This window comes from Enterococcus sp. LJL51 (assembly GCF_049894025.1).
GTDB lineage: Bacteria > Bacillota > Bacilli > Lactobacillales > Enterococcaceae > Enterococcus_L.
Genome location: NZ_JBNEQE010000001.1, coordinates 1 through 461,373, shown reverse-complemented (window position 1 = coordinate 461,373; position 461,373 = coordinate 1). Strand labels below are relative to the sequence as shown.

Annotated in this window: 436 protein-coding genes, 2 tRNA genes, 1 pseudogene, 3 riboswitches and 6 other annotated features (1 of these 448 only partly in view); of the genes and pseudogenes, 340 read left to right on the top strand and 99 right to left on the bottom strand. The window is 39.0% G+C overall.

Translation table 11 applies throughout. From position 1 onward, the window contains the following. Window positions 1–867 carry the 3' portion of an amidohydrolase gene (locus tag ACPWSO_RS02195; protein ID WP_426081143.1) on the top strand. Its footprint begins 444 nt before the window's first position, so only the last 867 of its 1,311 coding nucleotides appear in the window; its start codon lies beyond the left edge, outside the window; the stop codon is at window positions 865–867. 322 nt (window positions 868–1,189) lie between these two features. Here ACPWSO_RS02195 and ACPWSO_RS02190 read toward each other — a convergent pair whose 3' ends face one another. From ACPWSO_RS02190 to sdaAB, 4 genes are all read right to left on the bottom strand, one after another. Next, window positions 1,190–1,975, bottom strand: coding sequence for a CPBP family glutamic-type intramembrane protease (locus ACPWSO_RS02190; protein ID WP_426081142.1), 786 nt, complete (start codon window positions 1,973–1,975; stop codon window positions 1,190–1,192). Continuing rightward, window positions 1,965–2,633, bottom strand: coding sequence for a TetR/AcrR family transcriptional regulator (locus ACPWSO_RS02185; protein ID WP_426081141.1), 669 nt, complete (start codon window positions 2,631–2,633; stop codon window positions 1,965–1,967). The genes ACPWSO_RS02190 and ACPWSO_RS02185 overlap by 11 nt, the downstream gene beginning before the upstream one ends. A 301-nt stretch (window positions 2,634–2,934) precedes the next feature. After that, on the bottom strand, window positions 2,935–3,795 hold the full coding sequence (gene sdaAA, locus ACPWSO_RS02180; RefSeq protein ID WP_426081140.1) for an L-serine ammonia-lyase, iron-sulfur-dependent, subunit alpha: 861 nt from the start codon (window positions 3,793–3,795) through the stop codon (window positions 2,935–2,937). An 88-nt stretch (window positions 3,796–3,883) separates the two neighbouring features. Then, a complete protein-coding gene (gene sdaAB / locus ACPWSO_RS02175; RefSeq protein ID WP_426081139.1) occupies window positions 3,884–4,552 on the bottom strand; it encodes an L-serine ammonia-lyase, iron-sulfur-dependent subunit beta in 669 nt (222 codons plus the stop codon). 150 nt (window positions 4,553–4,702) lie between these two features. Here sdaAB and ACPWSO_RS02170 point away from each other — a divergent pair, with 150 nt between their 5' ends. The 15 genes from ACPWSO_RS02170 (at window position 4,703) to ACPWSO_RS02100 (ending at window position 15,763) form a co-directional block, all read left to right on the top strand. Then, complete coding sequence (locus tag ACPWSO_RS02170) at window positions 4,703–4,900, top strand: hypothetical protein (protein ID WP_426081138.1); 198 nt, start codon at window positions 4,703–4,705, stop codon at window positions 4,898–4,900. Between the two features lie 169 nt (window positions 4,901–5,069). Continuing rightward, window positions 5,070–5,492 (top strand): 50S ribosomal protein L11, encoded by a 423-nt coding sequence (gene rplK / locus ACPWSO_RS02165; RefSeq protein ID WP_426081137.1) that lies wholly within the window; start codon window positions 5,070–5,072, stop codon window positions 5,490–5,492. A gap of 110 nt (window positions 5,493–5,602) precedes the next feature. Further along, window positions 5,603–6,292, top strand: a complete 690-nt coding sequence (gene rplA, locus ACPWSO_RS02160) for a 50S ribosomal protein L1 (protein ID WP_426081136.1) — start codon at window positions 5,603–5,605, stop codon at window positions 6,290–6,292. Window positions 6,293–6,437: 145 nt separating this feature from the next. Further along, window positions 6,438–6,573 (top strand) — a sequence feature (ribosomal protein L10 leader region). Between the two features lie 87 nt (window positions 6,574–6,660). Further along, complete coding sequence (gene rplJ, locus ACPWSO_RS02155) at window positions 6,661–7,158, top strand: 50S ribosomal protein L10 (RefSeq protein WP_426081135.1); 498 nt, start codon at window positions 6,661–6,663, stop codon at window positions 7,156–7,158. Between the two features lie 59 nt (window positions 7,159–7,217). Beyond that, window positions 7,218–7,586 (top strand): 50S ribosomal protein L7/L12, encoded by a 369-nt coding sequence (gene rplL, locus ACPWSO_RS02150; RefSeq protein WP_426081134.1) that lies wholly within the window; start codon window positions 7,218–7,220, stop codon window positions 7,584–7,586. Between the two features lie 356 nt (window positions 7,587–7,942). Next, on the top strand, window positions 7,943–8,638 hold the full coding sequence (locus ACPWSO_RS02145; protein WP_426081133.1) for a DUF1003 domain-containing protein: 696 nt from the start codon (window positions 7,943–7,945) through the stop codon (window positions 8,636–8,638). 171 nt (window positions 8,639–8,809) lie between these two features. Beyond that, window positions 8,810–9,241: a hypothetical protein gene (locus tag ACPWSO_RS02140; RefSeq protein WP_426081132.1), complete on the top strand. Its 432-nt coding sequence runs from the start codon at window positions 8,810–8,812 to the stop codon at window positions 9,239–9,241. A 434-nt stretch (window positions 9,242–9,675) separates the two neighbouring features. Next, window positions 9,676–9,791: riboswitch (SMK box riboswitch) on the top strand. Next, window positions 9,789–10,976 (top strand): methionine adenosyltransferase, encoded by a 1,188-nt coding sequence (gene metK / locus ACPWSO_RS02135; RefSeq protein ID WP_426081131.1) that lies wholly within the window; start codon window positions 9,789–9,791, stop codon window positions 10,974–10,976. Its footprint overlaps the riboswitch before it by 3 nt. Window positions 10,977–11,160: 184 nt before the next feature. After that, entirely contained in the window at window positions 11,161–12,636 is a 1,476-nt protein-coding gene (locus tag ACPWSO_RS02130; RefSeq protein WP_426081130.1) for an MDR family MFS transporter, read from the top strand. 28 nt (window positions 12,637–12,664) lie between these two features. Then, entirely contained in the window at window positions 12,665–13,450 is a 786-nt protein-coding gene (locus ACPWSO_RS02125; protein WP_426081129.1) for an alpha/beta hydrolase, read from the top strand. 214 nt (window positions 13,451–13,664) lie between these two features. Further along, entirely contained in the window at window positions 13,665–13,949 is a 285-nt protein-coding gene (locus ACPWSO_RS02120) for a hypothetical protein (RefSeq protein ID WP_426081128.1), read from the top strand. Between the two features lie 154 nt (window positions 13,950–14,103). Beyond that, window positions 14,104–14,664, top strand: coding sequence for an alkaline shock response membrane anchor protein AmaP (gene amaP / locus ACPWSO_RS02115; RefSeq protein ID WP_426081127.1), 561 nt, complete (start codon window positions 14,104–14,106; stop codon window positions 14,662–14,664). Window positions 14,665–14,677: 13 nt separating this feature from the next. After that, on the top strand, window positions 14,678–14,872 hold the full coding sequence (locus tag ACPWSO_RS02110; RefSeq protein ID WP_426081125.1) for a DUF2273 domain-containing protein: 195 nt from the start codon (window positions 14,678–14,680) through the stop codon (window positions 14,870–14,872). 71 nt (window positions 14,873–14,943) lie between these two features. Continuing rightward, complete coding sequence (locus ACPWSO_RS02105) at window positions 14,944–15,471, top strand: Asp23/Gls24 family envelope stress response protein (RefSeq protein ID WP_426081124.1); 528 nt, start codon at window positions 14,944–14,946, stop codon at window positions 15,469–15,471. 49 nt (window positions 15,472–15,520) lie between these two features. Beyond that, complete coding sequence (locus ACPWSO_RS02100) at window positions 15,521–15,763, top strand: GlsB/YeaQ/YmgE family stress response membrane protein (RefSeq protein ID WP_426081123.1); 243 nt, start codon at window positions 15,521–15,523, stop codon at window positions 15,761–15,763. A 67-nt stretch (window positions 15,764–15,830) separates the two neighbouring features. Here ACPWSO_RS02100 and ACPWSO_RS02095 read toward each other — a convergent pair whose 3' ends face one another. Beyond that, the gene (locus ACPWSO_RS02095; protein WP_426081122.1) at window positions 15,831–16,487 is read right to left on the bottom strand and encodes a TetR family transcriptional regulator; all 657 of its coding nucleotides are present in this window, start codon (window positions 16,485–16,487) and stop codon (window positions 15,831–15,833) included. A 229-nt stretch (window positions 16,488–16,716) separates the two neighbouring features. Here ACPWSO_RS02095 and ACPWSO_RS02090 point away from each other — a divergent pair, with 229 nt between their 5' ends. The 5 genes from ACPWSO_RS02090 to ACPWSO_RS02070 all read left to right on the top strand — a co-directional run bounded on the left by ACPWSO_RS02090 (window position 16,717) and on the right by ACPWSO_RS02070 (window position 23,248). Then, window positions 16,717–18,435, top strand: coding sequence for an ABC transporter ATP-binding protein (locus ACPWSO_RS02090; protein ID WP_426081121.1), 1,719 nt, complete (start codon window positions 16,717–16,719; stop codon window positions 18,433–18,435). Next, window positions 18,432–20,201 (top strand): ABC transporter ATP-binding protein, encoded by a 1,770-nt coding sequence (locus ACPWSO_RS02085; RefSeq protein WP_426081120.1) that lies wholly within the window; start codon window positions 18,432–18,434, stop codon window positions 20,199–20,201. The genes ACPWSO_RS02090 and ACPWSO_RS02085 overlap by 4 nt, the downstream gene beginning before the upstream one ends. A gap of 316 nt (window positions 20,202–20,517) precedes the next feature. Next, window positions 20,518–21,588 carry an acyltransferase family protein gene (locus ACPWSO_RS02080; RefSeq protein ID WP_426081118.1) on the top strand — a complete coding sequence of 357 codons (1,071 nt, stop codon included), beginning with the start codon at window positions 20,518–20,520 and terminating at the stop codon, window positions 21,586–21,588. A gap of 63 nt (window positions 21,589–21,651) precedes the next feature. Then, window positions 21,652–22,323, top strand: coding sequence for a response regulator transcription factor (locus tag ACPWSO_RS02075; RefSeq protein WP_426081117.1), 672 nt, complete (start codon window positions 21,652–21,654; stop codon window positions 22,321–22,323). Between the two features lies 1 nt (window position 22,324). After that, window positions 22,325–23,248, top strand: coding sequence for a sensor histidine kinase (locus ACPWSO_RS02070; RefSeq protein WP_426081116.1), 924 nt, complete (start codon window positions 22,325–22,327; stop codon window positions 23,246–23,248). Window positions 23,249–23,445: 197 nt separating this feature from the next. Here the strand turns inward: ACPWSO_RS02070 and ACPWSO_RS02065 are convergent, their stop codons facing one another. From ACPWSO_RS02065 to ACPWSO_RS02045, 5 genes are all read right to left on the bottom strand, one after another. Further along, on the bottom strand, window positions 23,446–24,009 hold the full coding sequence (locus ACPWSO_RS02065) for a class I SAM-dependent methyltransferase (RefSeq protein ID WP_426081115.1): 564 nt from the start codon (window positions 24,007–24,009) through the stop codon (window positions 23,446–23,448). Then, the gene (locus tag ACPWSO_RS02060) at window positions 24,009–24,977 is read right to left on the bottom strand and encodes a TIGR01212 family radical SAM protein (protein ID WP_426081114.1); all 969 of its coding nucleotides are present in this window, start codon (window positions 24,975–24,977) and stop codon (window positions 24,009–24,011) included. Before ACPWSO_RS02060 ends, ACPWSO_RS02065 begins: the two co-directional genes overlap by 1 nt. 16 nt (window positions 24,978–24,993) lie before the next feature. After that, window positions 24,994–25,644, bottom strand: a complete 651-nt coding sequence (locus ACPWSO_RS02055; protein ID WP_426081113.1) for a phosphatase PAP2 family protein — start codon at window positions 25,642–25,644, stop codon at window positions 24,994–24,996. Between the two features lie 381 nt (window positions 25,645–26,025). Next, window positions 26,026–27,075 carry a DUF4097 family beta strand repeat-containing protein gene (locus ACPWSO_RS02050; protein WP_426081112.1) on the bottom strand — a complete coding sequence of 350 codons (1,050 nt, stop codon included), beginning with the start codon at window positions 27,073–27,075 and terminating at the stop codon, window positions 26,026–26,028. Window position 27,076: 1 nt separating this feature from the next. Next, entirely contained in the window at window positions 27,077–27,727 is a 651-nt protein-coding gene (locus ACPWSO_RS02045) for a DUF1700 domain-containing protein (protein WP_426081111.1), read from the bottom strand. A 300-nt stretch (window positions 27,728–28,027) separates the two neighbouring features. On the opposite strand from ACPWSO_RS02045, the gene ACPWSO_RS02040 reads away from it, so the two are divergent. From ACPWSO_RS02040 to abc-f, 4 genes are all read left to right on the top strand, one after another. Continuing rightward, on the top strand, window positions 28,028–30,058 hold the full coding sequence (locus tag ACPWSO_RS02040) for a LysM peptidoglycan-binding domain-containing protein (protein WP_426081110.1): 2,031 nt from the start codon (window positions 28,028–28,030) through the stop codon (window positions 30,056–30,058). Between the two features lie 47 nt (window positions 30,059–30,105). Continuing rightward, window positions 30,106–30,331 (top strand) — a binding site (T-box leader). Window positions 30,332–30,452: 121 nt separating this feature from the next. Further along, on the top strand, window positions 30,453–32,966 hold the full coding sequence (gene leuS, locus ACPWSO_RS02035) for a leucine--tRNA ligase (protein WP_426081109.1): 2,514 nt from the start codon (window positions 30,453–30,455) through the stop codon (window positions 32,964–32,966). 271 nt (window positions 32,967–33,237) lie between these two features. Next, window positions 33,238–33,639, top strand: coding sequence for a FosX/FosE/FosI family fosfomycin resistance hydrolase (gene fosX / locus ACPWSO_RS02030; protein ID WP_426081108.1), 402 nt, complete (start codon window positions 33,238–33,240; stop codon window positions 33,637–33,639). Between the two features lie 347 nt (window positions 33,640–33,986). After that, complete coding sequence (gene abc-f, locus ACPWSO_RS02025) at window positions 33,987–35,594, top strand: ribosomal protection-like ABC-F family protein (RefSeq protein ID WP_426081107.1); 1,608 nt, start codon at window positions 33,987–33,989, stop codon at window positions 35,592–35,594. 157 nt (window positions 35,595–35,751) lie between these two features. Here abc-f and ACPWSO_RS02020 read toward each other — a convergent pair whose 3' ends face one another. From ACPWSO_RS02020 to ACPWSO_RS02010, 3 genes are read right to left on the bottom strand one after another with little or no spacing between them, the layout of a single operon-like run. Continuing rightward, on the bottom strand, window positions 35,752–36,570 hold the full coding sequence (locus ACPWSO_RS02020; protein WP_426081106.1) for an amino acid ABC transporter substrate-binding protein: 819 nt from the start codon (window positions 36,568–36,570) through the stop codon (window positions 35,752–35,754). 14 nt (window positions 36,571–36,584) lie between these two features. After that, window positions 36,585–37,220: an amino acid ABC transporter ATP-binding protein gene (locus tag ACPWSO_RS02015; protein ID WP_426081105.1), complete on the bottom strand. Its 636-nt coding sequence runs from the start codon at window positions 37,218–37,220 to the stop codon at window positions 36,585–36,587. A gap of 16 nt (window positions 37,221–37,236) precedes the next feature. After that, window positions 37,237–37,878 carry an amino acid ABC transporter permease gene (locus ACPWSO_RS02010; RefSeq protein WP_426081104.1) on the bottom strand — a complete coding sequence of 214 codons (642 nt, stop codon included), beginning with the start codon at window positions 37,876–37,878 and terminating at the stop codon, window positions 37,237–37,239. Window positions 37,879–37,997: 119 nt separating this feature from the next. Next, window positions 37,998–38,247: a binding site (T-box leader), on the bottom strand. Window positions 38,248–38,331: 84 nt separating this feature from the next. Beyond that, window positions 38,332–38,559: a binding site (T-box leader), on the bottom strand. Window positions 38,560–38,724: 165 nt separating this feature from the next. Here ACPWSO_RS02010 and ACPWSO_RS02005 point away from each other — a divergent pair. Further along, window positions 38,725–40,362, top strand: coding sequence for a peptide ABC transporter substrate-binding protein (locus ACPWSO_RS02005; protein WP_426081103.1), 1,638 nt, complete (start codon window positions 38,725–38,727; stop codon window positions 40,360–40,362). Between the two features lie 262 nt (window positions 40,363–40,624). On the opposite strand, the gene ACPWSO_RS02000 is transcribed toward ACPWSO_RS02005, so the two are convergent. From ACPWSO_RS02000 to ACPWSO_RS01990, 3 genes are all read right to left on the bottom strand, one after another. Continuing rightward, a complete protein-coding gene (locus ACPWSO_RS02000; RefSeq protein WP_426081102.1) occupies window positions 40,625–40,948 on the bottom strand; it encodes a DUF960 domain-containing protein in 324 nt (107 codons plus the stop codon). Window positions 40,949–41,263: 315 nt separating this feature from the next. Next, window positions 41,264–43,687, bottom strand: a complete 2,424-nt coding sequence (locus ACPWSO_RS01995) for a VaFE repeat-containing surface-anchored protein (protein ID WP_426081100.1) — start codon at window positions 43,685–43,687, stop codon at window positions 41,264–41,266. A gap of 253 nt (window positions 43,688–43,940) precedes the next feature. Then, window positions 43,941–44,555 carry a 50S ribosomal protein L25/general stress protein Ctc gene (locus ACPWSO_RS01990; protein WP_426081099.1) on the bottom strand — a complete coding sequence of 205 codons (615 nt, stop codon included), beginning with the start codon at window positions 44,553–44,555 and terminating at the stop codon, window positions 43,941–43,943. Window positions 44,556–44,854: 299 nt separating this feature from the next. Here ACPWSO_RS01990 and ACPWSO_RS01985 point away from each other — a divergent pair, with 299 nt between their 5' ends. Both ACPWSO_RS01985 and ACPWSO_RS01980 read left to right on the top strand, forming a co-directional pair. After that, the gene (locus ACPWSO_RS01985; protein WP_426081098.1) at window positions 44,855–45,577 is read left to right on the top strand and encodes a 16S rRNA pseudouridine(516) synthase; all 723 of its coding nucleotides are present in this window, start codon (window positions 44,855–44,857) and stop codon (window positions 45,575–45,577) included. Between the two features lie 20 nt (window positions 45,578–45,597). After that, window positions 45,598–46,287 (top strand): YjjG family noncanonical pyrimidine nucleotidase, encoded by a 690-nt coding sequence (locus ACPWSO_RS01980; protein ID WP_426081097.1) that lies wholly within the window; start codon window positions 45,598–45,600, stop codon window positions 46,285–46,287. Window positions 46,288–46,355: 68 nt separating this feature from the next. Here the strand turns inward: ACPWSO_RS01980 and ACPWSO_RS01975 are convergent, their stop codons facing one another. Continuing rightward, complete coding sequence (locus ACPWSO_RS01975) at window positions 46,356–46,808, bottom strand: GNAT family N-acetyltransferase (protein ID WP_426081096.1); 453 nt, start codon at window positions 46,806–46,808, stop codon at window positions 46,356–46,358. A 437-nt stretch (window positions 46,809–47,245) separates the two neighbouring features. Between ACPWSO_RS01975 and udk the strand changes: the two genes are divergently transcribed. Continuing rightward, window positions 47,246–47,869: a uridine kinase gene (udk, locus tag ACPWSO_RS01970; RefSeq protein ID WP_426081095.1), complete on the top strand. Its 624-nt coding sequence runs from the start codon at window positions 47,246–47,248 to the stop codon at window positions 47,867–47,869. An 82-nt stretch (window positions 47,870–47,951) separates the two neighbouring features. Here the strand turns inward: udk and ACPWSO_RS01965 are convergent, their stop codons facing one another. Further along, window positions 47,952–48,287, bottom strand: coding sequence for a hypothetical protein (locus ACPWSO_RS01965; protein ID WP_426081094.1), 336 nt, complete (start codon window positions 48,285–48,287; stop codon window positions 47,952–47,954). A gap of 612 nt (window positions 48,288–48,899) precedes the next feature. Here ACPWSO_RS01965 and ACPWSO_RS01960 point away from each other — a divergent pair. The 28 genes from ACPWSO_RS01960 to lepB all read left to right on the top strand — a co-directional run bounded on the left by ACPWSO_RS01960 (window position 48,900) and on the right by lepB (window position 75,525). After that, window positions 48,900–49,241, top strand: a complete 342-nt coding sequence (locus tag ACPWSO_RS01960) for a type II toxin-antitoxin system PemK/MazF family toxin (RefSeq protein ID WP_426081093.1) — start codon at window positions 48,900–48,902, stop codon at window positions 49,239–49,241. A gap of 238 nt (window positions 49,242–49,479) precedes the next feature. Next, complete coding sequence (locus ACPWSO_RS01955) at window positions 49,480–50,469, top strand: Gfo/Idh/MocA family protein (protein WP_426081091.1); 990 nt, start codon at window positions 49,480–49,482, stop codon at window positions 50,467–50,469. A gap of 316 nt (window positions 50,470–50,785) precedes the next feature. After that, window positions 50,786–50,983 carry a hypothetical protein gene (locus ACPWSO_RS01950; protein ID WP_426081090.1) on the top strand — a complete coding sequence of 66 codons (198 nt, stop codon included), beginning with the start codon at window positions 50,786–50,788 and terminating at the stop codon, window positions 50,981–50,983. A 3-nt stretch (window positions 50,984–50,986) separates the two neighbouring features. Then, complete coding sequence (locus ACPWSO_RS01945; RefSeq protein WP_426081089.1) at window positions 50,987–52,855, top strand: BglG family transcription antiterminator; 1,869 nt, start codon at window positions 50,987–50,989, stop codon at window positions 52,853–52,855. A 4-nt stretch (window positions 52,856–52,859) separates the two neighbouring features. Continuing rightward, window positions 52,860–53,201 carry a PRD domain-containing protein gene (locus ACPWSO_RS01940; RefSeq protein WP_426081088.1) on the top strand — a complete coding sequence of 114 codons (342 nt, stop codon included), beginning with the start codon at window positions 52,860–52,862 and terminating at the stop codon, window positions 53,199–53,201. Window positions 53,202–53,229: 28 nt separating this feature from the next. Next, on the top strand, window positions 53,230–53,586 hold the full coding sequence (locus ACPWSO_RS01935) for a glycine-rich SFCGS family protein (RefSeq protein ID WP_426081087.1): 357 nt from the start codon (window positions 53,230–53,232) through the stop codon (window positions 53,584–53,586). Between the two features lie 372 nt (window positions 53,587–53,958). After that, window positions 53,959–54,312, top strand: coding sequence for a DUF4312 family protein (locus ACPWSO_RS01930; RefSeq protein WP_426081086.1), 354 nt, complete (start codon window positions 53,959–53,961; stop codon window positions 54,310–54,312). A gap of 24 nt (window positions 54,313–54,336) precedes the next feature. Beyond that, window positions 54,337–55,116, top strand: coding sequence for a DUF4311 domain-containing protein (locus ACPWSO_RS01925; protein ID WP_426081085.1), 780 nt, complete (start codon window positions 54,337–54,339; stop codon window positions 55,114–55,116). A 165-nt stretch (window positions 55,117–55,281) separates the two neighbouring features. Further along, window positions 55,282–55,983: a DUF4310 family protein gene (locus ACPWSO_RS01920; RefSeq protein WP_426081084.1), complete on the top strand. Its 702-nt coding sequence runs from the start codon at window positions 55,282–55,284 to the stop codon at window positions 55,981–55,983. A 117-nt stretch (window positions 55,984–56,100) separates the two neighbouring features. Beyond that, window positions 56,101–57,396 (top strand): PTS sugar transporter subunit IIC, encoded by a 1,296-nt coding sequence (locus ACPWSO_RS01915; protein ID WP_426081082.1) that lies wholly within the window; start codon window positions 56,101–56,103, stop codon window positions 57,394–57,396. Window positions 57,397–57,708: 312 nt separating this feature from the next. Next, window positions 57,709–57,969 carry a hypothetical protein gene (locus tag ACPWSO_RS01910; protein WP_426081081.1) on the top strand — a complete coding sequence of 87 codons (261 nt, stop codon included), beginning with the start codon at window positions 57,709–57,711 and terminating at the stop codon, window positions 57,967–57,969. Next, window positions 57,966–59,054 carry a DUF871 domain-containing protein gene (locus tag ACPWSO_RS01905; protein ID WP_426081080.1) on the top strand — a complete coding sequence of 363 codons (1,089 nt, stop codon included), beginning with the start codon at window positions 57,966–57,968 and terminating at the stop codon, window positions 59,052–59,054. Before ACPWSO_RS01910 ends, ACPWSO_RS01905 begins: the two co-directional genes overlap by 4 nt. Before the next feature lie 9 nt (window positions 59,055–59,063). Beyond that, window positions 59,064–60,173, top strand: coding sequence for an amidohydrolase/deacetylase family metallohydrolase (locus ACPWSO_RS01900; protein ID WP_426081079.1), 1,110 nt, complete (start codon window positions 59,064–59,066; stop codon window positions 60,171–60,173). Beyond that, complete coding sequence (locus tag ACPWSO_RS01895; RefSeq protein ID WP_426081078.1) at window positions 60,163–61,257, top strand: DgaE family pyridoxal phosphate-dependent ammonia lyase; 1,095 nt, start codon at window positions 60,163–60,165, stop codon at window positions 61,255–61,257. Before ACPWSO_RS01900 ends, ACPWSO_RS01895 begins: the two co-directional genes overlap by 11 nt. 92 nt (window positions 61,258–61,349) lie before the next feature. Continuing rightward, window positions 61,350–62,090 (top strand): 2-dehydro-3-deoxy-phosphogluconate aldolase, encoded by a 741-nt coding sequence (dagF, locus tag ACPWSO_RS01890; protein ID WP_426081077.1) that lies wholly within the window; start codon window positions 61,350–61,352, stop codon window positions 62,088–62,090. Window positions 62,091–62,186: 96 nt separating this feature from the next. After that, window positions 62,187–63,197: a sugar kinase gene (locus tag ACPWSO_RS01885; RefSeq protein WP_426081076.1), complete on the top strand. Its 1,011-nt coding sequence runs from the start codon at window positions 62,187–62,189 to the stop codon at window positions 63,195–63,197. Between the two features lie 117 nt (window positions 63,198–63,314). After that, window positions 63,315–64,322 carry a hypothetical protein gene (locus ACPWSO_RS01880; protein ID WP_426081075.1) on the top strand — a complete coding sequence of 336 codons (1,008 nt, stop codon included), beginning with the start codon at window positions 63,315–63,317 and terminating at the stop codon, window positions 64,320–64,322. Between the two features lie 29 nt (window positions 64,323–64,351). After that, window positions 64,352–64,810 carry a YaiI/YqxD family protein gene (locus ACPWSO_RS01875; protein ID WP_426081074.1) on the top strand — a complete coding sequence of 153 codons (459 nt, stop codon included), beginning with the start codon at window positions 64,352–64,354 and terminating at the stop codon, window positions 64,808–64,810. A 135-nt stretch (window positions 64,811–64,945) separates the two neighbouring features. Continuing rightward, window positions 64,946–66,028 carry a D-alanine--D-alanine ligase gene (locus tag ACPWSO_RS01870; RefSeq protein WP_426081072.1) on the top strand — a complete coding sequence of 361 codons (1,083 nt, stop codon included), beginning with the start codon at window positions 64,946–64,948 and terminating at the stop codon, window positions 66,026–66,028. A gap of 210 nt (window positions 66,029–66,238) precedes the next feature. Continuing rightward, the gene (locus ACPWSO_RS01865) at window positions 66,239–67,609 is read left to right on the top strand and encodes a UDP-N-acetylmuramoyl-tripeptide--D-alanyl-D-alanine ligase (protein ID WP_426081071.1); all 1,371 of its coding nucleotides are present in this window, start codon (window positions 66,239–66,241) and stop codon (window positions 67,607–67,609) included. Window positions 67,610–67,980: 371 nt separating this feature from the next. Further along, window positions 67,981–69,516, top strand: a complete 1,536-nt coding sequence (cshA, locus tag ACPWSO_RS01860; protein WP_426081069.1) for a degradosome RNA helicase CshA — start codon at window positions 67,981–67,983, stop codon at window positions 69,514–69,516. A 166-nt stretch (window positions 69,517–69,682) separates the two neighbouring features. Further along, window positions 69,683–70,033 carry a holo-ACP synthase gene (acpS, locus tag ACPWSO_RS01855; protein ID WP_426081068.1) on the top strand — a complete coding sequence of 117 codons (351 nt, stop codon included), beginning with the start codon at window positions 69,683–69,685 and terminating at the stop codon, window positions 70,031–70,033. 30 nt (window positions 70,034–70,063) lie between these two features. Then, on the top strand, window positions 70,064–71,191 hold the full coding sequence (alr, locus tag ACPWSO_RS01850) for an alanine racemase (protein WP_426081067.1): 1,128 nt from the start codon (window positions 70,064–70,066) through the stop codon (window positions 71,189–71,191). Beyond that, window positions 71,191–71,565 (top strand): type II toxin-antitoxin system PemK/MazF family toxin, encoded by a 375-nt coding sequence (locus ACPWSO_RS01845; protein ID WP_426081066.1) that lies wholly within the window; start codon window positions 71,191–71,193, stop codon window positions 71,563–71,565. Before alr ends, ACPWSO_RS01845 begins: the two co-directional genes overlap by 1 nt. A 242-nt stretch (window positions 71,566–71,807) precedes the next feature. Beyond that, window positions 71,808–72,509, top strand: a complete 702-nt coding sequence (locus ACPWSO_RS01840) for a hypothetical protein (protein ID WP_426081065.1) — start codon at window positions 71,808–71,810, stop codon at window positions 72,507–72,509. Between the two features lie 39 nt (window positions 72,510–72,548). Continuing rightward, a complete protein-coding gene (locus tag ACPWSO_RS01835; protein ID WP_426081064.1) occupies window positions 72,549–73,895 on the top strand; it encodes a hypothetical protein in 1,347 nt (448 codons plus the stop codon). An 18-nt stretch (window positions 73,896–73,913) separates the two neighbouring features. Then, on the top strand, window positions 73,914–74,348 hold the full coding sequence (locus ACPWSO_RS01830) for a LysM peptidoglycan-binding domain-containing protein (protein WP_426081063.1): 435 nt from the start codon (window positions 73,914–73,916) through the stop codon (window positions 74,346–74,348). Window positions 74,349–74,478: 130 nt separating this feature from the next. Further along, entirely contained in the window at window positions 74,479–75,525 is a 1,047-nt protein-coding gene (gene lepB, locus ACPWSO_RS01825) for a signal peptidase I (RefSeq protein ID WP_426081062.1), read from the top strand. Window positions 75,526–75,720: 195 nt separating this feature from the next. Here lepB and ACPWSO_RS01820 read toward each other — a convergent pair whose 3' ends face one another. Continuing rightward, window positions 75,721–77,199, bottom strand: coding sequence for a helix-turn-helix domain-containing protein (locus ACPWSO_RS01820; protein ID WP_426081061.1), 1,479 nt, complete (start codon window positions 77,197–77,199; stop codon window positions 75,721–75,723). 196 nt (window positions 77,200–77,395) lie between these two features. Here ACPWSO_RS01820 and ACPWSO_RS01815 point away from each other — a divergent pair, with 196 nt between their 5' ends. The 5 genes from ACPWSO_RS01815 (at window position 77,396) to ACPWSO_RS01795 (ending at window position 84,728) form a co-directional block, all read left to right on the top strand. Next, window positions 77,396–78,739, top strand: a complete 1,344-nt coding sequence (locus tag ACPWSO_RS01815; RefSeq protein WP_426081060.1) for an FAD-dependent oxidoreductase — start codon at window positions 77,396–77,398, stop codon at window positions 78,737–78,739. Window positions 78,740–79,334: 595 nt separating this feature from the next. After that, window positions 79,335–79,556 (top strand): hypothetical protein, encoded by a 222-nt coding sequence (locus ACPWSO_RS01810; RefSeq protein ID WP_426081059.1) that lies wholly within the window; start codon window positions 79,335–79,337, stop codon window positions 79,554–79,556. Between the two features lie 472 nt (window positions 79,557–80,028). Then, on the top strand, window positions 80,029–82,734 hold the full coding sequence (locus tag ACPWSO_RS01805) for a YhgE/Pip family protein (protein WP_426081058.1): 2,706 nt from the start codon (window positions 80,029–80,031) through the stop codon (window positions 82,732–82,734). A 260-nt stretch (window positions 82,735–82,994) separates the two neighbouring features. Continuing rightward, window positions 82,995–84,158 carry a cation diffusion facilitator family transporter gene (locus ACPWSO_RS01800; protein ID WP_426081057.1) on the top strand — a complete coding sequence of 388 codons (1,164 nt, stop codon included), beginning with the start codon at window positions 82,995–82,997 and terminating at the stop codon, window positions 84,156–84,158. A gap of 105 nt (window positions 84,159–84,263) precedes the next feature. Then, complete coding sequence (locus tag ACPWSO_RS01795; RefSeq protein ID WP_426081056.1) at window positions 84,264–84,728, top strand: hypothetical protein; 465 nt, start codon at window positions 84,264–84,266, stop codon at window positions 84,726–84,728. A gap of 74 nt (window positions 84,729–84,802) precedes the next feature. Here the strand turns inward: ACPWSO_RS01795 and ACPWSO_RS01790 are convergent, their stop codons facing one another. The 3 genes from ACPWSO_RS01790 to ACPWSO_RS01780 are packed head-to-tail and all read right to left on the bottom strand — an operon-like array spanning window position 84,803 to window position 89,423. Then, window positions 84,803–85,573 carry a nucleotidyltransferase domain-containing protein gene (locus tag ACPWSO_RS01790; RefSeq protein ID WP_426081055.1) on the bottom strand — a complete coding sequence of 257 codons (771 nt, stop codon included), beginning with the start codon at window positions 85,571–85,573 and terminating at the stop codon, window positions 84,803–84,805. Window positions 85,574–85,586: 13 nt separating this feature from the next. After that, a complete protein-coding gene (locus ACPWSO_RS01785) occupies window positions 85,587–88,142 on the bottom strand; it encodes an AAA family ATPase (RefSeq protein WP_426081054.1) in 2,556 nt (851 codons plus the stop codon). A gap of 3 nt (window positions 88,143–88,145) precedes the next feature. Next, window positions 88,146–89,423 carry a class I SAM-dependent methyltransferase gene (locus tag ACPWSO_RS01780; protein ID WP_426081053.1) on the bottom strand — a complete coding sequence of 426 codons (1,278 nt, stop codon included), beginning with the start codon at window positions 89,421–89,423 and terminating at the stop codon, window positions 88,146–88,148. A gap of 131 nt (window positions 89,424–89,554) precedes the next feature. Here ACPWSO_RS01780 and ACPWSO_RS01775 point away from each other — a divergent pair, with 131 nt between their 5' ends. Next, window positions 89,555–90,796: a WYL domain-containing protein gene (locus tag ACPWSO_RS01775; RefSeq protein ID WP_426081052.1), complete on the top strand. Its 1,242-nt coding sequence runs from the start codon at window positions 89,555–89,557 to the stop codon at window positions 90,794–90,796. Next, window positions 90,777–91,766, top strand: a complete 990-nt coding sequence (locus ACPWSO_RS01770) for a WYL domain-containing protein (protein WP_426081051.1) — start codon at window positions 90,777–90,779, stop codon at window positions 91,764–91,766. The genes ACPWSO_RS01775 and ACPWSO_RS01770 overlap by 20 nt, the downstream gene beginning before the upstream one ends. 166 nt (window positions 91,767–91,932) lie before the next feature. Here the strand turns inward: ACPWSO_RS01770 and ACPWSO_RS01765 are convergent, their stop codons facing one another. The 7 genes from ACPWSO_RS01765 to ACPWSO_RS01735 all read right to left on the bottom strand — a co-directional run bounded on the left by ACPWSO_RS01765 (window position 91,933) and on the right by ACPWSO_RS01735 (window position 97,229). Next, on the bottom strand, window positions 91,933–92,604 hold the full coding sequence (locus ACPWSO_RS01765) for an ABC transporter permease (protein WP_426081050.1): 672 nt from the start codon (window positions 92,602–92,604) through the stop codon (window positions 91,933–91,935). Then, a complete protein-coding gene (locus tag ACPWSO_RS01760; protein ID WP_426081049.1) occupies window positions 92,601–93,542 on the bottom strand; it encodes an osmoprotectant ABC transporter substrate-binding protein in 942 nt (313 codons plus the stop codon). Before ACPWSO_RS01760 ends, ACPWSO_RS01765 begins: the two co-directional genes overlap by 4 nt. Beyond that, complete coding sequence (locus ACPWSO_RS01755; protein ID WP_426081048.1) at window positions 93,539–94,177, bottom strand: ABC transporter permease; 639 nt, start codon at window positions 94,175–94,177, stop codon at window positions 93,539–93,541. The genes ACPWSO_RS01760 and ACPWSO_RS01755 overlap by 4 nt, the downstream gene beginning before the upstream one ends. Next, window positions 94,170–95,369: a betaine/proline/choline family ABC transporter ATP-binding protein gene (locus ACPWSO_RS01750; RefSeq protein WP_426081047.1), complete on the bottom strand. Its 1,200-nt coding sequence runs from the start codon at window positions 95,367–95,369 to the stop codon at window positions 94,170–94,172. The genes ACPWSO_RS01755 and ACPWSO_RS01750 overlap by 8 nt, the downstream gene beginning before the upstream one ends. 296 nt (window positions 95,370–95,665) lie before the next feature. Next, on the bottom strand, window positions 95,666–96,556 hold the full coding sequence (locus ACPWSO_RS01745) for a VOC family protein (protein WP_426081046.1): 891 nt from the start codon (window positions 96,554–96,556) through the stop codon (window positions 95,666–95,668). 157 nt (window positions 96,557–96,713) lie between these two features. Continuing rightward, a complete protein-coding gene (locus ACPWSO_RS01740) occupies window positions 96,714–96,866 on the bottom strand; it encodes a YcxB family protein (protein WP_426081162.1) in 153 nt (50 codons plus the stop codon). A gap of 15 nt (window positions 96,867–96,881) precedes the next feature. Further along, a complete protein-coding gene (locus tag ACPWSO_RS01735; RefSeq protein WP_426081045.1) occupies window positions 96,882–97,229 on the bottom strand; it encodes a hypothetical protein in 348 nt (115 codons plus the stop codon). A 194-nt stretch (window positions 97,230–97,423) separates the two neighbouring features. Between ACPWSO_RS01735 and queA the strand changes: the two genes are divergently transcribed. After that, window positions 97,424–98,455, top strand: coding sequence for a tRNA preQ1(34) S-adenosylmethionine ribosyltransferase-isomerase QueA (gene queA, locus ACPWSO_RS01730; protein ID WP_426081161.1), 1,032 nt, complete (start codon window positions 97,424–97,426; stop codon window positions 98,453–98,455). Window positions 98,456–99,378: 923 nt separating this feature from the next. On the opposite strand, the gene ACPWSO_RS01725 is transcribed toward queA, so the two are convergent. Continuing rightward, window positions 99,379–99,627, bottom strand: a complete 249-nt coding sequence (locus tag ACPWSO_RS01725; protein ID WP_426081044.1) for a helix-turn-helix transcriptional regulator — start codon at window positions 99,625–99,627, stop codon at window positions 99,379–99,381. Between the two features lie 617 nt (window positions 99,628–100,244). On the opposite strand from ACPWSO_RS01725, the gene ACPWSO_RS01720 reads away from it, so the two are divergent. The 17 genes from ACPWSO_RS01720 (at window position 100,245) to ACPWSO_RS01640 (ending at window position 114,199) form a co-directional block, all read left to right on the top strand. Beyond that, a complete protein-coding gene (locus ACPWSO_RS01720) occupies window positions 100,245–102,881 on the top strand; it encodes a cation-translocating P-type ATPase (RefSeq protein ID WP_426081043.1) in 2,637 nt (878 codons plus the stop codon). Window positions 102,882–103,231: 350 nt separating this feature from the next. After that, a complete protein-coding gene (locus tag ACPWSO_RS01715) occupies window positions 103,232–105,199 on the top strand; it encodes a KUP/HAK/KT family potassium transporter (RefSeq protein WP_426081160.1) in 1,968 nt (655 codons plus the stop codon). 384 nt (window positions 105,200–105,583) lie between these two features. After that, the gene (locus ACPWSO_RS01710) at window positions 105,584–105,895 is read left to right on the top strand and encodes a TIGR04197 family type VII secretion effector (protein ID WP_426081041.1); all 312 of its coding nucleotides are present in this window, start codon (window positions 105,584–105,586) and stop codon (window positions 105,893–105,895) included. Then, window positions 105,896–106,258, top strand: coding sequence for a hypothetical protein (locus ACPWSO_RS01705; RefSeq protein WP_426081040.1), 363 nt, complete (start codon window positions 105,896–105,898; stop codon window positions 106,256–106,258). After that, complete coding sequence (locus tag ACPWSO_RS01700; protein WP_426081039.1) at window positions 106,248–107,642, top strand: hypothetical protein; 1,395 nt, start codon at window positions 106,248–106,250, stop codon at window positions 107,640–107,642. The genes ACPWSO_RS01705 and ACPWSO_RS01700 overlap by 11 nt, the downstream gene beginning before the upstream one ends. A gap of 16 nt (window positions 107,643–107,658) precedes the next feature. Beyond that, window positions 107,659–108,021 carry a hypothetical protein gene (locus ACPWSO_RS01695; RefSeq protein ID WP_426081038.1) on the top strand — a complete coding sequence of 121 codons (363 nt, stop codon included), beginning with the start codon at window positions 107,659–107,661 and terminating at the stop codon, window positions 108,019–108,021. Window positions 108,022–108,025: 4 nt separating this feature from the next. Next, entirely contained in the window at window positions 108,026–108,625 is a 600-nt protein-coding gene (locus tag ACPWSO_RS01690; RefSeq protein WP_426081037.1) for a hypothetical protein, read from the top strand. A 14-nt stretch (window positions 108,626–108,639) separates the two neighbouring features. Continuing rightward, window positions 108,640–109,005: a hypothetical protein gene (locus tag ACPWSO_RS01685; RefSeq protein WP_426081036.1), complete on the top strand. Its 366-nt coding sequence runs from the start codon at window positions 108,640–108,642 to the stop codon at window positions 109,003–109,005. Between the two features lie 96 nt (window positions 109,006–109,101). After that, a complete protein-coding gene (locus ACPWSO_RS01680; protein WP_426081035.1) occupies window positions 109,102–109,464 on the top strand; it encodes a hypothetical protein in 363 nt (120 codons plus the stop codon). Between the two features lie 4 nt (window positions 109,465–109,468). Further along, the gene (locus ACPWSO_RS01675; RefSeq protein ID WP_426081034.1) at window positions 109,469–109,813 is read left to right on the top strand and encodes a hypothetical protein; all 345 of its coding nucleotides are present in this window, start codon (window positions 109,469–109,471) and stop codon (window positions 109,811–109,813) included. A gap of 110 nt (window positions 109,814–109,923) precedes the next feature. Continuing rightward, on the top strand, window positions 109,924–110,304 hold the full coding sequence (locus ACPWSO_RS01670) for a hypothetical protein (protein WP_426081033.1): 381 nt from the start codon (window positions 109,924–109,926) through the stop codon (window positions 110,302–110,304). Further along, window positions 110,301–110,660, top strand: coding sequence for a hypothetical protein (locus ACPWSO_RS01665; RefSeq protein ID WP_426081032.1), 360 nt, complete (start codon window positions 110,301–110,303; stop codon window positions 110,658–110,660). The genes ACPWSO_RS01670 and ACPWSO_RS01665 overlap by 4 nt, the downstream gene beginning before the upstream one ends. 75 nt (window positions 110,661–110,735) lie before the next feature. Next, window positions 110,736–111,098, top strand: coding sequence for a hypothetical protein (locus tag ACPWSO_RS01660; RefSeq protein WP_426081031.1), 363 nt, complete (start codon window positions 110,736–110,738; stop codon window positions 111,096–111,098). 336 nt (window positions 111,099–111,434) lie between these two features. Continuing rightward, complete coding sequence (locus tag ACPWSO_RS01655) at window positions 111,435–112,211, top strand: D-alanyl-D-alanine carboxypeptidase family protein (RefSeq protein ID WP_426081030.1); 777 nt, start codon at window positions 111,435–111,437, stop codon at window positions 112,209–112,211. Window positions 112,212–112,213: 2 nt separating this feature from the next. Continuing rightward, the gene (locus tag ACPWSO_RS01650) at window positions 112,214–112,975 is read left to right on the top strand and encodes an epoxyqueuosine reductase QueH (protein ID WP_426081029.1); all 762 of its coding nucleotides are present in this window, start codon (window positions 112,214–112,216) and stop codon (window positions 112,973–112,975) included. A 51-nt stretch (window positions 112,976–113,026) separates the two neighbouring features. Then, complete coding sequence (gene mgsA, locus ACPWSO_RS01645; protein WP_426081028.1) at window positions 113,027–113,449, top strand: methylglyoxal synthase; 423 nt, start codon at window positions 113,027–113,029, stop codon at window positions 113,447–113,449. Window positions 113,450–113,523: 74 nt separating this feature from the next. Beyond that, a riboswitch (THF riboswitch) is annotated at window positions 113,524–113,621 on the top strand. 26 nt (window positions 113,622–113,647) lie between these two features. Then, a complete protein-coding gene (locus ACPWSO_RS01640) occupies window positions 113,648–114,199 on the top strand; it encodes a folate family ECF transporter S component (RefSeq protein ID WP_426081027.1) in 552 nt (183 codons plus the stop codon). A gap of 37 nt (window positions 114,200–114,236) precedes the next feature. Here ACPWSO_RS01640 and ACPWSO_RS01635 read toward each other — a convergent pair whose 3' ends face one another. Together ACPWSO_RS01635 and ACPWSO_RS01630 are read right to left on the bottom strand one after the other, a co-directional pair. Beyond that, window positions 114,237–116,000, bottom strand: a complete 1,764-nt coding sequence (locus tag ACPWSO_RS01635; protein ID WP_426081026.1) for an ABC transporter ATP-binding protein — start codon at window positions 115,998–116,000, stop codon at window positions 114,237–114,239. After that, window positions 115,990–117,720 carry an ABC transporter ATP-binding protein gene (locus tag ACPWSO_RS01630; protein ID WP_426081025.1) on the bottom strand — a complete coding sequence of 577 codons (1,731 nt, stop codon included), beginning with the start codon at window positions 117,718–117,720 and terminating at the stop codon, window positions 115,990–115,992. Before ACPWSO_RS01630 ends, ACPWSO_RS01635 begins: the two co-directional genes overlap by 11 nt. Before the next feature lie 111 nt (window positions 117,721–117,831). Here ACPWSO_RS01630 and ACPWSO_RS01625 point away from each other — a divergent pair, with 111 nt between their 5' ends. The 10 genes from ACPWSO_RS01625 to metG all read left to right on the top strand — a co-directional run bounded on the left by ACPWSO_RS01625 (window position 117,832) and on the right by metG (window position 128,148). After that, window positions 117,832–118,671 carry a putative ABC transporter permease gene (locus tag ACPWSO_RS01625; protein ID WP_426081024.1) on the top strand — a complete coding sequence of 280 codons (840 nt, stop codon included), beginning with the start codon at window positions 117,832–117,834 and terminating at the stop codon, window positions 118,669–118,671. A gap of 240 nt (window positions 118,672–118,911) precedes the next feature. Further along, a complete protein-coding gene (locus tag ACPWSO_RS01620; RefSeq protein ID WP_426081159.1) occupies window positions 118,912–120,003 on the top strand; it encodes a 3D domain-containing protein in 1,092 nt (363 codons plus the stop codon). Window positions 120,004–120,152: 149 nt separating this feature from the next. Further along, a complete protein-coding gene (locus ACPWSO_RS01615; RefSeq protein WP_426081023.1) occupies window positions 120,153–120,368 on the top strand; it encodes a hypothetical protein in 216 nt (71 codons plus the stop codon). A 24-nt stretch (window positions 120,369–120,392) separates the two neighbouring features. Continuing rightward, entirely contained in the window at window positions 120,393–121,244 is an 852-nt protein-coding gene (locus ACPWSO_RS01610; RefSeq protein ID WP_426081022.1) for a MerR family transcriptional regulator, read from the top strand. Between the two features lie 208 nt (window positions 121,245–121,452). After that, window positions 121,453–121,935: a tRNA (N6-threonylcarbamoyladenosine(37)-N6)-methyltransferase TrmO gene (tsaA, locus tag ACPWSO_RS01605; protein WP_426081021.1), complete on the top strand. Its 483-nt coding sequence runs from the start codon at window positions 121,453–121,455 to the stop codon at window positions 121,933–121,935. A gap of 366 nt (window positions 121,936–122,301) precedes the next feature. Further along, entirely contained in the window at window positions 122,302–122,976 is a 675-nt protein-coding gene (gene sapR / locus ACPWSO_RS01600; RefSeq protein ID WP_426081019.1) for a two-component system response regulator SapR, read from the top strand. A 17-nt stretch (window positions 122,977–122,993) separates the two neighbouring features. Beyond that, on the top strand, window positions 122,994–124,019 hold the full coding sequence (sapS, locus tag ACPWSO_RS01595; RefSeq protein ID WP_426081018.1) for a two-component system sensor histidine kinase SapS: 1,026 nt from the start codon (window positions 122,994–122,996) through the stop codon (window positions 124,017–124,019). A gap of 435 nt (window positions 124,020–124,454) precedes the next feature. Next, complete coding sequence (locus tag ACPWSO_RS01590) at window positions 124,455–125,843, top strand: amino acid permease (protein ID WP_426081017.1); 1,389 nt, start codon at window positions 124,455–124,457, stop codon at window positions 125,841–125,843. Continuing rightward, window positions 125,836–125,991, top strand: a complete 156-nt coding sequence (locus ACPWSO_RS01585) for a hypothetical protein (protein ID WP_426081016.1) — start codon at window positions 125,836–125,838, stop codon at window positions 125,989–125,991. Before ACPWSO_RS01590 ends, ACPWSO_RS01585 begins: the two co-directional genes overlap by 8 nt. Window positions 125,992–126,138: 147 nt before the next feature. Continuing rightward, a complete protein-coding gene (gene metG, locus ACPWSO_RS01580; RefSeq protein ID WP_426081015.1) occupies window positions 126,139–128,148 on the top strand; it encodes a methionine--tRNA ligase in 2,010 nt (669 codons plus the stop codon). Between the two features lie 107 nt (window positions 128,149–128,255). Here the strand turns inward: metG and ACPWSO_RS01575 are convergent, their stop codons facing one another. The 3 genes from ACPWSO_RS01575 to ACPWSO_RS01565 all read right to left on the bottom strand — a co-directional run bounded on the left by ACPWSO_RS01575 (window position 128,256) and on the right by ACPWSO_RS01565 (window position 130,482). Beyond that, window positions 128,256–128,516, bottom strand: coding sequence for a DUF2187 family protein (locus ACPWSO_RS01575; protein WP_426081014.1), 261 nt, complete (start codon window positions 128,514–128,516; stop codon window positions 128,256–128,258). Next, window positions 128,513–128,752: a hypothetical protein gene (locus ACPWSO_RS01570; protein WP_426081013.1), complete on the bottom strand. Its 240-nt coding sequence runs from the start codon at window positions 128,750–128,752 to the stop codon at window positions 128,513–128,515. Before ACPWSO_RS01570 ends, ACPWSO_RS01575 begins: the two co-directional genes overlap by 4 nt. Window positions 128,753–129,882: 1,130 nt before the next feature. Then, window positions 129,883–130,482: a hypothetical protein gene (locus ACPWSO_RS01565; protein ID WP_426081012.1), complete on the bottom strand. Its 600-nt coding sequence runs from the start codon at window positions 130,480–130,482 to the stop codon at window positions 129,883–129,885. 382 nt (window positions 130,483–130,864) lie between these two features. Here ACPWSO_RS01565 and ACPWSO_RS01560 point away from each other — a divergent pair, with 382 nt between their 5' ends. From ACPWSO_RS01560 to ACPWSO_RS01545, 4 genes are all read left to right on the top strand, one after another. Further along, entirely contained in the window at window positions 130,865–131,635 is a 771-nt protein-coding gene (locus ACPWSO_RS01560) for a TatD family hydrolase (RefSeq protein ID WP_426081011.1), read from the top strand. Next, entirely contained in the window at window positions 131,632–132,204 is a 573-nt protein-coding gene (gene rnmV / locus ACPWSO_RS01555; protein WP_426081010.1) for a ribonuclease M5, read from the top strand. Before ACPWSO_RS01560 ends, rnmV begins: the two co-directional genes overlap by 4 nt. Further along, the gene (gene rsmA, locus ACPWSO_RS01550) at window positions 132,201–133,082 is read left to right on the top strand and encodes a 16S rRNA (adenine(1518)-N(6)/adenine(1519)-N(6))-dimethyltransferase RsmA (protein ID WP_426081009.1); all 882 of its coding nucleotides are present in this window, start codon (window positions 132,201–132,203) and stop codon (window positions 133,080–133,082) included. Before rnmV ends, rsmA begins: the two co-directional genes overlap by 4 nt. Window positions 133,083–133,315: 233 nt before the next feature. Then, on the top strand, window positions 133,316–133,915 hold the full coding sequence (locus ACPWSO_RS01545) for a hypothetical protein (RefSeq protein ID WP_426081008.1): 600 nt from the start codon (window positions 133,316–133,318) through the stop codon (window positions 133,913–133,915). A 323-nt stretch (window positions 133,916–134,238) separates the two neighbouring features. Here the strand turns inward: ACPWSO_RS01545 and ACPWSO_RS01540 are convergent, their stop codons facing one another. From ACPWSO_RS01540 to ACPWSO_RS01530, 3 genes are all read right to left on the bottom strand, one after another. Beyond that, window positions 134,239–135,393, bottom strand: coding sequence for a pyridoxal phosphate-dependent aminotransferase (locus ACPWSO_RS01540; protein WP_426081007.1), 1,155 nt, complete (start codon window positions 135,391–135,393; stop codon window positions 134,239–134,241). A 188-nt stretch (window positions 135,394–135,581) separates the two neighbouring features. Then, window positions 135,582–136,304 (bottom strand): amino acid ABC transporter ATP-binding protein, encoded by a 723-nt coding sequence (locus tag ACPWSO_RS01535; protein WP_426081006.1) that lies wholly within the window; start codon window positions 136,302–136,304, stop codon window positions 135,582–135,584. Continuing rightward, the gene (locus ACPWSO_RS01530) at window positions 136,297–137,760 is read right to left on the bottom strand and encodes an ABC transporter permease subunit (RefSeq protein ID WP_426081005.1); all 1,464 of its coding nucleotides are present in this window, start codon (window positions 137,758–137,760) and stop codon (window positions 136,297–136,299) included. Before ACPWSO_RS01530 ends, ACPWSO_RS01535 begins: the two co-directional genes overlap by 8 nt. Before the next feature lie 225 nt (window positions 137,761–137,985). Here ACPWSO_RS01530 and ACPWSO_RS01525 point away from each other — a divergent pair, with 225 nt between their 5' ends. The 11 genes from ACPWSO_RS01525 (at window position 137,986) to ACPWSO_RS01475 (ending at window position 151,582) form a co-directional block, all read left to right on the top strand. Further along, window positions 137,986–139,083, top strand: a complete 1,098-nt coding sequence (locus ACPWSO_RS01525; protein ID WP_426081003.1) for an iron-containing alcohol dehydrogenase family protein — start codon at window positions 137,986–137,988, stop codon at window positions 139,081–139,083. 389 nt (window positions 139,084–139,472) lie between these two features. Then, entirely contained in the window at window positions 139,473–140,618 is a 1,146-nt protein-coding gene (gene tgt / locus ACPWSO_RS01520; protein ID WP_426081002.1) for a tRNA guanosine(34) transglycosylase Tgt, read from the top strand. An 81-nt stretch (window positions 140,619–140,699) separates the two neighbouring features. Then, the gene (gene yajC / locus ACPWSO_RS01515; RefSeq protein WP_426081001.1) at window positions 140,700–141,074 is read left to right on the top strand and encodes a preprotein translocase subunit YajC; all 375 of its coding nucleotides are present in this window, start codon (window positions 140,700–140,702) and stop codon (window positions 141,072–141,074) included. A 206-nt stretch (window positions 141,075–141,280) separates the two neighbouring features. Further along, window positions 141,281–141,565, top strand: a complete 285-nt coding sequence (locus ACPWSO_RS01510) for a post-transcriptional regulator (protein ID WP_426081000.1) — start codon at window positions 141,281–141,283, stop codon at window positions 141,563–141,565. A 122-nt stretch (window positions 141,566–141,687) separates the two neighbouring features. Then, on the top strand, window positions 141,688–142,107 hold the full coding sequence (locus tag ACPWSO_RS01505; RefSeq protein WP_426080999.1) for a GNAT family N-acetyltransferase: 420 nt from the start codon (window positions 141,688–141,690) through the stop codon (window positions 142,105–142,107). A 453-nt stretch (window positions 142,108–142,560) separates the two neighbouring features. Further along, window positions 142,561–145,158 carry a bifunctional acetaldehyde-CoA/alcohol dehydrogenase gene (adhE, locus tag ACPWSO_RS01500; RefSeq protein ID WP_426080998.1) on the top strand — a complete coding sequence of 866 codons (2,598 nt, stop codon included), beginning with the start codon at window positions 142,561–142,563 and terminating at the stop codon, window positions 145,156–145,158. Window positions 145,159–145,573: 415 nt separating this feature from the next. Further along, the gene (locus ACPWSO_RS01495) at window positions 145,574–147,604 is read left to right on the top strand and encodes an Ig-like domain-containing protein (protein WP_426080997.1); all 2,031 of its coding nucleotides are present in this window, start codon (window positions 145,574–145,576) and stop codon (window positions 147,602–147,604) included. A gap of 154 nt (window positions 147,605–147,758) precedes the next feature. Next, window positions 147,759–148,217 (top strand): MarR family winged helix-turn-helix transcriptional regulator, encoded by a 459-nt coding sequence (locus tag ACPWSO_RS01490; protein ID WP_426080996.1) that lies wholly within the window; start codon window positions 147,759–147,761, stop codon window positions 148,215–148,217. 11 nt (window positions 148,218–148,228) lie between these two features. After that, a complete protein-coding gene (locus ACPWSO_RS01485; RefSeq protein WP_426080995.1) occupies window positions 148,229–149,095 on the top strand; it encodes a DUF6544 family protein in 867 nt (288 codons plus the stop codon). Window positions 149,096–149,209: 114 nt separating this feature from the next. Then, window positions 149,210–149,893: an endonuclease V gene (locus ACPWSO_RS01480; protein WP_426080994.1), complete on the top strand. Its 684-nt coding sequence runs from the start codon at window positions 149,210–149,212 to the stop codon at window positions 149,891–149,893. A gap of 286 nt (window positions 149,894–150,179) precedes the next feature. Continuing rightward, a protein-coding gene (locus ACPWSO_RS01475; RefSeq protein WP_426080993.1) for an IS3 family transposase occupies window positions 150,180–151,582 on the top strand; the annotation gives its coding sequence in 2 pieces (ribosomal slippage) (window positions 150,180–150,681 and window positions 150,681–151,582; 1,404 coding nt in all). A gap of 112 nt (window positions 151,583–151,694) precedes the next feature. Here the strand turns inward: ACPWSO_RS01475 and ACPWSO_RS01470 are convergent. Next, window positions 151,695–152,366 carry a CPBP family intramembrane glutamic endopeptidase gene (locus ACPWSO_RS01470; RefSeq protein ID WP_426080992.1) on the bottom strand — a complete coding sequence of 224 codons (672 nt, stop codon included), beginning with the start codon at window positions 152,364–152,366 and terminating at the stop codon, window positions 151,695–151,697. Between the two features lie 594 nt (window positions 152,367–152,960). Between ACPWSO_RS01470 and ACPWSO_RS01465 the strand changes: the two genes are divergently transcribed. The 3 genes from ACPWSO_RS01465 to ACPWSO_RS01455 are packed head-to-tail and all read left to right on the top strand — an operon-like array spanning window position 152,961 to window position 155,157. Continuing rightward, window positions 152,961–154,136: an RtcB family protein gene (locus tag ACPWSO_RS01465; protein WP_426080991.1), complete on the top strand. Its 1,176-nt coding sequence runs from the start codon at window positions 152,961–152,963 to the stop codon at window positions 154,134–154,136. Between the two features lie 9 nt (window positions 154,137–154,145). Then, a complete protein-coding gene (locus ACPWSO_RS01460) occupies window positions 154,146–154,700 on the top strand; it encodes a GNAT family N-acetyltransferase (protein ID WP_426080990.1) in 555 nt (184 codons plus the stop codon). A 1-nt stretch (window position 154,701) separates the two neighbouring features. Then, on the top strand, window positions 154,702–155,157 hold the full coding sequence (locus ACPWSO_RS01455; protein WP_426080989.1) for a GNAT family N-acetyltransferase: 456 nt from the start codon (window positions 154,702–154,704) through the stop codon (window positions 155,155–155,157). 276 nt (window positions 155,158–155,433) lie between these two features. Here ACPWSO_RS01455 and ACPWSO_RS01450 read toward each other — a convergent pair whose 3' ends face one another. Continuing rightward, the gene (locus ACPWSO_RS01450; RefSeq protein ID WP_426080988.1) at window positions 155,434–156,228 is read right to left on the bottom strand and encodes a MurR/RpiR family transcriptional regulator; all 795 of its coding nucleotides are present in this window, start codon (window positions 156,226–156,228) and stop codon (window positions 155,434–155,436) included. Between the two features lie 162 nt (window positions 156,229–156,390). Here ACPWSO_RS01450 and ACPWSO_RS01445 point away from each other — a divergent pair, with 162 nt between their 5' ends. Then, window positions 156,391–157,839 carry a glycoside hydrolase family 1 protein gene (locus tag ACPWSO_RS01445; RefSeq protein WP_426081158.1) on the top strand — a complete coding sequence of 483 codons (1,449 nt, stop codon included), beginning with the start codon at window positions 156,391–156,393 and terminating at the stop codon, window positions 157,837–157,839. 175 nt (window positions 157,840–158,014) lie between these two features. Here the strand turns inward: ACPWSO_RS01445 and fni are convergent, their stop codons facing one another. From fni to ACPWSO_RS01410, 7 genes are all read right to left on the bottom strand, one after another. Next, window positions 158,015–159,070 carry a type 2 isopentenyl-diphosphate Delta-isomerase gene (fni, locus tag ACPWSO_RS01440; protein WP_426080987.1) on the bottom strand — a complete coding sequence of 352 codons (1,056 nt, stop codon included), beginning with the start codon at window positions 159,068–159,070 and terminating at the stop codon, window positions 158,015–158,017. Then, a complete protein-coding gene (locus ACPWSO_RS01435) occupies window positions 159,051–160,148 on the bottom strand; it encodes a phosphomevalonate kinase (RefSeq protein WP_426080986.1) in 1,098 nt (365 codons plus the stop codon). Before ACPWSO_RS01435 ends, fni begins: the two co-directional genes overlap by 20 nt. Continuing rightward, on the bottom strand, window positions 160,141–161,145 hold the full coding sequence (gene mvaD / locus ACPWSO_RS01430; protein WP_426080985.1) for a diphosphomevalonate decarboxylase: 1,005 nt from the start codon (window positions 161,143–161,145) through the stop codon (window positions 160,141–160,143). Before mvaD ends, ACPWSO_RS01435 begins: the two co-directional genes overlap by 8 nt. Next, on the bottom strand, window positions 161,142–162,083 hold the full coding sequence (mvk, locus tag ACPWSO_RS01425; RefSeq protein WP_426080984.1) for a mevalonate kinase: 942 nt from the start codon (window positions 162,081–162,083) through the stop codon (window positions 161,142–161,144). Before mvk ends, mvaD begins: the two co-directional genes overlap by 4 nt. Before the next feature lie 20 nt (window positions 162,084–162,103). Continuing rightward, on the bottom strand, window positions 162,104–163,459 hold the full coding sequence (locus ACPWSO_RS01420) for a tripartite tricarboxylate transporter permease (protein WP_426080983.1): 1,356 nt from the start codon (window positions 163,457–163,459) through the stop codon (window positions 162,104–162,106). 1 nt (window position 163,460) lies between these two features. Beyond that, the gene (locus tag ACPWSO_RS01415) at window positions 163,461–163,682 is read right to left on the bottom strand and encodes a hypothetical protein (RefSeq protein ID WP_426080982.1); all 222 of its coding nucleotides are present in this window, start codon (window positions 163,680–163,682) and stop codon (window positions 163,461–163,463) included. A 226-nt stretch (window positions 163,683–163,908) separates the two neighbouring features. After that, window positions 163,909–164,541: a pentapeptide repeat-containing protein gene (locus ACPWSO_RS01410; protein ID WP_426080981.1), complete on the bottom strand. Its 633-nt coding sequence runs from the start codon at window positions 164,539–164,541 to the stop codon at window positions 163,909–163,911. A 478-nt stretch (window positions 164,542–165,019) separates the two neighbouring features. On the opposite strand from ACPWSO_RS01410, the gene ACPWSO_RS01405 reads away from it, so the two are divergent. Then, the gene (locus ACPWSO_RS01405) at window positions 165,020–166,699 is read left to right on the top strand and encodes a peptide ABC transporter substrate-binding protein (RefSeq protein ID WP_426080980.1); all 1,680 of its coding nucleotides are present in this window, start codon (window positions 165,020–165,022) and stop codon (window positions 166,697–166,699) included. Window positions 166,700–166,775: 76 nt separating this feature from the next. Here ACPWSO_RS01405 and ACPWSO_RS01400 read toward each other — a convergent pair whose 3' ends face one another. Continuing rightward, the gene (locus ACPWSO_RS01400) at window positions 166,776–167,126 is read right to left on the bottom strand and encodes a DUF3899 domain-containing protein (RefSeq protein ID WP_426080979.1); all 351 of its coding nucleotides are present in this window, start codon (window positions 167,124–167,126) and stop codon (window positions 166,776–166,778) included. Window positions 167,127–167,213: 87 nt separating this feature from the next. Between ACPWSO_RS01400 and opp3b the strand changes: the two genes are divergently transcribed. From opp3b to rplT, 9 genes are all read left to right on the top strand, one after another. Continuing rightward, window positions 167,214–168,155, top strand: a complete 942-nt coding sequence (opp3b, locus tag ACPWSO_RS01395; protein ID WP_426080978.1) for an oligopeptide ABC transporter permease — start codon at window positions 167,214–167,216, stop codon at window positions 168,153–168,155. Continuing rightward, the gene (gene opp3C / locus ACPWSO_RS01390) at window positions 168,155–169,207 is read left to right on the top strand and encodes an oligopeptide ABC transporter permease (protein WP_426080977.1); all 1,053 of its coding nucleotides are present in this window, start codon (window positions 168,155–168,157) and stop codon (window positions 169,205–169,207) included. The genes opp3b and opp3C overlap by 1 nt, the downstream gene beginning before the upstream one ends. Before the next feature lie 5 nt (window positions 169,208–169,212). Then, window positions 169,213–170,286 carry an ABC transporter ATP-binding protein gene (locus ACPWSO_RS01385; RefSeq protein ID WP_426080976.1) on the top strand — a complete coding sequence of 358 codons (1,074 nt, stop codon included), beginning with the start codon at window positions 169,213–169,215 and terminating at the stop codon, window positions 170,284–170,286. After that, entirely contained in the window at window positions 170,276–171,235 is a 960-nt protein-coding gene (locus tag ACPWSO_RS01380) for an ABC transporter ATP-binding protein (RefSeq protein ID WP_426080975.1), read from the top strand. Before ACPWSO_RS01385 ends, ACPWSO_RS01380 begins: the two co-directional genes overlap by 11 nt. A gap of 343 nt (window positions 171,236–171,578) precedes the next feature. Next, window positions 171,579–172,688: an RNA-guided endonuclease TnpB family protein gene (locus ACPWSO_RS01375; protein ID WP_426080974.1), complete on the top strand. Its 1,110-nt coding sequence runs from the start codon at window positions 171,579–171,581 to the stop codon at window positions 172,686–172,688. 246 nt (window positions 172,689–172,934) lie between these two features. Beyond that, on the top strand, window positions 172,935–173,738 hold the full coding sequence (locus tag ACPWSO_RS01370) for a Cof-type HAD-IIB family hydrolase (RefSeq protein ID WP_426080973.1): 804 nt from the start codon (window positions 172,935–172,937) through the stop codon (window positions 173,736–173,738). A gap of 349 nt (window positions 173,739–174,087) precedes the next feature. Then, complete coding sequence (infC, locus tag ACPWSO_RS01365; RefSeq protein ID WP_426080972.1) at window positions 174,088–174,609, top strand: translation initiation factor IF-3; 522 nt, start codon at window positions 174,088–174,090, stop codon at window positions 174,607–174,609. A gap of 61 nt (window positions 174,610–174,670) precedes the next feature. After that, window positions 174,671–174,871 (top strand): 50S ribosomal protein L35, encoded by a 201-nt coding sequence (gene rpmI, locus ACPWSO_RS01360; RefSeq protein ID WP_426080971.1) that lies wholly within the window; start codon window positions 174,671–174,673, stop codon window positions 174,869–174,871. A 196-nt stretch (window positions 174,872–175,067) separates the two neighbouring features. Next, window positions 175,068–175,427, top strand: coding sequence for a 50S ribosomal protein L20 (gene rplT / locus ACPWSO_RS01355; RefSeq protein ID WP_426080970.1), 360 nt, complete (start codon window positions 175,068–175,070; stop codon window positions 175,425–175,427). A gap of 394 nt (window positions 175,428–175,821) precedes the next feature. Here the strand turns inward: rplT and ACPWSO_RS01350 are convergent, their stop codons facing one another. The 3 genes from ACPWSO_RS01350 to ACPWSO_RS01340 form a co-directional block, all read right to left on the bottom strand. Beyond that, window positions 175,822–176,142 carry a transposase gene (locus ACPWSO_RS01350; RefSeq protein ID WP_426081157.1) on the bottom strand — a complete coding sequence of 107 codons (321 nt, stop codon included), beginning with the start codon at window positions 176,140–176,142 and terminating at the stop codon, window positions 175,822–175,824. Between the two features lie 746 nt (window positions 176,143–176,888). Continuing rightward, window positions 176,889–178,028, bottom strand: a complete 1,140-nt coding sequence (locus ACPWSO_RS01345) for a M56 family metallopeptidase (protein WP_426080969.1) — start codon at window positions 178,026–178,028, stop codon at window positions 176,889–176,891. Beyond that, window positions 178,025–178,399 (bottom strand): BlaI/MecI/CopY family transcriptional regulator, encoded by a 375-nt coding sequence (locus ACPWSO_RS01340; RefSeq protein WP_426080968.1) that lies wholly within the window; start codon window positions 178,397–178,399, stop codon window positions 178,025–178,027. Before ACPWSO_RS01340 ends, ACPWSO_RS01345 begins: the two co-directional genes overlap by 4 nt. A gap of 209 nt (window positions 178,400–178,608) precedes the next feature. Here ACPWSO_RS01340 and ACPWSO_RS01335 point away from each other — a divergent pair, with 209 nt between their 5' ends. The 7 genes from ACPWSO_RS01335 (at window position 178,609) to ACPWSO_RS01305 (ending at window position 184,418) form a co-directional block, all read left to right on the top strand. Further along, a complete protein-coding gene (locus ACPWSO_RS01335) occupies window positions 178,609–179,541 on the top strand; it encodes a DUF5067 domain-containing protein (RefSeq protein ID WP_426080967.1) in 933 nt (310 codons plus the stop codon). 80 nt (window positions 179,542–179,621) lie between these two features. Beyond that, the gene (locus tag ACPWSO_RS01330; RefSeq protein ID WP_426080966.1) at window positions 179,622–180,077 is read left to right on the top strand and encodes a hypothetical protein; all 456 of its coding nucleotides are present in this window, start codon (window positions 179,622–179,624) and stop codon (window positions 180,075–180,077) included. 166 nt (window positions 180,078–180,243) lie between these two features. Further along, complete coding sequence (locus ACPWSO_RS01325; RefSeq protein ID WP_426080965.1) at window positions 180,244–180,747, top strand: hypothetical protein; 504 nt, start codon at window positions 180,244–180,246, stop codon at window positions 180,745–180,747. 186 nt (window positions 180,748–180,933) lie between these two features. After that, the gene (locus tag ACPWSO_RS01320; protein ID WP_426080964.1) at window positions 180,934–181,428 is read left to right on the top strand and encodes a GyrI-like domain-containing protein; all 495 of its coding nucleotides are present in this window, start codon (window positions 180,934–180,936) and stop codon (window positions 181,426–181,428) included. A 19-nt stretch (window positions 181,429–181,447) separates the two neighbouring features. Continuing rightward, window positions 181,448–182,296: an AraC family transcriptional regulator gene (locus ACPWSO_RS01315; RefSeq protein WP_426080963.1), complete on the top strand. Its 849-nt coding sequence runs from the start codon at window positions 181,448–181,450 to the stop codon at window positions 182,294–182,296. Window positions 182,297–182,905: 609 nt separating this feature from the next. Beyond that, window positions 182,906–184,144 carry a hemolysin family protein gene (locus tag ACPWSO_RS01310; RefSeq protein WP_426080962.1) on the top strand — a complete coding sequence of 413 codons (1,239 nt, stop codon included), beginning with the start codon at window positions 182,906–182,908 and terminating at the stop codon, window positions 184,142–184,144. A gap of 34 nt (window positions 184,145–184,178) precedes the next feature. Further along, on the top strand, window positions 184,179–184,418 hold the full coding sequence (locus tag ACPWSO_RS01305) for a hypothetical protein (RefSeq protein WP_426080961.1): 240 nt from the start codon (window positions 184,179–184,181) through the stop codon (window positions 184,416–184,418). Window positions 184,419–184,618: 200 nt separating this feature from the next. Here the strand turns inward: ACPWSO_RS01305 and ACPWSO_RS01300 are convergent, their stop codons facing one another. From ACPWSO_RS01300 to ACPWSO_RS01285, 4 genes are all read right to left on the bottom strand, one after another. After that, window positions 184,619–186,004, bottom strand: coding sequence for a glycoside hydrolase family 1 protein (locus ACPWSO_RS01300; protein WP_426080959.1), 1,386 nt, complete (start codon window positions 186,002–186,004; stop codon window positions 184,619–184,621). A gap of 81 nt (window positions 186,005–186,085) precedes the next feature. Further along, window positions 186,086–187,411: a PTS cellobiose transporter subunit IIC gene (celB, locus tag ACPWSO_RS01295; protein WP_426080958.1), complete on the bottom strand. Its 1,326-nt coding sequence runs from the start codon at window positions 187,409–187,411 to the stop codon at window positions 186,086–186,088. Next, the gene (locus tag ACPWSO_RS01290; RefSeq protein ID WP_426080957.1) at window positions 187,404–187,727 is read right to left on the bottom strand and encodes a PTS sugar transporter subunit IIB; all 324 of its coding nucleotides are present in this window, start codon (window positions 187,725–187,727) and stop codon (window positions 187,404–187,406) included. Before ACPWSO_RS01290 ends, celB begins: the two co-directional genes overlap by 8 nt. 3 nt (window positions 187,728–187,730) lie before the next feature. After that, window positions 187,731–188,060 (bottom strand): PTS lactose/cellobiose transporter subunit IIA, encoded by a 330-nt coding sequence (locus tag ACPWSO_RS01285; RefSeq protein WP_426080956.1) that lies wholly within the window; start codon window positions 188,058–188,060, stop codon window positions 187,731–187,733. A gap of 208 nt (window positions 188,061–188,268) precedes the next feature. Here ACPWSO_RS01285 and ACPWSO_RS01280 point away from each other — a divergent pair, with 208 nt between their 5' ends. Further along, a complete protein-coding gene (locus tag ACPWSO_RS01280) occupies window positions 188,269–190,935 on the top strand; it encodes a sigma 54-interacting transcriptional regulator (protein WP_426080955.1) in 2,667 nt (888 codons plus the stop codon). Between the two features lie 157 nt (window positions 190,936–191,092). Further along, entirely contained in the window at window positions 191,093–191,656 is a 564-nt protein-coding gene (locus ACPWSO_RS01275) for a GNAT family N-acetyltransferase (protein WP_426080954.1), read from the top strand. A 119-nt stretch (window positions 191,657–191,775) separates the two neighbouring features. On the opposite strand, the gene ACPWSO_RS01270 is transcribed toward ACPWSO_RS01275, so the two are convergent. Continuing rightward, complete coding sequence (locus ACPWSO_RS01270; RefSeq protein WP_426080953.1) at window positions 191,776–192,294, bottom strand: LURP-one-related/scramblase family protein; 519 nt, start codon at window positions 192,292–192,294, stop codon at window positions 191,776–191,778. 35 nt (window positions 192,295–192,329) lie between these two features. Then, a complete protein-coding gene (locus ACPWSO_RS01265) occupies window positions 192,330–193,199 on the bottom strand; it encodes a Cof-type HAD-IIB family hydrolase (RefSeq protein ID WP_426080952.1) in 870 nt (289 codons plus the stop codon). 282 nt (window positions 193,200–193,481) lie between these two features. On the opposite strand from ACPWSO_RS01265, the gene ACPWSO_RS01260 reads away from it, so the two are divergent. The 9 genes from ACPWSO_RS01260 (at window position 193,482) to ACPWSO_RS01220 (ending at window position 200,030) form a co-directional block, all read left to right on the top strand. Beyond that, entirely contained in the window at window positions 193,482–194,165 is a 684-nt protein-coding gene (locus tag ACPWSO_RS01260) for a uracil-DNA glycosylase (RefSeq protein ID WP_426080951.1), read from the top strand. Between the two features lie 151 nt (window positions 194,166–194,316). After that, window positions 194,317–195,300, top strand: coding sequence for a phosphate acetyltransferase (gene pta, locus ACPWSO_RS01255; protein WP_426080950.1), 984 nt, complete (start codon window positions 194,317–194,319; stop codon window positions 195,298–195,300). Window positions 195,301–195,653: 353 nt separating this feature from the next. Beyond that, a complete protein-coding gene (gene tsaE / locus ACPWSO_RS01250; RefSeq protein ID WP_426080949.1) occupies window positions 195,654–196,127 on the top strand; it encodes a tRNA (adenosine(37)-N6)-threonylcarbamoyltransferase complex ATPase subunit type 1 TsaE in 474 nt (157 codons plus the stop codon). Next, entirely contained in the window at window positions 196,120–196,647 is a 528-nt protein-coding gene (locus ACPWSO_RS01245; protein WP_426080948.1) for a GNAT family N-acetyltransferase, read from the top strand. Before tsaE ends, ACPWSO_RS01245 begins: the two co-directional genes overlap by 8 nt. 280 nt (window positions 196,648–196,927) lie before the next feature. Beyond that, entirely contained in the window at window positions 196,928–197,215 is a 288-nt protein-coding gene (locus ACPWSO_RS01240) for a TIGR04197 family type VII secretion effector (RefSeq protein WP_426080947.1), read from the top strand. Continuing rightward, window positions 197,212–197,571 (top strand): DUF3958 family protein, encoded by a 360-nt coding sequence (locus ACPWSO_RS01235; RefSeq protein WP_426080946.1) that lies wholly within the window; start codon window positions 197,212–197,214, stop codon window positions 197,569–197,571. The genes ACPWSO_RS01240 and ACPWSO_RS01235 overlap by 4 nt, the downstream gene beginning before the upstream one ends. Then, the gene (locus tag ACPWSO_RS01230; protein WP_426080945.1) at window positions 197,572–198,456 is read left to right on the top strand and encodes a hypothetical protein; all 885 of its coding nucleotides are present in this window, start codon (window positions 197,572–197,574) and stop codon (window positions 198,454–198,456) included. A 169-nt stretch (window positions 198,457–198,625) separates the two neighbouring features. Further along, complete coding sequence (locus ACPWSO_RS01225; protein WP_426080944.1) at window positions 198,626–199,339, top strand: metal-binding protein ZinT; 714 nt, start codon at window positions 198,626–198,628, stop codon at window positions 199,337–199,339. Window positions 199,340–199,442: 103 nt separating this feature from the next. Then, window positions 199,443–200,030 (top strand): nitroreductase family protein, encoded by a 588-nt coding sequence (locus tag ACPWSO_RS01220; RefSeq protein WP_426080943.1) that lies wholly within the window; start codon window positions 199,443–199,445, stop codon window positions 200,028–200,030. A 108-nt stretch (window positions 200,031–200,138) separates the two neighbouring features. Here ACPWSO_RS01220 and ACPWSO_RS01215 read toward each other — a convergent pair whose 3' ends face one another. Further along, on the bottom strand, window positions 200,139–200,393 hold the full coding sequence (locus ACPWSO_RS01215; RefSeq protein WP_426080942.1) for a hypothetical protein: 255 nt from the start codon (window positions 200,391–200,393) through the stop codon (window positions 200,139–200,141). 330 nt (window positions 200,394–200,723) lie between these two features. On the opposite strand from ACPWSO_RS01215, the gene ACPWSO_RS01210 reads away from it, so the two are divergent. The 9 genes from ACPWSO_RS01210 (at window position 200,724) to ACPWSO_RS01170 (ending at window position 212,571) form a co-directional block, all read left to right on the top strand. Beyond that, the gene (locus tag ACPWSO_RS01210; RefSeq protein ID WP_426080941.1) at window positions 200,724–201,710 is read left to right on the top strand and encodes an HD domain-containing protein; all 987 of its coding nucleotides are present in this window, start codon (window positions 200,724–200,726) and stop codon (window positions 201,708–201,710) included. A 585-nt stretch (window positions 201,711–202,295) separates the two neighbouring features. Continuing rightward, window positions 202,296–202,496 carry a hypothetical protein gene (locus ACPWSO_RS01205; RefSeq protein ID WP_426080940.1) on the top strand — a complete coding sequence of 67 codons (201 nt, stop codon included), beginning with the start codon at window positions 202,296–202,298 and terminating at the stop codon, window positions 202,494–202,496. A gap of 14 nt (window positions 202,497–202,510) precedes the next feature. Continuing rightward, on the top strand, window positions 202,511–203,020 hold the full coding sequence (locus ACPWSO_RS01200) for a phage major tail protein, TP901-1 family (protein ID WP_426080939.1): 510 nt from the start codon (window positions 202,511–202,513) through the stop codon (window positions 203,018–203,020). A gap of 78 nt (window positions 203,021–203,098) precedes the next feature. Beyond that, window positions 203,099–203,440 (top strand): tail assembly chaperone, encoded by a 342-nt coding sequence (locus ACPWSO_RS01195; protein WP_426080938.1) that lies wholly within the window; start codon window positions 203,099–203,101, stop codon window positions 203,438–203,440. Window positions 203,441–203,538: 98 nt separating this feature from the next. Then, window positions 203,539–203,790, top strand: a complete 252-nt coding sequence (locus tag ACPWSO_RS01190) for a hypothetical protein (protein WP_426081156.1) — start codon at window positions 203,539–203,541, stop codon at window positions 203,788–203,790. Window positions 203,791–203,805: 15 nt separating this feature from the next. After that, on the top strand, window positions 203,806–206,472 hold the full coding sequence (locus ACPWSO_RS01185) for a phage tail protein (RefSeq protein WP_426080937.1): 2,667 nt from the start codon (window positions 203,806–203,808) through the stop codon (window positions 206,470–206,472). A 14-nt stretch (window positions 206,473–206,486) separates the two neighbouring features. Then, window positions 206,487–207,254, top strand: a complete 768-nt coding sequence (locus ACPWSO_RS01180; RefSeq protein ID WP_426080936.1) for a distal tail protein Dit — start codon at window positions 206,487–206,489, stop codon at window positions 207,252–207,254. Beyond that, window positions 207,251–210,043, top strand: coding sequence for a phage tail spike protein (locus ACPWSO_RS01175; RefSeq protein ID WP_426080935.1), 2,793 nt, complete (start codon window positions 207,251–207,253; stop codon window positions 210,041–210,043). The genes ACPWSO_RS01180 and ACPWSO_RS01175 overlap by 4 nt, the downstream gene beginning before the upstream one ends. Window positions 210,044–210,066: 23 nt before the next feature. Then, complete coding sequence (locus ACPWSO_RS01170) at window positions 210,067–212,571, top strand: phage baseplate upper protein (RefSeq protein ID WP_426080934.1); 2,505 nt, start codon at window positions 210,067–210,069, stop codon at window positions 212,569–212,571. Window positions 212,572–212,782: 211 nt separating this feature from the next. Here the strand turns inward: ACPWSO_RS01170 and ACPWSO_RS01165 are convergent. Continuing rightward, a tRNA-Arg gene (locus tag ACPWSO_RS01165) sits at window positions 212,783–212,856 on the bottom strand. A 333-nt stretch (window positions 212,857–213,189) separates the two neighbouring features. Then, complete coding sequence (locus ACPWSO_RS01160) at window positions 213,190–213,405, bottom strand: DUF898 family protein (protein ID WP_426081155.1); 216 nt, start codon at window positions 213,403–213,405, stop codon at window positions 213,190–213,192. A gap of 281 nt (window positions 213,406–213,686) precedes the next feature. Continuing rightward, window positions 213,687–213,760: a sequence feature (ribosomal protein L21 leader region), on the top strand. Between the two features lie 19 nt (window positions 213,761–213,779). Here ACPWSO_RS01160 and rplU point away from each other — a divergent pair. The 4 genes from rplU (at window position 213,780) to ACPWSO_RS01140 (ending at window position 215,291) form a co-directional block, all read left to right on the top strand. After that, a complete protein-coding gene (gene rplU, locus ACPWSO_RS01155; RefSeq protein ID WP_426080933.1) occupies window positions 213,780–214,088 on the top strand; it encodes a 50S ribosomal protein L21 in 309 nt (102 codons plus the stop codon). A 29-nt stretch (window positions 214,089–214,117) separates the two neighbouring features. Beyond that, the gene (locus ACPWSO_RS01150; RefSeq protein WP_426080932.1) at window positions 214,118–214,456 is read left to right on the top strand and encodes a ribosomal-processing cysteine protease Prp; all 339 of its coding nucleotides are present in this window, start codon (window positions 214,118–214,120) and stop codon (window positions 214,454–214,456) included. 13 nt (window positions 214,457–214,469) lie between these two features. Beyond that, window positions 214,470–214,754, top strand: a complete 285-nt coding sequence (rpmA, locus tag ACPWSO_RS01145) for a 50S ribosomal protein L27 (RefSeq protein WP_202064294.1) — start codon at window positions 214,470–214,472, stop codon at window positions 214,752–214,754. Window positions 214,755–215,096: 342 nt separating this feature from the next. After that, window positions 215,097–215,291, top strand: coding sequence for a hypothetical protein (locus tag ACPWSO_RS01140; protein WP_426080931.1), 195 nt, complete (start codon window positions 215,097–215,099; stop codon window positions 215,289–215,291). Between the two features lie 513 nt (window positions 215,292–215,804). Here ACPWSO_RS01140 and ACPWSO_RS01135 read toward each other — a convergent pair. Continuing rightward, complete coding sequence (locus ACPWSO_RS01135; RefSeq protein ID WP_426080930.1) at window positions 215,805–216,185, bottom strand: VOC family protein; 381 nt, start codon at window positions 216,183–216,185, stop codon at window positions 215,805–215,807. A 148-nt stretch (window positions 216,186–216,333) separates the two neighbouring features. On the opposite strand from ACPWSO_RS01135, the gene ACPWSO_RS01130 reads away from it, so the two are divergent. Beyond that, window positions 216,334–216,738 carry a pyridoxamine 5'-phosphate oxidase family protein gene (locus tag ACPWSO_RS01130; protein ID WP_426080929.1) on the top strand — a complete coding sequence of 135 codons (405 nt, stop codon included), beginning with the start codon at window positions 216,334–216,336 and terminating at the stop codon, window positions 216,736–216,738. Window positions 216,739–217,138: 400 nt separating this feature from the next. Here ACPWSO_RS01130 and ACPWSO_RS01125 read toward each other — a convergent pair whose 3' ends face one another. After that, window positions 217,139–217,954, bottom strand: coding sequence for a metallophosphoesterase (locus ACPWSO_RS01125; RefSeq protein WP_426080928.1), 816 nt, complete (start codon window positions 217,952–217,954; stop codon window positions 217,139–217,141). 385 nt (window positions 217,955–218,339) lie between these two features. Between ACPWSO_RS01125 and ACPWSO_RS01120 the strand changes: the two genes are divergently transcribed. The 11 genes from ACPWSO_RS01120 to recN all read left to right on the top strand — a co-directional run bounded on the left by ACPWSO_RS01120 (window position 218,340) and on the right by recN (window position 228,132). Further along, window positions 218,340–219,404, top strand: coding sequence for a M24 family metallopeptidase (locus ACPWSO_RS01120; protein WP_426080927.1), 1,065 nt, complete (start codon window positions 218,340–218,342; stop codon window positions 219,402–219,404). A 335-nt stretch (window positions 219,405–219,739) separates the two neighbouring features. Continuing rightward, window positions 219,740–220,297: an elongation factor P gene (gene efp, locus ACPWSO_RS01115; protein WP_426080926.1), complete on the top strand. Its 558-nt coding sequence runs from the start codon at window positions 219,740–219,742 to the stop codon at window positions 220,295–220,297. Between the two features lie 18 nt (window positions 220,298–220,315). After that, entirely contained in the window at window positions 220,316–220,741 is a 426-nt protein-coding gene (locus tag ACPWSO_RS01110; RefSeq protein ID WP_426080925.1) for an Asp23/Gls24 family envelope stress response protein, read from the top strand. Further along, entirely contained in the window at window positions 220,738–221,184 is a 447-nt protein-coding gene (nusB, locus tag ACPWSO_RS01105; protein ID WP_426080924.1) for a transcription antitermination factor NusB, read from the top strand. Before ACPWSO_RS01110 ends, nusB begins: the two co-directional genes overlap by 4 nt. A gap of 218 nt (window positions 221,185–221,402) precedes the next feature. Next, on the top strand, window positions 221,403–222,248 hold the full coding sequence (locus ACPWSO_RS01100; RefSeq protein ID WP_426080923.1) for a bifunctional methylenetetrahydrofolate dehydrogenase/methenyltetrahydrofolate cyclohydrolase: 846 nt from the start codon (window positions 221,403–221,405) through the stop codon (window positions 222,246–222,248). 9 nt (window positions 222,249–222,257) lie between these two features. Next, a complete protein-coding gene (gene xseA, locus ACPWSO_RS01095) occupies window positions 222,258–223,604 on the top strand; it encodes an exodeoxyribonuclease VII large subunit (RefSeq protein WP_426080922.1) in 1,347 nt (448 codons plus the stop codon). 1 nt (window position 223,605) lies between these two features. Next, complete coding sequence (locus ACPWSO_RS01090; protein WP_426080921.1) at window positions 223,606–223,839, top strand: exodeoxyribonuclease VII small subunit; 234 nt, start codon at window positions 223,606–223,608, stop codon at window positions 223,837–223,839. Beyond that, the gene (locus ACPWSO_RS01085; RefSeq protein ID WP_426080920.1) at window positions 223,836–224,726 is read left to right on the top strand and encodes a polyprenyl synthetase family protein; all 891 of its coding nucleotides are present in this window, start codon (window positions 223,836–223,838) and stop codon (window positions 224,724–224,726) included. Before ACPWSO_RS01090 ends, ACPWSO_RS01085 begins: the two co-directional genes overlap by 4 nt. Before the next feature lie 13 nt (window positions 224,727–224,739). Next, window positions 224,740–225,561 carry a TlyA family RNA methyltransferase gene (locus ACPWSO_RS01080; RefSeq protein WP_426080919.1) on the top strand — a complete coding sequence of 274 codons (822 nt, stop codon included), beginning with the start codon at window positions 224,740–224,742 and terminating at the stop codon, window positions 225,559–225,561. Window positions 225,562–225,963: 402 nt separating this feature from the next. Then, the gene (gene argR / locus ACPWSO_RS01075) at window positions 225,964–226,413 is read left to right on the top strand and encodes an arginine repressor (protein ID WP_426080918.1); all 450 of its coding nucleotides are present in this window, start codon (window positions 225,964–225,966) and stop codon (window positions 226,411–226,413) included. A gap of 24 nt (window positions 226,414–226,437) precedes the next feature. Next, the gene (recN, locus tag ACPWSO_RS01070) at window positions 226,438–228,132 is read left to right on the top strand and encodes a DNA repair protein RecN (protein WP_426080917.1); all 1,695 of its coding nucleotides are present in this window, start codon (window positions 226,438–226,440) and stop codon (window positions 228,130–228,132) included. A gap of 141 nt (window positions 228,133–228,273) precedes the next feature. Here recN and ACPWSO_RS01065 read toward each other — a convergent pair whose 3' ends face one another. Then, window positions 228,274–228,387, bottom strand: a complete 114-nt coding sequence (locus ACPWSO_RS01065) for a DUF4044 domain-containing protein (RefSeq protein WP_426080916.1) — start codon at window positions 228,385–228,387, stop codon at window positions 228,274–228,276. Window positions 228,388–228,451: 64 nt separating this feature from the next. After that, window positions 228,452–229,408, bottom strand: coding sequence for a magnesium transporter CorA family protein (locus ACPWSO_RS01060; RefSeq protein WP_426080915.1), 957 nt, complete (start codon window positions 229,406–229,408; stop codon window positions 228,452–228,454). 424 nt (window positions 229,409–229,832) lie between these two features. Between ACPWSO_RS01060 and ACPWSO_RS01055 the strand changes: the two genes are divergently transcribed. From ACPWSO_RS01055 to ACPWSO_RS00965, 19 genes are all read left to right on the top strand, one after another. Further along, window positions 229,833–230,204 (top strand): DUF3397 domain-containing protein, encoded by a 372-nt coding sequence (locus tag ACPWSO_RS01055; protein WP_426080914.1) that lies wholly within the window; start codon window positions 229,833–229,835, stop codon window positions 230,202–230,204. A gap of 181 nt (window positions 230,205–230,385) precedes the next feature. Beyond that, a complete protein-coding gene (gene mraZ / locus ACPWSO_RS01050) occupies window positions 230,386–230,817 on the top strand; it encodes a division/cell wall cluster transcriptional repressor MraZ (protein ID WP_426080913.1) in 432 nt (143 codons plus the stop codon). Between the two features lie 16 nt (window positions 230,818–230,833). Continuing rightward, the gene (gene rsmH, locus ACPWSO_RS01045; RefSeq protein WP_426080912.1) at window positions 230,834–231,790 is read left to right on the top strand and encodes a 16S rRNA (cytosine(1402)-N(4))-methyltransferase RsmH; all 957 of its coding nucleotides are present in this window, start codon (window positions 230,834–230,836) and stop codon (window positions 231,788–231,790) included. Window positions 231,791–231,933: 143 nt separating this feature from the next. Then, window positions 231,934–232,338, top strand: a complete 405-nt coding sequence (ftsL, locus tag ACPWSO_RS01040; protein ID WP_426080911.1) for a cell division protein FtsL — start codon at window positions 231,934–231,936, stop codon at window positions 232,336–232,338. 2 nt (window positions 232,339–232,340) lie between these two features. After that, window positions 232,341–234,254 carry a peptidoglycan D,D-transpeptidase FtsI family protein gene (locus ACPWSO_RS01035; RefSeq protein WP_426080910.1) on the top strand — a complete coding sequence of 638 codons (1,914 nt, stop codon included), beginning with the start codon at window positions 232,341–232,343 and terminating at the stop codon, window positions 234,252–234,254. Window positions 234,255–234,286: 32 nt separating this feature from the next. After that, window positions 234,287–235,252 carry a phospho-N-acetylmuramoyl-pentapeptide-transferase gene (mraY, locus tag ACPWSO_RS01030; protein WP_426080909.1) on the top strand — a complete coding sequence of 322 codons (966 nt, stop codon included), beginning with the start codon at window positions 234,287–234,289 and terminating at the stop codon, window positions 235,250–235,252. Window positions 235,253–235,267: 15 nt separating this feature from the next. Continuing rightward, complete coding sequence (murD, locus tag ACPWSO_RS01025) at window positions 235,268–236,638, top strand: UDP-N-acetylmuramoyl-L-alanine--D-glutamate ligase (RefSeq protein WP_426081154.1); 1,371 nt, start codon at window positions 235,268–235,270, stop codon at window positions 236,636–236,638. An 8-nt stretch (window positions 236,639–236,646) separates the two neighbouring features. Next, entirely contained in the window at window positions 236,647–237,741 is a 1,095-nt protein-coding gene (gene murG, locus ACPWSO_RS01020; protein WP_426080908.1) for an undecaprenyldiphospho-muramoylpentapeptide beta-N-acetylglucosaminyltransferase, read from the top strand. Between the two features lie 105 nt (window positions 237,742–237,846). After that, entirely contained in the window at window positions 237,847–238,797 is a 951-nt protein-coding gene (locus ACPWSO_RS01015) for a cell division protein FtsQ/DivIB (RefSeq protein WP_426080907.1), read from the top strand. A gap of 151 nt (window positions 238,798–238,948) precedes the next feature. Further along, a complete protein-coding gene (gene ftsA / locus ACPWSO_RS01010; protein WP_426080906.1) occupies window positions 238,949–240,280 on the top strand; it encodes a cell division protein FtsA in 1,332 nt (443 codons plus the stop codon). Between the two features lie 26 nt (window positions 240,281–240,306). Next, window positions 240,307–241,569, top strand: coding sequence for a cell division protein FtsZ (ftsZ, locus tag ACPWSO_RS01005; protein WP_426080905.1), 1,263 nt, complete (start codon window positions 240,307–240,309; stop codon window positions 241,567–241,569). Window positions 241,570–241,584: 15 nt separating this feature from the next. Beyond that, window positions 241,585–242,262, top strand: a complete 678-nt coding sequence (locus ACPWSO_RS01000) for a YggS family pyridoxal phosphate-dependent enzyme (RefSeq protein WP_426080904.1) — start codon at window positions 241,585–241,587, stop codon at window positions 242,260–242,262. Window positions 242,263–242,275: 13 nt separating this feature from the next. After that, a complete protein-coding gene (locus ACPWSO_RS00995; RefSeq protein ID WP_426080902.1) occupies window positions 242,276–242,923 on the top strand; it encodes a cell division protein SepF in 648 nt (215 codons plus the stop codon). Between the two features lie 20 nt (window positions 242,924–242,943). Continuing rightward, entirely contained in the window at window positions 242,944–243,216 is a 273-nt protein-coding gene (locus ACPWSO_RS00990; RefSeq protein WP_426081152.1) for a YggT family protein, read from the top strand. A 21-nt stretch (window positions 243,217–243,237) separates the two neighbouring features. Then, window positions 243,238–244,020, top strand: a complete 783-nt coding sequence (locus tag ACPWSO_RS00985; RefSeq protein WP_426080901.1) for an RNA-binding protein — start codon at window positions 243,238–243,240, stop codon at window positions 244,018–244,020. A 19-nt stretch (window positions 244,021–244,039) separates the two neighbouring features. Further along, window positions 244,040–244,783 (top strand): DivIVA domain-containing protein, encoded by a 744-nt coding sequence (locus ACPWSO_RS00980; RefSeq protein WP_426080900.1) that lies wholly within the window; start codon window positions 244,040–244,042, stop codon window positions 244,781–244,783. A 671-nt stretch (window positions 244,784–245,454) separates the two neighbouring features. Further along, window positions 245,455–248,244 carry an isoleucine--tRNA ligase gene (ileS, locus tag ACPWSO_RS00975; protein WP_426080899.1) on the top strand — a complete coding sequence of 930 codons (2,790 nt, stop codon included), beginning with the start codon at window positions 245,455–245,457 and terminating at the stop codon, window positions 248,242–248,244. Window positions 248,245–248,398: 154 nt separating this feature from the next. Further along, the gene (locus ACPWSO_RS00970) at window positions 248,399–249,208 is read left to right on the top strand and encodes a MerR family transcriptional regulator (RefSeq protein WP_426080898.1); all 810 of its coding nucleotides are present in this window, start codon (window positions 248,399–248,401) and stop codon (window positions 249,206–249,208) included. Window positions 249,209–249,275: 67 nt separating this feature from the next. Beyond that, window positions 249,276–250,007 (top strand): CPBP family intramembrane glutamic endopeptidase, encoded by a 732-nt coding sequence (locus ACPWSO_RS00965; protein ID WP_426080897.1) that lies wholly within the window; start codon window positions 249,276–249,278, stop codon window positions 250,005–250,007. 174 nt (window positions 250,008–250,181) lie between these two features. Here ACPWSO_RS00965 and zwf read toward each other — a convergent pair whose 3' ends face one another. Next, complete coding sequence (zwf, locus tag ACPWSO_RS00960; RefSeq protein ID WP_426080896.1) at window positions 250,182–251,702, bottom strand: glucose-6-phosphate dehydrogenase; 1,521 nt, start codon at window positions 251,700–251,702, stop codon at window positions 250,182–250,184. A gap of 15 nt (window positions 251,703–251,717) precedes the next feature. Further along, window positions 251,718–252,365 (bottom strand): metal-dependent transcriptional regulator, encoded by a 648-nt coding sequence (locus ACPWSO_RS00955; protein ID WP_426080895.1) that lies wholly within the window; start codon window positions 252,363–252,365, stop codon window positions 251,718–251,720. 250 nt (window positions 252,366–252,615) lie between these two features. On the opposite strand from ACPWSO_RS00955, the gene gltB reads away from it, so the two are divergent. The 11 genes from gltB to hisE all read left to right on the top strand — a co-directional run bounded on the left by gltB (window position 252,616) and on the right by hisE (window position 265,551). Continuing rightward, on the top strand, window positions 252,616–257,121 hold the full coding sequence (gltB, locus tag ACPWSO_RS00950; RefSeq protein ID WP_426080894.1) for a glutamate synthase large subunit: 4,506 nt from the start codon (window positions 252,616–252,618) through the stop codon (window positions 257,119–257,121). Between the two features lies 1 nt (window position 257,122). After that, window positions 257,123–258,568: a glutamate synthase subunit beta gene (locus tag ACPWSO_RS00945; protein ID WP_426080893.1), complete on the top strand. Its 1,446-nt coding sequence runs from the start codon at window positions 257,123–257,125 to the stop codon at window positions 258,566–258,568. Window positions 258,569–258,858: 290 nt separating this feature from the next. Next, window positions 258,859–259,095: a binding site (T-box leader), on the top strand. A gap of 57 nt (window positions 259,096–259,152) precedes the next feature. Then, on the top strand, window positions 259,153–260,343 hold the full coding sequence (hisZ, locus tag ACPWSO_RS00940) for an ATP phosphoribosyltransferase regulatory subunit (protein ID WP_426080892.1): 1,191 nt from the start codon (window positions 259,153–259,155) through the stop codon (window positions 260,341–260,343). Beyond that, a complete protein-coding gene (hisG, locus tag ACPWSO_RS00935; protein WP_426081151.1) occupies window positions 260,336–260,971 on the top strand; it encodes an ATP phosphoribosyltransferase in 636 nt (211 codons plus the stop codon). The genes hisZ and hisG overlap by 8 nt, the downstream gene beginning before the upstream one ends. Before the next feature lie 2 nt (window positions 260,972–260,973). Next, window positions 260,974–262,266 carry a histidinol dehydrogenase gene (gene hisD, locus ACPWSO_RS00930; protein ID WP_426080891.1) on the top strand — a complete coding sequence of 431 codons (1,293 nt, stop codon included), beginning with the start codon at window positions 260,974–260,976 and terminating at the stop codon, window positions 262,264–262,266. Next, window positions 262,263–262,847, top strand: a complete 585-nt coding sequence (gene hisB, locus ACPWSO_RS00925; RefSeq protein WP_426080890.1) for an imidazoleglycerol-phosphate dehydratase HisB — start codon at window positions 262,263–262,265, stop codon at window positions 262,845–262,847. Before hisD ends, hisB begins: the two co-directional genes overlap by 4 nt. Then, entirely contained in the window at window positions 262,848–263,474 is a 627-nt protein-coding gene (gene hisH, locus ACPWSO_RS00920; protein WP_426080889.1) for an imidazole glycerol phosphate synthase subunit HisH, read from the top strand. Beyond that, on the top strand, window positions 263,452–264,174 hold the full coding sequence (gene hisA / locus ACPWSO_RS00915) for a 1-(5-phosphoribosyl)-5-[(5-phosphoribosylamino)methylideneamino]imidazole-4-carboxamide isomerase (protein WP_426080888.1): 723 nt from the start codon (window positions 263,452–263,454) through the stop codon (window positions 264,172–264,174). Before hisH ends, hisA begins: the two co-directional genes overlap by 23 nt. After that, entirely contained in the window at window positions 264,168–264,926 is a 759-nt protein-coding gene (hisF, locus tag ACPWSO_RS00910) for an imidazole glycerol phosphate synthase subunit HisF (RefSeq protein ID WP_426080887.1), read from the top strand. The genes hisA and hisF overlap by 7 nt, the downstream gene beginning before the upstream one ends. Further along, window positions 264,923–265,243: a phosphoribosyl-AMP cyclohydrolase gene (gene hisI, locus ACPWSO_RS00905; protein WP_426080886.1), complete on the top strand. Its 321-nt coding sequence runs from the start codon at window positions 264,923–264,925 to the stop codon at window positions 265,241–265,243. The genes hisF and hisI overlap by 4 nt, the downstream gene beginning before the upstream one ends. Continuing rightward, on the top strand, window positions 265,240–265,551 hold the full coding sequence (gene hisE, locus ACPWSO_RS00900; protein ID WP_426080885.1) for a phosphoribosyl-ATP diphosphatase: 312 nt from the start codon (window positions 265,240–265,242) through the stop codon (window positions 265,549–265,551). Before hisI ends, hisE begins: the two co-directional genes overlap by 4 nt. Window positions 265,552–265,782: 231 nt before the next feature. Here hisE and ACPWSO_RS00895 read toward each other — a convergent pair whose 3' ends face one another. Then, the gene (locus ACPWSO_RS00895; RefSeq protein ID WP_426080884.1) at window positions 265,783–266,190 is read right to left on the bottom strand and encodes a DUF4828 domain-containing protein; all 408 of its coding nucleotides are present in this window, start codon (window positions 266,188–266,190) and stop codon (window positions 265,783–265,785) included. A gap of 257 nt (window positions 266,191–266,447) precedes the next feature. Between ACPWSO_RS00895 and ACPWSO_RS00890 the strand changes: the two genes are divergently transcribed. The 19 genes from ACPWSO_RS00890 (at window position 266,448) to ACPWSO_RS00800 (ending at window position 282,405) form a co-directional block, all read left to right on the top strand. Further along, window positions 266,448–266,918, top strand: coding sequence for a helix-turn-helix domain-containing protein (locus tag ACPWSO_RS00890; RefSeq protein ID WP_426080883.1), 471 nt, complete (start codon window positions 266,448–266,450; stop codon window positions 266,916–266,918). Window positions 266,919–267,319: 401 nt separating this feature from the next. Continuing rightward, a complete protein-coding gene (locus ACPWSO_RS00885; RefSeq protein ID WP_426080882.1) occupies window positions 267,320–267,715 on the top strand; it encodes a VOC family protein in 396 nt (131 codons plus the stop codon). Window positions 267,716–267,845: 130 nt separating this feature from the next. Beyond that, a complete protein-coding gene (gene sfsA, locus ACPWSO_RS00880; protein ID WP_426081150.1) occupies window positions 267,846–268,562 on the top strand; it encodes a DNA/RNA nuclease SfsA in 717 nt (238 codons plus the stop codon). 120 nt (window positions 268,563–268,682) lie between these two features. Further along, window positions 268,683–269,684 carry a Gfo/Idh/MocA family protein gene (locus tag ACPWSO_RS00875; RefSeq protein WP_426080880.1) on the top strand — a complete coding sequence of 334 codons (1,002 nt, stop codon included), beginning with the start codon at window positions 268,683–268,685 and terminating at the stop codon, window positions 269,682–269,684. A gap of 279 nt (window positions 269,685–269,963) precedes the next feature. After that, the gene (locus ACPWSO_RS00870; RefSeq protein WP_426080879.1) at window positions 269,964–271,130 is read left to right on the top strand and encodes a DEAD/DEAH box helicase; all 1,167 of its coding nucleotides are present in this window, start codon (window positions 269,964–269,966) and stop codon (window positions 271,128–271,130) included. Between the two features lie 47 nt (window positions 271,131–271,177). Beyond that, on the top strand, window positions 271,178–273,871 hold the full coding sequence (locus ACPWSO_RS00865; protein ID WP_426080878.1) for a sigma 54-interacting transcriptional regulator: 2,694 nt from the start codon (window positions 271,178–271,180) through the stop codon (window positions 273,869–273,871). A gap of 162 nt (window positions 273,872–274,033) precedes the next feature. Then, complete coding sequence (locus tag ACPWSO_RS00860) at window positions 274,034–274,351, top strand: PTS sugar transporter subunit IIB (protein ID WP_426080876.1); 318 nt, start codon at window positions 274,034–274,036, stop codon at window positions 274,349–274,351. 37 nt (window positions 274,352–274,388) lie between these two features. Then, entirely contained in the window at window positions 274,389–274,709 is a 321-nt protein-coding gene (locus ACPWSO_RS00855) for a PTS lactose/cellobiose transporter subunit IIA (protein WP_426080875.1), read from the top strand. Between the two features lie 125 nt (window positions 274,710–274,834). Continuing rightward, window positions 274,835–276,274 carry a PTS sugar transporter subunit IIC gene (locus ACPWSO_RS00850; protein WP_426080874.1) on the top strand — a complete coding sequence of 480 codons (1,440 nt, stop codon included), beginning with the start codon at window positions 274,835–274,837 and terminating at the stop codon, window positions 276,272–276,274. Window positions 276,275–276,357: 83 nt separating this feature from the next. Continuing rightward, window positions 276,358–276,576 carry a hypothetical protein gene (locus ACPWSO_RS00845; RefSeq protein ID WP_426080873.1) on the top strand — a complete coding sequence of 73 codons (219 nt, stop codon included), beginning with the start codon at window positions 276,358–276,360 and terminating at the stop codon, window positions 276,574–276,576. Window positions 276,577–276,598: 22 nt separating this feature from the next. Next, window positions 276,599–276,808, top strand: coding sequence for a hypothetical protein (locus tag ACPWSO_RS00840; RefSeq protein WP_426080872.1), 210 nt, complete (start codon window positions 276,599–276,601; stop codon window positions 276,806–276,808). Continuing rightward, the gene (locus ACPWSO_RS00835; RefSeq protein WP_426080871.1) at window positions 276,795–277,208 is read left to right on the top strand and encodes a DUF3284 domain-containing protein; all 414 of its coding nucleotides are present in this window, start codon (window positions 276,795–276,797) and stop codon (window positions 277,206–277,208) included. Before ACPWSO_RS00840 ends, ACPWSO_RS00835 begins: the two co-directional genes overlap by 14 nt. Before the next feature lie 224 nt (window positions 277,209–277,432). Then, window positions 277,433–277,750 carry a PTS sugar transporter subunit IIB gene (locus ACPWSO_RS00830; RefSeq protein ID WP_426080870.1) on the top strand — a complete coding sequence of 106 codons (318 nt, stop codon included), beginning with the start codon at window positions 277,433–277,435 and terminating at the stop codon, window positions 277,748–277,750. A gap of 37 nt (window positions 277,751–277,787) precedes the next feature. Next, complete coding sequence (locus ACPWSO_RS00825) at window positions 277,788–278,105, top strand: PTS lactose/cellobiose transporter subunit IIA (RefSeq protein WP_426080869.1); 318 nt, start codon at window positions 277,788–277,790, stop codon at window positions 278,103–278,105. A gap of 123 nt (window positions 278,106–278,228) precedes the next feature. Then, window positions 278,229–279,653 carry a PTS sugar transporter subunit IIC gene (locus ACPWSO_RS00820; RefSeq protein WP_426080868.1) on the top strand — a complete coding sequence of 475 codons (1,425 nt, stop codon included), beginning with the start codon at window positions 278,229–278,231 and terminating at the stop codon, window positions 279,651–279,653. An 81-nt stretch (window positions 279,654–279,734) separates the two neighbouring features. Then, entirely contained in the window at window positions 279,735–279,953 is a 219-nt protein-coding gene (locus tag ACPWSO_RS00815) for a hypothetical protein (RefSeq protein WP_426080867.1), read from the top strand. Window positions 279,954–279,976: 23 nt separating this feature from the next. Continuing rightward, on the top strand, window positions 279,977–280,150 hold the full coding sequence (locus ACPWSO_RS00810) for a hypothetical protein (protein ID WP_426080866.1): 174 nt from the start codon (window positions 279,977–279,979) through the stop codon (window positions 280,148–280,150). A 24-nt stretch (window positions 280,151–280,174) separates the two neighbouring features. Beyond that, a complete protein-coding gene (locus ACPWSO_RS00805) occupies window positions 280,175–280,588 on the top strand; it encodes a DUF3284 domain-containing protein (RefSeq protein WP_426081149.1) in 414 nt (137 codons plus the stop codon). Between the two features lie 626 nt (window positions 280,589–281,214). Then, window positions 281,215–282,405 carry a GNAT family N-acetyltransferase gene (locus ACPWSO_RS00800; protein ID WP_426080865.1) on the top strand — a complete coding sequence of 397 codons (1,191 nt, stop codon included), beginning with the start codon at window positions 281,215–281,217 and terminating at the stop codon, window positions 282,403–282,405. Window positions 282,406–282,478: 73 nt separating this feature from the next. Here the strand turns inward: ACPWSO_RS00800 and ACPWSO_RS00795 are convergent, their stop codons facing one another. Beyond that, window positions 282,479–282,613, bottom strand: coding sequence for a hypothetical protein (locus ACPWSO_RS00795; RefSeq protein WP_426080864.1), 135 nt, complete (start codon window positions 282,611–282,613; stop codon window positions 282,479–282,481). Window positions 282,614–282,917: 304 nt separating this feature from the next. On the opposite strand from ACPWSO_RS00795, the gene ACPWSO_RS00790 reads away from it, so the two are divergent. Continuing rightward, window positions 282,918–282,991: transfer RNA gene (locus ACPWSO_RS00790), tRNA-Arg, on the top strand. Window positions 282,992–283,274: 283 nt separating this feature from the next. Here the strand turns inward: ACPWSO_RS00790 and ACPWSO_RS00785 are convergent. Continuing rightward, window positions 283,275–283,934 carry a hypothetical protein gene (locus ACPWSO_RS00785; protein WP_426080863.1) on the bottom strand — a complete coding sequence of 220 codons (660 nt, stop codon included), beginning with the start codon at window positions 283,932–283,934 and terminating at the stop codon, window positions 283,275–283,277. Between the two features lie 652 nt (window positions 283,935–284,586). Here ACPWSO_RS00785 and ACPWSO_RS00780 point away from each other — a divergent pair. Next, window positions 284,587–285,411 carry a hypothetical protein gene (locus ACPWSO_RS00780; RefSeq protein ID WP_426080862.1) on the top strand — a complete coding sequence of 275 codons (825 nt, stop codon included), beginning with the start codon at window positions 284,587–284,589 and terminating at the stop codon, window positions 285,409–285,411. A gap of 92 nt (window positions 285,412–285,503) precedes the next feature. Here the strand turns inward: ACPWSO_RS00780 and ACPWSO_RS00775 are convergent, their stop codons facing one another. Beyond that, entirely contained in the window at window positions 285,504–286,742 is a 1,239-nt protein-coding gene (locus ACPWSO_RS00775; RefSeq protein WP_426080861.1) for an aminopeptidase, read from the bottom strand. A 231-nt stretch (window positions 286,743–286,973) separates the two neighbouring features. On the opposite strand from ACPWSO_RS00775, the gene ACPWSO_RS00770 reads away from it, so the two are divergent. Then, complete coding sequence (locus tag ACPWSO_RS00770; protein ID WP_426080860.1) at window positions 286,974–287,543, top strand: TetR/AcrR family transcriptional regulator; 570 nt, start codon at window positions 286,974–286,976, stop codon at window positions 287,541–287,543. Between the two features lie 196 nt (window positions 287,544–287,739). On the opposite strand, the gene ACPWSO_RS00765 is transcribed toward ACPWSO_RS00770, so the two are convergent. Next, the gene (locus tag ACPWSO_RS00765; RefSeq protein WP_426080859.1) at window positions 287,740–288,438 is read right to left on the bottom strand and encodes a TIGR00266 family protein; all 699 of its coding nucleotides are present in this window, start codon (window positions 288,436–288,438) and stop codon (window positions 287,740–287,742) included. A 191-nt stretch (window positions 288,439–288,629) separates the two neighbouring features. On the opposite strand from ACPWSO_RS00765, the gene ACPWSO_RS00760 reads away from it, so the two are divergent. The 12 genes from ACPWSO_RS00760 to vanT all read left to right on the top strand — a co-directional run bounded on the left by ACPWSO_RS00760 (window position 288,630) and on the right by vanT (window position 305,183). After that, window positions 288,630–289,520 (top strand): ABC transporter ATP-binding protein, encoded by an 891-nt coding sequence (locus ACPWSO_RS00760; RefSeq protein ID WP_426080858.1) that lies wholly within the window; start codon window positions 288,630–288,632, stop codon window positions 289,518–289,520. Window positions 289,521–289,523: 3 nt separating this feature from the next. Continuing rightward, window positions 289,524–290,669, top strand: coding sequence for an ABC transporter permease subunit (locus tag ACPWSO_RS00755; RefSeq protein WP_426080857.1), 1,146 nt, complete (start codon window positions 289,524–289,526; stop codon window positions 290,667–290,669). Continuing rightward, complete coding sequence (locus ACPWSO_RS00750) at window positions 290,666–291,790, top strand: ABC transporter permease (protein ID WP_426080856.1); 1,125 nt, start codon at window positions 290,666–290,668, stop codon at window positions 291,788–291,790. Before ACPWSO_RS00755 ends, ACPWSO_RS00750 begins: the two co-directional genes overlap by 4 nt. Before the next feature lie 368 nt (window positions 291,791–292,158). After that, complete coding sequence (locus ACPWSO_RS00745) at window positions 292,159–294,024, top strand: LTA synthase family protein (protein ID WP_426080855.1); 1,866 nt, start codon at window positions 292,159–292,161, stop codon at window positions 294,022–294,024. A gap of 72 nt (window positions 294,025–294,096) precedes the next feature. Then, a complete protein-coding gene (locus tag ACPWSO_RS00740) occupies window positions 294,097–294,855 on the top strand; it encodes a tRNA 2-thiocytidine biosynthesis TtcA family protein (protein WP_426080854.1) in 759 nt (252 codons plus the stop codon). Window positions 294,856–295,448: 593 nt separating this feature from the next. Continuing rightward, window positions 295,449–298,166 (top strand): cation-translocating P-type ATPase, encoded by a 2,718-nt coding sequence (locus tag ACPWSO_RS00735; protein ID WP_426080853.1) that lies wholly within the window; start codon window positions 295,449–295,451, stop codon window positions 298,164–298,166. Window positions 298,167–298,474: 308 nt separating this feature from the next. After that, on the top strand, window positions 298,475–299,155 hold the full coding sequence (locus ACPWSO_RS00730) for a response regulator transcription factor (RefSeq protein WP_426080852.1): 681 nt from the start codon (window positions 298,475–298,477) through the stop codon (window positions 299,153–299,155). Continuing rightward, window positions 299,148–300,254: a sensor histidine kinase gene (locus ACPWSO_RS00725; RefSeq protein ID WP_426080851.1), complete on the top strand. Its 1,107-nt coding sequence runs from the start codon at window positions 299,148–299,150 to the stop codon at window positions 300,252–300,254. Before ACPWSO_RS00730 ends, ACPWSO_RS00725 begins: the two co-directional genes overlap by 8 nt. A gap of 86 nt (window positions 300,255–300,340) precedes the next feature. Further along, window positions 300,341–301,288, top strand: coding sequence for a D-alanyl-D-alanine carboxypeptidase family protein (locus tag ACPWSO_RS00720; RefSeq protein ID WP_426080850.1), 948 nt, complete (start codon window positions 300,341–300,343; stop codon window positions 301,286–301,288). Window positions 301,289–301,457: 169 nt separating this feature from the next. After that, complete coding sequence (locus ACPWSO_RS00715; RefSeq protein ID WP_426080849.1) at window positions 301,458–302,507, top strand: D-alanine--D-alanine ligase family protein; 1,050 nt, start codon at window positions 301,458–301,460, stop codon at window positions 302,505–302,507. Then, the gene (locus tag ACPWSO_RS00710; RefSeq protein ID WP_426080848.1) at window positions 302,501–303,088 is read left to right on the top strand and encodes a D-alanyl-D-alanine carboxypeptidase family protein; all 588 of its coding nucleotides are present in this window, start codon (window positions 302,501–302,503) and stop codon (window positions 303,086–303,088) included. Before ACPWSO_RS00715 ends, ACPWSO_RS00710 begins: the two co-directional genes overlap by 7 nt. Beyond that, entirely contained in the window at window positions 303,081–305,183 is a 2,103-nt protein-coding gene (gene vanT, locus ACPWSO_RS00705) for a membrane-bound serine racemase VanT (protein WP_426080847.1), read from the top strand. The genes ACPWSO_RS00710 and vanT overlap by 8 nt, the downstream gene beginning before the upstream one ends. Before the next feature lie 61 nt (window positions 305,184–305,244). Here vanT and ACPWSO_RS00700 read toward each other — a convergent pair whose 3' ends face one another. Continuing rightward, window positions 305,245–305,766 carry a type 1 glutamine amidotransferase domain-containing protein gene (locus tag ACPWSO_RS00700; RefSeq protein WP_426080846.1) on the bottom strand — a complete coding sequence of 174 codons (522 nt, stop codon included), beginning with the start codon at window positions 305,764–305,766 and terminating at the stop codon, window positions 305,245–305,247. 183 nt (window positions 305,767–305,949) lie between these two features. On the opposite strand from ACPWSO_RS00700, the gene ACPWSO_RS00695 reads away from it, so the two are divergent. Next, a complete protein-coding gene (locus ACPWSO_RS00695; RefSeq protein WP_426080845.1) occupies window positions 305,950–306,537 on the top strand; it encodes an ATP-dependent Clp protease proteolytic subunit in 588 nt (195 codons plus the stop codon). Window positions 306,538–306,935: 398 nt separating this feature from the next. Then, a complete protein-coding gene (locus ACPWSO_RS00690; protein ID WP_426080844.1) occupies window positions 306,936–307,370 on the top strand; it encodes a hypothetical protein in 435 nt (144 codons plus the stop codon). A 198-nt stretch (window positions 307,371–307,568) separates the two neighbouring features. On the opposite strand, the gene ACPWSO_RS00685 is transcribed toward ACPWSO_RS00690, so the two are convergent. From ACPWSO_RS00685 to ACPWSO_RS00660, 6 genes are all read right to left on the bottom strand, one after another. Further along, window positions 307,569–308,453 (bottom strand): ROK family protein, encoded by an 885-nt coding sequence (locus ACPWSO_RS00685; RefSeq protein WP_426080843.1) that lies wholly within the window; start codon window positions 308,451–308,453, stop codon window positions 307,569–307,571. Window positions 308,454–308,969: 516 nt separating this feature from the next. Continuing rightward, window positions 308,970–309,131 carry a hypothetical protein gene (locus ACPWSO_RS00680; RefSeq protein WP_426080842.1) on the bottom strand — a complete coding sequence of 54 codons (162 nt, stop codon included), beginning with the start codon at window positions 309,129–309,131 and terminating at the stop codon, window positions 308,970–308,972. 32 nt (window positions 309,132–309,163) lie between these two features. Then, window positions 309,164–309,526: a hypothetical protein gene (locus ACPWSO_RS00675; protein ID WP_426080841.1), complete on the bottom strand. Its 363-nt coding sequence runs from the start codon at window positions 309,524–309,526 to the stop codon at window positions 309,164–309,166. 100 nt (window positions 309,527–309,626) lie between these two features. Then, on the bottom strand, window positions 309,627–310,319 hold the full coding sequence (locus tag ACPWSO_RS00670; RefSeq protein ID WP_426080840.1) for a DUF2461 domain-containing protein: 693 nt from the start codon (window positions 310,317–310,319) through the stop codon (window positions 309,627–309,629). A 325-nt stretch (window positions 310,320–310,644) separates the two neighbouring features. Next, window positions 310,645–311,058 (bottom strand): DUF6019 family protein, encoded by a 414-nt coding sequence (locus ACPWSO_RS00665; protein WP_426080839.1) that lies wholly within the window; start codon window positions 311,056–311,058, stop codon window positions 310,645–310,647. 43 nt (window positions 311,059–311,101) lie between these two features. Further along, on the bottom strand, window positions 311,102–311,695 hold the full coding sequence (locus ACPWSO_RS00660; protein WP_426080838.1) for a DUF3267 domain-containing protein: 594 nt from the start codon (window positions 311,693–311,695) through the stop codon (window positions 311,102–311,104). A 252-nt stretch (window positions 311,696–311,947) separates the two neighbouring features. Here ACPWSO_RS00660 and ACPWSO_RS00655 point away from each other — a divergent pair, with 252 nt between their 5' ends. From ACPWSO_RS00655 to leuD, 5 genes are all read left to right on the top strand, one after another. Next, complete coding sequence (locus tag ACPWSO_RS00655) at window positions 311,948–312,817, top strand: hypothetical protein (RefSeq protein WP_426080837.1); 870 nt, start codon at window positions 311,948–311,950, stop codon at window positions 312,815–312,817. A 567-nt stretch (window positions 312,818–313,384) separates the two neighbouring features. Next, the gene (locus tag ACPWSO_RS00650) at window positions 313,385–314,911 is read left to right on the top strand and encodes a 2-isopropylmalate synthase (RefSeq protein ID WP_426080836.1); all 1,527 of its coding nucleotides are present in this window, start codon (window positions 313,385–313,387) and stop codon (window positions 314,909–314,911) included. Then, window positions 314,908–315,951, top strand: coding sequence for a 3-isopropylmalate dehydrogenase (leuB, locus tag ACPWSO_RS00645; protein WP_426080835.1), 1,044 nt, complete (start codon window positions 314,908–314,910; stop codon window positions 315,949–315,951). The genes ACPWSO_RS00650 and leuB overlap by 4 nt, the downstream gene beginning before the upstream one ends. A 161-nt stretch (window positions 315,952–316,112) precedes the next feature. Further along, window positions 316,113–317,489, top strand: a complete 1,377-nt coding sequence (leuC, locus tag ACPWSO_RS00640; protein WP_426080834.1) for a 3-isopropylmalate dehydratase large subunit — start codon at window positions 316,113–316,115, stop codon at window positions 317,487–317,489. Beyond that, window positions 317,489–318,073, top strand: a complete 585-nt coding sequence (leuD, locus tag ACPWSO_RS00635) for a 3-isopropylmalate dehydratase small subunit (protein WP_426080833.1) — start codon at window positions 317,489–317,491, stop codon at window positions 318,071–318,073. The genes leuC and leuD overlap by 1 nt, the downstream gene beginning before the upstream one ends. A gap of 86 nt (window positions 318,074–318,159) precedes the next feature. On the opposite strand, the gene ACPWSO_RS00630 is transcribed toward leuD, so the two are convergent. Then, window positions 318,160–319,227, bottom strand: a complete 1,068-nt coding sequence (locus ACPWSO_RS00630; RefSeq protein WP_426080832.1) for an HpaII family restriction endonuclease — start codon at window positions 319,225–319,227, stop codon at window positions 318,160–318,162. Window positions 319,228–319,435: 208 nt separating this feature from the next. Here ACPWSO_RS00630 and ACPWSO_RS00625 point away from each other — a divergent pair, with 208 nt between their 5' ends. Beyond that, window positions 319,436–320,575, top strand: coding sequence for a DNA cytosine methyltransferase (locus ACPWSO_RS00625; RefSeq protein ID WP_426080831.1), 1,140 nt, complete (start codon window positions 319,436–319,438; stop codon window positions 320,573–320,575). A gap of 376 nt (window positions 320,576–320,951) precedes the next feature. Beyond that, a pseudogene (locus ACPWSO_RS00620) lies at window positions 320,952–322,073 on the top strand (transposase). On the opposite strand, the gene ACPWSO_RS00615 reads toward ACPWSO_RS00620, so the two are convergent. Continuing rightward, window positions 322,028–322,786, bottom strand: coding sequence for a DUF3427 domain-containing protein (locus ACPWSO_RS00615; RefSeq protein WP_426080830.1), 759 nt, complete (start codon window positions 322,784–322,786; stop codon window positions 322,028–322,030). The pseudogene ACPWSO_RS00620 and the gene ACPWSO_RS00615 overlap by 46 nt on opposite strands. A 397-nt stretch (window positions 322,787–323,183) precedes the next feature. On the opposite strand from ACPWSO_RS00615, the gene ACPWSO_RS00610 reads away from it, so the two are divergent. The 10 genes from ACPWSO_RS00610 (at window position 323,184) to ACPWSO_RS00565 (ending at window position 328,679) form a co-directional block, all read left to right on the top strand. Next, a complete protein-coding gene (locus ACPWSO_RS00610; RefSeq protein ID WP_426080829.1) occupies window positions 323,184–324,497 on the top strand; it encodes a T7SS effector LXG polymorphic toxin in 1,314 nt (437 codons plus the stop codon). A gap of 10 nt (window positions 324,498–324,507) precedes the next feature. After that, a complete protein-coding gene (locus ACPWSO_RS00605) occupies window positions 324,508–325,011 on the top strand; it encodes a hypothetical protein (protein ID WP_426080828.1) in 504 nt (167 codons plus the stop codon). 100 nt (window positions 325,012–325,111) lie between these two features. Further along, a complete protein-coding gene (locus ACPWSO_RS00600) occupies window positions 325,112–325,624 on the top strand; it encodes a hypothetical protein (RefSeq protein WP_426080827.1) in 513 nt (170 codons plus the stop codon). 78 nt (window positions 325,625–325,702) lie between these two features. Next, a complete protein-coding gene (locus tag ACPWSO_RS00595) occupies window positions 325,703–326,101 on the top strand; it encodes a hypothetical protein (protein WP_426080826.1) in 399 nt (132 codons plus the stop codon). A gap of 11 nt (window positions 326,102–326,112) precedes the next feature. Next, window positions 326,113–326,439 carry a hypothetical protein gene (locus tag ACPWSO_RS00590; protein ID WP_426080825.1) on the top strand — a complete coding sequence of 109 codons (327 nt, stop codon included), beginning with the start codon at window positions 326,113–326,115 and terminating at the stop codon, window positions 326,437–326,439. A 106-nt stretch (window positions 326,440–326,545) separates the two neighbouring features. Beyond that, window positions 326,546–326,932 (top strand): hypothetical protein, encoded by a 387-nt coding sequence (locus tag ACPWSO_RS00585; RefSeq protein ID WP_426080824.1) that lies wholly within the window; start codon window positions 326,546–326,548, stop codon window positions 326,930–326,932. A gap of 112 nt (window positions 326,933–327,044) precedes the next feature. Continuing rightward, entirely contained in the window at window positions 327,045–327,431 is a 387-nt protein-coding gene (locus tag ACPWSO_RS00580; protein WP_426080823.1) for a hypothetical protein, read from the top strand. A gap of 25 nt (window positions 327,432–327,456) precedes the next feature. Continuing rightward, window positions 327,457–327,966: a hypothetical protein gene (locus ACPWSO_RS00575; RefSeq protein WP_426080822.1), complete on the top strand. Its 510-nt coding sequence runs from the start codon at window positions 327,457–327,459 to the stop codon at window positions 327,964–327,966. A gap of 74 nt (window positions 327,967–328,040) precedes the next feature. Next, window positions 328,041–328,391: a hypothetical protein gene (locus ACPWSO_RS00570; protein WP_426080821.1), complete on the top strand. Its 351-nt coding sequence runs from the start codon at window positions 328,041–328,043 to the stop codon at window positions 328,389–328,391. Window positions 328,392–328,403: 12 nt separating this feature from the next. Then, window positions 328,404–328,679, top strand: coding sequence for a hypothetical protein (locus ACPWSO_RS00565; RefSeq protein WP_426080820.1), 276 nt, complete (start codon window positions 328,404–328,406; stop codon window positions 328,677–328,679). A gap of 44 nt (window positions 328,680–328,723) precedes the next feature. Here the strand turns inward: ACPWSO_RS00565 and ACPWSO_RS00560 are convergent, their stop codons facing one another. Further along, a complete protein-coding gene (locus tag ACPWSO_RS00560; protein ID WP_426080819.1) occupies window positions 328,724–329,314 on the bottom strand; it encodes a hypothetical protein in 591 nt (196 codons plus the stop codon). A gap of 187 nt (window positions 329,315–329,501) precedes the next feature. Then, window positions 329,502–329,774, bottom strand: a complete 273-nt coding sequence (locus tag ACPWSO_RS00555; RefSeq protein WP_426080818.1) for a hypothetical protein — start codon at window positions 329,772–329,774, stop codon at window positions 329,502–329,504. Window positions 329,775–330,964: 1,190 nt separating this feature from the next. On the opposite strand from ACPWSO_RS00555, the gene ACPWSO_RS00550 reads away from it, so the two are divergent. The 8 genes from ACPWSO_RS00550 (at window position 330,965) to ACPWSO_RS00515 (ending at window position 338,047) form a co-directional block, all read left to right on the top strand. Continuing rightward, the gene (locus ACPWSO_RS00550) at window positions 330,965–331,372 is read left to right on the top strand and encodes a VOC family protein (RefSeq protein WP_426080817.1); all 408 of its coding nucleotides are present in this window, start codon (window positions 330,965–330,967) and stop codon (window positions 331,370–331,372) included. 213 nt (window positions 331,373–331,585) lie between these two features. Continuing rightward, a complete protein-coding gene (locus tag ACPWSO_RS00545) occupies window positions 331,586–331,999 on the top strand; it encodes a DUF2177 family protein (RefSeq protein ID WP_426080816.1) in 414 nt (137 codons plus the stop codon). After that, window positions 331,996–333,786, top strand: coding sequence for a DAK2 domain-containing protein (locus tag ACPWSO_RS00540; RefSeq protein WP_426080815.1), 1,791 nt, complete (start codon window positions 331,996–331,998; stop codon window positions 333,784–333,786). Before ACPWSO_RS00545 ends, ACPWSO_RS00540 begins: the two co-directional genes overlap by 4 nt. Beyond that, window positions 333,783–334,556, top strand: coding sequence for a DUF1295 domain-containing protein (locus ACPWSO_RS00535; RefSeq protein ID WP_426080814.1), 774 nt, complete (start codon window positions 333,783–333,785; stop codon window positions 334,554–334,556). Before ACPWSO_RS00540 ends, ACPWSO_RS00535 begins: the two co-directional genes overlap by 4 nt. 234 nt (window positions 334,557–334,790) lie before the next feature. After that, complete coding sequence (locus tag ACPWSO_RS00530) at window positions 334,791–335,591, top strand: hypothetical protein (protein ID WP_426080813.1); 801 nt, start codon at window positions 334,791–334,793, stop codon at window positions 335,589–335,591. Between the two features lie 154 nt (window positions 335,592–335,745). Further along, window positions 335,746–336,312 carry a hypothetical protein gene (locus tag ACPWSO_RS00525; protein WP_426080812.1) on the top strand — a complete coding sequence of 189 codons (567 nt, stop codon included), beginning with the start codon at window positions 335,746–335,748 and terminating at the stop codon, window positions 336,310–336,312. 159 nt (window positions 336,313–336,471) lie between these two features. After that, window positions 336,472–337,155, top strand: coding sequence for a response regulator transcription factor (locus ACPWSO_RS00520; RefSeq protein WP_426080811.1), 684 nt, complete (start codon window positions 336,472–336,474; stop codon window positions 337,153–337,155). 1 nt (window position 337,156) lies between these two features. Beyond that, the gene (locus ACPWSO_RS00515; RefSeq protein ID WP_426080810.1) at window positions 337,157–338,047 is read left to right on the top strand and encodes a sensor histidine kinase; all 891 of its coding nucleotides are present in this window, start codon (window positions 337,157–337,159) and stop codon (window positions 338,045–338,047) included. Window positions 338,048–338,128: 81 nt separating this feature from the next. Here the strand turns inward: ACPWSO_RS00515 and ACPWSO_RS00510 are convergent, their stop codons facing one another. After that, on the bottom strand, window positions 338,129–338,893 hold the full coding sequence (locus tag ACPWSO_RS00510) for an ABC transporter permease (protein WP_426080809.1): 765 nt from the start codon (window positions 338,891–338,893) through the stop codon (window positions 338,129–338,131). 1 nt (window position 338,894) lies between these two features. Continuing rightward, window positions 338,895–339,818, bottom strand: coding sequence for an ABC transporter ATP-binding protein (locus ACPWSO_RS00505; RefSeq protein ID WP_426080808.1), 924 nt, complete (start codon window positions 339,816–339,818; stop codon window positions 338,895–338,897). A gap of 604 nt (window positions 339,819–340,422) precedes the next feature. On the opposite strand from ACPWSO_RS00505, the gene ACPWSO_RS00500 reads away from it, so the two are divergent. From ACPWSO_RS00500 to ACPWSO_RS00455, 10 genes are all read left to right on the top strand, one after another. Beyond that, the gene (locus ACPWSO_RS00500; protein WP_426080807.1) at window positions 340,423–343,164 is read left to right on the top strand and encodes a GBS Bsp-like repeat-containing protein; all 2,742 of its coding nucleotides are present in this window, start codon (window positions 340,423–340,425) and stop codon (window positions 343,162–343,164) included. 14 nt (window positions 343,165–343,178) lie between these two features. Continuing rightward, complete coding sequence (locus ACPWSO_RS00495) at window positions 343,179–343,508, top strand: hypothetical protein (RefSeq protein ID WP_426080806.1); 330 nt, start codon at window positions 343,179–343,181, stop codon at window positions 343,506–343,508. Window positions 343,509–343,797: 289 nt separating this feature from the next. Next, window positions 343,798–344,856 (top strand): bifunctional transcriptional activator/DNA repair enzyme AdaA, encoded by a 1,059-nt coding sequence (locus ACPWSO_RS00490; RefSeq protein WP_426080805.1) that lies wholly within the window; start codon window positions 343,798–343,800, stop codon window positions 344,854–344,856. A 362-nt stretch (window positions 344,857–345,218) separates the two neighbouring features. After that, window positions 345,219–345,800 carry a polymer-forming cytoskeletal protein gene (locus tag ACPWSO_RS00485; protein WP_426080804.1) on the top strand — a complete coding sequence of 194 codons (582 nt, stop codon included), beginning with the start codon at window positions 345,219–345,221 and terminating at the stop codon, window positions 345,798–345,800. 194 nt (window positions 345,801–345,994) lie between these two features. Then, window positions 345,995–347,065, top strand: a complete 1,071-nt coding sequence (locus tag ACPWSO_RS00480; RefSeq protein WP_426080803.1) for an ABC transporter ATP-binding protein — start codon at window positions 345,995–345,997, stop codon at window positions 347,063–347,065. Between the two features lie 15 nt (window positions 347,066–347,080). Beyond that, entirely contained in the window at window positions 347,081–348,367 is a 1,287-nt protein-coding gene (locus ACPWSO_RS00475) for an ABC transporter substrate-binding protein (RefSeq protein ID WP_426080802.1), read from the top strand. Further along, window positions 348,360–349,232, top strand: a complete 873-nt coding sequence (locus tag ACPWSO_RS00470) for a carbohydrate ABC transporter permease (protein ID WP_426080801.1) — start codon at window positions 348,360–348,362, stop codon at window positions 349,230–349,232. The genes ACPWSO_RS00475 and ACPWSO_RS00470 overlap by 8 nt, the downstream gene beginning before the upstream one ends. Further along, window positions 349,229–350,050, top strand: a complete 822-nt coding sequence (locus ACPWSO_RS00465; RefSeq protein WP_426080800.1) for a carbohydrate ABC transporter permease — start codon at window positions 349,229–349,231, stop codon at window positions 350,048–350,050. Before ACPWSO_RS00470 ends, ACPWSO_RS00465 begins: the two co-directional genes overlap by 4 nt. Further along, window positions 350,047–351,003 carry a prenyltransferase gene (locus tag ACPWSO_RS00460; protein ID WP_426080799.1) on the top strand — a complete coding sequence of 319 codons (957 nt, stop codon included), beginning with the start codon at window positions 350,047–350,049 and terminating at the stop codon, window positions 351,001–351,003. Before ACPWSO_RS00465 ends, ACPWSO_RS00460 begins: the two co-directional genes overlap by 4 nt. Then, a complete protein-coding gene (locus ACPWSO_RS00455) occupies window positions 351,000–351,836 on the top strand; it encodes an ABC transporter substrate-binding protein (RefSeq protein WP_426080798.1) in 837 nt (278 codons plus the stop codon). The genes ACPWSO_RS00460 and ACPWSO_RS00455 overlap by 4 nt, the downstream gene beginning before the upstream one ends. Before the next feature lie 49 nt (window positions 351,837–351,885). On the opposite strand, the gene ACPWSO_RS00450 is transcribed toward ACPWSO_RS00455, so the two are convergent. The 5 genes from ACPWSO_RS00450 to ACPWSO_RS00430 all read right to left on the bottom strand — a co-directional run bounded on the left by ACPWSO_RS00450 (window position 351,886) and on the right by ACPWSO_RS00430 (window position 356,872). Next, window positions 351,886–352,071: a hypothetical protein gene (locus tag ACPWSO_RS00450; RefSeq protein ID WP_426080797.1), complete on the bottom strand. Its 186-nt coding sequence runs from the start codon at window positions 352,069–352,071 to the stop codon at window positions 351,886–351,888. Between the two features lie 164 nt (window positions 352,072–352,235). Beyond that, window positions 352,236–352,715, bottom strand: coding sequence for a TspO/MBR family protein (locus tag ACPWSO_RS00445; RefSeq protein WP_426080795.1), 480 nt, complete (start codon window positions 352,713–352,715; stop codon window positions 352,236–352,238). 183 nt (window positions 352,716–352,898) lie between these two features. Then, on the bottom strand, window positions 352,899–353,888 hold the full coding sequence (locus ACPWSO_RS00440) for an aldose epimerase family protein (protein ID WP_426080794.1): 990 nt from the start codon (window positions 353,886–353,888) through the stop codon (window positions 352,899–352,901). After that, window positions 353,869–354,549 carry a beta-phosphoglucomutase gene (gene pgmB / locus ACPWSO_RS00435; protein ID WP_426080793.1) on the bottom strand — a complete coding sequence of 227 codons (681 nt, stop codon included), beginning with the start codon at window positions 354,547–354,549 and terminating at the stop codon, window positions 353,869–353,871. The genes ACPWSO_RS00440 and pgmB overlap by 20 nt, the downstream gene beginning before the upstream one ends. 13 nt (window positions 354,550–354,562) lie before the next feature. After that, a complete protein-coding gene (locus tag ACPWSO_RS00430; protein ID WP_426080792.1) occupies window positions 354,563–356,872 on the bottom strand; it encodes a glycoside hydrolase family 65 protein in 2,310 nt (769 codons plus the stop codon). Between the two features lie 244 nt (window positions 356,873–357,116). On the opposite strand from ACPWSO_RS00430, the gene ACPWSO_RS00425 reads away from it, so the two are divergent. From ACPWSO_RS00425 to ACPWSO_RS00405, 5 genes are all read left to right on the top strand, one after another. Next, window positions 357,117–359,288, top strand: a complete 2,172-nt coding sequence (locus ACPWSO_RS00425; RefSeq protein WP_426080791.1) for a PTS transporter subunit IIBC — start codon at window positions 357,117–357,119, stop codon at window positions 359,286–359,288. A 168-nt stretch (window positions 359,289–359,456) separates the two neighbouring features. After that, window positions 359,457–360,281, top strand: a complete 825-nt coding sequence (locus tag ACPWSO_RS00420; protein WP_426080790.1) for an endonuclease/exonuclease/phosphatase family protein — start codon at window positions 359,457–359,459, stop codon at window positions 360,279–360,281. Between the two features lie 153 nt (window positions 360,282–360,434). Continuing rightward, entirely contained in the window at window positions 360,435–361,466 is a 1,032-nt protein-coding gene (locus tag ACPWSO_RS00415; protein WP_426080789.1) for a LacI family DNA-binding transcriptional regulator, read from the top strand. 362 nt (window positions 361,467–361,828) lie between these two features. Then, complete coding sequence (locus tag ACPWSO_RS00410; protein ID WP_426080788.1) at window positions 361,829–362,563, top strand: ATP-binding cassette domain-containing protein; 735 nt, start codon at window positions 361,829–361,831, stop codon at window positions 362,561–362,563. Window positions 362,564–362,565: 2 nt separating this feature from the next. Then, a complete protein-coding gene (locus ACPWSO_RS00405; protein ID WP_426080787.1) occupies window positions 362,566–364,218 on the top strand; it encodes a hypothetical protein in 1,653 nt (550 codons plus the stop codon). A gap of 108 nt (window positions 364,219–364,326) precedes the next feature. Here the strand turns inward: ACPWSO_RS00405 and ACPWSO_RS00400 are convergent, their stop codons facing one another. Next, on the bottom strand, window positions 364,327–364,650 hold the full coding sequence (locus ACPWSO_RS00400) for a hypothetical protein (RefSeq protein WP_426080786.1): 324 nt from the start codon (window positions 364,648–364,650) through the stop codon (window positions 364,327–364,329). A 336-nt stretch (window positions 364,651–364,986) separates the two neighbouring features. On the opposite strand from ACPWSO_RS00400, the gene ACPWSO_RS00395 reads away from it, so the two are divergent. The 3 genes from ACPWSO_RS00395 (at window position 364,987) to ACPWSO_RS00385 (ending at window position 367,877) form a co-directional block, all read left to right on the top strand. Further along, window positions 364,987–366,132 (top strand): AAA family ATPase, encoded by a 1,146-nt coding sequence (locus ACPWSO_RS00395; protein WP_426080785.1) that lies wholly within the window; start codon window positions 364,987–364,989, stop codon window positions 366,130–366,132. 16 nt (window positions 366,133–366,148) lie between these two features. Beyond that, window positions 366,149–366,982 carry a nicotinamide riboside transporter PnuC gene (gene pnuC, locus ACPWSO_RS00390; protein ID WP_426080784.1) on the top strand — a complete coding sequence of 278 codons (834 nt, stop codon included), beginning with the start codon at window positions 366,149–366,151 and terminating at the stop codon, window positions 366,980–366,982. A 106-nt stretch (window positions 366,983–367,088) separates the two neighbouring features. Further along, the gene (locus ACPWSO_RS00385; protein ID WP_426080783.1) at window positions 367,089–367,877 is read left to right on the top strand and encodes an NUDIX domain-containing protein; all 789 of its coding nucleotides are present in this window, start codon (window positions 367,089–367,091) and stop codon (window positions 367,875–367,877) included. Between the two features lie 370 nt (window positions 367,878–368,247). Here ACPWSO_RS00385 and ACPWSO_RS00380 read toward each other — a convergent pair whose 3' ends face one another. Together ACPWSO_RS00380 and rnhC are read right to left on the bottom strand one after the other, a co-directional pair. Beyond that, window positions 368,248–368,679 (bottom strand): GNAT family N-acetyltransferase, encoded by a 432-nt coding sequence (locus tag ACPWSO_RS00380; RefSeq protein ID WP_426080781.1) that lies wholly within the window; start codon window positions 368,677–368,679, stop codon window positions 368,248–368,250. 77 nt (window positions 368,680–368,756) lie between these two features. After that, a complete protein-coding gene (gene rnhC, locus ACPWSO_RS00375) occupies window positions 368,757–369,680 on the bottom strand; it encodes a ribonuclease HIII (RefSeq protein ID WP_426080780.1) in 924 nt (307 codons plus the stop codon). Between the two features lie 145 nt (window positions 369,681–369,825). Between rnhC and ACPWSO_RS00370 the strand changes: the two genes are divergently transcribed. The 7 genes from ACPWSO_RS00370 to rbfA all read left to right on the top strand — a co-directional run bounded on the left by ACPWSO_RS00370 (window position 369,826) and on the right by rbfA (window position 376,237). Continuing rightward, on the top strand, window positions 369,826–370,605 hold the full coding sequence (locus ACPWSO_RS00370; protein ID WP_426080778.1) for a GNAT family N-acetyltransferase: 780 nt from the start codon (window positions 369,826–369,828) through the stop codon (window positions 370,603–370,605). A gap of 164 nt (window positions 370,606–370,769) precedes the next feature. Beyond that, complete coding sequence (rimP, locus tag ACPWSO_RS00365; protein WP_426080776.1) at window positions 370,770–371,243, top strand: ribosome maturation factor RimP; 474 nt, start codon at window positions 370,770–370,772, stop codon at window positions 371,241–371,243. Between the two features lie 88 nt (window positions 371,244–371,331). Beyond that, window positions 371,332–372,516 carry a transcription termination factor NusA gene (gene nusA, locus ACPWSO_RS00360; RefSeq protein ID WP_426080775.1) on the top strand — a complete coding sequence of 395 codons (1,185 nt, stop codon included), beginning with the start codon at window positions 371,332–371,334 and terminating at the stop codon, window positions 372,514–372,516. 19 nt (window positions 372,517–372,535) lie between these two features. Further along, window positions 372,536–372,832, top strand: a complete 297-nt coding sequence (gene rnpM, locus ACPWSO_RS00355) for an RNase P modulator RnpM (protein WP_426080773.1) — start codon at window positions 372,536–372,538, stop codon at window positions 372,830–372,832. Next, window positions 372,825–373,127, top strand: a complete 303-nt coding sequence (locus ACPWSO_RS00350) for a YlxQ-related RNA-binding protein (protein ID WP_426080772.1) — start codon at window positions 372,825–372,827, stop codon at window positions 373,125–373,127. Before rnpM ends, ACPWSO_RS00350 begins: the two co-directional genes overlap by 8 nt. 12 nt (window positions 373,128–373,139) lie before the next feature. Beyond that, entirely contained in the window at window positions 373,140–375,788 is a 2,649-nt protein-coding gene (infB, locus tag ACPWSO_RS00345) for a translation initiation factor IF-2 (RefSeq protein WP_426080771.1), read from the top strand. A 98-nt stretch (window positions 375,789–375,886) separates the two neighbouring features. Then, on the top strand, window positions 375,887–376,237 hold the full coding sequence (gene rbfA / locus ACPWSO_RS00340) for a 30S ribosome-binding factor RbfA (protein WP_426080770.1): 351 nt from the start codon (window positions 375,887–375,889) through the stop codon (window positions 376,235–376,237). Window positions 376,238–376,453: 216 nt separating this feature from the next. Here rbfA and ACPWSO_RS00335 read toward each other — a convergent pair whose 3' ends face one another. Beyond that, window positions 376,454–376,894, bottom strand: coding sequence for a GNAT family N-acetyltransferase (locus tag ACPWSO_RS00335; RefSeq protein ID WP_426080769.1), 441 nt, complete (start codon window positions 376,892–376,894; stop codon window positions 376,454–376,456). Window positions 376,895–376,992: 98 nt separating this feature from the next. On the opposite strand from ACPWSO_RS00335, the gene ACPWSO_RS00330 reads away from it, so the two are divergent. The 24 genes from ACPWSO_RS00330 (at window position 376,993) to ACPWSO_RS00215 (ending at window position 413,908) form a co-directional block, all read left to right on the top strand. Next, complete coding sequence (locus ACPWSO_RS00330; RefSeq protein WP_426080768.1) at window positions 376,993–378,096, top strand: DUF7278 family profilin-like fold-containing protein; 1,104 nt, start codon at window positions 376,993–376,995, stop codon at window positions 378,094–378,096. Between the two features lie 454 nt (window positions 378,097–378,550). Continuing rightward, window positions 378,551–381,187: an alanine--tRNA ligase gene (alaS, locus tag ACPWSO_RS00325; protein WP_426080767.1), complete on the top strand. Its 2,637-nt coding sequence runs from the start codon at window positions 378,551–378,553 to the stop codon at window positions 381,185–381,187. 443 nt (window positions 381,188–381,630) lie between these two features. Further along, the gene (locus ACPWSO_RS00320) at window positions 381,631–387,768 is read left to right on the top strand and encodes a SpaA isopeptide-forming pilin-related protein (RefSeq protein WP_426080766.1); all 6,138 of its coding nucleotides are present in this window, start codon (window positions 381,631–381,633) and stop codon (window positions 387,766–387,768) included. A 321-nt stretch (window positions 387,769–388,089) separates the two neighbouring features. Continuing rightward, window positions 388,090–388,788, top strand: coding sequence for a tRNA (adenine(22)-N(1))-methyltransferase (locus ACPWSO_RS00315; RefSeq protein WP_426080765.1), 699 nt, complete (start codon window positions 388,090–388,092; stop codon window positions 388,786–388,788). 1 nt (window position 388,789) lies between these two features. Then, on the top strand, window positions 388,790–389,914 hold the full coding sequence (locus tag ACPWSO_RS00310; protein WP_426080763.1) for a Nif3-like dinuclear metal center hexameric protein: 1,125 nt from the start codon (window positions 388,790–388,792) through the stop codon (window positions 389,912–389,914). Window positions 389,915–389,926: 12 nt separating this feature from the next. Next, window positions 389,927–391,156: a peptidase T gene (gene pepT, locus ACPWSO_RS00305; protein ID WP_426080762.1), complete on the top strand. Its 1,230-nt coding sequence runs from the start codon at window positions 389,927–389,929 to the stop codon at window positions 391,154–391,156. Between the two features lie 84 nt (window positions 391,157–391,240). Then, window positions 391,241–392,146, top strand: a complete 906-nt coding sequence (locus tag ACPWSO_RS00300) for a diacylglycerol/lipid kinase family protein (RefSeq protein WP_426080761.1) — start codon at window positions 391,241–391,243, stop codon at window positions 392,144–392,146. A gap of 101 nt (window positions 392,147–392,247) precedes the next feature. Further along, the gene (locus ACPWSO_RS00295; protein ID WP_426080760.1) at window positions 392,248–392,526 is read left to right on the top strand and encodes a DUF1294 domain-containing protein; all 279 of its coding nucleotides are present in this window, start codon (window positions 392,248–392,250) and stop codon (window positions 392,524–392,526) included. An 11-nt stretch (window positions 392,527–392,537) separates the two neighbouring features. Further along, window positions 392,538–393,578, top strand: coding sequence for a lysylphosphatidylglycerol synthase transmembrane domain-containing protein (locus ACPWSO_RS00290; protein WP_426080759.1), 1,041 nt, complete (start codon window positions 392,538–392,540; stop codon window positions 393,576–393,578). Window positions 393,579–393,647: 69 nt separating this feature from the next. Next, window positions 393,648–393,747: riboswitch (TPP riboswitch) on the top strand. Between the two features lie 98 nt (window positions 393,748–393,845). Continuing rightward, window positions 393,846–394,529 (top strand): thiaminase II, encoded by a 684-nt coding sequence (gene tenA / locus ACPWSO_RS00285; protein ID WP_426080758.1) that lies wholly within the window; start codon window positions 393,846–393,848, stop codon window positions 394,527–394,529. Further along, window positions 394,511–395,314, top strand: a complete 804-nt coding sequence (gene thiM / locus ACPWSO_RS00280; RefSeq protein ID WP_426080757.1) for a hydroxyethylthiazole kinase — start codon at window positions 394,511–394,513, stop codon at window positions 395,312–395,314. The genes tenA and thiM overlap by 19 nt, the downstream gene beginning before the upstream one ends. Then, on the top strand, window positions 395,314–396,138 hold the full coding sequence (thiD, locus tag ACPWSO_RS00275; protein WP_426080756.1) for a bifunctional hydroxymethylpyrimidine kinase/phosphomethylpyrimidine kinase: 825 nt from the start codon (window positions 395,314–395,316) through the stop codon (window positions 396,136–396,138). Before thiM ends, thiD begins: the two co-directional genes overlap by 1 nt. Next, on the top strand, window positions 396,122–396,769 hold the full coding sequence (thiE, locus tag ACPWSO_RS00270) for a thiamine phosphate synthase (protein ID WP_426080755.1): 648 nt from the start codon (window positions 396,122–396,124) through the stop codon (window positions 396,767–396,769). Before thiD ends, thiE begins: the two co-directional genes overlap by 17 nt. Then, on the top strand, window positions 396,766–397,191 hold the full coding sequence (locus tag ACPWSO_RS00265; RefSeq protein ID WP_426080754.1) for a GFA family protein: 426 nt from the start codon (window positions 396,766–396,768) through the stop codon (window positions 397,189–397,191). Before thiE ends, ACPWSO_RS00265 begins: the two co-directional genes overlap by 4 nt. A 785-nt stretch (window positions 397,192–397,976) precedes the next feature. Continuing rightward, window positions 397,977–399,416 (top strand): APC family permease, encoded by a 1,440-nt coding sequence (locus ACPWSO_RS00260; protein WP_426080753.1) that lies wholly within the window; start codon window positions 397,977–397,979, stop codon window positions 399,414–399,416. A gap of 466 nt (window positions 399,417–399,882) precedes the next feature. Beyond that, the gene (locus ACPWSO_RS00255) at window positions 399,883–401,871 is read left to right on the top strand and encodes a hypothetical protein (protein ID WP_426080752.1); all 1,989 of its coding nucleotides are present in this window, start codon (window positions 399,883–399,885) and stop codon (window positions 401,869–401,871) included. Between the two features lie 165 nt (window positions 401,872–402,036). Next, window positions 402,037–403,665 carry a hypothetical protein gene (locus ACPWSO_RS00250; RefSeq protein WP_426080751.1) on the top strand — a complete coding sequence of 543 codons (1,629 nt, stop codon included), beginning with the start codon at window positions 402,037–402,039 and terminating at the stop codon, window positions 403,663–403,665. 536 nt (window positions 403,666–404,201) lie between these two features. Next, the gene (locus tag ACPWSO_RS00245) at window positions 404,202–406,976 is read left to right on the top strand and encodes a helicase C-terminal domain-containing protein (RefSeq protein WP_426080749.1); all 2,775 of its coding nucleotides are present in this window, start codon (window positions 404,202–404,204) and stop codon (window positions 406,974–406,976) included. A 78-nt stretch (window positions 406,977–407,054) separates the two neighbouring features. Further along, window positions 407,055–407,555, top strand: coding sequence for a DUF5590 domain-containing protein (locus ACPWSO_RS00240; protein ID WP_426080748.1), 501 nt, complete (start codon window positions 407,055–407,057; stop codon window positions 407,553–407,555). Window positions 407,556–407,618: 63 nt separating this feature from the next. Next, window positions 407,619–408,818, top strand: a complete 1,200-nt coding sequence (locus ACPWSO_RS00235; RefSeq protein WP_426080747.1) for a pyridoxal phosphate-dependent aminotransferase — start codon at window positions 407,619–407,621, stop codon at window positions 408,816–408,818. A 52-nt stretch (window positions 408,819–408,870) separates the two neighbouring features. Next, complete coding sequence (asnS, locus tag ACPWSO_RS00230) at window positions 408,871–410,169, top strand: asparagine--tRNA ligase (protein WP_426080746.1); 1,299 nt, start codon at window positions 408,871–408,873, stop codon at window positions 410,167–410,169. Window positions 410,170–410,863: 694 nt separating this feature from the next. Continuing rightward, window positions 410,864–411,796 carry a hypothetical protein gene (locus tag ACPWSO_RS00225; protein ID WP_426080745.1) on the top strand — a complete coding sequence of 311 codons (933 nt, stop codon included), beginning with the start codon at window positions 410,864–410,866 and terminating at the stop codon, window positions 411,794–411,796. Between the two features lie 207 nt (window positions 411,797–412,003). After that, window positions 412,004–413,341, top strand: a complete 1,338-nt coding sequence (gene murC, locus ACPWSO_RS00220; protein WP_426080744.1) for a UDP-N-acetylmuramate--L-alanine ligase — start codon at window positions 412,004–412,006, stop codon at window positions 413,339–413,341. Between the two features lie 105 nt (window positions 413,342–413,446). Beyond that, window positions 413,447–413,908, top strand: a complete 462-nt coding sequence (locus tag ACPWSO_RS00215; RefSeq protein WP_426080743.1) for a hypothetical protein — start codon at window positions 413,447–413,449, stop codon at window positions 413,906–413,908. Window positions 413,909–414,016: 108 nt separating this feature from the next. On the opposite strand, the gene ACPWSO_RS00210 is transcribed toward ACPWSO_RS00215, so the two are convergent. After that, complete coding sequence (locus ACPWSO_RS00210) at window positions 414,017–414,961, bottom strand: LPXTG cell wall anchor domain-containing protein (protein ID WP_426080742.1); 945 nt, start codon at window positions 414,959–414,961, stop codon at window positions 414,017–414,019. 380 nt (window positions 414,962–415,341) lie between these two features. Between ACPWSO_RS00210 and ACPWSO_RS00205 the strand changes: the two genes are divergently transcribed. The 6 genes from ACPWSO_RS00205 (at window position 415,342) to ACPWSO_RS00180 (ending at window position 421,044) form a co-directional block, all read left to right on the top strand. Continuing rightward, complete coding sequence (locus ACPWSO_RS00205; protein WP_426080741.1) at window positions 415,342–415,842, top strand: MaoC family dehydratase; 501 nt, start codon at window positions 415,342–415,344, stop codon at window positions 415,840–415,842. Beyond that, window positions 415,820–416,506 (top strand): Bax inhibitor-1/YccA family protein, encoded by a 687-nt coding sequence (locus ACPWSO_RS00200; protein ID WP_426080740.1) that lies wholly within the window; start codon window positions 415,820–415,822, stop codon window positions 416,504–416,506. Before ACPWSO_RS00205 ends, ACPWSO_RS00200 begins: the two co-directional genes overlap by 23 nt. Before the next feature lie 101 nt (window positions 416,507–416,607). After that, entirely contained in the window at window positions 416,608–416,970 is a 363-nt protein-coding gene (locus tag ACPWSO_RS00195; RefSeq protein ID WP_426080739.1) for an MmcQ/YjbR family DNA-binding protein, read from the top strand. 116 nt (window positions 416,971–417,086) lie between these two features. Next, window positions 417,087–419,465 carry an ATP-dependent DNA helicase gene (locus ACPWSO_RS00190; protein WP_426080738.1) on the top strand — a complete coding sequence of 793 codons (2,379 nt, stop codon included), beginning with the start codon at window positions 417,087–417,089 and terminating at the stop codon, window positions 419,463–419,465. A gap of 1 nt (window position 419,466) precedes the next feature. Beyond that, window positions 419,467–420,435, top strand: coding sequence for an asparaginase (locus ACPWSO_RS00185; protein ID WP_426080737.1), 969 nt, complete (start codon window positions 419,467–419,469; stop codon window positions 420,433–420,435). A 183-nt stretch (window positions 420,436–420,618) separates the two neighbouring features. Next, window positions 420,619–421,044 (top strand): glycosyltransferase, encoded by a 426-nt coding sequence (locus ACPWSO_RS00180; RefSeq protein WP_426080736.1) that lies wholly within the window; start codon window positions 420,619–420,621, stop codon window positions 421,042–421,044. Window positions 421,045–421,345: 301 nt separating this feature from the next. On the opposite strand, the gene ACPWSO_RS00175 is transcribed toward ACPWSO_RS00180, so the two are convergent. Next, on the bottom strand, window positions 421,346–421,840 hold the full coding sequence (locus ACPWSO_RS00175; RefSeq protein WP_426080735.1) for a YajQ family cyclic di-GMP-binding protein: 495 nt from the start codon (window positions 421,838–421,840) through the stop codon (window positions 421,346–421,348). Between the two features lie 265 nt (window positions 421,841–422,105). Between ACPWSO_RS00175 and ACPWSO_RS00170 the strand changes: the two genes are divergently transcribed. From ACPWSO_RS00170 to ACPWSO_RS00105, 14 genes are all read left to right on the top strand, one after another. Continuing rightward, complete coding sequence (locus ACPWSO_RS00170; RefSeq protein ID WP_426080733.1) at window positions 422,106–423,035, top strand: YitT family protein; 930 nt, start codon at window positions 422,106–422,108, stop codon at window positions 423,033–423,035. 43 nt (window positions 423,036–423,078) lie between these two features. Next, window positions 423,079–423,342, top strand: coding sequence for a DUF4303 domain-containing protein (locus ACPWSO_RS00165; RefSeq protein ID WP_426080732.1), 264 nt, complete (start codon window positions 423,079–423,081; stop codon window positions 423,340–423,342). A 4-nt stretch (window positions 423,343–423,346) separates the two neighbouring features. Continuing rightward, a complete protein-coding gene (locus ACPWSO_RS00160) occupies window positions 423,347–423,574 on the top strand; it encodes a hypothetical protein (RefSeq protein ID WP_426080731.1) in 228 nt (75 codons plus the stop codon). Between the two features lie 221 nt (window positions 423,575–423,795). Next, on the top strand, window positions 423,796–424,662 hold the full coding sequence (locus ACPWSO_RS00155; RefSeq protein WP_426080730.1) for a class II fructose-bisphosphate aldolase: 867 nt from the start codon (window positions 423,796–423,798) through the stop codon (window positions 424,660–424,662). A gap of 251 nt (window positions 424,663–424,913) precedes the next feature. After that, window positions 424,914–426,191: a UDP-N-acetylglucosamine 1-carboxyvinyltransferase gene (locus tag ACPWSO_RS00150; protein ID WP_426080729.1), complete on the top strand. Its 1,278-nt coding sequence runs from the start codon at window positions 424,914–424,916 to the stop codon at window positions 426,189–426,191. Continuing rightward, a complete protein-coding gene (gene rho / locus ACPWSO_RS00145; RefSeq protein ID WP_426080728.1) occupies window positions 426,188–427,483 on the top strand; it encodes a transcription termination factor Rho in 1,296 nt (431 codons plus the stop codon). Before ACPWSO_RS00150 ends, rho begins: the two co-directional genes overlap by 4 nt. A 98-nt stretch (window positions 427,484–427,581) precedes the next feature. Continuing rightward, window positions 427,582–427,845 (top strand): type B 50S ribosomal protein L31, encoded by a 264-nt coding sequence (locus ACPWSO_RS00140; RefSeq protein WP_426080727.1) that lies wholly within the window; start codon window positions 427,582–427,584, stop codon window positions 427,843–427,845. 290 nt (window positions 427,846–428,135) lie between these two features. Beyond that, window positions 428,136–428,399: a hypothetical protein gene (locus ACPWSO_RS00135; protein ID WP_426080726.1), complete on the top strand. Its 264-nt coding sequence runs from the start codon at window positions 428,136–428,138 to the stop codon at window positions 428,397–428,399. 12 nt (window positions 428,400–428,411) lie between these two features. Then, on the top strand, window positions 428,412–428,576 hold the full coding sequence (locus ACPWSO_RS00130) for a hypothetical protein (protein WP_426080725.1): 165 nt from the start codon (window positions 428,412–428,414) through the stop codon (window positions 428,574–428,576). Window positions 428,577–429,355: 779 nt separating this feature from the next. Next, window positions 429,356–430,906, top strand: a complete 1,551-nt coding sequence (speD, locus tag ACPWSO_RS00125) for an adenosylmethionine decarboxylase (protein WP_426080724.1) — start codon at window positions 429,356–429,358, stop codon at window positions 430,904–430,906. A gap of 168 nt (window positions 430,907–431,074) precedes the next feature. Then, window positions 431,075–431,728, top strand: coding sequence for a hypothetical protein (locus ACPWSO_RS00120; RefSeq protein WP_426080723.1), 654 nt, complete (start codon window positions 431,075–431,077; stop codon window positions 431,726–431,728). Window positions 431,729–431,828: 100 nt separating this feature from the next. Continuing rightward, entirely contained in the window at window positions 431,829–432,017 is a 189-nt protein-coding gene (locus tag ACPWSO_RS00115) for a hypothetical protein (RefSeq protein WP_426080722.1), read from the top strand. A gap of 11 nt (window positions 432,018–432,028) precedes the next feature. Continuing rightward, on the top strand, window positions 432,029–432,223 hold the full coding sequence (locus ACPWSO_RS00110; RefSeq protein ID WP_426080721.1) for a hypothetical protein: 195 nt from the start codon (window positions 432,029–432,031) through the stop codon (window positions 432,221–432,223). Window positions 432,224–432,348: 125 nt separating this feature from the next. Then, entirely contained in the window at window positions 432,349–433,317 is a 969-nt protein-coding gene (locus ACPWSO_RS00105) for an AraC family transcriptional regulator (protein WP_426080720.1), read from the top strand. Window positions 433,318–433,463: 146 nt separating this feature from the next. On the opposite strand, the gene ACPWSO_RS00100 is transcribed toward ACPWSO_RS00105, so the two are convergent. Next, window positions 433,464–434,270 (bottom strand): Cof-type HAD-IIB family hydrolase, encoded by an 807-nt coding sequence (locus ACPWSO_RS00100; protein WP_426080719.1) that lies wholly within the window; start codon window positions 434,268–434,270, stop codon window positions 433,464–433,466. Between the two features lie 183 nt (window positions 434,271–434,453). On the opposite strand from ACPWSO_RS00100, the gene ACPWSO_RS00095 reads away from it, so the two are divergent. The 3 genes from ACPWSO_RS00095 to ACPWSO_RS00085 all read left to right on the top strand — a co-directional run bounded on the left by ACPWSO_RS00095 (window position 434,454) and on the right by ACPWSO_RS00085 (window position 440,095). Next, the gene (locus ACPWSO_RS00095; protein ID WP_426080718.1) at window positions 434,454–436,721 is read left to right on the top strand and encodes a bifunctional metallophosphatase/5'-nucleotidase; all 2,268 of its coding nucleotides are present in this window, start codon (window positions 434,454–434,456) and stop codon (window positions 436,719–436,721) included. 273 nt (window positions 436,722–436,994) lie between these two features. After that, on the top strand, window positions 436,995–438,401 hold the full coding sequence (locus ACPWSO_RS00090) for an NCS2 family permease (RefSeq protein WP_426080717.1): 1,407 nt from the start codon (window positions 436,995–436,997) through the stop codon (window positions 438,399–438,401). A 497-nt stretch (window positions 438,402–438,898) separates the two neighbouring features. Further along, window positions 438,899–440,095 carry a multidrug efflux MFS transporter gene (locus ACPWSO_RS00085; protein ID WP_426080715.1) on the top strand — a complete coding sequence of 399 codons (1,197 nt, stop codon included), beginning with the start codon at window positions 438,899–438,901 and terminating at the stop codon, window positions 440,093–440,095. Between the two features lie 159 nt (window positions 440,096–440,254). On the opposite strand, the gene ACPWSO_RS00080 is transcribed toward ACPWSO_RS00085, so the two are convergent. Next, window positions 440,255–440,440 (bottom strand): YjzD family protein, encoded by a 186-nt coding sequence (locus ACPWSO_RS00080; protein WP_426080714.1) that lies wholly within the window; start codon window positions 440,438–440,440, stop codon window positions 440,255–440,257. A gap of 88 nt (window positions 440,441–440,528) precedes the next feature. Between ACPWSO_RS00080 and dnaE the strand changes: the two genes are divergently transcribed. The 3 genes from dnaE (at window position 440,529) to pyk (ending at window position 446,815) form a co-directional block, all read left to right on the top strand. Next, the gene (gene dnaE / locus ACPWSO_RS00075) at window positions 440,529–443,855 is read left to right on the top strand and encodes a DNA polymerase III subunit alpha (RefSeq protein ID WP_426080713.1); all 3,327 of its coding nucleotides are present in this window, start codon (window positions 440,529–440,531) and stop codon (window positions 443,853–443,855) included. Window positions 443,856–444,028: 173 nt separating this feature from the next. After that, window positions 444,029–444,991 (top strand): 6-phosphofructokinase, encoded by a 963-nt coding sequence (gene pfkA, locus ACPWSO_RS00070; protein ID WP_426080711.1) that lies wholly within the window; start codon window positions 444,029–444,031, stop codon window positions 444,989–444,991. Window positions 444,992–445,057: 66 nt separating this feature from the next. Then, a complete protein-coding gene (pyk, locus tag ACPWSO_RS00065) occupies window positions 445,058–446,815 on the top strand; it encodes a pyruvate kinase (protein ID WP_426080710.1) in 1,758 nt (585 codons plus the stop codon). Between the two features lie 167 nt (window positions 446,816–446,982). Here pyk and ACPWSO_RS00060 read toward each other — a convergent pair whose 3' ends face one another. Next, entirely contained in the window at window positions 446,983–447,786 is an 804-nt protein-coding gene (locus ACPWSO_RS00060) for a LytTR family transcriptional regulator DNA-binding domain-containing protein (protein ID WP_426080709.1), read from the bottom strand. A gap of 419 nt (window positions 447,787–448,205) precedes the next feature. On the opposite strand from ACPWSO_RS00060, the gene ACPWSO_RS00055 reads away from it, so the two are divergent. From ACPWSO_RS00055 to ACPWSO_RS00035, 5 genes are read left to right on the top strand one after another with little or no spacing between them, the layout of a single operon-like run. After that, entirely contained in the window at window positions 448,206–448,910 is a 705-nt protein-coding gene (locus tag ACPWSO_RS00055; protein ID WP_426080708.1) for a WxL domain-containing protein, read from the top strand. 23 nt (window positions 448,911–448,933) lie between these two features. Then, a complete protein-coding gene (locus ACPWSO_RS00050; protein WP_426080707.1) occupies window positions 448,934–449,608 on the top strand; it encodes a WxL domain-containing protein in 675 nt (224 codons plus the stop codon). Between the two features lie 24 nt (window positions 449,609–449,632). Further along, window positions 449,633–450,769 carry a DUF916 and DUF3324 domain-containing protein gene (locus tag ACPWSO_RS00045; protein ID WP_426080706.1) on the top strand — a complete coding sequence of 379 codons (1,137 nt, stop codon included), beginning with the start codon at window positions 449,633–449,635 and terminating at the stop codon, window positions 450,767–450,769. Between the two features lie 49 nt (window positions 450,770–450,818). Then, window positions 450,819–451,157 carry a hypothetical protein gene (locus ACPWSO_RS00040; protein WP_426080704.1) on the top strand — a complete coding sequence of 113 codons (339 nt, stop codon included), beginning with the start codon at window positions 450,819–450,821 and terminating at the stop codon, window positions 451,155–451,157. Beyond that, the gene (locus ACPWSO_RS00035) at window positions 451,158–454,658 is read left to right on the top strand and encodes a WxL domain-containing protein (protein WP_426080703.1); all 3,501 of its coding nucleotides are present in this window, start codon (window positions 451,158–451,160) and stop codon (window positions 454,656–454,658) included. Between the two features lie 94 nt (window positions 454,659–454,752). Here the strand turns inward: ACPWSO_RS00035 and ACPWSO_RS00030 are convergent, their stop codons facing one another. Next, window positions 454,753–455,541: an ABC transporter ATP-binding protein gene (locus ACPWSO_RS00030; RefSeq protein ID WP_426080702.1), complete on the bottom strand. Its 789-nt coding sequence runs from the start codon at window positions 455,539–455,541 to the stop codon at window positions 454,753–454,755. 158 nt (window positions 455,542–455,699) lie between these two features. On the opposite strand from ACPWSO_RS00030, the gene ACPWSO_RS00025 reads away from it, so the two are divergent. The 5 genes from ACPWSO_RS00025 (at window position 455,700) to ACPWSO_RS00005 (ending at window position 460,814) form a co-directional block, all read left to right on the top strand. Next, window positions 455,700–456,257, top strand: coding sequence for a YceD family protein (locus ACPWSO_RS00025; protein ID WP_426080701.1), 558 nt, complete (start codon window positions 455,700–455,702; stop codon window positions 456,255–456,257). A 67-nt stretch (window positions 456,258–456,324) separates the two neighbouring features. Beyond that, window positions 456,325–456,504, top strand: a complete 180-nt coding sequence (gene rpmF / locus ACPWSO_RS00020) for a 50S ribosomal protein L32 (protein WP_426080700.1) — start codon at window positions 456,325–456,327, stop codon at window positions 456,502–456,504. A 448-nt stretch (window positions 456,505–456,952) separates the two neighbouring features. Continuing rightward, window positions 456,953–458,374 (top strand): NADP-dependent phosphogluconate dehydrogenase, encoded by a 1,422-nt coding sequence (gndA, locus tag ACPWSO_RS00015; RefSeq protein WP_426080699.1) that lies wholly within the window; start codon window positions 456,953–456,955, stop codon window positions 458,372–458,374. Window positions 458,375–458,601: 227 nt separating this feature from the next. After that, window positions 458,602–459,288 carry a response regulator transcription factor gene (locus ACPWSO_RS00010; RefSeq protein ID WP_426080698.1) on the top strand — a complete coding sequence of 229 codons (687 nt, stop codon included), beginning with the start codon at window positions 458,602–458,604 and terminating at the stop codon, window positions 459,286–459,288. Next, the gene (locus ACPWSO_RS00005) at window positions 459,285–460,814 is read left to right on the top strand and encodes a HAMP domain-containing sensor histidine kinase (protein ID WP_426080696.1); all 1,530 of its coding nucleotides are present in this window, start codon (window positions 459,285–459,287) and stop codon (window positions 460,812–460,814) included. Before ACPWSO_RS00010 ends, ACPWSO_RS00005 begins: the two co-directional genes overlap by 4 nt. Window positions 460,815–461,373 lie beyond the last annotated feature (559 nt).

Sequence of the window (461,373 nt, the reverse complement as noted above, 5' to 3'; positions counted from 1 at the left end):
CCTACCTGCGATAGCGAACAGCCGTCTGGCGGTATAGAGTATTGCAGGGAATTTCTGCCAAGGTGGAAAAATCATCCGTTGGTTACGCCTGTAATTGCTCCCCATGCACCAAACACGAATACCTATAAAGGATTGGAAAAAATTGTCGCTATGAGCGAGCAGCATCAGGTTCCTATAACAATGCATGTGGCTGAAATGGATTATGAGCTAAAAGAACTAAGTGATCGTTATCAACAGACTCCATTTGAACTTTTAGAGCAAATTGGCTTTATGAACCGTCCTTTTATCATGGCGCATTGTATTCATGCAACGGATGAAGATATTCTGCTGACAGCAGGCTATAGGGAGAATGTGAAAGTCGCGCATTGTATTGGCGCAAATACGAAATCAGCAAAAGGTGTCGCTCCTGTTAAAAAGATGCTGGCAGCCGGTCTAAGCGTTGGATTAGGAACAGATGGACCCAGTAGTGGGAATACATTGGATTTATTTACTCAAATGAAGTTATTTGCCAATTTTCATAAAACCTGGGAGCTGGACCGGGCGCTATTTCCAGCGAAAGATATTGTTCGGCTGGCGACTAGAGGAGGTGCTGAGGTACTGAATCTCAAAGATACCGGTATAATTGCAGCTGGTAAGAAAGCGGATTTTATCATAGTTGAAACACAGTCAGTCAATATGTTCCCGTTGTTTGATCCATATTCTGTGCTGGTGTATTCGGCGAATGCCTCAAATGTTCAGCATGTCTGGGTAAATGGAAAGCAGCTGGTGAAGAATCATCAGCTTGTTAATCATGACTTGAGGGAGATTAAGGCAAAGCTATATGAGCAAATGAGTGATTTTGTAGTAGAAGCTAAAAAAAGAATGTAGGAAAGCGGATAGAAAGAATAAATAAGAATAAAGTGACTCTTGAAAAGGTTCATCCACAATCTGAGAATCTGTGGAAAGAAATAAACTTCTCCTCTGTTATGATCAGCTCCACGAGTTGGTAATTTTTGCCATTGAGGAGTATGAGCTCTTTCATTGTTTTTCATTCAAATTTCAGTGTACAGGTTTTTCTGTGACTTCGAAGGAAAAATATTTTTTCACTCACTAAAGGCACCTGCGCTGAACTCATCATATAGTGAATTCAGCATAGGTGCTTCTTGCTTGAATTTGAAAAAACTCTAAAAAGTTAGTTGAGAGAAGAAAACTATATGTCCGCTTTTTGCTCCTGTTTTTTTGAGTGAACTTGCTGTTCTCTGGTCTTTTTCAAAAATAAAGCAAACGGTATTGACACTATCAGCAGTACAAAAGCTGAGAACATCTGTCCATTTAACACGTACACATCCCAAAAGGCATTGATTAGAGCATGAAAGACAATGCATAGATAGATACTGTTGGTATAGTTATAAAGACCACCCAGTAAATAAGAAAGAGAAAGACAAGCGACAGAGAAATAAAGAAAATTCATTGTTGATTGATTGGAGCCAGCAATAAACCATAAGGGTACATGCCATAAGGTCCAGATAACAGCAACAATCGTATCGCTAGCAAAAACTGAATATTTTTTCTGGAGTGCAGGCTGCAGGAAACCCCGCCACCCTATTTCTTCGATTCCTCCCCCAATAATCATAATAGGAAACTCAAGAAACGCAAGATAAATCGGCAGCTTTTGGACAGCTCCGCCAAGTAAAACAGGTAAAAAGGCAAAGCTAAAAGCTAAAAGGATTATAACTAAATAAATAGATACTGAATGACGAAAATTGAGGATATTCCCTAAAAATTGCTGCCACTCATCTTTGCTGCTGCTTTTTTTATGCATGATTAATTCACTAATAGCTGGTGAAATCCCACCGAAAATGAATAAAATCATGACAATTGGATGTTGAAAGGGCATATGCAGACATTGGGTCAAGAAGATTGCCCCTCCCCATAGGCTCCATGATAAAGTGAATGTGAAAGCTAAAAAATGTGAAATACTTCGCTTATGATTCATTTGATTTTCCTCCCGTTAATAATGATAATACAGATATATTCAATGCTTCAAACAGCTTTGGAATATTGAGTGTTTCCTTCTTTATTTTTTGGTAATAGCATTGATTGATGATAGAACCGGTGATACCGTCAATTGCACCACTCATAAACGATAGGATTACTTCAATTGAAAATAGAGGGGTAAATTCTCCGGATTCTATTCCTTTAGAAATTTGGATCATGACTTGCTTCATCCAATATTGTCCTTGCGCCTGTTCATTTAATCGGCCTAAAATCTTTTTTTGCCGATCAGGCTGACTAGCAAGCATTGCTGTCAGTTCATATTGGATTTTTCCAATTACTGAAACGTTGCTTTCAACATATTCACCTAGAAATACAAATAGCTTTTGAAGATTGTCAGACGAAGAAGTTTCTGGTTTGATTATTTTATCTAAAATTGTATAAAAATTTTCGTTGCTGCTTTGCTGATTCAAGGAGCTTACTAAAAGATCGTCTAAATCTTCAAAATACCGGTAAATTCCTCCTTTACTGATGTTTATTTCCTTGATTACATCCGTCATGGTTATTTCATACAATACTTTTTTTTCACAAACGGCTAGAAAGGCATTAATGATAGCCTGTTTCTTTGTTTGAATATACTCTTCAGTTACTTTGGGCATAATAAATTCCTCCTGTTTTTAAAAATGAGACACATCTCATTTATTATAATAACAGACTGTTCCGGAGATGGCAATATAAAAATGAGAGTATGTTCATTTTTTTGGGAATAAAAAAAGTTTAGGATAAAATAAAATCCTAAACTTCTTGAATTATCTACATAAAATTAAAGCATGGAGAAGAAGCAGTTGCTTTAAGAATATACCGAAATTCATTCGAAATATTGTAATGCACTTTGTATGAATTTTAGTATACTCATTAAAGCTGAATCCCTTAATAGGATTTTGATGAAATACCTAACTGCTATTTTAAGTTGTCAGTTAATCGTTTTGCGGTTGGTGTCGCAGCTAGACCGCCTTCTGCGGTTTCTTTGAAAATACTTGGCATTTGACGGCCAACCTGATACATAGCCGCTATTACCTCATCAGGAGGAATCACACTGTTGATACCAGCTAAAGCCATATCAGCAGAGATGAATGCCTGAGAGGAGCCAAGTGCATTGCGTTTTACACAAGGAACCTCCACCAGTCCAGCTACCGGATCACAGATAAGCCCCATCATATTTTTAAGTGTAATGGCAACCGCTTGAGCAGCTTGTTCTGGGGAGCCGCCAGCCGCACAAACTAATGCTGCACTTGCCATAGCACTGGCAGAACCTACCTCCGCCTGACAGCCTCCCTCAGCACCGCTGATAGAAGCATTATTTGCGATGACCAGTCCGAACGCACCCGCAGTAAACAAAAAATCAAGCTGTTGTTCGTGAGTCAGCTGTAGACGGTGGATGGCAGCCATTAGAACACCCGGGACAACACCGGCACTACCGGCAGTAGGCGTTGCGCATATCAAGCCCATATTTGCATTAACCTCATTAACGGCGACTGCATTGCGGACGGCAGTAAGAATCGTCTCACCACTTAGAAACTTTCCTTCCGCTATGTAATTGTTTAGACGAGCAGCATCTCCGCCAGTGATACCGGTGACAGAGGTTACACCATTCACCCCTTCAACGATGGACTGCTTCATTACAGTTAGATTCTTATTCATTGTTTCGATAATCCGCTCACGAGGACATTCATGTGTTTCCATTTCAATTGTAATCATTAATTCAGCTACAGAGGAGAAGCTTTGCGCCTGCTCCACAAGCTCTTTTATAGAAAAAAACATCCTATCACCTTCCTCTATTTAAGTAGTCAAAATGACTGTTCTATATTTTTTTCCTGCAGCATTGCGCTGCTTTAACGTTTTAAAGACATTAGTCAAAATAGTTTACGTTGTGAATATCAGGAATCTCGGTTAGTTTTTCGACAACAATCCCGGCAGAACGCTGGTCAACCTCAATAATCATGATGGCTTTTTCACCTTTGGATTCTCTGGTCACAGTCATCGTACCGATGTTGATTCCCAGCTCGGAAAGCTGATTTGTCACTTTGGCAATCATCCCAGGAACATCCTGATGAACAATAATAAAAGTAGGGATTCCCATATTCAAAGAAATTTTAAAGCCATCCAGCTCAGAAATCTGAATATTACCGCCGCCTATGGAAATGCCTGTCACAGATAGCTTGCGTTTTCCCTTGGAAACTAACAGCTGAACAGAATTAGGATGATCTGCTTTCTCGTTTTTAGGAACGAATAACACTTCCAAGCCTTGCTCATGCGCGATTTTCAGCGAATCGGCCAGCCTGGGATCATCCGGTTCCATCCCAAGAAGTCCGCCAACCAAGGCAATATCCGTCCCGTGACCTCGGTAGGTTTTAGCAAATGATTCATATAAATAGATATCTACAGTGTCAGGCTGCTCTCCGAAAATGGTTCGTACGATTTTCCCAATTCGGGCTGCGCCGGCAGTATGTGAACTGCTGGGACCAATCATTACAGGTCCAATGATATCGAAAACACTTTTATAGCGTTGCTGTTCCATGGTTTTCTCTCCTTTATCCTTAACTTAGTCCGTACTTCTACTATTATTATATAGAATAGCACCGCATGTAGTTTATCACATGAGATAAAAAGAAAAAAGTGTTGAGAAAATACATAGAAAATATTTTTAAAGAGTTGACAAACTATATAAGTGAAGGAGAGTGTTCAACAAAATGGTCAAAAGGAAACAGCATCGAAAGAAGTAACCGCAGTCATCTATCAAGCGCCAATTGATCGAAGTTCTAAGTTTCGCTATAGTGTAGGGAAAAGCCGGCAGCTGATTCAGCTTAGAAAATTTTTACCGTTGCCGCTTTATCAGCTGCTGATAGGAAACGTAATGGCAGGCTGATTGAGAAAAAATACTTGGAAATAGCATTGAAAAAAAAAGGCAAACCGTGTATACTATCTAAGTGTGCATTTTTGTACACGTCTATTCCTGGTGTTTTCAGGAGAGACTAGTGGGAGGAGAAATCTTCATCTCCAATTAACCACATCACGGACTCAAGGAGGTATGTCTCGTGGCAAAAAAAGTAGAAAAATTAGTTAAATTGCAAATTCCTGCAGGTAAAGCAACACCAGCTCCGCCAGTAGGTCCAGCATTAGGTCAAGCGGGTATCAACATTATGGGATTCACTAAAGAATTCAATGCTCGTACAGCTGATCAAGCAGGTTTGATTATTCCAGTAGTAATCTCTGTATATGAAGACCGTTCATTCACTTTCATTACAAAGACACCACCGGCTGCAGTATTGTTGAAAAAAGCTGCAAAAATCGATAAAGGTTCAGGCGAACCAAACAAAAATAAAGTAGCTAAAGTAACTAGCGATCAAGTAAAAGAAATCGCTGAACTTAAAATGGCAGACCTAAACGCAGCTAACGTTGAGTCAGCAATGCGCATGGTTGAAGGAACTGCACGAAGCATGGGGATCACTGTAGAATAATTTTTACACAGGACATCCTAAAGAAGTAGCTTCTCAGTCGGTTTCATATTGAAAGATATGAATTACGTGGGAGGTTCTACCGTTATAACCACAATCTAGGAGGAAACAAAATGGCTAAAAAGAGCAAAAAATTGCAAGATGCATTGAAAAAAGTTGATAGTACTAAAGCTTACTCAGTAGCAGAAGCGGTAGCTTTGGCTAAAGATACAAGTATTGCTAAATTTGACGCAACTGTTGAAGTTGCTTACCGTCTAAATGTAGACCCTAAAAAAGCAGATCAACAAATCCGTGGAGCAGTTGTACTGCCAAACGGAACTGGTAAAACACAGACTGTTTTAGTATTTGCTAAAGGTGAAAAAGCGAAAGAAGCAGAAGCTGCTGGCGCTGACTATGTTGGCGATGCTGACATGGTTAACAAAATCCAACAAGGCTGGTTTGACTTCGACGTAGTTGTTGCAACTCCAGACATGATGGCTGAAGTTGGTAAACTAGGTCGCGTATTGGGTCCTAAAGGTCTGATGCCTAACCCTAAAACTGGGACTGTAACGATGGACGTAACAAAAGCAATCAATGAAGTAAAAGCTGGTAAAGTAACTTACCGTGTTGATAAAGCTGGTAACATTCATGTTCCAATCGGAAAAGTATCATTTGATACAGACAAACTGATTGAAAACTTCAATACAATTAACGATGTATTGTTGAAAGCTAAACCTTCAGCAGCAAAAGGTCAATATATCAAAAATATTTCAGTGACAACTACATTTGGACCTGGAATCCACGTTGACCAATTTTCTTTCTAATTAGAAAAGTGCAATAGCCCGTTTAGATTGTGAGGAAATTTGTCTATTTACCGAATAATCTGGACTATGAAGCTAGATTGATAGAAAAGCTGAATAATTAAAAAAATTATTGACTCAACTGCCTTATCTATGGTAAGGTAGTTGAGGTTAATGAATAACTGTACCGAAGACAGCAGGTGACATACGTCTTAATTTCCTGCCGAGGACGCTGGCATTGATAATTATCAATATCAAAAGGTCCCTCTATGTCTACGGTGGCATGGAGTTTTTTGTTGTTTATACAGCTTTTTGAAGAAAATGCTGTATAACAGTGCTTCCATATGTTTGAAGCCTCAAAACTTCACCATCAAAATCAGGAGGTGAAATAAATGAGTGAAGCAGCAATCGCTAAAAAAGCAGGTCTAGTTGATGACGTAACTGAAAAATTCAAAGCAGCAGCTTCTGTAGTCATCGTTGACTACCGTGGTTTAACTGTTGAAGAAGTAACGAACTTACGTAAACAACTGCGTGACGCTGACATTGAAATGAAAGTTATTAAAAATTCTATCCTTTCACGTGCAGCTAAAAAAGCTGGTTTAGAAGGTCTTGATGAAGTATTCACAGGTCCTACTGCTATCGCATTCAGTAACGAAGATGTAGTTGCTCCAGCTAAGATTATGGATGAATTTGCTAAAGACGCAAAAGCATTAGAAATCAAAGGGGGAGTTATCGAAGGCAAAGTTTCTTCTTTGGAAGAAATTACTGCTCTTGCGAAACTACCAAGCCGCGACGGTTTACTATCTATGTTGTTGTCTGTTCTACAAGCACCAGTCCGCAACGTTGCCTACGCTGTCAAAGCAGTGGCAGAAAAAGAAGAAGTTGCTTAATTGCAGCCTAGCATCATAAAAAAATTAATAAGTGAAAACTTAAATGGAGGAAATTAAAAATGGCATTGAACATTGAAAACATTATTGCTGAACTAGAAACAGCAACTATCTTAGAACTAAGTGAATTAGTTAAAGCTATTGAAGAAAAATTTGACGTATCTGCAGCAGCTCCTGTAGCAGCAGCAGGTCCAGCAGCAGGTGGAGCAGCTGAAGAACAAACAGAATTCACTGTAGAATTGACTGCAGCTGGCGACCAAAAAGTTAAAGTTATCAAAGCAGTTCGTGAAGCGACTGGTCTTGGCTTGAAAGAAGCTAAAGCTGTAGTTGACGGAGCTCCTGCACCAGTTAAAGAAGGCATTTCTAAAGACGATGCTGAAGCATTAAAAGCTGCTTTAGAAGAAGTTGGCGCTTCTGTAACATTAAAATAATTCTATTAGATAGAGTTGAAGACGGTATCTTTCCAAGAAAGATGCCGTCTTTTTTTGTTTTATGCAATTTGTGTCGTTAAGAAAAAATCAGAGACATTCTAGTTTTGTTCATTTGTTATTCCGTTGAAAAAAGAACAATGAACCCTCCTCGATACCCATCTTGTATCCCCTTCAAGAGGCCGATTTTCTTCGAATATGAATCTCCGTTATTTGCCTGTATGCGCCCCAGTCATCAATAAATGGCCTTTTACCTGTAATCTTCTTAAAACATTCCCAAACCCATGACTAAATCAAAATAGTATTGAAAAATAAAGAGAAAAGGTATTATGTGAGTAAAGATAAGGAGTTGAAATAGTATGAATAAAAAAGATAAAAATAAGCTGGAAACTATTCCAATGGCGGATGTAGAAGAAGAAATCAGCAGCTTTATCCTGAAGCACAACCCCAAACTGACGATGAAATCGGTTATTACTTATCCAGAGCTTTTAAATTACAGAATGAACTATATTCGGGAACTATTATCGGATGAATCATTGAAAAATGAACAGCTAAACCATTTGATTCATAAACATCTTCAAGAGAATGAAGTGATTGTAGAAAAACTAAATAAAAGAACAGGTGAAAAGCTTAGTCTAGGGCAGCGAACAGCTGATGCAATTGCTAAATTTGGAGGAAGCTGGCCATTTATTTTTATATTTCTTTTTGTTCTATTTGCTTGGATTGTACTAAATAGCACAGCTTTGATTTTTCAGCCATTTGATAAATACCCGTTTATCCTGTTAAATTTGATGCTATCTTGTTTGGCAGCTATTCAGGCACCGATTATTATGATGAGTCAAAACCGACAAGAAGACAGAGATCGAGAACAAGCAAAGAAAGACTATAAGGTTAATTTGAAAGCGGAAATAGAAGTCAACGTTTTGCACGAAAAAATGGATTATATGATTAATGATCAGTGGCAGCAGATGGTCAAAATTCAGAATATTCAACTGGCCCTTTTAGGAGAGCTGCAGGAACAGCTGGAAGAAATGAAAAAAACTGAGAAAGACTGATTTTATAGCTTTAAATAAAAATAACGGACGTTACCTAAAATAGAAGCTTTTAAGTATTTTATAAAGAACATTATGTTTCTGTCATACCATATTACTTGATAGAATGACCCCTTCGCTATTATAATGACAATATGAGCAGTTCGTTTGACTTGCTTGGAAGGGGAGAGTTTGATGTTTGATTATACAGATACAGTGCTATCAGTAATGCAGAGAGTTGAGGTATACAATGAAATTTTCACAACGATTTCCAAAGAGATTCAGCAAGAAGGCTATGAACAAACTGTAAATAGAAAGAAGAAGGATACTTACGTCTTTTGCAGGAATAACGTGAATCGTTTGTTTATCGAGGATGAGAATTTTAGAAAAGTACTTGTTCCTTATGGAGAAAAAGCTGCTACTCAGCTTTTATGTAAAGGGTTGGATGCCTATAAACGTGGTGTCTATTATTGGATTGATGCAATGGATGATAGTTGTATGATTGTGGATGATGACAAATTTGCTCATGGTTTAGATCGGATTAGAACGTCGTTTGAATTAATCAATCAGGCGTGTAAAGAAGCTTGTGGCGGAATAGAGAGCGCCCACAGTGTACACAAAATGTAGACCTTATTTTTTTGAAAAGTGTATCGTAATAACGATGATTGTAATTATTTTTTGTAGTCCTTAATTAAAGTAGATAAAAAGTGGTAAAATGAAGAAATTTATAGAGCTTGGAACAAAAAAACAGGAAGTTTCTGATTTTGTTTCAGGCTTTTTTATTTTGAAGAAATAAACTTTGCCAAGTCCTTTCGTGTCTGCTGAGCCATTTGGCGTCGCTTTTTTAGTCTGACAAGCCCTATAGTGAATCAAGTTGATGTAAGCGTCTTGAAAATAGCTGTTAATTTCTGATTTTCTGACAGATTTGGGAATAGATTAGTGATTAGGCATTTTGGGAACCGATGATCTAAAGGATTATCTGATTAATTATATAAGAAATAATAGAATCGAATTTATTTTCATTTAAAATGAGCTTTTTTCAGAATTATTTGCTATACTGGTATCGTTACAAGTTCCCGAAAGGATTTACAGTGTAAAGACAACCGAGAACACCGGTTGATTTTTTATGTAAAGATGCCTTGTAACCGAATATTAATTAGGGGGAATACTTATTATGGCAGAGAAACATTTATTTACATCGGAGTCCGTTTCAGAAGGACATCCGGACAAGGTAGCGGATCAGATTAGCGATGCAATTCTGGATGCCATCCTGACTCAGGATCCTATGGCAAGAGTTGCTTGTGAAACATCTGTTACAACAGGTTTAGTGTTGGTTTTCGGAGAGATATCAACGACAGCTTATGTGGATATCCAGAAAATTGTACGTCAAACAGTAAAGGATATTGGGTATACAAGAGCAAAATATGGCTTTGATGGTGAAACAGTTGCTGTTCTTGCAGCAATTGATGAGCAGTCTCCAGATATTGCTCAGGGAGTAGATGAAGCTTTGGAAGTTCGCGGTGATGCGGACGAAAAGGACGAGATTGGTGCTGGAGATCAAGGACTGATGTTTGGTTTTGCAGTGGATGAAACACCCGAATTAATGCCATTGCCTATCTCTTTAAGTCATCGTTTAGTACGTCGTTTGGCAGAGCTGAGAAGAGCGGATACCTTGCCTTATCTTCGGCCAGATGCAAAATCTCAAGTGACAGTGGAGTATGATGAAGCTGGACAGCCGAAACGGGTAGATACTGTTGTCATCAGCACACAGCATGATGAGAATGTTACACTGGAGCAGATTCAAAAAGATGTCAAAGAATTAGTTATAAAAGAAGTTATACCGGAAAAATGGTTAGACGAAGAAACGAAATATTTTATTAATCCGACTGGACGTTTTGTGATTGGTGGTCCTCAAGGAGACGCCGGGTTGACTGGCCGTAAAATTATCGTTGATACGTATGGCGGCTACGCTCGTCATGGCGGCGGTGCTTTCTCCGGGAAGGATGCAACAAAAGTTGATCGTTCAGCAAGCTATGCTGCACGTTATATTGCTAAGAATCTTGTTGCTGCTGGTTTAGCTAAAAAGGCTGAAGTACAGCTTGCTTATGCAATTGGTGTGGCTCAGCCAGTATCTATTTCGATTAATACCTTTGGTACAAGTGAAATTCCTGAAAGTAGATTGATTAAAGCTGTCCGTGAGAATTTTGATTTACGTCCGGCGGGCATCATTGAAATGCTGGATTTACGCCGTCCGATTTACAAACAAACAGCAGCATACGGACATTTTGGTCGTACAGATATCGAACTTCCTTGGGAGCAGACAGACAAAGTCGAGGCTTTAAAAGCTAGTTTGGGGGAATAAAGAGGCGGCTCTGTTAAGTGATTAACAGAGCGCTTCTTTTTCTTTGACTAAAAAAAATTGATAATTTCATTTTATTCGGAGTTTTTAGAAAAAAGTTTGGGTATTTAATTATGTCTCAAACTTCTTATTGGTATAGGCTGACTTGGACAGCAAGATGAAATTTAAAAAACGAGGAGAGCACAATATGGAAAGACAAACAAATATAAAACTAGTCACACTTGGTGTTTTTACAGCAACCTTCATGACCGCAATCGAAGGAACCATTGTTTCAACAGCGATGCCGACGATTGTCGGTTCTTTAGAGGGCATGGAAATTATGAACTGGGTATTTTCTATTTATTTATTAACGAATGCCATGCTGACGCCAATCTATGGAAAGCTGGCTGATAAAATCGGCCGCAAACCGGTATTTCTGATTGGGATTACTGTATTCATTATCGGATCTTCTTTTTGCGGTCTCGCCCCTAATATGCTGACGCTAATTATTGCCCGGGCGATTCAAGGGATCGGTGCGGGAGCTGTAATGCCGGTAGCCTTAACGATAATTGCAGATATTTATCCGATGGAACAGCGGGCGAAAATATTGGGCTTGAACAGTGCCGCCTGGGGAGTTGCGAGTGTCTTTGGACCATTAGCCGGTGGTTTTATTGTTGATACAATTGGCTGGCACTGGATATTTTTTATCAATGTTCCAATTGGTCTGGCTTTGTTGGCATTAATCAGTGTATATCTTGTTGAACCAAAAAGAAAGAGCTCCAATCAGCCAATGGATCTTCTCGGCAGTGGTCTGCTTATGTTGGTATTGTTGACGCTGCTGTTGTCTTTTCAGATGATTGGGGAAGGCGGCTTCTCACTCAATATTCTACTGTTTTTAGCATTGACTATAATTTTCTGCCTTCTATTTGTCAGAACTGAAAAACGTGCTGCAGATCCGGTTATTTCTCTTCATCTGTTTAAAAATAAAACCTTTATGCTGGTTAATCTCGTGGCAGCATTAATCAGCGGATTTCTAATGGGTATCGAAGTGTATATTCCGATGTGGCTTCAGGGAGTTTTAGGAACCAGCGCAGGTCTTGGGGGCTTGGCATTGGCGCCTATGTCTATCCTTTGGATGATCGGTTCATTCTATGCCAGCAGCTTAATGGGAAAAACAACGGTTAAAAATGTCTTAGTTCTAGGACTATCCATTATTTTGATTGGCGGACTGAGTTTGACAATTGTTCCTGTTCAGACACCTGTATTTTTATTCTTTGTTATTTCTTCAATTTTGGGAATAGGATTTGGGTTAACGATTACAACCACGACGGTTACTGCACAAAACAGTGTGTCGAGCGATGAAGTTGGTGTAGCAACCTCCTTCAACACATTATCACGGACTATTGGACAGACTGTAATGATTTCTATCTTTGGTGTCTTGCTTAATGCGGCAATGGCAGTTAATCTAAAAAACAGTAGTTTGGATGTTGATTCCAGTGTGATGAACCAGCTGGTAAATCCTCATACGGCGCATCAAATTCCTGCGAAACTGCTGCAGCCTTTGCGCACAATTTTGTATAGTGGTCTTCATTCGGTTTTTCTGACGGGGATTGTTTTAGTTGTTGCGGCCCTCTCAATGGTTTTATTTTTGCAGCGAAAAAAAGCGCAAACAGTGTTAAAATAAAGTAACATTGAAAAAGTGAGGGATTGTAATGGCATTTTTACAAGCAAATATTTATTCAAATGTATTAGGTATGGAAGTAATGATGAATGTAATTTTACCTCAGCAGACGAAGAAGATTTTCGGAACAGACAGTGTGGGAAACAGAAAAGATGTTCCTGTATTGTATCTGCTTCACGGGATGGGGGGCAACCATAGTGTTTGGGAAAGAAAGTCAAATATTGAACGCTATGTAGCTGATTATGGAATGGCTGTAGTGATGCCTTCCACTGATTTAGGCTGGTATGCAGACACAACCTATGACATGAATTATTGGACATTTCTTTCGGAAGAACTTCCGGAAATTTGTCGGGAGCTTTTCCCGCAGCTTAGCCGAAAAAGAGAAAAAACATTTGCTGCTGGATTGTCTATGGGTGGTTATGGGGCTATGAAGCTAGGGTTGATGCAGCCGGAAAAATTCGCCGCAGTTGCCTCTTTGTCGGGACCGCTTCATATTGCTGCTGGAGTAGACAGCCTTCTTTCGATACGAAGTAAAGCTTATTGGGAAGGTGTTTTTGGTCCATTGGAAAAACTGAAAGATTCTGAACATGATTTAGTTTATCTGCTGAATAAAAAAATTCAAAACAAAGAAGAGCTTCCCAAGTTTTTTATCACTTGCGGTGAAGAAGATCCGTTACTACCGGCTAGTCAGTACGTGGCAAATATGTTGAAATCAGATAATTATGACCATTTCTTTGAGACTTCCCCTGGAGGCCATGACTGGATTTTTTGGGATAAATGGCTGCAAACCGTTATCTCCTGGCTACCGTTAGCTTAACTTGTATTCATAGTTATTGAAATTTTTAATTCAGATTATTTGTTAATTAAAGTTGACATCCGTGGCATATCTTTTTATGATTGAAGTATAATTGTTATTTTTGTCATTAAGTGAAAATGTTTTTATATTCATTTTAAAATTAACTTATAGAATGAATGTATAGATAATCTAGAACTGAAAAATAATAATCGTATTTTAAGAAGGAGATTTTGAAATGGATGAAAAAAATTATCGAAAATGGCGAAGTGAGTTTGGACAACAGTTGATGAAAGAAAATCCAACAAAACCAAAAGAGGTTAGAAACGCACTGCTTCAGGTTGATGATATTCAAAAGCAGTTTGAAGGACTAAAAAGCTTTCTAGAGGAGGCTCGAGAGCTTAACGAGTCGATGCTGGCAAGCTATGAAAAGCAGTTTACGGCTGAGAGAAAGAAAAAAGTTGAAAAGACTAAACTAATTTCTTTTGAAGAAATTAGTTTGATAAACGAAGATAAACATTGATATAATGGCTATTTGAACAACAGCAGGCAGATATTTATATATTTGCTTGTTGTTTTTTTTTTGAAATGCAAGTCGTTATTTTTGAAAAAAGCAAAAAGTGACTCTACAATGAAAATGTAAAGTTTTTTAGAAAGTTGGAATGGAGGGAGAGAAATTGAATCGAAGCAAAAAGGTCATTTTAGGCTTGATCATCATTATTGGGCTATCACTTTTGATCCCCTTAATTATTTATAACGATCAGGTTGGTATCTTAGCATTTCCCGAACAGAAACTGACTTATTCATTGTTTATTGGACCAGTGCTGAATGGCTATCTGTTTTGGGCTAGTGTAGTTTTGTTTGTATTACTTGTAGCATCTTTCTTTGTTGTTCTGTTCTGGCCTAAAAAGGAAAAATCTGTGATAGTGAGGGACTTGAATGGGCAATTAAAAATTGAACAGAAAAGTATTGAAAGCTATGTCGCTGCAAATCTAGATCAAAGACAGTTCATTGAAAAGCCGAAGATAAAGGTTAATATGACAAAGAATAAAATAGCAGTTAAAGTTTTAGGCAGGTTCGGTGAATATCAGGGAATTGTTCCCAGCGCAGAACAGGCAATGGTTCAAATGAAAGAAGAGCTGCAGACTCTTCTGGGTGTAACTGACAGGTCGATTGATATAGTGATTGAATTTGTCGATTATGTCCCAGAAGAATCGAAGAAATCCAGAGTTGAGTAGAGAGGTGATCAAGATGAAGGAGATTTTTGACGAATACAAGTGGCCGATTATTGGCGGTATTGGTGGTTTGATTTTAGCAGTATTGCTGATGACTCTGGGCTTTTTTAAAACACTTTTAATCCTTATCCTGATGGTAGTTGGAGTCTATGCAGGATTTTACTTGAAAGCTACGGGTTTAGCGGACCGCTTGTTTAAACAAAAGCCGTAACAAGGCTAATTATCACTAGGTTATAATATTAAATTTATATATTAGAACAAAAAAATTGGGAGGTAAAAAGAATGGACACTCAAAAAACAGTAATGACAAATCAACAAACAATTAAAGGTGAATTGACGTATGATGATAAGGTTATTCAAAAAATCATCGGCATCGCTTTGGAAAATATTGATGGACTTCTAACAGTGAACGGCGGTTTCTTTTCAAATATTGCTGAGAAGCTTGTAAATACTGACAATGTTACCTCTGGTATCGATGTTGAAGTAGGGAAGAAACAAGTTGCCGTTGATTTAGACATTGTTGCAGAATATGGTAAGGATATCTCTAAACTATTCAAAGATATTCAAGCAACAATTGTTGAAGAAGTGAAAAAAATGACTAGTCTTGAAGTGATTGAAGTTAATGTGAATGTTGTTGATATTAAAACAGTAGAGCAATACAAAAAAGATTCAGTAACGGTTCAAGACAGAGTTGGCGATTTTGCTGAAAATACTGGTGAGTTTGCTTCAAACCAAACAGATAAAGCCAAAAAGGCAATTGGTAGAGGGGCAGATAAAGCCAAAGAACAAATGGAACCGCGTGTAGAGTAATCATTAAAAACTAGAGTCGATACTTACTTATAGAAAGAAGGAAATTAAGATGGGATTAATATGGTCACTTTTAGTAGGGGCGTTAATTGGTGTGATTGCAGGAGCGATTACGAATAAAGGAAAATCAATGGGCTGGATTGCGAATATTGCAGCTGGTTTAATTGGTTCAGCAATTGGACAAAGTATACTGGGACACTGGGGACCAAGCTTGGCAGGAATGGCATTAGTTCCGTCAATCGTTGGAGCTGTAATCTTAGTAGCTGTAGTCAGCTTTTTCTTAGGCAGAAACTAATTACCGACAGGCTTTTATTATCATATCAGAAAACGGGAAAGCAGCAATCTGCTGCATTCCCGTTTTTTTAATGTTCTCCTGACTCGACAGCCAAACCATTTAGAAATATTGTAATCATTTTTTTGAAGGTATCCTTTTGGCGTTGCTTTTGTCGAAATTGAAGGCTTTCTTCTATGTTTGTCAATTGATTTTCGTGAAGGTACTGTTTCATTAAAACAACCTGTTGATTTAAATAGTCATCACCATCAACCATCTTATGATAAAGCTGTTGTTCCTCCTGAACATCTACCAATAATCCCAGCAATAAATGCTGTAGTGAATTCACAGCTGTAAAGCTGTCTTCAATAGAGAAGCCTGCTTTTTTTAGGATTGCCAGCATTTTATCATAACGTATTAGACGTGAAGGGTAGGACGGTATGGTATGTAGTTCGATTTCAAGCGCACAAGGGTAATTCTGATACAGCTCATAATAATTTTCCATGTATAAAAATAGGGTGTGTCGCCAGTCTTCCTGCTCCTCAGGCTCCTGAAAGTGTCTGTCCACTTCTTCGGCCATGCTCTGAAGAAGGGCCTGCTTATTTTGAAAATACCAGTATAAAGCTGGAGCTTGAACACCCATTTTTTTCGCGATGTTGCGCATAGAAAGCTTTTCAATATTTGGTGTTTCATCTAATAATTGAAAAGCTGTTGCAATAATTTTTTCTTTGGAGAGCTTGTTTTCCATTTTTTTCATCCTTTAGCATGAATTTTGTGTAAACTGCTTGTATTTACTCCTTAAAATATGGTAAATTATTGTGCAGTCTATTTTACAGTGTTAAATTAAATGGTTTGGCAACAGCCCGTGTCTCGCTGCAGTCGATTCATATTTATAATAACACATTCCCTCTCTTATAAAAACGTTGCTGAAAATGAGGCGAAAATAGGCTGAGTTTAAAAAGAAAGTAGGGGAATTGATGAACATTGTTATGGACCACGTAAAAAAGTATAAGAAGGAAACAATTATTGCTTTATTTACAGTGATTATTATGGTCATGTCTGCTCTCTGGCAGCCTAAGCTGCTGCAGCAGGTGCTTGAAGCAATCATTAAAGAAGATAACAATAAGATGCAGTCATTAGGCGTGTATTTAATTGGAATCGCAGTGCTGGGACTTATTGCAGGTGTAATTAACACAATTTTTTCTGCGAAAGTAGCTCAGGGAGTAAGTGCGGATATTCGTGAAGCAGTCTTCCGAAAAATTCAAACCTTCTCATTTGCTAATATAGAAGAATTCTCATCAGGAAATCTGGTTGTTCGACTAACAAATGATATTACACAAATTCAAAATGTTATTATGATTGCTCTGCAGTCATTGTTTAGAATACCGATTCTTTTTATCGGCAGCTTTGCGCTGGCGATGACAACATTGCCCCAGCTATGGTGGATTATTGTTTTGCTGGTTGTTGCTGTCATTATTATCACTATGCTGTCGTTTTCTCAGATGGGCAAGCACTTTACCATTATTCAAAATCTGATTGATAAAGTGAATAGTATCGCAAAAGAGAATTTAATGGGGATTCGCGTAGTAAAATCCTTTGTGCAGGAGAAAAATGAGCTGGAACGGTTTGGTAAGGTAAGTAACGATTTAACCAAGCACAATGTCATCGTAGGAACTTTATTTTCGGTGATGATTCCATCGTTTATGCTGGTTGCTAATCTAGCGGTAGCAGGGGCAATTTTCTTTGTGGGTGATTTGGCGAAGAATGACCCTACATTGATTGGCGGCATTGCTTCATTTATGAACTACCTTATGCAGATTATGATGGCAATCATTATCGGCGGTATGATGATGATGATGACTTCTCGTGCAGCAGTATCTATCAAACGGATTAAGGAAGTTATGGACACCGTTCCAGCAATTACGTATCCTGAAGTACCTGAGCAGGAGCTTGACGGTAGTGTGGTTTTTGACCATGTCAGCTTCCATTATCCAGGTGATGATACCGATACACTGAAGGATGTATCCTTCACCATTAAGCCAGGAGAAATGATTGGCGTAGTTGGTGCTACAGGTGCCGGAAAGTCGACTTTGGCACAGCTGATTCCCCGTCTTTTTGATCCGACGGAAGGAACTGTGAAAGTTGGCGGAGTAGATTTGCACGAAATTAATGAGCATAGTCTGCGAAAGACCGTTTCATTCGTTCTGCAAAAAGCAATCCTATTTTCAGGAACAATTTCTCAAAACCTGCGGCACGGGAAACGTAATGCAGATGAAGGGGATATGACCAGAGCGACTCAAATCGCTCAAGCCCGTGAGTTTATTGAAAAGCTGTCTCTAGGCTATGAAGCTCCAGTAGAGGAACGGAGCAGTAATTTTTCGGGTGGACAAAAGCAGCGCCTGTCAATTTCCAGAGGGGTTATTGGCGATCCTAAAATACTGATTCTTGATGACAGTACGAGTGCTTTGGATGCTCGTTCGGAAAGTCTGGTCAAAGAAGCTCTGGAAAATGATTTGGAGAATACAACAACGATTATCATTGCGCAAAAGATTTCTTCCGTAGTAAATGCGGATCGCATTTTGGTGTTGGATAAAGGGAAGCTTGTGGGAGAAGGAACACACAAGCAGCTGGCAGCTGAAAATGAGGTATATCAAGAGATTTATGAAACGCAAAGAGGAAAGGATGAGGTAGAATGACGGACTTAGTTAAAGCAAGTAAATTCTTTTATCATTATTTGAAAAAGTATAAATTATCCTTTTTCATCATTGCTGTAACGATTGTCGCAGCTACCTATCTGCAAGTAAAAGCACCTCAATTTATTGGTGAAGCAATCGAGGAGCTGACAAATTATGTTTTAGGCTTTATGCAGGGAAAAGATGATAAAACAGCATTTATTGGAGTTATCCAAAAGCTGGTCATTTTTTATGTCTTAACCAGTGCGGCGAATTTTGTCTATAGTATTTTATTTACACAAGTTGTTGGGAAATCGACTAACAGAATGCGTTTAGGATTGTTTAATAAACTGGAAAAGCTAACAATCCGCTTTTTCGATTCTCATAAGGATGGAGAGATTTTAAGTCGATTCACCAGTGACTTAGATAATATTCAAAATAGTCTCAATCAGGCATTGCTGCAGGTTCTAACGAATGCTGCGTTGATTGTTGGTGTGCTGATTATGATGTTCCAGCAAAATGTTGAACTGGCGTGGGCAACGATTGCTTCAACACCGGTTGCGGTTTTTATTGCTGTGGTGATTATTCAAAAAGCCAAAAAATACGTAGATATTCAGCAAGATGAAGTTGGCAGACTGAATGGATATATGGACGAAAAAATCAGCGGTCAGCGGGTAATTATTACCTATGGACTTCAGGACGAGACCATTGACGGTTTCATGGAGCAGAATAAAAAAGTTCGGGAGGCAACCTTTAAAGGACAGGTCTATTCGGGCCTGCTGTTTCCAATGATGCAGGGAATGTCTCTGGTTAATACAGCGATTGTTATCTTCTTTGGCGGCTGGCTAGCACTCAACGGCCAGGTGGACCGGGCAGCAGGTCTCGGTCTGATTGTGACATTTGTTCAATACTCACAACAGTACTATCAGCCGTTAATGCAGATATCATCGGGCTACAGCATGATTCAGCTGGCTGTAACTGGTGCGAGAAGGTTGAATGAAATGTTTGATGAGCCAGATGAGGTTAATCCTGAAAACGGTAAAGAAATTACTGGTGTTCATGAGTCTGTCGCATTAAATAATGTAGATTTTGGCTACGATGAACAAGTTCCTATTTTGAAAGATGTTTCAATCAAAGTGAACAAAGGCGAGATGGTGGCGCTTGTAGGACCAACTGGTTCTGGTAAAACAACCATTATGAACTTGCTGAACCGCTTCTATGATGTTAATAGCGGCTCAGTCACCTTTGATGATACAGATGTTCGCGACATTGAGTTGAGCAGCCTGCGTGCCCATGTGGGAATTGTTTTACAGGATTCTGTGCTTTTCTCAGGAACGATTAGAGAAAATATTGCTTTTGGGAAACCGAATGCACAGGAAGAAGAAATCATTGCAGCTGCAAAGCAGGCAAATATTCATGAATTTATCCTGTCTCTTGAAAAGGGCTATGACACAGAGATTACAGAAGAAAATAATATTTTTAGTACAGGACAAAAGCAGTTGGTTAGTATTGCCCGTACGATTTTAACTAATCCTGCTCTGTTGATTTTGGATGAAGCGACTAGTAATGTTGATACTGTAACAGAAGCGAAAATTCAAAAAGCAATGGAAGAAGCAATTAAGGGGAGAACCAGTTTTGTGATTGCCCATCGTCTGAAAACTATTTTGAACGCAGACCGTATCGTTGTTTTGCGGGATGGTAAAGTAATTGAAGAAGGAAACCATAACGAGCTGTTGAAGCTGCATGGTTTTTATTCCGAACTATACCACAATCAATTTGTTTTAGAATAGACTTATGGGATTAAATACTAAGGAATGCTGTTTCAATTTCTAAGCATAGAAAACTTAGTTCTGTTAATTCTATTTTTAATCTTAAAAACTGAATAACAAGTGTAGCCAGAGAAGATTCTTTAGGAATAAGCCGAAATATACGAAAATAGCTTCTATTTTCAGTGTATTCCGGCTTATTTTTTGCTGGGCATTTTGATATGCCTTAAAGTTAGCGTGAGAAAAACAGCAGCAGGAATAATTAATGTTCAGTTAATGTTTGGCTGTTAGTAGGTTAATGGTCTAATCGTATTCTATACCTATCAAAGGAGGAGATAGGATGAATACTCAAAGACGTATCTTAACATTAAACTTTACTGGAATTGATTTAGTCAAATATGCAGCGGCAATTATGATCATTTGTATTCACTGTGACGCAGTTGTGGACAGCCCGCTCTATAATTTTATTATAAAAAATATTATCTGCCGTTTGGCAGTTCCTTACTTTTTTATTACGGCTGGTTTTTTTGTCAGAAAGGGTATGACGAAATCAGAAGGCTATCTTCAACGCTACCTTCTAACAATGGGAAAATCTTACCTGTTATGGAGTCTGTTGTTTTTACCACTGGGACTTCAATGGATTAGTCAGCAGTTTGACTTGCCAATCTTGCTTTACCCAGTGGCTTTACTTGTCGGACTGATTTATGTAGGAACCTATTATCATCTCTGGTATATTCCAGCAACGATGTTTGCTCTTGTTCTGACTCATTTCCTGCTGAAGCGTCTAGGCTATGTCAAGCTGTTAGGGTTCAGCATAGTGCTGTATAGTTTAGGGTGTCTGGAGTCATATAGTGGTTTGCTAAATGGAACAATGCTAGGGGATCTGTTTAAATTGTATCAGCAATTTTTTATTACAACACGAAACGGTCTGTTTTTTGGCTTTGTATTTATTGTTTTAGGCTTCTTATTACATGATTATGGCAATAAATTAGCGGTAATTCAATTATATTCCGGACGTCTTCTGATTTTACTAAGTATTATATCTCTTCTAGAAGGAATGCTGCTGTTTTTTAATCCAGGAACAGACGCAAATTTTCTTTTCAGCCAGCTATTATTTAGTCCAGTATTTTTTCTGTGGACGCTTTCTCTGCGGGTTCCGAAGAACTGGAATTATAGACAACTGCGGGAATTAAGCAAGTATTATTATTTTTTACATCCGCTTGTCTTATTTTTCAGTCAGCTGCTTTTGGCACAGCTTTCAGTTCAATGGCTGCTTCCCACAGGTTTACTTCAGTTTCTGCTGGTAGTGAGTGTTACTCATCTGCTAAGTACAGGAATAATCAGTATTACTGGGAAACTGCGGGCGCGTAAAAATGCACCGGCAATCAAGCCGCAGCATGTTCAAAACTGAAATTGTCAGCACGAGCTTCCTATGGTAACCTTGTGTTAATACCATATAAAGGAGACCGGCAGGATGGCAAATATACTAATTGCAGATGATGAAAAAGAAATTATTGATTTACTAAAGCTGTATTTGGAACGCGACGGAACTGTAATTTTTGAAGCTGCGAACGGTAAGCAATCTTTGGAAGTGCTGGAGAAAGAAGCTATTGATTTGATAATATTGGATATTATGATGCCTGAACTGAACGGTTTTGAAGTGACAAAAAAAATTCGTGAGCAAAGTAGTATCCCAATCATGATTATTTCTGCAAAAATAGATACAACCGATAAAATATTTGGATTAGAGCTGGGGGCGGATGACTATATTACAAAACCTTTCGATCCCCTAGAAGTAACAGCTAGAGTCCGCGCAGCTCTTCGAAGAAATTATGAACTGAATCAGCAGCAGCGTCAACCGGAACAAATCGTTGTCAGAGAGCTGACTCTTGACATGGGACAGTGTTTGCTGATTCGTCAGGGGGAAGAGATTCCCCTGACCTCAGTTGAATTCAAGGTATTGTTTTTATTGATGAATTCTCCGGGACAGGTTTTTACCAAAGAACAAATTTTTGAAGCCGGCTGGGAAGACAGCTATGTAGTGGATGATAATACAATTCGAGTATGTATCAGTAAGCTGAGAAATAAAGTTGGTGAGCATAATATCAAGACCATTCGTGGTCTGGGGTATAGATTGGAGAAGTAAGATGAAGGGTTTGCGACGCTTTCTTATATTTCTGTTTATTGGTTTGACGATACCAATGATTATTCTGTATACAATTGTTGATACTGTTTTTATCTATTATACCAATACGTATCACGAGAGACCTTCACTAATGCTGGCTGGCTATGGTGGTGTGATTGTGATTAAGGTTGTATTCTTCTTGCTATTTCTTTTTGTCTTTATCCGTTTGATTAGTAAAAAGATTCAAGAAGAAAATGTCCGTTATTCAAAAGAGAAAATGACGTTGTTTGCAAATATTGCTCACGATCTTAAAACACCTAGTACTTCTGTCATGGGCTTTGCACAGGCTTTGGCAGAAGGGGAAGTAGCAGAGCCGGAAAGACAAAAGGAGCTGCTTAAAACAATCTATGAAAAATCAAAGCAGTCAAATGAGCTGTTGGAATTGATGTTTCAATATACAAAGCTTGAAAGTACTGATTATCCTTTTATATTCGAAAAACTAGATTTGCAACGGCTGCTGAAAGAATCAGTCGCTTCTCTTTATAACCAGTTTGAAGAACGACAGATTGCTTTGGTGCTGGACTTTCCAGAAGAAGAGGTATGGCTGGAGGCTGACCGTACAGAACTGACAAGAGCACTTAATAATCTTTTAGTGAATGCATATACCCATAATCCTGTCGGCAGCAAGGTATTGGTTCAGCTAACTGTTAAAAATGATCTTGTTGAGGTCGTCATAGCCGATACAGGAGAGAGGCTAAGTAAGGAAACAGTTGAAGAAATTTTTCTACCGTTTATACAAAAGGATTCTGCCCGTCAAAAAGGCAGCGGCTTAGGACTAGCCATTACGAAAACGATTATTGAACGTCATGGGGGAACCATCTCTGTGGTCCATACAGTTCCTGAATATACAAAAGGATTTATGATTCAATTATCTAAAAGTAATTAAAAAGAGGGGGATGACACTAGTAAGAGTTTATCCCTTGAAATCGAATGGACAGTGTTCTGAAAGCTACCATATCTTCGGAAATAAGTCAGGCGATACAGAAAATAGGAGAAGCTATTTTTTGTATCGCCTGACTTATTTTTTTAGGTAAAGCACTTTTGTTCTATTGTCACTTTTAGCCGGAATCAGCAGCTGATTTTCTATTTCTTTTCTATACAATATAGAATAGGCGGCTGGTTCATTTGATTGATAAATTGATAAGTGAGCACATTGTAGAGCTTTTGTGGCAGGTTTTGACAAAGCTGTTGAACCATTTCCAATTCCCGTTCTCCACCTTCATGTCCATAATAAACGACGAGAATAATTCGCCCTTTGGCTGTTAGCCGCTCTAGAACAGCATTTACAGCTATTTCTGTAGTTGCTGGCTGAGTGATAATTTCTTTATCGCTTTTTGGCAAATACCCTAGATTAAATATAGCCGCCTTAACAGTAGTATTTGAAGGCAAAGCCTCACTGATTGTTTCATGTCCTTGATGAAGTAATTCTACTTGTTTGGAGAGCTGAGCAGCTTCAAGCCGTTTTGCCGTGTTGGCAATAGCAGTTTCCTGAACATCAAAAGCGTAAACTTTTCCAGAGCTGCCGACTAGAGAAGCTAATAGTTCTGTGTCATGTCCATTACCCATCGTTGCATCGATTACGTGATTACCCGGCTCAATAACCTCTTTCAGCAGCGTATGGCTGAAGTGTAAAGCAGTTTGCAGCATTAAATCATCACCTTTACTTCTTTTCGGGCATTGTATTTCCCTTGGTAGCTATCCCGTTTTTTCATTTCGTTGTCTATCGCGTTTAGCACTTCCCATTTTTTTAAGCTCCACATCGGACCAATGAGAGAATCGTAAGGAGCATCGCCAGTTAAACGGTGTATAATAATTTCCGGCGGAATCATTTCCAGCTGATCACAGATTACTTCAACATATTCTTCCCGGGTCATTAATTGTAGACGTCCTTCATTATAGTCCCGCATCATTTTTGTGTTTGTCATTAAGTGAAGCAGGTGAAGCTTAATTCCCTGAATATCTGAATCAAGAATTGTCCGCCGTACATTTTCCAGCATCATCTGCCTATCTTCACCTGGCAGACCGTTAATTAGATGAGTACATACACGAATGCCGTGTTTTCTAAGCTTTTCTACGCCATCTAAATAGGTTTGGTAATCATGGGCACGATTGATTGCTGCACTAGTGTCTTCAAAAGTTGTCTGTAGTCCTAACTCTACCCAAAGATAATAGCGTTGATTCAGTTCGGCTAGATAATCAACGACATCATCCGGCAGACAATCCGGGCGTGTACCGATTGCTAGACCTACAACACCAGGTTCGTTGACCACCTGCTCAAAGCGGTGACGAATGACCTCGACAGGCGCATGTGTGTTAGTAAAGTTTTGGAAGTAGACGATGTACTGATCAACATTCGGCCACTTGCCATGCATCATTTGTATTTCCTTTTGAAATTGGACTGGCAGAGGATCATGAGGGGCCACAATCATGTCGCCGGAACCTGATACACTGCAGAAGGTACAGCCGCCTTTGGCAACAGTCCCATCCCTGTTTGGACAGTCAAATCCGCCATCAACAGGTACTTTAAAAATCTTTCCGCCAAATTGCTTACGCAACGCATAATTCCATGTATGATAACGTTTATTGGCATCATCTGTATAAGGAAATAAAGTCATATTATCTTCTTCTTTCTCAAGGTTGTTTATTTTTGAAGCGTAAAGTAAAGCGTAATTTTTGATAGATAGGGTAGGTCATCAGCAGCCAGAAAAGTCCAAACGAAAATCCGCCAAGTATATCACTGGGGAAGTGAACACCCAGATAAACTCTGCTAATACCAATAAATAGAATAATGATACCCAATATTACCTGCAGGATGCGGCAAAGCATCTTTTTTTCTATAAATAAGGGCAGTAATAAAATGATTGTACCATAAAGAAGAACACTACCGGTGGAATGCCCGCTTGGAAAGCTGGAGCTGTGCTCGATGACCAGATGTTCAAGCGTAGGTCTTTCACGCATGAACAGCAGCTTAACCAGCGGATTGAGAACACCAGCAGCAAAGGCTGTATTGGCGAATAGCCAGATTGCTTCTGCGTAGTATTTCTTTAAGAACAGAACCCCGGAAGTCAAGACTGCCAAGACTGCAACGGTCAAAGGATTCGCTAGCTTTGTGTACCAAATGAAAAATTGATTTAGAGCTGGATAAGGACCTCGAATACTACCAGTAACTGCCTGGTCGAAGTTGTGCAGCGATTCAGGATAAAATTTTACCAAATAGCCTAGAAAAATGAAAATCAGCAGAAAGCAGCTCCCGGCAAATTGGTAATAGAGTTTGTTTTTCATAGCGTCGATTCCTTTATAAAAATTTTGATTAATTTAACCATACGAATAACAGTATAGCTTATTGTAGGAGATTTGAGAAACTGTCGATTTCTGTTTAATAAAATGTTAACGAAAAACTTTTGCTGAGACTGTCCTATAAGAAAAGAGAAAACGGGTTGGAACCTGGGAGACACAAACGATGTTTTCGGTTTTTAAAATCGAAAGAATGTAATCTAAACGCAAATTCCTCAAAAAAAGCCGAAATATACTGGAAAACAGGCTAGGCTATTTTCCAGTATATTTCGGCTTTTTCACAGAGCTGACCATTTTTGCCGCAGCTCTTTTTTGTGATTGGGTTAATTAATAGTTAGAAGCGATAAGAAATGGGTCGGATAATATAGATTATTCCCAGTCATCATCCATGTAATCTTCAGGATATGCCCCAACGCCCGTGACATAGATGTCTCCAGTTGCTGTCTTAAGTTCAAATTTTGAACCGTCTTTTCCTCGGGAATAAGTATTATTTTCTGTATCAAAGATGCTGACATCACCTAAATCGGACTGAGCTTTAATTGAAATGTTTTCTACCTCTTCGTAGAGTTCGATATCAATATCACCGTGCTCCATAATCGCTTTGAGCTCCTTAGGCCATTCTTCACCATACAAGTAAATTGAGCCGTTTTTCCCAGATAAATCAGCTTCGCCGCGAAGATTCTGAATATGAAACTCGCCACTTTTCGATTCAGCTTTAGTCGTTGTACTCTTAATGTTTGTCAGATAGATATCACCTGTTGAAGTTGTTAAATCAATCGTATTTCCTGAAAGTTCATAGGCATCGATTTTTCCATGATCATTTTTTATAGTAAGTTCATCAATTGTTGCTTCGCCAAAAATATCAATGTCGCCGCTTTTACTTGTCAGATTAACTTTCTCAGCAGTTGAGCCAGCAAGTGAAATTTCTGAGTGATCGAGGTCTACATCCAGCTCTTTTGCTGTAAAATTAGATAAGTATACACTGCCAGTCGCATCTCCATCAACAACGACACGATCAATATCTGAAGGTACAGTCAATGTTACATGGGAAGACTCTATATGAAACATACGGAATTGAAAATGATCTGTGCCTTTGTTTTTAGTACTACCGTTCACGGTGGCGGTCAGCTTATCTCCAGATTCATTGACATCTAAAGAACCTTTTAATGGTTCGGTAACGCTGCTTCGTGCTTCCATTTCAATTTTATTTGTTGCTGATGATTCAATGACATAATCAGTATCTCCTGATAGCTTCAGGTGGAGTTCCTTAATTTTATCCGTATTTTTAACAGTATACTCTTCGTTTTTTACTTCTACCATACTTGTTTTAGCGCGTTGGTAGAAAACAGCACTCCCAACAGCTCCTACACCCATCGCAAGGATCCCAATAGCTAAAAAGAAAATTGTCGTCTTTTTCATATTATCCTCTCCCTCCGAACACTTTTCCATGCCATTTGATGTAGCGCTTCAGTGATGCAAAGAACAATCTGGTCAATGGAGTTAAAATCATTATTCCGATTACTCCGGCTCCAGACAAGAAGACGCTAAAGAATAATTGAAACAGTCCGGCATCATTGAAGCCGACAATGACTGAATAGACACCAAGTATCGGTGATAGCAGGAAGAGCACTGCAGCCAGCCAGCAAGAGAAGACAACTGCTGCAAAAGCGAAAAACATCCAAAACATAAATAGGAAATCAAATGCCAGTAGTGCACAAATCTTCAGCACACGAACACCAGGTTTATCAGGTCTTTTGTAGTCATAGTGATCATCGTAAGGGTGATCATACATATCTTTTTCATAGGGGTCGTAATCCTGAACAGGCGAAAATTCCTGCCAGCCATCTCTTGTCAAACGTTTTTCAGGAACTTCAATATCGAATTCCTGTAAAATTTCTTCTGCAATAGAACGAGGTTTGCCTAAGCTTTTTGCAATTTGCTCTTCAGCTTCTCCAGAAGCAATTCGTTCGTCAAAAATCTCTTCGTATTTGTCTAAAACAGCTGCCTGCTGCTGATAGGATAATGGCTTTAAATATATTTTCAGTTCAATCAGAAAATGTTCTTTATTCATAAGTTCTCCCTCATTTCATTTTTATCTTTCTGTAGTAGTTCTCTCAAATACACTATAAATTCTAATTGGTGGAATAACAAGTGGTTTTGAGTAAAATCGGTCTAAGGTAAAGGTGGAAATAGGTCTTTAGTCGTAGTCGTTAAGTAAGTAAAAAATATAATTCTTATATAACATCAAATTCGATTTATATAATTTAAAGATAAATAGCTGATGAATGATTATATCTTTTAATTTTTTTTAAAAAAAGGTATACTGTTAGTTGAGTAATTTTCTTTTTTACTACTATCGGAGGACTTAATTATGGAAAAATTATCACGCAAAGAAAGAAGGAAAGCGGAACAAAATTATCGCACAGCGGAACAGCTGAAAAAAAGCACGACAATGCTTGGATCAGCACTAGCGCTATCATCAATTGCCGGCTCAACGATTATACTGCCAAAAGCGGTGGAGGCGACAGAGGGTGGAAGTAACAGTGCAGAAATTAGCCCGTTGCTTGATGGTTTAACGACTGAAACACAGCTTCAACAGGAAGAGACAGCAACAACTGAAGAAACTACAGAAGAGACCACACAAACAGAAGAAACGAATGAAACAGAAACAGGAGAATTACCGACAGAGACGACAGATAGTATAGAAAGCGAAGAGACACAGGCCCCTGTACTGCCGGAAGAAGAGAAACCTTCTTCAACGGATGAAATTATTGGAGCCAGCCCGTTTGCAGCTTCTGCTAGAAGTGCTGTAACAACATCTTCATTTGTTGCAAGTATTGCTGGTCATGCAAAATCTGTAGCCACCGCTAATGATTTATACGCTTCTGTGATGATTGCTCAGGCAATTCTGGAAAGCGGCTCTGGATCAAGCTCATTGTCACAAGCACCTTATTACAATTTATTTGGCATTAAGGGCAGTTATAATGGTCAATCTGTATATATGAATACTTGGGAGTATTTGAACGGGCAATGGGTCGTGAAAAATGAGGCTTTTAGAAGCTATCCATCTTTTACAGAATCATTTGCAGATAACGCCTACGTCTTGAGAAACACTTCTTTTCAGGCTGGTGTGTATTACTATTCAGGTGCATGGAAGAGCAATACCAACTCTTATACAGATGCAACAGCGTGGCTCACAGGTCGGTATGCAACAGACCCAAGCTACGGTACAAAACTGAATTCAATTATTTCGGCAAACAATCTTACACAGTACGATACTCCGTCCACTGGTGGAAATACAGGTGGAAACGGAAATGGGGGGAATACTGGCGGAGGCTCATCATCCGGCGGCAGCACAACACAAGATGTTATTCATACAGTTGTTTCAGGCGACAGTTTATGGGCTCTTGCGAGTAGATATGGAACATCAATTGCCAACATTAAAAGTTGGAACAATCTCTCCAGTGATGTGATATACATAGGACAGAAGCTGACTGTACAAAAAGGCAGCTCGTCCGGGGGTAGTACCGGCGGAGGTTCATCCTCTGGGGGCAACAATAACTCAGGTGGCTCAGGGACAACGACAGACACATACTATACAGTAAAATCAGGGGACAGCCTGTGGGCCATTGCGAACATAAACGGTGTAAGCATCGCTAATTTACGCAGCTGGAACAATATCAGCGGTGATATCATTCATCCTGGACAGCGGCTGATTGTCAAAAAAGGCAGCGGCGGCAGCTCTAGCGGAAATACTGGTGGGGGTTCATCCTCATCCGGCGGCAACAATAATTCCGGCGGCAGCACAGGTACAACGACAGACACATATTATACGGTAAAATCAGGGGATAGCCTGTGGGCCATCGCAAACATAAACGGTGTAAGCATTGCTAATCTACGCAGCTGGAACAATATCAGCGGAGATATTATTTATCCTGGACAGCGGCTGATTGTCAAAAAAGGCAACGGCGGCAGCTCTGGCGGAAATACTGGTGGGGGTTCATCCTCATCTGGCGGCAACAATAATTCCGGCGGCAGCACAGGTACAACGACAGACACATATTATACGGTAAAATCAGGGGATAGCCTGTGGGTCATCGCAAACATAAACGGTGTAAGCATTGCTAATCTACGCAGCTGGAACAATATCAGCGGAGATATTATTTATCCTGGGCAACGCCTTGTTGTTAAAAAAGGCAGCGGCGGCTCCAGCAGCTCTGGTTCTTCTTCGAATAACTCGGGAGGCTCCAGCAGTTCGAATAGTAAAACCCATGCAGTGAAGAGCGGAGATACATTATGGGGATTGGCGCAGCAGTATTCAACAACCGTTCAGAGAATCAAACAGTTGAATAATTTATCTGGAGATACCATTTATATCGGGCAACAGCTGAAAGTTGCGTAAAAGGATTGAATTCCTTCTGAAAATTTGTTAGTATAACGTCATATATCAATACAACGATGATAAGGAGTAGTAGAAAGAACTCTGTTTTAGAGAGCGCATGGCTGGTGAAAATGCGCACAGAAGCTTTTGAACTCGCCTTGAAGTTGATTTTTGCTGAAAATTAGAGTTGAAGTAGGCAGAAACGGCGGCGTCCGTTAACACGCTAAAGGTCTATTCAAACAAAGCGGATAGACAAATTTAGGTGGTACCACGTTGGCATTCAACGTCCTATGGGATTGTTTTCCATAGGACGTTTTTTATTTTTATCAGGTAAAAGACACGCCCTGTGCATAACAGCTGTAAGGGATACCAGTATTTATCAAATGTATTGAAAATGAATAATTGGAGGAGAAAAATGAATTACGATCACAAAAAGATTGAAAAAAAATGGCAAAAATATTGGGCGAAAAACAATACGTTTAATACCCATGATGATCCTGAAAAAGAAAAGTTTTATGCGTTGGATATGTTTCCCTATCCATCAGGACAAGGTCTTCATGTCGGCCATCCGGAAGGGTATACAGCTACAGATATTTTATCTCGGATGAAAAGAAGTCAGGGCTATAATGTTCTTCACCCAATGGGCTGGGATGCATTCGGACTACCTGCAGAGCAGTATGCACTGGACACAGGAAATGATCCGGCAGAATTTACAAAGAAAAATATCGAAACATTTAAACGACAAATCAATTCATTGGGCTTCAGCTATGACTGGAATCGTGAAATTAATACGACGGATCCTGAGTATTATAAATGGACACAGTGGATTTTCACTAAGCTATACGAAAAAGGGCTGGCCTATGAAGCAGAAGTAGCTGTAAACTGGGTACCGGAGCTGGGAACCGTTATTTCAAATGAAGAGGTTATCGATGGAAAAAGCGAGCGGGGCGGTTATGATGTTATCCGCAAGCCTATGCGTCAGTGGATGCTGAAAATCACGAAATATGCAGACCGTTTGCTGGACGATTTAGATCTTGTTGACTGGCCGGAAAATATTAAAGAAATGCAGCGAAATTGGATTGGCCGTTCTGAAGGTGCAAATGTAACCTTTAAAGTGGAAGGAACAGATAAGGAGTTTACTGTTTTTACAACGCGTCCTGATACATTATTCGGTGCCACTTATTCTGTATTAGCCCCTGAATTGGCGCTTGTACAGGAAATAGTAACTGACGAACAAAGAGAACAAGTGGAAGCTTATATTGAAGAGGCTGGGAAAAAATCAGATTTGAACCGAACAGATTTAGCGAAAGAAAAGACTGGAGTTTTTACTGGTGCTTATGCAGTAAATCCAGTCAATGGTGCGAAAATCCCAATCTGGATTGCTGATTATGTACTGGCTTCTTATGGTACAGGTGCAATCATGGCAGTTCCAGCACATGATGAACGTGACCATGAATTTGCTAAAACTTTTGGATTGGAAATTATTCCTGTCCTAGCCGGCGGAGATGTTGAACAAGAAGCTTTTACAGGCGATGGTCCTCATATCAACTCAGAGTTTCTTGATGGAATGGATAAAGAAGAAGCAATTACTGTAATGAATCAGTGGTTAGAGGAACACGGTGCTGGGAAAACAGAAACTAGCTATCGCCTGCGTGACTGGCTATTTTCCCGTCAGCGTTACTGGGGAGAGCCGATTCCGGTGATTCATTGGGAAGATGGAACGACAACAACTGTTCCAGAAGAAGAATTGCCGCTGGTACTGCCAAAAACTGATGATATTAAGCCAAGCGGAACTGGAGAATCACCGTTAGCAAATATCGAGGATTGGATTAATGTTGTTGATCCTGAGACTGGTAAAAAAGGCCGGCGTGAAACCAATACAATGCCGCAATGGGCTGGCAGCTCATGGTACCATTTGCGCTATATTGATCCACATAATAAACAGATGATTGCTGATCCTGAAAAGCTGAAGCGCTGGCTGCCTGTGGATATTTATATCGGCGGGGCAGAGCACGCGGTTCTACATTTGCTGTATGCTCGTTTCTGGCATAAATTCCTTTATGATATTGGTATTGTTCCCACGAAAGAACCTTATCAAAAATTATTTAATCAGGGAATGATTTTGGGTCAAAGCTTCCGTGATTCTCGCGGTGCTTTAGTGCCAACGGATATGGTGGAAAAACGTGACGGCATCTGGGTAAACAGTGAAAACGGAGAAGAGCTGGAAGAATCTCCAGCCAAAATGAGTAAATCACTAAAAAATGTCGTCAATCCTGACGATGTTATCGAGAAATATGGTGCAGATACACTGCGTATGTACGAAATGTTCATGGGACCTTTGGAGGCATCGATTGCCTGGAGTGAAAATGGCTTGGAAGGCAGCCGTAAATTCCTTGACCGGGTTTGGCGTCTAATTGTAGATGAACAAGGAAAAATGCGGGACCGCATTACCACAGTTAATGATGGAAAACTGACAAAAGTTTACCATCAAACGGTTAAGAAAGTAACCGAGGATTTAGAACAGCTTCATTTCAATACAGCAATTTCTCAGTTGATGGTCTTTGTTAATGAGGCAAATAAAGCAGAGGTTCTGCCTTATGAGTACGTGGAAGGCTTTGTTCAGCTATTGGCGCCAATTGTACCCCATTTGGGTGAAGAACTATGGGCAATCCTGGGGAATGAAGGCAGCGTTGCTTATGTTGCCTGGCCGGCATATGATGAAAGTCAGCTAGTCGAGGATGAAGTTGAAATTGTACTGCAGGTTAATGGAAAAGTCAGAGAAAAGCTGGCTATTGCTAGAGGACTAAGTAAAGAAGAAATGGAAGAGAAAGCCATGGCTTCAGAAGGCATTAAGTCCTTTCTTGAAGGGAAAACAGTTCGTAAAGTAATTGTTGTTCCGGATAAACTAGTAAATATTGTAGCGAACTAAAACGATAAAGAAAATAAAGCTGGACTAAAAGTGTTTTACTTCAAGAATCAGAGAGGTACTGTTCAACATCAACTACCTCACTGTGTTTCTTAGCAATAAGCCGTACTCTAGGAAAATGATTCCATACATTTTCAATAGAGTACGGCTTATTTTCGAAGAAGCGGTTTTGGGACCACCGTTTATTCTGAGTTAGGTATACTAAGAGGTTGGGGATTTATTATTGTTCCAAACCAATTTTACTCTAAAAGAAAAGGATATTTAAGGAGGGATAGTGATAGAAGGCTTGAGTCATCTGACATTCATTGTGAAGGATATAGAAAAAGCCGCTCGGTTTTTCCAAGAACTATTTGATGCAAAAGAGGTTTATTCAAGCGGCGAGCAGACTTTTTCAGTTTCCAAGGAAAAATTTTTTCTAATTGGTGAGCTATGGATAGCAGTTATGGAAGGTGAGAGCTTACCAACGAGGACGTACAATCATGTTGCTTTTAAAATTGAGCAGGATGATCTAGATGACTATATCCGAAAAATCGAGGCGTTAGGCTTAGATTTTAAAGATGGTCGGAGTAGAGTTGAAGGAGAAGGCAGTTCTATTTATTTTTACGATTATGATAACCACCTATTTGAGCTGCATACGGGAACACTTGAGGAGAGACTAGGACGTTATCAGCAATAGACAGATTGCATGGCTTCTCTCCTCATGTTACAATATGAAAATAAGAAAAAGATAAGGTGGTGAATAAGCGTGATGGTCGTTATGTCAAAAATAACATATAGAGTATTTGATTTTCTTGGATTTATTTATTTTTGCTATAACATTATTTCCAATTTTTTCTATCAAGGGACAAGTGTGTTCAAAAATAGAAAAATAATCAAATAAACAGACCATTCAGACTTATTCATGCGAATTCGATTAATGAATTAAATAACGTAGTAGGTCATGGGTATTTCTTTCCTGTGGCTTTTTTTATATCATTATAAGATACATTTCCAAGGTTCTGAATGGCAGAAAAGAGGAAAACAATGTTGATTCAATTACAGGGAGTAGAAAAAAATTACAGCACGTATCCATTATTTGAAAACTTAAATATAAAGATTGAAAAGGGGGAACGGATTGGAATTGTAGGAGCAAACGGCTCTGGAAAAACGACAATTCTGAAAATGATTGCGGGGATTGAAGGAATAGACAAAGGAACAATCAGTATTCAAAAGAATACAACAGTCGGGTATTTGGCTCAGGTCCCAGAAGCAATTGAGCAGACGGTTAGGGAATATCTGCTAGCTTCATTTGAAGAAGTCAATGGACTTCAGAAGCAGCTCAAGTATTTGGAAGAGCAGATGGCTAATCCTCAGGCAGATTTTGACCGGCTTTTGCTGCGCTATGGTCGTTATCAGGAAGAGTTTGAGGGAATTGGCGGGTATGATATTGAAAACCGGCTGGAAATGATTACAAATGGATTATCAGTTGCCCATTTATTGAATTCCCGCTTTAATGAGCTTAGCGGCGGCGAGCAGACTATTGTTAATCTAGCCAGAATTCTATTGCAGCAGCAGGAAGTCATGCTGTTGGATGAACCTACCAATCATCTGGATGTCCAGCGTATCAATTGGCTTGAAGGGTACCTTATTCATGAAAAAGCGACCTGCCTGATTGTTTCTCATGACCGGCAGTTTTTGAATACAGTTGTAGAAAAAATAGTTGAGATAGAAGATGGTGCTGGTTGGGAATATAAAGGAAATTATTCCGCATATAAGCAGCAGAAAGAAGAACGTCTGGAAAAACTGCGAAGAGATTTTGCAGAACAGCAGAAGGAAATTCAAAAAATGAAGCTGGCAATCAGAAGATTTAGACAATGGGGGCATGAGGGCGATAATGAAAAGTTCTTTAAAAAAGCAAAGCAGCTGGAACATCGTCTGGAAAAAATGCAAAAAGTACCAAAGCCTAAAGTAGATAGTCAAAATCTAGGAAGCGGTATTTTTCAAAAAGCAGATCGTTCTGGAAAGGAAGTTCTTATTGTTAAGGATATCGCCAAAAGCTATGATTCCCGTACTTTATTTGGTCACAGTAGTTTTACCTTGTTCTGGCAGGAGTGTACAGCCATCATCGGGGGAAATGGTGCCGGAAAGACAACTTTAATGAAGCTGATTCTGGGAGTGGAAGAACTAAGTGATGGAGAACTTCGTTTGGGAAGTAATGTGAAAATCGGCTACCTTCCTCAGGTGATTCAGTATGAACAGCCTCAGCGAACGATTTTACAGGAATTTATGTATGAATGCTCTTTAGGTGAACAGGAAAGCCGCAGAATTCTAGCTGGCTATTCCTTTTATAAAGAAGATGTGCTGACGCAGCTCAGGTTTCTCAGCGGCGGAGAAAAAATTCGGCTGGAGCTGGCAAAGCTGATGCAGCAGCAGATTAACTTTTTATTACTCGATGAGCCTACCAATCATTTGGATATAGAGACAAGGGAAGAAGTCGAGGAGATTCTAAGTGATTTTAAAGGTACTTTGCTGGCCGTTTCACACGACCGTTTCTTCCTGGAAAAAATGTTTCAGCATTTTCTAGTAATCGATCACCAGAACATTACTAAAGAGACTGGAAACTATGCAGAAATCATGAATCAAGAAAAGTAATGAGAAGTAATCGTAGAACTAAAACAGCAGAAGCAGACAAGCAGTTCATTGAGAACAGCTGTCTGGCTGCTGTTATTTTTATTGGAATCATAAATACGAAGTTTTTATAGATAATGACAGTATCATTCAGCATAGCTTTTAAATGTAGTCCGAAAAGCTAATGACTTGTTACATCTTCGCCAAACCATTTTTTTGAGATTTTTTCCAGCTGACCGTTTTTCTGTAGTGTTTCAAAAGCATCATTAATTTTATCTGCTAGTTCAGGGTCTGTTTTGCGGATACCCACGGCAAAGGTCTCTCCTTCAAATGCCCCAGTCACGATAGAGTAGTTAGAAAGATTATCCTCATGAGAGAGGTAGTAATTGGCATACACTCGATCAATCAGCAGCCCGTCAATTCTACCTGATTTTAAATCCATAAAGGCTTCATTAAAACCGTCATACAAAACAGGTGTCTGATCTTTAACAAAATTTTTCAGAATTTCCGGCTGTTCTTCAAAGCTGTGGTAGCCAGATGAACCGTTTTGAACACCAAGGATTTTCTCTTTCATATCGGAAAATTGATTAATCTTGTTCTTTTTTAATGAAACGACAACCTGTTCATTTTTCATATAATCGTTGCTAAAAAGGACTTTTTCTTCCCGTTCAGCTGTTTTGGAATAGCCGTTCCAGATAAGGTCGATAGTTTGATTTTGCAGTTCATTTTCTTTCATTGACCAGTCAATCGGCTGGAAGTCAATTTTTATGCCGTATAAATCAAAAACAGCTTTTGCTAAATCTACATCGAAGCCAATAATTTCACCTGATTTGTTTTGGAAACCCATTGGAACAAAAGAGTCATCCAGACCAATGATAATGCGTTTTTCTGTTTCAATTCGCTGCCACTGATCAGCGTTGCTTCTTTTTCTACTGCAGCCGGTAAAAAATAAAGTCAGGAGCAGAACGATTGGAATAAATAAGAAAAAAGTTTTTTTCATAAAAATGTTCCTTTCTATTGAACCGGAGCAACCGTTAATAATTGATCAGCGATATTCTCCGCAAAGTGCATGTCATGAGTAACAACAATCTGAGTGATTCCTTCTTCTTTTAAGCCTAAAATAACTGCTTCTACCTGCTGCCGTAATTCCGGGTCTAGTGCACTTGTTGGTTCATCATAGCCTAGAACCTTTGGCTTCATAGCTAATGCACGAGCTAAAGCTACCCGCTGCTTTTGCCCGCCGGAAAGTTGATAAGGATAGAGTGTTTCTTTTCCGGAAAGACCTAGCCGGTCAAGCAGTTCCAACGCTTCGTTAATGCTTTCCTGTTTGGATTGTTTTAGGGAGAGAACAGGCGCTAAGGTAACGTTGTCAAGAACAGAGAGATGAGGAAATAGTTGGAAATCCTGAAAAACAATTCCTACTACTTGGTCAGCATTATCCATCATAACAGGATCAAAAACTGCTCCATCTATTCTAAGCTCACCAGCGTCAATTGTTTCTAGCCCGGCAAGGCACCGTAGTAAAGTAGTTTTACCGCCGCCGGAAGGACCAACAATGGTTAATATTTCTCCGTCAGGGATATCCATAGATAGCTGGTCGATAATCGTTCGACCGTCGAATTGTTTGGTTAAATTTTTTATTGTCAACATGTCTGTACCTCCTCGATTATCTATAATACTGATAGTATTTTTCGATTTTTTTAGATGCAAGTGTTAGAAGTGCTGTAAATAGTAGATAGATAATTCCCACTAATGCCAGCGGTAAAATTGTCACGTCTCTGCTCATCGCAATTTTTCCGGCTCTTAGAAGATCCCCTAAACCCAAGACATAAATCAACGAAGTATCTTTAACAAGATTAATTACCTCGTTGCCAATTGAAGGCAGAACAATTTTTACTACCTGGGGCAAAATGATTTTCTGAATCGTCTGCAGTTTGGTTAACCGCAGTACCTTTGCGGCTTCGTATTGACCTTGGGGAATAGATTGAATGCCACCACGGAAAATCTCGGCAAAGTAGGCTGCATAGTTTAAAATGAAAGCAAAAAGAGCAGCATCATAACGTTCAAAAACGATGCCTACTAAAGGCAAGCCATAAAAAACAAAAATCAGCTGCAGCAGTAAAGGTGTTCCCCGCATTAACCAGACATACGTATTGATTAAATAGGTTAGCGGTTTGAAGCGTGTTTGTAATCCAAAAGCAACGACAATCCCTAAAGGAATTGATCCTAATAAAGTAAAGATAAAAACTTTCATCGTCATTGCTGCCCCGCTTAATAAAGCAGGTAAAATTTCCCATACATATTCCATCTTACTTCCTCCAATAGCTATCTATATAAATTTCCAATCTTTAGTGTCATCTATATAGATGTTCTGATTTTTTGCTGAGTGTTCAGCTGATTTATAAAAAAAGCCCTCTCGGCGTTAGCCAAGAGGGCGAAGATTCGCGGTTCCACCTCAATTCACTACTGACTTTCGAACAGTAATCTTGTGAACATTCAGATTTTTCTGAATGTTTCCTCAGTAACGGTGAGCGTTCCGCAGCTTCCTACTATATTTGTTCAGAAACTGACTTTTTCAGATGTGTTCATTACCGGACTTCAGCTGCCTCTTTCAGCAAATAAGGCATTCTCTGGACAGAAGTAATCGGGAACTACTTGTTCTGTGCATTAGTTTTTATTGTATTTTAATGACTTGGCAGCAATAGCATAACGTACTGCCTGCTGCAATATTGAAAATAAAAAAGTCCTTTGGCAATAAATGCCAAAGGACGAAATATCGTGGTTCCACCTTTGTTCACTGTACTCTCACAAGTAACAGTCTTAAAAAGTCAATGTATGACTTTATGCTGTAACGGGCTTACCCGAATCTGCCTACTTCCTTCAGCAAATCAACTCCCAGATGTGGTTCACTTTGTATTGTGTCTTTTTCCACCAGCCAAAGACTCTCTGTTTCAATCAGCAAAGCTACTCTTCTGTTCTCTGTTTTTTTATAACTTTATCACCCGTCTTCCTTTCTGTCAACTAAAAAAATAAATGTTTGTAAGCATATAAGTTAAGCAATCAATTTTTTTCAGGTAAAATAAAGAGAAGAAAACAAAATAACAGCTGGTATTTTGTGAGCTGTTGAACGAATGGTTTCAAAGGGGGAAAGAGGATGAAAAAATTTAGTTTACTGGCAGCAGCAGCGGTTCTGATTTTGAGTTCATGCAGTACGGGTCAGCAAAGCAGTAGTAATTCTACTGAAGAGAAAAATGAAGCAGAACAGGTAATCAATGTGGCTTCCGGAGGTGAGCTGTCAACATTGGACAGTGCGCAGTATACAGATGTTTATAGCTCAGATATGATTGGTCAGGTGTCTGAAGGGCTGTACCGATTGAATAAAAACCAAGATCCGGAATTGGCAATGGCAGCAGCAGAGCCCACAGTCAGTGAGGATGGTCAGGTTTACACTTTTAAATTAAGAGAAGCAAAATGGTCAAATGGGGATCCTGTTGTGGCAGGTGATTTTGTGTTTGCTTTCAAAAATGTTGTTGACCCCGCTTACGGATCAAGCAGCAGCAATCAGATGGATATATTTAAAAACGGCAGGAAAATTCGTGAAGGAAAGGCTTCCTTGGATGATTTTGGTGTGAAGGCTTTAGATGATCAAACCTTAGAGCTGACATTGGAGTATCCAGCACCTTATCTAGCTCAAGCTTTGGTGGGTACACCTTTTATGCCGAAAAATGAAAAATTTGCCAACGATAAGGGGACAGCTTACGGTACTTCTTCTGATGATTTTGTAGGGAATGGTCCTTTTCTGATTTCCGGTTGGGATGGAACGACTGAGAGCTGGACATTATCTAAAAATCCTGATTATTGGGATCAAAAAAATGTAAAGCTAGATACTATCAACGTGCAGGTTGTAAAAGAAATTTCTACTGGAGCAAATCTTTTTGATAATGGGGATTTAGATTATACCGGGCTGGCTGATACGTATGCACTTCAATACAAGGATTCGCCACAAGCCTATTTTGTTCCTAAGGCATTAGTGGGTTATTTAAGCCCTAATCATAAACGTGAAGTAACTGGAAATGTTCATGCTCGTAAGGCAATTTTGCAGGCGATTGACAAAGAAGCATTTACGACCGATATTTTAGGAGATGGCTCGACAGCGCTAAACGGATTTGTTCCTAAGGATTTTGCGAAAAATCCTGAAACTGGAGAAGACTTCCGCAAAGAAAATGGTGATTTTTTAGCCTATGATTTAGAAGCAGCTAAAAAAGAATGGGCGCTGGCAAAGCAGGAGCTTGGAAAAGAAGAAATCGAACTAGAATTGTTATCTGCTGATTCTGCTATTGCCAAAAAGACGATTGAGTTTGTTCAAGGACAGCTGCAGCAAAATCTTTCTGGACTGAAAATTGTTCTTAAATCAGTTCCCCTGCAGAACCGACTTGATTTGCAGACGGATAGTAATTTTGATTTGGTTTTTGGTACATGGACGCCAGATTATGCTGATCCAATTAACTTTTTGGAATTTTACGACTCTAAAAGCGGCTTAAATACAGCTGGATATGATAATCCAAAATATGATGCTGGGTTGAACGATGCTCGAATTACTTTAGCCAATGAGCCGGAGAAGCGTTGGAAAGAACTGCTGGATTTAGAGAAAATTCTTATAGAGCAAGATACCGCAGTTTTACCGTTGTATCAGGGAGCGATTGGTTATTTAAAATCTGATCGATTAAAAGAGCTTCAGGTATTTTCATTTGGACGGACGATTTCTTACCGGACTGCTTATGTAGAAGAATAAGAGCAACGGAACACCATAAATAATTAATACATTTAAATACGATAATCACTGGATTTTCTGATTTCCAAGAAAATCCAGTGATTATTTTACCTATTAACAAAATAGCATGTGCATATACCAGAATGGTATGGGGACGAAAATGAAGATGATTGTGGAGAGCAATCATCGCCAAATGTTGTCCCATCAATGCAGCTTGACATAGAAAAATAAGCTGTCTGAAAGCAATTTCGGTTTTCAGACAGCTTATTTATTGTTCTATTTCTTAATGTTCTGAAATTTCGGTTGGCAACAGGATGGTTTCTCTTTTTCCATCATCAAATGCAAACACTCGATCTGGATAATCAGGAGAGTAGTTGTAGGCTAAATCTACAGCCATTTCTACATCACTGAACTCCTGAGAGAAACGCAGAGTAATTTTTCCGTTGTTGTTGACTAAATCAAAGGTCAGCATATTTGTTAACGGAATAACTCCTTTTAAATTCAAGTCTATAATCAGCCAGATACTGTCAATCAATTCTCCTGGAAGACTGGAAACAACACCAAAGGAAGCATAGCGGCTGCGGCTTCTGTCAAATGATTCAAACATAAGAATCCCTCCTCGTTTCACTTACTCTATAAATCCTGCTAAAAATTTCCCATTATGAATGCTGGCGCTGCTATACAGAAACACATGATAGAAAAATAAGCCCATAAAGAAAAAGCTGGATAGTTTCTAAATATCTGTATGGTTGTTTGAGTTAAATGACAACTTTTCCAACAACGATGTTTGTGCTAGAGACTGGATAAATGGAAATAAAACTATCTTACATTTTTAATAGGATTTACATAGTAGTATACAGCAAACAATAATAACTTTCCTTTTTTCTGTCTTGAACCAGAGAATTTTCTCTAAGATAAGAGATTAAGATTTTTCTTTTCTTGATTTTTTATAGACAAATAAGCTGAGAATCAGAAGGAATACTAGACCGATAATCAAGGAAAACTGAGCGCTTATTTCTCCAGTAGTTGGAAGCAAGCCGCTAGAAGCTTGTTTTTTCTGTTCTGATTCAATTTCTTTAACAGCAAGTTTCTCTGTGTTAATCGTCTGTTTCTCGTCATTTGAGTCAGTGTGTTCTGCGAACAGCTGCTCTTTTTTTGTGCTTTCTCCTGTATAGTAATATTCGAAACAAACATACTTAGCTGCTGGATTAAGTGTATTTGCAGGAATGTTGAACACGGCTTTATCCGTTCCAGAAGAAGCTTCGATCGTGACCACGTCTTTATTTTCAATGACGATTTTTGGCTCTTTTCCACTGACAATTTCTAGAAGCTGAGTAACTCGAGTGTAAGTGCCGGGAAGAAAGTTTTCATAGGTAATCCAATCCTCCAAATGATTGTCGACGGTTGCATCAATGGTTTTGCCCCCTTCGCTGGTGAGCAGTTCAGTACCTACAAGAGGTAATTCATTTGCATAGACTGTCTGGCTGGTGCTTTTTGGGTCCGTATGACTAGCAAAAAGATATTCTGCATCAGTATTTTTTTCAGTATAGTAATACTCAAAGCAGACATAACTGTCTCCTGGTAAAAATGTATCAGCTGGAATGATTAGTTCTGCTGTATCTTGACCGTTTGCTTCATCTATCTGAACCTCACTTACCTGCTCGTAAATAATTTGACTGGCATTTTGTGTATCATCAAGCTTAATCAGTTGAGTAACTCGAGTATACTCACCAGGGATGAAGTACTGATAGTCGATAAAATCGATAAGTATATTTTCTTTGCGGCTATCAATAAGCTTTTCACCATCGATGCTAGCCATCACAGTCCCTACAATCGGCAAGCTATTTGTATAAACTGTCTGATCTGCGTCTGTAGCGTCTGTGTGTTGTGCAAATAGATTCTTCTCCTCCATCTCTGAGCCTGTATAGTAATATTCAAAACAGACATACTTACTATTGGCTTTAAACGTATCAGCTGGAATGATTAAACGAGCTGAATCTATCCCGTCCGACTGAGAAATAAGAATAGAATCTGCCTGTTGGAAGACGACTTCGCCGGCTTCATTTTGTTCGTTAAGCTTAAGAAGCTTTGTTAGCCGGGTGTAAGGACCGGGGGGGAAGTTCTTATACTGAATCTGGTCTTCAAGGATTTGTTCCTTACGGCTGTCGATTTCTTTACCACCATCAATTGTGGCTAAAATAGTTCCTACGGATGGATTAGCCAAGACATTGATTTTCAAAGAAACAGTTGTCGGTACAGCACTGCCGCCAGTGGTTACCGACTGGGCGTTGTTTTTTACGTAAAAGTACTGGCTGCCGGAATAATACCCTTCTTTTGAGAAATGAATGGTTTCACTTTTAGAGACAGCACTTGGGGTGACCGTGACAGAGTTTCCATCATGACTGATGCTGAAAGATGGTGTACTGCTAAGTGTAAATCCGGCTAACAGGTTCTCATCATCTGTGATTGTTAATGATTCACCAACCTTTACAGTGTATTCTTTTTGGTGGATAGCTGGCTTTTTTTGGTAATTTGCAATGTTTTGATAGATTGTTTTTTTATAGTCAGCGTAATTACTCAGATTAAGGTCCTGCAGCTGATAGCCCATTGCTTCCCAAATAGCAAAGTTAGTCGCAACTTTGAACTCCACAGAGTCTGTTTCTTTTGCACCGAAGTTCACAATTAGATTAACTTCTTCTTTTTGCTCGGGAGTCATTCCAGCGAATTCTGTCTGCTGAGTAAATCCTGCTCCGGGCTGAAAAACGACCCCTGGTTCTACACAATAAGCTAATTTTCCATCAATATGATAGATTTCAAGATAGGAACCCCAGCCGTACCAAGAGCTGCCTTGAGATTCATGTGTTACATGCCACGTATAAGGGTACATCTCACTGGCAGTTCCGGAGGCTTTTCCGCCTTTTCTGGAAAAAGGGATATCAATAGTCTCGCCGAATTCAGTCGTCACTTGTAGGCCGAAACCAGGATCGGCGGCTGCATAGTCGCCGTAGCGCTGTTCAGCCAGTTCAATGATTTCCTGACGCGTTAGACCTTGAAGGTTAAAACCGTTTATTTCTGCTCTATTCTTCTGGATAACTTGAAGATGAGGCACTAGAGAATCAAGTGCGGGGAGTGCTGTTGAGGAGGGGGGATTAGCTGTTAGAGGAGTATCAAGAGAGAAATTTTCTTTTTCAATATAGGTATTCTCTTCTGTTTGCTGGACTTCTGATGGAGTGAGTGCTTGAGCAAGCACAGGGCTTTGGAACAGTGAGAAAAGCAGCGTGGAACAGACGGCTGCCTTTTTCAGCTGTGCCAACCACCCCTTTCTAAGGCTTGGGAATTTTGTCATTTATTTTCTCCTTTCAAGTTATAAGGTAATCAGTGCTTTGAAAAGTTTTTTTAGCATTGATTCATTTTACGAAGCGTGAAGGCAAGTTAAGTATGGTGATTAATCAGGAAAATTTAAACTGTTGCTTTCCTCCTTTCTATGAACTCTTAATTTGCCTTTCAAGAATAAATTCGTAAAAAAAACTGAAATGAATTAACTTAAAAATAAAAAAATCTGCGAGCCGCATGGCTCACAGATTGCTTAGGAGACTATTCTATTCTTCTTCACCGATAACTTCGGGTTCAGCCGGTGCTGCCGGTACTTCATCTTCCGCTGTTTCAGATTGTGCTTCAGTGACGCTGACAACCTGTTCTTCACCATCTGTGACAATCGTAAAGGCATCATTTTTAGGAAGGTCAGCCACAGTTAAGGCATCTCCGATGGCTAGCTTGCTAATATCAACTTCAACTTTTTCAGGTAGATTTTCTGGTGTTGCTGATACTAGGACAGTGTATAAGTTTTGAGTAAGTACACCACCAATTTTAACACCTTCCGCTTCTCCGACTAAAGAGATTTCAGCTTCTACTTCAGTTTCTTCTTTCATATTTACAGCCAGAAACTCAATGTGTTTGATTTGACCAGTGAAAGTATCCAGTTGCGTTTTATATATTAACGTATTGATTTTTTTCCCTTCAAGGGATAGCGCAATTACTGTGTTCGCAGCAGTGTCGCGTAAAATTTTGGCTAATTCTTTTCCGTCGACTGTAATAGGCGTACTTTCGATTTCATAGCCGTAAACAACTGCTGGGATTTTACCTGAGTGACGTAGCTCATTTCTAAGTGAACGGGGACGGACGGCTCTTTCTGTAACTTCTAATGATACTGACATAACCTAAATTCCTCCTTCAATAGTGAGTGAATTTAATTGGTTAAACAAAAATACAACATAAAAATTTCAAGGAAAACAGAAAGAGGATAATTACAACAGAATTATCCCCTGAAATATGACTATAATACTTTTCTCTTCCAGGTCATTACGCTGTTTTTGAGAAACCGCTGATTCACTTTACTCTTTAACCTTAACGTGCTTTTGACTTTAAGTCAAGGAAAGCGATATTTTCTGTTTGTAACTTAACCAATTTTATGTATAATTAATGATTATTGAATGAGTAGATTGAGGAAAATACGATGCGTTTAGATAAGCTGTTGGAGAGAGAAAAGATAGGTTCGAAAAAGGCTGTTAAACGACTGCTTCTAAGGAAGGCAGTGACAGTAGATGGAAAGCCGGCAGAAAGTGAAGGGATGAATGTTGATCCGGTCATTCAGGAGATAAAAATTTTTGAGAAGACATTGAAAACAACTGGTCATTCTTACTTTATGATGAACAAGCCGAAGGGGGCTGTGACAGCGGTTAAGGACGCTAAGCATACTACCGTACTGGACCTTCTGGCAGATAGGGACAAAAATGAAAAACTCTATCCAGTGGGAAGACTGGATAGAGACACCGAAGGACTACTTTTGATTACGGATAATGGGCCACTAGGTTATCAGCTGATTCATCCCAGTAAAAAAGTTGTTAAACGTTACGAGGTAATAGTAAACGAACCTCTAAGCATAGAAGACTGCCGCCAATTTGCGGAAGGTATCACTTTTACTGGTGGACAACAATGTCAGCCTGCGGAACTGCATATTCTTTCCAGTTCCTCTAAGCAAAGCCTGGCATATCTTGATATTCAGGAGGGCAAGTTTCATCAAGTTAAAAAAATGTTTTTGTCTGTTGGCAAAAAGGTGATCTATCTGAAACGTCTAAGTATGGGGAGCTTATTTTTAGATTCGAAGCTGAAACCAGGTGAGTATCGGCGATTAGAGCCTGAAGAATTGAAGCTGCTAATGTTATACTTCAAGAAATAACTATAGAAATGAGTGGGGAAATGAATTATAAGACATTGCTTTTTGATGTAGATGATACTTTATTGGATTTTAAAGCTGCTGAAAAGAAGGCTTTATACACATTGTTTTCAGAGGAAAAACTAGTTTTGACTAACGAAATTCGACAGAAATATGATCGGATTAACCGTCAACTATGGGAGGATTTTGAACGGGGCAAAGTAAAAAAAGAAACGATTAGTGAAACCCGTTTTGGTTTACTATTTGAAGAGTTGGGAAGAAAAGCTGACGGGAAAGAACTAGGCGCCCGCTATATGAATCATTTAAGTAACGGTCATGATTTATTGGGAGACAGCAAGCAGATACTGGAACAGCTGCATGCAGATTATGACTTATATGTAGTAACAAACGGCATTGCTTCAACTCAGTATAAAAGGTTGACGGATTCAAAGCTGCTGCCTCTTTTTAAAGATATTTTTGTTTCGGAAGAGGTAGGCTATCAGAAACCAATGAAGGAATATTTTGATTATGTCTTTGAGCGTATCCCAAATTTTGAGCAGGAAAAGACCATGATTATCGGAGACTCTTTGAATTCAGATATCGCCGGGGGAAATCAGGCCAATATTGAAACAGTTTGGCTAAACCCTGCAAAAGTAACTAAACAAACTGAAACAAAAATTCAGCCGTCTTATGAAATCAGCCGGCTGGATGAGCTGTTCACCATATTAGGCTGAGAAATGAAGCAGTAAATAGCTCTTTTACCGTTATAAACATAACGGTAAAAGGGCTATTTACTTATTTCTTATAGGTCAAGACTTAAGCGCACCATATCTTTAAGCTGTAGGTTGTTTTCTATGATAGGTTTATCATAATGACGTATAAAGAAATCTTTATCAATTCCTGTCATACGGAATCCGCATTTTTGATATAAGTAGAGCTGATTCAAGCTAGTGCTTCCAGTTCCGATTTCTATTGTTTTATAGCCGTGCTTTTTAGCAGTTGTAAAAGCATGGGTAATCAACTGCTGTGCATAGCCCTGTTTTCGATATAGTTCATTAACTGCAAGATTGACAATTTCAAGTGTGTCTGGTCTTGTTGGCAGTAAAACGATGATGCCGATAAGACAATCCGCATCAGAAATAGTATAGACCTGCCCCCGCTTTGTATAATCATCAACTAGTTTTTTTGAAGGATCAGCTTCCAAAAGCAACTGGTAGTGCTGTTTAGTCAACTCTTTAGTTAAGTGGATAATCATAGTTTTTTCCTCCTGAAAATAATTAAATTCCTTAACAAGTATGAATTCTGATGATTGCACAGGATATTTGTGTGCCGATTTTTCCTCTAAAAGTTCTTGGGTAATAAGGAAATGCTTGCTTATCGCAATCATTCTTATTTTCGTACGCCTACCATTCTACTAGAGGTTCCTGCACAAGTAGAACTGGCAGCTAGCTCATAGTAAGGAAATGCTTGCTTATCGCAATCATTCTTATTTTCGTACGCCTACCATTCTACTAAAGGTTCCTGCACAAGTAGAACTGGCAGCTAAAAATTCTTCATGCATAGAGACTTTAACGTTATTTACGTAATTGATTCTAAAAAAAATGAATTTTCAGTAGCATTCTTCTGTCTTTTTATTATAATAGAAAGGAGTGATAATGGCTATTTGCTGAATAAAGAAAGAGGTTTAACTGCATGAAAAACAAGCAACCGATAATCATTGGGGTTACAGGTGGATCCGGCAGCGGAAAAACGAGTGTTAGCCGGGCGATTTTTAACCATTTTCCGAATCATTCAATTATGATGCTGGAACAAGATTCTTACTATAAAGACCAAAGTAATTTGAGTTTTGAGGAAAGATTAACTACAAACTATGACCATCCCTTTGCTTTTGACACAGATTTACTGATTGATCATTTAAAACAATTACTGAGCTATGAAAAAATTGAAAAACCAGTATACGATTATGTAGCGCATACCAGAAGTTCTGATATTATTATTCAGGAACCAAAGGAAGTAATTATTCTTGAAGGAATTTTGATTCTGGAAGATCCAAGACTTCGCGAGCTGATGGATATCAAACTGTATGTTGATACAGATGATGATATTCGAATTATTCGCCGTATCAAAAGAGATATGGAAGAGCGGGGACGGACACTGGATTCAGTGATCGAACAGTATTTGACAGTGGTTAAGCCTATGTACCATCAATTTATTGAACCAACAAAGCGTTACGCGGATGTTATTGTGCCCGAAGGCGGAGAAAATCATGTAGCGATAGATTTGATTACAACAAAAGTTAAAAGTATCCTCGGCTGATTTTAAGTTGAATTGCCAGGAAGAATATGAAAAACCGAAAGCTACTAGAAGGCTTTCGGTTTTTTACTGTATATATTTTTTTCTAACTATGCGCTTCTGTATGCAGCTGATGAATAACTGCTAGAGACTTAAGAAATTCTTTTTTTAAAACAGACCATTTCTCATATTTTTGCATGGAAAAAATATAATCATCTAATCGGTCATCTTTTACGATGCTAAAAGAAAAGTGTTTATCATGAATACAGACAAAATCGAATTTGAAAGTTTCGGTTTCACTGTCGTATCTATAATGACATTCCTTAATATAATCCAGTGCCTTGGCCTTTTTTGAAAGAATGGCACATCTTTCTAGTAAATAAGTGAGCTCAGAATTGTTAAATGGTCGATTAGGTGAAACTTTAACCGAATAAATATTCATCTAGTACTCCTTCTATTGAATTTGGTAATTCCAACATATTTCATCCCTTGAGTAAATTCAGATAGTTTCCATTAAATAAAATCAATCGATAACCTTGTTTGGGCTTCCACAAAACGGGCTTATTTACGTTAGCTAATTCAAAAAGCCAACTGTATTTCTGTACGTTGGCTAGCTCATTAATCTTCAGTGGAAATGAATGTGGATTTTTCTGCTGTTCAGCGTAAGAGCTTTGGTTGAGTTAAATGGACAAGCTAACCCAAGAAAAGAATTCTAAACGGTTGAAGCAGTGTCTGTTCTTAGTTTCGTATATAAAATCCTTAATGGGAATCACAAGAGAAAAAATAACTAGTACTACAAATATTATCTTATCATATGTAATAACAATATTCTAATAATCTGATGAATCATCTTGAAAAAACCAAAAATACGTTAAAATAATCAGAAAGATTTTTATTTTAAGAAATAAACAGGTTTTTTTGATAAATTGTCGTATATTCTGCTATCGATTATCAATTTTTTGCATTTTTTTGGAAATTCTTGAAAAACATTTCTGTACGAATCATGTTATAATTTGTAAAAAAGGTTTTTCTTGGAAAGAGGGAGATAAGAAAGATGATTCGAAGGGGAGAAATATTTTACGCAAATCTTTCACCAGTAGTGGGTTCTGAACAGGGAGGAATTCGCCCTGTTTTAATTATTCAAAATAATAAAGGAAATTTGTTCAGCCCAACACTGATTGTAGCACCCATTACTAGAAATATTAGAAAAAAGATGCAGCCAACCCAGGTCAAGGTTAACATTCCACACGAGGAAGAGATGACCCCTTCTCTGATTTTGCTGGAGCAGATTCGAACGCTGGATAAAGGGCGGATTCTGCAGAAAATTTGTAAACTTCATGAAGGTGATATGGAAAAAGTAAATCAGGCGCTGAAAGTAAGCATTGGCATCCGATAGACCATTTTGGTAGATACATAGAAAACGATTGAATGACTAAGGACATGTCTGAAAACTACGGTGAAACCCGAAAGTTTTAGATGTTTACCTTTTATTTGTAATCAAATTTGAAACAAGATTTATTCGATTTTAGGGCAGAAGGCATACTATTGTCTCAGCCCTTATTTTTATTTAGTCAAGATTTGAGTTTTCTTTATTTTCAGTGTAGTGTAAACATAATAATAAAGGAGGCGGCAGCATGAAACAGATTCGTTATGGTATTTTGAGTACAGCACAAATCGTACCAAGGTTTGTACAGGGAATTAGGGAAAGTGCAGCTGGAGAGGCTGTTGCGATTGCAGCAAGAGAGCTCAGCAGAGCTCAGCAACTGGCTGAGAAACTGCAGATACCGAAAGCTTACGGCAGCTATGAAGCGCTATGTCAGGATGAAGAAGTCGATATTGTTTATATTGCAACCTATAATAAAGGGCATTATGCTGCAGCTAAACTAGCGCTGGAAAATAAAAAAAATGTGCTATTGGAGAAACCTTTCACATTAACCTTAGCTGAGGCAGAGGAACTGTTCTTGCTGGCAAAGCAGCAGAACTGTTTTTTGATGGAGGCACAAAAAGCAGTATTTTTACCGGTGACAGCAATGGTAAGAGACATTATTCAGCAAGAAAAAATAGGCAAAATCAAGTATATACGTTCAGTCACTGCCTATCCTAATATCGACCATCTGCCTTGGTTCCATTCTCTGGAAGCGGGTGGAGGAGCCCTTCATGGTTCCGGCAGTTATCCGTTAGAATACATACAGTATGTACTAAATGCGACGCCTGAAAGCTATTCAGGACAAGCTTCTATAGTACCTGGGAAAACAGATGACCGTTTCGAGCTAGCCGTAACCTTTCCCAACCAGATACTAGCTAGTATTTTTATTACAGTGGAATTGGATTTACCTAATGAACTGGTCATCTATGGTGAAAAGGGACGTATTGAGATTCCGAATTTCTGGAAATCTGCCGAAGGAGTAGTTCGGTATGAGGATGGCTCAGAGGAATACTTAACAAGTGAATTTGACAGCGAGTTCTCCTTTGAAGTTGACCATGTGAATGAGTGTCTTGAAAAAGGGCTGAAAGAAAGCCCGATAATGACTGAAAAAATAACAAAAGAAACAGTTAGTCTTGTAGAAAGTATGTATAGACAATGGTTTAAAGACGGAGATTTAGACGAAGAAAAGTTGAAATAAAAAATAAATTATGTTAGACTTTAGGACATGCGACGAGTTGACTTAACCAGACAATCTTGATTGTTCCGATTTATCGGCTGGTGGTTAGTTGAAACAGAGGCACGGATGTTCACTCATCACTACCGGATTGTAGGTGTCGGATGGAATTTTTGTGGAGAAAATCCATCTATCTGTATGTTAATATGGGTACTGTAGAAAAAAAGAAGATATTTTATCTTCTTTTTTTTGTACTTAAAATAAGGGCACCTAACCAGAAATGGAGGTAAGTGCAACCTTTTACAATCCGATATTTTTTTAAGGGATTGCACTTAATTATATGAAAAAAGACTTGACTGTACAGCGTTTTCAAAATGAATACGAAGGATTTAAGTGGAAAGCAGGTCTGGTTTCTTTTGCCGTTACAAAAAACATTTGGATAAAGTTGCACTTACAAAAGTGCAACTTTTTTGTGTTGTTCCCTAAAGGAAATCAAGCTATAGTTGCAGATGTAAGGAGAAGGAATGAAGGTGAGTAAGGAATGTCACTGCACTTATCAAAACGAGAAATCAATATTTTACTAATGCTTTTGGACTTGGAAGACAGTATTACAACAAAGGAGCTAGCTGAAGCTTTCAATGTGAGTGTTCGCACAATCAAGTATGATTTAGACAATGTCCGTGAATGGTTTCAGGAAAGAAGCATTAGTCTTCAGTCACGAAGAAACAAAGGAATTTGGCTGGAGCTTCCTGATTCAGAACGACTGACATTAAAAAATGAGGTTTTAGAGGTTGATCGGTTTGAAACCTATCCGGATCAAGAGCTGCGAATGAATCACTTAATCTTTCGCATGGTTCTGACGAAAGATTATCTAACATCGCAAGAGCTGGCAGACGAACTTCAAGTTAGTCGAAATACAGTTCTAAAGGATTTAGATCGTTTGGAAGAATTCATTGAAGGTTATGACTTGGAGCTTGAGCGGCAGAGCCGTCTAGGTTTTTCTATTCAGGGAGAAGAGAATAAGGTTCGGCTGTTAATGGAATACATCAGTCAAAAAGAAATTACTGAATATGATATCTATCAAATTATGAGCCGCTTTGTTCAGTCAGGTAATCAAAAACGATTGATTGATGTCCGTATAGGAGCAAATACAATTTTCCAGGAAATCTATCAGGTGGCGCTGAATGAGATGACCAAACTGTTGGATCCATCTTTGTTCGATCAGTTCAACTATGCTGAGATCCTTTCAATTACCCTAAGAGTAGCAATTGCTGCATCAAGAATGCAGCTGAATCATACAATGAATGGGTACAAAATACTGGCGAATCAGGAAGAGCTGAAGGACAAGCAGGAACTGCCGTTTTTACTGATGAGTAATGTGTTCGAGCATTACGAGCTGCCTCTGCTGGCTGATGAATATCTCTATATCTATAGCGATGTATTTATAGCGGGAAATCATCAGGATGTAGCACAGCTGACTGAAAAGTTAATCAAGGATGTTTCTGAAGAAATTAATTTTCCGTTTTATAGGGATAGGCAGCTATTCACTAATTTATTTGCCCATCTATCCTTGCGTCTGACAAAAAAACATTTGTTCATCAATGAATACAATCCCTTTGTCGATGATATTAAGGCGAAGTATCCACAGTTGTTTACAGCAATAACACATGCCAGCAGCAGGGATATTAAAAATACGGCGCTTTTCATTAACGATTCATTTATTGCGTATATTGCGTTGCACTTTCTTGTAGCATATGAGAAAACTCAGCATGAGATTAATGTTGTAAGAATCGTTTATGTGTGTTCAACCGGCTTGGGAGTGACCAGTCTGATTGAGCAGAAAATATTGGAGGAGGTATCCAATGTTGAAATTGCTGGTTTTGCTTCTGTATTAAATGCAGCAGAAATCATCGAAGAAAAAAATCCTGATTTGGTTTTAAGTATTTTTCCCATTGAGGTTGCTAACCGGCCGTTTATCAAGGTCAATCCGTTGCCTTCAGAAGGTGATATACAGCAAATTCAGGAAGAGGTCAATAAGATTCTGACCAGTGTTCGAGAAGGGAGTATTCCTAGACTGATTCCAAGGCAGCCCTTAAAAGAAAATAGGGGGCTGGAAGCAGAAAGCCGGGATATTCTGATGCGGGCGTACATCATCTATGAAGAGTTGCTGAAAGCTTTTAACGAAAAGCTGAATGAAGAATATAAAGAAGCTTTTCTACTTCACGTGATGTTGATGGTCCATCGAATCATTTTTGATGGTCAATATGAAAATGAAGGGAACATCGTAAAAGAAACCCTGATGGCTCAACAGCAATTAGTCGAGCAAATTGAGCAGATATTCGCTAAAAGTAACCTAACAGTTAATCAGGCGGAAATCACAGCTTTATTGAATTACATCAGAGAGGAGTGAAGAGATGAAATTAACAGACGATGCAGAAAAAATTGTGAATGAATCTGAGTATAAACAGGAGCTGGAAGAGTCAATAAGAAAAACAGAAGAATTATTGGAAGCAGCTTCAGTTGTTCCAACTGAACTACAGTGGACGATTTTGATTAATCATGTAAATGAGATGATTAAACGTTCAAAAGCAAATGAAAAAATGACTGGTGTTGACCCGGCAATGTTTGAAGAGGTGTCGAAAGAAGCTCTGTCAATTGCCGGAGCACTTGTTGAACATATCGGTAATTTACCAGTGGATGAAATGTATGTTTTATCTATACACTTTGAAGCTGCTAAACAAAATATAGCTGAATAAAAATAATTTAAATTTGGGAGGAATAAACATGATAACAGTAGTAATCGCAGATCGCTTAGGTAAAGGTCAAAATGTCGCAAAGGGTGTTGAAGCAGCAGGCGGACGTGCAGTTGTTGTTCCAGGAATGGGCGCTGATATGCGTTTAGGCGATATTATGCAGCAGGAAAATGCCGACATGGGCATCTCATTTTGTGGAAGCGGTGGTGCAGGGGCCTTAACCGCTGCCAATAAATACGGCTACCCGGAACGTCACGGCATGCGCTCAATCGAAGAGGGGATCACCGCTATTAATGATGGTAAAACTGTACTGGGCTTTGGATTTATGGACCAGGAAGAGCTTGGGAAGCGTTTGACAGAAGCTTTTGTCAAAAAACATGGTGAATAATCATTGTTAAAAAAGCGATTCTGTTTTTTTGAAAATAGGTCAAGAGTTAGAAGTTATAAGCAAGATTAATCAGCAAACGATAAAAGAAGACAACAGCCATAAAGAGAAACAGGGCTGTTGTAGACAAAAATTAATAGGAGAACCATCATTCTAGCAGGATGTACCTGCGTAGAGATGCTGGCTAACGGACCACCAAAGAAGACAACAGCAGAAAAGAGAAACGGGGCTGTTGTAGACAAAAATTAATAGGAGGACCATCATTCTAGCAGGATGTACCTGCGTAGAGATGCTGGCTACCGGACCACCAAAGAAGACAACAGCCATAAAGAGAAGCAGGGCTGTTGTGGACAAAAATTAATAGGAGGAAGAACAGTGAGCGCAACGGAAAAAACTACTCAAATCGTGAAGGTCTCAGGTAAAGGGGAGAATAAAGCGGCAGCATTTGCCAGTGCTTTAAGTGATGTATCGAAAAAAATCTTAAAAGAGTCAACAGATGTCTTGGTACGAATTGAGCCCATTGATATTGATATCCTTTCTGCGGTAGAGAAGAATTATACAGAACGCTTTCTGTTCTTCTTCTTTCCAAGAAAACGAACAAGTTATGAAGTGGAGTTAAATGTGGAAGTGGAAATCAGCAAAATAGCTATGGCGGATGTTCCCTTCCAAATAGTTGATGGAACAGATCCTAATGGGGTGGCTGTACCGTTTACAACGAAGAAAATTTAAAAGAGGGTAAGGAGGAAAAAGCAAGTGGACTTAATAGTTATTCTATTTAAATCAGTTATTATTGGCGGACTACTTGGCTTTGCAGCAGGTGCTGGAGCAGCAAGAATGTTCCATGCGCCGCAAACACAGGGGTTAGGAGCGTTTAGAACATTAGGAGAGATGAATGCCGCAGAGGGAGACCCAGCTTCTCATTTTTCATTTGGTTTGGGATTTTTCTTCAATGCATGGGCTTCAGCAGTTGGCGCTGGAGCGTTCACACAGGATGTGACGCACCGAATCGTACCAAACTGGGCAGCAGCAGCATTGCTAATTAAAAATAAAGATGTGACACAAACTGTTCATGATCCCAAGAAAATGGGGATTGCTGGAGCTATTGCTGGAATCATCACCGTTGCTTTTCTGAACAGCACAGCAGCGGCAATTCCGGAATCACTGCAGGTTACAGCAGTAGCTGTACTTGTTCCGGCAGCAACTATTTTGATTAATACAGTTATGCCGGTGTTGTTCTGGCTGGCGGCTTTGGATGCTGGCAAGCGCACAGGCTTTTGGGGTACATTATTTGGCGGACTGTCTCAATTAGTAATGAGCAATGCAGTTCCAGGTGTTGTTTTGGGGATTCTAATCGGTAAAGGCGTTGATGAACTAGGTTGGACTCGTATGACTAAAGGAATGATGGCAGCGATTATTTTACTCTTTGTATTCAGTGGCTTCTTCCGTGGTTTTGACCTGCAGATGATTGAAAGCTTCAGACTGGACATTCCAAACTGGTTAAATGATCTGCATAATGTATTCACTGTGAAATAATTAGATATCCGTATAAATCATGTGAAAGTTTTTGTTATATGAGAAGTTGTCACTTCTGTGTATGATGGACGTTTAACAGTCAGTTTCACTAGCTTTAAAATGAAACGGTACGGCAGATGATATCTTTTCTTTGCATGATTTATATAAGTAAGGAGGAAGAAAAAAATGAATGAACAAGAAAAAGCAGAATGGTCACAAGATGAAATAGAAATTCAGGCAGCTTTAAAAGCAAAAAGCTTTTGGTATGCTGACTGGTCATTTCCAATATTAGTTGGATTAATGGCTGCCGCTGTTTTTGCTGGAACTCATATGTATGTAGTACATGGTGTGGGAGCTTTTAACGAAGTATCCATTGTTGCAATGCTGAAGGCAGGGCTTGATGGTGGTTCATATGGTGCAGCTGCAGCTTTTGGAGCCAGCTTCCTGTTTGCCAGAATATTAGAAGGCTCTTTAGTCGGAATTCTGGATTTAGGTGGATCAATTTTAACTGGATTAGGTATTGGTGTACCTGCAATTCTGTTAAGTATGAACATCAAAGCACCTATTGAAAACTTTGCATTAGCTTTAATTACAGGTGCAGTTTTGGGCTTACTTGTCGGCGGTATCATTATCTTGATTCGTAAGTTTACAATTAATCAAGGTGGATCAACATTTGGTGCAGACGTAATGATGGGCGCTGGAAATGCATCAGGACGTTTCTTAGGACCGTTGATTATCTTAAGTGCAGCAGGTGCATCTATTCCTATCGGAATTGGTTCAACAATTGGTGCAATGATTTTCTATGCATGGAAAAAACCTATTGCTGGAGGCGCAATCCTTGGAGCCATGATTTTCGGCGCATTTTTCCCAGTTGAGTTGACTCAATAATTAGTGCAGAATTCTTCATTGAAACAGTAAAAACCGTTTACATTAAAAGAGTATCGTGTTATTATGGAAACGAAATAATTTTATAACATTATAATCTTTAGTAGCGGGGGGAACAAAATGAACGGATTTGTATTATGGATGGAACAACATTTAATGCCTGTAGCAAACAAATTTGGCTCACAACGACATATGGTTGCCATTAGAAAAGGGTTAATTGCGACAATGCCATTGACCATTGTGGGTTCATTTTTTACACTTTTTCAAAATATCCCGATTGATTCCTATATGGAGTTCATTGCACCTTATCAAGCTGTAATGGATATTCCATCAAGATATACGATGGGAATCTTGGCGTTATATGCAACATTTGGGATCGCCTCTTCTTTAGCTCAAAGCTATAAACTAGATACGCTAATGTGTGGGATTTTAGCGCTGGTAGCCTTTTTAGTAACAGCGGCACCTCCTACAAGGGTTTTTGAAGATGTTCCAGAGGTGATTAATGCAGGGCGTTATATTAATTTGGCGAATTTAGGCGCAGCTTCATTATTTGGCGCTATCGTGGCAGCACTTCTGACTGTAGAAATTTACCGATTCTTTGTTTCAAGAAACATTACGATTAAGATGCCTGATGGCGTTCCGCCTGAAGTATCCAATTCCTTTGTAGCTTTGATTCCGGGAACCGTTATCCTGTTATTGTTTTGGGGGCTACGTCATATCGTTGGGTTTGATTTGAACGGCTTCTTAAGTAATCTACTAATGCCGTTGAAAGGCGTATTGGCTGGAAATAGTTTGTTTGGCGGATTGCTGACAGTGTTCTTAATCTGTTTCTTCTGGGTATTGGGAATTCATGGTCCTGCTATCATGGGGCCGGTTATTCGTCCGTTTTGGGACATGTCGATTGCTGAAAATAACGAAGCGTTTATCAGTGGAGTTAGTGCTGACGCTTTACCAAATATATTCACTGAGCAATTCTTACAGTGGTTCATTTGGATTGGTGGTGCGGGTACAACTCTGGCACTTGTTATACTAATGATGTTTTCAAAATCGAAATATCTAAAAAGCTTAGGAAGACTATCTTTCCTTCCCGGAATCTTTAACATTAATGAACCTGTAATTTTTGGTACGCCGATTGTTATGAACCCAATCATTGGGATTCCATTTATTGTTGCGCCGCTTGTGACAACAACCTTGTCTTATTTCCTGACAATATCAAATGTGGTTCCTATGATGGCTGTGCGTTTAGCCTTTACCCTGCCGGCACCAATTGCTGCATGGCTGAGTACGGATTATAGTGTAATGGCAGGCATACTAGTATGTATCAACTTTGTGATTACACTGGCAATTTACTATCCGTTTTTCAAAATTTATGAAAAACAACAGCTTGATAAAGAGCTGGAAGCAGAAAAAGCATAAGAGTATTGACAAATACATGGGGGAGGGTGGAATGACACAGTTGTGTCGTTCGACCCTTTTCAATCCAAATAGATAAATTTTGCTAGAGAAACAAGACATAATAGAAGTATCTTTGCCTAAACTTTTGGGAAACAGCCCTTTCAGTTGGCTGAATGAAGTTTAATAAGTTTATTGGATTTTTGCACAGGTGTTATTTCGTTAAAAGCTTCTATTTTATAGGTGAGATAAAACCTTACCAGCAGCTGGTCATGTAGACCATTTCTTGCAGAATTTATAATAGAAAGAATGAGATATGATTTGGAGGTATTCAACATGTGGTTATGGTTTATTCTGTTTTTCATTATTTCTCAGGTTATAATTGAAAGAGAGTACTTACCTGAACGGTTTACGGATTTAAGGTTACGATATCTTTGTTTATATTCAATAGGTGGTATTTCTGCAGCAATTGTTATTGGCGTATTGGTTGGTCAGCCGATTTTACTGATAGGAACGGTAACAATATTCTTTGGATCGCTGGTCTCATGGAAAAACCGGAAAAAATTCGACAAAATGGAGCGTGGCAAAAGTATATGAAACGAGCATTAGGTGTATCTGTCTACCCTGACCATAGTGATATGGATCAGGATAAAGCGTATTTGAAAAAGGCAGCTGAGTGCGGCTTTACAAGAATTTTTATGAGTATGCTGGAAGTGACTGAAGGAAAAGACGTAGTGACCAAAAAGTTTAAAGAGCTGATTCATTATGCCAAGGGGTTAGGTTTTGAAACGATTTTAGATGTAGTTCCAGCCTTGTTTGATCAGCTGGATATTTCGTATGATGATTTGTCCTATTTCCATGAGCTTGGAGCTGACGGTATTCGCCTAGATGCGGGTTTTGATGGGAATAAGGAAGCCAAGCTTACCTATAATCCTTATGATTTAGCTATTGAGCTGAATATGAGTAATGATGTTGCCTACCTGGATAATATTTTGACTTATGAAGCGAATAAGCCATTTTTATACGGCTGTCACAATTTTTATCCTCAGGAAGGGACTGGTCTTCCCTATGACTTTTTTGAAAAATGTAGTATTCGTTTCAAGAATAATGGTATCCGGACAGCGGCGTTTGTTGCTTCCAGTATTGGAGATATTGGTCCCTGCGACATTAATGACGGACTGCCGACGTTAGAAATCCATCGTCATCTTCCTATTGATATTCAGGCCAAGCATTTGTTCGCTACAGGACTGATTGATGATGTAGTAATCGGCAATGCATACGCATCAGATGAAGAGCTGGAGGCATTGGGTCAAGTGAATCGCTATCAGCTGGAACTAGCAGTCGATTTTGTTGCAGATGTAAATGAAGTAGAAAAAGAAATTACGCTGTCTGAACAGCATTTCCGCAGAGGAGATATTACAGAGCGGATGGCGCGTTCTACTGAAGTACGGAAAAAGTATATTGATGATGCTAATCCAGCACATGACAATGAAGGCGAATTTCAGATTGGTGATGTCGTTATTGGTAATGATGCCTTTGGCAAATATAAGAACGAGCTGCAGATTGTCTTACAGCCCCACAAAGACAGTAGAAAAAATAAAGTAGGAAGTATTACTCCAAGCGAATTGATGCTGTTGGAATTTATCAAGCCTTGGACAAAATTCAGATTGAAAGAAAAGTAGGGAAATAAAATGACATATGATCTGCTAATAAAAAACGGTAAAACAATAGATGGAGAAAAGCTGGAAATTGCAATATCTGAAGGCAAAATTGTCAAAACGGCCGTTTCAATTGCTGAAGATGCAAAGGAAATCATTGATTTGAATGGAGCTGCATTTATTTCAGCCGGTTGGATTGATGATCATGTACACTGCTTTGAAAAAATGACGCTGTATTATGACTTTCCAGATGAAATCGGTGTAAAAAAAGGTGTTACAACTGTTATTGACGCTGGAACAACAGGTGCGGAAAACATCCATGAATTTTATGATTTAGCTGTACAGGCAAGGACCAATGTCTATGCACTGGCAAATATTTCTAAATGGGGGATTGTTGAGCAGGATGAACTGGCAGATTTGAGTAAAATCAAAGAAGACCTTGTGAGAAAGGTGCTGCAGGAGCTGCCTGATTTTGTCATTGGAATTAAAGCTCGTATGAGCAAAACAGTAATTGGAGAAAATGGGATTACTCCTCTTGAAATGGCAAAGAAAATCCAAAAAGACAACAACAACTTGCCGTTAATGGTTCATATAGGTTCAGCTCCGCCGGAACTTGATGAAATTCTAGCTAATATGTCTGAGGGAGATATCCTGACACATTGCTTTAACGGGAAACCGAATGGTATCTTGGATAAGAATACAGGGAAAATTAAGGACTTTGCTTGGGCTGCTTTCAAAAAGGGCGTAGTATTTGATATCGGCCATGGGACAGACAGCTTCAATTTCGAGGTTGCTGAAACTGCATTTAAAGAAGGTATGCTGGCTGAAACCATTAGTACAGATATCTATATCCGAAACAGAGAAAACGGACCAGTTTATGATTTAGCAACGACAATGGAGAAGCTGCGGGTTGTTGGATATGAATGGGCAGATATTCTTAAGAAGGTGACTGCTGCTCCTGCTGAAAAATTCCATTTGAATAGTAAAGGACAGCTGAAAGAAGGCTTTGACGGAGATTTAACAATCTTTACAATTGAAGAAGGTCAGAAAACTTTGACCGATTCAAATGGCTTTACCAGAGAAGCCAAAGAGTTGATTACTCCTGTGAAAACCATCGTTGGAGGTGTTGTTTATGACAATTAGTTACGAGAAATTCAATTTAAAAGAGGTTATTAATGCTTCTGGACGAATGACAATTTTAGGTGTATCAAAAGTATCTGAGCGAGTCTTGGAAGCGCAGCGCTTCGGTGGGGAACATTTCTTTGAGATGGGCGATTTAAGCGTTCAGACAGGAAAATATTTGGCGAATCTGCTGAAGGTTGAGGATGCACAGATTGTGTCTTCTGCCTCTGCTGGTATTGCACAAAGCGTGGCTGCTCTAATTGGTCAGGGCTCAGCTTATCATGCCTATCATCCGTATACAGAAAAAATTGACCGGAGAGAAATTATTCTACCTAAGGGGCATAATGTAGATTATGGAACTCCGGTAGAAGTGATGGTAGCTCAAGGTGGAGGACAGGTGATTGAAGCCGGCTATGCCAATATGTGTACGCCAGAGCATATTGAAATGATGATTACAGACCGCACAGCAGCTGTTTTATATATAAAGAGCCATCATACCGTTCAAAAAAGCATGCTGGGTGTGGCGGAAGCAGCAGCGGTTGCCCACAAGTACAGTCTTCCGTTGATTGTAGATGCAGCAGCTGAGGAAGATCTTTTTAAATATGTTGAGGCTGGCGGAGACTTGGTAATTTACAGTGGTGCAAAAGCGATAGAAGGACCAAGTGCTGGACTAGTGATTGGAAAAAAAGAGTTTATTGAATGGGTTCGTTTACAGGGTAAAGGAATTGGCCGAGCGATGAAAATTGGCAAAGACAATATTCTCGGATTTACTCAGGCGGTAGAGGACTATCTGACAAACGGCAGTGAGGATGGCAAATCAATGCAGAAACGTATGGAGCCATTCATCGCCGACCTAAATCAATTACCGAACATAGAAGCTAAAATTGTTCAGGATGGTGCCGGTAGAGATATTTATCGTGCCAGCGTCAAAGTCAGCGGACCGAAATCAGCGAAGCAAGTCATCCAAGAGCTGAAAACGGAAAGTCCGGCAATTTATACAAGAGAATATCAGGCGAATAATGGAATTATCGAATTTGATATTCGTTCAGTTAACAAGGAAGAGATGGACAAGATTACTACCCGTTTAGCTGTAATTATGGCTTAAGCTAAGAATAATAGTAAGATTTAAGTTGAAAACAGATAGAAAATTATAGATGGAGCATGGCACTGTTCATGTGAGAAGAAGGAGATAATATTATGTCATTAACACCAAAATACTTAGAAGATCGTTTATGTTTAAATGTTTTAGCCAATTCTGTGGAAAATGCCAAAGCCTGCTATGAAGCGGCGGAAGGTCACGTTGTTTTAGGTGTACTTTCAAAAAATTACGATACCGATGAAGCGGCAATAGAGGATATGAAAAAATATGCTGCAGCTACAAATAACGCATTATCTGTAGGTCTAGGAGCTGGCGATCCAAATCAAAGTCAGATGGTTTCACGCATTTCAAAAGAACTGCAGCCTCAACATGTCAATCAAGTATTTACAGGTGTGGGAACTTCACGGGCCTTATTAGGACAAAGTGAAACAGTAATTAACGGGTTAGTTTCTCCGACTGGAAAAGTAGGCTATGTAAATGTTGCAACGGGCCCATTGAGCTCTCAAGCTTCGGCAGGGGAAGTGCCGATTGAGACAGCAATCAAGCTTTTACAGGATATGGGTGGAAGTTCCATCAAGTATTTCCCAATGAAAGGCTTAGCTCACAAAGAGGAATACAAAGCTGTTGCAGAAGCCTGTGCTAAATATGATTTCTACTTAGAACCGACTGGCGGGATTGACTTGGAAAACTTTGAAGAAATCGTTCAAATTGCAGTAGATGCTGGCGTGAAGAAGATTATTCCTCATGTGTACAGCTCAATTATTGATAAGGAAACTGGCGATACGAAGCCGGAAGATGTAAAAACATTAGTAGAAATGATGAAAAATACGTTAAAATAAAAGCCGGGCAAATCGAACAGCAAATGTGTTAAACCTTTGTGGTTGAGCCTTTGTTGAGGCTTTCGATTTTTACAGCTGGATAGGATGGAAACAAAGATGAGAATTTCAGCTTTTGGAGAAGTAATGATGCGGCTGACTCCGCCGGAATATCTGATGTTGGAGCAAACCAGGGAGCTGCGGATGGATTTTACCGGAACGGGCGTCAATATTCTAAGCAACCTTGCTCATTTCGGTTGTGAGACAAGCCTAATTACTAATCTTCCAGATAACCGCTTAGGAGAAGCGGCAAAAGCAAGCTTACGTCAGTTAGGCCTTGGTGATAGATGGATAGGTCAGCATGGGAATCACATTGGCTCTTATTTTGCTGAGATGGGGTATGGACCAAGACCCACTCAGGTCACTTATCAAAATCGTCACAGCAGCTCATTTGGCGTAAGCGGTGCAGCAGATTATGATTTTGACAGCTTCCTAGAAGCAACTGATTTGGTTCACATTTGCGGTATCTCTTTAAGCTTAACGGATCAGACAAGAGCAGCTGCATTTGCATTGGCAGAAAAAGCCCATAGTCAAGGGAAAAAAATATGCTTCGATTTCAATTTTCGTCCAAGTTTAAACGAGAACAATGAAGCGGTATTTATGCGTGAACAGTATGAACGGATGCTGCCGTATTGTGATATCGTTTTTGGAACTCAGCGGGATTTAACTGATTTATTAGGGATGAAAGCTGATGAGACCTTAGACAATGAAGAACAGTTTAAATCGCTGACTAAAACATTTATGGACAACTATGATATTGAATTATTTGCCGGCACTTTTAGAATTAGAGAGAATGGCAGTTACTATCTATCGGGCTTTTTATTTGATAAAAATCATTATGTACAGGCTGAACCAAGAGAAATTATCAATCTTGACCGGATTGGCGCCGGAGATGGCTATGCCGCTGGTGTACTTTTGGGATATGCTGAAAAATGGGCTCTTGAGAAAACTGTAGCTTTTGCAACGGCAAATGGCGTTTTAGCTCATACAATTCAAGGCGATGTTCCATTAACAACGAGGAAACAAGTGGAGCATATCATGCTGCACCCTACAGTTGATTTGATTCGCTAAGTAAGATAGACTGAAACGAAAGTTTGCCTAGTCAGCTACTTTCGTTTCAGTCTATTTTTCATTATAATAGAGAAGATGGAATTTATGAGTAGCGAATCAACTGCAGGAGGAAAGACGATGCCCAAGGATTTTTGGAATGCTTTGGAAAATGAGCAAATAATTGAAAGTATTCGCAAACGCCCGGGAATGTATATCGGTGCTTTGGGGCTTTCGGGTCTGGAGAGTATGATTATTCAGGTGCTTGATGAGCTGCTGAAGCTGACAGATCAGCCTGGAAATGCCCGAATCACTGCTGAGCTTTCTAAAAATCAGCTCATTTTTTCCTTTGCTGTAAAAAGAGAATGGCATTTAACGCAGGAAAGGGAACAGAATCAGCTGTCTTACTACTTTTTTCTTCAGTTATTGCTGGCTTTGTCCGAACAGTTGGGGATAAGCATTGAAACACCAGCCGGTCGGGAAATAAGGATTTATCAGCATGGAGAGCTTGTCAAGGAAGCCGCAGTGAAATCGAAAAGCGAGGAATATCGTCTAGAGCTGGCATTCACCCCTGATTCGGCTTATTTTGGAACCAAGCCTCTTTCCTATTTTGTTTTATTCAATCGTTGCCAACAGCTGGCGATGCTTAACAGCGGATTGACGATTACATTGAAAGAGGGCGAGACTCAAAAAAATCAATTAGTCTACGAAGAAGGATTAGTTGAATATATTTTTCAAAAGGACAATGCACTAACCAGAGGAAGCCGTCCGCTAACGATTCGGACTAGAAGAGAAGATGTGGTTATTCAGGCAGTGATTTCAAAGAACCCTTCCGCAAATATCAGAGACAGCTTTGTTAATGGCTATTTACCACCAGATGGCGGGACACATATGGAAGGTTTTGTTCAAGGAGCGGTAGACGGCATGAATCGTTTTTTAGAAGAAACGAGCCGAATGAAGATTATAACAGTTGAGAATTTTCAGGAACGTTTTGATTTTGTTCTTTCTATTCAAGTCAGCCGACCTCGTTATGCCGGAGCGGTTAAGCAAAAAATCCGTAATCCGGAGCTATATAAAATTTTGCGGGAAGTGGTGTCGGATGAGGTTTTCCGCTTTCTGACACGCCATCCCTCCTGGTATGTCACTTAATTCTGATGACGATGAGAGGGGGAAGAAAAATGAGAGTGTTAATTGACGGAGATGGTTCGCCAGTAAAGGATACAGCAATCGAGACCGCCCTTCAATATCAAATGAAGATAGTCGTTGTAACAAGTATTGATCATTATTCTCTCAAGGAATATCCTGAAGCGGTTTCCTTTGTTTATGTGGACAAAGGGAATGATGCAGCAGATTATAAAATCATTGCGCTGATTAAAGCAGGGGATATTCTGATTACTCAGGATTATGGCTTGGCTTCACTAGCTTTACCAAAGGACGTGACCGTACTTCATCAGCTGGGCAAAGAATACACTGCCGAGACGATTGGTCAGTTGCTTGAGCAGAGATATTTTAGTGCTAAAATTAGAAAAAGCGGAGGCCGAACTAAAGGGCCGAAACCTTTTACGAAAGAAGACCGGGAACAGTTTCGTTTAAAGCTGATTGAAGTCATCGAGAGGGAAGCACAAAAGGAAATGTGAGGATAAAAAGAAACAGCCGTTTCTTTTATATTTGTTTCTACTACATAAATCGTTTTTATGCTAAAATAATGAAAAAGAAAATTTTGGTTACGGCCGCACCAATCTATTTAGATGGAAATTTAGGAGGAAAAGCATTTGAAGATTGTATTACTCTATGGAGGGAAAAGTGAGGAGCATGAGGTATCTATCTTATCCGCTTTTTCTATTTTAAATGCAGTTTACTATAATTATTATCAGGTCCAGTTAGTATATATTAGTAAGGAAGGTCAGTGGGTTCAAGGACCGCTGCTGACAGAACCGCCACAGGATGAAACAGTTCTACATCTAACTTGGAATCCTCAAGGTGAACAGAAGTTTGGAGGGAACTTTACTGGTAAGGTAATTGCGCCTTGTGATATCAAGGAAGAGGATTCAATCGTTTTCCCTGTTCTTCACGGTCCAAATGGGGAAGATGGTACCATTCAAGGATTTCTTGAGACTATGAATATTCCTTATGTAGGTGCGGGAGTACTAGCTAGTGCGACGGGCATGGATAAAATTATGACTAAATACTTGCTTCAAACAGCAGGTATTCCTCAGGTTCCGTTTGTTCCTGTTTTGGAAAATCAATGGAAAGAAAATCCTAAGCATATTTTTGAACAGTGTGAAGGTTCGCTTATTTATCCAATGTTTATTAAGCCTGCGAATATGGGTTCAAGTGTGGGAATCTCAAAAGCAGAAAACCGCGAGGAACTGCAAAATGCGTTGATTGAAGCGTATAAATATGATTCCCGTGCGATTGTAGAGCAGGGAATTGAAGCGAGAGAAATTGAAGTAGCAGTATTAGGCAATGAAGACATTCGGACAACTCAAGCAGGTGAAATCATTAAAGATGTGGACTTTTATGATTATAATTCTAAGTACATCGATAATAAAATTACTATGCAGATTCCGGCAGAGGTACCAGAAGAAGTTCATCAAAAAGCACAAAAATATGCTAAAAAAGCGTATCGTATCTTAGATGGCAGTGGTTTGAGCCGCTGTGACTTTTTCTTGACAAATAAGAATGAGCTGTTTCTAAATGAATTAAATACAATGCCTGGCTTCACACAATTCAGTATGTATCCATTGTTATGGGAAAACATGGGTTTGAAGTACAGTGATTTGATTGAAGAACTAATTCAACTGGCTTTAAACCGCTATAAAAGAAGACAACAGCTGTTTGAAGAGCAGCAGTAATAAAGCTGCTTCAAAATAGCACAGAGAGAGCGGGACAAAACGAGCGATTCGTTTTGTTTCGCTCTTTAAATCCAAGCAAACAGTGGGCAGGAGCACCTAGCAGCATTTAACTGCGATGAGTGACTTTCTGTGGAAATAAAGATTTCTTGTCTCGGCCGCATTCATTTTATCGCTGTAGACAAAAAATGAACATATGAGGAGAGAAAGCGGATGAAGCTTAGCTTTTGGGAAGTTGCACAAATAGTAAATGCTGAAAATAATTGGAAACAGTGGGCAGATTTTTCAATCACAGGACTAGAGTTTGATAGTCGCCTAATAACAGAAGGCAGTCTTTTTGTCCCGCTGTCTGGTACAAATGACGGTCACCTTTTTGCAGGAAAGGCGGCGGAGCAGGGTGCATCTGCGGCATTTTGGAGCAGTTCGGAGGCTGCACCGGAGGGGTTGCCGATTCTTGAAGTGGCGGATACGTTGAAAGCGATGCAGCAGCTGGCTGTTTATTACCTGAAGCAGGTGGCTCCTTCCGTTATCGGCATCACTGGCAGCAATGGGAAAACAACCACAAAAGATATGGCTGAAGCAGTACTTGCACAATCATTCAAAACCTATAAAACTCAGGGAAACTATAATAATGATATTGGTCTTCCTTATACTATCCTTCATATGCCGGAGGACACGGAAAAGCTAATTCTTGAAATGGGGATGGACCACGCTGGCGAGATTGCCTTTCTGTCTACGTTAGCTCAGCCGGATGTAGCGGCAATTTCAATGATTGGCGAGGCGCACATTGAATATTTAGGCTCTCGTCAAGGGATTGCAGCGGCTAAAATGGAGATTGTTGATGGGCTGAAATCCGATGGGCTACTGTTGATTCCTAATGAAGAACCTTTATTGCAGCCTCTAGCTGAACCTTTACAGCAGAATGTGAAAACATTCGGCTGGGAAGCATCAGCTTCTTATCAGGGGAAGATTATTGATTCAGGAAAAGATTTTACCAGCTTTATGATTACGGGCTCCCCGCAGTTATTTACGATTCCCATGCCTGGAAGCTATAATGTGACGAATGCGTTAATTGCAGCGGCAGTCGGTCGCTGGTTTGGACTTTCTGATAAAGAAATTGCTGCCGGGTTAAATGCTTTAGTAATGACCAAAAACCGTACGGAGTGGTTGAAATCAAAAGCTGGTGTTGAAATTTTAAGTGATGTGTATAACGCCAATCCAACTGCAATGAAGCTGGTTCTGGATAATTTTCGGACGATGGAAGGCAAGGGCAAACGTGTCGCTGTTTTAGGTGCGATGCTGGAGCTGGGACCGGAATCCGAAGCAATGCATCAATCGGTTGAGGCCTATTTGAATCCAACGGAAATAATGGAAGTCTATCTCTATGGCGAGGAAATGCGCAGCTTATATGATACAATCGCAGAACGCTATCAGGGAAATGCTCATTACTATGATAAATCTCAGAAAGCAGAGCTGATTGAGGCAGTGAAAGGGACTCTTTCACCTGAGGACATGATTGTTTTGAAAGGCAGCAATGGAATGGGACTAGCTGAAGTTGTAGAAGTGCTGATAAATGAAAAGTAGTTTTCATAAAACTTGCTGAAAAGCACGATTCGTGTTAGAATGAACTATTGTCAGAGGATTTGAATAGAAACAGATGGCAGAAGGAACATTTTGCCAATCATATATTACTTGAACAGCTGAACGATTCCGTTTGGCTTTTCTGTTGTCGTAGTTCATATGATTGGATTTTCGATAGAGTTGATAAGAATAGATAGTTTGATAAAACATAAAGAATATATCTTTATTTCAATGATGAAGAGAGCAGGTCTGCTAAGCGAACTGATCCGGCTTTTTTCAACAGAGCAAACTGTATGGCTGGGTTTATTGACCCTATTGAAATGTTTAAAGCGTGGGACAATGGTCCCGAATAACAAGAAATTAGGAGGATCACATTGAAATTTAGAGAACTTGGTTTATCATCTAAATTATTATCAGCTATTGAACGCTCAGGATTTGAAGAAGCAACACCGATTCAGGCAGAAACTATTCCGTTGGCACTGGAAGGGAAAGATGTTATCGGACAGGCCCAAACAGGAACTGGTAAAACAGCTGCTTTTGGTTTGCCGATGCTTGAAAAAATTGATGCAGACAATCGTGTACTGCAGGGATTAGTTGTGGCGCCGACAAGAGAACTAGCGATTCAGACACAAGAAGAATTATACCGTTTAGGAAAAGATAAAAAGATTCGTGTACAAGCAGTATACGGAGGGGCCGATATTGGGCGCCAAATCAGAGGTCTGAAAGACCATCCGCATATTGTTGTTGGTACGCCAGGCAGACTGCTGGATCATATCAACCGCCGTACATTGAAGCTAGGAACAGTAGAAACCTTAGTATTGGATGAAGCAGATGAAATGCTGAATATGGGATTTTTAGAGGATATTGAGAAAATTATTTCTCAGGTTCCTTCTGAACGTCAGACATTGCTGTTTTCTGCGACAATGCCGCCGGCAATTAAAAATATTGGTGTGAAGTTCATGAATGACCCGCACCACGTAAAAATTAAAACAAAAGAAATGACTGCTGATTTGATTGATCAGTATTATGTTCGCTCAAAAGATTATGAGAAATTTGATATTATGACAAGACTTTTAGATGTTCAGACACCTGAATTGACAATTGTATTTGGTCGTACTAAGCGTAGAGTAGATGAGCTTGCCCGCGGACTTGAAGCTCGCGGCTACAAAGCTGAAGGGATTCATGGCGACTTATCACAGCAAAAGAGAATGAGTGTATTGCGGTCATTCAAGAATGGCAACCTTGATATTCTGGTAGCGACAGACGTTGCTGCCCGCGGATTAGATATTTCCGGTGTTACCCACGTATACAACTACGACATTCCACAAGATCCTGAAAGCTATGTTCACCGTATCGGAAGAACAGGTCGTGCAGGTAAGGGCGGAATTTCAGTAACCTTTGTAACACCAAGTGAAATGGGTTATCTTCATGTGATTGAGTCATTAACAAAGAAGAGAATGTCGCCCCTTCGTCCGCCAACTGAGAAGGAAGCTTTTCATGGCAAATTAGGCGCTGCAATGGAAGAAGTAGGTACGAAGCTTGAAGAAAACGGCTTGGATAAATACTTAGCTTCTGCAGAAGTTTTGTTAGAAAAATACTCTTCTCAAGACTTAGCTGCTTTGCTGCTTAAAACAATTTCTAAGGACCCGGCTGATGCAGCTCCAGTTAAAATCACTCCGGAACGTCCGTTGCCTTCACCAAAAAGTGGTGGATTTAATAAGAACAAACGTTATAGCGGCGGCGGGAATCGTCAGCGCAAAGACAACCGTTCTTCTCAAAGTAGAAATAAAAATAACAAAAACAACAGCAGTAGTGGTGGCGGCTACAATAAAGGCAAAAAAAATTATTCCTCTAAACGAAGCAATGACAAGGGCAGAGGCTTTGTCATCCGTGAAAAAGGAAACAGCTAAATAGAACAGCTGAATATCAGGCTGCAGATAGATATCTTTTGGGATTATAATCTGCAGTCTGTTTTGCTATAATAAAGTTTAGGGTTTTCTTAGGCTTCTTGTAGGAAAAAACCATTTATTTTGATAAAATAAAGATAATTTATTGATTTGGAGTGCGTGTCCGATTATGATAAGAGGAATAGGGATTGATATTGTTGAACTCTCTAGAATTGAAAAAATCGTTGAGAAGCAGTCGTCGTTTATTAAACGGGTTTTGACTGAAAAGGAGCTTGAGCTCTTCCAATCGCTCTCTTACCGGCGGCAGGTAGAATTTTTAGGCGGACGTTTTTGCTGTAAAGAAGCTTTTTCAAAGGCCTGGGGAACAGGAATTAGTGGTGTTGGATTTCAGGAAATAGAGATATTGAAAAATGCTGCGGGGGCTCCTGAAGTAACCAAATCACCTCATAAAGGCAATGTATTTGTCTCAATCTCTCATACAGAAACGATGGCTGTGGCACAGATTATTTTAGAAGATTAAATTTTGTATTCTGAAAAGGAGGGAGATAGAATGGTCACGGGATATCACCGACCAACAAAGCTTATTATTGATAGACAGGCAATTATTGATAACGTGGCAGGAGAAGTAGCCAAAATGCCGACTGACAAAGAGCTTTTTGCTGTGGTTAAAGCGAACGGCTATGGGCATGGAGCTGTTGAAACAGCTAAAAGTGCATTAAAGGGCGGCGCAGCTGGTTTTTGTGTTGCCTTATTAGATGAAGGGATTGAACTGCGGGAAGCAGGAATCACTGAACCTATTTTAATTTTAGGTGTTGTGGAACCAATATACATAGAGCTGCTGCTGAAGTACAATCTTTCTGTAACAGCTGCAACAACGGCGTGGCTGTTGGAAGCTTGTAAGTGCTTAAAAAGATTGACTGGAAGTCAAAAGCTAAAGATACATATAAAAATTGATACAGGAATGGGTCGTCTGGGATTTACTTCACTGAAAGAGGTACTTGATGCAGTTCAGCTCATAGAAAATAATGAGCAAATCGAGTGGGAAGGAATATTCACTCATTTTTCTACTGCGGATGAAATAGATACACTCTATTTTGAACAGCAGCTGAAGATGTTTCAGGATATTATTAGTGAACTGCCTCGACAGCCTCGTTATATTCATAGTGAGAATAGTGCTGCAGCCTTATGGCATCCGAAAAGTACGGGTAATATGATTCGGTTTGGCATTGCTATGTACGGATTGAATCCATCAGGGCGTTCTTTAATAGAAAGCTACCCGCTGAAGTCGGCACTAACCCTTGAAACAGTATTAATTCAAGTAAAGGAACTTCAGCCGGGAGCGGGAATAGGATACGGAAACACGTATACCGTTGCCGAAAAGGAATGGATTGGGACAATTCCTATAGGCTACGCGGATGGTTGGCTGAGGAAAATGCAGGGATTTCATGTTTTGGTGAATGGTAAAAAGTGTGAGATAGTTGGGAGAGTATGCATGGATCAGTGCATGATTCGGCTGCCTGAGGCTGTTCCGGAAGGGACAAAGGTTACTTTAGTTGGGGAAAATCAGGGAGCGGAGATAACACTGCAGATGGTTGCTGAGTATTTAGAAACCATCCATTATGAAGTTGCATGTACGTTTTCACAACGCATACCAAGAGAATATATAGGGGGATTATAATGGTTAAACGTGGAGATATCTTTTTTGCAGATCTCTCTCCTGTTGTTGGTTCTGAACAGGGCGGAATTCGTCCTGTCCTAGTCATACAGAATAATTTGGGGAATCATTTCAGCCCGACAATTATTGTCGCGGCAGTAACAGCCAAAATGGCTAAGCCAAAATTACCTACACATATAGGAATCAATTCAGAGGAGACGGGGATTGAAAGAGATTCAGTAATATTATTAGAGCAGATTCGAACGATTGATAAGGTTAGGCTGAAGGAGAAGGTTTGCCACTTAGGTGTTGATGTGATGCTTGAGGTCGATAGAGCTTTGGGCATCAGCGTAGGCATCGTTGAACCGGAAGAATCAGTAGGAACCTATCAAATATAGATTTTGTCCGATGCTGACTGACTGGAATACATAGTGAAAGAATACAATATTTAGTTTGAAATTAAAGAGTATGAACCGCAGAATTTGCATACAGGCAACGGTAATTCTGCGAATAGAAAAAAAAGTTGGCAAGAGCAAAGTGTAATGTTACAATGGATTATGTATAATTGGGTAGAAAATTGAGTTTTTAAAGAAAAATTCTTCTTGAATGTTTTTCATTAAGATATAAAGGGGTTTTTTATTTGGTCATAATCATTACAGGGATTGTCGTAATAGCGATGCTGGCACTTTTCAGCTATGAGCTGTATAAACGAGTGAATTTGAATCAGCTTAATTCGGAAAATCCCAAAATGCAGAAAAAAATCAATGTATACAGACAACAGGAAAACAGCCGTTTAGTCGTTTCGCTGGTTATTGCAGTCATTATTATTTCCTTTGTTTTATTAGGAATCCTGTATCAGCAGTATACATTGCATAAAGACAATGAATCTCTTAAAGCGGATGTAGAGACATTGGGAAAGGGGGCAGCCAGCGGTAAGGTAATAGTCGAAGAATACCAAGACAAAAATCTGAAGCTGGCCGAGTTTCCCTGGGCAAAGGCTGTAGAGAGTCAGGATGCCGCAGCTTTGACGAGCTATGAACTTCAGCTTTCAAGAGATTGGAAGCCGTTTTTTGGAGAAATCAGTGTGACAATCGTTCGCAGTCAAAATACACAGTCTCTGACTGTTTCAGTATTTTCGTCTTCACTGACGGATAAAGATTTTGAAGTAGCAGAAAAAAATGCAGAGAAATTTGCAGAAGCATTAAGTGGTATCAAGGAAGTAACGGTTATCGATTTTAATTTTACATATCGTGATAAGACAAACACGTTAACGAAGCAATCAATGGTATTTGATCGGGAGTCACAAGATCAGGGCCTTAAAAGGATAGAGCTAAATAAATAATAAGAAATTTATGGAAATTTAAAATGAGGTGTAGAATACATGGCAAAGAGACGGTTAATTAAAAAAATTAACGAAGTTTCAGATGAAGAGCTGGATCAGGACTTATTTGGAACGGAAAGCGATGGGACAGATACGGAATCATCCTATGCTTTAAACGATCAGCTGGAAAAACAGGAACAGGAAATTAAACATTTAAGAGAATTACTGGAGGAGTACCGCTTACAGGAAGCAGACTTCGAACAGGAGAAGGATGAAAACTTCAGATTATCCCAACAAAATAAGCAACTGGCGCTCAAAGTCGAAAATGATCAGAATGAACTGGAAGCGCTGGCTGACAAGAATGATGAGCTAGAAACGCTGTTGAATCAACGTGAAGCTGAAATTGACGATTTGAAAAATACACAAACAACAACGGATTCTGATGAAACAGCAGTATTGAAGCAGCAGATTAGTGAGCTTCAAAACGAGAACGCTGAAGCACAAAAGCAAATCAGTAATCTGGAAGCAGAACTGCTAGTGAAGAATAAAGAATTAGACAGTAAGATTTCTGAGAAAGAGCAGGAAATTAAACAACTGCAAGCGGATTTATCATCTCGTGGAACAATTACAGAAAAACAAGAAGTATTGGAGACGGTAAAAATGGAATTAGAAGAATTAAACAAAAAACTTCAAGCAAGTGAATCAGAAAATCAGGAACTGTCGCAAAAAATTGCCGATCTTCAGCAAACAGCTGCGAGGCTTCAGGAAGAAAACCAACGCTTAAATGATAAAGCTGTTTCTTTAGCTGCGGATAGCTCAAACCCAGAGGCTACTGGTCATGTAGAAGCACTGAAGCAAGAAATGGAATCAATTCTTAAAGAGAAAAGCGAATTAGAAGTTACGCTTGGCCGTATTCAGGCATTGAATGATAAGCACTCTGTACAGAAAAATGTATTTGAAGCTGAAGTAGCTACATTGAGAGAAAGCTATAAACAAAAAGAAACAGAGCTGGAAACAGTGAAATCTGAACTAAGTGCATTACAAAATGCATCTTCAGCGGGAGAAATGAAAGGTGAACAGTTGGCAGAACTATTGCAGGCTAAACAGCAAATCAATGATTTACTGCTGAAAAACCAGTCATTACAAGAAGAAGCGCTGAAATCTCAGCAGGAAATCGGGGAAGTAATGGTTTCTGCGAAGAAAGAAGCAAACCGCATCATCAGTGAAGCACAGGTTGAAGCAAAACATATGATTAATTCAGCTGAGCTGGAAATGTTGAATATCGGCAACCGTGCGAAAAACATTTCTAATGAAGTAGAAGAATCTAAAAATGAAATAATGGGCATTTACCGTGAGTTAGAAGAACGTTTAAGCAAGCTTTCACGTTTAGATAAGTCAGGAAATTAAGTTTAAGGAGCAGCTGTTATGAAACGAAAAAACAAAAAAATCGCGTTGTGGTCGCTTTTTTCAGTAGGAATCGTTTTGTTTTCTGGTTATTTGATGGAATCCACGCCAATCATGGGATCTACGCCGGAAGAGGGTGTAACAGCTTCAAATGAAAAAACAAATGCAACTGTGAGTACAAGCGAAGCAGACAAAGGGAACAGCTCAGAGTTAGCTGATACATCTGTCGCAGCGAGTGAAAGCCATGAAGCAACAGAAGCTATTGTTCCTGCTCCAGAAGAAACAATTCCTTCTACAGAAACGGCTGGTACCTCTGAACTTTATAAAGTAAAACAGGGAGAATCACTTTGGGAAATTGCTCAGAATGCCAATATATCCCTGCAGGATTTGATGAATATCAATCAGTTAAGCAACAGTGTTATTCTTGAAGGTCAAGAATTGCTTACTGAAAAATAATAAGATAAAGAAGCTTTCAGTTCATGTTTTTCAGAGCTGAAAGCTCTTTTTAGTATTTTTTATGGTAAAATTGCTTTTGGTTTGTTATTCTTAATAAGATATAGAACGTAAATTGAGGTGTAGCAGCAGTATGGATGAGTTTGTAGATAACCTGAAAAAAATGAAGCGTACGGGGAATTCTTCAAGCGGAAAGCGTCAGATGGCGAATAAGAGGATGATGAAGTCCGGTAAGCCTAGAAGACCTCTGATTAAACAGCAGCCCTTAGAGGGGGACCAGAGAGGCGCAGAAGCACCTGCGATTGAAGAACCTTCTGTTAGAAGAAAGAAACTAGTGCTAAACACTGGGGATAACGGCTTAGTTAATGAGACCGAGTTTAAACCTGAAGAAGAAGTTGCTGAAACAACAGATGAGATAAAGAAAGTAAGTAATCCAGAAAAAAAAGCGGAGGAAATATCCACAGCAAAAAAAAGCAGCCGGAAAGAGCGAGATGAAGAGCAGCTCTCGAAGAAAAAGGTTATGGGAGAAAAGAAAGAGCAGGGACAAAAATCGAAAAGCAAACCTGCAAAGAAAAAACGTAAAAAACTTTCTAAGGAAGAGCTTGCCCGCAAAAAGAAGCAGAGAAAAAAACAGCAAATTATAGAAGTAATCAAATTTCTTGGGCCTGTAACAGTGATGGCATTCATTGTATTTATGTTTATTTTTAAAACTTCTCCTCATGTAGTAGATGGAGACTCGATGAAGCCGACGCTTTTAAGCGGAGATAAGGTAATTGTCAAACGGACAAAGACACCTGACCGCTATGAAATCATTACATTTGATCCACCGGTTGACAGCGATTATCAATATGTTAAACGGGTCATTGGGATGCCGGGAGATTCTATTTGGATTGATGGCGCAGATTTGTTCATCAACCAGTCGGGCAACGTACCCGCTGAAGTCCCGTTAAATGCTGCAAATGAATTGCCGGATGGAACGATTAAAGTTGCATTATCTTCAAAAGCACTTGAACAGTTTGAAGGGCTGGAGAAAATTCCCGATGATTTCTATTTTGTTTTAGGAGATAATCGGAATAATTCCAGTGACAGTCGTGAATTTGGATTAGTAAGCGGGCGGGCAATTGAAGGAGTGGTTTCTTTTCGTTTTTCTCCATTTCAGTCAATGGGGTGGATTAAGTAAAGAAAAATAGTATAAAAGCTGTTGGAACAAGAAATGTTCCAACAGCTTTTTTTTAAAATAGTAAATCTGGCAATAAGTAAAAATAAAGTAATACCGCCGTTTTAAAGAGTTATTCTCACTAAATTCCGTTTTTCCCTAGAAAATAGAGAACTTTAAAGAAAATTCTTTGATATAATGAACTTAAAGTCATTTCAATTATTTGTTAAGTAATTGTAGAATTAACTTTTCTACTTCATCCATGTCATAATTGTTCCCAATATCAGAAAAGACATATGTTGTTTTCTGATTTTCCGATATGGTATCGTCATAAATATTCGATAGTAGTATGTCATAGAATGTATCTTCAAGATAAAGCTCTGCCTTAATAGGATACTTGTGCCCAAGGATATTTGACAGATGCTGAATAACCAGTTCCCCAATAAATGGATTTAGAGAATGGTAGACACCAATGACGATTTTTTCTTCATTTAGTTCAGCAATATGATTTAAAATGATTGTGTAGTTGATTTCTGTGAATCTATTTCTATACTGGTCTTTTTCACCGCTGGAGTTAAATTTTTCAGAAGCAATACCCATTATTTCAATAACTTCATTTCCTGTAAAAGGATGGCGATGAGCGTTGACAATAGATTCAATCGTCCAGTTATCAAAAGGAAGTATGAAGCCATCAAAATAATACAGTCTGGCATGCAGCTGAAACAGCAGATTTTCAATATAAGATAGACGTGAAGGAGAAGCATAGCTTGACAGATAACCTTGCTGCTTCAAGTACTTTAAAATCACTTTGTTCATATAATTAAGATAAGAACCTGATGTTCGCTGCTCCTCTGCAAGACGAAAAGCAAAGGATGAATTTGGCGAGAAATTATTCATGGAGCAGAAGAAATCATAAAACATGTAAGCTTCATAAATAGTATAAGGTCGATCAATTTTTTTCATATATGTATGGAATGCTAGATTGATTTCTTCAAATAAAGGGCGATCCGGGTAATCATAATTCGGACTAATGACCGGATTAAATTCTGTACTTATTCGCCTTAAAGAAATTTTCATCCATAGTTTAATCTGGAAAGCCTCTGTGGGATCAAATGGGATATTCAGGGATTCTTTCAAGGCTTCGACAAATCCAAGATATTGATTTGAGGTTTCTTGCTCTAAATCACTCTTATCTTCAAAAAGAAACCAAAAGAAATTAAAAAAGAAATACCGAATCTGTTTTTCTTCTCCAACTAGTTTACCTCGTTTTATCTGTAATCGAAATTCTTTCAGAAGCTCATTCAATTCAGTAACCTTTCGATAGTAGGTTGCAGAGCTGATGGCGTAGGTCAGTTGAAAATATTCACAGCTGACTTCATTTTTTTGAAACAGCTGATTGACCATTTGAAATTTTATCGATTTATCAAGAAAAAGCAGAACGACTTTCTTTAATGGAAATTCTGGTTCTTTGTGTAAGTAAAGCACATCTCCTTCAGAAGAGATTTCAACCTTACCATCTATTCCATTTTCCTCAAGAAAACTTCTTAAAAAAGACAGGTACTCATTTAGAGTAGGCAAGCTGATTTGGAATTCTTCAATGAGTTTGCTTTTTGTTGATTTTCCTTGATTATTATATAGAAATAATAGAATATCATTCATATAGTCATAGGGCTTTTCTAAAAAATCTCGTTTTAGCATAATAGACACCTCACTTTAAGGATACTTGATTCATGGTAAAATGGCAATATCAATCTGAGAAAAGGGTGTTATTCTCACCTGTTGGATTTCTTTTTTGCGAAAAGTTATATATAATGAAGTCACATGACTGTCTATGCTTTTGGCTAAATAAAATTTTTTACAGGCAGGAGCAGCTAGTTTGAAGGGAGAAGGTACAGTGAAAATAGTAATAATCGGCGCATCCCATGGCGGGATACAGGCAGCCTTAACTATAAAAAGATTAAATCCAAAAGCTGAAATCATACTGATTGAAAGAAGAAACGATGTTAGCTATGTGTCCAGCGGTATGATTATAAAGCTAAAAGAGATGGTAGATGATTTAAATGACGTGCGTTATATAACTCCTGAAGGTCTTCGCAAACTGGGAATTGATATTTATTTAGAATCTACGGTGGTTCAGATAGACCCTAAAAATAAAATAGTGAGCTACAAGTCTTCAAATGGAGAAGTCGCTGGAGAAAATTATGATAAGCTAATCCTTGCAACAGGCTCTAACCAATTTTCTTTAAATATGAGTTTGCCGGATAATGATCGAATTACGTATTTTAAGAGCTACAAAAGCTCATTAGAAGCCTTACATAAACTAGAAGAAGCAGCAAGCATATCGATCATTGGCGGCGGTTATATCGGAGTTGAGCTTTGTGATGCTCTAAGGGATAAGGGAAAAGAAATCCATCTTATTGAAAGTTCTGACTCGATTCTATTTCGCTATATTGATAAGGAATTGTCTGCTATTCTCGAAAAAAAGATGGCAGAATCTGGTATTCATCTGCATCTAAATGAGAATGTCATGACTTTTGGCAAGACAGATAGTGTTCCCTTTACAACTGTAACAACAACAAAAGAGATTGAAAACGAGTATGTTGTGATTGCTGTAAATGCTCGGCCTGACACATCATTGTTTCAGGAATTCCTTGATTTGAATCACAATGGAACAGTTCGTGTGAACAAGCGGATGCAGACGAGTGATCCGAGTATTTACGCACTGGGAGATATTGTTTCATACCCTGTTCATAACAGCTACCGTCAGTCATTTATTCCATTGGTGAATAATGTTGTCAGAAGTGCAACAGTTGCAGCCATGAATGTTACGGAAAATAAAATGGAGTATAAAACGACACAAAAAACGACGGCAACTAAAGTATTCGATTACTACATTGCCAGTACAGGTTTAACAGAAGCCGAAGCGAATTTTGAAGGGCTGGATATTGACAGCATCTTTTTAAAGCTTCCATATCAACTACCTTATTTGAAAGAGCAGGAAGATATTTATGTGAAGCTGGTCTTCTCTCAGCATAGAAATACGCTAATTGGTGGCCAAATGATGTCAACGAAAGACATTACCCAGATTATCAATACGCTTTCCCTGGCAATTGAAAAAGAAGTGACCATGGAAGAGCTAGTGACCATGGATTTCTATTTCAACCCTACGTTGAATCATCCAATGGGGATCCTTAGCCGGGCGGCGTATGAACATATGATTAAGCGATATAAAAAGTAAAAATTGTCCTGTTTGCAACAGTCTGGACTGCTGATTTTCTGTTTTTATATCAATATAAATCAGCGTGTCAGGCTTTTTTCTTCTGTTTGAAAACAAGTAGTTTTACATCAAAATGTGTTGGCAGGACAAAAACTAAATGAACTCTTAGAACTTGAAGCAAAAAGCAGGAAACCGCTGCCTTTGTTTCAAGTTTTTATTTTAGAGCTTCCTTGTACAAGCAGAACCGAAAACTAGCTCAGATGTGGGTACCAATCAACAAGATTTTGGTACGCCTGGGATTTCGCTAAAAGTTCCCTTTTTTAATCCTATAAAAAGACTTGAATCATAGAACTACCTGAACGAAAAGAATAGAAGTTATAGGAAATAGCTTTTCAGCTGATTTTTTTGATTGATTTCATTATGTTGGTTTGATTTTTTATGTTTAACCATCGAATAGCTACTGACCATCTTCGTTAATGATTTTTGCTAACATAAAATAGGTTAAAGCTGAATAAGCCAGCTTTTTCTATCGGATTTTCTAAAAGTAGCAATCAAATTATTATTACTTATAGACGTTTCATTTTATAATAGAGAAAAGCTGCAGGGAGGATTCACTATGAAAAAACAAGAACAAGCTTTTATCGATTTTGTTATGGAACGTACACTAGCCGATCATAAGGGGGATATGGATAAGCTTCTTGGTGAGCTGTTGGAGAAAAAGAACAGCGGTCAGCTGAATAAAATGTATTTAATGGGTGTTATGCCTCGAGCGCTTTCCTATCTTGAAGCAGATAAGGTGCCGGAAGTAAAAGATGCAGTCGAAAAATTGTTAGCATAAGAAATCAGCAGATAAAGTATCTGTTTGGATATGTATAGAGAACGAGATAAATTTAATGAATGAGAAGAGGCTGTGACAGAAGTTTTCTAGTTCGACTTATTTCTGAAGAGGCGGCTTCTGTCACGCTGTTTATTTGGTTTTAGAGGATGGAGGCATACAAGTGTCACATCCTCTTTCCTAGTTTTAAGAGTCAAATCAGCACCCTGTATTTATGCAAAAGTATTTATTCGGATACATGGCTCGTAGGTAATTGCCTTTATTTTTCTTAAGAATGCTGACTGATATTTCGAGAGCATACAGAGCTTATCTTTTGCAGATAGGGGATACTTTAAGATATTCTTTAAGAGATGACTTAAAAATTACGACAGATTAAATTAATTGTCCAACAATTAATCGTCTGCCGGTTTTTCAAACTGTTTTTATCAAAAAAGATGTGCTAAAGTAAGTCGTCGTAAGGAAGCAGGTGGGAATTATGAAGCATATAAAAAATACTTTGAACTTATTTATAGTAGATTGGAAAAGAATTTTTAAAAATCCGATTGCAGCGTTATTGATTATCGCTTTGATGATCATTCCTTCGCTCTATGCCTGGTTTAATATCAAGGCTTTATGGGATCCGTATGCGAATACGGGGGAGCTGCCGATTGCAGTATATAGTGATGATCAGCCAGCAGAGTTTCAAGGAAAACAAGTGAGTATAGGAGATGAGGTATTAGCCAATCTCCATAAAAATAAACAGCTGGGCTGGCGCTTTGTTGATTCAAAAAAGGATTTGGATGAAGGCGTGAAGTCTGGTAAATACTATGCGGGAATCTATTTGCCAAAGAGCTTTTCAAAAGATTTATTAAGCTTTACGACAGGAGAAATCAACAAGCCTGAAATCGTTTATTCTGTGAATGAAAAAATCAATGCAATTGCACCTAAAATTACAGATAAGGGAGCTACTTCCCTCCAGACAGAAATATCTTCTGAATTTATCAGTACGGCGAGCAGCACGTTAATTAAAGTTTTTAATGAGATCGGGTATGATATTGACGCAAACTTGGTTAGTATCAACAAAGTAAAGAGCCTGATTTTATCAACAGATGAAAACATCGATACGATTGACGGGTATGTGCAGCAGGTTGTTGATCTGCACAAGAAAATGCCTGAAATTAAAGAGAAGATTGCCAAAGCAGAAGAGTTTAAGGCGTATATTCCTCAAGTGGATGAGTTGACTGAAAAAATCACCGAGCTGAATAACAACATGCCTGCATTGAAAGAACAGGCCAAAGTGATCCTAACTCTTCAAGAGAAAATACCAGAGATACAAAATGCCGGTAATCAGCTGGCAATGATTGACAGTGATTTTGCCTCTGTTGAACAGGTGATGACGGAGGGAATTGCAGAAGCTAAACAAGGACTGCAGATTATTCAATCTGTTGAAAGTGCATTGCCTGATATTCAAAAGCTGGGAGAGCAGGCGGATCAGTTTGGAACAGTGACGATGGAAGGAGCTCAAAAACTTCAGGATGCTTTGCCAAGTATCACTAGTAGTGTGAAAATTACTTTGGAATCCATTCAGGGAATTGGCACGAATGTTGCGTCAATCACCAGTCAAATTCAACAGATGCTGGCAGATAATGAGCTGACACCTGATGAAAGAGCATCACTAAAGGTGCTGTTACAGAATTTTTCTGAAAGTTTGGGCGGCCAAGTAAATGCGGCACAACAGCTGTCTGCATTGCTGACAAACATTCAGGAGTCAGCCGGAAATCAAAACTTACAAGGGGTCATCGATCAGCTTAATGCTCTTCAAACCTTGATTCAAGGATTGAAAAGCCGGGTAGACAGTATTAACGTGGATGCAATTACAACAGCTGAACTGCAGGCAATTGCCGGAGAAATCACAGCTGGTGCAAATGAAATTGCCAGCACGGCTGGAGGAATTCTGGGGAATATGGATAGCATTAATGCAACCATCAGCAGCCTGTTAACCGATTTGATTAATACAATTACAACAGCTAAAGGCTTGCTTTCCCAAGCTCAGCAGACAGACTTTACAGCATTACTGAATGCCACAGAGGGAACTGTATCGAATGCTATTGGAATTCTTGAAAAATATCAGGCTCAAATGCCTGCCATTAAGCAGGAGGTTCATGATGCGAATGTGCTGTTGAATGGTCATATGGATACGATTGTAGGCGGTATTAATAAAGGAGCCGATTTATACAATAATGAACTGCCGGTTGTCGAGGAAAAGCTGGGACTGGCTGCAGATTTTATCAAAAATGATTATCCTGGTATAAAAGCGGATATTACGGATACCTTAACGATGGTTGATGAAAAACTGCCAGCAGTGGAATCTGCTTTGAATACGGCGAATGATTTGATTGAAAATGACTGGCCAAATATTAAAAGCGGACTTCATAAAGCGGCAGAAGCTATTCGCAAGGGGGAAAGTGAAGTCGATTTAGGTGAAGTTCTAAAATTATTGAAGCTGGATGCCACTTCAGAAAGCGACTTCTTTACTGAGCCAGTAGTGGTCAAAGAAAATCAGATTTATCCGATTGCCAATAACGGGTCTGCAAGCACACCGTTTTATACAGCACTTTGTCTATGGGTGGGCGCTGTTCTGTTTTCAAGTATTGCTACAACAGATTATTATTTGGATGAAAAAGACAAGAAACGCTATAGCAAAAGAGAACAGTTTTCAGCTAGAATGCTGACGTTTATCGTGATGGGGCTGGCACAAGCCCTAATCGTTACCCTAGGGAACTATTTCCTTTTAGGAGTAGATGTCAAGGCGCCGGTTTACAGTGTGTTGTTTGCATTGTTGATTGCCCTCGCCTTTATGACGCTAGTATACGTACTGGTAGCTCTGTTTGGGAATGTCGGGAAAGGTATTGCGATTATTATTCTGGTTCTATCTATTTCTGGTGGGGGAGGAAATTACCCAATTCAAGTTTCAGGTAAATTCTTCCAGATGATTAACCCGTTTTTACCATTTACCCATGCAGTAAATCTGCTGAGAGAATCCGCTGGAGGAATTTATTGGCCAAATGCGTGGAAAGCAATCATTATTTTAGTTAGTTTAATGATTGTTGTCGGAATTTTAGGGACAATTTTTTATCCTATTTTAGAACCGAAAATGAAGAAGCTTGCGGAAATTTCGCATAAAAGCCATATTTTCCATTAAAAAGAGTTTCTTTCACCTGAAAGAAAAATCAGACAGTTTCCCTATGCGGATAGTCTGATTTTTCTTTATTTTGTTCTGACTGTACAGCTTTCTAGAGATGGAAAAAACTAGGTAGTCCTAACAATTAAGAAATGGTCTGCTTTGTCTAGGAATAGGGGATTTCTAAATAGTAAGAATCAAGTAAAAAATTTAAAGCAGCTATATACAATTAAAGTAGAAATCGGTATATTTTTTTAATACTTAAAAAAGGTAGGGATTATATGATAACGGGAATAGTTAATTGGTTTGAAAAGAAGGCGGATAAAACAAAGGACCAGCGGACTGCTTTTGGTATATTTGCCGGGATTGTAGGATTGATTTCCAATCTGCTTCTGGTTATTGGGAAATTTTCCATCGGTTTTGTTTCCGGAAGTGTATCAATTATGGCAGATGCGGTTAATAACTTATCAGACATGATTTCTTCTCTGGTAACATTAATTGGTTTTTATATTGCGGGGAAGCCGGCTGACAGGGAGCATCCTTATGGTCATGAACGATTTGAGTATATCAGCGGTATGTTCGTTTCACTATTGATTACTTTTGTGGGCTTTCAGTTCTTCCTGACTTCGATTGATAGAATCAGAGAGCCTAAAAGTATCCAATTCAACTGGGTTTTATTAGTGGTTCTGCTGTTTTCGATTGGATTAAAAGTTTGGCAAGGGCTGTTTTACAAGCAGGTTGCTAAAAAGATTGATTCTAACACCCTAATTGCAGCTTCTAAGGATAGTCTTAATGATGTCTTCACAACGATTACCGTTTTAGCTTCCACTGCGGTAGAGGGGCTTACAGGGCTTAAGATTGATGGCTATATAGGCTTGCTGATTGCTGTGTATATTATTTATAGCGGGATTCAGTTGATTCGGGAATTTGTCAATGAACTAATGGGCTCCAGACCGGATCAAAAAGAGATTGATCAGATGAAGGCTTTTTTATCCGGCTATCAGGATATTGTCGGCTATCATGATTTGCTGATTCATCAGTACGGGCCTAATCAGATTTTTGCTTCGGTTCACATTGAAGTAGATGACCGCTGGGATTTGAATCATGCACACCAAATTATTGATCAAATTGAATACACATTTAAAAAGCAATTAGGTGTGGAACTGGTCTGCCATGTGGATCCGGTGAATTTATATGATGAAGAGCAGCAAATGATTCATAAGGGCATCAAGAAGATTATTAAAGAAATTGATCCAGATTTACGAGTGCATGATATTCGTTTAGTAACTCATAAGGATGTAGCAACGATTCATTTTGATTTAGTTGTTCCCAGCAAGTTTCGGCTAACGGATGAAGCACTTCAGAAAGAAATTCAAGAAAAAATTGTACTGACAATTGGCATATACCAGCTAACAATCACATTTGACCATAATTATTTACTTTAAAATAACAAAAATTATTTTTTTCTCATAAACTTCTCTCTTTTAAGAAAAAACTGATAAAAAAAGTACATACTCCCATGTTAACATATCCTTAAGGAGTTGAAGGACATGAACCTAGCATATTTAGCTATTATGTATTTTTTTGTAGTCGTTATTATTGTTCTATGTTTCTTGTTAATAAAAGAACGTCAGATGTTACAAAAAACCTTGTACGAAAAAGACGTTCTGCAAGAACACTTATCTGATTTGAAAGTCGAGAAGGTTCGAATGAACCATATGCTTAAAATGCAGGATGAAAGCATTGTTCATCTAATGGATGAGCCTGAGATACAAGAGAAAAAAGCACAACAGCCGGCGATACAGACGCTGCGAGAAGAAATACAGCGTGAACCGATAAAAAGAGAGTTTGAAAGAAGTGAACCGGAATCTAGCGAGTTTTCGAAGCGTTCACCGAAAAAACAGCAAGAAGCCGAGCCAGAGATAGAGGAACACAATGAAGAGCCCTTCATCATTCTAAATAGCCGCCGCTTCTCTGGATATGAAGATGAAGTCTATCGAAATATTGAAGAATAATAAGCAATAGTTTTAAATAAAAACCACGATAAAATCAGTCAAATTCTGATTTTATCGTGGTTTTTATGTTAGGGTCAGGAACTGTCGGTTCCATACCACTGTAGAAAGAATTGATTCATCTGAGTATTTGTCAAATAATTAGAGCCAGTCAGGAAGTTTACAGATTCGCTAAAATAGTTGAGCTGTTCAACGATAAACTGGTTAATTTCCTTAATCTGAGGCTCCAATCCTAATTCGTTGCCTGCTCTTTTTTTTATAAGTAACCGTTCAATCTGCTGTACAAGCTCAGCAGATAATCCTTCTTGCTGAAGCAGCTCCTGAAAAAGAACGGGCGGTGCTGTTTGATGGGCTTCAATCCACCGGCAGGCGAGCAGGGGACGAAGAACATAAAAATATTTTTTGATTTTAACCGTTTCGCCCTGCAAGTAATCCCGATAGTTTCCTTTAGCCATATGCAGATAATGATAAATCAGTCCTTTAGACTGAATAGAAGCTTTCATCAGCTCCAAAAGCTCTGTGTGGAATAGGGAATCCTTATAGTAAACAATGGGCGAAGCCAGCCACTCTATAAGTGATGGGTTGCTTTTTTGTAAAAGCAGCAGACTTTTATCTAAATCCCATCCGCTGATATCCAGCAGCTCTGAAATAGGATATTCAAGGGTGTCTCTAGTTTTTTGAAGCTGTAAGTACCAGCTTTTAGGACGAGTGTAGATAAAGCGAACATCATAGTCACTGTCTGTCGAGGGAAAGCCCCACGCTCTGCTTCCTGACTCTACAGCATATAAAATTCGGATATTTTCTTGTTTTTCGATTCTTTTTAATTCTTGAATAATTTTATTTTTCATGGAGATCCTCCTTTTAGAGACGCGGATCCAAATCCTTTTCTTTTTCAAATTCATAAATCAGTTCAGCCAATGTATTCATATAGACGTCATTTTCTTCAGTTAACTCATGGATTGGAATCTGCAGCAGTTCAGCAGCAAGAGCAGCTTCTCTTTTAGAAGCCTTCAACTTGCCATGAATTTTTTTGTCTTCAATAAGCTTCTGATAGCGTTTATCGGAGCGATAGTCATAGCCGTAGATAAGAGTTAAGTATTCTTTATTGCGAACCTTCATAAAGGGAACGGCCTTTGAATTCCCCAGATGTTCCGGTTTAATGACAATTCCTTCCATTTGATTTGTAATGGTGATTGTTTGAAAATAGTCTTCTGCCTGTGCTAAGGCGGACTCTTCTAAGAGATTAACAACTAAACAATTATCCTCCGATAAAAAGCGGTAGATTTCAGAAGCAGACTGCTCCGGCAGCATTTGACTACCGTCCTGATAAACCACTTTTAATAAATTAAATGGTTTGTACGACAACTCCCCTTCGCTGCCATAAAGCTCAATCTGTTTTCGATAAACAGCTAAAGCCTGTTCTTGTTCAGAGATACCTACCTGCCGGCTGCGGGTCTCGGTTAATAATGCAAATTGGCGTGCTGTATAATCGCCGTATAAGTCAGACAATGTCTTCTTATCTTTATGGTACTGATCGGTAAGATAGTCGGTAGCATCAAGCTTTTGAAGTGCTTTTGCATAGTTCTCTTCAAAACCAAAATCTTTTAGTACAGTAAGTTCTTTTTCTATACCGAAGGAAATCGGCTGATACTCTTTTTCAATCAGTCCTTTGCCGAGAACACTCCATGGCAGCAGCTCACCATCCAACAACAGCATCTCAATGTGATTCTCCTGCATATAAGGTAGAAATTTTATCAAGAGCTCCTGATAAATTGGCTGAAGCTCCAGCTGCCGAATAATATGTCCATTTCTGGATACTGCAAAACAGCGGTCGAGTTCAGTATAGAGATAGAGATTACAGCGAGACCCCATATATTTAGGCTGCAGTACTACATTTTCTATTCCCTGCTGCTTAAAGTAGTTGAGTCCAGCTTCCAAAGATTCTAAATCGTTTGTTTCAGGGTCAGCAGCTGAAGGCGACATGGTACCGGAAAGGTATTGAATGTTGTTGCGGGCCATATAGCGCAGCCGCCTCTGGCTTTCTCTAGGAAGTGTCTGCCATGAAGGCTTTTTAGGCTTAGTAAAAAGCAAAGGCAATGTTTCTGTCTGGCCCTCTTCAGATGGCACAGAATACAACATCGTTTTATAAGGTAAAATCTTAACTGCTGTCAGGCGGTTTTTAGCTACAGCACCAGTATCAATACTTCGCTTGTTCTTTAGTTTGAAAGGCTCCTGACAAGCAATGTGCCCGAAAAGATGCAGCGGCAGGTTGAAGTAGCTTTCTTCTTCCAGAAATTCCAACTGGGGCTGAAGCTCAGCCTCTCGATTCAAGCGGAAGTTACGCTGTTTTCTTTTTGACCCATTATCCAGCTTGCCAAGATACTTTTGGCGGCAAGGAGCATGTGTGACAATGAAGGATTGTTCGCCTCCACCAATTCTACGATAGAAAGGTTTAGCTTTTTCAACCAGCTGAAAGAATTTTTCCCGCAGCGCATCATCTTTTTCCAAGATGCCAACAGAATCAAAATAATGTGCCAGCACCTGAGGATCAGCACCTTTAATCGTCCCTTTCAAATAATGATAGACAAAATGCTCATGATTTCCAATCGTCAACAGCAGCAGCTCCTGATTGGCATAAAGAAACTCGATAATTTCTGCCGTTTGTTTTCCTTTATCAATCCAGTCACCGTTAAGAATTACTTTTCCTGAACGTTCATTCATGACTAGCTGATTCTCTACTACTGAATGACCAAGCCGAATCAGCAGCTGTTTTAAGGCGTGAACACATTCATGAACATCGCCAATAACAGAATAGTCATGAGCCGGAGGCAGGATACAGGCTAAATATTCTTCCTGATCCTCAACAGCTATCTGAATATCAGCAAAATCTTTTTTAGGAATACGATGAATTGCATGGTAGTTTTCTTTAGCCAGCTTTGGTAAAACCTCACGCTTCAGCCGTTGAATATGGTTGCTGATAAGACGGCGGGAACGTTCACTGGCATAATAGTCCTCCCGATTTTTGTAATCAAAGACAACTGCTTCAATACGATAGTTTTGTTCCTGGGCAATTGCTAAAATTTCCTGGCGAAATTCCTGTGCCAGTCCAGTTGTATCGACAATGACAAATTCTGCCGAAACAGGATAGGTTGTCACAAATTCTAGTCTTTTTCGCAGGTAGGGGAAAGCCACATTACTAGCCTCCAGCATTACCTGATCGTATTTATCATACGCATGTCCAAGAATTTCCTGACGTAAATCATCCGACGAAATATATTGGACATTGCTGTAAAAGTTTTTTTCACAATCTTCAAAGCCCAGCTGTTTCATTAGAACTTCTTTTGAAAAGGTTGTTTTTCCACATTCTGTCGGACCAATTAATAGGAAAATTGTATGAGTTTTTGTTTGAATGAGCATAAATTATGCCTCCTTATTTTTTCGTAGAATACGCACACCCTGAGTCGTAGAAATACCATTTACTTTATCGCCGATTGCGAGGTAATCGATAGTATAGTCTGTCTTAGCGACAAGCTTGTCAATCCACTGCTGAAACTCCAGACGAGTCATTTCCCAGCAATGGTCTGTGTGTCTCATCTGATCTTCTGCAAGACTGTAGTAATGATTGAATTCCTTATTTGGTGTGGAAAGTATCATTTGATGAATATTTTTACTTAAAACGGTTTGAATTAGCTCTTCTGCTTCTTCCAAAGGCATGTGTTCAGCAACCTCCATCATAATGATGTCAATCGGTTCTGTAATGTTTAACTGCTCCCAGCTAGCAACAGAAGAATAGAAGGAAACATTTTCCAGTTCTTTTTTTTCAGCTTTTTCCTTCGCTGCAGCAAGTACTTCAGGGTTAATATCTACAGCGTAATAAGGCTGACCATTCAAATGGTTTGTAAATGCGCCAATATAGTAGCCTTCTCCACAGCCCACATCCAATATAGGATGTTCAAAGTCAAGAAGCGACTCCGCAAAATTTCTTCTTTGGAGATTGGTACCACCAAAGCTAAAGTCAATTTCATAACGATTGGTTGTCTCTATTTGTTTTTTAAAGTGATTAAAAAGGTTCCTTCTGCTTAAAAAATGGTGGGCAAAAAGATTTCGGATATAGAATGGAGCATCCACTGCATTCAAGGAATGAACGTATTTTTGAATCAAGCCCTCTGTTTCATCCATAAATTCTCTTCCGAATAATCCTTGGAAAGCGAGAAAAAGCTGAGCAGTATGCAGTAAATCGTGAAGGGAACCTTCTGTTTGAATAATCAAGGTACCATATCCAACTGCTGTTTCTTCATAGTTGAACTGAATATCAGGAAACTGCTGTCTGAAAAAACGCAGGAAATAAGAGCGTCTAATTGCAATGAAGGGCAGTTCCAGCTGATGAAGAAATCCTTCCGTATCAGATTCCTGCTGCTTAAACGGATAGCTGAAAAATTCAGTCAACAGTGAAAGATACGCGAGCGGCGCTTGATATTGAGCGCTGTTTAGATAATGAAATTCCTCTTCCCGGTTTGGACGAAAGGATAACGAAGGGTTCCCTTGATCTGTAAAGTAAGCTAGATAGGTTTGAGCATCTGCATACCAGCCATAGCCCATGCCCTTTCGTATTTTTCTTAACTGCAGCCCGCTTTCCGGATTTTTATATAAGATATAAGATAATTTTGGATTGGTTGATGTCAGCTTGATAATTGCCATAATAGACCTCCTGTAAAAGTTTATACTTGTATCATAACGAAAACCTCCTGATCTATCTTTAAAAAAAAGTTGCGTACTGCGGAAGGTTGTGTTTACAATTAATGAAAAAGGTTGATTGAGGGTTATAGATTATGGCAAAAAAATTTCAGGAATTAGTCAAAAATTTTGATAAGATTCGAAAATATACTCGGGACTTTTATATTTACGGTTTTAAAGAGCGGGATGACTTTGTTTATGGAAGTCAAAGAGGGTACGATAATGAACGCAGAAGAATCGAAAGCTATTTATCTGAATGGATTGTAACGGAAACCGTTCATGGAAAGAAACGGGTACGCTTAGAATTAGACCCGAATAAAAGCACAGCGAATCCATTAAGCGCTGTTTGGGGGGCAAAATCCTTTACGAAGAATGACATTTTTCTGCATTTTACTTTGCTGGATATTCTGCAGGGGACTAAGGGCTGGACTGTACAAGAGATAGTTGATGAAATTGATGACAGCTACCTTTCTGGCTTTTCTGATGGCTATTTTTTAGACCCTCTGACGATTAGAAAAAAATTGAAGGAGTATACGGCTTTAGGCTTCTTCAAGGAAAAAAAGGCTGCAAGAGAATGTATTTATTTTCAGGTGCCCCCTTTAGTATTAAATGATGAGCTTCGTTTGGCTATTAGCTTCTATAAGGAAATCTTTCCTGTAGGCTTATTAGGAGATTATCTTTTGAAGGATGAACCACAGGCAACACCAATTCAGTTTAAGCACGCATTTCCAGTTCAGATTTTAGATAGTCAGGTTACGCTGCAGCTGTTAGAGGCAATTTATCAGCGGCGGGCTATTTCTTTTGAAACTGAAAAGCAGCATTTTGAAGATTTTATCCCGGTTAAATTCAGCTCAAGCTGTGAGTCAGGGCGGCAATATCTGATTGGTCGGGTCACAGGGAAAAGACATTTTTATTCAGTACGGGTCAACTTCATTTCTAATGTGAAGTTAGGCAGCGAGGCCGTCCAGTTTGAGCGTCTGCATACACAGTTTTTAGCGCAAAAGAAAATTAATTGGAATGCTGCGCTGAGCAGCAGAAGGACCCAACGGTTAAAAGTTTATCTAGCAATTGATGAAAAAAAAGAACAGTACCTAATTCGCAGGCTGGAAAAAGAAAAGCGTCAGGGAACAGTTACACACTTAGGTGAAAATGAATTTCTTTTTTCAATTGAGTTAACGGATATGGTTGCTTTAAATCCATTTTTACGAACTTTTTTTGGCCGTATTCAGCGAATTCAATGCAGCAACCGTACATGGGAACAGAAATTTTGGCAGGATTATCAGCAGATGCACGAGATGTATTTTGGAGGTGACCAAGATGAATCAATTATTTCATGAAGTCTATGGACGCTATTTTCAGATTGTCTCCAAGGTATTGGCAAAAAAAGAACGCAGTGAAGAGGAAATTCGACAGCTGGCTGAAGCTTATGGTTATGGAGAAACAGCTTTTAGTTTACTTCCCTACCTATTGTCGGAAGAAGACAATTGGCATCTGCTGAAAAAAAAGGAGAATAATTTCCAGCGGATAACGGCAAATGACAGCTTTCAGCCAACAACAAAACTAGAAAAACGCTGGCTAAAGACTATACTACAGGACCCGAAAATTCATCTCTTTTTAACAACAGAACAGTTGGCAGAGCTTAATCAGATACTTAAGGAAGAAGAGTGCTTATTTTCATTGACTGATATTGATTATTTTGATCAATTTCAGTCTGGAGACCCTTTTGAAAATGAAGACTATCAGCAGAATGCCCGGACTTTGTTAAAGGCAATTACTAGTGATGGGCTGACCACAGTAAAGTATCAGACCTTAGGTCGTGAAGAAAGCATTTGTCATACAATCAAGCCGGAAAAACTGGAATATTCACAAAAAAATGATAAGTTTCGATTAAAGGGTCAACGGTTGACAAAAAACGGCAGTTGGGAAGGAATAATCTTTAATCTTTCGGAAATCCGACAAGTAGAAATGCTGGAAAATCATGACCTGACTACTCCTCTATCAGAAAGCTTCTCTGCGAGGGAAGCAGAGAAGCAGATTGTTTGTTTGCTAAGAGATGATCGAGATACATTGGAGCGGGCAATGTTTCATTTTTCTAATTATCGTAAGGTAACGCAAAAGACAGAGAATGAAAAGGAGTATTCGCTCACTATTTATTACCCGGCACATTACGAAACAGAGCTAGTGATAAATATTCTTTCTTTTGGTCCTTTTCTAAAGGTTATTGAACCAGAGAGTTTTATCCATCAGATTCGTTACCGTTTAAAAAAGCAAAAGGAACTGCTTTTTCCAAATGGGATTATAGATTAAACAGAAAAAAGCGGCAATTGACTTCCTTAAGTCAAGTTGCCGCTTTTTTTGGTTTTATAGTTTAGCACCCATTGACTCAGGTGGCTATTGTCAATGACCTGCTTAGTTAGGACCTATTTATAACTCGTTTTTACTGCTTGAGAGCTGAATAAGTTCGTTCTGCTAATTAAGAAGAATGTTTACTTGCCGGGTCGAGACGATGCTCAATCATGCCGAGCACCCAATCAGTAATAATTGCCATTAAGGCAGTAGGAACTGCACCAACCAAGATAATGGAGGTACCGTCTGTCGCATTTGTACCGCGAATAATAATGTCCCCTAACCCTCCGGCACCAACAAAGGCACCGATAGCAGTAATTCCAATGGCTACGACTAAGGCATTGCGTATTCCTGCCATAATAACAGAAACAGAGAGAGGCAGTTCAACCATGAACAAGCGTTGAATTTTTGTCATGCCCATACCTTTTCCTACGTCGAGAATATTGTTATCCACTTGTCTCATCCCTGTATAGGTGTTCTTGATGATGGGCAGTAAAGAGTATAGGAAAACTGTAACAATAACAGTATTTACTCCAAGTCCTAAGCCCAGCATCAAAATAGAGAGCATTGCTAAAGAGGGGACAGTTTGAATTAGGTTGGCAATGCTGATTATCCAGCCTGCCAGCTTTACTCGGCGGGAAATAAAAATCCCGATGGGAATCCCAATCGCTGCGGCAAAGAGAACACCGTATACGGAAATCAGAAAATGTCGAACGACCTGACTGAATACATAGCTGCCGTTTTGGCTAAAGTAATAAAAGAACTGCTCGAAAAGATTCATATCTTGTAAATTCGTCATTTTTTCCCACCTCCGTCAGATTCAAAGTAATGGTTCTCACGTAAAAAATTCTCTGCCACAATTGCTGGTTCCATTAAGTCATTATCTGCCTGAAAGTTTAATTTCTGCATTTTTTCTGTAGAAATCTTACCTGAAAGCTTACCAAGAATTTCTTTTAATTCCGGGTTGTCTTTCAAAATGGCATCTGTGGCCACAATACTTGCATCATATGGTGGAAAGAATTTTAAATCATCTTCCAGCATAACAAGATCATAGCTGCCAATACGTCCGTCGGTAGAATAGCCTAGCACGACATCCATTTTTCCAGCAGCAACAGCATCGTAAACTAAACCAATCTGCATTGGAAAGACACGTTTGAAGTCAAAACCATATTCTTGAGTAAATCCTTCATACCCATCTCCTTTACGGTCAATCCAAGAAGTATCAGCACCGGCAGTCAGTTGATCTGCGACGTTCTTCAAATCGCTGATTTTTTTTAAATTATATTTTGCAGCTGTTTCCTTAGTTACCATAAATGCATAGGTATTGGCAAAGCCGTAAGAAGGAAACCAAGTTTGTTTGAACCGTTCCTGAAACTCTTTTTCAACGATATCAAAAGCTTTTTCCGGTTCTTTTTCCGGTGGCAGCTGCAGGGTACCTGTTAAGTCTGTACCTGTATAGCGTGCTGCAGAGATACTGGTATCACCATTAATCATTGATTGATGAATAACAGTCGTAGTGGCTAGATTATTGATAATTACTGCATCCTTGTCTGTATAATGCTCAATCATGCCTTTGACTACATTTGCCAGAATCTGGATTTCGGAGGTTGATCCGCCGGCGATACTGATTGTATTCGCATCATTTCCACTTGCCAGACCAGGCAGCGAACAGCTGGATAAAGCGCCTGTGCTGAACAAAAGCAGCAGGCCTAACATAAGTTTTTTTAATTTTTTCATTCTGATTCCTCCCGTAATGCCATAGGTGTTAATTTCTTTTCCAGCAAACCTAACAGGAAATCAGCAGCTAAAGCAATTAACGCAACTGGAATGGTACCGCCAAAAATCAAATCTGCCCGATACAGGTTCAGCCCGCTGAAGATAAAGTCGCCTAACCCGCCTGCTCCGATATAGGAAGCCAAGGTTGCCCAGGCAATAACATAAACCGCAGCAAGACGAATGCCGGCCATAATCGTTGGTGTAGCAATAGGCAGTTCAACCATGAAAATTGACTGAGTATTTGTCATTCCCATCCCTTTAGCAGCATCCTTGTAATCAGCACCGACATCTTTTATACCAATATAGGTATTTCTTAAAATCGGTAATAGGGAATAGATGAATAAGGCTACGATTGCCGGGAATCTCCCAACACCAAATATAGGAATCATTAATGCCAAAAGAGCCAGAGAAGGAACCGTCTGCAGTGCACTAGTCAACCCGATGACAATCGCAGCAGTCCGCTTAGTTCTGGTTAAGAGAATTCCCAATGGAACGGCAAAAAGAATCCCTAAGGCTAATGCAACAGCGGAAATGAAAATATGCTCACCAGTCCGTGTAATCAGTTCTCCGCCTTTTTCCATTAAAAACTCATTCATGCTGCTCCACCTCCGCCTGAGCGACAGCCGCAGCTTCATCTGGAGCATTTTCTGAAGCGATAGTTGCAAGCTCTTCTTCACCCCAGATAACATCGTAGACAATATCAACCAATGAGGCTCTGGTTAGAATACCGACGACTTTCTTCTTATCACTGACCACGGGAACATATTTAATTCCTCGTTTTAAAATTCTTTGAAGTGTATCTCGAAGTAGGGAATTTTCTTTTACAAAGAAAACATCCGGATTAATAATGTCACTGACGCTGGTTGCTTTGTTGCGGCTGCGGTCAAGTGTTTCAACATCGATGAATCCTTTTAAAATCCCTTGTCCGTCAACAACCAGTAAAGTATCCACACGCTTTTCACGCATGACCTTAATGGCTTCTGACAGTGATTTTTCAGGAGTAATTGTTACCGCGTTGTGAGACATAACTTCTCCCACCGTTGTTGTATTGGATTTTGCCTGAATGAGACGATCCTCTCCGATGAGTTCTTCTACAAATTCATTGGCTGGTGCGTTAAGAATATTATCCGGTGTATCAAACTGAATTACTTTTCCTTCGCTCATAATAACAATTCGGTTAGCCAGCTTTAAAGCTTCATCCATATCATGGGTTACAAAGATGATTGTTTTTCCTAAGCGTTCCTGCAAATCCTTTACAAGATCCTGTAAAGAATCTCTAGTGATAGGGTCTAACGCACCAAAGGGCTCATCCATCAGAATGATGTCTTGGTCAGCTGCCAACGCACGAACTACGCCAATCCGTTGTTGTTGTCCGCCGGAAAGCTCATGGGGATAACGGTCCAGCATTTCACGAGGCAACTCTACCAAATCAATCATTTTTTCTGCAGTTTTATCGCGGCTGGCCTGATCGACTTTTAATAAACGGGGAACCAACGTAATATTTTCACGAATTGTCATATGGGGCATCAAACCTATATTCTGAATCACATAACCGATTTTCCTGCGCAGTTCCACCGGGTTAACAGACTGAATGTCCTTGCCGTTAATCAAAATCTTGCCTTTTGTAGGATCAGTCATTCGATTAATCATTCGCATTGAAGTAGTTTTTCCACTTCCACTGGTACCGATAAAGCAAATAAATTCACCTTTTTCAAAAGAAAGATTGACATCTTCGACGGCCACCTTGCCGCCCTTATAAATTTTGTACACATGTTGAAACTCAATCAAAACGTTCACCTCTAACTTCTTAATAGTCTCTCACTACTAGTATGCTTGAAAAAGAAACTTAAAACAACTAAGACGTATTTTTGATTTCTTATGATAAATAAAAACAATTATTAAATATGTTATTTAAAACAAAATGTTTTCAAAGATAAAATTATTAGTGAATGAATTTGACTAGTTAATTGAATAAAAAAGTATAGAAAAGGTCAAAAAAAAGACCCTAATCAGACACTTCTCCGACTAGGGCAAACAACTAATTGAGAGTAAAAATTTTTTCAAAAAAAAAGGGGGGATTCCAGCTATTTTTCTTCATAAATATTTTTTTCTATTTCCGCTCGCTGGGATTCTAGAAATGGCGGGAGAGCAAAATGTTCACCTAGGCTTTCCAATGGCTCGTCAATGGTAAACCCAGGAGCGATAGTTGCAAACTCAACCCTGTTTCCTCCCGGCTCCCGAATGTACAAGCTTTTGAAATAACCGCGACTGATAATTTTTTCAATCAGCCAGCCTTGTTCCTTAGCTTTGTGATGTAAGACATCAAGAGCGGCATCGTCCTTCACTGCAAAGGCGACATGATCCATGCTGCCTCGTCCCATGCGCATTTTTTCCTGTCCTGAAGCTTGAAGAATATCGATGAAATCTGTCTCATTCAGCATAATCCGCTGATTCTCTGTGTGCCAGCCTAGTAGTTTTTCAAAGAAAGCAGTAGTTAGCTTCGGTTCCTGCACATGAAATTCAGTGGATAATAACCCTAAAATCTGATTTAAAGGGGGAATATCTCCAGCAGTTTGAAACTTTTCTGTTAGAGGCGGCTGATTGACCTCCACTAGACGGATAGCTACTTGGTCAGGATCGTTAAAATGAAGTTCTTGTCCGAAATCCTTATAATCTATATGATGCTCTGTCAATCTGTTTTTCCAAAATGATAGGCTGTCCTTAGGAACTTTAAGTCCAATAGTGCTTAAATAATGGTCGTTGTCATAGCGCTGTCCAAGCAGTGGTACAAGAAAAAAAGTGATAACTGAACCAGGAGCACCGTAGTAGTTCCCGTAATAATCATGAATCATTCGATGGTTATCCTGATTGACAGTGTGCTTCACAAAACGCAATCCCAGCAGTTTGATATAAAAGGCCTGATTTTCTTTACTGTGTCTAGTTAATAAAGAAACATGGTGGATGAAAGGTTTCATCATATTTTCCTCCTTTAATTACACTTACTAAAAATAAGTATATAGAAATTCCGACAAATAGCCAAGAGAATAGCCTTTTACTTTTGCAATGTTTAAATTAGTCTGTAATTTTGTTTTTTTTTTAGGAAAATGTCCATGCATTATTTTTACTAAACGATCATAGCTTTAGTTGAGTTAAGTCGGGGAGATAGTATGTTTGAACCATAGTCCTAAGTTTTTCAATTTCTGCCGCTGTCAGTTGATTTTTTGGAACAGCTGTAATTACTTTTTCAGAGCGGAAGAAAAGGAAATGGTTATTTGTTTCATTAATTTTTGGAAATAATGACTAGTCTGAAAAGGAATGCGCAGTTTCCGCTCCACAGGTTACACCTGTCTCGTCAATCGTCATTTCCAATGAATCGAAAATATGCCTGTTTTCAGGATTATTATAGTAGTTCACAGCTCTTTTCTTTGGTAAAAAAAAGGTCGCAAATAGCAGAAGGGATGCAAGAGCCAGATAGCTTAGTGCTAAAATATAGTCCCGGTTCATTACGAAAACAAACATCATACAAGTAATAATAATGATTAAAGCTAAACGAATCAGCATGGAGCGTTTATTTTTTGGAGAAATTTTTTGAAAGACTGCACTAATTTCCAGCCAATCCTGCAGCTGTAAGTGATAGTTTATTTTCATTCACTCACTCCTTTTATAATAAGTATAAGCTATCTCGGTAAGGAGATACAATAATGGTTTTGAGTTAGGAGTGAAAAGTAATAAAAGGTGATGTAAAAAGACTTGAAACGAGACTTCGTAGTTTTTGTACTTGGTGTGTTAGAGGAAAAATGATAGAATAGCGGAGGATATGTAAGAGAGTGAAGGTGAACATAATGCTTAGTACAGAAGATTTTGATTTTGAACTGCCGGAAGAGCTGATTGCTCAAACACCATTGGCAGATCGAACAAGCTCCCGGCTTTTAGTGTTGGATAAAGAAACGGGAGAAATTGAGGATAAACATTTTAATGAAATCATTGAAGAGCTGAATCCTGGCGATGCCTTAGTAATGAATGATACACGTGTGCTTCCAGCTCGTCTTTATGGCGAAAAGCCTGAAACTGGTGGACACTTAGAAGTGCTGCTGTTGACGAATAAAGAAGGGGATACTTGGGAAACGCTAATCAAACCAGCCCGTCGTGCTAAAAAAGGCACACAGATTAGTTTCGGCGATGGCCGGCTGAAGGCAACGGTTATTGAAGAGTTGGATCATGGCGGTCGGATTATCACCTTTGATTACGAAGGGATTTTTCTGGAAATTTTAGAGTCGCTGGGTGAGATGCCGCTGCCGCCGTATATCAAAGAACGGCTAGAGGATCCGGAACGCTATCAAACTGTTTATGCTAAAGAAAACGGTTCTGCTGCAGCACCAACGGCCGGTCTTCATTTCACGCAGGAACTGTTGGATAAGATTGAAAAAAAAGGAGTAGTGCTTGTCTATTTGACACTTCATGTCGGATTGGGAACATTCCGACCAGTTTCTGTAGAGAACGTGGAGGAGCATGAAATGCACAGCGAATTCTATCGCTTGACTGAAGAAGCAGCTGAAAAACTGAATGCTGTAAGAGCTGACGGCGGAAAAATTGTAGCTGTAGGAACAACGTCAATTCGTACACTGGAAACAATCGGCACAAAATTTGATGGAGCAATTAAAGCCGACAGCGGCTGGACAAGTATTTTTATTACACCAGGCTACGAGTTTAAAATTGTGCAGGCTTTTTCTACTAATTTTCATTTGCCAAAATCAACATTAGTTATGCTGGTCAGTGCATTTGCTGGGAGAGAACAGACCTTAGCGGCATATCAGCATGCGGTTAATGAACGATACCGCTTTTTCAGCTTTGGCGATGCTATGTTTGTAAAATAATGAATCAAAGCAGCCGTATAAAATTCTATCAAGCAATAAACCACAGACGCTGTTCCGAGGAATAGTTAGGAGTATTTGCCGGAATAGTCAGTTTAAATAAGGAAAGTTTATCTAAGAAAAGAGGTTGTGACAAAAGTGTTCAGCTCCGAGAAATAAGAAGAATAATACGAAAATAGCTTCTCATATTTTTGAGATTATTCGGCTTATTTCCGAGAAAGCTGCTTTTGGAATACCGTTTATTCGGTTTTAGGGATGTCAAAAGTCTGGGATTTTGTTTATGTCCCAGACTCTTTTCTTAGATTTTTGTATTCAGATAGGACTGAGCTGTATTGATATTAAATAGAATATAAAAAAATATATTGTATTTTTTAAAAAATAAACTTTACTATAAGACGAAGAACGTTTATACTTATTCTTATATGATTTTTGTTCTTTTATGAAAAATCTATAGTATGACTAGACACCTTATAAATGAATATAGATTTGATTGAGATAGCGCTGGGTAAAAGACCGAACAAAAAAGCGAAAAACCGGCTAAGGTTTTTCGCCTCTTTGTATCTCAGTTAGTTCAATTTCTTCAGTGTTACAATCATCAGTGCTTCTGTTGCAGAAACAAGAAGTATGATTGAATTGATTATCCAAAAGTAGGCCACCAAATTATGAGTAGCTATTTCATAAAAGACATTGCTAAGTGCGATTAGCAATATAATCGTTACAAAGAAATGAAACTAGCCGTTGAGATAATTTTCTTTCCCCGTTTATCTCGTCCTTCTTTACTGAAAAAGAAATAGATAGAGTAAACCAGAAAAGCGATTGATAATATTACCACTAATAAGCTAGACCAATGATTTACAGGTAAATTATCGAAAAAAGATTTTAAAGAATCGGTCATACCGTGCGAGTCCTTCCCGAAGGGAGGTGTTCTAGTTTGATTCTTCTTGTGACTGGTCTGTTAATCTTTTGAAAGTAAATATTTTTTCAATAGGAACTTCAAAGACTTCAGCAATGTCATGAGCTAATAGTAAAGAAGGGTTATATCTATTCCGCTCAAGTTGAATAATTGTTTGTCTTGATACGCCTACTTTATCAGCTAATTCCTGTTGGGTCATACGCTTCATAGCTCTGTAGACGTGGATGGAACTCTCAAATGATGAGTTCTTCTTTTTTGGCAATGCAAATCCCTCCAATATTTAGATTATGGTTAAATAATAGAAAGTGCATAGTCAATATACCATATCTTTGTTTTTGTTACAAATATAATATAGCAAAAAGCCAAGCTTCTCGAATAGCTTGGCTCATTTAACTGGAAGGATCCAACATATTGAATTGTTAAACTTCTGTTACACATGTAAAGCATTACTGAATTTCTTTTTGATTCAACAAAACTTAGCTTTTCGTTCAAGGTTTGAAACTTAAAACACTATCAAGTTTATCTTGATAAATAAACATACTTTCTAATAGTTTGCACTTTTGGTACTCTACACATATAAACTGATTAAAAGGTGAATATTTTACTTCCAACAAACTTTCTTAATTCTTTGATATGATCTATTGAAACTCGAGAAATTCTTCAATATGTTGTAGTTCCTCCTTCCCTCATCTATATAATACCATTAAAAGAAAGCGTTTTCAATAAATTTATACCCTTTTTTTGAAAAAAATAAATAAACATCTATTTTACGAATTGTCCGAAAGAAAAGCGTATTTATTGATGTCTAAAAAATTTTCATGTTATAGTTAATGTATAGTACTACTATTTAAATAGGAAGAAATTGAAGTGGGGGATAGGATGGATATTTATCAGAAATCAATCGAAGATGTTGTAAAAGACAGTAAAACAGACGTGGAAAACGGGCTAACACAGAAAGAAGCAGAGCGCCGGCTGCAGGAAAACGGCGGAAACAAATTTGAGGAAGAAAAGAAGACCTCTATCGCTAAAAAATTCTTGCTTAGCTTGAAGGATTTTACAACAATTATTTTATTAGCTGCTGCAGCAATTTCGTTTTATACAGCAATTGCGACAGAGCACGGCGATTACTTTGAAGGTATTCTAATTATTGCAATTGTCATTATTAATTCCGTTTTGGCTATTGTCCAAGAAGGAAATGCTGAAAAATCCTTGGATGCATTGAAGGATATGAATAAGCAGACTAGTACGGTATTAAGAGATGGCAAAGTTGAAAGTGTGGATGCAGAGGACTTGGTAGTTGGGGACATTCTAGTATTAGAATCAGGCTCAATGATTACTGCAGATGCCCGCTTGCTGGAAGCCTCTCAAATGAGGGTGGAGGAATCTGCTTTGACAGGAGAAAGTGAACCTGTTGAGAAGGACGCAGCGTACATAGCCTCAGAAGAGGAATCTCTGGGCGATCAAATTAACATGGTATTTAAAGGCTGTACGGTTTCTAACGGCCGCGGTCGGGCAGTCGTTACCTCTACTGGTATGGATACGGAAATGGGTAAAATCGCTGGGCTTCTAAGCGGGAATGAGCAGCAGAAAACACCGCTGCAAAAGAGACTGAATCAGCTGGGAAAACGAATCAGCATTTTAGCTTTAGGTGCGGCTGTTTTAGTTTTTATTATTGGTGAGCTTCAAGGGGAGCCGATGCTTGATATGTTTATGACTGCAGTTTCGCTAGCAGTTGCTGCAGTTCCGGAGACATTGACGGTCATTGTAACACTGACGCTTGCTTATGGTGTTCAGAAAATGGCGAAAAAGCATGCGATTATTCGGCAGCTGCCCGCAGTAGAAACTCTAGGTACAGCAAATGTTATTTGTTCAGACAAAACAGGAACCCTAACACAGAATAAAATGCGGGTCCGTCGTGTCTGGTCCCGTGGGGATGAAGTAACAGACACAGAAGATGCGATGACAAACGAGGCAATGGAAGTATTGAAAATGGCCGCCTTATGTACCGATGTTACTGTTGAGAGAGAAGACGATGATTTGACTATCAAAGGCAATCCAACAGAAGCTGCCATCGTTCGGGCAGTTGAAGAAAATTATCATACAAAGGATGAGCTGGAAGAAAAATATCCGAGAATTGCAGAGTTGCCTTTTGATTCCGAACGGAAAATGATGACGACTGTCCATAAAATGGGCAAGAAATACATTTCTATTACCAAAGGAGCCTTTGATGTCTTGCTGGCTCGTTTTCGCTATGGCGATGTAGATCAGGCAGCAATTGTTAATGACCGCTTTGGTAAACGAGCTTTACGGGTAATTGCAGTAGGTTATGCAATTTATGATGAAGAGCCTCAGGAAATCACTTCTGAAGCGTTGGAAAAGGGATTGCGTTTATCTGGTTTGATTGGGATGATTGATCCGCCGAGACCAGAGAGTAAAGGAGCTATTGAAAAAGCGAGAAAAGCGGGCATTAAAACAGTAATGATCACAGGAGATCATGTAGTAACCGCAGGAGCAATTGCAAAAGAATTAGGTATTCTAACAACTAAAAAGGAAGCAATGACAGGTGCAGAGCTTCGTAAGCTAAGCGATGATGAGCTGGATGAGCGAGTGAAGGATTTGTCTGTTTATGCTCGTGTGACTCCGGAAGATAAAATTCGAATCGTTAAATCCTGGCAGCGGACAGGCGCTGTAGTTGCGATGACTGGCGACGGGGTCAATGATGCTCCGGCACTTAAAGCTAGTGATGTCGGCTGTGCGATGGGAATTACCGGAACGGATGTGGCTCAGGGTGCTTCAGATATGATTCTTACTGATGACAACTTTGCAACCATTGTTGATGCAGTTGCTCAAGGACGTACAGTCTACCGGAACATTCGCAAGGCGATTAATTTTCTTTTGAGCTGTAATGTCTCAGAGATTTTCATTGTACTTATTGCGATGCTGTTAGGCTGGGGAGCGCCCTTTACAGCTGTTCAGCTGTTGTTTGTTAATGTGGTAGCGGATGGACTTCCTGGATTTGCGCTAGGAAGAGAGCCTGCTGAAAAAGATATTATGACAGAAGCGCCAATTCCTCGGCAAGAAGGGATTTTTGCCCGCGGCTTATGGAAGAAGATTGCGATTAATGCTGCGGCATTTACAGTAGTGACCCTGTTCGGTTTCTATCTAGGAGCATTTGTTGACGGTGTTTCTCATTGGGTGAGTGCCAGTCATGAAGTAGGCCAGACAGTCGCTTTTCTAGTCTTAGCTTACTCGTCTATCCTACATGTTTTCAATGTTAGAAGTACAAAATCAATCTTCCAAGTGAAGCTTTCTTCTAATAAATCATTGTTCGAAATGGCTGTTTTAGCAATTGTCATTACGACAGTTATCGCCTTACTGCCGATCACTCAGGAATTATTCTATTTAGTCCCAATCGGATTAACCCATTGGGTACTAGTTGCAGCACTATCTATTGTTCCAATTTTTGTGAATGAAATGATTAAGTTCCACTTCTCGACAGAGGAAGAAGAGGACTAAAAAATCATGAGAAATTACTGTTGAATAATTGAAAATCAGATTATTTTTTCTACTTTTGATAATATAAGTTGCTAAATGACCTTAAGAGTATTATAGTTTAGTTCAAATGAACGTGATTGGCTGTTCCGGCTGTTACAAACAACGGCTAAAAACAGATAGTTCACAAGGTCTCAGCTTGATATTCAGCATGTTAAAAAGACCTGAATGAACGATTCTTTAGCGCGTTCATTCAGGTCTTTTATTTTGTTAGTCATTTAGTGAAACTGTTGTAGGAGGAGAAGAGTGTGAGCAAGGAGTTTAAAGCTTCAAACAATCACCGCAAGTTGACAGCTGCGGGAGTGTTGGTGGCGATGGGTGTCGTCTATGGTGATATCGGGACGAGTCCTTTGTACGTAATGAAAGCAATTGTTGGAGATAACGGCGGGATTACTGAGGTATCAGAAAACTTTATTATTGGTGCCGTCTCGTTGATTTTTTGGACATTGACGATTCTAACCACTGTAAAATATGTCATGATTGCTTTGAACGCAGATAATCATGGCGAGGGAGGAATTTTTTCTCTTTATACATTAGTAAGGAAGAGTGGTAAATATTTAATTATACCCGCAATGATTGGCGGGGCAGCACTGCTGGCTGATGGAGTATTGACACCAGCGGTAACCGTGACGACAGCTATCGAAGGCTTGCGGGGGATACCCATGTTTTTTGACCGTTTCGGTATGGATCAGAACATTATAGTCATTATCACATTAGTTATTATTCTGGTATTATTTTCTGTTCAGCGGTTCGGTACAGATGCGGTAGGAAAGGCCTTTGGTCCAATCATGTTTCTCTGGTTCACATTTTTAGGCTTAATGGGCTTAGTGAATTTCAGTCAGGATTTGACAGTGATTCGTGCATTAAATCCTTATTATGCTGTAGAGCTGCTTTTTAGCTCCGAAAATCATTTGGGGATATTTATCTTAGGAAATGTTTTTCTGGCAACAACAGGGGCAGAAGCATTGTATTCTGATTTAGGACACGTAGGCAAGAAGAATATCCGCTTTAGCTGGCCATATATAAAAGTTTGTTTGCTGCTTAATTATTTAGGTCAGGCTGCTTGGATTCTAAGTGCAAAAGAAGATCCAGCAATTGCTGCTTTGGAAAACCTTAATCCATTTTTTGAAATGATGCCCAATTCCTTAACGCTAGTGGGGGTTGTCTTTGCGACCATTGCGGCGATTATTGCTTCACAGGCGTTAATTTCCGGGTCATTTACACTAGTTTCAGAAGCGATTAAGCTAAAGCTTTTGCCTAGAATGAAAATTATCTATCCAGGAGCCAATATTGGTCAAATGTATATTCCTGCGTTGAATATGCTGCTGTGGCTGGCTTGTTCAGCTGTTGTTATCGGTTTTCGAACATCCACTCATATGGAAGCAGCCTACGGTCTATCCATCACAGTAACCATGCTGATGACCACGATTCTGCTGATGTTCTTCTTAAAACAAAGAGGAGTTCCAAGACCCTTCGTTTATCTGATTACGTTGTTTTTTGCCAGCATTGAAACGGTCTTCTTTATTTCCAGTATTGTCAAATTCTTCCATGGCGGCTATGTAGCTGTAGTCATTGCTTTGCTGATTCTAGCGATTATGACAATTTGGGAATGGGGCAACATTATCAAAGAGAAGACGGCTGATACAGTGCCGATTAGTGATTATATTGATCAGCTGGAACGGATGCGGGGAGATACGCGGATTCCAATGTATCAAACAAATGTAGTGTTTATGACGCCGGATTTGATTAGCGATGAAATCGGCCGGGCAGTCATGTACTCTATTCTAGATAAACGTCCGAAGCGGGCTAAGGTCTATTGGTTTGTGAATGTAGAAGTAACGGATGAGCCCTTTACCAAAGAATATTCTGTAGACATGCTGGGTACGGATTTTATCGTTCAGGTTCAACTATATCTAGGCTTTAGAGTAGCACAGGAGGTCAATGTTTATCTTCGTCAAATTGTTCATGATTTGATGAAGGAAGGACGTTTACCAAAACAGCCTCAGGAATATACGATTACTCCTGGCCGTGAAGTCGGCGATTTCCAATTCATTTTGATTCGGGAAGAGCTCTCAAAAGTGACAGAGCTGAAAAAATGGGACCGCCAGATTATGCAGCTGAAGCTGGCAATAAAAAAATTGACTATTCTACCAGAGAACTGGTTTGGTTTAGAGTACAGCGATGTTCGCTATGAGTCGGTTCCATTAATTATCGGAAATACGAGAAAAACACATTTAATTGAACGGTCAAGAAAAATAGAAAATCGTGATAATCGCGATTAATAAAAAAACAACTAGTAAGCTAAAAAATTATTTTGGCTTGCTAGTTGTTTTTTTATTAGGGAAATTCGACTTTTCCCTGAGAAAGTCTGCTATCGATTAGCAGAGCATTATTGTATTTTTATCAAATGAGGCTGCTAGTTCGAATAGAATTTAACTGGAACAGAGCTAGCTGCTGTTTGCATTTTACACGCTATTATCCCAGGTTTATTGAAGGAGGAAATCCTAGGAAAAAAACAAATAGAGTAATATTTGGTCAAAATAAAAGCTTGCCGGCTGTTCAGTAAAGTTTGTTTTTTTATGAAGATAATAATTATTTCACTAATAAAAAACTTCTTGTTTCTAATGGTATCTTAATTTAGACTGTAATTTGAGAGGAGTAAACAAATGAATGGTCTAAATGTAAATTATACAGTTGCTGGCGTTGTTTCGCAGCGGTTAAGCCAAGCGGCCAGTGTGCTGGCAAATAGCTCGGCACCAACAGCTACTGCCAGTAAAACAAACGTATCTGGAAATAAGAATGCACAGCGATGCCTACAGCGAATGCCTGCATCAAGCCAGGCAGTTTCTAATGCACTGACGAGAGATGGGAACAATATCCATTCTGTTTCACAGGAATTCGCGGCAATCGATCAAAAGCTAAGTAAAGGCTTTGATGGTTTGAGTCAATTACCTAGACCAGGAAAGAGTGGTTTTTAGATGACAGATACTGAAGAAAAGATAGCACAGCAATTATCAGAGCTTGAACAACAACAGGATACACAAAGAAAAAAGCAAAGGCTGCTGGAGGAGCTAGAAGCAGACTATCAGAGACTTTCTACCGATCAGGAAGAATTTTTGCTAGATATTATTTATAGTAGTCACGGACGAACACAGCAGTTTGTACTAAATCTGGAAGACGAGTTTCTTCAGCTTCATCGAGCAAACCTGCTGACAATAGACACGAATAGAGAGGCGCTTCAACAAGAGCTTCAGCTGTTTGCGGCTAAAGAAGACGAATTAATTAATGCAAGGCGGCAACTGTATTCAGAAGAAAAAAAGGAGGGTGATGATGGGACTTAGTTTTTTTGTTGGAGAAGTAGAGGCGCAAACAAGTGCAGCAGTACAAATGGCACATGACTATTTACGAAATACAGGCACATTAAGGGATAGCATCAATGCCTATTTGAATGCACCGTTATCTGGGAAAACCTATAATTCCGCTCGGAACTATTTCAGAACTGTCTATCCGCCAATTGCTACAGCCATGGTTTTGGTAGTGGAGTCAATGATTGAGGCACAGACACAGTTTCCGGCAAAGTTTGAGGAAATTGTGGGCGGCGGCGATATTGAAGAGGATCGGATTAAACAGCAGATAGAAGCTGGTAGAGAGCTGCTGCGCTCCTATGCGGCAGCGATGAATAAAGAAGAAAAACCAAATTTCCGTATGGAAAAGGCATATATGATGAACCAAGACATAATAGGAAAGCTAGAGGAACGATTGGAGGATCTCTACTTGTTTAATAGTATTTCCCCTGCACTCTTTTCAGATGTAGAAACAAATATGGATAATCTGGACAGAGCCATTGCGGCCTTAAATAAAGGCGGTGCCTGGAATGCTGCTTCAGGAACCTTTGATATTACCAAACTGGATATGACTTGGGTCAGACCAATTAATGAAGCGTGGAAAAAACGTCAGGAAGAGCTGAGTAAGAGACCTGAGGTGCGTGAGGCGCTGGACAGTGTCAATTACGATGTAGAAATAACCGTAGACGAATTTGGTAATCCGAACTATTATGTTTATAAGAATGGTAAGCTGGATACAAAGCTGACTGCGGAATACGTCTATTTAATGGCAGAATTTCGCTTAGCAGAATATAAAAAGCTGATGGATAGTCCAGTTGGAAAAGTCTATACAACCATTACCAGTGTGTTGTTTATTGTAAATGGCACACAATACGTGATTAACGGCTTGAGAACTTTAGGGAACGGCTTATCTATTGGCTATGGAGTGAATGCTGTAACTGGCGAGCCAGCGACCTTGCTATTACGTGCAGATGGCAGTGTTGTCAGCGAAGCCTTAGCAACCGTATCAGTGGGAATTGTTGAATTACTTACTGGTGTGTCAATCAGTACAATAAATTGGGGCGAAAGCTCAGGCGGCGATAATCCTAAGGTTGTATCGAAGATTGATGAAGATTCTAGTTTAGTAAGAGAAGCGGAAAAAATGGGGAAAGATCAGGCTGCACAAAGAGAGGCAGATCATTTAATCGAAGAATTGGCAAAAGGAAATACAAACCCTGGTACAGGATATAAAAATCTATTTAAAGATGTTGTTTACATCAGGGGAAGGCATGGGGCAAGAGTTTTTTATCGGAAAATTAATGGTGTGATTGAAATTATTGGAAAAGCCTATAAGGATAATGAAGATAAGGTTATTAAAATATTGATAAATAAGTATAAGTAATCGGAGGAATGATTAAGTGAAAGTTCTTAATATTGAATACCCTACAACGCTAGACAAAATAAAAGACATAACAAATGATAATATTGACCTATTTGTTACGTTAGACGATGGTTATACCTATACACTAGTGGTTTCTACCCTTAAAAATATAGGAACATTGATGGGGGATAAGGGTTATTCAGAACCCGGGTGGCCGCAACAGTTAATTATTGTAGAAGAACTGACAGAAGAATTAGTAAAAAAAGCAATAGAGGCTTATGCGGAAGATGAAAACGGATTGTATTTAAAAGTATCAAACCTGGCAACAGGATTCAATGTAGACGAGTTAGATACTGTGCTAGAAAGAAGGCGCATAATGTATAGCGATGATGAGGATTAGTGGTATGAAAGTCTTGAATATTGAATACTCCATAGCTTTAGACAGAATAAATGATATAAGAAATGAGAGTATTGATGTTTTTGTAGAGCTAGGGGACGGTTTTACCTATGTTATTGAAGTTGCGACAATTAAAAACATTACAGAGATGATGGAAGATGGTTATTTGCAACCAATGTGTCCGCAAATTATCGTAGATGAGCTGCGAGAGGAGATTATCTGGCGAGCGATGAAATCTTATGCGCAAGAGGATGCATTTTGGTTGAAAATGAATGCGATGGCGCATACTTTCACAAATGAAGATTTACAAGTAAAAATTGATGAGACGAAAAATTTTCATATGGAGCTAGATGAAATAGAGAAAAAAAGGCTTGAGGAACAAACTAGTCTAATAGAAGAAGTATTGAAAAAAATTAGACTGCTTGAGTCTGGGGAACAATTTATATTAAATGATGTTATTACAAATTTAGATTGGCATCAGATTAATAAGAATCAGTGGACATTGATTAATAGAAAATTAGTTCAAGGTAGTAAAAATGGCTTATATAAAGACCTAGAGGTTGTAAAAACAAGTGATGATGGCACTGTTGTATTTAGGAAAAAATAAAGGAGCATACCTTTTTGAAAATAAAAGCTATAAGGTACCCTACAACCTTAGATAAGATTGAAGATATCACAAATGATAATATCGATGTGTTTGTGGAGCTAGAAGATGGTCATTCCTATACTGTAATTGTAGCGACATTGAAAAATATACAAACATTGATGGGGTCTTCAGGTTACTTAAGACCTGGTTTAGCACCCCAATTCGTTATTGTCAGAGAGTTAACAAAAGAACTAATCACAACGGCAATAGAAGCACACGCAGAAGAAGATAACGGACTTTGGATTAAACTTAGTCATTTAACTACGGAGTTTTATATTTCTGAACTAGATGAAATTCTTGAAAAACGTCGAAAGCTTTACGGAGATAATTTTCATGAGTAAATTAATGCTGTAACTATTTTCTAATGGCAAGATTTTTTTGAAAATTAGTTATGGGCTTCCATACAATCAATAAGAAGTGCAATAAGGAGATGTTTTGTGAAAGTTAAGAGAATTGTCTACCCAACAACCTTGGATAAAATAGAAGACATTACAAATGACAATATTGATGTGTTTGTCGAGTTAGAAGATGGCTTTTCCTATACTATTATTGTAGCGACTTTAAAGAATATAGAGACATTGATGAGAGGGAAAAAGTTTTTAGAACCAGGATTGGCACCACAATTTGTGATTGTGAAAGAATTAAATGAAGAAGTAATTGCAGAAGCTATCGAGGCACATGCAATCGAAGATGATGGGTATTGGATAAAATTGAGCCATGTATCAACAATGATAGATGCTGAACTTTTGGATAAGAGTCTTGAAGGTAAGCGTGAATTTTGTAGTGATGATGAAGAGTAACGTTATGAAAGTCTTAAATATTGAATACCCCACAACCTTAGATAAAATTAATGATCCAACGAATGATAACATTGATGTATTTGTAACATTAGAAGATGGTTTCTCTTATACAGTAGTTGTAGCAACAATTAAAAACATTGAACATATGATGGAGAACGGATATCTAGAGGAAGGACCACCTTTTATTATTGTAGATGAACTTCAAGAGGATACCATTCGAAGAGCAATCGAAGCTCATGCAAAAGGCAATGCTTACTGGCTAAAGCTCCATTACTTATCCAATTCAATTACTGACGATTTGTTTGTATCAATGCTTGAAGAAATTGAAAAGAGCAACAACAGTTATTGAAAAAAAGTTCTTTGGGTAGTAGAGATGCTGGTAAGACTACAGCAACTATAGAAAAATGAGAATATCGCTATTAATATTTAAGCAAGTATAGGTAAAGGGGGATGATTGTAATGAAGATAAAGGCTATACGCTACCCAACAACCTTGGACAAAATAAAAGACATCACAAATGACAACATTGATGTTTTTGTGGATTTAGAAGATGGTTTTACATACACTGTTATTGTTTCTACTGTAAAAAGTATTGAGAATTTATTGGGAAAAAAGGGTTTTTCAACTCCTGGCTGGCCCCAGCAGTTAATAATTGTTAAAGAATTAAAGGAAGAACTAATAAAAAAAGCGTTAGAAGCTTATGCTGAAGCGGATAGCTATTGGTTGAAAGTAGCTTTTTTAGCTACAGATTTTGATAATGCTTATATGATGGACAAGCTCAAAGAAATGAAAAAGGAAAATGAAGAAATAGAAAATATCAGTAACGAGTTTGCAAGATGAAAGTTCTTAATATTGAGTACCCAACAACACTAGATAAAATAGAAGACATCACAGATGATAATATTGATGTGTTTGTCGAGTTAGAAGATGGCTTTTCGTATACAGTGATTGTATCTACTGTCCAAAATATTGCAAAATTTATGGAGGAAAAAGGGTACTCTAGTCCGGGATGGGTTCAGCAGTTAATCGTGGTAACGGAGCTGAAAGAGGATCTTATTAAAAAAGCAATAGAGGCCTATGCAGAGGAGCATGCTTATTGGCTAAAATTTACACATCTATCCACTGGATACTATTTGGAAGATTTAGATAGAATGCTTGAAAAAGAGCGACGATTTTATAACGATGATGAAGCGTAAATAGATGTTCAAGAAATGAAAATAAGGTTATCAAAATATTGATAACTAAGCATCAGTAGTTGGAGGAATGATTAAGTGAAAGTTCTTAATATTGAATACCCAACAACACTAGACAAAATAGAAGACATAACAAATGATAATATTGACCTATTTGTTACATTAGACGATGGTTATACCTATACACTAGTAGTTTCTACCCTTAAAAATATAGGAACATTGATGGGGGATAGGGGTTATTCTGAACCCGGGTGGCCCCAACAGTTGATTATTGTAGAAAAATTGACAGAAGAGCTAATAAAAAAAGCTGTAGAAGCTTATGCAGAAGACAGCGAGGGTAGATACCTAAAGGTTTCATATTTAACGACTTCGATTGAAATAGAAGAGATGAATCAAGCACTTGAACGAATTCGTAAAATGTATAGCGATGATGAGGATTAGTGGTATGAAAGTCTCAAATATCGAAGCTTATGTTCTTTATCAACATATTAAGCAGTAGATCAAATAAACTTTGGTCTGCTGTTTTTAAAGTATTTTGTTGGATGTCATTGCTAACTACGTAGAAATCCTTTAATAGAGGATAAAAAGCTAAATGTAATAAATAACAGCGCAGAATAAAGAAGTAGAATTCGCGGTGCTTTCTTTTACAAAATTTATACATATGTTAATATTTTTTAAATTAAATTCGCCAGATGTCAGGTTTATAAGTATAATAGGAATATGTGAAAAAGGGCTGTCCTTGGTATGGGATTTTAATAGAGACAGGTGGACATATATATGAAGAATAGGAATCGACGTTATCTTCAGTTAAGTGTGCTGGCTATCGCCCTTTTGCTGGTTTCGTTTTTCTACTATGAAAATAACCGCAAAAAGGTGGAGCAGTCAGTAAATACAGCCTATTCCTTATCTGTGGATAGTGAAGAGCGTTCAAGTGAGACAAAGGCAAGCCAGACGAAAGACACAACTGCTTCGACTGAAGTAGCTGAAAGCTCTGAAGAAGTGCTTTCTCCTCAAACAATAAAAGAACCGAAAATAGTGAAGGGAATTGTGGTTGTCAATAAGCGCTATCCACTACCCGAAAGCTATGATCCCGGGGAAAATTCAGAAGCGTTAGCAGCCTTTAAAAAAATGAATGAAGAAATGCGTAATCTTGGGCTAAATATTTCAGAAGAATACAGCGGCTATCGAAGCTACAAAGAGCAGGAAGAGCTGTATAAAAATTATGTTGAAGGGGATGGTCAGGAAACGGCAGAACGTTATTCCTCACGTCCAGGCTATTCTGAACATCAAACAGGTCTTGCATTTGATTTTATTGATACTGCTGGTGAATTAGCAAACACGGAAACAGAAGCTGCTTGGATTCGTGATAATGCTCATCGGTATGGGTTTATTGTCCGGTATAAAGAGGGACAGGAGTCGATTACCGGCTATATGGCTGAAGCTTGGCATGTTCGGTATGTAGGGGAAGAAGCCGCAGAGGAAATCCATGAAAAAAATCTGACGCTGGAGGAATATCTGGATGTTCAGGGCGGAGACTATGAAGAGGAACAATAAAGATGCTTAATATACTTGAAATTACTGAGAAAATGGCACCAAATCAAAAAATTAATTATGACCGTATACTGAAAAAGATGATTGAGGAATGGGAAAACGCTGCTGTTAAACCGACGATTTTACTCCATAGCTGTTGTGCGCCATGCAGCACGTATACGCTGGAATACCTAACCAGCTATGCAGACGTCACAATTTATTTTGCAAACTCGAATATTCATCCGCGGTCAGAATACAAGCGCAGAGAAATCGTTCAGCAGGAGTTTGTAGCTGCGTTCAATCAGCAGACTGGTAATCAGGTCAAATTTTTGGCAGCACCGTATGAACCAAATCAATTTATTCAAATGGTTCAGGAAAAAGGGTTGACGGAATCTCCCGAGGGAGGTAAGCGATGTGCTTCATGTTTTCAGATGCGTTTGGATATTGTTGCAGAAAAGGCACAGGAATTAGGCTACGATTATTTTGGCAGTGCGTTGACGCTGTCGCCTAAAAAAGATAGCCAGCTGATTAATTCAATTGGCATTGATATTCAAAAATTCTATCAAACCAATTATCTGCCTAGTGATTTTAAAAAGAATAATGGTTATAAACGTTCGATTGAATTGTGTAAAGAGTATGATATTTATCGACAGTGTTACTGCGGCTGTCTGTTTGCTGCCAAGCAGCAGGGAGTGGATTTAAAAGAGATAAATCAGGCTGCTCAGGGATTTTTGAAAGAAAAAGGGAAAGCTGAACAACTGAAGAAATCTCAACTAGAAGTAGAATAGCCGCCGGCTGAAAAATAAATTCGCTTTCCATAAAAAGAAAGGATGACAAAGATGAAAATTGCAATGATTGCCCATGATCGAAAAAAAGACTTGATGGTAAAATTTTCTTTGGCATATAAGCATATTTTAGCGGAGCATGAACTTTTTGCTACGGGGACTACCGGCGGTCGAATTGCTGAGGCTACAAAGCTTTCGGTTCACCGCTTTAAATCCGGTCCCCTTGGAGGAGACCAGCAGATTGGAGCAATGATTTCTGAGGATAATCTGGATATGGTGATTTTCTTTAGAGACCCGTTGGCTTCCCAGCCCCATGAACCAGATGTAAATGCGTTGATTCGTTTAAGCGATGTCTATGAAATTCCTCTTGCCACAAATATCGGTACTGCAGAGATATTAATTCGTGGACTGGAAGCAGGCTTTGCTGATTTTCGGGAAGTCATTCATGAAGGAGACAACCGTCCAATTTCCTTATAGAGAAATCGGCGGTTGGATTGCCTTTAAGCGCAGTCTATGCTATAGTCCTTTTAGGCTTTATGCCTAAAAATAAATACAGAGTAGAAGATAAAGCGTTAAGTGCTGCGGGGATGGGATGTCGCCCTGTGGACGAAGGATGGAAATCCGCGGTTTTATTTTCGCATTCGCTGCATTGATTTGTAGCAGCTCTTAAAGGAGATGCTAAGGATGAAGAAACGAGTTTTAGAAACAAGAAAGTTAACGGTATTGGCATTATTGATTGCATTAGTAGTCGTATTTACCCGTTTTCTTTCATTTGAAAATCAGGATTTGAGGATTAGTGCGACCTTTATTCCGGAAACCTTGATGGGTATGCTTTTTGGCCCATTTTGGACGGGAATCGGCAGTGTAATTGCTGATACAGTAGGTATTCTGTTATTTCCAAAAACAGGAGCATATTTCCCGGGATTTACCTTGAATGCTTTTATTACTGGTGCGATTTATGGTTTCTTTTATTATAAAAAGGAAATAACCTGGCCCCGGGTTATTACAGCGACATTGCTGGTAACCGTGATTGTACATCTGATTTTAACGCCGTTGTGGCTAGGAATGCTTTACAATATTGATTTGAAAATTTTAGCCTGGTGGGTACCGAGAATCATTAAAAACCTTATATTTTTCCCAATACAGGTAGCAGCAACTTATTATATGGGAACCAGAATCTCATATAAGCAATTGATTGAACGAGTAACAGCTTCATATAATAAATAAAAAAACAGCTTTCCGCCATCCCCGGAAAGCTGTTTTTTTATGATTGTTTCGCGAATTGTGCATTATAAAGTGCTTGATAATGCCCATTTGGAATCGTCAGAAGTGTACGATGATCCCCAATTTCGACGATTTTTCCCTGCTCCATTACTAAAATCTTATCAGCATTTTTAATTGTAGATAATCGATGGGCAATCACGAAGCTAGTTCGCCCTTTCATGATTTCCAGAAAAGCGGACTGGATTTGCTTCTCGGTCAACGTGTCTACAGAGCTTGTTGCCTCGTCTAAAATAAGCATTGGCGGATTGCTGATCATTGTTCTTGCAATAGTTAAAAGCTGCCGCTGCCCTTCTGAGATTTTAATTCCCTGGCTGCCGATTTCCGTTTCAAGTCCTTTGGGCAGACGTTGAATAAATTCAGCAGTATGTGTCTTTTCAAGCGCAGTCTTGATTTCGCTAGCTGTCGCCTGAGGATTCCCGTAGGTCAGATTCTCCCTCAACGTACCGTCAAACAGCCAGGTATCTTGTAGAACCATGCCAAAGCTTTTTCTAAGACTGTCTCTGGTAATCTCAGCGATGCTGTGTTCATCAACTGTAATGCTCCCCTGATCAACATCATAAAAGCGCATCAGCAAATTGACCAAAGTTGATTTCCCTGCACCAGTTTTCCCGACGATTGCTACTGTTTCTCCTTCCTGAACAGTGAGAGAGAAATCTTCTATCAATGGCTTGTCCGGAATATAGGAAAAGTATACATGGTTGAAGGATACATCTCCCTTGGCTTTTGTCAGCACGAAAGCATTCTTTTCATCTGGTTTTTCCGGCTGCTCCTCTAATAAATCAAAGGATCTGTCGATTCCTGCTATAGCTGTCTGAATTTGGGTAATCATGCCGGACAATTCAATGAATGGTTTTGAAAATTGAGCACTATAGATAGTGAAACTGGAAATAACTCCGACAGAAACGGCTGTATTTCCGGAAAGAATCAGGAGTCCGCCTGTTAACCCAATTGCAATGTAGGATAAATGATCTACAAAGCGGGATAAAGGATTTGTTAAAGAAGAAGAGAACTGTGCTTTCTGTCCTTCAACATATAATTCTTGATTCAACTGCTCAAACTGTGTTTGTACGTGAGCTTCGCGGCGAAAGGCTTTAACAATTTTTTGATTCCCTACCATTTCGGAAACAAATCCGGAAATGGAGCCGACAATTTTCTGCTGTGCTGCAAAGTTTTTTTGAGACGCATTTGCAACCAGCCAGTTGACAATAAAAATAATTGGTGTGGTAACCAACACAACAATTGTGAGGGTAACACTAAGACGAACCATAAACACCAGGGCAATAAGCACAACCGCTACTCCAGAAAAGAGCTGATTAAACACAACTGAGCAGGCGATGGAAATATTATCCATATCATTTGTGAAACGGCTGACTATATCACCATGTGCTTGTTGATCGTAATAGTTTAACGGCAGCTCGTTAAGCTTAGAAAAAGTGTCTTTTCTTAATCTAGCTACAGATAAATAGGAAACACGATTTCCTAAAAGCTGAATTAGCCATTGGCTGATGACAGTAACGATTAAAATACCTAAAAGCAGTCCCAGAATTGCATATAATTTTGAAAAATCAACATTTTCTTCGCCAATCATGGTATCAACAGCCTTTCCAAAGGCATCTGTCATCCAGACTGTAGCAAAGCCGCTGACAGCCCCCAGTAGAATCGATAAAATTAGCTCGCAGCGGTAATAAAGCAGGTAAGGAAGAATTTTTTTTAATGATTGAGTAGGTGTTTTTTTAGTCATCATGGTCATTTTCCTCCTGCGAAGTTACAATTTCCTGATAGTGTGGAGAATTGGTCATCAGCTGTTCATGTGTTCCCAGTCCGACCATTTTTCCTTCATCCAATACAAGAATCTGCTGAAACTGCCGAATAGAGCTGATTCTTTGAGAAATAATAATAAGAGTAGTTGCACTCATTTCCTTTTTTAATGATATGCGCAGGTTTAAATCAGTCTGATAATCCAATGCACTTAAAGAGTCATCGAGGATTAAAATAGCTGGTTTGGCAATTAACGCGCGTGCAATTGTCAGCCGCTGCCGCTGCCCGCCGGAGAAGTTTTTCCCACTTTCATAAACAGGTGTATCCAGACCAGCTTCAAGCTGTTCAACAAATTCACTACATTGAGCAATAGCTAGAGCCTCCCAGCATTCTTGATCTGTAGCATCTTCTTTGCCCCACAGCAGATTTTCCCGGATTGTACCGCTGAATAAAACAGAGGTTTGAGGCACAACTGCAATGTTTCTGCGGAGCTCATCCAGCGACCAGTCACGAACATCTCGTCCTTGAACGACGACGCGTCCTTCGCTGACATCATAGAAGCGGGGGATAAGCTGAATCAAGGTACTTTTTCCACTGCCTGTGGCACCGATTATGCCAAGTGTACCTCCCTTTGGAATCACTAAGTCAATAGCTGTTAATGCTAACCCGGCAGACTCATGATAACGAAAAGAAACCTGCTCAAAGGCAATTTCGTCATTCGTTGGTTGAGGCGCTGAGCGGGCATCTGTTTTTTCCCTGATGCTGGGATCAACAGTAAGTACTTCGTTGACCCGTGCGGCAGAAGCAGAGGCACGAGTGAAAATCAGTACAAGATTTGAAACCACGATTAAGGCCAGCAGCATTTGATTCATATAGTTGATTAGCGCCAAGACTTCTCCTTGCTGGAGATTCCCCACTGAGACTTTAAAGCCGCTGATATAAAGCAGGAGAATGATTCCCAAGTTCATAATCAGAGTTGTCGCAGGTGTGAGGAAAGCAGAAATTCTTGATACTCTTACATAGAGGGCTGCTAAATCATCTGTTGTTTGATCTACATGTTCAATTTCAGTCTCTTTTTGTGCGAATGCCCGAATTACACGAACACCGGTCAAATTTTGACTGATTTTTTGATTTAGGCTATCCAGCATTTCCTGAACTTGTCTATATAAAGGAACAGTTAGTCTGATAATAATAAATAAAATAATACAGAAAACAGGAAGCAGAAGTAAAAAAATCAATCCGGCGCTAAAATCAATGTAAAAAGCCATGATGACTGAGCCAATGCTTAAAAACGGTGCCCGGATAACTAAGCGGATTAGCATAGCCAGAGCCAGCTGGAGCTGATTAATATCGTTGGTCATGCGGGTAATCAATGTATCTGTTCCAAATAAGTTCAGCTCATTATGAGATAAACGATTGATTTTCTTCATCAGCTGATTTCTAAGCTCAGTACCAAATCCTTGGGAAGCAATGGAAGAATAGTATTGACAGATAATCACACAGATTAATCCAATCACAGACATAAGGACCATCCATCCAGCCATCTTTATAACGTAGGCGGAATCATTATTCTGAATGCCGTTATCGACCAGCCGAGCCAGCATCAGCGGCAGAACCAATTCAAAACAGGCTTCTAAAAACTTAAAGAAAGGTCCTAAGATAATCTGTTTTTTATAGTTTTTTGCGTATCTTAATAATTGAATCATTTTCTTCCCCCTCTATCTGTTCTATTGTATCTCAACTTATCGGTCAAATAAAGTTGCTCGCTTTTAGCCCAGACAATTTGCTACAATGTTGAAGAGGAAGGTGGCAACGAAATGAATCAATGGATTGAATTAGTCTTGCTGTTTTTTATTTATTCATTTATCGGCTGGCTTTGGGAAACGGTGTACTGCTCGCTTCGGGCAGGGAAGTTTATGTATAGAGGATTTTTAACAGGGCCTTATTGTCCTATTTATGGATTTGGTATTTTAGGAGTACTTTATTTTTTAGAACCATTTAAAGGAAATTTGATTCTATTGTATTTTCTTTCAGCTCTACTAGTGACTGTTTTGGAGTATTTGACCAGCTTTGTTTTAGAAAAGCTCTTCCATGCTTCATGGTGGGATTACAAAGATGTGCCTTTAAACATCAACGGCAGGGTCGCACTGCCTGTTTCTGCATTCTGGGGATTGGCCTGTGTGCTGATTGTTAGAATTATTCATCCTAAAATTTTGCTGGCAACTGATTTTCTAACAGAAGCATTCGGCTGGATTTTACCAGCTGCTCTAATCGCAATGATCCTTATTGATCTTATCTACACAGTAACGAATATGCAGGCGTTCAAACATATTACAGATGAAATTAATACGGTATTAGAAACGAAAGCCAAGGAAATATCTGAAAGTATGAATGCTCGGGGAGAAGTCTTGTCAGAAGATGTGGCCGAACTGAAAAAATCTATTGAAAAAGGTTTTGCAGAAAGAACAGCGAAATCTCAAAGCTATTTTGAGGAGCTTAAAAAGAATAGTGAGATTACACAGCGGCTGCAGCGTTTAAACCTTAGCCAGCGCCGTTGGATTAAAAACTACCCTAATTTGAAACTGAAACGCATCGATAATTCCGAAACAGTAAAGCAGCTGATTACGTCTATTAAGAAGAGAACAAGAAAAATGTAACAGATAGCTTCAGGTGTACCAATGAAGTTAAGACTGGTGTGCAGGGATAGATTAAGCTCTTTTATGAGATTCACCAATTAAACTGGTAAAGCTCAATGTTACAGAGAATATTAAGTTTTCTTTAAAACGTAATAATTTGTAACACTGTTGAAACAATATCTACTTTCAAGATTAGTATAATGGATAGAGTTAGGATTTATTATAGGAAAGGTGTTGGATTCAGTGGGTATTAAAAAGCTGATGCCGTTTTTGTCGGCAATCATCTTATTAAATCTAGCCTTCCCTTCTGTTATGGTTACTGCGGAATCATTGGACTCTTTGCAACAGGAAGAAGAGCAAGCGACAGAAATGGGACAAATTCTTAATCAGGAAATAGATACAGCACTTACAGATGTAAACAAGAAATATGCTGAGATCGAAAATTTGAAGGCAGAAATCACCAATGCAGAAAAGACTCTCGAAGAATCTGAAGCAGAAATAGCGGCTACAGAATCAAGTATTGAGCGTCGCAAAGCTGCGGTCGGCGATCGTATGAAAACGATCCAGCTGAATGGTGAAACACGTACATGGCAAGTCTTGCTTGAATCTGAAAGTCTTTCGGATTTTTTCAATAGAGCATATGTGATGACAATTTTGCAAAATGCTGAAAATGAAAAAATTGAAAGTCTAGCAGAAGAAAAAGAGCGGCTGGCTGAACTTCAGGAAACTGTTAGAACGACTCAGGAACAGCTTCAGACAAACGAAGCAAAGCTTGAGGAAGAAGCGCAGGCAATGGACATTGAAGTCGTTGCACTGAAGCAGCAGTTATCTGAGAATGAAGGAACTATTCAACTGATTGCAAATAAGAAAATTACAGAACAAAATAGATTGGCAGAAGAAGCAAAAGCGGCTGAAGCGGCACAAGCTGCAGCAAAGGCAGCAGAAGAAGCACAAACTGCTGAAACTGCAAATTCTTCTACAGAATCGTCTGATCCATCAAGCGAAGCAAGTACAGAGCCTTCTACACCAGAAGTTCCTAATACTGGTGGAAATGAAACAGGTGGTACAGGTCGTGTCTTGTATGTGGAGTCTACTGCGTATTCGTATACGGAACCAGGTTCAGGCTTTATTACGGCTATCGGAATCGATTTACGCGTGCAAAGCAATGTGATTGCCGTTGATCCAAGTGTGATTCCTTTGGGATCATTAGTGGTGGTAGACGGTTACGGCTATGCAATCGCCGGAGATACCGGAGGCGCAATCAAAGGGAATATTATTGATGTGCATTTCAACTCAGTTGCCGAATGTGTGAACTGGGGACGCCGTCACAATATTCGTGTAGAAATTCAATAAAATTATCTGTTTGAATTAGACCATTTGAAAAGAGTTGGAACTTAAGTTGTTAAGTTTCAACTCTTTTTTCATTTTCAAAAATTTTATTTTAAGAATTACTGAAAGTAGATTACAATAGAAGCAAATGAAAAAACAGGGAGTGTTTTTGAATGATTGTTGGTGTGGAGTTGGTAATGGTATTGCTTATTGTTACTTATGGGGGTAACTTCTTTCTTTACAGATTGCTCAAAGCAAAGAAGCAGATACAAGGATTGGAAAAACTTGCCATTATTTGTGGCGTAAATATGCTGATTTTACTTTTTGATGGTGCTTTTATTGTTATTGCAGCACTGATTAGGCAAGGCTCTGCTCTTTCAAGCATTTAGACTAAGAAAACAGGTAGGAGAATAATGTTTAAAATTGGTGAATTTTCAAAATTAGCACAAGTATCGATTCGAATGCTGCGCTACTATGACGAACAGGGCTTGCTGCCGCCCGCAAAAATTGATCAGGAAAATGGCTATCGGCTGTATCACGTAAAGCAGCTGCCGCTACTCCAAAAAATCATCTTATTGAAAAATCTAAAATTTTCAACAGCTGAAATTAAATCACTGGTTGGAGAAGATTTAGGAGATAGCTATTTTCAAGAACAGTTAAAGAATAAATATGAACAAATTGAACAGGAAATCGCAGCAGAGCAGCGACGCTTACTAGAGCTTGCGAATACAATTGAACGAGTAAAGGAGCCTCAAAAAAGGGATCTCCATGTCATTTTCCGAACACTGCCGCAGGAAAAAATTGTTAGTTTACGCAAAGTGATTCCTAGCTATTATCATGAAGGAGCTTTATGGCAGGAGTTTTTAGGACTGTTGAAGAAGGAACAGGTTGACATTGTAAAGCAGTCTCCGGATAACTTTACTATTTTTCATGATGAGTGTTATAGAGAAGAAGGCGTCGAAATTGAAATTTGTCTAAAGATAAAGGGGCTAACTAAGGTAGAACCGCCCTTGAATTGTTATGAGACAAAAGAGATTCCGTTGGCTGCTTCAATCTTTGTCTTTGGTTCTTATGACAATATTAAGGAGGCATACCACCATTTTGCGCATTGGTTATCCGAGCATGAAGAGTATGAAATGCTGATTCCAACACGTCAGGTTTCCCATCGTGGACCGGATACCGAAGACAACCCGGATAATTATTTAACAGAAATTCAAATTCCAATTAGAAAAGCTGAACGAGCTCGTACAGCTATCGAGCAATAAGCGCGAGGCAGCCACATGATGCTCTTTATCATGAGGTGGCCTCGACTTATTGTTGAAGAAAGCTTGCTCGAACTTGCCCCAATGCTTCCTTCGCTATCACTTGATATTACAGAGGGCAACTGTAAAAATTTTATAATCTTTTTATCAAAAAAATCCTTGACCCTACCATTATGTGAGGGTCTATCCTGTAGGTACAGGAGGGATGATTATGGAACAGAAAACATTTACTGTACAGACAATCGGACACATCGAAAATGGTGAGCAGGGAGCGTTTATTCAGCTATTGCCTAAGTATGCCGAGGCATTAGAAGGGCTTGAAGGTTTTGGACATTTAAACATCATTTATTGGCTGGATAAGCTGGATCAGCCGGAAATGAGAGAAATTTTACAGGTTGCCAGTCCGTATAAGAAAGCACCGGATGTTCTGGGAATATTTGCAACGCGTTCTCCAGTAAGGCCTAATTTGTTGGCTCTTTCTACTGTAGGAGTTCTTGAATTGGATAAGGGAAACGGACGGATAAGAGTTGACTATGTTGATGCTGAGGATGGCAGTCCATTGCTAGACATCAAGCCGTATACGCCAAGCGAGGATCGTGTAGAAACGCCCAGCGTACCAGAATGGAGTGCGCACTGGCCAAAAAATATTGAAACATCTGGGGATTTCGACTGGGCCGATGAATTCAATTTTTGATTCAATGGAAAACATGGAGAAAATAGACTGGGTTATTTAACTTGAATACTCAGAGAGAGTCTGGAGCAAAAGTGTTTTGCTTCAAGAACTAGTGAGGTACTGTTCAACATCAGCTCATGCCTCACTGTGTTTCTCAGCAATAAGCCAAACTATACGAAAATAACTACATGAAGTGTGCCCCCTAAGTTAGACCAAAAAATCTAACCTAGGGGGTTTTTCAATGAAGACTAGGAGGATACATTTAGCTATATTCCAGTCTCTTTTTTTACTGATTTCTAAGAATCCTTTCAATAAAGCCCGCTATAAATGAAAAAATAAATTGGATAGGGTAAAATAAAAGGGAGAAGAATGATGGAGGGACAGGACATGGCTAAGATCATGATTGTTGAGGATGAAGCAACTATCCGCAGCTTAGTAATGAAAGAACTGGAAAAATGGCAGTTGGATGTCTTTGGTACAACTGATTTTCATCACGTACTTGAAGATTTTCAAAAAGAAGAGCCCCAACTGCTGCTGCTGGATATTAACTTGCCGGTTTATGACGGATATTACTGGTGTCAAAAGATTAGGGAAGTATCTAAAGTACCAATTATTTTTATTTCCAGCAGAAATACTAATATGGATATGATTATGGCGATGAATATGGGAGCAGATGATTTTGTAACAAAGCCTTTTCAGATTGATGTTTTGGTTGCTAAGATCAATGCGTTGCTGCGCCGTTCGTATAATTATTCTGAACCAGGAAGTGAAATTCTTGAACATAACGGAATTAAACTGAATCTAGATAATGGGAATATGGATATCAACGGTGAAATGATTGATTTGAGCAAGAATGAGTATCGGCTACTATATATACTAATGAAGAAACACGGCAAAATTTTAACTAGAGAAAAACTGCTGCGGGCCTTGTGGGAAGATGAACGTTTTGTGGATGATAATACTTTGACTGTAAACATCAACCGTTTAAGAAAGAAGATTGAACAAGCTGGAATCAAGGATTATATTGAAACCAAAATTGGTCAGGGCTATATCGTCCCATAGTATGAATGGAGAAGACAATGACAGCTAGAAAGTATTTAAAGGACCATTGGTTATTTTTAATTGGCTGGCTGCTTTTCATTGGGGTAACCTGCCTGATTTTATGGTTAACACCTAGTGTAAAGCTAAGTACCGCCTCTATCAGTTATCTGATTTTGTTGGAATTTCTGGTACTGGTAGTTGTGCTGGCGATTGATTATTTGGTAAGAAGACGCTGGTGGAAAAAATTAGACATTACAGATCCCTCGCAAAGGCTGGAGGAATATCTGAAGGATGCCTCAAGAGAAGATGAGCGGCTTCAGCAGGAATATATCAACAGTATACTTACTGAGCATCAGAAGGTGATGGAGCAGGTCATTGACAATCAGCAGGAGCATAAAGAGTATATTGATTCCTGGGTTCATGAAATCAAAGTTCCTTTAGCTGCTGTCAACTTGCTGCTGGATTCACTGGAAGATGATATTTCTGAGGAAACGTATTCTCTATTGGAAAACGAGTTTTTGAAGATTGATGAGTATGTTGAGCAAGTGCTCTATTATTCCCGTCTGGACAGTTTTTCAAAAGATTATCTGATTCGTGAATACTCTGCTAAAAAGATTGTTCAGTCTGTTATTCGCTCTCAAGCCTATTACTTTATCCAGAAAAATATTCGTTTTTCAATAGAAGGAGAAGATCAGACTGTTTTAACTGATGGCAAATGGGTAGAATTTATCTTTCGCCAGTTAATCAGTAACGCAGTTAAATATACCCCCCAAGGCGGAGAAATTAAGGTTAAGATTAGTAGAAGCCGAGAGGGCATCACATTATTGCTGGAGGATTCTGGAATCGGTATTCCCCAAAATGATTTACAACGAATTTTTGACAAAGGCTTTACAGGGACTAACGGGCGTATGCTGAATCAGCATTCCACTGGTTTGGGTCTGTATCTTGCCAAAAAACTGGCTGATAAGCTGGGACATCAGCTAAGTATAGCTTCTGTAGAAGGGGCTGGAACCACTGCAGAAATATTTTTTCCGTTTGTTACGTATTATCATGAGATTCGCTGATCAAAAAGAGATTGCTTTTTCTCATGTAAGGCTGATTAGTGACAGACAGGCATATGTTGATTTTAAATAAAAAGGCGGGAATAAATTTCCCGTTTTTTTATGTGTCAACCAGAAGTAGTTGCAAATCCCAAGCTTTATTCAAATACAGCAAATGATAAATACGTATTTTTATCTGTGGTACAACTAGGGAATTATGATAAATCCTATAGCTCAAGTATTTTCCTTTCATTTCTTAGCATATTTTTATTGTATATTCCTCCTTTTTCTTGTTAGACTGTTGAAGGAATGTTTTTCAGCAGGAGCTGTGCACTTTTCAAATGGTCTGTGAGGAACGAATGAACAGTCGATTTTCGTCACAACTGAGGCTGGAGGAAAGAATCAGCTGCTTTTGAACAGTATTAAGCTGTATAATTATGGAGTTTTTGGAGGATAGGTATGTCGATTTTTAGAAAGAAAACACTAACTGCTCAGCCGATACAGGAAACTGGCATGAAGCGGAATTTGAAAACAATGGATCTGATTATGCTGGGGATTGGAGCAATCGTAGGAACAGGGATTTTTGTTATCACCGGAGTCGCTGCTGAAGAAACAGCAGGACCGGCGCTGACGCTTTCTTTTCTAGTAGCAGCCGGAGCGATAGTTTTGTCTGGTTTATGCTATGCTGAGTTTGCTTCCAGGATACCAGTGCTGGGAGGACCATACGCATATATGTACGTAGTGTTTGGTGAATTTACTGCATGGATGACAGGCTGGCTTGTTATTTGTGAGTTTTTCTTAGCGGTTTCTTCGGTTGCCTCAGGCTGGTCTGGTTATGTTCAGGGATTTCTGAGTAGTTTGGGTATAGCATTACCTCAAGCCTTAAGCGGAGCTTATAATGCGGCAACAGGAAGCTACGTGGATTTGATTGCGGTACTAGTCCTTATTTTCGTCACTTTTTGGGTTTCATTGGAAGCGAAGACTGCTTTACGTTTAAATAATTTAATGGTTTTTGTAAAATTTGGTATTATTTTACTTTTCATTCTTGTGGGAATATTTTATGTAAAACCAGCAAACTGGCAGCCGTTTATGCCTTTTGGTTTTAATGGTGTGCTGGGAGGCGCAGCCATTGTATTCTTTGCTTTTCTAGGATTTGATGCAGTCAGTATGGCTGCAGAAGAAGTAGAAAATCCTCAAAGAGACATCCCAAGAGGGATTATTGGTTCGATTGTTATTGCTACAGTTCTTTATATCGTTGTAACATTGATCCTAACAGGAATCGTTCCTTATACTTCTTTAGGGGTGAAGGATCCGGTAGCTTTTGCAATGCGCTTTATTCAAAAGGATGCTGTAGCCGGGATTATTTCAGTCGGCGCGATTTTGACGCTGCTTACAGTAACCATTGCAATGATGTATAGTCTGGCTAGAATCGTTTATGCTATCAGTAAAGATGGACTATTGCCGAAGTTTATGGGAAAAATTGATAAGAAGCACCATACGCCTAAGAATGCGACCTATGTTTCCGGCGCAGCTGCGATGCTGTTTGCAGGTTTCTTTCCTTTGAGTCTGCTGGCTGAGCTGACCAACATTGTGACCTTAATGTACTTGATTTTTATGGGACTAGGTATTATTAAGCTGCGGCGTATGCTGGGGGAACCAAAAGAAGGGGAATTCCGCATACCTTTTGTTCCTGTGCTGCCGTTAATCTTGGTCGTAGTTAGTATTGGTTTAATGCTGAAGCTGCGGTATGCAACATGGCAGGTATTTGCCATTGCTTTGATAATCGGAGTGGCTATCTATTTCCTATATGGTTACAAGCATAGCAATATGAACAAGAACGTTGAATAGACAAGTGAAGCTGCATGTTTTAGCAACTGATTTTGACTGTTCTAAAGAACAGCTCATTGAAGAAAAGGGAGTTCCATTAACTTCTCATCAAGAACATTCGCCTGCTGTTCTGCTGGATGCCTCTTCATGTATCTGCGGGACAAACTGATGCATATCCGCTGAGGAAACTGATAAAACAGCGCTCAGGATAGAATCTTTTACAGGAATTATATAGTTCAGATATTGCTAAATATGTTATACTGTTTAGGAGCAAAAAGAGGGACTTTGGAAAAAAATAGAAGGAGGACGTTCCTAAATGACAAAAAAAGAAACATTTTATATTACAACACCTATATACTATCCGAGTGGACAGCTGCATATCGGAAATTCTTATACAACTATTGCCTGCGATGCGCTGGCACGCTACAAACGCTTGATGGGATTCGATGTTCTTTATCTAACAGGTTTGGATGAGCATGGACAAAAAATTGAACATAAAGCGAAGGAGTTAGATGTAACCCCTAAAGAATATGTTGATAAAATGGCAGCAGATGTTCAAAAGCTTTGGAAAACCTTGGATATTAGCTATGATAAGTTTATTCGTACAACGGATGAGTATCATGTGAAAACCGTTCAGCAGATTTTTAATCAGCTGCTGGATCAGGGAGACATCTATCTTGGCGAATATGAGGGCTGGTATTCTGTTTCAGATGAAGAATACTTTACTGAAACACAATTAGCTGAGGTATATCGCAACGAAGATGGAAAAGTAATTGGCGGAAAAGCGCCAAGCGGTCATGAAGTAGAGCTGGTTAAAGAAGAATCTTACTTCTTCCGTATGAGTAAATATGCTGAACGACTGGTTGACTACTATAATGAGCATCCGGAATTTATTCAGCCGGAATCCCGTAAAAATGAAATGATTAACAATTTTATTAAACCAGGTTTGGAAGACCTTGCTGTTTCCCGGACAACCTTCTCCTGGGGAATTCCTTTAACAAGAGATCCAAAACATGTTGTATATGTTTGGATTGATGCACTATCCAACTATATTACGGCGTTAGGCTATGGTTCAGAGGATGATAGCTTGTTCCAGAAATATTGGCCGGCAGATGTTCAAATGGTCGGAAAAGAGATTGTCCGTTTCCATACAATTTATTGGCCGATAATGCTGATGGCATTGGATCTGCCATTACCTAAGAAGATTTTTGGTCATGGCTGGCTAATGATGAAAGATGGAAAAATGTCTAAGTCTAAAGGGAATGTTGTTTATCCTGACATGCTTGTAGAGCGTTATGGACTGGATGCTTTGCGCTACTATCTACTGCGGGCAATACCTTTTGGAAGCGATGGTATCTTTACACCAGAGGATTTTGTTTCCCGTTTGAATTATGATTTAGCTAACGATTTAGGCAACTTGTTAAACCGGACAATTGCGATGGTTAATAAGTATTGTGACGGTCAAGTACCAGCGTATAAATCTAAAGTGACGCCATTTGACAGTGAACTTTCGACAACTGCGGCAAATGTTATTGGCCGGTATCATGAAGCCATGGAGAAAATGGAATTCAATACAGCAATTGCTGAAGTCTGGACGCTGATTTCTCGTGCAAATAAATACATTGATGAGACTCAGCCATGGATATTGGCGAAGGATGAAGAGAAGAAAACTGAACTAGATAGTGTTATGGTTCATTTAGCGGAAACGCTGCGGATTGTAGCGATTCTTCTGCAGCCTATGATGACGGAAACACCTAAGAAAATTTATGAGCAGCTGGGACTTGATCCTGAAACCATGAACATGGAATCTATTCATTTTGGTGAATTCCCTGCAGATGTAAGAGTAACTAGCCAAGGTACGCCAATTTTTCCTCGTTTGGATATCGAAACAGAGGTTGCTTATATCCAGAGAAAAATGTCTCAAGGCGCTAAGAAAGAAGCCGAAGAGATTAAATGGAACCCAGAGGAAACAACCTTAGAGTCTGTTAAAGAAAAGCAGATTAAATATGAGGATTTTGATAAAGTAGAAATTAAAGTAGCAGAGGTTATTGACTGTAAAAAAGTTAAAGGGGCTGATAAGCTGCTGCAGTTCCGCTTAGATGCTGGTGACAATCAGCACAGACAGATTCTCTCAGGGATTGCTGAGTTCTATCCAGATCCTGCTGCATTAATTGGTAAAAAGGTAACGATTGTTGCGAACTTGAAGCCTAGAAAGATGAGAGGCGAAATCAGCCAGGGAATGATTCTTTCAGCAGAGGACAAGGAAGGCAGACTTCAAATTGTTGAAGCACCAAAAGATATGCCGAACGGTTCAATCATCGCATAATAGAAACACGCGAAGAGCGGCATAGAAATTTGAGCCCGTAAACATGAAAAATCCCCTCAGTTTAGAAAATTTTTCAAACTGAGGGGATTTTTTATTGTAATCAGGGATTAGATATCTTCAAAAATTTTTTTATAGTTCACTACAATTTTGTAATTATACTTTTCTCTATTCTCTCTTGACAGCTCCTGACAGGCAGAGATATCCACTAGACAGCTATTTGTGTATTTTTTTGAAAGGATACCATGAATCGAAGAGTTGAATAGTTCAGAGTAAAAGGTTATCATTTGACCTTCCTTGTAATTCTGGTTTATGGAAGTTTCCTGATAAAGAGTAAATGGTGCATAACTTTTTTTAGAAAATGAACTCATTGCCGCTCTCCTTCTTTCTTTAATCGAATCAGCTGCTGCAGCTGTTCCGTATTATTAGAAAACTCTTTTTGCATTGCTGAAAATTTTTTACAATGGGTACAATCAGAAGCATCTCCAGCCTCATGGGCTAGGGTTTCTTTATGCAGCAAAATTAAATCTGAACAATGGCGAGCTAAAAGAATTTGTCGAGATCTAATCTTTTGCAGCATGGTTATTTGGGGCGCTGAAGGCATCATTTCAACATCTCCTTTTCTCTATTATACGACGAATATAAGAGTAGTGCTGATTAATCTTAATAAAAAATTAATATTTTCAGTGAGAACTCAATTTTTAATGGAAAATAGCTAGAAGGCTGATTATAAAAAAGTTTATGAATTTGTCAAAATTTACAATATTTAGCAAAAAAAAAGTAGTGGGAAATTCTCAATAACAGGAAGGAATTAGAGTATAAGTGAGGATTTTGCTCGAAAACCAGTTTTTATAACTAACTGTAGTCCAGTATGAAAAAATGTTGGAAACTAAATTTTTCCAGATTAGCACCAAGTTACATTGATTGGTTGATGTTAAAATCAGGAGGGGTTAAAATAAAAAATTAATCACTTTATTTGCTCGAAAGCTAGTCCTGATTGCTTCGAAAATTGGCTCTCAAAAGTATTTAGTAGCAGTTAGAGATGGATTTGTAGGCATCAGTCGTTGATGACTGTGGGGGCGCTGACAGTCTTAATTAATAATCTGGCAAGAGATTCCCTATCAACCTTTGATGAACAATCTATTTGGCGGAGACAGCCTGTACAATTGCCAGGAATAGAAAAAATACAAAAGAAGGAAGGAAACGCATTCGTCATTTAAAAATCAAGGATATAGTTGACAAGGCAGATGTTTTAAATAAAATTGTTTCCATTTATAAATGAAGACTTCAAGTTTATGCGCGAAGAGACAAAAAATAAAATAGCTTAAATCGTTAAAGAACCAATTATTTAGATTCGAACCAATCATTATTTCATAAAATGATGACTGCGTTGAAATTTTTTGTGTAACTATAGAATCTCCTATAAACTCCGTTCAAAAAGCAGCAAGATTAAAAGAGTTTTGCTTCAAGAGCCAGTGGGGTACTGTTCAACATCAGCTTATACTTCACTGTGTTTCTCAGCAATAAGCCGTACTATATTGAAAATATGTGATGAAATCCATTTTCGTATAGTACGGCTTATTGCTGAACTTTTTATTTGTTGGTAAAATTTTTATAGTAGTACTATCGAAGGAAAGCACGGGTAGCTAGCAGTTAAGACCTCGTTCATGAGTAGTATTCTTATACCTATTGCTCAAGAACTGAATATGTTCGTTCAGTCTTTCCAATTAAAACCTGTTAAGAATTGATTTTTTTAGATTTGCGTAGACCGCGAATTTTCTTTGGTAAGAATACTAGGAATAGGGAGTAAGGCATGCTGATGATAGCGCCGGCCAGACTTCTGCTGATAAAGCTATATTGATACAGCCATTTCAACATAAAATGAAAAGCCGTGATACCGATTAAAACTAATACAAGTGTTAGCCAGCGTGAATCAAGCGACAGCAGCGCTTGCCCCAGACGAGCCATGAGAGGATACAGGTAAAAAAAGACTCCCACTAGAGTAATTCGCCAGTTTTTAATAGCAGCGCCAATATTTAGTATGAAAAAGAGGACCGACAGCAGTAATGCGATAGGCGGAAAAAAGGCAATCAATGCGGAATAAAGACTTCCCCAAATAAGCATCAGCGGTCCCTTAATAAATGCTGTTAGAGCGATTAAGAATAGAATCAATAGTACCTGATGGGTGATGCTGGCGTAGACGAGTAGCGTAAATAGCGTCAACAGTCCCCAATGCCAGATTGTTTGAGTCTGATCCTTTCTGCGGCTGATTACTTTTTGTTCAATAGACGATTTTAATAAGTCAGAAGAGAAAATGGTTTGCTTTATATGTTTCATAAACATCAACTCCTAACAATAATAGATGATTTCTGATAAAGAAGCGTAGCTGGCTATGCATTTTTGTCTATACTTTCCAAAAAGCTTCTTTTGACTAGATAGTCTGAGAAAAAAACGATTGGGCTGCATTGGCGGGGGAGCAGCCTGTTTTTTTAAGGCAAGCTATCCTACTGGCTTGATACAGACAACCGTTTAAAAGATTTATCTAGTAGATGAAGTGTAACAGGAACTGAAGATATGTACATCAGACTAGGGACTGATAAGACAGCAGCTGTAAAATGGTTTGTTACTAATCTTGAATAGAACATTTTTTCTATTTCAAGTGTTTTATTCAGCTTTCTGGTAAAATATGATAGAGTAGAACAGGCAGGGAGGAAGAAAAATGATTTTTGATACACATACACATCTGAATGCAGAACAATTTGCAGAAGATATTCCGGAAACTGTTGCACGAGCAACAGAATTAGGTGTAACAGAAATGGCAGTTGTTGGTTTTGATACACCAACAATTACGAAATCGCTGGCTCTTAGTCAGGAATATCCAAATATACACAGTATCATTGGCTGGCACCCGACAGAAGCTGGGAGCTACACCAAAGAGATAGAAGCACAGCTTCAGCAGCAGCTGACTAATCCAAAAGTTGTGGCTCTTGGCGAAATTGGCTTAGATTATTACTGGATGGAGGATCCAAAGGAGCTTCAGGCTAAGGTGTTCCGCCGTCAAATCGCTATTGCCAAAGAAATGAATTTGCCAATCAGTATCCATATGCGGGATGCTATTGAAGATACTTATCAGATATTAAAAGAAGAAGATGTTCGGGATATTGGCGGTATCATGCACAGCTATAGTGGAGATGATGAGTGGATGAAACGCTTTTTAGATTTGGGCATGCATATTTCTTTTAGCGGTGTAGTATCCTTCAAAAAGGCAACTGATGTACAGGAAGCAGCTGCTAACGCGCCAATTGACCGCTTATTGGTTGAAACGGATGCACCCTATTTGGCACCAGTTCCTTACCGCGGTAAAAGAAATGAGCCCGGCTATACCAGATATGTAGTAGAAAAAATAGCGGAATTAAGAAATATGGAGTGGGAAGAGCTTGCAAAGCAAACAACAAAAAATGCACACAAGCTGTTCAGAATAGCAGAATGATAGATAAATTGAAAATTGAAGAAATTATTGTTGTTGAAGGTAAGGACGATACAAGACGGTTACAAGAAGTCGTTGAGGTAGATACAATCGAAACAATAGGTTCAGCAATTAATGAAGACATCCTGACTCAGATTGAACATGCCCAAGAAACAAGGGGCGTGATTATTTTTACTGATCCGGATTATTCAGGAGAAAAGATTCGGAAAACCATTATGGAAGTGGTGCCGGACGCCAAGCACGCTTTTTTATCTCGAAGATTGGCTGAACCTAAGCGCCGGGGAAGTAGTCTGGGAGTAGAGCACGCCAGTGATGAAGCAATCATTGAGGCTCTTAAGTTAGTAGTTACACCAATTAATGAAGAAGATGATTATGAAGACATACCTAGACAAGTATTGCTTGACTATGGTTTAATAGCAGGAGCCAATGCAAAAGAACGCAGAGAAAAGCTGGGTGACGAGCTGCGGATTGGGTATACCAACAGCAAGCAGCTGATAAAAAGGCTGCAGATGTTCCGTATAACAGAAGACGAGCTGAAAGCAGCGATGGCTAAAGTGGAGGAATCACTGTGACCGATTATAAAGATATTGCGACCCCTTCCCGTACGAAGGAGATATTAAAAAAGCACGGCTTTTCATTTAAGAAAAGCCTAGGACAAAATTTTCTGACCGAACCCAACATATTAAGAAAAATCGTTGAGACTGCGGAAATTGATCGACAGACAAATGTGATTGAGGTTGGTCCTGGTATTGGTGCTCTCACAGAGCATTTAGCTCGTCATGGAGCAGAGGTTCTAGCCTTTGAAATTGATGATCGATTGATTCCTGTACTTAAGGATACGTTAAGTCCTTATGATAATGTAACTGTTGTTCATCAGGATGTGTTGAAAGCGGACTTAAGTACAGAGATAAAACGGGTTTTTAAGCAGGAGCTGCCCATAAAAGTCGTGGCAAATCTGCCGTATTACATTACGACACCGATTATGATGCACTTTCTGGAATCGGATTTAGAAATAGCCGAAATGATTGTGATGATGCAAAAAGAAGTAGCAGATCGAATCTCTGCAAAACCGGGAACCAAAGCCTATGGTTCGTTGTCCATCGCCGTTCAGTACTACATGGAAGCGGCAGTCGCTTTTATCGTGCCGAAAACAGTCTTTGTACCGCAGCCGAATGTTGATTCTGCGATTATTACATTGAAAAGACGGGCTCAACCGGCAGTTCAAGTAACGAATGAAAAAGAGTTTTTCAAACTGACAAAGGCATCATTCCAGCTGCGAAGAAAAACGCTATGGAATAATCTGACTCATTTTTACGGGAAAGATGAAAAAACAGTGACTTGGTTAAAAATCAGCTTGAACGAAGCTGAAATTGAACCTTCCCGCAGAGGTGAAACACTAAGCTTAGAAGAATTTGCCCGTCTCAGCAATACACTTGAAAAAAATAAATAGAAACAGCTGTTTCTTATTAAAAAACACATGAATAGATGAAGGAACGTACCGATTCAAAAAAGTTAGACCAAAAATCTAGCTTTGGGGAGTCGATACATCTTCAGAATGATTCGTGTGTTTTTTTATATTTAAAATAAAAGGGTTTTCAAAGCAACGTGTGTCTTGACACCTCTATTTTTTTTGATTAGAATAGGATTCATGATATGTGTCAAGACACATTTAGGAGGAAGAAAATGAGAAAAAATTCTGTCAGACAACTGACAATTTCAGCGTTATTAATTGCGATGGGAATTATTATTCCAATGGTAATGCCCCGAATTACTATTGGCCCAGCATCATTTACACTAGCAAGTCACGTGCCATTATTTTTAGCTATGTTTATTTCACCTGAAGCAGCAGTAGCTGTGGCCTTGGGAACAGGTTTTGGTTTCTTTTTATCAGCCACACCAATCATTGCACTACGGGCATTGTCCCATATTGTTTTCGCAGTTATCGGCTCAGTTTACTTGAAAAAGCATCCGGAAGTAGCACTGCAATCTAAACAGTTTTCTTTATTAAACGGACGGTTTCAAGTGTTTAACCTAGTCATTGCCCTTATTCACTCTGCTGTTGAACTGGTAGTCATCACTGTTTTCTATACAATGGGGAATCTACCGGAAACCTATTACTCTGATGGATACATTTATTCTATTTTGCTGTTAATGGGAATCGGCGGAATCATTCACAGCCTTGTGGACTTCAATATCGCTTATTTTCTTGCGGGCAGTCTTAGTAAGGCTTTTGACATTCCAGTGTTTACGAATGCAAAAAAATATTTACAAAATAATTTATAACAAAAAAGACGAGACAACGTATTCAGCTTATTCCTGCCAGTATAATTTCTGTAGCAACTTACTGTAAGCAAGTGAGGATAAGTCATGAATTTTGCATTGTTGTTTATATGAACTTGAAAAGTATTTGGTGAGTCTGTCTAAACTGGAATAATCGGCGGTTCAAAAGCTGCTTCTTCAAAAATAAGCCGTACTATATTGAAAATGTGTGGTAAGACCCATTTTCGTATAGTACGGCTTATTTCTGAGAAACACAGTGAGGTATGAGCTGATGTTGAACAGTACCTCACTGGTTCTTGAAGCAAAAGACTATTAGCCCTGCCTGTTTAATTAAACGTCAACTTTTCAATCCGGTCAAAGGCTTCTTTTAAAACGTCTAGACTTTGTGTTGCCGCTAGACGCACATGATGATCTCCTGTTGTTTCACCAAAAGCTTTTCCGGGAATAACCAAAACATTTGTTTCTTTCAGCAGCTTTTCAGTAAAAGCGACTGAACCGAGCTGAGTCTGTTCAATATTAATAAAGGCGTACATAGTACCTTGGACTGGCAGCATCGATAAGAAAGGAATCTCCTGCACGCGTTTTTCTACATATTCCAAGCGCTCTTTAAAAACGGACACAACCTCTGGTATGAGAGTTTCTGCATGAGCTAGAGCATAAATGCCAGCTTGTTGGGAAGGTGAAGGTGCTGAATAAGTAACACTTTCATTAATTAGCTTAGCAGCTTGATTAATATAGGAAGGAGCAATCATATAGCCAATCCGCCAGCCAGTCATAGCAAAGGCTTTTGAAAAGCTGCTAAAGGTAATTGTATGCTCAGGGGCAAAGACTGCCATAGGAACAAAATCTTCATAGAAGGCAAAAGCTTCGTAGACTTCATCTGAAAGAATATAGAAATCATGAGCAATCGCCAGCTCAGCTATCTGTTTGAATGTTTCTGGAGCAAACACCGCACCTGTCGGATTGTTCGGCGAGTTAATAATAATAGCTTTCGTTTTATCCGTGATGGTCTGTTTTAAGCAATCAATATTGATTTGAAAACCATCTTCTTCAAAAGTAGGAAGAAAAACAGGTTTTCCTCCTGCAAACAGCACCTGATCCTTATAGGGAGAAAAATAAGGTTCATGGATAATCACCTCGTCGCCGGGATCAAGAATTACCTGTAAAGCGAGATACATGCCATGAAGAGCTCCAACTGTTGCTCGAACCTGATCAACCGAAAAATGGAGGTTGTACTGCTTTTGATAAAATTGGATAACAGCGTCTAAGAATTCGCTGCTGCCGCCGGAAGCAGTATATTTGGTGTGTCCTGCTTTGGCATCTGCAAATGCCGCATCAATAATCTTTTCAGAGGTGATTAAATCAGGATCTCCTATAGAAAGGTCAATCAAATTAGGTATTTGCTTTGCAAGTGTAGCAATATCCATTAAAATATTTTCAGCCGGCTGCTGATGCCGCTTTGCAATTTTGGAAGAATCCATCCAAACATCTCCTTACATATTCTTGAATTGAAATACAGTTTTTAGTTTAGCTGCTTATTGAAAAAGACGAAACAGAGATGCAGCAGACTAAAATGGTGCTAAGAAATAACAGAAGCATTTACTGCTGAAATCTGTCTTTTTCTATGTCTGACACTTCTGTTTCGACTTACTATCTGTTTTTGGTTGTTTTACAAAACTTTTCTCAAAAAGTCCTGTGTTCTAGGATTTTTTGGTTGACCAAAAATTTCTTCAGGCGTTCCTTCTTCTTGAATAACGCCTGCATCCATGAAGATGACGCGGTCTGCAACCTCACGAGCAAAGCCCATTTCATGAGTAACAACAACCATAGTCATTCCTTTTTCAGCCAGAGCTTTCATAACGGCTAGAACTTCTCCAACCATTTCCGGATCAAGAGCAGAGGTTGGTTCATCAAAAAGCATCACATCCGGATTCATGGCTAAGGCTCTAGCAATTGCTACACGCTGCTGCTGTCCGCCTGATAAGCTAGCTGGATAGCTGCTGCTTTTTTCTTCTAGACCAACTTGTTCTAAAAGACTGAGTGCTTTTTGTTTCGCCTGTTCAGGATCTTCTTTTTTTACCTTAATAGGGCTAATTGTCAGATTTTCAAGAACAGTCTTATGAGGAAATAGATTGAAGCTCTGAAAAACCATGCCCATTTTTTGCCGTAGTTCATCTATATTCGTATCTTTATCTAAAAGATTTTTACCTTCAAATTCAATTCGGCCTTTTGTCGGCTGTTCTAATAAGTTCAGACAGCGCAGAAAGGTACTTTTTCCGCTTCCGGAAGGGCCGATAATTACAACCACTTCGCCAGCATTTACAGTTAAGTCAATTCCTTTAAGGACTTCATTTTTATCGAAGGATTTATATAAGTTCTCAATATTAATCACTAGTGCTCATTCTCCTTTCGGCTACACCCAACAGACGGGAAATTGTAAAGGTTAGGACAAAGTAAATCAGTGAAACGACCAGATACGGCAGGAATGGCTTGAAGCTTGCACCCTGAACATTCCCAGCTTGGAAGATTAGTTCGGAAACACCGATAACAGATACAACAGAAGATTCTTTAATAACTGTAACGAATTCATTTCCTAAGGCTGGTAAAATGTTTTTAATTGCCTGAGGCAGAATAATAAAGCGCATGGCTTGAGATTGATTCATACCTAATGAACGGGCCGCTTCCAGCTGTCCTTTATTCACCGCGTTAATTCCAGCACGAACAATTTCAGCAACATAGGCGCCGCTATTCAAAGTTAAGGCAATACAGCCGGCTGCCAGTTTTGATAAGTCCAGACCTAATACACCTGTACCAAAGTAAACAATAAAAATCTGAACTAGCAAAGGTGTTCCTCTAACGTATTCAATATAGATAATCGCTAAAGCACGTAAAATTTTGGATTTTGACAGCTTCATAAGTGCTAGTAGACCACCAAACAACGCACCGAACAACACACCGATAAAGGCTAGAAAAATAGTATAACCGGCACCGTTCAAGTAGAATTTGCCATATTTTTGAAGGAAGCCTTCGTTGTCGTCAAACATTAATTCAGCAGCTTCTTTTTTATAGCCATCCAAAAGATTATTGTCATTAATCGTTTTAATGGAAGCATTCACTTTTTCATTTAAGATAGGTGTGTTTTTAGCCATCGCAATCGCTGTTTGCTTTTCACCTTCAGTGAAAGATACATCAGCAAAGACTAAATCATCATTTCGATCAACATAAGCTTCGGCGACAGGACCTTCAAGTATAATTGCATCAACCTTTTTATTCTTCAGGTTCATCACTACATCAGGTACTTTCTGTAGAGAGGTTGGTATTGAACCAAGCAATTCATTTTTTGCAAGATCTTCCTGTGTGGTCTGTTTTTGAACACCGACTTTTACATCTTTAAAGTCACTCGTTGAATGAAACTTATCCTGATCTGTTTTACGGACGATAACCCGTTGCTGGACAGTCATATAAGGATCTGAGAAGTCGACTTCTTTTAGCCGTTCAGGAGTGGGAGCCATTCCTGAAATAATCAGATCGATTTTGCCGGTTTTTAAAGCACCTAACAGGGCATCAAAGCCAAGCTCTTCTATTTTTAGCTTAACACCCATATCGTCTGCGATTTTTTGGGCAATCGAAACATCAAAACCGACGATAGTATCTTTTCCATCAACATCTGTGTGGAACTCATAAGGGGCATAGTCAGCGGACAAGCCGACGATTAGTTCACCGCGTTGAATAATCCCGTCATAGATAGAATCTGTTTCTTCTGCTGCTGCCGTCTGAACAGTCAGCAAAGGAATGAATGCCATTAAAAGCGGCAGAATAAAAGCAATTATTTTTTTCCATTTTTTCATGTGCCGAACTCCTTTAGTTATTTAATAAATAATTATGCTGAAAAACTGAATAAATGTATAAAAATTTATTGTTTTTCGATGTGATTTATCATATCATAGTTTGTAATAAACGAAAAGATATAATGTTTAACTAATCAAAAAAATGAATAAAAAATTAGGTCGTATCTAAAAATGTCGGCGGCATCCGGATTTTCAGATACGCCTCAGCTAAGGAGTAGAATGTGCATGGAGCAATCATTAATTGTTAGAGGAGCACCGCAGGAGTATGAATGTCGTTCCGGAGCCTGGAAAGGACTGGAAAATCATTTACAGAGAAGGGGCATCGAACGGGTGCTGGTGCTGCATGGAAAGTTTTCTTGGGAAGCTGCAAAGCCTTTTTTCCCTAAACTAGTGAACACGTATACCAGCTTTATGACATACCGGGGAGAGTGTACGGATGACGAAGTTGAAACTGTTTCAACTCTCATTGAGGCTGAGGCTTTGACTGGTATTGTTGCTGTAGGCGGCGGCAAAGTTGCTGATTTAGGCAAAGCAGTTGGAAATAAATGCAGGATACCAGTTTTGATTCTACCGACGCTGGCTGCTACCTGTGCAGCCTATACTCCTTTAAGTGTTATGTACAATGAGGATGGTTCGATGGACCGTTATGATATCTTTCCAGTCAGCAACGCACTGGTATTAATTGAACCGGAAGTATTGCTGCATTCGCCAGTAGATCTAATGATTGCTGGAATCGGTGATACATTAGCAAAATGGTATGAAGCAGATACTATGATTTCTCAGCTTGATATACAGCCGATTGAGATTGGCGTAGCGGCTTATGCAGCTCGTCAGTGCCGTGATGTTTTGCTGAGAGATAGCCAAAAAGCTATAGAAGCAATGACAGGCGGACGTATAAATCAGCCCTTTCTGAATGTTGTCGAGACTAATATTCTTCTTGGGGGTATGGTCGGTGGCTTCGGTGATGATTACGGCCGAACCGCAGGTGCTCATTCCATCCATGATGCATTGACGATTTTGGCAGACAGCCACCATCAGCTTCATGGTAATAAAGTAGCTTACGGCGTTTTCGTTCAGCTTGTAATTGAAGAAAAATGGGAAGAAATAGAACAGCTACTACCTTTTTACCGCTCATTAGGTTTACCTGCTTCTTTGAAGGATATGGACTTTTCTCTTTCTGAAGAAGAGTACGATTTGGTCTCTACTCGAGCAGCAGCTCCCGATGAGACGATTCATTATATGAAGGAAGTTATTACTCCAGAAGTTGTGAAACAGGCTATGCTTAAATTAGAAGAGTATATGGCAGCAAAAAAATTAAGATAATTTCATAAAATAATATAAAAAAGACGACTGGTGAATCTAGAAAACGCAAGTCGTCTTTTTTATAAACTATACCTTAAATAGTTAGATATATCTCAATTAACTAAAAGACAACTGCTGCTGTAGCCTTTGAGATAAAGAGGAACTATAGCCTCTCCTTCCACTCTGCTAGAGGTTCCTACACAAGAGGAACTGGCGCTAGCTCATAAAAGCGGGTGGAACTCATTGGAGTTCATAGGATTCACGTACGCCTACCATTCCACTAGAGGTTCCTACACCAGTGGAACTGGTAAAATGCTTCCTATTAAGTGGACAAAGAGAAATCTTGCAAAGCGACTGGAAAAACAGTATTATGGGAAAGGACTAATTTTGAATAGAAAGTAGGGAAATGAATGACGGAACCAGCCATTCGTTATCGTTTAATAAAGAAAGAAAAGCATACAGGAGCTAGACTAGGTGAAATAATCACGCCCCATGGCACATTCCCGACACCAATGTTCATGCCTGTAGGAACTTTAGCAACAGTAAAGACCATGGCTCCGGAAGAATTAAAAGAGATGGGTGCCGGTATTATCTTAAGCAATACCTATCATTTGTGGCTTCGCCCCGGAGAAGACTTGGTAGAAGAAGCAGGGGGACTGCATAAATTTATGAACTGGGATCAGCCTATTCTGACAGATTCCGGCGGCTTTCAGGTATTCTCACTTAGTGATATGCGAAACATTACTGAAGAAGGGGTACATTTTAAGAACCATTTGAATGGTTCACCAATGTTCCTTTCACCGGAAAAAGCTATTGACATTCAAAATAAGCTGGGCTCAGATATCATGATGAGCTTTGATGAGTGTCCGCCATTTGATGAAAGCTACAGCTATGTGAAGGATTCAATCGAAAGAACCAGCCGCTGGGCGGAACGGGGATTGAAAGCACATAAAAATCCTGACCGCCAAGGCCTATTTGGTATTATTCAGGGAGCTGGTTATGAAGATCTTAGAAGACAAAGTGCAAAAGATTTAATCAGTATGGATTTTCCCGGCTATTCAATAGGAGGACTATCAGTAGGGGAACCTAAGGAAGAAATGAATCGTGTGCTTGAATTTACAACACCATTGATACCTGAGAATAAACCACGTTACTTAATGGGTGTCGGTACCGCTGATTCGCTGATTGACGGCGTCATTCGCGGCGTGGATATGTTTGATTGTGTATTGCCGACACGGATTGCCCGCAACGGAACTTGTATGACTTCTCAAGGACGCCTAGTTGTTAAGAATGCTCAGTATGCCAGAGACTTTCGACCGTTAGATGAGAAGTGTGATTGCTATACATGTAAAAACTATACGAGAGCGTATATTCGCCACTTAATTAAATGTGATGAAACCTTTGGTATCCGCTTAACTTCTTATCATAATCTATACTTCTTGCTGAATTTGATGAAGCAGGTTCGTCAGGCAATTATGGATGATCAGCTGCTGGAATTTAGGCAGGCATTTTTTGAAGAGTACGGCTTTAATAAAGAAAATGCGAAAAGTTTCTAAAAATTATGGTAAATCACTAGTGTTATCAACGTTTTTTTGTTACAGTTAAATGTGATTATATTAATTAATGAGGTGAAATGAATGGGCGGCGGATTTTCAATGATTTTAATGCTGGTAGTTCTTGGAGGAATGATGTTCTTTATGACACGTTCTCAAAAGAAACAGCAGAAGGAACGTCAGGATTTATTAGGTAGTATGAAAATCGGAGACAGTATTGTAACGATTGGCGGACTACATGGCGTAGTTTCAGAATTTGACGATGTGAACAGAACGGTTTTTGTCGACTGTGAAGGGATTATTTTAGAGTTTGACCGTCAGGCAATTCGTACTGTAAAACCAAACATCACTGCGGACGCACCAATGGTAGATGTTGTAGAAGAAACAACAGAAATTGATTTAGATAAACACGAACCTTCTGTTGACGAAGCACCAAAAGAAACAGAAACAAAAGAATAATGCTTAGGTAGAAAAGCCTGTTCATTGCTTGATCAGCTTTGAGAAAGCAAAAAAACTTAGAATTGACAAGGCTGGAACTTAATAACTTCCAGCCTTATTGTTTGCGGCCTATGTAGTGCAAGATTTTAGTGTTAGGCTTTTTTAGAAAGCTAAGGATGCTAAATGATCAAACTACTTTTAGGTGTAAATGATACGGAGAGGGGAACATGATGAAAAAGCTGTCTTGGCATCAGAAGATGCTTTTATCAAAAGAAATAAAAACTAAATGCCGTTCCTTTCATGAAGATGGCTATACGTCTGTAAATGAGCAGGAGCTGTTGAATTATCTGCTTTCTTATCGATGGAAGAGTAAACCAAAACTATCAATTAAAGAATGCAAAAATGATATTTTACATATTCAGCCAAATGATTTTTTTGATTACCAGCAGCTGATTGCACAAACCAGTCCCTTTCGTTTTAACGACTGGCATGATATCGAAGATTTACTATAGTAGTTTTTTAGCAACGAGTCAAAGGCTGGAAGAGGCTGCTTGAAAACAAATAGTAGGAGTCAAAAGGAACTCACAGCAGTTCCTTTTTTTATTTAAATAATAGAAAGCAGGGGAGAACTTTGATGAATCAAAAGGTACAGCTAACGAATAAGAGACCCACACCCGAGCAATTTCAGCAATTACGAGTAAACGCCGGACTTTCACCGAGAAATATAGATTCTATTGCTAAAGGACTTGAAAACAGCTGGTGCTGCATAACACTTTGGAATCATCTGGATGAACTTGTTGGAATGGGACGATTGATTGGTGACGGGGGAACTGCCTTTCAAATTGTTGATATAGCGGTTAGACCTGATTATCAGGGACAGGGATTAGGAAAACAAATTATGAGTGCACTGAAAACCTACATAGATGAAAAAATCCCTTCAGCTGCCTATGTAAGCTTAATGGCTGATGGTCAGGCAAAAGAGTTATACCGACAATATGGCTTTAGTGAAACATTACCCGAATCAGAGGGGATGTATTATAAAAGAAGAAAATGAAGGTTGTGTTTAATTGGATTGTCCAAACTTTTTAAAGGTTGGTGTGTGAAAATATACAGCTAATTGTACACTAATGAGCAAATTGAAAAGTCTTGGATAACAATTGCTTGACTGAATACCTTGCAAAGCAAAGAGGTTGTGACAGAAGTGTTCAGCTTTAAGCAATAAGGCGGAAATTCCGAAAATTGTTCTACAAATTTTTGCGAATTTCCGCCTTATTGTCGGAGAAGTTACTTCTGAAACACCGTTTATCCGGGTTTAAGGGACTGAGGCATACTAATGTCACAGCCCCTTTGCTTTTATATTATTGCCTTTTCTAATGAAAACGATTTAAATAAAAAACTGTGAAAAAAATCACAAAAAACTATTTACAAGAAAAAAAGAATGGTGTATGATGTGTATGTGAAATAGTTAACAAGCAAACTTTTGATAAATTATTTTAGGAGGATTACAATGGCGAAAACAAAGAAAAAAGAGGAAGCTAAGACTCTTGACGTTCAAACAATGATCGACGAGCTGGCTGCCAAAGCAAATGTTGCATTAAAAGAAATGGAAAGCTTTGATCAAGAAAAGGTTGACCATATTGTTCACGAAATGGCAATGGCTGCGCTAGATCAGCATATGCCTCTAGCTAAAATGGCAGTTGAAGAAACTGGCCGTGGAATTGTGGAAGATAAGGCAATTAAGAACATGTATGCTTCTGAATATATTTGGAACAGCATTAAACATGATAAAACTGTTGGTGTAATCAATAAAGATGACCAAACAGGTATAATTGAAATTGCTGGACCAGTCGGCGTTGTTTGTGGAGTAACTCCTACAACAAACCCAACTTCAACAACAATCTTTAAAGCAATGATCGCCTTAAAAACTGCTAATCCAATCATTTTTGCCTTCCACCCAAGTGCACAAAAATGTTCTGCTGAAGCAGCTCGTATCGTTCGTGATGCAGCTATCGCAGCAGGAGCTCCTGAAAACTGTGTACAATGGATTGAACAGCCGTCAATCGATGCAACTTCTATGCTGATGAATCATCCTGGCGTTGCAATCGTATTAGCAACTGGCGGTCCTGGAATGGTTAAATCTGCGTATTCAACTGGTAAACCAGCTTTAGGAGTTGGTGCCGGTAACGTACCAGCATACATTGAAAAATCAGCAAAAATCAAACGTGCGGTGAACGACTTAATCGTTTCTAAATCTTTCGATAACGGAATGATTTGTGCATCTGAGCAAGCTGTAATTGTAGATAAAGAAGTTTATGCAGCTGTAAAAGCTGAATTTGAAGCGCATCAAGTATACTTTGTAAAACCTAACGAATTACAAAAACTTGAAGATGCAGTAATGAACGAAGGTAAATACGCAGTAAATCCTGCAATTGTAGGTTATTCTGCTGAACATATTGCAAGCTTAGCTGGAATCAAAGTACCTGCTGGAACGAAGATTCTGATTGCTGAACTTGAGGGTGCTGGACCTGAGTATCCGCTATCACGCGAAAAACTTTCTCCAGTTCTAGCGATGATGAAAGCAAAAGATACAGACCACGCTCTTGATTTATGTGAAGCAATGCTTGAATTGGGTGGATTAGGACATACTGCATGTATCCATACAGAAGATGAAGATTTACAGGTTAAATTTGGTATCCGCATGAAAGCTTGTCGTGTTTTGGTTAACACACCAACAGCTGAAGGTGGTATTGGTAATATCTACAACGAAATGATTCCATCATTGACATTAGGTTGTGGGTCTTACGGTAAAAACTCTGTCTCTAAAAACGTATCTGCAATCAATTTGATTAACATCAAAACTGTAGCGAAACGGAGAAATAATATGCAATGGTTTAAATTACCACCAAAGATTTTCTTTGAAAAGAACTCATTACAGTACCTGCAAAAAATGGAAAATGTTGAGCGCGTAATGCTGGTTTGTGACCCAGGCATGGTTCAATTCGGATATGCAGATACAGTTCGTAAAGAATTACTAAAACGTAAAAATGATGTAAAAATCGAAGTATTCTCTGACGTGGAACCTAACCCGTCAACAAATACAGTATACGCTGGAACAAAAGTAATGACAGACTTCCAACCAGATACAATCATCGCATTAGGCGGCGGTTCTGCAATGGATGCTGCGAAAGGTATGTGGATGTTCTATGAGCACCCAGATACATCATTCTTCGGCGCAAAACAAAAATTCCTGGATATCCGTAAACGTACGTATAAAATTGATAAAGCAGTTAAAACACAATTTGTATGTATTCCGACAACTTCAGGTACTGGTTCAGAAGTAACACCATTTGCGGTTATTACTGACAGCGACACACATGTGAAATATCCATTGGCTGATTACGCATTGACACCAGACGTTGCAATCGTTGACCCGCAATTCGTTATGTCAGTTCCTGCATCTGTAACAGCTGATACTGGTATGGACGTATTAACACATGCGATTGAGTCTTATGTATCCGTAATGGCATCTGACTACACACGTGGTTTGAGCTTACAAGCAATTAAATTAGTCTTTGACTATTTAGAAAAATCAGTGAAAACTCCTGATATGGAATCTCGTGAAAAAATGCATAACGCTTCTACAATGGCTGGTATGGCATTTGCGAATGCATTCTTGGGAATTTGTCACTCAGTAGCTCACAAAATTGGTGGAGAATATGGTATTCCTCACGGACGTACGAATGCAATTCTATTGCCTCATATTATCCGTTACAATGCCAAAGATCCTTCAAAACATGCAATGTTCCCTAAATATGACTACTTCCGTGCAGATACAGATTACGCGGATATTGCGAAATTCTTAGGTCTGAAAGGTAAAACGACTGCGGAATTAGTAGATGCTTTAGTTAAAGCAGTTGCTGATTTAGGTACTTCTGTAGGAATTGACATGAGCCTGAAAGCACAAGGTGTTACTCAGGAAACTCTTGATTCAACAGTTGACCGTATGGCTGAATTAGCTTATGAAGACCAATGTACAACTGCGAACCCTAAAGAGCCGTTGATTAGTGAACTGAAACAAATCATTATCGATGCTTACAACGGATAAGCTAAACTAATGAACAAGATGAACCGAAAGGATGAGAGATTCATTCTTTCGGTTTTTTTGTTATGCCAAAATTATGACTTCAAATTTTAATTTTTACACCAAATAATTTTGTCTAGGAAACAGTTGTTTCTATTTCTAGCTCTTTTAATTAAAGGAGAGAAACTTTGCCAATGTATTTGAATGACAAGGTGTCAATTTGACTCTAATAATCGCAGAGTCAGGATTAGTCTTATGATAATATCATAAGGATTTTTAAACAATATAAAATAGTCTAGAACGATTTAATTGAGAAATACATAATATGTTAGCGTTTTAAAACTTACTCTTATTAAAAAATTTTTACCATATTATTTGCTTTTAAAAAAGGTAACTGCTATTCTCTTTGAGAAATTATTATTAACAAGGAGGAAAAGAAGTGAAGAAGTATGTAATTTTTAAGGGAATGGCAGCACTGCTGCTGGCCGCAGGTATTTTTAGACCATTAATCGTTTATGGGGAGACAGCTACGTATAAAGAGATAAGTCCCAATGTTTTTTCAGTAGATAAAGAAGCGGCTCAGGTTAAAGCAAATGGGTCTGAAAATGGATTGATGTCCAGTTACTTTTTAGATGGGAAGCAAAGTCTTACGCCGCAAGAGCAAGCGGTTGTGACGTATATCGAACAATACTTAACAAGCTATCTGTCAAAGCAGCCGACAAATCGGGGTTTGATTGGAGATGTGATTGATGGAGCAATAGTTGAACTAGCTTTTGATACGGCTTTTAAAAGAGAGAGTGTTCTCTTCACGCTGATTCAAAATCTAACTGGTTCTAATAATGAAGAAAAGCCTTATACAGACTGGTATAAGGCACTGACGAATACCTCGGAACGATATCAAACTGTGTACGATGAGCCTACGGGTCAAAACATTCAGCTTTATGCCCGTTACATCGACAATCATTCCGAAAAAACAGTCGTTGTGCACAGCGGATACAGAGACGGACAAAACTCTAATTTAACCCATGTAAAGCTGTTCTCTGATATGGGCTACAATATACTAATTCCGGATACCCGCTCTCACGGAGATAGTGAGGGAGAATATATTACGTTTGGACACTATGAGAAAGAGGATTTGACTGGCTGGATTAATCAGGAGGTACAGAGCAGACTGGATCAGGAGATAATTCTTTTTGGAATATCTATGGGTGCAGCAACAACTATGCTCTCTCAAACTACCCCTCATCCCAATGTGACGGCTTATATTGAAGACTGCGGTTACTATTCAACTGAGCAGCAATTCCACGATATTCTAAACCTGTTTACCCAATTTTTTAAATATATTCCATTAGTTAAGGATTACGATTGGACTGGAAAGGAAGGTCAGCTGATTAATAAGCTGAATGAAGAGAAAACTAAACCAATCCTGAAAATGGATATCTATCAAGTTGCTCCGATTAATGCTGTAGACAAAACGGGTGTACCAAAGCTATTTATTCATGGAGATGCGGACTGGTTTATTCCACCAGTGGCTCAAGAGGTTCTGTATGATAAAGCAATCGGCTACAAAGAAAAGCTAACCGTCGCAGGGGCGGAGCATGGTCAGTCGATTTATATTGATGAGGCTTTATATACCGCAACGGTTCATTCGTTTTTAGAAACAGTTGACAATATGACTGTTAAAAATCCAGTAGTAGCTCCGGATGTGAACTTATTGAAAAATACTGATTTTGAAACGAATGAGACCCGCCTTATTGATTGGGAAACCAGTACTGATAATCAAGCGTTTAGTAATGCTCCGCTCAGCAAGAACGGGTTAAACGAATTCGTTTTGAAAAAGCTTTTACTTACGGATATGGTTACTGTTTTTCGTGAGGAGGAAGGTTTGCGCTTTTTTAATAGGCAGTATAATAATATAGGAGCTATTGGTCAGTTACTTGCAGTGAAAGCTGGTGAGACATATGAGCTCTCTTTTAATGTAAAAAATGATACAGAAGCCTTGGTGACCTACCCGAATGTTCTATATAGTTTGGGAAACCAGAGGATAGATGAAGGATTGAGTGCAACTCAGAAACAAAGTAAAAAACTGTTATACACAGCAGAAACAGATGGTGAGATTCGTGCCAGTATAGGAGCTAAACTAGGCTATAAAACACTCATTTCCAGAGATTATACCTTTACAACATTTTCCGGCATACAAGTTGTAAATGCAGATCGTACGCCACCAGAGGCACTAAGTATTACTTCAATCACCTTAGCTGGTGACAGCTATCAGATTGAAGGCACAGGTGAGGCCAACACAAAGCTTTTACTTGAAACTTCAGATGGAGTTGTCATAAGTACTTCTGTAGTAACTGAATCCGGCAGCTTCCAGCTCATGGTAGATAAGGAACAAAAGGAGCTGCTGCATTTAATCAGTCAGGACGATAAAGGCAATCAAAGTCAGTCGGTAGTGATTGTCTTCCAATAATTTAGAAGTGTTTAAAAGATGAACGTTCGTGCTGAGTAGGCATTGACGTTCATTTTTTGATAAAGAAATTACAAATTATTTTTGTTTGTTTGACAATAAAGGTAACTGGTTATATAATTATGTAACTAGTTATCTTTGTTGAAGGAGTGTTTTGATGGATTATACAGCGATGGGTGAACAGGAATATATTTTTGCAGGGATATTTACTTTAGCTAACCGACTTCAAAGGCTAGGCGACAAGCTGGATGACCATATGACGATAAAGCAATGGATGTTGATTGCTGTAGTTACAAAAGCGGAAAATCAAATGCTGACAATTAGTGAAGCTGCAGCTGTTATTGGCAGCTCACATCAGAATATCAAAAAAATGGCAGTTATTTTGGAAAAACAAGGATTTTTGACGCTTTCCAAAGCACCAGAAGATGGCAGAGTGGTCAGGCTTAGTCTAACAGATTACTGCAAAAACTATTTTTCTGAACGGGATGAGAGTGAACAGGCATTTTTAGCTGCTGTTTTTCAGGGGTTTGATGAAGAAGCGACAGCAGGTTTGTACAAGGGGCTTAGACTTCTCCAACAAAATATTGAAAAGCTTGAAAAGAAAGATGATTTATGAGGAGGGACATTATGATAAAGATTGTAGGAGGACTTGGACTAGTCATTGTGCTGCTCTATATTTACTTGCTAATACCGGGAGGAAAGCTGTGGCAGAAGTATCTTGCAGACACAGAGCAGTCTTTTGCAGAGATAAGCGGCAGCCGTGAGCCTTCCGGAAAGTTTTCAAAGGATACTGTTGCTCAGCTGCCGCCGCTGCTTCAAAGACATATTACCAATGGCGGATATTTAGAGAAACCGCTAATGAGCAACATGTTTATCCAATTTATCAATACAAAGTTTCGGTTATCACCAGATAAGAAAACAATGCCTATTCAATTTCAACAGCTGAACTTTGCCGGACGCCCTGATCGTCATGCTTTTCTAACAGCCAAAATGGCAGGTGTACTGCCGCTGCAGGCAAAAGACAGTGTGATTGCTGGCATTGGATCAATGACCGGAGTTTTGGCAAAGCATTTTCAGTTGTTTCGGTCTACTGGGGCAGAGATGGATCAGGGGCAGTTGATTACGGCCCTGGCAGATGCCGTTTATCTGCCGTCGTTGTTTGTACAGGATTTCGTTACTTGGAGAACCATTGATGAACAAACTGTAGAAGGCTGTATTACTTGGGAAAATATCTCAGCAGCCGGGCGTTTCAGCTTCGATGAGCAAGGGAATATCATACGATTTGATACCGACGACCGCTACATGGATGATAATGGAAAAGGTAGCAAGCTCGTGCCTTGGTATGTGCTTTATGCGAATTATCAAAATCAAAATGGATTCTGGCAGCCGGGGAAGGTTCAGGTTAACTGGCAGCTGCCAGAGGGAGCTTATACGTATTTTGAAAGTAATCAAATAAAAATTGAGTATTCTGTTGAGAAATTTCCTGAAAGCTGAGGGTTCTATGACTGTTGAGGGATTAAACAAAGCAATGGAGCCTGAAAATAATTAGCAGAGTCTCAGCTGATAAAGTATAATTTTTATCAAGAGTAATTATTTTAGGAGGAGTATATGTCTCAAGAAGAACAGTTTAAACAGGAACAGGAAAAGTGGCAGCCTGGTATTTCTTTGCAAAATACATTTCAGCTGGAAAATCTAAAGCTGGTTGCAGGGGTGGACCTTGCCTATTGGGAACATGAAGGCAAGGAATACGGGGTCTGCTGTATCGTATTGATTGACTATCATACAAAGGAAGTTGTAGAAACAGTGGATCATTTTTCGAGGATAGAGGTTCCATATATATCTGGTTATTTAGCCTTTAGAGAGCTGCCGCTTATTTTAGAAGCAGTAAAAAAGCTGACGAAAAAACCAGACCTTTATATGTTTGACGGAAACGGTTACCTTCATTATCGACATATGGGGATTGCCACTCATGCTTCTTTTTATTTGAATACACCATGTATTGGTGTAGCGAAAACCTATTTAAAAATTGCTGGTACAGACTTTACAATGCCTGCAAATGAAGTAGGCGCAAAAACAAAGATTCTTATAAATAGTGAAGAATACGGAGCAGCAGTTCGCTCTAGAAAAGATGTCAAACCTATTTTTGTTTCTTGTGGAAATTGGATTGATTTAACAACCGCCTGTAAGATTACCATGCACTTTATTGAAAAAAACAGCAGACTACCGCTGCCGACTAGATATGCAGATCTTGAAACACATATAAAAAGGAGAAAATACCAGCAGTCACTTTAGCAGGAAAATGCGGATTATTCGATAAATCATCAGGCATAGCTGAAGAATTATAGACGAAGAAAAAATGTCGGATGAAGTGGTTATCAATTGAGTAAGACTTTATTGAAAGCACAGTAAATGAAACTGCTAATCTTGCCTTGGAGATTTTTCGTTGACTATCTGTATTTAGTAAAGGAGAGCTCCCACGATTTATTCAGATAGCAACGAAAAAAAGAGTTCAAGGCTTTGAGTGAGCCGACCCCCAAAAGTTAGACCTAGAAATCTAACTTTTGGAGGTTTTTTTTGTATGGCAAAATACAGTTTTGAATTTAAACTTAAACTTGTTCATGACTACTTATCTGGTCAAGGAAGTCTACGGTTTCTCGCAAAGAAGTATGGGTTTAAAAATAGTTCTCAAATAAGCAAATGGATTAATGCCTATAAAGAACTTGGTGAAGAAGGACTACTTCGTAGTCGAAAAAGTAAGAATTACTCTGTTCAATTTAAGCTAGATGCGATAGAGTTGTATCTAACGACAGAGTTGTCCTATCAAGAAGTAGCCAATGTTCTAAAAATGAATAATCCACCATTGATTGCGAATTGGCTTAAAACGTATCGGAAGTTTGGTATAGATGGACTCTCTAAACAGAAAGGACGTCCACCTACAATGCCTAAGAAGAAACGAAATGAAACCCAGTCATTACTAAGTGAACAATCTCAAGTAGAGAAACTAGAAAAAGAAAATAGAATGTTAAAAATTGAGAATGCCTATTTAAAAGAATTGAGGAGACTGCGTTTAGAGGACAAACAAAAAATGAACGAATCGCGCGAATCATTCACAGTCTCCGAGGACACTTTCGATTAAAAGATATTCTGGAAACCCTAAGGTTTCCAAAAGCTACTTACATGTACTGGCAAAAACGCCTCGACAGAACAGTTTCAACACAAATAATCGAAGAAGAAATTCAAGCGATTCGTAAAAAACATCAACATTATGGTTATAGAAGGATGACTCAAGAATTGAAACGACGTGGATTTCAAGTAAATAAAAAGAAAGTGCAGCGATTAATTCAAAAGTTAAAGTTACAAGTCAAAGCTTTTACTAAGAAATCTAGGAAGTACAATTCATATAAAGGAACCGTTGGTAGAATCGCTAAAAATTTAATTCATCGCCGATTCAATACCTCTGTCCCACATCAAAAAATCACAACAGATACAACTGAATTTAAGTACTTTGAAGCAGATAAAGTAGGTATCCTTCGCCAGAAAAAACTATATTTAGATCCATTTATGGATATGTATAACAGTGAAATTCTAAGCTACAGCCTTTCTGCTCAACCAAATGGTAAAACGATTATGACTGGTCTAGAAGAAGCTATCTTTCAAACAGATGATTGTCCTTATCGTCGCACCTTCCACTCTGATCAAGGCTGGGCTTATCAAATGAAGGCCTATATACAAACATTAAAGGACAACAATATCTTTCAAAGTATGTCCCGAAAAGGAACCTGTTTAGATAATTCTCCTATGGAGAATTTCTTCAGCATCCTAAAACAAGAGGTGTACTATGGAAAAATCTATCAAAGTCAAAATGAACTAAGAGAAGCAATTGAGAACTACATTTATTATTATAATCATCACCGAATCAAAGAAAAACTTAACTGGAAAAGCCCAGTAGAATTTCGACAATTCAATCAAAAAACTGCATAAAAAATAGAGTGGAAAAATCCACTCTATAAAAAGTCTAACTTTTTGGGGTCACTACAGAGAAGGTCCTGAACTCTTTCATTTTGGATTTAAATAACTCCTATGTTCACACGATTTACTGCATCATCAGAATCATTGCAATTGCTGAAATGGCATTATTGACGAAGTGAACCGCGATGGAAACTTCCAGCCGTTTCGTTTTATAATATGGGTAAGCCATAATCAGACCAAGTAAGGCATAGAGCATGAAATCAATAAACGTAGTCGCGGTATGAATCAATCCGAAAACAATTGAGCTGACAGCCATTCCGATAAATGGCTGATTTTTAAACAGTAGACCCATAATGCCGCCGCGAAAAACGATTTCCTCCATAATTGGTGCTGAAACTGCAATCAACAAAAATAACAGAACAGAGCTTTCACCGGAAAAGATAGAATCAATAATCGCATCATTAGCAGTAGTTTCCTGCCCATTTACAAGTTGCCCCAAATAAGTACCGCCAATCGCTACAATTCTTCCTGCAAAATACAGAACAGCAATCATTAATACATTTTTTTTGTTTATCCAGTCAAATGTAAACTCACATAGACTCAGTTTTTTTGCCAGCCACATCAATAAAACAATATTGGCAACTGTAATAAGAATAAGAATTAGCGTATTAACGCTGGACATTGCTGCCTGCCCGCTGGCTAGAGACATCCCCTTGAGCACACCAAAAACAGTCATACTCACCTGACTCAAAATAAATAAACCGACAACAATAAAAAAATTCTTTACATAGTTCATTTCTTCACTCCTTTATATAGCTATGCTAACTATTAATTCTAACAAAGCAGGTGGTTGGTTTTCAAGCATTAGAATAAGAAACTTACTTTTGCGGGAAACTGTAAGTCAGCGATTTTTTTTAAAGTAGAAAATGAAATTAATGTTGACAGAGGTAAAACTGACATGATAGTATAAAATAAATAACATGCAGAGGAGGAGAGAGTATGATGACAACTACAGTAAGCAAAATGTGTCAAAAGACAAAAAATGATCGAGTATATGCTAGTGTTTTTGAGTTATCCGTATGTTGTTTTCATGCGCTCTCAAAAAACTAAAACAGGTATACAGCTGGTTTTTAGCTATCTATTGAGCTAGATAATTTATTTGTTCAATCGGTAAGTAGAGAAAACAAGACGAAGAATCGTCTCGTTATCAGTCTGTGTGTAGTTTTAGATTAGTAGACCTGACAATCATTTTTTGTGGTTGTCAGGTTTTTTGTATGCCCCAAAATTAGCGGAGGTGCTACCCATGAGTGGAAAAAAAGGAAAATTTAGAGAAAAATAACAGGAACGCAGGCATTCTGCGTTCTAATTTAAAAGAAAATGAGGAAACAGAATGTTAACAGTACAAGGAAAATACAACGAGGCAGTCATTTATACTGATCAGGTTAGTGATGGAACGATTGGTCAGATTATTGGCTTATGTAATCAAATAGCTGCTAAAGATAGTAAAATTAGAATTATGCCGGATACGCACAGTGGAACAGGCTGTGTAATCGGTACGACAATGCAGATTAGCGATAAGCTTATTCCTAATCTGGTTGGAGTGGATATTGGCTGCGGCTTGTATGCGGTAAAAATCAAAAAGAATATTAAACTGAATTTTGATAAGCTGGACCGAATCATTCGCTCTAGAATACCAAGTGGTAATCAGGCTCATAAACAACCAGTCAGTGATTTTGAATTAGGCGAGGTATTGGCGCCAATTCATAAAGGCTGGGTACTTAGAAGCTTAGGAACACTCGGCGGAGGTAATCATTTTATCGAAGTAAATGAAGGGCAAGACGGCTATTATCTCGTTATTCACAGCGGCAGCCGGATTTTAGGGAAAGAAATTGCCGAATATCACCAGGAAGCAGCATATCAGGAGCTGTCTACACTTAGAAAAGAGCTAAAGCTTCAAATGAAAACCGCAGAAAAAAATGGCGAAATTGAAGAAGTCCAAAAGCTGAAAGAAGAGCGGGAAAGAGCAAAAATACCTTACGAACTGTCCTACTTGTCTGGTCAAGGATTAACTGACTATTTGAACGATATGAAAATTGCCCAAGCCTACGCTGCTGAAAACCGCCGCTTAATGGCAGAAATCATCTTAAAAGGGATGAAGTGGAAAAAATCAGTAGTTGAACAATTTGATTGTCCACACAATTATATTGATTTGAAGCAGAGTATTTTGAGAAAGGGAGCAGTCTCTGCTCAAAAAGGAGAGCAGCTGATTATCCCTTTGAATATGAAGGACGGCAGTATCATCGGACGAGGTAAAGGAAATCCTGAGTGGAACTATTCAGGACCTCATGGAGCTGGCCGTCAGCTAAGCAGGTCGGAAGCGAAACGCCAGATTAGTCTGGAAAGCTATCAACATGTTATGAAAGGAATCTGGACAACCTCGGTTTCCAAAAAAACAATAGATGAAGCACCTAAAGCTTATAAGCCGGTGAAACAGTTATTGGCTGATATCGAACCGGCAGTGGAGGTACAGGAGATTATTCGCCCGCTATATAATTTTAAAGGATGAGGTAGAGAAATGACACAGACAAGAAACAGAAGCATCATGAAAAAGGATTTGTTGATGTTGGAAGCATCGGCTGAAAAAGCCGGGCTAAAATTGAATACAATGGTAAATCTGTCAAATGATAAAAAGCTGGAGTTAGGCAAGATGCTCTGGCAGGCATTTCAGGGAACAGAGGATGATCAGGGAGAAACGCTGGAAGAGATGAAGCAGGAAGTAGCAGAAACCTTTTCTGGAAAATACGGCGAGCTTCTCGAGGAGCATTCCTTTATAGTGATGGACGCTTCGGGGCATATTGAGGCAGCAGCAATGGTAACGGCTTTTCGTAAAAGACTGCCACTTCTGGTCTATCTGGCAACAGCTCCAGAGGCTCGGAAACAGGGATTAGCGGGCGTTTTACTAAAAACTGCAGCAGCATCTTTAGCTAGTATGAAATACGATGAACTCTATTTAGTGGTCAGCAACCAGAATTCCGCTGCTAGAAATATATATAAACATGCTGGTTTTGTAGATGTAGGTACAGATTGGGCAGAGGTACTGAAAAACAAAAAAATGGAAATGGGGAAATAGAATGAAAAATGTTCATTTAGAACCCATTAAACAGGAGAATATAGAAGCTGCGTTCCAATTAAACGTGGCAGAAGAGCAGCATAGATATGTTGCACCAATTGAAAGGAGTCTGGCGTATGCTTATGTAAACAGGGATCAAGTGCAGCCCTTTGGTATTTATGCAGAAGAGCAGATGGTCGGCTATGTATTAACAATTTATGATCCTTCCGACGGTATGTACTGTGTCTGGCATATGTTGATTGACTCAGCCCAACAGGGGCAAGGATATGGCTATGAAGGATTGAAGCTAGTGCTGGACTATTTCCGCTCGGAACCATTTGGCAAAGGAACAAGTATTGGACTTTCCTGTCATGAAGAAAATACACAGGCTTTGCAGTTGTATCGTAGATTGGGATTCAAAGAGACTGGTGAAAAGGATGATGAAAACGAGCTGACTATGCTCAGGGATTTTAGCTGACTAAATGAGATTCTCAGATAGTTGAACCGTCAATCATCTTGCTTTAGCAGACTATAAATCAAGCAGTTTAGAAAAAATGGAGCCACCCAAAAAGTTTTATACGTTAACTTGTTTTGATAGGCAAAAAATAATAGGTATCGTAGAGTCTGGGAGATAAATAAATTCCCAGACTTTTAGTATACCTAAAATCGAATCAGCGGTGAGGCATAAATAACTACTGTCAGGCTAAGCAAAATTGATGAGGTTATTTCAGTTATAAAAAGAACTTCTTTTTCCTTAGCTTCCGTATAATGCAGCATATCTTCGGGTAAAATAGTCAAAAAAGAATGTTAAAGGATATGTGCCAATCTGGACATAATTTTCTGTTGTGACATGAATTGTCTGACTAAACTGATTTGTCAGCATATTTTTGGTATTTTGAGTAATGAAAACCGATTTTGCAGGACTTTGACTGATCATTTGAACCAGTTCGGGGGATTTTGTCAGCAGCGTCCCGTATGAAGAAATGACAATAATAACCGATTGTTTATCAAGGGATGTAATCAGCTTCTGCTGCAAATCCTCTGTTTCACCTAAAAAAACAACTTTCTTACTAGATAAAAGTGAAGTTTGTATATCTTTGGCAAGCTCAAGTGTTGCACTATAGCCGATTAAAACAACGGTGGAGGCATTATGAATTTCCTGCAGCAGTTCATCAATGACACGAATATCTATCGTTTGCAAAACATCCTGCACAGCAGTGGTAATCTCTTCACTGTAATTTTTTAGATAGCTTTCGGGCTCTTCCTTCAACAGCTGAAATTGGACGGTATTCATCCGTAATGCGTTGTAGGGAGACAAAGAAATAAGGGCAGTGAGTGCTTTTCTCAATGAGGCAAAGGAATCAAACTGAAAATGGCGGCTAAAGCGAGTCAGCGTTGCCGGAGACACATAGCACTGTTGGGCAATTTCAGAAATTGTCAGTTTTGGTACTTCTTCTGTATGAGTCAATAGATAAAGAATGATTTTTGAATAGCTGGTTTCTCTTTCGTGGGTATTCAAGTAAGTCAGAAAATTATAGATATCAAACATCAGTGAAGCACTCCAATCACAAGTTCATTTTCATCATGGTGAAAATGACGGATAAATTTGAAAATAGAAAGACAAACAGGAAAATCCCGCGAGGTTTTCCTGTGCTATGATAACTAAGATGATTCAATTATACACTAGAACGGAAAAGAAAGGATGAAAACTATGAGTGGGTTTCCTCAAAACTTTTTATGGGGCGGTGCAACAGCTGCCAATCAATTTGAAGGTGCTTTTTTAGAAGATGGAAAAGGCTGGTCAACAGCTGACACAGCTCGCTATATCAAGGAGAATGGAACAGATATTCATGCTATTACTAAGCCAATGACAACAGCTGACGTTAAAGCAGCGATGGCTGATCAGGAAGGCGTGTACCCTAAACGCCATGGGATTGACTTTTATCATCGATACAAAGAAGATATCGCGTTATTTGCAGAAATGGGCTTCAAAACGTTTCGACTGTCTATTTCCTGGCCGCGGATTTTTCCAAATGGTGATGAAGCAGAACCGAACGAAGCCGGTTTGGCTTTTTATGATAGAGTCTTTGATGAACTGTTGAAATACGGAATCGAGCCTTTAGTAACAATCTCTCATTATGAATTTCCATTAGAATTAGCTTTCAAGCAAAATGGTTGGGAAAGTCGGAAAACAATAACTGCTTTTGAAAGATATACCCGTGTTCTTTTCAATCGTTATAAAGATAAAGTGAAATATTGGCTAACATTTAATGAAATCAATATTATCGGTATGACAGGGTACTTGAGCGGCGGTCTTTTAGCTGATCAGACAGATAATATGTTACAAGCACAGTATCAGGCAGCCCACCATCAGTTTGTGGCTAGTGCACTGGCAGTAAAGGCTTGTCATGAGATTATCCCGGATGCAAAAATCGGTTGTATGCTTGCTAGAATGGAAGCTTACCCTGATACGAGTAATCCGCTTGATGTAATGGAGAGTATCAATAGTGACCATACAAACTTGTTTTATTCAGATGTACAGATTCGCGGTTATTACCCAAGCTATATGAAGAAATTTTTCCGGGACAATCAAATTACTATTAAGAAAGAAGCAGGAGATGATGCTCTGCTTCGCGAAGGAACAGTAGATTATATGTCCTTTAGCTACTATATGAGCAGCATCGCCACTCATGAAAAATCAGCAGATACAGTAGGTGGTAATTTGCTGGGCTCTAAGAAAAATCCATACCTTAAAGCCAGTGACTGGGGTTGGCAGATTGATCCAGTAGGATTACGCATTACAATGCATAAACTATATGACCGCTATCAAATCCCGTTGTTTATCGTTGAAAATGGACTGGGAGCGAAGGATGTTGTTGAGGCAGACGGCAGCATTCATGATTCTTACAGGATTGATTATTTAAGAGATCATATTAAAGAAATGGAAGCAGCCATTGATGAAGGTGTAGAGTTGATGGGCTACACACCTTGGGGCTGTATAGACTTAGTTAGTGCAAGCACTAGTGAAATGTCTAAACGTTACGGTTTTATTTATGTAGATTTGGATGATGAAGGGAACGGCACACTGGCACGCTCGAAAAAAGATTCTTTTGATTGGTACAAGAAGGTTATTTCAAGTAATGGAGCTGATTTAGCATAAGAAAAAGGATTTCGGAATTTTTCCGAAATCCTTTTTTATTGGTAAAGGGAATTTAGACTAGTTGTATTTATAGACTCAGTAATATCAAGAAATAGTAAGGGGGATACTTAGAGAGTGCTTATTTTCGAAGAAGCAGCTTTTGCGTCTACAGTTTCCCTATTCTTGTTCACCAACCTTAAAAGGACGAGCTTCGTTGACTGTAGTATTGGTAAGGAATACCCCGGCTTTCACACCAGTCAATTAGTGAACGGTCAAAAACAAGGTCGGTGGTCGTCAGTTCCTCAGTCGTACGTTTTCCAAGCAAGGTGTAAAGCAGTGTTAATTCTTCCTGCCATTGCCGGACAAGAGCGATAGCAGCATCCAGACCATTACTCATAAGATAAGTAAGAATAGTCCCCGAAATGCCTACGCCTTTAGCACCTAGACTTAGAGCTTTTATGATATCAAGAGAATTTCGAATGCCGCCGGAAGCCAAAATTGTCATTTTATCACGATGAACAGAAGACTCCAATAGAGAAATAACTGTAGACTGTCCCCAGTCGTTTAAGAAACTAAGTTCTCTTTTTTTTCTACGGGCATTTTCAATTTGTGTAAAGCTGGTTCCACCACGGCCGCTGACATCAACAGTTTGAATACCAATCGAAAATAGCTGTGCAAGAGTTTGACTGCTCATACCAAAGCCGACTTCTTTAACCATTAAAGGACAATCAAGCTGCTGATTAATTTCTTCAATCTGCTCAAGCCAGCTGGTAAAATCGCGGTCCCCTTCAGGCATAACTAGTTCCTGGGGGGCATTCAAGTGAATTTGCAGACCATCCGCTTTGAAAAGCTCTACAGCTCTCTTTGCATCGTCTAACGAAGTACCGGCTCCAATATTTGCAAGGATTTTCCCGTTAGGGTTCTCTTTGCGGACAATACTGTAGGAGTCTGACAGAGTCGGATCTTTCAATGCAGCACTGACAGAGCCTGTAGCCACCAACACTCCTGTTTCTCTGGCAATGATTCCTAGCTGCTGATTGATTTTCTTGGTTTTTTCACTCCCGCCAGTCATGGCATTGATATAAAAAGGTAGTGGAAGAGAAAAGCCGAGAAAATGCGTGGTTAAATCTACAGTCTCTGTACTCGCTTCTGGGAGTGAATGATGGACAAATCGTAAACGGTCGAAATCATTCTCTTGTTCTTTATGAAAAGCTTTAGCTAAAGATAAATGTTCATCTTTGCGGTTGTTCATATTCATGACCTCCATAAAAGTAAACATGTAATGGCAGTAAAGTAATTTCCTCTTTCTCCCAAGCACTGACTAAAGGCAGAATACCATTTTTTTGCTTGAAAAGAACAATCCCGCAATCGCCGCCGCCAGCTCCAGAAGATTTCGCTGCTCCGCCGAATTCCTCGGCTAAATCACACAGTTTTCTGAGTGCGGGAGTCTCAATGACTACACCTGTCAGAGAAGTCAACTGTTGTAAGAGCAACCGGTTCTCTCTAAGAGCCGTCTGAATAGCAGTGAGATTATTTTCCTTGAAGCCTCGAATCATTTTTTCAACGCAGCATTTGCTGCTGGAGAGAAAGGACTGATAAGAAGCTTCGCGTTCTTTCTTCGAATGATGTACCTGATCGACTAAATCAGAAGTAGAAGCAGGACTGCCTGTCCAGCCAATGAGCAGCCGCAGCTGCTCGGGAACCGGAAGAGGCTCAATCATTAAATTAGGCCATTGCTGATTCAACAGTTTAGAAAGAGAGGCTTTATGGCTTTGTTCCCTTACCCATTGCTGATCGAATGTAGAAAAAGCAATCCAGCCGCCGTAACAGCTTGCGGCAATATCCCCACAGGAGCCGTTCCCCTGAACTTCCAGATGAGCTAATGCGGAAAGCTTGAATATTTCCTCATTAGCCAGCTTCAGCTGATAAAAATGGTTAAGAGCCTTCACTGTAGCTACAGTAACAGCACCGCTTGATCCCAGTCCATATTTTCTACCGCTGGCGCTGTCTAGCTCGCTGGTTACTTTTAGGTGGTAAAACGATAGTGAACGCTGTTGTTCCTGAGCATATTTTTCTGTTAAACGGATAGCTGCAAGAATATAGTGAAAGGGGTTCTCCCGAGTATCTAAAACCAGCTCGTTATTCTTTCTAGTCCAGCGCACAGGAATTGAACGATATTGTTCCGACTGAATGCTGCCATTCTCCGTTGACTCTTCCAGGCGAACGGTAACAAACTGATCAACCGCCACAATAACTGCTGGATGACCAGGTTCTACTACAGCATATTCTCCAGAAATAAATAACTTTCCGGGAGCAGATACTTCAATCATTGTCCATCAACCTTTCCGGTTTAAGTATTTCCAAACCTGGACCGGTATTGGCTAAAATCAACTGTTTTTCATTAAAATGCTCAGAAAAGAAATGATAAAGCTTTTCCTGATCCTTCTTCTGAACAAGTACTTTAACATTTGGTCCGGCATCCATTGTAAAGTAGCAAGGGATGCCCCGCATCCGGCAGCTTCTAACCAGATTCATCGCTTTGAGAGAATCTGGTGACCAGTAAGTAAAGGGAGGGACAGCACCTAGTGTTGTACCGTGCATCCTAAGCGCATTTGATTCAGCGACTTCACCTAGTGCGCTGAAATTATTTTCTGCAATCGCCTGTTTAGCCAGCTCCAAATCGTCAGCTGCCCCTGTTAGCCAGCCTTGATAAAAAATCGAGGTATCAACCGTTCGCTTCATTCCATCACGGCTGGAAACATCCTTTTGTGTGTCATTTACAAGAATAAACAGCATAGACAGTTCATTTTCCCACGAAGAAGCAGGAACTTGAACTGCGAAAGAGGTATCATCTGAATCACCTTTCCGCCATTCAGCAAATCCGCCGAAGATACTGCGGCAGGCGGAACCCGAACCTCTTCTTGCCAGCTTAGAAAGCTCTTGAGGAGATAGCTCCAAGGATAGAGCAGCGCTGCAGGCACCTGCTAAAGCTGCCAGACCACTTGCAGATGATGCTAAACCAGCCGCTGTAGGAACAAAATTGCGGCTGTCGACTGAAGCGTAGTGGCTGATAGAGTATTTATTTCTAAAAATTGTCAAAAATTTGCTGATTTTTTTTGTCTGCTCTTTATTTTGAAGACGATCATTTAAATAGAAGCAATCCTGTGAAAGAGCGGGGTCAAAGGTGACCTCTGTTTCTGTATAAAAAGCGTCCAATGTTAGGGATAGACTGCTGTTCATAGGTAGAATCAGCTGCTCATCTTTTTTCCCCCAGTACTTAATCAGGGCGATATTTGTATAGGCCCGTGCTTTTCCAATGTGTTTCATGCTAGATCCCCCAGTGTCTGTATCCAGGTATTTACAGCGCCATGCTGCTTCATTGCCGTAGCAATCTTTTCTGCAATAATTGGTGTCTCCGCTAGAGCGATAACACAGCCTCCGCGTCCGCCGCCAGTCAACTTGGCTCCAAGTGCCCCTTGTTTGTGGGCAGCTTCCAGCAGCCGGTCAATCATTGGATGACTGACAGTCAAATCAGCCAACAACATTTGAGCTTGGTTCATAATAGTGCCAAGCCTGCGAACGTCATTAGCTAAAATTGCTTCTTTCGCTTCAATTGTCAGCTCTCCCAGCTGCTGAATTTTTGGGCTGATTTTTGCTTTATTAGTATCAAAGAGATGAGCGACGTCTTTGACAGCTTCTCTTGTCTGCCCTTTGATGTCAGTGTCTGCGACAATCAGGTAGGCATTTTCCAGCTTCATAGGAAAGGTTTCAAGCTCGCTACCCTTGACAAAAAACAATGGCTGGGAGCCGCTGGTGGCGGCTCCGTCAATCCCACTGGGATTCCCATGAGCAATTTTTTCCGCCCGATTAACTAAAACAGTTAGTTCCGCTTTGGTATAGCTATAGCTGTAGTAGTCAAACAAGCTGCGAATCACAGAAACTGCAACTGCGGCACTTGAGCCCATACCTCTTTCTGGTGGAATTGTACTATCTATAGTAAAAGTAAAAGACTCAGCCTTTTTTAAGTAATTTAGTGTCTGATAAATGCTTTCTTTAATATTTTTCAGTTTTGCCGGTGCATCCGCCAGCAGTCCTTTATAATAAGTGCAGTCAATTGTCATTTCTTTTGCAGGAACTGCTGTAGTTGTTACCTGCGCCGCTTGGAAGGGAAATGCAACAGCTGGTTCGCCATAGACGACAGAATGCTCGCCAATCAAAATGATTTTTCCAGTTGCATGACCTGTTCCGCTCGTTAGCTTATTCATTTATAAAAAACTTCCTTTATCTAAAATATCAAATGTGAGGTAATCCATGGTGCCGCATAGAGAATCATGAACTGGACACCATAGTTGACGCCCATCTTGTTTAACGTCCCACAGACAATCCCAACTAAAAGAACACCGAATATATTAACAAGTCCTGCATCCATAAAAGCCAACAGCAGGATAAAGCCGATGAATAATCCTAAAATTGCTTCATGAGGGATTTTCTTTAAAACAAAAGCAGTCATCTGCTGGGCGTAGTTCATTGCGATGAAATAGGTAATAACAGAAGCAATTACGGCAGCAAAAAGAATCGCAAAAACAAACTCTCCCTTTGTAAGCAGATGATGAATGTTTCTATCCAAAGTAAAGACTGGCGGGGCATTAAATAATGCATTTGCTGGTCCTACTGCAACTGGCGACAAAGGAATACCCAAGGCAATTAAAGGAATGATTACACCTGAAAGATACGTTGCATGAGATAAAGCACTCATCGAAGTAATTGCCATACTGGCTTTTTTTACAGGATCTTTTTCCTTGTTAGCAGCGATTTCTCCAAATAGAATGGTCAGACCCACTGGGCTTAGAAAGAACAGGAAGTTAGACAATAGAGAAACAACAGCACTTGTACCAGCTTCTTTTTTTGTAATTGTCTTAAGAGGATGCTTCAATGCAGCTTCTTCATCCACATGCTTAATGGTTATCTTCTTTTTAGCGTATTTCGGTAAGGCTGCCCGTTTTTGCTCATTTAATAGACCAAGCAGGGAGACAATCAGCGGTCCGATAGTAATGCCTAAAAAGAAAGAAGTGGTAACGGTTTTTTCCTGTGGAACTGCACCAATTCCCCAATAAAGATAGCGCAAACCTTGAAATAGTAATGCCAGAGGAATAATGCTGATTAGAGCAAATAATTTATTTTTTCCGATAAGAGCTAAAAAAACAGCGCCAAAGACGAATAGAAGTGCGGCATAGGATTTTACAGATTCGGAAAAAGGCGCAAGAATATTTGCCAGCAGCAAACTGACTGGAATAGCAATTACTGTTCCAATAATAGAGCCGGTTGCCATTTTTTTAATACTGGTAGCAGCCATTCCCTGATCCTTTAGAAAAAGTGCATGCTCAATCATTGGAGTGGACATTACACCACCCGGCAGTCCAACTAAAGCAGTCGGAATTGCATTCATCAGGTTTAGAGTCACGATTGCAGCGATAAAAAAAGTTAAGACTACGATAGGTTGTAACCCTGAAAGAACAAGGGCTAAGGTCACCGGCATTAAGACAGAAGTTTCATCTGTACCAGGAACAAAACCTATAAATGTATAGAGAACGACTGCTCCAAGAACTGCCAGCAGCATTTGAAGTAAGAGAGAAGCATCCATACTAATTTTCCTCCTCCACTATGCGCTTTGGCTTAATTAAAAAAGTCGATAGGAGGAAGCCCAGTACCGCACCGCCAAGACCGAAAAATAGTTGTTTTGTCTGGTCAGCAGCAGGGGCCAGGAAATAGCCGCCCATAGTTAAGCCGCTGCAGATTAGAACGGAAAGAATCAAGTCGCTGATTTTTACCAGATCTCCCCAAATCTCAATAAATTCTTTTTTCACTTTTTTCTCCTTTCGATAACCATAACAAAGGAAGTGTCTAAAAAATACAGACTTCGTTAAGAACCACTATCCTAAATTATTTAATCAGGCTGCTTACAAACTTGTAAGGTCAACCTTCATTAGTTTATCGAAAAAGGAATAGCAAGTAAAATTCTTACGCTCATTTCTAAAGAAAACGTTAAGCTGTTTTCTTCCTATATAAATGCTGCGTTGGTTTTATGGCAAGCTATTTAATTTTTACACCTAATGTTCCGGCAATAACTAAAGCCTGTTCGGCATTAATTATCAGTCCATGAATCGATTCTGGTGAAAAAGCAATGGCATCGAAACGGTTTTCCGACAAATCAAGCTTATTCAGCTTAGTATGGAACCATTGGCTTTGTGTTAGTTCACAGTCTGTCAGCTTTAAATGCTGCCAGTCAACTTCAGTAAAGTCACTTTGATTCAGACGATTCTTTTCAAAATGGGTAACTTTTAAGGTTGAGGCAGCAAAAGAAGCATAATCCAGCATGCAGTCGTCAAACAGACAGTCTTTAAAATAGCCTTCAGCAAAATTAATACCAGTTAGTTTGCACCCTCTAAACTCTACCTGATGGAAGCTCGACCCTATCCAGTCGGCATTTGAAAAATCACAGTTTTCAAAGACAACATTTACACATTCAAAATGTCGAAGTCGGCTGCCGGGAAGCAGCAGCTTTTTAAAATGACATTCTTTGAAAAAAAGGTGATGAAAATCAATCTCTGTTAACAATTGATTCTCAATAAAAGACGCTTCAACAATGCCTTCATCTTCTAGCTCAAGGTCGTAGCGTGGCAGCTTTGCCGGCAAAACTGGCAAAATTCGTTTCTTTTCTTTCATATTTGAACCTTCTTTCGAAAATAATTGTCTTTCTATTATATACTAAAATTATTTTTCTCATGGAACAGGAAAAAAGCCGTTGAAAAGGTTTCTAAGAATAAGATGAGTGAATAATAAGAGGGAGGGAGTTTATTGTCGACAGCAAGAAAAAAGTATTAAAAGTCATTTTTTTAGGGAAATATGCTGAAATACGAAAAAAATTAAAGGAATAAACGATAATTTTCGATAGTTGCGATAAAAAAGACAATAATTTATACTATCATTCGGGTTATTGGAAATAAGAAGGCTGAATAATATACGATAAAAAGTAAGTAAATAATAGCTGGAAGTATCACGTTTTTATAATTATTAGGAGAGAATAAGATTTTTCTTGATTTTTTAATGTTATGCGGGTAAACTATACCTCATAGCAATAAATAATTATTAAATTCTGAGTTTTCAGAAAAATGAGAACAGAATTTTCTAGGAGGACATGGGAATGAAGTTTAAAAAGTCATTTGCTTTAGGGACAGTAACTTTACTTAGCGCAGCAGTACTTACTGCGTGTGGCGGCGGTGGAACAACAGACGACTCTAAGTCTGCAGATTCATCATCAAAGGGTACAGCAAGCGGAGAACAAATCTATCGTGTGATTGAGCAGCAAGAAATGCCAAGTGCCGATTTATCTATCGCAACAGACGTAATTAGTTTTACTGCATTGAATAATGTATATGAAGGTATTTACCGGTTAGATTTAGATAATAAAGTTATTACAGCAGGTGCAGCAGAAATGGCTGAAGTCAGCGAAGATGGAACAGTTTACAAAGTGAAGCTGAATGAAGACTCAAAATGGACTGATGGCGAACCTGTAAAAGCAGAAGACTATGTATATGGCTGGCAACGTACGGTTGATCCGGCAACAGCTTCAGAATACGGCTATATGTTTGGTGCTGTTAAAAACGGAACTAAAATTGCTGAAGGTGATGCAAAACCTGAAGAACTGGGTATCAAAGCAGTTGGTGATTACGAGCTTGAGATTACATTAGAGCAAGCAACACCTTACTTTGACTATCTGTTAGCATTCCCATCATTCTTCCCACAAAGAAAAGACATCGTGGAAGAGTATGGCAAAGAGTACGCAACAACTAGCGATAAAGCAGTTTATAACGGACCTTTCGTATTAGATGGATTTGATGGACCAGGTACTGATACAGAATGGTCTTACAAGAAAAATGCAGACTACTGGGATGCAGACACTGTTAAGCTGGACGAAGTAAAAGTAAGTGTTGTTAAAGAAGCACCTACTTCATTAAACTTATTCCAAGATGGACAAGCTGATGATGTTATCTTGACTGGTGAGCTTGCACAGCAAATGGCAAGTGATCCTGAATATGTTATCCAAAAAGAAGCAAGTACACAATACATGGAGTTCAACCAAAGAGATGCGGATTCTCCATTCAAAAATGAAAACCTGAGAAAAGCGATTTCTTACTCAATCGACCGTGATGCATTGGTTAACCAAATCCTAGGTGACGGATCAGTTGCTCCTCAAGGATTGGTTCCAGCAGACATGTCTCATAACCCTGATACTGATGCTGACTTCGTTAAGGATGCAGGCGTGGAAATTGAATTTGATCAAGATAAAGCAAAAGAATATTGGGAAAAAGCGAAGAAAGAATTAGGGATTACTTCATTCGAGTTTGACATCCTTTCTTCTGATACTGATTCTTCTAAGAAAGTAACTGAATACATTCAGGGTGCTGTTACAGAAGCCTTGGACGGCGTGAAAGTAACATTAAGTCCAGTACCATTCTCTGTACGTCTTGACCGTTCAAACAAAGGTGACTTTGATGTAGTATTAAGCGGATGGGGCGCTGACTATGTTGATCCAAGTAGTTTCCTTGATTTGTTTATCACAGACAACTCATATAACCGTGGACGCTATAGCAATACAGAGTATGACAAATATGTGAACTCTGCTGCAACAACAAATGCCAACAATCCTGAAAAACGTTGGGATGACATGGTGAATGCAGAGAAGATTATCACTGGCGAGCTAGGTGTTATGCCAATTTACCAAAAAGCAGAAGGACACATGAGAGCTGCGAAAGTGAAAGATGTTGGCTTCCACCCTGCTGGAGCGCAATATGATTACAAATGGACATACATTTCAGAATAATCTGAAATGACCCGTTCATAGCAAAAGGACCCTTGCCATTTTTAGGAAAAGGCAACGGTCCTCTTGCTATCTTTGCTTAGAAAAAGTAAAATAGTAAGGAAACAATAGCTGGAATCAGCAGAAATCCTCCGGTAACGAGCCAGAAATACCGATGGGCAATGCCGATTTCTGAAAACGGGATGAATTCTTTCGGCTCGTTTTTCTTTCTTAAATGAAACGCGTTTTTCATAAAACGCTGAAAGTTATCAAAAAAGCCAGAGGACATAGTCCAAAGTGCGATTCCGATAATGAGAAAGAAAAGAGAGACGATAAAGAAGGAGTCCGATATTGATTGGGCAGTAACTGATTTTTTAGTTAAAAATAAATAGATAAATATACCAAAACTGGAAATGAGGAAAGTGGCAAATGGCCATTTTAAATTTTTCATGGGTTCATCCTTGTCTATATTAGTTTTATTGTCTATACTTTATCGAAAACAGCTGTTGAAGTCAAAATAATTTCGGAGGTGTCATTCTTGAACAGTTTTGGGAAGTATTTTCTTAAACGTGTCTTTTTCATGATAATCACATTGTGGTTAATCGCAACGATTACGTTTTTCTTAATGCAATTATTACCAGGTACTCCATATACCAACCAAGAAAAACTTAGTCCAGAAACCATTGCCATGTTGAACAAACAATCAGGACTGGATAAGCCGGTTCTCGTTCAATACGGAATCTATTTGAAAAACCTTGTAGTCGGTGATTTTGGGATTTCATTCCAATTTAAAAATCAGCCGGTAGCTAAATTATTAGTAAACCGGATTGGACCTTCAGTACAACTGGGGGGACAAGCCATTCTATTCGGAACATTAGTCGGTATTTTACTCGGTGTTATTGCAGCAATGCGTCAAAATACTTGGGTAGATACATTAGCGACTTTAATGGCCATCTTAGGCCGTTCAATTCCGAACTTCGTCTTTGCCGTACTGCTTCAATATGTATTTGCAATGAAGCTGGGCTGGCTGCCAATCGCAAAATGGGAAACCTTTGCGTCTACGATTTTACCGACACTTGCCTTAGCAATGAGTCCATTGGCTGACTCGGCCAGGTTTATTCGAACCGAAATGGTAGAGGTTCTTCATAGTGACTATGTAGAACTGGCGAGAGCAAAAGGGTTGAGCCGCTGGCAAGTAGCATTTAGACATGGATTAAGAAATAGTTTAATCCCATTGATTACATTATTAGGACCTTTAGCTGTCGGTTTGATGACAGGGTCGCTGGTTGTAGAGAACATTTTTGCAATACCGGGTATCGGTGAGCAGTTTGTTAAATCGATTATGACCAATGACTATCCAACAATTATGGCCGTAACAATTCTTTATTCTACAATGCTGGTTATTGTTATTCTTGTTGTTGACTTGCTTTATGGATTAATCGATCCAAGAATCCGTGTTTCAGGAGGTGACCGTAGCTAATGGAAACAATCAAAAGAAATGCAGTACCGGAATCAGTAAGTGGGATTCCTTCTGGAGAGTTTGAGCTTTTAGATGCGTCGACTTCCAAAGAAAGAGAACGAATTGCTGCGCCGTCGCTAAACTTTATTCAAGATTCATGGCGTCGTCTAAAGAAAAATAAAGCCGCTGTTATCTCAATGGTTATCTTGATTATAATCATCTTAATTTCAATCGGTTCTATCTGGATTTCACCACAGGATCCGACAAAACAGAATGTGGCTTATATTAACCTGCCGCCGAAAATTCCAGGTTTGGAAAGTGTTGACGGTCTGAATGGTAAAGCCGTTGTAGCAGGTAAAATTGTTGATAAATATGAACAAGCGAAAGTTCCCGAAAACTTGAATTTCTATCTTGGAACTGATGGCTTGGGACGGGATGTTTTAAGCCGTCTGCTGATGGGAACACGAGTATCATTGCTGATTGCTTTCATCGCGGCTATTCTCGATATTACTATCGGGGTAACATATGGTCTGATATCGGGACTGTTTGGCGGCCGAGTAGATACTGTAATGCAGCGGATATTAGAAATTCTATCTGGTATCCCAAATCTGGTTGTAATGATTCTGATGCTGACAGTTTTTGATCCGGGAATTCTTTCCATTGTATTAGCGATGGTTGTAACGAACTGGATATCCATGGCCAGGATTGTCCGAGCCCAGACCTTGAAATTGAAGGATCAGGAATTTGTATTGGCTGCACAGACTTTAGGGGAATCCCGTCTGAAAATTGCAGTTAAACACATCCTGCCTAATATTTCAAGTATCATCATTGTGCAAATGATGTTTAGTATTCCGTCTGCTATTTTCTTCGAAGCCTTTCTGAGTTTCATTGGATTGGGCTTGAGACCACCAACCGCTTCACTAGGTACACTGTTGAATGAAGGGTACAAAACGTTCCGCTTCCTGCCGTACCTGATGTGGATTCCGGCAGCAACATTATCTGTGATTATGATTTGTTTCAATTTACTGGCTGACGGTTTGCGTGACGCCTTAGATCCTAAGATGAAAGAGTAGAGTGAATGACTATGGAAAAAGTATTAGAAGTAAAAGATTTACACATCTCTTTTGATACATTCGCAGGAAAAGTTAAAGCTATTCGTGGCGTGAACTTTGACCTCCATAAAGGTGAGACACTAGCAATTGTTGGTGAATCAGGAAGTGGTAAGTCAGTAACGACAAGAACAATCATGCGCCTGCTGAGCAGTAATGCGAATATCGACAGTGGTGAAATCCTGTTCAAAGGATCAGATATTGTCCATAAAACAGAAAAAGAGATGCAGAAAATTAGAGGAAAAGAAATTGCAATGATCTTTCAGGATCCAATGACTTCTTTAGATCCGACAATGCCTATCGGCAGACAAGTTGCAGAGTCTTTGATTAAACATAATAAAGTATCAAAAGCTGAGGGCTTAGCTCAGGCATTGGAACTGCTTAAATTAGTAGGGATTCCTAATGCTGAAAAACGACTGAAAAACTACCCTCACCAGTTTTCAGGCGGGCAGCGCCAGCGGATTGTTATTGCAATTGCGTTGATTTGTTACCCGGAAGTCTTGATTGCAGATGAACCGACAACAGCTCTTGATGTAACTATTCAAGCGCAAATTCTTGAATTATTAAAAGATTTGCAGCAAAAAATCAGCACCTCAATCATTTTTATTACCCATGACTTAGGGGTGGTAGCAAATGTAGCTGACCGTGTAGCTGTTATGTACGGCGGTCGAATTATTGAAGTAGGTACCTCTGAAGAAATTTTCTACAATCCGCAGCACCCATATACCTGGGGATTGCTAGGCTCTATGCCGACTCTTGAAGGAACAGAGGATAAGCTGTATGCAATTCCAGGTTCACCTCCGGATTTACTGGACCCTCCAAAAGGAGATGCCTTCTATCCGCGGAATGAATTTGCGTTGAAAATTGATGCTGAGCAGGAGCCGCCATATTTTGAGGTTTCTCCAACGCATAAAGCAGCAACATGGCTGTTGGCACCGCAAGCGCCGAAAGTAACACCTCCGGCAGAAATTGAAAGACGCTGGGCTATCTATAAAGAGCGTCATAAAGAATCTGAAACAGGAGGGCTGAACAGTGAATCTTGAGAAACGTAAAAAACTGTTAGACGTTAAAGGATTAAAGCAGTATTTTAATATTGGACGTCCTGATGAAGTAAAAGCGGTTGACGATGTCAGCTTTCATATTTATGAAGGAGAAACGTTTGGACTGGTAGGAGAATCAGGAAGTGGTAAATCAACTACTGGACGAAGCGTAATTCGTTTATACAACCCAACCGGCGGAGAAATTATCTTCGATGGGGAAAATATTGCAGACATTCGTTCAAAAGAGAAGATGCAGTCCTTCCGCAGAGAAGTTCAAATGATTTTCCAGGATCCATATGCATCTCTTAATCCTAGAATGAAGGTTAATGATATTATTGCTGAAGGTATTGATATCAATAATTTGGCTAAAAATGATAAAGAACGCACAGAAAAAGTTGAAGAGCTGTTAAAAGTTGTAGGACTTGATCCAAGTCATGCTTCTCGTTATCCTCATGAGTTTTCAGGTGGACAGCGTCAGCGGATTGGTATCGCTCGTGCTTTAGCAGTAGATCCAAAATTCATTATCTGTGACGAACCAATTTCTGCCTTGGATGTATCGATTCAGGCACAGGTTGTAAACTTGCTGCAGGATTTACAAAAAGAAGCGGGATTAACTTATCTGTTTATTGCTCATGACCTTTCTATGGTAAAACACATCAGTGACCGTATTGGGGTTATGCATAGCGGTAAACTGCTGGAAATGGGTTCAAGTGATGACATTTATAATTTTGGTGTTCATCCATATACAGAAAGTCTGCTTTCTGCAATTCCGCTTCCGGATCCAGATTATGAGCGGTCACGTAAACGGATTGTTTACACACCGCAGAAAGAAGATGGAAAAGATCGTCAGCTGCGTGAAGTGGCTCCGGAGCACTACGTATATTGTTCAGAAGATGAAGTGGAACAATTCCGTGAAAAAATTGCAACCAAAAAAGCTCAGGCACGCCGTTAATCGGTAAAGTTAGTGAGTCAATAATCTGGAGAAACGGATGGATGAGGGTCTGTTTCTTCAGATTTACTAATAGATAATTGCTGAAAACGGACAATACTAATTTTAGAAATAGAGAGATTCAGCCTATTTTCAAAATTGCTGTTTTTGTTTCAGCTATTGTTTGTATCTAAAGATGAAAAGGGAGTGGGCATTTGGTTGTCCCACTTACTTTTATATTCGGGCTTAATAAAGGAAAAAATGAAGAAGTGGTCTGACCAGGTGTTTATTAAGCAGCGGCCGCAACCAATGAAACAACTATAGCATGCGGATCGGTGTCGGACTGTTCGAACAGGACGGTGGACTGGTGAAGGTACTAAAAGCGTATAAATACAGAATTTATCCCACGCCGCCTCAAATCGATTTTTTTGAAAAAACTTTTTCTTGTGTCTGTATGGTTCATAACTTGCTGCTGCAGGATAGGATTCATTTTTACAAAGAATCAAAAACTGGGAATGGGAGTAAGTTCCAGAAAATTCCTACACCGGCAAAATATAAAAAACGATATCCATTGCTGAAGGAAGTGGACAGCTTAGCCTTGGCTAATGCTCAGATACATTTGGAAAGAACACTGAAGCAGTATTATAATGGAAAAAATATCGGTTTTCCCAAACTGAAAACTAAAAAAAATCCTGTGACCTCCTATACAACGAATAATCAAAATGGAACCATAAAATTTGTTGCTTTAAATTATTTGAAAATTCCAAAATTAAAGTCGTTGATAAAAGTGAAGGTTCACAGAGAGTTAAAGGGAAAAATAAAATCAGCAACAATTTCACGGTCAACCAGTGGAAAATACTTTGTATCAATCTTATGCGAGGAAACTATTGCCTGCAAAGAGAAAACTAATCAAGCTGTAGGAATCAGTCTAGGCTGTTCTCATTTTGCTGTCTTATCAAATGGGAAAAAAATAGATAATGATCAGCTGACAGAAGAAATCGAACGGAAAATTCGACGTGAGGAAAAGAAACTAGTCAGGAAAAAGAATCTGGCAGTTGCAAGAGGGCTGGATTTATTAAAGCAGAAGAACTATCTAAAGCAGAAAATAAAGGTTGCTAAGTTAAGAGAGAAGCTTTTGAATCAGCGTCATGATTTCCTCAATAAGGTTACGACAGAGCTGATTAACCAATATGACTTTATTTGTGTAGAGGATATTCATAAAGAAGATTTCTGCCGTAATGATAAGCTGAATAAACGAGTTTCTGATGTGTCATGGTCTTTATTTGTGTCCAAGCTTGAATACAAAGCATTGTGGCATGAAAAGCAATTGCTGAAGCTCAAAAAAAACGGGGAAGCAGTCACATCTAGTGAAACAATCAATCCTCATCTGATTTGTGATATTGATGAGGAGCGGGGTCAAGCAGACAGGGAGACTGCGGCCAGTATTCAGCTGTTGCGGCAGGGCTTGAGGAAATAAGTATGAAAAACTGTAGGGACTACAGGGTTAGCCCAGGGCATATAAGGTAGCAAAGACCTCTTTCTGGGAAGCTTTTGATTGGATTCAAGGCAGTTCACTAATTATTAAATGGGATATAGTCACTCATCTTTGGTAAAGGCTAAAGATGAGTTTTTTGTTATAAGAAAGAGTAATTTCAGCTGCTGAACATGATACAATAGATGAGAGCGGATTATTTGCTAAACATATTGGAGGTAGAGAATAATTATGACAGTTAAAATGATAGCAGTAGATATGGATGGAACGTTTTTGAATAGCATGCAGGATTATGATAGGGAACACTTTGCTGAGCTGTATAAAAAAATGAAGGAGCAAGGCATACGGTTCGTTGTTGCCAGCGGGAATCAATATTACCAGCTGAAATCTTTTTTTCCTGAGATTGAAAAGGAATTGTCCTTCGTTGCAGAAAATGGCGCATATGTAGTTAGTGAGAATCAGGAAATTTTCTATGGTGAAATGATGCAGGAAACAGTTGATGATGTGCTGGATGTACTTTATCATTTTAACGGCGCTCATACAATTCTTTGCGGGAGAACTAGCGCCTATGTTAGAGAGGATGAATCTGAAAGCTTTGTAGCCTATGGCAGTAAATACTATCATCGTTTGAAAAAGGTGCCGGATTTAAAAAAAGTAGAAAATGATGTATTTTTTAAGTTTGCGTTGAGTTTTCCAGTTGGTCAGGTTGAACAAGCAGTTGAAGAGTTGGAACAAGTGCTGGAGGGGAGATTAGTCCCTGTATCCAGTGGTCATGAGGATGTGGACTTGATTATTCAAGGCACGCACAAAGCCAGCGGACTTGAACGGCTGCAGCAGCTGTGGGGCATCAAGGCCGAAGAAATTGCCGCCTTTGGCGACAGCGGTAATGATATTGAAATGCTGAAGCACGCAGGCTATAGTTTTGCGATGGCCAACGCACATCCCAAAGTAAAGGAAGCGGCAAAAGAAGTAATTCTTTCAAACGATGAAAGCGGCGTGCTGAAAAAAATTGAAGAGCTGCTTGCAGCAATTTAATTCCCAATAGAATCAAAGCATGAGACAAATACTACTCAAAGAAAAAAGAGTGATAAACATTTGTTTGCATGTTTTATGTGGTTGCTGTGATTTTTACAAAGTAGTTATTGACAAGTTGAGGACTATCGTATATACTATTGAAGTTGAGAAAATAAAAGCAGAAGCACCCGCTTCTCGCCTTAGTTGAGAACATCACTGGGCTAGATAAGAGGATTCCTTATATCAGTTAGGATATGAGTCAGACTTTACGCGGGTTCTTATGGAGCCCGTTTTTTTATGCGATTATCTGCTGACTTAAGGAAATGATAAAGCTTTCCGCTATACTTTCTCTTAAAAAACTTGGAGGTGAATGACCATAGCAAAGGATATGATGGTGAACGACGGCATTCGTGCACGTGAGTTACGTTTGATCGGGCAAGATGGGGAACAATTAGGTGTAAAGACAAAGTCAGAAGCGCTGCAAATCGCTGAAACTGCAAACCTAGACCTAGTCCTTGTTGCACCAGGCGCTAAACCACCTGTGGCACGAATCATGGATTACGGAAAGTTCCGTTTTGAACAGCAGAAGAAAGAGCGCGAAGCTCGTAAAAAGCAAAAAGTGATCAGCGTAAAAGAAGTTCGTTTAAGTCCGACTATTGATGTCAATGACTTTAACACAAAACTTCGTAATGCACGTAAGTTTTTGGAAAAGGGAGACAAAGTGAAAGCTTCGATCCGTTTTAAAGGCCGTGCCATTACCCATAAAGAGATTGGTCAAAAAGTTCTTGATCGCCTGGCTGAAGAAACTGCAGATATTGCTACAGTGGAACAGAAAGCGAAAATGGATGGACGCAGCATGTTTCTAACGCTGGCACCTAAAAACGACAAGTAATTTGAGAAATATCGATGGATTTGTTCGAGAGAGCAAAAGATTTTGAGGAGGAAAATTAGTCATGCCAAAACAAAAAACACACCGCGGATCAGCAAAACGTTTCAAACGTACTGGTAAGGGCGGATTGAAAAGATTCCGTGCGTTTACAAGTCACCGTTTCCACGGCAAAACAAAAAAACAACGTCGTCAATTACGTAAAGCAGGAATGGTATCAGCAGGCGATTTCAAACGTATTCGCCAACAGTTAGCAGGGATGAAATAAATCGAGGTCGTGATAAAAGCGATTAGCTCTGAGAAATAAGCCAGTACAGCATATTTCCGAAAGAGCTGCTTTAGGAACACCGTTCATTTAAACTTTAAACAGTTTAAAAGGCTGAACTTGATTTTCTAACCAGCCAATTCTTGTAACGAAAAATAAAATCCAAAAAGAAATGATAGATATTTAGGAGGAATTCAACATGGCACGTGTTAAAGGTGGAACAGTAACCCGTAAACGTCGTAAAAAAATCCTTAAGTTAGCGAAAGGCTACTACGGATCAAAACATACTTTATTTAGAACAGCTCAAGAACAGGTAATGAAATCTTACAGCTACGCATACAGAGATCGTCGTCAAAAGAAACGTGATTTCCGTAAATTATGGATTGCACGTATCAATGCGGCAGCTCGTATGAATGGTTTAAGCTATTCTAAATTGATGCACGGTTTGAAATTGGCTGAGATCGATATTAACCGTAAAATGCTTGCTGATTTAGCTGTTAATGATGCAGCTGCTTTCACTGCATTAGCTGAGCAGTCAAAAACTGCTTTAAGCAAATAATAACCAATCAATAAGTAGCGCCCTGCTCAATTCGAGCAGGGCGCTTTTTTATGATTTTCAAAACATCATTAGATTCGGTTCTACGTCAAGTTGTGTTGGTAGGACAAAAACTGAATAAAATAGAAGGACTTGGAATGAAAAAACAGAGATTCTCTGATTTTGTTCCAAGTTTTTTTGAAAAAGCGAAAATAAAGCGAATGATTTTGGCAGCTAAGCCTATAAATTCATTATGCTTTGCCTCGAGTAATCGCAGAGGCAGGCTCCACAAGGTATATTCGTAGCTGAACAGCTAGCTCTAATATAAGGTATGAATGTTACACATTCATCTATCATCGTACGCATACCATCCCACTAAATGTTCCTACACAAGTGGAACTGGTAATTCCCGATTTACCTATAAAGCTGCGGAGATATTCGCTTGTTTCTCTTTTTCATGCTCTGAAAAAATAAGGCCTTGAATACTATAAATACCTGAGCGAAAATGATAAAAATTGCGATAACCATAGGCAACACGTTTGATGACTTTAATCTTGTTGTTTAGCCCTTCGGTCACACCATTGGAGAAAGAATAACGAAAAGCGTTAGTGATTCCTTGTTTGTGTTTCTTGAAGAAGGTCAAGCGCTCATTAAACACAGGAAGTTGAGCGTTGGTTAGATGATGATCATTCTTAATTATTTGCCCTTGATTTTTTACCCCACATTTCTCACAATGCATTGGGCGATAGGTAAGGGTAGCCTTAATTACCTGAGCCTGAACTCCTTTCATTGGTCTATATTCAAGCCAATCCTCTCCAAAGGAGAGGTGGTTATCTGTTAGTCCGAGCAATTTTCTGGTATTCTTATCCATGGGGAACAACCTTTCTGATGATTTGTGGTTTTGGACGATTTCATTTTATCGGTTTGTTGTTCCTTTTTTGTGTTTGAACACTCAAAAAAGTGTTGCAGATTTTCCACCAACACAAAATATTATAGAACCTTAGATTCGGCTGTTTATTACTTTGGACTGTTGTTTTTTTCGAACGGAGACTTGAAAAACTAATACAGGAAGGGTTACACATAATAGGACAAAGACGAAGCCGATTATGGCTAATGGAACAATCGGGAGTAAAAAGTCCATCTGATAACTGTCTGTGATTTTGAAAACCAGCCAGGCAGTGAGAACACCAAGTGTAGATGTTGTAGCTGATAGTCTGGGCTTCGGAATTCTTTGTATTCTTAGCTTCCAGCGATAGTCGAATTCCCCGGGATAGTGTTTGTTCATCTTCTAAGATTAATAGATTACGCATACTTTATTCCTCCTGACTAGAAGGTGTCGGAAAACTCTAGAGGTGAATCGTGATATAGACAGATAAGTGGAGCTGGTTTCTTTCAAAGAATATCTTATGAAGAGCCTCGCAATGGTTAGACAAGCAAAGCTAATCATTGTGAGGCAATTTAATAAAAATCCGATTTTCTTACTACTTATTTTTTGTAAAAGTGTCGTCCCAGCGGCAACTCTTCTTCAATCATTTTTGGAGAAGAACTAGTTGCCCATGTCTCTTCAATGGGGGAGGCAGCTTCTGTTTCGGCAGTAGTAATTGTTTTTCCAGTGTGAGCTCCCAAAGCTAAAGCAATACCAAGCATGAGAAGGGTGACTACTAAATAGATAAAAGTGTCTCTCTTTTTCCGCTCATGTTTTGAAGCAATAGCTTCAAGGCGATTCTTGATTTCATTTGCATTCTCATAAAGAGTGACTGAAGCAACCTTCTCATTATAGGTACCAGAAGATTTCGTCATTTCGATTAAAGTTAAACCGTATTGATAGTGTTCCTCCTGATTCATTAGAGCAATAGCTCCTTCATCACAGGCATATTCACAGCTTTTATTTACTGTTTTGCTTAATTGATAAACCAGAGGATTAAACCAATGAACACAGATAGTGAATTGTACTAGCCACTTGTAGATAAGATCTTTGTTTTTATAATGGATCATTTCGTGCGATAAAATGGCATATAGCTGTCCTTCCGTTAAATCGTCTGTTGGAAGAACGATACAGCTTTTATTTGTACCTAAAAGTAAAGGTGAGGAAATTAGAGGCGTGACATAAAGCTCAACAGCCCCTTTTATATTGTTCTGCTCACAGACTGTACTTAGGATATCTAATACTTCCGGGCGTTCTACTGGGCGCCAGTCAGAACGAATATATTTTTTAAAGCTCTGATACTTTGTCCACTTTTGTACCAGCAGGAAGAAAGCAATAAGCAGCCAGCCATAGAGCAGGTATTGATCGTAGTTATTGCTTTCACGCCCCAAAACTATATTATCGCCAATCACCACATTATCGCCGACAATAATTGGGGGAGCCGGCTGGTTTGCCGGACCGCCTAAGATGGCTTCATAGGCAGAAGTTGATTGAATAAAAGAGTAGAGTGTACCTACGAAACTATACGCAGGCGTGATAGGTAATAAAAAGCGAAGAACGACAATAAGCAGCAATACATATTGAAAACGCCGCGAAAAACGCTTTTTCATGAATAGCTCTGCAGCTTTCCAAACTAAAAACAGGAGAGAGCCGGAAATACTGAGAGAAAAAAGGATACTTAAAAAACGTTCAGCTGTCATTTTTTCTTATTTTCCCAGTAGTCTTTCAACTCATCGATTTCTTTACTGGAAATCAGGTCATTTTGAACTAATGTTGCAATTAAGTCTTTTACTTCTCCCTCGTAAACTTTTCCTACAAACTCTTTTGTTGTTTCCCCTAAATAATCTTGTTCTGTCAACAAAGCAATATATTCATTTTTTCTACCCTTTTTTTTAATTTTTAAAAATTTTTTTTCAGTTAATCGGGATAGAAAAGTCAAAATCGTGTTATTTTTCCATTCAAAGCCTTTCTTATGAAGCTCTTCAACAATTTCAGCCAGCATCATCTTGCTGTCGTGTACCCATATAATTTTCATGATTTCTAATTCAGAATCAGAGATTTGAGAATTCATATTTTCCTCCTTATTATTACCGCAAGCTGAGATAGCTTTCAAAGCTGTATGTCAGCTTGTTTTCTTAAAATCATTATACCAGAGATAATTATTTAAAAGAAACCTGGATTTTAAAGTCAAGAAAAATGTATTTGAAGCGGTTGACAGAAAAGAAATACCTATGTTAGTATAACTACATGATGTAGGTGTTAAAAGATAGGAGGAGGATTGTGACAAAAAAGTACAGTGCTATTATTTTTGTAGCAGCTGTTTCCCTGCTTTTTTCAGGATGTGCTAAGAGTTGTATTGAGACAGAAGAAATGAACAAGTTATCTTCAGTCCAATCAGCAGAGACAACAGATGACGGGAAAATTTCAACGGAAAAAGATATGAATAAAGAAGCGATATATGAAAATTTGGCGAATTATGCAGGAATGCCCAAGATGATTGCTTATTCAGAAATTATAGATGAAACAATCACCTTTGTTGCTCAAATGAGAGGGGAACCTGAAGAGATTATATCAAGCGATGAGACCTTGAATGGTCAATGGTATATTCCTGTTTATTTAATGAGAAATCGTGATACACCCATTTATTTGAATATTTCGAATATTCAGAAAGAAAAATGGCCAAAAAATGGTGATATTCTACAGATTACAGGAAAGCCAGTTGGTTACTTGTTTACTGTGCACAACAATGAAAGAGTAGATGTTTTAGACATTGAAGTAAGTGAACTAAAGGTTCATCTAACAGATTCAGAAAAGGCAGCGGACGGAAAAATTATTGAAACGGATACCTATAAAATAACACTGATTGACACAGCAGTAATCAATGACAGCTTTGAGCGGCTGACGTTAATCTTGTATTACAATTTTAAAAATAAAAAGGAAGTTAACGCCGTACCACCTATACGAACCTATTTTTTCTTTAAACAGGAAGAGGAATTAACTGCAAATTTTTTGGCTAGGGAACACGAATCCTTGAATCCTAGTGCATTAAATTATGAAGTGTTGGAACCAAATGTTGAGCTGCTATACTATACCGCTGTATTACTGTCCAATCAGAATGAACCGGTGGAATTAACCGTTTATGATGACGAATACAACTTATTGAGCAGAGTCGTTCTCCCAGTACCAACTTCAGAGGAACTAAGCAAAAGGTAAAAAGATTTGACGAAAAAGAGCTTTTCTCTTTTTTTATAAAAAGAAACGACAAGATTAGTTAAGATTGGGAGCGAATAAAGATGAAAAAAACAATAATTTTAGGTGCCGTTTTATTAAGTTTAACAGGTTTGGGATTAGCCGGCTGCGGATCAAATGAAAGTCAAAGCGGGAACAAGGCAGAGCAAAGTACTAAAGCGAATCAAAAGTCGAGGGAATTTGATGAGATTCAGGTAGGGCTTAGTAAAGATGATTTGACAAAAACATATGGAGCGCCAAAAGAAACAATAACAGATATGACAAAGGTTATGCAGGAATTTACTACAGACATGACTACGCTGCAAAGTGCTGCTGAAGACCAAAAAACACAGGAAAAGCTAGTTAATTTTTTTGGCGGCAGTCAAGAGAAAATGCAGGAAGAATTAACAAACATGCTGGCAAATGCTGATGAAGGACTTGAAATGCTGGTTTATGAAAACGCTGGAGAAACTATTCGGATTTATCTAACCGGAAGCAAGGTCTTATTAAGAACCTTCTAAGTAAATCATGAAGATAAATGGGGCTGTGATATCAGTATGCCTCAGTCCCTTAAAGCCAAATAAAGGGTGTTTCAGAAGTAACTTCTTCGACAATAAGGCGAACACTTCTGTCACAACCTCCTATAGATAGTAAAACAAAATTGAAATTATTAATGGAGTGTGAATCATGAAATTTATTATCAAGCAAAAATTGGTTGCTTTAAAACCAAGCTATGAAATTTTAGACGGCGCTGGAAATGCAGTCTATAAAGTGAAGGGGAGCTTTTTAGGCCGTGAGAACTTTGAGATTGTAGATATGGACAACCAAACCGTAGCTAAGTGTGGAACAGATGTCAATTTTATGAGTGTGCTAGGCTCATTCTTGAGATATAATTTTAAAAAATATCATATTACTGTAGAAGACCAAAAAGTTTTATCCATTGCCCGTTCATTGAATATCTTCTCTTATAAATTCAATATTGATTCTTCTTTGGGAGAAGTAAAAATGGGCTTTGGAGCCACCGGAAGTCACCAGCTTGTTTTAGATAAGGATATTCTATGTGATATCGACAAAAGAAAACTAACTATGGGGGGCGATGAATACCATATAGAAATCGATGATGCACATGATCATCGGGTCTTTCTTCTATCAACTATCGCTTTGGACCGGATTTATTATACGAAAAGATAGTTCGGCTGAAGCTCCAAGTACTGCTTACTTTGCTCTTTTCTGTGGAAGGCTGCCGAAAAAGCTAAATTCTTGAGATTATCAAATACAGGATTTGAAAAAACCTTACACTTCTTAACCGAAATTGTAAGGTTTTCTTTTTTTATGTTTGGTAAAGTTAAGACATCAAGAAATAAGGAGCGATTTATTATGGAATATAGAATTGAAGAATTAGGCGAGTTTAAATTAGCAGGTTATGTTAAGCATACAACAAATGCGTTAATGAAAGGGATGAGAGATTGTCCTTCATTCTGGAAAAAAATAATGAAAGAAGGTAAAAATGAACAATTATTACCATTGATTAATCAAGCACCATTTGGTTTGATTGGAGCAAGCGTGTATAATGTAGACAGTAAAAACAGTAAAAGATTTGATTATTATATCGCAGCTGCAACTACACATGAAACTCCAGAAGATATGAATGATTATATAGTGCCTGCAGCAACATGGGCTGTATTTCCCTGCACACGAAAAACTTCTGGGAAGACACAAATGAACATTGTGAAAAAATGGGCGCCAAATTCAGGCTATGACTTATTAAACACTGGCTATGCTTCTGGGAAAATGACTTCTGTTGCACCAGATATGGAGGTTTACAGTGCTGGAGAAGAAGTGGAAATCTGGGTTCCAGTTAGAAAAAAGTAAATTAGAGAGGATGATAATAATGATAAATTGGCTGGACGGTATGAATAAAGTAGTGATGTATATTGAAAATCATTTGGATGAGGAAATTGATTATGAAGAGCTGGGGAAAATTCTTGGTTATTCCACCTATCACATGCAGCGGTTATTTTTAATGGTTGCTGGAGTATCCATTTCAGAATACATTCGCTGCCGCAGATTATCAAAAGCTGCTCATGAAATTATTAGCGGAAGCTCAGTGACTGATACAGCATATCGATATGGTTATAGCTCGCCAACTTCATTTAGCAGAGCCTTTAAAGCAATGCACGAAGTTACACCAAAGGATATAAAAAAAGGTGGTGTGATGGTCAAGGCATATCCACCGCTTTCCTTTGAACTATCTATCAAAGGAGCTAATACATTGAATTATCGAATTGTTCAGATGGATGGGTTTAAGGTTGTAGGGAAAAAAATTCATACAACGATGGAAAATGGCATGAGCTATCAGGAATTACCAAAGTTTTGGCAGCAGACGCAACAAAGCGGTGAAATCCCAGCTATTTTATCTTTGATGGATAGAGAACCAATGGGATTGCTAGGAATTAGTGACTATAACCCTAAGCTGGACGAAAGCACATTTGATTATTATATTGGTGCTGCTACTGGTAAAGAGACACCAGATGGATTCTTTGAATTAACGGTTCCAGCAGCGACATGGGCGGCGTTTCCTCATAAACTTAGTTTACCGGAGGAGGTACAGCAGTTTCAAAAGAAAATCGTAACAGAGTGGCTACCGACCAGCGGCTATCAATTTGCATTTGGTCCGGATATCGAAGTTTATGGAAAAGAAGGAGATATGGAGACCTGGATTCCAGTAACGCCTATTTAAAAGAACGCTTTATGGGATAGATAAAATAGACACACTTCAGCTTATTCTTAGCACCAAGGTCTGCTAAGAATAAACTGAAGTGTGTTTTCTGTTGTAGCTTTTTAGCGGGCAAATTATATTTGCGATAAAATCGCTGATAGGAATTGCAGTTATTTCAGTTTGAGTAGCATGTATTCATTATTTACGGAAGAACTATTTTTAAATTCTATAGACGAAGAATTTAATTTTGCTATAATAAAAGGTGCTGTTAAATATCTGAAAACTAATCTTAGCCGTATAGATTATAAGGTTGAATCAAATGTTATTTTTTTGATGGGTTGATAGTCGCTAGCTGTATCGAACAAAGACTTGATGCAGAAGGGCTAAGTCTTTGAGAGACACTTTGTGAGAGGTGCTAGTTATGAGGTCTTAACTATAGTATAATACGATTAAAGAAAAATGAGAGAAGAAATCAAAATAGAATGCTGCAGACAGAACGCCTCTTGCTAATCACTCAATACTAGCGGGAAATCCGACAGTATCTGCAGCATTAGCTAGGAAAAATGATTCCGATTTAGGAAACTTGAATAAAGTAATTAGAATAAAAGTAAAAAAGGATGATGATATTTTATGGACCCCCAGATAGGCATTATGTTGCCTGTGTTATTAGTACTACTTGTACTTTCAGCTTTTTTTTCATCAAGTGAAACTGCCTATTCCTCGTTAAACAGAATTCGAATTATGAAGATGGCAGAAGCTGGAGATAGGCGGGCAAAGGTTGTGCTGAATCTATTAAGTGATTTTGACCGGCTGTTGTCTGCAATTTTAATCGGAAATAATATTGTTAACATTGCCAGCTCATCTATTGCGACGGTTTTGTTTGTCGCGTATTTTGGAAACCTGGGCGTAACACTTTCTACGGTTATCATGACGATTGTTGTTTTGACTTTTGCAGAGATTTCACCAAAAGCAATTGCCAAAGAATCACCGGAATATTTTGCGCTGATGTTTGCCCGGCCGTTAAAGCTGTTGACAATGATTGTTTATCCTTTAACTATCTTTTTTTCAGGTATTAAGTCTGTTTTAATCTGGCTTTTGCCTAGTAAGGAAGTGGGACCTTCAATTACAGAAGAAGAGCTGCTGACTTTGGTAGAAGAAGCTGTACAGGAAGGATCAATTGATGAGGAAGACGAGATACTGATAAAAAATGTTGTGGAATTTAATGATTTAGAAGTTCAGGATATTTTTACACCTAGATTGGAAATTGTCTCTGTTAACTGTAAAAAAAGTATGGAAGAAATCGGTGAGCTGTTTAGAGAAACAGGTTTATCCCGATTGCCGTACTATGAACAGTCTATCGATGAAATTTTAGGCGTCATTAATCAGAAGGATTTCTATTATGAGGTGCTTGTAGATGGAAAGGAACTAGCAAGTATTGTCAAACCAGTCATTTTTATTCCGAAAAGTATGCGTATTTCTGAATTGATGAAAAAATTTCAGGAAGAGCATAATCATCTTGCAATTGTTGTAGATGAATACGGCGGAACGGAAGGGCTAGTGACCCTGGAGGATGTTGTTGAAGAGCTGGTTGGCGAGATATGGGATGAATTTGATGATAAGAAGCCGGATTTTCATCAGTTAAGTGAGAATCAATATGTGATGCAGGGCTCAACTGAATTTGAAATTCTTGAGGATCTTTTCGGGATAGTAAACAATACAACTTCATCCACATTGGGCGGCTACATTATGACGACTTTAGGACATGTACCGGTAGCAGGGGAAAAACTGAGTCTATCTTCGCTTGAATTAGAGATCAGAAAAATGCAGGATCATCGTATTGATGAGGTACTGATTACAAAGCAAGGATAAAGCTTTTTATTAAGTAGGCAAAGGAGTGGGACTGTTGGTTGAATTAATACTACTAGAAAATTCATCAGATCGGGTGGTTTATCGTTATCTTGTTGAAGGTAAAAATGAATTTACCGGAAGCATAGGATACAATCGTTTGACTGAGCAATATTATATAGAAGAGCTGGATCAGTCGAAAAGCGGCCATAGCTATGTTGGCCACGCAATAAGTCAGGTAAGAAAATACGTTGAAGCTGACTGTTTTCCAGAAAAAGATTTGCGGGCTTGGTATTAGTTTTTTTCAATAAAGCTTTAGTTTAGCAATATATGCGGAAAAAAGAAATAGAGATTAGCATTTTAGGTTCATCATGCTAGTCTCTATTTTTATTGTCTCTGTACTGTTTTATGTTGATGGAAATGCTCAAACACACTAATGATTGTTCCAAGCTCTTCAATTCCATTTAGTTATTGATACGACCAACCTAATACAATGTTTTAGTCTAGGTCTGCTCCGTTTGTCGCAATCACTTTTTGGTACCAAGCAAAGCTGTCCTTTTTATAGCGTTTCAGGTCTTTCATATCAAAATCAGAGCGGTTAACATAGATAAAGCCGTAACGTTTTCTAATCCCTTCATGGGTACTAATCAAGTCAATCGCACTCCAAGGGCAGTAGCCGATAATTTCTGCACCATCTCCGATTGCCTGATTCATGGTTTGGATATGATCACGTAGATAACTGATTCGATAGGCATCATGAATCTTTCCATCCTCAGTTAGTTCATCTCGTCCGCCCAAACCATTCTCAGTGACAATCATAGGTAAATGGTAACGGGAATAGATTTCATTGGCAGTTGTTCGGAAGCCCTCCGGATCAATTTCCCAGCCGAACTCCGTCACTGACAGGTGTTCGTTTTTTACTCCTTGGAAAAATCCCGGCAAATTCATCCCTTTCTGTTGATCATTCTTTTCAGAGGCAGTGGAGGCAACAGGACTAGCTTTAACTGTGCCGGTATTATAGTAGTTAAATGCAATAAAATCACAGGTTCCGCTCTTCATGATTGCCAAATCTTCATCTGTAATTTCCGGTTCGGCATTAATTGCTTTTAGCATAGTCATCACCTGATGATTATAAACACCATAAACGGCTGCATCAAGAAACAGCCAATTTCTTAGCGCATTGAAATTCTGGGCAGCACGCATATCCTCAGGATGGTCTGTTTCAGGATAAGCCAAGGCAATATTAGGTGCAGGACCAATCATTCCATTGTAGTTTTTATCATGATACTCTTTCATGACCATTGCCTGAGCAAGGAGCATATGATGATTTTCTTGAAAAAGCTCTTTAAAAGAGCGGTCGCCGGTTCCTACTGCTGCACCTGCCAGTACCATCATATTTTGTTCGTTGATCGTCAGCCAATACTTCACACGATCACCAAAATGCTCAAATAAAATGCCGCAGTAACGAACAAATGCATCGATAGTTTCACGATTTTTCCAACCGCCTTTTTCATCCAATGCTGCTGGAAGATCAAAGTGAAATACGGTTACAACAGGCTCAATGCCATGCTTTAGACATTCATCAATCAAATCACTATAAAATTGCAGCCCTTTAGGATTAATTTCGCCGTCGCCATCTGGAATCACCCTAGTCCAGGCAATAGAGAAACGATAGGCCTTTAGCCCCAACTCTTTAAATAAAGCGATATCTTCCTTCATATGATGATAATGATCAGCTGCTACTTTAAAATCGCTGGTATTTTCGGGAAGGACCTTAACATCTTGGACAGATTTTCCCTTCCCGTCCTCATCCCAGGCGCCTTCTACTTGATAAGCACTAGTTGCTGCACCCCATAAGAAATCTTTTGGAAAATGATTTGTCATTCTGAAACATCCTTTCTTATTTTCTAACTAGATAAACAATAAGGTATGGGAATGTTCCCATGTCAAGGCTTTCCCATTATTTTATTCAGCTTCGGCAATTTCAGCTTCCATCTCTGCATCATAAGCAGTCTCGCCTTCGGCTTCAATTTTATAGGCTTTAAGGTCTTCCATCTTAAAGAATGGATAGTATAAACCAAAGCTCAATAAAATTTGAATTACCTGAAGAATCGCTCCCCGCCAGCCGCTTAACAGAAATCCAGCGACGACAGGCGGTGTGGTCCATGGGAGCAAAATACCATTGGTTATAGGTACGAGTCCGGTTGCCATTGCAGCATAAGCAATAATACACATTAACAGAGGAGCGATAATAAATGGAATCAGCATAACTGGATTTAATACAATAGGGATACCGAAGACCAAAGGCTCATTGATATTAAAAATAGCTGGAGCAAATGATAATTTCCCTAAAGTTTTAAACTGGGAAGACTTAGCAAAGAACAGACAAGCAATGGCCAGTCCAATTGTGGCACTAGATCCACCTAGTTTGATAAAGTTTCCATAAAATTGAGCATTAACAATGTTTGGCAAAACATCACCACGGGCAAAGGCTTCAGCATTCTCCACTGCCAAAGCAGTCCAGATAGGCGTCATCACTGCACCGATAATATTTGATCCATGAATACCGAAAGACCAAAGCAAAGCTTCAAACAGCAGAACAATCAAGGTTGCCGGCAGTGAGCTTCCAAGAGCAAGCAGAGGTGTCTGCAATACTTCAAAAATAAAGTTTTGCGCCGTTTCAAATGCTGTAAAGGTAAAGCCAATACGAATTAAATTGAATGCTACGATTACAAAAAAGCCTGGAATCAAGGCAGAAAATGATTTAGAGACATTGGAAGGCACAGATTCAGGCATTTTAATTGTCCAGCCCTTTTGTGTAACCCAGCGGAAAATTTCAACAGACAAAATCGCTGTAATCATTCCGACAAATAGACCGGAAGCGCCAAAATTTCCAAGGGGCAAAAACATCGCGCCGGTATCATCTGCTGTCAATGGGGTCAGTACCAAAAACGCAACAATCGCGATAGCCTGTGATGAACCTCGGTCCACTTCATAGTGCTTTGCTAGTTCACTGGCAATTCCTAGAATAACAAAAATCGTCATGGCATTCATCGTCATATTGTTTACTTGTAAAAACAGATCCATCCAACCCTCACCGAATACAGAAGCCATAAAATCCAGATAGGCTTGGGAAGGGAGTTGTGTAACGAGCAGGAATAAAGAACCAATGATTAATAATGGCATAGCAACAAAGAATCCATTTTTAATTGCTGAAAGGTAGCGGTTAGAATCAAGTTTGTAGGCGATAGGTCCTAGTCTGTCCTGTAAACCATCCATAAATTTATTCATTTTTTTGTCCTCCTTCTAATAATGACAGTGACATTTCTACAACTTTTTTTCCGTCCATTCGACCGTAGTCGATGATGGAGATTGTACTGACTATTAAATTTTTGTCTTTAAATTTCTCCTGATATTTTTCTTCCAGAAAAGAAATCTGAGGGCCTAACAGCAGGATATCTGTGTCAGCTAAATGCTTTTCAAACTGTTTTTCAGGAACAGCAATGATTCGCACATCAAGCTGTATAGAAGCCGCATATTTTTCCATCTTACTGACGAGCAAACTAGTGGACATTCCAGCAGCACAGGCAACTGTAATTCGAAGCATAAATCAAATTCCTCCTTTATCCAGACGTCGATAAAGGACAATCATTCGTTCAGCCATATCAATCATGTTGAGTGCATTCATCAAATGATCCTGTCCGTGCATCAACAATAGAGGAGAGGGAAGAATTGTTTCTTCCAAATTTTCCTCAATTAGATTGGCATGATAATCATGTGCCTTACTAATGGCTCTATGAGCCTGCTGCATTGATTTTTTAGATAAATCATACTTTCCTTCAGCTGCCTGATCGATAGCCTGTACTGCAAAACTTCTTGCATTTCCCCCCTGTAAAATTAGACCGATAATCAAATCCTCCTCTATAAGTTTATTTTCCATAATGCCCCTCCTTATTCAGCTGATTTTCTTTATAAAAAGCAAAAACCATGCCAAAACACATATTCTACTTAAAACCCTTTTGCTAGGAACTTATGTAAGGATTAAAAAAAAGTGTTTTGATTATAGTGAGAAAATAAAACACATAAATGCAGATAGCCTTTACTTTTTCAGAAAACGCTTTACAATAAAAAGAGAAAGAGGTGAAATGATGAAACGGATGGATATTATTTTTGAAGAATTGAAAGCGCTATATCAAGGGGAAGGAATAACAACGAATGAATTAGCAGAAAAGCTGCAGCTGTCGCGGGCAAATGTCAGCAGTGACTTAAACCAATTAGTTGTGCAGGGAGCAGCAAGAAAGGAAGTCGGAAAGCCGGTTTTGTATCATCCAGTTGTAAAGCTGACAGAACTAGAACAGTTTGTGCTGAAAAATCCTTCATTAAAAATGATTGTCAACCAGGCGCAGGCGGCTATTCTTTATCCACCAAATGGGCTGAATATGCTTTTTTATGGAGAAACAGGCGTGGGAAAATCCATGTTTGTCTCGTATATTTATGACTATGCTAAAACAGTAAAACGAAAAGAAAAGGAGTACCCGTTTATCCGTTTCAACTGTGCAGATTATGCTAACAACCCCCAGCTGTTGCTGGGCCAGTTGTTTGGTATCTCTAAAAGTGCATTTACAGGAGCGGATGAAGATCGAATAGGATTGATTGAAAAAGCAAACGGCGGTATTTTATTTCTAGATGAAATCCATCGTCTGCCGCCAGAAGGGCAAGAGATGCTGTTTACGTTTATTGATTATGGAACGTATAATCGTTTGGGAGAAACGGCTAAAGAAAGACGAGCGACTGTCCAGTTGATAGCAGCCACAACCGAAGCCCCTAATTCAGCTTTGCTGCAAACCTTTCAGCGGCGCATCCCAATGGTTTTAAAGATTCCCAGCTTAGCCGAACGCACATTGGAAGAACGGGCGGGATTGGTCTCTCTATTTTTACAGGAAGAGGCAAACCGGCTGAACGAACCCCTACAAATTACACAAAACAGTTTAAGGGCATTGATTAGCTACCACTGCCCAAACAATATCGGACAGCTGAAAACCGATATTCAGCTCTGTTGCGCTAAAGCATACGCTGATTTTCTACTCAATGGTCAGGATGATATTCGCATACATAGTCCGGAACTGCCTCCTCATATCTTGAATGGCCTTTATCAAGAGCCGGACAAGCGGATTATCTGGCAGAAAATGAAAACGACTGTGGGGAGGTATATTCTGTTTCAGCCGGAGAAATACTCTGTTGAAAAGCAATCTTCCTTTCAGAGCAACATATACAAGCTTCTGAATGAAAAGACAGATGATGTAAAGGCAGGGAAATTGAGCTATGAAGAGCTGGTTAAAATTGTAGAAAAAAATTACCTTTCCTTACAGTTTGAAGAAACGGGAGAACGTTCAATCAAAAAGCTAAGGACTGTTTTTTCAGAACCCTTGTATGAAACCTGTATTCAAACCATTCATTTAGCAGAAGAATTACTGAAGCGCAAGCTAAATGAAAAAATAAAAACCAGTTTGGCTATTCATTTGCTAAATACTTATGACCGTGTACGGCGGGGAGAGCAGCTTCAAACACATCCTGATTATCTTGAAATTGATTTAAAGTATCCGGATTACATTGGTATTGCAAAGGAGTGTCTGCTATTTTTAAATTGTTCATTAGATATTAATATTCCAGATGAAGAAGCTGTGTTTTTGGCAATGTTTTTTATCTACAACAGTGAGGAAAATACTGAAAAATCTGTGCAGGTTCAGGTAGTTGTTCTAGCCCATGGGGCCTCAACCGCTACTTCAATGACCACTTTTGTTAATCGTCTGTTGAATGTTGAACAGGGAGCTTGGGGGATAAATATGGACTTGGAGGAAAGTCCCGATGCGATGCTGCAACGTCTGAAACAGCTGTTGACTGAAAGTAATACAAAAGAAGATTTATTATTTTTAGTAGATATGGGTTCATTAAATAATATTGGTTACGAGATAGAGAAAGAATTGGGCAACCGCTGTGCTACAATTGGTTTGGTAAGCACATCTCATGTTCTTGAGGCAACCCGCAAGGCTGTACTTGGTATCTCACTGGAAGAAATTTATCGTTCAACCTTACAGGTCAATGATTACGCTGCCTCAATCGAGCCAGCAATTTGCGCATCAACCTGGAATGACGAAAAAAAATCGGTAATTCTAACTTTCTGTTTGACAGGGGAAGGAACAGCTGTAACGATGAAAAATATTCTGCTTAGCAAACTTTCTTTAGAAGAAACCGATTTGACTATCATTCCGGTTACGCTGCTTCACAACGAAAGTGTTGGTAATTATCTATCTGCTATGCAGAAAAAATATACGGTTCTATGTGTAGTTTCCTCTTTACCAATACAAACCAGTGTCCCACAGTTTCAGTTATATGATTTGTTCCAAAATGAGGCGCTGGTGAAGATACAGGAGATTATTGATATAGATAATACTTATCGGGCAATCGATCAAACCTTGGAAACCGAGTTGACAGAGATTAAGAGTACAGAAATTGTTAAAGATGTAAAAAATATTCTTCCCTGCCTTGAAAAAGAACTTCAGCGTCAATTTCATAAGCGAACAATTTTTGGCGCGATTTTTCATATTTGTTGTCTGGTTGATGGTTTAAAAAAGAACAAGCGGGGAACCTGCTTTCCAGAACAGAAAAAGTACGAAGCAGAATATTTAAAGGAGCATACAGTCATTAGAAAGGTGCTCAATGATCTGGAAAAAAAATATGAGGTTAAAATACCGGATGATGAAATCAGCTATATGGTAAGCCTTTTCATCACTTATCCTCAGGAAATTTTGAATTAAATGAGGGAAGAAACAAATAGAATGCTTTTAGAAAAAATAAAAAAATATTCAGCTTAAAGTTTGATTAAAAGATGGAAAAATAACAAAAGAAAAAATCAAAAACAATGAAATGACCTTGAAAAAGTGTTACACTCACTGAAGAAAGTGAGGGAAACAAATGATTCGTTTTGCAAAAAAAGAAGACGGACCAATGATTGCTCCGCTGGTTCTTGTGATTTTGAAAGATATGGAGCTGGATTTTTTAAAAGAAGTGCCGGAAACATTATTATTAACAATTCTGGAAGAAGCAGCTGCTAATCCAGACTATCGATATGGCTATAAAAGAGGGCTGGTCTATGAACTGGATAACAAAGTAGTGGGAATTGCCTTTGGCTATCCAGCTGAAGATGAGTCGGTTATTGATGAGCCGCTTAGACAGATATTGATTAAATATGGATTGGATATGAATCTTCAGTTATTCATAGATGAAGAAACACTGCCGGGTGAATGGTATCTGGATTCCATCGCAGTAGATGAAGCATACAGAGGCTATGGAATTGGCTCAAAGCTGTTGGACTCATTACCGGAAATGGCTGAAAAAGCTGGTAAATCAGTAATTGGTTTAAGCGTAGATAAAATGAATCCTGATGCAAGACGCTTATATGAACGTAAAGGGTTCAAAGATGTGGCAGAGCGTATGATCAGCGGACATTTGTATGACCATATGCAGAAGAAAATCTAGGCAATGTCTAGCTGCACAAAAAAGCTCTTTAAAAAAATAAGCACAAGTCAGCCTCCTGATACTCTTTGTCAGGAGGCTGATTTGTGCCTATAGATTAAGACTGAACGAACTCGTTCTAATTAGCAAGAACCCCAGCCAATTGTTGAGAGAGGGGAATTGCTGTCTTTCTTTTTATTGTATACCCAGTAATCCAAAACAGCTGCAATACAAATACATAAGGGAGCGTCTTCATCATTCTCTACTTCCAGACAGAAGTAGTTGCCTGAAAATAATGTGGCCTTACTCATTTCCATGATTTTATGATTGTTATGCTGGATTGAATAATAATGATTTTGTATGTCTCCAATTACTGTCCAATGCAGCTGATTGATATAGTAAAAATCAATGTTCAAATTTAAAATCTTTTTGAGCGTTCCAACTTTATCGAAGCCTTTATACAGGTCAAAACGAGTTCCGAAAAATAGTGACAGCTGTTTGATACTGGCAACTAGCTCACCATTCATCGCATAAAGAGAGAGGGCATCTCCTCTGGTTCCCCAGCGGCCCACCAATAAAAACAATGATTTTCCATCTGCATCTTTAACAATGGTTCGAGTCACGTTGCTCAGTTGCTGCTCCTGAATAAAATATTCAGACACAAAGCTTCACCTCTTTTCAGTTTCACTGACAACTATTACAAATCTTCGCGAATAGCCCGTAAAATTGCTTCACCAACACCGTTTTCCAAGTTCGTTGCGGTTGTATATTTTGCATAATCCTTCACTTCTACCTCAGCATTTCCCATGGCAAAGCTGACCCCAGCCCATTGCAGCATGCTCACATCGTTAAAGTTATCTCCGATGGTCATTACTTCATCCGCTGAAATGCCTTTTTTCTTGGCAATATTGGCAACAGCAATTCCTTTTTGAGCATTCTTGTGGTTTACTTCAATATTATTCTGTGCTGAGGAGGTGACAACAACATCTGGAAGCTTGTCTAGCTTGAGACTGACGGGCCCCAAGACTTTTGGTCCCTCAATACTAAAGCCGATAATTTTAAGAACTTCAATATCTTCCCTGTCTATCAGCTCGCGCATATCCTTAACATAGGTAATCTCCAATAAAGACAAATGAGCGGCCGCCATAGCAATTGCTACCTTATAAGTAAGATGGGGCATCGTTGAAGCAATATGAGTCGCAAAATTTTCAATGCGTTTTTCTTGTTTCTCTGAAAAGATTCCTTCATTTGTAGAAATCTCATAATAAACTTCGTGTTGGTCCAGCATATCTAAAACCTCATGGACCGTGTCCTTCTCGATTCCGGCAACAAAAACAGAATTACCATCTTTATCAAAAACCTGTGCCCCATTCAAAGTAATCATAGCACATTCTATTCCAGCTTCTTCAAGAGGAGGCTTCGCCTCGGTGTAAGCGCGGCCGGTAGCCACCATAAATTCTACTCCTTGACGAGCTGCTTCGCGAATGGCAGAAGCATTGTCTTTAGAGACAGCCATTTTTGAATCTAATAAAGTACCATCCATATCTGAAGCAATCAACTTAATCATAAACTATTTCCACCTCATTCAATTTACTTATGTATAGTTTACCATGTTTTGCTATTTATCGTTATAATAAAATTCTCTTGTAAGTTTCTGAGAACTTGGTTATTCTAAATAGGTAAAGTGAAACAGACATTCCAGCAGCTTCAAATAGCGGGCAGAAATAAGCAGCTGTTTTCAGATTGATCTGAATCTAAAAACAGGCAATGATAAATAAAAAATGAATGAAAAATTAGAAAAAACACTTAAATACTAAAAAATCTAGCGAAAGAAGAAGGAGCGTATGAAATGAAAACAATTATTCATAATAGCTGGCAGGAGAAGTTGGAGGATCAGTTTAATCAGCCTTATTATAGTCAATTGAGAGAATTTTTGAAGCAGGAGTATACGACACAAACTATATTTCCAGATATGTATCATATTTATTCTGCTTTGGAGCTTACCCCTTATGAAAAGGTAAAGGTGGTAATATTGGGTCAAGATCCATACCATGGTCCCAATCAGGCACACGGATTGAGCTTCTCGGTGCAGCCGGGAGTAAAGACGCCGCCGTCGTTGGTTAATATCTATAAAGAGCTACAGACTGATTTGGGCTATCAGCCGGTGAATCATGGCTTTCTGGAAAGTTGGGCCAAACAAGGGGTTCTGCTGCTGAATACAGTATTGACTGTGCGTGCTGGTCAGGCATATTCTCATCGAGGACAGGGCTGGGAACAATTAACAGATGCTATTATTCAAAAGCTGAATGAAAGAGATCAGCCCATTGTATTTATCTTATGGGGAAAACCAGCTCAGGACAAAATTCGTATGATTGATACAAGTAAACATGTGATTATTAAGTCACCACATCCAAGTCCGTTGTCTGCGCATAGAGGCTTTTTTGGCTCGCGTCCTTTTTCAAAGGCAAACGATGCACTACTGGCATTAGGAGAAACACCGATTAATTGGCAATTACCGGAATCTGTGTCATAAGACAGATTGCAACTGTTGTAGTATAGGATAAGGACTTTGTGAAAATGTTATCAGAATAAGGGTTTTCCACTAGTACAGAAAGAAAAAACTGTTATTTTCTTTTCAAATAGTGTATGATTGAACAAGTAAAAACAATATTGGAGGGTGTATCGTGGATTTATTCGATAGCTTAAAAGCAAAAGTCACTAATAAGAATGTAAAAATTGTTTTCCCGGAAGCACTGGACCAAAGAATTTTAGGTGCTGCAGCTCGTTTGAAATCAGAAGAACTTCTGGAACCTGTATTGATTGGCAAGCCTGAGGAAATTGTAAAGGCTGCTCATGCACGCGGACTTACAACATCTAATTTTATGATTGTAGATCCAGATAACTTTGACCGTTGGGATGAAATGGTTGAATCTTTCGTAGAGCGCCGTAAAGGGAAGGTTTCAAAAGAAGATGCAGAAAAAATCCTTAAAGATGTAAACTATTTTGGTACAATGTTGACATACATGGGTATCACTGATGGTATGGTGAGTGGAGCAATTCATTCTACTAGCGACACAGTACGTCCAGCATTACAAATTATTAAAACTAAGCCAGGGGTTAGCCGTACAAGTGGAGCAATGATTATGTTCCGCGGTCGTGGCCAGGAAAGATATATTTTCGCTGATTGTGCGATTAATGTGAATCCTAATCCGGAAGAATTAGCAGGAATTGCTATTGAAAGTGCGAAAACAGCTAAGTTGTTTGATATCGAACCAAAGGTTGCTATGATGAGCTTTTCGACCAAAGGTTCAGCGAAAGCACCTGAAGTTGATAAGGTAGTTGAAGCAACGAAACTTGCGAAGGAAATGGCTCCAGAACTGGAAATTGATGGTGAATTGCAGTTTGATTCTTCCTATGCAGCGTCAGTAGCACAGCTGAAAGCGCCAGAATCAGAGGTAGCAGGTAAAGCAACAGTATTTGTATTCCCAGAGCTACAGTCTGGCAATATTGGCTACAAAATTGCACAGCGCTTAGGTAATTTCGAAGCAATTGGTCCAATTTTGCAAGGGTTGAACAAACCCGTTTCAGATTTATCTCGTGGAGCAAATGAAGAAGATGTATACAAATTATCTATCATTACTGCTGCACAAGCAGTAATGGAAAAATAAATAAAAATTTATTGAGTTTGGGCCGTAAAAATAACAGCCCAAGCTCTTTTTTTGTATTAAATCTGAATATATGGTGTTCTAACGCCCATTTATCCTTTGAGGATTGAGGCAAAGTGAGAACCATAGATAATCTTGGAGGATACCAAAGCTTTGCAAAAAATACTTAGAATGGAAATTCTCGGAACTAAGGGCCTTTAGCCTTTTTTTTATTCAGATTTGGATACTCAATATTAAAGATATTTGTATAGATAGCTGCTATAGATAGTTATTTTGTGATATACTCACCAAAAAGAAAATACAGCTTAGCTCTAATATAAAAGAGCAGCTGCCAAAGCTTGCTGAGAGGAGAGACTATGAAACGAAAAATAGATGGTCTTCTGGAAATGGAGACTTTTGCAAAACAAGTCGGTGCTTTAGCCGAAGCTGGAGACGTAATTATCCTGTCAGGTGATTTAGGCGCAGGAAAAACAACGATGACAAAAGGAATTGCCTTGGGGCTGGAAATCGACCAGATGATTAAAAGTCCAACCTACACCATTGTGAGAGAATATCAAAACGGACGATTGCCGTTATATCACATGGATGTTTATCGTGTGGGCGGAGAAGGAGATGACTTAGCTCTGGATGAATATTTTGAAGGAGAAGGGCTTAGTGTTGTTGAATGGGGTGAACTGTTGGAAGACTATTTACCTGAGGAGTACCTGCTGATCAGACTGGACAAAGATGCTTTAAAAGAAGAACAGCGGCTGGCTGTTTTGACTGGAGTTGGTATGAAGGGAGAAGCTTATTTAGAACGGATAAAGAATGCGGAGGAAGCCAATGGGTAAAGAAGAAATAGAAATAATCATCCGTGAGGCCATACCGGATGATGCGGAGCAGTTAATTCAAGTGTTTTATAAAATCGGCAGTGAAACACCATATCTTGTTATGGATGAGAATGGTGCAGGGGTTGACACAGAAGAAATGGCTCACAACTTGGCTGAACTTTATGAGTCTTTGAATAATGTACTGATGGTGGCTGTCGCTGATGGACAAGTTATTGGAACTGCATCAGTTAAGGCGTCTTCAAAGCAGCGAATGGAACATATTGGTGAAATCGGAATTAGTATTTTAAAAGAATTTTGGGGACTGGGACTTGGCGGACTTATGATGGAAGAACTGATTGACTGGTCAAAAGACAGCGGTATTATTCGACGTCTGGAGCTAACCGTTCAAGATAGAAATCAGCGGGCAGTTCATCTGTATGAAAAGCTGGGCTTTAAAACTGAAGTAGTCATGGAACGAGGGGCAAAGACTGACGAAGGTGAGTTTCTCAAGGTCCGCCTAATGAGTATGCTCATAGACTGAAGGAGCTGAAAAAAGATTTTTTTATTTCGCAAAGTGTTATTGTTTGCAATTTTATTATGAGGGTAGTATTATAACCTCACAACAACTAACAACCCTTTTTATTTTTCATTTAACTCCTTTTCCATCCCTGTAAAAATTACAGGGATGGTATTTTTTTGTTAAAAATTTCTAATAGGATTAATTACTATCTTATGGTATAAAATTCATTCTTTATGTGATATCATTAAATGGTGAAATAAATTTTTAACAAAGGAAATGACGTTTGTAAGGAGAGAGAATAATGGAGCGGATGAGTAATCAACCCGAACTGGTAAAAGAGTTTGTCTCTACAATAGCTTCTTCCCTTAAATATATAAATGAGACAGCTGCAATTGAGCTGGATTATCAGACAACGGTGGCTGCCAGTTTTTCTGCTCAGTCTTCTGTTGAACAGCTGAACGAAATCAGCAAAGAAATCAATGCGCTTATTACACAAGATATTAAAAATCTCCTGAATGTATCATCTGAATTGGAAAAAGCTGACCAATCTATCCAAACAAGCGTCGAAAGAACGGGGATATGGCAATGAAGACAAAAGATGAACTATTATTTGAACTTGAACAGGAAGAAAACAGAGTCGCAAATGCACATTATAAAGCAGAGCAGACGGAACGTGAAATGAACCGTATTCAAGAAGGATATGAAGGGATTTTTCATCAATCCTCCCATTTATTTTTTAAGCTGGAGGAGATGTTTCATGAAAGTCGGTCGAAGCCAGTCTTTGATGAGATATGTACAGAAGTAAAGATGGAGCAGGAACGCATCTTTGAACGAATGGAAGAAGAAAAAGATATACTGATTCGAAGAAAAAAAGAGTTTGAGAGTCGGGAAAATGAGATTTACTACGAAAAGAGACGCATGATGGTTAGGCTGGAGGATATATAGATGAATGTTTCATTATACTTATCTTCTGTTGAACAGCAGTCACACCAGATTATTTCTTTTTGTGAGCGACAGCAGGCTGGGTATAGGGAGCTACAGGGGAATCTGCAGCAGTTTATCGCGGATAAAACACTTGAGGGAAACGTCTATACAGAGGCCAAAAACTACTTTGCTCAACTCTATCTACCATTAATTCACGGAATACTGTTGCTTACAGAAAAAAATGTAGCAGCAAATAAGCAATTTCCGGAAGAATACAAATTTTGTGTCGATTACTGCAGCTTACAATCTGGGGAATTATCTGATGGAATCAGGGAGTGGGCAGAACGAATAGAAGACTTAAGAATTCAGCAAGAAAAAATTAGACACTCGGAGCTGAATCCTTTATTAAAAGTGTTTCAACTGGAAAGAGTTGAAATACTGATGAAGCTTTTTTATACTGCAAAAAAAGAAATGGAAGATAAGCTGGAGCATCTATTGTCGTTTCACGCATCATCTCCTCAGCTGTTTGGTGATATTAAAGAGCTGGAAGCGATTGTCTGCAAAGAAATCGAGAGAATCAAACAATTGAAGAAAATAAATAATGTATCTTTTCAAATGAGTCATGTAGAAAAAAGCTTCAAGAAAAATATTCAAAAGCAAAAATTTACACAAAATATTGAGAATTTTCAGAAAAAATACAATTTGATAAAGCCTGAGCAGTGGTCTCAAAAAAGCTTTCTAGATTGTATAGCTGTTCTTGCAGTGAAGGAGAAGCGGTTAAAAGCTGTTCTTGGTTGGCAGACTAAAGAAATCAATGCCTACCTTAACGAGCTCATGACAGATTTTTCCAGCAAATCTGAGAAGGAGATTTTAACAAGTTTATTAGCTGAACGATTGAATAAATAGTGTGTGAAGTAAAAACAGATGGATAAGGAAGGCAGATGAGAAAAAACGCATCTGTCTTTTTTATGTGTAGATCGAGGTAATACAGTTAAAAAATTTTTTATTTACAGTAAAATTTTAGTATGATATTATAAATCGTAATCATTACTATTTGTTTTCAGGAGGAATTTATTTGAAAAAAGGATTTGTTATTGCAGGTCTAGCTATTATTACAGTTATTTTTATCGCAGGATGCGGAGAAAAAATGACTTCCGACAAGGGGAACCTTTCTGAAGCGGAAGAAAGTAAAGCCAGCTCAGCTGGCAGCGTAAAGGAAAGTAGAGACAGCCATACTCATTCCCATAATGAGAGGGCCGCTTCGGGAATTTTTGATGATTCAGAAGTTGAAGACCGGTCGTTAACAGATTGGGAAGGTCAGTGGCAATCTGTATATCCTTATTTGGAAGCTGGAAAACTAAATCAGGTATTTGAGGACAAGGCAAAAGAAAACGTTGAAAAAACAGCAGAAGAATACAAAGAATACTATGCAGTCGGATACCAGACAGATGTTGAAAAAATTGATATCTATCAAAATCTAGTGTCATTTTATCAAAACGGAAACTGGAGCTCTGGGACTTATGAATATGCTGGCTATAGAATTTTAACGTATGAATCTGGTAAAAAGGGCGTCCGTTATTTATTTACAAAAATTGAAGGCGATAAAACTGCGCCTCAATCGATTCAATTTAGTGATCATATCATTGCATCTGAGCAATCTGCTCATTACCATCTGTATTTTGGTGACCAGTCTCATGAAGAGTTGTTAAAGGAACTGGATAACTGGCCAACTTATTATCCGCAGAAATTATCTGGAGAAGATATCGCTCATGAAATGCTGTATCATTAAAAGCTGGAGACTTAAGTAAAATACTTTAAAATTGACGCCATAACCAATCTCTGATATATTTCCTTTAATTGAGAATGATTATCAATAGTGAAGGGTGTTATAAATGAGTCAGACAATGAGACAACTAATTCGTGAACGGCGAACAATTAGGCAGACTTCTCCAGAGGAGCTGTCTGTTGGTGAGATTGAACAGATTCTTGAGACGGCTGCATATGCTCCGTTTCATTCGAAAACAGAGCCTTGGAAGGTTTATACTTTGCAGGGAAAAGCTGCGCATAAACATTATATTGACCGGATATTAGAATGTTATCGAAGAATTAATCTGTGGAAAAATTTTGGGCCTGAAAGAATCTCTGAACTAGAAGATAAGTCTAGAGAATACTTTGAAAAAGTTCCGTTTTCCTTGATTGTAACAAGTAAAACTACAGGAGTGGAGAAAGCTGATTTTGAAGCCGTGCTGGCAACAGCAGCATTTATACAGAACATTCAGTTAGCGGCATGGGAAGTAGAGATTGGCATCACCTGGAGAACAACAGAAAATATTTTTGATAGTGAGTTTCAGCAGTCAATTGGTATTCCTGAAGATGAACGCATTGTTGGTTCATTACAATTGACAAGATTAAAAGGGAAAAAGCCTAAAGCCAAGCGTAGAAAGGAACTATCTGAGTGGGTTTTCTCATTAGGAATTTAGTAGAAGTCAATCATAAAAGTTTAAATAAATGAACCAAAAACAGAGACTAGAAAATATATTTTCCAGTCTCTGTTTTTGATTCAATAAATCGTGCTAATCCATACAAGCTTACATATGGGGAAAATAGAAACTCACAGAAGCTGGGGAAACAAGGAATTCTTTTTTATCAATGTTTAGTTCAGATGAAATCAGTTCTATACTTACTACGCTATCGTCTAAGGTGTTGATTCGATAGAGCTTGGAACCATAATCCTGCCATTCGCCTAATTCTAGAAGAGCTGTGGAAAAAGAGGTATCAGGCTTTCCTTTATCAAAGAGAATCATATAGTCATGGCTTGGTTTTCCATCCTCGGTTGTCAACAAATCGTTTGGATTTCGAGAGAGCGTCTTTCCAAATTTTTCATATAACTTCTTTTCAGAGCTTAAATATTTTTGATTAGATGCAGGAATAATTGATTATTTAAAATGCTGAGAATCCCTTTTGAACATGATAGCTAACTCCTTTAAGTAACCTTTTAGATGATTATAGTCCTTTCCCATGAAATTAGCTATAGCCTATAGATTAAGAGCCGACTATCAATGAACTGCTCAAAGGCTCTACTTGTTTGGTTTTTCAGAATATGAGAGAATTTGTATTGAAAAAGTCTGTGGTGGAATGAAGCAGCGGATTCATCATGGAGGAGGGAGTAGAAAATGGACATTTCTGATGAACTTTATGGAGAATACGAAATAGAAGAGGTTTTAACCGCCTTGATTTATAGTAAAGAGGTGCAGCGTCTAAAGGATATTCATATGATTGGTCCATCCTATTTATTGAATCCTGTTTGGAATGAGACGAGATATGAGCACTCTGTGGGTGTAATGCTTCTTGTCAGAAAGCTGGGTGGTTCCGTCGAGGAACAAATTGCAGGATTGCTTCATGATATTTCTCATACGATATTCTCTCATGTAATTGATTTAGTTATGGATAAACAACAGGAAGACTATCATGAGGAAATCAAACAGACATATTTAAGCGAAAGTTCAATTCCTGATATTTTGAGTAGTTATGGCTATAATTATGAGAAAATCCTTTTAGATGATTGTCAATGGACTCGATTGGAACAGGCGGCTCCTCTGCTTTGTGCAGACCGGATTGACTATACACTGCGAGAAGTTTACCGCTATTTTAAAACTGATTTAAATGAGATTCATGATTTTCTCTCAGAGATAGTATTCTTGGAAGGCAAAATTGTGTTGAAAAGCGTTTCAGCTGGAGAGTGGTTTGTTAAGCAATATTATAAAATTGTATTGGATTTATTTTATGATCCTTTGAATATGTACGGCTATGAAATCATGGGCCGACTGCTAAGCTATGCTTTAGAACAGGGTTGTTTATCCACAGAGGATCTCATGAAAACTGAAACTGAGGTTTTGAATAAACTTAAAGCACTTGGAGATCCAAAACTAGATGAACTTTTCTGTTTATTTTACACGCGGGTTGCTTTTAAATTAGTTGATGAGAATGAACCCTTTGACATTTTTCAAAAAAAGAAGTTGCGGTTGATTGATCCCTTAGTTGCTGTCGAGGGTGATATTGTATATACATCTGCCTGCTCGATTGATGCCAAGCGGAGAACCGCAGAAGCAAAGAAAAAAAGTGACAAGGGTGTTTACTTACTTGTTACAAAACCAAGCTGACAAGAGGATGGAACAGAAGCGGTCAGCTTCAAGCACCCGGTAGGTACTTTTCAGCATCTGTTCTACTTACGTAGGAAGTAATCACAGTGATTCAAAGCACTAAGCAGGAAATTACGAAAATGACAGTCAACATGAAGGTAAACCATTCGATGTTGACTGATTCCTACCTGGTGCTCCACAAATGTTTGCTAAATTCCGGTTTATTGCCGAAGAAATTACTCCTGCGGTTACTCGTCGCAATTAAGTGCTCGTATGTGTTACTGTCTCACCGTTTATTCGGATTTAAGCATACTAAAAGTCTGGGAATTTAGTTATGTCCCAGACTCAACGGATTGCTGAGCAATCAAATAGAAGAAATAATATATTTACTTGAACGAGCGCTAAATCTTGTACATGGGATTTAGTGCTCGTTTTTTATTTTGACGTTTTTTACAAGCGTTGAAATAAATATTGATTTATTTTGACAGTTTTTTGCGAGTATTATGGGAGTTTTTTCTTTTCAATAGCGGATATAATCATTCTTGTAACGAACGTACGTTCTTTTTCGGGAGTCGCCCGTGACTTTAAATGAGAGGAGAAAAATAGATGAAAGCCGATGTTTCTTTTTTTGGGAAATCTGCCATTGAAATAATTAATAATCAAAATATGGAGATTCAAAAGCAAAATAGAATCATAAAAAAATTACAAAAGAGGGTAGGAGAAGAACAGAAGCGGAAGCATCAGCTTGACTCTTGTCTCAATCAGCTGAAACAAGAAAAACAGGAAAAGAAATACAATGAATTTTGAGGAGGAAATTAAACATGACAGCACTAAGTGGTATCGATGTAGTATGGCGTTTTCGTTTAGCAGAGGATGAAGGAAACGAGGATGCATGGGGATTAGCCTATAGTACAGAAAATGGATATTCAAAATCAAAGGAAAGTGAGTCAACTGTAACTAAAGACGGTAGCGTAGTTACACCAGGAGCAACTGAAACAACGGTGACTGCAACAACTTTGTATAAGATTGGTTCAGATCAGATTGATAAGCTGGAAGCAGCGATGGATGATAATAAACGTGTGCAGATTTGGCGCATCAACACAAAAGAAGTAGGTACAGATTCGAATTCGGATAAATTCAAAGCAAAATACTTTGAGGGCTATTTTACATCATTTGAAGAAACAGATACGGCAGAAGATAAAGTGGAATACTCTTTGGAATGGGCCGTTGAAGGAACTGGTAAAAATGGTTTTGCTTCATTAACTTTGGATACTTCTGAAGGCGGAGACTATGCGTTTAAAGATACGGTAAAAGTTGAACCAAATCCGTAACAATAAAAAATAAAAATACGCAATTTGATTTTGGAAGAGGCAATGAACTGTCTCTTCCAAGTATTAGGAGGAAGAAGAATGGAATTATCACTTAATGAAAAAACAGCGGAATTTAGATTTGGTTATGGCTTTCTAAAAGAAATCAATAAACGCTATTCAATCGAGCGCAATGGTATGCAGCTTAAGCTTGGAGTGGGAGCAGTACTTTCCAATTTACTATTATCAGATGTTGATACGCTATTTGAGGTATTGCTGATTGCCAATATGACAGAAAACCCAAGAATTACTGTGAAGGAACTTGAAGAGTATGTGGAAGTAAATGGTGTTCAAAAGCTTTTCGAGGATGTTCTTGAAGAGCTAAAAAAGTCGGAATTTACGGGAATCATGACGAGAAAAATGATCGAAGAGGCTCAGGAATAGAACGAACCGAAGAGGTTGATTTTAGTGAAATCTATGAACAAGTTTGTCTGAATTGCTTTCGATTTTTGAAAATTACAGACTTTTTGCTTGTGGATCGGATGACAGTCCCGGAATATGAGCTCAGAATGAAGGCCTATCAGCTGCAAATGCTTGATCGCCAATATGAAATTCATATGCAGGCCTGGGCAAATGTAATGGCAGGACAAACGAAAAAAGGGCGCCCGGTATTCAGAACATTTGAGAAATTCTTCAACTACCGTAAAGCAGAACAAAAGATACTTGGAAAGAAACAGAAACAGCCATCTGATACAAAAAATCTCCAAAATTGGATTGCGAATTTCAATTCATAGAAAGGAGTGTGAGAAATGGATAACTTAACTACAACGTTACTGGTAAAAGATAAACGCTTTAACCGCTCGATAAAAAAAGCGATGAAGCTGATGAAAAAGATAGACAAGCAGACAGCGAAAGTTACTAAAAATTTCGAAAAAATGCTGAAGCCGCTATCAAATACTTCCAAAGTGAGCAAAGGCTTTTCAGCTATCAGTAAGCAGGTGGAAGCACTAAACAAGGCTGCATCTGCCAGTGATTTTGCAGGATTTCAAAAAGCTTTGACAGAAGCCGGCATCTCTTTTGGCGCCCTGTCTACAGAAGGCGCAGCAGCACAGCAGATTATTCAGCAGCTTACTCAAAGCTACCTACTACTAAGTAAAGTAATGAGTAATGAGTTGGCAATTGATAGCTCGGCTTTTGCTGCTTTGAATAAAGAATCTCAGCTGCTGGTACAGAGTTTTATTAATGTTAACAAGGCAGTTACAGGACTAAAAAATGAACTGGCAATCGATAGTTCATCAATTGCTGAGCTGAATCAGCTAGGCAGCCGCTTGACTTCTGAATTTTCAGTAATGAGTCAAAGTCTGCAGTCCTTCGGTATCGCATTGTCAGTAAATGCAGCCGCAATTGAATCCTTTAAGGGGACATTTACAGGTTCCTCAGCAGCAATCAATGGTTCATTGGGTCAAATGATACAAATGAGTGTACAAGTAGGCAATGCATTAACAGAAATGGCGGAGCAGCCACAGACTCCTGTTGAGAAGACCAAAAATTCATTTGAGAATTTACAAAGTGCCTTAACCACCTTTTTTGATCCTATTTCAGAGGCAAGTAGCCTAGGTGATACTTTTGACGGGATGAAAGAAAAAGTCAGTGATTTGGAATCTGCTTTTGGCGCGTTTGACCTATCCAATATTAAGGAACATTTTACGAATTTTAGTAACGTGGCCGGACCTAAGCTTGATACAGTTTGTGGCTATTTTGATAAATTTGCTGAGACGTCTAAAAGTGCTACAAAAAAAGCTGGCGAAGTTTTTAACGGCTTTGGACAGTCTTTCAGCAATATACCCGACAAGATAATATCTGTCTTTAGCGCTGTTGACTCTGGTGTAGGCGGATTTGCAGATGATGTTGCAAGAACAATTGGCAATCTTGCTCCTAGGACGGTTGAAACCATGTTAGGAATGAGAAACGGCGTTAACTCTGCATTGAGTGGTCTAGGAACAGGAGCAGGAGCGGCGGTTGATTTTTTTGGAAATATCTCCGAAGGCTTGAGTAATGCTTCCCAAAATGTTCCTTTACTAGCAAAAGCGTTTGGCGGTATCGGGAATGGCATTAAACAGTCAACATCTGTTGGTGCCACAGCCATGAACACAATGGTTCAAGGATTAACATCAGTTATGGGCTTTGCATTGAAAGCTTTAGGACCCGCTGCAATTTTAGGTGTGGCTCTCGCCGGATTTGGTATGTTAAATAGCCAATTCGGTGAACAAATCAATGGTATGCTGACAACAGCGATTGAGCAGGGACCAGGAATCATCACAGGATTTATTACAGGGATTATCAGTAAGCTTCCGGATTTAATGGCCTCTGGTGCACAATTAGTTGCTAAACTGGCTGAGGCAATTAGCGTCAATTTGCCAGTTATTATTCAAGGGGCAGTTCAACTGCTGCAGGCCCTAGTCCAAGGAGTAATGGATAATATGGATACATTGCTGCAGTCAGGAATTATGATTGTTGAGGCATTGGCAATGAGCCTGCTTGAGGCGGCTCCCCAGTTATTGTTGACAGGCTTAGATTTACTGCTGTCATTAGTGAACGGGATTATTGAAAATAAAGATCGGATTATTGAAGCGGTCAAGAATATCATTACGACCTTTACCGAAAATATTACCAATAATTTACCGGAAATTATTGATAAAGGGATTGAGATACTAACAAAGCTGGCAGAAGGAATCATTTCTATCCTGCCGGAACTAATACCAGTAGCGCTCAATGCCATTACCACCTTTGTTAATGGTTTGTCGGAAAACCTGCCAAAACTATTAGATGCAGCCATTGAGATTGTCGGCAAGCTGTGTGATGGCTTGATTAAAAATCTTCCTGAAATACTATCTGCAGGTGTAGAGTTAATTCTTGCATTAGTGAACGCAATTCTAACGAACTTGCCGAAGATTGTATCAGCTGGTGGTCAGATTATCATGGAAATTGTTAGTACTTTGGTGAAATCAGTACCAGACTTAATGCAGGCCGGCCGTGATCTAATTCAAGGCCTGATTGATGGAATCGTGGGAATGGCTAAAAATATATGGAAAGAAATCACAAATATTGGTGAGGGTATTATGGATATGCTGACAGGCTTTTTCGGTATTCATTCTCCTTCCCGTAAAATGCGGGATGAAATTGGTAAGATGCTGCCTGAAGGAATAGCCGTTGGGATTGAAAGCAGGGCTTATGTAGCAGATCAGGCGATGGAAGATTTAGCATCAAGGATTATGCTGCCGGTTTTAGACACAGGAGAAGCACGGATTCAGGCGCTGCAGGAATATTCTGTTCAGTCCAATAGAAAAGAGACCTCAGAAGCTGTGAAGCAGCCGGCAACCTTTAATATCAAACTGGGAAATCAGCAGTTTCAAGCTTTTGTTAGTGATATTTCAGAAGCAATGGGACGAGATTCTGAAATTAATCTTGCATTTTAGAAGGAGGAAAACGAATGTATTATTTTGAAGACACAGAAAAAAAAGAGCATATCGATGAGCTGAGACTCCCTTCTTCTGCAATGCTGTATGATGGCTTGTATTTTGAAAAAATCATTGAAGGTTATCGAACGCTAGCAGTTACAGGCAGGGAAATGCTCTCAGTGGAAATTGAAAGACAAGAAACCCGTACAGGCAGCATTAAGCTAAATCAGAAGCTTCCTTCAAGAAGTATCCGGGTTACCTATCAGCTGATGGGGAAAAATCCTGAAGACACACAAAGCAAGTATCATCAATTGATGCAGCTTTTATATAGAGAAGAAGATGTGGAAATCCGTTTTCGGGATGAAGGGGAGTATTCATATTTTGGAATTTATAACTCCAGTGAAGAGGTACCAGGAACGACCAATAGTATTGTTTCCAGCTTTGAGATTTTTTGTCAAAATCCTAGAAAATATTCACAAATGCTGAACACGAATAATGAGATTACAGCGCATCTTCCCTATAAAACTACTCCGGAAAAAATAGAAGTTACGGTGGCTGTTGCTGGGGGACTCATTGTGAAAAATGGTGAGAAGGAAATCAAAATGACTGGTAAAACATTTACCTCTGGAGATAAAGTAACAATTGATTTCAGGCAAGGCCGGATTCTTCTTAATGGTGTTGATAAAACTTTGTTGCTGGATTTAGACAGTGATTTTGAGAATTTCTATATTCAAACAGGTGATAGGCTCTCTTGTTCTAATGGACTGATGAAAATTTTTTATAGGGAGGTTCTATTATGAATGCGAGTGTTTATTTTTTTGATGAACACCAGCAGCTGCTTTCTGTGGTAAAGGAAGACAAGCTACTTGAAGTTATTCAGGAAAAAGAAATTACAGCCAATCAGGCTGAGCTGATAAAGGATACACTAAATGTGACGTTGGTCTACGAGGAGAAGTTAAAAAATTCCGCCTACATGGCCGTTAAGGAAGAGGATAAAACGTTTAGCTTTTACCGAATTGCAGTTGATAGCGAGTCGGAAAACAAGCAAACCTTTACAGGTATTTCGTTTGCACCTGATGAATTGGATTCTTATATAATTCAGGACTATCGTCCTAAAAATGAAGCAATAAAAACAACCTTGACGAAGCTGATTCAAGGTACGGAATGGCGTTTAGGCTATGCGGAAGCAGCCTTACCAGCTATTACTGACACATTCTACTATGTGTCAGTTAAGGAGGCTTTAAAGCAGCTGCAGACTCATGGCTGTGAGATTCTTTTTAAATATGAAATCAAGGGCAGCGGTATCTCAGATAAGTGGATTGAGGTTTATCAAAAAATTGGCAAGCACAGCAATAAGCGCTTTACCTATGGCGATAAAGTACTGGATATTGTTAGGGAACAGGATAGAAATCAGGTGTATACAAGTCTAATCGGTCGCGGCCGTGGAGAAGACGTTGGTGATGGTTATGGAAAAAGGCTGGATTTTTCTTCTGTGGTTTGGCAGAAATCTGCTGGTGATCCTGTGGATAAGCCGAAGGGACAAGCTTGGGTTGAGCTGCCTGAAATGACAAAACTTTATGGAATACCTTTGAAAAATGGAACAATGAGACGACGTGAAAAGGTGATTCAGTTTGATGATGAGGACGACGCTAAAAATCTGCTGCAGCGAACCTACCAGTCGCTGGTGGAATACTCCCGCCCTCTGGTGCAGTTTAAAACGCAGACATTGGAGAGTGATTCCTTAGGAAATACTGTAACGATTCATAGATATGATAGAAATTATCATTATCGGACCCGGATTTTCAAAGTGAAAATTAACCGCCTAAGTGGAAAAACAGAAGCTAGTTTGGGAGATAACATCACAAAAAGTATTAGTAAAGCTGCTTCGGATTTAAAAGGTGCTGTTACTGCAATTGATGAGAAAAAAATGTCGTTCTATGATTCAGAAGAAATTTCAAAATGGCAGGATGATATTATACGGGGAGCTAAAGGCGGCTCCATTATGCTGATGAATCAGCAGGATCTTGGTAAAGGAGATTCCAGAGAACCTTACCAGCAGGTTTTTATGAATGGCGATTCTTTAGAAACAAGTAATCATTTCCTGGTGATGAATTCAGATGGTATCGGGTTTATTGAAGGTGACTTCCATAAAAATAAGGCTCATACGGCATGGACAATTGATGGACAGTTTAATGCTGATTATATAAAAACCGGTACATTAGAAGGGGTTACTCTTAAAACAAAAAGTAATCAGCTATTTCAAGTCGTAATTAGTTCAAAAGGAAGTATTAAATTCTTGAAGAATGGTGAAGAAGAGCTGGGACGACTTTTTGCTACTCTTTCTGGATCAACAGGACAAGCGAATGGTTATGCGTTGCTACAAAGAAAAGGATATATTTTTTCAATTAACTCAAAATCAGAAAACGATGAGTCGTCGTCACGATATGTAATACAGATTCCAAAGGAATCTACTGCTGATGATCCCAAGATTAATTCTAGAGGTGTTTGGAACCATAGTGGTGATTTACGAATTACTGGGAAACTGATTGTGAATGGTATTGAAATCAGTGGTAACGGTAATGGCGGCAGTGGCGGCAATCCCGGCAGCGGTTATCCACCAGAAGTAACAACACAAGCAGATAAATTCGCTTGGGATTTATGGAGTTTTTTACTAGCCAACGGCTACAGTAAAGCTGCTGCTGCTGGTATTTTAGGGAATGTCCAACAGGAAACCGGTGGAACGATGGATCCTGATACAGATCAAATCGGCGGCCCCGCATATGGATTAGTCCAGTGGGATGGATCAATGTATCCGCTGATTGGTAATCAAACTTGGGATGGGCGTGAGTATGTTCAGCGCTTAATTGCCGCTGCGAGTATTACAGATGATTATAAATCAACTGTGGGGCAAGCAAAATTAATTGAGTGGTCTATGTATAACGGACAATGGCTTGGCGCCGTCAGTCCAACAAGTGTGACTGGATTTAAAGCTGTCTCTGATCCTGCGGTCGCTGCATATGCGTTTGAAATGAACTTTGAGCGACCTAAAAATGCACATCCAGAAAGACAAGGATATGCTCTGGAATGGTACAACAAGTTTAAAGATTTAAAACCCTCAACAGGGACTGGAACTGGAAAAGCTGGTTTAGACCATCTAGAGTCACTAATTGGTCGTTATTGGGGAAATGGAGAATGTTATGCAGTTTCAGCTGAATTCAGCGGCTATCTAGGCGGCTGCGGCTTAGGCGCAGGAACACAATATGGCTTGAGTCACGTTATAGGTGATACTAACGCAGCAGCTGATATTGGTAGTTCTTATAACTGGTCAGCAGTTGGTTGGAAAGTGATTTACAATCCTTCATATGATCAGTTAGTTACTGGAGCGATTATTAATTGGAAACGTGGTGGCAATGCTGGCGGTTTCAATGTTGACTATCAATACGGACATACAGGTGTCATAAAAGGGTTAGCTAATGGCAGAATACAAACCTATGAGCAAAATGCTGGCAAAGGAAGAATTGTAGCAGTATACGATCGAGCATGGGTTGCTTCCAGCGAAATTAGTTCCATTGTTATACCACCAAAATAAGCAAATAAGAAAGGAGTGATTGAATGACTATCACTTATCCGGTTTTCTTGTCAATAACACAACCAAACGATAACATTCCAACAATTGTTATTCGACAATTTGACGAGGGAACCCAAACATTAGAAGTAACTGTAACAGAGAAAGGACAGCCCAAAGATATCACTGGTTTTACGCCCTTCTTTTGTGTGAAACAGGGACATCATTCAGGTCTTGGAATTTCAGAACAGCGAGTAACTCAGATTATTGATGCCAAAAACGGCAAGCTGCGTTATACCTTGACGAATTATGATATGCAGAATATTGGTGAGAATACTGCCTATTTTGCTTTCAGAACACTGAAAGAAGATAATACATGGCAGCAACAGTTCTCTACAAGAGATTTCCATTATCAAGTGAAGAAAAGTATTTTTGGTGATGGAATTAAAGACAGTAATTACATTTGGACTTTTGAAGAAATCCTGCGGTATTTCAGAGAATGGTTGAGCAAGTCAAAAGAAGATTTTGTCGAATGGAATGAAGAAGCAAAAAGAGAAATTCTGATGATAATTAAAGAATTTCAAAAATGGATTAATGAAAATCAGAAGGAATATGAAGATTGGTTAGAGAATAGCAAAATTTCTTGGACAGATTGGGTAGAATCAATTAGAGAAATTTTAGAAAGTATCGATCCAGGAGGCGCAATTCTAACCGAATTAACGGATGCTCGAGGATCATTTCCTAGATTGAAGAATCGTTTGGATAATCAGGACGAAAAAATTAAAAGTAAACGCAATAAAAATGAACCAAAAGCTGGGCTTGTTCTAAATAATAAGTTTAGATATCAACATTCAACTAACGGATATTGTGTTCCTCAGGGATTTTGTTCTACAGAAAATAGTTTTCTGATTGTTTATAATGATCATTATACGGATGGTCGTACTGAGTCTGAAATGTGTTTACTGCAAGAGATTTCTTTTGAAAATGGAGAAATATTAAGAGAGAAAGAAATTGAACTAGGGCACGGAAATGGTCTAACATATAGAGAAGATACTAATGAAGTATTATGTGTTGCAGGATTTATGTTGGGCAATGAAAATAAAGAGGTCATAGTTATTGATTACGATACGCTAACAATCAAGAAGACTTATCCAACAAGTCTAAATTTGACTGCAATCAGCTATGATAAAAGCAGTAAACGCCTGTGGGCAAAAAGTAATAAAACTATTTGTGAGTTAAATCTGAATGATTATAGCATTTTAAAGAGATTTGAGATTGAGACAGATAGTATTGGACAAGATATCTGTGCTCAGAATAATTATATTTATTTGCCATTATCGAATCCTGAAAGTATGATGGTTGTTGATGATATGGGGAATCTAATTCAAAATTATAAAGTTCCTCGTTATAGTGGGGATAATACGTATATTAATGAATTAGAAGGGGTTGCCCATGTAAAAGGTAATCAGTTCGCGTTAATATCATTCAATTTCTCAAGTCTATCTAAAAAAAGTTCTGATATTAATATTTTCCTATTTGATGTTATCTCTTCACAACAAATTTTAAGAAGGACATTTTCAAATTATCCGAACGCACGAATTGATTATCATGTTGACTGTAATTATACAGGATTTGATAGTGATGGAACAAAGGAAAAGCCGTATAAGAATTTAAATCAATGCTTTAATGCATGTGCGAATGCTGCTTATATGTACACAATATACATGGCGGAAGGTGAATACCCCTTCGCCGAATTGAGTATGGTTCAAACACTTATAGAGATACAAGGTAATGGAGCAACGATTCATGGGTTAGCTTTCAACAGAGTATCAAAATTGAGTTTAAACAATTTGATCTTAACAAATAAGGAAAGTAGCCATGCATTGACCTTGGATAATATTTCAACTGCAAAGTTAATTGGTATAGAATCGAAAATGAAAGTCGGCACAAAGTGCTTCCGTTTCTTCGATAGCAGTGTAAGTATGGAAAAATGTACAATTCTGGGAGATGGCGTTACAAGCAGCAATACTCAGATATATGAAGTTGGTTCCACTGTAAATACTGATACAGCTTTTAGTATTTCGAATAGAAGCTCCTTAAACTTTTCTCATACATCTTTACAGGATAAAATTGTGGTAGGAAATGGGGTTGCAAAATTGGCAACCTATCCACCTACAGTAGTTTTTAATCGTAGTGATGCAAACAAAAAGTTCTTTGGCTATGCAAAAATTAACAGAATGATTTTTAATGATTTTCTATTGACGTTTAATATTGGTACAACTTTTATGTCACAAGAAAAAATTAACACTCGAGACATCAATACATTGGTAAGATTCATAGAAGTAGCCAATACTACTGGAGATTTAATCGCATACGAGCTACGTTTAGTACAGGTTTATGATGATAAGCAGTTGTTAAAGGATATTCAAATAACCGAAAGTCGCAAAACAACTTTTAAATCAGATGGTTCTCGATCTTATACTAACTGGAACACGTCAAGTAGCTACCCAGAAGATCTTCCGCATATTGAAACGATTCGAGTCTTTTCTTAAATAAAATCAATGAATTTGAGAATACAGATGTAAAAAATTACCGACAAAATAAAAAAGTAAAAATGATAATTGAAAGCAGTAACAGAGTAGGGAAAGACAGAAAAAGCAACTTAACGGGAAAAACTTCTGTCTAGATTCCGTAGTAATTAGTAATTTTTATAATAGAGAATAAAAAACCCGATTGAAGTGTTGACTTCAATCGGGTTAATTACGTGCCAGGAGGGATTCGAACCCCCGACCGCTCGCTTAGAAGGCGAGTGCTCTATCCAGCTGAGCTACTAGCACAAACATAATTTACTTTAAATTAAGTAGTTGCATCATGGTCTCTCTATAAATCAGCAACATCAATATGTTATCAGAAAACGGTGGGAGTTGCAAGAAGAAATTTTAGTTTAAAATAACTTAATTTTTTATGAATCATCCAACTGTATTTTAGACTGGGATTAGTCATTAAAATACTTAAAAGCACAAGCTAAACTTTATTAATTTTCAACTGTTGTGATCACTAGATTACAAGTAAATATTAGGAGCAAAGCTTCTCTAATATATGGAAAATGCATAAATGCGGAAAACATAGAATCAGAAGCTTTGTCCCAAACGCCATTAACTATTTTAATCTTAGTAGAACCTAGTATGGCTAACTTTCCATTGCTCCAGTTTAATCTGTACCCAGAAACCATAAATACCTAATGTAACGATTGTCAGCAGCAGCCATTTAATCCAGCTGCCGAACAGTCCAATAGCTGTTCCAGTAAACTGACAGCGCCGGCCCTCGATCACTGTGTGTTCAATCTTCCATCTGTACATCATGCAAATCCCCCACGGTGCGCAGATACCAAGTGTGAAGAAACTTACAGCTCAAGCAAGAATACCAGTCAGAATATAGCTGCCGAGACCTCCATCAAAATATGACTCTTTCATTTTTACACCCCCTTAATAAATCAGGTAACATTTTATCACAGATATTTTTATAAAAATACAATTACTTTTTTTTAAAGGTTCCAAGAAAGTAGAGTCCATGCTTAATGAAATCTGAAAATCACAGTCTAAAACACAATTTTTGATTGACTGAACAGGTGTATTTTGATATGATGTTAATGTTGTAATTGTGGACTCCACAGCTACAACCGCTCAGAACAAGTTTTTAAGTACGTTTTTGTCGCTTGGGATGGCGAGTCTAAGTCTAGAAGAAGGAGGTGCTGTATAGCATGTACGCAATTATCAAAACTGGTGGCAAACAAGTAAAAGTTGAGGTAGGTCAAGCAATCTATGTTGAAAAATTAAACGTAGAAGCTGGCGAAAAAGTTGTTTTTGACGAGGTTATCCTTGTTGGCGGCGAATCTACAAAAGTAGGTGCTCCAACTGTTGCAGGTGCAACTGTAGAAGGAACTGTTGAAAAACACGGTAAACAAAAGAAAGTGGTAACTTTCAAGTACAAACCGAAAAAACACACTCATCGCAAACAAGGTCATCGTCAACCATATACAAAAGTTGTTATTGATGCCATCAATGCTTAATTCCTGTTTATAGGAAAGAAGGAGAAAGAATGATTAAAGGTTCTTTCAAACGAGATGAAGCGGGTCAAATCGTTTCATTTGAGATTGCCGGACACGCAGAAGCCGCTGAATTCGGTGAAGATGTCATTTGTGCAGCTGTATCAGTTCTTGCTGTCAGCACAGTCAATGGGATTGAAGCCCTTGCGGGATTTGAACCAATTGTTGATGCGGATGAAGCAGAGGGCGGATATATGTATGTAGAAATGTTGTCCGATGTTAATCAAGAACAAACGAATATTTCTCAGATTTTGCTGGAAAATCTCTTACTGGGATTACAGGCAATTGAAGAAGAACATACTGAATTTATTACACTCACAACTCAAAATTAGGAGGTGCAGACATATGTTGAAAATGAATTTACAATTTTTTGCCCATAAAAAAGGTGGAGGTTCTACTTCCAACGGACGTGATTCAGAATCTAAACGTTTAGGCGCGAAGAGTGCTGATGGTCAAACAGTTACAGGTGGTTCTATTTTATACCGTCAACGCGGAACTAAAATTTACCCAGGTGTAAATGTTGGTATCGGTGGAGACGACACATTATTTGCAAAAGTTGACGGAGTTGTACGTTTCGAACGTAAAGGCCGCGACAAAAAGCAGGTTTCTGTTTATCCAGTAGCTAACTAATAATATGCTGCAGCCCTTTTTTAAAAGGTCTGCAGTTTTTTATTTATTATGTAGATTAAGCTAAGTAAATAGGAGTGGCAGCCAAGTACTGATGAAGAGGTAAAAATACGATGAAACAAGCTGTTTAAATGGTTCTATAGCTGAATGTAGCCCGCTTTAATAATTAAGAAAAGGGCATATTTTTATGAATAAACAGCTTAAATTTTTGAAGTTTCTATTATATTGGAAAAATATTTATTAATATGTCTAAGTTTGCTTCAAATGATGGAATCGAGAAAGGCAAAAGGATTGATTTTAAAAGAAAAAATGTGTATGCTCAAAAAAAGGGAAGGAGGGATGTACATGTATGCGGTAAAGGTTTTCCATGGTTACATCTGTCATGACGGACATCGAACACGAAATAAAGAAGCGGCTCGAGTCTTTCAGGACATTAGTCAGGCAGAAAAATTTGCAAAAACTATCGGCGGACGAGTGAAGGAGCTAGTGAATACTGTTGAAAAATCGAATGTACAAGAAAGTATCTCAAATAAATCTTAAGCGAGTGAAAGCTCATCTAAATGAAAAGTCCCTTTAAGGCTAAGACATTCTTAATCTAAGAAATGTCTTGGTCTTTTTTATTTACATACATAGAAACTTTTTCAGAGTACTTAGAATTTGGTTGAAAACTAAAAGTTTATGATATTATAATGTTAAAAAACTACTTTAATTTTGCTATATTTTTATTGAAAGCGCAGTCATGAAGTGGGAGATGCAAAAGGGGATGTATTAACAGCCTCAGCTTAGAGACTGGATTTTGCTGATGTAGGAATTTCGGTTATTAAACTTGATAAAGAAATGACATTCAAATTATATCTAAATATTGTCTTTCTCCGTATTGCAGAGAAATAGCTTTCTTCGTTTTTTTAACTTAAGAACAGAGAAGGTTGGAAAAAAGTGCCCTGTTCCGGGAAAAAGCCGGAACGGGGCACTTTTGAAAGGTTGTTTTTTAGATTGGAATGTAGCTGACCTTGAGTGCCTCCGGTCATTTTCTCTCATGCTAAGAGCAGCTGATTATTCATGGATTTCTAAAGGCAGACCATCTGGGTCAAAGAAGAAGGTCATCTTTTCTTCGGTAAAGTCGTCTATCCGAATAGGCTCGCAGAGAACGCCATGATTCGACAAATAAGCACATACAGCCTCTACATCATCTACTTTGAATGCTAAATGGCGCAAGCCTAATGCTTCAGGATAAGAAGGACGCTTTGGAAAGACGTCGCTGATAAATATCTCCAGCTCATACAATCCCAGCTTAAGGTCTAGTTTTATATCATTTTTCTCTGCTCTAATATTCTCCCGAATGATTGAGAAGCCAAGAATATCAACATAAAAATCTTTTGTTTTTTGATAATTAGAAGCATTAACAGCAATATGGTGAATTTTTTGGAAAAACATGAATGAATCCTCCTGAATCGGCATTTTTACAGAACATATCAATTATAGCAAAAGGTTGATACAATGATAAATAAAAGAGATATTTTTTATTATTGGTAAATTATTGGTATAATGAAAATATGTAAGGATTCTGAGGAGGGATAGCTTCATGGAGCTTCACGATCGTATCAACCATTTGCTAAGTTCAAGTACTGTCTTCTTAATTGCTTCGATTGACTACAGAGGGTTTCCATCAGTTATAACAGTCTCTAGACCGTTGTGGCGGGAAGGACTGCTGAAAATGCGTTTTTATCTTGATGGCGACGGGGAAACCGTTCAGAATCTGTTGCGCAATCCTAATGGGGCTGTTTGCTGCTATCAAGAGCTGGAGTATGAGAGTATGTCGTTGAAAGGAAAATTCTCGGTTGAGTATTTAGAGTCACTAAAGGATATTGAACACGAGTTAAGTGATTACCAAAGAGAACTTAAACATGAAAAACCAGTAATAGTTACCTTTGAAACGTGGACAGCGAAGATTCATTCTGAAAAACATAGTCAGGAGATTATTGTCTGATTTGCTTTTTTAATTGGAAACTGTAATTTAAACAACTGAAAACAGCTAGCGTATGAACCGACCGCCAAAAGTTAGACCGAAAAACCTAACTTTTGGAGGTCGGTATATTTATAGCTAAATCTAGCTTTAAATTCAAATTGATAATTGTTCAAGAATATCCTGAAGGGCAAGAGGGGAGCTTTTATCTTGCCAAAGAACACAGAATCAAAGCACATAAACAGATACAAGATTGAAGTAACACCAATCGAAAAATTGGTGGAATTCCTCTTCTCCAAATAAAAGGACTTGAAACAAAAACAGAAATTTTCTGATAATCGTTCCAAGTCTTACGAGTTCATTCAATTTTTTGTTCTACTATCATAATTTTGGGTAACACTAATTTTTTAACTCTATTGTACCTTTAGATATATAGTTGAAAAAAAGAAATTTGCGGAGGGACTCTAAATCTAACCGGAATGGCAGTTGTACCTAGACCTGTATTGACATAGAGCTTTGTATTTTCCCCTAAGCTGTAAAAACCGCTGATATATTTTTCTGCTAGCCGAGTATTTACTGGTAAGAAGGGAATTCGTACCTGTCCGCCATGACTGTGTCCGCTCAGGACAAGAGAGGCACCGTAAGCGGCAGCAGGTTCAGTGACATCAGGCTCATGGCTGAGCAGGATAGTGTAGTCATCGCTAGTGTGTCCGTTAAACGCCGCTTCCATCGACGGTGCACCGAAAAGAGAGTCGTCGATTCCTGCTAAATATAAGCTGCTGTTTCCTTCGACGGGCAGTCTGACACCTTCATTTTCCAGTAGTTGAAAACCACTGTTAGCCATAACCGCTGCATAAACAGAAGCAGCGCCGCCGCCATAATCATGGTTGCCCCAAACAGCAAACTTACCCATAGGAGCTTGGATGCTATTCAAAAGCTCGATGGTCTCATCTACCGGACCATAAGCAGCAAAGTTATCAAATAAATCTCCAGTAAATACAACGATATCAGGTTCTTGTTCATTAACTTTTTCAACGATTTTTTTTAGTTGGTCAGTTGGATAGCTTTTTTGAAGGTGGATATCTGAAATCTGTAATAGCTTTACTGCGGTTTGGCTATTGCTGCTGCCTAAGGTATGGCGGTCAACTGTCAACATTTTTGGTTCTATAAAAAAGGCATAAAACGCCAGAGCAATTCCAGTTATGGTTAATGCGAAAAATCCTATAATCATTTTTTTCATCAGTCACCAGCTTTCTGATAGATTTGTACATAGAGTATACCGAAGAAATCTCGTTCATATGTAGATAAGCAAAAATCTTTAAACTAAATTAGAAAAGATATAGTTTTCAATAAATGAGGGGTTGTCTTAATTTTTCAGCTATTATTTAGCTGGAAAATTTTTTTAGGAAGTCCGACCTGCCTGTACGCGGAATAGCTGTTTTAATTCCTTCTATTATATACCGAAACGAGTAAGCCTATAGGTGTGTTTTTTTCTGTATTGCGTGTAGAAAGTAAAGAATACGGAAAGATAGTTTTACGGAACTTATATAGTTAATCAGTTGTTTCACAGATGAACTTTGTTATAATGTAAAGAAGCAACTAATCAAGGAAAGAAGGAACAATTGATGATGATAAGAGTGAATAAGCTGAGACAAGAAATGAAAAAAAATAATATTTCAGCATTTTTAGTAACTAGTGAATATAATCTGCGCTACTTAACGAATTTTACTGGAACTACAGGATTAGCGGTCATCACGTTAGACAAGGCATTTTTCATTACTGATTTTCGTTATACAGAACAAGCGGGACAGCAGGCTCAAGGATTCGAAATTATTAAAAATACTGGTCCGATTTTTGATGAGGTAATGAAGCTGGCTGAAGCTGAAAAGCTTGAGAATATTGCGTTTGAAGAAATGTTTGTCAGCTTTGCGGAGTATAGCGTGCTTGAAGAGATATTACCTTGTGATATGATTCCAGTTGCAGGAATGATTGAAGCATTAAGAGAAATCAAGGATGCAGAAGAAATCGCGATTATCGAAAAAGCTTGTGCCATTGCAGATTCGGCTTTTGAACACATTCTTAAAGTAATTAAACCTGGTATGACGGAAATTGAAATAGCAAACCAGCTGGATTTTTATATGCGCTCATTAGGGGCATACGGTGTTTCTTTTGAAACGATTGTGGCCAGCGGACTGCGTTCAGCAATGCCGCATGGTGTTGCCAGTGAAAAACTAATTGAAAAAGGCGACTTTGTTACTATCGATTTTGGCTGCTATTATCAGGGCTACGTTTCTGATATGACAAGAACATTTTCAGTAGGAGAGCCAGCACCAAAATTGAAAGAAATATATCAAATTGTTTTGGAAGCGCAGTTGAAGGTTTTAGAAGCCGCAAAGCCGGGGCTTACCGGAATTCAGCTTGATGCAGTGGCACGTGATCATATTGCCTCTTACGGTTATGGTGATGCGTTTGGACACAGTACTGGTCATGGTATTGGTTTAGAAATACATGAAGGACCAAATGTTTCCTTTAAGGCAGAAAAACAGTTTGTCCCAGGAAATGTAATCACAGACGAACCGGGAATCTATCTGCCGGGAATCGGCGGTGTTCGGATTGAAGATGATTTGCTGATTACAGAAGAAGGAAATCGTGTTTTGACCCATTCACCAAAAGAGTTGATTATTTTATAAGGACTGCTTGATTTCCAGTTGGCTATAGTTGAAAACAGTTTGGAAAGACTGGCGGTTTGTTTTTCTTGTTCAAAATAGAGCAATTAGCTTGGTGGAATCTTCGCTTTTCTGGTGGCGTAAGCAACTGTTTAATGGTACACTAGGAACGTGTAAAAAGTCTGTCTTTTATGTATAAATCCTGCTAAATAGACGAGCTGATTCTTTTAACTCTTTGTATATTGCTGAAAGTAGAGGCGTATACAAATCGAGACCGGCTGATTCCTATTATGGAGATTTTCATAAGATTTATATAGAAATAACAGTACCTGCTGTATATAAGATAGAGGGGGAAACAAATGATTTCTGTGAATGATTTCAAAACGGGACTGACAATTGAAGTGGATGGCGCGATTTGGCGTGTTGTTGATTTTCAACATGTGAAACCTGGAAAAGGAGCTGCGTTTGTTCGTTCTAAATTAAAGAATCTTAGAACAGGCGGCGTTCAGGAAAAAACATTCCGGGCTGGCGAGAAGGTGGCAAAGGCTCAAATAGACAACCGCAAAATGCAGTATTTGTATGAGAGCGGTGGAAGCCATGTATTTATGGATTTGGAAACCTATGAGCAGATTGAAATTCCAGAAGAGCAAATTCAGGATGAGCTGAAATATATGCTGGAAAATATGGAATTGAACATCATTATGTTTGGCTCGGAGATTCTAGGTGTTGATTTACCAAATACAGTTACATTGGAAGTAGCTTCGACAGATCCGAATATCAAGGGAGATACTTCTTCCGGCGGTTCAAAACCGGCAACAATGGAAACTGGCGCAGTAGTCAATGTACCCTTTTTTGTCAATCAGGGAGATCGCCTGATTGTCAATACAGCAGATGGAACATACGTATCGAGAGCGTAAAGAAAAGGAGAACTTATCATGGCTGATGAAAAAAATCTTATTATCAACAATACAAGCGACGCACTTGGAGAAATTGTGATTGCTCCAGAGGTGATTGAAGTAATCATTGGGATAGCAACTTCCAAGGTGGACGGCGTTTATGGCATGAGAGGAACCTTTGCCAATAACGTAAACGAATTTCTAGGGCGTGCGGCTCATGGAAAAGGTGTTTACTTAAATAATGATGAAGACGGCCTAAAGGTAGATATTTACTGCTACCTGAATTATGGCGTATCTGTCCCCAAAGTGGCTTTGGAAATGCAGGAACGGGTAAAACAACAAGTGCTGTTCATGACAGATATCGATTTAGCTGAAGTCAATATCCATGTAGTTGCTGTTGTTCCGGAAAAGCTTCCAGAACCGGATTTCTCTGAACTTTTCCCAGAGGACGGAGAAGACCAATGAGTAAAGAGACGTTTACTCGTCACGAGATTAGAGAAAAAGCATTACAGGCGTTATTTCCGCTGGATTTCAATAGTGATTTGACTAAGCAGGATGCGATCACACATGCATTGGAACTGGACCATGGCGAAATAGTCAGTGAAGATGGAGAAGAATTTGTTCCGGTATATTTGGATGTCTTAGTTGGTGGCGTCTGTGACAAAAAAGCTGAGATGGACCAGATGATTGAAGCTCACTTAGGCAAAGGCTGGACAATTAACCGGATTGCTAAAATGGATTTAGTCATTATGCGGATTGCTATTTTTGAAATGCTGTACGTCAGTGATGTACCGAACACTGTTGCGTTGAATGAAGCAATTGAATTAACAAAGAAATATAGCGATGATCATTCAAGAAAATTCGTCAATGGCGTATTGTCGAATATCATGAAGGAAATAAGCGAATAAAGAACGGTAGATTCGGAACAGCAACAGGGTTCCGGATCTTTTTTTGTTAATTGAAGCGAACCGAGTGTCAGCTGTAGCCTGACTTATTTTGAGCACAGGCCACTTTTTATAGACGGCTATTTCGTTCATTTATTGTGAAAGCTTTATTTCTTATAGTGTAATGTAAGGGGAAATTATGCTAGAATAAAAGCATTGAAAAAATGATAGGGAGTGGCAGGATGGGACAATTAATTAATGGCAGAGAGCTGGCAGACAAGCTGCAGGCTGAAATGAAGGAAGAAGTTACCCGTTTACGAGAAGAGGGCATCCGTCCTGGGTTAGTTGTACTATTAGTTGGAGAAAACCAAGCAAGTCAGACCTATGTTAAAAATAAAGATTTAGCAGCTGAGCGCATTGGTATTTATTCGAAAGTAGAGCGTTTGCCGGAATCAATCAGTGAAAACGAATTGCTAGAACGAATTGCCTATTACAATCAATCGGCTGATTTTCATGGGATTTTAGTTCAGTTGCCGCTTCCGGCTCACATAGATGAAGAGAAGGTGTTGCTGGCGATTGATCCGGCAAAGGATGTAGATGGCTTTCATCCGATGAATCTAGGTCATTTATTTGTAGGAAATCCAGTGATGATTCCTTGTACGCCTTACGGTATTATGAAAATGTTTGAAGCATATAATATTAATCTTGAAGGAAAAAGAGCAGTTATTATCGGCAGAAGCAACATTGTAGGGAAACCTATGGCACAGCTGTTGTTAATGAAAAATGCTACCGTAACAATTGCTCATTCGAAAACAAAAAATCTTCCGGAGCTGGCAAAAGAAGCGGATATTTTAGTAGTGGCTATCGGCAGAGGTCACTTTGTGACAAAGGAGTTTGTGAAAGACGGCGCAGTAGTCATTGATGTTGGAATGAACCGTGATGAAAACGGCAAGCTTATCGGGGATGTAAAATTTGATGAAGTTGAGCCGTTAGCTAGCTTTATTACACCAGTTCCTAAAGGTGTAGGTCCGATGACGATTACGATGCTGATGTATCAGACAATTGAGGCCGCAAAAAAGTTGAAATAGGTGAATAGGATGGATCAGCAGTATTTAACAGTCACTGCCTTAACAAAATATTTAAAGCGTAAATTTGATGCAGACCCTTATTTAGGCAGAGTATACTTGACTGGAGAAATTTCTAATTTCCGGCTGCGGGCAAATGCCCACCAGTATTTCAGTTTGAAGGACGACAAGGCGAAGATTTCAGCAATTATGTTTAAATCAGCTTTTCAAAAACTAAAATTCCAGCCCAAAGAGGGGATGAAGGTTCTTGTTGTCGGTCGGATTTCATTATATGAAAATGGCGGTTCGTATCAGATTTATATTGAGCATATGGAACCTGATGGTGTAGGAGCTTTGTATCAGGCACTTGCAGAGCTAAAAGAAAAGCTGGCAAAGGAAGGGCTTTTCAATGGAGTCAAGCAGCCGTTAGTTCGATATCCCAAACGAGTTGCAGTTATCACAAGTCCAAGCGGAGCTGTTATTAGGGATATCATAACGACCGTAAAAAGAAGATATCCTATTGCTCAGCTTGTGCTTTTCCCAACCTTGGTTCAAGGAAATCAAGCAGCTTCGGATATTGTAAAAAATATTCAAAAGGTAGAAGAATTAGGAAATTTTGATACGACGATCATCGGCCGGGGCGGTGGTTCAATTGAAGATTTATGGCCGTTCAATGAAGAGCAGGTTGCCCGGGCAATCTATCAAGCAAAGACACCAGTTATATCCTCAGTAGGACATGAAACAGACGTAACCATTGCTGATTTAGTTGCGGATGTCCGGGCGGCTACGCCAACCGCTGCGGCAGAACTGGCTGTTCCTGTACTATCTGAAGAGCTGTTGCGAATCAGGGAGAAGCAGAATCGTCTGGAGCAGGCATTTCTTTATCTTCTGCAGCAAAAAACAGATCGCTATACTCGTTTGAAAAATTCTTATGTTTTTCTTCAACCGGATCGTTTGTATGAAGGACAGAAAATCAAACTGGACCAGACAACCCAGCGTCTGGTGCAGGGCATGCAGACTATCTATCATGAAACCTATCAAGAGGCGCAGCGGATTATTAGTCGTCTGGAGCAGCAAAATCTTTCCGGGAGACTTAGAGAAGGTCGGCAGCAGCTGACTTTTGTTGACCAGCGGTTGAAGGATCGGATGGAACAATACATGGAAAACAGACAGCAGCGGCTTCTTTCAGCTATTCAGCAGCTTGACCTGCTAAGTCCGTTGAAAATCATGGGCCGCGGCTACAGCTATACCACCAAAGAAGAGAACGTCGTTAAATCAGCACAAGAGCTGCAGACTGAGGAGCAGATTACAGTGCACTATATCGACGGAACGGTCCAGGCGACAGTGACGTCTATCGAATTGAAAGAAGAGGAGCAGTGAAATGCCTAAAAAGAATGAACCAACATTTGAAGAATCGCTAAATGAATTGGAAGAAATTGTTCAGCGCTTAGAACGGGGAGATGTTCCTCTTGAGGAAGCGCTGGACGCTTTTCAAAAGGGAATGGTTTTAAGTAAAAAATGTCAGGATACATTAGAAAAAGCTGAAACTACATTGACAAAAATGATGACAGAAAGCAATGAAGAAGTTGCTTTTGAAGCGAGTGAGAGCGAATGACGGTATACAACAACTTTTATTCGGTTCAAGTTCCTCTCATTGAACAGGAAATGATTGATTTTCTTGAAGAGCACACATCAAATAGCTATCTAAAAGAGAGTATGCTGTACTCTATTCAAGCTGGAGGAAAGCGCCTGCGACCTTTGCTGGTTCTAGCTACAGTCCTTTCTTTTGGCAGAGAGCTGGAGAAAAAGGACTATCAAACAGCTGCGGCATTGGAAATGATTCATACTTATTCGCTGATTCATGATGACCTTCCAGCGATGGACGATGATGATTTGCGCAGAGGTAAGCCGACAAATCATAAGGTTTATGGAGAAGCTCATGGGATTTTGGCAGGAGATGGTTTGTTGACTGCTGCTTTTCAACTGCTTAGTCTTAGTCAGATGGAGATGAACGAAAAGGTTTTGTTGCTGCAGCTGTTAACAAAAGCTGCTGGTACTGAAGGAATGGTTGCAGGACAAGCAGGAGATCTTCAGGGAGAACAGCGCTCATTGAGCTTGGAGCAGCTAATGGATGTTCACAAAAAGAAGACAGGTGCATTAATTGAGTTTGCGCTATTAGCGGGTGGTATTTTATCGGAACAGGTAGAAGAAATCGTGGAGCTTCTTGGTGAATTTGCTCAGCATTTGGGATTAGCTTTTCAAATTAGAGACGACTTGCTGGATGTAATCAGCTCAGAAGAAGAGCTGGGAAAACAGGTAGGCAGAGATGAAACGCTGAATAAAAGCACGTATCCGGGGTTGTTGGGCGTGGAAGGAGCAAAGACTGCGTTTGAAGAGCAAATGGCTTCCGCTGAGTCGAAGCTGCTTGAGGTTCAAAAAAATAATGATGAATTTCAGCCTGAGCTGTTGAAAGAAATTTTGAAGCAGCTGGCGCTTCAATGAGGGAGACGAACACATGAAAAAGGAACGTGTAGATGTTCTGGCATTTAATCAGGGCTTGTTTGAAACGAGAGAAAAAGCGAAGCGGAGTGTTATGGCTGGCTTAGTATATAATGAAAAGAATGAGCGGCTTGATAAGCCGGGAGAAAAAATAGCTGTTGAAACAAAGCTGCAGATTAAAGGGCAGACATTGCCTTATGTTTCCCGAGGCGGCCTGAAGCTGGAAAAAGCATTAAAGGTTTTTGACATCGATGTGAATGGGAAGGTGATGCTTGATATTGGCTCATCTACTGGCGGATTCACGGATGTTGCTTTGCAAAATGGTGCCAAGATGAGCTATGCACTGGATGTAGGCTATAATCAGCTTGCATGGAAAATTAGGCAGGATGAACGGGTAGTAGTGATGGAGCGAACCAATTTCCGTTATAGCAAACCTGAGGACTTTACTCATGGACAGCCTGAAGTTGCAACGATTGATGTCTCCTTTATTTCTTTGCGACTGATTCTGCCGCCGCTGCATGAGATTTTAACAGCGGGTGGAGATGTCGTAGCATTGATTAAGCCGCAGTTTGAAGCAGGGAAAGAACAGGTTGGGAAAAAGGGCATTGTCCGTGACCCGGCTGTTCATAAATCAGTGTTGGAGGATATTTTGAACTTTGCTGCTAGTAATCGCTATGAAGTAGCAGCTTTGGATTTTTCGCCAATTACTGGGGGAGAAGGAAATATCGAATTTCTCGTTCACCTTGTTTCAAGTGACGAAGTTGGAGGATCTCTATCAATTGATACGATTAATCAAATCGTCGAACAGGCACATCAGGAATTAAAGAATAAAGAATAGAATAGCAGAATATGAGAACTGGAAAGGGTTGTTTCAATCACTTCCAGCTTTTTTATACAAAGAGAGTCTGAAAGACTGTGGACAAGAAATTTTAAAGAGTATATAAAGTCTGAAAAAAGAATGAGCTGTAGTGAAGCTCTTTTGAGCATTCTCTGCTAGAATATCTAATAGTTTTAATTGGCGAATAAGAGTCAGAATGTATGCCACTTACTTTTCTATTTAACCGTAAATATCTCAAATAATAAAAGACGGATGTTTTGAAACGGGTAAGTACGACAGATAAACGTATAATGGATGAATAAATATGTAATAAAAAGCAGAAATTAATTTTTTATTACTTTAAAAATGGGTAGAAATACGCTATGATGAAATGGAAATGAACCTGAAAAGGAGTAAATTACTATGAGAAAGAAAGACCGGCATAGATTAATCACCCGTTTGCTCTCGGACAATGATATTCAAAAGCAGGAAGATTTTGTTGCTTTGCTAAATGAAAAAGGCGTGGAGGTAACACAAGCAACCATTTCAAGAGATATTAAAGAGATGAAGCTGATTAAGATACCTTCGGTAGATGGCGGCTACCGTTATAGCATTCCTATGGAAACAAATGAAGATACCGCTCATAAGCTGAACAAGCTGATGAAGGAAGCTTTTGTTTCTGTGGATCAAATGGAAAAATTTGTTGTATTACATACGATTCCCGGGAACGCCAAAGCGTCTGCTGACTTAATCGAAAAGCAATATAAAGAACAGCTTTTTTCAACGATTTGTGACGATGACAGTATTTTAATGATTACACGTACAGAAGCTGCCGCTGTTTTTTTAAGAGATGAGTTTTTTAACTATTTATAAACAATGAATTAGAGGTGAAGTAGTATGCTGCAGCAGCTTTCAATAAAGAACTTTGCAATTATTTCTTCTCTTGAATTGGAATTTCATGAAGGAATGACCGTTCTAACCGGAGAAACTGGGGCGGGGAAATCGATTATCATAGATGCAGTAGGGTTACTGACTGGCGGGCGCGGCTCTAGTGATTTTATTCGACAAGGAGCTTCCAAGTGTACTTTGGAAGGTGTTTTTGCTTTACCAGAGAATATAGAGCTTTATGCATTGCTGGATGAGCAGGGCATTGAACGGGAAGAAGAAATTTTGATTCTACAAAGAGACATTTTTACGTCTGGAAAAAATATCTGCCGAGTAAACGGACGGATAGTTACTATAGCTGCACTAAGACGTATTGGTGAATATTTGGTAGATATTCATGGGCAGAATGAGCATCAGGAATTGATGCATAATGACCGTCATTTAGGTATGCTGGATGATTTTGGCGGCAGTCGATTGCGACAGCTTAAAACCAATTATACCCAGATATATCTGGAATACAGGCAATTAGAAAAGCGCGTCAGAGACCTTCAGAAAAATGAAAAAGCTTTCGCTCAGCGAATCGACATGCTGCAGTTCCAAAGGAATGAGATTGAGGAAGCGAAGCTCCAGCCTGGTGAAGAAGAACGGCTGACGGAAGAACGAAATAAGCTGGCAAACTTCCAGAAGATTGCAGATGTTTTAGCAGAAAGCTACGAAGCGATTAACGGCGAAGAGAACAGCAGCTTAGACCGAGTGGCATATGCGATGAATGAGCTGGCAACAATTGAAACGCTGGATTCTGATTATCTGACTATTTCCGAGGCTGTTCAAAATGGCTACTATCAGTTACAGGAAGCTAGTGCTGATTTGTCCCGTCATTTAGGACAGCTGGAATTGGATGAAGGACGTTTGGATGAGGTAGAAAACCGGTTGGAACTGATTCGACAGTTAAAAAGAAAATATGGAGAATCAGTCACAGCTATCCTTGAGTATTATCAGGAAATAACAGCTGAGCTAGCTGAAAACGGTCAACTGAACGGTGAAGCCGGCGAGCTGGAAGAAGTTTTGACAGATAAGAAAAATCAGGTGCTGAAGTTAGGTGCACAGTTGAGCAGTGAACGGAAAAAAACGGCCGCTGTTTTAGAAAAAAGCATTTTAAAAGAGCTGAAGGAACTTTATATGGAAAGAACAGTTTTCCAAGTGAAGTTTCTGGAGCACGATGAACAGGCAATTACGGAAGACGGCTTGGATCAGGTTGAATTTTATATCACTACAAACCCTGGTGAACCGCTGAAGCCGCTGGTTAAAGTAGCATCAGGAGGAGAACTCTCCCGGGTAATGCTGGCGCTAAAAACGATTTTTTCAAAAACTCAGGGGATTACAAGTATTGTATTTGATGAAGTGGATACTGGCGTTAGCGGTCGGGTTGCCCAGGCAATCGCTGATAAAATTCATCAGATATCCAGCGACTCTCAGGTATTGTGTATCACTCACTTGCCTCAGGTTGCAGCGACAGCGGATTATCAATACTTTATCTCAAAAGAGATAGCTGATGATCGTACAGAGACAAACGTACGAATGCTGACTGGTAAAGAACGTGTGGATGAGATTGCACGAATGCTTGCCGGCAGCGAGATTACTCCGCTAACAGTAGAGCATGCAAAAGAGCTGCTTCAATTAGCAGAAAGAGAAAAAAAGCAGCAGTAAGTAGTATGACTGCTTAAGTTTATTTAGACAAAAAGACACTGGCGAAAAACTCGTCAGTGCCTTTTTGTGCTATTAAGCTGAATCAAAAATAGAGGTCTAGAGCAGTCTAAAAAACAAAATCCGGACCATCTGAATATTCGTCTATCTAAGGTATAAAATTGCAGTGAGTATCGTTGAACCGACAATGGCAATCAACATCAACCAGACGACTACTTTTGTGATTTTTGATAGCGTACTATCTTTCTTTTTTCCCATTTGTCCTCACATCCTTTGTCTTTTTATAGTTTACAACCTTTTGTGAGAAACAGCAATATAAAATTTAGAGGAGGTTCTTTTTTCTCAAATAATAGATAACAAGTCCGCAGAGACCGAAAGTTACTAAGAAAATCCAGAAGAAGGCATCTTCCCGATTTGCAAAGGGAAGCTTTACATTCATACCGTAAACACCGCCAATGATTGTTGGGATTGTCAGTACCACTGTTAAGGAAGTTAGCACCTTCATGACGATGTTCAGATTGTTTGAGACGATTGCTGAAAACGTACTGCTAATCTGATCCACCAGTTTCAGCTCAATTCGGGTTGTTGCTAATCCCTGCTTCATCTCCACCAGCACGTCGTGAAGGAAGGGCAGGTGGTCAATCATTTCAGAATGTTTGCGGTCATTATATAATTTGTTAACTACATTCAAATTTTCTGAAAGAGCAGATTCAAAATAAACCAGACTTTTTTGAATATCCATCATCTGATATAACTGTTTATTTTCAGTTGCTACTTTCAGTTCACCCTCAAGATGGTTGATTTCATCAATAATTTTTGTAAGAAAATTATTATAGTTTTTGGAAATATGCCAAAGAACCCGAAAAAGCAAATAGCTCTGAAAAGAAAGTTCATTTCCAGTATAAGGCTCTAACTTAATCTTGTTAATAAAATCTGCCGGTTTATCTGAAATCGTAATTATTTTATTGTTTGTTGTCCGAATCATTACAAAAGGATAAGTTTCCAGCTGCATATAGCCGCTGGGACTAACGGAGGCGAAGGGATACTCAATCAAAATTAGTGCTGCACGCTTTGTGCTATCGTGCCAGTTCCCTTCGGCACGCGCGTTCTCTTTCTCATCAAGTACACTGGTTAGATAATCCTTTGGCAGATCATAAGCTGAAAGCAGATATTTGATGTCCTCAGTGGTCGGCATCTCCACCATAAGCCAGTCAACTTCCTTGTTGTTCTCTGATTGGGGACTAAAACCTTCAGCAGTACTTTTAAAAAATGTAATCATACAATAGCACCTCTTTCTGTAATACTATAAACATGCAGATAAACTTACTGTATTAGATTGATAATTGGTATTTAGTTTTGCCTATCTACCATTCTACTAGCTTTTTTGAATAAGTGAAACATTCATACTATTAATCTGAAGGAGTATGGGCTCTTTACAGCCTGTTTAACCTTTAGTTATCTTCCTTTTTTGTTAAAGAAGTCTGCACAAGCAACGGCTTAAAAGGAAGTAAAAGTATCCAGAATATTATCGTTTTATTTTAGTTTTACTACTTATACTTATTATAAAGGATAAAACTCTTGTGCAGTAACGTAAGGACCTGTAAAATAGTATTATTTAGGCATGAATTTTTAAAGGAAATGAAACATGTATGTAAACTAAATAAAGTATAGTTAAATTAAGTGTTAGAAAGGAATTGTTTGGAATGGTCTCTTTTTCAATTGTTATGCTTCTTTGGTATGTTTTTCCTGTCGCTGTATTGTTTGCAGTGAATTATCTCATTTCACGACTTTCGCTTGCAGAAACTTATAAAATCAAGGCGCCGGATATTGCCATTCCATTTCTGTTGATTGGGCTTCATGTGCTGTCCAAGGATACCTATGGGCAGTCGATTATCCCGTATATGCTGATTTCGATTTTACTGTTGGGAATTTGCGTGGCAGTATTTCAAGCATATTACTATGGGGAACTGATTTATGGACGCTTTTTCAAGATGTTTTGGCGATTGAACTTCTTATTAATCTTAGTTGTTTATGTGCTGATGATTTTAGCCAATCTTGGACATTATCTATTTTAAATGATAAAAACTGGATAAAGCTTATCCTATAGAGTATGATGGCGTTTTCCTTCGAAAATTTAAATATTACAAACTTTTTAAATAACAATTAATTAGAGAAACTTTTCTGGTTTTAAGTGGTAGAAAGTGGGAGAATGTGGTAGACTGTTTCTATCAAGTGGAAAAGTGGGGAAAATCAGCTATGTTGATTGGTGAATTTCAACATAATATTGACGCCAAAGGAAGACTGATTGTACCAGCCAAACTTCGCGATGAGCTAGGAGAAACATTCATTGTGACGAGAGGAATGGACGGTTGTCTGTTTGGTTATCCATTATCAGAATGGGAAATATTAGAAGAAAAGCTTAAAAGCATGCCGTTAGCAAAGAAAGATGCCCGTACTTTCGTCCGCTTTTTTTATTCAGCAGCTACTGAGTGTGAGGTAGATAAGCAGGGGAGAATTAATATCCCTGCTGCTTTGAGAACTCATGCTGATTTGAAGAAGGGCTGTGTCATTATTGGCGTTTCCAATCGGATTGAAATTTGGGATGAGGAACGCTGGACAGCATTTTCTACAGAAGCTGAAGAGAATTTTGATGAAATCGCAGAAACGATGATTGATTTTGGTTTTTAAGGATGAGGAGCAATAGATGGTGGAGTTTCAGCATTATACTGTGATGTTAAAGGAAACAGTAGACGGATTAGCTGTGAAAAAGAATGGCATATATGTAGATTGTACCCTTGGCGGTGCTGGGCATAGTGAATATCTTTTGGCACAGTTGGATGAAACCGGACATCTGTATGCTTTTGATCAGGATCAAAAAGCCTTGGATCACGCAGCCGAACGATTGAAAGAGTATGTAGATAAAGGTATGGTAACATTTGTTAAGTCTAATTTCCGTTATTTACAGGAAAGACTAGCTGATTATGGGGTTACTCGTGTCGATGGGGTTTTATATGATTTAGGTGTTTCTTCCCCGCAGCTGGATGAGGCGGAACGAGGATTCAGCTATCATAAAGATGCACCGCTGGATATGCGGATGGATCAGTCGGCAGCAGTTAGTGCCTACCATGTAGTAAATGACTATTCCTACCAAGAACTAATAAAGATTTTCTTTCGTTATGGAGAAGAAAAATTTTCGAAACAGATTGCTCGGGAAATCGAGCGTGTTCGAGAAAAACAGCCAATAGAAACAACAGGCGAATTGGTGGATATTATTAAAACAGCGATTCCGGCTCCAGCCAGACGCAGCGGCGGACATCCTGCTAAGAGAATTTTTCAGGCAGTACGCATTGCTGTAAATGACGAGCTAAGTGTAATCGAAGAATCATTAGAACAGGCGATTGCTCTTTTGGATAAGGGTGGAAGAATTAGTGTAATTACTTTCCATTCACTGGAAGATCGGATTGTTAAAACGATTTTTAGAGAGTATAGTTCGGTGAAGGATTTACCACCAGGATTACCGGTGATTCCAGAAGAGTTTCAACCCGAACTTAAGGTGATAAACAGGAAACCGCTATTGCCGAGTGCGCAGGAGCTGGAAGAAAATAACCGTTCCCGCAGTGCAAAGCTGAGAATAGCTGAAAAAATCAAAGAATCTAATTGATTGTCTTATTCTTAATGATGAGAAATTGTACTTTATATAATAGAAGAAAAAGTTCAGGTATTTGTTCATAGAGCAGTAAAAGAATGAGATTCTTTTACCGGAACCTGAATTTGATAATTGATAGATGGAAAGGAGAGCGCAGCATGGCTGAGTTGAAAAAATACCAAGAAACATCTTATGACTTACCTGTAATTGACGAAGCTGTCATTGAAACAGAAAGTCCTGTAAAAAAAACTCAGACGCCAAGTGCTCTACCCTATTCTCCAAAGAAGCGTTTACGCAACGTTTCGTTGTTTGAAAAATTCTTAAGTGTTGTATTATTAGCCGCAGCTATCAGTATGGCTGTACTGACGATTCAAGTGAGAACGGCAATTGTTCAGACAACTAATGAAATCACTGATGCTCAAGCTGAAATCACAGAAAAAGAAGAAAAGGCCCTGAAGCTGGAACAGGAAAGAAATGAGCTTTCCAAAGCAGAAAGAATCAAGAAAATTGCTGAAGAGCAAGGTCTTTCAGAAAATGATGGAAACTTAAGGAAAGTGAACTGATTATGAGTAAAAGAAAAAGAATAAAAGCGTTTATTCAGAAAAAAAATTTAAATCCAATGAACAATCGTAAAAAAGTAGGCATTATTTTATTTGCTACAAGTATTGGGTTGTTCTTTTTGTTTGCTGTTAGATTGACCTATATCATTGGTGCAGGAAAAGTGGCAGGTGTTTCTCTTAAAGAAAAGACTGAAGCCTTATATACTGGCAGCAAAGTGATAAAAGCTAAACGCGGGTCTATTTTAGATAAGAACGGACAGGTCATTGCAGAAGATGCCACGTCTTATTCTCTTTATGTTGTCCTGTCGGAAGACTTTTTAGGTCAGGATAATAAAAAACTCTATGCTCAAAGAAAAGATTATGATGCGATTGCCGAGGTTTTGGACAAGTATACGAACCTGAGTAAAGAAGAGGCTTTGAAATATTTAAACAATGGAACAAAAGACGATGGTACAGTGCAGTTCCAGGTGGAATTTGGTACAAACGGCAAGGACCTTTCTCTGGAGACACGTCAGAATATTGAGAGTGATTTAGAAGCACGTAAAATAGAAGGTGTTTATTTTGAAGACCATCCGGCACGAATTTATCCAAATGGTGTCTTTTCTTCCCACTTTATCGGATATACAGATTTAGCAGATCCTGATGATGAATCAACAGGCTTGGTTGGGAAAATGGGGCTGGAAAAATCTTATAACAAACTGCTTAGCGGGAAAGACGGAAAAATTGAGTATCAAAAAGATGTCAACGGTAATCCAATTCCTGGTTCTGTAATAGAAGACGCTGAAGCTGAAGAAGGAAAAGATATCTATACAACATTAGATATCAGGTTACAGACGCGGCTTGAAGATTTGCTTAATCCGGTAGTGGAAAAATATGAACCGGAAAATATGACGGCTATGCTGATGGAAGCAAAAACCGGAAATATTGTTGCGATGGCTCAGCGGCCGTCATTTGATCCAGCAACAAAAGAAGGTTTGGGTGGTGATTCTGTCTGGCGGAATATTTTAGTAGAGGATGCTTTTGAACCAGGCTCAACAATGAAAATATTTACAGCAGCTGCTGCAATTCAGCAAGGAGTATTCGATCCAAATGCAACGTTTGTTTATCCGTACGGCGGTGTGGATCTTGATCCTGACCGTGGAGTTGTGGTTAATGACTGGGATAAGGGTGAAAAAGGAACGCTGACATTTCGTCAAGCCATTTCATGGTCCAGTAACGTAGGAATGCTTCGACTGGAAGAAATGATGGGCGGAGAAACTTGGAAGCAGTACTTGACAAATTTTGGATTTGGCAAAACGACTAATTCTGGATTAGAAAATGAATCAGAAGGAACTATTCCAGGGGATAATATTGTCGATCAGGCAATGTCTTCATTCGGACAAGCTGTTTCCGTAACAAATTTTCAAATGATGCAGGGCTATTCTGCGTTTGCAAATGATGGAACAATGCTTAAACCTCAATACATTAGTAAAATAGTAAATCCGGACACCGGAGAAGAAACAATAACACAAAGAGAAGAAGTTGGAACACCAGTGAGTGCACAGGCAGTAAATGATGTGCGGACATACATGGTAGATACGGTTGAAGATCCAACTTACGGAATTGCCTACGATGTATATACGGTACCGGACTATCACGTAGCTGCTAAAACAGGAACAGCTCAGATTACAGGGGAAAGCGGATATATGGAAGGCGACACAGATTATACGTATTCTGTTGTGGAGATGGTACCGGCAGAAAGCCCTGAATATATCTTGTATGTAACGATGAGAAGACCTCAGCATTATGTTAAAACAGCTATGGCTGAAATTGCTAATCCTTTGATGAAGCTGGCAATGGAAATCAAAGCAGCAGATGCAGAAGGAAATACAGTAGACGCAACAAACGGAACAGACGCAGCAGCTGCTGCTGGAAATTAATTATGAAGTTGAAGTGAATTAGGAGAGATAATATGGAGTGGACACAGATTTTTATTCCCATAGCAGTTAGTTTTGCATTGACGGTTTCCGCCATGCCAATGTTCATTGGGTATTTCCAGATGAAAAAGCAAGGGCAAGTGACTCGTGAAGAAGGTCCGACCTGGCACAACGTCAAAACCGGAACACCAACTATGGGCGGTGTAGTTTTTCTAGTAGCAGCCTTTGTTACAGCTTTATTGACCGGATTGTGGCTGCAGCAGCTGACAGCATCTGTGTTCGTTATGCTCTTCATTTTAGTATTATATGGCTTGCTTGGATTTTTAGATGATTTTATCAAAATCTTTAAGAAACGTAATATGGGATTAAACTCTCGTCAAAAACTGATTGGTCAAATTTTAGGTGGGATTGTCTTTTATTTGGTTTACCGAATGGAAGGACTACCAGATAGTATCAATTTATTTGAAGTCGTAGAACTGCCCTTGGGCGTGTTGTACGGTGTATTCATTATTTTTTGGTTAGTAGGTTTTTCAAATGCAGTGAACTTGACGGATGGAATTGATGGTCTTGTTTCTGGGTTAGGAACGATTTCTTTTGGAACCTATGCGATTATCGCCTGGAAACAACAGCAATTCGATGTTGTAATTGTTTGTTTAAGTGTAATCGGTGGTTTGCTAGGATTCTTTCCTTATAATAAAAAGCCGGCTAAGATATTTATGGGCGATGTAGGCTCTTTAGCTTTGGGCGGATTATTGGCGGCTATTTCAATTATACTCAGACAGGAATGGACGCTTCTGCTAATTGGTTTTGTTTATGTTTGTGAAACAGCAAGCGTGATGCTGCAAGTTTTTTCTTTTAAAGTATTTGGTAAGCGAATCTTCAAGATGTCCCCGATTCATCATCATTTCGAGATGTGCGGCTGGTCTGAGTGGAAGATCGATATTATTTTTTGGTTAGTTGGTTTGATTGGGTCAGCACTCACACTTTGGATTTTGTTCTAGTGAAGGGGAAAAATGATGAAAAAAATTACGACATACGAAAATAAGAAAATTTTAGTTCTTGGTTTGGCAAAAAGTGGAGTTAGTGCGGCAAAACTGCTGCACGAGTTAGGTGCGCTGGTTACTGTAAATGATTTTAAACAATTTGATCAAAACCCTGATGCCCAAGATTTATTAAGCTTGGGTATTCGTGTTGTTACAGGAGGACATCCTATCGAGCTGATGGATGAAGATTTTTACATGGTAGTCAAGAATCCCGGTATCCCTTACAACAATACTTTAGTTGAACGAGCTGTTGAAAAAGGACTGCCCGTGCTTACCGAAGTGGAGCTAGCCTATCAGATTGCCGAGTGCCCGATAATTGGGATTACTGGTACGAATGGAAAAACAACGACGACCACGATGATTGGACTGCTGTTGAATGCTGATCGTGAAGCAGGAACAGCTCGTTTGGCCGGTAATATCGGATTTCCAGCTAGTCAAGTAGCACAGGAAGCGGACAAGGCAGATGAACTGGTCATGGAGCTCTCCAGTTTTCAGTTAATGGGAATTGATTCATTTAAGCCGGAAATCGCAGTAATTACTAATTTATATGAAGCGCATTTAGATTATCATGGCTCACGTGAGGAATATGTTAAAGCGAAATGGCAGCTTCAAAAAAATATGACAGCCACTGAATATCTGATTCTAAACTGGGATCAGGAAGAACTGCGCAGAATGAGTGAGACGACGAAAGCAACGGTTATTCCATTTTCAGTAGAAGCCAAAGTTGATGGAGCCTATTGTTTAGACGGCGTTTTATACTACAAAGATGAAGCTGTTATGAAGGCTGCTGAATTAGGTGTTCCGGGAAGTCATAACATAGAAAATGCTTTAGCTGCCATTGCTGTAGCTAAGCTGAAAAAGGTTACGAATGAAGCAGTCAGAGCAACCTTAAAGAGCTTTACCGGCGTTCCCCATCGAACACAGTATGTTGGTGAGCTTCATGGAAGAAAATTTTATAATGATTCTAAGGCGACGAATATTTTAGCGACTGAAAAAGCGCTAAGCGGATTTGAAAATGAACAATTGATTCTTTTGGCCGGAGGATTGGATCGAGGCAATGAATTTGATGAATTGATTCCTTCACTTGTTGGACTGAAAGGGATGGTTTTATTTGGAGAAACCAAGGATAAATTATATCAGGCTGCTGTACAGGCTGGTGTTGGCAAGATCAAATTGACAGAGAATGTTGAAACTGCGGTTAAAGAAGCCTATGATTTTTCAGAAAAAAATGATACTATTTTACTGTCGCCTGCGTGTGCGAGCTGGGATCAGTACCCAAACTTTGAAATTCGCGGAGATAAGTTTATGCAGGCCTTTCAACAGCTAAAACAAATAGAAAAGTGAGAAGAGCGATGAAGATTTTAGTAACAGGTGGAGGAACAGGCGGTCATATCTATCCAGCACTGGCGTTTATTAAATATGTCCAGGAAGTGGAACCAACTGCTGAATTTATGTATGTTGGAACTGATAACGGACTGGAAAGTAAAATCGTACCGCCATATGGAATTCCCTTTAATACAATTAAAATTCAGGGGTTTCGTCGTTCCTTGAGTCCACAAAATTTTAAAACTGTGTATCTTTTTCTATCGAGTATAGGGAAAGCCAAGAAAATCATCCGTTCTTTTCAGCCAGATATAGTAATTGGAACCGGTGGTTATGTTTCTGGTTCGGTGGTTGCAGCCGCTAAGCAGCTGAAAATACCTACGATTGTTCATGAACAGAACAGTGTTCCAGGAGTGACGAATAAGTTTTTAAGCCGTTTTGCCTCAAAGGTAGCTATTTGTTTTCCCGATGTGGCAGACTACTTTCCGAGTGATAAGGTGGTCCTGACAGGAAACCCTCGTGCTCAGGAGGTTGCTGACACGAAACGCTCAGATGTCTTAACAGAATATGGACTATCTCCGAATAAGCCGACAGTTGTTATTTTTGGTGGAAGCCGCGGAGCTTTAAAAATTAATCAGGCTTTTGTAGAGGCTTTACCTTTTTTTGAAGAAAAAAATTATCAGGTATTGTATGCATCAGGAGATCGTTATTACGAAGAGCTTCAAGAAAAGTTAAATCTTTCTAAAAGAAAGCTGAAAAATGTGAGTATCCAGCCATATATTGATAAAATGGCAGAGGTTATGGGGAATATCCAGCTGATTGTAGGTAGAGCAGGCGCAACCTCAATCGCTGAAATAACTGCATTAGGGCTTCCTGCTATTCTGATTCCCAGTCCGTATGTTACGAATGATCATCAAACAAAGAACGCGCAAAGCCTGGTTAAGGCTGGTGCGGCCAAAATGATTCGTGATGAGGAATTGACTGGCGCGACATTGGTTGCAGCAGTTGACCGCATATTGCTGGACGAATCCGTTCATAAAAAAATGGCGGAAGCTTCTCAAAAAGAAGGAATTCCAGATGCTGGAAAACGCCTTTATGATGTAGTAAAAGAGCTTGTCCAATGACAGGAGGTGTAAAAGATTAGTAAGGAAGACGAAAAGAATAATGATTCAGTACCTCCGCAAACGGAAGAAGAGCTGACGCCTTGGCAGAGAGAAAACCTGGAGTATATGAAGAGTCAGGGAGAATCGCCAGTCTGGCATCCTGAGAATAGAAAGCCTTCCGAAGAGGAAGAGATAGAAGAACAAAATGAAACAGAAGAGAAAGTGGAAGAAGAAGTCTCGACTGAATCTGTTGAGCCGGAAGAATCGACGCCTTCTTATGAATCTTTTGCAGACCGTCTGCCCAATGTTAAGAAGGTGAGAAATACACGGCTGATTCGCCGGCTAACGCTCATTATTTCTATTGCTGCCGCTGCTATTTTGATTCTGGTTTATTTTATTTCTCCGTTAAGTAAGCTGTCGTCTGTCTCAGTGACTGGAAATAAGGATACTAAAACAGAAGATATTCTGGCAGACTCAAAGCTGATACAGGGTGAGTCCCTATGGGAGCAGTACTGGAACCGTTCTGTTAACGAGAAGAATATTGAAAAAACGCTGCCACGTGTGAAGCGTGCATCAGTAACTTTAAATGGGATTAATTCTTTTAAAATTAGTATTGAGGAATACGAGGTAATGGCTTTAGAATCATTGGAGGGCAGCTATCATCCGATTCTGGAGAATGGTAAAGTCCTTCCTGATAAGCTGGAAAGCCCAGTGAGCGGTATGCCGGTATTCGAGAATTTCTCAGATGAAGAGCTGATAAGAGAGCTGATGGAATCGTATAATCAATTACCGAATGAGCTGAAGGAAGCTATATCTGAGATTAAATATGCGCCGTCAGACTCAAACAAAGAATTAGTCAGAATTTATATGAAGGATAATAATGAAGTAATTGTTAATATCTCTCAGTTGACTGAAAAAATGAAATACTATACACAGGTTGCAAGTCAGATGGAAGAACCTGGTGTTATTGATATGGAAGTGGGCATTTTCTCTTATCCGCACGGCAATGAAAACAAGACGAATCAAACAACCGAAAGTACAGTTGAAGACTCTGAAATACCTTTAGAAGGTTATTAAAAAAATAAACATGAAAAAAAATAGAATCTTCTTTCTAAAAAGCCTATATTTATGGTAGAATTGAAAGAAGTGAGTATTGATAAAAAAATAGATAAACGAGCTTTACAGGTTCGCTTACATATTGGATTAATTAGGAGGAGGAACCCCATTCATGGCAAAAACTGGAATGTATGTAGGCCTTGATATTGGCACAACATCAGTTAAAGTTGTAGTGGCTGAATTTATCGAAGGTCAAATGAATATAATTGGCGTGGGAAACGCAAAATCAGATGGATTAAACAGAGGGATCATTGTTGATATTGATAAAACTGTGAGTGCAATTCAGCGTGCAGTAAGACAGGCTGAAGAAAAAGCAGGGATTCAGATCAAAAGTGTGAACGTAGGTTTGCCAGCTAATATGTTGGAAGTAGAAAACTGCCAAGGAATGATAGCTGTAAGTAGTGAGTCAAAAGAAATCAATGACGAAGATGTAAGAAATGTCGCATCGGCAGCTTTGGTTCGTTCAACTCCTCCGGAACGTCAAATCGTTGCAATACTGCCTCAGGAATTTACTGTAGATGGATTTGAAGGAATTAAAGATCCGCGTGGTATGATCGGTGTGCGTCTGGAAATGATTGGTGTGGTATTTACTGGACCTAAAACAATCATTCACAACACAAGAAAGTGTGTAGAAAAGGCAGGTTTAGCTATTAATGAAATGGTTATCCTACCTCTAGCTCTGACTGAAACTATTCTATCGGATGGAGAGAAAGAGTTTGGAACGATTGTTATTGATATGGGCGGCGGTCAGACTACCACAGCAGTAATGCACGATAAACAGCTCAAGTTCAATCATGTAAATCAGGAAGGCGGAGAATTTGTAACTAAAGATATCTCCATCGTACTGAATACATCATTCAATAACGCAGAAGCGCTGAAGATTAATTATGGGGATGCTTTCCCTGAAAGAACATCCGTCAGCGAAGAATTCCCAGTGGATGTTATTGGGAAATCTGAACCTGTGAAAGTGGATGAACGCTATCTTTCTGAAGTTATCGAGGCAAGAGTAGAACAAATCTTTAAGAAATCAAAAGAAGTTCTGGATGAAATCGATGCATTGGAATTACCGGGAGGTATTATTCTTACCGGCGGCGGCGCTAGTCTGCCGGGCGTTGTAGATTTAGCACAAGATATTTTTGGCGTAAATGTGAAGCTTTATGTTCCAAATCACATGGGTCTGAGAAATCCTGTATTTACAAATGTAATTAGTATTGTTGAATATAGTGCTCAGCTGCCTGAAATTTACCATATTGCTAAAGGGGCTATTCCAGGAAACAAATCAACATCTTCTGTTTCTACAATCAGTGTACAGCAGCCGGAAGCAAGCTATGACAGCTATCCGGACGAACAAATGGAAATGAATTATGATGAACATGAAACACATGAATCAAACGAAAAAGTAACTGGAAAAATCAAAGATTTCTTTTCAAATATCTTTGATTAATCACTAATACAGGAGGATACGATAATATGGAATTTTCTTTAGATAATAACATCAATAATGGCGCTGTCATTAAAGTCATCGGTGTCGGTGGCGGCGGCGGCAATGCTGTCAACCGTATGATTGAAGAAAATGTCAAGGGCGTAGAATTTATTGCAGCCAATACAGATGTCCAAGCATTGAAAAGCTCAAAAGCTGAAACAGTTATCCAGCTTGGACCTAAATATACTAGAGGGTTGGGTGCAGGTTCTCAACCTGAAGTTGGACAAAAAGCAGCAGAAGAAAGTGAACAAATAATCTCTGATTCACTTCAGGGTGCTGACATGATTTTCATTACTGCAGGTATGGGCGGCGGAACTGGTACAGGTGCTGCACCAGTTGTTGCAAGAATTGCTAAGGAACTAGGTGCGCTTACAGTTGGCGTAGTTACTCGCCCGTTTAGTTTTGAGGGTCCTAAAAGAGGTCGCTTTGCAGCAGAAGGTATCGCTTTACTAAAAGAAAATGTGGATACGCTGCTGATTATTTCCAACAACCGTTTACTAGAAGTTGTTGATAAAAAGACACCAATGCTTGAAGCATTCCGTGAAGCAGACAATGTACTGCGCCAAGGTGTACAAGGTATTTCCGATTTAATTACAGCACCAGGCTATGTAAACTTGGACTTTGCGGATGTGAAGACTGTAATGGAAAATCAAGGAACTGCTTTGATGGGAATCGGTGTAGCCAGCGGTGAAGACCGTGTGATTGAAGCAACGAAGAAAGCTATTTCTTCTCCACTACTAGAAACTTCTATTGATGGCGCAGAGCAAGTACTGCTGAACATTACAGGCGGGCTTGATATGACATTGTTTGAAGCACAGGATGCATCTGACATTGTAACATCTGCTGCTACAGGAGATGTTAATATCATTTTAGGAACATCTATCAATGAAGACTTAGGCGATGAAATCCGTGTAACAGTGATTGCTACAGGAATCGACCCTTCTAAAAAAGAAAAACGTCCTCAGCGGACAATGAGAAACAACAATACAAATAATCAAATTCAGTCTGTACAGCAGGCACCTGTTCTTGATATGGAAAAGGCGCGTGGTTCTCAGCCTCAGCAACAGCAGGAAGAAGCAAGTGCGTTTGGCGACTGGGATATCCGTCGTGAACAAAACACGCGTCCAAAAGTTGAAGAGACAACAATTGAACATGTAGAGAAAAAAGACTTTGAAACATTCCATCGTGAAGAATCTGGACAAGGTGATGACGAGTTGAATACACCGCCATTCTTCCGCAGAAAAAGATAAGGGGATTTTTTGAACATGCTGATTGATAATATAAATGAAGTAAAAAAAACTATCGAGCAGGCATGTGAAACTGTCTCACGTCCAGCATCAGAGGTAACGCTGGTTGCTGTAACAAAATCTGTTGATATTAAAACCGCAGAAGCGCTGGCTGAATTGGGCGTGATGGATTTTGCTGAAAACCGTGTAGATAAATTATTGGAGAAAAAAGCTGCTTTAGAAAAATTTTCGTCTTTAAAGTGGCATTTGATTGGTAATTTACAGCGGAGAAAGGTAAAATTGATAATTGACAACGTCGATTATTTTCACGCCCTCGACAGTCTAAGCCTAGCGGAAGAAATACAAAAACGAGCGAGTAAAACCATTTCCTGTTTTGTAGAAATAAATGTCTCTGGAGAAGAGAGCAAACATGGAATAAAAAAAGAAGAAGCAGCGGATTTTATCTCTAAGCTACATGAAATGGATAAAATTCGGGTCATTGGTTTAATGACCATGGCACCTTTGAATGCTGAAGAACAGAAGCTTAGAGAGATATTCTCAGAGTTGAAGGACTTGCAGGTTGTGATACAAAAGTTGCAATTAGCACATGCACCTTGTACTGATTTAAGCATGGGAATGACAGATGATTATCCCATTGCAGTAGAAGAAGGTGCAACATTTGTACGTGTTGGCAGAGGATTATTTAGAGGTGCGTAAAGGAGGGGAATCTATGTCAATTTTTAATAAGAATGCTTTATCAAATTTTTTCGGATTGTCTGGTGAAGATGAATATGATACTTATGACAATTATCTGGAACAAGAGGCTGTTAATGAACAACCAAGACAGCAACAGGTAAGACAGCAGCAAGTAAGACAGCAACAGGCGGTTCCTCAACAGCAAACGATTCGGAAGCAGTCTTATGAGTCTGCGGCTGAACCTTTGAGGGAAAAACCGTCAGCTCGTTATCGTTCAACGGAAAAACATCAGAATCTGAATAATAATGATAGTCATCAGACAAGATCTGTTAATCAGAAGAAAGTTGTCTCCATGCACAATTCTAATACCTCAGCTGCCCAACAGGAGTTTGGTCAGTCTGGAAGATCTGTAAAAATATCGATTATTGAGCCTAGAGTTTATTCTGAGGCAATGAATATTGCGAAACATATTATTGTAGATGAAGCTGTGCTAATTAATTTCCATTTAATTGAAGAGAGTCAGGCAAGAAGAATTGTTGATTTCCTTACGGGAACAGTCTATGCTTTGGATGGCGACATTCAGCGTGTGGGAGACGAAATTTTCTTGTGTACACCATCAAATATGGAAATAGACAGTGCGACTGCACAGTCATTAGCTAAAAAGCAGATGTTTGATTTTTAGTGTAGGAGGTAATCATTATTATCGCGATTGTTCAGATTTTATATTACATTAATAAGGGAGTTCAAATCTACTCCGGTTTACTTGTTATTTATGCATTACTTTCATGGTTTCCGGGAGCGTATGATTCCTTTTTGGGGCGGTTGCTTTCTAGGATATGTGAACCATATCTAAGTTTGTTTGATCGGTTAAATCTGAATATTGGGATGATTAGTTTCAATATTATGATTGCTATTATTGTTTTAAATTTAGCCAGCGGCGGTTTGAATATGCTGGTTTGGTCTCTTATACGTTAATCGAGAAGGGTGGTTTATCTTGTGAATGAAAATGTGTATCAGCATTTCCGAAAAGATGAGCATCCTTTTATTGATTCAGTAGGGGATTGGCTTGAGAGAGTAGAAGATCAATATGCGCCTTATCTGACAGAATTTTTAGATCCAAGGCAAGCATATATTTTGGAGACCTTGATTCGTCAAGACAGTGATTTATCTTTTCGTTTTTATGGCGGATATGAGCAGGCTGAAAGGAAAAGATGTTTGATTTTTCCAGAGTACTATGAGCCAGCGACAGAAGATTTTAAAATCAATCTATTTGAAATTGTTTATCCAACGAAATTTGCGTCATTATCTCATGGAAAAATATTAGGTACACTAGTGAGTACGGGGATTAAACGTGAGTATTTTGGTGATATTATTTCTGATGGAGAAAGATGGCAACTATTCATTGCAGATGAGATGATGAATTTTGTCACTGCACAGATTGAAAAAATCGGGAAAATAGCTGTACGTTTAGAAGAAAAAAATTATACGGAAATCATTACTCCAAAGGACGAATGGATGACTGAGAAAACAACAGTCAGCTCTTTGCGTCTGGATAATTTGATTTCTACAGTGTATAATATTTCAAGACAGCGTTCGAAACAGCTGATAGAATCTGGAAAGGTCAAAATCAACTGGTCTGAAAATTTGCGGCCGGATTTTCCTTTAGAGTTGTTGGATATTATATCTGTAAGAGGATTTGGTAGAATACAGATACAGGAGTTAGAGGGAAAAACTAAAAAAGATAAATATCGTTTGTTATTGGGAGTACTACGAAAATAAATGGATGAGGTGAAGAATCATGGCGTTAACCCCGTTAGATATTCAAAATAAAGTTTTCTCAACTAAAATGAGAGGGTATAATCAAGATGAAGTTGATGATTTTTTAGATCAAGTCACTAAGGATTATGAAGATTCTCTGCAAAAAGTCCGTGAATTGGAAAAATCACTGAAGCATGCAGAGGAAAAACTGCAGTATTTCAATGAACTTAAAGATGCCTTGAACCAGTCGATCATTGTAGCCCAGGATACGGCTGATAAAGTAAAATCCAGCGCTACAAAAGAATCAGAAGTCATTGTTACATCTGCTGAAAATACAGCAAATGAAATGGTTGTGAATGCAGAGCGACGTTCCAATGCGCTGATTACTGCTGCGGAAGATAAAGCATCAGAAATTTTAACTGAAGCAACAGATCGAGCAAGACAGCTTGCTGCTGAAACTGACGACTTGAAGAAAAAATCCAGAGTATTCCATCAGCGCTTAACCTTAATGCTGGAATCTCAATTAGAGCAAGTTAAGAGTGAAGAATGGAATGAATTATTGAAGCCATTCTCAAGCTATGTTAGTGATAGCCACTCAGTAATTCAGGAAGTGTTATCTAAAGAATTAACTGAGGAACCTCAAGAGGAAGCTGTTGGGTCTACTGGCGCAGCTATGCCGGAAGTGAACACACATATTGAATCTCTGGAAGATGCAAAGAAGTTGAATGAGCAGTTAGCAGGTTCAATGGATTTTCTGAATAGTACACCATCTATAGACGAATAATTGAACGAATAAAAATAGAACAGAAAAGCTGGTACACAATCTTTACAGCGAGCTAATGACAGTGCAAGATTAGCAGACCCTGTTGCCGGAAAGATCCTCTATTTGTTTTCAAGTTTGAATATAAAGTAAAGCTTGACGGCTGATTCCGTTACCAATCAACAGAGGGAACTGTTTTAAGTTTTTGTCATAAGAGACAGTTCTAAATTTGGGTGGTAACGCGAGCACTTTCGTCCCTTGGGATGAAGGTGCTTTTTGCTGTGAATCACAATGAACGAAGTGAATTGATGATGAACAGCAGTAGGCGACGATTGGAGCGTAGTAACCTCTGTAAGAATCACAATGAACGAAGTGAATTGATGATGAACAGCAGTAGGCGACGACCAGAGCGTAGTAACCTCTGTAAGAATCACAATGAACGAAGTGAATTGATGATGAACAGCAGTAGGCGGTTAAAAAAAGTTATTGTGTTCATTCTGCTAGGCTAGCCTTAGCAGCTGTTACCTAAACGATTGAGTAGTGAACCGATAATTGAAGTCATTTATAAAATTTTATACTTCTTACTAGGACGTATCTGAAAGCTCTAGATTTGATTGAAGCTTTCAGATACGCCCTAAAGAGATAAATTTTTACATATAGACAGCAGTAATACATTTGAAAGTGAGGAAGTAAAGATGAAAATGAAAGATACCCTACAGCTTGGAAAAACAGCTTTTCCAATGCGCGGCAATTTGCCAAACAGAGAAGTTGATTGGCAGAAGGATTGGGAAGAAAAAGAAATTTATGAAAAAAGACAACAACTGAACGAGGGAAAACCAACATTTATTCTTCATGATGGACCACCGTATGCAAATGGAAATATTCACCTGGGTCATGCGTTAAATAAAATCAGCAAGGACATCATTGTTCGTTCTAAATCAATGTCTGGTTACCGTTCTCCATATGTTCCCGGATGGGACACACATGGTTTGCCGATTGAACAAGTTCTGACTAATAAAGGAATTAAAAGAAAAGAAATGTCTTTAGCAGAATATCGGAAAAAATGTGAAGAATATGCACGTTCACAGGTAGATACACAACGGGCTGATTTTAAGCGTCTTGGAATTGGCGGCGACTGGGATCATCCTTATATCACATTAGAGCCTACCTATGAAGCAGCAGAAATCCGTGTGTTCGGAAAGATGGCAGAAAAAGGCTATATTTATAAAGGCTTGAAGCCAATCTATTGGTCTCCGTCCAGCGAATCATCCTTAGCGGAAGCCGAAATTGAATACAAAGATGTTAAATCTGCTTCAATTTATGTAGCATTTAAAATTGTAGATGGAAAAGGCCTGCTTGATACAGATACTTCATTAGTCATCTGGACGACAACTCCATGGACGTTGCCTGCAAATCTGGGTATTTCTGTAAACGCGGATTATAAATATGCTGTAGTTAAAGCCTATGGAAAAAAATATGTCGTAGCTAAAGATTTAGTAGAGCAAGTGAAAGAAGCTATCGGCTGGGATGAAATTGAAATTGTTGATACTATTGATGGAAAAGACATGGAATATATGACTGCTCAGCATCCATTTTATGACCGTACTTCATTGGTTATGCTAGGCGACCACGTTACATTGGAAGCTGGTACAGGTTTAGTTCATACTGCACCAGGGCATGGTGAAGATGACTATATTGTCAGTAAAAAATATAATCTTGATGTTTTATCACCTGTTGACAGCCGCGGTGTATTTACAGAAGAAGCACCAGGATTTGAAGGAGTTTTCTATGATAAAGCAAATCCGATGATTACAGCACTGCTAGACGAGAAGGATGCATTATTGAAGCTGGACTTCTTCACTCATAGCTATCCTCATGACTGGCGTACTAAAAAACCAGTTATTTACAGAGCTACTCCGCAATGGTTTGCTTCAATCGATAAATTCCGTCAGGACATTCTTGATGAAGTTGAAAAAGTAGACTGGATTATTCCATGGGGGAAAACACGTCTTTATAATATGATTCGTGATCGTGGTGATTGGGTTATCTCCCGTCAGCGTGCTTGGGGTGTTCCGCTTCCAATCTTTTATGCTGAAAACGGAGAAGCAATTATTACACCAGAAACGATTGAACACGTAGCTAATTTGTTTGCTGAGCACGGTTCAAATATTTGGTATGAAAAAGAAGCAGCAGATTTACTTCCAGAAGGCTTTACGCATGAAGGCTCCCCAAATGGAACCTTTACCAAAGAAACAGATATTATGGATGTTTGGTTTGATTCTGGTTCATCTCATGAGGCTGTATTGCGTCAGCGCCCAGAGCTAAGCTTCCCGGCAGATATGTATCTTGAAGGCTCTGATCAGTACCGTGGCTGGTTTAATTCAAGTATTACAACAAGTGTAGCAATTAATGGTGTTGCACCTTATAAAGCCGTTCTTTCTCAAGGATTTACCCTGGATGGTGAAGGACGCAAGATGAGTAAATCTCTTGGCAATACAATTTTACCTGAGAAAGTAATCAAGCAGATGGGTGCAGATATTCTGCGTCTTTGGGTGAGCAGTGTAGATACTGAATCAGATGTGCGGGTGTCAATGGATATCTTAAATCAGGTTTCAGAAGTTTATCGTAAAATTCGTAATACTATGCGCTTTCTGTTAGCTAATACCAGTGATTTTGATCCAGCTGAACATAGTGTTTCTTTTGAAGATCTTCGTTCAGTAGATAAATATATGACGGTTCGCTTAAATCAGGTAATCAAAGAAATCCGTGAAAAAGGTTATGAAAAATACAACTTTATGCAAATCTACCGTTCTGTTATGAATTTCCTAACAGTTGATCTATCTGCGTTCTATTTAGACTTTGCCAAAGATGTTGTTTACATTGAAGCAGAAAATGATTATCAACGACGTTGTATGCAGACTGTTTTCTATCAAACAGCTGTTGCGCTGACTAAATTATTAACGCCAATCATCCCTCATACTTCGGAAGAAATCTGGAGCTTCTTAAAAGAAGAGGAAGAGTATGTGCAATTAGCTGAATTCCCTGGCTACGAAGAATTTTCTAATCAAGATGAATTGATGGATGTCTGGGCTGCCTTTATGGACTTTAGAGATGAAGTTCTGAAAGCTCTGGAAGAAGCACGAAATTCTAAGCTGATTGGTAAATCATTAGAAGCCAAGGTAACGGTTTATCCGAATGAACAGGTACGTCAGCTTCTGACTGCGGTAGATGCAAATGTAGCACAGCTGCTGATTGTTTCTGAATTTGAAATTGCGGAAGCTACAGCTGTAGCTCCTGAAACTGCTGTTGTCTTTGACGATATGCGTGTGGCTGTGGAAGCAGCAGCAGGAGAAACCTGTGAACGCTGCCGGTCTGTTAGAACAGATGTTGGTACAGATGAAAAACTACCGACACTGTGCGGACGTTGTGCCAAAATTGTAGAAGAAAACTATGAAGAAGCTGTTGCAGAAGGTTTTGAAGGATAATTATAAGCTTAAGTCTACTGAGAGAAAATCTTTACTTGTAGCGTATAGCTACAAATAATGGTAACTAATTTAGAGTAAAAGCATAATGGTTGAAATACTCTTTCAAAAAAGTGTTTGTTCAAATTTAAGGAACTGTGACATAGTCGTGTGACTAATGGCACAGTTCCTTTTTTATAAAAAGGAAGTGATCGGAATCTACTCTATCGGACAAGTAGCTGCTTTTCTTGGAATTTCAAAGGATCAGCTGCGTTATTATGAGAAGAAAAAAGTATTTGTTCCATCTCAAAATCGGGAAAATCTTTATCGGGAATACACATCGGAAGATATTGATAAAATTCTGGCAATTGATTTCTATCGTTCTCTCGATCTTGATTTTAAGACAATTACACAAATTAATAGTCAAACAGACTTAGAGGAGCTTGGATTTATCTTAGAAGAAAAGCAAAAGAAATTAGCAGCTGAAATTGAGAACTTAAGAGCCTCACAAAGACAGATTGAAAAAATCCAGCAAAAGCTGGTGGATATAAAGCAGCACTTACATCGCTATTCGATTAAAAAATTTCCAGCTCAGAAAATAGTTGGAACATTTTCTGATTTTCGTGCCTATGAAGAATTTTCAATTGTTCGTGAAGTGGCTGAGGAAAGAGCAAAGCTTACACAGCTAAAGCGTTTTCTTTCCTTTGATGATACAGGTGTAACCGACTCTCAAATGCTGATTACGAAGCTTGCTGAGCACACAGATACAGTGGATATTCTTTCTTTTAACGATTGTGTGTACACAATTATCGAAGATGGAGGAGAACAGTTGGATGTGATGGCTCAGATTTTTAGTAAGACGCAGAAGTATATGGCAGATAATGGCTTACGACCTATTGGGAAAGCAATTATTGGACTCTTGCTTCTGGCAAATGAAAACAATAAAACTAAATCTTATTTAGAAATATACGTTCCTTACCATTCTTAAAAAATTTTCTTGACCTTAGGACTGTCCCATAGTTTAAGGTTGAATTATAAGATTGGAGAGGATAAAAATGAATGATAATCAACAACTAAAAAATATTGGACACTTAATTTTCCTGCATCTTTTTCCAGGACTTCTGACAGTTCTGTGTCAGCTACTGCTGATTCGCTCAGGTCTTTTAAGAGGAATGCCCAATGTGTTTATACTTGCGACTGCTGGTATTATTGGAATTATCGGATGGGAAGGAGGATACCTTTGCTATCAGTCTAAAAAAGAGACTGGCAGCTGGAATTTTCTTAAGATTATGGGCTTTCGCACGGAGAAACGAAATAAAAAACTGATAGTCTACGGAGTAGGATTATTTATGTTTTTGGGAATTTGCTTCACTATCTTTAAACCCTTAAGCAGTTTGCTTCTAGATACCATTTTCAATTTTATGCCAGCTGAATTTCAATTGAATCAATTATTGACAGGTTACTCAAAACCAGTAATTATTGCTGTACTGTTTGTTTATATCTTTGTTTTTGCAGTATTGTATCCAATAATTGAAGAGTTTTATTTTAGAGGATTTCTTCTGAATCGGATGAAATGGCTGGGAAATCGAGGCATAGTCTTGAACACTGTACTGTTTGCCTGCTATCATTTCTGGTCCCCATGGCTGATTATTACCCGGATTATCGGTCTGCTGCCGCTCTATTATACCGTTTCAAAGAAACATTCCTTGAAGCTGGGAATTATTGTTCATTGCTTGGCAAATACCACAGATATTTTTCCAATACTTAGTTTATTAGGACGTGTCTAAAAACTAAAAAATAGAACTTGAAATAAAATCAGAAATTCTCTGTTTTTTATTTCAAGTTCTTTACTCTTATTTAGTTTTTTGTATCGCTAGTACAATTTACAGTTGAAGCAAAAGTTGAATAGGAAAACAGCTTTAAGGGCGCACATCATTCTGTCCCATCCCCGTGTTATTTACTTACTCTAATTTTCCACGCTCGCGATACCAGATATCCGGTTCCCAAATCCATTGGAAGCCGTCCGCTTTCAATAGGTCAAAGGCTGATTTTGGTCCCATTGTTCCAGCTGAATAATTTGGGAAGTCAACAGCTGTTTTATCCCAAGCTTGGCGAATTATATCCACAATCTTCCATGACTGTGCTACTTCATCCCAATGTGAAAAATTCGTTCCATCTCCATTTAAACCGTCTAATAAAAGTTTCTCATATGCTTCAGGGCTATTGCCGGTTACCTCAGCGCTATGACGAAAATCAAGCTTAACTGGATCAGTTTTGAATCCTTGGCCGATTTCCTTTCCATTTAGCGTCATTGAGAAGCCTTCGGTTGGCTGAATATAAATTGTTAAAACATTTGGTGGTAGGTCGTTCTTTTCTTCGCAGTGTTCAATATCATCCTTAAACACATTAATAGGTACTTGCTTGAAGACAATGTTTATGCGGGTACCCTTTTCAGTCAGCCGTTTTCCAGTTCGAATGTAGAAAGGAACGCCAGACCAACGGAAGTTATCGATATAGAATTTTCCAGCTGCGAAGGTTTCAGTCTGAGAGGTTTCTCCAACATTCGGTTCTTCCCGATAGCCGGCAAAGTCCTGATCGTCAAGGCTGCCAGGTCCATATTGCCCGCGGACAAAGTTTTTTAAAGCCTCTTCTTCATTATAAAGTCGGATTGCTTTCAGAGCTTTAACCTTTTCAGCACGTATTTCTGCTTCGGAAAAGGTAACGGGAGGTTCCATTGCAAGTAGCGCAAGGACTTGTAAAATATGGTTTTGAACCATATCCTTCAGAGCACCGCTGTCTTCATAATAGCCGCCGCGGTCTTCCACACCCAAGCTTTCTGCAAAAGTAATTTGAACATTATCAATATAGCGGTTGTTCCACTGAGCTTCAAAAATATTATTGGCAAAGCGGATAGCGGAAATATTTTGAATCATTTCTTTGCCGAGATAGTGGTCAATCCGAAAAATATCTTTTTCAGGAAAGACCGCACGAATTTCTTCGTTTAATTTATAGGCAGTTTCATAATCTGTACCAAAAGGCTTCTCAATAATTAGACGGTCAAAGCCGTTTTCGGTTAAGATTTTTTGTGATTTCAGATGTTTGACGATTGTTCCGAAAAACTGCGGCGCCATTGCTAAATAATAGATACGATTGCCTTCCAGCTGATATTTCTGATCCAGTTCATCGGATAAACGCTTCAATGTATCATAATGCTCTGTATCGTTCACATTGTGGGATTGGTAATAAAAATGACTGGCGAAAGCATCTGCTTCTTCTTTTGTTGGCTCTAGAGCTTCGATTGTTTCCCGAACGATGTCCCGGTAATATTCATCAGACCATTCTCGGCGGGCGGTACCAATAACTGCAAAATGTTCACCAAGATTTCCTTTTTTATAGAGTCGAAAAAGAGAAGGGTACAGCTTTCTTTTGGCAAGATCTCCCGTCCCTCCAAATATTGTAAACAGTGCGACATTCTCGTTCATTATGTTCCTCCCTTTCTATAATGGATCAACAAAAATTGTACTGGCTGCTTTATAGCTGACAACCAGCGTTTTGTCTGAATTACTAATAGTGATTGGACCTTCGTATGCTGCAATTTCGTCAATCCTATATTCTTCGTGGATATTTAAATTGATAGAGACTAAATAGTCCAACAGCTCTTTTTCATCAAGAACCCGGGCAATTTGGATATGGGTGCCCACAGGATAATCAGTGAGTGTCTGATGCTTCGCTTCATGTACCGGCTGACCTGCTTCAGGAATTACGCCTCCATGAGGACAAAATTTTGGATGATTCAAGTAATCAGATAAGCGATCAGCCAAAGTTTTTGAAGTCACGTGTTCTAAAACTTCAGCATCATCATGGACTTCGTTCCATGAATAATTTAGGTGTTCAACCAGAAAAACCTCCCACAAACGATGTTTTCGAATGAGAGTACTGGCTTTTGTCAGACCAAGCTCTGTCAGCTGTACCCCCTGATAAGGTGAGTGATGAACCAAACCTTCTTTTACAAGCTTGGAAATCATTTCACTGACAGAGGCAGCTGATACATTTAAGCCGGAAACAATATGTTTATTGTTGATTTTATTTTCATCTCCGCCTAATTCGAAGATAAGTTTTAAATAATCTTCTCGATTTGGTGTCATATTTTTCATCCTTTCTCAGGAACCATCAAAAACAGTTTATCAGAAAAGCTTCTTTTTGACCATTTAATAAGATATTAATCTTGAAAAGTTCAGGAAAAGTTCTTCTCTTTTCAAAAATTCATTGAATTAATAAGGTTACTAGCGTTATTTTTTCTGAAATTTTCACTATACTATTGTAAAATCAAAAAGAAACGGTTAAACTATTAGGAAAAAATTAGAATTTTCAAACTATTTAAAAGGGATGATGTGAATGGGAAAAAATGCCATGGAAAAGAAGCGCTTGATGTATGATCCTGCTTTTGAAAAAGATGCTTGTGGAATGGGCTTCATTGCACAAATCGATGGAATTGCTTCCCATCAGCTAATTGACAATGCTCTGACGATGCTGGAGCGCATGAATCATCGGGGCGGTACAGGTGCAGAGCCTGATACAGGAGATGGTGCCGGAATTTTAATGGCTATGCCGGATACCTTCTTTCAAAAGAAAGCAGCTGCTGAACAAATTACACTGCCGGATAGACAGGAATACGGAGTAGGTATGTTGTTTCTTCCGCAGGAGGAAACAGAAAAGCATGAACTGCTGCAGTCATTGAAACATGAAATTACAGCTGCTGGTTATCGTGTTGTTTGGGAGCGGGATGTTCCCTTTGCCTTCGAATACTGTGGTCCGGGTGCTCAAAAAGTTATGCCGGGCATTGTTCAGATTTTCATTGAAAAACCTATTGACGTTAAAACAGGAAGAGAATTTGAGGACCGTCTTTTCCTACTTCGCAGAGAGCTGGAAAAAATCTATTCATCTGACGAACTGGCAATCTGCAGCCTTTCTTCAAAAACAATTGTTTATAAGGGAATGCTTCATGCCTATCAGGTGCGTTTGTTTTATCCAGATTTACAGGATAAAACGCTGGAAAGCAGCATCGCCCTTATTCATTCCCGATTTTCTACCAATACATTTCCAAGCTGGGACCGGGCACAGCCTTTTAGATTCTTAGCTCATAATGGTGAAATCAACACTTTAAGAGGTGCAGAGAACTGGATGCACAGCCACCACATTGATGTTTATAATTCGGAAAATTCAGATTCTGCAAAATTAGAAAACTGTATGGAACACTTGTACCGAAATGGCCGGGATATTCCTCATGCTCTGATGATGATGATTCCAGAGGCGTGGTCAAAAGAAGCAAATTTGAAAGAAGAAATTGCTGCCTTTTATGAATATAACTCCAGTTTCACAGCACCATGGGATGGACCAGCAGCACTGTGTTTTACGGATGGAGAAATGGTGGGGGCAGCACTTGACAGAAATGGTCTGCGGCCTTCCCGATACTCGATTACAAAAGATAATTATATTGTCGTAGCCTCTGAATCAGGGGTTGTTGATCTTGAGCCTTCAAGAGTTATTGAAAAAGGGGTTCTCGGACCAGCCAATATGATTCTAGTGGATACTATTGCTGGAAAGTTTTATCGTAATGATGAAATTAAGGAACGGTATGCAGGAAAGCATCCTTACCGGGAATGGCTTGACGAACAGCAGCTGACAATCGAACAGCTGACTGAAAGTGAAGAGGTTTTCAAACCGCTGTCGGAAAAAGAGTTGAATCGCTTGTGGAAGCTCAATGGCTATACCGATGAAATTATCCGGATGACGATTCTACCGATGGCTGAAAATGGAGAAGAACCCGTTATTTCTATGGGCTATGATTCTCCCCTTGCAGTCTTAAGCGAGAAGCCTCAGTCGTTGTTCACCTACTTCAAACAGCAGTTTGCTCAAGTGACCAATCCGCCTATTGATGCAATTCGGGAAAAACTAGTTATTGGAACAGAAATGTTCTTAGGACGAGATGGAAATCTTCTGGTTGATCATAAAGAAAATTGTAACAAGCTGAAGATTGAAAGTCCGGTTCTGTCTACAACTGATTTCCTGAAAATTCAAACATTGGATAGCCGAGGTCAAAAAAGTATGGTTCAATCCATCAATTACTCTTTAGCTCCAGAAGTTCCCAATCGTATACAGCGGGCATTGGAGACAATGTTTAAAGAAGTCGAGGAAAAAATAGATAATGGTGCTACAATCATTATTTTGTCTGATAGAGAATGGGGGAAAGGAAAGCTGGCCATTCCGATTCTGCTGGCGGTTTCTGGTCTGCACAACTATCTTGTAGAACAAGGAAAAAGAGGGCTAGCATCAATAATCGCTGATTCTGCTGAAGTAGCAGAGGTTCATCACTATGCTATGCTGATTGGCTACGGAGCAAGTGCTATTCATCCTTACGGAACTTATGAAACGCTAAAGGACTATCACTTAACTGATAAAATTGAAAAATACCGGCAGGCAGCAGAAAAAGGAATTGTTAAAGTCATGTCCCGGATGGGGATTTCCACAGTTTCGGGGTATCATGGTGCGCAGCTTTTTGAAGCTGTAGGCTTGTCTGAAGATGTTATCAGTCAATTTTTCACAGGAACAGTTACCCGAATAGGCGGCTTGTCTCTGAATCAGATTGAAAAGGAATATCTGGCTCGCTATGAAGCTGCATACGGAGAAAAAGAACAGGATTTTCTTCCTTCAGGAGGCAGTTTTCAATACAAGGCAGACGGAGAGCATCATTTGTTCAATCCTCAAACCATCTATAATTTTCAACAAGCAGTACGCTTGGGGGATTACAGTTTATATAAAAAATATGCAGCACAGCTTAATCAAGAGGAGATAGACACACCAACTACCCTGCGGTCAATGTGGACGTTTACAAGTGATCGTGCCCCAGTAAAGCTATCAGAGGTTGAGCCAGCGGAAACAATTGTGAAACGATTTAAAGTGGGGGCGATGAGCTATGGCTCCTTGAGTCAGGAAGCTCATGAGTGTATTGCTGAAGCCATGAACCGAATTGGGGCAAAATCAAATAGCGGTGAAGGCGGTGAAAACCGTAATAGGTTTAAAGCAAAAGCAAATGGTGTAAATTTAAATAGTAAAATTAAGCAGGTTGCTTCAGGTCGTTTTGGAGTGAATGCCGAATACCTAATGAGTGCCGAAGAGCTTCAAATTAAGATTGCTCAAGGTGCAAAACCTGGAGAAGGCGGACAGCTGCCGGGAAATAAGGTATTTCCATGGGTAGCAGAAATTCGCGGTTCGACACCTGGTGTGCGGCTGATATCACCGCCGCCTCATCATGATATCTATTCAATCGAGGATTTGGCTCAGCTTATTTATGATTTGAAAGCGATAAATCCGTATGCTCGAATTAATGTAAAATTGGTTTCCAGTACAGGTGTGGGAACGATTGCTACAGGAGTAGTAAAGGCAGGAGCAGATGTAGTTGTTATTTCAGGCTATGACGGTGGTACAGGAGCTTCACCAAGAAATTCTGTCAGAGATGCTGGACTGCCATGGGAGATGGGACTTGCGGAAGCACATCAGACCTTGTCGTTAAATGAGCTGCGTCAGCGGATGACATTAGAAACAGACGGTAAGCTGATGACCGGACGCGATGTGGCAGTTGCTGCTTTATTGGGTGCTGAGGAATATAGCTTTGCTTCATTAGCACTGGTAGCAGTTGGCTGTGTGATGATGCGTGTCTGCAGCCTCAATACATGTCCGGTAGGCGTTGCTACTCAAAATCCGGCATTACGGAAGTTTTTTGCCGGCAAACCGGAGCATGTGATTAATGGGATGATGTTTATTGCTGAGGATCTGCGGGAACTGATGGCAGAACTAGGCTTTCGCACGATTGATGAAATGATTGGCCACACAGAAATATTAAAGCCAAAATTCGTAGCGAAAGGCAAAGCTAAATCTTTAGATTTTTCAAGAATTCTCGGAAATACAATGGGAATTGAAAGAAAATGCGAAGATCCATTTCAGGAAAAACGCCAGTGGAAAGAGCTGGATGCTTTTGCAGGAGCAGCAATCAAAAATAATCAAAAAAAATATGTGGAAGAGACAATCAACAACGTCAATCGAACCGTAGGAGCTCGAATGGGCGGCTGGATTGCAGAGCGTTTTGGTAATTATGAGCTGGAGCCTGGGCTAATTACGTATCATTATAAAGGCATTGCCGGTCAGAGCTTTGGTGCATTTATCACTCAGGGCATGGTGCTGAAACTGACGGGAGAGGCTAATGATTATGTAGGCAAGGGTTTAAGCGGCGGACGGCTGATTATCGTACCTCCGGAGGATGCTGGTTATCAGGCTGAGCATTCACCGATTGTCGGAAATGTAGCATGCTTTGGCGCCAACCGCGGAGAAGCCTATTTCAGAGGAACAGGCGGCGAACGCTTCTGTGTTAGAAACAGTGGAGCCAAGGTTGTCGTTGAAGGTGTAGGGGATCATGGCTGTGAATATATGACTGGTGGTGTAGCCGTTATCCTTGGACAGACTGGCCGTAACTTTGGTGCAGGGATGTCTGGTGGTGTAGCTTATGTTTATGATCCAGAGCAGCAGTTTGCAGGAAAATGTAATATGGAAATGATTGAATTATTCCAGCTGGATGAATCAGGGGACGATAGTATATTGAAAGAGCTGATAGAAAAGCACAATGAGTATACGGAGTCTGAAAAAGCACAGACTATTCTGAATGACTGGGAAACTGAACGAAAGCATTTTGTTAAAGTGTATCCAAAAGAATACCATGAAATGGTTAATGTTACTGAAAAATTCCGTAATGAGGGATTATCTGGAGATGAGCTGCTGAAGACAGCATTTGAAGCAGTTGTTGGCGCTCAGACAGCTCCGCCAAAACCCACTGTAAAGGAGCGTGATTAGGATGGCTGATCCATTTGGATTTTTAAAATATTCTCGTAAAGAAAACCCTTATCGGCCTGTTGCCGAACGAATCAATGATTGGGAAGAACTACAAGTTCCGCTGCCGGAAGATGAACGGCAGGAGCAGGCAGCACGATGTATGAATTGCGGTATTCCTTTTTGTCATACAGGTGTTTTCTATGGCGGCAAACGTGCGGTTTCCGGTTGCCCTAATGATAATTTAATTCCTGAATGGAATGATTTGGTTTACCGTGGAGAATACAAGAAAGCCTGGGAACGTCTAAGTAGAACAAATCCCATTCCGGAAATGACTGGCCGGGTTTGTCCAGCTCCCTGTGAAAAGTCTTGTACAGAAGCGTTGAATGGTTCTGGTGTAGCCATTCATGATAATGAACGGTTTATCATTGATACAGCCTTTGAAAATGATTGGGTCAAACCTACTGGATTGCCGAAAGAAAAAACAGGCTTCAAAATTGCTGTTATCGGCAGTGGACCTGCTGGGCTATCCGCAGCATGGCGTTTAAATCAGTTAGGACATGAAGTAACTATTTATGAACGCTCAGACCGCTTTGGCGGCTTGCTGATGTATGGTATTCCCAATATGAAACTGGATAAGAAGGTCGTTCAGCGTCGAATTGATGTGATGAAAGAGGTGGGGATTGCCTTCATAGGAAATACAGAAATTGGGGTAGACCTTTCAGTTGAAGCCCTGTACCAAATCTTTGACCGCGTGATTGTAGCAACTGGCGCCAGTGTACCGAGAGATTTAAAGGTAGCAGGCCGAGAGTTTCAAGGAGTACAATTTGCTGTTGATTATTTAACAGAGGCAACAAAAGATGTTCTGAAACATGGTACCGAAGCAAACAGCAAAAAACTGGAAGGGAAGCATGTGATTGTTATTGGCGGCGGCGATACAGGAAATGACTGTATTGGCTCTGCGATTCGGCAAGGCTGCGCTTCTGTTAAGCAGCTTGAAATTACTCCTAGGATGCCCCATGACAGAACCGAAGCAAATCCTTGGCCTGAATATCCTTTTGTGGATAAGAAGGGCTACGGACAGGAAGAAGCCGAAGCGGTTCAGAAAGAAGCTTTGACTCTCTATCAGACCTCTACAACTGCCTTTATTGGTGCAGAAAGAGGACAGGTTATCGGTTTGGAAACAGTAGAAGTTGATCAGGCATTTCAGCCCATTGCTGGAACGGAAAAGACATTAAAGGCGGATTTAGTTCTGCTGGCAATGGGATTCACCGGACCTGAAAAAAGTCTGTTAGATCAGTTCAATATAAATGAAGTTTATGATGACTATACAACAAATAATGAACGAGTTTATGTCGCCGGTGATGCCAAACGCGGCCAGAGTCTGGTTATCTGGGCGATTCGTGAAGGTCGTCTGGCTGCTGAAAATGTGGATAAAACATTGCGGTCGTTAATTGCACAAGCTCAGTAAAAAACTGACAGAGAATAGAAGATAGTCAAGAATAAGATCAAGTAGGAGTCAACTATAGAAGTGGTTTGTACTGATAAATGAAAAGCAGCTTTCGTAAACTACTTTTCAATTTTATGGCTCTCAACTCATTTCTCAAAGCTCAATATTTTTGTTTCCATTCTGTTATAAGTATTTCTATGCTGTTTTCTAGAGGGACAATAAAGGTTTTTATTATTATGGTTTTCACTTGTAGCCTATTGACTATCGTTATGATTCATGGTAAAGTTTTTAGAAATAAATGAGAATATGATGAAAAAATGATGATCAGAATAGTAGATAGTATCAATGACTTTAGAGAGTTTCCGGTCGGTGAGAGGAAATAGTTGTTTACTATTGAACACGCCTGTAAATTATTTTTCTGAATCAATGTAGGAAAAATCGGGGATTGCCCGTTATCGCTTTTAGTCACTTGACTAACAGAGGTTTCTGCTGTGAAGCAGAAATGAATCTGAGGTGGAACCACGTGAAAAAAACTTCTCGTCCTCTTGGCTTATTTGCCAAGAGGACTTTTTGTATACAGTAAGAATAGAAAGGATGTGGGTGCTGTGAAATGGAATAGAAGTCTCCCGTCAGGCACTAAAGACCGGTTGTTTCGGGAAGCAAATGGTGCATATCAGCTAGAGCAGCAGTTGAATCAAATTGTTCAGAGGAGAGGGTATCAACGTATAGAAACGCCACTGATTGAGTTTGAAGATGTTTTTCAGGCTGATGATGGAGAAGGGCTGCTCTATCGCTTTTTTGACAAACAGGGGCGCCTGCTGGTATTACGTCCGGATATGACTATGCCGATTGGAAGAGTTGCTGCAACTGCAGGTATTCATCCGCCTTTGAAGCTTTCTTACAGCGGTAAGGTATTTCGCTTTAGCGATGAAATGTCTGGCGAGCAAAATGAACTGACGCAGGCTGGAATTGAGTTAATCGGCTTTGCTTCTTCAAAAGCTGAATTAGAATGTATTGCCTGTGCAGTCGATATTCTGAATACGTTACAAATTCCTAATTTCCATTTTGAATTAGGACATGCCGGAATCTTTAGAGAAACTGCTTCGTTTCTAAAATTAAATATTGAAGAAAAAAGAACATTAAAGGAATTACTAAACAATAAAAATTTAAGCGGTTTAAAAGAGTTTATCCAGCAGCATCCTAGCGAACTGAACGATTTTATTCAAAGACTGCCTAGGCTATTTGGAAATAGCGAAGAAGTATTTACTGAGGCACAGAGGCTATTGCCGGCGGATACAATCATTAGAGAAATAATTCTGGAAATTAAGCATATGGCACAGTTGATTCAGAAAAATCTTGGGATTGAAGTGACGGTTGATTTAGGCTCAGTTGCTTTGATGGATTACTACACAGGCATATTATTTAATGGATTCGCGGATATGATTCCAGATGCCTTTCTAAGAGGCGGACGTTATGATCATCTGGTTGAGCAGTTTGGCCATGATCGAATTCCGGCGGTGGGTTTAGGAATAAATTTGGATACATTGGCGGCTCTGCAATATCGGCTGGGCATTCTGGCAGAATTGAAGCAGCCAAGAATCTTAATTCATGCAGATTCGGAAGATTTCACTATGGCTGAGGAGCTGGTAAAAAAAGAACCAGATGCAGAGCTGTCTTTATTCGATACTTGGGAAGAGGCGCTGAGCTATGGAAAAATGTGGCACTACGAAGAGCTGATTCTTATCAAGGATAAAAAGCAAACCAGAGTGAGGATAGGTGATGCAGAAGATGAGTAACTTAACAATTGCCCTAACAAAAGGCCGATTGGAGCAGCAGACACTAACACTTTTTGACGAAGCGGGTATTGATGTATCCTTTATGCAGCAGAAACAGAGAAAGCTGGTTTTTAACAGTCCAGATGGTTCGTTAACCTTTCTCCTTGTAAAGGCTGTAGATGTCGGAACCTATGTGAGGCATGGTGTTGCTGACCTTGGCGTGGTTGGAAAGGATGTCTTGCTTGAGCACCCGTCCGGCTGCTATGAAATGCTGGATTTGGCTATTGGAAAATGCAAATTTTCTGTAGCCTCAACTGCTGATTATCAACCCTATGATCATAAAAGAAAAAGAATTGCGACTAAGTATCCAGTCATTGCCTCGAATCATTTTCGTTCAAAAGGTGAAGATGTTGAAATCATTAAAATAGAAGGATCTGTAGAAATAGCTCCAGTATTAGGACTAGCCGATGCGATTGTCGACATTGTTGAAACAGGTACAACATTGAAGGAGAATGGATTAGAAATTTTTGAAGATATTTGTTCGATATCTGCCCGCATGATTGTGAATAAAGCAATGCTTAAAAGAAAAAGACAAGAAATATTCCAGCTATTTCAGCAGCTGGAAGCAGTGATTGGAAAAGAGGGATAAACATGAAGTGGATTATCGGAACAAAAGAAACGGTCTTAGATGGACTGAAACAGGATAGTCAGACTAAACAATCCGCTGACCAGCAAATTGATCAGCAGGTCAAAGTGATTATTGATCAGGTAGCAGCTAGGGGGGATACTGCGCTAAAAGATTATTCTCGGCAGTTTGATCAAACTATAGTGACCGAACTGGAGGTTTCAAAAACAGCGTTGAAGAATGCTTATCAGGAGCTGGACACAGATGTGAAGAAAGCTTTGGAACGAGCGAAAGAGAATATTATCAGCTATCATAAGAAGCAGAAGCAGCATGATTTTATGGACACTGAAAAAACAGGTGTTTTTCGCGGGCAGCTTGTTCGTCCGTTGGATCGAGTAGGCGTATACGTTCCCGGTGGTACAGCAGCTTACCCGTCTTCGGTATTGATGAATGTTTTACCTGCTAAAATCGCTGGAGTAGAAGAAATCATCATGGTCACCCCGCCTTCTCCTGACGGCGTTCCGGCAATTATTCTGGCAGCGGCTGAGATTGCTGGAGTTGACCGGGTTTTTCAGGTAGGTGGTGCTCAGGCAGTTGCTGCTCTGGCTTATGGAACGGAAACAATTCCAAAGGTAGATAAAATCGTAGGACCTGGAAATGCCTATGTTGCCGCAGCGAAAAAACAGGTTTTTGGCACTGTAGGGATTGATATGATTGCCGGACCTTCTGAAATTGGTATTTTAGCAGATAATCAGGCTAATCCAGCCTTTATCGCAGCGGATTTACTTTCACAGGCAGAGCACGATTCATTAGCACGCACCTTTTTAGTAACTAATTGTGAACAGCTGGCAAAGAGTGTAGAAGAGGAGATAGCCGTTCAATTAGCTGACTTACCGCGAAAAGCAATTGCAGAGCAATCGATCACAGCGCATAGCTGGCTAATCGTAGTGACCTCAGTTGATGAAATGATTGAGGTTATGAACGAAATCGCACCGGAGCATTTAGAAGTGCAAATGACAGACCCTATGCAGTATCTTCAAAAAATCAAACATGCCGGATCAATTTTTCTAGGTGCGTACACCTCAGAGCCTGTTGGCGATTATTTATCCGGAACGAATCATGTACTTCCAACCAGTGGTACAGCAAGATTTTACTCTCCCCTTGGTGTGTATGATTTTGTAAAATATAGTCAGGTAAGCTACTATACAAAGGATGCGTTGGCAGAGGTTAAAGATGATATTGCTTTACTGGCGCGAAAGGAAGGGCTAGAGGCTCATGCCCGTGCTGTAGAATACCGTTTCAAGGAGGAAAACAAATGAGAACAGCAAGTTTGAAACGTACAACGGCAGAAACACAAATTGAACTTACTTTAAATCTGGATCAGCAGGAGCCAGTGGTAATTGATACTGGAGTTGGCTTTTTTGACCATATGCTGACCCTGTTTGCCCGTCACAGCCGAATGTCGCTAGAGGTTAAAGCTGTCGGAGATCTTGATGTGGACAGTCATCATACAGTTGAAGATGTCGGGATTGTTTTGGGTCAGTGTTTAAGAGAAGCATTGGGAGACAAGGCGGGAATTAACCGATATGGAACCAGCTTTGTACCAATGGATGAGACACTGGGCATGGCTTCTTTGGACTTAAGCGGACGGTCTTTCTTGGTATTTGACGCAGAGTTTGATAACCCTAAGCTAGGAGCCTTTGATACAGAGCTGACAGAGGAATTTTTTCAGGCACTGGCATTTAATGTTCAGATGAATCTGCATCTAAAAATTCTACATGGAAAAAATAGCCACCACAAAATTGAATCGCTATTCAAGGCAACAGGACGTGCTTTGCGGGAAGCTATTACTTACAACGCAGAAATTCATGGTGTTAATTCAACGAAAGGAACGCTGTAAATGATTGTTATCATTGATTACGATACAGGAAATACCTTAAATGTTCAGAAGGCATTGAACTATGTAGGGCTGGAAAATAAGCTATCAGCCGATGCTGTTGAAATATTAGCAGCGGATGGACTAATCCTCCCAGGAGTTGGTGCATTTTCACTCGCAATGGCTGAATTGGAAAAACGGCAGCTGACAAGCGTTATTAAAGAGGCTGCAGCTAACGGAACGCCCATCCTAGGGGTTTGTCTAGGGATGCAGCTGCTGTTGGAAGGCAGTATGGAAAATGGCTATACTGCAGGATTAGGCCTAATCGAAGGGATTTGTGAAAAGATCCCTCAGGAAAAAGACTTTCCAGTTCCTCATATGGGATGGAATGAGCTGATGATTACAAAAGAAACACCCTTAACCAAGGAAATGTCTGGTGAATATGTCTATTTTGTTCATTCCTACTATGCAGATTGTGATCCGGATACGATTGATGCTTTGGTACAGTATTCTTTAAAAGTTCCGGCAATGATTTCACAAGGACACATTTACGGTACTCAATTTCATCCTGAGAAAAGTGGAGCGATTGGGTTGAAAATACTAAAGGGGTTTAAGGAGGTAGTGGATCATGTACGTTTTACCGGCAATTGATATTCGGGAAGGAGCAGCTGTCCGATTAGTCAAAGGTGATTTTTCTAAAAAGACAGTTGTAAATGAAGATCCCTTGGCCCAAGCAGAGATATTTAGAAAAGCTGGCTGTCAATTTCTTCATATTGTTGATTTGGATGGTGCTCTTGCAGGAGACACTACCAATGCTGCTCTGATTGAGAAGATAAAAAGGGAAACTGGATTACCGGTAGAAGTTGGCGGCGGTATTCGCTCAATCGAACAGGTGAAGAAGTACGCTGAGCTAGGTATTGATCGAATTATTATCGGTTCTGCAGCACTAAAAGACCCTGACCTCGTCAAGGAAGCAGTCCAAAAGTACGGAGAACAGATTGCTGTCGGAATTGATGCCAAGCATGGAAAAGTAGCTGTCAGCGGCTGGCTGGAGGTTAGTGAGACGGATTATCTGAGTATGGCACAGGAAATGGCGGCAATTGGTGTAAAGACACTTATTTATACCGATATATCGAAAGATGGAACGTTAACAGGTCCCAGCTTTGAGCACTATGAAAAGCTGTTGTCTGTAGTTCCTCAGGTGAATATAATCGCTTCAGGTGGTGTCAGCAGTAAAGCTGATTTAGAAAAGCTGGCAGCTATAGGTGTCTACGGAACAATAGTTGGAAAAGCCTACTATGAGGGACGAATTACGCTGGAAGAAATGCAGGAGGTGGCAACTGGATGCTGACAAAGCGAATCATCCCATGTCTGGATGTAACCGATGGGCAGGTGGTTAAGGGCGTCAATTTTGTTAACCTGCAGAGTATTGGCGATCCTGTAGAAATTGCCCGGGCATACAATGAACAGGGAGCGGATGAACTGGTCTTTCTGGACATCACTGCTACAAGCGACGAACGCGAGACGATGGTAGAGGTAGTTGAGCGGACTGCTGCGGAAGTCTTCATTCCTTTAACTGTCGGCGGAGGTATCCGCTCTATTGAAGACATGAAGCGAATGCTTCAGGCTGGTGCAGATAAAATATCGCTAAATTCTGCAGCTATCAATGAGCCCGATTTAATTAGACAAGGTGCTGAAAAATTTGGTTCTCAGTGTATCGTGACTGCAATTGATGGAAAAAAGGCGGCAGACGGCAGCTGGCATGTCTATACGAAGGGTGGAAGAGAAGATACTGGTTTGGATGTGGTGGCATGGGCTAAAGAAGCAGTTTCACTTGGTTCGGGAGAAATACTGCTGACAAGTATGGATGCAGATGGAACGAAAGAGGGCTATGATTTACCGATGCTTCAAGCGGTTTGCGAGGCTGTTACGGTTCCTGTAATTGCTTCGGGAGGCTGCGGCAGCAGTAGGGATATCTTGGAAGTTTTTGAAAAAACTGGTGTAACTGCTGCTCTAGCAGCCAGTATATTTCATTATGGAGAAGTAAAAATCCCTGATTTAAAAGCGTATTTAAGCAGTGAAGGAGTGAGTATTCGTTTATGAAACCAGATTTTTCTAAAGGACTAATCCCTACTATCATTATAGAAGAACAAACAAATGAGGTATTAATGTTGGCTTATATGAATGAAGAAAGCTTTAATAAAACACTGGAAACAAAAACCACATGGTTTTATTCCCGCTCAAGGCAATCATTATGGAATAAAGGCGAGACGAGCGGTCATACCCAGAAGGTAAAGAGTATTCAGACGGATTGCGACAAAGATACACTGCTGATTAAGGTGGAGCAGATAGGTCCTGCCTGTCACACAGGAGCACATAGCTGTTTCTTCAATGTGATTCTTGAGGAGGAAAATGAATGATTGAAGAACTTTATGCCGAAATAATGGAACGAAAAGCACAACAAAAAGAAGGTTCATATACCAGCTACTTGTTTGAAAAGGGTTTAGATAAAATTTTGAAAAAAGTCGGAGAAGAAGCGACAGAAGTCATTATTGCTGCAAAAAATGAACCAGAGGAGCTGATTAGTGAAACGGCAGATTTGGTTTATCATATGCTGGTTTTATTGGCGGAGAAGGATATCCCTTTAGAAGCAGTAATGAAGGAGCTGGAGCAGCGTCAGGGGAAATTGAGTGTAGTGAAGGATCGAAAGACGATCGAAGATTTATAAGTTAATTTATAAGTTAAATAAAGAAACGGGTAAAAAGTGTTGAATATTGGAATCACGCAGGATATTCTTAAAATGATAGTGAAGGAGAATGTTTTTTGACTAGAACTTGAAATCTAATCGTTCATAACAGTTCTTCCTGTCACTTTTCATGATAAACTGAAAAAGAAAGTAGAGGGTAAATTCATTGACAGCCGAATTTACCCTCTACTCTTAGTATAATTATTTTTATAATTAATTTTCTTTTGAATCTGTTAATTTTTCCATAGAGGTGACCTTTTCTAATAGATATGTTCGGTCATCAGCTTCATCATAGAGCGTATAAGGCTGATTATTTCTTGTTTCAACAATTAAATGAAAACCATAGGTATCCTGAACAACTAAACGCTGTATATTCCATTCAACTAATGAATAAGTAACTGGTTTGCCGTCAATCATAATATTCAGTTTCTCGTCAATGGCTAGCTGATGCTGGGTAGCTTTGCCCTGATTAATAAACCACCACTTCCCTTGAAAGAGAGTGATCAAATCAGAAGCCGTTTGACTAGCCTCCTGTTTCTTCTTTTTATTTTTAAATAACAATGAGCTGGCAAGTCCAGTCACTACAGAAGCCCCCAATAGAAAAGACCAGTGTTTCTTCATTACCCAACCTCCCGTTTTCTTTTAATCATAGCATGAATTAAAAAAATTAGGGTTGGAAAGCACTGATTGTTAACGAAATTTAACGAAGGTTAACGAAGTTTAACATAGGTTAGGGAAAATTAAGTACGAAGAGCTTGTCAGATTACAGATTAAAACTGGCTTTACGAAATGAACAGTAAGAAATCACTGCGCAACGCTTAGAGTTGCGTTACTTTTTTTTGTCATTAGCATATGGTAAATGCAAGGAGGTAATACAAATGGAAATACATGAACAAATAAAAGAGAAGAGAAAAGAGCTGGGATTAACTCAGCAGGAAGTAGCTGACAAGGTATTTGTTACTCGTCAGACCATCTCAAAATGGGAGCTTGGCAAAAGCCGACCGGATTTAGTTTCTTTAAAACTACTCGGCGAACAGCTGCAAACTGATTTTCTAAAAAATGATTCAAAGGAAAAGGGGAAACAAGGGATGAAAATAACATGGAAAGATATTTTAATGACAGCAGTTTTTGGTATTTTCTTTTTACCGGTTCGCTTACTGATTACGTATCTGAAACCTAAAGTTACACAACCAATTGTAAAATACGTGCTGTTACCTTTTGTGATAACGGCTGGAGTACTATATATGCGTTCTTTAAACGAGACAGCATTTTTTGCAGTTGGAGGAATGCTTATCTGCCTGTATTATCCAATTGCCGGCTATTACTTTAAAGGCACAAAAGAAAGCTAGTTAAAAAAGGATATTATTGACTCCTGACTGCAAGTGTCTGGGTACTAAACCAAGTTCCCAGACTTTTAATGTGCCTAAATTTAATTAAACGGCGGTACAGAAGTAATTTCTTCGGAAATAAGCCAAGCTTTTTTTTAAATTTGTAAAGCACTAGGCGAGAATCAGTCAACATCGAGGGTCTCACATTTGTGTTTCCTGTCGTTTTAAGAAAAACTTGCTTACTTGCTGAGAACAAGAGTAAGATACGAGCTGATGTTGAACAGTATCTACCTGGTTCTCAAGGCTCAAGAAACTTCTATTCGAGTCTGTTGTTGTGTCCTAATATCAGCTTATTAGATGCTTTTTGCAGACACAGAAATATGATATGCTTCGAAGGAATGAAAAAAGAAAGGAAGCTGAAGATGAAAAAAACAGTCCATCACTTGTGTATTCAGACAAACAATTATCGAGAGTCGTTGGCATTCTATCAGACTCTGGGCTTTGAAGTGAAATTGGAAACACCTGATTTTCATGGGAGAGATTACAACAGCTGGCTGTGTTTGAATGACTTTTATATCGAGCTGCAAACTGGCAAAAAGGCAGAGCAGCTGCCTAAAAGTCAAAATTCGGAAGGCATTGCTCATTTTTGCCTATGGGTGGCGTCCCTTGAAGCAGCAGTAGACGAGCTCAGTAAGTATCAGGACTCGTTTATTCAAAAGGAAGGCTCGGTTATTTACCAGGTAGCCAAGACAAGATTGTGCAAACTTTATGCACCTGAAGGAACTATTATTGAGTTAAGAGATTCAAAAGGTATATAATAGGAGCATAAGATTAACTGAATGTCTTTAGATAGTTGATTTATATACTTGCTTAGTGAAGATCTGATAAGACTAATTTGTCTAAGGATTGCAAACTATGGTATTGTGGTGAAGAAGAGGTGTTTTGATGATAGTCTATCCAGATGTACATCTGGCGCGGTTTATTTGTCGGCCCAATCGCTTTATTGCTGAATGCCGCATGATCGAAACAGGCGAACAAGTGACGGTCCATGTTAAAAATACAGGACGGTGCCGCGAACTGTTTTTGCCTGAAGTGGAGGTAGTCTTAAGCTATCAGCCGTCTCCTAAAAGAAAAACAGCTTATGATTTGATTGCTGTAAAAAAGAATGGTCAGTGGTTTAATATTGACAGTCAGGTTCCTAATGCACTGGCGGCCCAAGGGCTAAAAGAGGGGATGATTCAGCTTCCTGGATTAACAGGACAAATGACTTTAGTGAAGCGTGAAAAAAAGTATGGCAATTCACAGTTTGATATTTATGTTGAAACAAGCACAGAGCAGAAAGCTTTCATTGAGGTGAAAGGGATGACTTTGGAAAACAGCCGATTAGGCGCCTTTCCCGATGCGCCTACTTTGAGAGGGCTGAAGCATGTAAATGAGCTGAATAGAGCAATTAGCGAAGGCTATCAATGCTATGTATTGTTTGTGATACAATTTGAACAGGTTGACAAAGCAACAATTAACACAGAGATGCAGCCTGCGCTGACAGAAGCTATTGAAGCCGGTCAAAAGCTGGGATTAAATGTTTTAGCCTACAACTGTGAGGTTACGCCCGAAACGATTCGTGTACTAAAGGAAATTCCTTTTGATCTATATGAATCCTTTTGACTATTCATTACAGGAAAAGTAATCTACAAAGCAAAGGGATGGAGTCAGCTTTCATGTATTTAATAGGATTCATATACATGAAGTATTTAAACAGCGAGAATAAAGAAAGGTGAGGAGAATATGATTCATTTAGGTGTTATCGGAACAAACTGGATTAGTGAACAATTTGTGCAGGCGGCATTGGAGACTGGAAAATATGATTTAACGGCGGTTTATTCCAGACGTTTGGAAACGGCACAAAAGTTTGGTGAGAAGTATGGTGATGTAGAATATGCCATAGATTTAGCTGCCTTTTTTGGCATTGAACACATGAGTACTGTATACATCGCATCCCCTAATTCTTTGCACTTTGAACAAGCAAAACAAGCAATTTTAGCTGGAAAGAATGTCATTGTGGAAAAACCGGCATTCACTACTCCTGCTGAAATGGAGGAAATTATTCATCTAGCCAACAAGCAAAAGGTGTTTTTCTTTGAAGCAGCAAGAAATATTCATGAGAAAAGCTTCAAAAAAATTGGCGAACTTCTACCTCTAAAAAATGAAATTATTGGTGCCAGCTTTACTTATATGAAATATTCCTCCCGCTATGACCAAGTATTGGATGGTGAAGAACCGAATATCTTTTCTCCTCATTTTTCGGGTGGAGCTTTAATGGATTTAGGTGTCTATCTGATTTATGCAGCTGTGGCGTGGTTTGGTATGCCTCAGGAAAGTCATTATTTTGCACGGAAAGTCGCAACTGGTGTAGATGGACTAGGCACAGCGATTTTAAGATATGACCGTTTTGATGTAACGATACAAGCAGGGAAAATTGGTGACTCCTTCCAAGGATCAGAAATCTACTTTGACAATGGTACGTTGTTGCTGGATGGAATCAATGCAATTTCCAAGGCTGAATTTCATGATAGAAATCAGAAAGAGCGGGAAGTTATTGCGCTGACAACAGAAGAAAATCCAATGGTAGAGGAAGCCTCTGATTTTGCTCATGTTATTGAGAATCCTGCTGATAAAAACTGGGGTGTTCAATACGAAGAATGGGTCGAGCTTTCCAGAAATGTCAATCAGGTTTTAACTGATTTAAGAAGTAGTGCAGGTATTGTATTTGATGCCGATAAAAAGTAAAATGGAAGATAGGAAGTAAAAGAACAGAAATTAACAATAGATAAGACTAATAGCAGTTTTGATTGCGACAACCTGGTTCCGAGGTACACAGTTTTAACAGTGATACGTAGAAATGAAACTGCGTTGACCGAGTGGAAATAAGTGATTGGAATCTGTGGTATTGAGGGAGTTGAATTTTTTGATTCGCTCCCTTGATATATGCACGCAGCTTGACTTCTATCTGACTGTTTATAAAGCAGCCATTGAAATTATTAAGGTCTTATTCTTGAAAGGGAAAATATGAATTTCGTAAAACAGTTACCAGAGGTTTGGCAAGAAAAATGGCAGGCTTCTGGTTTTGATGAACCTTCTGCTATTCAGAGTAAAAGCTTTAATCCTTTATCAGAAGGAAAAAATGTCCGGGGAATCTCTCCAACTGGAACAGGTAAAACATTAGCGTACCTGCTGCCGTTGTTATTGCAAATCAACAAGGGTGAAGGCAGCCAGCTGCTGATTCTGGCTCCTTCGCAGGAACTGGCTATGCAGATTGGTCAGGTTGCTCAGGAATGGGCTCAGCCCCTGCAGCTGAAAGTTCAGCGGCTGATAGGCGGAGCAAATGTGAACCGTCAAATCGAAAAGCTTAAAAAGAAGCCTGAAGTCCTAATTGGTACGCCAGGACGAATTATGGAGCTGATTCGTGCTAAAAAGATTAAGAGTCATCAGCTAAAAATGATTGTTATGGATGAAGCTGATTTGCTTTTACAAAAAAGCGAGCTGGATTTAACGAGACAAATTCTTCAAAGTGCACCCGTTGATTATCAGCTGGCATTTTATTCAGCAACAGCTGATAAAATTGCTGAGGAGGTTAACGAGCTGGCGGCAGAGGTTCTGACAATCGATGTGATGGAAGAAGACCAATCGGCTGGAAAAGTTCAACATTACTACATAGAAGTACCTTTTAGAAAGAGAAAAGAGTTCTTACAAAAGATGCTTCATATACCAAACTTTTACGGTATGGTTTTTTTTAATCAGCTAACAGATTTAGGCGCAATAGAAGAAAAGCTCACCTATGAGGCTTTACCTGTAGCTGGCTTAGCTTCTGATCAGAACAAGCAGCTGCGCAAGCTGGCAGTTGGGCAGTTTGCACAGAAAAAGATACAGATGCTGTTAACGACAGATGTGGGTGCCCGCGGCTTGGATTTTCCTGCTGTGGACTACGTTGTCAATGTAGATGTCCCGCTGGATGCTGTAAGCTATGCTCATCGAGCCGGCCGCTCTGGTCGAATGGGAGCAACAGGTACAGTGATAACATTTGTTAATGAACGAACGAAACGGGATTACCAGCGCTTGTTGAAACAGATAGGTATTTCTGCAGCTGAATTGTTCATTTATGATGCTCAATTCCAGACTGAAAAAAAGGAGCAGGAAAAAGAGCAGAAACGTGTGAAAAAAAGCAAAAAGAAATAATTGTTTGATTGTTGTATATGGATTCATCAAGCATAAGGAGGCTAAGTATGAAATCCAGAAAAGAAGAAATACTAGCTCTGTTGGAAGAGAAAAAAATTGGTATGACTGCTGCCGACATCGCTGAGTCTTTAGAGATTGACCGAAGCAATGCCAGCAGATACCTGAGTGAGCTTTCCAAAGAAAAGAAAATCTTAAAAAAAGAAGGACGGCCAGTTGTCTATTCTTCTGTTTTTGAGGAAGAAAAAATTCATGTGGATAATTCCAGTGAGGTAACCTTTGAAAATCTGGTTGGTGCCAATGATTCACTAAAGGTTAGTATTCAACAGGCAAAAGCAGCTATTTTGTATCCGCCGCGCGGTCTTCATACAATCATTTTTGGAGAGACCGGAACAGGGAAATCTTTGTTTGCAGAGTGTATGTATCATTTTGCGGTGGAATCGCAGACTTTACCTGAAAATGCACCGTTTATTTCCTTTAATTGTGCAGACTATGCCCAGAATCCACAGCTCTTGTTTGGTCATATTTTTGGCGTGAAAAAGGGTGCTTATACAGGGGCGGAAAATGATAGTACTGGACTGATTTCAGAAGCTGACGGCGGGGTTCTATTCCTCGATGAAATTCATCGTTTACCGCCAGAAGGGCAGGAAATGCTGTTTACCTTTATTGATAAAGGCATTTATCGTCCTTTAGGCGAAAGCGGAAAAACCTATGATGCATCTGTGCAGATTATCGGAGCAACAACGGAATCTTCAGAAACATTTCTAACGACATTTAATCGACGAATACCTATGGCGATTACCCTGCCCAATTTGGAGGCACGTTCTCTGGATGAGCGTTATGATATCATTGGACTGTTTATCAAGCAGGAGGCAAACCGCTTAAATCAACGGATAAACATTGAAAGAGAAGCTGTTTTAGCGTTCATGCTATATGATGCTGAAGGAAATATTGGACAGGTTAAGCGAGACTTAAAACTGGTTTGTGCAAAGTCCTTCCTGCATTATCGGACACACAATACATCCAGTCTGATGATTCGGAAAAAGGACTTACCTCTTCAGGTGCAAAAAGGACTATTGAAAATCAAGGAAGTTTCTGACCGTTTGGACCGGTTCGTGGATGCAAAAAACAATTATCTAACCTTTGAGCCGGGATCGAATGAGGTTGTCTGGTCTAGAGATCCAGCACGTGATATGCAGGTTTATAATGAAATTGAAGAAAAAGTTTCCACGTTGTCTACAAACGAACTGGAGAATATCGATCTTGAAGAACTAATTGCTAAAGATATGGATGCTTATTTCCAGACTTATGTGGAAGAGCTAACGCAAAGCTCCGTTCATAAAGAGCTGCTGCCGGAGAGCATCTGGAAGCTGACTAACAGACTCTATGATATAGCTGAAAAGCGCTTGGCACGAACCTATAATGAAAATGCCCGCTTTGCTTTTGCACTGCATTTACAGAGTACTATTGACCGAGTGCGTGAAGGACATATGATTGTCCACCCAAATTTGAATAATATAAGAAAACAAATGAAGGAAGAATTTCAGGTAGCTATTGACCTCTCGGCGATAATTGAAGAGGAAAACGATATTGAGATTCCTTTTGATGAAATTGGTTTTATCAGTATGTTTCTTTCAATTGATGTAGGCAACAAGGAAATGGTTGAGATTAACAATGTCGGTGTTGTCATACTGATGCATGGGAACTCTACTGCGTCCAGCATGCTGGAGACCGCACAAGAGCTTTTAGGTATTTCAACCGGAACGGCGATGAATATGCCTTTAACGATGGAAGTTCAGGCGATGTACGAGCATTTACGAGCTTATGTTGTGGAAAATCAGGAAACGTTAAGTAACGGCATGCTCCTTCTGACAGATATGGGCTCTCTGAATTCTTTTGGAAACCTGATTTTTGAAGAAACAGGCATTCGGACAAAAGCAATTTCCATGACAAGTACCATGATTGTTTTAGAAGCAATTCGAATGGCGAGTGTGGGAAGAAGTTTAGAAGATATTTATCAAAATATTCAAATGTCCTTTGAAGGAATCATTCGGGAGCAGTTCCGCAGCAGTATGAAGAATCCAAATCAAGTCAAAAAAGCAGTAGTTGTAACCTGTTTTACCGGTGAAGGCGTAGCTGCCCGGCTATATCAAAGGATTTTACCTGTAATTGATGAGGACAAGGTAGAAATCATTCAAATGCAGTTTTTAGAGAGAGAAGCCTTTAAAAAACATATTGATAGCTTAATGGAAGAATATGAAATAAAAGCAATTGCCGGTACGGTTGATGTTGAGTACCAAAATATTCCTTTCTTCTCGGCCTATGATATATTTGATGATGAAAAGCTGAATGTATTAAAACGGATTGCAGGCGATGAGGTGCCGACTGAAAAAATCGTTCGTTCTTTAACTGATACAATTACTACTGTGGATTCTTTACAGAAGTTAATTGTAATGCTTCAAAAGACGGTTCATAAAATACAGACGGATATGCACATTATTGTAGAGCCAGGTGTTGATGCCGGTATTGTTATCCATCTAGCATTCTTGGTCGATTCAATCTTGAAGGGCGAGGAAACGAAAGCATTCACAGGACTTACAGATTTTGTGAAGAAAAACCGTCTGGAAACAGATGTTGTCAGAACGAACATGATGGTGATTGAAAAAGCTTATCGGCTCTCCATCCCTGAAACAGAGATTGCTCATCTGACCAAAATGTTTTTGGAAAACAAAATTAGAAAATAAAAGATTACACACAAAGAGTCACTGTGTACGATTCTAACAGAGTGTGCGTGTGAAAGTGTTATAGACCAAAGCCTTTGTTAGCAAGGATTTTGGTCTATACAATTTTGGCACGCTTCTTGCTTATATAACAGTGTAACCAAATATATTAGGGAGTGAAGAAAAATGGCTAAAAAAACAATTATGCTAGTATGTTCTGCTGGAATGAGTACGAGTTTATTAGTAACAAAAATGCAAAAAGCAGCTGAAGCAAGAGGAATGGACGCTGATATCTTTGCGGTATCTGCATCAGATGCAGACAATAACTTGGAAGCAAAAGATGTAAATGTTCTACTTTTAGGCCCGCAAGTTCGTTTCATGAAAGCACAATTCGAACAAAAACTTGCACCTAAAGGAATTCCATTTGACGTTATCAACATGGCTGACTATGGCATGATGAATGGTGAAAAAGTACTGGATCAAGCAATCGCTTTGATGGGTTAATCTCTCAAAGATATCAGGAATTGAAGGAGAAATGAAAATGGAAGAACAACAAAACTTAGAAGCCATCATGGGCTTAATCATGTTTGGCGGAAATGCAAAAAGCGATGCAATGGAAGCTATTGCAGCAGCGAAAGAAGGAAACTTTGAAGTAGCAGATCAAAAAATTGCTGACGCAGAAGCTTCGTTAGTTGAAGCACACCATTCACAAACTGGTTTGTTAACACAGGAAGCACAAGGCAACAACATGACAGTAACATTGCTAACTGTACACAGTCAGGACCATTTGATGACATCGATTGCTTTCACTGATTTGGCGAAAGAAATCATTGACGTATACCGTCGCATGGATGCAAAATAAATCTTATTCTTTTTGAACGGAGAATTTGAGGTAATTATCTTAAAACTTTTTGAACGGAGTTTTATTAATTGGGGTTTAAAGAGCGTTTGCTCTTTAGATAAATATTTTTATAGGAGGATACAAAAATGAACGCTTTAACAGCATGGTTGGAAAAGTACATTCTTCCTGTTGCCGGGAAGATTGGTGCTCAGAAACACCTAGTTGCACTTCGTGACGCTTTCATCGGTACGATGCCAGCAACGATGGCCGGTTCTGTTGCGCTAATGATCAACGCAATTATTCGTGATATGCCAAGGCAATTCTTTCCACCAACGTACAATGCTGACATGACTCAGGTATTATCTGGGTATGACGGTACAATGATTCCAGTAATCAAGGATATCATTGGAATTAATGGTTTTGTTTACAACGGGACCATATTGATTGCAGCTATAATATTCTCATTCTCATGGGGATACTATATTGCAAGAGCATACAATGTAAACGACTTAGCAGGGGGAATTGTTTCATTGATTTCTTTTGCAGCTGGATTCTCAGATTCATTCTCAGGAAGTTGGGCTATGGAATTGCCTAGTTCAGCAGTAGACGCTATTAATACTGCAAATGCAGGGCTGGTAGCAACCGCTGATGGAATTACTGGTTCAGCATATGGCTGGTTAAATATCTCCCATCTCAAAGGTGAAAGTTATTTTACAGCAATGATTATCGGGTTTGTAGCAACGATGATTTTCTGTCAGTTAATGAAGAGAAATATCACTATTAAGCTGCCGGATTCAGTTCCGCCAGCAGTATCAAAAGCTTTTGCGGCAATTATTCCTGCAACCGCAGCACTTTATGTGTGTTCAGCATTTTATTATTTCTTCAGAATGTTTACAGATCAATTGTTTACTGATTGGATTAGTGAAGCTATCGCGAAACCGTTGCTTGGTTTCTCTCAAGGATACTTCGCAGTATTCATTGTTACACTATTCGTTCAAGTCTTCTGGTTCTTCGGAATTCATGGACCTAACGTATTAGCACCAATTCTTGAAGGGGTATTCGGGGTTGCTCAATTGGAAAACCTTAGCTTATTCCAGGATGGTGGTATTGAATTAGTTAAATCTGAAGGATACAAATGGGTTCGTGGCTCATGGGATGCTTTCGGATGGTATGGTGGTTCAGGTGGAACGATTATACTAATTCTTGCAATTATTCTATTCTCTAAACGGGCAGATTACCGTGCCGTTGGTACGTTGTCATTAGGCCCTGGTTTATTCAACATTAATGAGCCTATTATGTTTGGTTTACCAATTGTATTGAATGCAATTATGTTTATTCCATTCTTATTAGCGCCTGTAGTATCAGTTTCTATCGGTTACTTTGCAACAATGGCAGACTTGGTAAATCCGGTCAGTCAACAGGTAACATGGGTAATGCCGCCGGTTCTGCTGGCATTTATGGCAACTGGATTTGACTGGAGAGCAATCATCGTGTCACTAGTATGTATGCTGTCATCCTTCATTATCTGGGTACCATTCGTTATTGCAGCGAATAAAGTAGATCCTGCATTAGGCGAGAAGGAATAAGTATTAATTATTTTTGCTGGATGATCTGCTTTATTGGATCATCCGGCATTCTTACATATAATAAACGAAAGGGGTAATTAACAATGATCGGAATTAGTTCAGCAATGCAGCAAGATGCAATTAAAGAGTTATTAAACACTTATGATGGAGGCGACTTCACTTATACTTTTAAAGAAAAACAAGGAATCAAGCTTGTTTTTGAAGTAACCGGCGATGCTGCCGCTGCCGCTGTGAAAGCGAAGGAAATGATTAAAGCACAGCCGTGGGGCAATGTGTTGTATTTCCAAGCCACAGCAGTATAATTTTTAGACGGGACTGGTAATAATGACAAAAAACGGCCTATTTGTAATCAGTATAGGATTGCTTATGTTTGTATATAGTGCAAATGCGCAGACGGGCGAATACAATATTGTAAATATTTTTTCTTCATTAGTTGTCATGGGAATCGGATTGTTTTTCTTCTTAAAGGGAAGAAAGCGCGATAAGCAGAATAAAGATAAGGATAATGAGGTGAAGAAGAATGGAAATCGTTAAAAAGATGAATGTGCCAGCTTCCTATTTTTATGGAAAAGTTGTTGAATCAGTATTATATGATGTGAATCGAAGTACTGGTAAACGATTAAAACCTATGCAGTTAAATAATTTTGAATATGTCAAAGAATTTTCTAAGAACAGCCGGGCGAAGATTAAGATTGAGAAGCTGGTGGAAAATGAAGAATATGCTTATAAAACCTCTACAGTGAAAAATCAGTATCATGCACAATATAAAATTAAAGCTGTGGACAATAATTCCTGTGAAGTTCATTATACAGAGAAAATGGAATCATTTGGGACGATGCAGAAATTAAATGATGCAGCGATTGGTTTTATATTAGGCTTTTTTAAAAAGAGACAATTCAAAAAAATGCTTGATCAGATAGAAAGCTCATATTAATGTGAGCTACTTCGAAAAAGAACAATGAGTGTAAAAAAATCAAATTACTAAAGGCTAGTATGTAATTTTACATACTAGCCTTTAGTGTGTATGAAATAACTCCTAGTGTGCACACTAAACAAATAAATTATAACCTTATATTAAAGGATATAAGGTTATTTTTTTTGGCATGTTTCTTGCTTATTACTTATGTGTAACTAAATTACTTTAAGGAGTGTAAAAAAATGGCGAAGAAAACAATTATGTTAGTATGTTCTGCAGGAATGAGTACAAGTTTATTAGTAACAAAAATGCAAAAAGCAGCTGAAGCAAGAGGAATGGATGCTGATATCTTTGCAGTATCTGCATCAGATGCAGACAATAACTTGGAAGCAAAAGATGTAAATGTTCTACTTTTAGGCCCGCAAGTTCGTTTCATGAAAGCACAGTTCGAACAAAAGCTTGCACCAATGGGTATTCCGCTGGATGTTATCAACATGGCTGACTATGGCATGATGAACGGTGAAAAAGTTCTGGATCAAGCTGTTGCGTTAATGGGCTAATCGAATAAAAATAAATATGATTGAAGGAGAAATGGGAATGGAAGAAAAAAATTTAGAAGCTATTATGGGTTTAATTATGTTTGGCGGAAATGCGAAAAGTGATGCAATGGAAGCTATTGCAGCAGCGAAAGAAGGAAACTTTGAAGTAGCAGATCAAAAAATTGCTGACGCAGAAGCTTCGTTAGTTGAAGCACACCACTCACAAACTGGTTTATTAACACAGGAAGCACAAGGCAACAACATGACAGTAACATTGTTGACTGTACACAGTCAGGACCATTTGATGACATCGATTGCTTTCACTGATTTGGCGAAAGAAATCATTGACGTATACCGTCGCATGGATGCAAAATAATTCCCATTCTTTTTGAACGGAGAAGTGGAAATTGATTTGGAAACTTTTTGAACGGAGTTTTTGATGGGTTGATTTAAAGAGTGCTGCTCTTTAGATAAATAGTATTTATAGGAGGATATAGAAATGAATGGATTAGTAAACTGGATGGAGAAGTACATCCTGCCTGTTGCTGCTAAAATTGGTGCAGAAAAGCATCTAGTAGCATTGCGTGATGCATTTATTGGCATGATGCCGGCAACAATGGCTGGGGCAGTTGCCGTACTTTTAAACGCATTCATGCGTGACTTCCCAAGAGATTATTTTCAGCCGGAAGTCTATAAAGATGCAGGATTGGTTAACCCGATTACCGAATTCTTTCAGCCGGTAATTGATGTTAACGGGTTGATTTGGAATGCAACATTAGCAATTATGGCCGTAGTATTTTGTATTTCTTTTGGCTACAACCTGGCGAAAGCCTATGAGGTAGATACATTATCAGGCTCAATTGTCGCTTTGGTTGCGTTCTTCATGGGCTTACCTGACACAGCAACAACAACATTAACTTTAGACGGTACACTTCCTAAAGATGTTGCCAGCATGATTACAGATGCAGGTGGTACTGTTACAACTGCAGATGGTGCATCAAGTATTGGAGCTAGTGCTTGGGGCTATTTCCCATTTAGTCCACATATGGGTGGATCTGGTTTGTTTACAGCAATGATTTTTGGTTTTATATCAGTTATTATTTTCGCTATTTTAATGAGAAAAAATATTGTTATTAAAATGCCGGATTCAGTTCCACCAGCAGTATCAAAAGCTTTTGCCGCAATTATTCCTGGTGTAGTAGCACTTTATGTGTGTGGTATCATTTATAAAGTATTCAAACAAGTAACTGGCATGCCGGTTATTGACTGGATTTCTGATACAATTCAAGCACCGTTATTGGGCTTATCACAGGGTTACTTCGCAGTATTTATCATTGTACTACTTGTACATGTTTTGTGGTTCTTTGGTCTTCACGGGACAAACATCATGGGGCCTGTACTGCAGTCCATCTATGGAGTGGCAATGGTAGAAAATACAAATGCTTATCAAAATGCTGAACCAATCCCTTATAAATGGGTTGCTGGTTCATTCGAAGCTTTTGTATGGCCAGGCGGAGCAGGTGTAACACTTGTTCTATTGATTACTATCCTTATGTTCTCAAAACGTGCGGATTACAAAACAGTTGGTCGATTAGGAATTGGACCTGGTTTATTCAATATTAATGAGCCTGTAATGTTCGGTCTGCCAGTAGTATTGAATCCAGTTCTCGTTGTGCCATTTATCGTAGCACCATTAGTAACGGCAACAATTGCTTTCTTTGCAACAGAAGCAGGGTTAGTTAAACCAGTTGTTGTAAATGTTATCTGGGTAATGCCGACTATTCTTAGCGGATTCCTGGCAACAGCTGGAGACTGGCGTGCAATTGTACTGTCACTTGTCAATTTAGCGGTTGCATTTGTCATCTGGGCACCATTTGTGATTGCAGCAAACAAGGTAGACCCTTCATTAGGGGAACCTGAATAAGTATCAAACAAAATTGTTACTGGATGATTCAGACAGCTGTATCATCCAGTAATCTTACATAAAATGAAAGGGGAAAATACGATGATTGGAATCAGTTCAGCAATGCAGCAGGATGCAATTAAAGAGTTATTAAACACCTATGATGGAGGAGACTTCACATATAGCTTTAAAGAAAAACAAGGAATTAAACTAATTTTTGAAGTAACAGGGGATGCCGCAGCAGCAGCTACAAAAGCGAAAGAAATGATTAAGGCACAACCTTGGGGCAACGTACTTTATTTCCAAGCAGCAGCAGTATAATTTAGTAGATGGGACTGGTAAATATGACAAAGAACGGCTTATTCATAATCAGTATAGGATTGCTTATGTTTGTATATAGTGCAAATGCGCAGACTGGTTCATATAATTTTGCCAACATTATTACATCGCTGGTTGTTATGGCAGCCGGTCTGTTTTTCTTTGTAACTGGAAGAAAGCGGGAAAAGCAGAATAAATAAGTTAAAGATACTGAGGTGAAAAGGCTGGAAATTGTCAAAAAGATGAATGTACCAGCAACCTATATCTATGAAAAAATTCTTGAATCAGTAATTTTTGATGTGCGTCATAATACAGGAGAGACACTGAATCGATTACAGCTGAGAAATTTCGAGTATATTAAAGAATATTCAAAAAACAGTAGAGCTAAAATAAAGATTGAAAAACTGGTTGATAATGAGTGTTATGCGTATAAGACATCAACTGCAAGAAATGATTTTTTTGCACAATATGAAATTAGACCAGTGGATGAGTACTCCTGTGAGCTTCATTATACCGAGAAAATGAACTCTTTTGGTACCCTACAAAAAATTAATGATACATTTGTTGGCATCCTAATGGGCTTTTTCAAAAAGAAACAATTTAAAAATATGCTTCAGCAAATAGAAAATTCTTATTAAATGTATCCTAAGTAGAGGTTGTGACAGAAGTGTTCAGCTTCAAGCAATAAGGCGGAAATTCCGAAAATTGTTCTACAAATTTTTGCGAATTTCCGCCTTATTGTCGAAGAAGTTACTTCTGAAACACCGTTTATCCGGGTTTAAGGGACTGAGGCATACTAATGTCACAGTCCCTTTTTTATCTTTTTTTAGTCTTTTTAACTTCTAAAGTGTGGTCATAGGTTTCGGTGATTCAATCCCTTTAGTGGAATAGAAAAGGAGTCAGAGACCGAATAAAGAAAATCAAAATTTAGTTTATTGATGGAATCTGTAGTATTAGCAGGACAAAAAAGTAGATATTCACTCAGAAAACAGTCAACACTTTTTCTGGAACGGATTGCCTGTTATACTGTCTGTATATCGATTCGATAAAAGTGAATACACGCTGTTGCCTTTACCAGATTGCAGAGAAACATGTTCTTGTTGGTCAGCCCACTCGTATTGCGGAAAGCGTTTGATTTTTTTAGCAATCCATTTGATTTTTGCTTTGTGTATAGGAGTTTAAGCGATATCAGCAATGAGTAGAAAGGCAATAGCGCAGTAGATTTATTTAATGATACATCTATAGCTGGAAGGAGCCGGATATAATGGGCGAAGTACGTAAAATCAAAAAGGATGAAATTCCTGCAATGCTCGAATTAGGAGCGTATGCGTTTAATGTTGAAATTTCAGAGCGTTGGAGAAAACGTTTTGACTGGATTGTGAAGCATTCAGATGGGTATGGCTATTTTGAAGGGGAGACGTTGACTAGTCAGCTATTGGCTACACCTTTTAAAGTAAATTTTCATGGAGTCGAATATAAAATGGCTGGAATTGGTTGTGTATCTTCATATCCTGAGTATAGAGGACAGGGAAGCATCACAGCGCTGATAAAAACGATGCTTGTAGAATCAGCGAGGAATAAGGTAGCGTTGTCCTATTTAGCGCCGTTTTCATATCCTTTTTATCGTCGCTATGGCTATGAACAAATCTTTGAACAGATTGAATATAAAGTTAATCCGCAAGACTGGCCGATTAGTAAGGCATCAAAAGGACGTATCCATCGTGTTACTTGGAAAGAAGCAAAGGCAGTGATTCAAAAAATATACATACAAAAAAAAGATAATCAACGTGGAGGCGTGATAAGATCAGACTGGTGGCTGGAGTATAAGTTTGACTTAGGAAATGAATACTTATTTGCCTTATACGAAAATGACTTAGGAGAAATAGACGGCTACCTGGTATATCAGGTGAGCGGAGAGCGCTTTACTATATACGAGTGGTCTTGCCTAACTGGTGAAGGCTATAGTATGTTGAACCGTTTTATTGGCTCGCATAATGGAGCCACTCAGGAATTCTTTTATAAAAAAGGATTCTCTGGAGAGGATAACAGCTTTTTAATGCCGGCTCCTTTGCTTCAAATGCAGCTGACACCTTATATGATGGGAAGAATAGTGGATATTGAAACCTTCATTACCGATTACCCTTTTCAATACGCAGATGAAGAGTATACATATTATTTGACTATTAAAGATGAGTATGCGAATTGGAATGAGGGAACTTGGAAACTAATTTTAAAGAACGGAAGGACATTTTTTGAAAAGGTAGCTAATTCAAAAGAAATAGATAAAGAGAAAATGATGAGTGCTGGGATTCAAGAATGGACACAGCTGTTTATGGGCTATCGCTCAGGTGAAGCATTAAGCTTTTATGGAAAGCTCATTGGTGAGTTAGAAGAAATTCGCCAGTTAGATCAGCTGCTGCCGAAAGGTAAACCGATTCTAGAAGATTATTTTTGATTATTATTTGGAAAAAACACCAGCGGAAAAGCTTTCCGGCTGGTGTTTCGGCAAATATAAAGTTAGATAAAGGTTATTTCTCTTTTTTATCCGCTTCTTTATCAGTTGCTTTTTGTTCTTTCAGAGCTTGCTTAAAGATTTCTTCCTTTTCCTGCTTATAATTGTCCTGTCGTTCCGCAAATACCTTCTCTTTTGGTTTGTCAGTCATACAATCAACTCTCCTTTTTCTCTTCTTACTATAATCTTAGCATTGACAGCGCTTGATTTCGATATATATGCCTACAATTACTGAGAAAAAGAAAATATTTTCCTTTTCCGAATAATGATTGACAGAAAAGAGGAAGAATCATAAAATGAAATGGTATGCTTTTATTACTGAGCTACTATATGTAGCTTTGATAAAGATAGAAACTCTGCCAAAGCTTGATAGGTTAAATATCAACTGAAAACAGGCTTCCTTAGTAAAATGGATATTACGTAAGGGCTTGTTGAACAAGTGCCAAATTGAATATGTCCCCGTACCTCAGTAGGATAGAGGGTTCGCCTCCTAAGCGAAACGTCGCTGGTTCGATTCCAGTCGGGGACGTCACGATTGACATGCTGAAAGCCTTTAGCAGTAAAGGCCTTCAGCTTTTTATTATAGTTCAGTATAAAAAAATTCCAAGTGAGTATAATCGTTAACAATACTACCTTTTATCGTAACTTTATCTGAAATATCAAGTTCTAGAATTTTTTGCACGACTGACCTTAATGTCTTGTTTGCATCCTCAAATTTTTTATTCCAGCACTTTCTTTCTATGAATATAGAAAAAAGGTATCCAGTTTCAAGAGTTTTTTCTATCAAAATGAAGTTCCTATTTAACGATATTTTATAGGATAAATGCTGCTGCAATTAATAGATAGCTCCATTTAAAATCTTTTTTGCAAAGTACATAAAGTATCCCTGCTAGAATAGAAAATGAAACTGTAAATAGGCCGCCACTAAATCCCTGTAATAGAAAGTGCATCAATCCCCAAGTTAATGCTAAAAAAACACCGCCGCTAGGAATATTATGATTCAGTAAAAATTGTTTTTCCGCAAATTGTTGACCAAATACGATAGTTAATACAATAAGTGCTGACTCGCCTAAGTAATAAAAAATCTGTAGCATATAAGTGAGAATACTTTTATTTGAACCATTAGTAAATTCTACGAATGGTTTGAACCCACCAAAGCCAAAAAAGGTTATTATTGTAATTAATATAATAAGCATGAATGCAATGGAAAATTCTTTGTTCGATAATTGATGTTTAAAGTGAAATACATTAAATTCAAATTTTCTTTTTGCATATTGTATTAATAAAATGGCGAAAGTAAACCAAAGAATCCCAGTTAAAACAGAATTTAAATTTTTATTTAATGGTGTAAAACCTAATGTATTTACCAAAAAACCAAGTAACAATTCCAAACTGAATCCTGCAAACCCATATAAGCCCAACCAAAGAAATTCAATAGGCTGTATTGTTTTCTGTTTTTGTATCCCCGTCATTGTTAAATCTCCTTTTTTATATAGCATTAAATTACATTATACAGGTGTTGATAAGTATACTTCAATATCTTTTGCTAGATAATAGTAAAAGACTGACGTAAAATATCTAAAAGTTAGTGTGACATAGCTCATTGAGTTGTAGCTCACTCACATGGAATCCATATAAATTGTAGAAGTAGAGTGTATATATCGCTATTTTAACTGCGAAGAGTAATTGCAGGAGCAGCTATTTTGCTGCTTAGAAAGAATCGTAGCTTTCCATGATGAGTTCAGCGATTTAAGAATAAGGTGAATATTATTATAAAACTAATCTAAATAAGAAGACACTATGAGAAGAGTGAACGAGGTAGTCTGTTTTTTTGATTTTCTTTCATAAACAACAAAAAAAGTAAAAAAACAAAAGCTCAATATTTTAAGGATGTCAGATATGTTGTATCTTGAAATGTTTCTAGCCAAAATAGTGAATGAAGGATTCCTGCACTAAGCTTTTTCTATACACATTGGTTTAATGAAGTCCATAATAACATAAAAGAAAAAAATTTTTTTTTTAAACAAATTAATGCATTAAATTGAAAATAAAAAGTTAATTAAGTGCTTTTATTAGTCTTTATGTATGATAAAATTAAGTTATTCGAATGAAAGGAATGATTCAATGAAAAAGTTATTTGTGGGAAGTATGATGGTAATAGCTATGTTAGCGGCTGTAGGAAGCGGCGGTCCCGTCCATGGAGAAGAAAATGGCAATGATAAAGTATATATACCAGATTACAGTATTAGAGCCAATGTTTTTGGTGAGCTAGGAATACAGGAGCCGGAAGAGAGCTTTATCCCCTCGATTAATCAATTGGGGACACTGAACTATATGACAGTTTTTGGTTCAGGAGACGGTTCATTTGGGAGTCTACATGGATTTCAGTATATGAAGAATGTAAAAGAATTAGACGGAGGCTACAATGATAATATTCAAGATTTTCGTCCAATTAGCGGAATGACCTCCTTGGAAAGAATCAATATGAGTATGAATGTTTTCGAAGACAGAGATAGCGCAGTAGATATATCTTTTGCTCAGCACTTACCTAATCTAAAAGAGTTTGTATTTGAATACAATGTGCTTGATTTGACGCCGCTAAATGAAATAGAGAATCTAAAGAAAATTTCGGTTGGAAACTGGGGTGATCGGAATATTGTGAAAGGATCACAGCAAATTGTTTCTCGAAGTACTAAAGAATTTATGATGGTAAATCCTGTGACCTATTCAACTCAGTTCGAGGATATTGATTTGACAGTAACAGCAGTAGACACATCTGGCAACTTATTGGACGTATCTGTTAGTGAAGATGAAAAAGTTTTTACTATTAGCGATATTCCTGAAAATATGGAAAGCATTAAACTTCAGATTGAGAAAAGCAATTATGAAGTGGATTCAAATTATGTTCAACATATATCAATGTACAATGTTCCTTTGTATTGGAATTAATGAATAAATTTTATAAGCATTTTGGCTACTAAAACATACTAAGATTAGTGGGTAAGGTATTCGACGGAATACCTTACCCACTATATTTTTAATTAAGCCCAGTCTCCATTGCGGAATACTGGTACGCGTGTTCCATCTTTTCTGATTCCATCAATATTCATTTGGTCAGAACCAACCATGAAATCAACGTGTGTCTGACTGCGGTTTAAGCCGGCTTCTGTCAGTTCTTCTTCGGTCATGCTTGTTCCATTTTTGATGCTGAAGGCATAGGCTGAACCTAAAGCAAGGTGATTCGAGGCATTTTCATCAAATAGCGTATTATAAAATGTAATCCCTGATTGAGAGATTGGTGATGGGTCAGGTACTAAGGCCACTTCACCCAAACGCTTGGCTCCTTCATCGATTTGCAAAAGTCCTTCCAGAGCTTTTTGTCCTTCTTCAGCAGAAAAATCGATGACCTGTCCGTCTTTGAAAGTAAATTTCATGCCGGAAATAGTTGTACCGGCGTAGCTTAATGGTTTTGTGCTGGAAATAAAGCCGTCCACACGACGAGCATCCGGCGCAGTAAATACTTCTTCAGTCGGCATATTTGCCATGAACTTTTCACCGCGGGCATTGTAGCTGCCGGGACCTTCCCAGAGATGATTTTCCGGTAAGCCAATCGTAATATCCGTTCCCGGTGCGGTATAGTGAAGGGCGGTAAACTGTTCTTTATTTAGTGCTTCTTTTTTTGCAGCAAGAGTTTGATCATGCTTGTTCCAAGCTGCAACGGGGTCTTCCTCGTAAATGCGCGTTGTTTTGAAAATCTCATTCCAGAGAGCATCAACTTGTTCATCTGTTGTTTTCAGGTCGGGAAAGACCTTCGCTGCCCATTCTTTGCCAGCAGCTGCAACAACTGTCCAACTGATTTTATTGGCCTGAGTGGCTTTTCTCAGTCCCAAAAGGGCTTTGCCAGCCGTACTTTGATAAGTCGCTACACGTTGAGAATCAACACCGGCTAAAGCATCTGGATTAGAAGAAACGACGCTGATTCTGCTAGCTTCCCGATCGATCCAGTCATTGACTTGATCTGCTTTATAAGCTGGATAATTTTCTAAATATTGTTCATCCGCATGAGTAAGAAAGCTCTTTTGAATTTGATCATCTGTCCATTGTACAATGACTTCAGCGGCCCCCATTTGATAGGCTTCCTCTGTAATAAGACGAGCTAAAGGAGCCTGATCAACATCAATATGCAGAACGATTGTATGACCCGGCTGGACATTGACTCCGGTTTCTACAATTAAATGAGCATATTTTTTTAATAAAGTTTCAAAATTTGATAAAGTCATGAAACATCCTCCTAAAATGCATTTACTAAACGTAAATATCATAACACGTAAAAACTGCAAACTCAATTGAATCACTCGAAGTTGAACCTGGAAAAAATGGGTATTTTCGTCCTATTTTAATGATTTTTCTAAAAAGAGAAGTTGTATTTTGCAGAAATCTGCAATCGTGTTACAATAACAGTAGATATGATATGGAAGCTTTGTTGAGGATAGGTAGAGAGGATTGAGAATATGGCAAGAAAAAAAACGATTACAAAAGACCAAATACTGAATGCTGCCTACGATGTAGTAGCAACCGAAGGATTCTCGAAATTTACAGCAAGAAATATCGCAGCAAAAATGAAGTGTTCTACTCAACCGATTTATTTGGAATTTGAAAATATGGATGACTTAAAAGAGGCGCTGTTTGCTAAGATTCACCGTTACCTTTCTACAGAAGTATTTCCTGTGGAGCATACTGGAAATACAATTATTGATTTGGCTTTGAACTATATTCATTTCGCAAAAAATGAAAGCAAGTTATACCGTGCTTTATATCTGGAAGAATATGGGGGCGGTCAGCGAATGCAGGAGTTTTCATATACGTACTTCTCAAATGCAGTCAAGCAGGATGCTGAGTATGCAGATTTGGATGAAGTTAAAATTAATTCATTACATATGGGAACTTGGATCGTTGCCACGGGGATTGCTGCACTTATGACCTCGGGAATCATTTCGGCTACAGACGAACAGATTGAAGATTTAATGAAAGAAAGCATCAATACCGTTTTAAAGCGTGAGAAGCCCATTGATATTCATTAGAAAATTATATGAAAGAAAAACTATTAAACAGCAGAGGATAATGCCGCTAACGGTGACATTATCCTCTGCTTTGGTTTTATTATAGTAAGGAATGAAAAAGAGTGTTGCCAAGGTCAGCTCATTGCTGAAAGCTAATCTTTTTCAGCTCTGACCTTAGTTCTTGAAACGTCTAGCTTCATTCATACTAGCTTATCTCTTATTTACCTGTGGCGATAAATGGCGCAACCATTCCTGCCAAAGCTTCAACATTTCTTGTTTGAATAAGCACTGTACCCCGGCCATGGAATTCATTGACTAAACCTTCACCTGTAGTGAAGCCGAAAAGACCAGATGCTACTTTAATGTTGTAGTCTAATGATTCTGTCCAAGCAACGACATGCTGATTGTCGATGACGAACGGTTGGCTGCCGTCAAGCTCTAATTCAACGATATCTCCATAAGCATTAACCAAAAGCGTTCCTTTGCCGGCTGTTTCCATTACGAAGAAACCGCCAGTACCGCCAAAGAAGGCAGTGCTTACTTTTTGACGTTTCATCTGATAAGAAACAGTTGAATCACAGGCTAGAAAAGCCCCGTCATTTAAGCGCCAGTGTTCCATTCCTACCTGTAGCTCACGAATAGCGCCAGGGGTTCCTGGAGCTAGTGCAATTCGTGCTCCGTCTGTTAAACCAGTTGCCTGAGTGATGAAGAAGCTTTCGCCGCTGCTCATTGAACGGCCTAATGCACGGATTGCTCCGCCAATTCCGGATTGCCCGTTACTGTTCATTTTTCCTTCCAGATTTACTTGCCCGTTGTGATAAACCATCGCTCCCCGTTCAAGTTGTATCATTTCCCCATTACGTAAAGTCACCTCTACTAATGGAAACAACGTGTTTTCTGTCATTGTATACTCCATCCAGTACATCTCCTTTAAAAAAAATTAATAAATTTAAAAATAGTAGCTGTAAATAATTATAACTTTATTCCTAGATAATTCAAAGAAAATTCGAAATTAAGAACGTTTTGTTCACAGTTCTTCAATAGATTCAGGATAGACTGAAAGAGAAAAGTTTGGGAGAAACACAGGCGTAAAGGAGAGAGAAGAACATGCAGGAAATTTTAAAGATAAAAGGGCTGTCAAAAAGCTTTGGACCTCAGCTGGTTCTAGAAGATGTTGACTTAACCATTGATACTCCTCAGATTATTGCTTTGGTCGCACCGAACGGTACGGGGAAAACTACTCTGTTGAATCTAATTACAGATATTGAAACACCTGATGAAGGGGAAATCACTATATTTGGCAGACCAAACAGCGATTATGAAATCTTTTATGATATGGCTTATTTACAAGATCCTTCAATTCTTTATCAGCAGCTGACCGGGTGGGATCATATGGAATTCATTCGACAAGAGCATAAAAAAACTAAAGGCGAGATGCAGGCACTTGTAGAAGAGCTAGGGATGGCCAGCTATATGAAAAAAAAGGTCAAAAACTATTCTTTGGGAATGAAGCAGCATCTTCTGCTGGGAATTGCATTAATGGGAGAGCCCAAGCTTCTATTGATGGACGAACCGTTGAATGGACTGGACCCAGGCAGTATTGTTCAAGTTAGAGAAATCATGAATAAGTTATATAAAAAAGGGGTGACAATTATTGTATCCTCTCACAATCTGGAGGAAATAGAGCGGGTTACTGACAATGTTCTGTTTCTCCATGACGGGGAACTTATCTCCAAAGACAATGTAAACTTTGAAGAAACTGAGTATGAATTTATATTATTAGAGCAGGAGCTGGCAGCGAACTTTCTTGACCAAATCGATGTGTCTTATCAATTAGTTGATTCTTATAAAATTTGCGGTTCATTCTGTTCAGAACAGCTATTAGCCTTTAAAGCCTTTTGCTCTGAGCAGCAGCTGACAGTTTTTGATCAGCGGATGGCCAGAGGCACTTTGGAGACAATGTATTATCATTTATTTTCAAAGGCTCAGCGTGTGTAGTAGATGAAGTTTGAGTGGGTAAAATGGAAAAGAAATCCTAAAAATGGTTTATTGTTGGTCTTGTTGGTTCTGGTATTTAGTGTTCAGCTGGCAGAGCATTGGGACAGCAGCACTCGTTTAGGTGAGGGGGATTACACCGAACTAAAGGCTATGGGGGAAGAGATTCAGCCACCTCAAAACTACACAGGATCGTCAGAGCCGTACAAAATGCTGCATCATTTGAATGAAGCAGGAGAGCCTCGCTCAGATAAAGATAAGGAACAATATCAGCGCGTAGTCTCTGTTCTTTATCTTTTAGAAGATGAAAATGCAGCCCGTAGAAATGGACAGGACGAACTGCGGCTGCAGCTACAAAGCGAGCGACTGGTACTGCAGATTGCCTATATGGAGGCAGGCGGAACAGAATGGCAACTGTTGTCGAGAAAGGATGCTGAGAAGCAGCTGGCCCGAAACCACTGGCTAATGGAAAGAGGGCTGACTATTGAAGAATTAACCACCAGTCCTAAAGGTGCGTATTTTCTCTACTCGTTTCTACAATGGTGGATGAGTATTGGCGGTGCAGTATTACTTGTCGGCTTTTTATTTTTTGATTATTTGACTAGTGAATATGAACGGAGTAATTATTTACTGCTGGCTGTCCAGCCGACTTCTAGACGAAAACGCTATTTTAATAAAATGCAGACCGCAGCTGTAATTCTAGTTGTTCTTGTTTTAGGCGGAGTGATTTTGAGTTATACAATAGCCAGTCTTCTCTTTGGTTCCGGCAGTATAAACTATCCGATTCTAATCGAATATGCATCAGGCTTTGGTTTTATACCCTTGGGAGAATACTTAGTAAAAGCAATTGTTCTACAGCTGCTGTATATGTTGTTCTTACTTCAGTTTTTATTCCTGCTTTCGGAAATCATCAGAAAGTCTTTGGAAGTTTTAGGCGTTTTTCTTTTTCTTCTGCTGGTACCGAATATCCTGCTGCCGTTTATTGCCGATGCGGGTGCCGGACGCTGGATTCCTTTTCTATATATGGATGTTCATACTTATATTACTGAAACAAACGGCTTTTTCCACTCACCGTTATTTAGCATTATTGTGCTTCTTTTAGGTAATATTGTTCTATGGAAGCTAGGAGTTTGGGTGGTGAAAAAGAGATGAAAAAATTATGGTTGTTTGAAGAAAAGAAGCTTTGGCAAACTGGAAAAGTTTATCTTTTCCTAGCAGGTGGATTTCTGCTGCTGGTTACTTTGTTTGGTTTTAACAGCTATATGAGCCATCAGGAAAATGAAGCAATTCAGGAGGAAGGACAGCTTTCCAAGCCAGTTATGAATCAGAATGACTTTAATAAGGAACAGGCTGCCTATTTAGAGGGAGTAAATTTATCCATTGAGCTTCAAGAGGCAGATTTTAGAGAGCGTGCAGATAAAGGACAGAATATCGATGATATCTTGACGCTGCCAACCTATCCCTATTATCGGACTGCGCTGAACAAGGAACTGCTTTCAAAAGAGCTGCCGCCTCAATCCATGCGGTATGGAACCAAAAACAGTCTATTTGCTGCTGTTTTTCTGACCTATGCTGCGAGTATTCTCGGGATTATCTACGCTTTGTTTTTATTCGGAGACAGTTTTTCCGGTGAACTTGAAGCAGGAACAATGAGGTTGGGGTTAAGTCAGCCAATTCGCCGTAGAGATTTGTTTTTCAGCAAATATTTACTAGCAGTGCTGCACAGTTTTTTGACTATTGCCGGATTGACTGGGATAGCATTTGTAGTGGGAAGTCTTTTCTCTGGCGGCAGTAGTATTTTCTACCCAGTAATCGTTTTTACAGAAATTTCAATGACGTTTATCCCAGTTATTCAATATATGCTTCAAGTACTATTGTTGCTTTTATTTGTTCTATTATTCTGCTTCGCTCTGCATTTTCTAATTAGCACCATTGTCAGAAAAACGATAGTTTCTCTTACACTGACTGTATTTTTATTATTAGAGGGCTATCTAGTCAGCGTTTCTTCCGCAGATTTTTTACGAAAAATAGCTCATCTTAATCCATTTACGTATTTAAATGTAGGGAAAGTTTTCATTGGTTATGATTTTCGTTCCTATGGTCAATATAGCATCGAAAATCAGGAATACTATGCGAATTGGTGTCTGCCCAGAGTGCTGCACAATCCGTCGATTGGAATGTCTTCCGGAATGATTTGTCTAATAGCTGCAGCAGCGATTCTTTTGTTAATAGGCAACTATTGTTTTAAGCGGAATGTTTATTGGAAAAAATAAAGAAATCAGTAATGAAAAAGCAGCCTAAAGCACATTTGTTCTTTGGCTGCTTCTCTTGATTTGTCGGGTGTAGTTCCAGCCATTTTATAATAAGTAATGGTTGTAAACTTAGTAATAGTAGGGGATGCTGTGAGAGTTCTTTACTAATAATGCCTCTCGTTAGTAAAGGAATGATTCTAATTAGGAAATTATAATGGAAACTTTACTTTTTAATGGTTAAAACATAAAATGATAAGGTATGTATTTTAATGTATATAAATTCCGCAGCCGTGCTGCCGTCCGGTTCTATCTCCTTTGCTTATCCTTATAAGAAAAGGTGCTTCATCTAGATAGAAACTTTTACAGGATTTATATAGAAGGAGATTTGTGTGAAAACTTTTTTAAATAAAATCAGCAGCCTTTTTAATTGGCTGAGAGATAAAAAAATTTTATTGAGTATCGGCTTGCTTCTGTTAATTCTTTTTAGTAATCTCTATCTTCAATGGTGTCAAAATAATTTGTCCTATGACCTAGCCTTTAAATTTGCCTTTTCCTGGCATTCTGAGAAATTCTTTTTAGGTTGTGCCGCAACAGCAGTATTTTTGCTGTTTTGGATTACTCTATCCGGTTCAGTGAAAGTGGGCAGCTTGATTTATGCGATTATTATTGGAGTCTTGGGATTTGCGGATTATCAGAAAATGTATTATCGGACAGAACCGATTTATCCGGATGATTTAAAGATGATTACCGAATTTGGACTTTTAAGAGAAATGGTAGGAACGCTCCCGTTTGTGCTTATTTTGCTGATTGCTGCAGCGGGGATTGGTGCCTTTGGCTGGGCTGTCTATAAGAGCTTTTTCAAACCAAAGAAATTTCAAATCATTCGAGGGGTGTTGCTTCTTTGCTCAGCAATACTACTCCTGTATATCAGCGACTTTAACAATCCGAATAACCTTCTGAGAAAAGGCTACAACCGAACAGCACTATGGATTCCTTATAGTCAAAAGATGAACTATTACAATACTGGATTTATCGGAGGCTTTCTTTATAATATGAAGGTTACAGCGATGGATGAGCCGGAAAATTATTCCAAAGAAGCTATTACAGACATTGTTGAAAAGTATAATAAGCAGGCTGAAATGAGAAATCAAGAAGCAGTAGAAGAGCAGCCGAATATCATTTATGTAATGAGTGAGAGCTTCTCTGATCCATTGGCGCTGGAAGGCATTACTGCGAATAAAAACCCGCTGGCGGTTTATGATAAAATTGCTGAGCAAACCTACAGTGGTCAGATGTTGTCTCAGAACTACGGCGGTGGGACGGCGAATATCGAGTTCGAGGCACTAACAGGCTTGTCCATGGAACTGTTTAATGCACAGCTGACAACCCCCTATACGATGCTTCTTCCAAAGCTGGATGAACTGCCTTCAATTGTTTCACTATTGAAAGGTGAGGGATATCAAGCAACAGCTATACATCCATATAATACATCGATGTATAAACGAAAAGATAACTATGATCTGCTGGGGTTTGATGAGTTTCTATATGAAGAGACGATGACGCACACGGATACACAGCAGAACAATCCATATATATCAGATGAAGCCGCTTATCAGGAGGTTATGGATTTGCTGGAGGAAGAGAATCAGCCGCAGTTTGTTCATCTAGTGACAATGCAGACCCATATGCCGTATTCTGATAAGTATACTGATTTAGACTATTCGTCACAAAGTCAGGGGAATAAAAAAACGATAGACAGTTATATGCAGGACGTTGCTTATAGTAGTCAGGCGCTTCAGGATTTTCTCACGGAGCTGAATCAGCTGAACCGTCGAACGCTGGTAGTTTTCTGGGGAGATCATCTGCCAAGTATCTACTCCGATGAAATTAAGGCGGAGAATGAAGAAGCTGCTATGCACAAAACAGAGTTTATGATGTACGATACAGAAGGGGAGCTTTCAGAACAAAAAAAACATGATGCAGTAACAAGTCCGTTTTATTTTGGTGCCTCTCTGTTTGAACAGAGTAACTTAAAAACAACTGGCTTTTATCAGCTGCTTTTAGATGTTCAGAGAGCAGTTCCGGCATTTGAAAAAGGTTTTTATTACAACACTAATGGAGAATGGACAAAAGAGTTGAGCTTAAATCAGACACAGAAAGAATATTATGAGGCCTATCGGCTGATTCAGTATGATATTGTTTCTGGTGAAAAGTATAGTTTGAAGGCTGCTTTTTTTGATCCAGCATCTGAATAATAGCAATATTAGGATAGGGCTGCTGTTTATTTGCAGAGTCAGCAGCGAGTGTTTAATTAAAGGAGTATAAGTATGGGGTTCAAGAAAAAAGACAATCAAATCTATTACAACCCGATTCGCCGGGCAGTATTAAATCATCAAATGATTCAGCCGGGAGATAAGGTTGCTGTGGGAATGAGTGGAGGAAAAGACAGCACTAGTCTGCTTTATTTTCTGGACATGATTAAAAAGCAGGAACGACTGGGTTTTTCTTTCGATATCGTTCCGATTTCTCTCGATATGGCGTTTGATATGGATATTCAGCCGCTGACAGCATTTGTGGAGAGCCTGGGCTATTCATTAGACGTTGTACCAACAAACATTGCCAAGGTTGTCTTTGATATTCGGGAAGAGCGTTCGCCGTGTTCGTTATGCGCGAAGCTGCGAAGAGGGATTTTATACAATCGAGCAAAGGAACTTGGGTGCAACAAGGTTGCTTTGGGTCATCATTTAGATGATGCAGTGGAAACCTATTTTATGAACTTTTTATTCCATGGAAAAATGGCCAGCTTTGAGCCAATTAGCTATTTAACTAAAACGAATATTACATTGATTCGCCCGCTGCTTTATTTGCAGGAAAAAGAAATTATCCGTATGGTTAAGCGGGAAGCGCTGCCGGTCATTTTCAATCCTTGTCCAGTGGATAAAAAGACAAAGCGTGAAGAAGTCAAACAGCTGATTGCTGGTCTTTCTGATAGTTATCCAGATATTCGGGAAAAATTTGTCATGGGAATGGAACAGGGAACAATAGAAGATTTTTGGACAAAAAGCATGAGTAAAAAAGAAGACTGAAAATCAAGAGTAAATCATCTATTTCTTATAAGCTGCAGCATGGTCAACTGGTCAGTACTGCAGCTTTTTTTGGCTAATGAAAAAGGGGCTGCAATACGTTGGTTGGTCAAATATTTCGTAATGAATTTTTCCTGACATTTTAAGTAGAAAAACCTAAAAGACGGACAGCTGACAGATAAAATGAACTTGCGTTAATCCTAAACCATCAGAAGGAGTGTTTTCTGTGATGACTAAGGTGAATAGAGCAGATACATCATAAATGACGCAAAAACTGTAATTATTTTCACTCAAAATGAACGGCGGTTTTTCTTGCGCTTCTTTCTGATATCGGGCATAATAATAGTGTTGATGTATGCGTAAGTGAAGGTCAGATAATCCATATGTCAATATAAACCCATGAGGGAGTAACTGGCGGTCATACATCGCGGCAGCATCACCATCACGGAAAATATTTTTCTGGTGTTGTCTTAAACAGTGAGACTTATGTGTGTACTTATTTTTGAGTACTACACAGAAGTCTATTTTTTTATATTTTTTTGAAAATTAGATAGAATAGGTGAGTAGTCAGGTGTACTAGCTAAGGAGGATGACATATGTCAGAACAGAATAAGGAACAGGTGAATGAAACGTTCTATACACAATCAGAAGAAACCGTACTGGAGAAAATGGGCAGCAGCATGGAAGGATTATCTGATGAAGAAGCCCAACAACGATTAGCCGATTACGGCGAAAATGCATTAGCTGAAGGAAAGAAAAAATCAATGTTGGTGAAATTCTTTGAACAATTCAAGGATTTTATGATTCTTGTCTTGCTGGCAGCTGCGGTTATCTCTGCATTTTTCTCTCACGATATTGTTGATTCTGTCATTATTTTATTAGTTGTCGTGTTAAATGCAGTATTTGGCGTATTACAGGAAGCGAAAGCTGAAGAGGCTATTGAAGCATTGAAGGAAATGTCTTCACCTAATGCGAATATACGCCGCGGCGGACATACTCGAACCGTCAAAAGTGATGAACTAGTTCCCGGCGACATTGTTCTTTTAGAAGCAGGAGATGTGGTTCCGGCAGATTTACGGATTTTGGAAGCGGCTAGTTTGAAAATTGAAGAAGCTGCCTTGACTGGAGAATCCGTGCCAGTTGAAAAGAAAACAGGGATATTGCCGCAGTCAGAGCAGGAAATCGGAATTGGTGATCGAATCAACATGGCTTACTCCAACAGCAATGTCACTTACGGACGGGGGACAGGTGTAGTAGTTGGAACTGGAATGAATACAGAAGTTGGTAAGATCGCCGGGATGCTCTCGGGAGAAAAAGAGCAGGAAACGCCATTAAAACGAAATTTAAATCAGCTGGGGAAAGTTTTGACTATTGCGATATTGATTATTGCTGTCGTAATGTTTGTCGTGGGCATGCTGAACGGCAGGGAATGGGTGGATATGCTTCTCACGTCCATCTCATTAGCTGTTGCTGCAATACCAGAAGGATTACCGGCGATTGTCACAATTATTCTGGCATTGGGCACACAGAAAATGGCGAAGAAAAAAGCTATCGTTCGAAAACTGCCTGCAGTAGAAACTCTAGGTAGTACAGATATTATTTGTTCGGATAAAACAGGAACACTGACCTTGAATCAGATGACGGTGGAAGCTCTATACACAAATGGTCGTTTGGCACCAGCAGCTGAAGAAGTTCCTTTAGACAATATGGCATTGAAGATTATGACTTATGCAAATGATACGAAAATCGCGGAAGACGGTACCTTGATTGGTGATCCCACAGAAACAGCACTCGTCCAGTTTGGTTTGGAGCATGATTTTAACGTGACAGAACGAGTTGAAGCAGAGCCTCGTGTAGCTGAAATTCCTTTTGATTCGGACCGCAAGCTGATGACAACCGTTCATCAGCTGCCTGACGGAAGGTATTTAGTTGCCGTTAAAGGAGCACCTGACGAACTATTGAAGCGCTGCAGTAGTATTTTACTGGATAATCAGCCAACAGCAATGACTCCTCAGCACAGGCAGGAAATTTTGAGCAATAATACTCAAATGGCCAAGCAGGCCCTCCGTGTATTGGGTATGGCATATAAACTAGCAGATGCTATTCCAGTGGATATGAGTTCTGAAAAGGTTGAGACAGAGTTGATATTTGCAGGGTTAGTAGGAATGATTGACCCAGAGCGGCAAGAAGCAGCACAGGCAGTGAAGGTGGCAAAAGAAGCTGGTATTCGTCCGATTATGATTACTGGAGATCATGGGGAAACTGCGGAAGCGATTGCCGGACGTTTAGGAATCATCCAGCCGGGTGATGACGGGGCAGTGATTACAGGTGCAGAACTGAATGAACTTTCAGATGAAGAATTTGCTAAAACGGTGGGCCGCTATTCTGTATACGCGCGAGTATCGCCAGAGCATAAGGTTCGAATTGTCAAAGCTTGGCAGAATGAGGGCAAGGTGGTGGCAATGACTGGTGATGGTGTGAACGATGCGCCAGCCTTGAAAGCAGCAGATATCGGTATTGGTATGGGAATTACCGGAACGGAAGTATCAAAAGGAGCTTCGGATATGGTACTGGCAGATGATAATTTTTCTACAATCATTGTTGCTGTAGAAGAAGGTCGAAAAGTCTTTTCTAATATTCAGAAGACGATTCAATATTTATTGTCTGCCAATTTAGCAGAGGTTCTGACCTTATTTATTGCAACTATGCTGAACTGGGACACATTATTACCCGTTCACCTGCTGTGGATTAATCTGGTTACGGATACCTTCCCAGCGATTGCTTTAGGTGTGGAGCCTGCCGAAAATGACGTGATGAAACAAAACCCGCGTGGGAAGAATTCTAATTTCTTTTCCGGCGGTGTACTCACCAATGTAATCTATCAGGGAGTTTTACAGGGTGGTCTGATTTTGTTTGTTTATCATCTGGCAATCACAAATCCAGCGCATACCGCAATAAATATGCCGCAGCTGTCAGCGCAAGCACTATATGATTTACAGCATGGCGACGCATTGACGATGGCCTTCGCTACATTGGGCCTGATTCAATTGCTTCATGCATTTAATGTGAAGTCCATTCATGAATCTATTTTCAAGGTTGGTGTGTTCCGCAACAAGACCTTTAACTGGGCGTTGTTGATTTCAGCGCTATTGCTGACGGCAACAATCATCATTCCCGGATTTAATGATTTATTTAGAGTAACGCCTTTGGATCCATATCAATGGCTGATTGTGGCGGTTGCCGCATTCTCAATTATACCAATTGTAGAGGTCGTGAAGCTTATTCAAAGGAGCTTAAAGAAGCAAGCAGTCTAGTTAGGCTGTAAAAAGGCGGAGAGACAAAGCAGCTCCAAGCTTTCGCTGCTTATCCGCCATTGGATAGATGACAAGTCCGTTGTTTAAGTAATGGTTCTCCGACCGCATGTGTTGGTAAAAAAACTGAATAAAATCGTAAAACTTGGAGCAAAAGCAGGAAAAATGGCTGCTTTTGCTCCAAGTTTTTTTGGGGATAATTTTCAGACACAACCTCAAATGAATGGAAAATCTGAAGAAATCTTAAGGATTTCTTTCTTTAGTTGTAGAGAGCAGTTTGCTACACTAAGGGAGGGAAGGGGGCAGAAAAGATGACGACGATTCTGCTTGTTGAAGATGAAAAAGAGATTGCCGATTTGATTGCCTATTATTTACAAAATGAAAACTATCAAACGATCCTCTGCCATACTGGAGCGGAAGCTCTAACGGCTCTTAATGAAAAACAGATCGATTTAGCGATTTTAGATGTTATGCTGCCGGACATGGACGGCTTTGAAATTTGTCGGAAAATCAGGGAGACACAAAAATACCCGATTATTATGCTGACCGCTAAAGGTGAGGAAATCGATAAAATTACTGGGTTGACTATTGGGGCAGATGACTACATGACAAAGCCCTTCAAGCCTTTAGAGCTGATTGCCAGAGTGAAGGCCCAGCTGCGGCGTTTCACTACCTATAATGGTGCTGGCGATACAGCCTTAACGATTCGGGGACTAACCATTGATTTAGAAAAGCGTAAGGTTTTATTGGACGGAGAAGAAATTTATTTAACACCACTGGAATTTTCTATTTTAAAGCTGTTGTGTGAACATCAGGGACAGGCAGTTAGTTCTGAAGAGATGTTTCATACGATTTGGGGCGAAAAGTACTATACCAATGCCAACAACACGATTATGGTGCATATCCGTCACTTAAGAGAAAAAATGTCAGACTCGGTTGAAAAACCTAAGTATATTCAAACAGTATGGGGGGTAGGCTATAAAATTGACTAAAAATATAAATCGTCAGCTCTTATTGAAGCTGGGAATCGCCTGCGCTAGCGTCATCCTTTTATTTTTCCTATTTATCCAAAGCGGGATAGGCCAGGTTTTTCGAACGATGCTTTATACTTTTTTAGCATACAGCAGCAGCTTTGAGGTGGATGGACAGGTATACCATGAAACACAGATTAATCTGGAAGCATTGAAGCTGCTGTTGATTTCTTTGTTTATTTTTATGATTGTGGTCATTGCTATTAGCAGCTACTTTATTTCAAAAAGCAGTATTAATAAAGAAGTGAAGCAGCTGACAACCAAAATACCCGTTTATTTGACTACAGATACTGCCCCTTCGACAGGCGACCTTGGTCTGGATAATGAGCTTTTGAAAATTAAGTCGGCGAATATGAAGAATGAGGAATTGTTGAAGAGGGAAACACAGCGGACCAAGGATTTAATTACTTATTTGGCTCATGATTTGAAGACACCGCTGGCTTCTGTGATAGGGTATTTAAATTTGCTGATCGACTCTCCAGATTTGTCGATGGCTCAGCGGGCAAAATTTCTGCAGATTACTCTTGATAAAGCCGGCCGCCTGGAAGAACTGATTAATGAATTCTTTGATATTACTCGATTTAGTCTACAGGATATTCACTTGAATAAAACGAAGATGGATTTGGTTTTATTAACTCAGCAGATGATTGAAGAATTTTATCCATTGTTAAGTGAAAAAGAACAAAAAATCGAATACTCAGGTCCAGATAGTCTCATTGGAGAAGCTGATGGTGATCAGCTGGCCAGAGTGTTGAATAATTTGTTTAAGAATGCTCTGTCTTACGGAAATCAGGGTTCAACAATAAAAATCAGCTTAGTGGAGTCAATAAAAACGATTCAGCTGTCTGTAGTCAACGAGGGACCAACAATTTCAGCACGTCAACTGGAACTGATTTTTGATAAATTTTATCGGCTGGACCATGCTCGTTCAACTAAAACAGGAGGCGCCGGGTTAGGCTTGGCTATCGCTAAAGAAATTGTTCAAGCGCATGATGGTGAAATACATGCGCAAAGCAAGGATGGAGTAACCACGTTTGAAGTGATACTGCCTAAGTCTTAAGAAAACTTAAGATGAAGCTAAGTAATAATTAAAATACTGCATCTCTTTTATTGGTTTAATAAAACCATAAAGGAGGTGCTTTTTTGATGAAAAAAAGATATCAGATGTTAATTCCAGTAGTTCTGGGTATTTCTGCCGCAGCTGTTTTTCTACAGAATCCAGCTGTTGACGAGAATCCTGCCCGCAATCCTCTTGTTTTATCATTGAATCAGGAGAAAAGCCTAGAGAATGACTGGCTTGAAGGAATAACTGCTAAACAAGTTTATCTACAGGAAAGAAGCGGAGCGGCAGTTTACCAAAAAGAAAGCAATCGGAAAGTTTCAATTGCTTCGCTGACTAAAATTATGACGACATTATGCTTGATAGAGCATCAGCAGAATTTTAGTGAGGTAGTTGAGATACCAGCAGGAATTTTCCCATTTATAGAAAAGGAGCAGCTGGCAACGGCAGGCTTTTTAGAAGGAGAAAGAGTACCCTTTGAGGAGCTTCTATATGCCATTATGCTGCCTTCGGGAGCAGAAGCAGCCTTGTCTGGGGCTATTCATCTATCAGGAACAGAGAAACGCTTTGTAGCACTGATGAATGATAAGGCCGCCGAATTAGGTCTGACAGGTACTCATTTCAACAATGTTACCGGTGTGGATGAAGGGAATCACTACTCTACAGCTGCAGATACTGCCTCTTTATTGGACTATGCTTTAGACAATCCGGTTTTTTATGAGATATTTACTACTTTTGAGTATCAGACTTCAGGGACAGCACTTCATCCGGAAGGGGTCTATCTAAGTAGTACACTGCTAAAAAGCGGCGAGCCGCTGGATTGGGAAACAGGTCGGATTCAAGGTGGAAAGACTGGTTTTACTTATGATGCTGGACAATGTTTGGCAAGTCTGGCTGAGATTGACGGTAAGGAATATCTTTTGGTGTTGATAGGGGCTTCAGGAAGTGGGGACTCGGAGCAGCGGAATATTAAGGAGAGTCGGCTGCTCTATCAGCGGCTTGACAGTCTGGATTTGGACAGCGCTCAACTCTAAAAAACGCATAAGAAAGAATTAAGTGAATAGGAGGAAGAGCGATAGTGGAAGTTGAATTTTCGCCAAAAAGAGCAGCAGCATCGGCAGAATGAAGCTGTTGCTGTCATGCTCAAGCGGATTCTGCTAGTCGCATATTTAAATACAATTATCAAGAAAGAGGCGAAATTTAATGAAAAAGGTTGCAGTCTTATTTGGCGGTCGTTCCTCTGAATATGAAGTTTCTCTTAAATCAGCGGCTGCTGTATTGAAGGTCTTAAACCTTCAAAAGTATGAAATTATCCGAATCGGTATTACGAAAGAGGGTGAATGGTATCATTTTTCAGGGGATAATCAATTGATTGAACATGACGAGTGGCAGCAAGAAGCTGTTTGCCGGAAAATTCAGCCGGTAATTGGCGAAAGCTGGAAAGGATTCTGGCTAATAGAAGAGGGACAGAAGCTACCAGTGGATATTCTTTTTCCGGTTATGCATGGAGAATATGTTGAAGATGGATGTCTTCAGGGATTGTTTACTTGGATGGATATTCCTTATGTCGGCTGTAATACAGCGGTTTCTGCTTTATGTATGGATAAAGGCTTAACGCACCGCTTTGCTAACAGTATTGGTATTGAAACAACCCCTTCGATTCAATGCCGGATAGACGAGGCAGGAAGCAAAGCTGTAGCGGATTTCATTGAAAAAAATGATTTTCCGATGTTTATCAAACCTTTGAGGGGCGGTTCTTCTAAAGGAATTAGGAAGATAACCAACTGGTCTGAGCTGCAGCAGGGAATTAAGGAGATAGAGAAAATGGATACCTGTTTTACCTTGGAGAAGGAAGTCGTAGGATTTGAGGTCGGCTGTGGTATCTTGGGAAATCAAGAACTGGTGATTGGTGAAATTGATGAAATTGAACTCCAGACAGATTTTTTTGACTATACAGAAAAATATCAGCTGCTGTCATCAACCATTCATCTCCCAGCCCGAATTTCTGCAGATTTGAAAAGAGAAATCTGTTATCAGGCAGAGCGTCTGTACCGATTGCTAGGCTGTTCAGGTCTGGCCCGCATCGATTTTTTCATTACTTGTCAGGGAGCAATTTTTCTCAACGAAATTAATACCATGCCGGGCTTTACAGAGAATTCCAGATATCCCAATATGTTAAAGAAAAAAGGTTTTTCTTATAGTGAAATTATTGAAGAATTGCTGAGGCTGGCTGAGGAGGAAAAAGGATGGTAGAACAATCAGCATTTTCTTATATTCAATTGGTGAATGACAAAAATCCTGTAGTGTTGTCAGTACCACCGATGGAACTAGTCACAGCCCCTTTTTCAAATGGACAGGAGCTGTTGGAAAAAGAGACAGCCCAACAGCTTCAGGCACTTGTGTCATTCATCAAAGCAGAAAAAAAACTCATTGTGACGAGCGGTTATCGCAGCCGTGATGAGCAGCAGCAGCTTTATAATCAGTGTCTTGCTGCGCATGGTCAGGAGTATACGAATCAGTATGTTGCACGACCGGAGCGAAGCGAACATCAGACAGGCTTAGCGGTTGATATAGGTTTGGCTAATCAGAAAAACGATAGTATCTGTCCAACCTTTGAAGGAGGGGAAACGGTAAGCCTTTTTCTGGAGAGCTGCGGGGCGTTTGGCTTTATTTTACGCTATCCGCCACATCGACAGGACCAGACAGGAATCGCATATGAACCTTGGCATTTCCGCTATGTCGGCTGCCCGCATAGCCAAATCATTCAGCAGCAGGACTGGGTACTAGAAGACTATCATGAATTTTTATCTAAATGGAGGTCCGCTTATGGATAAGCCAAAACAGAGGCGAGCATGGGGAATTGATCAGTTCCGGTTATTGGCTGCTGTGATGGTTGTCGGTATTCATACATTTCCTTTTCATTCCATTTATCCATTATTGGATAATGTGCTGACATTGACTGTATTTCGGATAGCAGTCCCGTTCTTTTTCATGGTTACCGGCTACTATCTGTTAGGCCCCTATGGGGAACGACCTGTTTATCAAAAGTGGTGGCGGATTAAAAGAGGCGTTATTCAACTACTAAAGCTCTATGGAGCTGTTTGTCTGCTTTATTTACCCCTTTCTTTTTATACCGGTGTCTTGTCGTTTTCAATGCCTGTATCTGCTTTACTAAAAGTGCTTCTTATTGAGGGACCTCTTTATCATCTCTGGTATTTTCCAGCGATAATTCTGGGCGTATTTCTTTGTGTCTGTCTGATAAAAAAATTGGGACTTTATCCTGCATTACTAGTTAGCGGTTGTCTCTATCTTATTGGATTAGGAGGAGACAGTTATTATTTCTTGATAAAAAACAATAATTTTTTTCGCGGATTCTATGAGCTTCTTTTTCAAGCAACAGAATATACACGAAATGGCTTGTTCTTTGCTCCAATTTTCCTACTATTAGGTGTATATGCTTATGTAAATAGAGAAAAACGAATACTAAATCTAACCCTAAAGCTTTTTATTTGTCTTCTCCTACTGGTGATTGAAGGTGCGCTGCTGCACAACGGAAACCCATTACGTCATGACAGCATGTATCTCTGCCTGCCGCTGGTTATGTATGTCTTGTTTCAGAGCGTCCTGAGATGGAAGCCCAGCATACATATAGCTAAAGCAAAAAGCTATTCCCTAGGTATTTATATTCTTCATCCTCTAAGTATTGCTGTCCTTGCTTATGTTGGAAAGGGGATTCCTTTTCTGCAAAATAGTCTGCTGCAGTTTTTATTAGTGTTGCTACTAACTGTAATCATATGCATGATTCTGATAGCGTTATTTGAAAAAAAGAGAAAAAAAACAGGGGGCACACTGAGGCGTGCTGAAAAAAAGGTGGATAAACGGGCCCTGGCAGCCAATTTGAAACTGCTTCAAAAGCTGCTTTCTGAAAAAACACGGGTGATGGCTGTTCTTAAAGCAAATGCTTATGGTCATGGTGCAGTGAAATGTGGAAAAGAATTGGAGAAGCTGGGGGTTGATTTTTACGCTGTGGCAACGCTGGAGGAAGGGGTTCAGTTAAGAAAAGCAGGACTTCAAGGGGAAATCCTCATCCTCGGTTATACAGATCCTGACAGAATAAAAGAGCTCAACAAATATAATTTAATTCAAACTATTATCCATCAGCAGTATGCTGTGTTGTTGAATAGGCGGAAAATTCCTATCCGTTGCCATTTGAAGATTGATACAGGTATGCACCGCCTAGGCTTTTCTCCAGACTTAATGGAGCTTTTGCCTACCTACAAGCTGCCTTTTCTGAAATGTGAAGGGATTTACTCTCATTTAGGTTCTACAGATTCGCAGGACGATACATCACGGGAACGAACCAGACAACAGATTCACGTGTATGACCGCTTGCTGGAAGAATTGGAGCAGGCAGGTATTGACTACGGGATGACACATCTTCAAAGCAGTTATGGTGTGGTGAATTACCCAGAGCTTACCTATGATTACGCCAGAATCGGTCTTTTTCTTTATGGCGTACTTAGTCAAACGGATTACCAGCTAAAGGAACAGTTAACACTCAAGCCAGTGCTGTCGATTCAAGCCATTCTAATCTCGGTGAAATCCGTTGCGTATGGGCAGTATCTCGGCTATGGAACTGGTAGACAGGCGGTAAAAGGGCAGAAGGTTGGTGTTGTTTCGATAGGCTATGCCGATGGAATTTCTCGAAATTTATCGGAGACAGGTTATAGGCTAAGCTATGAAGATCAGGAGCTGCCTCAAATCGGTATGATTTGCATGGACATGCTGCTGGTGGATTTAACCGAAGCACCAGCTATTCAGCCAGGGGTAGTTATAACGGTGCTGGAGAATGGTGAAGAAGCCGCTAAAAAAAGTCAAACGATTACGAATGAGATTCTAAGCAGGATCGGCAGCCGGCTGGAAAATTGAAAACACTGAAACAGAGGGAATGTAACCCTATGTTTCAGTGTTGTTTCAACAGGTTGAACTTTTAGCTATCCTTTAGTACAGAAACAATTGCTTCGTTAAAAGCCGGCAGGTCATCTGGATTCCGACTAGTTACAAGTTTCTTATCAATGACAACGGCCTGATCTTCAACCTCAGCGCCAGCGTAATGAATATCCGGCTGTACAGTTAGATAGGCAGTCATTTTACGTCCGCTAGTTAAACCAGTCTGGATAAATAATTGGGGACCATGGCAAATCGCAAATAACGGCAAGTCATTTTCCAAATAGTAGGCAGTGAAATCTACAAAACGTTGATCTGCACGCAGCTGGTCAGGTGAAAAGCCTCCAGGAATTAGCAACGCAGAAAATTCCTCTGGAGAAACATCATCAATCGCTGCATCAATGACAAAGGTCTCTCCCTTTTTTCCAGTAATAGTTTTGCCGGCTTCTTTTTCAATTAGCGTCAAAGTGTAACCGGCACTTTCCAAGGCCTTTTTTGGTGAGGTCAATTCTACGTCTTCCACCATATCTGTAACTAATACTGCAACTTTTCCTGTGTTTGTCATCGAATCTCCTCTTTCTTGTTTGTTGTGGCTGAATGAATCAGCTTAACTTTATCCTAACGTGATTTTTTTAAGTATTCAAAAGATAGACACTTCTTTGTTTGAACAATCCTGACTTTTTGGTAAAATAGAGGAGTGACCGGAATGGATAGTCATTCCTTACTGAAAAGCAGGAGGTATGTATAAATGTATCGTTTAGAAGAAGAAGAAAAAGAAAATACACCGAAAAATGATCAAAGTATGATTATGAAGAAATTATGGGAAGAGCGGACAATTCTGATTTATGGTGAAGTAACACAGGATTTAGCCAGAGAGGTTTCTTCTCAGCTGCTTTTATTAGCAGCAATGGGTGATGAGCCTATTAAGATTTTTGTCAACAGTCCGGGAGGACATGTAGAATCTGGAGACACTATCCACGACATGATTCAGTTTGTTAAGCCAGAGGTTATCGTTGTAGGTACTGGCTGGGTGGCAAGTGCCGGTGTCACAATCTATCTTGCGGCAGATGCCAAGAATAGATACTGCCTGCCGAATACTCGGTTTATGATTCATCAGCCGGCTGGCGGAGTACAAGGTCAAGGAACAGAGATTCAAATTGAAGCGAAGGAAATTGTCCGTATGAGAGAACGTGTTAACCGGATGATTGCTGAAGCAACAGGTCAAACCTATGAACAGGTAGCTAAAGATACAGACCGCAATTTCTGGATGTCTGCAGAAGAAGCCAAAGAATATGGCATGGTATCTAAAATTATTAAATCCAGCGACGAAATTTAATAAGTCAAATGATGTGTCAAGTGGCTGACATCTAATGAGTAAAGCTAGAGGTGTTTAATTCTGGAAAGACATTTTTTAGAAAAAGACAGGAGTAGAGACAGAAGAGGCAGCATCGAGAAATAAAAAAGAGCTGCTCTGTCACAGTTTAGTGTTGATAAGTACTTCTATTTAGTTTTTTATTCAGGTTTAAAGAGCGAAATAAACGGAGTGTCCGTTTTGTTTCGCTCTTTTATGTTTATAAGTCTTTAGAATTTCAAAAAAAATTTGAAAAATTCTAGAATAGTCCATATAAAATAACGATAGTTATTTTTGTGGAACTACAGGTTTTTATTCTGGGCTTGTCAGCAAGAAGGGAAAACGGTAAAATAAATTGATAATAAAAGAAAGTAGGAAGAAAAGTGAAACCAAATTTAGGCTATTATATTCAAAAGATTAACGATATTGTGCAGGAGACCGAAAAAATCGGCGAAAATATGAATGTTTATTACGAGGAGCTGCGTCAGGCAATCGACGATAAGAAGACAGCAGAGCTTTCTCCAGAGCGGATTACAGAGATTCAGGGAATCTTTAAAGAAGGTACGATGAAATATGAAGACTTGCTAAAATTAATTCTAGGTCTTCGTCCACCAGTAAAAGTAATTGGCGTTCATAAAAAATTAGAACGTTCTTATACAGAATATGTTGCGGGATGCAATGAAATGGTTCTCTCCTTGAATCCAGAAAAAGGGATGGATGTTGAACTTTTTGAAGCTTCAGAAGCAAAACAGGATTTGGCAACAGATGATATTTCTTTCTGTATTACAAAAATGAGCAATGTTTTATTAAAGAAATAAATATAAAATAACAAAAAAATCTCATTTTATTTTTAAGATGTTTTTACTAGACAAAGCTAGAGAAGTATTGTATTATTTAGACATACCAACAACAACCTTTTTATTTTTCATTTTACTCTTATTGAGTAATACTCCTTTTCCATCGGCTTGCCAAAGCCGATGGTTTTTTTATCTCTTTTTTTTATTTTGTTTATTTAATTATTTAAAAATTTTATTTCGAACAAGATAGAAGGCGCCAATTAAACCAGCATCATTTTGATGCTGACAACGGTCCACTGGTGTTTTAAAAAGAGACCATTCGGGAAAATCTTTTAAGGGCTGCTCAATTAGGCTCAGCAAATTTGGATTTTGACTCACTCCGCCTCCAATCAGGACCTTCTCCGGATTCATCGTAACTATGACATTATAGATACACAGAGCAATATATTCACCCCAGCGTTTCAAAACAATTTTTTTCTCAAACGTATTTCCTTTGAAAATTTCTTCCCCAGTCACTGGAGTATCTGAAGTAATGCCCAGCCGCTGCCGATACAGATTTAATAAACCTTGTGTTGAGGCATATTTAGCAATAATTTCATTTTTGCCATGTTCATTGGGAATCAACATCATACCAAACTCTCCAGCGCTGAAGCCGGATCCTTTCACTAAGGTACCATTTTGAATGATGCCGCCGCCGATACCTGTCCCCAAAGTCATAACAACAAAATCCTTATGTCCCTGACCGTTGCCTGAGTACATTTCAGCTAAGGCCGCACAGTTTCCGTCATTTTCAATAAAGATCGGGTATTTATTGCCAGTTCGTTCCATTAGCATTTGCACAAAGGGCTTCCCGCGTAATGGATGGATGGCACCAGAAACAATCAAAGTACCGCTTTCACTATCAATCACTCCTGGAAAGCTAAAACCAATTCCTTCAATTTCATGGACTATCTCATATTCTAGAATAACTTCTTCAAGCAGCGAGAAGAAGGCTTCTTCTGTTTCTATTTCAGTTGGACGCTTTCCTTTTGCGACGAGGTTGCCTTCCAGGTCAAATAAGCCGTATTTTACAAAGATGCCGCCGACATCAAAACTAATAATCATTTTTCATCGCCTTTCTTATCTATATAAATCCTGTAAAAGTTTTATTGCGCAGGAAAGTATATGTACGAGAATTTCATAAATTCGTTAAAACTCATTTTTTAACACAAGTCAGTTATTGAAAAAATTTTCAGATTTATAAAAAAATAATAATTATAAATGCGTTTCTTTTACAGGATTTATAGTAATATTCCTTTTTTTAAATGAGGACAGAATAGAAACATTTATCTGGATTTAGGTACACTAAAAATATAGAAATAGATGATTGTTCAAACCTCATAGTGAAGCGAGCTGAAATTAATCCTAAAAAAGAAAATAGCGTATAAACTGTTGATTACATGAATCGTGGCTACTTTTCTTTGTGATTTCTAAAGCAGAAGACCGCTAGGATTGCATAAGAACAATCAAGCATCTTTGACAGGTTTTTAATAAGAAAGCTAGAGTCAGAGCTTTCAACTGCTCGTTCTTATGATAAAAAAACTCCAAGACTAGGTCTTTCTAGCCTTGGAGAGAAATGTTTTAATTTTCTACATTTCGTACATAATCATCGAAATACTGAATCAAATCGGATTTGATCTTCTGATACTCTTCCTCGGTATATTCTTTCTCTTCTATATTGCCATTGAAAAATGGAATTTTCAGTTCTTCCTTTAAACGTTCTAAAACTTCCGTATGATTCATGTCTGCACCTCTTTAATTATTATCATCTTTCATTATAAAACATTGAACCAATTCGTCAACTCTTCAAAGGTATTTTTCATGACGTCCAACTTGCTGTAAAGAACCGCAATGTCAGAGTCCTCTTGAAAGAAGACCTGTTTTAACTCAAAATAAAAATCTTCAAAAGCATCGAAAAATGGTTCCGTTTTTTCTTGAAACAGCTCTTCATTGCTGTAATAGAAAATACGCACGCTATGATAATAAGTAAATACTTCATTAATATTTACTAGAATACGGACATCTGTTTCATCCGTTCTTGGCTGAATACTGATCAAATCATATAAAGCTAAGGATTTTGTATGAGTTTCCGATAAATAGGATAAGAATAGATCAATTTTTTCTGTTGATGCAGGCATTTCATCCACCTCCGTTTTTCTTTTTATTATAGTAAAAATCAGGGGGATTGGAAAATGATAACCCTGATGCTTGCCGCCAGTAAGAATGTATATAGTAGAATTATTTTCTTTCAGGAAAGCTAAAATCGGCCAATGCTTTATTTAAATAGTCATTAAAGGGCTTCATAGCTTTAAAGACCTTCTGACAGGTTATCAGTAACTCTTCTTCATCTAAAATGAGTTGTAAGGGTAAGGAATACTCCAGATACCAGCTTTTATATTTAAGATAGTCGTCGATGGCTGTTCCAGTTTCTTCGTATCCTCTGGGAAAACGTTTTAGCTGTTCGCCGCGGACAGAAAAGTATTCTTTGAAATCCGGAGCTGCGATGATTTCTAGAAATTCTTGAGGGTGTTCCAGAAGATAGCTTCGAATGAGGGCAGTTGCTTCAGAAAACTGAGCAGCAAACAAACCACCGCCAATAAAAGAATCTCTGTTTCTCGGCCCAAGCTGAATAAAATAACCGACTGGAATAAAAGGTTTGCCGTGAGGACCGATATGCGCTCTAAGCGTCGGATTGTAAGGTGATTTATCATGGCTGAACCGAATATCGCGATTTAGTCGAAAGCTTAATTTTTCAGGGTTCATCACTGGAATAGCTGAATCAAATCCTCTGACTTGTTCTTGGAGTTGTCCCACAAAAGTATGGAAGAACATGAACGCCTGTTTTCTTTCAGCTGTATGCTCATGCATCCAAGCAAGAGAGTTGTTTTGGTTTAGCTCATCCAAAAAAGTAATCGTTTTAGTTAATGACATAGAACAGCCTCCTTTATCTGACAGTTATTAATTAAGCGCTACATACTCATTATTTCATAAAAGATAAGAGCTTACAATCCTCTAGTGAAAGAATTGCCGCACGGACATAATACAAAATAATAACGTGCAAAAAAATCTGCATGATTTGTTCAGTGACAAAAAACACAGATTTTGAAAGCTACTTGATGAGCTGCGTTTGTTTTCTTATAAAAATCAACTATTTAGGTATTAATTGACTTTCAGTATTCCTATTTTCAAAGTCTTCGTTTAGGCTTTTCAGACATGTTTTAGTAAGAAATCTTTTGCTGGTTTTAAATAAGCTTAGCTATAAGGATTCGTCAGCAGCATTTTTCTTTTCAAAGGCCCGAACTTTGTCTACCAGAAGGTCAAAGTCCTTTTTCAAAGTTAGTACGGTTTCCTGAAAGTCATTTTTAGTCGATTCATAGGGATACGAAAGATAGAGTTTATTGAAGCGCTTGGTTAATAATTTATATTCAGGTTTTAGTATATCCTTTTGTTCCCTGGATAGATTGTTGAATAGCTCGGTTCCAAGACCGTAGGGGCCTGAAGACAAAAGAGCAAGCTCATTTAATACCTTGTCCGTATATACGGATTCAGAAAGCTCCTGCTGATAGACGGTTGCCTCAATAATCGCTTTACGTACGGCATATTTAATGACAAAGTAAAAAACAATGGCTAAAAGAATAATTGATCCAAAGCTGATACCGATAGATTGCATAATAGTTCTCACTCCTATTTAATTATTTTGTGTTGCCGATAGCTTAGTAGTTTCTTTCAAAAAGAATAAAGCCGGGCTTGGTTGGATGATCATAGATTTGTGTATGCCTGCTCTTTAAAGAATAAAGAACAATCATCAAATCGCCGCCGGCTAAAAGAACGTTGAGAGCTGCCGCCAGAAAGGTATAATTTCCGGGAAAAAGAAGCAGCAGGAGTGTACAGCCGCCCCCTAACACAATGATTGGAAGCAGCGCACCAAACACATAATTTTTCCAAGAAAGAGATTCTTTGCAGTGACATAAAGGATTGGGAAAGCCGAAAGTAATCTTAATGCTGTGCCATTTATTTTGGCAGAATAATCCCCAGCCAAAACCATGAATGTACTCGTGGACGACAATCGAGCTGACTAGAATCAGCAAAAGCAGCAGATAATTTATATCAGCAGTTTCTTTTAGCGGTTGTGTATTAAGACTTCGATAAAGAAAAAATAAACCGATAATCAACGGTGCTGGAAGCAGCAGTCCCAAAACATTTACTTCCAGACCTGTAAATACCCGTTCCTTGATCCGATAGCCTTGGGCAGTCATTTCCTTACACAACTGATAAAAGTGTTGAGGTGCATCATTGTCTTGTTTCATTTTTATTTACTCCTCTCTTGTTTGGTTACCATCTAAATTTTGTAAAAGAGTTCGCAGCAGGGCAGCGACAACAGGGAAAATTTGGTTTCTTTTTACAGTTTCTATAGATAAAGACTATCGGATTTATCTATAGAATAAAGAAAATAGAAAGTATTTTTTCAAGAAAAAAGCTATAGCTGAGGATTCTTTGTTATAATAAAAATTAACTGTTATTTAAAAGAAACTATAGTTTCTTTTTTGAGGGGGAGTAGTATGCATTTAACGGGAAGTTTGTTTCGAAAATTTCGAGAGCGGAAAGGCGTTTCAGTTCCCGAAGCAGCGAAAGAAATTGTTTCGCCGCAGTTTTTACGAAAATACGAGCGGGGAGATAATGATGTTAGCTTAACGAATTTTTTGAATTTATTATATAAGGAAAACATTTCAGTGGTCGAGTTTTTCGGAGAATACCACGAGTTGACTGTGGATGTGGTATTGGATGAAGCAGAGCGTGAATTTGATCTAGTTATCAATGGTCATCGTTCACTGCTCGCACAAAAAATTAGCCAGAAATACCATAAAATTTATCAAGAAACGCAGGATCAGAAATTTCTTTACCTTGCATTGACCTGTGAACAAATTAGCTATGTTCTATTTAAAAACAGACCAGAGGTTGACCGCTCGCCAATTTCAGAATATTTACGTTCTGTTGAAGAGTGGGGGCGTTTTGAGTTCTTTATTGCCCAGTATTCAATGTTTCCACTAGAGGATGAAGAAATCTATCGAATGACCGTTCATATTTTTCGTAAGAAAGCTCAAAATACAGTCAACTATTATTATCTTCATGACTTCTTCCTACAGGTTTGTCTGGAATTTATTCGTCGGGAAGAGCTGATTTATGCTGAAGAAATTTTAAACCTGTACTTATCAAAGCTGGAAGATGACCGGGAATTGAAGTATATGCCCTTTGACTCTTTTGCCCGCTTTTTAGGAGGTATCATCTTGGTTAAACGAAATGATCCGAAGGGGAAAAAACTCTGTGAAGCGGTTATTACTTATTTTGAAGATGTATTGGGCTATACCTACTACGCAAATCGTTTGAATTTATCCTATACAGCATTTCTGGAAAAATCAGAGCTTTCATAAAGCTGAAAAAATTGCTCACTGCTAAAATTAAAAATTTCTCATAAAAACAGTTGACATCTGATCGCTTTTTCTGTAAGATTTACATTAACTTCTAAATTGACAGAAAATTCAGCAAATAAAGGATGTTGATTGTTATGAGAAAAACAACATACAAACAAACATTTTTATTATTATTAGTTAAGGACTCGGCTATCTAATCATTAAGCAATCAGATTAGAACGGAAGAGTCCTGTTTCGCATTTGCATGAACGGGATGAACGATACGCATCCCAGCCATGGGATGCTTTTTTTGTTGGAACTCTTATACTGACTACAAAGTAGAGTTCCAATACTTGGCGACTGCGAGGAGCGAAGTAACAATTCTATTCACTGCGATTGCTGATAAGCAGAGCAGATGATGAGCAATACAAGGCGAACGTAGAGAGTGTTGTGACCTTTGACCAAATTAGAAAGGTTCCAATACTTGGCGACCAAGAGGAGCAAAGTAGTCTTTGAAGAATAGAGTTATTTATAATAGTCATAATATTCTGAATAATAAGAATAATGAGTAATCAGGAGGAAAAAACAATGAAAAACATTCAATTCTTTGACACCACTTTGAGGGATGGTGAGCAAACACCAGGCGTCAATTTTAATACAAAGGAAAAAGTTCAAATTGCACTGCAGCTGGAAAAATGGGGTATTGATACGATTGAGGCCGGCTTCCCGATTGCTTCAGAAGGAGATTTTGAAGCAGTTCAGGCGATTGCCGGAGCTGCTAAACGGATGACTGTGGCCGGCTTGGCCCGCTGTCAGACAAAAGACATCGACCGGGCTTATGAAGCGTTGAAGGATGCAGTACATCCGCAAATTCATATCTTTTTGGCAACTAGTCCCATTCATATGGAGTATAAGCTAAAAATGACGCCTAAAGAGGTAATCGCATCCATAGGTGAACATGTAAGCTATGCAAAAACGAAATTTGAAAAGGTTCAGTTTTCCCCAGAGGATGCCACAAGAACAGAAAAGGATTTTCTGCTGAAGGCAGTTCAGACAGCGATTGATGCTGGAGCAACAATTATTAATATCCCCGACACAGTGGGTTATTCGAATCCTACAGAGTACGGACAGCTGTTTAGCTATCTAATTGAAAATATTGAGAGTGAGCAGGAAATAATTTTTTCTTCCCATTGTCATGACGATTTGGGCATGGCTACTGCCAATGCCTTGGCAGCAATTGAAAATGGTGCTCGCCGGGTGGAAGGTACAGTGAACGGAATTGGTGAGCGGGCAGGAAATACAGCGTTGGAAGAAGTAGCGTTAGCACTGTATATCCGCAAAGATTTTTATCAGGCTGAAAGCAATATCGTTTTTAATGAAACCAAGCGCACCAGCGATTTGGTCAGCCGTCTCTCTGGTGTAGCAGTACCAAGAAATAAAGCAATTATCGGCGCTAACGCGTATGCACATGAATCTGGTATCCATCAGGACGGTGTGCTGAAAAATCCGGATACGTATGAAATTATTACCCCCTCACTTGTAGGCGTAAATACTAACTCATTGCCTCTAGGAAAATTATCAGGCCGTCATGCTTTTGCCACAAAAATGGAAGAGCTAGGCTATCAGTTTACTGAGGATGAGCTGAAAACAGCATTCAAGAGCTTTAAAGCATTAGCTGATAAAAAGAAACAGGTGACCGATGAAGACTTGATTGCCCTAATGGTTGGACAAACACAGGAGCTGGAGGAGTGCTGTCATCTCGAACGAGTTCAGCTTCAATATGTATCTGATGGCAGTCAGGGAGCAATTGTTTCGATGAAAACAGGAGAAACAGAAACTAAAATGGAATCAGCCATTGGTTCAGGCAGCATTCAAGCGATTTATAATTCCATTGACAAAATCATGGAACAAAAACCAGAGCTGAAGCAGTATTCGATTAAAGCCATTACTGGAGGAGAAGACGCGCAGGCAGAGGTTTATGTGACAGTACAGGATAGCCGGACTAAAAAGCAGTTCAACGGTACCGGAATTGATTTCGATGTGCTGCAGGCCTCTGCCAAAGCATATGTACAGGCAAGTGAACGATTTAAAAGAGAAATGGAGCAGATGAAATGACAAAAAAAATAGTTGCATTGCCGGGGGATGGAATCGGCAAAGAAATCATGGATAGCACCTTGAAAATTATGGCAGAAATTATGGTACAGGAAGAGCTGGATTTTGATATTCAGGCATTTCCTTTTGGAGGAGCTGGGATAGACCAGGAAGGCGACCCGCTACCAGAGAAAACACTAACGGCTTGTAAAGATGCCGATGCCATTCTATTGGGTGCTATCGGCGGTCCGAAATGGGATGCTGCACCAAAACGTCCGGAGCAGGGTCTGCTGGCATTGCGTAAAGCACTAGGCTTATTCGCAAATATTCGTCCAATCAGTGTTCCAGATGCGGTCATTCACTTATCCCCATTAAAAGAAAAAAATGTTAAAGGCGTCGATTTTATCGTGGTACGGGAATTGACAGGAGGAATCTATTTTGGAGAGAAAAAACGTGAAACAGATCAGGCTTCTGATTTGTGTACCTATACGAAAGCGGAAATTCAACGAATTATTCGAAAGGCATTTGAAATTGCTCGCACAAGAAATAAAAAAGTAACCTCTGTGGACAAGGCAAATGTGCTGGCGACCAGTAAGCTTTGGCGGGAAACAGCAGAAGAGGTGGCACAGGAATTCCCTGATTGTACATTGGAGCATCAGCTGGTTGATTCAGCGGCGATGGTTATGATTCAGCGGCCTAAGGATTTTGATGTACTTGTTACAGAAAATCTATTCGGCGATATTCTCAGCGATGAAGCGTCTGTGATTCCCGGATCTCTTGGGATGATGCCTAGTGCCAGCCATAGCGAAAGTGGCCCATCCCTTTACGAACCGATTCATGGGTCGGCTCCGGATATTGCCGGACAGGATATTGCTAATCCAATGTCGATGATTTTGTCGGCAGCCATGATGCTCCGACAATCATTTGGAATGGAAGCAACAGCGAAGCGTATCGAGAGAGCCTGCGACAAGGTGATGGCTGCAGGCGTTTTAACAAAAGATTTAGGGGGTACGGCAGGAACGCTGGAATTCACAGAAGCGGTTATTAAGGAATTGAGAATCTAAAGTTTCTAACGATGAAAATGTTCGGCGGACTTATGAAAGAGTGCCAAGATTTGCAGAGAAAAAATCAATTTTTATAGCAGATACATCGTGGGGAAGACGATAAGGCAGAAGAATTAAGCTGATTTTATGATGAAAATCAATAACTGAGGGAGCGAAAGTCAATGGGAAAAACATTGTTTGATAAACTATGGGAACGCCATGTCATCCATGGTGAGGAGGGAGAACCGCAGCTGTTGTATGTGGATCTTCATCTAATTCATGAGGTAACATCGCCACAGGCCTTTGAAGGCTTGCGGGAAGCAGGCAGAAAAGTCCGCCGCCCGGATAAAACCTTTGGTACGATGGATCATAATGTACCGACAAAGGATATTTTTAATATTACAGATTTGGTTGCAAAAAAACAGATTGAAGCGTTGAAAAAAAATTGTGATGAATTTGGTGTTACTTTGTGTGAAAACGGCAGCGAACGTCAGGGAATTGTACACATGGTTGGTCCAGAAACAGGACTGACGCAGCCTGGGAAAATTATTGTCTGCGGGGATTCTCATACGGCGACTCATGGTGCTTTTGGGGCATTGGCGTTTGGAATTGGAACCAGCGAAGTAGAGCACGTGTTTGCGACACAGTCTATTTGGCAGCGCAAGCCGAAAAGTATGGGGGTAAAAATTACTGGTAAGCTGGCAAAGGGTGTCTACGCAAAGGATATTATTTTGGCATTGATTGCGAAATATGGTGTGGATTTTGGTGTTGGACATGCAGTGGAATTTTACGGAGATACGATTGAAGCACTTTCTATGGAAGAACGCATGACGATTTGCAATATGGCGATTGAAGGCGGAGCGAAAATGGGTATGATGGCTCCGGATGAAAAAACGTATGAGTATGTGCAGGGAAGAGAATACGCACCGGAAAATATGGAGAAGGCAATTGCTGACTGGCAGACACTGCCGAGCGATGCAGATGCGGTTTATGATGCTAACTTGGAGTTGAATGCTGATGAACTGATACCATTTGTTACATGGGGGACAAATCCGGAAATGGGGATTCCAGTTACAGGAACCTTCCCGGAAATTAAAGATATGAACGATGAACGGGCATACAATTACATGGACCTTCAGCCGGGCCAGCGGCCATCAGATATTGAAGTGGGCTATGTGTTTATCGGTTCCTGTACCAACGGACGCCTTTCAGACCTAGAGGAAGCAGCAAATGTGGTACGAGGTAAGAAAATTAAAGAAGGTATCACTGCAATTGTTGTTCCCGGATCAAGACCGGTTCGTAAAGCAGCTGAAAAAATTGGACTGGATAAAATTTTTAAGGAAGCCGGCTTTGAATGGCGGGAACCAGGCTGCTCAATGTGTTTGGGAATGAACCCAGACCAAGTACCCTCAGGAGTACACTGTGCATCGACCTCTAACCGAAACTTTGAAGGACGTCAGGGAAAAGGCGCACGTACCCATCTATGCAGTCCAGCAATGGCTGCTGCTGCTGCATTGAACGGAACATTTATTGATATCAGAGAGGAGCTGGGTGCATAATGGAGGCTTTTACACAACATACAGGGACAACAGTCCCGTTGATGAACGATAATATTGATACGGATCAGATTATTCCTAAATCATTTCTCAAGCGAATTGAGAAAACCGGCTTTGGTGAATTTCTATTTGATGAATGGCGCTATCTGCCGGACCGCACGCCAAACCCTGAATTCATTTTGAATGAACCCCAGTATCAAGGCGCAACCATTCTAATCTCCGGCGACAACTTCGGTTCCGGTTCTTCCCGAGAACATGCTGCCTGGGCGTTGGATGACTATGGCTTTCGTGCAGTCATCGCCGGCAGCTTTAGCGACATCTTCTACATGAATGCCACGAAGAACGGTCTATTGCCAATCGTGCTACCTTTGGCAGCACGTCAGAAGCTGGCAGCCCTGCCGGCAGCCCAAACCATCACCATTGACCTACCGAAACAGCAGGTTCTCGCTGATGGCGAAGCTTACAGCTTCGATATCGACGGAACCTGGAAGCATAAGCTGGTTAATGGCTTGGATGATATTGCGATTACTCTGGCTTATGAAAAAGAGATTGGAGAGTATGAGAGTAGGGAGAAATTATATAAATAGAATATGGAAAATGAAACCAGCATCTTATTTTTTGGAGATTGCTGGTTTCATTTTCCATTAATTAACAATTAAATAAAAAATATTGATTAAAATCGTATTTGAAGATTTAAACAAAACTTATATCGATGTGTCGCAGCATCTAATACAATTTTTCCGACATTCTTATATCTGGAAGTACTGGGTGTATCGAATGAAGTATGAGTATATAAATATTGACTCAATTTATTTCGATCATAAATATGGTAACAGAGAACTTCAGCATTATCTTTTACGACTATATACCCACCTGTTGCCTCATCTAATCCATGCCACGGGGTTTTAGGAACCATGCCTAAAGCACAAGCAACTAACAGCTGCTTAATTTTATACTCAATTATTTCTTTATTTTCATCTGTTTTTTTTACATAGGAATTTAGTACCTCAGGAATTCTCTTTCCTTTGACAAAATAAGATTCTTCAAATAGATAAGAAAGTAGTTCTGGCATACGATAGTCTATCATTTGTAGATTTCTTGAAAATATATCAGAGGAGACACTTTCAAATTCAAGTTTAGCTCCTTTTTCATAGATTTTAGCAATCCTGTCTTTTATTTTAGAACTACCATTTATATTGTTTATTTCCTCTATATCTTCTATAGATAGTGTATCAGATGCGGATACAACATTATAAGTAAAGCTAGTACCATTGGAAGAATTTAATAAAGTAGCTCGGCCACCAATATAAGATTTAACACTAAAACTTAGTTTAGGTTGAGTAGATGTCATAACATCGTGGACCTTAATAACCAAATCTCCTTTAAGCTTATTTCCCGCCTTTAATGAATGAATTTTTAAATTTTCAATAAAAGGTTCAATATTCGGAATTGCAAAAGTACTACCAACTCCATTTTTAATACTCTCAAATAATTTTTTTGTTTCAATTTGAAAAATATCGAATGGTACAGTATATAATTTTCCTTGAATTTCAAAATCTATAGTCGAATTAGATATATTTCGGAAATACTCGTTATCACTTTGAAATGCAGAAATTATATCATATCGTATAGCAGAATCCTTAAAAAGATTTTCATCAGCTCCATAAAGTTCGCCGTTTGCTAACGAATAAAGAAAAGCATAAAGCTCTGACCATTCCCCTTTGTTATACTTATGAACCACTATGATTATTCCCTCTCTCGTGTTCAATAATTTCAGAAATATTATAGCTAATACCTGAATGAAGTTTTAGGGTTGCTAGTTTTCTGACTTTACTCTATTATCTCATAAGTAGGAAAAAAAAAGAACGGTCAAATGTTTGAATTTTTAAATTGAAAAATCAAACATTTAAGTGTATAGTATACGAACAAGGGTTCTAAGGAGATGTATTATGAGAGGCGGGTATAGAGAAGGTTCTGGTAGGAAACTATCCAAAATTAATAAAGTATCAAAAAATATATATTTGTCTGAAGATTTATTCGATAGAATTCGTAATTTAGATATGAAAGAGTGCAACAGCTTTAACAAAAGATGTTTGCATTTAATTAATTTAGGAATAGAAACTGAAAAAAGAAAGAATGTGAATACTTTGGAAAATAAATTGAAATTTATAGATTTATTTGCAGGAATTGGTGGCATAAGAAAAGGTTTTGAAGATGATAGTACAATTGCTGTGTTCAGTTCAGAGTGGGATAAGTTTGCTCAAAAAACTTATGAAGCTAACTATGGTGAAATTCCAGCTGGGGATATTACTAAAATTAAAGAAGAAGATATTCCTGAGCATGATGTTTTATTAGCGGGGTTCCCATGTCAGCCTTTTTCGATGATAGGTAAACGAGAAGGATTTGAACATGCAACACAAGGCACTCTTTTTTTTGATGTATTAAGGATAATCAAATTTCATCAACCAAAAATGTTTCTTTTAGAAAATGTACAAGGGTTATTAACAATTCAAAATGGTGAAACATTTAAAATAATAAAAGAATCTTTAGAAGAGGCGGGTTATGATATATTTCATGATGTATTAGATGCTCAGAATTTTGGACTTCCTCAAGTTAGAAAACGAGTAGTAATTGTAGGATTTAGAAAAGATTTAAATATTGACAATTTTTCGTTTCCGCAAGGTGATAAAGAAAATAAAAAAACTATTGGTGAAATTTTAGAAGATAATCCGTTAGGATATTCAATTTCTAAGCATCTTCAGAATAGTTATCTATTTAAAAAACAAGATGGAAAACCTCAACTGGTTGATAAATCCTCTGATTTTCAAGTAAAGACGCTAGTTGCAAGCTATCATAAAATTCAGCGTTTAACAGGTACTTTTGTCACTGGAGGTGAAACAGGAATTAGACTATTATCTGAACTTGAATGTAAACGGCTAATGGGATTTCCTGATGATTTTGTCGTTCCTGTATCAAGGACTCAAATGTATCGTCAATTTGGAAATAGTGTTGCAGTCCCTATGATGAAATCTGTTGCAGATGAAATGAAGTTAACTCTATCTAAAGCTGAAAATACTGTCAGAATTTAAAAAGCTATATGAATAAGTATTAGGTTTGACAGTAGTGAAGTACAAGAAATTTTGAAGTATAGAGATACAGGATTAGAAATTCATATCTTTGTGCAAAAAGAAGCAAAAAATCTAGTGGCTTTGTTTATCTAGGCCAAGCTATCCCTAGAATAAATAAAGTTGATCCGAAAAGAGTAAAAGATGAGAGTAGAAATGATATTGATATAGTGAGTATGGAAATGGCTTTAGAAAAGCTTATTCCTCTTGAAACTTATGATTTTATAAAAACAAAATAATAAAAGAACACTTGAGAGTGGGACAATAGCCAGAAGAGAATCTGATCATTGTCCCACTTTTTTTGATTTAAGGGTACACAAAAAGCACACAACTTTTAGAGTTGGAACAATATATTCCAGAAACCGATGTCGCTTTTGCGGTCAATGCCTTGGTCTAAGCAATGCCCAAACACTTTTCAATGAATTAGAAGAACAACAGGCCTACCACCCTAAAATGATGTTAAAAGTTATTTTATATGCGTATATTCAACGGGTCTTTTCCAGTAGAAAGATTGAATTTCTGTTAGAAGATAGCTATCATATGCGCTTGTTAGCCAACCAAGAACAAGTCAGCTATCAAATCATCAATCGGTTCAGAAGTCATGAGACAACCGCTCACCTTTTAACAGAAGCCTTCATCTTGTTTCATCGATAACTCATTACCAATCGAGTGATTGATAATGAAGCCACTTTTATGCGGATGAAAGACAACTATATGCGCAAAGGTCAGCTAAAGCCAGGTTACAATTTACAAATCGCAACAGAAAATCAGTATGTCCTAGCATATGATTTATTCCCAAACTCAACAGATACAAAAATCTTAAATCCGTTTTTAGATAGATTTTTAGAGCAACACAAGGAATTACCCGAATATATTGTGGCGGATGCCGGTTATGGTAGTGAAGAAAATTATATGTATATCAATGATATATTGCATAAACCCCCTTGATTACGTATGGAAACTATCATGAAGAAATCAAAAAAGTCCCTTTATCATTGAAAACTGAAGCAATCTTGAAGAAGAAGATACGTACATTTGTCCTGCTCATCGGGTAGTCCCCTTCAAGCAATATAGCTAAAGAAAAGATAAAGATGGATTTGTACGTGACTTCAAAATTTACGAATGTGAAACTTGTAGAAGTTGCCTAGTTCGTAGTCACTGTACGAAAGCAAAAAGTGATCGGAATCGGAAAATTGATGTCGAACCAGTGTTTGGTCATCTGAAAGCTCATTTGACGTTCCATCTTTTCCACTTAAGAGGAAAACAAAGAGTGGAGATTGACATTGGCTTAGCCCTCATGGCATTAAATTTAAGAAAAATAGGGAAATATATGGAGAGAAAGGCATCTATAATAGAAAAAATAAGCTCGATTTTGACATTAACCATCAAAATTGAGCTTATTTTTTTGAGAGAGGACTATTGTTCCACTCCCATTACTATTTTTAATTCTTTAAGTGTGTAAGCCGGTTTTCTCTTATGCAACATTGCATGACAATTAGGGCAGACTGGCTTTAGGTCTTTTATTGGATCGATTTTATATTCTCTGCCAATACTACTGAGCTCTATTTCATGGTGAACGTGAATATAATCTTTCCCAATATCTCCATAAATTTCTTTAAAATTCATTTCACAAATTAGACAAGAAGTTCCATAAAACTCAATACATTTCTTTCTAGCTTCAGAATTTCTTTCATATTTGTTGGTCACAGATCTCCTCCTTGCTCCTTCTATGTAAGATATACGTTTTTTAGGTTTAAACTCATTTGGCACCATCGACAAATTATCAGTGAATCCCCAAACAATATGGGCAGGATCTGTATCCTCAAAGTCTTTAATAAACCCTAATCCTTGGAAAATAAAACGTGGGTCGGTACTATCTTTACGAGTGAAGATATAAATTTCATAGTCACCACTTAGAAAATTTTTAATAGTACGTGTTGAAAGGGTATGCTTTGTTTTAGCAAACCAGTAAAGACTATCGTTATTTAGTATATTATGATAGTCATGCCCCGTTCTACCTGGTGAATTTATATTTGCAAATAAAAAGTAGCATCCATTAAATGAAGCATACCCAGTCCCCCATTGTCCACCAATATTACCTGGATCAATAGCTCCAATCAAAGCTTTTACATCTTTTCTAGTATATGTTTCCCCCATATCAAAATTATATTTCAAAATAACCATCCCTCTTCAAATCACTTAATAAAATCATAATAACATTTAGTGTATTTTTTTACATTAAAATTATTAATGGATTACCAGTTTAAAGGATATTAAAAATATTTATAAAAAAGAGACTACGGGTTTGTTCTTCAAAAATCAATCGTCATAAACTGTTTAAAGATGGGTAAATATATTACTCTATTAAAAGTTCTTATTTTTCTATATAATACAGATTTAAAAAAATTAGAGACCAAAATAATTAAAATTCAAAGAATGACAATAACACTCGTTGTTATTTATAAATATCTTTAAGTTAATTTTATATGTTTTTATAATTATATTTATGCTAGAGTAATCTTAGGATGTTTTTAAATTATAAGGTAATTAGTTAGGAGAAAGGAATAAGTTTATGGGACTTAGTTTTTTTGTGGGAGAAATTGAAGCACAGACCAATGAAGCGATTCAGATAGCCAACGAACACCGACAAAACGCCGGTATCCTCAAGGATGCCATTAACGCCTATCTTCGGGCGCCATTATCTGGAAAAACCTATGACTCTGCCCGCAATTATTTTGGGGAAGTTTATCCGCCTATCGCCAGCGGGATGACTTTAGTGGCCGAGTCAATGATTGAGGCCCATACTAAGTTTCCTGCGAAGTTTCAGGAAATAGTCGGCGGCGGAGATATTGAGGAAGACCGGCTAAGAGAACAGATTCAAGAAGGACAAAATATTTTGAGAGCCTACGCTGATGTCCTGAACAAAGAAGAAAAGCCCAATCTACGGATGGAGCGAGCCTATATGCGGATGCAGGAAGGCATTGCCGTCCTGGAGGAACGTCTACAGAAGCTCTATGAGTTTAACAGTGTCTCTGCCGATATCTTTACCGAGGCACTCACCAATATAGAAAACCTGAACCGAGGCGTAGACGCTTTAGAAAAAGGCGGTGCTTGGCATGCGGCTTCCGGTACCTTCGATATCACTAAATTAGATATGACCTGGGTCAAGCCGATTCAGGAGAAGTGGCAGGAACGAGAGCAGAATTATGGAAAAGGGTTACAATTAGAGGTAAAGGTGGGGAAAAACTCATTAGGAGGTACGAAATACGACGTCTATTCGAATGGAATTTATGATGAAGATGCTACAATCGTGTACAATGAACTTTTGAGAATAGAAATGACCGAATTATTGAGACAACGAGTCGCAGAAGATAAGTTTAGCCAATTTGTTTCTTTTATTGGTACCATGATTACATTTAGTGGTGGTATAAAGAAAATTATTAGTGAAATTGTTGGAGCTGTGGGCAATCGATTACTTGTTCGTTTTAATGATAATACGTATGGAACAGTAGCTATTTCTGGTGGTGTAGCAATTGAAGGGAATGCTGTTCTAGCAGATTCTCTGACCCTAAAAGACTTTGTACAATTTTCAAATAATGGAAAAATAACGAGTAAGACCTTTGGAAAACCTATAGAAGGTAGGGTTGAAGGAAAGAAATCAAAAATTAGAGTGGATGCGGAACCAGATGGTGGTAAAATTCAAGTTCAAACTGGACATGGTAAAAGATCTCCTTTAGATTTTAGATTAGAAATTGAAGAAATAACAGACCGTACTAGCATCTATAACCAAATACCAAGAAATATAAAAAGGGGTATAGGTAAAGGTAAACTTGATGAATTGGTAGACAATATTTACAGAGCTTGGGTATGGCTAAAAACAAAATAGAGGTGACAAAATGAGATTATTTGTAGAAACAAATGGAAAGAAAACATCATGGGGATATCGCGAATTAGCCGAAGCAATGTGGTTTAAAGAAAAAGATGGAAAAGAATTGGAAATTTCTCATGTAGGAAACGATGAAACATTGAGAAATAGTTTTTATTTGACAATCTCGTTGGACAAGTGGCTGAATGATGAAAGATGGGGAGAGATTCGAACACCACTTAAATTTCAAGAAATTGAGCTAGAATATCATACTCAAGACAAGATTGTAGAGATTGTTTCAAAACATGTGCAAATACTTACAGTAGATAAACGTGCTATGTATATTATGGTCATCGAATTAGCAAAAGAGTTACAAGGACGAATCCGAGAAGATGACTCTAAAAACTGGCAGTCTGTAGAACTGTTTGAGAAAAAACATGAAGATATATTAAGTTTATCATATGATGAAGCCAATGATTTAAGTTTAAAAGAAGTATCGTCAATAGTGGTTGAAGAAGAACCTTGGGAATATTGACATCCATTTAATTATTTAGATATTAAAAAAATCGCTTGACTTCTGATTTACAAAATTCTGAAATAGATTAACATGAAGACAGAACTAAAGGTGTGGATAAATGCGTGCATGGATTAAAATAAATCAACCGATTATTAATCTGGATTATAGAGAGTTAGCTGAAAAGATGTGGTTCAACTTTTATTTAGATAAAGAGTTAGAATTATCACATGGAGGAAATTCTGAATGGTTGAAAGATAGTTACACTCTTGACTTAAAATGGGATAAATCACTAAATGATAAGCGTTGGATTCAGAAAAAATTTGCTACAGAACACATTTCTTTAAACCCAATAAGAGATAACAAATTTTTATACATTGAAACGGATCATATTCATATACTGACTGTCGATAAACGTGCTTTCTATATCATGGTTCAGGAACTCGCTACTGTTGTTGGAGGCTTTATCAGTCTTGATGGGATGAAAACCTGGTTTTCTTTGAAAGAATTTCAACAAAAATATTATGCACTCCTATCAATGAGCTTTGAAGAAGCAAATGAAAGAAGTCTGAAAGAAGTTGAAACATTGGAATGTGTTGATGAACCCTGGGATAATGAGGTTATTTACGATTAAAGTAATTTATTTTACCGTGGAGTGACAGGTGTAGTAGACGGTGTACCCATCCTTTCCTTGAGTACTGGCGGAAGCGCTATGATGGTTCAAGCAGTAGTAAACAAAGAAGCTCTTGCTAAAGTTGCAGAAGGATTTCTTATTACCAGTGCTGGTGTTGTGTCGATTATGGCGAGTGGAAATACAGCTGGTTATGGGAAGTCGGGTGACACCCCAGATAATTCAGATTTTGATATAGATGATGCCAATTCTTTTGAAAATTCAAATATTAAGGACGTAGAAAGTTATTTAGATAAAGAACTAAGCGAGTTTACGAAAGCTCCTTTAAAGAGAGGGGAAGGGGTACGCTATTTTGACGGAAAAGGGAACTCGTGGCAATTAAATTATGGATATGAAAATGCTACAGATATTGTTCATAGCGCCTCCTATTTAAAAACAACTGTTAATGCTAAAATAATGCGGATACCATTAATTAAGTGAGGGATGAAAAGATGAAACAAGAAGATTTGATAGAGTTTTTAAGTTCAGTTATTGAAGAAGACGCAATTATAGCTAGAATATATAAGCTATTTCATTCTGAATATAACTATGAGCTTTCTTTTTTAGAGGGCTTAGTAAAGTTTGGGGTGGAGAATAACTATTTTTCTATTGAAGATGTTACAAATCCTGAAGTCGTTTATAGTGCAGTGGATTGGAGAAGCGACAATGTTTATCAGGAAATATTACTGGGAGAAGATACACATATCCTCGATAATTTTTTTTCGAAGGACAGACACATACCCAAAGAATTTAAAAAGTTCGTATTGGATAAATACTAATAAAACGAGCATGTATTTCTTTTAATCATTGAAGAAACAAACGAACTTCGTTTGTATAAAGCTTACTCATTCAGAACCTCTGAAAGACTAAAAAGGAGTCAGTAGAATGATTGATGTAATTCAAGAAAAAATTGATCAAACAAACTATTGGGATTTATTGATTTTAGATATTCAAAGTAAGTATTTTGATGATGAAATATATGTTTATATCGAAAAAGATGCTGTCACTTGTTGGAAGCTTTCGTTTATTTCCTGTTACAAAGCGAGCTATGAAACCGATACCAATTGGCGGGGAGAGTTCAAAGTGAAAAATACAGGCCCTAAGTCAGGTTATTATGGACAAGATATTTCTTTAATAGAATATGCTGATGATGAACACTCTATTCAATGTACGTTAGATTTATCAATTATGACAATGAACATCGTTTGTAAAGACATTCTTGTTGAGGAAATAAAAATGAGCGATACTTCATTTTTTGGGAAAGATAATTAATCCTGTAATAAAACAATTTAGATTGTATCTTAAAAACAAATTGCCTATGATCATTTTTGTTTCAATAACTACGTTTAAATTTTTATAAATGATGTACTATAAAGGAAAATACATGAATACAGAAGAACTAACTAATGAACTACTAAAAATAAACAACTATTTAAAAAAATGTTTATGGATGGATTTTGAATTTGCACATATGGATGGTGGAAAGCTTGTTGTGGCTGGCAGGATAGATACTTCTTATAATGATTTTGCAATCAATATAGAATTTGGAACCCCATTTTTTGTTTCTAGTCTATTGTCTTGGCATTTAGACGATGCCACTCCCTTTATAGAGCTAATTGAAGGGGATGCGCTGGGTCAACTCAATGAGAAGTACCATATTGAGCAAGGAAATTATCTCTTCAAAATCAATGCTGAAGGATTTGACTCAGCACCAATAATAATTGCCAGCAAGAGCCTCAAATGTGAAATAATAAATGAACAACCGTTTTAAACTACCAAAATTATGGAGAAAACTAATGAAAAATGCAGACAATCCTATTTATCTCTATCAGCTTCTGACATTTAGAAACTCAGAGCTATATATGATTGAATGTATTGATGAAAAAGATTTTTATATCAATGAAAATAAAAAAATACTACTTTTTAAGACTATAGAACTTTTAAAAAAATATTCAATAGAAAAAAATATAGAGTTAACTGTTGAGGATTTAGCTGAAGAAAAAATTGACTTAGATATGCTAAGAAATTGGTTGGATACAACTTCTACTTCTATTAATAGTGTAGAATTTTTGATCCTATGGAACTTTTTTGATGATGTCGCATTTTCTATTGGATCTGTGTTTTTGGGCAGCGAGGACAGATACAGTAGTTGTTATTCCAAACTTTTTCATGGTAATAATCTGCCAGCTATTAATACTTCTGGGAAAAAATATACTCCAGAATGGGATAAGGAAGAACTTGAAAAAATTAGACAGGTAATGAACAGTGGAATGGAAATATTTGAAGAATCTGCCACTTATTATTAATCGTTTAATTTTGTTTTCTTCACCTCTAATTAATAAAAGAACTTTGAAAATATAAAAATGAAGGATGAGTGAAAATGAAAATAGAACATGTCTTTTTGGAGCTATTTACTAATGATGACATAGATGTTGAAGAGCTAGTGGCATCTCACAAGCTAATTGATGAATTACATGAAGGGACAGTAAAATATGCCATTGCTGAACATGAATTATCCTACGCAGGCAAGAATGGCATTGTTTGGGATATTGAAGATTCTATCGGCTTTGGGGGAGATATGGATGCTGAGTCAAGCTTAACAGATTATGAAGAGATGAACAAAATTCTTATTAATGAATGGCATAAAATCAGCCAAAAAAAGATTGATGAAGCCTATGAAGAATACATGCAAGTGAAGAGACAAATTCTTAAAGCTAAAACTGAGAAATAAAGGTGTGGATAAATGCGTGTATGGATTAAAATACATCAACCAGTTATTGATTTGGACTACAGAGAGTTAGCTGAAAAAATGTGGTTTCATAGCTTTCTTGGTAAAGAATTAGAACTATCCCACGAAGGAAATTCTGAATGGTTGAAGGATAATTATACTCTTAGTTTAAAATGGGACAAATGGGATAATGATAGTAGATGGGCAAGTGAAGAAAACTTAAAAGGGACTCCAGATAAACACATTTCTTTAAACCTGATAAAAAATATCTATCTGAAAACAATAAAATAGGTGCCCAGTTATTTTTAAAACTGGAGCACCTATTTTATTTGTGTTTATTTCTTAGCCTTCCGGATAGTGCTGACTACAAAAAATCCGAGTGCTAAAAGAACTAAAAAGCTAAGAATAAAAAGAGGTAGCTTTCCTAGGCCAAAAATAATTGCCAGCATTACTACCACACCTAGTAATGCGAGAAACAGCTGTCCGACCGAGAATTTTTTTGTTAGAAATACTTCTTTATTGAAAGCTAAGGTAAATCCGCCATTTAGAAGTGCAACTGCAGTAAAGAGCATTGCAAAGAACAAATAGAAATCCCCAGTGCTAAGGTGTTCTCCAAATGTAGTGAAACAGCTAAATCCGGCAAAAATCAAAAAGAAACCAAGTATTTTTTTTAACAGAGGTCCTTTAGGAGCTTCATTTCTTTGATTAGTTGCATAAGGCTGTTGCATAGGAGCGTGTTCTTTCTTGGCTGATTGAACCTCAACAGTTTGTTCAGGCTGAGCATTGTTCTCTTTCTGCGATTCATTCGTATTGCTGCCATTTTCGTTACCAATATAGTGTGATGTATGGCAATAATCACAGATGAAGTAATCACCTTGTTTTGTTAGTTCATTGCTTCCGCAAGCTTCACAACTTATTTTTTTCATTTATTTCCTCACTTTTTTATTACTGTATTGATTATACTCTGGAACTATAGCATGAATCAACTACGTAAATAATCAAAAGTGAACATTTAAAAAATAGATTGAAATATGTAGGTTCGTTAAAGCATCATTAAATAAAAATAGTTTTAAACAGTAGTTCAAAAGCATAAGAAAAGAATAAAAAAGAAGTTTATAATTTATCTGCCTGTTTCATTTGATGTAGCAGCTGTTCTTTATCCTTTAAAAGCTGGCTAAAATCTTCGATGAAGACATGAAATACGTGAGCATGGGCATGATATTCCCGAATGATTTTCTTTTTATTTACAGCAATCTGCTGATCCGAGAAAAAAGTGTCCAGTAATTTTAACGGTTCTTGCCAGGAAGAAAGATGCTCAATTAAATCCTGCATAGTCAGAATGTCATGATAGGGAATCGCTTTTGTACAAAGTTTCGACTTATTCATAGTCGTTTCCTCCTTTATAGTAGTAAATTGTAATTGATAAAAAAATCTATCATTGTGTAGAATTTTTTACGAAAATTAGGTACAATGAAGAAGCTGGTGCATTGTACCAGCATAGGGCAACTTGTATAGACAGTTCACGCTGTTTACACAGGGCTTTGTCGCTCGGTTGGCGCCGAACGACGAAGAGCCCTATTTTACTGCGATACACAGCGATTGCGTAGCAGAGCTGATGTAGAGCAGTACAAGGTTTGCACAGCAAAAGTTGTAACCGCAGAAAGATATACAGTGATTGCGTAGCAGAGTTGATGTAGAGCAGTACAAGGTTTGCGTAGCAAAAGTTGTAACCGCAAAAAGATACACAGCGATTGCGCAGCAAAAGTTGTGACCGCAGAAAGATACGCAGTAAGTAAAAATGAAGATAGTTTTTCTGAAGGAATGTCGGCTCATTGTCTGAATAAATGAGTGTGGCTTTTTTTATTAACAGAATCCAATTCCTTCTGGGGAGCTTTAGTTATACAGGATAGAAAAAGACGATAACAGGAGGCTCCCATTATCGTCTGCAATAGTCTGTAAATAAGCTGTAAACTCTTTAGCAAAAAGAAAAGTGGAATGTTCCTATTAGGGATTAAGAAGTTTGATGCATGCTAAAGAAATTAAAGTTAGATTCAGACTATTGGCGACTTGTAAGGGCAGTTCACGCTGTCGGTACAAGACTTCACGGATTCAGTTGGCGCTGAATAAGGAAGTGCCAATTTTTTTTATTTAAATGTCATTGATTTCTATCCTGTGTCCATAGTATAGCTGAAAGCTTTTGCTCTGACAATACGAACAAAACGTTAAATAACACTAGAAAAAACACTCTTTATATAAGAGAAAATAACAAAAAAATTTTTTAAACTTAATTAGGAAGTATACGAATTATTTGTCGAAAGCTATAATCAAAATCTGTTTTCTTCTAAAAATAAGAAAATAGATTATAAAACTGATCATAATTATTACATTACAATTTTAGAAGAAAAAGATTGTAAGTACTACGAGATATAGTTACTAATTTGAAATTGCAAAAGAATTTCATAAATCTTTGCCATCTTAAAAATAAACCGCATCGTTCATGGTATAATTGAAGAAAATAATTTAGTTGTATTTATTGACTTTTTGTTTAGAATGTACATGAAATAGGAGGGAAAGAGATGAAGTTTAATGAAGTAACACTTCGTGTATTGGTGCGAAAGGACTATGGAGCCTGTTTTGATTTTTATGTAGAAAAAATGGGTTTAACAGCAGTCTGGGGCGATAGAAATGGTCCGTATACTTCATTTGCAGTGAGCAAAGAAGCTGCACCATGTTTTGCTATTTTTAGCGGAGAAAACATGTCTATGTTTGAAGGGTATTCTCAGCCTGTCAGTAATAGCCAACCTGACAGTATTGTAGGAGTGATTCCATCAGAGGATTTAGAAGCTGATTATCAACGGATGAAGGAAGCCGGCGTGGAGTTTTTGAGTGAGCCACAGCGGATTGACGAATGGGAAATGACCTGTACTTATTTTAGAGATCCGGAGGGTAATCTATTTGAATTGAATGATTCTGCGAGTGTTTAACAGGTTCGGCTAAGCCAATTTAAGAATTTTAATCATGCTATTTAATGATGAAAATAAGAGATCAATGCTCATTTTGAAGCTTGGTCTTTTTTATTTTAGTTAAAATCAAAGACTGGGCTTGTTAGCGTAGAGTTGTAAGCAGTTTATTATTCAGCAGCTTTCTGACATGTTAAACTTTAGCTACTCATTTAGTAAAAAGAAGGAGGCTTGAACATGGCGGCACTTATTCGTTTGTATTTATTAAGCGCAGGAGTCTTTTTAGTTTTTGATCTTTTTTGGCTGCTTATCGCTTCTAAAAAACTTTATCAGCAGTTCATTGGTCATCTTATGGGGCAAACGCAGCTAATTCCGGCAATTCTTTTTTATTTGCTTTATATTGTCGGCGTTTTATTTTTCGTGGTAGTCCCCGGCATTGAAAAAAACAGCGTATGGTATGTACTAGGCAGCGGAGCATTATTAGGTTTGATTTGCTATGCAACGTATGATTTGACAAACCTCGCGACCTTAAATGGCTGGCCGGTGATGATGACAGTCATTGACCTTGCTTGGGGTACATTTGTTACTGCAGCAACAGCTGGAATTGTTTATTGGCTGAACCTAGTTTTCTTTGGAGGTAAAGGATTATGACAAATGAGCTGGAAGGATCACGTATTTTACAAAGCTTTTTCGGCGGTGCAGCAGATTTGATTGCAAATAAGGACGAGCTCAACAAAATCAATGTCTTTCCTGTAGCAGATGGGGATACAGGCAGCAATTTAGCTTCGTTAATGCAGACTATTTTAGATAGCTCAGTTTCAGATAGTTCTTCGGTAGAAAACGTGCTGACAAATGTTGCAGAGGCAGCATTATTGGGGGCAAGGGGAAATTCAGGAATTATTTTTGCCCAATATTTAAATGGAGTTGCGGCTGTTTTCAGCCAGACAGAAAAAAATACTCATGACTTTGTTTACTCGTTAAATCAGGCAGTTACAGAGGCCTATCAAGCGCTGATTGAACCGAAAGAGGGAACGATTTTAACAGTGATGCGGGTTTGGGCAGCGTCTGTTCACCAAGCCTTTCATCAAAAAGCATCTTTAGGAGCTGCTCTTGAAACAGCCCGTAAAAATGCATTGGAAGCATTGAGGCAAACAGAATTTCAATTAGATGTACTGCAAAAAAATAAGCTGGTGGATTCTGGAGCCAAGGGTTTTTATATTTTTATTAATGGCTTTACAGAGGCATTTTCAACACAGCAGGAACGTATTTCAATAAAGCGTGAGAGCGAATCAGTAAAAATAGCACCGGCGGAAATAATTACCGAGCAGCCTAAATATCGTTATTGTACCGAGCTGCTGCTGAAAAATGTTCAGATTGAAAAAGAGCTGTTGAAAGAAAAACTTGCGGATTTGGGGGACTCTCTAATTTTAGCAGGAAATCAACAGCTGTTGAAAGTTCATATACATACCAACCAGCCTCAAGCTATTCTGAATAAGATAGCTGGGCAGAGTGAGCTTGTTCAGCAAAAAGTTGATGATATGCAGCTGCAGTTTGAAGTCACAAAACAGCGGAAATACCCGATAGCAGTTGTTACAGACTCTATCGCTGATCTTCCAAAAGCATTTTTGCTGGAGGAACAAGTCCATGTTTTACCAATGAATATTTTAGTAGGGGAAACAGACTATTTAGATAAGCTGACTATTGACAATGCTGTAATTAGAAAGGCAGGCGCTGTCCAGAAGCTTTCAACAGCACAGCCTGCTATACGAAGTGTTGATGCTTTATTATCATTTTTAGAGAATAAGTATGAGGCTATTTTAGTCGTAACGGTGTCGAGCCAATTAAGCGGAACCTATCAGCTAATTAAGCAGCGGGCCACAGCTAAAAAGCTCTCAGCTAAGAAAATCCAAGTGATCGATTCAAAGCTTAATTCTGCTGGACAAGGCTTACTTGTAAAAGCAATTATTGAACAGCTGAAAAGAAAACCGGACAGCACGCTGGCAGAACTTACGGCAATTATTGAAGAAATTCAGCGCCGGTGCTTCATCTATGTGGCTGTGTCCGATATCACACCGATGCTTCGTTCCGGCAGAATTCCTCAGAGTCTAGGTAAGCTGGCGAAAAGGCTGCGTCTTTTGCCAATCGTTAGTTTAAACGCTGCTGGGAATGGGAAGCTAAGTGGAATTTCCTGGAGTCAAAAACAGAGCGAGAAAAAGATTTTAAAAAAAGTAAACCGGCTGATTAAAAAAGACCAGCTTTCCGGATTGGCTATTGCTCATGCGGACAATCTGCCGGAAGCGGAAGAAATGGCGCGAAAACTGGGAAAGAATGGACAGCAAATGCTTGATTTCATCGTTGAAAGCTCAACAGCTATTACCGTAAGTGCCGGCATCGGAAGTGTTGCGGTTGCAGGAATCAGAAAGGGGGCTATCGAATGATTTATTGGTTTGTTTCACTAGCATTATTCGCTTATTTTATTCTCTGGTTTATCATTTCCAAATTAAAAGGAAAGTATTCTCTAGTGGATATTGCCTGGGGTCTGGGCTTTGTTGTAGTAGCTTGGGCGAGCTTCTTATATAGCGGCGATTTGCACATTCAAACTGGAATTATTTTATTATGTGTAACAATCTGGGGGCTAAGGTTATTTCTGCATCTGGCGAAAAGAAATTGGAATAGTCCAGAAGATTACCGTTATGTAGCTATGAGGAAACGGTGGGGAACAACGTTAGTTAATCTAAAAGCTTTCCTCAATGTTTTCTTTTTACAAGGAGTATTGTTGTTTCTTATCGCACTGCCGATTATGAGAAGCTTTTCTGAGTCTGACCAAAGCCTCCATTGGTGGCAGATTTTAGGGCTCATCGTGTGGATGATAGGCTTCTTTTTTGAAGCAGCCGCTGATTATCAGCTGGATACATTTAAAAAGAATCCTAAGAATAAAGGAAAGCTGCTAACTGAAGGTCTTTGGTCCCTGACTAGGCATCCTAATTATTTTGGTGAGGCGACCTGTTGGTGGGGAATTTTTCTATTGGCAGTAACTGGCGTGACGGATCTTTGGCTGATTATCAGTCCGATATTGATTACATCACTACTTTTATTTGTCTCCGGGGTGCCTTTACTGGAAAATAAATATAAAGAACGACCAGAGTTTCAAGCATATGCAAAAAAGACAGCAAAGTTTTTCCCAATTATTGGTCGAAAAGGGCTGTAGGAATGAATCATCTTAGTTGGTGAAGAGGCCATTTTTTTGATACTGTTAACTGAATCTTTCAGAAAGTACTTAAGCCGCTGTACGGCCTTAGGTACTTTTTCTTTTTTCTCGGAGTTGACCGAAAAAACTGAGAAGACGAGAGGAACAGGCATATTGTAAAATGAATAAATAAAGTCTGTTATGTATTGATGGTAGTGAGTAAAAAGGCAGATGAGAAATAAGAGGGAGGAGTGAATGAGTATGTTTATTCCACTATGCTTTTTGGGGCTTTGTAGTGTTCTTCTATATAAATTAGGCAGATGGAAAGCTGTAATTGCTTTTTTACTGCTGCTCTTTACAGTGATTGGCGGTGCTTATTATTGGTACTATAGTGGGCGGATAAACAGGAAAAAAGAGATGATTGCTGCTTATTTTGACTACTTTGAAAAGAGCTATGGCTTTTATGATGGGTTAGAAAATTACGTTTGGGAAACAGATATTTCCAGTACGCCGATGTTTTCTTTGGATTACGAGGCCTATGGCAGGAAACATTCCCTACATGTTGATTGTTATGAAAGCAGAGATATTGGCACCTTGAGAGAGCATATTTATGAACAGTATAAAAATTATATATGGGATGAGTATTTGTATGATAAGACAATCGGAAATGATTTCACCAAGATAGAAGAGTATCTTCGTGAAAGAAACCTAACCGTGGTATGGAATTCATCCGGGAATCATCAGGAAATTGGCAAACAGTGCTATATAGAGACAGCAGTTACACCAAATTTTAGAAAAAATGCCCATAGCGATAAGCGAACTGTTGGTGAAGAAGCAGATTTCTATAATGGAAAATCAATGAAGACCTTTGATTATCAGGAGTATATGGACTATTTCTCTTATGAGGTCGTTTTGATAGGAACCTATGTCCCTGTTGAAGGGAAAACGAGCCGAGCAGTGGTAGAAACTGAGCTGGAAAAGATTGTCAATGAAGCGATGCAGGCAGAAAATGCGGTGATTCTTTTACAATCGCCTGAAAAAGCTGACTTAGAATAAAAATGAGTAGGTGAGTTGACATTCGGTCGGGTGATTTAATCGATTTTGAAGCCAAAGTTTAAGGTTGCTCTCAAAGCTTTTTGTTTAAGGCTGGAAAAGTAAACCATTTATTTATTCATAAAAAGTAAAAAGAAGAAGTAGGGGGAGGAAAAAAATGAGAGGAAAAGGCGTTTCATTATTTCGTTTGTTGGTTGCAGCAGTATTGTTGGTTATTGTTGGGAAGATTATCATTGATAACTATCAAAAGGAACAGGAGCAAAAAGAGCAGGCAAAAATTGAACAGCTGACGATAGAGGAAGTTGAGCGAGTGAAGGCAGCCAGCGATTTGGGCTTGGATTTTTTTTCTACATCGACTGTTAGCGAAGAGGAAGCTGGACAATACGGCATTGACCAGCCGGAAATGGCATTTACAGAAGATCAGCAGGTTAAGGGTTACTATTTTAGTTATCCTAAAGAAGAAAAGACGACACGTTTAACCCAGATTGTTATAAGCTCGCCCAGTTATCATTTATTTGGACTCAGAGTAGGCGATTCAATGGAAAATTTGGAAGTCGCTATGGGAAAGCAAGGGTATAAAATGCTTGAGCCGGAAGAAGACGGCTCTCTGAAATTTCAAAAGTACGAAGTGTATATTCAGTTTGAACCAGGAGCAGAAGCCCCTGTGGTTGAAGAAATAACCTGCTATCTGCCAATGCCCTTTGAAGAAGGAATCGTTTATTAAATCAGAACTTAAAAATGCTAAAGGACACAGCTGCAGGAAGAAAAACTGAACTGTGTCTTTTCTTCTCAAGCCAGCTAGACTAGAAAGTTTCTTGACATTTTTTTCAGCAATGCTAGTCTGAATAAAGAAAGATTGACAAGAAGAATGGAAAGGGATGCAATGAAAAAGATACTAATTGTAGAAGATGATGAAAATATTTGTCAGCTGTTGACTCATTTATTTCAAGATAAATATAATTTGACACTGGTTCATACAGGGACGGAAGCAGTTCTTCTAATTTCTGATCAGCGTTTTGATCTGGTTCTGCTGGACTTAATGCTGCCCGGAGTAACAGGTGAAAGTGTTTTACAGATGATTACCAAGCAAAACAGTGTACCAGTAATTATTATGACAGCTGTTAATGATAAGAAAAAGACAGTGGAGCTGTTGAAAAATGGTGCTGCCGATTATATCACGAAGCCTTTTGATATCGAAGAGCTGGAGGCACGTATTGAGGTGCAGCTGCGCAATTCAGTAGTTGAACAGAAAGATTACGAACTAATGACGTTTAAAAAGCTTTCTTTAGATCCAGAAAATTATGAGGTACGGCTTGGAGGAGTGAAACTGGAGGTATCGAACAAAGAGTATCAGCTGTTGGATTTGCTGCTGCGCTACCCAAATAAAATCTATTCCAAAGCCAATCTCTATGAGCGTATTTGGGGAGATTCTTATATTGGCGGTGAAAATACGGTAAATGTTCATCTCAGTACGTTAAGGAAAAAATTGAAGGAAGCTGATCCGAAAACAGAGTATATCGAAACAATCTGGGGAATGGGCATTCGATTAGCAAAGGAGGACAACTGAGATGTGGGTGATACTCAGTGTATTTTTACTGGTAGTAGTTAGCATGTACCTTGTTTTTTTAATTCTTGATTTAAGAAAAATCATTTGCCAGTTTGATTATATTCATGATGAAGATACCAATGCGGAATTAGTTTCCACATCGAAAAATCAGCTGATCCGACAGCTTTTGGATAGTAATAATCAGTTGATTCGTAAGAATAAACGGTATTATCGGGAGCAGAGGCAAAAAGAGAAGCAGCTTCATCAGCTGTTGTCCAATTTGACTCATGATTTAAAAACACCATTAACTGTTTCTTCTGGTTATACCCAGATTTTATTGAAAGACCCTGGTCTGAATGAGCAGAAGGAGATGTTGCACAAAATAGATAATAGTCTTCAATCAATCTCACACTATCTCGGCTATTTGATGGAATATAATTTGATTCAGGAAAAAGGATTGGCACTTAATCTGGAACAGCTAAATCTTTCTGAATTACTTAGAGAAAATTTGTTTACCTACTATGAGGAGTTTCAACTCAGTGCACTGTCGCTAACTATTGATATTCAGGAAGAGGTCTGGCTAATTACAGATCAAACAGTTCTGCAAAGAATTTTTCAAAATATTTTGGGAAATATGCTGAAGCATGGAACGTCATTTGCTGAAATTACGTTACATAAAACAGAAGAAGCAATTGTTTTTGAATTCAAAAATGGTTTGCTGGAGGCTATTGAAGAACCAGCGCTGCTTTTTCAGCGTTTTTTAACGGAGGATCCTTCACGAACCAATAAAAGTACTGGCTTAGGTTTGCATATTGTTAAAGAGCTGGTCGCTTTGATTGATGGAGAAGTACAAATAGATACAGAGAAGGAATTTGAAGTAGTTATCCAATTAAAAAACCAATCAGAAGCCTGAACTAGGCGGCTGATTGGTTTTTTGCTCTTTTAAAAGAAAGTCTTTTTACATTCAAAGCTGACAAATTTCATTCAGTATTTTTTATAATTCTTTTTGTCGAATAGTTAGGGAGCTTCCGAATATAGACAAAAGAATAAGGAGAAGACTAACAATGATATAGGGAACTAGTTCTTTCCCAGAAATGGCGCCAACACCGATTTGCTGAACCAATCCGAAAAAGTCAAAATATTTTAATCCATCAAAGTCAATAAGCATTGCGAATATTTGAATAGCGACTGGGTAAATAACAATAAAAACCGAAGCAATGACGGTACTGCCGCTAAGTACTAAAATCAAGGAAGCTAGGCTGAAAATCACGCTGATGACTAGACTCACACCGATTGCCAGCTTGAAGGTATCCCAGAAGAATCCACCCATATCAATGCCTTCAGCACCATACTTAAAAAAGGCAATCACAGCGGATCCGCAAAAATAAAAAATGGAGGCAACGATGAAACAAGTCAGCTGAATGACATATTTTGAAAGCATAAAGCAAAGTCGACTGACCCCAGAAGTCAAGCTATTTTTATACGTATGCTGTGAAAACTCGTAGCCAAGCAAGATAACGAACAGACCAATTAAAAAGTAAACCAGAAATGGACTGGAAAAGGCAGTATATTGAACAGCTAATGTCAAATTCCAGACAATACTTTTAGAATCTACTAAATCTGTTGTATTTACTCCTACGCTTCCAACTGTTTGACTGATAACAATCAATGCTGCATAGACGATAATCAGAAGAAACGTGATATAAAACCCTTTTGCACGAAATAGACGGTAAAAATCAGCTTTTATTAATCGAATCATTTTAAACCTCTCCTAACTCTTTAACAAGATTTGTATAGTAATTTTCCAGACTGTTTTCTTTTTTGCCGATAAAGGAAACACCAATTCCATTAGTGACTAGCAGCGTATTGATTTTTTCGGTTGAAAGCTCGCCGTCATGAATCCGCAGCTCCAAATCATTGATTACGGTGAACTCCTCGGTAACCTTTTCTTTCAGCAAAACAGAAGCGCCATGAACATCACTTGTATGGATAATAATGTCCTCTGTACATAAATCGTCAAATGCTGCTTTAGAAATCTCTTGAATGACTTCTCCCTGGTGTATGAAGCCAAAACGAGTAGACACATGATAAAGCTCGGTAAGAATATGACTGGAAATTAGAATTGTTGTATTTCTTTCCTGATTAATTTTTTCCAGTAATTCACGAAATTCGATAATAGCGATGGGATCTAACCCGTTGATTGGTTCATCTAGAATGAGGAAGTCAGGATTATTGACAAGTGCCATCGCAATCCCCAGTCGCTGTTTCATTCCTAAAGAGAAATTCTTGAACTTTTTCTTGCCGGTTGCTGCCAGGTTAACGAATTTCAACGTCTCATTAATAACTGAATAATCATGAATGCCTTTTTGAATGCAAATGATTTTCATATTTTCGTAAGCCGACAGCTTTGTAAATGCAACCGGAGCCTCAATAACAGCACCGATATGCTGGAGCGCCTGGCTATAATCCGAACGCTTTTTATCCCGTCCCAGCAGAACAATTTCTCCGCCGGATTCTTTTGATAGATCCGTAATCAGCTTCATAATAGTTGTTTTACCTGAACCGTTACGTCCAATCAGTCCGTAAATATCACCTTTCTTGACATCTAAGGAAACATTTTTTAATGCTTGTTCTTTTCCAAAATTTTTAGATACTTTTTTTAATGAAAGTACTGTTTCATTCATTATTGTTCACTCCTTCTTTCAACATCTTTACTATAGCAATTCTTTCTTAAATGGTCTCTTAAGCAACTATTAAATAACTCTTAAATAGAAAAAATCTCAAAAAAAATATCTGCTGGTAAAAAAGAGATTGAGACAGAAACGGTTAGCTTCAAGCAATAAGCCGGGATTTACGGAAATTGCGCCACAAATTTTTGCTAAATTCCGGCTTATTGCCAAAGAAGTTGTTTCTATCTCACCGTTTATTCGGATTTAAGCGTACGAAAAGTCTGGGAATTTAGTTCTGTCCCAGATTCTTGATTATTGATAATAAGTCATATAAGAGTTGAAGGTTATATTAAAAAATAGCTGTTCTTATCTGTTCATATCGAAAAAATGGTGGGAATAAAACAGAGGCATTCAGAGCTCTAGTAGTGGTGAAATATAAGAAGATATAAAATGAATGAGATACAATAAGACATTCTTGTTAACCAGACTAGGTAAAATTACGGTATGAGTAAAGGTGATAAATTATCTGGTTGGCACAACAAAGATATCCGTGTAAAATATAAGTGTAAAAAGGTTTGATAGACATGCTCAAAAATACAGGGATGGGAGTTAAAAAGAAATGAAAAAATGGAATAAATTAATTTGTTGTAATTTAATATTAATGACAGTTATGTATACAGGGAGCCCAATCTTAACCTATGCGGTTGAAAAAAATACAACTGAGGAGACGTTAGCTACTGAATCATCAAATAGTGAGTTGCAGCAATCAAATCCCATAGAAGATCAAGGTCATGAAACAAAAGATAGTATAGAAGACGATTATACTAATTCAACAATGGAATCAATAGAAAGTTCAAATGATGCACAAAAAATGTATGTAGTTGCAGATTTGTCAGCTTTTATTGATAGGGAAGTAAAGGTTACTCCAGAATCTGAATCAAATGTGCAATTAGCTGAAGCCGAAAGCGGCGATGCTTACATTGATACAAAAGAGTCTACGGTTAATCAAAATGTCATTTTACATTTAACAGAAGATGGATGGTATACAATCCAAAATAGTATAACAAACAATTGTTTAACAGTATTAGATACCGATGATGCTGCAGCAAAATCTCTTTACTATACAGTAGCACAAGGTACAGATACTCAAAAGTGGCGTTTAGTTAGTGAAGAAAACGGAGCGTATCTCATACAATCAAAAAATAATCTGTTCTTGAAAATAGCGGATTCAAATAAATTACAAGTAACAAGTGAAGGGGCGGAACAACGATGGAAGCTGGAATTTCCTCCCGCTGATAGTCAAGTAAGTGAAGAAACAACTACTTCTACCACCGTTGAAGCAACTAGTGAAAGTAGTGAAAAAGTTGATAAATATGAAAGTGCTGCTGCTTCGGTTAATGTAGTAACAACAACTTCAGTAAGTGAGTCAAAAATAAAAATTACTATTGCTAATCTAGAAGGGACCAATGTTTCAAATGTAAAGTTTCCCACATGGAGCAACACAAATGGTCAAGACGATATTAAATGGTTGAATGGGACGCGTAATCCCGATGGATCGTGGTCAGTTATTGTAGATTCAGCTGATTTTAAAGATAGTGGACTTTTCCAAACGCATATCTATGTAACAGAAAATGGCCGTGATAAAGGTGTTGGTAAAACAAGTTATAGTTTAGAGGCACCGCCAGCGAATGTGATAACCACAACTTCAGTAAGTAAAACAAAAATGAAAGTTACTATCGCTAATTTGGAAAGTAAGAATGTTTCCAATGTAAAGTTCCCAACGTGGAGCAATACGAATGGTCAAGACGATATTAAATGGTTGAACGGAACCCGTAATTCCGATGGATCGTGGTCAGTTATTGTAGACTCAGCTGAGTTCAGACATAGCGGACTGTTCAACACGCATGTTTATATAACGGAAAATGGGCGCGATAAAGGTGTTGGTAAAACAAGTTATAGTTTAGAGGCACCGCCAGCGAATGTGATAACCACAACTTCAGTAAGTAAAACAAAAATGAAAGTTACTATCGCTAATTTGGAAAGTAAGAATGTTTCCAATGTGAAGTTCCCAACGTGGAGCAATACGAATGGTCAAGACGATATTAAATGGTTGAACGGAACCCGTAATTCCGATGGATCGTGGTCAGTTATTGTAGACTCAGCTGAGTTCAGGCATAGCGGACTGTTCAACACACATGTTTATATAACAGAAAATGGGCACGATAAAGGTGTTGGTAAAACAAGTTATAGTTTAGAGGCACCGCCAGCGAATGTGATAACAACAACTTCATTGAGCAAAACAAGAGTAAGGGTGACTATCGCAAACCCAAATGGAGGAAATGTTTCCAATGTGAAGTTCCCAACGTGGAGCAACACAAACGGTCAAGACGACATCAAATGGTTGAATGGAACCCGTAATTCCGATGGGTCGTGGTCAGTTGTTGTGGATTCATCTGATTTTAGAAATGGTGGAGTGTTCAATACACATGTCTATATAACGGAAAACGGTCGTGATAAAGGTGTTGGTAAAATAAGTTACAGTTTAGAATTACCATCAAATGTGATAACCAAAACCTCATTGAGTAAAACGAAAATGAGAGTGAGAATTTATAATCTTAGTGGTGGGAATATTTCCAATGTGAAGTTTCCAACGTGGAGCAATACGAACGGCCAAGACGATATTAAATGGTTAAATGGTACTCGTCATTCTGATGGATCATGGTCAGTCGTTGTGAACTCAGCTGATTTTAAACATGGCGGGCTTTTCCATACACACATTTATGCAACGGAAAATGGTCGTGATAAAGGTGTAGGCTCAACAAGCTATAATTTAGAACAAGATGAAGTTGCTATTCGTCTGTCCAAACCTCCATATTACTACTCTCAATTGGATGGGCGTTGGAGTAATCTTAATTACGGAATCGCTAATTTAGGAGCAGCTGGTTGTGTGCCTACGAGTATGGCAATGATTTTAAGAGGTCACTTTGGAGTCAATGTTTCTCCTATAGACACAGCCAATAGAATTTATAGTTACGGCGGGTTCAATCAAAAGTACTTTGGTGCTTCTGGAATTGATTTTGTAAAAGGGATGAATTCTTATGGTAGAACAGTCTTAACGGTTAATAGTTTGTCAGAACTAAATGATTATTTAGCTAAAGGTTACCCAGTAGTCATGTTTGTAAATGTTGGGATTGGGCATGCGATTGTTACACAAGGGTATTCTAATGGTAAAACAACCGTTTATGATCCATATGGCAAACAGTTTTATAATGGGGCTGTATCAACAAGCCATTTATGGAATACGCCTTCTAATGATTCGATTGACTGGTCGGCAGGTCGACCATACTTTGTTATTAAATGATGAAAGAGGTATGTATGAATAGTAAATTAATAGTAGTTGTTTCTATTTTCGTGCTAATCACCATTTCTGGTTGTACTAAAAATACAGAGACGAATACTGACAAAAGTCAAGAAACGAAAAGTAATGAAGTTATTATAGATAGCTCCACAATTGATAGCTCAGATATAGATGACATTAGAAAAGAAGAACCGTCAAATACGGTTTCACAACTCAGACGTAAGCTTTATGAAGCAGGTGTTAATTCTAGTCAGATAACAGATTCTATGCTTGAACAGTATGAAAAAGAAGCTGCTGAAAAAAATATTGATTTTGCTGAGTATGTGAGAGAAGAAGTAAACAAGTAAAAAGATGAGCAAATTCCTTATAACTAGGGATTTGCTCTTTTAGTTTATAATGGTAAGAGTAATGAGTTGAGGTTGTGACAAAAGTTTGGGAATTCATTTATATCCCAGAGCGATTTTCACTATTAATCAAGAAGAAATTTCTGAAAACCTACCGTTTTTGCTTAAGGTAAAAAAATTACGTGTTCATTTTTCGAATGCAAAATCTTTCTAAAAGGAGTATTCTCAGAGAAGCAATGATGAGTAGAACATTTAATTAGAAGACAGATATGCATAGAGAGGACGAGCTGTAATGATAAAAAACGAGAAAATAAAAAGAGAATACTATCAGGCTTTACTGGAACGTAAAACGGAATACGACGGTATCTTTTTTGCAGGAATTAATACAACTGGCGTTTTCTGTCATGCGACCTGTCCAGCCAGAAAGCCTAAATATGAGCATTGTCAATTTTATGAGACAGCTGAAGAAGCATTGCTATCGGGCTTTCGTCCTTGTAAAAGATGTCATCCATTGTCTTATCCTAGGACAATTCCAGAAATCGTTCAAAAAATGGTTGATTTAGTAGAAGAGCAGCCGGAAAAGCGTTGGATGGATAGAGACTTTACTGCCCTTGGTATTCATTCTGCTACTGCTCGAAGACAGTTTAAAAAAGTTTATGGGATGACGTTTGTTCAGTTTGCCCGGGCAAGAAGGATGGGGATTGCAATGAAAACAATTAAAAAAGGCGAAAAAATCATAGATACACAGCTGGATGCCGGTTATGACTCAGCAAGTGGTTTTCACGATGCGTTCACAAAAATCATGGGGCGTAAGCCTAATCAGTCTAAAGAAATCATTGTTCTTTATGCTGATTGGATTGATACTACTTTAGGACCAATGCTGAGCCTTGCGGACGATGACTATCTTTATTTACTGGAATTTGTTGACCGGAGAGGCTTGGAAAGAGAAATTGAGCGCTTAAGAAATCGGCTGAATGCGCAAATTATTCCCGGAAAGACTCAAATTTCCAAGCAAATAGCAGAGGAGCTACAGCAGTATTTTGACAAAAAGCTAAAAAGCTTCCAAACACCCTATAAACTGATTGGTTCAGAATTTCAAAAGAGTGTCTGGCAGCTGCTGCTACTGATTGAGCGAGGAGAAACAACCAGCTATCAAAAGCTGGCAGACCGCTTAGATAAACCCAAGGCCGTACGAGCAGTAGGAACTGCTAACGGCTGTAATCAGCTGGCAATTCTGATTCCTTGCCATCGAGTGATTCAAACTAGCGGAGGCTTAGGCGGTTATGCTGGTGGATTAGAACGGAAAAAGTGGCTGCTGAACCACGAGAAAAATTATGAACAGATGCTTTAGCTGGTGAAGGTGGTTAAAGGAAGTGTGACAAAAGTGCAATCCTTATTTCCGAAAGAGCCGCTTCTGGAAGAAGAGTTATCCGAATTTCAGGAATGAAAACGCATAATGTCATCCCTTTATATGATGATAAAGCAACAGCTAAGCAATGATAGGTTGGAAATGTCTACTATAAATGGAGTTAGATAGGTATTCATTCTTTGCTTCGTTAAAATCACGAATAAGAGCTGAAATAGAAGCAGGTCGTTCTGATTTGAGAATTTCTAAATGAAGACTTAATGTATGGTGTGGAACACAATCATAATCTTTTTCTTTTTTTTCCTTCCGTGATATACTTCTTTCGATTAAAGAAAGGGAGAGAATATATGATTTCAAAAAAATTAGCATTACTTGGTTTAGTAGGAGCAGCAACAATTGCTTTAGGAGCCTGTGGCGCTGACAACGATAAAAAAGACAGCTCAGCTTCATCATCTACAATGGAGATGAGTACAGCTGGCAGCAGCGAAACAGATGTAGTTTCAACAGCTTCAGTCAGTGATGATCCTGCAGTTCTTGAGGAAGCATTATCTAAAGACGGCAACTGGATTGTTGCGGCAACGAAAGATGTTGACTTCACAAAAGATGTAACTGTTTCAGGAGAGTTCCATGATAAAGGAGAAGACAGCGGCGATATTTACAGAAAGCTAGCGTTGTATTCTCAAGATGCAGACCGTAATGTCACTGCAGAATATACAATTACAGTGCCTACATTGACAGTTGAATCTGAAAACTTTAACATTGTTCACGGAACTGTAAAAGGTGATATCGTTGTTAAAGCAAATGGCTTTGTATTGAACGGTGCCAAGGTTGAAGGAAATGTTACATTTGAAAAACAAGAATTTCAAGATTCAGCGACGCTTGATGAAGATGGTGCGTCTGTAACAGGTGATGTTACAGTTAGCGAATAAGACCAGCTTAGCTGTTTTGCTGAATAGAAAAAAAGAAGCTTAGAGTGCTTTTGATAGATAGCACTCTAAGCTTCTTTTATATTGTAAAATAGATGAAATTTTTCCAATGATTTTTGACTTTAATTGTCTATCATAGTAATCTAATAAGGGCTTTGTTATGATTTTCACGAGAGGTTGAGAAAGGAGTTTATCCTGTGGGATATATAGAATTTCACGGTTTATCAAAGCGGTATCCGAAAAAGGAGCAATGGGCGCTGAAAGAGTTTCAGCTTTCTATGGAGCGTGGCGAGTTTTTGGCGATTGTCGGTCCAAGCGGTAGTGGAAAATCGACATTACTAAATGTTCTGACTGGATTTGAGGATGCAACAGCAGGCAGCTTCATTTTAGAGGGGGAAGATGTGACGAATCGTCCGCCAAAGAACCGGAATATTTCTTTGGTTTTTCAAGAGTATGCGTTATTCCCTCATATGACAGTGAAGGAAAATATCTCTTTTGGAATGAAAATTCGTAAAGAGGGAAAACAATATATAGAAGAAAAGGTAAAATGGGCAGCTGAAAAGCTGGAGCTGAAGGAATTGCTTCAAGAGAAACCGAAGCATCTTTCTGGAGGTCAGCGGCAGCGTGTAGCATTAGCCAGAGCTATTGTGCGGGAACCCAAATTATTCTTATTAGACGAACCATTATCAAATCTTGATGCGAAGCTGCGGGAGCAAACAGGTGCCTTGATTCGTCAGGTTCATGATCAGCTTGAAGCCACAACGATTTTTGTCACCCATGCCCAGGATGAAGCGATGTCTTTGGCCGACCGAATTGTGGTAGTTAAGGATGGAGCGATTCAGCAAATCGGTACGCCAAAAGAGATTTACGAGCGGCCTGACAATTTATTTGTGGCGCGTTTTATTGGCCGGCCGGAAATCAATTGTTTAGCCGGAGAGCTTCTGGCAGACGGTTCCTTACGAGTAGGGCAGCAGATTATCGGGCAGGGCTTTGATTATGTACCAGCTCAAAAGGTGACCGCCGCCATTCGAAGCGAGGATTTGGCAATTGTAGCCGCTGAAAAAGACAGCTTAAAGGGCTCTGTTCAGTCTATTCGTTATTTAGGCAGTGATTTGCTGGTATCTATTCTATGGGGAGAGGTTCCCTTGATAATCAGAACGGCACCAGACGCAGAGGTTACAGTTGGTCAGGAGATTTACTTTTTAATAAATCAAAGCAAAATACTTATTTTTAGCAATGAAGATAATCAAAAATTAAATGTATTATAGTATGGAGGAAAAAACATGAAAAAAATTGTTGCAGCAGTCAATGTGGTGGGATTAAGCTTGTTACTTGCAGCTTGCGGATCAGGTAGTACAAAGAAAGAAACACAGGATAATGGAAAAATCAGCGGCGAAATCACAGTGGTGACAAACCGGACAGATGCAGACGAGCTGTACGAAAAAATGGAAGCAGCCTTTAAGAAAAAATATCCGGAAGTAACAGACATTAAATGGGAATCATCAGGAACTGATTACGACCAGTATATTATGACTCGGATGAATACGAAAGATTACGGTGATGTTGTGTTTATTCCTTTTTCAATGGCAGGAACGCCGGAAGAATATGAAAAATATTTTGAGCCGCTTGGTAAAGTAGAAGAAATGGAAAAAGACTACATTGATGTTACAGAAGCCGATTTTGAAGATACGGCTTATGGTTTACCTACAGTGCTAAACTCATTAGGACTGGTTTATAATCAAGAGGTTTTTGATAAGGCAGGTATTAAAGAACTGCCGACATCAACAGAAGAGTTAGTAGAAGCTGCTGAAACGATTAAAGAAAAAACAGGAGCAGTTCCTTTCTATACAAATTATCAGCGTTTAGCTGTTTGGGCGGGGGCGTTATCTTCTTATGGAGGGGAAGAATTTAAAGCAGCGGTACTAGAAGAAGGAACCGCGTTTGCAGAGGGACAGCCAATTCGTGAAGTGATGGATTTAATTTATGATTTAGCATCTAAAGGTCTCATCGAGTCAGATCCGATTACTTTGGAAGGTCAACAAGCACAACAGCAGCTGGCTGATGGGAAAATCGCGATGCTGATGAGTGGTTCTCAAGATGTAGCTCCAATTCAAGCACTGACTAAAACAGAAGACACTATCAAGATTATGCCGTTTCCTGTGTTATTAGAGGGCAAAACCAGCCTGGCATTGGGCGCGCCTTCTGTAGTAGGAATCAATAAAAATTCAGAAAACAAAGCCGCAGCAAAAGCATTTATGGAATTTTTCATTTCACCTGAGAGCGGGTTTGCTGAAGACATGGGCGGTATGACACCAGTCAAAGCAGCGTTGAATGAGGAAGAAAAGCAATTGGTTGATGAAAATAATGTCATTTTAACAGCGCCTGCAGCTTCTGCAAAAGTAGAGACAACCTATACAGCGATTGCTAATGAAGCCGGTATTGCCCGGCTGACAGATGCCTTGCAAAAAGTAGTAAATATTGGGCTATATCCTGATCAGAATGAAAGCTACGAAGAGTACGTAAAGACCTTAGAAGAAAAATGGGAAGCAGCAGCTAAAAACCATGAATAAAAGACTGACCAAGGAGGAGAAGAGAATTATTTTTCTCTTTCTCCTTTTACCTGTTTGTCTGATGATTATTTTTGGTCTTTTGCCTGTTTTCATGCTGATTTATAACAGCTTTACTGATTGGGATGGTCTTTCTAGTGAAAAGAATTTTATAGGCTTTACAAATTACCTCACGATTTTTAAAAACCCAATATACTTCGCAGCATTTAAAAATAATCTTTATTATTTAGGCTCAGGCCTGCTGCAGATTGTTTTAGCGCTGTTGCTGGCAGTGCTTCTTTCGACGAAAACAAGAGGAAAAACGGTGTTTAAAGCATTTTTTGTTTTTCCAATTCTAATCAGCGGTGTTGCAGTATCCATGATTTTTCGTCTTTTTTTTGAGCCAGACGGCTCATTTGATCAGTTGCTGAATTTTCTACATCTGAACGGTACGATTCGTTACTGGCTAGGTGATCCAAGAATTGTAAATCTCACGTTGGCATTTATCTCATTATGGCGGCACTTGGGAACTAGTTTCTTACTTTATTTTGCTGCGGTCCAGAGTATACCGGAGGTCTATTATCGAGCCGCAGAGCTGGAAGGTGCTTCATTTTGGCAGCAGCTGCGCTGGATTATTCTCCCGAATATTCGAACAGTTTTGAAGCTTAACTTTGTTTTGTTGACTATTGGAGCTGTTTCTGCCTTTGAAATTCCACTGGTGATGACAAATGGTTCAAATGGCACAATGACATTTTTACTACAGACGATGAAAACAGCCTTTGATCAAAAACTGGTTGGTCTAGGCTCAGCCATGGCGGTGTTAATGACGCTGCTTATCATTGCGTTGAGTCTAGTTCAACAGAAATTCCAACAGGAGGAAACGACATGAAGCAGTTGACAGGAACTATTTTCAAATACTTCTTTTTGCTTGCCTGGCTGTTTATCTGTCTGTACCCATTGTTGACGGTTCTTTTTGGCTCATTTAAAAGCTATGAAGAGTTTAATGCCAGCTCAGGTCTTGCTCTTCCCGAGAGTTTAAACCTTGCCAACTATCAGCAGGCGTTCCAGCAGGGAAAGATTTTGACGGGGTTTGTGAATACTTTTATTCTGGTATTCTGTGGAGTAGTCGGTAGTGTGCTGATTGGGTCGATGACTGCCTATATCTTAAACCGTTTTGATTTTCCTTTTAAAAAGCTGCTTATCGGAGGCTATTTCTTATTATCAATGGTTCCCATGGTGGTGTCGCAAATCTCTACTTTTCGGATTATTGTTGCTTTGGGCTGGTACGACCGGTTGATTGCTCCAGTGATTATTTATCTGGGAGCAGATGTTGTAATGATTTTTATTTATCTACAAATGTATGAGAAGATACCAAGAGAATTGGATAAAGCAGCGCTTTTAGAGGGAGCCAGCTATTTTCAGGTTTATTGGAAAGTACTTTTTCCACTATTGTCTCCAGCTACAGCCACAGTCAGCATGCTAAAGATGATTAGTATCTACAACGACTTCTATTTGCCTTTTCTCTATTTACCGGGAGAAAAACATGGAACAGTAGCCACTGCCCTGTATCGGTTTATTGGACCGAATCAAACAAACTGGCAGGTGATTTGTGCCCTTCTAGTGATTAGTGTTCTGCCCATGCTGCTTTTCTATCTGGTGCTGCAAAAGTATATTTATAATGGTTTGGCCGGAGGTGTAAAGGGATGATAAAAGAGGCAGTCATTTATTTATGGGGCTTTGCCAAACGAAGCTATACAGTGATGGAAATTCGCACGGGCTTTGCAACTGGGCTGCCGGTACTTAGCGGCGGTTTGTTTGGGGCTTGCCTGTCAGGTGAGCTAAAGATTGTTGAGCTGGTTTTATTTACGATTGCTGGTTTTTGTTTTAATATCATCGCAAATACAGCGAATGAAATCCGTGCCTACATAGCCAATGAAGAAAATGAAGAAACCTTTACGGGGCATGCAGGCAGCGAGGGCTTGGTTAGAGGTGATGCCAAATTTATTGATGCAGTGTTAGTTTTATTACTGATGCTGGGATTAGGCGGGGGTAGTGGACTTTTGCTGGTCTGGCTGACTAAAAGTGTGGGTCTGTTTGTCTGGGGCGTGCTCTCTGTCCTTGCGGCGTTTACCTATTCATTGGGACCCAAGCCATATTTGTTGTTTCCTGTAACAGAGCTGGTTTCCGGCTTTTTCGTTGGAGGTTTAAGCTGTTATCTGTCCGCATATATTCAAGCTGGGGGAAATAGCTGGTCAATTTTGTGGTATAGCTTGATTTCTATGATTTTTACTATTTTTCTGATGTCCACAAATAATATTGGGGATTATAAAAAGGATATGGGTGTTCGTCGGACACTTCCTCATGTCATTGGTTTTCGCCGGGCAATTCTATTGTTGATTCCTGAAGCAGGAATCATGGTCGCTGCCTGGACAGCTCTTTTGTTTATTGGCGCGATTCCGTGGTGGCAGTACCTGGTTGGCTGGCTGATTTTTTATCGGCAGGGATATGTGAACTGGTATAAAGACTATTATCATATTCAGGAGGTTTATCCGGAAATGGGGAGAGAATACGGTCCTCGTCCATTGCTGTTAATCTATCATTTTCACGGCTGGATGAGCCTTATCTTTTTGATTCAGCTATTGGGAGGCGGAAACATATGACAAAAATTCGTTTGTATCAAAATAAAACCAATCCGCTGGTATTACCGATTATTCTAGCAGATAGGCTAGGATATTTTGATAGGTATCAGACAGTAGTGGATTTGGAATTAGCAGAAAGCTTTCAGTTTCATTCAAACAAGAGCTTTGTAGACAATGAAGTTGATGGAGTGATGGGAGATTTGACTTTTTTCTTTGACTATTTAAAGCAAGGGAAAGAAGCAGTGGTTACTTCTACTTTAACACGCACTATTCAATTGATTGGCTATCCTGAAGCTTTGAAAAAAAGGGGACTGCGTGTTGGGGCCGCCAGAAAAGGGCTGTTTCCATTTTTTATGGACTATGACTTAAAAGAGATGCTTGAAGATCCTGAAATCGTTTGGATTGATAATACTTATGAACGGATAAACGCATTGGAGAATAAAGAGATTGATGCGCTGGTTGCTATTGAGCCTTTCATTACACAAATCAGAAAGCTTTTGCCAACTGCTGTTTTTTGGGATTCTGCTGCCAGTGATAAAACAATGGTTATGTGGTGTTTTGACAAGGCGTTTTATCAAAAAAATCCGCTGCTGGTAAAAAATTTTCATTTAGCATTGGAGGCAGCAGCTGCTGATTTTAATCAGCTTTCACCAGATGAAAAAATTGGGCAGTGTCTAGAAGTTGCCGACTATAGCCAAGAGGCAGCAGAAGAGATGGTTCATTTCATGTTTGAACCGCAGAAAAATTATTCTGTCCGAGATTTTGAACTGTTGGCTAATTGGCTGGCAGAGGACGGTCAGCTAGCTGAATCATTGAAAGGTCAGGACTACATTGCACAGATTTATACTGAGTGAAAAGAAAAGGAGACAAAAACAGATTTCTGTCTTGTCTCCTTTTTTCTAATTATCTTAATACATCCAGCACTTCTTCATAAGCTTCAACTTGGGCATATAGGCGCTGAATCTGCAGCTCATTTTCAATGTAGTTGATTGAGTTTCCAAGGTGCTCCTGACGACGGTCTTCCAAGCGTTCTACTTCTTTTTTTGCTTCATTCGCTAGTTTTGTAACTTTTTCAATTGATTCTGACATGATTCATTCCTCCAAACGTTCACTTCTGTATAAATCTTTTAAAAGATCTGAGAAATCCTGCTGCTTTCTTTTAAAGGCTTTATATAAGTTAAGCCTACTCCTATCGGAGAATAGATACAAAAATTTGGCTTTCATTTTTCAGAAAAAGGTTAATATTTTGAAAGTTAATTTAGCAGTGCCAGTCCAATTGAGAGATAGGAAGCAAAGCAGATCCAGAGAAAATAGGGAATAAACAGGCGTGCAGCCCAAATTTGTACACGATAGAAAAGTACAATAGACAGCAGAATCAGACCTGCTAAAGCCAAACAAAGAATGGCTCCTATCCACATGTATTCTCCACCAAAGAAAATCAGACTCCAAATAAAGTTGACAATTAGCTGTATGACAAACAAAAGGATGGCTTGCTGCTTATTTTTTTGGCGGGCATCCGCTGTAATGAGTAGATATAAGCTCACACCAATTAAAAAATAAAGAACAATCCAAATGATTCCTACCCAACTACCCGGTGGCGAAAAAGGTGGTTTTGTCATGGCAGCATATTGTCCGCGAATATCGCCTGCCAATAAGCCGGATAGGCTGCCGACGAGTTCCACACCGATAATACAAGCTATCAATAAGCTGATTTGCTTTCCAGTTACTTTCATAAATAGTCTCTCCCTTCTATTTTAGTGTACATAATTATCAGGAATTTATCGAAAATATGGCTTGAAAATTAGCTGAACAGCGTAAAAACAGTCTGGCTAAAGTGAGAAGTTCACTAGCTTAGCCAGACTGTTTCTATGTTAGGCTGCCACTGGGTTATTAGGAAGCAGTGGTCTATTTTTTTGTTACTCTGTTGTAAAGCGATACGTTGTCCGGTGCTCAGGTAGCGAATCCGATGTATAGTCAATAGAGCCCCATTGTGGATGATGCACAAGATCAGGGATTTCCTGTGTTTCCAAGGCAATGCCATAATTGCTGTGCATTGGTCTTCCGTTTACTATGAAAGACGCATTAAAATCTGTTGTTGAGAAGACAACGACACTTTGTCGACTAGTAGTTATTTCCATACGCCTCCCGCTGACAGGGTCGGATAGAAGGAGCTGAGCTGGGACTGTGTCCAGGATGAATACGTCGTCTAGACCTTGAGAAACCTCCTTCAAGAAATGACTGAGTGGTTTAGACGTTGTGAAATCAAAGGGCGTACCCTGAACGTTTTGCAGCTCTCCAGTAGGCAGTTTATCATTATCCGTTACTACGCGCTGTTTTGCTTGGATTTGCAGCAGCTGCGCATCAATGTCCCGCTTTCCGTTGCCTGAAAGATTGAAATAAGCGTGATTTGTAGGGTTAATCAAGGTATGAGCAGCTGTCTGATAAGTCATTTTCATAAGCAGTGTGTCTTTGGTTAATTCATACGTGGCAGCAACTGTGATGGGTCCGGGATAGCCGGAAAGATTGTCTGTCAGAGAAAAGCGAACGCCAACCCGGTCAATTTCCTGAAAGGTTTGATAGTCCCAATATTGAAAAGACCAGCCCTGAGAGCCGCCGTGGATATGGTGTTTTCCTTCGTTTTGTTCCAGCTGAACAGCCCCCCATTTACCTTCCCTCGTTCTACCAGCCACAGGTCCGACAACAGCACCAAAGAATGCCTGATCCTTTAAAACATCAAGAGGCTCATCGTGAGAGAGAAGAATATTCTCAGAAGCTCCAGAACGATCCGGCGCAAAAAGCTGATAAAGGCGTGCACCTAAGTTCAAAAAACTAACCTTTAACTTTTCGTTTTCTAAGACAATCAAATCCAGCGAATCATAATAGTTTTTATGAATGTGTGTTTTCATTTTTGTGCTCCCAGACATTTTTCAGATAAGCATAGGTTAATTCAGCAGTAGAAGGAAGCAGAGGGATGTCGCTGCCTAGGTCCTCAGCTTTACCGATACCTACAGGGAGTGCACCGCTGGCTTTGATTGCCGTAATTCCCGCCTGAGAATCTTCAATACCTATACAGGCGTTTACAGGCACATTTAACTGCTCAGCCGCTGCTGCAAAAATATCTGGTGCCGGCTTTCCGGCAGCGACAGATCCAGGGTCAACAATCGTATCAAAGTATGAAGACAGGGACATCTTGTCCAGCAGAACTGGTCCGTTTTTACTGGCAGAAGCTAGTGCTGTTTTAACACCTGCTTTTTTTAGGTCCTGCAACAATTTTAAGATACCCGGATAGATATTTTCCGGTGAAATCTGCTGAATCATTTCAACGTAATTATCATTTTTTCTTTTAGCAAATGCGGCAAACTCTTCTGGAGAGTAAACGTCCGTCTGTCCGCCATAGGCCAGAATTAAGTTTAGAGAATCTTCACGGCTCACGCCTTTCAGCTGCTCATTGAAGCCTCTGTCGATGGAAATTCCCAGCTCCTCACCCAACTTTTTCCAAGCAAGATAGTGGTATTCTGCAGTGTCAGTGATTACTCCGTCTAAATCAAATAGTACGCCTTGAAACATTTGTTTCTCCTCCTTAAAATATCTGATTGAGCTGCTTTTCTGTTGTTTTTTGAATTGCTGTGATGATTTCATTTTCCAATGTATATTTTTTCCCATAGATATTGAGAGACAGTACCTCTCCCTTCAGTAGGGTAATTGTAATGGTCTCTTGGACCTGAATGTTTAATAAACGTCCGCGATAGCTAATATGGAAGCTGTAGCTTGTCCAGTTTTTTGGTAAGAACGGGGCGAAACTTAATTGTTCTCCGGCCGTTTTCATTTGAGCGAAGCCTTGAACAATAGCAAGCCAGCTACCCGTCATTGACGTAATGTGAAGACCGTCATCGGTATCATTGTTGTAGTTGTCTAAATCCAGACGGGCTGTTCGCTGATACATTTCCACTGCCTTCTCTTCCATTCCTAGTTCAGCTGCTAATACAGCATGGATACTTGGGGAAAGGGAAGACTCATGAACCGTCATCGGTTCGTAAAAGTCAAAGTTCTTTTTCTTTTCTTCTAGGCTAAAGTCTTCACCGAAAAAGTAGATGCCCTGTAAAACATCCGCCTGTTTGATGAAGCAGGAGCGCAGAATCTTATCCCATGACCAGTTCTGATTCAGCGGCAGTTCTTCGGCAGCTAATTCAGCAACGGGTTTCAGTTCTTTGTCGAGAAAAGTATCATGCTGAACAAAAATACCTTGTTCTTCATCAAATGGATAATACATATTTTCGATAATATCCTGCCAAAGCTTCTGTTCGTCCCTGGTTAATTTGATTAAAGCTTGTTGCTCATGCGTTTGATAGCTTTCCAGCGTATATTTCAATACCCAGGCAGCGATTGTATTGGTGTACCAGTTATTGTTGACATTATTTTCATACTCGTTAGGTCCAGTTACTCCATGAATCATGTATTTTCCTGCTTTTTTTGAATAATGAACCCGATCAGCCCAAAAGCGGGCAACTTCAGTTAGAACCTCCAGCCCTTTTCCAGCCAGATAAGAAGTATCGCCAGTGTAGTTTGTGTAGTTATAGATTGCATAGGGGATGGCGCCGTTTCTATGGATTTCTTCAAAGGTAATCTCCCACTCGTTATGACATTCTACACCGGTAAAGGTAACCATTGGATACAAAGCTCCCGCCAGTCCCTGTTGCTGGGCATTGTGTTTTGCCTGCGGCAGCTGATTATGCCGGTAGGTCAACAGATTTTCCGTAACTTTAGGGTCTGCCAGTGCTAGATAAAGCGGGACAGCATAGGCTTCAGTATCCCAGTAGGTTGCACCACCGTACTTCTCACCAGTAAAACCTTTAGGTCCGATATTTAGCCGCGGATCTTCGCCGTAATAGGTAGAAAATAGCTGAAAGAGGTTAAAGCGGATGCCCTGCTGTGCTTCGTCATCTCCTTCGATGACTACGTCAGCCAGTGCCCAGCGTTTAGCCCAAGCTGCTGCCTGAGCGGCTTTTGCTTCTTCAAAGCTCTGGGTATTCAATTCGTCCAAAAGCGCCAAGCCTTTGGCAACTTGCTGGTCTTCTTCAATATCTCGGCTTGTCAAAACGACGGCCTGCTTAGTTAATGCAGCTTTATCCCCAGTTTGCAGCTTGAAATCAAACTGTTCTGATACACACAATTCTGTCACAATTTTTTGCTTTTGACTTATTGGAAATGGCGTGTTTGTCATCAAGCTAGTTACGACAAAGCGTTCAATTCCAAATGCATTATCAGCTGTACGAACAGTCAGATAGTTTTCAGCCTTTGTTTCAGAACTAATTGCTCTTTGCTCCCAAAACATTTCTTCGTAGTTGCTGTCTTCATTGTGTACATTATTATCGAGGCGTGAGACAACCCGCAGTGTTCCGGCGCCATTCAGAACTTCCGCAGTCATCTTTATCAAAGCGGCTTCTTTTATTGTTAGACTCAGAAATCGTTCAAACTGGAAGCGGACAGTCATCTTGTCAACTGTAACGGTGAAGCTTCTTGTGACGACACCGTTTTTCATATCCAGCTCCAGATAGAAATCAGAGGGAGCAATTAGGGCTAGATCGACTGGGGTATCATTGATAAATAAGCTGAATGCAGAAAAATTGATTGCATTAATGACTTTACCAAAATATTCAGGGTAGCCATTTTTCCACCAGCCAACGCGTGTTTTATCTGGATACCATATACCAGCAAGATATGTTCCTTGATGGTGGTCTCCGGAATAGTCTTCTTCAAAATTACCTCTCATTCCCATATAACCGTTGCCAATACTAGTTAGAGATTCCTGTAATCTCATATTCTCTCTATTTAAATCAGTAGTAGTCAGTTTCCATGGATCAATGGTGAATAGTCTTTTTAGCTGCTTCATGGGTTTCACTCCTTATGGTAGATATCTCTTTGTATGCTATCAGAATAAACGCAATCGATTGCGTTGTCAACTGGAAAATTAATTTTTAAAATAGAAATGCTTGTAAAGTCTATTTACAATAGATATAGATAAAAATAATATTTTGGGTTTACATTTCATAAAAGAGGTTATATAATAAGTTCACGAAATCGATTGCGTTAATTGGAAACATAATTAGTTAAGTTAGTAAGAAGGAGTGAAAACAATGAAGAAATTTATCAACTTTGAATTTTTACAGAAATTTGGAAAGGCTTTAATGGTTGTTGTGGCAGTAATGCCAGCAGCCGGACTAATGATTAGTTTGGGGAAATCCTTGCCGCTAATCAATGCTGATTTAGGATTTTTAGTAACAACAGGTGGTGTGATTGAAAATATTGGTTGGGCTATTATTGGAAATTTACATCTTTTATTCGCACTTGCCATTGGCGGAAGCTGGGCGAAAGAGAAGGCCGGCGGAGCATTTGCCGCAGGAATTTCCTTTGTATTGATTAACCGTATTACAGGTTCAATCTTTGGTGTAACGTCTGACATGCTGAATAATGAAGAAGCATTCACCCATACGCTTTTCGGCACTAAGATTATGGTTAAAGGATTTTTTACTAGTGTATTAGAAGCGCCAGCGTTAAATATGGGTGTATTCGTCGGAATTATTGCCGGCTTTGTAGGAGCAGCTGCATTTAATAAGTACTATAATTACCGGAAGCTGCCGGATGCCCTGTCTTTCTTTAATGGCAAGCGGTTCGTTCCTTTTGTAGTTATCGCCTGGTCTGTTTTGGTATCTCTAGGTTTAGCTGTTGTCTGGCCTTACATCCAAGCCGGCATCAACAACTTTGGTTTGTGGATTGCTCAATCGCAGGAAACAGCACCGGTTCTGGCACCATTCTTATATGGTACACTGGAACGTCTGCTTTTACCGTTCGGGCTTCATCACATGCTAACAATCCCCATCAACTACACGCAATTAGGAGGAACCTACGAAATTCTTTCCGGCGCACAGGCTGGTACACAGGTTTTCGGACAAGACCCGTTGTGGCTGGCATGGGCGACCGATTTGGTCAACTTAAAGGATGCTGGTGATACAAGTCAATATGCGTATGTACTAAGCAACTGGACACCGGCCCGATTCAAAGTAGGACAAATGATTGGTTCATCTGGTATTTTGATGGGGATGGCACTGGCAATGTATCGCAATGTCGATGTTGACAAGCGGCACAAATATAAATCAATGTATGTATCTGCTGCTTTAGCTGTTTTTCTAACAGGGGTGACTGAGCCGCTGGAATTCATGTTTATGTTTGCAGCTGTTCCTTTATATGTTGTTTACTCTGTGATTCAAGGGATGGCCTTTGCACTGGCAGATATCATTTCTTTACGTGTCCATTCTTTTGGAAATATTGAACTGCTGACACGGACACCATTAGCAATCAAAGCAGGATTAGGTATGGATTTGATTAACTTTGTCATCGCTACCATTCTGTTTGCAGTCTTTACTTATTTTCTTGCCAGCTTCCTAATTAAGAAATTCAACTTCGCTACTCCCGGACGTAACGGCAACTATGAAGATGGCGGAGATGGTGAAGGAACAGTTGGAAGCAATGCCGTGAGTGCAGACCAGCAGGTGATTGATATTATTAATCTTTTAGGCGGTAGAGAAAATATTTCTGATGTAGATGCCTGTATGACCCGCCTGCGTGTCACTGTTAAAGACACAAAAAAAGTCGGCAGTGAACAGGCTTGGAAGAAAGCAGGAGCAATGGGCTTAATTCATAAAGATAATGGTGTACAGGCTGTATATGGTCCAAAAGCTGATGTGTTGAAATCGGATATTCAGGATTTGTTAGAATCTGGAGCAGAAATTCCTTCATCAAATTTTGAAAAAAATGAAGGAAAGAACGCTGAAAAAATGACTGAGCACTCTGGTATGGTTCAGGAGTTAACGGCGGTCGCAGCTGGCGAGGTTATTTCCATTGAAGAAGTAGCAGATGAAGTATTTTCCAAAAAAATGATGGGAGAAGGCTTTGCTGTTGATCCGGAATCAGGAACCATATATGCGCCTGTTGCAGGTAAAATAGTCAGCGTCTTCCCTACGAAGCATGCCATTGGTATCGAAACAAAAGACGGTCTGGAAGTACTGGTGCACATGGGATTGGACACTGTGGAGATGAAAGAGTCTGCATTCACAATCATGGTAGAGGCTGGTCAGCAAATCAAAGCTGGCGATATTTTGGCAAAAGCCGATTTGGATAAGATTCGGGCAGAAGGTAAAGGAACAACAATCGTTGTCGTCTTTACAAACAGTGATAAAATCGCTGCTTTAGAATTAACGAAAAAAGGAAAACAGGCTGGAAAAACAATTATCGGTTCTGTTACATTATAAATAGCAGCGTAATTGATTAAGGCTGTCAAAAGGATCGAAGCATTGAAAAATTAAGAAAATGCTTCGGTCCCTTTTTGTAAAATCAGTTTCATGATTAATAACAGGAGCAGCAAACGGATAGTTGAAGAAGAAAACTATACATAGACATATTTTGAATGGAGGAAAAATATGAAGATTCTAACATTAAATACCCATAGCTGGATGGAAGCTGAGCCTTGGAAAAAATTAGATCAGCTGGCTGAACAAATCACTAAACATCAGTATGAGGTTTTTGCTTTGCAGGAGGTTAATCAAAGCATGACAGAAAAAGCAAAAATTGTGGATAGCTACTACCATCCAGAAGCATCCAACCTGCCGATTTTGGCAGATAACTTTGCTGCTTTGCTTGCAGATAAGCTCCAGAAAGAAGGCATCAAGTATTATTGGTGCTGGCTGCCGGTTCACATTGGTTATGGACGCTATCACGAAGGCCTGGCTTTATTCTCGAAGGAACCGATAACAGCAGAATACCTAGCAGTTTCCCAAGCGACAGATTTCGCTGATTTCAGAACAAGAAAGCTATTGTTGGGAAAAACGAAAGTAGAAGAAAAAGAAATACTGTTTGTGAATGTTCACTATTCCTGGTGGTCTGATAATTCTGAGGAAGGCTTTATCTGGGAGTGGCAGCAGACTATGGGGCGGTTATCGGATGAACGGCTGCCGATTATTTTACTGGGGGATTTCAATAATCCGGCAGAACGGGAAGGTGAGGGCTATCAGCTAGTAAGCCAAAATTTCAGAGATAGCTTTTTAGAAGCGGAAAAAACCAGTGGAGAACATACTGTGATGAAGGCGATAGACGGTTGGTCTGAGAATGCAGAAGCTTTGCGGATAGATTTGGTTTTTACTTCAGACGAGTTCCAAATAAAAAGCTATGAGGTTCTTTTTGATGGAAGAACCACACCGGTAGTTAGTGATCATTTTGGACTGGAGGTTCAGCTTGACTTTCAATAGAGAAAAATGAGACAACTATTCAATGAATAAAAGAGTGAAAACAAGCACCGTGCATTGACAAAGCAACCGTTTGCATTTATGATTATAGGGATAACAACGGGGGTTGAAAAGAGTGCTTAGGTCCCGTAATGACAGGAAAAGAAGGTAAGTGCGATGAGCGTAACAATAAAAGATGTGGCGAGAGAGGTTGGAGTAGCTCCGTCCACCGTTTCAAGGACACTGCAGGACCACCCCAGCATTTCTAAAGAAACCAAAGAAAAAGTTAGAAAAGCGATGGACAAACTAGGGTATGTGCCAAATGTTGCAGCGCGAAATCTGGCAAAAAAGTTTTCTAATGCCATTGGTGTTGTTTTTCCAGTTTTATCTTCTACAGACAGGAAGAGCAATCCGTTCTATTTAGAAGCGATTACGGCAATGAATCAGGAAGCTGGTAAGCAGGATGTCACAATTTCCTTTGCATCAGGAGAAACTCTGGAGGAGCTTTTAGAGAATGTGCAGCTGATGTATAGACAAAAACGTGTAGACGGTTTTATTCTGTTGTATGTAAGAAAAAATGATCCGGTACTTACCTATCTAGTAGAGAATAATATCCCCCATACAGTGATTGGGCAGCCCTATCAATATAGCAACGGTACAAGCTGTGTGGACAATGACAATCAGCTGCTGGGACGCACGGCAACACAGTATTTGATTGAAAAAGGGCATGAACGGATTTTGTTTGTGACCAATTATGAGAAAGAAAATGTTTTTCAGGAACGTTTTTACGGCTATCAGAAATCGATGGAGGAAAGTGAATTAAACCCTTTGCCTTACGTTGTATTGAAACAGCCGGAAGACTATACTGCTTTTGAAAAGATATTGAAAGAGCAACGGCCGACTGCTTGTATAGCGGTTGACGACATGTTTGCACTGCGTGTAATTCAATTAGCTAATCTTTATGGTTATCAAGTACCAGACAATCTTTCTGTGATAAGCTTTAACAACTCAATATTCACTACGCTAATTCATCCTTACATTACCTCCATTGATATTCATACTGAAGAGTTAGGAAAAGTAGCTGTTCAGCAGTTTCTGCTTCAATTAAAGGAGCAGGAGGTTCTGAAACAGAAGGTGCTGATTCCTCATACACTGATTGAGCGGGAAACAGTGCTGGATTTGAAAAAAGCTTCTAAAACAAGAAAATAAAATAATTAAAAAACTTTTACGGCAATCGTTCTCACAGCCTGCTGAGTTACTATAGCTTTGTCGAAAGCTGAGTGGCACGCCTTAAGGCTGAGAGAAGCGTTAAGCGACCATTTATTTGATTTTAAGGACTGGAGTATAGTCAGCTTGACTAAGAATCCAGTCCTATTTATTATCTTAAGGCTAAAAGATTTTGTTGACTTTATTTTTTGAAAATTCTTGATTTCCCCTCTGCTTTTTCAAAATAAATAGACTTTTTAATGGGAAATGATTAGTAAAGAGCTAATTCTTCATTGGAGGTAGTGGAGAAATAGGATAGAATAGATAATAAAATAGGACATAACGAAAAAGGGACGGGAGAAAAAATGAAACTAGTGCTGGAAGATATCACAAAGCGTTTTGATGAAAAAACGTTGTTTGATAATGCATCATTTACTTTTGAAAAAGGAAAAATCTATGGGTTATTGGGTAGGAATGGTTCTGGAAAAACGACTCTTTTTAACTGTATTTCTCGAAATTTAATGATTGATGAGGGAAGTATCGGTATTGAAGACGGCGGTCAGCTGAATACGGAGTATGAAAATACAGAAATTGGTTTTGTCTATACCCAGCCTCATTTGCCGGCCTTTATGACAGCATTTGAGTTTGTTAAGTTTTTTATAGAGATTAACAGCTCCAGAATCAGAGAAATCAAGACGCCAGAGGAATATTTGGATTCTGTAGGAATTCAGCGTGAAGATCAGCACCGGCTGTTGAAAGATTTTTCTCATGGCATGCAGAATAAGGTACAAATGCTGGTTTCTCTGATGGTTCAGCCGCCGGTTCTGCTGTTGGACGAACCCTTGACTTCATTTGATGTGGTAGCTGCCCATGAGATGAAGGAGCTGATTTTACAGATGAAATCAGAATCTATTGTGATTTTTTCTACTCATATTCTACAATTGGCACAGGATCTTTGTGATGAGATTGTACTGCTTCATCACCATCAGTTAAACAAAGTAGATTCTGCTAGGATTCATGATAAAGATTTTGAGGCGGAGATTATTGACTTGCTTTCTGACAAAGAAGCTGTTCCTGCTAAAGAAGTCGAGGTGGAATAATAATGAACGATTTTTCTATCTACTTAAAAAACTACTGGCATTTTAAGCAGACAGGTACTGCCAAAAAGGTCAATGGCTTTTTCTATTATATTAAGCGGCTTCCTGTTGTAGGAAAACTTATTCCCTCCTCCATTTATCAGAGCTATGGCGTAAAAGAAGGTTTTGCTGTTTTAATGCTTATTTTTGATTATCTTAGCAGCTTTGCAGCGAAGTTTCTTTGGCTGGCCCTTCACTTTTTTGCCGCCGGTTTTCTGCGGAGCTTAATGGTTGCCGGGAATACGTACGACATGTTCAGTCAACCGACACTTCTAGCCGGCTTGTTTCTCTGGCTGATGTTTGTTCCGATTTTTATTGGTTTTTTTGAAGGCTATACATTCGCAGCAGAAAAACCACTTATTGAGTTTATTGAACAGTTTATGCAGTCACGAACAACGATTATTAGAGGCAATATGCTTTTGGATGTATGTATCCAGGGAATTGCATATTTACCAGCCGCACTAGTATATGGCTTTCTACTAGGACGCCCGCTGGAAACTTTATTATTTATTTTTATTTCTTATTTGAGCTTTAGGGTGGGATTTCTCTATCTTGGACGTGTGATTTATACCTGGCATCTATCAAGAACTAAACGGCGGCTGCTTGGCACAGCTGTTACTGTACTGGTCATTGGCATAGCAGCGGCAGTTTTCTTTTTTGATCAAACCAATCGTTTTATCTCTTTGGCAGATTCATGGCTGGGAAATAGTGTGCTGTTGTTTTTTATGGTGGGAATGCTTCACTTGCTGCTGCATTTTAAACAAGAAAATGAATATCTGCTTTATTGGATTGACCAAGCAACGATTAGCTTGAAGAGACTTGATGTGCAGAAAAAAACGAATAACTCCTATATTAGTGAAGGGATGGCAATGCAGAAAAAGCTGGTGATATCAGCAGATAATCAGTTTGACCATCTCAAAGGAAGTCAGTATTTGAACGCTCTTTTATTCAGCCGTTACCGTTCAATTTTAAACAAAGCGCTGCGTTTTCGTTTTTATTTCATCGGAGCTGCCCTAGCTGCAGTTGCTGTGGCTAGTATATTTGGATTATTTAAAGGAATTACCGTTAAAGAGATTACAATTACCCTGCCGGTTTTGTTTTTTCTGATGTATTTGATGACCTTTGGTAAGAAAGTTGTACAGATGGTTTTTGTGAACTGTGACGTTTCAATGCTGTACTATCCGTTTTATCGGGAAGCAAGCACCATTCTTTCTGGCTTTAATTATCGATTTAAACAGACCTTTTTTTACAATAGCATCGTTTCAGTGGGTATCTTCAGTGTCTACTTATTGGCTAGTTTAATGAACAGCTTTTTCCTTTCTTGGGATTTTCTCGCAGTTTTAGCACTGCTTTTGGCAGCGTTAGCAGCCTTGTTCTCGTTTCATGAGCTGTTTATCTATTATCTTCTTCAGCCATTCACAGGAGATATGTCTGTAGTGAGCCCGCTTTATAAGATTATAACTGGTGTCTTCTATTGGATTGCCTACGCGAATCTACAGCTGCGTTTTACAGGCTTTTATTATGCAGTGATTGTTTCTGTCTTATGTCTGATCTATGTAGGAGTTGGTTTTGTGATTATTTACCGAAAAGCACCAAAAACGTTTAGAATAAAGGCGTAAGCCTAAAAAGTTAACATTAAAAAACTGCTTCTTTTTTCGTAAGTGAAATACAGTCATCTTACTTATAAAAAGAAGCAGTTTTTATTGATTGAGCAAGTCGTTTCTAAATCAATACAGTTCCCCTTCATCTCCCTGCATTTTACCTGCCAGAGGGCGACATTGTTCCGCTACCCACTGAATAAAACCATCATCGGTATAATCAAAGCTGATGTTTCCATCTCTGAACATAAGATAATAGGTCTCGCCTTGATAGAGAGCGCCAATAAAATCTCCAGAAGCAGTCAGCATTTTTCCGTCAGGTGTTGGAATGGAAAAACTTGTTGTATAGTAAAATTCATCTGTTGAAGCGATTGCTTTAATCTCTTCCAATGAGAAGCCAGGCTTATCGTCCCACCAGTCCGTTTTTTTTGTGTAATAGATTGAATAGCCCATTGTAGACCTCCTGTTTTTCTTTTATGTTACCAGAAGTACGTACGAAAAAGTAGCACTTTCCAGACTATTTAGAGAACAATAAGAAAAAAATGCTTGAAAAATTTGTTGTTTAATGGGGAATAATTGTTTTTTTCAGAAGATTTAACACAAATGTTCAGTTATTTTTTATGACTGGTTAATAATTTTATGTTTACATTTCTTAGATAGAATGGTATCATTTATTTATATTAAAGGTAAAAGTTACCTAAAATGATTTGTTTTACAGAAAAAAATAGTAAGTAAAATTATTTTTTTAAACTATTAAAGGTAAAAGTTACCTAATAAGGAGATGGGAAAATGAGAAAAAGGTTATCTGGAAAAAATATCGGTGTGTTTTTTGGAACCTGGGCCCCCCTTCATATTGGTCATATTTCCGCAGTGCATCAGGCCAAAAGACAGTGTGATGGAGTAGTACTGGCAGTAAGTGGTTATCAGGGGGACCGGGGAGATGAGATTGACCTTGGCTTGGAAAAAAGATTTAGATATACCAGAGAAACATTTCGTGAAGATGAGCTAGTTGTGGTGGGAAAGATTGACGAGACTAACATTCCCAGATATCCTAACGGCTGGAATCATTGGCTGCCTTTGCTTGAAAAGGTCATTGAAGAAAACTGTCTGGAGAAAGAACGGACAATCACTGTTTATGTAGGTGAGGCAGAATATAAGGAAAAATTGAATGAGCTGCGTCCCAAATGGCAGGTGGTTATGATTGACCGGCAGCTGCTCCCGATATCTGCAACACATATTAGAAAAGAGCCGCTTAAATATTGGCAGAAGATTGCGCGACCTTTTCGAAGACACTTCAGTCAGAATATTTTGATTGCCGGCTCTGCTTCAGGGGGAAAAACTACGTTGGTAAAAGATTTGGCAAGAAGCTATGGAAGTCCTTTTTCATTGGAATATGCTCGCCATTATCAAAAAAAATATAATGTCTTGGATGAGGAACTAACTGCTAAAGACTACATGTATCTATTAGCCAATCAGTATCGGCAAACGTCTAATGAAATCGAAGGTACTGCCAACAACGGTTTGGTTTTCGCAGATACCAATAGTACAGTTACAAAGGCTTATCTGGACTGGTATTTAACCACAGATACACAGAAAGTATCTGAGGGAAAGAACTTGATTAAGGAAGATGAACTGGAAGCATTGACACAACAGTACTTATCAACTATTCGTCAGGAAAAGTGGGCACTGATTTTCATTGTTCCTCCGGTCACTGAATATGTTGATGATCAGTTTCGGGATATGAGTATGGCTGAAGAAGACATACGTTGGCAATTTCATGAACATCTTTTAAAGCTTTTTAAAGAAGCGGGGCTTGAAGAAAAGCTGATTATTCTAAAAACAGAACTCACAGAGGCAGACCCTCAAGGATTTTATGGACGCTACAAAGAGGTACAGAAACAAATAGAAATGAATCTGGGAATCACAATCTGGTAAGAAAGAAGGAAAAAACATGGATACAGTAAAAACAATGAAAAGCTGGGCGCTGACTAGGCTGCAGCCGGATTTTTGGATAAAACGAGCGGTTACAACCCAAAAGAACCTGACAGCATTAGCTGAACAGGCACAGCATGCAGGAGTTAAAGGAATCATATATGCTTTAATTAAGGACATTTTTGTCGGCTGGAAGCCTTTGGAAATAGTTTATTTATTCGCACTTGTCAGCATTCAAATTGGTGTTTATATTAAGCAGCCGGATAGCTTTCTGGGAATGATTGCCGGAGTAACAGGAATTATAAATGTCATTTTTGTGACAAAGGGGAAAATCAGTAATTATTTATTCGGCTTGATTAACGTAACTATCTATTTATATTTGAGCGTTGTTAGCGGCTTTTATGGAGAGGTATTGACATCTATTTACTTTTTCCTAATGCAGTTTACTGGTACGTATTTATGGTTGTTAAATATGGATAATAAAGAAAAAGGAACAAAAGAACCTGCCTATGTAAAGCCTAAGAAACTATCCTTTGCTGGATGGCTTAAGGCAATTGCAGGAATGACAGTTATCTGGGGCGTCTTTGGATTTATCTATCAAAGCATAGGGGCAAACCGTCCTTTTAGAGACTCGGTAACAGATGGAACGAACTATGTAGGACAATGGCTGATGAATGGTTCTTATGCAGCGCAGTGGCTGTTTTGGATTGGCACAAATGTGTTTAGTATCTATTTATGGTGGGGTGCCAGTCTGGAAATGGTTGTCATGTACTGGGTCTTTCTAGTAAACTCAGTAGTAGGATATATACGCTGGACAAAGAAAAGTAGAGTAGATAAGCTAGACTCTGAATAATAAATTAACATTGTAAAGTAGATAGTTTAAGTTTTCTCGACAAGACCGGCTATTATTGTAAAAATGAAATGAACGAAAAATGCAGGGAAAAGTGAGTGGATGCAAAGTGAAATTTAAGAGTTATGCAGAAGAAAAAAAATATTATGAGCAGGAAGCTAACCAAGAAGAATTTTTAGCGTGGTATCAGCAGCAAGATTTACCAAAATATGAAAAACCTTCTGTAACAGTAGATAATGTAATTTTAGGCTGGGAAGATGAAGAAGTAAAGCTATTGTTAATCCGTCGAAAGGCTAACCCCTTTAAAGGCTATTATGCTCTTCCCGGAGGATTTGTGGATAAAACCGAAGATACAACTGAAGCTGTGTTGAGAGAAGTAAAGGAAGAGGTTGGGCTAACCTTAAGTGAACAGTACGTGGAGCAGCTAAAGACGATAGCAACACCAGGCCGCGATCCGCGGGCCTGGACGATTACAGTAGCGCATTTGACCTATTTGCCTGCTATGGCCGATATGAAGGTAGTAGCAGGAGATGACGCCAGAGAAGCTCACTGGGTGACGCTGCAGGCTACTAGTGAAGGCAAGCCGCAGTTGTTTTATCAGAACAAAGAGATTCCATTAACTGAATTGGCATTTGATCATGAGGAAATCATTCAGGAAGCAGTCATCAGAATAAAAAATCGTTTGGACTATATTCCAACTGTGTTGAAAATTTTGGGCGGTACCTTTACTCTAACTGAAGCCCGAAAAGTCTATAGTAAATTTCTAGGCATTCCAGTAGCTGACCTTGATAATAGTAATTTTCGCAAAACACACGGGAAATTTTTCACTGAAGTTGGTTTAGAGACAAAAACAACAAAAGGCAGACCAAGAAAAATTTATCGATTGAAATCCTTCTAGAAAAATGAAGAATTAGAATAGAGGGTGCTTCAAAAGGAATCCTGAAGCGGAGCTACATTGCCATTCACTTATACTATTTCTTTATGACAATCAAAAGGAACTATCCTTCCTTTGTTTGAGGGCACAATTTTAAGAATACTACTGAAGTAAAGTGGAGGAAAAAGGTGTGATAAATAGGTTCAGCTTTAAGAAATAAATGGGCTCATTTGAAAATAATCAAAAAAATGCGTGAAAATGACTAACTGTTGATTAATCTCTAATCAGAGCCTATCTATTTTAGAACGAGTGCTGCTTGTTGCTGTCTTTAAGAACTTTCAACAACTCTTTACTATAAGCACATACTTTTTAGCACACCTGGCTCCTTGCTGATTTAGCTAAAAATCTTATAATAGTTTGCCTGATTTTTACGTTTAATAAAACCGATGTGCTCATAGAAACGATGGGCTTCTGTCCGATTTTCCCCAGAGCTGAGACGAATACCTGCTGCTCCAATTGTTTTAGCCCATTCTTCTGCCGCATTCATCAACAGGCGCCCCTGCCCGCTGCCGTGAAAGTCTTTGTGCACGGCTAGAGCGAGAATATTAATCATTTTAGGTGCGTAAATAGTACGGTAGGCGCCTGCATGGATGTAAGCTGAAACACGGCCTTGTGTTTCAAAAACGAGCAGCTGTTCATCCGGCAGCTGGAGAAGCTCCTCTAATTGTTTTTTTGTTTCCTCTAAAGGGTAGCCGTAGCCTAAAGAAGACTCATTGATTTCATTTAAGCTGTCTGCGTCTGATAGCTGAGCTTTTCTAATGTTCATCGTTTATCCCAACTTTCTCTTTTGAATTTTTTAGCATTGGTTATGAGTTAATCGCCTGGTTCTGCTTTTAATACTTTCTAATTTGAATAGCCGGCAATTTTTTTGGCTTTTTCAGTATTTGCAAAATGTAGCTTTGCATACTGACTTAATAGTTCAATACCGCCTTGTTTTAGGACTTTTGCAGCAGTCTGGTCTGACTTGGCACCGGCACCAGAAGGAACGTTGAAGCCTAATTCCGCTGATTCTTCATCTAATTCCTCCAGAAAGGCGGCTCGGCAAATAATCGAGGCTGCGGCAACTGCCACATGATATTGCTCGCCTTTGGTAATAAAATGCAGTTTTTCTGCTACTTGATTTTTTTCAGAACGGACATATTTGCGATAGTTTGCTTCAGGAGTAAACTGATCAATTAAAATTCCCTCCGGTTTGACTGGTGCTAAATCATTTAATAATAGAAAGATTGCTTGATTGTGTAAAGCTACCTTCATATGCACGGCATTATATTTTGGCTGAATAGCGTTGTATTTTTTTGGTTCCAAAACTAATAGACGATAGGGAATCAGCTCTTTTATCGAATGAGAAAGCTTAACAATCTGATCATCCGTCAGCTCTTTTGAATCCCTTACTCCCAGAGCTTTTAATTTTGTAATCATGTCTGCTGCCACATATGCTGCACAGACTGTGACTGGTCCAAAGTAGCTCCCGTTGCCAACTTCATCACTGCCGATTACAGACAAACGGTCAAAGCCTGGAGGTAAAACTGCTGAAGCAGCCGGTTTCTTTTTTGCAGAAAGGGCCGTTCCCCAGCGTGCTGCTTCTGTCGCTGCTGCCGGGCCCTGAAACATTACTTTTCCCGAAGTGTAGGCGGTGACAGTAACGCCGTTTACTTTAGCTGTAAAGACAGTATATGGCGGTTTTTTATTCAGCTGTTGTTTTTTATATGTTTCATCCATTTTATTTAATAAATCCTTTGAAACTTTAATTACCTGAGTTTGTGTCATGTGATTTATCCTTTCTTTCGCTCATTTACTATGGTAAAAGATATGGCAGGAAAAAGAAAGCCGGAACTGAAAATAAACGTTGAATTTCTCCTATAAAAGAGTACCATGGAAACGAGGCTTAGAATTGAAAGGTGAGAATAGTTGCATGAATGCAAAAGAAATTGAAAAAAATGAATTATTTTATTTTAGTTTGGTGAATCAAGCAAAAAAGGGAAGGGAAATCAATGAGTATATAAATCCTTTTGTTCCTCAGATGTACGATCATAATTTCTGGTATCTTAAAACAAAAGGCTTTTCGGCAGCAGCCAAGAATGAAGTAAAGCGCCTCAATGGTAAGAGTCTGTTTTTACGTTTTTTTGGGAAAATTACAGACAATCTACAAGAAGCTGATTGGAAGCTTCCTGAGATTTCCGGTTATACAAGTTCAAGTGAACAGCTGGTCTACATGGTTCTGACTGAAAAGGAAAAGCTTTCCAGCGCCCAAACCGCTGTTGAAATCAAGGAAGTAGTAACGGATGAAGATTTTCAGGCTTATTGTGATTATACTTATGAGGACGGCACGCGTATTTCAGAAAGCTTTGCTGAGGAAAAACTACGTTTCCTTTGGTTTTTACGTGAGCTTTCCGAGGTTCGTTTTTACATTGCTGTGTCAGAAGGAAAAGCAATCGGCAGCTTGGATGTATATAAGCTGAAAGACTATTATAAAATTGAGAATGTATTTGTCAAAGAGGCTTTCCGCAAGCAGGGAATTGCTGGAAGCTTAATTAGACTGGCCGTTGAATCCAGAGAGGACCAAACAGCAGGTATTAGTTTGGCTACAGATATTGGCGGGATGGGAGAGTCGCTTTACCAGAAACTTGGCTTTACAGAAGCGGCATTTGAAGTGAATTATCTTTTAGTAAAAGATGAAGAAGAAACGGCTTAAAAACTGGCTGATTTGAGTTTTCCTGCGGTTTATGTTAAACTGTCTTTAAGTAATGATACTAGATGGGAGTGAGCGGATTTCTGCTCACTCTTTTTAATGGCATTTATCAGGAGCCTTTAATTGCCAATGGTATGTTACATCTAATCTCGAAGGAGGCGAAAATTTTGAGTAGTGTTGTGGAAACTGTTACCGAGTTAGTCACACCGATCTTAAAAGAGCAAAATTTTGAACTTGTAGATATAGAGTTTGTCAAGGAAGGAAAAAGCTGGTTTTTGCGAGTATTCATCGATAAAGAAGGCGGCATCGATATAGAAGAATGTGCGTTTGTCAGTGAACAGCTGAGCGAACGGCTGGATGCAATCGATCCCGATCCGATTCCGCAGGCCTATTTTCTGGAAGTCTCTTCGCCGGGAGCAGAACGGCCATTGAAAAAGGAACAGGATTATGAAAATGCTGTAGGTGAGTACATCCACGTATCGCTTTATCAGGCAGTAGATGGAGAAAAACAATTTGATGGTACAATGAAAGCTTTTGATAAAGAAACAGTGACACTGGTCATCAAGATTAAAACAAGAACAAAAGAATTGGTCATAGATCGTAAAAATATTGCAAAGGCTCGTTTAGCAATTCAGTTTTAAGTGGTAGCTTCTAACGGTTTATCTTTCAAAATATGAAGGATAAGATTCGTTCAGCTTTGACTAAAATTATGGGAGGAAAAAATAAACAATGAGCAAAGAAATGTTAAATGCTTTGGAAGCATTAGAAGCTGAAAAAGGAATTTCAAAAGATAAGGTGATCGAAGCGCTTGAAGCAGCCTTGATTTCCGCATATAAAAGACATTATGGTCAAGCACAGAATGTGGAAGTGGAATTCGATGATAAAAAAGGAAATATTCATGTATATGCTGTAAAAGAAGTGACTGACGAGGTAATGGATTCACAGCTGGAAGTGTCTTTAAAAGATGCGATGGCTATTAATAAAGCGTATGAACTTGGAGATAAAATTCGTTTCGAAGTAACCCCTAAGGATTTTGGCCGGATTGCTGCTCAAACAGCAAAACAGGTTATTTTGCAGCGGGTTCGTGAAGCAGAACGGACAATTATCTACAATGAATTCAGCGAGTACGAAAATGATATTATGCAGGGGATTGTAGAGCGTCAGGATCGCCGCTATATCTATGTAAATCTTGGGAAAATTGAAGCTGTTCTTTCGAAACAGGATCAAATGCCAAATGAATTTTATCAGCCCCACGACCGTATCAAGGTCTATGTATCAAAGGTTGAAAATACATCAAAGGGTCCTCAGGTATTTGTTAGCCGCAGCCATCCAGATTTATTGAAGCGCCTATTTGAACAAGAAATTCCGGAAGTGTACGACGGCATTGTAGAAATCGTAAGTATTGCCAGAGAAGCCGGCGACCGCTCTAAAGTAGCGGTTCGTTCAAATGATCCAAATATCGATCCGGTTGGTACATGTGTAGGTCCTAAAGGACAGCGAGTACAGGCGATTGTTAATGAGCTAAAAGGTGAAAACATGGATATTGTTGAATGGAATGAAGATTCTGCCGCATTTATCAGTAACGCTCTAAATCCGGCACAAGTAGTCGACGTTATTTTTAATCCGGAAAACCCTAAGGCTTGCACAGTTGTGGTACCGGATTTCCAATTATCGCTGGCGATTGGCAAGAGAGGTCAAAATGCCCGTTTGGCGGCTAAGCTGACTAACTTTAAAATTGATATTAAGCCGGAATCTGAAATGGAAGATTTCTATGCACAGCTGGCAGAAGCTGCAGATGGTGAAGAAATTCTTGATGAAGAGTACAAAGGCGAGTCACTAGAAGCCGATTTAACTTCTGATGAGTACGAAAATCTGGAGTTTAACAATGAAAACGAGCAAACAGAAGAAGAATAACGTTTTTGGAGGGATATGAATGAAAAAAAGAAAGATTCCAATGCGTAAATCTGTTGTTTCGGGAGAAATGAAGCCTAAAAAAGAGCTGATTCGTATCACGCGCTCGAAGGACGGTGCCGTAGCAATCGATCCATCAGGGAAACTTCCTGGGAGAGGAGCTTATGTGGCATTGGAACCAGAAGAAGTTAAAAAAGCGTGGGAGAATAAAATCCTGGATCGTGTCCTTGAAACCTCACTGACTGATGAATTTTATCAAGAATTATTCGATTATGTTGAACACCAAAAAGCACGTAAAGAGCTGTTCAGCAATGAATAAAGAAAAAATATTGAATTTACTTGGATTAGCAATGAGAGCAGGAAAATTAATTACCGGTGAAGAACTAACGGTGAAAGATATCCAACGCTCAAAAACAAAGCTGGTTTTTGTTGCGTCTGATGCAAGTGAAAATACCAAAAAGAAAATTAAGGACAAATGTTCTTACTATAATATTTCCTGGAATGATGACCTGCAGCAGGCAGAGCTTAGTCACGCAATTGGCAGAAAACGAATGGTCGTTGGCATTAATGATCTGGGATTTGCTAATAAGTTCAAGGAATTAATGAAAGGCTAGGAAGGTGATTGCATGGGAAAAAAAAGAATATACGAATTAGCCAAAGAAATGAGCCAGTCAAGTAAAGATGTAGTCAATAAAGCACACGAACTGGGAATAGACGTAAAAAATCATATGGGGGCGATCAATACGGATGACGAAAAGAAAATCCGCAGTGCTTTTGCACCAAAAAGCGGAACAACGAGTGCGCCCAAGCAACCAGTTAATCAAGAGCCGAACAGGCAGCAAGGAAGATTAGACAAACAGATGACACAAACAACAAATAACTCACAAAAACCAAATAGCAGCAATGCACATCGTCCACAAGGACAAGGTCAAAGTCAGCAAAGACCAAATAACAACACAAATCGTCCGCAAGGGCAAGGTCAGCAAAGACCAAACAATAATACGAATCGTCCACAGGGACAAGGTCAACAAAGACCAAACAACAATACGAATCGTCCGCAGGGACAAGGTCAACAAAGACCAAACAACAATACGAACCGTCCGCAGGGACAAGGTCAACAAAGACCAAACAACAATACGAACCGTCCGCAGGGACAAGGTCAACAAAGACCAAACAACAATGCAAATCGTCCACAGGGACAAGGTCAAAGTCAACAAAGACCAAACAACAATGCAAATCGTCCACAGGGACAAGGACAAGGTCAGCAAAGACCGGCAAGCAGCAATACTCGCCCGCAAGGACAGCAGGGACAAGGGCAACAAGGCGGTCAAAATCGCTCAAATACAGGCGGCTACGGTAATCAAAACAGAAACAATAGTTTTGGTGGCGGTGGACAAAATAGAGGCCGCAACAACTACAATAATCAAAACCGTAACAAATTCAATAAAAAAGGGAAAAAAGGCAAATATCAGGAATCAACAAAACCACCTGTACCAGCTAGAAAGTTCAAAGAGCTGCCTGAAGTATTAGAATATACTGAAGGAATGAATGTAGCGGATATTGCGAAGAAAATCTATCGTGAACCTGCAGAAATCATCAAGAAATTATTCATGATGGGTGTCATGGTTAATCAAAACCAGTCTCTGGACAAAGATACAATTGAATTGTTGGCTGTAGATTACGGCATTGAACCAAAAGAAAAAATTCAGCTTGATATTGCAGACATTGATAAATTCTTCGAGCCAGAAGCACTTACGGAAGAAAATCTAGTAACTCGTCCGCCAGTAGTAACTATCATGGGACACGTTGACCATGGTAAAACAACTCTTTTGGACACTTTAAGAAATTCCCGTGTAACTTCAGGTGAAGCCGGCGGAATTACACAGCATATTGGTGCCTATCAGATTGAGATTGACGGCAAGCCAATTACTTTCCTTGATACACCAGGTCACTCGGCGTTTACAAGTATGCGTGCCCGCGGTGCCAGCATCACGGATATTACAATCCTTGTTGTCGCTGCAGATGATGGTGTAATGCCGCAGACAGTGGAAGCAATTAACCATGCCAAAGCTGCAAAAGTACCGATTATCGTTGCTGTGAACAAAATTGATAAACCAGGAGCAAATCCTGATCATGTTAAACAAGCTTTATCTGAACATGAGCTGATTCCAGAAGAGTGGGGCGGCGATACCATCTTCGTGAATATCTCGGCGAAATTCAATCAGAACATTGATGAGCTGCTGGAAAATATTTTATTAGTTGCTGAAATGGAAGATTTGAAGGCTGATCCGACACAGCATGCCATCGGTACAGTTATTGAAGCACGTCTTGATAAAGGAAAAGGTTCTGTGGCAACATTGCTGGTACAGCAGGGAACACTGCGTGTTGGGGATCCAATTGTTGTAGGAAATACCTATGGCCGTGTTCGTGTAATGACGAATGATATCGGCCGCAGAGACAAAGAGGCCGGACCGGCTACACCAGTAGAAATTACTGGATTGAATGATGTGCCTCAGGCTGGTGACCGTTTTGCTGTTTTAGATGATGAGAAAACTGCTCGTCAGGCTGGTGAAGAAAGAGCAAAACGCGCTTTAGTGGAGCAACGCTCTGTTAACAGCCGTGTGACATTGGACAACTTGTTTGAAAGCTTGAAAGAAGGCGAACTGAAAGAAGTTAACGTCATTATTAAAGCAGACGTACAAGGATCAGCGGAAGCATTGGCTGCCAGTCTGCAGAAAATTGATGTTGAAGGCGTACGGGTGAAAATCGTTCACTCAGCGGTTGGTGCGATTAATGAGAGTGATGTTACACTTGCTGCTGCAAGTAATGCCATCATCATCGGATTTAATGTGCGTCCAACTCCTCAGGCTAAACAACAGGCTTCTCAGGAAGAAGTAGACATTCGTCTGCACCGAATCATTTATAACGCAATTGATGAAATTGAAACGGCAATGAAAGGTTTGCTTGATCCGGAATTCGAAGAAAAAATTACTGGACAAATGATTGTTCGTGAGCTGTATAAAGTTTCTAAGGTTGGTACGATTGCCGGCTGTTACGTAACAGAGGGCTTAATCCGCAGAGAGAGCGGTGTTCGTGTGATCCGTGATGGCATCGTTATTTACGACGGCAACCTTTCTAGCTTGAAACGATTTAAAGATGATGTGAAAGAAGTAAAACTAGGATTTGAATGTGGAGCGATGATCGAAAACTTCAATGATTTGAAGGTAGACGATGTCATTGAAGGCTTCGTAATGGAAGAAATCAAACGCAGCTGATGAATTCTGCTTTACAAGAGTGAAGGAAGTCTTAGTTTAAGTAGAACGGCTTAAAAATAAGACTTCTGCAACTTCACAAGTGAAAAGGAGGAGAACAAATGGCTAACTACCGGGACCGGCGTGTGGGACAGGAAATTTTAAGAGAAATCAATGATATTCTTAGAAAACGCGTTAGAGATCCCCGTGTCCAGGACATCACCATTACAGATGTTCGTGTGACGGGAGATCTTCAGCAGGCAAAAATTTACTATAGTTTATTGTCAGATCTTGCCTCTGATCAACAAAAAGCCCAAGAAGGACTAGACAAAGCGAAGGGCCTGATTCGTAAAGAATTAGGACAGCGTCTAACTCTTTATAAAACGCCAGAGCTGATTTTTGAAAAAGATGAATCAGTCGCTTATGGGAATCATATTGATGAACTGATTAGAAAACTAAATCAAGGCGAATAGATGAGCCAAAAAAGACACATTGCCAAAGCAGTGTGTCTTTTTCATTAAGTTTAAATATATATTTTTCTAATAATCCGGCTAGTAAACTGTCAGCGCTGTTTCAAAAGAATGAAACTATGTCGATTTTCAGAGAGCCTCACTGGAATGATTCTGCCTGAAATGAACTTATAACTTCATAGGTAAGAAGCATTTAAGAAATACGTTTATGTATTACTTTCAGGCTCCGGCTGTCAGATTTTTTGACATTTTCACGCAAAGAATATTATCTTCCAGAAATGTTCCGGATTTCTTTGTATAACCAAGTTTTTCAAAGAAAGGAACTACGTTGATTTCAGCAGATAAAGTTGAAGTTTTAAAGCCTTCGCTCGCTGCTTTCTCTTCCAAAGCTTTAATTAGCTTACTACCCATTCCTTTTCTTCTATAGTCTTCATGTACACATAGACGATCAGGCACAATAATTTCTTCTTCATCCATCTGATAACGGACAGCACCAACGATATCGCGGCCATCATACAAGACAAAGTATTTACGGTCAGGTGTATCAAGACGGTTAAATTCATCTTCAATAGAAATATGCTGCTCTTTAACGAATACTTCATATCTAAGTGCAAAAGCTGCGGCTTGATTCCATCGTTCATTTCCAAAATGTAGTTTCATAGTTTTCCTCCATGTTTCTATAATAAAAATTTGATTCAGTGGTATACTTATAATAACAGATTTGAAGGAGAAATACGAGGAGGTTCTTGCTAGTGTTCATGGAACAATTAGAGTGGATAAATTGGAAAAAGCTGTCAGATAAAGTGAAACAGTCATTATTTCAGGAAATATTACTTTATCATGTTCATCCAATGACTGAAATAAGAGATATTCGTTTAAAGGATTTTGAGCTGTATGGCATCAAATGCCGAACCTTTGAATTGGAGATAGATGGAGAGACCTTTGTTTTTATTCCTGGAAACAAGGAGGCGATTCTCGGTTGGGACTTGGGAGCAGAAGGCTTACGTAGTCACGAATTGTTGGGATCCGATTTATCAGATATGGAAAATCACACGTTTAAAACTGACTTGAATCAAAAGGATATAGCAGATGCATCGGCTTGGATTGAAGCAGAGGAGTCATATGATTTTACTTGTCTTGAAGGAATCAGTCTCTATATAAATGACCATACAAGTTTACTTAGAAAGAAACAGATACCGCCAATGCTAGTACAAAAATATGCGTTGCCGGCTGGTGCAGCGATATTAGGAATTTTAAACACAGTTACTGGTTCATTCAGAGGAGAGGTGGAAGCCTTTCTTCCTTATGAAGAAGAGATTACGGAGAAATTATTTCCGCCCTTGTCTGCACTGGAAAGTATTTCCTGGGAATTTCCAAAATCTATTCATAAAAAGAACCGCTATTATTTGGAGTTTGTACCAACAACGGATTCATATCTGGTCTATTCTATTCAGGAATGTACACATGGGGAGTTAAAGCGGAGATTGAACCAGAAAGGTTTTGACTTGCTTTCAGAAGATCAGTGGGAATTTGCAGCAGGTGCTGGTACAAGAAGACTTTTTCGTTGGGGCAACGAGCTTTTGGTTCCGCCGAATACCTCAGGGCGACAGATTATTGAGAAGATAAACGGGCCAAATATGTTTGGTCTTGTCATTGATAACCATAGTAATAGATACGAACTGACCAAAGAAGGGGTGAAGCTGGAACGACAGCGTCCAAAAGGATCACTGATTGAAAATATTCTGCCGTTATCCACTTACTATCAGCCAAAGCATTTTATCGAAGCAGAGCAGATTCTCAGTCCGGATATTTATTTGTATAGAAAGGCAATTAAGATTGAAACAGATTCATATAAATATTGACTTTTTTACTGATATTCCTTATACTTTGAGGAGAAATCTAAAGGTCATCTTTGTGGTTCCCTTTGTATACAGAAAGTTTTTCATAGCTGAGAGAAAAACAACAAATAACCAGATTGGCTCCCTTTGGAAATATTTCAGTAGAAATGCTGACGCAACTCCGCGTTATAGAGCTTAAGAGGTAATGATAAACATCATTGCAATCAAGGTGGTACCGCGACTTGTCGTCCTTGACTGCGATGGTGTTTTTGCATGTTCTACACAGTTTACGGAGTAAACTGATGTAGAACAGCATCAGACCGCTCGCTAAGAGCGGAGTGAAACCTTGAATTACTGAAGCACTTCTGCTGCCGGCGCGTTCAAAAGAGGCTGGTACATTAAGCTGCTATAAATCGATTAACAAGTAAAAGTCGCATGAAACAAAGTATATAACTTATTAAGAAAGCGGGAAAATAGCATGAAACAATTATCAAGTAGTCAGGTCCGTCAAATGTATTTAGACTTTTTCAAATCAAAAAATCATTCAATTGAACCAAGTGCTTCTTTAGTACCAGTTAATGATCCTACTTTGCTTTGGATTAATTCAGGAGTAGCAACTTTAAAAAAATATTTTGATGGTTCGGTCGTTCCTGAAAATCCACGGATTACAAATGCACAAAAATCTATTCGTACAAATGATATTGAAAATGTTGGGAAAACAGCTCGTCATCATACGATGTTTGAAATGATGGGGAATTTTTCAATTGGAGACTATTTCAAAACAGAAGCGATTCACTGGGCTTGGGAATTTTTGACTTCTCCCGAATGGATTGGCTTTGACCCAGAAAAATTATATGTAACTGTCTATCCAAAAGATACTGAAGCTAAAAGAATTTGGCTAGAAGAAGTTGGGCTGTCGGAAGACCATGTTGTAGATGTGGAGGATAACTTTTGGGATATTGGTGCAGGTCCTTGTGGTCCTGACTCAGAGATCTTTTATGACCGGGGAGAAGACTTTTTAGATGTAGCTGAAGATGATCCGGAAAATTATCCAGGTGGAGAAAATGAACGTTATCTGGAAATCTGGAATTTAGTATTTTCGGAGTTTAATCATCAGGCAGATGGCTCTTACGAACCACTTCCACATAAAAACATTGATACGGGGATGGGACTTGAGCGGATGGTATCTATCATTCAGGATGCACCAACCAATTTCGAGACAGATTTATTTATGCCGATTATTCACGCGGTTGAAGGACTAAGCAAGTCAGCGAAATACGGCGAGAATTCACAGACAGATATTTCATTTAAAGTAATTTCTGATCATATTCGGGCTTTAGCTTTTGCTATTGGAGATGGTGCGCTGCCGTCTAATGAAGGTCGGGGCTATGTTTTAAGACGGTTACTGCGCCGCGCAGTTATGCATGGTAAAAAGCTGGGAATCAATGAAGCTTTCCTATACAAGCTAGTACCTGTGGTTGGAGAAATCATGGTCAGTTATTATCCGGAAGTACTGCAAAACAAAGAATTCATTGAAAAAGTAGTTCGCACAGAGGAAGAACGGTTCCACGAAACAATTAATGAGGGACTGGATATTCTTAACCAGGTAATTGAAGCAGTTAAAGCTTCTAATAAGGATACATTGAGTGGGAAAGATATCTTTAAGCTATATGATACGTACGGCTTCCCTGTAGAATTGACAGAAGAAGTGGCTGAAGATGAAGGACTAAAAGTTGATCATGTTGGATTTGAAGAGGAGATGACTATTCAGCGGGAACGTGCTCGTTCTGCCCGCAGCAAAGAATTCTCTATGGGTGTTCAATCTGCCGTATTGACAGATATTAAAGTAGCAAGCAAGTTCATTGGATATGAAAATCTACAAATTGAAAGTAAGCTGCTGGTTATTTTAAAAGAAGAAGAAATTATTGATGAAGCTTCTGAAGGAACTGTTCAGGTGATTTTTGCGGAAACACCGTTTTATGCTGAAATGGGTGGACAAGTTGCCGATCATGGTACGATTGAAGATGAGAGCGGCATCGTTGGTCACGTTGTGAATGTACAAAAGGCGCCAAACGGTCAGTTTCTTCATACTGTGGAATTAACAGGTAAGTTGACTGAAGGCAACAGCTATCAGCTGAAAGTAGATAAGAAAATGCGCAGCCGTATTTTGAAAAATCATACAGCAACACATTTACTGCATAGAGCGTTGAAGGATATTCTGGGAGATCATGCAAATCAAGCTGGTTCGCTGGTAGCGCCGGGACATCTGCGTTTTGACTTTACCCATTTCGGTCAAGTGACAAGTGAAGAGCTTACTCAAATGGAAGCAATTGTTAATGAAAAAATCTGGGAAGCAATCCCAGTGGAAACGATTGAAACGGATATTGATACAGCTAAAAATATGGGAGCGATGGCTCTGTTTGGCGAGAAATACGGAAAAGAAGTTCGTGTAGTTAATATTGGTGGTTACTCTATTGAGCTTTGCGGAGGAACTCACGTGGCGAATACAGAAGACATCGGTATTTTCAAAATTGTTTCCGAATCTGGAATTGGGGCAGGGGTTCGAAGAATCGAAGCTGTGACAAGTAAAGAAGCCTATGAACTGATGAATGAAGAAGAACAGCAGCTGAAGGCGATTGCCGGAATTGTGAAATCACCTCAGCTAAAAGAAGTTGTTTCTAAAACAGAACAGCTTCAGCAGCAGCTGCGCGAACTGCAGAAAGAAAATGAGCAGTTAGCCGGAAAACTGGCAAATCAACAAGCTGGCGATGTATTTAAGGATATCAAAGAGGTTAATGGTACGACCTATATTGCCGCTCAGGTGAATGTTAAGGATATGAATCAACTGCGTCAGCTAGCAGATCAGTGGAAACAAAAAGAACTTTCTGATGTATTGGTTCTGGCGACAGCTCAAGGCGAAAAAGTGAGTTTATTAGCAGCAATATCTAAAAATGCTAATGATAAAGGGCTAAAGGCCGGAGATTTAATCAAAGTCATTGCTCCGAAAGTTGGCGGCGGCGGCGGCGGACGTCCGGACATGGCACAGGCTGGAGGGAAAAATCCAGCTGGTATTTCAGCAGCACTTAGTGAAGTGGCTGTTTGGCTGGAAAAATAAATAAAATAGATAGAGGTTGTGACAGAAGTGTTCAGCTTCAAGCAATAAGGCGGAAATTCCGAAAATTGTTCCACAAATTTTTGCGAATTTCCGCCTTATTGTCGAAGAAGTTACTTCTGAAACACCGTTTATCCGGGTTTAAGGGACTGAGGCATACTAATGTCACAGCCTCTATTTTTTATCTCAATTTTCTAATTATAATAAACCTGAAAAATTGCTGAGAAATTAGCAAGAAGAATCAAGAAATGAATCAATTTTAAGTCAGTACTGTTACCTATGATGACTGTTTTTTTTTTGCTTTTTTTCGTATAACTTCGTGATAAAAATCATAAATTAATACAACTATTAGAAAATGTCTAAATTGAAAATCAATATATTTTCAAAAAAAAATTTTTTTTTGTAAAGTAAGGAGTGAAACCAAGTCGTAAGGGGAGGAATTTAATATGAAAAATCGGCTTATTTACAGTTTCATGGCAGTACTTATTTTTTTACAATACCTGACGCCGTTACCGGCTATTGCACAAGAGCTGGCAAAAGCAAACAGTTCAGATTTAACGCTGTCCAGTCTGTCTGTGAATAATGAAACACAAGACAGTGTTGAGCTGAAAGTAGCAGGAAATGTCTCAAATGAACAGGATGAACCGCTGACCAAAGTATTAAGTCCAGCAGTTTCCGCCAGTTTGAAGGCTCAAGGGGCTGGGATTGCTTCAGGAAGTGCTCAGGTTTCTTATACTGTTGGAGAAAACGGAATTGAGCTAACCATTCCTGCAAAGACACAGGGAACGTTTGCTGCTGTTTTTTCTATCGAAAAGCAAGCATTAGACGCTAGTGGTACATTTGCTTTAACCAGTGAGAATCAGCAAGTCTCTGTGGAGCTTCCTATTCAGGAAAGCACAAGTGAGTCCTCCTCTAGTACAGCGGCAGAGGTATCAGAAACACCTGCAACGACAGAAAGCAGTAGTTCTGAAATAAAAGAATCAACAACACAAACTACAGAAGCTTCGGATAGTCCAGACAAAGCAGCAAAAGCTGATGCCGGAACAGATATTCGAACATATTTTACTGATGAGCCGAAAACTATTTTGACAGGTTCTTCACTAAAATATCTTGATAGTGAAGGAAACGAGATTCAACCGCCTGTTCCAGTTGATACAACAGTCGTGATTCATTATGACTGGGAAATACCAGAAAATGTTCGTAAGCAAATTAAACCAGGAGATTATTTTGAATTCAACCTGCCGGAGCCGCTGGATGTTAAGACTCTGCCGCAAGGTGGAGATTTAAAGAATGAAGATGGTGAGACGTATGCAACATATACGATAGATGAAAATGGTAAGGTTACAATGATTTTCAATGAGAATGTTACGGATGAAATAGATATCAATGGGACATTTGATTTTGAGAGCATCTTTGATAAGACCGTCGTTACTGAGCCAGGAGATGTAGTAGTGACATTTCCAGCAGAGGATAATCTACCTCCTATCGAAGTTCCGGTGAAGCCGAATACAGATACGTCTATTAGTAAAGCTGGTAAGTTTAATAAAACACCTAATCCTAGCAGTGTTACTTGGACTGTGGATATTAATCAGGCAATGAATGAGCTGACAAATCCCCAAGTCACTGAGACCTGGCCGGATGGATTAACCTATTCTTCTGTTAAAGTCTATAAGCTGGTAATGAATCTTGACGGTACAGTTTCTCGTGTAGGAGAAGAGTTAACCGCACCTGATCAATATACAGTCGATGAAAATGGCAATGTTACAATTTTAGGGGATACTTCCGATGCATATCGCGTGGAGTATGTTACAACTATCGATGATGATGCCATTCCAAATGAGGGCGGCCCTGTGGAATTTAATAATCAGGCCAATTTATCAGATGATAATGATCCGACAAAAATACCTGCGGAAGCATCTGTTACGACCACATACGGAAAGATGGTAACAAAAAATCAAACAGGCTATAATCCGTCAAATCAGGAGTTTTCATGGAGTATTGATTACAACTATGGTGAAAAGCATGTAAATCAGACGGACGCAGTTATTACAGATACAATGAGTGATAATATGGATCTTGTAGATGATTCGCTTGTGATTTATCCAATTACTTTTTCAGCAGATGGGAAGGAGCAGAAAGGCACGCCTTTGGCCTCGCCTGAAGATTATGTGCTTGTACCCAATCCAAATGGTTCCGGATTTGTGGTTCAGTTTACTCATGATGTGGATCAGGCCTACAAAATTGAATACAAAACAAAAGTAAATGGTTTGGTCACTGATGATACGGCTGTTGATAATAAAGTGCAAACTCATACTGGTGAAGAATCTGGCGGGAACGGAAATGCTGTTCAGCAGAATATCATTAAAAAACTTGGTGATGTAAATTACAGTAGTCAGACCGCCAAATATTCTCTTGAAATCAACGGTAATCACTATCCAATGCACGACTTAACTGTTCATGATAAGTTTAATCCGGTTCCTGGAATGAGACTAGCTACTGTTGGCGGAGATGTTCCAGGCTATCAGCTGACTATTGATTCTTCTTCAGGCGACAGGCTAGTTGAAGGAGAAGATTATATTATAACGGTCAATTCTTTGGACGGAAAAAGTGATTACGGGTTTGATATTGTCTTTATTAACGATTACGCAGACACCAGTGAGTCATTTACAGTGAACTATACGACTATTTTTGATATTAGTGTCATCGATCCTCGTAATCCGTCACTCGACCATTTTTTAAACAATGTAGATGTGACGTGGAAGGACAATAATGGTGATTCTCATGATTCCAATGATAAAAATGAATTTAAACCGCTGCCGGGATTTTCATACAACGCAGAAAAATCGGGTGTATATAATGCTCAGACAAAAGAGATTACTTGGACGATTAATGTTAATCTAAGTCAGAATCAACTGATAGATGCCTTTTTGAATGATCCGATAACTGGGAATCAGCAGTATATTCCAAATTCAATTAAGGTGTACGATGGGTTTACAGAACCAGATGGAACCGTTGTGAGAGAAAATGATGTAACACAAGATGGCGGACTAACGATTTTGGAACCGAATAATAACGGAAATATCCTCCACATTGATTTTCCTTCGACTCAGCGAACGTATGTCATTGAATTTAAGACATCTGTTGAAGGTCAAGTCGTCAATGGTGCTCATACCTATGATAATGTTGCGACTTATAAAAATGATGATGAAAGCCGTGAAGTAACAGGGAATGTGTCAATTAAAAACGGCGGTTCCCATATTCAAAAGAATGGAAAACAGGACACTACAGACCCCAATTATATGTTGTGGGATTTAACAATTAATCCAAGTCAGTCTACACTGGATGATGTAGTGGTTCATGACTATCCATCCAATAATCAAGTGGTTGACAGAGAGTCTATCAAGCTTTATGAAACATTTGTTGCCACAGATGGTACCGTGACTGTTGACCATAGCAAGCCGTTACTTGAGGATGTGGACTACTCGGTGGAGTTAATAACAGATAATGCAACGGGAGATCAGGAGATTCAGGTCAGCTTTCTGCATCAAATTAAGACAGCTTATGTAATGGAATACCGCTCTCTAATCAGCTCATCTGCTACTGGTAATACAGATACAGTGAGTAATAGAGCAACAATTGACGGAACGGGATCTGAAATAGTTCATCAGGAAATCAACAAAAATGTGACTGTTCAAATTGATCATAGCGGAGGAAGTGCTTCTGGAACAAAAGGAAGTATTACGCTTCAAAAAACGACTGAGAAGAACATGATATTGCCTGGTGTTCACTTCCAATTATGGGACATCAATAAAACACAGATTCTTCGTGAAGGAGATACAGATAATAGCGGGAAAATAACTTTTGGAAATTTGAAGCTGGGAGACTATCTTCTGGTTGAAACGATTGCTCCTGATGGTTATACGATTCCAGACGATTTAGTTACAGGACGAGTAATCACGATTTCTCAAGAATCCAGCCAAGTATCCGCCCAACCGCAGCAAATTATCAACCAGAAATCAAAAGTATTTTTGAAAAAGACAGGTGAAAACGGCAGTTTATTAGCAGGAGCGCAGTTCAAGCTGGAAAGAAAATTTGGCGATGTTTGGCTGCCAGCGACAGCGGACAGTACGTTGACAACAAATAGTCAGGGAATTTTGGAAATAGATGGCCTGCTTCCCGGGATCTATCAATTGATTGAAACAAAAGCTCCTGATGGCTACTTGCTGGATGCTTCACCAATTGAATTTACTGTTGTAAAAAATGAAAACAATCAGGTACCAACGGTGAATTTAACCATGACCAACTATCAAGGTGCAGCGCAGCTGCAAAAAGTATCAGCTGAAGGACAACCATTAGCAGGAGCACAGTTTAATGTGGTAGATGCTAATGGAAAAGCAGTGAATTCAACTCCGTTGATTTCCGATGCACAAGGAGTCATCACTGTAGAAAATCTGGCACCCGGGGACTATAAGTTCGTCGAAATCAAAGCACCGACAGACTATATTTTGAATACAAAAGAATATCCATTTACCGTAGCTTCAGAAGCTACTGGCAAACCTGAAATAGTGGATGTTGGTTCAGCGGTGAATTATCAAGGAGCGGCCTCTTTACTAAAAGTTAATGGAGTAGGCGATGTTCTGGCGGGAGCGGAATTTGATGTTTATAAGAGTAATGGTCAAAAGGTAAATACAGTTCCTTTAGTTTCTGCTGGAGATGGAAAAGTAAAAATTGACCATCTGGCACCAGGTGATTATTATTTCAAAGAAACGAAAGCTCCTGATGGTTATATTTTGAATACTGAAACCTATTCATTTACAGTTGTTGCTCAAAATAATGGCGAGCTGGCTGAGATAACAGTTGGTCAGGCAGTCAACTACACTGGCAGTGCGGAATTAACCAAGGTTAATGGTCAAGGCGATAAGCTGCAGGGAGCTGAGTTCGCTGTTTATGACGAAAGTGGAACATTAGTTACTTCTACACCGATTGTGTCAGATGAAAATGGGCTGGTTCATATAGATGGACTAGCACCGGGTAGATACTACTTTAAAGAAACCAAAGCACCTTTAGACGATGATGGACGTCCTTATGTTATTAATGACTATCCTGTTTACTTTACCGTACCGGACGCTGCGGCAGGCCAGCCTGAGGTATTGGAATTAGGTGACTTCCAAAACTTTAAAGGAAAAATTTCTTTAACGAAGGAAGGGGAAGCTGCTCAAACAATTGCCGGAGCAGAATTCACTATTTATCGTTCTAATGATCAAAACGAAGAAGTAGCTGTACGAGTGGTGACTGCTAGTGAAGACGGTGTAATCGACATTGAAGGTCTTCCGGCTGGAAGCTATAAAATTATTGAAACAAAGGCACCAGCAGGCTATATCATCAACACGCAGCCAATCTATTTTGTCGTCGCACCAGATTCTGAAAATGATCCTGTTATCGATCCTGTAGTCGTGCCAAACTATCAAGTTTCAATTGAAGCAATGAAGATTGATGGAAGCAGCAATCAGCCGATTCGGGGATTGGCCGGTGCAGAGTTTGACGTACTGAATGGAGATGGCTCGCCATTAACGGCAGATCAGCCTATCTTTGATGCAGACGGTGCGCCAATAACCATAGAGAATAAATTGACTTCTGATGAGAATGGCAAAATCTTTGCTGCTGGTTTTGCTGCCGGAACGTATCAGCTAGTGGAAACAAAAGCACCTGACGGTTATATTCTTGACCGTACACCAATCTTTTTCACTGTTGAAAATCAGTTAGGAAAACCTGAAACATTGACCATTTCCTTAGGTAATATCAATAATTATCAAGGGAAATTTGCAGTAAAAAAAGTTGATGAACACAATAAGCCTTTAAAAGGCGGAGTTTTCCACATTGAAAATGCAGCAGGGGAGAAACAAACGGTCATTGATTTCTTAGGCAATTCAGTGACAGAACTGTCTGCTAATGATTTAGGGATTATTAGTGGTTCCGGACTTGCTCCAGGCAGCTATCAGCTGATTGAAGACGAAGCGCCGGCCGGTTTTATCAAGAATACAAATCCGTTGTCCTTTACAATTGATAAGGAGGCAGTTGGTGCGCCAACCATAGAAAACGGCGGTCTCTTTTCAGGAACCTATGTTAATTATCAGGGAGCTGCTCAGCTTACTAAAGTAAATGAATCAGGACAAAGCTTAGCAGATGCGGTATTCACTCTCTTTGATAAAAATGGTAGTAAACTGGCTGATTATGTATCTGATGCTGATGGACGGGTTCATTTTACTAATCTGGCGCCAGGTGAATATACTGTGAAGGAAACGAAAGCACCTGCTGGGTATCAACTTAGTAAGGACCCCGTAGTATTCACAGTTTCTGCCAGCGCAGCAGATAAGCCTGAACAGATAGAACTGGGACAATTTAAGAACAACCGAATACCGGAAAAACCATCCAATCCCATGTATCCGTCAACCTCAAAACCAAAAGGTAGATTAGCTAATCTAGGCTCCTTAGTCAATAATACCTGGCTGTATGCCGGAGTAGTGATTGTTGCGGCAGCAGCAGGAACAGCTGTTTACCGATATAGAAAATCCAAAAAAGGATAAACTTTAAATAAATAAGAAATGGACTGGTGATTGGTCAATCATCGGTCCGTTTTTTTTTTTAGCAGCTGAATGGAGCAGTGATTTTCTTGTTGAGGTTTGGAAATAGTTTTTCTATATTGATGTTACAAAAGATTTTATTAGATGGATAGTGGACACCATCTGTTTATTCAGTCAATGAACAAATGACTAAGACAGTGCCATCCGCTACGTTTAATAAAAAAGATTTTTGTTTGCTATAGAGATTTTTTGGAGGATTTATACAGGTGAAATTTACACTTCTGAACAGACCTCTGTTATAATGTTTGGTGGAGGAATCAAACAATGAATGAAAATCAATTATCAAAACGTTTAGAGCGTGTAGGGGCGCTTATTCCTGTCGGTAGTCGTCTAGCGGATATAGGCTCTGATCATGCTTATTTACCTGTGGCGTTAATGCTTCAGGGGAAGTTGGAATTTGCTGTGGCAGGTGAAGTAGTCAAAGGCCCTTACGAGTCAGCTGTAAGCCAAGTTCGAAAAAGCGGTCTGACCGAAAAAATTGTTGTCCGATTGGCAGATGGATTAGATGCGGTCGAAAAAGAAGATCAAATCACTGCAGTTTCTATTTGCGGTATGGGAGGTATCTTGATTAGGGATATCTTAGAAAAGGGTCGAAAGGCGAATAGAATAAATGGAAACGAAAGATTGATTCTGCAGCCTAATGTGGGAGAAAAGGGGCTGCGTAGTTGGCTAATGCTGCATGACTACACAATTCTTGCAGAAGATATTTTAGAAGAAAACCAGAAAATATATGAAATCATTGTTGCTGAGAAAGGAACTTCATTTCATGACTATACAGAGGATGAGCTGTTGTTCGGACCTGTTTTACTTCAGAAAAAAGGAGAAATCTTCCTGAAAAAATGGTCTCGGGAAGTTAAACAGCGGGAATATGTCCTGAAGCAGCTGGAAAATTCAAAGACTGATCAGCAGGAAAAAATTGCTGAGCTAAAGCAGGAAATTAAGCAAATTCGGGAGGTGCTTTAAAGTGACACTTAATGGAAATGAGTTTATCCAATATTTTGATGCATATTGCCCGCAGTGGTTAGCTGAAGCTGACGATCCAGTGGGGCTTCATATTGGAACATTAAATAAAGAATTATCTACGATTATGGTGACGTTAGATGTTCGGCCAGAGGTCGTCGCAGAAGCAATCGAAAAGAATGTGGATTTAATCATAGCTAAGCATCCGCCTATTTTTCGTCCAGCCAAGCGTCTGAGTCTGGACCAGCCTCAAACAAAAATGTATGCAGACCTTTTGAAGCATGATATTGCTGTATTTGCGGCGCATACAAATTTAGATATCATAGAGAATGGTTTAAATGATTGGTTTTGTGAGAAATTATCAATTGAAAATACAACATATTTAACCAAAACCCATACGGTTCATTATAAAAAGCTTGCTGTTTTTGTTCCAGTCGATGCAACGTCGGAAATGAGGTTAGCTTTAGGGAAAGCGGGAGCAGGACTTCAGGGGAACTATCAAAATACGAGCTACTCCTTAATTGGTACCGGACGTTTTACACCAGTAGAAGGAGCACACCCTGCAATTGGCGAAGTGGGGGTGGAAGAAAGCGTTCAGGAAGCAAAAATAGAAGTAATTTTTCCTGAGACGATTGAAGCTGAAGTCGTGAAGGCTATGAGACAAGCTCATCCATATGAGGAACCAGCTTTTGATATTTTCAAAATTGATAATAGAACGAAGGATTTTGGCTTGGGGCGAATTGGTGAGCTAACAGAAGCTATCCCTTTAAAATCATTTATTGAAAGAGTTAAAGAAAGCTTTAATCTTGATGGATTACGGCTGATTGGCACTGATACAGATGAAGAACGGCTGATTCGCCGTATAGCGATTTGCGGCGGCAGTGGAGAGAAGTTTTATCCAGATGCATTGAAAAAAGGCGCAGATGTTTATATTACCGGCGATGTTTATTACCATACCGCTCACGACATGGAGGCAGAGGGCCTGACAGTTATCGATCCAGGCCATCATATTGAAGTGCTTTGTGTTTCAAAGTTGGTCAAACTATTCAATCAGTGGAAAAAAGACTATAATTGGGATGTGGCTGTCATAGAATCAACAGTAGATACAAACCCATTTAAATTAAGATAGGAGCAATGAACTATGTACGAAAATCTATTACCTCGTTTTTTACGTTATGTAAAAACAGAAACAAGATCTAATCCGGAAAGCACCACAACCCCATCAACTGAAACGCAAATTGCGTTTGCTCATACATTGAAAAAGGAATTAGAAGAACTGGGCATGACAGATGTGATTTACAATGACCAAAATGGCTTTGTAATCGCAACATTACCAGCTAATACCGATAAAGATGTTCGAACGATTGGTTTTATTGCACATATGGATACGGCTGATTTCAACGCGGTAAATGTAAATCCTCAGATTGTTGAAAACTATGATGGAGAATCTACAATTAAGCTGGATGAAGCAGGAAAATATACTTTAAATACAAAAGACTTTCCCAACTTGAAAAACTATACAGGTCAAACCCTTATTACAACTGATGGAACAACTCTGTTGGGTGCGGATGATAAGTCAGGAATTGCGGAAATCATGACTGCAATGGAGATTCTAATTAAAAATCCTTCAATTAAACACGGGACTATCAGAGTTGCTTTTGGTCCAGATGAGGAAATCGGCGTTGGTGCAGACAAATTTGATGTTGCCCAGTTTAACGTAGATTTTGCCTATACAATGGATGGCGGACCTGTAGGCGAGCTGCAGTTTGAAACGTTTAATGCTGCTCAGGCTGAGATTACTATTCATGGGAAAAACGTTCATCCTGGTACAGCTAAAGATACAATGATTAATGCGCTGCAGCTAGCTATTGATTTTCATAATGAACTGCCGGCTGACGAAGTTCCAGAAAAAACAGACGGTGCTGAGGGTTTCTATCATCTGTTGTTTTTGAATGGCGTACCGGAAGAAGCAAAAATGACGTATATCATTAGAGATCATGATCGAGACAAATTTGAAGCCCGTAAAAAGAAAATTACTGAAATTCAACGTAGACTGAACGCTTCCTTTGATCAGGAACGCGTAGAAGTTACTATGTTTGATCAATACTACAACATGAAGGAAGTCATTGAAAAAGACATGAGTATTATCGAACTGGCTAAGCAAGCGATGATTGAGCTGGAAATCAAACCGCTAATTGAGCCAATTCGAGGCGGTACGGATGGCTCAAAAATTTCTTATCTGGGTACACCAACACCGAATATTTTTGCCGGCGGAGAAAATATGCATGGCCGATTTGAATTTGTTTCTTTACAGGCAATGGAAAAAGCGACCGATGTTATTGTGAAAATCGCTGAGCTAAATGCAAAATAAGCTGAAGTAAAAACCATAAGTTGGGACTGGGGCGATATTCTCTATTAATGCTCCAGTCCAATTTTTTCTGAGGAGGGATAAACGATGAAGAACATCATGATTTTATTCAATAGTACTTCTGGACAGGATCAGGGGAAGGATATCGCTGAGCAGTTTAAGCGTTATGCTCAGAAAAAGCAGGCTGATTTAGTTTGTTCACTTCAGGAAATTGGCCCGGAAATTGATGATCAAAAGGTTGTCGCAGAAGCAGAGAAGCAACAGATTGATACCTTAGTAATCATTGGCGGCGATGGAACAATCAATAAAATGGTCGCTGCCTTTAGAGAACGGCTTTCTGATTTAACATTGGGGATTCTTCCCGGGGGAACGGTAAATAACATGGCACAGGCGCTAAATATTCCAACCGATTTTTCTGATGCTTTTGATATTATTTTAGCTGGTCATACCCGAAAAGTTGATTATGGTAAAATCGGTAGTAAGAGTATTGTCAGCACAATGACAATTGGAATTCTAGCAGATACCGCTGTTCAGATTACCCAAAAAGAGAAACAGAAATACGGCAAATTTATTTTTGTAAAAAACTTTTTCAGGCTATTAGCTAAGAAAAAACGGTATGATTTAGAAATAACGATTGATGAGAAGGAATGGCGGGGGAAAACGCAGCTTTTAGCTGTTGTTATGACAAATTCTGTTGGCGGTTACCGAAATTTTGATACAGCTGCAAAACCAGATGACGGATTGTTTCATTTAATCATTCTGCCGCAGATTAATACATTTAAGCTGATTGGCTATCTGCCAAAAATCATACTGGGAAAAATAAGTGAACTGCCTGAGATGGATTATCTGACAGGAAGTCATATTCAGATAAAAAATCACAAGCAGGGAGAAAAAATAGTAACCAGGGTCGACGGCGATCCATGTGATGATTTGCCTGTAGAGCTTGCGATGGTTAAACAGGGTCTAACTATCTTTGCTCCAAGCGAAGAATGAGTTGATTAGGGCTATATTCAACGTAAGTAAAGGCAGCTAAACTTTTTCTAATCACAACAAAGGTTTAAAATGGCAGGGAAGAGAAGAGGTGACAGACCGTAGTGTCAATTGAAGTTAAGCTGTTAGGAATTTATCTGGCAGGAATTAATCTTTATGTGTTGTTCATGATGTATTATGATAAACAACAAGCAAAAAAACGGGAATGGCGTGTATCGGAAAGCCGGATACTGGCTGCTGGTTTTTTAGGCGGCGGCCCGGCGGGACTGTTAAGTCAACAGCTTTTCCATCATAAAACTAGAAAGTTTAGATTTTACCTGATATTTGGTCTAGGAACAATTGGATGTATAGCAGCTATCTATTATAGTAGTAAGTATTTTTAAGGGGAGAAATCATGAAAAACAATACTGTGCTGAAAATCATTTTTAACATTCTCTTAATGTTGCTGATGATTGGCGTCGTTGTTTATGTGATAGACAATTCATTAGGCGATATTATTGCTCAGCTTTTGGAAACAAGTCTGCTTGTAGCCGTGCTGGTTGTTGGCCTGGGAGTTGTATATCAAATGGTAGAAGGACGGTCAATCCGCGAAATAGCAGTGAATTTTCAGCCCAAGTTTACCTCGAAGGATGGTTTTTTCGCTTCGTGTTATGTAGCATTTTATAGGATTATTTCGTTTGGGACAGGGACATTGGTCTCAGAAGTATTATTTTACCGGAAAAAAGGGTTAGCTGTTTCTCAAGGGATGGGCGTCACTGCTCTTCATATGATTATGTATAAGCTGGCTGTTGTATTCTGGGCAGTAATAGGACTTATTTTTCAATTTTCATATCTTTATACCCATTCACCAAAGATGATTCCTTTTATAGTCATCGGAATGATTATTACTTTTGTGATTATTTTTGTAATTATGGTTTTATCGGTTAGTATTAAGCTTCAAGTTGTTTTGACCGTTTGGGCGAGTAAGCATATTAAGCGGCAGAAGCTGAGAGACTGGGTGGATAAATGCAATCTTCAGATTTATTCATTAAGAGACACCATGCAGACGATTGTCAAGGACCGCTCAGCAGTTCTGCGCATATTTGTTTGGAATGCAGCAAAAGTTTTTATTTGGCTGGTGATTCCCTATGTAGCACTGGTAGAAGCACACCCGCTCATTGATTTTATCCAGACGTGGGCGTTTACAAGCTTTGCAATTGTGTTGTCTGGGGTAATCCCTACGCCTGCGGGAATAGGTTCCTTTGAATTTGTTTATCTACTATTGTTTAAACCGCTGGTTGGTACTGTAGATGCAGTTTCTTCACTACTGCTGTACCGCTTCAGCAGCTTCGTCCTACCGTTTTTACTGGGTATGGTATATGTCATTATGGAAAAGCGCAAGAAGATTAAAGAAGAAATCATAGCTGTCAGGGATGAATCAAGCTCTTCAGAGTAATTTTCTATAGAAAAAAAAGAAGTCTTTTTCTATTGATTTGTTTCGGATAAAAATTATGTGTTATACTTAGAGACATACTAGGGGAGTCATTGTGACTGAGATGTTCATTCGAACGGACCCTTTGAACCTGTGAGTTGATACTCGCGTAGGGAAGTAGTCTAAAGAATAGAATACGATATTTTAGACTCTTCAAAATGGTTCCGTACATTCTGAAGGGTTTTTCTGTTTTTTCGGCCTTCTTCTCAAAAAAGTATGGGGAGGAACAGCATGGGATTTACAACAGAACTAAGAACACAAGCAGACGTAATTTGGGGAAAAAGTAAGCAGCACAGGTTTTTGAAGGAGCTTCAAAGCGGGACGCTTGCTCCGGAAATTTTCCGTTTCTATTTGATTCAGGATAGATACTACCTAGAACAGTTTGCCCGTATCCATCAAGCTGCTGCTGATTTAACTGCAGATCCAGCGATTCAAGCATTATTTTTATCGGGGGTTAAAGGATTGGAGGAAGCAGAAATCGCTGTACGGGAGGATTTCTTTGGAGAACTGGAAATTACTGAAGAAGAAATTCGAACCACACAGATTGCACCCACAGCCTATCACTATACTGCTCATATGTATAGTGAATTATCCACTGGCAGTACCGCTCGGACAGCGGCAGCTTTATTGCCTTGTTACTGGCTGTATCAGGAGGTTGGGGAGGAGCTGGCTGGAAGTGGTTCCTCCAATCCTTTATACCAGCGCTGGATTGACACTTACAATAGCGAGGGGTACAAGGAGGCAGTTGATAATCAAAAAGAGCTAACAGAGCGGCTCGCACTTCAGGTCAATAAGCAAGAGCGCGAGGCAATGAAACAAGGCTTTTTAATCAGTAGTTATCAGGAATGGAAGTTTTGTGAAATGGCTTATACTCTTGAAAGATGGGAGGAAAGTCCATGTATCCATATTATTTAATTGAAGAAATTCGAGAAAAAAATCCGCTGATTCATAATATAACTAATATAGTGGTGGCTAACGATTCTGCCAATGGCCTACTGGCAGTTGGGGCCTCTCCTTTTATGTCGGCGAGCAGTGAAGAAATGATGGAAGTAGCAGAGATTGCAGATGCCACTGTTCTAAATACAGGAACTCTCTCAGTCAGCCAGTTAGCGGCAATGAAAATTGTTGGAAAACGAGCCAATCAATTGATGAAACCGGTAATAATTGATCCGGTCGGTGTTGGGGCTACTTCTTTTCGAAAAGAGCAAATCATGCTGCTTTTAGCTGAAGTACAGCCAACACTAATTCGCGGAAATGCTGGTGAGATTGCTGCTTTAGCTGGAATGGGCTGGCAAAGTAAGGGGGTAGATGCAGGCTCTGGCTCAGCAGATATAGTAGCTGCTGCAGAACAGACTGCAAAAAACTATGCGTCTCTGGTTGCTGTTAGCGGTGAAACAGATATTATCACCGATGGACAGATGACTTATATTGTTGAGAATGGAACGCCTTTTTTTACAACAATGACAGGAGCAGGGTGTCTATTGTCCTGCTTATGCGGTGCTTTCCTATCGGTGAGTAAAGAAGATCAGTTGGAGGCCGTATTGGCAGCTCATGCTGGTTATGCCATTGCTGGAGAGCGAACTTCTGATAAATTATCAGGCTTGGCAGTCGGCAGCTTTAGAACAGGACTGCTGGATGAGCTTTCAGCATTGAACGAAGAAACGATTAGTCGTTCAGCAAGAGTTAGGAGGAAAGCATAATGAACAAAACGATTCAGTCCTTAACTATTGCAGGCTTTGACAGCGGCGGCGGTGCAGGTTTACAAGCTGATTTGAAAACATTTCAGGAGCGTTTTGTCTTTGGGACCTCGGTTCTGACTGCATTGCCCATTCAAAATACCCAGGGTGTAAAATCTGTTTACGACATCCCGTTGACAGCTATAAAAGAACAGTTGGCAGTTATTCAGGAAGATTTTGTAATATCTGCAGTCAAGACGGGAATGCTTTTTACTGCAGACATTATCAAACTGACCGCAGAATTTTTAAAGACGGCTGACTTTGGTCCATTGGTGATTGATCCGGTGATGATTGCTAAAAGCGGTCATGCGCTTTTAAAAGAGACTGCTGTAAAAGCATTAATTGAAGAACTTCTGCCGCTTGCAGAGATTATTACGCCAAATATTCCGGAAGCAGAGACAATCAGCGGATTTCCAATTACCTCTAAGGCAGAAATGGTTCATGCTGGGAAAATCATTCAACAGCAGGGCGCCAAAAATGTCGTGGTAAAAGGTGGTCATCACATTGAGGGGAAAGAATCTTCGGATTTACTGCTTTTGGAAAATGGAGAAATTAAATGGCTGTCAGCTCCCCGGATTAATACAAAAAAGACCCATGGAACCGGCTGTACATTTTCAGCGTGTATCACGGCGGAGCTAGCGAAGAAGCAGTCTGTAAAGAAAGCAGTTATTACTGCAAAAGCATTTATTCAGGCAGCGATTGAAGATAGTATTGATGTAGGGAAAGGGAATGGTCCAACGAATCATTGGGCATACCGAAAGGTGGAAAAGCATGATGGCAGCTGGTAATTTCCTTGAAGTTTATCTAATTGCGGGAACTCAGGATGTTGTTTCCGGTTCATTGCCTACGTTATTAAAAAAAGCGCTGAAGGCTGGGATTACTTGCTTTCAATACCGTGAAAAAGGGAAGGGAAGCCTTGTTGAGTATGAACAAAGAAAAGAGATGGCGCTAATTTGTCGTAATCTCTGCCGGCAATACAACGTTCCTTTTCTGATTAATGATGATGTAGCTCTTGCTGTAGATGTCTTAGCAGATGGGGTTCATGTGGGACAAGAGGATAAAAATATCCAAGAGGTTCTGGCAATGTTTCCTAATAAAATCGTTGGTCTATCTTGTTATAATCAGCAGGAAATCGATGACGGAAATAAGCTAACGGATATTAGCTATTATGGTATTGGTCCTGTTTTTGGTACGATTTCAAAAGCAGATGCAAAGCCGCCAATCGGTGTGGAAAAACTAAGAATATTAGCTGAACGTTCGACAAAACCTGCCGTGGCAATTGGCGGGATTACTATAGAAAACGTTAAAGAAATACAGGCAGCAACGGTCGCTGGAGCAGCGGTTATTTCAGCAGTGACGCGATCTAACAATATTCAGAAAACCGTTGAAAAATTAAAAAAAGGAAGTGGAGACAAATGACACATCAAGGATCATGTTTATGTGGTAAGACAACATTCTCAATTAAAGAGGCAAGCTTAGAAGTATCTGCCTGTCACTGTGGGATGTGCAGACGCTGGACATCGGGACCGCTACTGTCGATTGAAGCTGGAAATTCAGAAAATATTACGTTTGACAATGAGGACAATATTGGGCGATATCAGTCTTCAGAATGGGCGGAGAGAGGTTTTTGTAAAAACTGTGGTTCGTCGCTCTTTTATCATGGACTGACAGATGACAGCTATTATATTCCTGTAGATTTGTTGAAGGATATAAACGGGGCTAAGCTGGTTTTGGAAATCATGTATGATAACAAACCAGATTATTACTGTTTTAGTAATGATACGAAAAAAATGACACAGGCAGATATTTATCAGCAGTTTGTTGAAGAAACAAGCGAATAGTTTTCAAGATGGGGCTGTGACATTAGTATGCCTCAGTCCCTTAAACCCGGATAAACGGTGTTTCAGAAGTAACTTCTTCGACAATAAGGCGGAAATTCGCAAAAATTTGTAGAACAATTTTCGGAATTTCCGCCTTATTGCTTGAAGCTGAACACTTCTGTCACAACCTCTTCAGTTCCAAAGATAAAATAAAGGTGTTTCTGAAACTCTCCATACTTCGAGGGTTGGAACAAAGGGAGAACTGGAGACAAGCCTGGAGAAACCTGATGAGATGTTAAAGTGCCTAGTGTTGGAGTTTTCGGAATAAGGTGAAAGATACTGATAATAGAAATTGAGATGGTCCCTTAGATTAGACTCGAAAATCTAATCTAGGGGTTTTTCAATGCATTACTATGAGAATGAGTTTAGAAGACATACAGTGAGTCTTCTAAACTCAAATCAAAAACACTTCTGTCATCTCCTCAAAGGAAATACCCTAAAAATGAGAAAAAAGAAAAAATAATGAGAAGAGTATCTAGCGAAAAACTATCGAATTTGAAAAGGTTTTTCACTTTTTTTTGTTTATTTTAAAGTGAAAAATTAAATTGTAAAGAGGAAGAAAATTTTTTTCATGATGAATGGGTAATAATTTTCACATTTTGCTCATAGAATGATTGCGATTCAGAGGAAAACGAGTATGATAAGACTATTGAAAAACAGTTTGTTAAAGGATTTACTGAATGAATTGTTTGCAATTATCAGAAATTTTAGTCTTTTTAACTTATTTGAGAAGAGGAAGTGTTTTTATGGAACAAAAGCAATTGAGGTGGTTCAGTGTTGGGCTGATTGCCTTCAATATGGTCTGGGGAATCGGCAATGTTGTGAACAATTATGCGCAGCAGGGCATTTCCGTAGTGACCTCATGGATTTTGATTTTAGTGTTGTACTTTATTCCTTATGCGCTGATTGTCGGGCAATTAGGCTCAACATTCAAAGACAGCAATGGCGGAGTTAGTTCCTGGGTGCAAAATACAAGCACCAAACGTCTAGCTTACTATGCCGCATGGACATATTGGGTTGTACATATTCCTTATCTTGCACAAAAGCCGCAGGCAATCTTGATTGCATTAGGTTGGGCGGTTCAAGGAAATGGGAATCTTGTAAATACGATGTCTATTTCAACAGTCTCCTTCCTTTCGCTGATTATTTTCCTAGTCTTTCTGATGTTGTCTACTAAGGGCTTGACTACATTAAAAGTAATCGGAGGAATTGCAGGAACAGCAACCTTTGTTATGTCAATGCTTTTCATTCTTTTTGCAGTTGGCGCACCAATGATAAACTCTTCTGTAGAGTTTGCTACGCCACACATGGAACAAGTCAGTACTTATATACCAAAGTTCGATTTTAGCTATTTTACGACTCTTTCAATGCTGGTCTTTGCCGTTGGAGGAGCAGAAAAAATTTCTCCGTATGTAAATGCCACTAAGAACCCTGCCAAAGAATTTCCCAAGGGAATGATTTTCCTGGCTGCCATGGTAGGAGCTTCTGCTGTATTGGGTTCATTTGCGATGGGTATGCTGTTTGCCAGTAATAATATTCCAGAAGATTTAATGGCAAATGGTGCATATAGTGCCTTCCAGATTTTAGGAGAGTACTATGGCGTGGGAAATCTGCTAATGATTATTTATGCCTTGACTAATGGTGCTGGACAAATCGCCGCATTAGCCTTTTCTATTGATGCACCGCTGAAAATTCTTTTAGCAGATGCGGATCCTGACTATGTACCTGCAGCATTACGCAAGCGTACTAAAAAAGGAACATTGGTTAACGGCTACTTATTAACAGGTGTACTTGTTAGTATCATTATTGCACTGCCTATGTTTGGCTTGAAGAACATGAATGAGTTGGTTAAATGGCTGACTAATCTAAATTCTGTGGTAATGCCAATGCGTTATTTATGGGTATTTTTTGCCTATATGATGCTGAACAAAGCCTACAAGAACTATACTTCCGAATATAAATTCATGAAAAATCCAAAGCTTGGTTTCATTTTTGGACTATGGTGTTTCCTATTCACAGCGTTTGCCTGTATTTTAGGAATGGTACCAAAAGTTGATTTCAATGTCGATCCTCAAGGGTGGACCTTCCAGCTGCTGTCTAATATTCTGACACCAATTATCCTATTATTGTTAGGCATGATATTGCCGGCTCTTGCTCGTCGAGGAAAGAATAAAGAGTTGAACTAACTGGATGGTACATGGATGATAGTTCATGGTATCGTTAGAATTCATCACTGTATTACAAACGGATTAGTTCGATTCAAATGAAAATAAGCAGTTGTAAAGTAAATGTGTTAAAGAAGAATTAGATTATAAATGAGAAGAGGTTGTGACAGAAGTGTTCAGCTTCAAGCACTAAGGCGGAAATTCCGAAAATTGTTCTACAATTTTATGCGAATTTCCGCCTTATTGTCGAAGAAGTTACTTCTGAAACACCGTTTATCCGGATTTAAGGGACTGAGGCATACCAATGTCACAGCCCCTTTTTACGTTATTGCAAATCAATTCTTTACAAAAAAAGTGTATCTCCTATCGAAGAAAAAGGTACATCGATTGAACGGCACAAGAATCAGCACCAAGGGAGAGTATTGTCAGGACGAGAGATTTTTGTGATAATAAATGAGATGAATAACTGGGAAAGTGAGGGGAAACGATGAGTTGTTGGGAACGATTAGGAATCGAACCGATTTCGAATAAAAAGGAGATTAAACAAGCATACGCTGCTAAGTTAAAACAAATAAATATTGATCAGCAGCCAGCTGCTTTTCAGCAATTGAAAGAGGCCTTTGACCAAGCGCTAATTTTAGCCGATACAGTTGACCTTGCGTGTACAGGGGCTGAAAAAAAGGAGCCAGTCACTTCTATACCTGAGGACAATAAGGTTGATGAAGGTGGAAGTATCCTTGAAGGAGTAAAATTTTCAGATGAGTTAAGTCAAATTGATGCTGCACAAGTTTTTGCGGAGAAATTATCCCATCTGTATAGTGAAAAGGCTTTTTTTAATGATATCGAAAAATGGATGACTTTATTCACTGATGAGCTGACATGGTCGATTACTGAATATGAGCATATCCAAAGAATAATGCAGCGTTTTTTATCCGAAAACTACCCGCTGCTGTCAAAACAAATTCTTTCTTTTTTTGGAAAAGTTTTTGATTTTAACAGGCAGGCGGAAGATGTCAAAACAAGGAACTATTTTAGCTATACATGGGAAGAAATCCAAAGAGCGCCAGACTATTCTTTTGAGATTTACAAACAAATCGAGCTGGAGGAACGTATCCCTTATTTTTTTGCCAGATATGAGCTGTTTCAGATGCTTGCTCAGGGAATACCTGAAAGAAATACCTGGAAGAAGAAGCTGACGGAGTGTCAGGGGATAATTGCTGAAGATTTAGATATTATTCATTTACAGATTGCGTACACTTTAGTGAGAGATAAAAAAATACAACAGGAACAGTCAAATAGAAAATTAACGCCATTGTTTAATCTAATCCAAAACTTAACTAGTGATAGAACAGCAGCTTTTTTAAGCGATTATGTTCAGTGGCAAACAGAGCATGACTCAAAAGCATTAAGGATATTGTCTTATAACAGGGAAGATGTTACCTTGCCTTATTCAGTCTTTTTACTGTTAACTGCTCAAGTATATGCTGATATCAAAAATTTTCATGAAGTTCGGTTACGCTGGAAGAAGCTTGAACAATTGGCACCCAGCATGATTCGTCAAATACCTGAAAGCTCTAAACCTGTAGTTAATATTCCTCAGGAACGAAGATCAAAGAAATCTATCTGGATTATTTTGCTTATTTTAATTGGATTATCTGGTTTGGCTAGAGTTGCCACTAGTCAGCCGCCACAAAGAAAAAAACTTACTTTGTTAGAAACAACCAGCCAAAGAGCAGATATGGATAGTAATCTTTTTAAGAAAAACTATCAAAGTAGTATAGGAAATGAGTTTACTTTTTTATTTTATATAATTAAAGGAAATGAAGAAGAAAGGGAGCAATTTGTTGAAAGGTATGTTGCTAAAGAGCAAAAAGATAGGGTGTTATATACTAGTCTTGAATTATTAGGAAAAATTCCCTTTGATTCTTATCCAATCTACACATCAGTAGATACGATTGAGGGATACGGACATATTTGTGCCCTTAGAACATCTTTAAAGGAGGAACCATTTGCCTTTTTACAGATGAACAATCAAGGGGAAATCATTGAAATTTATGGGAAAGGCTGGACAGAATTAAGTGATGAAGCGTCCAAACATATCTGGCAGGATATTCAAGTAACGCCTGAAACTTCTCATAAGTTTTTCTGGCATTTTTATCTTCAGTCAACAGATAGAGAAAAAAATTTATTGCTTTATTCAGAGTATACCACCAATGAAGTTCATCAATTGTTGAAAGAAAATTTGAGTTTTTTGGCGAATGAGGATTTTGAAGACTGGACAGTAAAACAAGCCAAGAACGCTAATGGAAAAATTTATACATTGTATATGGATGTAGATGGATTAGAAAAGGCGATTATTTCTTATGACCTTTACGGGCGAATTGATCGAGTCTATGGGGAAGGAATGCACCAGCTTGGGGAATCCGAACGACAGAAGCTTTATGAGAGTCTTGAGACCGATGAACTTGGGGATTAGCTTGTCCTAATAAATGAACAAAACAGAAAGATTTTGCTGAAATGGCTATAAAATGGTAAAATCAAGGATGTTCGCTCATAAATAATTGGATTTAGCGAAAAAATTGAGAGCAATTTTCATTTTAAAACGGTATAATTAAAAGGAAAGTGTATTTTCTTTTTTTAGATGATATATAAATCACGTAAATGGTTCAATCGGATTTATATACAAGGTAAAATAGTTGAGGAAGTGAGAACGATTAGCAAGCGGAACAGAAAGTCAGAACAAGAAAAAAAATCTGTATTTCTTTGTAAAAATGTTGACCCTGAATTTTTAGGCAGAGAAGTCTATGCGGACAATGTCGAAACCCCGTATAATTTCTATTTAATCCGTGAATTGAATCTTGCAAAAGATTATCAAAACCTTGCTGAAGGAGAAGCATATTTTGATGCAATCTGCGACAGCTGGGATGGGGCAGAAGGATTCAACAAACTAGTAGTAAAGAAAATCTACATGTATGTAGAGACTGAGATGATGTACTATACTTTGTTAATGGGGAGCTTTGAACCGTTAACAAGAGATGCAAGAGCAGAGTTGAAAGACTGGCTGACAGAGGTAGTCGTTGAAAAATCGGAAGCACCACTTGTTCATAAAGGATACGAGATGGCGGATTCTGCTGAACTGACTAGTGTGATGAAACAAATGATGGAAGCATCAAATGAAATGTTCCGTCTTAGAAAAATGATTAGCGACTTGACTGATACTATTGGACAAGCAAGACTGGAAGCAAAATCGCAGCCTGTAATCTCTAGAAGTGTGCACACAATTCATTTGAAACGGGCACAGCCGATTGTTGACAATGAGCCTGTTGTACAGAAAAAGCCGGAGAGTAAGATTGAGCTGAAAGCGGAGGAAGCACCAATAGTAGAAGGTGAATATTCTGAGGAAAAAGATACAGCAATCAAAATCCAAAAAGTAACTGTTGAACCTACTGAACAGGAGGAAGCCGCAGAAGCTGTAAAAAAGTCCAAGGCAGAACCGACAAAGGAAGTGCAGTTAGAAAATACCCAGTCAGCCGAAGAGGCTACAACTTACCCAGAAAATGAACCTGAAAATGATATTTCTGCAAAGACCTTAGAAGGTTCTGCTGAGAAGCTAAGCCGTAAGAACAGAGAAAATCAGACGCCTGTTGACCAGACGGTTTCAGTCGAAGCAACAGTAAGCCCTGTAGAAACAGTTTTGGAGGCAGCGGAGCCTAAGCTTTCTCCTGAAGCAGCTAAAAAACAACTGCTGGAAAAAGTTGTATTGAAAAAAAATAAAACGAGAAAGCGGACACCAGGTAACTGGCCTCGTTTTTCTCGGTTATTAAAGGAAAATCCGGTGGTTCAGGCACCTAAAAAGATTCCGAGTTTTTCAAAGAGCGAGATGGAGAGTTTGGAAGATGATATCTACTTGCGCTTTATGAGCAAACGGATGAATATTGGCAAGAAACGGACCAAAGAGAAAAATGTTAAAGTCGATCAGGTTGATCTTCAAAGACAGATTGATCAAGCCGAATATCTCAATTATTCATGGGGACAGGTATTGAAGCAGCGGAAAGAAGATGTATTAATCTGTAATCGGTTGAGCAGTGCCAATCTGGTTGAGAATTTGGATGGATTTTTGAAGGAAATGAAGCGAATTGCCAATAAGCGGTCATTTTTCAGTAGAAAGGTTCGTTGTTCTGCGGATCGATTAAGACGCTTGGAAGGGTATGTATTGATGGATCAATATATGCAGAAGCTTAGTGAAATACCAAAGGACGTATATAAATAACCTAGAAGAGGTCGAGATAAAAGTGTTTATTTCCGAGAACTTCAACTCTTAGCGCTTTTAGCACTTAGAGGTTGATGCTATCGGAACGAAGTGTAGTGAGCTTGCTGTCTCTACGAGTCTAGCGATTCTCGAGACAAAGCATTAGGTTCCTACAAGCTTGTCTACGGTTCTCACTCTGTTGCGATCCTCGAAGCATACAAAGACTGGAACGCCGTTTATTCGGATTTTAGAGAAAGAAGAGTTCAGACATTTACTTATGTCTCAAACTCTTCTTTTCTGTTATTAAAAATAAAAGATGTACAAATCAGCAGGGTATGAAAAGCTAAGCTCTCTAATTTTGAAAGTGATTTTATTTCGGAAGCTGTTTAGAATGGCTGGGTTAAGGTCATCATCAGCTGTTGTTTTTCTTCGGTTATTATATAAGTAAAATCAGTGCTTTTCGATTATTGCTTAAAAATGAAATAATTCCTGTAAATGATAGTGAAAAAATGAAGTTTTATAGTATAATTTTCAAGACGGCAGAAAGGTGGGAAACTATGGGTAAAAATCCAATGTATGCAGTTGTTGATATTGAAACAACTGGTACCGATCCGACAGTTGACCGAATTATTCAGTTTGGCTGTGTGCTGATAGATGACGGAAAGATTGTTTCTCGTTTTTCTACGGATGTCAATCCAGGACACCGTATTTCGCAGCAAATCCAGCATTTGACTGGTATAACCAATAAACAGGTGCGGTCAGCACCTTATTTTGAAGATATAGCCTTAACCATTCACCATTTACTTGCGGATACAGTTTTTGTGGCACACAATATTTATTTTGACTATTCATTTTTAAATAGAGAGCTGCAGCGCTGCGGGGCGCCAAAGCTGACAATTCCAGGAGTAGATACAGTAGAATTGTCCCAAATCTTTTTTCCTACTGAAAAAAGCTTCCGCTTAAGTGATTTGTCTGAGCAGTTTGGGTTAGTTCATGAAAATCCCCATCAAGCAGATAGTGATGCACAGGTTACAGCAGAGCTTTTTCTACTGATAGAGAAAAAAATAAAAGAACTGCCTTTATTGACCCTGCAAAGTATACTGGATTTAAGTCAGCAGCTTGGCATGGAGACCGGAAGCTATATCCAACGCCTTTACGATGAACAGAAAGAAGCCCCTAAACAGTTGAGAGAAGAATGGCAAGCTGTAGCCGGACTAGTGTTAAAAAGAAAAAAAGCAGTTTACTTTGAATCACCGGTTTACGAAACAGATAGCTATCCAGCAGCTAAGAAGCAAAAGGAAAAGCTGTTTGGAAATCAATTAGTCTATCGTAAAGAGCAAAGCAGAATGATGAATGATGTGTACAAGCATTTTACAGCTGGAGCGGAAAAAAATCTGTTTATAGAAGCTGCTACAGGTGTAGGGAAAACCTTTGGCTACTTATTTCCAGTCAGCTACTTTGCAACGCCGGAAAATCCTGTAATTATCAGTACAGTATCCATTATGCTGCAAAATCAGCTGCTGGAAAAAGACATCGATTTTACAAATCGTTTTTGTGAGAGAAAGCTTCAAGCGACTGTACTGAAAAGTCATCGGCATTATATTGATTTGCAGAGATTTCGGGAAACACTGAAAAATCCGATTGAGCAAAAGCAATACGCTATTTATCAAATGCGTGTATTGGTCTGGCTGCTGGAAACGGAAACCGGTGATTTAGACGAACTGCAGCTAATCAACTTTAATCATATTTTTTGGCGGGATGTAATCCACCGAGGAATAGAATTACTAAAGAAGGATGAGCAGCTGTACAAAGAAGACTTTGTTCGGTTTCTTTATGAGAAGGCGAAGCACAGCAATGTACTAATCGTAAATCATGCCTTTCTGATGCAGGAGTCTTTTCGAGCAAAACCGCTGCTGCCCAAAAGCGCTTGTTTGATTATCGATGAAGCCCATCACCTGCCTGATATTATTAAGCGGGTAGCCCTTCAAAAAATTTCGTTTTATCCATTTAAAAAACATATTATTCAGGCTGGAGAAGAAGGGCAGCTGTTTGAGCAAACGGCTTTAACCTTGGAAAAGCTGCCGGATGAGAAAAGGTACCTGCACATCTATCAACAGACACTAAAGAATTTAGTAGAGGATTTTCAAGATTTCTTTTTTGAAATGGCACAGCTTCTTCAGATAGAAAAGAAAAATAGCTATCAGGAAATTGCTGTTCAAAAGCAGCTGTTTGATCAGCTTTCTCTAGAAGGAGAAAAACTAATCCGCAAAATTGAAATTTGTTTAAAGGATTTAACAGCTATTCAGAAAAAGATTCAAACAGCAATTGAAGGACAATTGGAGCGCTTCGCCGTTTCTGAACGAATGATTTTATCCAGTTTGTTTCAGCTATTTTCAGAAGTAACAGAAATAACAGATTGCTTTGGTATCTTTGTAAATGACTGGTCACCCCATTGGTTGAAGGAGTATCGATTGGATAAGAACGGCTCAATTACGATGGCAGTGAATGATTTAAGCGCAGGAATTTCGAAAAAAGCCGGCTGGTATCCAAATTATGAGCATATTTTATATACTGGCGGTACGCTGGTTTTTGGTCGGAACCGCAGTTATATTCCAGAAAAGCTTGGTTTAGAAGACTATACAGTCAAGGTTCTGCCAAATCCTTATGATTATGAGCATTCTGCCCGCTTGTTCGTCCCGAAAGCGCCTCTTGATATTCAACAGACATCCAGTGAGGATTTGGCTGAATACATTAGCAGCACAGTAAAAAAACTAGCAGCCCAGGAAGATAGACCAATGTTAGTCTTGTTTACTTCTCATGAGGTTTTAAGGCATACATACTCCCGTCTGCATATGCCGTTGCTAAACGAAGGTCGTGAAGTGCTGGCGCAGGGCATTAGCGGAACTAGAGAAAAGCTGCTGAAGCGTTTCTATCATAGTAAAAACAGTATTTTATTGGGAGCTGACAGCTTTTGGGAAGGCGTCGACCTTCCAGGGGATTCTCTGCAGCTTTTGATTGTGACCAGACTGCCATTTGATAATCCCAAACGTGCATTTGTTAAAGCAGAGTATAATTATCTTGAGTCGCAGGGCGTCAATCCATTTACAGAAGAAGCACTTCCCAAAGCGTCCATGCGCCTTAGACAGGCGCTGGGCCGGCTTATCCGTTCAGAAAAAGATACCGGTATTTTACTGGTTCTTGATCGGCGCTTGGTCAATACAAAGTACGGTAAACGGATTTTAAAAGCGTTGCCCAAACAGCTTCCGGTAGAAAATGTTTCTATGGAAGAGACGTTGGCAGGGATTCATTTATTTTTTAAAGAAAAGGAATAAATTTATTGTCATCCCTCAAAATGATTTCAATTTCTGCTATAATGAAAAACAGTAAGTTTTGAAAGGACGAGCGTGATCGTGGCATCTGAAGATAAAGAACAGAAAAAAGTTGTCATACTGTTGGGAATTGTAGGTATTTTGCTGACAGTAATCGTTATGCTGAGTATATTTTATGTCCGCTCGACGCATTCGATGTCTCAGGCAAAGCGGGAGGCTGTGGATATTGCGAAAACACATGCTCAGCTGGAAGACGTAGAGAATTTCTACTGGTTTAACCGCAAAGAAACATACTTTACAGTCATAGGAAAAGACAGCTCCGGAAAAGAAATGATTGTGATTATTCCAGAAAAAGGCGGAAGTATAACAACCTTTGCTCAAGAGGAGGGCTTGAATGAAGCCCAAGCTAAGCAGGCAGTGAAGGAGCATTATCAGCAAAATGATATTCAAAAGGCCAATTTAGGCATATATGAAGGGAAAGCAGCATGGGAAGTTGTGACTAAGACAGAGAACGGATCATTTAATTACTATCTCCTGGCTTTTGAAACCGGCGAGGAAATCAATACGATCTTAGGAATCTGAGGAATAATTTGAATCTGCGGCTATGAGCTGCTGAGATAAATGAAAAAATGAGGAGTGAAGGGTATGAAGCTATCACAACGTGTGCAGCAGTTATCACCTTCAGTAACACTGGCTGCTTCAGCAAAGGCCAAGAAACTGAAGGCAGAGGGAAACGATGTTTTAAATCTGACGGTAGGCGAGCCCGATTTTACAACGCCAAAAAATATACAGGAAGCAGCAATCGCCGCGATTTCCAATGGTAAAGCCAGTTATTATACACCTTCAGCTGGTATTCCAGAGCTGAGACAGGCAGTTGTTGATGCTGTTCAGCGTAATTACGGTTTAGCTTATGAAACTAAAAACGTCATTATCACAGATGGAGCCAAGTTTTCTCTTTACCTTTTATTTCAGGCAATGCTTGATTTAGGAGATGAAGTATTGATTCCAGTTCCTTACTGGGTAAGTTATGGAGAACAAGTGAAGCTTGCTGAAGGTCAGCCCGTATTTATTACCTGTAAGCAGGAGAATGATTTTAAAGTAACAGTAGATCAGCTTGAAGAAGTGAAGACTGAGAAAACAAGAGCAATGATTCTCAATTCCCCATCAAATCCAACGGGGATGATTTACACGAAAGAGGAGCTTTTAGCCATCGGCAACTGGGCAGTGGCAAATGATATTCTCATCATAGCGGATGATATATATGGTCAGCTGGTGTATAACGGGAATAGCTTTACGCCTCTAGCAACGATATCAGAAGAAATTAGAAAACAAACAATTATTGTTAATGGTGTTTCTAAATCCTATGCAATGACAGGCTGGCGTATCGGCTATACCTTGGCGGAGGAAGAGCTGATTGTAGGAATGAATAAGATTGCGTCACATTCTACTAGTAATCCGACTGCAGTGAGCCAGTATGCAGCGCTTGAAGCTCTTCAGGGAGAACAGGATACTGTAGAAGAAATGAGACAGGCATTCGAAGAAAGACTAAACACGATTTTTCCTAAGGTTGCTGCGTTACCAGGCTTCAAGCTGACAAAGCCTCAAGGAGCATTTTACTTGTTTCCTAATATTAAAGAAACCTTGACTCTTTGCGGATATGAAGATGCAACGACATGGGTGGATGACCTTCTTGAAGAGGCTTATGTCGCACTGGTTACTGGTGAAGGCTTTGGCGCGCCGGATTATATTCGGATTAGCTACGCAGCTGACCTTGCTACATTAGAGCAGGCAGTTGAAAGAATTGCTGCATTTATAGAGAAAAAGATTCAATTGAACAACAACTAAGAGGATTACTTAATTCGGGATAGGTAAAAATTGAAGGAACGGAGAGACAAACGTGGAACAAATTCAAATCATCGACTCAAAGAATCATATAGGTGAAGTCGTAAAAATCGGAGCATGGGTGGCAAATAAGCGGTCAAGCGGAAAAATTGCCTTTCTACAGCTTCGAGATGGAACTGCCTACTTCCAAGGCGTTGTTGTCAAAAGTGAAGTAGAAGAAGAAGTTTTCCAGTTGGCGAAAAGCTTAAATCAGGAGACAGCTGTGATGATTACTGGAGAAATTAGAGAGGATACCCGCTCTAAATTTGGCTACGAAATCGGTATTTCAGGAATTGAAGTTGTGGGTGAGAGTCACGAGTATCCAATCACTCCTAAAGAACATGGGACAGATTTCCTGATGGATCATCGTCATTTATGGCTGCGTTCTTCCAGACAGCATGCAGTAATGCAGGTTCGTAATGAGATTATTCGTGCAACCTATGAATTTTTCAATACAAATGGCTTTGTTAAAATTGATCCGCCAATTCTTACCGGTAGTGCACCAGAAGGAACAACTGAACTGTTCCACACTAATTACTTTGACGAAGAGGCTTACTTGTCTCAAAGCGGACAATTGTATATGGAAGCTGCGGCAATGGCTTTTGGCAAAGTATTTTCATTTGGTCCCACTTTCCGTGCTGAAAAATCTAAAACGCGCCGTCATTTAATCGAATTCTGGATGATTGAACCAGAAATGGCGTTTATGCATCAGGAAGAAAGTCTGGAAGTGCAGGAACAGTATGTAGCGTTTCTAGTTCAGAGTGTTCTTGACAACTGTGACTATGCATTAGATGTGCTAGGCAGAGATAAAGAGCTTCTAAAAAAATACACAACATTGCCGTTTCCTCGTATCTCCTATGACGATGCAGTTGAGCTGTTGAAGAAAAATGGTTTCGATGATATTGAGTGGGGGGATGATTTTGGTTCTCCTCATGAAACATTTATTGCAAATTCATTTGAACAACCAGTGTTTATTCTAAACTATCCAAAAGCAATTAAGCCGTTTTATATGAAACCACATCCTACTAGAGAAGATGTCGTAATCTGCGCAGATATGATTGCTCCGGAAGGATATGGAGAAATCATCGGCGGTTCAGAACGGGCGACCGATTATGAATTTCTACTTGAGCAGATTCGTAATCATGGGTTGGATGAAAAAGAATATTCCTGGTATCTTGACCTAAGACGTTATGGATCAGTTCCACATGCTGGCTTTGGTTTAGGACTAGAAAGAACAGTTACCTGGCTTTCAGGGATTGAGCATGTTCGTGAATCAATTCCCTTCCCGCGTCTGCTAAACAGATTATATCCTTAAAAGAATAAACGAATTACAAAACAGATATGTATCTTTGGAAAAGGTAAAGGCCATGATTTCATCCAAAGACATATCTGTTTTTTTATTTTTCAGGAGTACTTTTTTTGATTTTAGAACAGTGGTTATCGGTTGAGGAAAAAACTAGAGAATGCTAGACTGAAGATGTAGCTACACGATATCAATAGCAGGGAGGAATCTGTATGGAAAGAAAAACCAGTTTTAAGGCGGTTGCCACTACAGGGAATTTTCAGCAGCTGCCTGAAGGAGGGATGAATTAATCGTTGTTCCGATAATCTTGTGAAGTAAAATGAAGCAATCAAAAATACTCAGTGAAATAGTTTGACAAGAGGCTGAAGAACAGGAAAACGGAGTAGAAAATAAAGTAAATTGAAATAACTGCACTTGATTTAAAGACAGTGTATATTCAAAGTCACATGTTAGACAGAAAATCAGAAAAAATAGCAGACAACTATGTCAGAAATTTTTTATTCAATAAATATTTATAAATTCTATTTTATTAATGACGCCAAGAATGGAAGTGAGCCTTCAGACAGCTTCTTCCATTCTTTTTTTTAAAAAAGAAATGATAGTACGTCTTTTAAAGGTACAAAATGGAAAAAATGAAGGAAGTAGTTTAGAAAAAATAAATTTTATGGTAGAATTAGCGGAAAGCCAAAATAAAGGAATGACGTAAATGGGAAATCCGGTACAAGTAAAAAGAAAACATTTTCGATTTCCGGCGTATGACGATGAGGTCGGTGTAAAGCTGTCATCTGGAAGCAAGCGACGTTTGTTTGCTGATGAACCGCTATTGACACAGCGAACAGATATGAGTGTTGATTCAGTACCTGAAATGGTTCCACAAAATGCTTATCAGCCTCAGCAAGCAGCACCTAAGCCTGCTGTTGAAAAAAAATCTGCCGCTGAAGCAGTATTAAAACAGACGCATACGAAGGAACAAATCGACGAACTAAAGCGCCACAAACTAAATCTGCCTGATTATACAACGAATAGAAGCCGAACAATTGAAAAGCCTAAAAAACCAAATTTATTCGGCAACATGCATAAAAAGAGTAAAGAAACTTTTGAGGAAGCAACCTTTGGAAGAAGAAGTACAGGAAGGCAAATTACTTCTTTCAGCAGCTCAAAACAGCCGGAACGTTCTTATTTCGTGCCAACCTATGTGCCTGCTTCTGTAATTCCAGATGAAACTCCAGCAGCTGAAGAAGTTACTGAGCAGGAGCTTTTAGCAGCGATGAAGAAGGATAAGTCATCTTATATTCTCATTGATCATGAGGATACGCAGTTCAGAGAAAAGAAGGTCGATGATCCTTCTGTTCAGAAATTTAATGTACCAAAAGAAAACCCGGATATTCCGCTGACTCGGAGACAGTATCAGCAGATTCGTCCTAATATGTCCCGCTTTGATCAGGATAGTGAAGCCAATGATTTGCCCCGCTATCGTTCAGAACTGAAAACAGCCAAAGAGCAGGCTAAGAATCAAACAGCGTATGCTCAGAAGGTTTCAGAAGAGGAACAGCAGAAAAAAGGAATTTTAGACAAATCATTAAGCGGAATCATTGAGGATTCTCATGCTGAAATGGAAAATACTAAATATTTTACTTGATGATTAAAAGAGAGTTTTCAACTGTTTCTACAGGGGGAAATTCTTCTTTTTTTCTTTTTTTTTAATTTTTATAAGAAAAATTGTGGACTTTTTTTTAGTTGATTATTTTTCTGTTTTGTACGATAATGAGGAACGTACGACTTAAGACCGTTACTAATGATGTATACATATGATGGAAAACAGATAGATGAAGAGAAGAGGATCATTATGGAGAATCGAGAAAATAAATTGTATCATTTTGTGGGAATCAAAGGCTCTGGCATGAGTTCTCTGGCCCTTGTTCTTTTTGAAAAAGGCTACAACGTACAGGGATCAGATGTGGAAGAATATTTCTTTACTCAACGTGATTTAGAAAAAGCAGGAATTACGCTGTTGCCTTTTGATGCAGAGAATATTACGAAAGATATGGTAGTTATTGCTGGAAATGCTTTTCCGGATGCTCATGAAGAGTTGGTTCGGGCAAAAGAGCTGGGGGCAGAGGTTATCCGCTACCATGATTTCATTGGTCAGTTTATTCAGCCTTATACCAGTATTGCAGTGACTGGCTCACACGGTAAGACTGGAACAACAGGTCTACTTTCTCATATCCTAAGCGGCATCAAACCGACGAGCTATTTGATTGGGGACGGCACAGGGCATGGTGTGCCGGATGCGGAGTTTTTCTCATTTGAAGCCTGTGAGTACCGCAGACATTTTTTAGCCTATTCTCCTGACTATGTTATTATGACGAATATTGATTTCGATCATCCTGATTACTATAAGAGTATCGAAGATGTTTTTGATGCCTTCCAGTCAATGGCAAGTCAAGTTAAAAAAGGTATCTTTGCTTATGGGGACGATCCTTATCTTCGCAAGCTGAAGGCAGATGTTCCTATCTATTATTATGGTATGAATGAGAACGACGATATTCAAGCGAGAAATATTGAACGAACAACGACTGGTTCGGTTTTTGATGTGTATCATCATGAGGATTTTGTTGGTCGCTTTGATTTACCTGCTTTTGGAGAACATAATATCATGAACGCACTAGGTGTGATTGCTGTATGTTATTTTGAAGAGCTGGATATGAATAAAGTAGCAGAAGAAATGCTGAGTTTCCAAGGAGTAAAACGGCGCTTTACAGAGAAACAGGTTGGCGATGTTGTCATTGTTGATGACTACGCGCATCATCCAACGGAAATCAAAGCTACTATTGATGGTGCCCGTCAGAAATATCCTGATAGAGAAATTATCGCTGTTTTTCAGCCGCATACCTTCACTCGAACAATCGCTCTGATGGATGAGTTTGCAGAAGCGTTGGATTTAGCTGATCACGTATTCTTGTGTGATATTTTTGGTTCAGCCCGTGAATCACAAGGGGATGTAAAAATTGAAGATTTAGGTAACCGTATCAAAAAGGGCGGTCAGGTGATTAAAGAAGACAATGTATCGCCGCTTTTAGACTATGAAGACGCCGTATTCGTTTTTATGGGAGCAGGAGATGTTCAAAAATTTGAACAAGCTTATGAAACGCTGTTGAGTAATACCACAAGGAATGTTTTATAAGTATTTATTATTGATAGAGTTTAGGGAACGAAGCAGGTTGCTTCGTTCCCTTTTTACGTTAATGAGGTATAATTGACTCAATAATCTAAAAAGGAGAAAAATGATATGGCTTATGACAAAGCAAAGTGGCATTTTGAAGCAGAAGGGTTTCCAGAGAATGTTGGAATTGAGCAGGGAGGAGTTCATATTGCCTTTTTCTATCGCTGGATGATAGAGAACGGCTTCTCTGGATATGACATGATTGAAGAGGCAGCTGAAGAGGTTGAATTAGTGAAAGCTGGCAAATACAGTGCTCTCAAATTATTATTTGAGTTTTGTGACGGTGTTTTATTAGAGGAGGATTTTAATGATTCGGGGGCTTCATTCGCAACTCAGTACTATAATACAAAAACAGCTTTTTCAGATACCTATAGCTCGTATTTAGAGGATTACGCCTGTTTGACTCTGAGCCATATGAATGGCTTAGAAAATACAGACTATGGAATTTTATTCATAGACGACAACTATCAAAAGGTAAAAGCGATTATCAATCAGAGATATCAAGAATATCTTAGCTTTATTCAATAATGTTGAGTTAAGTAAGCGTATTCATAAATGAGTGAGTTTGGGCTCTTCGTTTTTAATGAAAACAGGCATAGGGAAGTTTTAAATTTCTCCTATACCTGTTTTGATTGATTATGCTTTTCTGTTTTTCTTTCGAAGGACTAGCAATGAAAAAGCTCCAATTGTTGATAAAATACCACTTTTTAACAAAGTATTGCTAGCTGATTCTCCTGTTTCAGGAAGCTTCTCTTTAACAGAAGGAACTTCCGGATCTGGCTTGACGGCAGATGTGGTAGAACTGATAGTACTAGGCTGTGTTGTGTTTTCAAGTATGGGAATTTTAAATGTAATAGTTTCGCTGTACTCAACACCGGCTATGGTATATGCAGTCGCAGTCACAGTGCTTCCAGCATCAAACTGTTTTGCATTAATAGAAAAATGACCATTATTATCAGCTGTTACAATGATTGGATCACTAGGTAAACCGAGTATATAAAAATAAACGGAAGCGCCTGGGCTAGTGGTTCCATTGAATGAATGAGAAGAAGAATCGTAAACGATTTCCAAGACTAATGTTGCAACATTACTTTCTACAATATAAGTACAATTAATTAAATAGGATTTACCTTCACTGTCAGTAGCGGTAATACTGGCTGGATTTATACCTAGTATAGCTGTAGTATATTGATTTCCAGATTCAAAGGCTAAATTTTCTAAAGATAAGCCAGATGTTTGATCAAGACTTTGTTTAAAGTCAGCAGGATTTATTGTGGCCCCCTGTTGATACCTTGCTGCGGGACCACCAGTAAGCGTCAATATAGTTACGCCATTCTCTTCTTCAGATATTGGCAATAAAGGTTCGTTTTCCAGTAATTCTGTTTGTTTAAACTCATCAGGTTCAATACTACTATCAGTAGAAGATGCTTCTGTTTCTAAGGGAACACCTAAATCAGTAGTAGGGGTTGTTTCACTAGTGTCTGCACTTTCTACTTGCTCATAGGAACCTGTTTCTGCATAGGTATTTACCCCAAATGAAAAACCTAACAATAATGTACAAATTAAACCCATTTTTTTCATTATACTTCCTCCAAACTTTGTATTGTAATGATATTGTAACTTAATCAAAATGTTTTTGCAATATTTGTTTTTTGTTTGTTATGTAAAAAATAGTAATTCATCTGGTACGGCAAAATACTTATTTTGAGCTTTTAAAATAAAGGAGGATACTCAGATTACTTATCTGAATAATAGTACAAAAACCAAAATATGTTTTTGATAAACAAGGTAATTCTCTATGAAGTCATGCTTCTGTTTGGATTTTATTAGTAACTAGGACGATATATATTCATTTTTTCTATTACTTTTTAAGAAAAGCTTGCTTTAGTAATGTCTTTTTATACTTGCCTTTTGCACTGGTTTTGGTACAATTATCATATCATTAATGGAGGTGTACTAATTTGAACATCGGAAAACCGAGAAAATTAGGCAAAACCATCGAAGATATCGAGGAAGGCGATTCGTTATCCTTAACAGAATCGATTGAAGATAAAGATCTTCTGCTTTATTTAGGCCTGACGAATGATGCCAATCCCCTTTATATCCAACATGACTATGCCCAGCAAACGGAGTATCAAAAGCCGATCGTACCGTCGATCATGTTGATGGGAATCATCACAAGCGCTATTTCAAAGCACTTGCCTGGTCCAGGCTCCCATGTAGTGAATTTTTCTGTTAATTTTTTGGAACCAGTCTTTCATTACGACACACTGACCTTTCATTTTGAAGTTATCAAGATTGATAAAATGAAGGATGTGGTAACGATTTCTATTGAGGCCGTAAATGAGGAAGAGAATCGTGTGCTGGATGCTGTAGTGATTGTACAGCCGCCGAAGCACGTTGACTTAGAAGAAAAGAGTAGGAAAGAAGGGGTATTAAATGAATCAAATGGAAACAGCTAATGTTCAGGAAGGTCTGAACAAGTTTTATGCAAAAATTTATGGATTCTTAGGATTAGGGATTGCAGTTAGTGCATTTATCTCTTATCTAGTACTGGATGTGTATTTTTGGGAAGTTATTGTTTTCTTGAGTCAATACAATTATGCGCTAATGGGACTTTGGATTGCTGAAATTGCATTGGTTATCTTTTTAGGCGTAAGAGCTGCAAAAAATCCGTCCTTAGCAATCGGCGGCTTCATTCTATACTCAGTGTTGAATGGTATAACGCTGGCGATAACATTGGCGGCGTATACAGAAGCAACTGTCGTTTCCGCTTTTATTAGTGCTGCTTCAACATTTGGATGTATGGCACTGGTTGGTGTATTAACGAAGAAAGATTTATCAGGAATGGGCCGGGCAATGTATACAGCGTTATTCGGGATTATCATTGCGTTGCTTTTAAATACATTCCTATTCCATAGCGGAACGATGGAATACATCATCTCAATTATTATGGTGCTGGTTTTTTCAGGTCTGACAGCCTATGACAATCAACGTATCCGCAACGTCTACTTCCAAAGTAATGGAACAGCAGGAAATGGGATTGCAGTGTATCTAGCATTGCAGTTATACTTAGACTTTATTAATCTGTTTCTTGCGTTTTTACGTATTTTTAGCAAAAAATAATTCGTTGAATTTTGGACAGAAAAGTGTCGTAGGATGCTTTTCTGTCTTGTTGTTTATTTTTATAGCTGCGGGAATATGAAAAAAAACAAAGGAGGAGTCAAATGGAGGCATTGAAAGAAAAAATCAAAACAGAAGCAGAGAAACTACCTGGTGCTTCAGTCTATTATCGCGAAAGCTGGGAATGTGACTACTTTGAGATTGCCGGCAAATTCTTTGCTATGTTGGGCAAAAACAAAGAAGGAGAAGAAATATTTACGTTTAAGGGAGTTCCTGAGCAAAACGAATTGCTGAGAGAGCAGTATGAATTTATCGTTCCAGGCTATTACACTAATAAAACCCACTGGAATTCGATTATTCTAAAGGATAGTACATTAACAGAAGGGGAATATCTGGCAATGATGAAAAAATCGTACGAGCTGATTGTTGCTAAACTACCGAAAAAAATAAGAGAAACATTGAGTTAATAGTAGAAATAAGAGCGACTGAGGTATTTTCCCAGACGCTCTTATTTTTATGAGTTAAACCTTTCTATTTGCGAACGTATGTTTTATAATAAGAGAGATTATGAGGTGACGAGAGAATGTTCGATTCAGAAAAGATTCCAATCCGGAAGCTTGTTGAATTTATTTTGCGTAAAGGCAGTATTGATGCTCGAAAGACCAGCAGCCATACGGCTCAGGAAGGAGCAAGAATTCACCGCAAGCTGCAAAAGGAAGCCGGTAAAGCATATAAAAAAGAAGTGAAGCTTTCAAAAGAAGTAACGCTGAACAATAAAATATATTTCGTTGAAGGCCGGATGGATGGTCTATTTACTGATGAAGAAGAACAAACCGTAATTGATGAAATCAAAACATCAGAAGCTGCTTTTGAGGACCTGTATGAGGAACAGTTGGCGATGTATTGGCATCAAGTAAAATGTTATGGTGCAATCTATAGTCAGCAGGAAAATCTGGAGAGCATCACCTTACAGCTGACCTATTTTCAAACCACAACAGAAGAAGTAACGAAGAAACAAAGGACGTTCACTCAAGAAGAGCTGACTGTTTTTTTTGAAGAGTTATTACAAGAATATGAACGCTGGCTGATTTTTAGTGAAAACTGGCGGGAAGTTCGAAATCAATCTTTGAGGAATTTGCCTTTTCCTTATGAAGAGTATCGAAAAGGGCAAAGGGAGCTTGCTGTCGCTGTGTATAAAACAATTCTCAGTGAACAACGCTTATTTGTCGAAGCGCCTACAGGAACAGGAAAAACAATCTCAACACTTTTCCCAGCCCTTAAAGCAGTTGGTGAAAACAAGGCTGAGAAGCTTTTTTATCTAACTGCTAAAACAATTACGCGGCAGGTTGCAGAAGATGCAGTCGAAGCAATGAACAGAAGAAATCTGAAAATCAAAAGTCTGACGATTACTGCTAAAGATAAAATCTGTTTTCTCACAGAACGAAATTGTACACCAGAGCATTGTCCGTTTGCCGCAGGCTACTATGACCGACTGAATGAAGGCTTGTGGGACATTCTCCATCATGAGGACCGTTTTACAAGAGCAACGATTGAAACATATGCGCAGAAGCATCAGCTATGTCCGTATGAGTTTTCTCTGGACATCAGTTTATGGTGTGACTTGATTATTTGCGATTACAATTATGTCTTCGACCCAGTCGTTTACTTGCGGCGCTTCTTTGAAGAGGGAATCAAAAAAGAATATACTTTTTTGATTGATGAAGCACATAATTTGGTGAACCGTTCAAGGGAGATGTATTCTGCTGAACTTTCTAAAGGTCAGCTGCTTAGGATGAAGAAACTGATAGGAAAGCAAAATCGTACGCTAACCAGAGCGGTAAACAAAGTGATAGATGAGTTTGATAAGCTGGATGACTTCTGCAATGAAGAGAAAAAAGAGTTCATTTCACAGTCGGCAGCTATCGACAGTCTAGTGAAGCAGATTTTTCGGTTGACAGAAAAAATTGGGGAGTGGTTGCCCCAGAATCAAGAGCTCCCAGAACTAAATCAATTTCTAGAAATCTATTTCAGCTTGCTTAATTATCTGAAAATCAGTGAATTCTATGATGATCACTACTGCACGTATATTCAGCAGAAAAATCATACGTTGATGGTCAAGCAGTTTTGCTTAGACCCATCGTACTTGTTAGGACAAAAGCTGGGAATGGCCAATGCCAGTATTCTTTTTTCAGCTAGCTTTACTCCGCTGAATTACTACAAGGAAGTACTCGGCGGCGGGGAGGAAGGCTTAACATACCGTATTCCAAATCCCTTCCCGGAAGAAAATCAGCTGCTGCTAATCAGCAATTATGTTCAAACAACTTATCGGGAACGGCAAAACAGCTTAAATCGTGTTGTTGAAAGCTTGACAGTGATGATTAAACAGAAAAAGGGCAACTACTTCTTTTTCTTTCCATCCTATGCTTATCTGGATATGGTCTATGATGCGTTTGTACTAAAGAATCCGGATGTCCGGACTTTAATTCAACAGACGGAAATGGATGAAGTGGAAAAAGAACGGTTTTTGGAGCAGTTCCAGTCTGACCCTGATGAAACGCTGATTGGCTTTTGTGTACTTGGCGGTGTATTTTCAGAAGGAATCGATTTAAAGGGCAGCCGTTTGATTGGTACGGCTATTATTAGTGTAGGCTTGCCCCAAATCAACGAAGAACAAGAGTTAATTAAAGAGTATTATGATGAACAAGGGCTGGGTTTTCAGTATGCATATCAGATTCCTGGAATGAACAAGGTGCTTCAAGCAGCAGGAAGAGTGATTCGCGATGCTTCGGATTTAGGTGTTGTTTTATTATTGGATCAGCGTTTTGCAGGCCCCTCTTATCGAAGTTTAACACCGCCTCACTGGTACCGTGCCCAGATTCAGCCGAGCGTTCATCATTTAGAAAAAAATATTGAGACCTTTTGGCAGAAAACTGATAAAAATGATACGGGAGGAAGAGAATAAAATGAAGCAAATCCTTGTTTTGCATACAGGTGGTACAATTTCAATGGCTAAAGATGCCGGCGGTGGAGTCATCCTCAGTGATGAGAATCCCTTGATGAACCAAAATGAACTGTTTCAAGGAGAGGTTGAACTGATTGTAGAAGAAATATTTAATCTCCCTTCTCCTCATATGACGCTGGAACGGATGCTTGAGCTAAAGGAACGAATAATGCTGGGGATTGAAGAAGGAATTGACGGTGTAGTTATTACCCATGGAACAGACACACTGGAAGAGACAGCTTACTTTTTAGAGCTGACAGTGCCAAAGAAAATTGCTGTTGTTATAACAGGAGCGATGCGTTCCAGCAATGAAATCGGTAGTGATGGACTTTATAACTTTATAAGTGCCGTTTGGACAGCCGCTTCCGATGAATCAAAAAATAAAGGCGTTCTTGTTGTAATGAACGATGAGATTCATATGGCAAAATATGTGACAAAAACCCATACAACAAATGTAGCAACTTTCCGAACGCCAACCTTTGGTCCCATAGGTATGCTGACCAAGGGCAAAACCTTCTTCACTAAAGAAGTAATGCCGGAAGAGGTCTGTGATATCAAATCTGTTGCAGGAGAAGTTCATTTAATTAAGGCTTATGCAGGAATGGATGGGCAGATTTTTCAGCTGGTCAATACTGAATCACTTAGTGGTATTGTAATTGAGTCGTTGGGTGCGGGGAACTTACCTCCAGCTGTTTTGAAGGAGCTACAGGTTATCCTTGATAGAGGAATTCCTATTGTACTAGTTTCCCGCTGTTCTAATGGTATCGCTGAGGATATTTATGCGTATGAAGGCGGCGGAGTAGAACTGAAGAAGCGTGGTGTGATTTTTGCCAGAGGTTTAAATGGACAGAAGGCACGTATTCGTTTAATGGTTGGATTAAACAGTGGGAAAAATGATGGTTGTTTAAAGCTGTTTTTAGCGGGAGAGTAATAGTTTTATAGGACGTAAAAATTTATCGATTATAGTGAAAGCTGCAGCTCTTGTCGAAATGACAGATGTGCGGCTTTTTTTGTATGACATGTAGGTCTGTTCTACTTTGTAAAATTATTTAAGCTCGTTTTAAGTTCCTGCGGGTAAGCTTTTCCTAAGATTAAAAGAAAAGCAGGTGACGAAATGGCAGCAGCAATCGTGATTCCCAGTTATGAGCCTCAAGAGAAGGTTGTTTTATTCATCCAGCAGCTGAGGGAAGAGCTCAGTGAAACAATAATTGTAGTTGATGATGGGAGCGGGAATAAGTATCGACCGATTTTTCAAAAGCTGGAGCAGCTTCAAGGAGTAAAGGTCTGCTCGTATAAAACAAATGAAGGAAAAGGTCACGCTTTAAAAGCTGGTTTTCAGGAAATTATAGATAACTTCCTTGAAGTTGAAGCAGTTGTTACTGCAGATTCTGATGGGCAGCATAGTATTGAAGATATTCAGCAGTTAATTGCACAGATACAAGCAGCGGATACACAAACTATCATTTTTCTATGTTGTAACTTGTCTATTTTTACTGTCGGCAACTGTATTGACGCTGTTTTCATATATAAAATGAGGTGATCTGATGTGGTTTTTTCTAGTGATTCTGTTTACAGCGGTGTTAGGACTGATTTGGTTGATTATACCTAAAGAATGATGACTTGGAAAAATGAAGCTAAAGAAACAATCAATGTCTGAAAGTGTAAAGCAAGTGTAGAAAAATTGGAGACTGTTCTTTTTTTGATTCTAAATCCGAAGGAGAGTACAAAAACAGCCTATAAAAAGCCGAAATACGCTGAAATCGATGCTAAGATACGATTTCAGTGTATTCCGGCTTTTTTCTTAAGATAGATCGCTTTTATTACAGTCTGCTGCTAATTTTTTATCTATAGTTAATAAACTGCAGTTCAATTGGAAGGTTAAGCTCTCTGAGCAATGCGATGACTTTTTGTAAATCATCACGGTTTTTCCCTGTTACTCGAATCTTGTCTTCTTGAATTTGGGATTTAACCTTCAAACCTGAATTTTTAATAGCTACGTTGATTTTTTTAGCATTCTCTTTATCAATGCCGCTAATTAGCTCTCCATACTGTCTGGCTGTACCGCCAAGTGCTTTTTCGCTCTCTGAAAACTGAATGTTTTTAGTAGGTACATTGCGTTTAATCAGTTTGCTGAAGAGTACATCTTTGACCTGTTCTACCTTGTAATCGTCATCTGAAACAACCACCAAGCGATCATTTTCCAATTTGATATCAACAAGGGAACCTTTAAAATCAAATCGGTTTTTAATTTCTTTTAGCGCAATCTGCATGGCGTTCTTTACTTCTTCCATGTTCATTTCAGAGACCACATCAAAACTTGCTTCTTTTGCTGCCATTTGATAACCTCCTGTTTTTGATTGTTCTTTCATAGTAACAATGAAAGAAAGATACGACAAGAGATTTTGAAAAAAAGAAACAAAAAAACAACATTTTTGCAGATAGAAAAACAGTGGGCGCTTGGCTAAACAAAGGACAACCTGAGAGGAAAAAAAGATTGTTTGATTCAGCATAAAAACATTGCGAAAATCTTGGGAAAACATATAATTGGAATGGGGATAGTATCAGTTTTTTTATAAAATGATTATTGAAGGAGCGAAAAAGATGGGGAAAGAGCTTGTGTCTCATAAACAGGGAGAATTTATCAAAAAGATTTTCGTTATACTTATTACCGGAATCACTGGGGCAATGGGCTTAAATTTGTTTTTAATTCCAGCTAAAGTTTTTTCAGCAGGAATGAATGGGATTGCGCAAATACTGGCCACCCTTCTATACAGTCATTTTTCCATCACAATAGACACAGGTTTGTTCATTCTACTATTGAATTTGCCGATTTTTATTTTAGGTTTTTTAAAGCTTGGGAAAGAAGCCACGATTTTTAGTTTTATGAATGTTGCCTGTGTTTCGGTTATAACCATGATTTTTCCAGTGTATACTGTTACCGATAACCCGCTGATGAACGCGATTGTCGGGGGCGTACTGATTGGAATAGGGGCGGGTCTCTCTTTAAAAATGGGATTTACCACTGGGGGAATGGATGTTATTTCCTTAGTTCTATCTAAAACAACAGGAAAAACAGTTGGAAAATATATTTTTATGTTGAATAGCATTATTGTGGCAATTGCGGGTTTTCTGTTTAACTGGGAAAGTGCATTATATACGATTATCTCAATTTATTGTATGACCCAAGTGATTGATGCGCTGCATACTAGTCATCAGAAGGTGACTGCGATGATTGTCACCACAAATCCAGAGATTGTGGTGCGGGGAATAGCAGAACAGATGGTGAGAGGGATGACGCTGCTGCCGTCAGTTGGCGGGTATTCTAAGGCTGAGGGACAGATGATTATGATGGTTATAACCCGTTATGAATTATATGATTTAGAGCAGATTGTTCACTCAATAGATGAAAATGCATTTATGAATATTGTACCAACTCAAACGGTCTTAGGCCGGTTTGCTAACGAAGATGAGCAGAGAGTATTTAAAAGTACTGGAAATTTTCCTGAATTAAAAAAACATAGAATCAAGTAAAATGAGAATAGATGAATTTTTATAGCCTTTGAGGAGTTTTTTTATGAGTAAAGAACAAATGATTTTCAAAAAAGCATTGACAGCATGTATGCCGCAGCTGCTGGAAGAAATACTGTCGTATAACGAAAGCCAAAAGGTATACGGGGTTTCTTTTATAACGACAGACGATTTTTATGGGATGTACGCAGCCTTTGTTACAAAAGAATTTATGGATGAACAGGTCAAGTCGGAGTCAGAAAAAGAATACAAACGGTGGCTGCCGACAGAATGGCCCTTTTCTGATAGCGTTCAATACTTAATTATATAGAAACTTGTCTGCGATTATTGATAATGATGAGGTAACTGATTTTACACGACCCTCAGATGAAAAATGGGCATTCGCTCTTACGCTGATTGATACAATAAATGAAGCACTTGAAGCTGTGCCGAAAACATTGTTTACAAAGCAAGGCTATGAGAAAGAAAACGTGATTTTTTCCGTAACGATGTCTGACGCGACTACATGGATGAGATGTTTGTTGGCTCTATTAAAAAAATGAACAAGGGGACAAAAGCGTTAGAATTACTGAAAACCCTGGAAAAATAGGAAGTATTACTAAAATATTCTTTTTTCAAATAATAACTTTGTGAAAAGGTGTATAAAATTTTCTGAAAAAGGTATTTTTAGTAGAAAAGTACCAAAATATCTGCTAAAATGAATCTGTTGGTTAAGGAGTGTCCTTAACAAATATGGTTTTTTAAAACTTAGGAGGAATTTTTTATGCCATTAGTATCAGGAACAGAATTTCTTAAAGCAGCTCGCAAAAGCGGCTACGGTGTTGGAGGATTCAACACAAACAACTTAGAATGGACAAAAGCTATTCTTGAAGCAGCTGAAGCGAAAAAAGCTCCAGTACTGATTCAAACATCAATGGGTGCTGCTAAATACATGGGCGGCTATCAAGTATGTTACGACTTGGTAAAAGATTTAGTTGATTCTATGGGTATTACTGTACCAGTAGCACTTCACTTAGATCACGGTGAATACGAAGATGCATTAGAATGTATCGAAGTTGGCTATACTTCAGTTATGTTTGACGGATCTCATCTGCCATTCGAAGAAAACATCGAAAAAGCAAAAGACGTAGTAGCTAAAGCTCATGCAAAAGGCGTTTCTGTAGAGTGTGAAGTTGGTTCTATCGGCGGAGAAGAAGATGGAATTATTGGTTCTGGCGAATTAGCTGATATCGAAGAATGTAAACAAATGGTTGCAACTGGTATTGACTACCTTGCCTGCGGAATTGGTAACATCCACGGTGCTTACCCAGATAACTGGGCTGGCTTGGCATTTGATCACCTACAAGCAATTGCTGACGCTGTTGGCGATATTCCATTGGTACTGCACGGAGGATCTGGTATTCCTTTGGATCAAATCCAAAAAGCAATCTCAATGGGTGTATCTAAAATCAACGTAAATACTGAAGCTCAAGAAGTATTTGCTGCTGCAACACGTAAATACATTGAAGAAGGTAAAGATCTTGAAGGTAAAGGTTTTGACCCTCGTAAATTATTGGCTCCTGGTACTAAAGCAATTACTGAACTGGTTGAACAACGTATCGAATGGTTCGGTTCAGAAAACAAAGCATAAGTTTAATTGATAGATAGAAAACTGCTTCAGCTTTTATTAGCTGGAGCAGTTTTTTCATCTTATTAGAAGTGTATCAGCTGGTAAACTTCAGGAAGATTCCCGCTATCCATGCTATTTTTTTATTGATAAGCAGCCGGCTTTTGTTATTCTTGAAAATCATTGCTTTTTTATTGATGTGTCTTATGTTAGAATAGTCTGGGTATATTAAAAAAAGAATTCAACTTCTGACATAGTTAGGTGAGAAAAATATAATGAAAAAAATAGTAATCAACGGTAATCGTCCTCTAAAAGGCGAAGTAAGTATCAGTGGTGCAAAGAACAGTGCAGTAGCATTAATCCCAGCGGCGATTTTAGCTGACTCTCCAGTTACCTTAGATGGTGTACCGGATATCCAAGATGTTCATTCTTTGATTGAAATTCTGGAAATCATGGGTGCCAAAACAACCTTTGAAAATAACACGCTGGTTATTGATCCGACTGAAATTGTTTCAGTACCAATGCCTACTGGAAAAATAAACAGTTTACGTGCTTCTTATTATTTCATGGGCTCTTTGCTGGGGAAATTCGGAGAAGGTGTTGTAGGACTTCCCGGCGGTTGTTATCTTGGACCAAGACCAATTGATTTGCACATTAAAGGATTTGAAGCTTTGGGGGCTTCTGTATCTAATGAACATGGTGCCATGTATTTGAGAGCAGACCATGGGTTGGCAGGTACGAGAATCTTTATGGATATGGTTTCCATTGGTGCCACGATTAATGTAATGCTGGCAGCTGTTAAAGCTGAAGGCAAAACGATTATCGAGAATGCAGCTCGCGAACCTGAAATTATTGATGTGGCAACGCTGCTTAATAACATGGGTGCTAATATTCGGGGGGCAGGTACGGATATAATCCGCATTGAAGGCGTGAAAGAGCTTCATGGCTGCCGTCATTCGATTATTCCAGATCGTATCGAGGCGGGAACTTATCTAGCCATTGCTGCTGCGATGGGACAGGGTGTTAAAGTCCGTAATGTAATTTATGAGCATCTGGAAAGCTTTATTGCAAAGCTTCAGGAACTAGGCGTGAAGATGACTATTGAAGAGGATATGATTGAGGTACATCCTTCCAATGATTTAAAGATGATTAATGTGAAGACCTATCCTTATCCGGGCTTTGCGACAGATCTTCAACAGCCGTTGACCCCGTTGCTTCTAAAAGCCGTAGGAACTGGTCAAGTGATGGATACAATTTACGCTCAGCGTACAAAACATATTCCTGAGCTGGTACGCATGGGTGCCTCTGCTTCGGTTGAAGGGAATATGATTGTGTTGAACGGACCAGCTAAACTTCATGGTGCAGAGGTTGTAGCATCTGATTTGCGGGCAGGAGCTTGTTTAGTAATTGCCGGGTTGATGGCTGAAGGAACAACTACTGTGTACAATGTTGAATACATTCTACGGGGATATGATCATATTATTGAAAAACTGACAGCATTAGGTGCTGATATTCAGATGATAGAGACTGAACAGGTTGAGGTGAATCAATGAGCGATTACTTGACGATGGCGGAGCTGGAAAACAGCACGCTGAAAGATATCTATGCGTATGCAAAGGAATTCAAAATTCCCTACTACAGTCAAATGAATAAAAAAGAGCTTTCTTTAGCTGTGATTCGGGCTCAAGCAGAAAAACAAGGTTTTTTCTTCATGGAGGGAATTCTGGATATTGTTTCTCAGGATGGTTATGGTTTTTTAAGACCAATCAATTATGGTCCTAGTGCGGAAGATATCTATATATCTTCTTCACAAATTCGCCGGTTTAGTTTGAGAAATGGGGACAAGGTTGCTGGTAAGGCCCGTCCGCCGAAAGAATCAGAGCGTTATTACGGGTTAATGCACGTGGAGAGCGTTAATGGGAAAGATCCAGAAGAAGCGAAGCAACGTCCTCATTTTCCAGCGCTGACTCCTCTGTATCCTGAAAAACAAATTCATTTGGAAACAACTCCAGGTAGATTATCTACTCGTATGATTGATATCTTTTCACCCGTGGGTTTCGGTCAGCGTGGGCTGATTGTTGCTCCACCAAAAGCAGGTAAAACAAGCGTTTTAAAAGAAATAGCTAACGGAATTACAGAGAACTATCCTGATGTCGAGCTAATTTTACTTCTGATTGATGAACGTCCTGAAGAAGTGACGGATTTGGAGCGAAGTGTCAAGGGAGATGTAGTTTCATCTACCTTTGATCAGCAGCCGCAAAACCATACTCGAGTTTCTGAGCTGGTACTAGAACGTGCGATGCGTCTCGTAGAAGATAAACGGGATGTAGTTATTTTGATGGATAGTATCACTCGTCTAGCTAGAGCATACAATTTAGTTGTTCCGCCAAGCGGCCGAACATTAAGCGGGGGGATTGATCCTGCAGCGTTTCATAAGCCTAAGCGTTTCTTCGGAGCTGCCCGGAATATAGAAGAAGGCGGAAGCCTAACGATTCTGGCGACAGCTTTGGTGGATACTGGAAGTAGAATGGATGATGTCATCTATGAAGAATTCAAAGGCACCGGAAATATGGAGCTTCACTTATCCAGAGACTTAGCAGAACGTCGTATTTTCCCTGCTATCGATATTAAGAAATCAGGTACTAGAAAAGAAGAGCTGTTGATGGAAGAGCAGCAGTTGGAAGAAATCTGGAAGCTAAGGAATAATATGACAGGGGACTCACTTGAGTATACAGAACAGTTCATCAAATTCCTGCGTAAAACGAAAAACAATCAAGATTTTTTCAGTGCATTTCATGATGTGTCCTTTAGTAAGTCAGGGCCAAAAAGAAATTTAAAAAGATGATTGCAAGTGAAAATAAAACATGCTATCATTGTACTGTTGTATATCGACAAAATAACTCTGACTCAGCAAATGACTCAGGGCAAAGGAGAGAAATAAGTATGAAACAAGAGATTCATCCGGATTACCATCCAGTAGTCTTCATGGATTCAACTACAGGTTTCAAATTCTTGTCAGGTTCTACTAAGACAACACAAGAAACTGTTGAATGGGAAGACGGCAACACGTATCCAGTGATTCGTGTGGAGGTTACTTCTGATTCACATCCATTCTATACTGGACGTCAAAAATTCACTCAAGCAGACGGACGTGTGGACCGTTTCAACAAAAAATACGGTCTCAAAGATACAAACGCTGCAGAGTAATAAGAACATTGAACTATCGAGATTTAGCAGACTACCCTTTATGGATGGTCTGTCTTTTTTTGTTTTAAGTATATGTACTGAAGCTTTTTCAAATATTTAGTCCTTCTGTAAGAGGTTCCTTGCTGCTTTCTGTGGTGAGCTAAAAGGGTCCTTGCTCCTATTAAAGAATGTCTTGTTTAACTACTGTATCTCTTTAATCTTTGAAAAAGCCAAGCGAATGATACCTGAAACAAATCAATACAGAAAAAACGAGTCTACTAAATATAGACATATTTGTAAAGGGAGACAAAATGAGGTTTAGAGAAGCGACAGTTGATGACAAAGAACAAATTACTGAAATAATGACAAAGGATACAAATGAGGATGGCCCTCCAGGATACAATGACGGAAGTCTTGCAGAACGTTTTTTATCAGATTCCCAAGTGACAACTTATATGATTGTTGTTGATGAAACAGAGATTGGGTTTATGAGTTTTAGTGTGAAGGGAATAACAGGAGTCTTGGAAAAATTTTGTGTCCTGCCAGTATATATTGGTCGGGGATTTGGTTTCTAGGCGTGGAAGCTGTTGGAGCAGCAGGAACACTATAACTTGTGGCATTTGGAAACACCTGATTATTCAATAAGAAATCAGCGCTTTTATGAACGGTGTGGTTTTCAAAGAATAGGACAAAAGAAGTATGGTGAAGACAGTTATTCTTTTGTCTTTGAAAAAAGCATCAGTAAGGAATGAAAAGAAAGTGACTGTAACCATCAATAGATTAGCTGCTTAAAACTAATTGAGCGATATTGTAAAACCCAATCATGTTCCATAGGTTGGAACAAAGTGACATGTCTTAAATGCAAAAATTATTTTTTTGACAATAGCTGGAATTAATTTAAAAGTTGTGGAGCACTAAGTAAGAATTAATCAGTATGGAAAATCAGATAAAACATATCAAAGTACTAAGAATCCTATGTCTCTTTTTAAAGAAGTGGCTTAATAAATAGAACTTCTGAAAGAATAACATTTTTTTGAAGAAGCTTTACTTTTTGGTTTTATCGATAGAAAATCTGTGCTGTTGTCAGCATTGTTTAAAGTGAAACAATATGTTATATTATGTTTGGAAATTATTTTGAGTTAAGTAAGTAGAATAAATAGCTGAGGTGTGCTTTTTGAGCAGTGTGACGAGATCTATCTAGATTAATTTAATAGCCTTAAAACATAGGTTTATTTGGCGTATCTATAGATTTCCTTGCATTCTCAAAATAATTTAAACACACTTACTGATATGTAGGCTAGTTAAATAAGAGGAGAAGGCTGTGAAATTTCGCAGTCTTTTTTTATTTTTTAACTACGTAATTCCTGTAAAAGATTCTGTGCTTGAAATATAAGCAAGGATAATGACAACGAAGTTCGGTTTTTTAATAGGATTTATGTATTCAGAGAATAAATAGATAAAACCATTAAATTAGTGTAGATAGTCATTTCATCGAAAGTAATGAATGAAGGGATGGAATGGTTCTTGACACATGAAAATAGAACCGACACAAGTGAATATAGCAAAGATAATTAAAGAACAAACAAAATTGGAAGAATCAGAAGAGGTTGTTCATTTACTTTTAATCGAATGGTACCTGAGGAAGCAGCTCTCAACAAAGAAATTGGCGGGAAAAGTAAAATTACCTCTCCCTCTTGTCTCAGCTATAAAAAAGGAATTGGTTAAGCTAGGTCTAGCGTCCAACAAGGTAGGAACAGGCTTAACTAGAAAAGGTAAACTCTATGTAGAACAGCAGCTTGGCTGGGCAGCAATTAATAAAGAATACTATCTGAAAGTAACTGATTCAAAAGAAGAACAGGCAAGCCTGAAGGAAGTAATGGCGGAGGAACTAACAGTCGGAATAGTTGGTAGACCGAGTGTTGCCGTAGCTTACGACCAAGCATTTGCTACAATAGAAACGATTGTTGAGCGGGCCTTTTTACTACTAGAAAAGCCTGATTTTATAAATAAACATATTCTATTTTTAGGGGATGATGATTTGTCTTCTCTAGCAGTCGGTTTGTTAATAAAAAAACTAAAAGCTTCCGGAAGAACAAAATCAATTGAAAAACTAACTGTATATGAGTTGTCGCCTGATGTTATTCATTGCATAAATACCTCTGCAAAGAAAATGGACTTAGACATAGTCTGTCAACATTTAGATTTTCGTGAAGGTTCCCTGAGCAAGTATAAAAACCAGTTTGACTATATATATGTTGATCCGCCGTACACACTTTCAGGACTCAAGCTCTTTTTATCAAGGGCAATTTCATGCAGCCGCTTGGAACATGCTCATATTTTCTTATCATTTGGGGAGAAAGCGCCTAAAAATCAGCTGGCACTTCAAAAGCTGATTGGTCTTCAAAATCTCGTCATAGAGAAAATTAAACCTAATTTTAATCAGTATTCAGGTGCTTCCATCATCGGAGGAGTAAGCACACTATATGAACTGACCACTCAAATTGACAGTTATCCAGCTGTCTTAGCGGAAAGTTCTTACTCGGATTACATCTATACTGGTGAGCTTCGACCGCGAAATGTTGTGTATCAATGCTGCCGCTGTGGAAAAGAATATACAGTCGGTCTCTATACGGAGATGACAATCGAAGAATTGAAGAGGAAAAAATGTTCAATCTGTGCTAATGATACTTTTTTGCGTATAGATACTAAGAAACTGCCTGATTTGCAGGAACAGCATTCTCTTGGCAAACATTATCTTATTGAACTGAAAAACTGTCCCAAAGAAAAGCTGACATCAGTTCCTTTAGTAGAACAGCTAATGCTCCAGATTGCAGATGGGTGTAAACTCACCAGAGTACAGCACTATTTTCATCAATTTGAGCCTTGGGGGGTCAGCGGAGTGATTATTCTTGCCGAATCACATCTTACTATCCATACCTGGCCGGAAAAAAACTATGCTGCAGTGGATTTATTTGTATGTAGCGATTTATCTTCAGAATCACACTTTACTTCATTGCTGCTGACATTGTTTGAAGGGAAAGAAATTGAATGTCGGTGTATCATCAGAGGGAATGTGAGCTGAAAAGTCATTAGCAAGGGAAATCGTTGATAAAATAGGTAAACAATAGAACACCTTCTTCAAAATCCGTGAAGTTTTTCTAAATACGGATAGTTGATAAATCAAGCTGTATGCTATAATAACTTTTACAACACAGGAGACCTATCGATGAGAGTGAAGGAGGAAAGCAAAGTGAAATTTGCAGATACAGATTTTAGCTACTATAGAAGAACAATGGAAAAGATGTACCATAGTTACTATCTAAAGCGCATTGTTGGGATGGCAGCAGCACTGCTAATTACTAGTTTGTATACCGTGTTTTTTCCGGAGGGCTTATGGGTAAACCTTGTGCTGATCCTTCTATTTGCCGGAATGCTATTGCTTTTCATATTGCAGCGGCTGAAATTTAATGAGATTTATGACAAGTTTTTACTAGAATATCGTGAAAATGGAACCATAAAAAAGCTTGAAGAAGATGAATTTACCTATAATGTATTATTGGAAAATGGTGATAAGCTGCGTATCAACAAACAAGGTTCAAGGAATCTGCCTTCAAATAATAAAGAATTAACTCTTTTGGTGGGATTTGTTAAAGCGTTCTTTAGTAGACAGCCATTTCAGATTGTCTATTTTGATATGCTTGAACTAACGTATGATGAGAAATACCGATTAAGAATGAATAGGATTTCCCGGCTTCCACGTTTTTTACGGGCATTTACATGGAGAAATTTGAAATCAAGCTCAACTGGACTATTCCGCTTGATTGTTGGCAACTTATTTACATTGTATATTCTATATCGGTTAATCAGTTATGTTTTCTATCTGATTCGCATGTTTATCTCTTAAATGAAAAGTCAGAATATAAGAATTGAAGAGTTTGAAATAGAAGAGTAGCTGGTTTTTAGAACAATGCTGAACTATAAGCATTTTAAAGGAGAGGTCAAATATGAAAGAAGCAAGAAACCATGCGGGTATCCACCCGCCACTAGGAGCCTATACTCATCAAATAGAGATGAGTGGAAATATTCGCTGGTTAACACTTTCTGGTCAAGTTGGTATGACACTGAATGGCTTATTGTCAGAAGACATAGGAAAACAATTTGAAGAAGCTCTAATAAACATCAAAAAAACCTAGAGGCAGCTGATATGAAGGTATCAGATATTACTAAGCTGGTTATTTATCTAGTTGATCCGATGGATATGAAAGAACGTACAGAGCTGCTGAATGATTTTCTTCAAGGAACCGAAGTCTGCATGACCTTGCTCTATGTAAAAGCATTGGCCTCTCCTAAAATAAAGGTAGAGATTGATGCTTGGGCTGCGTGTGAACAACCAGACTAACTGAACTAAAAGACAATTCGCAGAACAAGTGAATTGTCTTTTTTTTACAGTAAGTGTACAAAAAAAATCAAAAAAGGCTTCGCTGCTTTTGTTATAGTAATTATAGGAAAAGGAGCGTGGTAATTATGAATAGTTTCAATCAGCTGAATCAGGTTGTGGTATATATTGAAAATCATCTTGAGGAAGAGATTGATTATTTGGAATTAGAAAAAATTGCACAATGCACACCAAAGCAGTTGCCTAGAATTTTTGTCTTTGTTACAGGAATTACCCTTTCAGAATATATTCGTAAACGAAGACTGACGATGGCAGCAGAAGACATTCGCAAAACAACATTATCCCTGCTGGCGATTGCAGTTAAATACGGGTATGATTCTCAAGCAGCTTTCAGCCGGGCATTTAAAGAACAGCATTGTGTGTCGCCGTCTATGCTGCGAAAAAACAGAGATACACAAGTTAAGCCGTATCCCCGTATTGTTTTTCATGAAGAAGCGATGATTGAACAGCTGGAAAATTATCGGGTTGTTGAAGGGGAGGTAAAAAAAGCCAAGGTGGTTTACAGTGATTTTGGACCACTTGAAGCTTGTAAATTTGTGGGAAAAGAGATTCGTGCTGCATTTATGTCCCAGAGCATTTCCCAGCATTGGGGACGCTGCTTCGCTGAAAAAGTTTTTGAGCAATTGCTTGAGCACGAAGCATTTATTATGGAAGAATCGGTTGAAAATTACATTGGCTATGTTCGGGATGTTGACCACGATACGGGTATGTTTACTTATGTGATTGGGCTGTTTATGCAGCTGGATGCGCCAATTCCAGAAGGATTTTCTGTTTACAACGTTCCAAGTTGTACCTTAGCGAAAATTTGGGTTCAAGGGGAAGACTATGATGTTTTTTCCAGTGGTCCGGAGCTTTCAAGAGCAGAGATAAGTAAACAGGGATATGAAATAGATGAAGAGAATTATTTTTTGTGTGAAGTTTACACAGATGAACGCTATGAAACGCCTAAGCAAAAAGGAGAAACCAGTGCCATTTTAGATTACTATCTACCAGTGAAGAAAACAGAAAAAAAAGTAAAAAAATACTTACAAATATAGAATTGGCTATCCATAGGAGCAACCAGAATAGCTTTATTTAGATAAAAAAGACAACTATCCGATAAATGCAGGAAGTGCGTCTTCAAAGTTAGATTTTCCTATCTAACTTTGGAGGTGCACTTCCCTGATATTCTATTGACTTTTTATTAGTTTAAGCTTAAATAGTTTTCAAGGTAATCTGCAAGTCCGTTTTCATCATTGGTTTTATCAGTGATATCGTTGGCTACTTTTTTTATTTGATCAGTGGCATTGCTCATAGCAACGCCCCAGCCAGCGAATTCCAGCATTTCTTCATCATTATGTTCATCACCAAAAGCAATGATATCTTTTTGGCTGATATTTAGATAGTCAGCAACTTCAGCAACACCTTTTGCTTTCTGAATTCCTTTAGCAACAACCTCCAGAATCGGCTTGGCACCACCCCAAGTACGAATATCCAGTAAATCACCATATTGCTTCAGTAGAGTTTCTGACGCTGCTGCAACCTGATCTTTGGCCGGACACAACATAAGAGAAGTCGGATCTGTAATCAAATTTGTCGTATTCAGTAGATTTTTTTCTGATGCTTCTGCAGCAAAAAATGCAGAATCAAAATGGTCAAAGCTGTCAATAAAAAAAGTTTCTTTATTCTCGGCAGCAACAAAATCCAGATTTAGAGCTTTTTTCTGTGATAGAATATCAAAAACAATATCTCTTCCTACACTGGACGAACGTTCTCCTGCCCACTCTTTTTCGGGAATGTGCACGAGCCCGCCGTTGAAATTAACCATAGGTGTATTTAAATTTAGCTGTTTATAGAACTGATTGCTTAGGCGATAAGGACGACCTGTAGCAATACTGACATAGTGCCCTTGAGCGATAGCCTTTTTTAATGTCTGCTCCGTTTTTTCGCTGATTAAAGAATTCATGTTTAATGTAGTACCGTCTAAATCGATGGCAATTAATTTTTTCAAAGTATTTCCTCCTGCCAATTTTTCTTTTTCTAAGTCTAGCACACTAAATAGAAATGGCAAGCTTAATTCGGTAAAAATCTTCAAGAATAGCCTCTATAAAGTAAAAAGAATCCATATTGCTGTTGACAGCCTTTTCAATAATTGATAGTCTGAAGTGTGAGACTATTAAGGAGGAACGAATGCATGAAAAAGAGAAATAGGGGGTTCCGTTTACTGCTTATATCTGCAGCAGCAGGCGGCTTCTTGTTTAGCAATGGTCAAGGTGTTTATGCAGTTGATCAGGATACAACTAAAATTCCTGTTCAGTTTTTGGGAATCAATGATTTTCATGGTGCATTGAGTACAACAGGATCATTCTACGATGATGCCGGTAATAAAGTCAGCAATACGGGAACAGCAGCTTTATTGGCAGGTTATTTAAATCAGGCGGAAACATCTTTTGCAGCAGAAAATACAGGTGCTCAGACACTGCGTGTACAATCTGGGGATATGGTAGGCGCAAGTCCGGCAAATTCTGGACTGCTTCAAGATGAACCAACAATTAAAGTATTAAATGAAATGAATTTTTCAGTGGGAACTCTGGGCAATCACGAGTTTGATGAAGGATTGGCGGAATTTAACCGTATCATGACTGGAGGTACACCTTCAAGTGATCCTTATGGTATTTTGGCTGATTATCCAAGAGTTGCGTCCAAGACAGAGCTTGTAGTCGGGAATGTCGTTAAGAAGGGAACCGATGATCAAATTCCTTTTGGCTGGAAGCCGTATACGGTAAAAGAAGTTGGTACGGAAGAAGGACAAAAAGTTAAAGTCGGATTTATTGGCGTTGTAACCACAGAAATTCCCAACCTTGTTCTAAAAGAGCATTATCAGGAATACGATTTTCTGGATGAAGCTGAAACAATTGCTTATTATGCCAGTGAACTAAAAGAAGAAGGGGTAAACGCAATTGTCGTTCTTGCCCATGTTCCTTCTACTAGTAAGGAAGGAACCATTTCCGGTGATGCAGCAGAAATTATGGCTAAAGTAAATAAACTTTATCCGGAAAATAGTGTGGATGTATTCTTAGCGGGGCACAACCATCAATATACAAATGGACTTGTGGGAGAAACCCGAGTTGTACAATCTACTTCTCAAGGTAAAGGTTTTGCAGATGTTCGCGGCTATCTAGATGTCGCAACACAAGATTTTGAAACAGCTCCTGCTGCTACCGTTACTCCTGTGGCACTGGAAGGCGAAAATGTTCCTGCTGCGGATGCAGCTGTTGCAGCTGTTGTTGCCGATGCAGACAGCCGTGTATCTGCTGTAACAAGCAAAAAAATCGGAACAGCTAAGAAGTCAGAAGCAATTTTGCGTGAGGTTAATGAGCATAAAGAATCCCCATTAGGGAATTTAATTACAGATGGTCAGGTCGCAATGGCTAAAGCACAGGGGATTGATGTTGACTTTGCGATGACAAATAACGGCGGTATTCGAGCGGATTTAATCGTTGGTGAAAATGGTGAAATTACTTGGGGATCTGCGCAGGCTGTACAGCCGTTTGGAAATATCATGCAAATTGTAGAAATGACTGGTGCTCAAATCGAACAAGTGCTGAATGAACAATATGATCAAGAAGAAAAATATTTCCTGCAAATTTCAGGACTATTTTACACATATGAGAAAACTGCTGATGCTGCACAGCCATTTAAAGTTAAGACAATGGTCGACGCAAAAGGCAATGAACTAAAAAGTGAACAAACATATCGAGTTGTAATCAATGACTTTTTACTTGGCGGAGGCGACGGCTTTGCTGGATTCACACAAGCCAAATTAGTTGACGCAATGCAGCCGGATACTGAAACCTTTATTGGTTATATTGAGATGAAAGAAGCAGTTGGCGAGCCAATCGAAGCGGTTATTCAAAATCGAAAAGCTCCTTATGTAGAGCCGCCTGTTCTGCCGGAAGATAAAGAAGCAATAATTCGTAAGGCTACTTTATTTGATCCTTTGTACGAAGATGATCAGTATCTTCAGGGAGTGACCTTGCCAAATGCAACGATTGTGTTGTTTGCAGGAGATATTCCTAAAAGCAAGTCAACAACAGGCGAAAATGTTCTTCCTAAAGGCGATATAACTGGTAAGGCTGACAGTGAAGGAAAGATTAAAATCGATGTAGCTGCGTTGAAGCTTAAAGGAAAAGAAAAAATTACTGCAGTGGTTCTTGACGAGGAGTTAAACAGTGCGGTTTTCCCGTTGGATGTATTGAAAAGATCTGTTGGAACAACAGATTCATCGTCAACTACCACTAAGTCTGATACGAAAACCAGCTCTAGTGGGGCAACGACAGGAACTAAAGAAAACGGTGCTTTCCCGAATACAGGTGAAGCAACGGCGAATAGTAGCCTGTTCATAGGAACTATTCTTTTAGCAGGAAGCTTTATCTATCTTTTGAAAAAGAGAAGAGCCTAATTTATAAAAGCAGAGTAATAAACGCAGCATTTGACTTTTTCGAATGCTGTGTTTTTTCATTTATCTAAACCAGTTGTTTTTGATTGAACTATGTGAGAAAACGTTTGAAATACGAATATTAAAAATAATTAATGTGTATATCGTTAGTATTTTGTTGAAAAATATAAAAAAATCTCCTATACTTTAAAGGTATTTGTTGGAAATGATTATTTTGCTCTTATTTATTTTTTTCCGATAGGTATGCGAATTATTTTTAAGGAGAGATAGACACTCATGGAAAAGTTTTTCAAATTAAAAGAAAATCGTACAACTGTTTCAACAGAAATGATAGCAGGGATTACCACCTTCTTTGCTATGAGTTATATTTTATTCGTTAATCCTTCGATTCTATCAGAAACAGGCATGCCTTTTCAGGCGGTATTTCTAGCAACGATTATTGCTTCCATTATCGGAACATTAGTAATGGGCTTATTCGCTAACGTTCCTTATGCTCAAGCTCCGGGGATGGGGCTGAATGCCTTCTTTACCTTTACAGTGGTTTTCGGGTTAGGGTATAGCTGGCAGCAAGCTTTAGCAATGGTCTTTATCTGTGGACTGGTGAACATCCTAATCACAGTTACAAAAATCCGTAAAATGGTCATTCGGGCAATTCCTGAAAGCTTACAGCATGCTATTGGCGGAGGGATTGGAATTTTTGTTGCGTATGTCGGAATCAAGAATGCAGGACTACTTGATTTTACTGTACAGGCTGAACCAGTTAATGGAGCTGTAAATGGCGATAGTATTGTGCCGGCATTAGGAAATTTCAATAATCCAGGAATTATTCTAGCGATTCTGGGCTTAGTAATTATGACTGTTCTAGTTGTTATGAATGTTCGAGGCGCGATTTTAATTGGTATTGTTTTGACAACTCTTTTGGCAATTCCGTTAGGAGTAGTTGATTTATCTGCTATTGACTGGCAGGGAAATTCGTTGGGAAGCTCTATTTCAGCGTTAGGCACAACCTTTGGTGCCGCTTTTGGGAAAGACGGGATGCAGTCGCTATTTAGCGACACTTCAAAAATTCCACAAGTTTTAATGACAGTAATTGCTTTTAGCTTATCTGATACATTTGATACAATTGGAACATTTATTGGAACGGGTAGACGGACAGGAATCTTTTCAAAAGAGGATGAAATTGCATTAGAAGAAAGCAAGGGGCTTTCGACAAAAATGGATAAAGCATTATTTGCAGATGCAGTTGCAACTTCTGTAGGTGCTGTTTTTGGAACATCCAATGTAACAACTTATGTAGAAAGTGCAGCTGGAATTGGTGCTGGTGGACGTACAGGTCTAACCTCTGTTGTGGTAGCAGCGTTGTTTGCCTTAAGTAGTCTATTTTCTCCACTGATTTCCATCGTACCAGCCCAGGCTACTGCACCAGCATTAATTTTGGTGGGTGTAATGATGATGGCTTCATTCAAGGATATTGAATGGACAGATTTAGAAGAAGCCGTACCAGCATTCTTTGCCTCTATTTTTATGGGACTATGCTACAGTATTTCATACGGAATAGCTGCTGGATTCTTATTCTTTGCTGTAGTGAAAGTGGCGAAAGGCAAGGTAAAAGAAGTATCGCCAATTATCTGGGTCGTTAATGCATTATTTATTATTAACTTTATTATTTTAGCAACATTATAATATAAAATGAAGAACGATTCGGGATTGATATAGTTAATAAAATGAGAGCGGAAGCAGTAAATGCCCGCTCTTTTTTTTTGATACTACATTAAGCTGTATTATCAGGATTAAAAGGCTGAATAAATTGACATATTTTGGAACAAAGAAAGTGCTTGTTCTATTTCTGGTTCTTTCATTTAGACTAAGAGTAACTTTATCGAATAAACGTATGAAAGAAAATCACAGGAAACACGAATGTTAGACATTCTATGTTGAGTGATTCTTACCTGGTGATTCACAAATTTTTGCTAAATTCAGGCTTATTGTCAAAGAAGCTGCTTCTATCTCTCTGTTTATTCGGGTTCGGGCATACAAAGAGTCTAGGAATTTATTTTTGTCCTGCTCATAACCGTACAACATTATTATTCTAAGATACAGAAAAATAAAAATTTTGTGAGATTTTTAAATATGGAGTATAGTTAAAGAGAAAAAAGCATATGAGGAGGGTGATGAAGGCAATGAAGATAGATTGGAAGAAGAATCTGATGGTTGCCTGGCTGGGAAGTTTCTTTACGGGAGCCAGCATCAGTTTAGTGATGCCCTTCATTCCAGTATACATAGAACAATTAGGAACACCGAAGAGCCAAATTGAACTGTTCTCTGGGCTGGCCATCTCGGTGACGGCTTTTGCAGCAGCTATAGTTGCGCCTATCTGGGGGAATCTAGCCGATCAAAAGGGTCGAAAAATTATGATGATTCGGGCAGCAGCTGGCATGACTTTTACGATGGGGTCTCTGGCATTTGTGCCGAATGTTTACTGGCTGCTAATCATGCGTTTTTTAAATGGTATTTTATCGGGATACATACCAAATGCGACAGCAATGATTGCTTCTCAGGCACCTCGAGAAAAGAGCGGCTGGGCGCTGGGAACATTATCTACTGGTGCAGTTGCAGGCAATCTAATTGGTCCTTCAATTGGTGGAGCACTTGCTCAGTGGTTTGGCATGGAAAATGTATTTATCATTACAGGTTTCGTGCTGCTTATTACAACATTGCTGACAATTTTTATGGTGAAGGAAGATTTTGAACCTGTGGAGAAGAAGGACCTACTGTCTACTAAAGAAGTTTTTTCACGAGTGAACCATCTCTCCATATTAATTGGTTTGTTTGTTACAACATTGATTCTGCAAGTAGGTGTAACGAGTATCAGCCCTATTTTGACACTTTATGTCCGTTCACTAAGCGGCAGTCAGGATAATATTCTTTTTGTTAGTGGTCTGATTGTTTCTGTTGCAGGGGTCTCAGCGATTATTTCCTCGCCTTCATTAGGGAAATTAGGCGATAAAATCGGCAATCACAAAGTATTGCTGGGAGGGCTCCTGCTGTCTTTTCTCTGCTATGTTCCTATGGCCTTTGTGCAAACGCCTTTCCAATTGGGTGCACTACGTTTCATGCTGGGCTTTTCCACAGGTGCTCTAATGCCGTCAATCAATACCTTGATTGGAAAACTGACGCCGCCGGAAGGAGTCAGCCGAATATACAGCTATAATCAGATGTTCAGCAATTTCGGACAGGTTTTGGGACCCATGATTGGATCAACTGTAGCCCATGGACTTGGCTACAGTGCAGTATTTATTACTACAGCCTGCTTTGTTTTGGGGAATATGTGCCTATCTGTTTTCAATTTCAGAAAAATTTTAAAGAAACGAATTTAAACGGTTGAAAACAATCAAAAACCAGTTACAATTAGTGTAACTGGTTTTTTCTGTCCGCTCACTGCTAGGCAGTGAAGCTGACAGATTAAAGGTATTTTTAGTAAGTAAAAAGCAGTGGGCAGGATATCCCAATGAATATCCTGCCCACTGATCTTGGTTTTATACCTGAGATGTTTTCTTTTTGGGGACAGCAAAATGACCAATTAATAGAATAAGAACGCCGGCAATAAGAGATATAATAGTTGTAAGCATAAAATCATAGCTGCCGTTGTTTAAGGCACCGCCAATATATCCTACCACCTGTCCTAATACAAAGGACCAGAATAATGCAATAATGTAGCGCATAAATAGCACCTCTTTTCTAGCTACTAGTTTAGCACAATTTTTTTTATTGTAAAGAAAGAGGAAATTTATTTCATAAGGAGGGTTTCAAATGTTTCCGCAGCTATATACAATTACCTCGTATTCTCTGCTTTCCAGTACCATCAGAATTGCAGAATTTGTTAAGAAAGCGAAGCAGTACGGGTATCACTATTTAGGTATATCTGATATCAACGTTCTTCATGGAGCTGTTGAATTTTACGAAGCCTGTCTGGCAGAAAATATTAAACCCGTCATCGGCATGACACTGGAATATACACCTGAGATTAGTGATCAAAAAGTTCAGTTAATATTATATGCAAAGAATCAGCAGGGCTATCAAAATCTCATGCGTATTTCCAGCATGAGAATGACAAATGAAGCAGCGTTGAAATTTAGCAGTTTTTCCAGTTTGCTGACTGATTTGTATGTTGTTATGCCTAGTGATAAAGGCGTTGTAAATTATTTTCAGGAAAAAAATGCGGAAGAGATAGACAGGGAGCTGAATGAACTGTTGGCAGTAATCGATGCCGAGTCGTTTTTCATTGGAGCCTCTTTCATGTGCAATCCCGTAACTGATCCTCTTTTGTTTGAATTCATCCGCAGCCGAAGCTACCCAATTATAGCACTGCAGGAAACAAGATATCTGGTTCGAGAGGATGGTTTCGCTTTACGGGTACTTGAACATATTGAATCTGGCACACCAATGGAGGTAAACCAAAAAGAAGCTGAAATTGATGGTCCCTATTATCTGAGAACAGCAGAGGAAGCTGAGAATCAGCTGACAGAGCTGATTGGCAGAGAAGGTACAGAGAATGCCCGTAAACTGGCAGAAAACTGCCGTTTTGAATTACCTCTGCACCAGAAATTATTACCTCATTATCCAGTTCCTGATAATTTGCCAGCGGGAGAATATCTGCGACAGCTTTGTAATGAATGTTTATCGCAACGGGTGCTGCAGGTGACTCCAGAGTATCAGGAGCGTTTGGAAAAAGAGTTATCAATCATTCATAGTATGGGGTTTGACGACTATTTTTTGATTGTATGGGATGTAATGGCATTCGCTCACAAAAATAAAATCGTCACTGGTGCTGGACGAGGATCAGCAGCTGGTTCACTTGTCTCCTATGTACTGTCGATTACAGATGTGGATCCAATCCAGTATGATTTACTTTTTGAACGTTTTTTAAATCCGGAACGCTACTCGATGCCTGATATAGATTTGGATATTCCTGATAATAAACGGGAACAGGTTCTAGCTTATGTTCAGGAGAAATATGGACATCATCATATGGCACAAATTGCAACGTTTGGGACGATGGCAGCCAAGATGGTTTTACGAGATGCTGCTAGAGTGTTTGGCTTGTCTCAAAGTGAATCCAACCGCTGGTCTCAGGCCGTACCTAGTACATTAAAAATAACGTTGAAGCAAGCTTATCAGGAATCAAAAAAACTTGTAGAGCTTGTGGAAAGTTCAGAAGTTAATCAGCTGTTGTTTGATACTGCTGTTCGTTTGGAAGGTCTCCCCCGTCATGTTTCTACCCATGCAGCAGGTGTGGTTATCAGTGATAAAAATTTGCTGGAGCTGGTTCCGCTGCAGACTGGGACTAATAATATTTTGCTGACTCAGTTCACCATGAATGATGTAGAAAAAATCGGTTTGCTGAAAATGGATTTTCTAGGTTTAAGAAACTTGTCAATCATTGACGATACACTCAAAGCAATCAGAAAAATCTATAAAAAAGAATTAAAATTAAGCGATATTCCTTTTGATGATGGAGAGACCCTGGCCTTGTTTCAACGGGGAGAGACAAGTGGTGTGTTTCAGTTTGAATCCGCCGGAATTCGCAACGTTTTAAGAAAGTTAGGACCAACCAGTATTGAAGATATTGCAGCGGTTAACGCTCTGTACCGTCCGGGACCAATGCAGAACATTGATTTATTTATTCGAAGAAAAAAAGGTATCGAGCCAATTGATTATCCAGATGCTTCTTTACAGCCTATTTTAGAAAATACTTATGGCGTAATTGTCTATCAGGAACAGATTATGCAGGTGGCTGCAAAAATGGCGGGCTTTAGTCTAGGTCAAGCAGATATTTTACGAAGAGCAATTAGTAAGAAAAAGAAGGACATTCTTGATCAGGAGCGGCGTCATTTTGTTCAAGGGGGCGTAAATCAGGGGTATTCTGAGGAAACCGCCAATATGATTTATGATTACATTGAACGCTTTGCAAATTATGGATTTAACCGTTCTCATGCATTTGCTTATTCCTTTATTGGATTCCAAATGGCTTACTTAAAAGTACATTATCCTGCGGCATTCTATGCGGCATTGCTTCACTCGGTTCGTCATAACCCAAATAAAATTAAAGAATATATTAATGAGGCAAAGAAGAACAATGTGCGGATACTAGCCCCGTCAATTAACTATAGTCAGTATAGCTTTTATTTGAAGGGGCAAGATGAGATTATGTTCGGCTTTAGTTCTCTAAAAGGAATTAGAAGAGATTTCATTCAGGATATTCTGCAGGAACGAAGAGAAAATGGTCATTATCAAAGTTTCGATCAGTTTCTGTTTCGCATTCCAGCAAAATGGCGTAAGAAAGAAAATATTGCGCCTTTGATTGCGATTGGTGCCTTTGATGAATTAACGGCTAATCGACGACAGCTGGATAATCAGTTGGAAAGTAAAATTCAAAATATTATATACAGCGGCGGCAGCTCAGATCTTTTCGAAACATTAGAGCTGAAAGAAGAAGAGATTCAGGACTATCCTCTTGAAGAAAAGCTGGCTCAGGAAGAACAGTATTTGGGTGTTTATTTATCCGGGCACCCTGCTGAAGAGTTTACCAAGCTAATCAAACTAAAGCAGATTCTATCAATCAATGATGTTGTGGAAAACCAACAGGTTCGTTTGTTGATTTATGTAAAAAATGTGCGGACTATCCGAACTAAAAAAGGCGAACAAATGGCTTTTGTTGAAGGGGATGACAGTACAGGTTCTATATCTTTGACTTTGTTTCCAACAGTCTTCCGGTCGCTGCGGCAGACAGTTCATCCAAATCAGGTGTACTATGTTGAGGGCAAGGTTGAGAAAAGCAAGTATAATCAGGAGCTGCAGGTGCTAGTGAATGAAATTGCAGAAGCCGCATCATTAGAAGCAGGAATTAGTGCAACAACTTGCTATTTGAAAATAGAACAGTCACAAGGGGCGCCAGCGGTTCTGCAGGAAGTAAAAAAGATTATCCAACAATTTCCAGGGATTGTCCCCGTAGTATTGTTTTATGCAGATCAAAAAAAGAAAGTCATTTTAGATAAAAGCTTCTGGATTACTGATTCTTTAGAGGCAAAAGAAGCGTTTAATACCCTTTTGGGAAAAGAAAATGTCGTTTTCGAATAAGTTTCAGTAAAAACTACTAGTCGCTTTCAACTTTTTTCAAAAATTTTGACTCTAAGTCAAGACATTTTGCACTATTAATGGTAAAATGGGTGACGTGGTATTTTTGTATAGTTAATGGTAAAGCAGCAACGTTTTATCAGCAGTATAATATTTAGTATGAGGTGAAAGAGCGAATGAAACGTATCGGTATTTTAACCAGTGGAGGAGACGCTCCGGGAATGAACGCTGCGATTCGTGCAGTTGTTCGTAAAGCAATCTTTGATGGTATTGAAGTATATGGAATCAACTACGGTTTTGCCGGACTAGTAGCTGGAGATATTCGTCGTTTGGATATTGCAGATGTTGGTGACAAGATTCAGCGTGGAGGAACGTTCCTTTATTCAGCACGTTACCCGGAATTTGCAACTGAAGAAGGTCAGCTAAAAGGAATTGAACAGTTGAAAAAATTCGGAATTGAAGGTTTAGTTGTAATTGGCGGAGACGGCTCTTATCATGGGGCGATGGCTTTGACAAAACGCGGCTATCCAGCTGTGGGGATTCCAGGAACTATCGATAATGACATTCCAGGAACAGACTTCACAATTGGCTTTGATACAGCGATTAATACAGTTCTTGAATCTATTGACCGTATTCGTGATACAGCAACATCTCATGTACGTACATTCGTTATCGAAGTGATGGGACGCGACGCAGGGGATATCGCTCTTTGGTCTGGCGTTGCCGGCGGAGCAGATGAGATCATTATTCCTGAGCATGACTTTGACATGGCTACTGTTGCTAAACGAATTCAAGATGGTCGTGACCGTGGGAAAAAACATTGCCTAATTGTTCTTGCTGAAGGTGTAATGGGGGGCAATGAATTTGCAGATAAACTGTCTACCTATGGCGATTTCCATACACGGGTTTCCATTCTGGGACACGTTGTCCGCGGTGGATCACCAAGTGCAAGAGACCGTGTTTTAGCAAGCAAGTTTGGCTCTTATGCTGTAGAATTGCTTAAAGATGGCAAGGGCGGCTTGTGCATCGGTATGCTGGACAACAAAGTAGTTGCAGCTGATATCGTTGATACACTGGAAAACAACAAACATAAACCTGACTTATCTCTTTATGATTTGAATAAAGAAATTTCATTTTAAGAAAGTGAAAACTGTATATTAGGCTTTTAAGCTTTTGTATAAAAAAATCGAATGGAGCGTTTGGTAATGAAAAAAACTAAAATCGTATGTACGATTGGACCAGCAAGTGAAACAGTTGAAATGCTTGTCGACTTAATGAATGCGGGAATGAATGTCTGCCGTCTGAATTTCTCACATGGAGATTTTGAAGAACATGGCAACCGTATCAAAAATATTCGCGAAGCAATGAAAATCACTGGAAAAAGAGTAGCAATATTACTAGATACAAAAGGTCCTGAAATCCGTACGAACGATATGGAAAATGGCGCAATCACACTAAAAACTGGTGATGTTATCCGCATTTCCATGACTGAAGTACAAGGAACAAATGAAAAATTCTCTATCACTTATCCAGAATTGATTAACGATGTGACTATTGGTTCACATATCCTTTTAGATGATGGATTAATTGATTTAGAAGTTTCTGATATTGACCGTGATGCAAACGAAATCGTAACATTAGTTAAAAATGAAGGTGTTCTGAAAAACAAAAAAGGTGTAAACGTTCCTGGAGTTTCAGTAAATCTTCCTGGTATTACTGAAAAAGATGCAGCGGATATCCGTTTTGGTATTGAACAAGGTGTTGATTTCATCGCAGCAAGCTTCGTTCGTCGTGCAACAGACGTAATGGAAATTACTAAAATTTTGGAAGATCATGATGCAACACATATTCAAATCATTCCTAAAATCGAAAACCAAGAAGGAATCGACAACATTGACGAAATCCTAAAAATTTCTGATGGTTTAATGGTTGCTCGTGGAGACCTTGGTGTAGAAATTCCAACTGAGGATGTTCCAGTTGCTCAAAAAGAACTAATCAAAAAATGTAATGCACTTGGTAAGCCGGTAATTACAGCGACACAAATGTTGGATTCTATGCAGCGTAATCCTCGTCCAACTCGTGCTGAAGCGAATGACGTGGCAAATGCGATTTATGATGGAACAGATGCGGTTATGCTTTCTGGTGAAACAGCCGCGGGAGATTATCCATTAGAAGCTGTTCAAACAATGGCACGTATTGCTGTTCGTACTGAAGAAGCATTAGTGAATCAAGATGCATTTGCATTGAAACTTTATAGTAAAACAGATATGACAGAAGCGATTGGTCAATCAGTAGGGCACACAGCACGTAATTTAGGAATTCAAACAATCGTGGCAGCAACTGAATCTGGTCATACAGCCCGCATGATTTCTAAATACCGTCCAAAAGCTCATATTGTTGCGATTACTTTCTCAGAACAGAAAGCCCGTAGCCTGTCTCTTTCTTGGGGCGTCTCAGCTGTTGTTGCTGAAAAACCATCAAGTACAGATGAAGTATTCACATTAGCTACAAAAATTTCTCAAGACAACGGTTTTGCTAGTGAAGGCGACTTAATCATTATTACTGCCGGTGTTCCAGTTGGTGAAAAAGGAACAACTAACCTTATGAAGATTCAAATGATTGGATCTAAGCTTACACAAGGTCAAGGTATTGGTGAAGAAGCTGTAATTGCAAAAGCAGTTGTAGCTAAGTCCGCAGCAGAAGCAAATCAAAATATGGTTGATGGTTCAATCTTAGTTGTGAAAACAACAGATAAAGATTATATGCCTGCTATTGATAAGGCTGTTGCTTTGATTGTTGAAGAAGGCGGTTTGACTTCTCATGCAGCAGTTGTAGCAATTGCTAAAGATATTCCAGTAATTGTTGGTGCTGTTGAAGCAACTGACTTGATTTCAAATGATGAATTAATTACTGTTGATCCTAGACGTGGTATTGTATACCGTGGTGCTACAACAGCAATCTAATAATTAGATAAGAGATGGGACGGAAGTGTTTAGTCCTGAGAAATAGGCTGAAATTCACAAAAATTGCTTTTCAAAATTTTTGTGAATTTCGGCTTATTTTTAAAGGGCTTGTTTCTGTTCCCATCGCTTATCAAAATTCCATGTGAGCGGGATATGACTCGATGAGTTTATGTCCTGCTCATTTTTTTTCTGCTCTTTTTTTGTTTGAATTGAACATAATCGGCTGTCTCTGAACATTTAATATGCTTTACTATTTTTTTCATGAGATAGGGAGAAACTGGTAAATAAAGTTCATTTTTAAAGCGCAAATAGGAAGACCCTGTATGAATTTCAGCCACTTGTTTCAAATTGATAATTAATGATTGTGAATCAGTAAAAAAAACAGGAGAATGGAACTGATGTTTTATTTTACCTAAATAAACATTTACAAAAAAGGATTGTGTGGTTGTGACTACTTTAATTTTTCTTTCCCTAGAAAAATTCTCAACATAAAGTAATTCGGAGTAACTAATTTTTTTTCTTATGCGACTGTCTTGAAATAAGAGAACATCTTCCTCTTGTTTTTCCGTGTTCAAAGCTATAATGGCTTTTCTTAGTGTTATGAAAAGATATTCTTCAAATACGGGAGAAGTGACAGAACGATTTTTCAAAAGATAAGAGAAAGGTTCAATATTTTGTTCTAAAAGATTTAAAATTACTTTTTCAGAGGGAACAATATAGATTTGTTTTCCTCTGGGAGCTCTTTTTCTAAGAGTCTGTCCGATGTGGATACCTTCATCTGGCTCATTAAAACGAATATTAATTAAAAAGATTGCAGGTTCATTCTTAGATGCCTTAAAGAGTTTCTCTTTTGTATCACATAAAACAATTTTTTTGATATTCAAAAAATTAGTAGAAATAAGTTTGTCGATGATTGATTCAGTTATTGTTAAAAATAAATTGTTTGTATTATAGATATAAAGTATAGGCATGGCTAATCCTCCTTCGACAGCAGTAACCAAACAGATAGGGTGACGAAATTGCAAAGAAAAGAGATGGATTTGCAACAAGGTATATTAATTTTAAAAAAAAGTATTTATTATTTAAATGTAAGGATATATATAATGTTTACAATTTAAATATATCTAATAGAATGAAGTTTGGTCAACTAACATCTAATCAATCAAGTTTGATCGGTGCTGGAGGGTTCACTTCAAGAATACAAAGAAAATTATTAAAAAAAATCTATAAAAATATGAAAGTTATTTATTTTTGATAAGGGGAAAAAGAGGAAGTGATTTTTTTAATTGGGTACTGCTAAATAATCACATATATGACTGAGCTGTAGGAAAAGCAAGGGAGGTGGAAATGTGTTAATAGGAAAATGAGCGATAATAAGGAAGTGTTAGAGGTGAAGAAGCAGAAAGTATTCTTAGTTTGTATCATGTTTATTTTGAGTCTCCTTGTATTAAAGCCGTTGGAAGCAGTTTCGCAATCTGTAGGAGAAACCTCCGGACATATTGAGTTGACTGAAAATAATACGCCTACACCTCCAGTAAATCCGGAAGATCCTAGTCAAAAACTTCAACCAGTAGACCCCTATAACCCAGGAACAAATAACCCAGGCCCATTGTCTATAGATGTAGCTCCTATCAATTTTGAGTTTGGTGTTCAAAAAATGTATGTGTCTGAACATATCTATGAAGGCATTTCACAAGGAAGGGATCATGTAAGACAGTATATTCAAATTACAGATGCCAGAAATGCAGGAATTAATGGTTGGAAGGTTACAGTAAAACAGGATCGCTATTTATCTAGTGACTCTTACACATTGATGGGAGCAACCCTTATTTTGCCAGCTGGAGATGCTCGAAACAGCTTAAATATTCCCCCAACAGCCATTGATTCCAATTTGAAAACTGAATCTGTGGAAGTCAATATGTCGGAAGCAACATTGTTTAAAACTTTGACGGATGATAGGACAACTGGAAAAGGTCAGTCGGTAACAGTTTGGGAACCAAATCAAGTAAGATTAAAAGTTCCTGAAAATACAGCAAAAGCTGGTAATTATTCAAATACCTTAACTTGGACACTAACCGCAGTAGCAAATCCATAATACACATAAGGAGTGTTTTGATTATGAAAAAGAAAATAATAATTAGTGCAGCAGCAACGGTTTTAATGACAAGTCTCTTTCCATTATCAGTATTAGCAGACACAACACCTGGTGAGATTCATTTTTCTAATGATCAGACTGAAACTGGTGCGAAAGATCCTGATGATCCATCGCAGCCAGCAACACCAGGTGATGGACACAATAAAGAAACAGGAAATCCAGGACCGCTATCTCTTGATGTAATTCCTGTTAAATTTGATTTTGGAACAGTAAAAGCTTCTGTTACTGAAACAACATATCAAGCGAAATCAACAGATAGAGTTCAATATATTCAAGTAACAGATAAAAGAACAGATAAAAATGGTTGGACAGTTAAAGCGCAGCGTACAGAATTTCTAGATGAAAATGATGTAGACGGTTTGGCTGGATCAATCCTAACTATCCCAGCAGGATCTGCTAAAAATGAACTAACTGGATCTGCTACGCCAACGGGCCTACAAACAACTGAAGCCGCAATGGTAGCAGCCACAGAATATACAGTTTTTGAATCAGAAAATCAGAATAATGCTGGTAAGATGTCTTCTGTCAGCAGCTGGGCTGGAGATCAGGTTTCTCTAAAAATTCCGGGAATGACTGCAAAAGCTAAAGGATATTCTGCTACTATAACTTGGACTTTGGCAGCAGTAGCAACACCATAAAATAAATGAGGGGAAGAAGCGGTGATGAATAGGATGAGAAAAGCTAAAAGATGGACAGTTGTCCTCAGCCTGTTTTATTGTTATCTGGTGTTTTTCAATCAATCATGTCCTGTCTATGCGAGTGCAGAAACTAACACTGAAGACAGTTCTATCGGCTACAGCGTTCAAAAAATCGATTCTGAAGACTCTGAAAGCTCTTTTTACGATTTAATTGTACGGCCTGGAGAAAGAAAAGAAATTAAAGCCCGGATTATCAACACTGCTTCTGAACCGATTATTGTTGAGTCTGCTGTTTATGCAGCGCATACGAATGAAAATGGTGAAATTGCATACACCTCTCAAGCGGATAGCTATGATGAATCTCTTAGGTTTAAGCTGGATGATTTTACAGAAATCCAAGCATCTGATATTAAAGCAGAAATTCCAGCCAATGGAGAAAAAATTGTTACTGCTGTCATCATGGTGCCGGAAGAGGCAAAAGATGGTGTTATTCTAGGTTCTTGGTATTTTGAAAAAGCAAATCAAACAACAGAAAAAAAGAAACAATCTGGTATTCAAATTAATAATAAGTATAGTTATGCGCTAGCTATTAAATTAACCGTAAACAAAGAGATAGAGCAGCCCAACCTTAATTTGACAGGAATTACCAAAGGGTTAGGAAACTATCACAAAGCATTCTTTGCAAATGTACAAAATGATCAGGCTGCTATTATGTCTAAAATGAGCTTTCAAGCTGAAGTAATGAAAAAGGATGAGTATGAAGTTCTTTATAAAAATACAAGTGAAGATGTGATTATGGCACCTAATTCTAAGTTTTCATTCCCAATATTTTTGGGAAAAGATCAGATGAAGGCTGGAGAATATTCTATGCGTTTAATAGTAAAAACGCAGGATCCAAAATGGAGTAGTAAAACTTGGGAATGGTTGGAGCACTTTACTGTTACCCAAGATGAAGCGAAGAAAAATAATGAAAATGCAATCAATGATCCGCAACCAGAATCAATGGATATGACTTGGCTGATTGCAGGCTCTGTTCTTTTGTTCCTGTTACTTTTAGCAATTACGTATGTGTTGACAAAAAAGAAGCAGAGAAAGAAATCCACGAACAAGAAGCCGAATAGCAAAAAATCAAACAATAAGAAGCGTAAAAAATCAAGCTAACTTCTTAACCGGTGTAAAGCGAACCACAGAGAATAAGAGGTGTTTAACCTTGAAAAAAATAATAGTACTTCTCCTGCTTCTTTTTCTAGGATTGGTATATGCCCTACCAGTCAGCAGTTATGCTGATTCTGCTGGAAAAAGCGAAGTGTCTATTCTATTTGACGGTTGGGCAGAGGAACCGCTACAAAGCACAGAAGAATCAGGAGAGAAAAAAACTGAAAATGAAAGTGGTGTCATCTCGAAGAATGCAGGCGGCAGTTTTTTGAAATCTGGAGACACTGTTCAACTAGGAATAAAGCTGATAGGCTTTTTAATCATTTTACTAACAAGTATCCTTTACCTGCTTTTAAAAATGGAGAAGCAATCATCTGCAGGAGGTGAGGCTTAAATGAAGAAAAATGGAACTGTAATTTGTCTGCTAGTGTTGCTAACTGGCATTTTTGCCGCAGTGTTTCGCTTCACTCCTATTAAGGCTTCACCAGAAACATTTGCACTAACAGCAATTGACGGTGCGGATGAAGTATGGCTTTCTGAAGAGGAACTGATTTCTATTAGGCTCGTTGACAAACAAGCACTTGAGGGAAATCGTTACATTGTTCCATTGCCAGTTGGAGCTGTTTATCAAGAGATAATCGATAAAAATCAGGATAGTCAAATTCTATATGATAAAGAAAGACATCAATTAGAGATAAAAATGAATGGATTTGAGACTATTTTTCAGCTGGTTATTCCTGCTGATATGTTGAAACCAGTCAGTTTAACTGTGGAGAAGTTATCGATATCTGGTGAAAAAGATACGTCAGCTTCTCTTCAGTTATTAACAGAACCAAAAATAGAAGAAACTATTGATTCATTCCCTATTGTAGATGTCTTGGAAAAAAATCAAGTAGCAGCTAATGAAAGTCCACAAGTAACAACGCCTGAAACAACTATCGATTATACGGCTAGTCAAGTGGATGGGATAATGGATGTCAACAGCTGGGAGGGGCTGGTTACTGGAATGAATGATACAAGCGTCTCAGTAATCAATGTAACTGATTCCTTTGAAGTTCCTGATAATCCTCGCCCATCTTCTATCTCCAATTTTACACTGGGCACAACAAATAATGTGACTAACTCTGCGACTTTTGTAACTTTAAATGGGACTGGAATTGCCCGTAAAGTTGTTATTGAAGGGAATGGGCATACCATTGACTTTCGAGCTGTTTGTTTACGTGCGAATGATAATACTTGTACGAATACAGATGGCTGGGACATTGTATGGAAAGATTTAAAAACCTATCATGGCAATTGGTATGGTTTTATGACACTGAGTATTTTATCAAACGGAGTGAATGGAAATGAAGCAAAATCAAAATTGACTTTTCATAATATAGAAGCTACTGGAAATGAACTGCTTCATTCTCCATGGGGACAAGTATTTATGTCTGGCACTGTTAAAAATATTCAGGAAAAAAATTATACAAGTCCATTTCAAAGCAATTGGCAGATTTATAATGACAGTCAAGCGAACTTGGAAATTTGTAATTTGACACTATTGCCAAATACTACTTTTGAGGGAACGACTTTAAATTCTGGAAATATTCGGTTATATAATGGTGGTTCACTTGTGCTTGAGGAAGGCGCAGAGGTGACTTTGACCTCTGGTCCGAATGCAGTAGTAGGTGAAGCATACGGAGCAAATGTATTAATAGATAGTGGAAACTTACTTTTAAGGAGAGACTCTAAACTTAATCTGAATGTTCCACCAGGTCGTTTAGATGATCGAAGTCTGCATTTAAATTCAGAAAGCTCAAAAGTAGAAATTGGGTCTAGAGCGGAGTTAAATATTCGAGCATATGGGCATACTGGTGCAGTAAGCCTGGTTCAGCTTGAGTCAAAAGCAATTCTGGAAGTTGGCAGGGAAGGAAAATTAGATATCCAATCCACAGGGATGAACGCTTCTAACGCACCAATTATTAACGCAGTTGGAGAAGCTAAGTTTATAGTTGAAAAGTTGGGAATTTTCAATATTGTAAGCGATAGCACTTCAGCTTCCCATTATTTGCTGAATTTTACCTCACCTCAAGCAGTATTTGAATTTTCAGATGCACAATATGTGAATTTACAAAAATTGGGGGAAATATCGGGTACAAATGATCAAAATGGGCTGATTAATATGGCGCCTTACTATTCTCAAAGAGGGATTTTGGATGTCGATATTCAAAAGGTGAACATGTGGAATAGAGACAATTTGCTGGATAATCCTTCAGACAGTTGGAGTCCAATGTTTGGAGTGAAGCTTAGATATAATAATTACACTACAGAATTTGAAAGTGCCAGCTCATTAACAGAAGAAATGATTAACCGCTTTGAGACCGACTTCTCAACACGTAATGTACAAAGAGTGCAGTTTGAGTATATTCCTGATGTAGATTTGATTATTGATTCACGAGCTACAGATAATGAAGTTGATGCAGGATCTCAAACTGTGTATGGAATAACTAGTCCTAATGCATATGTCCGAATTCAAGATATTCCAGCGAATTCCTCTTTTGAGCCAGTGATTGATCCAGCGGACAACCAGCTTATTAGTCCAGTAACTAATCCAGGTGAAGCCAATCCGAAATTCACTGATAATTTTACTTTACAGGCAAATGATCAAGGGCACTACAGTTATACACTACCAGAAGGAAAATACTTTAAATCAGGAAGTGAACTTGCGGTTTATGCCTTTAAAGAAGGAAAATATTTAGAATTAACTCAAACTGTAGTGGATGAAACACCTCCTACAGCTTCAGCTGAAACCGTTTATGCTGTAAAAGATACACCAGCTCCAAATCCTGAGCTGTTTATAAAAAATCCTGAGGACAGTAATCCTTCGAACCAGCAGTTTTACTATGAGTATGTCAACCGTGAGCAAGTAGAAGGTTACATGCTGGCTGCGGGCGAGTATGAACTCGATGTCCTAGTAAAGGATGAAGCTGGAAATGCAACAACTGTTAAGGCACAGCTGATTGTCAGAGAGCAGATAGCTAGTTTAACTGCAGATGATGTAACAATTTATAAGGATACACTGAGTCATTTTTCAGAGGATGAGATAAAAAGATATATCCTTTCTATGGGAAATGCAGCAGCTGAAACGATTAGTAACGGACGCCGCTTGGAATTGACTGATCAAATCAAGGTGACTGACCTAGCTGGATTGGAGGCGACATCTGGAAGTGGGATTTATCAGATAAAGCTTGGAGTAAGCGCAACTGTAGAAAATGGTTTATCTCAAGATTTGGAGAAAGAAATCTCAGTTTTTGTTGTAAATGAAGGACCTTCAGGACCTGTAAATCCAGAAAATCCTGTAGAAGGCAGTCTGCCTCCAAATGGATCGGAAAACGGCGGTACGGGGAATCGGGGAACATTACGTTTAGACTACATTCCAAGTGTTTTTGACTTTGGGAATGTCACTGCCGCTATTCAAGACAGTACCTATTACGCTCAAAAGCCTAAAAACACGAGCAGTGAAGAGCTGTCTAAACAATGGGTGCAGATATCGGACGACCGCTTAACAGTTCATGGCTGGTCTTTAACTGCTGAAATGACTAGAGCATTTTCATCAGGAGATGAGCAGCTGACAGGTGCATTTATTACATTGCCGGCGGGAGAATTTTACAACACAAGAACAGGAGCTGCACAGGTAACAGATGGGAGCATTACAGGGAGCGAACTTGAAATCACTACATCCGCTAAAACTGTTTTTTCAGCCAAGGCTGATGGGCAAGCCGGGAAAAAGATTTCAACAAAAGTTTGGAATCCCGAGGAGGTAACGATTAAGGTAAACGGGGGTACTGCTAAGCCGAATAAAGAATATACTACAACGGTTAACTGGACGTTAACAACAACGCCAGGGAGTTGATATCTTTAATGCGTTGAAGAAGGATTAAATCACCACAAAAAAGCTGGACAGAAAACCAGCTTTTTTGTGGTGATTTAATATATTACAGTAAAATTTATATATTTACAGCAGGAAAAACAGCGATCCTATTGTTTTCTAGAGACACCAGCTGAATAGGTTCCTCATAAAAATCAGTTAAGACAGACTGATTAAACAACGTTTGTCTCAACCCTTTAGCAAAAATCTGTCCTTTTTTTAAAAGCAGCAGCTGTTGAAAACATGGGAGTATTTCTTCTGTATGATGGGTTACATAAAGTATTGTGGGACATGTAGGTTGTTGTGCAATCAATTGAATTTGTTTTAGTAGTCTCTCGCGAGCAAATAAGTCTAAACCATTGCAGGGTTCGTCAAGAATCAGTAACTCTGGATTTGTCATTAGCGCTCGACAAATCAAAACAAGCTGCCGTTCTCCTTGAGACAGTACGCGGTATTCTTTTCCAATTAGAGAACCTCCATCTGCGTTGATTAAAATTTCTTTTGCTGCTGCGGCCTCCTGCGGAGTGTATGCTTCATAGAGACCGATACTGGCAAATTTTCCGGATAATACAATTCGTTCTGCCGTTTCATTTTCATGCATTCTCTGCTGTAATGCTGTACTGACCCAGCCTATTTTTCTCTGAAGTTGTGGGATAGAGCTTTTACCAAATTTTTGCCCCAAAACAGTAATAGAACCTGAAGTGGGCCAGAGATACCCAGTAATAATTTGCAGGAGTAAGGTTTTTCCGGCACCATTTAAACCGAGTATCGCCCAATGCTCTTGATTGTTAACGTTCCAATTGATAGAATTCAAAAGAACCTTCTTTTCTCTTATTAGTGAAAGATTGCTGCAGTTAATGATTGTCATAAGCGGGCCTCCTCTATTCTTATCTATTAGTTTACCATTAAAATAAAATGAGATAACAGTTTTTTTGAAAACAAGAGAAAGAAAGCCGCAAAGAAAATTTCATTGACAAAGGGTCTATCCCCCTGTATAATAGCTTTTGTTGCTTAGGAGTGATAAAGATGAAATGGTCATTATTAGAATTGAATAAATATCAGGAAAGACCTCTGGAATTTGAAGAAGTTCTTGATGTAAAACAGTCCTTAATGAACAGAGACAAACAAATTCTTGATATTACTTCGGTAAAGGTAAATGGAATGCTGACAGTAGAAAAAAGCGGCTATTTATTATTCTATAAATTGACGACTATCCTAACAGTACCATCTTCTAGGTCTTTGGATCCGGTAGAACTGCCTTTGGAGTTAACTGTTGACGAAGTATTTATGACGAAAGAACAGTTCCAAGGGAAAGATGAACGATTATCCGCTGAAGAAATCATTCTGCTAGATACTGAAACGATTGATTTGACAGAATCTGTAGAAGATAACATTTTGCTGGGAATTCCATTGCAGGTATTGTCTAAAGCAGAAAAAGAAAGCAAAGACATGCCTAAAGGAAATGATTGGGAAGTTATCTCAGAAGAAGAATATGTCCAGCAGCGTGAGATAGAAGCAACAGAAACGATTGATCCTCGTCTTGCTAAATTATCTGAATTATTGAATGATGACTTAGATGATTAATTAGTTCAAGATTGGAATATATTGTGTATATTGTATACACAGATTTTTACAAGGAGGTGGAACAACAGTGGCAGTACCAGCTAGAAGAACTTCTAAAGCTAAAAAGGCAAAACGCCGTACACATTACAAATTGACAATCAAAGGTTTGAACGCATGCTCAAACTGCGGAGAAATGAGAAAGAGCCATCACGTATGTCCAGCATGTGGTCATTACGATGGTAAAAATGTAATGTCAACAGAAGCATAAAACATTTTTTAGAAAATGTTAAAATCCCTTAGGCTAACCATGGAGCCTAAGGGATTTTTTATTATAAGACTTGGAGTTTCAGCAGTGACTGTCTATAGAACTAAGTGATTTCTTGTATATCCAAAGAGTGTTTTCCGAAATGATGGAATAAAGAGCTGACATCGATTGATATCTTAAATTACTTCCAGTTTTTTCAGATGCTGCATGTCAAAGAATAGAAAAGAGTCACCCCTCCATATGATAAGAAGCGGTTTAAAAAAATAACTTTTTCAATTTTTAACCGAATTAAGTTTATAGTTAGAATGTTTTTTTCACCAACAGCTCATTTGTATTTAAGGGCGGAACCATTGGAAATTCAAACGATTTTGTTTCCAATACTTAGAAATTAAGCTATAATAAAATAGATTGTAATGAATTTTAGAGTTTTTAGTAAGTGGGAGGATGTATGATGACAAAACAGCAATTTGGCGTAGTGGGAATGGCCGTAATGGGAAAAAATTTGGCTTTGAATATTGAAAGCAGAGGGTACTCTGTTGCATTGTTCAACCGGACAGGTTCTAAAACAACCGAAGTGGTCGAAGAACATCCGGATAAAAATTTTAAAGCAACCTATACAATTGAAGAATTTGTCGATTCAATTGAAAAACCGCGTCGCATTATGTTGATGGTTAAAGCAGGCTTTGCTACAGATGCAACGATTCAAGAACTGCTTCCTCATTTAGATAAAGGGGATATTCTAATTGATGGCGGTAATACGTTTTTCAAAGATACCATGCGTAGAAATGAAGAACTAGCGAACTCTGGTATTAACTTTATCGGAACAGGGGTATCTGGCGGAGAAGAAGGGGCATTGAAGGGACCGTCAATTATGCCTGGCGGACAAAAAGAAGCCTATGAGTTAGTAGCACCAGTCCTTGAAAAAATTTCTGCAAAAGCAGAAGACGGCGAACCTTGTGTGACTTATATTGGTCCTAATGGAGCCGGTCACTATGTAAAAATGGTTCATAATGGTATTGAATACGGAGATATGCAGTTAATTGCTGAATCTTACGATTTGATGAAGAATATTCTTGGTCTGTCTGTTGATGAAATGGCAGATATTTTTAAAGAATGGAATGAAGGCGAACTGGATAGTTATCTAGTTGAGATTACAGCAGATATTCTGACGCGTAAAGATGATGAAGGAACGGATGCACCAATCGTCGATGTTATTCTTGATGCCGCTGGAAATAAAGGAACTGGTAAATGGACAAGCCAAAGCGCATTAGATTTGGGTGTGCCGCTTCCGCTGATCACTGAATCAGTATTTGCCCGCTTCATTTCTGCTTATAAGGAAGAACGTGTGAAAGCATCTAAAATTCTTTCTAAGCCAGCTGCTTATAATTATCAAGGAGATAAAAAAGAACTGGTTGAAAAAATCCGGGAAGCTTTGTATTTCAGTAAAATCATGAGTTACGCTCAAGGATTTGCACAGTTGCGTGTAGCTTCACAGGAAAATGAGTGGGATCTTCCATTTGGTGATATTGCGAAAATCTGGCGAGCTGGTTGTATCATCAGAGCACAATTTCTTCAAAAGATTACAGATGCCTACGAAAAAAATCCGGAAATTGAGAACCTGCTGTTGGATGACTATTTTGTAGAGGTTACTAAAAAATATCAACAGTCTGTTCGTGATGTTGTGGGAATGGCGGTTCAAGCCGGGGTGCCGGTTCCGACTTTTGCTTCCGCTATTGCTTACTATGACTCTTATCGTTCTGATCGTTTGCCAGCAAACCTGATTCAGGCACAGCGTGATTACTTTGGTGCACATACGTACGAAAGAACTGATAAAGAAGGAATTTATCATTACAGCTGGTACAATGAAGAATAAGAAATCGTTGTTTTCGCTAATCCAAAGCTGTGCGGCAAATATTTTCGAGAGATTTCACGGCTTTTCAGCGGGTACTATGATTGTATATACCCCATGCTAAAAATCTGGATTTATATAAGAAAATCATGTAAATGAGAGGAAAACTAGTTTTACTGGCTTTTTATATAAAAAGTAGGTATAATTGAAAAGCTGAAAATGGCTGCTATGAGAGAAAGGATAACGAATCAATGAGCAATATTCTAATTATTGAAGATGAAAAAAACCTAGCCCGTTTCGTTGAGTTGGAGTTGAAGCATGAAGGATATGTGACTGAAGTTCACTATAACGGACGGACAGGTTTGGAGGCCGCTTTAAGTGGCGATTGGGATGCAATATTACTGGATTTGATGTTGCCCGAATTAAATGGACTTGAAGTGTGCCGTCGTGTGCGTCAAGTGAAAAATACTCCTATTATTATGATGACTGCACGAGATTCTGTGATTGATCGCGTTTCTGGTCTGGACCACGGAGCAGATGATTACATTGTAAAACCTTTTGCCATTGAAGAATTGTTAGCCCGCTTGCGCGCGCTTCTTCGCCGAATTGACATTGAAGGGGACAAAAATATTGCAAAGCAGACAACAATTACGTATCGTGATTTGACGATTGAAAAAGAAAATCGTGTTGTTCGCCGCAACTCTGAAATGATTGAGTTGACAAAAAGAGAATATGAACTATTGCTGACATTAATGGAGAATGTTAATGTGGTACTTGCAAGAGATGTTCTCTTAAATAAAGTGTGGGGCTATGAAACGGAAGTAGAAACGAACGTTGTAGATGTTTATATCCGTTACCTGCGCAACAAAATTGATGTTCCCGGAGAAGAAAGCTATATTCAAACGGTTCGGGGAACAGGTTATGTGATGCGCTCGTGAGAAAGAGCCGATTTAAAGAAATAGTAAAACGAGAACTGAAAGGGCCCTCTTTGACTGTCAAGTGGGCTCTGGCAAGTTCTTTCTTTATATTCGTTGTATTTACAATCTTTGCAGTAATAACCTATAAAACATCTGTCAACCTCATTGTTGAAAAAGAACAGGAAAATCTGGAAAGAATTGTTATTGAAGTAACTAATCGACTATCTAATGCTGAAAACGAACTGACTGTTACTGAAGTATATGAAGCAATAAAGACGCCAACGCCTTCGGAAATTGGTGAATACAATCAGCGAACTGCTGTAGGTACATTACTGGAGATGGATAATGTGATAGCTGAGCTAGGGGCTCCAGCACTTTTTCTATCTATTTATGATACTAATGGATTGCTTCTATTTGAAACACAAAAAAAACCAACTGTGTTATTAGGAAAAGAAAAGCAGGAAGCAAAAATTGAAACAATAGGAGAAGATACCGGCTTTTTGATGATTCAACCAGTTAACTCTAAAAGTGCCCGTCAAAAAGTAGGCTACGTACAGGCCTTTTATGAGCTATCATCTTTTTATGAAATACGAAGCCGATTGCTTTTTACATTAATCCTATTAGAATGTATCTCTCTCATTTTAAGTAGTGTGTTGGGATTCCTGCTATCTTCTTATTTCCTAAAACCATTAAAACTTTTGAGAGATACAATGGAGATTGTCAGAAAGAATCCCCAGTCCGATGCTCATGTGCCTGCGATTCAATCAAGAGATGAACTTGCCGATTTAGCTGGAATCTTTAATGAAATGCTGGATCGAATGAGAAGATACATCGAACAGCAAGAACAGTTTGTTGAAGATGTCTCTCACGAATTGAGAACCCCAGTAGCTATTATAGAAGGGCATTTAAATCTGCTAAACCGTTGGGGAAAAGAAGACCCGGAAATTCTAGATGAATCGTTGAAAGCCAGTCTTCAGGAAATTGTTCGAATGAAAAGTCTGGTTCAGGAGATGCTGGATCTTTCAAGAGCAGAACAAGTGGATGTTCAATATGCAAACCATGTATCCAATGCTAAAGAGGTTGTTTATCAGGTCTTTAACAACTTTAAAATTCTTTACCCTGATTTTAGGATGACCTTAGATGATGATTTGCAGAATGAAGTAGTTTTAGGAATTTACCGTAACCATTTTGAACAATTGCTAATTATTATTTTGGATAATGCAGTAAAATATTCCACAGATAGAAAAGAAGTACACATTTCTATTTCGCGTTCGTTTAACGAATTTGAGATAGCAATACAAGACTTTGGTGAAGGAATCACAGAAGAAGAACTCAAAAAAATATTTAATCGTTTTTATAGAGTAGATAAAGCTAGAGCAAGAAATAAAGGCGGAAACGGTCTGGGACTATCAATCGCCAAACAATTAGTTGAAAGCTACAAAGGTAGAATTGATGCTGAAAGTGTAATAAATCAAGGAACGATTTTCCGAATTTATATCCCAATTGTTAAAGACATCGCTATAGACGTTTTAGAAACCACTTCATAAAAGAAGTGGTTTCTAAATTTTAATTGGAGTGAAAACCAAATGAGTTTCAATTAGAATAAAAATTGTAAGAATTGATAGATGAGATAATTCAGGAAAGAGAATATTTTTCCGAAGTTCGCCGAATAATTAATCACGAAATGTAAAAAATACGAATAAAAAAGCGAATGCTTTTACCTCATATATTTAGTTTGTTCGCTATCTAAAAAAAGCCTAAGAAAAAGTGAAATTATAGTTGCTTTTTTAGAATAGAATTGATATATTATTACATGTTCTGAGAGATAAAAAAAGATTTTAGTTTTATCTTGACGAAAACAGAATCTTCATGATAAGATAACAAAGCGTTAAAAAAATGATGGCTGTAGAAAGTTGATTTATCAGTAAAAAAGTTATTGACAAATAACAAAGAAGCTGATAAACTGAAACAGTTGTTACGAAACACAACAACGGATTGCCGAGTTCCATCAACTTAAAACTTTTTCAAAAAAAGAGTTGACATCTTATCGGAGATTTGATAAGATATAAAAGTTGCTGCGAGGCAATGATGTAGACCTTTGAAAAC

What these genes read in the sequence shown, in the direction of transcription:
- ACPWSO_RS00815 (WP_426080867.1), top strand. Translation starts at nt 279,735, where the DNA reads ATGATTGGAATCAGTTCAGCAATGCAGCAGGATGCAATTAAAGAGTTA.
- ACPWSO_RS01640 (WP_426081027.1), top strand. Translation starts at nt 113,648, where the DNA reads ATGCTAAGGATGAAGAAACGAGTTTTAGAAACAAGAAAGTTAACGGTA.
- ACPWSO_RS01240 (WP_426080947.1), top strand. Translation starts at nt 196,928, where the DNA reads ATGGAGCGGATGAGTAATCAACCCGAACTGGTAAAAGAGTTTGTCTCT.
- ACPWSO_RS01465 (WP_426080991.1), top strand. Translation starts at nt 152,961, where the DNA reads ATGTTAACAGTACAAGGAAAATACAACGAGGCAGTCATTTATACTGAT.
- ACPWSO_RS00200 (WP_426080740.1), top strand. Translation starts at nt 415,820, where the DNA reads ATGAATCAAATGGAAACAGCTAATGTTCAGGAAGGTCTGAACAAGTTT.
- ACPWSO_RS02105 (WP_426081124.1), top strand. Translation starts at nt 14,944, where the DNA reads ATGGACACTCAAAAAACAGTAATGACAAATCAACAAACAATTAAAGGT.
- sapR (WP_426081019.1), top strand. Translation starts at nt 122,302, where the DNA reads ATGGCTAAGATCATGATTGTTGAGGATGAAGCAACTATCCGCAGCTTA.
- dnaE (WP_426080713.1), top strand. Translation starts at nt 440,529, where the DNA reads ATGTTTCCGCAGCTATATACAATTACCTCGTATTCTCTGCTTTCCAGT.
- ACPWSO_RS01895 (WP_426081078.1), top strand. Translation starts at nt 60,163, where the DNA reads ATGACAATTAGTTACGAGAAATTCAATTTAAAAGAGGTTATTAATGCT.
- ACPWSO_RS01620 (WP_426081159.1), top strand. Translation starts at nt 118,912, where the DNA reads ATGCCGTTTTTGTCGGCAATCATCTTATTAAATCTAGCCTTCCCTTCT.
- hisA (WP_426080888.1), top strand. Translation starts at nt 263,452, where the DNA reads ATGTACGTTTTACCGGCAATTGATATTCGGGAAGGAGCAGCTGTCCGA.
- argR (WP_426080918.1), top strand. Translation starts at nt 225,964, where the DNA reads ATGAGAAAGAAAGACCGGCATAGATTAATCACCCGTTTGCTCTCGGAC.
- ACPWSO_RS00945 (WP_426080893.1), top strand. Translation starts at nt 257,123, where the DNA reads ATGGCTGATCCATTTGGATTTTTAAAATATTCTCGTAAAGAAAACCCT.
- gndA (WP_426080699.1), top strand. Translation starts at nt 456,953, where the DNA reads ATGACAAAACAGCAATTTGGCGTAGTGGGAATGGCCGTAATGGGAAAA.
- ACPWSO_RS01540 (WP_426081007.1), bottom strand. Translation starts at nt 135,393, where the DNA reads ATGGATTCTTCCAAAATTGCAAAGCGGCATCAGCAGCCGGCTGAAAAT.
- ACPWSO_RS00495 (WP_426080806.1), top strand. Translation starts at nt 343,179, where the DNA reads ATGAATAGTAAATTAATAGTAGTTGTTTCTATTTTCGTGCTAATCACC.
- hisG (WP_426081151.1), top strand. Translation starts at nt 260,336, where the DNA reads ATGAGTAACTTAACAATTGCCCTAACAAAAGGCCGATTGGAGCAGCAG.
- ACPWSO_RS01135 (WP_426080930.1), bottom strand. Translation starts at nt 216,185, where the DNA reads ATGTTTTTCCAAAAAATTCACCATATTGCTGTTAATGCTTCTAATTAT.
- ACPWSO_RS02040 (WP_426081110.1), top strand. Translation starts at nt 28,028, where the DNA reads ATGGAAAAATTATCACGCAAAGAAAGAAGGAAAGCGGAACAAAATTAT.
- ACPWSO_RS01485 (WP_426080995.1), top strand. Translation starts at nt 148,229, where the DNA reads ATGATAAAGATTGTAGGAGGACTTGGACTAGTCATTGTGCTGCTCTAT.
- ACPWSO_RS02010 (WP_426081104.1), bottom strand. Translation starts at nt 37,878, where the DNA reads ATGGAATATGTATGGGAAATTTTACCTGCTTTATTAAGCGGGGCAGCA.
- ACPWSO_RS00625 (WP_426080831.1), top strand. Translation starts at nt 319,436, where the DNA reads ATGAGAGGCGGGTATAGAGAAGGTTCTGGTAGGAAACTATCCAAAATT.
- ACPWSO_RS00245 (WP_426080749.1), top strand. Translation starts at nt 404,202, where the DNA reads ATGGGTAAAAATCCAATGTATGCAGTTGTTGATATTGAAACAACTGGT.
- ACPWSO_RS00580 (WP_426080823.1), top strand. Translation starts at nt 327,045, where the DNA reads ATGAATACAGAAGAACTAACTAATGAACTACTAAAAATAAACAACTAT.
- hisH (WP_426080889.1), top strand. Translation starts at nt 262,848, where the DNA reads ATGATTGTTATCATTGATTACGATACAGGAAATACCTTAAATGTTCAG.
- mraY (WP_426080909.1), top strand. Translation starts at nt 234,287, where the DNA reads ATGGAGTGGACACAGATTTTTATTCCCATAGCAGTTAGTTTTGCATTG.
- ACPWSO_RS01865 (WP_426081071.1), top strand. Translation starts at nt 66,239, where the DNA reads ATGAAGCTTAGCTTTTGGGAAGTTGCACAAATAGTAAATGCTGAAAAT.
- ACPWSO_RS01175 (WP_426080935.1), top strand. Translation starts at nt 207,251, where the DNA reads ATGAATGCGAGTGTTTATTTTTTTGATGAACACCAGCAGCTGCTTTCT.
- ACPWSO_RS01885 (WP_426081076.1), top strand. Translation starts at nt 62,187, where the DNA reads ATGAGAATTTCAGCTTTTGGAGAAGTAATGATGCGGCTGACTCCGCCG.
- ACPWSO_RS00595 (WP_426080826.1), top strand. Translation starts at nt 325,703, where the DNA reads ATGATGGTTCAAGCAGTAGTAAACAAAGAAGCTCTTGCTAAAGTTGCA.
- ACPWSO_RS00210 (WP_426080742.1), bottom strand. Translation starts at nt 414,961, where the DNA reads ATGAAAAAAATGGGTTTAATTTGTACATTATTGTTAGGTTTTTCATTT.
- ACPWSO_RS00330 (WP_426080768.1), top strand. Translation starts at nt 376,993, where the DNA reads ATGGAACAATTAGAGTGGATAAATTGGAAAAAGCTGTCAGATAAAGTG.
- rnhC (WP_426080780.1), bottom strand. Translation starts at nt 369,680, where the DNA reads ATGACACAAACTCAGGTAATTAAAGTTTCAAAGGATTTATTAAATAAA.
- dagF (WP_426081077.1), top strand. Translation starts at nt 61,350, where the DNA reads ATGTCATTAACACCAAAATACTTAGAAGATCGTTTATGTTTAAATGTT.
- ACPWSO_RS01805 (WP_426081058.1), top strand. Translation starts at nt 80,029, where the DNA reads ATGAAGCATATAAAAAATACTTTGAACTTATTTATAGTAGATTGGAAA.
- ACPWSO_RS02120 (WP_426081128.1), top strand. Translation starts at nt 13,665, where the DNA reads ATGGATGAAAAAAATTATCGAAAATGGCGAAGTGAGTTTGGACAACAG.
- ACPWSO_RS01575 (WP_426081014.1), bottom strand. Translation starts at nt 128,516, where the DNA reads ATGAGTTCATTTTCTAAAAAAAGTTATGCACCATTTACTCTTTATCAG.
- ACPWSO_RS01570 (WP_426081013.1), bottom strand. Translation starts at nt 128,752, where the DNA reads ATGATGCCTTCAGCGCCCCAAATAACCATGCTGCAAAAGATTAGATCT.
- ACPWSO_RS02050 (WP_426081112.1), bottom strand. Translation starts at nt 27,075, where the DNA reads ATGAAAAAGACGACAATTTTCTTTTTAGCTATTGGGATCCTTGCGATG.
- ACPWSO_RS00545 (WP_426080816.1), top strand. Translation starts at nt 331,586, where the DNA reads ATGGCGGCACTTATTCGTTTGTATTTATTAAGCGCAGGAGTCTTTTTA.
- ACPWSO_RS01780 (WP_426081053.1), bottom strand. Translation starts at nt 89,423, where the DNA reads ATGGCAATTATCAAGCTGACATCAACCAATCCAAAATTATCTTATATC.
- ACPWSO_RS01625 (WP_426081024.1), top strand. Translation starts at nt 117,832, where the DNA reads ATGAATCAATGGATTGAATTAGTCTTGCTGTTTTTTATTTATTCATTT.
- ACPWSO_RS01635 (WP_426081026.1), bottom strand. Translation starts at nt 116,000, where the DNA reads ATGATGACTAAAAAAACACCTACTCAATCATTAAAAAAAATTCTTCCT.
- ACPWSO_RS01300 (WP_426080959.1), bottom strand. Translation starts at nt 186,004, where the DNA reads ATGACAAATCATTTTCCAAAAGATTTCTTATGGGGTGCAGCAACTAGT.
- ACPWSO_RS01245 (WP_426080948.1), top strand. Translation starts at nt 196,120, where the DNA reads ATGGGTAAAGAAGAAATAGAAATAATCATCCGTGAGGCCATACCGGAT.
- ACPWSO_RS00955 (WP_426080895.1), bottom strand. Translation starts at nt 252,365, where the DNA reads ATGACACCAAATCGAGAAGATTATTTAAAACTTATCTTCGAATTAGGC.
- tsaE (WP_426080949.1), top strand. Translation starts at nt 195,654, where the DNA reads ATGAAACGAAAAATAGATGGTCTTCTGGAAATGGAGACTTTTGCAAAA.
- yajC (WP_426081001.1), top strand. Translation starts at nt 140,700, where the DNA reads ATGGGCGGCGGATTTTCAATGATTTTAATGCTGGTAGTTCTTGGAGGA.
- ACPWSO_RS00870 (WP_426080879.1), top strand. Translation starts at nt 269,964, where the DNA reads ATGAATTTCGTAAAACAGTTACCAGAGGTTTGGCAAGAAAAATGGCAG.
- ACPWSO_RS01690 (WP_426081037.1), top strand. Translation starts at nt 108,026, where the DNA reads ATGAAAGTCTTGAATATTGAATACTCCATAGCTTTAGACAGAATAAAT.
- ACPWSO_RS00735 (WP_426080853.1), top strand. Translation starts at nt 295,449, where the DNA reads ATGTCAGAACAGAATAAGGAACAGGTGAATGAAACGTTCTATACACAA.
- ACPWSO_RS01705 (WP_426081040.1), top strand. Translation starts at nt 105,896, where the DNA reads ATGACAGATACTGAAGAAAAGATAGCACAGCAATTATCAGAGCTTGAA.
- pyk (WP_426080710.1), top strand. Translation starts at nt 445,058, where the DNA reads ATGAAAAAAACTAAAATCGTATGTACGATTGGACCAGCAAGTGAAACA.
- nusB (WP_426080924.1), top strand. Translation starts at nt 220,738, where the DNA reads ATGAGTAAAGAGACGTTTACTCGTCACGAGATTAGAGAAAAAGCATTA.
- ACPWSO_RS00555 (WP_426080818.1), bottom strand. Translation starts at nt 329,774, where the DNA reads ATGAATAAGTCGAAACTTTGTACAAAAGCGATTCCCTATCATGACATT.
- ACPWSO_RS00710 (WP_426080848.1), top strand. Translation starts at nt 302,501, where the DNA reads ATGGTAGAACAATCAGCATTTTCTTATATTCAATTGGTGAATGACAAA.
- ACPWSO_RS00700 (WP_426080846.1), bottom strand. Translation starts at nt 305,766, where the DNA reads ATGACAAACACAGGAAAAGTTGCAGTATTAGTTACAGATATGGTGGAA.
- mvaD (WP_426080985.1), bottom strand. Translation starts at nt 161,145, where the DNA reads ATGAAACACATTGGAAAAGCACGGGCCTATACAAATATCGCCCTGATT.
- ACPWSO_RS01765 (WP_426081050.1), bottom strand. Translation starts at nt 92,604, where the DNA reads ATGACGAATTTACAAGATATGAATCTTTTCGAGCAGTTCTTTTATTAC.
- ACPWSO_RS00165 (WP_426080732.1), top strand. Translation starts at nt 423,079, where the DNA reads ATGAGTAAAGAACAAATGATTTTCAAAAAAGCATTGACAGCATGTATG.
- mraZ (WP_426080913.1), top strand. Translation starts at nt 230,386, where the DNA reads ATGTTGATTGGTGAATTTCAACATAATATTGACGCCAAAGGAAGACTG.
- ACPWSO_RS01995 (WP_426081100.1), bottom strand. Translation starts at nt 43,687, where the DNA reads ATGACAAAATTCCCAAGCCTTAGAAAGGGGTGGTTGGCACAGCTGAAA.
- ACPWSO_RS00255 (WP_426080752.1), top strand. Translation starts at nt 399,883, where the DNA reads ATGAGTTGTTGGGAACGATTAGGAATCGAACCGATTTCGAATAAAAAG.
- ACPWSO_RS00105 (WP_426080720.1), top strand. Translation starts at nt 432,349, where the DNA reads ATGAATAGTTTCAATCAGCTGAATCAGGTTGTGGTATATATTGAAAAT.
- ACPWSO_RS00600 (WP_426080827.1), top strand. Translation starts at nt 325,112, where the DNA reads ATGCGTGCATGGATTAAAATAAATCAACCGATTATTAATCTGGATTAT.
- ACPWSO_RS01650 (WP_426081029.1), top strand. Translation starts at nt 112,214, where the DNA reads ATGCTTAATATACTTGAAATTACTGAGAAAATGGCACCAAATCAAAAA.
- ACPWSO_RS01935 (WP_426081087.1), top strand. Translation starts at nt 53,230, where the DNA reads ATGATAACAGTAGTAATCGCAGATCGCTTAGGTAAAGGTCAAAATGTC.
- ACPWSO_RS01525 (WP_426081003.1), top strand. Translation starts at nt 137,986, where the DNA reads ATGGAGCAATCATTAATTGTTAGAGGAGCACCGCAGGAGTATGAATGT.
- ACPWSO_RS01405 (WP_426080980.1), top strand. Translation starts at nt 165,020, where the DNA reads ATGAAGTTTAAAAAGTCATTTGCTTTAGGGACAGTAACTTTACTTAGC.
- ACPWSO_RS00840 (WP_426080872.1), top strand. Translation starts at nt 276,599, where the DNA reads ATGACAAAAAACGGCCTATTTGTAATCAGTATAGGATTGCTTATGTTT.
- ACPWSO_RS01905 (WP_426081080.1), top strand. Translation starts at nt 57,966, where the DNA reads ATGAAACGAGCATTAGGTGTATCTGTCTACCCTGACCATAGTGATATG.
- leuC (WP_426080834.1), top strand. Translation starts at nt 316,113, where the DNA reads ATGGGAAAAACATTGTTTGATAAACTATGGGAACGCCATGTCATCCAT.
- ACPWSO_RS00085 (WP_426080715.1), top strand. Translation starts at nt 438,899, where the DNA reads ATGAAGATAGATTGGAAGAAGAATCTGATGGTTGCCTGGCTGGGAAGT.
- ACPWSO_RS01035 (WP_426080910.1), top strand. Translation starts at nt 232,341, where the DNA reads ATGAGTAAAAGAAAAAGAATAAAAGCGTTTATTCAGAAAAAAAATTTA.
- ACPWSO_RS01530 (WP_426081005.1), bottom strand. Translation starts at nt 137,760, where the DNA reads ATGAAAAAATGGAAAAAAATAATTGCTTTTATTCTGCCGCTTTTAATG.
- ACPWSO_RS01980 (WP_426081097.1), top strand. Translation starts at nt 45,598, where the DNA reads ATGAATTATAAGACATTGCTTTTTGATGTAGATGATACTTTATTGGAT.
- ACPWSO_RS01715 (WP_426081160.1), top strand. Translation starts at nt 103,232, where the DNA reads ATGGGTGTCGTCTATGGTGATATCGGGACGAGTCCTTTGTACGTAATG.
- ACPWSO_RS01100 (WP_426080923.1), top strand. Translation starts at nt 221,403, where the DNA reads ATGGGACAATTAATTAATGGCAGAGAGCTGGCAGACAAGCTGCAGGCT.
- abc-f (WP_426081107.1), top strand. Translation starts at nt 33,987, where the DNA reads ATGTTGATTCAATTACAGGGAGTAGAAAAAAATTACAGCACGTATCCA.
- ACPWSO_RS01000 (WP_426080904.1), top strand. Translation starts at nt 241,585, where the DNA reads ATGCTGATTGATAATATAAATGAAGTAAAAAAAACTATCGAGCAGGCA.
- ACPWSO_RS01110 (WP_426080925.1), top strand. Translation starts at nt 220,316, where the DNA reads ATGGCTGATGAAAAAAATCTTATTATCAACAATACAAGCGACGCACTT.
- ACPWSO_RS00650 (WP_426080836.1), top strand. Translation starts at nt 313,385, where the DNA reads ATGAAAAACATTCAATTCTTTGACACCACTTTGAGGGATGGTGAGCAA.
- ACPWSO_RS01140 (WP_426080931.1), top strand. Translation starts at nt 215,097, where the DNA reads ATGTATGCGGTAAAGGTTTTCCATGGTTACATCTGTCATGACGGACAT.
- ACPWSO_RS01275 (WP_426080954.1), top strand. Translation starts at nt 191,093, where the DNA reads ATGATTCGTTTTGCAAAAAAAGAAGACGGACCAATGATTGCTCCGCTG.
- ACPWSO_RS00225 (WP_426080745.1), top strand. Translation starts at nt 410,864, where the DNA reads ATGGGAAATCCGGTACAAGTAAAAAGAAAACATTTTCGATTTCCGGCG.
- ACPWSO_RS01190 (WP_426081156.1), top strand. Translation starts at nt 203,539, where the DNA reads ATGACAGTCCCGGAATATGAGCTCAGAATGAAGGCCTATCAGCTGCAA.
- ACPWSO_RS00505 (WP_426080808.1), bottom strand. Translation starts at nt 339,818, where the DNA reads ATGAATGAAACAGTACTTTCATTAAAAAAAGTATCTAAAAATTTTGGA.
- ACPWSO_RS01320 (WP_426080964.1), top strand. Translation starts at nt 180,934, where the DNA reads ATGGAATATAGAATTGAAGAATTAGGCGAGTTTAAATTAGCAGGTTAT.
- ACPWSO_RS01950 (WP_426081090.1), top strand. Translation starts at nt 50,786, where the DNA reads ATGAAAAAAGACTTGACTGTACAGCGTTTTCAAAATGAATACGAAGGA.
- sapS (WP_426081018.1), top strand. Translation starts at nt 122,994, where the DNA reads ATGACAGCTAGAAAGTATTTAAAGGACCATTGGTTATTTTTAATTGGC.
- ACPWSO_RS00415 (WP_426080789.1), top strand. Translation starts at nt 360,435, where the DNA reads ATGAGCGTAACAATAAAAGATGTGGCGAGAGAGGTTGGAGTAGCTCCG.
- ACPWSO_RS00060 (WP_426080709.1), bottom strand. Translation starts at nt 447,786, where the DNA reads ATGCCTATACTTTATATCTATAATACAAACAATTTATTTTTAACAATA.
- ACPWSO_RS01735 (WP_426081045.1), bottom strand. Translation starts at nt 97,229, where the DNA reads ATGAAAATAAACTATCACTTACAGCTGCAGGATTGGCTGGAAATTAGT.
- ACPWSO_RS00590 (WP_426080825.1), top strand. Translation starts at nt 326,113, where the DNA reads ATGAAACAAGAAGATTTGATAGAGTTTTTAAGTTCAGTTATTGAAGAA.
- ACPWSO_RS01220 (WP_426080943.1), top strand. Translation starts at nt 199,443, where the DNA reads ATGAGTCAGACAATGAGACAACTAATTCGTGAACGGCGAACAATTAGG.
- ACPWSO_RS02100 (WP_426081123.1), top strand. Translation starts at nt 15,521, where the DNA reads ATGGGATTAATATGGTCACTTTTAGTAGGGGCGTTAATTGGTGTGATT.
- ACPWSO_RS01940 (WP_426081088.1), top strand. Translation starts at nt 52,860, where the DNA reads ATGAAATTAACAGACGATGCAGAAAAAATTGTGAATGAATCTGAGTAT.
- fni (WP_426080987.1), bottom strand. Translation starts at nt 159,070, where the DNA reads ATGAACAACCGCAAAGATGAACATTTATCTTTAGCTAAAGCTTTTCAT.
- ACPWSO_RS00470 (WP_426080801.1), top strand. Translation starts at nt 348,360, where the DNA reads ATGAATAAAAGACTGACCAAGGAGGAGAAGAGAATTATTTTTCTCTTT.
- rsmH (WP_426080912.1), top strand. Translation starts at nt 230,834, where the DNA reads ATGGTGGAGTTTCAGCATTATACTGTGATGTTAAAGGAAACAGTAGAC.
- ACPWSO_RS00010 (WP_426080698.1), top strand. Translation starts at nt 458,602, where the DNA reads ATGAGCAATATTCTAATTATTGAAGATGAAAAAAACCTAGCCCGTTTC.
- ACPWSO_RS00885 (WP_426080882.1), top strand. Translation starts at nt 267,320, where the DNA reads ATGAAAAAAACAGTCCATCACTTGTGTATTCAGACAAACAATTATCGA.
- ACPWSO_RS00605 (WP_426080828.1), top strand. Translation starts at nt 324,508, where the DNA reads ATGAGATTATTTGTAGAAACAAATGGAAAGAAAACATCATGGGGATAT.
- ACPWSO_RS02090 (WP_426081121.1), top strand. Translation starts at nt 16,717, where the DNA reads ATGAACATTGTTATGGACCACGTAAAAAAGTATAAGAAGGAAACAATT.
- ACPWSO_RS00350 (WP_426080772.1), top strand. Translation starts at nt 372,825, where the DNA reads ATGAATAAAGAAAAAATATTGAATTTACTTGGATTAGCAATGAGAGCA.
- ACPWSO_RS01185 (WP_426080937.1), top strand. Translation starts at nt 203,806, where the DNA reads ATGGATAACTTAACTACAACGTTACTGGTAAAAGATAAACGCTTTAAC.
- leuB (WP_426080835.1), top strand. Translation starts at nt 314,908, where the DNA reads ATGACAAAAAAAATAGTTGCATTGCCGGGGGATGGAATCGGCAAAGAA.
- ACPWSO_RS00835 (WP_426080871.1), top strand. Translation starts at nt 276,795, where the DNA reads ATGGAAATCGTTAAAAAGATGAATGTGCCAGCTTCCTATTTTTATGGA.
- ACPWSO_RS02045 (WP_426081111.1), bottom strand. Translation starts at nt 27,727, where the DNA reads ATGAATAAAGAACATTTTCTGATTGAACTGAAAATATATTTAAAGCCA.
- ACPWSO_RS00315 (WP_426080765.1), top strand. Translation starts at nt 388,090, where the DNA reads ATGAATGAAAATCAATTATCAAAACGTTTAGAGCGTGTAGGGGCGCTT.
- thiM (WP_426080757.1), top strand. Translation starts at nt 394,511, where the DNA reads ATGTATCCATATTATTTAATTGAAGAAATTCGAGAAAAAAATCCGCTG.
- infB (WP_426080771.1), top strand. Translation starts at nt 373,140, where the DNA reads ATGGGAAAAAAAAGAATATACGAATTAGCCAAAGAAATGAGCCAGTCA.
- ACPWSO_RS01610 (WP_426081022.1), top strand. Translation starts at nt 120,393, where the DNA reads ATGTTTAAAATTGGTGAATTTTCAAAATTAGCACAAGTATCGATTCGA.
- ftsA (WP_426080906.1), top strand. Translation starts at nt 238,949, where the DNA reads ATGGCAAAAACTGGAATGTATGTAGGCCTTGATATTGGCACAACATCA.
- ACPWSO_RS01720 (WP_426081043.1), top strand. Translation starts at nt 100,245, where the DNA reads ATGGATATTTATCAGAAATCAATCGAAGATGTTGTAAAAGACAGTAAA.
- ACPWSO_RS01235 (WP_426080946.1), top strand. Translation starts at nt 197,212, where the DNA reads ATGAAGACAAAAGATGAACTATTATTTGAACTTGAACAGGAAGAAAAC.
- ACPWSO_RS00570 (WP_426080821.1), top strand. Translation starts at nt 328,041, where the DNA reads ATGAAAATAGAACATGTCTTTTTGGAGCTATTTACTAATGATGACATA.
- ACPWSO_RS00300 (WP_426080761.1), top strand. Translation starts at nt 391,241, where the DNA reads ATGAAGAACATCATGATTTTATTCAATAGTACTTCTGGACAGGATCAG.
- ACPWSO_RS01700 (WP_426081039.1), top strand. Translation starts at nt 106,248, where the DNA reads ATGGGACTTAGTTTTTTTGTTGGAGAAGTAGAGGCGCAAACAAGTGCA.
- queA (WP_426081161.1), top strand. Translation starts at nt 97,424, where the DNA reads ATGCTTAGTACAGAAGATTTTGATTTTGAACTGCCGGAAGAGCTGATT.
- ACPWSO_RS01480 (WP_426080994.1), top strand. Translation starts at nt 149,210, where the DNA reads ATGTCTCAAGAAGAACAGTTTAAACAGGAACAGGAAAAGTGGCAGCCT.
- ACPWSO_RS00110 (WP_426080721.1), top strand. Translation starts at nt 432,029, where the DNA reads ATGAAGGTATCAGATATTACTAAGCTGGTTATTTATCTAGTTGATCCG.
- ACPWSO_RS01370 (WP_426080973.1), top strand. Translation starts at nt 172,935, where the DNA reads ATGACAGTTAAAATGATAGCAGTAGATATGGATGGAACGTTTTTGAAT.
- ACPWSO_RS00965 (WP_426080897.1), top strand. Translation starts at nt 249,276, where the DNA reads ATGAATGATAATCAACAACTAAAAAATATTGGACACTTAATTTTCCTG.
- ACPWSO_RS02065 (WP_426081115.1), bottom strand. Translation starts at nt 24,009, where the DNA reads ATGCTGCAAACTGCTTTACACTTCAGCCATACGCTGCTGAAAGAGGTT.
- ACPWSO_RS00460 (WP_426080799.1), top strand. Translation starts at nt 350,047, where the DNA reads ATGATAAAAGAGGCAGTCATTTATTTATGGGGCTTTGCCAAACGAAGC.
- ACPWSO_RS01205 (WP_426080940.1), top strand. Translation starts at nt 202,296, where the DNA reads ATGAAAGCCGATGTTTCTTTTTTTGGGAAATCTGCCATTGAAATAATT.
- ACPWSO_RS01350 (WP_426081157.1), bottom strand. Translation starts at nt 176,142, where the DNA reads ATGCATTGTGAGAAATGTGGGGTAAAAAATCAAGGGCAAATAATTAAG.
- ACPWSO_RS02005 (WP_426081103.1), top strand. Translation starts at nt 38,725, where the DNA reads ATGAAAAAATTTAGTTTACTGGCAGCAGCAGCGGTTCTGATTTTGAGT.
- ACPWSO_RS00560 (WP_426080819.1), bottom strand. Translation starts at nt 329,314, where the DNA reads ATGAAAAAAATAAGTTGTGAAGCTTGCGGAAGCAATGAACTAACAAAA.
- ACPWSO_RS01900 (WP_426081079.1), top strand. Translation starts at nt 59,064, where the DNA reads ATGACATATGATCTGCTAATAAAAAACGGTAAAACAATAGATGGAGAA.
- efp (WP_426080926.1), top strand. Translation starts at nt 219,740, where the DNA reads ATGATTTCTGTGAATGATTTCAAAACGGGACTGACAATTGAAGTGGAT.
- hisB (WP_426080890.1), top strand. Translation starts at nt 262,263, where the DNA reads ATGAGAACAGCAAGTTTGAAACGTACAACGGCAGAAACACAAATTGAA.
- ACPWSO_RS00490 (WP_426080805.1), top strand. Translation starts at nt 343,798, where the DNA reads ATGATAAAAAACGAGAAAATAAAAAGAGAATACTATCAGGCTTTACTG.
- hisE (WP_426080885.1), top strand. Translation starts at nt 265,240, where the DNA reads ATGATTGAAGAACTTTATGCCGAAATAATGGAACGAAAAGCACAACAA.
- zwf (WP_426080896.1), bottom strand. Translation starts at nt 251,702, where the DNA reads ATGAACGAGAATGTCGCACTGTTTACAATATTTGGAGGGACGGGAGAT.
- ACPWSO_RS00030 (WP_426080702.1), bottom strand. Translation starts at nt 455,541, where the DNA reads ATGACAATCATTAACTGCAGCAATCTTTCACTAATAAGAGAAAAGAAG.
- ACPWSO_RS02130 (WP_426081130.1), top strand. Translation starts at nt 11,161, where the DNA reads ATGGAAAGACAAACAAATATAAAACTAGTCACACTTGGTGTTTTTACA.
- leuD (WP_426080833.1), top strand. Translation starts at nt 317,489, where the DNA reads ATGGAGGCTTTTACACAACATACAGGGACAACAGTCCCGTTGATGAAC.
- ACPWSO_RS01945 (WP_426081089.1), top strand. Translation starts at nt 50,987, where the DNA reads ATGTCACTGCACTTATCAAAACGAGAAATCAATATTTTACTAATGCTT.
- ACPWSO_RS00680 (WP_426080842.1), bottom strand. Translation starts at nt 309,131, where the DNA reads ATGAATCATACGGAAGTTTTAGAACGTTTAAAGGAAGAACTGAAAATT.
- ACPWSO_RS01615 (WP_426081023.1), top strand. Translation starts at nt 120,153, where the DNA reads ATGATTGTTGGTGTGGAGTTGGTAATGGTATTGCTTATTGTTACTTAT.
- rplU (WP_426080933.1), top strand. Translation starts at nt 213,780, where the DNA reads ATGTACGCAATTATCAAAACTGGTGGCAAACAAGTAAAAGTTGAGGTA.
- ACPWSO_RS01755 (WP_426081048.1), bottom strand. Translation starts at nt 94,177, where the DNA reads ATGAATGAGTTTTTAATGGAAAAAGGCGGAGAACTGATTACACGGACT.
- rplA (WP_426081136.1), top strand. Translation starts at nt 5,603, where the DNA reads ATGGCTAAAAAGAGCAAAAAATTGCAAGATGCATTGAAAAAAGTTGAT.
- ACPWSO_RS00115 (WP_426080722.1), top strand. Translation starts at nt 431,829, where the DNA reads ATGAAAGAAGCAAGAAACCATGCGGGTATCCACCCGCCACTAGGAGCC.
- ACPWSO_RS00250 (WP_426080751.1), top strand. Translation starts at nt 402,037, where the DNA reads ATGATATATAAATCACGTAAATGGTTCAATCGGATTTATATACAAGGT.
- ACPWSO_RS02080 (WP_426081118.1), top strand. Translation starts at nt 20,518, where the DNA reads ATGAATACTCAAAGACGTATCTTAACATTAAACTTTACTGGAATTGAT.
- ACPWSO_RS02145 (WP_426081133.1), top strand. Translation starts at nt 7,943, where the DNA reads ATGAATAAAAAAGATAAAAATAAGCTGGAAACTATTCCAATGGCGGAT.
- ACPWSO_RS02000 (WP_426081102.1), bottom strand. Translation starts at nt 40,948, where the DNA reads ATGTTTGAATCATTTGACAGAAGCCGCAGCCGCTATGCTTCCTTTGGT.
- ftsZ (WP_426080905.1), top strand. Translation starts at nt 240,307, where the DNA reads ATGGAATTTTCTTTAGATAATAACATCAATAATGGCGCTGTCATTAAA.
- ACPWSO_RS01195 (WP_426080938.1), top strand. Translation starts at nt 203,099, where the DNA reads ATGGAATTATCACTTAATGAAAAAACAGCGGAATTTAGATTTGGTTAT.
- ACPWSO_RS00140 (WP_426080727.1), top strand. Translation starts at nt 427,582, where the DNA reads ATGAAACAAGAGATTCATCCGGATTACCATCCAGTAGTCTTCATGGAT.
- ACPWSO_RS00770 (WP_426080860.1), top strand. Translation starts at nt 286,974, where the DNA reads ATGGCAAGAAAAAAAACGATTACAAAAGACCAAATACTGAATGCTGCC.
- ACPWSO_RS01455 (WP_426080989.1), top strand. Translation starts at nt 154,702, where the DNA reads ATGAAAAATGTTCATTTAGAACCCATTAAACAGGAGAATATAGAAGCT.
- ACPWSO_RS00195 (WP_426080739.1), top strand. Translation starts at nt 416,608, where the DNA reads ATGGAGGCATTGAAAGAAAAAATCAAAACAGAAGCAGAGAAACTACCT.
- ileS (WP_426080899.1), top strand. Translation starts at nt 245,455, where the DNA reads ATGAAAATGAAAGATACCCTACAGCTTGGAAAAACAGCTTTTCCAATG.
- ACPWSO_RS00440 (WP_426080794.1), bottom strand. Translation starts at nt 353,888, where the DNA reads ATGAAAACACACATTCATAAAAACTATTATGATTCGCTGGATTTGATT.
- ACPWSO_RS01130 (WP_426080929.1), top strand. Translation starts at nt 216,334, where the DNA reads ATGGAGCTTCACGATCGTATCAACCATTTGCTAAGTTCAAGTACTGTC.
- hisD (WP_426080891.1), top strand. Translation starts at nt 260,974, where the DNA reads ATGAAGTGGATTATCGGAACAAAAGAAACGGTCTTAGATGGACTGAAA.
- murC (WP_426080744.1), top strand. Translation starts at nt 412,004, where the DNA reads ATGGAGAATCGAGAAAATAAATTGTATCATTTTGTGGGAATCAAAGGC.
- thiD (WP_426080756.1), top strand. Translation starts at nt 395,314, where the DNA reads ATGAACAAAACGATTCAGTCCTTAACTATTGCAGGCTTTGACAGCGGC.
- ACPWSO_RS02070 (WP_426081116.1), top strand. Translation starts at nt 22,325, where the DNA reads ATGAAGGGTTTGCGACGCTTTCTTATATTTCTGTTTATTGGTTTGACG.
- ACPWSO_RS01310 (WP_426080962.1), top strand. Translation starts at nt 182,906, where the DNA reads ATGGACCCCCAGATAGGCATTATGTTGCCTGTGTTATTAGTACTACTT.
- ACPWSO_RS01340 (WP_426080968.1), bottom strand. Translation starts at nt 178,399, where the DNA reads ATGAATTCTCAAATCTCTGATTCTGAATTAGAAATCATGAAAATTATA.
- ACPWSO_RS01420 (WP_426080983.1), bottom strand. Translation starts at nt 163,459, where the DNA reads ATGGATGCTTCTCTCTTACTTCAAATGCTGCTGGCAGTTCTTGGAGCA.
- ACPWSO_RS02125 (WP_426081129.1), top strand. Translation starts at nt 12,665, where the DNA reads ATGGCATTTTTACAAGCAAATATTTATTCAAATGTATTAGGTATGGAA.
- ftsL (WP_426080911.1), top strand. Translation starts at nt 231,934, where the DNA reads ATGGCTGAGTTGAAAAAATACCAAGAAACATCTTATGACTTACCTGTA.
- ACPWSO_RS00525 (WP_426080812.1), top strand. Translation starts at nt 335,746, where the DNA reads ATGAGAGGAAAAGGCGTTTCATTATTTCGTTTGTTGGTTGCAGCAGTA.
- ACPWSO_RS01085 (WP_426080920.1), top strand. Translation starts at nt 223,836, where the DNA reads ATGACGGTATACAACAACTTTTATTCGGTTCAAGTTCCTCTCATTGAA.
- ACPWSO_RS00850 (WP_426080874.1), top strand. Translation starts at nt 274,835, where the DNA reads ATGAACGCTTTAACAGCATGGTTGGAAAAGTACATTCTTCCTGTTGCC.
- ACPWSO_RS00335 (WP_426080769.1), bottom strand. Translation starts at nt 376,894, where the DNA reads ATGAAACTACATTTTGGAAATGAACGATGGAATCAAGCCGCAGCTTTT.
- tgt (WP_426081002.1), top strand. Translation starts at nt 139,473, where the DNA reads ATGACGGAACCAGCCATTCGTTATCGTTTAATAAAGAAAGAAAAGCAT.
- ACPWSO_RS00760 (WP_426080858.1), top strand. Translation starts at nt 288,630, where the DNA reads ATGCAGGAAATTTTAAAGATAAAAGGGCTGTCAAAAAGCTTTGGACCT.
- ACPWSO_RS01790 (WP_426081055.1), bottom strand. Translation starts at nt 85,573, where the DNA reads ATGAAAAATAAAATTATTCAAGAATTAAAAAGAATCGAAAAACAAGAA.
- ACPWSO_RS01125 (WP_426080928.1), bottom strand. Translation starts at nt 217,954, where the DNA reads ATGAAAAAAATGATTATAGGATTTTTCGCATTAACCATAACTGGAATT.
- ACPWSO_RS00520 (WP_426080811.1), top strand. Translation starts at nt 336,472, where the DNA reads ATGAAAAAGATACTAATTGTAGAAGATGATGAAAATATTTGTCAGCTG.
- ACPWSO_RS00395 (WP_426080785.1), top strand. Translation starts at nt 364,987, where the DNA reads ATGAGAAAAAGGTTATCTGGAAAAAATATCGGTGTGTTTTTTGGAACC.
- ACPWSO_RS01385 (WP_426080976.1), top strand. Translation starts at nt 169,213, where the DNA reads ATGACTATGGAAAAAGTATTAGAAGTAAAAGATTTACACATCTCTTTT.
- ACPWSO_RS00475 (WP_426080802.1), top strand. Translation starts at nt 347,081, where the DNA reads ATGAAAAAAATTGTTGCAGCAGTCAATGTGGTGGGATTAAGCTTGTTA.
- nusA (WP_426080775.1), top strand. Translation starts at nt 371,332, where the DNA reads ATGAGCAAAGAAATGTTAAATGCTTTGGAAGCATTAGAAGCTGAAAAA.
- opp3C (WP_426080977.1), top strand. Translation starts at nt 168,155, where the DNA reads ATGGAAACAATCAAAAGAAATGCAGTACCGGAATCAGTAAGTGGGATT.
- ACPWSO_RS00980 (WP_426080900.1), top strand. Translation starts at nt 244,040, where the DNA reads ATGGCGTTAACCCCGTTAGATATTCAAAATAAAGTTTTCTCAACTAAA.
- ACPWSO_RS00535 (WP_426080814.1), top strand. Translation starts at nt 333,783, where the DNA reads ATGATTTATTGGTTTGTTTCACTAGCATTATTCGCTTATTTTATTCTC.
- leuS (WP_426081109.1), top strand. Translation starts at nt 30,453, where the DNA reads ATGAATTACGATCACAAAAAGATTGAAAAAAAATGGCAAAAATATTGG.
- ACPWSO_RS01510 (WP_426081000.1), top strand. Translation starts at nt 141,281, where the DNA reads ATGATGAAAAAGCTGTCTTGGCATCAGAAGATGCTTTTATCAAAAGAA.
- ACPWSO_RS00585 (WP_426080824.1), top strand. Translation starts at nt 326,546, where the DNA reads ATGATTGATGTAATTCAAGAAAAAATTGATCAAACAAACTATTGGGAT.
- ACPWSO_RS02110 (WP_426081125.1), top strand. Translation starts at nt 14,678, where the DNA reads ATGAAGGAGATTTTTGACGAATACAAGTGGCCGATTATTGGCGGTATT.
- ACPWSO_RS02075 (WP_426081117.1), top strand. Translation starts at nt 21,652, where the DNA reads ATGGCAAATATACTAATTGCAGATGATGAAAAAGAAATTATTGATTTA.
- ACPWSO_RS00755 (WP_426080857.1), top strand. Translation starts at nt 289,524, where the DNA reads ATGAAGTTTGAGTGGGTAAAATGGAAAAGAAATCCTAAAAATGGTTTA.
- ACPWSO_RS00655 (WP_426080837.1), top strand. Translation starts at nt 311,948, where the DNA reads ATGCATTTAACGGGAAGTTTGTTTCGAAAATTTCGAGAGCGGAAAGGC.
- pepT (WP_426080762.1), top strand. Translation starts at nt 389,927, where the DNA reads ATGTACGAAAATCTATTACCTCGTTTTTTACGTTATGTAAAAACAGAA.
- ACPWSO_RS00190 (WP_426080738.1), top strand. Translation starts at nt 417,087, where the DNA reads ATGTTCGATTCAGAAAAGATTCCAATCCGGAAGCTTGTTGAATTTATT.
- ACPWSO_RS01055 (WP_426080914.1), top strand. Translation starts at nt 229,833, where the DNA reads ATGGTCTCTTTTTCAATTGTTATGCTTCTTTGGTATGTTTTTCCTGTC.
- ACPWSO_RS01760 (WP_426081049.1), bottom strand. Translation starts at nt 93,542, where the DNA reads ATGAAAAAATTAAAAAAACTTATGTTAGGCCTGCTGCTTTTGTTCAGC.
- ACPWSO_RS00825 (WP_426080869.1), top strand. Translation starts at nt 277,788, where the DNA reads ATGGAAGAAAAAAATTTAGAAGCTATTATGGGTTTAATTATGTTTGGC.
- ACPWSO_RS01710 (WP_426081041.1), top strand. Translation starts at nt 105,584, where the DNA reads ATGAATGGTCTAAATGTAAATTATACAGTTGCTGGCGTTGTTTCGCAG.
- lepB (WP_426081062.1), top strand. Translation starts at nt 74,479, where the DNA reads ATGGATGAGTTTGTAGATAACCTGAAAAAAATGAAGCGTACGGGGAAT.
- udk (WP_426081095.1), top strand. Translation starts at nt 47,246, where the DNA reads ATGAAAAACAAGCAACCGATAATCATTGGGGTTACAGGTGGATCCGGC.
- ACPWSO_RS00830 (WP_426080870.1), top strand. Translation starts at nt 277,433, where the DNA reads ATGGCGAAGAAAACAATTATGTTAGTATGTTCTGCAGGAATGAGTACA.
- alr (WP_426081067.1), top strand. Translation starts at nt 70,064, where the DNA reads ATGGTCACGGGATATCACCGACCAACAAAGCTTATTATTGATAGACAG.
- ACPWSO_RS00400 (WP_426080786.1), bottom strand. Translation starts at nt 364,650, where the DNA reads ATGGGCTATTCAATCTATTACACAAAAAAAACGGACTGGTGGGACGAT.
- ACPWSO_RS01290 (WP_426080957.1), bottom strand. Translation starts at nt 187,727, where the DNA reads ATGCTTCGAATTACAGTTGCCTGTGCTGCTGGAATGTCCACTAGTTTG.
- ACPWSO_RS01745 (WP_426081046.1), bottom strand. Translation starts at nt 96,556, where the DNA reads ATGAAACCTTTCATCCACCATGTTTCTTTATTAACTAGACACAGTAAA.
- ACPWSO_RS01675 (WP_426081034.1), top strand. Translation starts at nt 109,469, where the DNA reads ATGAAAGTCTTAAATATTGAATACCCCACAACCTTAGATAAAATTAAT.
- rpmI (WP_426080971.1), top strand. Translation starts at nt 174,671, where the DNA reads ATGCCAAAACAAAAAACACACCGCGGATCAGCAAAACGTTTCAAACGT.
- ACPWSO_RS00720 (WP_426080850.1), top strand. Translation starts at nt 300,341, where the DNA reads ATGAAAAAAAGATATCAGATGTTAATTCCAGTAGTTCTGGGTATTTCT.
- ACPWSO_RS01915 (WP_426081082.1), top strand. Translation starts at nt 56,101, where the DNA reads ATGAACGGATTTGTATTATGGATGGAACAACATTTAATGCCTGTAGCA.
- ACPWSO_RS00895 (WP_426080884.1), bottom strand. Translation starts at nt 266,190, where the DNA reads ATGAAGAAACACTGGTCTTTTCTATTGGGGGCTTCTGTAGTGACTGGA.
- ACPWSO_RS00875 (WP_426080880.1), top strand. Translation starts at nt 268,683, where the DNA reads ATGATTCATTTAGGTGTTATCGGAACAAACTGGATTAGTGAACAATTT.
- ACPWSO_RS01400 (WP_426080979.1), bottom strand. Translation starts at nt 167,126, where the DNA reads ATGAAAAATTTAAAATGGCCATTTGCCACTTTCCTCATTTCCAGTTTT.
- ACPWSO_RS00780 (WP_426080862.1), top strand. Translation starts at nt 284,587, where the DNA reads ATGAAAAAGTTATTTGTGGGAAGTATGATGGTAATAGCTATGTTAGCG.
- ACPWSO_RS00810 (WP_426080866.1), top strand. Translation starts at nt 279,977, where the DNA reads ATGACAAAGAACGGCTTATTCATAATCAGTATAGGATTGCTTATGTTT.
- ACPWSO_RS01065 (WP_426080916.1), bottom strand. Translation starts at nt 228,387, where the DNA reads ATGGGAAAAAAGAAAGATAGTACGCTATCAAAAATCACAAAAGTAGTC.
- ACPWSO_RS02085 (WP_426081120.1), top strand. Translation starts at nt 18,432, where the DNA reads ATGACGGACTTAGTTAAAGCAAGTAAATTCTTTTATCATTATTTGAAA.
- ACPWSO_RS02055 (WP_426081113.1), bottom strand. Translation starts at nt 25,644, where the DNA reads ATGAAAAACAAACTCTATTACCAATTTGCCGGGAGCTGCTTTCTGCTG.
- ACPWSO_RS01450 (WP_426080988.1), bottom strand. Translation starts at nt 156,228, where the DNA reads ATGTTTGATATCTATAATTTTCTGACTTACTTGAATACCCACGAAAGA.
- ACPWSO_RS00685 (WP_426080843.1), bottom strand. Translation starts at nt 308,453, where the DNA reads ATGATTATTAGTTTTGATGTCGGCGGCATCTTTGTAAAATACGGCTTA.
- thiE (WP_426080755.1), top strand. Translation starts at nt 396,122, where the DNA reads ATGATGGCAGCTGGTAATTTCCTTGAAGTTTATCTAATTGCGGGAACT.
- ACPWSO_RS00235 (WP_426080747.1), top strand. Translation starts at nt 407,619, where the DNA reads ATGAAGCTATCACAACGTGTGCAGCAGTTATCACCTTCAGTAACACTG.
- ACPWSO_RS02185 (WP_426081141.1), bottom strand. Translation starts at nt 2,633, where the DNA reads ATGCCCAAAGTAACTGAAGAGTATATTCAAACAAAGAAACAGGCTATC.
- ACPWSO_RS01565 (WP_426081012.1), bottom strand. Translation starts at nt 130,482, where the DNA reads ATGAAACATATAAAGCAAACCATTTTCTCTTCTGACTTATTAAAATCG.
- ACPWSO_RS01120 (WP_426080927.1), top strand. Translation starts at nt 218,340, where the DNA reads ATGATGATAAGAGTGAATAAGCTGAGACAAGAAATGAAAAAAAATAAT.
- ACPWSO_RS00410 (WP_426080788.1), top strand. Translation starts at nt 361,829, where the DNA reads ATGAAACTAGTGCTGGAAGATATCACAAAGCGTTTTGATGAAAAAACG.
- ACPWSO_RS00175 (WP_426080735.1), bottom strand. Translation starts at nt 421,840, where the DNA reads ATGGCAGCAAAAGAAGCAAGTTTTGATGTGGTCTCTGAAATGAACATG.
- speD (WP_426080724.1), top strand. Translation starts at nt 429,356, where the DNA reads ATGAAAATAGAACCGACACAAGTGAATATAGCAAAGATAATTAAAGAA.
- ACPWSO_RS00660 (WP_426080838.1), bottom strand. Translation starts at nt 311,695, where the DNA reads ATGAAACAAGACAATGATGCACCTCAACACTTTTATCAGTTGTGTAAG.
- ACPWSO_RS01325 (WP_426080965.1), top strand. Translation starts at nt 180,244, where the DNA reads ATGAAATTTATTATCAAGCAAAAATTGGTTGCTTTAAAACCAAGCTAT.
- rnpM (WP_426080773.1), top strand. Translation starts at nt 372,536, where the DNA reads ATGAAAAAAAGAAAGATTCCAATGCGTAAATCTGTTGTTTCGGGAGAA.
- ACPWSO_RS00820 (WP_426080868.1), top strand. Translation starts at nt 278,229, where the DNA reads ATGAATGGATTAGTAAACTGGATGGAGAAGTACATCCTGCCTGTTGCT.
- recN (WP_426080917.1), top strand. Translation starts at nt 226,438, where the DNA reads ATGCTGCAGCAGCTTTCAATAAAGAACTTTGCAATTATTTCTTCTCTT.
- ACPWSO_RS01775 (WP_426081052.1), top strand. Translation starts at nt 89,555, where the DNA reads ATGGCAAAAAAATTTCAGGAATTAGTCAAAAATTTTGATAAGATTCGA.
- ACPWSO_RS01060 (WP_426080915.1), bottom strand. Translation starts at nt 229,408, where the DNA reads ATGATTACATTTTTTAAAAGTACTGCTGAAGGTTTTAGTCCCCAATCA.
- ACPWSO_RS01845 (WP_426081066.1), top strand. Translation starts at nt 71,191, where the DNA reads ATGGTTAAACGTGGAGATATCTTTTTTGCAGATCTCTCTCCTGTTGTT.
- vanT (WP_426080847.1), top strand. Translation starts at nt 303,081, where the DNA reads ATGGATAAGCCAAAACAGAGGCGAGCATGGGGAATTGATCAGTTCCGG.
- metK (WP_426081131.1), top strand. Translation starts at nt 9,789, where the DNA reads ATGGCAGAGAAACATTTATTTACATCGGAGTCCGTTTCAGAAGGACAT.
- ACPWSO_RS01795 (WP_426081056.1), top strand. Translation starts at nt 84,264, where the DNA reads ATGAACCTAGCATATTTAGCTATTATGTATTTTTTTGTAGTCGTTATT.
- xseA (WP_426080922.1), top strand. Translation starts at nt 222,258, where the DNA reads ATGGATCAGCAGTATTTAACAGTCACTGCCTTAACAAAATATTTAAAG.
- rho (WP_426080728.1), top strand. Translation starts at nt 426,188, where the DNA reads ATGAGCGATTACTTGACGATGGCGGAGCTGGAAAACAGCACGCTGAAA.
- ACPWSO_RS00135 (WP_426080726.1), top strand. Translation starts at nt 428,136, where the DNA reads ATGAGGTTTAGAGAAGCGACAGTTGATGACAAAGAACAAATTACTGAA.
- alaS (WP_426080767.1), top strand. Translation starts at nt 378,551, where the DNA reads ATGAAACAATTATCAAGTAGTCAGGTCCGTCAAATGTATTTAGACTTT.
- ACPWSO_RS00445 (WP_426080795.1), bottom strand. Translation starts at nt 352,715, where the DNA reads ATGAAAGTAACTGGAAAGCAAATCAGCTTATTGATAGCTTGTATTATC.
- ACPWSO_RS00185 (WP_426080737.1), top strand. Translation starts at nt 419,467, where the DNA reads ATGAAGCAAATCCTTGTTTTGCATACAGGTGGTACAATTTCAATGGCT.
- pfkA (WP_426080711.1), top strand. Translation starts at nt 444,029, where the DNA reads ATGAAACGTATCGGTATTTTAACCAGTGGAGGAGACGCTCCGGGAATG.
- ACPWSO_RS00405 (WP_426080787.1), top strand. Translation starts at nt 362,566, where the DNA reads ATGAACGATTTTTCTATCTACTTAAAAAACTACTGGCATTTTAAGCAG.
- pgmB (WP_426080793.1), bottom strand. Translation starts at nt 354,549, where the DNA reads ATGTTTCAAGGCGTACTATTTGATTTAGACGGAGTAATCACTGACACT.
- ACPWSO_RS01330 (WP_426080966.1), top strand. Translation starts at nt 179,622, where the DNA reads ATGAAAAAAACAATAATTTTAGGTGCCGTTTTATTAAGTTTAACAGGT.
- ACPWSO_RS00795 (WP_426080864.1), bottom strand. Translation starts at nt 282,613, where the DNA reads ATGACTGACAAACCAAAAGAGAAGGTATTTGCGGAACGACAGGACAAT.
- ACPWSO_RS01260 (WP_426080951.1), top strand. Translation starts at nt 193,482, where the DNA reads ATGAAAACAATTATTCATAATAGCTGGCAGGAGAAGTTGGAGGATCAG.
- ACPWSO_RS00855 (WP_426080875.1), top strand. Translation starts at nt 274,389, where the DNA reads ATGGAAGAACAACAAAACTTAGAAGCCATCATGGGCTTAATCATGTTT.
- hisI (WP_426080886.1), top strand. Translation starts at nt 264,923, where the DNA reads ATGAAACCAGATTTTTCTAAAGGACTAATCCCTACTATCATTATAGAA.
- mgsA (WP_426081028.1), top strand. Translation starts at nt 113,027, where the DNA reads ATGAAAATTGCAATGATTGCCCATGATCGAAAAAAAGACTTGATGGTA.
- sdaAA (WP_426081140.1), bottom strand. Translation starts at nt 3,795, where the DNA reads ATGTTTTTTTCTATAAAAGAGCTTGTGGAGCAGGCGCAAAGCTTCTCC.
- ACPWSO_RS01800 (WP_426081057.1), top strand. Translation starts at nt 82,995, where the DNA reads ATGATAACGGGAATAGTTAATTGGTTTGAAAAGAAGGCGGATAAAACA.
- ACPWSO_RS01505 (WP_426080999.1), top strand. Translation starts at nt 141,688, where the DNA reads ATGAATCAAAAGGTACAGCTAACGAATAAGAGACCCACACCCGAGCAA.
- ACPWSO_RS00610 (WP_426080829.1), top strand. Translation starts at nt 323,184, where the DNA reads ATGGGACTTAGTTTTTTTGTGGGAGAAATTGAAGCACAGACCAATGAA.
- pnuC (WP_426080784.1), top strand. Translation starts at nt 366,149, where the DNA reads ATGGATACAGTAAAAACAATGAAAAGCTGGGCGCTGACTAGGCTGCAG.
- ACPWSO_RS01960 (WP_426081093.1), top strand. Translation starts at nt 48,900, where the DNA reads ATGATTCGAAGGGGAGAAATATTTTACGCAAATCTTTCACCAGTAGTG.
- ACPWSO_RS00775 (WP_426080861.1), bottom strand. Translation starts at nt 286,742, where the DNA reads ATGACTTTATCAAATTTTGAAACTTTATTAAAAAAATATGCTCATTTA.
- ACPWSO_RS01630 (WP_426081025.1), bottom strand. Translation starts at nt 117,720, where the DNA reads ATGATTCAATTATTAAGATACGCAAAAAACTATAAAAAACAGATTATC.
- ACPWSO_RS00540 (WP_426080815.1), top strand. Translation starts at nt 331,996, where the DNA reads ATGACAAATGAGCTGGAAGGATCACGTATTTTACAAAGCTTTTTCGGC.
- ACPWSO_RS02015 (WP_426081105.1), bottom strand. Translation starts at nt 37,220, where the DNA reads ATGTTGACAATAAAAAATTTAACCAAACAATTCGACGGTCGAACGATT.
- hisF (WP_426080887.1), top strand. Translation starts at nt 264,168, where the DNA reads ATGCTGACAAAGCGAATCATCCCATGTCTGGATGTAACCGATGGGCAG.
- ACPWSO_RS00095 (WP_426080718.1), top strand. Translation starts at nt 434,454, where the DNA reads ATGAAAAAGAGAAATAGGGGGTTCCGTTTACTGCTTATATCTGCAGCA.
- ACPWSO_RS00800 (WP_426080865.1), top strand. Translation starts at nt 281,215, where the DNA reads ATGGGCGAAGTACGTAAAATCAAAAAGGATGAAATTCCTGCAATGCTC.
- ACPWSO_RS00035 (WP_426080703.1), top strand. Translation starts at nt 451,158, where the DNA reads ATGAAGAAAAATGGAACTGTAATTTGTCTGCTAGTGTTGCTAACTGGC.
- rplT (WP_426080970.1), top strand. Translation starts at nt 175,068, where the DNA reads ATGGCACGTGTTAAAGGTGGAACAGTAACCCGTAAACGTCGTAAAAAA.
- ACPWSO_RS00450 (WP_426080797.1), bottom strand. Translation starts at nt 352,071, where the DNA reads ATGTCAGAATCAATTGAAAAAGTTACAAAACTAGCGAATGAAGCAAAA.
- adhE (WP_426080998.1), top strand. Translation starts at nt 142,561, where the DNA reads ATGGCGAAAACAAAGAAAAAAGAGGAAGCTAAGACTCTTGACGTTCAA.
- ACPWSO_RS01810 (WP_426081059.1), top strand. Translation starts at nt 79,335, where the DNA reads ATGAAAAAACAAGAACAAGCTTTTATCGATTTTGTTATGGAACGTACA.
- ACPWSO_RS01265 (WP_426080952.1), bottom strand. Translation starts at nt 193,199, where the DNA reads ATGATTAAGTTGATTGCTTCAGATATGGATGGTACTTTATTAGATTCA.
- ACPWSO_RS01410 (WP_426080981.1), bottom strand. Translation starts at nt 164,541, where the DNA reads ATGAAAGAAAAGAAACGAATTTTGCCAGTTTTGCCGGCAAAGCTGCCA.
- ACPWSO_RS02095 (WP_426081122.1), bottom strand. Translation starts at nt 16,487, where the DNA reads ATGGAAAACAAGCTCTCCAAAGAAAAAATTATTGCAACAGCTTTTCAA.
- metG (WP_426081015.1), top strand. Translation starts at nt 126,139, where the DNA reads ATGACAAAAAAAGAAACATTTTATATTACAACACCTATATACTATCCG.
- ACPWSO_RS00260 (WP_426080753.1), top strand. Translation starts at nt 397,977, where the DNA reads ATGGAACAAAAGCAATTGAGGTGGTTCAGTGTTGGGCTGATTGCCTTC.
- ACPWSO_RS01955 (WP_426081091.1), top strand. Translation starts at nt 49,480, where the DNA reads ATGAAACAGATTCGTTATGGTATTTTGAGTACAGCACAAATCGTACCA.
- ACPWSO_RS01560 (WP_426081011.1), top strand. Translation starts at nt 130,865, where the DNA reads ATGATTTTTGATACACATACACATCTGAATGCAGAACAATTTGCAGAA.
- rplJ (WP_426081135.1), top strand. Translation starts at nt 6,661, where the DNA reads ATGAGTGAAGCAGCAATCGCTAAAAAAGCAGGTCTAGTTGATGACGTA.
- murG (WP_426080908.1), top strand. Translation starts at nt 236,647, where the DNA reads ATGAAGATTTTAGTAACAGGTGGAGGAACAGGCGGTCATATCTATCCA.
- ACPWSO_RS00530 (WP_426080813.1), top strand. Translation starts at nt 334,791, where the DNA reads ATGAGTATGTTTATTCCACTATGCTTTTTGGGGCTTTGTAGTGTTCTT.
- ACPWSO_RS01280 (WP_426080955.1), top strand. Translation starts at nt 188,269, where the DNA reads ATGAAACGGATGGATATTATTTTTGAAGAATTGAAAGCGCTATATCAA.
- ACPWSO_RS01015 (WP_426080907.1), top strand. Translation starts at nt 237,847, where the DNA reads ATGAAGAGTCAGGGAGAATCGCCAGTCTGGCATCCTGAGAATAGAAAG.
- ACPWSO_RS00995 (WP_426080902.1), top strand. Translation starts at nt 242,276, where the DNA reads ATGTCAATTTTTAATAAGAATGCTTTATCAAATTTTTTCGGATTGTCT.
- ACPWSO_RS00080 (WP_426080714.1), bottom strand. Translation starts at nt 440,440, where the DNA reads ATGCGCTACATTATTGCATTATTCTGGTCCTTTGTATTAGGACAGGTG.
- tenA (WP_426080758.1), top strand. Translation starts at nt 393,846, where the DNA reads ATGGGATTTACAACAGAACTAAGAACACAAGCAGACGTAATTTGGGGA.
- mvk (WP_426080984.1), bottom strand. Translation starts at nt 162,083, where the DNA reads ATGAATAAGCTAACGAGCGGAACAGGTCATGCAACTGGAAAAATCATT.
- ACPWSO_RS00455 (WP_426080798.1), top strand. Translation starts at nt 351,000, where the DNA reads ATGACAAAAATTCGTTTGTATCAAAATAAAACCAATCCGCTGGTATTA.
- ACPWSO_RS00675 (WP_426080841.1), bottom strand. Translation starts at nt 309,526, where the DNA reads ATGCCTGCATCAACAGAAAAAATTGATCTATTCTTATCCTATTTATCG.
- rpmA (WP_202064294.1), top strand. Translation starts at nt 214,470, where the DNA reads ATGTTGAAAATGAATTTACAATTTTTTGCCCATAAAAAAGGTGGAGGT.
- ACPWSO_RS01150 (WP_426080932.1), top strand. Translation starts at nt 214,118, where the DNA reads ATGATTAAAGGTTCTTTCAAACGAGATGAAGCGGGTCAAATCGTTTCA.
- ACPWSO_RS00045 (WP_426080706.1), top strand. Translation starts at nt 449,633, where the DNA reads ATGAATAGGATGAGAAAAGCTAAAAGATGGACAGTTGTCCTCAGCCTG.
- ACPWSO_RS00740 (WP_426080854.1), top strand. Translation starts at nt 294,097, where the DNA reads ATGGGGTTCAAGAAAAAAGACAATCAAATCTATTACAACCCGATTCGC.
- ACPWSO_RS01490 (WP_426080996.1), top strand. Translation starts at nt 147,759, where the DNA reads ATGGATTATACAGCGATGGGTGAACAGGAATATATTTTTGCAGGGATA.
- ACPWSO_RS01670 (WP_426081033.1), top strand. Translation starts at nt 109,924, where the DNA reads ATGAAGATAAAGGCTATACGCTACCCAACAACCTTGGACAAAATAAAA.
- ACPWSO_RS00155 (WP_426080730.1), top strand. Translation starts at nt 423,796, where the DNA reads ATGCCATTAGTATCAGGAACAGAATTTCTTAAAGCAGCTCGCAAAAGC.
- ACPWSO_RS01345 (WP_426080969.1), bottom strand. Translation starts at nt 178,028, where the DNA reads ATGACAGCTGAACGTTTTTTAAGTATCCTTTTTTCTCTCAGTATTTCC.
- ACPWSO_RS02060 (WP_426081114.1), bottom strand. Translation starts at nt 24,977, where the DNA reads ATGACTTTATTTCCTTATACAGATGATGCCAATAAACGTTATCATACA.
- ACPWSO_RS01910 (WP_426081081.1), top strand. Translation starts at nt 57,709, where the DNA reads ATGTGGTTATGGTTTATTCTGTTTTTCATTATTTCTCAGGTTATAATT.
- ACPWSO_RS01180 (WP_426080936.1), top strand. Translation starts at nt 206,487, where the DNA reads ATGTATTATTTTGAAGACACAGAAAAAAAAGAGCATATCGATGAGCTG.
- ACPWSO_RS01210 (WP_426080941.1), top strand. Translation starts at nt 200,724, where the DNA reads ATGGACATTTCTGATGAACTTTATGGAGAATACGAAATAGAAGAGGTT.
- infC (WP_426080972.1), top strand. Translation starts at nt 174,088, where the DNA reads ATGACCATAGCAAAGGATATGATGGTGAACGACGGCATTCGTGCACGT.
- ACPWSO_RS00180 (WP_426080736.1), top strand. Translation starts at nt 420,619, where the DNA reads ATGGCAGCAGCAATCGTGATTCCCAGTTATGAGCCTCAAGAGAAGGTT.
- ACPWSO_RS00765 (WP_426080859.1), bottom strand. Translation starts at nt 288,438, where the DNA reads ATGGAGTATACAATGACAGAAAACACGTTGTTTCCATTAGTAGAGGTG.
- ACPWSO_RS01880 (WP_426081075.1), top strand. Translation starts at nt 63,315, where the DNA reads ATGCCCAAGGATTTTTGGAATGCTTTGGAAAATGAGCAAATAATTGAA.
- ACPWSO_RS02020 (WP_426081106.1), bottom strand. Translation starts at nt 36,570, where the DNA reads ATGAAAAAAACTTTTTTCTTATTTATTCCAATCGTTCTGCTCCTGACT.
- ACPWSO_RS01435 (WP_426080986.1), bottom strand. Translation starts at nt 160,148, where the DNA reads ATGATTGAAGTATCTGCTCCCGGAAAGTTATTTATTTCTGGAGAATAT.
- ACPWSO_RS00425 (WP_426080791.1), top strand. Translation starts at nt 357,117, where the DNA reads ATGAAGAAATTTATCAACTTTGAATTTTTACAGAAATTTGGAAAGGCT.
- ACPWSO_RS01875 (WP_426081074.1), top strand. Translation starts at nt 64,352, where the DNA reads ATGAGAGTGTTAATTGACGGAGATGGTTCGCCAGTAAAGGATACAGCA.
- tsaA (WP_426081021.1), top strand. Translation starts at nt 121,453, where the DNA reads ATGGAACAGAAAACATTTACTGTACAGACAATCGGACACATCGAAAAT.
- ACPWSO_RS00050 (WP_426080707.1), top strand. Translation starts at nt 448,934, where the DNA reads ATGAAAAAGAAAATAATAATTAGTGCAGCAGCAACGGTTTTAATGACA.
- ACPWSO_RS00890 (WP_426080883.1), top strand. Translation starts at nt 266,448, where the DNA reads ATGGAAATACATGAACAAATAAAAGAGAAGAGAAAAGAGCTGGGATTA.
- ACPWSO_RS01445 (WP_426081158.1), top strand. Translation starts at nt 156,391, where the DNA reads ATGAGTGGGTTTCCTCAAAACTTTTTATGGGGCGGTGCAACAGCTGCC.
- gltB (WP_426080894.1), top strand. Translation starts at nt 252,616, where the DNA reads ATGGGAAAAAATGCCATGGAAAAGAAGCGCTTGATGTATGATCCTGCT.
- ACPWSO_RS01985 (WP_426081098.1), top strand. Translation starts at nt 44,855, where the DNA reads ATGCGTTTAGATAAGCTGTTGGAGAGAGAAAAGATAGGTTCGAAAAAG.
- ACPWSO_RS01830 (WP_426081063.1), top strand. Translation starts at nt 73,914, where the DNA reads ATGAAACGAAAAAACAAAAAAATCGCGTTGTGGTCGCTTTTTTCAGTA.
- ACPWSO_RS00550 (WP_426080817.1), top strand. Translation starts at nt 330,965, where the DNA reads ATGAAGTTTAATGAAGTAACACTTCGTGTATTGGTGCGAAAGGACTAT.
- ACPWSO_RS02190 (WP_426081142.1), bottom strand. Translation starts at nt 1,975, where the DNA reads ATGAATCATAAGCGAAGTATTTCACATTTTTTAGCTTTCACATTCACT.
- ACPWSO_RS00695 (WP_426080845.1), top strand. Translation starts at nt 305,950, where the DNA reads ATGTATCGTTTAGAAGAAGAAGAAAAAGAAAATACACCGAAAAATGAT.
- ACPWSO_RS00380 (WP_426080781.1), bottom strand. Translation starts at nt 368,679, where the DNA reads ATGAACATTAGAAAAGCTCAGCTATCAGACGCAGACAGCTTAAATGAA.
- acpS (WP_426081068.1), top strand. Translation starts at nt 69,683, where the DNA reads ATGATAAGAGGAATAGGGATTGATATTGTTGAACTCTCTAGAATTGAA.
- ACPWSO_RS00865 (WP_426080878.1), top strand. Translation starts at nt 271,178, where the DNA reads ATGAAATCCAGAAAAGAAGAAATACTAGCTCTGTTGGAAGAGAAAAAA.
- ACPWSO_RS00215 (WP_426080743.1), top strand. Translation starts at nt 413,447, where the DNA reads ATGGCTTATGACAAAGCAAAGTGGCATTTTGAAGCAGAAGGGTTTCCA.
- ACPWSO_RS01920 (WP_426081084.1), top strand. Translation starts at nt 55,282, where the DNA reads ATGAATGAACAAGAAAAAGCAGAATGGTCACAAGATGAAATAGAAATT.
- ACPWSO_RS01200 (WP_426080939.1), top strand. Translation starts at nt 202,511, where the DNA reads ATGACAGCACTAAGTGGTATCGATGTAGTATGGCGTTTTCGTTTAGCA.
- ACPWSO_RS01820 (WP_426081061.1), bottom strand. Translation starts at nt 77,199, where the DNA reads ATGCTAAAACGAGATTTTTTAGAAAAGCCCTATGACTATATGAATGAT.
- ACPWSO_RS00715 (WP_426080849.1), top strand. Translation starts at nt 301,458, where the DNA reads ATGAAAAAGGTTGCAGTCTTATTTGGCGGTCGTTCCTCTGAATATGAA.
- ACPWSO_RS00510 (WP_426080809.1), bottom strand. Translation starts at nt 338,893, where the DNA reads ATGATTCGATTAATAAAAGCTGATTTTTACCGTCTATTTCGTGCAAAA.
- ACPWSO_RS01990 (WP_426081099.1), bottom strand. Translation starts at nt 44,555, where the DNA reads ATGTCAGTATCATTAGAAGTTACAGAAAGAGCCGTCCGTCCCCGTTCA.
- ACPWSO_RS01090 (WP_426080921.1), top strand. Translation starts at nt 223,606, where the DNA reads ATGCCTAAAAAGAATGAACCAACATTTGAAGAATCGCTAAATGAATTG.
- ACPWSO_RS00845 (WP_426080873.1), top strand. Translation starts at nt 276,358, where the DNA reads ATGATCGGAATTAGTTCAGCAATGCAGCAAGATGCAATTAAAGAGTTA.
- ACPWSO_RS00420 (WP_426080790.1), top strand. Translation starts at nt 359,457, where the DNA reads ATGAAGATTCTAACATTAAATACCCATAGCTGGATGGAAGCTGAGCCT.
- sdaAB (WP_426081139.1), bottom strand. Translation starts at nt 4,552, where the DNA reads ATGGAACAGCAACGCTATAAAAGTGTTTTCGATATCATTGGACCTGTA.
- ACPWSO_RS00670 (WP_426080840.1), bottom strand. Translation starts at nt 310,319, where the DNA reads ATGTCATTAACTAAAACGATTACTTTTTTGGATGAGCTAAACCAAAAC.
- ACPWSO_RS01285 (WP_426080956.1), bottom strand. Translation starts at nt 188,060, where the DNA reads ATGGAAAATAAACTTATAGAGGAGGATTTGATTATCGGTCTAATTTTA.
- rplL (WP_426081134.1), top strand. Translation starts at nt 7,218, where the DNA reads ATGGCATTGAACATTGAAAACATTATTGCTGAACTAGAAACAGCAACT.
- ACPWSO_RS00465 (WP_426080800.1), top strand. Translation starts at nt 349,229, where the DNA reads ATGAAGCAGTTGACAGGAACTATTTTCAAATACTTCTTTTTGCTTGCC.
- celB (WP_426080958.1), bottom strand. Translation starts at nt 187,411, where the DNA reads ATGAATAAATTTATGGATGGTTTACAGGACAGACTAGGACCTATCGCC.
- ACPWSO_RS00785 (WP_426080863.1), bottom strand. Translation starts at nt 283,934, where the DNA reads ATGACGGGGATACAAAAACAGAAAACAATACAGCCTATTGAATTTCTT.
- ACPWSO_RS01460 (WP_426080990.1), top strand. Translation starts at nt 154,146, where the DNA reads ATGACACAGACAAGAAACAGAAGCATCATGAAAAAGGATTTGTTGATG.
- ACPWSO_RS00500 (WP_426080807.1), top strand. Translation starts at nt 340,423, where the DNA reads ATGAAAAAATGGAATAAATTAATTTGTTGTAATTTAATATTAATGACA.
- ACPWSO_RS00565 (WP_426080820.1), top strand. Translation starts at nt 328,404, where the DNA reads ATGCGTGTATGGATTAAAATACATCAACCAGTTATTGATTTGGACTAC.
- ACPWSO_RS00860 (WP_426080876.1), top strand. Translation starts at nt 274,034, where the DNA reads ATGGCTAAAAAAACAATTATGCTAGTATGTTCTGCTGGAATGAGTACG.
- rbfA (WP_426080770.1), top strand. Translation starts at nt 375,887, where the DNA reads ATGGCTAACTACCGGGACCGGCGTGTGGGACAGGAAATTTTAAGAGAA.
- ACPWSO_RS00575 (WP_426080822.1), top strand. Translation starts at nt 327,457, where the DNA reads ATGAAAAATGCAGACAATCCTATTTATCTCTATCAGCTTCTGACATTT.
- ACPWSO_RS00090 (WP_426080717.1), top strand. Translation starts at nt 436,995, where the DNA reads ATGGAAAAGTTTTTCAAATTAAAAGAAAATCGTACAACTGTTTCAACA.
- ACPWSO_RS01230 (WP_426080945.1), top strand. Translation starts at nt 197,572, where the DNA reads ATGAATGTTTCATTATACTTATCTTCTGTTGAACAGCAGTCACACCAG.
- ACPWSO_RS00485 (WP_426080804.1), top strand. Translation starts at nt 345,219, where the DNA reads ATGATTTCAAAAAAATTAGCATTACTTGGTTTAGTAGGAGCAGCAACA.
- ACPWSO_RS00370 (WP_426080778.1), top strand. Translation starts at nt 369,826, where the DNA reads ATGAATGCAAAAGAAATTGAAAAAAATGAATTATTTTATTTTAGTTTG.
- ACPWSO_RS00430 (WP_426080792.1), bottom strand. Translation starts at nt 356,872, where the DNA reads ATGAAGCAGCTAAAAAGACTATTCACCATTGATCCATGGAAACTGACT.
- ACPWSO_RS01590 (WP_426081017.1), top strand. Translation starts at nt 124,455, where the DNA reads ATGTCGATTTTTAGAAAGAAAACACTAACTGCTCAGCCGATACAGGAA.
- ACPWSO_RS01965 (WP_426081094.1), bottom strand. Translation starts at nt 48,287, where the DNA reads ATGAATATTTATTCGGTTAAAGTTTCACCTAATCGACCATTTAACAAT.
- ACPWSO_RS00970 (WP_426080898.1), top strand. Translation starts at nt 248,399, where the DNA reads ATGGCACAGTTCCTTTTTTATAAAAAGGAAGTGATCGGAATCTACTCT.
- ACPWSO_RS00750 (WP_426080856.1), top strand. Translation starts at nt 290,666, where the DNA reads ATGAAAAAATTATGGTTGTTTGAAGAAAAGAAGCTTTGGCAAACTGGA.
- ACPWSO_RS00730 (WP_426080852.1), top strand. Translation starts at nt 298,475, where the DNA reads ATGACGACGATTCTGCTTGTTGAAGATGAAAAAGAGATTGCCGATTTG.
- ACPWSO_RS00320 (WP_426080766.1), top strand. Translation starts at nt 381,631, where the DNA reads ATGAAAAATCGGCTTATTTACAGTTTCATGGCAGTACTTATTTTTTTA.
- ACPWSO_RS00290 (WP_426080759.1), top strand. Translation starts at nt 392,538, where the DNA reads ATGAAAAACAATACTGTGCTGAAAATCATTTTTAACATTCTCTTAATG.
- ACPWSO_RS01835 (WP_426081064.1), top strand. Translation starts at nt 72,549, where the DNA reads ATGGCAAAGAGACGGTTAATTAAAAAAATTAACGAAGTTTCAGATGAA.
- ACPWSO_RS00170 (WP_426080733.1), top strand. Translation starts at nt 422,106, where the DNA reads ATGGGGAAAGAGCTTGTGTCTCATAAACAGGGAGAATTTATCAAAAAG.
- ACPWSO_RS01665 (WP_426081032.1), top strand. Translation starts at nt 110,301, where the DNA reads ATGAAAGTTCTTAATATTGAGTACCCAACAACACTAGATAAAATAGAA.
- ACPWSO_RS00515 (WP_426080810.1), top strand. Translation starts at nt 337,157, where the DNA reads ATGTGGGTGATACTCAGTGTATTTTTACTGGTAGTAGTTAGCATGTAC.
- ACPWSO_RS01470 (WP_426080992.1), bottom strand. Translation starts at nt 152,366, where the DNA reads ATGAACTATGTAAAGAATTTTTTTATTGTTGTCGGTTTATTTATTTTG.
- ACPWSO_RS00665 (WP_426080839.1), bottom strand. Translation starts at nt 311,058, where the DNA reads ATGCAATCTATCGGTATCAGCTTTGGATCAATTATTCTTTTAGCCATT.
- ACPWSO_RS01975 (WP_426081096.1), bottom strand. Translation starts at nt 46,808, where the DNA reads ATGATTATCCACTTAACTAAAGAGTTGACTAAACAGCACTACCAGTTG.
- rnmV (WP_426081010.1), top strand. Translation starts at nt 131,632, where the DNA reads ATGATAGATAAATTGAAAATTGAAGAAATTATTGTTGTTGAAGGTAAG.
- ACPWSO_RS01170 (WP_426080934.1), top strand. Translation starts at nt 210,067, where the DNA reads ATGACTATCACTTATCCGGTTTTCTTGTCAATAACACAACCAAACGAT.
- ACPWSO_RS01080 (WP_426080919.1), top strand. Translation starts at nt 224,740, where the DNA reads ATGAAAAAGGAACGTGTAGATGTTCTGGCATTTAATCAGGGCTTGTTT.
- ACPWSO_RS01655 (WP_426081030.1), top strand. Translation starts at nt 111,435, where the DNA reads ATGAAGAATAGGAATCGACGTTATCTTCAGTTAAGTGTGCTGGCTATC.
- ACPWSO_RS01770 (WP_426081051.1), top strand. Translation starts at nt 90,777, where the DNA reads ATGAATCAATTATTTCATGAAGTCTATGGACGCTATTTTCAGATTGTC.
- ACPWSO_RS00265 (WP_426080754.1), top strand. Translation starts at nt 396,766, where the DNA reads ATGACACATCAAGGATCATGTTTATGTGGTAAGACAACATTCTCAATT.
- ACPWSO_RS00150 (WP_426080729.1), top strand. Translation starts at nt 424,914, where the DNA reads ATGAAAAAAATAGTAATCAACGGTAATCGTCCTCTAAAAGGCGAAGTA.
- murD (WP_426081154.1), top strand. Translation starts at nt 235,268, where the DNA reads ATGAAAAAAATTACGACATACGAAAATAAGAAAATTTTAGTTCTTGGT.
- ACPWSO_RS01785 (WP_426081054.1), bottom strand. Translation starts at nt 88,142, where the DNA reads ATGCTCATTCAAACAAAAACTCATACAATTTTCCTATTAATTGGTCCG.
- ACPWSO_RS02140 (WP_426081132.1), top strand. Translation starts at nt 8,810, where the DNA reads ATGTTTGATTATACAGATACAGTGCTATCAGTAATGCAGAGAGTTGAG.
- ACPWSO_RS01315 (WP_426080963.1), top strand. Translation starts at nt 181,448, where the DNA reads ATGATAAATTGGCTGGACGGTATGAATAAAGTAGTGATGTATATTGAA.
- ACPWSO_RS01545 (WP_426081008.1), top strand. Translation starts at nt 133,316, where the DNA reads ATGAGAAAAAATTCTGTCAGACAACTGACAATTTCAGCGTTATTAATT.
- ACPWSO_RS00025 (WP_426080701.1), top strand. Translation starts at nt 455,700, where the DNA reads ATGAAATGGTCATTATTAGAATTGAATAAATATCAGGAAAGACCTCTG.